The organism is Enterobacter cloacae complex sp. 342H5 (genome assembly GCF_050030905.1).
Lineage (GTDB): Bacteria > Pseudomonadota > Gammaproteobacteria > Enterobacterales > Enterobacteriaceae > Enterobacter > Enterobacter intestinihominis.
Genome location: NZ_JBLGVB010000001.1, coordinates 1,889,395 through 2,345,409, shown reverse-complemented (window position 1 = coordinate 2,345,409; position 456,015 = coordinate 1,889,395). Strand labels below are relative to the sequence as shown.

Here is a 456,015-nt window from a genome sequence, read left to right as displayed (position 1 = left end):
CGGTGACGCCGCTGTCGGTCTCGTATCCGCAGGAGGTTTATTCCCTGTCGCATATTGCCATTCCGTTCCCGCCTGAAGACGATCTGTATGGCCGCCATCCTGAGGTGAAAAACCGCTATGGAATCAGTCTCGGGACGATAGCCCTGTGGGGAGAAACCTCAGTTCTGAGCGTCGGTAAAGATGCGTTAATGCGCGTAACGTCGAATCCGTTCTACGACTATATGCAGACGCGGATCGACAGCCGTCTCGGGGAGAATCAACCCCGAAGTGGAATAGACTAGGCCACCCCAGGGAACTATGTTAAACAGTACCGTTCAGGCATATACCACATACCGGACCCCGTTTCTGTGCTGACAACTCTCATTTATCGAAGCCAGCTGAGCTTAACCTGCACCTCCGCAGCGTTAAGCGCGCTGGTTGAAAAGGCCAGGATCCGTAATACGGAGCAGGGCATCTCAGGCATTCTTCTCTCCAGTGGACGTGACGTTCTGCAAATTCTCGAAGGCACGGAACAGAACGTCGTCGCGCTTTTTAACACCATCCGTGCGGACAACCGGCATACCGGCGTGGTGGAGCTGATGCGCGATTACGGTCCGCGCCGACGTTTCGAAGACGTGGGAATGCTGCTGTTTAACCTGGACATTCAGACCCCGAAAGCGGTTCTGGCATCGGTTCTGCATTACAGCAAGCTGGAAAGCTACCTGACTTCTGAGGATCGGGTCTTCAAATTTATTCAGACCTTTATCGCCGGCAAAACCGCTATCCCACCCGCTTCGGACTATGAGCCTGATAAATGGACGCTTTCGCGAGAGCGCGCGCCGTTTGGTAAAGGGTTAGGTCTGCTGGCGGGACAGCCCTGCCAGTTTGCACTGCAACCCATTGTCGAGCCGTCCGAAGGCAAAATCAGTTCTCTCGAAGCGCTTATACGCGGAAACGACGGCGGCAGCCCGGAGCATTTTTTCCGTAGTCTCGATCGTGAAAAGATATACGAAGTCGATCTGCATACCAAAGCCTGGACCTTTGCGCTGGCGCAAAAGCTGGGCATCGGCAGCCACAAACTGGCGGTGAACCTGCTGCCAATGTCGCTGGTTAACGTGCCGGGTGCGGTAGAGTTCCTGGTAACGCAGATCAAAAAGCACGGTCTACATCCAGAGCAGGTGGTCATTGAAGTCACTGAGAACGAGATGATATCCGGCTTTAACCAGTTTAATAGCGCCATTAAACAGCTGCGGGCGGAAGGGGTTGGGCTGGCAATAGATGATTTTGGTTCCGGCTATGCCGGTCTGTCGCTGCTCACCCGGTTCCAGCCGGATAAGCTCAAAATCGACAGGGAGATCGTCAGCGATATTCACCAGAGCGGACCCAAGCAGGCGATTGTGAAGTCGATAATCAGCTGCTGCACCGATCTGGAGATTACGCTGGTCGCAGAAGGTATTGAGAAGGTAGAAGAGTGGTGCTGGCTTGAATCCGCCGGTATTCGCCGCTTCCAGGGCTTTTTGTTCGCCCGCCCGCAGCTCAATGGCGTGGGTGATATCCACTGGCCCCAACGGGTAGGTTAAGCAAATTTTCCCTCGCCATATTTCCCCGACACCCTGCCTGTGCTTAAATAGCTAAACCGGTTTAACATTATTTAGCTAAGAAGGTGATATGGAGACGATCTGGGTACTTGGCGATGCAGTGGTGGATCTGTTGCCCGACGGAGAGGGCAAACTGCTGCAATGTCCTGGCGGCGCACCGGCCAACGTTGCGGTAGGGGTAGCGCGTCTGGGAGGCAGAAGCGCCTTTATAGGCCGGGTGGGCGACGACCCCTTCGGGCGTTTTATGCAAAAAACGCTTGCGGATGAGCAGGTTAATACAGAATGGCTGCGCCTGGACCCGCAGCATCGCACCTCCACGGTGGTGGTGGATCTCGATGACGACGGGGAACGTTCCTTTACCTTTATGGTTCGCCCGAGTGCTGATCTGTTCCTCGACGCCGCCGATCTCCCGCCATTCCGCGCCGGGGAGTGGCTGCACGTCTGCTCTATCGCGCTTAGCGCCGAACCCAGCCGTTCCGCGACGTTTCAGGCGATGTCCGCTATAAGACTGGCGGGGGGATTCGTCAGCTTTGACCCCAATATCCGCGCCGATCTCTGGCACGATGAAGTCGAGCTGCGTCAGTGTCTTGAGCGGGCATTAGCCTGTGCAGATGTGGTGAAAATCTCGGTGGAAGAACTGGCGTTCTTAACCGGAAATGCGCAGGTCCATGAGGGGCTGGCGGCGCTGATGCGCACCTGTCCGGCCAGGCTGGTGCTGGTGACGCAGGGAAAAGAGGGCGTCACCGCCTGGCAAAAAGGTGCCTTGACGCACTATCCTGCATCACCCGTGGAATGCATTGATACCACCGGCGCGGGGGATGCTTTCGTCGCCGGGCTGCTGTTCGGTCTGGCTCGTGATGGCCAGGCCCGTCTCTCAGAGGTCATCACGCTGGCGCAGCGCTGTGGGGCGCTGGCGACAACCGCAAAAGGGGCAATGACCGCGCTGCCTTATCATCACGAACTGTAATTCACCTCTCCAGGCCTCCGGTCGGCGGCCTGAATTGTCGCCTCGATCACACTTACTAAAACGGTTTAGCAAAAAACGTTGCCGATTCAAAATTCAACGGTTTAGTATCATCAGCCTAAACCGGTTTAGCAATTTAGCACTTTTACCGATAGTTATTAGGGATGCGACAAAATGTATAAAAAACGCAGACTTGCCGTGATGATAGGCATGCTGGCCGGCAGTACCTCTGTTTTTGCCCAGACGGATATGACCCGTATCGAAGCGCGCCTGGCAGCGCTGGAGCAGCGTTTGCAGGAGGCGGAAACCCGTGCGCAGGTTGCTGAAAAACGCGCCACGGCAGCGGAACAGAAAATGCAGCAACTGGTGGCTGCGCAGCAGGAAGCGCAAACCTCCACACAGGCGGTGGCGCAACGTACCACTGCGCTGGAAGAGAAAGCCGATCGGACAGGCGGTTTTGAGTTTCACGGTTACGCCCGTTCCGGGCTGCTGATGAACGACGCGGCCTCCAGCAGCAAAAGCGGTCCTTATCTAACACCCGCCGGGGAAACGGGTGGGGCCATCGGGCGTCTGGGGAACGAAGCGGATACCTACGTTGAGCTGAATGTTGAGCACAAACAGATGCTGGAAAATGGCGCGACGACGCGCTTTAAGGCGATGCTGGCCGACGGTCAGAAAACCTATAACGACTGGTCGGCAGACAGCAGCGACCTGAACATTCGTCAGGCCTTTGCCGAGCTGGGCAATTTGCCGGACGTTACCGGCGCGCTGAAAGGCAGCACCTTCTGGGCGGGTAAGCGTTTTGACCGCGACAACTTCGACATTCACTGGCTGGATTCCGACGTGGTATTTCTCGCCGGGACCGGCGGCGGCGTCTACGACGTGAAGTGGAACGATACGCTGCGCAGTAACTTCTCCCTTTATGGCCGTAACTTCGGCAGCGAAGAGGAGATCGACAACAACGTTCAGAACTACATCTTAAGCATGAACCACTTTGCCGGGCCGGTGCAGTTGATGGTCAGCGGCTTACGGGCAAAAGATAATGACGACCGTAAGGACAGCAACGGCGATCCGATTAAAACCGACGCGGCGAATAACGGGGTGCATGCGTTGGTGGGTCTGCACAACGAGAGCTTCTACGGCTTGCGGGAAGGTTCCGCCAAAACGGCGCTGCTTTACGGCCACGGTCTGGGGGCCGAGGTGAAAAGCATTGGTGCAGACGGCGCATTGCTGTCAGAAGCCGATACCTGGCGTTTTGCAAGTTACGGTGTCACGCCGCTGGGCGGTGGCTGGCACATTGCGCCCGCCGTACTGGCGCAAAGCAGTAAGGACCGCTACGTGAAGGGCGACAGCTATGAGTGGGTCACGCTCAATACGCGTCTGATCAAAGAGGTGACCCAGAATTTCGCCCTCGCGTTCGAGGGCAGTTATCAATACATGGATTTAAACCCGGAAGGCTACAAGGATCGCAATGCGGTTAACGGTAGCTTCTACAAGCTGACCTTTGCCCCGACGTTAAAGGCGGGCAAGATTGGCGATTTCTTCAGCCGTCCGGAGCTGCGCCTGTTCGCCACCTGGATGGACTGGAGCAGCAAGCTGGATAACTACGCCAGCGATGACGCCTTTGGCAGTAGCGGCTTCAACGCGGGCGGGGAATGGAACTTTGGGGTGCAGATGGAAACCTGGTTTTAACCCTTCACGCTCCCGCATCGCGGGGGCGTTTCGAACATCATAAAAAGAGGTCAGGAAGAGGTATCTATGGATTTTAATCATATTGCGCGCGAGCTGATTCCGCTGCTCGGTGGCAAAGAGAACATTGCCAGCGCGGCACATTGCGCCACGCGCCTTCGTCTGGTGCTGGTCGATGATGCGCTTGCCGACCAGCAGGCTATCGGCAAGGTTGAAGGCGTGAAAGGCTGTTTTCGAAATGCCGGGCAGATGCAGGTGATCTTCGGCACAGGGGTGGTGAATAAGGTTTACACCGCGTTTATTCAGGCGGCAGGGATTAGCGAGTCCAGTAAATCGGAAGCGGCGGATATTGCAGCCCGCAAGCTGAACCCGTTCCAGCGCATCGCGCGTCTGCTCTCCAACATCTTCGTGCCGATTATTCCGGCGATCGTGGCCTCGGGTCTGCTGATGGGCCTGCTCGGGATGGTTAAAACCTACGGCTGGGTTAATCCGGATAACGCGCTCTATATCATGCTGGATATGTGCAGCTCGGCGGCATTTATTATTCTGCCGATCCTGATTGGCTTCACCGCCGCGCGGGAGTTTGGCGGCAACCCGTATCTGGGCGCAACGCTCGGCGGCATCCTGACTCATCCGGCGCTGACCAACGCCTGGGGCGTAGCGTCCGGCTTCCACACCATGAACTTCTTCGGTCTTGAAATCGCCATGATTGGCTATCAGGGAACCGTCTTCCCGGTACTGCTGGCGGTGTGGTTTATGAGCATTGTGGAAAAACAGCTTCGCCGGGCGATCCCGGATGCGTTAGATCTGATCCTGACGCCGTTCCTGACCGTCATTATCTCCGGCTTTATCGCGCTGTTGATTATTGGCCCGGCGGGACGCGCGCTGGGCGACGGGATCTCCTTTATTCTTAGCACCCTGATTGCCCACGCGGGCTGGCTGGCCGGGCTGTTGTTTGGTGGGCTCTATTCGGTGATTGTCATTACCGGCATTCACCACAGCTTCCACGCTATTGAGGCCGGACTGCTGGGTAACCCGTCGATTGGCGTGAACTTCCTGCTGCCGATCTGGGCGATGGCGAACGTGGCGCAGGGCGGGGCATGTCTGGCGGTGTGGTTCAAAACCCGTGATGCCAAAATCAAAGCCATTACCTTACCGTCGGCGTTTTCCGCGATGCTGGGCATCACCGAAGCGGCAATTTTTGGCATCAACCTTCGTTTCGTGAAGCCGTTTATCGCGGCCCTGATCGGTGGCGCAGCGGGCGGGGCCTGGGTAGTGTCGGTACATGTCTACATGACCGCCGTTGGGCTGACGGCGCTTCCCGGTATGGCGATCGTTCAGGCCAGCTCGCTGCTCAACTATATTATCGGCATGGTGATTGCCTTTGGCGTGGCGTTCACCGTCTCTCTGCTGCTGAAATATAAGACGGACTCTGAATAATGACCTTACCTTCCCGCTGGCCTGCCGTGTTGCAGGCCGTTATGCAAGGCCAGCCGCGTGCGCTGGCGGACAGCCACTATCCGCAGTGGCATCCCGCACCGGTGACAGGGCTGATGAACGATCCGAACGGCTTTATCTGGTTTGCCGGACGTTACCATCTGTTTTATCAGTGGAACCCGCTGGGCTGCGATCATCGCTACAAGTGCTGGGGACACTGGAGCTCAGCAGATCTGGTGCACTGGCAGCACGAGCCAATGGCGCTGATGCCTGACGAAGAGTATGACCGCAATGGCTGTTACTCCGGCAGCGCCGTGGATAACTACGGCGTGCTGACCCTGTGCTATACCGGCAACGTTAAGTTTGACGATGGCGGCCGCACCGCCTGGCAGTGTCTGGCGGTGCAAAATGACGACGGCACGTTTGCCAAACTGGGACCGGTGTTGCCCCTGCCGGACGGGTATACCGGGCACGTCCGCGACCCGAAAGTGTGGCGCCATGACGGGCAGTGGTACATGGTGCTCGGGGCGCAGGATCAGCATAAGCGCGGCAAGGTGCTGCTGTTTACGTCAGCCGATTTGCACACCTGGGCGTCCTGCGGCGAAATCGCCGGTCACGGCGTCAACGGACTCACGGATGCGGGCTATATGTGGGAGTGCCCGGATCTGTTTGCGCTTGATGGCACACACGTCTTGATCTGCTGCCCACAGGGGCTGGCGCGCGAACCGCATCGCTATCTCAACACCTATCCGGCCGTCTGGATGAGTGGGGCATTTGATTATCAAACGCCTGCATTTGCGCACCGCGAATTGCATGAGCTTGATGCCGGTTTCGAATTTTACGCGCCGCAAACCACGGTGGCAGAAGACGGCCGCCGCATCCTCATCGGCTGGATGGGCGTGCCGGACGGCGAAGAGATGCTCCAGCCTACACGGGTCCACGGCTGGATCCACCAGATGACCTGTCCGCGCGAGCTGCGCTACCGCGACGGCAAGCTCTGGCAAACGCCGGTCCGTGAGCTGGAAACGCTGCGCGAGGATGAACATCACTGGCAGGGACGCGCCAGCGATGCCCCGGTGCTGGAGGGAACGCGTCTTGAGTTCGAACTGAGCGCCTCGCGCGTCAATGTGGATTTTGCCGGCGCGTTGCGGCTGATTATGGATGATGCGGGGATCCATCTGGAACGCGCCAGCCTGGAAACCGGAGAGATGTTGACCCGCTACTGGCAGGGCTCTGTTCATCATTTACGCGTGCTGTGTGACCGTTCCAGCGTCGAAATTTTCATCAATCACGGTGAAGGCGTCATGAGCAGCCGCTATTTTCCTGACCATCCGGCCCGGGTTCGCTTCGAAGGTGCGTCCGACATCACATTACGCTACTGGTCGCTGCGCAGCTGCATGATAGAATAGGGGTTTTGGCAGCCGGATCTAAGTCGTTGTGAGAAAAACAAAACGCGTCACCATTAAAGATATCGCGGAGCTGGCGGGGGTATCAAAAGCCACCGCCAGTCTGGTTCTGAACGGCCGCAGCAAAGAGCTTCGGGTGGCGGAGGAGACACGCGAGCGTGTGCTGGCGATTGCCAAAGAACATCATTATCAGCCCAGTATTCACGCCCGTTCGCTGCGGGACAACCGCAGCCACACCATTGGTCTGGTGGTGCCGGAAATCACCAACTACGGGTTTGCCGTTTTTTCTCATGAGCTGGAGACCCTCTGCCGCGAGGCGGGTGTTCAGCTGCTGATCTCCTGTAGCGATGAAAATCCGGGCCAGGAGACGGTGGTGGTCAATAACATGGTGGCCCGCCAGGTGGACGGGCTGATTGTCGCCTCCAGCATGCTCAACGACGCGGATTATCAAAAGCTGAGCGAGCAGTTGCCCGTTGTGCTCTTTGACCGTCATATGAACGACAGTTCTCTGCCGCTGGTCCTCACCGATTCAATTACCCCGACCGCCACGCTGGTGGCCGACATTGCGCGCCAGCATCCGGATGAGTTCTACTTCCTCGGCGGCCAGCCGCGGCTTTCCCCGACGCGTGACCGGCTGGAAGGGTTTAAGCAGGGGCTGCGTGACGCTGGCGTCGAGCTACGTCCGGAGTGGATTATTCATGGTAATTACCATCCGAGCTCCGGCTACGAAATGTTTGCCGAACTTTGCGCGCGCCTGGGCCGCCCGCCAAAAGCCCTTTTTACCGCCGCCTGCGGTCTGCTGGAAGGGGTGTTGCGCTATATGGGGCAACATAATCTGCTGCAAAGCGATATGCGTCTGGCCAGCTTTGACGATCACTATCTCTATGATTCTCTGACCATTCCTGTCGATACCGTTCGTCAGGATAACCGTCAGCTCGCCTGGCACTGCTTTGATCTGATTGGCAAACTGATTGAAGGGGAAACGCCGGAGCCGATCCAGCGTAAACTGGATGCCACACTGCAACGGCGGTACAAGGCCGTGGAGTGACAGGGTAACGTCTGACGGATATATCAATAACTTTAATTAATTAAAGATCGGATTCAGCCGATAACCAAAGGGAAATTAAATCCCTGAGGTGTGTTATGTCGTTGAAAAAATCATCCCTGATTATCCTGTTTTCCCTGCTTTTCTTCTTTGTGGCCAGCACTATCACCAGCGTTGGGCTCATCATTAAAAGTAATACTTCGCTGGATAATGTGAACAAAGAAATTCAGGTGGTCCTGTCCATTATTGATCCCATTAACCATAGCCGAACCCTGCGCGTCAGGGTTATGGAGTATGTAAAAATGGCGGAAGCGGGGGACGCCACCGACTCGTCTGCGAAACTGGCCTCGGTTAAAGAGGCGCTGACCAAAGCCGATAGTGCATTTTCGGCGTTTATGGCCTCGCCGCGTTTGCAGGACGAAGCCCCGCTGGTCACTGCCTACCAGCAGGCGTGGCAAAACTACCGTAACCAGGGACTGGCACCACTGATTGCCGCTGCCGCCGCTCACGATGTGTCGCGGTTCAACGCTCTTATTCCCGTGGTGTCTCAACTCGATCGCCAATATGAAATTGTGCTCGATCAGGTTCTCTCCGTTCACCAGAAGTACGCCAAAACGCTGAACGAGGATGCGAGCCATAATTTTGTGTCGGGTCTGGTTATTATCGCCTGCATTGCGGTGCTGTTCGTGGTGGTGATCCTCGTCGTCAGCCTGCTGATGAAACGCGTGGTCTTTGCGCCAGTGAACCTGGCGCGCGAGCACTGTCGACAGATTGCGGCCGGGAAGCTGGACGTACCGGTACCGATCAAGCGTGATTCCGGGAATGAAATCGATCACCTGATGTCCTCGATGGAGCAGATGCGCCAGGCGCTGCTCTCCACCATTTCTCAGGTGCGCGATGCCAGCCACACCGTAACGCATGCGGCGCAGGAAATTGCCTCCGGCAATATCGACCTGGCCTCCCGTACCGAGCAACAGGCTTCTGCCCTGACCCAGACGGCCGCCAGCATGGAAGAGCTGAGCGCGACGGTGGCGAATAATACCGATAACGTGTTCCAGGCCGGTAAGCTGGTGCAGGATGCCGTGATAAATGCCCATACCGGTGAAGCGGTAACCCGTGAAGTCATCGAAACGATGAATACTATCGCGTCCAACTCGAAGCGTATTGAGGACATCACCAGTGTCATCAACAGTATTGCTTTCCAGACTAATATTCTGGCGCTGAACGCGGCCGTTGAAGCGGCGCGTGCCGGTACGCAGGGGCGAGGATTTGCCGTGGTGGCAAGTGAAGTGCGCACCCTGGCCCAGAAAAGCGCGGTGGCGGCGAAGGATATCGAAAGCCTTATCGCCCAGTCTGTTTCCAGCGTGAAAAACGGTGCGGAACTGGTGAATCGTTCGGGAGAGGTGATTGATTCTATTATAAGCTCTGTGAATAAAGTGCATACGCTGATGGAACAGATTTCGGTTGCCTCAGAAGAGCAGAGCCGTGGAATTGGTCAGGTTGGGCAGGCCGTAACGGAGATGGACGGTGTGACCCAGCAGAACGCGGCGCTGGTGCAGCAATCCGCCGCAGCCGCGGCCTCGCTGGAGGAGCAGGCGCAGCAGCTGTCGCAGAGTATTTCGAGTTTTCGTCTGCCGGCAATTGCGTGATTAAATGAGGAAGGCTCCTGTTGGAGCCTTTTTTTAATGTCTGCATGCAGCCGCTGCACAATCTCCTTCAGCCATTACTGTTATCCGTACAAAGCCGCTATCACATAAATTTTATCTTTCCCCGGCAATATTTCTGTTCCTCATCCGTCTACCTCATCAGAGACCATAATCATTCAACATAAACGAGGTACACATGAGAAATTTTGATATGCACGGAAAAGGTCACGGACGTGGTTTGGGCCGCCATCGTATGTACAAGGGCATCGTGATAGGCGCAGTCCTGTTCGTGGTGCTTGGCCTGCTGGTCATGTCCCTGTGGAACGCGTTGCTCCCGGCCATCCTGGGGGTTAAAGCCATTGGCTTCTGGCAGGCGCTGGGGATCCTGCTGCTGAGCCGCATTCTTTTTGGTGGGCTGGGTTTTCGTCCAGGCATGTTCGGTGCACACCGCCGTATGCACGCACAATGGATGAATATGACCCCCGAACAACGGGAGGCCTTCATTCAGCAGCGTCGGGCAGGATTTGGTCGTCACGGTCATTGCCGGTGGCACGATGACCGGGATGAGAAGCGAGATGATAACGCTGCGAAAGCGCCGGAAGCCGAGTGAGCGATATGAAAGCCGGTGACGCGGGGGAATCATTACTGATCTCGGCACTCAATGCCTGCCGCGCACGGCTAAAAGCCTTCATTCGCGGACGGACTGCGGTTCGTGATGATGTCGATGATATTCTTCAGGAAGTGACCTGGCAGTTGATGAAAGTGGAACAACCGGTGGAGAACGTCGCCGCCTGGCTGTTTCGCGCGGCGCGGAATGAGATGATCGACCGGGCGCGAAAAAAGCATGAGGTTTCACTGCCGGGGTACCTGACGGCAGATGATGAGGACTTTCCGGAGCAGGAGATTGCAGAAACGTTATTCGGCGTACCGCAAACGCCGGAGGAGGAGTATCTCAACATGCTGCTGTGGGAAGAGTTGGGGCAAGCCCTGTCGGAACTGCCGCCACCACAGCGCGAGGTGTTTGAAAAAACGGAATTTGAGGGATACACCATGAAGGTGCTGGCGGAGGAAACGGGCGACAGCGTGCAGGCGTTATTATCCCGCAAACACAAAGCTGTGCGATTTTTGCGTAGTCGCCTCAAGGATATTTATGAAGCGTTGACAGGGCAATAAAGTTCGACCACTCTGAAAAACAATATCTTAGAGGGGTCGTTATGCTTCAACTGTTAGCAAAGAAAAAGATGCTGTTACTCTCTGCTCTGCTGTTTTCAGGGCTGGTCAGGGCAGAGGAGTCGCTTCCGGATGTGGTAAAGCACTTCAGTGAGCAGCAGGATATCAAAATCATTAAGAAAATTGATGCCCCCGGCGGCGCGCCAGCGTGGCTGGGGCAGTATCAGGACATGGGCGTGACGCTCTTTCTGACCCCTGACGGAAAGCACGTGGTGTCTGGCTATCTGTATGATGAGAAGGGAACCAACCTCAGCGAGGCCTTTTTCCAGAAAGAGATCTACGCCCCGATGGGCCGCGAGATGTGGAAAAAGCTCAATGCGGCGCATCCGCTGAAAGAGGGCGCGGAGAGCGCCCCGCGCAAAGTCTTTGTTTTTGCCGACCCGTTCTGCCCGTACTGCAAGCAGTTCTGGGCTGAAGCGCAGCCGTGGGTGAAGGCCGGCAAGGTCCAGCTCAACACGCTGCTGGTTGCGTTTCTTAACCCGAACAGCGGGCGTAACGCCTCCGCGATCCTGAATGCCAAAGATCCGGTGTCGGCCTGGAAAGAGTACGAGCTGTCCGGCGGTAAAAAGCTGCCTAAACCTGAAGGGGCGGCTTCACGGGAAACCGTTGAGATCCTGCAAAATCACCAGACGCTTATGGACAGTCTCGGCGCGAATGCCACACCGGCTATTTATTACCTGAATGAGCAAAACGAACTGCAGCAGGTCGTGGGCATGCCAGACGCAAAACAGCTTGAGGCGATGTTCGGGCCGAAGCCGTAAAAAAAAGGCAGAAACAGGACGTTTCTGCCTTTTGTCAGTCAACTACCCCAGCGCCCCCGGAGGTAATTTACGGCTTCCTGCGTCTGCGGCTGGTTAAGATAGTCTTCACGGAACAGGATGGTGCCTTTTACGTCTGGCAGTGAATCGTTGAGGTCGAGCTGTTTTTTCAGCTCCGGTACGCCGCCGTTCACCGTCCAGTCCGGTTCGTTTCTGGAAGGCGCGCCCACTTTGTAGAACGCGATCCCGATATACAGGCGGGTATGGGTCGGTTTCACCACGTCAGCCCACCATTTTGTCAGCACATCGTATCGTGCCGCGTCGCGGGCGAAGGGCCAGTAGATCTGCGGCGCAATATAATCCAGTAAACCCTGCTGTACCCATTTTCGCGTATCGGCGTAGGATTCATCGTAGGCTGCGGCACCGCGCGTGTCCGATCCTGCCGGGTCGAATGAGCGGTTGCGCCAGACTCCCGCCGGGCTGACGCCAAATTCAACCTCAGGCTTTGCCTGCTTGATCGCCCTTGATACCTGCACAATCAGCTGCTGCGTATTGTGCCGACGCCAGTCAGCTTTCGACGCAAATCCCTCGCCGTAGCGCCTGAAGGTCCAGGCATCGTTCAGGGTTGAGCCCGGCGTCTCGGTGTAAAAATAGTCATCGAACTGAACGCCGTCGACAGGGTAGCGATTCACCACTTCCATCACCACCTGGGTTATCCAGTCCCGAACCTCGGGAATGCCCGGGTCGAGAACAAAACGATCCCCCGAGGTGCGGATCCACTCCGGATGCTGGACATAGACGCTGGAGGGATGAAGCGACGAGGTACGGTTAAGCGCGGCGATGGTCGACGGCTTCGTGTTGGTGGAGACGCGGTAAGGGTTGAACCAGGCGTGAACCTTCATCCCGCGCTTGTGCGCTTCATCCAGCATAAACTGGAGCGGATCGTAACCGGGGTCTTCCCCGATACTCCCCGTCAGGGTATCTGACCACGGCAGTATTTCAGAGGCCCACAGCGCCGTACTGTCCGGTTTTACCTGAAAGAAGACGGTGTTGATCCCAAGCTTTTTCAGCTTATCGAGCTTGTCCGTCAGCGCCTTCTGTTGCTGGGCGATACGCTGGTCCGCGCTGCGGCCATTCACTGATGACACGGGGGGCCAGTCGAGACGGGAGACGGTCGCCAGCCAGATCCCGCGCATGGGTTCGTTAGTCTGCTGTACAGGTTTCGCCTGCGGCAGCGGGGTAACGAGTGATTTGGGTGGTTTGGAAGTGCAACTTACCAGTAAAAGCGCGCAGCCAAGCAGCGCGCCAGTCCGTTTTACGTGTCGCATCATTTGCGTGTTAGCTCCTGGGTGTCCGGCCATCCGTCCAGGGATTAAACGCCGGTTCGTCCTGTTCCTCGTTACCGTCATCGTGAAGGGAGTCGAGGTAGAGGGCTTCAACTTCCGCCCGCGCCCATGGGGTCCGGCGCAGGAACTTCAGACTCGATTTAACACTCGGGTCCTTGCGAAAACAGTTGATTTTGATTCGGTTGCCCAGTTCATTCCAGCCATATCGCGCAACCAGCGCGTTAACCTGCATTTCAAGCGTTACGCCATGCAAAGGATCGTTGGAAATATGTGCTGTCATAGGCGTCCGGTAGTCTCATTTTTTATGGGGATGTGATAAACGCTCAAAGGTTACAAGAAAGCAGGGGACGCGGCAATTTCAGCGTGAGGTTCTTCACCCGTAAAGGGTGAAGAGGATTTCCGGTTAATACTATTTTTTAAACAGTTCAGGTGCCCACGGCGTCGGGTCTACCTCCATAAAGGGTGCACGCTCAAAGCGGGACTTCAGCGCCCAGGGCACCGTACAGTCGAAAATCGTTTTGCAGGTAATCCCGTTGCCACGAATGGAGGGACTGTAATCCGGTGCCTGAGACGGATCGAGCTGGTGACCGCGGATCCCCGGCAGATGGGTGATGCTGACATCGCCCTGCATACGGGTCGTCATCGCCCACAAAATGTCGTCGCTGTCGAAAATATCCACGTCTTCGTCGACGAGAATAATATTTTTAAGCTCGGAATAGGTGGCTAACGCGATGAGGGCCGCCTGACCCTGACGCCCTTCGTCAGAAGGCTGGCGTTTTTTAACCTGCAATACCCCAAGGAATTTGCCCCCGCCAGCGGTATGCGCATAGACGTTTTGCAGGAAACCGGGGATGGCTTCTTCCACCGCATTCCGGATGCTGGCCTCCGTTGGCAAACCGGCCAGCGTGGTGTGCTCTTCGCCCGGTCCTACCAGGGTTTGCAGGATCGCCTGATGACGCATCGTGACGGCCTTCACTTTAATTACCGGCAAGGAGGGGTTAGCCTCCCCGCAGTAGCCGGGAAATTCCGGCATCGCGTGCCCGGTGTGGGTATGCTGATCTTCTTCTACGCGCACGCCCGGCAGCAGTTCGCCTTCGATGATGATTTCCGCACGCGCAATCGCTTTTTCATTTACGGCCACACCCTGCACCAGCTCGACGGGAGCCTGACGTAACGCACCGGCGACACCCAGCTCGTTGTAGCCGAAGGGCGTGGTAGGGGCTTCGAAACAGGCGCCAATATAGATAGCGGGATCGAGACCCATATTGATCGTGACCGGCAAGGGTTTGCCCGCCTCTTCGGCTTTCTTACGGAACACTTCAATATGGCGGCCCGCGGCAAGGAACATGGAGAGCTCATCGCGCTCCTGAACGCAAAGACGGTGAATAGTGACATCGGTCAGCGAGGCGTCTTCCGGATCGCTTGCCAGCACCAGCCCCAGACAGAAGAACGGACCGGCATCTATCGGCGTGTTGGTCGGTGCCGGAAGCAATTTACGCAGATCGAAGTCCGGATCGTCGGCATAAAACACCTGCTCCTGACACTGGGCCTGGGCCGCCGGGACCACAACGGGAGCAATCGGGTTTTTCACCGCCTGGCCGACATGTTTTGCCAGTTCAGAGGGCTCGCAGCCCAACAGGAGCGCCGCCCGCTCGCGGCTGGCGTGCATACCGACCAGAATACGGGAGTCGGGATACCCCTTAATAGCGTTAAACATCATGGCCGGGCCGATGCGCGTCGGACGTTTTACCGTGCCGCCAGCACCAATGTGCCGGTACACACCCGCCAGCTCCGCGTCAGGATCGACCGGATGGTTGGTTTCAAGGTATTGACCTTCATGGCGTTTAAGCAGTTCGATAGCACTTCTGAGATCGTTGATGTGGTTTTCCATATTTTCCCCCTCGGATGATTGCATCCATTCTTAACCGGACGAAGAAGGCTATCAATTGCATCATTCATGCTATTTTAATATGAATTTTATTATCAATAATGAAGGCACAGTATGCAGTTTCGACTGATGCGCAATTTTATCGTGGTGGCGGAAGAGCTTCACATGCATCGTGCGGCGGAGCGCCTTAACATGGCGCAACCGGCACTAAGCCAGCAAATCAAAACGCTTGAAGATCGTCTGGGGGTAGTGCTCTTTAGCCGGGCGAATCGTCGCCTGACGCTGACGCCAGCCGGTGAGGCGTTTCTCAGTAAAGCCAGAGTGGCGATTTTTATGACCGATCAGGCCATTCTGGATGCCAGACAGACGGCCAGAGGGGAACAGGGCGTGCTGAATCTCGGATGCGTTTCAAGTGCGATATTCGACAGTAAGCTGCCCGACGCGCTGCGGCTTTTACATGAGAAATGGCCAGCCATCAGCCTTTCCATGATGACGGGAAACGTGCAAACCCTTTATACCGGCGTGCAAAGCAACCAGCTGGATGTGGCCATTATTCGTGCCCCGTTACCGCTGCTGCCTGACGATCTGCAAAGCCGTCCTTTCACAACGGAAAAAGCCGTGCTGGCCTTACCTCGTCAACACAGTCTGGCGGGCTCCGCCGCGCTGACGCTTGCGTCGGTGAAAGAGGAGAAGTGGATCGCCCTGCGCGACCCGGAGGGGATGGGGCTGGAGCAATATTTCTATGATGCCTGCCACAGCGCGGGCGTACAGCCTGACGTTGTGCAAAATGCCACCGATGTCCCCACGGTGATAAGCCTTGTCTCGGCAGGGTTTGGCATCGCCATGCTACCCGCCTCAGCGAAGGCGATATGCGTACAAAACGTCGTCTTTGTGGATATTCTTGACCGACTCCGGGAGAGCGAGCTGACGCTGGTTTGCCACCGGATTATTCGCTCTGAGGTGCTGAAAAAATTGCTGAGTATCCTCGATCATACCTGACGTCCGGCGGCCTGAAGAAGCTGTTCACGTAGCCAGCGATTAGCCGGATCCTGACTGTTTTTCGGGTGCCAGTACATACCGATGACGATCGGCGGAAGATCCAGCGGCGGCGGAAAAATATCAAGCGTTTGCGTAAAGCGTAGCAACATGCGTCTGGGTAGGGTGCAGAGTAAATCGGTACCGGCAACAATCGCAGGCGCCATCGCATAGCTTTGCGTCGACATCACCACGTTACGCTGGTGGCCAAGCCCCGCCAGATGCTGATCGACAAAGCCCGCGAACGGGTCGCCCTCGGATGAAACCACCAGGTGTGAAAGACTACAATAGCTTTCCAGATCCACCGGCCCCGTACCGCGCGGATGGCCTTTCCGCTGGGCTGTGGCATATTCATCGTCAAACAGTTTGCGTCTGACCCATGCATCGTGCGCCCCCGCGTTAACGCCGATATAAATATCCACATCGCCATTTTCCATCTGCGCTGACAGCAGCTGGGTTTCCGGGAGCGCAAAACGCAGGCGGATACCTGGTGCCGCACTGCTAATCTGATTTTGCAACTCAGCCCCCAGCATTAGCGCCGGGTTTTCGTGCAGGGCAATAACAAAGGTGCGGTTGCTGTTCTGCGCGTTGAACGTGGTGGGTTCAAGCATCGCCGCTATGCCCTGCAAAACCGTCGCGACCTGCGGCCTTAACGCTTCGGCGCGCGGCGTCGGTAACACCCCACGTCCGTGTGGGGAAGGGACAAACAGCGGCTCACCAAACAACACGCGCAGGCGTGCCAGGCGGGCAGACATTGCTGGCTGGCTGATGCCCAGCCGCGCGGCCGCATGGGTGATATTCTGGTCCCTGAGTAACGCATCCAGCGTCAGGATCAGGTCCATATCCATATCGGAGGGGGACATCTTATTTTGCGTCACGGTTGGTATAGGTCACCGGGACCCACGCGTAGCCTTCCCGCTCACCTTTCGTCACATAACCGATCCCGGGGAAAGGCAGATGTGGCGCCGCAATCAGATCTTTGTTTTTCACAAACTCAGCGAAAGCTGCGTTGCGCACCCGGGCGGCGCCGTCCTGATCCTCATCGTAAGCAATCGTCACGTTGGGCTGCGGGAACTGAACTGCGGCGACGTGGATGATGTCGCCGACAAAGGTAATTTTTTCACCTTTGCTCTCCAGCGTGTAAAACGCGGAACCTGGGGTGTGGCCCGGGTGAACCGTACCGCTGATGCCCGGCAGAAGCTGTTCGGTGCCTGAGAAAGTCTTCACTTTTCCGGCATCCAGATAAGGCTTTAAAGTCTTGTGCGCGACATCGAAGTAGTTCTGGTCATAGCCCGATTTTTTCTGGTTCTCGACGTTAAAGAAGAAATCGATATCCGGTTTGCCGACATAGACCTGCGCGTGGGTAAACACGCGCTGACCGTCTTTGACCAGACCACCGGCGTGATCGGAGTGCGCATGGGTGATTAGAACATCGGTAATATCTTCGGGTTTGATGCCCTGGGTCGCCAGGCTTTCAATCAGCCGCCCGCCTTTGCCGGGGCCAAAGAGCTGACCGGAACCGGTATCCACCAGGATTTTGTGACCGGGCAAAGCGATATAAAACGCGTTAATCGATGCTTCCACCGGATTGGCCTGGAAGTTTTTGGCCAGTAACGCATCGGTATTTTCCGCCGTCGTCCGGCGCAGTAAGGCGTGCAGATCCTGCGGCACGCTGCCGTCCGTAAAGGCGGTGATAATCCTGTCGCCAACCTGAACGCTGTAGCCGCCAGCCTGCTGTTTCACCACATGTTGCGGAACGCTGGCCACCGCGTGGATCGCTGGAAAGAATAAAACTGAACCGGTCAACAGGGTTGATATCGCAAGTTTTTTCACAGTAAACATGATGGGCTCCTTAATAGTAAGTTCATCATAGTTCAACTGCGATTTTTGAGAACAGCAGGGGAGTGAATGTGACCTATCCATGAAATGGATAGGTCTGAGAGGATGCTTTACAGCACGCCGGTACCGCCATCAGAGCACCACACTTGCCCGGAAGCGTATGAGCAGGAATCGGAGGCAAACAGCACATACAGCGGTGCGATTTCAACCGGCTGGCCCGGTCGGCCCAGGGGCGTATCTTCCCCGAACTTCTGAACTTTGGACTGCGGCTGACCGCCGCTGGACTGAAGAGGCGTCCAGTATGGACCTGGCGCGACGGCATTTACCCGAATACCACGCGGTCCCAGCTGCTGGGCCAGAGACTTGGTAAAGGCCACGTTACAGGCTTTGGTCTGCGCATAGTCCACCAGGATCGCGCTCGGTTTAAACGCCTGAACGGAAGTGGTGTTGATGATCACGGCACCTTCCTGCAAATGGCGCAGCGCAGCTTTGGTGATCCAGAAGGGGGCATAGACGTTGGTCTTAAACGTCGCGTCAAAATCTGCCGAGGTGAGATCGTCGATAGATTCACAGTACTGCTGGCGTCCGGCGTTATTCACCAGGATATCCAGGCCGCCCAGTTCGGCAACGGCTTTTTCCACCAGCGTGTCGCAGAAGGACTCCACGCGAATGTCGCCGGGAATGGCGACCGCTTTACGGCCTTCGGCCTGAATCAGCGCAATGACCGATGCCGCATCGGACTCCTCTTCCGGCAGATAGCCAATAGCGACATCTGCACCTTCACGGGCATAGGCGATGGCTACCGCGCGACCTATGCCGGAATCACCGCCGGTAATCAGCGCTTTTTTTCCTGCCAATTTTCCTGACCCGATATAACTTGTTTCACCATGATCCGGTATTGGCTTCATTTCCGATGCCAGCCCGGGAGCCCTTTGCGGTTGTTCTGCAAACGGTGGACGAGGGTAATGCAGCGTGTGATTATTTCCTGTAGACATACCGGCCTCCTTAATAGTGAATTCCAAGATTAGTCGTTAATTAAACGTAAGCGGGCAAAATTGACAAATTCAGACAAATCTATATTCCAGTGGCGGATATAAAATATTTTCTCAAGCCAGCATGTAATACCAGAAAAGGGCGACCTCATCTTTTTCCGGCAGGGCGTTGTAAAGGTAACGATCGTAACCGCCCAGAATAAACCCATAGTGACGATAGAAAAGGCAGGCAGAAACATTAACGTTCTGCGTCTCCAGCCGTAAGCCGGGCGCATTGAGGCTTCGCGCCCAGACGTGGGTGGCAGACATCAGCTTGTGCGCCGCGCCCGTTCGGCGTTTTGAACGCTCCACGGCAATGTAATCCACCGAAATAAATTTATTCCAGTTGCAGGACGCGGTAATAAAACCGGCGATTTCACCGTCATCCGTTTCGGCGATAAGAAATATTGAATCGGGATTAACGCAATGATTTTCCAGCGTCTGGAGATCCAGTTCATAGGTTTTATGATAAGGATCGGTTAGCGCCTCGATATGCAAATCACCATTGAGAAAAGGTTCTCTGGCAATCTCATCGACCGTAAAAGAAAAATCACAACATTCAAGACGGGCGAGGTCGGTGCTTAATCCTTTTCGAATATGCATAGTATTCCTTAAGTGGGAGTTATAAATAGATAATAGACGAAGCGGCATACCCTGCTGGCATAACACTCTGTTCATCCTGGTCTAAGCTTGTATTTCGTTCCGCGTAAAATGTGGTCATTCGAGGACAATGAATGGAGTTCAGAACATGTCGCAGGCACTGGGGTGCTGAGTTTATTTCCGATGACGTTGTACGTTTTCGCGTCTGGGCAGAAGGGCAGAAAGATCTCACGTTGCGTTTAACCGACACCGACATTCCGATGGCGGCGGTGGGCGACGGCTGGTTTCAGGTTGACGTGCCCGGCGTCAGACACGGTACGCCGTATCAGTTTGTTTTACAGGATGGAATGGCGGTGCCGGATCCGGCCTCCCGCGCGCAACAGGCTGACGTCAACGGCCCGTCGGTGGTGATCGACCCGCGTCGCAGCCTGCCCACTCAGCGGGAATGGCAAGGACGACCGTGGGAAGAGACGGTGATCTACGAGATGCATATCGGCACCTTCACCGGGGAAGGAACCTTCAGGGCGGCCATCGATAAATTGCCTTATCTGGCCGAACTGGGTATTACGCAACTGGAAGTGATGCCCGTGTCCCAGTTCGGGGGCGCGCGCGGATGGGGGTATGATGGCGTACTGCTGTATGCCCCGCACTCAGCTTATGGCACACCGGATGATTTTCATGCCTTCATCGATGCCGCCCACGCGCTCGGGCTTTCCGTGGTGCTGGATATTGTACTCAACCACTTTGGCCCGGAAGGGAACTACCTGCCGTTGCTCTCGCCGGCGTTTTTCCATCAGGATCGTATGACCCCGTGGGGCAACGGTATAGCCTATGAGGTTGAAGCCGTCCGGCAATACATCGCTGAGGCGCCGTTATTCTGGCTCTCGGAGTATCATCTTGACGGTCTGCGCTTCGACGCCATCGACCAGATCCATGACAACGCTGAGACCCATATTCTTCCCGAGATAGCGCAACGGATCCGCGACGCCTTTCCGGATCGGCATATCCATCTGACCACCGAAGACAGTCGCAACGTGATTTTCCTGCATCCGCGCGATGAGCATGGTCAGACGCCGCTTTTCACCGCCGAATGGAATGATGATTTTCACAACGCCGCACATGTCTTCGCGACCGGGGAATCACACGCCTATTATCAGGATTTTGCCTTTGAGCCGGAGAAAAAGCTGGCGCGGGCGCTGGCAGAGGGCTTTGTCTACCAGGGGGAAATCTCGCTTCAGACCGGGAAATCGCGCGGGGTAGAGTGTCGCGAGCAACCACCGCAGTTTTTTGTCGATTTTATTCAGAATCACGACCAGGTCGGCAACCGTGCCCAGGGGGAGAGGCTTATCTCTCTGGCTGGGGCGGAGAAAACGCGCGTGCTGTTCGCGGCGCTGCTCCTGTCGCCACATATCCCGCTGCTGTTTATGGGTGAGGAGTATGGCGAAACGCATCCGTTCCTCTTTTTCACCGACTTCCACGGCGACCTGGCGAAAGCCGTGCGGGAGGGGCGCGCGAAAGAGTTTACCGGCCATGCCGGGCACGATGAAACCGTACCGGATCCCAATGACGTAAATACCTTTATGCGGTCGAAGCTTGACTGGAACAAGGCAGACACAGAGGAAGGCAGGGCGTGGCTGCACGTTACGCGCGAACTGATTGCGCTGCGTCAACGCTTTATCGTCCCGTTACTGAAACAGCGAGGCGCCGTGGAGGGTAACGTCCTGCAAACGGCGCTCGGCATGGTTACCGTGAGCTGGCGTTTTCCGTCCGGTACGCTGTCGCTGGCGCTGAATATCGGCAAAAAGCCCCTCGCCTTAGCGGACCTGCCCGGAAAAACGATCTTTAGCTGGCCGGAGGCAGTCGAAAACCTGCCGCCGCACAGCATTGTTGTTCGCTTTGCTGATGGAGAAGCAGCGCTATGATCCCTTCCTCTACTTACCGAATTCAGTTTCGCAACGGCATGACCTTCGATCGCGTGGTAGACCTGATTCCGTATATGAAAGACCTCGGAATTAGCCATCTTTACGCGTCACCTGTTTTCACCGCAACCACGGATTCCACCCACGGCTATGACGTGACCGACCCCAACGAAATCGACCCGGCGATTGGCGGGCGGGAAGGGTTTGACCGCATGGCGGCAGCGCTGAAACAGGCGGGGATGGGGCTGATTCTGGATATCGTTCCTAACCATATGTCGACCTCGCTGGAAAACCGCTGGTGGCGCGATGTTATCGAGCATGGTCGGCAGAGCCGCTATGCGGCATATTTTGATATCGACTGGTCCCGACCGCTGACGTTGCCGTTTCTTGGCGACACCTTTGAAGCCGAGCTGGAGCGGGGGGCTATCACCCTGAAACGTGACGGTGTCACCGACAGCGCGGCGTTGGTTTACTATGATACCGCCTATCCGCTTAATCCCGGCACGTATGCCGAAGGCAAGAGCATCGCTGAGATCCACGAGGCGCAAAGCTGGCGGCTGATGTCCTGGCGGGAAGCGCCGAAACAGCTTTCATGGCGGCGCTTTTTTGAAATCACCGGGCTGGTCGGCGTGCGGGTAGAGGATGAGGCGGTATTCGCAGACACGCACCGCCTGATCCTTGAGCTTGTCCACGCCGGGGTTGTCGACGGCCTGCGCATTGACCATGTGGACGGGCTTGCCGATCCGCTGGGCTATTTGCAGCGACTGCGTGCGGCGACCGGACCGGATTGCTACATCACGGTAGAGAAGATCCTCGCCAAAGGGGAACAGCTTCCTCCGGAGTGGCCCATCTCAGGTACTACGGGCTATGAGTTTATCGCCTCCCTGGCGGAAGTGCTGGTGGATGATACCAACCTCTCGCGGCTGGAGACGCTCTACGACGAGACGCTGGGTACGACCGTGGACAGGCAGGCGGAACTTCGCAACGCCAAAGGACTGATGACCGATCGTAATTTTGAAGGTGAATTTACCACGCTGCTCAAAATAGCCAGCGAGCTGGCCGGGCATAACGGTGCCGAAGTGGAGTATGAGGATATCCGCCATGCCCTGCGTGAGCTGCTTATCGCGTTTCCGGTGTATCGCACCTACGGCACCGCACAGGGGCTGACGCCACCGGATGTGGCGCTGCTCAGCCGCGTGGTCGCCAGCGTCAACACCTCTGAACCCGCTCTGAGCCTTATCGTGCGTATTCTTACCGGCGATCTGCCGGCGCATGACCACGCACTGGCCTCGCTTTTCCGCACCCGTTTTCAGCAGCTGACCGGGCCGCTGATGGCGAAATCGGTAGAGGATACGCTGTTCTTCCGCCATAACCTGGAGCTGGCCCTGAACGAAGTCGGCGCCGACCCGACGCCGCGCGCGTTTTCACTTTCCCGTTTTCATCAGGAGATGCGCATTCGACTTGCCCGCCAGCCCGATGCGCTGCTGGGAACTTCCACCCACGACACCAAACGCGGCGAGGATGCACGAGCTCGTCTGTATACGCTGACGGAAGCGCCAGATCTGTGGGGAGAAAATCTGGCGCGCTGGCGGCAAATGAACCAGACGCAGGTCCGATTCCTCAACGATGGCACCGCGCCGAACGCCGCCGACACCTGGATGATCTTCCAGGCGCTGGCGGGCGTCTGGCCAGCAACCCTGTCGCCTGAGGATCGTGATGGCCTTAAGTCACTGGAAGAGCGTTTCCTCGGCTTTATCGAGAAAGCCCTGCGCGAGGCCAAGCAGCGTACCGACTGGATCGACAGCAACGAAGATTACGAGAGCGTGGTCCTGGACTACGTGCGCCATCTGCTTTCCCCGGATAACACCCTGTTCCTGCGTGATTTCAGTGCCGCACTCCAGCCGTTTATTCGGGCTGGGTTAATGAACAGCCTGAGCCAGACGGTGATCAAACTGACTGCACCTGGCGTACCGGACATCTACCAGGGCAGCGAGGGGCTTAACTTCAGCCTCGTCGACCCGGATAACCGCCGCGAACCGGATTTCGCCGCACTGGCGGAAAACCTCAGCGTAGCGGATGGCACCGTTTTTAACGATGCGCAACGCTGGCGAGACGGCAGCGTGAAGCAGTACGTCACCGCCACGCTGTTACGGCTTCGGCCACATTACCCCGCGCTTTTCCGCTACGGCGACTGGCTGCCGCTGAAGGTAACCGGCGAGCGGGAGGAGAATCTGATCGTTTATGCCCGCATCAAAGATGACGAGGCGCTGATCGTCGCCGTGCCGCGCCTGGTGTTTGACGTCACCGATAATGCGATGCTGTGGGCCAATACTACCGTGGCCATACCCCAGGCGCTGGCCGGGAAGCACTACCGGGATCTGTTTACCGGTGAGCGTCGCCTTCTGCCAGAGACGCTGGATTTAACGTCTGAAAAGGGATGTTTGTTGGTTCTGCTTACCTGCGAATAATTGAGGAGAACAAAAATGCCAAAGGATACAACGTTTGAAATTCGGGCCGGTCATGGCCAGCAGTTGGGCGCAAATTATGACGGGAAAGGGGTGAACTTCGCCCTGTTTTCCGCCCACGCTGAGCGGGTGGAGCTGTGTCTGTTTGATCCTTCGGGAAAAACAGAAATCGCCCGTCTGGAACTGCCGGAATATACCCATGAGGTCTGGCACGGCTATGTGCCGGACCTGAAACCGGGGGCGCTGTATGGCTACCGCGTTTACGGCCCCTACGATCCGGAGAACGGTCACCGCTTCAACCCCAATAAGCTGCTTATTGACCCCTATGCCCGTGAACTGGTAGGTGAAATTGAGTGGAACGATGCCCACTTCGGCTATGAGCTGGGACACGACGAGCTGGATCTCAGTTTTGACACGCGAGACAGCGCGCCGTTTACGCCCAAATGTAAGGTCATCGACCCCAATGCCGTTGACTGGCAGGACTCACGCCGGCCCGATATCCCGTGGCCGCATACCGTGGTCTATGAAAGCCACGTTAAAGGCTTTACCCAGCTTAACCCGGCTATTCCGCCTGAACTGCGCGGTACGTTTGAGGGGATGGGGCATAAAGCCTCGGTGGAGTACATCAAAAGCCTCGGCATTACCTCGGTCGAGCTGCTACCGGTTCACTGGTTCCCGGACGATCAGCACCTGCTCGATCGCGGCCTGAAAAACTTCTGGGGCTATAACTCGCTCGGTTTCTTTGCGCCAGCGTCCCGCTATTACGGCCCGGCGGGGATCCAGGGTTTCCGCGACATGGTGCGTGCTTATCATGACGCGGGCATCGAGGTGATCCTCGACGTGGTCTATAACCACACGGCGGAGGGCAACGAGCTGGGGCCAACCCTGTCGTTTAAGGGGATTGATAACTTCTGCTATTACCGCACCATGCCGGATCAGCATCGGTATTACATCAACGACACCGGCACCGGAAACACCGTAAACACCTCGCACCCGCGCGTGTTGCAGATGGTCATGGACTCCCTGCGTTACTGGGCGGAATCGATGCAGATTGACGGTTTCCGCTTTGACCTCGGAACCATTCTCGGACGCGAGCCGGAGGGATTCGACCCGCGCGGCGGCTTCTTTGATGCCGTGACCCAGGATCCGGTGCTGTCGAAGCTGAAGCTTATCGGTGAACCGTGGGATATCGGCCCAGGGGGGTATCAGGTGGGGGGCTTCCCGCCAGGCTGGGGCGAGTGGAACGACAAATACCGCGACACGGTACGTGAATACTGGAAGGGAGATAACGTTTCTAACGATTTTGCCGCCCGTCTGTTAGGGTCCGGTGATTTGTACGATCTGCGCGGACGTCGTCCGTGGGCCAGCGTCAATTTTATCACCGCGCATGACGGCTTTACGCTGAACGACCTGGTATCCTACAACGAGAAGCATAACGCCGATAACGGGGAAGATAATAACGACGGACATAACGATAACCGGTCGTATAACTACGGTGAAGAAGGGCCGACGGAGAACCCCGATATCATCGCCACCCGCGAGCGGCAAAAGCGCAACTTCCTCACCACGCTCTTCTTCTCCCACGGCACGCCGATGCTGCTGGCAGGTGATGAGTTCGGCCGGACGCAAAAGGGCAATAATAACGGCTATTGCCAGGACAGCGAGATCTCCTGGATAAACTGGGAAGGACTCTCTGAAAACGACGAGAAGCTGCGCGACTTTACCCGTCGGTTGATTGCTCTGCGCGCTGAGCAGCCGCTGCTGCGCCGTGAAAACTGGCGCGACGGGCTTGAGATCCGCTGGTTTAACGCCGGTGGCGGACCGCAGCAGTCTGAGCAGTGGGATGAGGGTTCCACCCTTGGTCTTGCCATCAGCCGTCCTGATCTTGAGCAGGAAGAGGGCATCTGGCACGACGTGCTGATGCTGTTTAACCCGTTTGAAGGCACGGTGCCATTCCAGATCCCGCAGTTTGGCGAAGGGGGCTGGGTGCTGGAGCTTTCGACGGCGGATGATGCCCCCACAGGGGAAATCATCACGGAATCCGTCGATTATGAACTGGCCGGGCGGAGCATAACGCTTTTCCGCCGTCCTTAAAGCGAGGCCGCCGCGCGTGCGGCGGTATCATACAGGGAGGAGATCGCGCGGAGTAACTGCGCGGTCTCACCAATCGACGCGCCTGGAATGCCGCTTTCCGCATGAATGTTGATCAGGCAGGCTTCCCGTACCTCCCGGTACTTCATGCACAGCGCTTTGCCTTCCTCCGTCGTCGAGAAAAAGAGCTCTTTCCCCGCTTTTTCACTGGTGACGTAACCCGCCTTTACCAGCTTTTTCAGCGCATACGTCACCACGTGGGTATCTTCCACGTTCAGCACAAAGCAGATGTCGGCCAGCTTCTTCTTGCGGTTGCGGTGGTTTACGTGGTGCAGAAGCGAGACGTCGAAAGCGCCCATATCCGGTTCCCCTGCTGCGGTCATGCAGCGTACCATCCATTTGTTAAACGCATTGCTGGTCATGATCAGCGCATATTCCAGCTCTGATAATTCAGCACACCGCTCTGAGACGAGATGGCGGGAGGAGACGATACGCCCGTCCGCAATATCGTCGTGGTTTAACGCTGTTTTCGTTTTCTTTGTCGTCATACCGATCCTTTCTCCAGAATGTAAACCCGTCGATAAAATAAGAACATTTTATTGATAAATTGTTTACATGTTTTTGACGTTCAGATATAGCTTTTTAGTGCAGGTTCTGTGGAGCCTCACGCAACACACAACATCGCGCGCCGTAATGCACCGGCTTCGCTCTGCTGCGAAGTATAAAAAATAGCCGTCGGCGCGCAACGCTCACTTTGGATAGGGTAACGTTTATGGACAGTTCTACACTGTTGCCACTTATCGGGATTCCGGTGGTGGTTATTGGTTTTGCACTGCGTTTCAACCCGCTGCTGGTTGTCGTGGTGGCGGGGCTGGCAACGGGCCTGCTGGTTGGCATGGATTTCGGTATGCTGCTGGAAACCTTTGGCGAAAAGTTCGTGAATAGCCGATCGCTCGCCACTTTCATTCTGATCCTGCCGGTGATTGGCCTGCTGGAGTATTACGGGCTGAAAGAGCGCGCCCAGGCCTGGGTCGCGAAGATCGCCAGCGCCACCTCGGCGCGTATCCTGATGCTCTACTTTGTTGCCCGCGAAGGGACGGCTGCGCTGGGCCTGATGTCGCTTGGCGGCCACGCACAAACGGTGCGTCCTCTGCTGGCGCCGATGGCCGAAGGGGCGGCCCTGAATGAATACGGCGAACTGCCGCAGACTATCCGCGACAAAATCAAAGCCCATGCCGCCGCCTGTGACAATATCGCGGTTTTCTTTGGGGAAGATATCTTTATCGCCTTTGGCGCGGTACTGCTGATTGATGCGTTCCTGAAAGAGAACGGGATCGAGGGGATCGAACCGCTGCATATCGGCCTGTGGGCCATTCCGACCGCTATTGCGGCACTGGTCATCCATATGACGCGTCTGCTGCGCCTCGACGCCAGCATTCGTCGCGACGTGATGGCCTGGAGAGCAGAGCAGGGTTCGCAGGAGATCGCACCATGATGACCTTTATCACCATTAACCGCGTGTACTACCTGATCGGCTTTGTCGTGATGCTGCTGGTTGTGATGACCCTTCGCGATCGCGCTAACCCGAAACGCTATACCACCGCGCTGTTCTGGTTTATGTTTGGCGGGATCTTCCTGTTTGGCGATCTGATGGTGCAGGAGCTGGGTAAGTCGCTGGCGTATCGCATTATTGGCGGCGCCGTTATCGTGATTGCGCTACTGGCCGGTTTCGGGCTGGTCGGGAAGGGGCATTATAAAATGTCCACCGAGGAGGAGCGGGTTGCCTCATCACACCGGCTGAAAAACTGGCTATTCTTGCCCGCGCTGATGATCCCGGTGGTGACGGTCATCGGGACGCTGTTTCTGAAAGGCGTGTCGATTGGCGGTGTCTATCTGCTCGACCAGAAGCAGCTTACGCTGGCGGCGCTGTGCGTGGCCTGTGTGGCGGCTATCCTCACCGGCTGGTGGCTGACAAAAGGTACGCCGCTGCATGCGGTTCGTCAGTCGCGTCGGCTGGTCGATACCATTGGTTGGGCGGTGATCCTGCCGCAGATGCTCGCGATGCTCGGCGGGGTGTTTGTGGTGGCGAATACCGGCGAATCGGTACAAAAGGTGGTCAGCCTGTTTGTGAACCCGGACAGCCGCTTCATGCTGGTGGTCATTTATTGCGTGGGGATGGCGCTGTTTACCATGATTATGGGCAACGCCTTCGCTGCCTTCCCGGTGTTAAGCGCCGGTATCGCTCTGCCATTCCTGATTAACGTCCATCACGGTAACCCGGCACCATTGCTGGCTATCGGCATGTACGCAGGCTATTGCGGCACGCTGATGACCCCGATGGCCGCCAACTTCAACATCGTGCCCGCCGCGCTGCTGGAGCTAAAAGACAAATATCAGGTTATCAAGATCCAGATCCCGACCGCGTTAACCTTGCTGGTGGTGAACGTGTTCTTAATGTATTTCCTCGTGTTTCGCTAAGGAGCTGCAATGGAATTAACGCAACATCAGGCTGACGCCTTCGCCAGAATGCCGTTGACCTATTTACGTCAGGAATATCCGAACCACATTATGCATCTGCTCAACGATGACGGCGACGTTCTGCCGCCTCGCGAGCTGCACCCGATCTTTTACGGCTGTTTTGACTGGCACTCTGCGGTGCACGGCTACTGGCTGCTGCTGCGCTGCCTGCGTCTCTGGCCCGAACTGCCGTGTCGGGAAGAGATCATCACTCTCTTCGAAGAACACCTGACCGACGAGAAGGTGGCGAAGGAGCTGGCCTATTTTACCGCGCCGTTCCGCGCGTCGTTTGAGCGACCTTATGGCTACGGCTGGCTGCTGGCGCTGGCCCAGGAGCTGAAACAATCGTCACTGCCGCAGGCGGAGCGCTGGTACCAGACGCTGCAACCGTTAACGCGGGATATTCGCCAGCGGCTGGTGGATTACCTCAGCAAGCTTACCTATCCGATCCGCGTCGGGACGCACTACAACACGGCGTTTGCGCTCGCGCTGGGGCTGGATTATGCCCGGGCGGTGAACGATGACACGCTTGAGCGCGCCATCCTGGACGCGGCAACGCGGTTTTACCTCGCGGACACGCTTTATCCTGCGCATTATGAGCCGGGTGGCGACGAGTATATCTCCGGAGCGCTGACCGAGGCCCTGCTGATGAGTAAGGTGGTGGAGGATTTCCCGGCCTGGTTCGATGCGTTTCTGCCTGAAGTGGGCGCCATTTCTGCGCTCATGAACCCGGCTGAGGTGAGTGATCGCACCGACCCGAAAATCGCGCATCTGGACGGTCTCAACCTCAGCCGTGCCTGGTGTATGAAGCACATTGCCCGCGCCCTGCCGGAAAATCATCATGCTCGGAAGCCATTACGCGATGCCGTTGCGCGCCATCTCTCGGCAAGCGTGGAGCATGTTGTCGGCAGTCACTACAGCGGCGGGCACTGGCTGGCGAGTTTTGCGCTGCTGGCACTGGAGTAGCGCTTAGTTGTATATCAGACTAAATGTTGCCAGGCTGTCTGCCAGCCCCGCGGTGGCCTGGGTTTCGGTGCGCACATATTGTGCGTCGTAATCCAGGGAAAACGCGGTCTGCCGGGCAACGTTGGCAAAAGGTTCGACACCGGTGCTGTTGAGAGGAACGGTTGTGCCTCTGGCGGCACCGTAGTTATCGCCATACAGAATGCGGATCCCCACGCCGGTAGCGGCGCTCTCCTGTTGACTTAGCGCCAGCACATCGTGATTCTGCGCGTCTTTTTCAGTCGGACCAAAGAACCCGATCTTCACCGCTGCCGTTTGGGATGCGTCACAGACCAGAGGGATGATGAAGCGGTGTTTATCCCCATCCATTCCTTTGTTGAGATCGCTTACGCTACTTTGTCCCATATTGACGGTGATGTTGTTATCCGAGATATAACAGCTCGATTTATGCACTTTCAGGTCGGCGGCAGCGACTTCCACCGTCACGCCAGCTTCAGATATCACCGCGCCGTTAGCATCCTCCAGAATCAGCGTTCCTGCGCGAATTTGCCCGCTGTTCGGCTGTTCATAGACAATCTCCTGCGCGGTTTTATAAAACACGACGAAGAACTGGGTCGCCATTTGCGAGGGATCGTTTGTGCTGCAAATCGCAACGCTGTCATCCCCCGAGGCGATGTAATGCACGGGTTCAGCTGCACAGTGCGTGGTTTCGCGAACGCCCACCGCAAACCCGACGCCGGGAATATCTGGCACGTCATAAACGGAGGCCGGGGCGCCCGTACCGTTCGGCGCCACGCCGCTGACGGGCGCTACGGTTAAGGCATTATTGGCCACAAAGCGCATCGTTACCGGGCCGGTTCCCTCAGGACAGTTATAAAACGAGCGGTTTTCCTGGCCCAGGATAGCGCCTGAAAGCATCGACCCCGGAGGGATCGAGGGGTTATCAGTGATCGAGTAGTTTTGAAAGTTAATGACCGCATCGCCCATGGTCGGCGGGCAGGTCTGAGACGCCCTTGCCGTAGCGTGAATCAGCAAAAAAGCGAGCATCAGGAGATTGATTAAACGGTTGATATTGTTCACAGATATCTCAGTAAGTTATTGGCACTGAAGCTTCAGAAGCGTGACCGGAGTGCGGCCAGCGGTATCCGGAAGGCGTAATGGGGCGCTACAGCGCATATCCTGGCCTTTCTGCCGCCAGCTGGCATGCAAGGTCCCGCGTAGCGGCACGCCGCTGAGATAGACCTGTCCTGCTTCGCCAACGATGCCGACGCTTGATTTCGCAGACGTCCCGTTCGAGACATACGCGCTGGCGCCAAATGGAAGCGGGCGCCCGTGTGCCGTAAGGGTGATGAGCGTTCTGATGCCCACGTGGGTATGGTAATTCGCCAGGACGACCGCGCCGCTGGTCGGCACAATCGTTCTGCTGTTCTGGTCCAGATCGACATTTTCTGCCAGCGTTTCGGTATCCAGCGAAATGGTGTTTTTGTGATACGCCGATAAGGTTGGCATCACGGCATAACCTCGGGAGTCGGTGTGAACATTGGTCGCTCCTTCAACCTGAACGTCCGACGCCTCGTCAGCGCGGATCAGCGCCAGGGTATCCCCAAGGCTTTGGCTCAACGTCACCCCATACTGTGTTGCCACAATGCCGCCTGCCGCGCCGTAGTTCACGCGGTTGCTATAGCGATCGTGGCTGTACCCGAGACTGGCGCTGCCATAACCGCCGTGATAAGCCAGCGCAAGGTTGCTGTTCGCGGTATTGGCCTGGTTGTCGAAGCCCTGCTGGAGGTTATAGTTCAGGCGATCGTGGGCCAGGGCCGTACCATACAGCGAAACCTGCCGGGTAGTATGGCCATCAAGGTTATTGTTGAGGCTGTAGCTGGTTGTTGCGCCGGGTAACCAGCGGCTGAGTGGGACGCTGATGCTAAGGTTTATCGCCCGTTCGTTGTCGCTATCATCAGCGCTTGAGCGGGTGAGATAATACCCAACACTCAACGACACCCCTTTGTAGTTTGCGTAATAGCCAAGATGGACGGTTTGATCGACCGCCGAGGCGTTCCAGTAATCCTGACGGTAAAAGGATGCGCTGATATTGCCCAGCGCACCGAGATCCTGCGTCAAACTGAACTGTGTGCGGTTACGCCGGTTATGCACGTGCTGGTCTGGGTCGCTGTCATCATTTGCTTCACTGAAACTGTAAAAGTCATGCGTCGTGTAATGGCTGGTCGAAAGGGTGAGCGACGTGTTCGTCTCAGCGAGATTTTTTTGGTACTGAGCGCGTATTTGCTGCCCAAGGGCAAGCCTGTCATCACTGAGGTGTGCTTTCGCCGCAACGGTGTCCACACCCAGTGCCCCAAACCGGCCAAAATCTTTACCTAATCCCAGCGCGAGAGCCTGATAGTGGCCGGAAAGCTCCGCTCCGCCGTACAGCGTCAGGCTTGAAGACAATCCGTAAAAGGCGGAGGCCTGAACAAACGGCGGGGTGTCGCCCTCGGCGTCAGGGCTGTTATACCGTCCGGTGCTGGCGCTGAATTTCAGTCGTTTCTCCCGTAGCATAAAGGCCACCGAGGAGTAGGGTTGGGTGAACGTGCGTTCGCTGCCATCACTTTCATGGACCGTGATCTCAAGATCGCCGCTTTGCGAAGTGGGGAAGAGATCGCTAATGACAAATGCGCCAGGCGCAACATAGGTTTCATAGATGGTGTAACCGTGCTGGCGAACGCTGACGCGGGCATTGCTGTGAGCGACCCCGCGGATCGTGGGCGCGAAACCGCGCTGGCTGTCCGGCAGCATATTCTCATCCGAGGCAAGCTGAAGCCCCGTAAACTGAAAACTGTCAAAAACCTCGCCAGACGTGTAGGCATTCCCTATTGTTAACGCGCTCTTCAGCGGCGTAATGGCCCGCTGGAGGGATGTTCCCTGAGACTGCCAGTGATGGGTATTACCATATTCAAACGTGGCGTAATTGCGTAAACGCCACGCCCCCAGGTTGATACCGGATCGCAGGCTCAGATAGCTGCTGTTGTCATGAATATTGTCGATGTTGGTTGTCGAGCCCGTAAGATTGTAATCGACAAAAGCAGCGGGGATGCCGTCGTCCCACTGTTCGGGAGGAATATAATCGGCACTTTTTTGCAACATGGCTGCCTGAGGAATGCTGAAAACCAGCCGATGATGGGTGAAGTCAAAATGCGTCGACGCATCGGGAATATATTTGCCGATGTCCGTAAATGTCTCCTCGTCATGCAGCGCATCGAACGAAGAGAAGGCCGCGATGTTTACCCCAAGTCTCTTGAGGTACGCCAGGTTGAGGACCGGTGAGAGCGTTCCCCCGGTATCGACAAATGCAATTTCGCGCTCATCCCGCTGCGTCTGGTTAACAACAACCGCGACACGATAATGTCCCGGCTGCTGACCGCCTTGTCGGGAAAAATAGCTTAAGTCGCTAGCCTGCTGCTGATCTGCGATGATCTCCAGCGCCTGAGGATCGAAGTACTCATCGGCCTGTGCCCGGCGCACATGAATGCCAGACGTGACCGCACCCGCAAGCATCGCGAGCGTATAAATGCGGGGTAAATTGCGTGGGCCGAGAGAATGCATGTGCGGTCGTTGGCTACATTCGCCAAAGGCGTGTTGTCACAGCGTCAGGATTGCGTGGCGACTCTCGTCAGCCCGCCGTAATCGTTGATCGCCTGCCAGCGAATGGTCCCCGAGCAGGGAATGTGCCATTGACGATCGGAGAAGGGGTCAATCATTCCCGGCATTTCAACGTCGGTGTTCCCAACGCTGACCTTGTAAAACGATACAAACCAGGGCGAGGGGTTGTGTGCGCTAAGCGTATTATTACGACAGGTAAATTTTAATTTTTTGTAGGCAAGTTCGGCATTGCCTTTCAACCCTGCGGGACGGAAAAATAACTTGAATTTTGACTTCACGTTAATCTGCAATTTGTTGCTGTTTGCTTTTTTGCTCGGGGCAATATTTTTGATGTTAAGCCAAAAAACAGATTCCCGGTCAGTGGGTAATGGCGTTCCAAGATAATTGATGCGCAGCGAGTTTTTCTGTTCCGCATCTAAACGAAATAACGTAGGCGTCACGATAAAGGGCGGAGCGGTTTTATTCTTACTGTCAATATTTTCAATCCACGACTGAATAAGATAAGGGGTTTCTTTTTCCATATTGGTAATGGAAAATGCCACTTCTCTTTGCCCCTCAAGGTAAACAACACGCGTACCGCCCATCACAACCCCCGCGTGTGCTGACAGACTCATGCCGAGCGAATAAAAGAACAGGGCCGCGGTGAGTTTCTTCATTTTCAGATCCCCGTAGAGGAAAAAGATAAGCAGAGAAAGCTCTGCTTATCATCAGTCGATCAGTTATAAACCATCAGGAAATTGGCATCTGCGTCGGCTTCTCCGGTGCTGACGACATCGGTGGTGGCATTATAATTGGCGTAGAAATTGAGTGTTTTTGAATCTTCCCCTTCGGCAAGGTCGATACTCTGAGAAATATCACCAATTTTAATCTGCGTGTTACGGTCGCTTTCATAGAGTTTAACGGCAACGCCAGTCGCCGTATTGCCATCGCTGTCCACGGAGGAATTTAAACCCAGCAGGGTATTATCATTCGCATCTTTGTTACCATCAAACAACACGGCAACGGTTTTAACGGAATCCGGGCAACCTTCAACTGAGATCTGGAAAGGCGTGCGCGTAGTCTCTTTTTGGGTGGCAAAGTAGCTTGCAGCCCAGGTGCCTAATTCAACGGTTTGCCCTGCTGAGTCGGTGGTGATATTACAGGATGCATCGGTAATCTTACCGGTAAAATGGACTACGCCGCCCGTGCCCTGAGTCCCCGCATCGTTCTCTGGGTTGGTATTAATATTATTGTCGCTGTCACCAGAAGGAAGGCCCGCCAGCGCACTGCCACTTGCCATCATCAGGCCACAAAGGGTTAATGCGATCATGTTTTTTTTGTTGATCATGCCTATTGTTCTCATTCGCTCAAATATGTCAGTCTGGATATGCTGCTAGCAACACTGCCGGTGGCGTTATTGCTCAGAAAAAACAGCGCGAATGCTAACAAAATGCCAATTCAGGCCATAACAAAAGGTTGTCTAAAATTAAATTACTTTATTTTACGAAACTCCGTAACTTTCTTGTAACCTTACTTCAGGTTTGCTGATGTCGTTTATTGATGTTGCGAATCTAATTCCTGCCTGAGGGTTTATATTTGCCTTGTCACAAACGGTGCATTATTCATTGTGAGCTCAGTGGAGCTACTTTGTTATTGTCTCGTCCTGGCAGGAATAAAAATGAAGATATTTATTATTTCTATTGGGATATCAACGAATGAAACTGACTAAAATTGGTGCGACGCTTATTCTGACTTTCTGTGGCGCGAGCGCGGCGACGGCTTCTAACACTATCACATTTAATGGAACGGTGCTCGATCAGGGTTGTGATATTGCCGTTGATGGCGGCACGGCAAATGCGACCGTTGATCTGGGCTCAACGGCGGCAACCGACCTCGCTACAAAAGGCGACCTTGGCGCGCCAAAACAGTTTGTGTTCGACCTGAATAACTGCCCAACCAGCACGACTGCAAATATTGTCTTCTCAGGCCCTGTTGATGCTGTTGCAGCCGATCCATCCTATTTTGCAAACACTGCTACGCTGGGTGCGGCAACCAACGTGGCCGTTCAGCTCAAGCAGGGCGGCTCAAATGGTACCATCGTCAAAAATAATGCAGATAACGATCCTATTACTTTCACCGATGGCACAGCGAGTCAAACCTATACCGCGCAGATGATTGCCACCGGGCAGGCCGTTGCCGGCGATGTTAACGCTGTTATTACCTACAACGTCCGTTATAACTGATTCCGCAGGAGGGGAAACCCTCCTTTTTAGTTTGTGAGTGCATTATGAAACCCATCGCCGCTGTTATTTTTTGCGTGGCCAGCGCCGCCAGCCTGAACGCGTCCGCCAGTATTGTTACCGGGAGTACGCGGGTTATTTTTGACGGCTCCCGCCAGGCCGCCTCTTTGTCCGTTGAAAACTCTGACAAGGTTACTAACCTGGTACAGTCGTGGATTAGCCCGGCTAAAGGCAGCCCGTTAAAAAAAGAAAATATGATTATTACGCCACCGCTATTCCGTCTGGAAGCAGGGAAAAAAGCGTCAATTCGTATTGTGCGTTCAGGTTTACCTGTTCCGGAAGATCGTGAATCGCTGTTATGGCTGAACGTGAAAGGGATCCCCGCTACCGACGGTAGTGAAGGTAAAAATACGATGCAAATTGCCATCAACTCAAAGATTAAGCTGATCTACCGTCCGGCAGCATTTCAGGGGCAGACGCCAGAATCCAGTGCGGAAAAGCTTAAGTGGAACCTGACCGCGAAGGGTTTACAGGTCAATAACCCGACACCTTTTTATATGAACTTCTCACGAATTGAAATTAATCACCAGGCGTTAAGCGGGCAGTATTTTGTCGCGCCATTCTCCACGTTGAGTATTTCTGAAGGTGTTATGTCACCTCACGGCAAAGTAACCTGGTCGCTTATTAATGATTATGGCGTGAAAGGCCCGGACAAAGTCACCTCATATTAATCGACACCGTAAGTCTCCCGCACGGATACAGGGTTACAATGGAAAAAGTGAAACAAACCTACGTCCTTTCTTTAGGGCTCGGGCTCAGTGTTGTCTTTAGTTCTTTCAGCGCACGTGCGCAGGAACATTTCAACCCTCATCTTTTGGAAACAGACAGCGCAGAAGTGCCAGCAATGGATCTCAGTCTGTTTGCCAAAGATGAGGTGCCGCCCGGGGACTATAACGTCGACATTTTTATCAACGGCAATCTGGTAGACAGTAAAACCCTCTCTTTTCGACGGTTGAAAAGTGCCCCTACGTCAGACCGCACAGGGGCATGCTTAAACGTCACTCAGCTGAAAGCCTGGAACGTTCGTGTCGATAACTATTTTGGCGAACAGGAAAAAGCCAGCGAATGTGTGGATCTGTATGCCATCCCCGGCGCGGACGAAAAAATCGATCTGGCGCAGCAGCGTTTCGACCTGATCCTGCCGCAGGTTGCTTTATTTAACACCGCAAGGGGTTATGTTTCACCGGAGCGCTGGGATGAAGGGATCACGGCGGGTTTACTTAATTACAGCGTCTCGGGTCAACAGGATCTGCATCAGCGCAACGGCTCCGACAGCAGTAATCAGTTTCTTAGCCTGCAACCGGGGCTGAACGTAGGCGCCTGGCGCTTTCGCAACTATTCCACCTATACCCATTCCGAATCCGAAAATGACTGGGATTCCGTGTATACCTACGCCTCACGGGATATTAAATCTCTTAAAAGCCAGCTGGTGCTGGGACAAGGAACCACGCGCGGCGGCATTTTTGATAGCGTCGGTTTCACCGGGGTGCAGATGTACTCGGATAACGATATGAAGCCGGACAGCATGCAAGGCTTCGCCCCGGTAATACGCGGTATAGCCCGCAGCAATGCCGAAGTGACGGTATACCAGAACGGTCACAGCATTTATAAGGCTACCGTGCCGCCGGGACCGTTTGAATTCAGCGATATGTATCCGACCGGCAGCTCCGGCGATCTGCAGGTGGTGATCAAAGAGTCCGACGGTACGCAAAGTAGCTTTATTGTGCCTTACGCCACGCTGCCGGTATTGCAACGTGAAGGTCAGGTGCAGTATGGCCTGGTGGCGGGCAAAACCCGTCAGGACGGGTCGGGTTCACGTGCAGAGGATTTTAACTTTATTCAGGGATCAGCGGCCTGGGGCGTCGGAAAAGGGATCACGCTTTACGGCGGCTATATTCAGGCGGAAGACAATTATTCCAACCTGATTGCCGGAACCGGTTTTAATATGGGCAGCGCCGGAGCGCTCTCATTTGATATTTCCCAGTCGTGGGCGGATATCCCGCAGCCGGACAACATGCGACAACAGGAACACCATAGCGGCCAGTCGTATCGCGTGCGCTACAGTAAGACGCTTCAGCAGACCAACACCGATATTGCCGTCGCCGGTTATAAATTTTCAACCCGGGGTTATCTTTCGTTTCAGGACTTCCTCAATGACTGGGATCCGGGCAATAGCACTATTGATAATGGCCGGGAGCGAAACCGTTTTGATGTGACAATCTCACAGACGTTGCCTTTCGGCACCCTGTCACTGAGCATGTACGACGCCTCTTACTGGAACAGTGAACATGCGGACTCCATGAACCTGGGCTTCAGCAGCACGCTTGGACCGGTGTCGTACTCGCTGAACTATGCCCACTCTAAAAACGTCAATGGCGGTCACAATAACGATTCCGATAACTACGACGACGATAACGTCTTCTCGCTTAACCTGAGCGTACCGTTCAGCGCCTTCAGCCACAGTGAAGCGGCCCGGTCTGTTTCGGCTAACTATTCGATGAACAGTAGTAAAAACGGCGATACCACGCACAACATCGGAATTTCCGGTACCGCGATGCAGGAAAACCAGCTGAACTGGCAGGTTTCAGAAGGCTATAACGCCGATTCTGAAGCTACTAACGGCAATGTCACTGTGGGTTATCAAAGTACTTATGCCGATATGTCCGCAGGCTATAGCTACGACGATTACAGCCGACGAGTGAATTACAGCCTGCGCGGGGGCATGGTGCTGCATCGCGACGGTATCACCCTGGCGCGTCAGCTGAACGATAGCGTAGCGCTGGTTGAAACACCGGGTGTTTCCGGTATGCCGATCAACGGGCAGACGAACGTTCATACCGATTATTTCGGTAACGCCATTGTGCCGTACGTTCGTCCGTATCACAGCAACTCGATCTCACTCAACACAGTGGATGCCAGCGATACTTCTGCGGCCATTGATAACATCGCCAAAACCGTGGTGCCGACCAAAGGGGCGGTAGTACGCGTGAAGTACAACACCTGGATTGGACAAAAGGCGATGATGACGCTGACCTACAACGGTAAACCGGTGCCGTTTGGCGCAGTAGTAACACAAACCAGCGGCGAGTCGGATGACACGCGCAGCAGTATTGTTGGCGACGGCGGGGAAGTGTATCTCGTCGGGCTCGCCGGGAAAGGGCGGTTAATTGTTAAGTGGGGGGAGGCGGCGAACAAGCAGTGCGCCGTTGATTACACACTTGCCGGCGCAAAAACAGAGGCCGATATTTTATTCATCAACGGGGTTTGCCATCCCGTATCGGGAGCAAATTAATGTCACGCTTCATTATTCTCCGTTCCGGTCTTAAATCGCTCATCGGCCCGGGAATGGTATTCATGCTGAGCGTGTCGCCGGCAATGGCGTACACCGATCGCAATGATATTGAGTTCCATGTCACCGGAAACATTATTGATGGCTCATGTAACGTCACCAAACCGGAGGCAGTCGACCTCGGGAAATATTACTGGAAAGACTTTGCCGTAGCGGGGGGGAACACAGGAAATGTGCCAGTGACCATCGCGTTTGACAGCTGCACCGCAGGGTTAAGCCAGGCAACGGTTACCTTTACAGGCGCACCTTACGCTGAAGATCCGGCTTATGCTTCTGTCATTTACGCCAATCAGGTGGCGGCAGATGCAGGCGGCGCGACCGATGTCGGCCTTCAGTTGTTTATCCGTGACCACGAACATCCCATCAGCGGTGTCGCGCTGGCCAACGGCGTGAGCTACCCGGTTGCGCTCGAAAACCAAACCGGCGCGATGACTTTTACTGCCCGAATGTATACCCCACATGGGACCCCAACACCGGGTGCATTCAGCAGTGCGATTACATTGAATGTTGTTTATAACTGAGCTTAAGTGAGCAGACTAATTTCATGTCAAAATATTTATATTATCTGGTGTTATTGCTGGGGACAGTCCCACTATTAAGTCATGCAGCCTGTAACCGGGATAACGGCGATGATGTTACCGTTACGACGATCCCATTACCCTCGAAACTGTTGGTCAGTGCGAAAAATTATACCTTTGGCGAAGTGTTATACGATTCTGGATATATCAGCGGGACGGATGGGGATGTCACGATTAAAAACTGTAGCAGGGATTATTACGTAGGATTTCATTATAACCCGACTCATTTAGCGTCGGCGTCGCCGGTGGGAGATAATATCTACCCGACCACGATACCGGGTATCGGCATTAAGACCTACACGCTTAACCAGGCCGGTCCGTATGATTATGAACGTGCGGTTGATAACTCATGGCAGTCCGGCGATGGCGAGAGCAGCCATACGCTGGCGGGCTCGGCCTATCGTGTGCAGTTGATTGCGACGGGGGGTACAATCCCGGGCGGTAATCTGGCCCTTGAGAGCGGCAAACTGGCGACGGTGGAATTTCGTGAAGGGCAAAGCAGTTCGGATAACGGTGATAATGCGTCAGAAGTCTATTTATCAAATACGCAGATAGAAGTCTATGCGATGGGATGCTCAGCATCCGTTTCTTCCCTGCTGTTTAATATGGGCGATGTGGATACCTCTGCGTTTGATAATCTTAAGATGGTGGAAGGACCCGAACAGGATGTTGGTCTGAGCTGTCAGCCAGGCACCAACGTGACCATGACCATCAACGGGCCGCTTGCCGAGGGCGACAATGATAATGGCTCAGTGATTGCCTTAGACCAGTCTGAATCGGGTACAACGGCGACCGGTGTGGGGGTCGTGATATCAGCCTATCAACCGGCGCTACGCAGTTTTACCTACTGGGCCATTGGTCAGGAGGTGCAAGCTTTTAATTCCAGTCGTGTAAAAGCCGCATCACAAGGCAGTGGGCTGGCTGCCGATGGTACCGCGATTTCTGATATCGGCTCCGCAACAACCTATAGCGATCCGGCAAATGCAGGCGGGGCCGGAGAGTCTGAAACCTTACGTTTCAAAGCGTGGTATTACAAAACCAGTGACGTTGTCACGCCAGGGCAAGCAAATGCCACCGGGACAATCACCCTTAAATATAATTGATACCTTTGATCATGACAGGGGGTAGCGCTGCGGTTTATTTTTGTACACCTCTGCGCTACCGTTATGTGTTTTTGTCGTGTACATTTCCTCTGCGACCCTATTTATTCGGTGGAACTGACAATGATTACTAAACGGTCTGAGCCACGCTTTTCAGTCATTCTGTTAATTTTTGTGTGCCTTGTAGGATTATATTCTTTTAACGGTCACCTTAAGCCTCACGCCGGACAAAAAGGGGTTGCATGTATTTCTTACAAGCGGATCCTGCGTGAATCACCGTTACTGGCACAGGAAAAAAAGCAGAACGAAATACTTCTCGCATTAGCTAAAAAATCCGCGCTTGAAGTTGAGAAAAAATATTACGCTCTGCCAGAACCCTTGCGCCGTGAAATGAAAGCGATCGATGATATGAGTAAAAACACGCAACTGCGGGCAGAGCAGGGTCGCCTGCGGCATATAAGCCAGCGAGTCATTTCTGATACCGTTGAAAAATACAGAATAGATCATCACTATTCGGTCGTTTTCAATAAAGATAGCGCCTCTACAGTGGATTATGGTCACGACATCAGTAATGAAATCATTAATGAATTACAGCATGTAAAAGTGGTGTACGGGCCGCGCCCTAATTTTGAAGATGCGACCCGGGAGCTTTTGCTCGCTCAACCTGTTTCCGCAGGATGAGTGATTTTACGCAGCCGGCTCGCGCTGACGATGACCGCTACCGCAGAAGCCGCCGCAGCGATCCACAGTGCAGCATGAATAGCTCTCTCATTTGTCGCCAGCAGTACGCCCACAGCGGCGGCCCCCAGACACTGCCCGAACGTGCGCATAATGGATAACACACCGGATGCATAGCTCGCATAGTCACGACTAACGTTTGAAAGCATTTCCCGGTTATTGGGACTCTGAAAGCAGCCAAATCCCATCCCGCAAACCAGGCTTCGCAGGCAGATATCCCACATCGAAGGGCTGGCGGGTAATGTTGCCAGCAGAATCAAACCGACGACAAAAATCATCAGCCCCAGGGTTGAAATCACCGGGGCTGAAATCGTGTCCGCCCACCGGCCTGCATGCGGCGCAATCAGCACGATCCCTAACGGCCACGGCGTAAATAGCAGGGCAGAAATCACCGGACTGTAGCCGTATTCGCTCTGAAACAGGAAGGGCAGCGCAATAAAGGTGATACCCTGGCTGACAAAAGCAATCATCGACGTTAAGGCCGCAAGGGTAAAACGTTCATTTTTGAATATGGCTGGCGGCAGTAAGGGGTTATCCGTGCGGCGGATCTGCCAGATAAAAGCCATGCCGCTCAGCGCAGCGAGAACCGTCCAGCAAAGACTACCTGTGTGATAAGTAGCATCATGGAGGCTGTTCGCCGCCACGATCGTCGAACCCAACAGCAGCGCCGACAATATGGCGCCCAGGGTGTCAAAGGGCGCTTGCTTTCGAACCGCATCCCGCGGCAGCGCTTTGACCGCCAGCAGCAAGGCGAGGGTGCCGGGAAGAACGTTTATCGCAAAAAGCCATTGCCAGCTCAGGGTGTGAAGGATCGTACCGCCCAATACCGGGCCGATAGCGGAGCTGGAGGCGATGAGCAGGGCGTGCAAACCCAGAATGCGGCCAAGCAATCGTCCGGGAAATACGGACCGCAGTATCGCGGGAGCAATACTCAGCGTCGCTGCGCCGCCGATCCCCTGAAGCACGCGCATACCGATAAGCACTTCGGGCGTTTTCGCCAGCGCGCAACCCAGCGATGTCAGGGTAAAGGTCGTCAGGCCTGCCAGAAATACGGGGCGATAACCCAGGCGGGCCGCAAGCGCCGCGAATATCGCCAGCGTCATTGCAGCCGCCAGCAGATACCCGTTGGCGAACCAGACGGCATAACTGGCTGGCACCTGCATCTCCTGAGCCATGGAGGGCAGGGCAATGTTGATCATGGTGCCATCAAACACGCCCATTAACGTGGTGGTCATTATCGCGGCCATCACCCGTGCGCGCGTCGGGCCAGGCAGTCCATCGTCCCCGGGTTGGCTGGAAAAAAGCATCATCTTGTTGTCCTTAGAGAAGAGTGTGTGGATGACAAAACTATAAAGATGGCTTTTGCAGGGCGGAAGGCGCACCATTTACACTTTATCGTTGCATGAAACGCCTTATCTGAATATGCAGGGAGGAAGGAGATGTCAGAACCCGATTTTAATTTACTGATAGCACTCGACATATTGCTGAGCGAAGCGAGCGTGGCAGGCGCGGCACGTCGTCTGAACCTCAGCACCTCGGCAATGAGCCGGACATTAAGCAGGTTACGCGACGTCACTGGCGATCCGATTCTGGTGCGCGCCGGACGTAACATGGTACTGACCCCGTGGGCCGAAGCGACCCGGGACCGTGCCAGGCGTGCAGTGCACGAGGCCAGGGCGGTATTACAGCCCTCAACTGAAACGTTCAGCGCGCGAAGTCTGGCGCGACTTTTTACCATCAGGGCAAACGATGGTTTTGTGGTGGCGTTTGGGCCTGCGCTTATAGCGGCTGTGGCCGTCGCCGCGCCGGACGTCTGTATACGCTTTGCGCCTAAGCCGGAAAAAACGTCGCGCTATCTTCGGGAAGGGCTGGTTGATCTGGAGATTGGCGTCCAGAGTAATATGGGGCCTGAAATACGGCTGCAACGACTGTTTGAGGATCGGTTTGTGGGCGTCGTGCGTAAGGGGCATCCGCTGGCTAAGCAGGCAGAAATAGGGGTGAAGGATTATGTCGCCTGGGGCCATGTGGTAGCGTCACCCGAGGGTGCACTGCACGGATCCGTTGACGATGCGCTGGTCGAACTCGGAACAAAACGTAAAATCGCGAGCGTCGTACCGGGATTTCCGACGGCGCTGTCCGTGGCGGTGGCATCGGATCTTATCGCCATGATACCCGCGCTTTATTTACTCAATCAGCAGGTAACGGACCAGGTACAGGTTTTCGAGCTACCGTTCAAAAGCCGTCAAATTACGGTATCACAGATGTGGCACCCAAGAATGGAACGCGATCCCGCGCACCGCTGGCTGAGAGAGCAAATTCTTGCGATATGCAGAGTGAAGAGGTCAGACATGATTAAGGGACCTGTATAGCGATTGCTATACGCGCCGCTTATGCTATGCTTGTAAAGCAATTGCTATACAAGAGGTATACCCATGAAATCAGATGTTCAACTCAATCTTAGAGCCAAAGAATCCCAGCGGGCGCTTATCGATGCCGCCGCAGAGATCCTCCATAAATCACGTACTGACTTCATTCTGGAGATGGCCTGTCAGGCAGCCGAAAATGTGATCCTCGATCGACGTGTATTCAATTTTAACGATGAACAGTATGCAGAGTTCATTGATATGCTCGATGCCCCGGTCGCCGACGATCCTGCCATAGAAAAACTGCTGGCAAGGAAACCTCAGTGGGACGTGTAACCGCCCCAGAGCCCTTATCCAGCGTCCATCAACTGGCGGAGTTCGTCAGTGGAGAGGCCGTGCTTGACGAATGGTTAAAACAAAGAGGTCTGAAAAACCAGGCGCTTGGCGCAGCCCGAACGTTTGTCGTTTGTAAAACGGGCACAAAGCAGGTCGCGGGATTTTACTCTCTGGCTACCGGCAGCGTTAACCATACGGAAGCGACAGGTAATTTGCGGCGTAACATGCCGGATCCCATTCCCGTGATTATTCTTGCCCGTCTGGCTGTCGATGTCTCAATACGCGGAAATGGGTTGGGAGCCGATTTACTCCAGGATGCGGTTTTACGCTGTTATCGGGTAGCAGAGAATATTGGGGTGCGGGCGATCATGGTTCATGCACTCACTGAGGACGCCAAAGCGTTTTATGTCCACCATGGTTTTAAAGCATCGCAGACTCAGGAACGGACACTGTTTCTCAGGCTTCCTCAGTAGCGGCGGGATTTTATGGAATGAATGTTCAGCCCGTCTGGCTGATAAAGCAGCAAGGAACCGATCTTTTAAATAGTGTATTCTTTTTATCAGGTTAAAGGAGACGTGAATGACAGTGAAAAACCAGGAACTTATAGCGGCAGGATTCACCAGTAAGGATATCGAGCGAATCAAACGTCACCAGGCGACGGGGGAATCGCAGGAAAAGGTTCTGTAGGATCTGGCCGGTTATTTTCTGTCGGTAGCCTGGATCACCGGCGGGATGGCCATCATCACCTTGGTTACCGCGATCTTTGGCAGCGCAAGCCATGTTATCTCCTGTATGATTGCCGTCGTCTTTTTGCTAATTGTTCTGCTTCTGGTGATGCCGGTCAGACTTGGCTATAAATCATGGAAGCTGATGAGAACACAGTTCAGCGACTCCGGTCATCACGGGTAAGGAGTTCCAGTACCACCTTCGCGCTGACCCCCCATCCCATAACCTTCATCGTCAGTTTGCCCGGAGACATGGTTTCCACCTTGCGGTAATAGTCTCCGGGAAGATAACGGAAAAGACGCCAGGCATCAGCTTTACCAGTCATACCAAACACCCCATAAACGCTGGCTGCAAGCGTGGTTACATTAAAGATCCCCAGGCCAACATTTAGGCAACCGACTGATTCATCGGTAAGTTCCTGAAAGAGAGGAACTCATGAACTAAAGAATAAACCCACCGTATTTAACTTATGTTTTACGAAAGCTTAGTTCATAATGCATCTAGCGTATATCTCATTGTTTTAGAATATCTTTTTATGAATAGGATGAGTTCATATCAAAAGGACTTCATGAACTAAGAAGAAATGCGCCTTCTATGTATGTTATCTGAGAGCTTACTCTTCGTCAGTTCAGGAATGTCTTCCCAACGCTCGTGTAGAAATAACACTCGGTATGAGAAAAGTGGGCAAGGATTCGGGTTAGGATCTGTAGAGAAGACCGATTATTGCAGGAGGGTTATGAAAGCGAAGGTTTGTTGCGTCTGGTAGCATGGCTACATCAGTCATCCCGTTGAAGATAAGGGCTTGAAAGGTGATAGATGACCGTACAGGCGGTTTAACAGAAAAGTTAAAAAAGCCCTGTTAAACAGGGCAGTGTTTCAATGAGGGAAAACAAACAGGGGGTAATAATTAGGGCAACTATGCTTAGCGCATGGTCAGGCCGCCATCAACCGAAATTGACTGGCCTGTAACGTAGGACGATGCATCACTGGATAACCAGAGCACGGCATCGGCAATTTCTTCCGGATTACCATGGCGCTGCAACGGAACGGCTTTCACCATGCCTTCCAGGGCTTCTTTCTGGCCTGATGCGACCATAGCATCGACCATTGGCGTCCAGATAAGTCCCGGACAAACTGCATTCACCCGGATGTTCCGGCCTGCATATTCAAGAGCTGCACTCTTGGTCAGGCCCAGCACACCGTGCTTCGCGGCGTGGTAGTTCGCACGTTCTGCACCGCCCACAATTCCGCCAATAGAAGAACAGTTTACGATGACACCACTTTCCTGCTTGCGCATCTGCTGAAGTTCATACTTCATACATCCCCAGACGCCCCGGAGGTTCACGGCATTAACGCGGTCGAAGTCCTCCACGGTAGCGTCCGCGATTTCGACAAGTTTATTCTGTACACCGGCATTATTAAATGCGATATCCAGACGACCGTAAGTAGAAACAGTGAATTGAACCATCGCTTCAACTTCATCAAGATTTGCCGCATTACAGGTAAATGATTTAGCTTCGAAGCCACGGGAAATCAGATCGTTTGCGGCCTTATCTACCAGTTCAGAATTAATATCCGCTAACACGACGGCTGCCCCCGCTTCTGCATAAGCACGAGCAGTTGCAAATCCAATACCGGACGCGGCACCGGTGACCAGCGCGACTTTATTTTTCAGTGAAATATTCATAATTTTCTCCTCTTAATATTTTGCCCGCAGAAGGTCCCTTAGCGTAATTTCGGACTTTCTGCTGCTTATTCACATACACCTACGTGAGGATATGATTAAAGGTTTTTGCTAAAGAACTCTGCCAGCTTATTCAGGGCAGGGTTAACAAACTGCGGCTTGTCATATAAATCAAAATGTGATGCACCAGGAATAATAACCAGCTCCTTCGGTTCTTTCGCATTGTCATAAGCCTGCTGGCTGAATTTTCGTGTTTCAGCTTTTTCACCGGCAATTAGCAGCACGGGACGAGGGGAAATCGAATCCATATGCTCCAGTGGATAGTAGGCCATATGGAGTCCTGGACTGGTGACGACATAACGGTTACGGGCATTGGGATGCGCTCCTCTCGGAGTCAGGTAATAATCAGTCGCCTCCTGAACAAAATTAGGCGTACTGGTATTTACCGTATCCCGTGAAGGCAGCAACTGCTGAACCAGTACTGGAGCCCCGCTTGCCTCTTTATTCAGTTGTTCATCCACACTTTGCATTAACTTCATTCGAGCGCTTGCCGTAACCGGCAGGCCGTCAATACCGTTGCGGGTTGCATCGCCAATGTCGTAGGTGACGACACCGGCAACAGCCTTGACGCGTAAATCGTTTTGCGCTTCGTGCAGCGTATAGCCTCCGCCAGCACAAACGCCGAGAGTACCAATGCGGCTGGCATCAACCTGTGGCAGGCTGGCAAGATAGCCTATAGCGCTGCGGATATCCTGTACCCGATCTGACGGATTTTCCAGGTCACGCGGCAACCCACCGCTTTCACCATAGTGCGACGCATCATAAGCCAGAGTAATAAATCCACGCTTTGCCAGCTGCTGTGCGTAAAGCCCGGACGTTTGTTCTTTTACGCCGCCCCAGGGATGCGAGACTACAATAGCCGGATATTTCCTGGCACTGTCATAATCAGGCGGAAGATATAAATTTCCCGCCATGGTGATGTCTCCATTTTTAAACGTTACTTTTTGCGAGCCTGAAACATTGATGCCCTCCGCAACAGTAGAAGGAATTTTTTGGGCAGCCATAACAGAGCCTGCCGCCAGCATTGAAGCACACAAAAGAGAAACCTTAATTAAGGACATGGTTTTACCTCATTGATGAGATTGACAGGAGTCATCGAATAAGCCAAAAGCACAGGTTGAACTGTGAGAAATATATCCGCATACTGTCAGCTTTATTGTTTCAGGCACCCATAGCCAGCCGGAAACTATCAATTCTGATATAATACCGGGACAGGCAAATTCAATTGTTATTGAAGAGCAGCCAGTGCTTATGAATGTACATGAGGCGGACTCGGTTAACCACCCGGCCGTATTTCTTACATTCATAAATTAAATTCATTAATGCCCGTGTTATCTTATCCATAGTATCTGTAGACACCGAGTTGTCCGGAAGGCAACATAGCCGGTGAGGGAGAAAGATGGCACGAGAAGGGTTTAGTGAATTAATCGCACTCATTGCAGTTGCCCAGACGGGAAGTTTTACCCGTGCAGCGGCTCAGCTGGGCATCACGCAACCCGCACTCAGCGTGAGCATACGCGGACTTGAGGAACGGCTGGGAGTGCGTCTTGTCCAACGCAGCACACGAAGCGTTGCGATGACAATGGCGGGCCAGCATCTTGTCGAGCGCCTGTTACCGGAGTTTGAGCAGATCACGTATGAACTGGAATCCCTCAATGACTTACGCGATAAACCTACCGGAACGCTGCGCATTACCGCCATTGACTACGTCATACGCTCGGTTCTGTGGCCCCGATTAACCCCTTTTCTGAGACAGTATCCGGACATTACCGTTGAGCTTATCAGCGAGTATGAAAGCGTAGATATTGCTGCCCGGGGGTATGATGCTGGCGTCCGGTTTGGGGCCGACCTGGCCCAGGACATGATTTCCGTTCGCATCAGTGCAGACGTGAAAAATGCGGTTGTCGCTTCAGCAGAGTATTTTACGCGCTACCCGATCCCGCAACATCCGGACGAACTGAGCCAGCACAGCGGGGTTCGTTTACGCATGTCCACCTACGGTGGGTTGTATGACTGGGAATTTGTTGAGGATAACCGCGAGTTCAGCGTCAAAATCAACGGGTCGGTAATATGTAATAACGTTTACGACATACTGGAAGCAGTGAGGCGAGGCTTCGGTCTGGCTTACCTTCCACTGGATATGGTACAGCCCTTGATTGATAGCGGAGAGCTGATTTCTGTACTCCATGACTGGTGCCCTCTCTGGCCAGGGCTACACCTTTATTATCCAAACCGGCGACAGCATTCCAGAGCCATGAGTCTGATGGTGGAGGCACTACGCTTTCATGTGAATGACTGAACCGGATATCGCTGCCAGTCACTTAAACCAGAGCAGCGAATAATCAGTACATGTTGTTAAACAGATTTTTTCCAGAGAACAGGTGACGAAGCATGTCAGGCGAAATATTCCGGGATCTAACTGCATTTATTACCATTGCCCGGCACAGAAGCTTTACCAGAGCGGCCGCAGAGCTCGGCGTTTCGCAATCAGCATTAAGCCATGCCATCCGCAATCTGGAAGAGCGGATCGGGCTGCGTCTTTTGATTCGTACCACACGCAGCGTTTCCCCGACCGAGGCGGGTAAAAGATTGCTGGAACGCGTTTCCCCCAGGCTGGATACGATTGCCCGTGAGCTGACCTCCGTCAGGGATTTGAGCAGTACTATTGCGGGTACGGTAAGAATGACGGTCTCTGATTTTGCCTATAAGACTTTTGTATGGCCACGCCTCAGCGAAACGCTACGCCATTATCCGGACGTCAGGCTTGAGCTCTCTCTGGATGCAGCACTGACCGATATAATTACGGAGAGATTTGATGCCGGTATCAGGGACGGTGATTCGCTTGGCAAAAATATGGCCTCTGTGCGCATCAGCCCGGACTTACGTTATTCAGCAGTTGCCTCTCCCGGTTATGTTCAGGAGAAAGGGCTACCGCTTATACCCGGTGATTTAGGCCAGTATTCCTGTATTAGTACCCGCTTTACGCCAGGGGGAAGCACAACGCCATGGATAGTGAAGGAAAATGAAACGGGGCAGATTTTACGGCCTGCGGGCCATCTGATCTTTAATTCATATTATGCTGCGATGGATGCAGCGCTGGCGGGTTACGGCATTGCCTTTTTACCGGAGATACTCAGCCAGCCATGGCTGGATTCAGGAAAACTTGTGCCGATCCTGCCTGGATGGTGGGCAGAACGACCGGGTTTTTATATTTACTATCCGGGAGAACGTCAGATGCTGCCTGCGCTCTCCATGATTGTTGAAACGCTGCGATATGAGCCGCCAGTATAATGCCATTTCTGCTCAGAACCGCTTGACCCGGGAAGCAGTGAAAGGCCAGGCTTATCCACCTGGCCGTTACAAAGATCCTTCGTCCCCGGAGCGCATGCCCGAAATACGCCTGATAGCCGGATGTGCAGGTGTGCGGCAGGCAGTTCCGATCAAGTCTTTTCCGACGCTACAGACACGCTGAAGAATTATTCTGCACTTAACGTAGCCATATCAATGACAAAGCGATGAGCCATGTCCCCTTTTTCAAGACGGGAGAAAGCATCATTGATGTGCTCTATGTTGATCATTTCACAATCCGGATAGACATCATGTGCCGCGCAGAAATTAAGAAGCTCCTGCGTTTCGGCAATGCCACCAATTAACGATCCTGCAATGCGACGTCGTCCCATAATCAGCGGGACCGTTACGGGTTCTTCCAGCGGACCAACCTGTCCGACAATGATTAACGTACCGTCGACATCCAGCAGAGGAGTGAAGGTATTTACGTCATGTTTGACAGGAGCAGTATCGATAATCACATCAAAAGAACTGGCTGCTTTTTCAAGTTCAGCCTGATCGGTGGAGGCAAGAATGCCTTTAGCACCCAGAGTAATCGCCTCTTTTTCTTTATTACGGCTCCGGCTGATGACCGTAACTTCAGCCCCCATGGCGACAGCGATTTTTACAGCCATATGACCTAGCCCCCCGAGACCAATCACCCCGACACGGCTTCCTGACTTCACATTCCATGTTTTTAAAGGGGAGTAGGTAGTGATACCAGCGCAAAGGATAGGCGCAGTGCGGGACAGATCCATGCCGTCCGGAATTTTGAGCACAAATTCTTCACGGACAACAATATGCTTTGAATAACCGCCTTGCGTGATTTCGCCGGTTACTCGATCAGGAACCCCGTAAGTGGGTGTCATGCCCTGGCGGCAGAACTGCTCCTCACCGTGGGTACACTGGTCGCACTGCATGCAACTGTCGACCATACAACCGACCGCGACATTATCGCCAATCTGATATTTAGTGACACCGCTACCCGTCGCTTTCACCACGCCAACAATTTCATGTCCGGGTACCAGCGGATACGACTGCGGGCCCCAGTCGCCGTTCACCGTATGCAGGTCAGAATGACACACACCACAATAAAGGATTTCGATGGCGATATCATTTTCCTTCAGCTCACGTCGGGTAAATTGATAAGGCGCTAATGTCGCACTGGAAGAGAATGCAGCATATCCGACTGTTTTCATAAAACCTCAAATCTGATAATTAATTGATACGTCAAATAAAACGGAAAGCGATAAACAATTTATGGTGTACAAATAAAGCACGAACTAATGATATTTATTTTCCCACCCGTCATGTGATATTGATTATTTACTAGTGTATGGTGCTGCTATCAGATTGCAACATCATAAAACTGATAACACTTATAACTGAAATTAATAAATTACGCGCAGCCTCAGATATTCAATTGAGTTTCAGCCGCGATGCTAATCGCGACGGGTCAGATTTTTATCTTCATCCATTTCTACACTCCCGTTAATATTTCTAATCGGATCAGGCTTCCGCTTCAGAATGAAAACTGAATGTACTTTGGTTGTGGCCAACCTGGATAGTTGAGCTTTCCTTGATGCCTCATATTAACACCCTGGCACCATTATAAAATTAAGCCTTTAAGGGTGAACAGAGAATAATTTACCTGTCAGGGATGACATAAAAATACACAATTACAACAAATAATTTGCCTGATCCTCTGAGGGTTGAACATCCACATCAATTTACAGGGGTGAAATGTCAATGAATGTTCAGTTCCGAAACACTACTGGAATTTGCCTTCGCAAGCTCATTAATAAGCTAATGATACATATAATGCTTTCCCGGGGCGGGGTAGTGCACGAAAAAAACCAGCTCGTTAAATATCATATTTTCCCGGCAGCTTTTCTCAGAACAGTTATATCTCTTTTAGGTGATTCCCCGAACATTCTCGTATATTCCCGGCTGAAATGGGACAGGCTTTCGTAACCGACAGCATAGGCTGCTGTGGTGACATCGTAATGATCGGTCAGCATCAGTCGCCTGGCTTCATTGAGGCGCAGCCATTTCTGATACCGGAGCGGACTCATTCCCGCGAGCTGCCTGAAGTGTTGGTGGAAAGAGGGCGTACTCATTTGCACGCGAGCTGCCAGCTCCTCGACACGCAAAGATGATGCTATATTGGTTTTTAACCAGTCGATAGCTTTCCCGATACGGTAGCCATGGCCGTCTACTGCTGCAATCTGTCTGAGATTGATCGCTCATCAAAAGCCGGTAATGTATCTCCCTTTGAATCAGCGGTCCCAGAACAGGTATGGCTTCAGGCTCGTCAAGCAAGGAAAGCAGGCGGCAGAAAGGCTCCAGCAGAACATCAGTCATGGTACCTATACCTACACCTGTACCCGCGTCACGTTTTTTGACAGGCGGCAGGCATCCCTGTGCAATTAATTCCATCAAAACACGCTGGTCAAGTTTATAGGATACTCCAACACAGGGCCGTGAAGCTGTTGCCTGTAACACTTCCGAACTGGCCGGTAAATCGAGTGAGGTTATAAGGAATTTTTCAGCATTATATTCATAGGGTTCACCGCCAACCCACATGATCTTTGCCCCTTCTGCCACCAGTACGATACTCGGCGGTACCAGGCAGCTCACAGGAGGTGCAGGTTCGTTACGCCGGAAGAGTTCCAGCCCGTCGACAGCTGTAGGTAAATCGCCGGTACCGGGTATGCGCCGGGTAATATCCCTGGAAAGCAAGCCGATTAGTTTCTCAACTGACTTGTCTGAAATCATTCTGTATGTCTCACATTGGTCATGTTTTTGGGACGTCGTCAACTTACCAGTTACGTATACAGAATCATACGCTTTGGTATCAGGTTAAGAGGATCGGGCAAATAATGCAGAGTATTTTAATAACGCATTTCAGGAAATAGCCCCAGAATATTTTTTACATAACTCACCACATCGCCCTGTGTTTACAGAACAGTGTCTTTCCCCTGTCAGATACTGCTCCCCTAGCATAAGGTGTTCAGAGGATGAGATTTGAAATACGTATGATCTCTAAGAGTGTGCAGAATGGATAGTAAACGAACGTTTTCACTCAGCTATGAAGACCTGACCAGTGAGTGTGTGAAGATGATAAAAGAACTTCAGACCAGCGCGGCCAGTCTCAATGGTATTGGTTATGCGCTCGTACAGACAAAAATACAGGCTGTACTGGTTCTCTGGAGCAGACTGGCAACGGCTGGTAACGCATGCCAGCTCAATTTTGTTATGGACCGACAATACCTTATACAAATGATTGCCGGTAATTCCGTCATCGAAATGCACTGATCGGCAGTCAAATGCTACGCCGACAGTCAGTTGCAGATAACACAGATTGCAACTTGTGAAGCAGAGGAAATATGTCTTAAGTTTTCTGCTTTACTCCGCAAAAGCCGAAATATCCGCATGGAAAAAGAGGAAACATTATGTCCTGGAATCCCGAACTTTTAACACAAATTGATGCGGCGGACGACCTGAAAATTGCTCCGTATCACCCCGACATGATAACGACCGGGACGCCAACATGGATTTGGGAGGTGACGGTGGATAACCGCCTTTTCGTCCGTGCATTTAGTGGTACCAGTTCAAAATGGTATCAGGCGGCATTGTCTCAACAAGCAGGTAGGATTCTGGCTATCGGACAGAAATTCGAAGTGCTGTTCGCAAAACCATCAGACCCTGAGCTTGAAAGAAAAATCGATCAGGCTTATCAGAAAAAATACTCCGGCAGCAGCTATGTTTCCGCAATGACAGGTACACGTGCAAGAGCGGCCACGGTTGAAATATTACCTTCCTGATTTTTTATTTCAGTAATTCCACGTTTTCTTTAAGGCGAGAACGTGTCCGGAAAACTTTGATTTCAGCTAAACTGGAGACAAGCATGAAACCACTCATTATGAGTACCCCGGTTAAAATGCTGGCAATTTTCCTGCTGGCCATACTGATGCCACTAAAAGGTGCCATCAGTAAAGAGAAGAGCGCCATAAGGACGCTTGTAATCGTGTCTCATCCGTATCCGGAACGGTCTGTGATGATAAAGGGGCTTCAGCAGGCGGCTGAGAGCGTACAGGGAGTGACTGTTCGTAACCTTGAAACGCTCTATGGTTTCAATACACGCAAGATAAACGGTGATGAGGAGAGGCGTATCACGCGCCAGAACGACCGGATAGTATTTATCTTTCCAACTCACTGGTTCAACATCACACCCATGATGAAAGCGTATATGAATGATACCTGGGGTAGCGTTGGTCCTGATTTATGGAAGGGTAAAGAAATGCTTATCGTTACTACTGCTGCCGGTGACGAATCAACATACGGAAAAAATGGCAGAACAGGTATCGAGCTTGCCGATGTATTCACACCAATGAAAGCCAGTGCATTACATGCAGGCATAACATGGCTACCACCTCTGGTTTTCCAGGGCGTAAGTGCCAGCCATTTGCCTGAATACCAGCGCCAGCTCATTGAGCGCCTGACTAAATAAATCTCATACACTATGATTAAACGCTTCTTAATCGGAAGCGTTTTCCTGCCATGTGGTATCTACTGATCAAGTACATACATCTGGCACATTTCGTATATTTGAAGAAAATAGCTCCTAAACATAACGTCTCTTCAAGAAGAAGATAGAGGGATAGGTAAGTGTATGATTAATCGTATCCTGTGGCCGGTTATGAACTAAATGACCGACGGACTGAATTTAACATAATATACATTATGCGCACTTAGATTGAATAGGAGTAAATCCAGCCAGTTCAGACCCATCCTTGTTCTGCTCATTCCGCGCATCATGTCCCTCTGTTCTGTGCCATCAACGTTCATAACTGTCGTTACGGTCTTGCGTGATCTCCACGGCAGTCACCTGTACATCCTTAAAGCGCAGCCCATCCACACCAGAAATTTTCCCGAACTCTGACGCGTCAATCAAAATCCCCTCCAGCGTTAACCCAACCACAGGACGCTCCGGATATCCCTCGATGAAAAATGCCCGCGAAAAGCATTTGCTGTCTGATCGACGCGCCGTCATATTTTTAATCGTCAGTCCGCTGACCGCAGTAAGACCGGCTTCGCCCTCAACACCTTCAGCCAGTTTGCGCCAGTGTTCTGGTTTATCAGATAAATTGCTCTGGTCGCCATAGCTATACTGCGGAAACCAGTTCAGTTGGATCAGCACCGGAAAACGCACGTCCGTAAGCCGTAGATTTTGTACGGTGATATCACGGATAAATCCACCCCGGTTGCGAGCAGATTTAATGCGAAACCCGACGCCCGTTCCGTTAAACGCGTTATCTTCTATCAGGACGCGTTCAATGCCACCTGAAGTTTCACTCCCCAGTGTGATCCCGGATCCCTTATTCAGCGTACATCCTCGAATCACTATATCCCGCGCGGCACGAGCTTTTTGCGCCGCTTCGCGTCCTCGTCCTGATTTGATGCAGATATTGTCGTCATTGCAGGACACAATGCAGCGTTCAATCCGCACCTGTTCGCAGGAGTCGACGTCAATCCCGTCGGTGCTCGGCCCCGCAGAATTGCTGATTTGCACGCCCTCAACCGCGATATGGCGCGAATAACAGAGGTGCATGTTCCAGAATCCGGACTCCCGACTGGTAAAATCACGCAGCAGAATACTCTGGCTTTCAAAGACCAGAATATTGCGCGGGCGCTGACAGTCATAATCAACAACCCAGCGCAATCCTCTTGCGCTGTAATCGCCGACCATGCCGCTGCGCTCGTCATCGCCCCAGTAGCGTTGCCACCAAATTGCACCCTGCCCGTCTATCGTGCCTGTACCGGTAATGCTGACGTTTTCACAATCGATGATATTAATAATGCCTGCCGGCCAGCGCATATCAATGCCCGCCACCCGGGTGTTTATCAACGGATAATCAGCCAGATCCTGGCTTCCAACGAGCTGTGCGCCAGCGTCCAGGCGAAGCGAAACACCGCTTTTCAGGAACAGTGCTCCGGTCAGAAAACGGCCTTGCGGAATAACAATGACATCGTTCTGTTGAGCGCTATTTATGGCCTGCTGAATGGCAGACGTTGACAGGCGTTGCGCGGTTGGGTCCGCGCCGCACGTCAGAATGGAGACCGCTTTCATGGCTTGTCCTTAAACAGATGAAAGCCTTAGTCTAGAAATCCGCGTGAAGGATAACCTTTGTCTGTTTGACAGCCACGCGGTCAGGCTGGCAAAAAAGCAGATATTTACTGGCTTGCGATCACCGCAACGCCCTTTTCTTTCATAGCGTTGACCCAGCGTTCATCCGTCGTGTTTTCAACAACCAGCGTATTCACCAGCGACACGTCGCCAATCACAAACGCCGAGGCTGTGTTGATCTTTTCCGGTGAGGCCAATACCACCGTTTCCGCCGCTCTGCCGGAAAATGCACGTTTGATGCATGCTTCTTCATAATCTCCGGTGGTCAGCCCGGCCTCAGGATGGACGCCGGTGACCCCCATGAAGAACAGATCCGCATGAATATTATTGATGCCTTCAATAGCGGCCGCGCCGACCGTGACGATGGAGTGTTTATACAAACGACCACCAATCAGGATCACCTCTATGCATGGATGGTCGACCAGCCCCAAAGCGATACCCGGGCTGTGCGTCACCACGGTTATCCGTAAATCGGGTGGTAAGAACGTAATAAGTTCGGAGGTGGTCGTCCCGCCATCAATGATCACCACCTGCCCCGGTGAAATGAGCTGCGCGCCTCGCCGTGCCACGCGTTTTTTTGCATCCATTTTAACGGACTGACGCTCGGCAAAAGGCGCAATCGCTGACGATGCTGGCAGTGCGCCGCCGTGAACACGCTGCAAACGCCCTTCTGCCGCCAGTTCACGTAAATCCCGGCGGATAGTGTCCTCAGACACCGAGAAAAAGAGGCTGAGCGCAGTAGACTGGACCTGACCTTCCGCCTCCAGTTTTTCCAGAATCAACTGTTTACGCTGACTTGTGAGCATAAATTATTCCTGTTGTTGCACGATATACCTTGTATTTGCACGATATTGCTGTTTATGATGCTTACTCTACGAGAGGAGAGCCAAACATGCAATCAAAACGTGCAGATATACGCATTATCAACAGCGAAACGTTGTCCGACAACTGGTATAACCTGAAAAAATACACTTTTGACCTCCAGCGCAGCGATGGCGACTGGCAGCGACAAGAGCGTGAAGTGTATGACCGGGGGAATGGCGCGACGATCCTGCTCTATAATCGCGACAGCAAAACCGTCATTCTAACGCGTCAGTTCCGTTTCCCGGTGTTTATAAATGGTCACGAAAAGGATCTCATTGAGGCGGCCGCCGGGTTGCTCGATAACCTTGACCCGGAAAGCCGGATTAAGGCCGAAGCGGAAGAAGAAACCGGGTATAAGGTGACGCGCGTAGAGAAAATTTTTGAGGCCTATATGAGCCCGGGCTCGGTTACCGAGAAACTCTACTTCTATCTGGCGGAATATCATCCGCAGGATCGGACCAGCGCGGGCGGCGGCGTTAAAGCAGAGGGAGAAGATATCGACGTACTGGAAATGACGCTGGACGACGCGCTTCGGGGCATTGAAAATGGGCAGATTGTCGACGGAAAAACCATCATGCTGCTCTATCACCTGGCCCTCAAAGGCATTTTATAATCTCACCATTAGCCAGATACCTGCCCCGGCGCAGGTATTTGCCTGTGCTATTCTTGCTGAACACCTCAACATGGAGATGCGAAAATGGCCGACTGGGATCCCTCTCTTTATCTACAGTACAGCGCAGAACGAACACGTCCCGCCGCTGAGTTACTCGCCCGGGTGCCGCTTGCTGACATAACCTCTGGCGTGGATTTGGGCTGCGGGCCAGGCAACAGCACCGCGCTGCTGAAACAGCGCTGGCCTTCTGCGCAGATCGCCGGCGTGGATAACTCCCCGGCCATGCTGGAGGAAGCCCGACAGGTCCTGCCAGACTGCCACTTTGTTGAGGCGGATATCCGGCACTACAAACCTGACCAGCCGCTCAGCCTGATCTTCGCCAACGCCTCACTGCAATGGATCCCGGACCATTACCACCTTCTGCCACACCTGGTTTCACTGCTCCAGTTAAACGGCGTGCTGGCGGTGCAAATGCCTGACAACTGGCTTGAGCCGACGCACGCCCTGATGCGTGAAGTTGCCTGGGAACAGGGCTACCCCGATCGTGGCCGCGAGCCATTGCCGGGTATCCATGCCTACTACGATATTCTGACGGAAGCGGGATGTGACGTTGATATCTGGCGCACCATCTACTTCCATCAGATGAGCTCTCATCAGGCGATTATTGACTGGGTCAGCGCGACGGGGTTACGGCCGTGGTTACAGGAACTCAACGAAAGCGAGCAGAAAAACTATCTGAAACGCTACCTTGAGCTGCTGGAAGAGCAGTATCCGCTCCAGGAGAACGGGCAGATACTGCTGGCTTTTCCGCGCCTGTTTATGGTGGCTCAGCGGGTTCCGTAAGCCGGATCAGGAACGCGCTTCCTTGAGCAACTGCTGAATCACGGCCTCCTGCTTGTCGTAGTTACCTTCGCCAAACGCGCTGTAACGCAGTTGCCCTTTCGCATCGAAATAGTAATGCGCTGGCCAGTACTGATTTCCGAACGCGCTCCAGATTTTGTAGTTATTATCCGTCACTACGCGGTACGGCAGCTGCCATTTATTGACCGCGTTTTTCACCGATGATAACGGCTTTTCCCAGGGGTATTCCGGGGTGTGGACGCCAATCACCACCAGACCTTGTGACTCATATTCCTTCGCCCAGTCACGCACGTGCGGAAGGGTATGCTGGCAGTTGATACAGTCCCAGGTCCAGAAATCGATAAGCACAACTCTCCCCCGCAAGGCCTCAGACGTGACAGGGTCACCGTTTACCCAACCCGTACCGCCGCTCAATGACGGTAGCTGGCTGCTCGGCATCGCGTCAGCGACCGGTTGCAGTTTCACCTGCGTGGAGGATGGTTGCGCAAAGCTCAACAGAGCGTTTTCCAGCTGGTCGGCAATACCGCTGGCGCCTTTCAGGACCGACGTCATTCCTGAGGCGTTGAAAGCCACGGCGGCTAACATCATCACCCCTGCGCCCTGACGCAGACGCTCCATCAATGCGGATTTGGCTCTCAGAGGGGTTATCAGCTTACGGCCCCCCGCGACAAGCAGCCCCAGCATCAACGCGCACCCACTGCCGTAAGCGGCTAACAGCGCTCCGGTTGCGATGGCCGAGTGGCCAGTAATGTTAATGCCGAAGATCGCCCCGAGAATCGGTCCTGCACAGGGGGACCACAGAAGTCCAACGGCCAGCCCTGCCAGAAAAGCCGAAAACATGCCGTGTCGCTGAACGCTGTGGGTGTTAAGAACGTTCCCCGCGCTGACCGCCGGGCTGGCAATGCGCTGAGCGAACTGCGGGAAGATCAGGGCCAGGGCGGCAATGCTCAGTACCAGCAGCGCAATCCAGCGACCGATAACGGTGGCGTCAGCGATCCAGTCACTGGCAACCGTTACTACCATCGCCACAAACGTGAACATCACTATCATTCCCGCCAGAAGCGCCAGAATATGTTTGCGCTGCCCCTGAAAGCCGGCGAACAGCAGAGGAATAACGGGAAGCGTGCACGGACTGAGCAGGCTAATCATGCCGCCTAAAAAAGCGATTATCAGAAACATAACGACCTCACGATACAGTTGCTGCGAAGGTGCAGTGAGGTCATTTCACCCTGCGAATGTGTTCAGGCCGTGTGCAAAAAACTGAATTTTGTCTGCCTTCGTATCCGCACGGCGCGCAGATACACAGGCGTACAATTAAACGCGCGGAAGAGTCACGCTTACGGCCAGCCCGCCCTCTGCCCGGTTTGCAAGATGCAATTTCCCGTCAAGCTGGGCGGTGAGCTGCGCGGCAATGGCGAGGCCTAACCCGGTGCCGCCCGTTTCGCGGTTGCGCGACGTTTCAACCCGGTAGAACGGCTGTAACACCGCCCCCAGTTCTGCCTCCGGGATGCCGGGGCCGTTATCCATAATGCGGATCGCTACCTGCCTTTCATCTTCATCAATCTCTATTACCGCGCTATGGCCAAACTTGAGCGCATTATCCAGCAGATTGGTCATTACCCGGCGCAATGCCTGGGGGCGGGTGACGATCGGCAGACGTGTACTGCGAGCATGAAACTGCACGTTTTTACCAATGTCCTGATAATCACTGGCGATGCTGTTAACCCACGCGTTCAGCTCCAGCTTAAGCGTGGTCTCTTTCAGTGATTCTGATGACCGGGCATAGGCAATACCTTCTCGTACCAGGCGCGACATATTATCCAGGTCGCTCAACAACTTATCGTGGAGTTCGGGCTGATCCGCCATTTCGACCCGTAGCTTCATACGCGTGATGGGCGTCTGAAGATCGTGAGAAATGGACGCCAGAATCTGCGCGCGTTCACGCAGATAAGTTTGTATCCGCGACTGCATCTCATTAAAAGCCTGCGCCGCCTGTCGCACCTCAACCGGACCTTTTTCAGTCATAGGAGAATGGGCCGCAGGATCGAGGGAATCAACCGCGCGCGTGAATTGCAGGAAAGGCCGGACAACCTGGCGCACGGCAATCCAGGAGCAGAGCGCGACAAGTAACAACTGAAGAACCAGCACCACGGGTAACCAGCTGGCGACTGGCGGCATGCGCGGGATCAGATCGATAGTGAGCGGTGCGCCGTCGCGGAGCGTCAGATGGGCCTGAATGTGGGAAACACGCCCCGGCACTGCCGTAAACTGGAGCGGATATTGAACTGAAAGCGTCTCTTTCAGGGTGCGAATCGCATCCTGCGAGCGCTTGTCCGTTGGCGCAGCGCCTGCCTCGCCGGGACCAAGGATATAACGATAATTACCGCGACCGAGCCGTTCCAGCCACTCTGGCCGCTCTTTGGCCGGAAGCCGGTCGAGAATGGCCACGCTGGTCGCCACGTCATTCTCAAGATTGCCCAGCATAACCGTGCGCGCGCTGTGCATTCGCTCAACCATGACCAGCGTCAGGCTGAGCGCGTTAGCCAGCAAGAGTCCAAGCAGCACAATGATCAGCAGCCGGGCCAGTAAGGTGCGGGGCCACAGCGTCATTCATTGGCCTCGACGATGGTCACCGGCATAGTAAAAACGTAGCCTTCGCTGCGAACGGTTTTAATGTAGGCTGGCGAGCGGGCATCTTCATTCAGGCGCTGTCGCACGCGGCTCACCAGGAGATCAATCGAACGCTCAAACAGCTCGGCATCACGTCCCTGCGTCAGGTTCAGCAGTTGATCGCGGGTCAGCACCCGTTGAGGATGATCGAGAAATACACGCAGAAGGCGATATTCCGCCCCGCTGAGCGCCACAACCATCCCCTCGTTATCAATCAGATGACGCGCCACGGTATCCAGCTGCCATTCACCGAACACCACCAGGCGCCCTGCCTCGGTCACCTGAAGATTAGGCGGCATAGTACGAAAACGGCGCAGGATAGTTTTGATACGCGCCAGCAGTTCGCGGGCCACAAACGGTTTTACCACATAATCGTCGGCGCCCATCTCCAGCCCCAGGATCCGGTCCATGTCCTCGTTGCGCGCGGTGAGCATCAGGATCGGCAGATCCTTATGCCTGCTGCTGCGCAGCTGTCGACACACCGTCAGGCCATCATCACCGGGCATCATCACGTCCAGCACCACCAGGTCGATATGCTGTTTGTCGAGCACCATGCGCATCTCTTTTCCGTTCGCCGCACCAGAGGCGTGATAGCCGGATTTCACGAGGTAATCGACAATCAGTTCACGAATATCCCTGTCGTCATCGACGACAAGGATGTGATCAATATGCTCCACCGCAGGCTCCTGATTAAGAGGTAACGGATTGAAAATAGCACATATCAGAGCTTATCCGCGTCGACAACGGCTTTAACAAAGTCCTGCGGATCTTCTTGCGGCGGGTTGTGGCCCACCGTTGCGCCGAAAGTACGGTGCTCATATTTTCCGGTAAATTTCCCGGCATAGGCCGCAGGTGCAGGGTGTGGCGCCCCGTTATTGCCGCCTTCAATGGTGATGGTCGGCACCGTAATGTTCGGCAGCGTCGCCAGTTTTTGTTCATAGGCGTCATATTTAGGCTCCCCTTTTTCCAGACCCAGACGCCAGCGGTAATTACTGAGCGTGACGGCAACGTGGTCCGGGTTATCGAGGGATTTGGCGCTGGCATTGAAGGTGGCATCGCTGAATTTCCAGTCCGGCGAAGCCTGGGACCAGATCAGCCGGGCAAAATCGTGCGTATTTTTAGCATAGCCTTCCGCCCCGCGCGGCGTGGCGAAATAGAACTGATACCACCACTGAACTTCTGCCTTCGGCGGTAAAGGCTGTTTGCCAATCGCCTGGCTGCTGATCAGGTAGCCACTTACCGAGACCAGCGATTTCACCCGTTCCGGCCAGAGCGCCGCAACGATATCCGCCGTACGTGCACCCCAGTCATAACCGGCAAACACCGCCTGTTTGATATCCAGGGCGTCCATCAGGTTGACGATGTCTTTCGCCATTGCCGAAGGCTGGCCGTTTCGCGGCGTTTTATCAGAAATAAAGCGCGTGGTGCCGTACCCGCGCAGGGACGGCACAATGACACGATACCCTTTCGCGGCCAGCGCGGGGGCCACTTCAGCGTAGCTGTGAATGTCGTACGGCCAGCCATGCAGCAGGATCACCGGTTGCCCCTCTTTCGGCCCGATATCGACATAACCGACGTTAAGATCGCCAGCGTTAATCTGTTTTACCTGGTTGAAGGCCGACGCGTAATCCTTGCCCATCGCTTCCGCCTGACAGGACATCACGGTGCCAAGCGAAACGGTCAGGGCGACTGCTGAGTATGCGAGTTTGTTAAACATGATGTTATCTCCGGGTGAGTTCAGTTGACGGAGATATAACACCATGCGTTTGTATAAAGGATGTGTGCGGATGCGGTTTTATTGCATACCTGTGTATGTATCACAGACGCAGATACAGTGTGATACAAACCCGGTTAAGGGGTGATTCGGTACCGGACGTAATCGTCGGCTTCACCATAGTGGTCATACAGCTTACGCGCCGGATTGTGCATGCGGGTTACCCAGTAGAGTTTTGACCACCCTTCCCGCTTACCCTCATCGATCAGGGCGTCGATAAGCGCTTTACCCGCCCCTGCGCCACGTTCGGCAGCGTCAACAAATAGATCTTCCAGATAGGGGTAAGTTTGGATATCGAAAATTATGTACGTTAAGGTTAATTTTTTGCCATCACGTCATTAGTATATTCACAAACAGACTCGCCATTATTGACTGTATGCTGGAGATTCAGCTCCGTTAAGTAGCCGTCTGCCAGATACAAAACCCGGTCTGCAGAGGCTATGGTTTCCGGGCGATGGGCTATCAGCAGAACAGGAAGCCCCAGTTGACGTAAGGTCTGGCTTATCCGGATTTCACTCTCAACATCAAGGTGGCTGGTCGCTTCATCCAGTAACAGGAATCCCGGTTTCTTGTACAACGCCCTTGCCAGCAGAATGCGTTGTTTTTGTCCTCCGGAAAGCCCTCCGCCGGTTTCACCAATCAGCGTCTGATACCCCATCGGCATTGCCATAACATCGCTGTCGATAAGTGCCAGTCTTGCGCACTGGATCATTCGTTCATAATTTCGGTCATCACTGAAAAAAATAATGTTATCTGCTACAGAACCTTTGAAAAGATGGTCATCCTGCAGTACGGTACCGATACGCTGACGAACCTGAAAATAATCCGGATGCGTATGCAATATGCCAAATGCCCTGATCCTGCCCTCATCAGGGATGTGGATCCCAAGGATAAGCTTCACCAGTGTCGTTTTCCCGCATCCGGATTTACCTGTAATGGCAACGACTTCTCCGGGATTGAGTGTCAGCGACACCCCGCCGATTATCGGATTTTCCCCTCCCTTGTGGCTGAAGATGATGTGCTCAAGTACTAGAGGAGCATGAGCATATTCATCCATCTCCCTGCGGGATACAGAAGGAATGTGCGAAGCGTTGTTATGCTCACGAAAAGGCTGTTGCTGAAGGCCTTCTGTCGGGGTCAGTACAATATCAGCCAGTCGTTCGTTGTAAACATCGAGCATACGCCAGGAAAAAAACTTATCAGTCAGGCTACTGATACTGGAAGAAAAACGCGTCTGATAGGATAAATAAGCAACCAGCATGCCGACGGTGAAGGTACCATTCAATACCTCCCCGGCGCCTTTCCACAAAATGATTGCTGATACCACGCTGCCGGTAAGAGTGTGAGCAATGTCATAGCACATCAGCAGACGGCTCTTACGCAACTGCGTATTTCTGCGGGCAACGTTGAGATTCAGCCAGGCGGCCTCACGATGTGCCGTCACACCGTTAATTCTCAGGCTGAGGATCCCGTTGAGTGTTTCAAGAAAATGCCCGGACTCCTTGGCACCTGCATCCCAGGCATCTTCTGCCGACTGTCGAAGGGACGGATACCACAGTGCCCTCAACACACCATAGAAAATGGCTGCAAGTACGGCGATCAATGTCATTTCAGGACTGTACAGCAGCATCATGCAAAGCGCAGTCACCACGAGCAACACATCCAGAATACCTTCCAGCACTTGCGTAGTCAGCGCCTGCTGGATGGTATCTACCGCCTCAAAACGAGCATTAATACTCCCCTTACTGCGTGCATCAAACCAGGCCAGAGGAAGATGGACCAGATGATGGAAAACCCGTGCTGTCCACTGCATGTTAAAATTGACGGACAGTGTAATACTCGCCCACTGGCGGGCCAGTGACAGCAGCATCTGGGTCAGTGACATCAGCATCTGGGTCAGTGACATCAGCAGAAGCGCAATAATAATGACGGTCAACAAACTCTGGTCGGCAGCCACCAGGACTTCATCAATCACCAGCTGGTTGAGAAGCGGGCTTCCCAGTGTCAGGATTTCGAGTGCCACGGCAAAAACGATAATTCGCGACATTGCCGACAACAGACCCGGTGTTTTACCTGTCAGTTGGCGCAGATGGATTTTTTTCCTTTCATCCCGAGCGGTAAAATCACTGGCTGGCATCAGCTCCAGCGCGACGCCGGTGAAATGTTTTCCAGCATCCTGTAGGGAGAGCGTTACTTTTCCCTTTTCCGGATCATGAATAACCAGCCTGCTTCCGCGAACTTTATGTAGCACAACAAAATGATTCATGTTCCAGTGGAGAATACACGGGAGAGAAAGGGATCTTAGGTCCTCAAGCTCCAGCCGAACTGCCCGGCTGGATAATCCGATACCGGCCGCACATTCAGTCAGTCTCTGCAGGGTCATCCCTTGTGAGCTGATACTGAAACGTTCGCGCAGTGTGGGTAAGTCTGTTTGCAGACCATGCCAGCAGGCCATCATGACCAGGCATGCCAGACCACATTCCGCTGACTCTGTCTGTCGGGTGAGAGGAAGCTGTTTTCTCCCGGTCCATTTGAGTGTATCCATCACAGCTTTCCTTTCAGGCTCCAGAGCGGCTCAGTCAGCCACTCCCACAAATTGCGGGTATCCAGGCTGACATCCCCCTCAAGAACCATGCCGGGGCGCAGGGCTTCCTGTTTCCCATAAGCCAGAATAAAAGTATTTTCAGGTTCAACGATGACGCGGTAATGACCTTCATTCTCCTTCCAGGTCACAGGAGATACGGAGAGTAAATCAGAAGATGTCAGCGTTGTATGGCTTATTTCACGGATAGTCCCGTACTGCACACCAAACTTCTGATAGGGGAAGGCAGAGAACCGCAGGGCAACACGCTGCCCCGCCTGAATAAAGCCAGCATTCTGACTGGTAGCATAGAGTTCTATCTGCAAACGGGCATTGTCGGGAATGAGGGTCATGACAGGTTCAGATGCCCTGACAGACTGTCCCTGTCTGACCAGCACGGCAGCAACGGTTCCGGATACCGGTGAAGTCAGCGTGAAATTTTCCTTACCTGCCAGTTCGTCCTGCTGTTGCCTGATAACCTGCAACTGCCTGTCCATTTCAGCCTTCCGGCTTTCACCCTGAACGATGAGATGGTCAAGGTCGTCTTTAGCAGCCTCCATCGCGGTGTGCAGTTGCAGAAGCCCCTGACGCTGATCCTCAACGTTTTGCTGTGACGTTGAAACGTCAATCTGCTTCTGCTGGTATTCGATATCTGATACGTAATGCGTATCAGCAAGTTTCTTATAGCGCTCCATAACAGACACGGCCAGCGCAGCCTGATGCACGGCAAGTGACAGACGCTTTTCTGCACTTTTAACCTGAGGTTTCAGGGAAACTATTCGCTGTTGTATGGCATGCTGCTGCTGACTGTTGTCACGCAATTCCAGGGTCTGTTGAGAAGTCAGCATTGTAAACTGAGTTTGTAGGGAAAGTCTTATAGCAGCGAGTGTACCTGCCCCCTGTTCGTTGAAATGTTCACCGCTGATATGATAAAGAGTCTCACCGGCAATAATGTGTTGACCTTCTGAGGCGGTCAATTTGGTTACGTAGCCAGCATATTGAGGAGTGATTTTTACCAGCCCGGATGAGGGCATAACGATTCCGGAAAGGTGAGCCTTACGTGTATAGCTACCATAAAGAATAAAGAGTATCAGGCACAGAAATATGAATAACGTTGTGAGTGCGCTTACTGATAAACCGAATGACGCAGGTAAGACAATCTCACCATAATCAGAATCTGTTTGATGATTTAAAGCCTCTTCCCTGAAGATATTCATATCCCAAACACCCTTCAAAAATTTAACGACAAAACAAAAGCATTCATGCACGAATGAATTATAATAGGATAAAAAAGCCCTCTGCTTCTTATTCTAACTATTAATAGCAATATTGACACCAAAAAAAGAATGGATTGATCTAAAATGTTATAATACTGTCCATGCATCAGACAAAAAGACAATGAAGTCAATATACATGGGATAATATACTTTTTATTAAAAATTGAGTGGAAAACACCGAAGATACAGCCCCTGTATATAATCTCCTCATAATATGGGACTACGAAGGTGGCTATTATAAATGCTATAAAACTAATATGGAAGGTCCATAATGATATAAATTATCCCTGTAAAGATAAACATTATACTGAACCAGCAAAATGACAAACAACACAACAATAGAAAATTTTATTGAAGTTAAATCTCTACTTGGGCGTAATTTAAAACCATCCAACTTCCTTAAGTAAAAAATATACAAGAAAAATGCAATTGAAAATTCCGCAATAAACAATAAGAAAAATGACACATCGAGAGTAAGATAGCGGAGGGTTATGGATGGCGATAACGTAATTATTATTGAGATAACAGACGCAATAAAAAGAACAATTACGTTTTTCTTACTATAAATGAATGGATAGACATGCCTAAAGATTATCATGTTCAACCTATTATTAATTCATATTTTTTATAAGAATCAACAAATATGGTTATGATATCGTAATCATTTTTTGATATCATGCACTTTAAATTCAGTGAACATTTGTAATGATTCCATTCTGCAACACAACAATTTTTATCGGAGTGTACTTTATTTACTTTTAAACCTATTCATCAAGTTAACGCCCCATCGAGTTACTGCTATTAATACAATCAACGCAATAAGAAACCTTGATATAATCCCTGGCCGTGATACTTCGTCAAACTCAAGAACTTCAGCGTATTTCAAAAGGGTAAATGCGATAATGAAAAAAAATAAGTAAATTAGGAAATTTAAAAATTGTTTCATGCTTAACCCGATACTTGTGATTACATTAACTTTATCAAAAATAATAGCTCAACATGACTACTTCGAATAATCATTAAATATCGAAACACCTAGAATAACATTCAGTTATAATGAGCTTTTAAATTATTATCACACACAACTCAAATTACTTACCAACGGCATTGTCCGTCCGGGGCCGTTGTAATTATTACTTTTATCTTTACTACCACGATCTGAAAAACTATCTTTTGTGCACTGGCCAGCTATAGCTCCACCAATTACCCCAGCGGTCATACCCACTGGCCCCCCAGGAGAGCCGGCGATTAGACCACCGATGATTCCTGCGCCGCATGAGTCAACGCCCTTGTAAATAGAGCCATTGTTTCCTTTTGAATTACCAGATTTAGAGCTGGTGTTACGACTACCGGCACCTTCATAATTACCGCTTCCATTGCCGCCACTTACTAATGCTATCTCATTAAGGCTTAATGCTCTTATATTCGACATAAATCATCTCCATTTAATTTAGTTTTGCATTTTGTGCTAAAAAAATATCTTACATTACTTAATGTAAAGAAAGTGTATTTATGTAAGCAATTGTAAATAAGCTATTGAATTTCGTAAACCGTAGCTCCATTTGGGAGCAGTTCAGCTCCTGCATGGGCAGGCCTATAACACGAAATCGACCTGGAGGTACGGTAATGTTCAGGCATCTTTTCTGACGTCCAGCGCGCAATCACTTCTGCGTCGTAACAGATTTTACAGCCATGGCGCATCGCTTCGTTACGGACGTGCCAGAGTGTTTCGGCTTCTTCGGGCCTGGCTTTTCTTGGCATTACATACTCCTTTATGGATAAATCTGAATAACAAAAGCACGACCAACTGGAATGTGATATTGATGAAATATCAGAACCCAAACAAATGATAACGCTCAAATATGGAGATCACCGGATGACGATACCCACGCTTACGACAGAACGCTTATTACTTAAACCCCTTGTTGCCGCCGATGCCGTCCAGATCCAGCAACGCTATCCGCGCTGGGAAATTGTCCGCTATATGGTGGCTTCAGTCCCCTGGCCCTACCCGGAAAACGGTGCAGAAAATTATGTCAACAACGTTGCACTGCCCGACATGGCCAAAGGGATTGCGTGGTTCTGGACGATTCGCCGTCGCGAAGCGCCTGATGAACTGATGGGGTTAATTTGCCTGTACGACGTCGAAGACAACAACCGGGGCTTCTGGCTCGCGCCGGAATTTCAGGGACAGGGATATATGCGTGAGGCGAGTATCGCGGCAACGGATTACTGGTTCAATACGCTTAACAAAGCGGTGTTACGCGCGCCGAAAGCGGCGGCCAACAGCCGCTCCCGACGTATTTCAGACAGCAGCGGCATGCGACTCATCAGGACAGAGAAGAAAGCCTATGTCAGCGGCCTGCTGGATTCGGAGCTGTGGGAAATCACCCGCGACGAGTGGAATGCCCGTCAGGTCAGCTGATAATGCTTATCCGGCATTAGCCTTTCAGGGATGTTCTCTTCATCGTTCATCTGCAACAGATCGCGCTCCATCATGTTGCAGATGGCGTCCAGCGGCAGATCGTTATCTTCCGTCCCAAACGGATCTTCCAGCTCTTCCGCCAGCGTATCAAGTGAGATAAAAGTGTAGGAAATCAGCGCAGAGACAAAGGGCGTCATGTAATGCAGATCAACAACCAGCGCAAACGGCAGCATGATGCAGAACAAATACACCGTCCGGTGCAGGATCAGCGTATAGGCAAACGGGACTGGCGTATTAGCGATACGCTCACAGCCTGCCAGCACGATGGACATATCGTTCAGGCGGTTGTTGAGGCTGTGAAACAGGATGTCTGAAAGGTGCCCGCTGCGCCGCCGCACGGCCAGCCACTCCCCCATGATCAGCAGGATACGGTTCGCCGGCGAGTTGGCATCCATCACTTTGCGTAAATCGTCTGGAGCCAGATAGCGGGACAGCTGATCGGCATTGGTTTCTCTGCGCAGTGTCATACGCAGACAGTTAGCAAACGCGATTTGCAGGCGGACAAACTCTCCAAGATGTTTATCATCCGGCAAGGTGTTTTTTACCTCGCGAAACAGCGAGCGCGCCGCTATCATCAACTGCCCCCAAAGCAGACGCGCCTCAACGTAGCGCGAATAACAGGCGTTATTGCGAAATCCCAGGAAGATGGCGATAGCCACGCCCAGAATGCTGAACGGCGCGACGGTAAAGCGGATACCCAGCGAGGTGTACCACGGCAGCATGACAATCACGGCGATGGAAAGCAGGAAGTTAAGCAGCAGTCGGGTATAAATTTTGGGAAGTACCGAACCATGCCAGACAAAAATCAGTTGCAGCCAGTGCTGTTGAGGACGAACAATCATAATCAGCTTCAGAAAAGTAAAGAGCGCGGCTATTAAACGTGATCCTCATCACGGTTGCAAGCATGTTAATAGTTCATTGCATTTTCTGACCTGTTAAGCCCTGACCGCACGGTGCTGCCTGTGCTTTTTAAAAAAAGGATGTATAGTATGTTGTAACTAATACTGTTCTGTAAAAAACCCGGCAAACGCCGGGCATTATGATTAGCAGAGCGGTTTCACCGCCTCGCGCATGCCTTTGCTTAAAATTGCATCCAGATCCTGCGCAACCTGGTCTACCAGTCCGTTCACCAGAGTGAGATCCTGTTCCCAGTGCTCGCTCACGCTTAACACCGACGATACCAGTTCACGGGTAGTGACTTGTTTGTCGTGATGTTGCGTCCACAGCTGCTGGTAACGTTCAAGCCAGTGCGCATCGTCCTGCACCGGATAGCGCTCACCGTTGCGCTCGGCACGGTAAAATGCAATCAGCGCCGCCAGGGCAAAGGTCAGACGTGCTGGCAGTTCACCGGTCGCCTTCTGCCCTGCCAGCAGTTGCGGCAGAATGCGGGTGCGGTACTTGGTCATCCCGTTCAGTGCAATCGACAGCAGCTGATGCTTAATATACGGATTACGGAAACGCCCCGTTACGGCACTGGCGAAGGAGTGCAGCTCATCGCGCGGCAGATCCAGGACCGGAATAATCTCCTCATAAATAGCCTTCTCTACGAACGCGCAAATCTCCCCGTCGTTCATGGCTTCCCCTACCGTATCCAGCCCGGCCTGAAAAGCGACCGGAACCAGCGCCGTGTGTGCGCCGTTGAGGATCGCCACCTTACGCTCTTTATAAGGCTTGATATCGTCAACAATCAGGACGTTGAGCGGGTATTTATCCAGGCGCAATTCAGCTGAAAGTGATTTTGGCCCCTGAATAACAAACAGGTAGAAATGTTCTGCCGTGTCGAGGAAGCTGTCGTGATAGCCCAGCCCGGCTTCCAGCTCTGCCACCTCATCACGCGGATAGCCGGTAACAATGCGGTCAACCAGCGTCGAGCAGAAGGTGTTAGCGTTATTCAGCCACGCAATGAATGCCGCTGGCAGCGCCCACTCCTGTGCATAGCGCAGCACCAGTTCACGCAGGGCATCGCCGTTATAGTCGATAAGCTCACAAGGAATGATGATCCAGCCTTTATCCGCAGCCCCGTTAAAGTGGGTAAAGCGTTCGAACAGCAGACGCGTCAGTTTGGCCGGATAGCTGACAGCTGGCGCATCGTCAAACTTATCGCCCGCGTGATAGCCGATCCCCGCCTCCGTGGTATTGGAGAAGACAAACCGCATCTCCGGGTTATGGGCGAGTTTCAGGAATTCATCGTACTGGCTATAGACGCTGATTTCACGATTCACGGAACGAATAAGACGCGCATCGCTTACCGCTTCCCCCTCCTCATTCAGACCACGAATAATCGTGGTATACAGACCATCCTGGGTGCTCAGCGACGGCGGAAAATCACTCTGGATCGGCCGTACAATCACCACACCTGCATTGAGATCGGTATGCTCGTTTAAGAGGTCGATTTGCCAGTCAACGAACGCGCGGAGGAAGTTACCTTCGCCAAACTGGATGATACGTTCAGGGTAGCGCGCACCGGGGAAATCACGACGGTTGAGTGTGTTCACAATGGAGGTCCTTTATGATTAGTCATACAGCCTGATAAGATTGGTGTGATAACTTATCAAAACTTCAGGACCAGAACCCCTGTCTGGATCAACTCAGGACGCGATGGTGAAAAATATCAAAGAAATTTATAGAACACCGAGGTCGCCGTCATGTCCCCGTTCGGCATCAGGGCGTAGCGTGGGATCTCCCCCGCCTTTTGCCAGCCCGCTCTCTGATAAAATGTCTCCGCGCCGCTGCCGGTCGAGGTATCAAGCACCAGCACCGTAAGCGCTTTTTCACGCGCAACCGCCTCCAGGGCTTCCATCAGCGCCATTGCCGCACCTTTACGGCGCGCCTTCTCATGTACCAGAAGTTTCGCGACATCTGCGCGGTGCGGCTGGTTTTCCGGCTGGTCGGTGATCAGCTGGACCGTGCCAACCAGCCCCTGCTCCGCGTCAAAACAGCCCAGGACGGTACGCTCGTCGCGCCCGACGCTGTCTGCGACGCCGAGCCAGAAGGTTTGGGCTTTCTCGGGAGAAAAAGGCAGCATAAAGCTGACGGAGGCGCCGCCGTTGACACAGTTGACGAGGATATCGCTCAGGGCATCAATGTGGGTGAGGATGTCCTGTCGGGAGAGAGGTTTAATCAGCATGGGAGAGTTCATTGCGCGTCCTTAGGTTGAATCTCTCCACTTTGCTATTAACATTTTTGTTACGCAATAAGCGATGACATAGGATTTCGTTATGTCATTTTTCGCCGTGATGTTGCCGCTTCATGGCGTACATTTGCGCATCCGCGTGTTTTAACCATGCCTGCATATCGTTGCGGTGATGATCGAACTCGCTCAGCCCCCAGGAGAACTGTAACGACCAGGGATGCAGCTGACGCGCGTTATACTTCTCCGTTTGTTCGACAAGATACTGCATGGCGATCCAGGCGCCAGGCTCATCGGTATCCGCAAACAGCACCGCGAACTCATCTCCCCCGAAACGCACCAGCATGTCGGCCTCGCGGAATGAGGAGCGCATCAGGGCGGCCATCGCTTTCAGGGCCTTGTCGCCCTCCTGATGCCCGAAGCGATCGTTAATGGTTTTGAAATGGTCCAGATCCAGCCAGCCAAGCGTTAACGGTTCTGCCCTACGCTGCGAAACCGACAGTGCAAACTGCGCAAACTGGTTAAACCCGCGTCGGTTAAACAGGCCCGTGAGTTCATCGGTCGTGGCGGCGCTAACGGCTGCAAATTCATCTTCTGCCAGCGCGCTGAGATCGGCCAGTACGGCGGAATCCGCCGCGGTAAACTCACGCGGTGCGTAATCAATGAGACACAACGATCCTACGCACGCCCCGTCACGTAAACGCAGCGGGAAACCGGCATAAAAGCGCACGCCCGGATCTCCCGCCACCTGCGGATTATCCGCAAAGCGTTCGTCCAGCAGCGTGTCAGCCACCACCAGCGGCGCGTCACCCAGGATCGTATGACCACAAAACGAGAGATCGCGAGGCTGGCTGGCGAGTGCCCGGCCGTCGGCAGATTTCACGATCGCAGCGTGGTCATCCACCAGCGTAATCATCGCCAGCGGCACCCTGAAAAAGCGTGTTGCCAGCCGCGTGAGACGATCAAACGCGGGATAATTGTCGATCTCAAGCAGACCGGACTCGCGCAGCGCATTCATGCGCTCCGTTTCATTCACGGGAATTAGAGGTGCTTTCATGACGTCTCCTGACGCTGAGCATTAGTAAAAGCGTAGCTTAAACAGAGACATTGTCAGTTCAGGAGGCACGATTTACCTCAATGACCAGCCAATGATGGATCACGTTGACGATATACTGTTGCTGCTGCGCACTCAGCGGCACGCCCTGCGGGATAGCATGCCACTTAGCCAGACAGCCCCGGCAGCAGGTTGCCGTGGCATGCTGGGCGATAAAAACCGGATGGCCGCGCATCGGCGTCTGCTTACCGTCATTCACCGGGTGTGCAGGCGCCAGCCGCGCGGCGATAAAATCAGCGGCATGCTTATCGATAGTGTCCGCGCCCTTATCCCAGCAGTATTGCCGCTCTTTCATCCCTAAATGAAATCGTGAACGAAACGTGGAGCGAGCCAGGCGCGTGAACAGAGGATCTAACGTGGACATCAGTATACGGACCGTCCAAGGCGTTTGGTCAACTGTTCCAGCGCCGCGACGCCCGCCAGTGAGTTGCCGGTCTCGTCCAGTTCCGGGCTCCAGACGGCAATCGCCATCTCGTGCGGAACAATGGCCACAACGCCGCCGCCAACGCCGGATTTAGCCGGCAGCCCCACGCGCCAGGCAAACTCCCCGGCGTTCTGATACATTCCGCTGGTTGCCATTAAGGCGTTGATCTGCCGGGCCTGCATCGGGGAGACAACGTCCTCGCCCAGATGCGGGGCATGGCCCTGATGCGCCAGAAACAGAAAAGTCTGCGCCAGTTCAACGCAGTTCATCTTCAGGGCGCAGTAATGAAAATAGTTTTGCAGAACCGTGGCGACATCATTATGAAAGTTGCCGAAGGACTTCATCAGCCAGGCGATGGCGGCGTTACGTGCAGAGTGTTCAAACTCAGAGCGCGCTACCACCGGATCGTAGGCGATGTCCTGCACGCCGGAAAGCTGCCGCACAATCTGGAGCATACGCTGGCGCGGCGCGCTCAGACGGCTTTGCAGCATATCGCACACCACCAGCGCCCCGGCGTTGATAAACGGGTTGCGCGGCTTACCCTGTTCGATTTCAAGCTGGAGAAGGGAGTTGAAGGGCTGACCGGAGGGATCTTTGCCCACCCGCTGCCAGATCTCCTGCTCGTCATACTGGCGCATGGCGGCAACGAGGCTAAGCACTTTTGAGATCGACTGAATTGAAAAGCGCTCCAGTGCATCTCCCGCCTGAAAACGCTGCCCGTCGACAGTACAAATGGCGATGCCGAGCTTATTACCGCTGATCGAGGCCAGCGCGGGAATGTAATCGGCAACCTTACCCTGCCCCAGTAACGGACGAACCTGCGCCAGAATCTCGTCCAGCATCTCATTATGGATGACCGCAGCCACACTTTGCTCCTTGCCCTCAGGCTAAAACGGGCTGCGAGTATAACAGAGGCTTATACGTCACGTCAGGCAGGGAGACGAAAACGCGAGACGGCCTGCAACAAAAGATCTGACTCCCGATGCAGGCGCTCAGAGGCATTCGACGCTTCGCTAACCAGCACATCTGTCTGACGCGATACCTGATTCAGCGCCTGAAGTTGGCGCGTCATCTGATGAATGCTTTCCCCCTGATTTAGAGTGGCCAGCGAAATATCATTCAGCAGGCTACTCAGATTGGCCACCAACCCGGTGACCTGCTGGAGATTTTCTTCCAGACGGTTTACCACCTGAGAACCTTCTTCAATGCCCTGTAGCGAGTGGTTAATTAGCGACTGGATGGTTTGCGTAGAGTGACTGCTTTTTCTGGCCAGCAGCCCCACTTCACGTGCGACCACCGCGAACCCGCGCCCCTGTTCTCCCGCATGGGCGGCTTCAATGGCAGCGTTGAGGGCCAGAATATTGGTCTGAAACGCCACGCTGTCGATCATGGCGACGATCCCACGCATCTCTGAGGATCGGTCGACGATCGTCTGCATTGAGCCATTTACCGCTGTCATCATTTGCTCCCCGCCGACGGCAGCCTGTCGGGCTTCATCCGCGCGCGAGCGGGCGAGTTTTGCATAACCCGTGTTCCCCTCAACGTGGGTTTCGAGATCGGCGATATGCGCGGTAACTTCCTCCAGCTCTTTGGCCTGTCGCGTGGACTGCTGATAAAGCTTCTGGTTCCCCTGCGCAAGTGACCCGATATTTTCGACCATAGAGGTCGTGGCCTCGCTGACCTGAGTCACCAGCTGCTGGAGCCCGCGCTGCATGGCGGTAATACTGCCGCTGAGCTGGCTGATTTCACGGTTAAAACGCACAACGTCAGGGGGTATTCCCGACAAATTCCCTGCCGCAAGCTGGTTAATATGGACAATCAGACGGCGTAGCGGGGATATCACCCATTTCGCCATTGCAAACCAGACGGCAATGGCAATAGCCAGCAGCACCAGCGGCGCAAACAGGAACAGCCGTTGCAGGCCTGAGAGTTGTTCCATGAGCGACTGACGCCCCTGTATCGCCTGCTTCTCACTCCGTTGCTGATAACGTGCAAAGTTGTCATTAAAATCGGTCTGAAACGCCTGGGCGGGTACGGCGAAAAAGAGGTCGATGCTGTTGGTTTTCACCAGCCCTTCCGCCTGCTCGCTAATGGCACCGAAGAACAGCTGATAGCTATTAACAAGCCCCTCGTCCTGCGGAGGATTAAGCGCGAGCCAGGCTTGCCATGCCTGCTGAGACGCCGCCAGGGATTTTTGCGCCTCGTCCATCAGGCTATGCCAGCTCCCTTCCGAACCGGTCTCTTTATCCTGCATAAAGTACACCCCGGAGCGGTTGAGCAGATCGCTCGCCGCAAGCAGCGAAATACGCGCCTGATCCAGTCTGCTCTGTTGCTGCCAGGCCAGCTGATTGCGCTGTTCGTTACGCTGGGCTTGATTCAGGGAGGCGGTAAGCAGGAAGGAGGATGAAAGTTGCAGGGCGGAGAAAAGGCCGATAATACAAAAGATGCCGGTCAGCAGGCCAAACTGACGAGGAAAAAAGCGCTGCGCAAGACGACGAAAAATTTGCGTTAGGTTCATAATTTTCTTCTGTAACAATACGTTAGACGCGAGCGAGTCTACGAAACGAAAATGACAGAACCATTGCAGAATAATGACAGGAAACGTGAATTGCCGGGTAGCGGCCTTGCCCTACCCGGCATCAACATTACACGCGATCCTTCCAGACCGTCTGAACGTTACAGAACTCATGCAGACCGAAATGTGAAAGCTCTCGCCCGAAGCCGCTCTTCTTCACTCCGCCAAACGCAACGCGCGCATCGCTTGCGCTGTAGCCATTGATAAAGACTCCGCCGCACTCCAGCTCGCGAGAGAAGGTTTCAGCCAGCGCATCGTTCGCGGTAAAGACCGTCGCTGATAAGCCAAAGTCGCTGTCGTTAGCCAGCTGCAACGCGTGCGACGCATCATTGGCGACGGTAATCGCAGCCACCGGGCCAAACAGCTCCTGACGGAAGGCCGTCATCTGTGGGGTGACGTCGCCGAGTACGGTTGGCGCATAAAAGTTACCGGTCCCGGCAAGCTTCTCGCCGCCGAGCAGCAGGGTCGCCCCTTCAGCCAGCGTAGCCTGTACCTGCTGATGCAGTTCATCGCGAAGGTCAAATCGCGCCATCGGGCCAATAGAGTTATCTTCCTCATCCGGTGCGCCCATCTTCAGCGCCTTGACCGCGTCAACAAAGCGTTGGGTAAAGGTGTCCGCCACGCCCGCTTCCACAATAAAGCGTTTCGCCGCCGCGCAAACTTGTCCGGTATTCTGATAACGTCCGGCCACGGCCGCGTTGACAGCCAGATCCAGATCGGCATCATTCAGAACGATAAACGGATCGGAGCCGCCCAGCTCCAGCACGCATTTCTTCAGCGCCGCGCCCGCCTGCGCGCCAATTGCCGCACCAGCCCGAACGCTGCCGGTTACAGTCACCGCCGCGATACGCCGATCGTTAATCGCCTGGCTGACGCCGTCATTTGTCGCGTTCACCCAGCCAAAGATCCCCTCCGGGAAACCGGCATCCGCGAACACCTTCCCGATAAGCTCCGCCGAGCCGAGCACATTTGGCGCATGTTTAAGCAGATAGCTGTTCCCTGCCAGCAGGATCGGCACCGCACCGCGCAGCACCTGCCAGAGCGGGAAGTTCCACGGCATCACCGCCAGAATAGGCCCCAGCGGACGGTACTCAATCACCGCATTGTCGACCAGGGTAGATTCCGGGCGCAGCATTGCCGGGCCGTATTCAGCGTACCAGTCGCAAAGGCTGGCGGACTTAGCCACCTCCGCACGCGCCTGCACAATGGGCTTGCCCATCTCCCGGGAGATAGTCTGCGCCATCTCTTCCGCACGGCTACGCAGCGCCGCACCCAGATCGCGAAGTTTTTGCGCCCGGTGCGCCACGCTTTCGCGTCGCCACTGACGAAAACCGGTATCCGCCTGCGCAATGGCACGCTCAACGTCACCAGACGTTGCCCACGGGTAAGCAGCCAGCGTTTCGCCGGTAGCCGGGTTGACAGAGTGGGCATGGGTAGCAGATGAATACGTCATGAAGTTCTCCATGTAATAACAGTTGATTGATTGTGGCCCACTCTGCTATTTCTTAAAAATGAATAATACTCACCACCTTGTTCACGAATCGAGAACGGTATGGACTTAACACAGCTTGAGATGTTTAACGCCGTCGCACTGACCGGCAGCATTACCCAGGCGGCGCAGAAGGTACACCGGGTGCCGTCAAACCTCACCACCCGCATCCGACAGCTTGAAGCGGATCTCGGTGTGGAGCTGTTTATTCGCGAGAATCAGCGCCTGCGGCTTTCCCCCGCCGGGCACAATTTTTTGCGCTACAGCAAGCAGATCCTGGCGCTGGTCGACGAAGCGCGAATGGTCGTCGCCGGGGATGAACCGCAGGGATTATTCTCGCTCGGCGCGCTGGAAAGTACCGCCGCCGTACGCATTCCGGAAAGTCTGGCGCGGTTTAATCAGCGCTATCCGCGCATTCAGTTTGCGTTGTCCACCGGGCCTTCCGGTACGATGATTGACGGTGTGCTTGAGGGGACGCTCAGCGCCGCCTTTGTCGACGGGCCGCTCTCACACCCCGAACTGGAAGGAATGCCGGTTTACCGGGAAGAGATGATGCTGGTCACCCCTGCGGGTCACGCGGAAGTGTCAAAAGCCACGCAGGTGAGCGGTAGCGAGGTTTATGCCTTTCGCGCCAACTGTTCCTACCGGCGTCATCTGGAGAGCTGGTTTCATGCTGACCGCGTAACGCCGGGAAGGATCCACGAGATGGAGTCCTACCACGGGATGCTCGCCTGCGTGATTGCCGGGGCAGGCATTGCGCTGATGCCCCGCTCCATGCTGGAGAGTATGCCGGGGCATCATCAGGTGGCGGCGTGGCCGCTGGCGGAAAACTGGCGCTGGCTCACCACCTGGCTGGTGTGGCGACGCGGGGCGATGACCCGCCAGCTTGAGGCGTTTATAGGGCTGCTAAACGAACGTCAGCCACCAGTGTCTTCTCCATAAACAGGCTCAGCGGATCCTCGTTGTAGGGGGCAAACGCGGGGCGCCGTTCGTATCCACACTGTTGATACAGACGAATGGCGGCATGTTGTTTGATCCCCGTCTCCAGCCGGACGGTGTGGCAGCAGCGGCTGAGGGCTTCATCTTCCAGCGCCGCCAGTAATTTATCACCCAGCCGTTGCCCGCGATGGGTTGGATCAATATAGACCCGTTTCATTTCCCCGGTCCCGTCCCCGTTCAAAACAACAGCGCCACACCCGACAGCGTTAAGCTGAGTGTCACGAATAATCATCAGGATCAGCGAGTCGTCCGGCAGTTCGGTTAAATCCAGCAGATGATTACTTTCCGCGGGATAGAGAACGCTTTGATAACGGTCCAGCGCCGTAATCAGGGCGAGAATATCTGGATGATGGGCGGATTCAGCGGTAATAGAATACATGGCAGGCTCCTTGTCGTTTTCGTTCAACATACCGCCCGCCCTGTATACCGGCGTCATAGTTTTTAATGATGACCGTAATCCTGGAGACGAAGGAAAATTTTCCCCTTCATATACAGCGTGGCCTGCCCGCCAATCAGCACGCGGTCGCCTTTCAGCTCGCAGCGCAGATCCCCGCCGCGCAAGGAGACCTGGCGGGCCGACATCTGCGTTTTTCCAAGCTTTTCGCTCCAGTACGGGATCAGCATGCTGTGCGCTGATCCCGTCACCGGATCCTCCGGTACCCCTTCCCCCGGGCAGAAGAAGCGGCTGACGAAATCATACTCATCCCCCGGCGCCGTAACGCAGACCATTTTCCCCAGCGGGAGCATGGCTGTGATATCCGGCGTCAGCGCCTCCACCTGCCGCTGGCTGTCGAGCACCACCATGTAATCGCGCCCTGCACGCACCTCTTTTGCCGCGTTAATGCCCAGCGAGCTGAACAGCACTGGCGGTGGAGTATCGACAACCTCGGTTGACCACGCCGGGAAATTCAGCGTCAGCCAGTCGCCGCTGCGTTGTACCGTCAGTTCGCCGACAAAGCGCGTGGTGAAGGTGATTTCCGTATGCGGATAATCCAGGTATTCGAAAATAACGTGAGAAGCCGCGAGGGTTGCGTGGCCGCAGAGGTTAATTTCATCCTGCGTGGTAAACCAGCGCAGTTCAAACCCGTTATCCGTTCGGACAAAGAACGCCGTCTCTGACTGATTATGCTGCTTCGCCATCTTCAGCAACGTCTCATCCGGCAGCCACGCTTCCAGCGGACACACCGCCGCCGCATTGCCGCCGAACGCCCTGTCGCTGAAGGCATCCACCAGATAAAAATCAATTTCCTGCATCGTTGGTTCCTCTTAGATTTATACAGCGCAGAAATACTGTGCCCTTCAGATACAGCGCCGCCTGCCCGCCCATCCGCACGCGGTCGCCTTTCAGTTCGCAGCGTACGTCGCCACCACGGGCAGAAACCTGACGGGCAAACATCTGTGTTTTGCCAAGCTGTTCACTCCAGTAAGGGATCAGCATGGTGTGCGCGGAGCCGGTGACAGGATCTTCCGGCACGGCCACGCCCGGCGAGAAGAAACGACTGACAAAGTCGTATTCCCCATCGTCCCGGGCGGTGACGGCCACTTTATGTTCCCCCGGCGTCATGGCGGAGAAATCCGGATTAATGGCTTCCACCTGCTCGCGGCTCTCCAGTACCAGCAGCCAGGCGCGGCCTTTTCGCGCCTCGACGTAGTGGCTGATACCGAGTGCGGTGAGCATCTCCGGTGGCGGCGTCTGTGCCTGCGTCGGGCAGGCCGGGAAGTCCAGCGTCATCCAGTCACCTTCACGGCTGACGGTCAGGCGGCCAGAAGCGGTGTCAAAATGAAGGCGTGAGTCCGGATAATCCAGTTCGTTAAACAGAACATACGCCGCGGCAAGCGTCGCGTGACCACACAGATTAACCTCGGTGAGCGTGGTGAACCAGCGCAGCTCAATCCCCCCTTTGGTGCACACAAAAAACGCGGTTTCCGACTGGTTATGCTGTTGTGCCATCCGCAGTAACGTCTCATCCGGCAGCCACGCGTCGAGCGGGCACACCGCCGCCGGGTTGCCGCCAAAGGAGGACTCGCTGAACGCATCTACCAGATAAAAATCAATCTCCTGCATCGTGTTACCGCCTGTTTTTGTTGTGTTGTTCTTTATCTTCAATGAAAACAACCGCGTTCGCTACCGCTGCATGAAGGTAAATTTTGTGATTCACATCACATAACGGTTGAGTTTTCGCCGTTTAAGGCTTTAAGATCGTCTCCTCATCTTTCAGGCAACGAATCCCAGATATCCCTATGACAACACACACGGTTTCCCGCAGGGTCGCGTGGCTACGCGTGGTCACGCTCGCCATCGCAGCGTTTATTTTCAACACCACGGAATTTGTTCCGGTTGGGCTGCTGTCCGACATTGCAGCCAGCTTCCATATGGAAACGGCACAGGTTGGCATTATGCTGACCATCTATGCATGGGTGGTAGCGCTGATGTCGCTGCCGTTTATGCTGCTGACCAGCCAGATGGAACGTCGTAAGCTGCTGATTGGGCTGTTTGTGGTGTTCATAGCCAGCCATGTGCTGTCATTTATGGCATGGAACTTTACGGTGCTGGTGATCAGCCGCGTCGGCATCGCGTTTGCCCATGCCGTTTTCTGGTCGATCACCGCATCGCTCGCCATTCGTCTCGCCCCGGCGGGGAAACGCGCCCAGGCGTTGAGCCTGATTGCCACCGGAACGGCGCTGGCGATGGTGTTAGGCCTGCCGATCGGGCGCATTGTGGGTCAATACTTCGGCTGGCGCACCACCTTCTTTGCCATCGGCATGGGGGCGCTGATCACCCTGGTGTGTCTGATCAAACTGCTGCCAAAACTGCCCAGCGAACACTCCGGCTCGCTGAAAAGTCTGCCGCTGCTGATGCGTCGACCGGCGCTGATGAGCATCTATCTGCTGACCGTGATTGTGGTGACCGCCCATTACACGGCCTACAGCTATATTGAGCCGTTTGTTCAGGTTGTGGCGGGCTTTAGCGCTAACTTCGCCACCGTTCTGCTGCTGATCCTGGGCGGCGCGGGGATTATCGGCAGCATCCTGTTCGGGAAGCTGGGCAATAAGCACGCGTCTGCGCTTGTAAGCAGTGCGATTGGCCTGCTGCTGGCGTGCCTGCTGTTATTGATGCCTGCGGCAGGCAGCGAGAGTCATCTGGCGATCCTCAGTCTGTTCTGGGGCGTGGCGATCATGATTATTGGTCTGGGAATGCAGGTCAAAGTGCTGGCCCTGGCCCCGGACGCCACGGACGTGGCAATGTCGCTGTTCTCGGGAATTTTTAATCTGGGAATTGGGGCCGGTGCGCTGGTGGGAAATCTGATCAGCCTGCATGTATCGATGTCGGCCATTGGCTATCTCGGGGCGATTCCCGCGCTGATTGCGCTGATCTGGTCGGTGCTTATCTTCCGTAAATGGCCGGTCGCGATGGAAGAACAGACCAGCCACGGTTGACGTTAGTTGTGCCGGGTGGCGGCTTCGGCCTACCCGGCCTAGGTTATTACGGACTTGTAGGCCGGGTAAGCGCAGCGCCACCCGGCGATGTCCTCAGTGATACGTCTTAATGATCTCCAGCACGCCGTTAATAATAAACTGCACGCCCATACAGACCAGCAGGAAGCCCATCAGACGGGAGATAGCTTCAATCCCCCCCTTGCCCACCCAACGCATAATCGCCCCGGAGCTGCGCAATGACCCCCAGACGATAATGGCGATAAGCGCAAAAATGATCGGCGGCGCAACGGTAATAACCCAGTGCGGAAAAGTAACACCATCACGCACCGTTGAGGCGGAACTGATGATCATCGCAATCGTTCCCGGCCCCGCCGTGCTCGGCATGGCTAACGGCACAAACGCGATATTGGCGCTCGGTTCGCTTTCAAGCTCCTCCGATTTGCTTTTGGCTTCCGGCGATTCATGCGCTTTATGCGCCGGGAACAGCATCCGGAAACCAATAAACGCCACAATCAGCCCACCGGCGATACGCAGACCGGGAATCGAAATACCAAAAGTATTCATCACCAGTTGTCCGGCGTAATAAGCCACCATCATAATCGCGAAGACGTAGACGGAGGCCATCCTCGACTGCTGGTTGCGCTCCGCGCTGTTCATGTTACCCGCCAGCCCCAGAAAGAGCGCCACGGTCGTTAACGGGTTCGCCAGCGGAAGCAACACCACCAGCCCAAGCCCCACTGCTTTAATCAAATCCAACATAATGCACCGCAGTCCTTATCCTTATTCATTACCGCAATTATAGGGGGAAAGTCTCGTCCTGAGCTATCCGCGCAACGTAACCATAATTGTCCGGCGTAACTAATAACCCCAGATTATCTATATGATTTAAAAGCGTACAGAAAAAGTTCCTGAAGCGTTTTAGCAATTCGTGGCATCAGCTGATCCATTCAGTTGACTTATACTTGCCTGAGCAATAATATCTGCCGTGACTAAACTACTTGCCAGGGCAACCATTGTGAAAAGCACCAGTGATCTCTTTAACGACATAATCCCACTGGGTCGTCTTATTCATATGGTTAACCAGAAAAAAGATCGCCTGCTCAATGACTACCTGTCACCGCTGGATATCACCGCAACACAGTTCAAAGTGCTGTGTTCCATTCGCTGCGAAGTGTGTATCACGCCGGTTGAGCTGAAAAAGGTGCTCTCTGTCGATCTGGGTGCGTTAACCCGCATGCTGGATCGTCTCGTCTGCAAAGGATGGATAGAACGAAGCCCTAACCCGAATGACAAACGTGGCGTACTGGTGAAACTGACCAGCGATGGCGCGGCCATGTGTGAGCAATGTCATCAATTAGTAGGACAAACACTGCACCAGGAACTGACAAAAAACTTAACGGCAGATGAAGTGGCAACGCTTGAGCTTTTACTCAAGAAAATCCTGCCGTAAACAGAAAAAGAGGTATGACGATGTCCAGACGCAATACTGACGCTATCACCATTCATAGCATTTTGGACTGGATCGAAGATAACCTGGAATCTCCACTTTCCCTTGAGAAAGTGTCTGAGCGTTCAGGTTACTCAAAATGGCACCTGCAACGGATGTTTAAAAAAGAGACCGGCCATTCATTAGGACAATATATTCGCAGCCGCAAGCTGACGGAGATTGCCCAAAAACTGAAAGAAAGCAATGAGCCGATCCTCTATCTGGCGGAACGCTACGGATTTGAATCGCAACAAACCCTGACGCGTACGTTCAAGAACTACTTTGACGTGCCGCCTCATAAGTACCGTATTACCAGTATGCCGGGTGAATCCCGTTATCTGTATCCGCTAAAACATTGCAGTTAATCATCGCCTGTTAAGACGTAACCGAGGAAATCATGAAATTTATCGCCTCCGCCGCCCTCACCTTGCTGGTGCTGGTTTCCGGCCAGAGCTTCGCGGAGCAAACCCCCAGTGCGGGGCAGCAAAATAATCGTGACACCATGATTATGCCGTCCACGCAAAACCAGTCGCCCTGGGACTTCAATCACATGGGCGCTGGCAGCGACAAATCCGACGAATTAGGCGTGCCGTATTATAATCACGACCTGTAATTCGTTTTTGCCCCGCTAATGCGGGGCTTTTTTCTGCCACAACTCCGCACCCGCGTCGCCCGACGCACCCGCAAACCAAAGACGTTGATATACAGCCCGGCCATAATCAGCCCTGCGCCACACAGTTGCAGCGCGCTGAGCGTTTCATCCAGCAACAGGGCGGCGCTGGCAAGCCCGACCACCGGAACCAGCAGCGATAACGGCGCCACGCGCCAGGTTTCATAGCGCCCGAGCAGCGATCCCCAGATGCCGTAGCCAATGATTGAGGCGACTAATGCCAGGTAGATCAACGACAAAATGGTCGTCAGGTCGATCTCCACCAGGCTTTTCAGCATCACCTGCGGTCCATCCAGAATAAACGACGCGGCCATAAACGGCACAATGGGGATCAACGCGCTCCAGACCACCAGCGACATGATCCCAGGACGCGACTCATGCTGCATTATCAGCTTGTTAAAGATGTTGCCGCACGCCCAGCTCAGCCCCGCCGCCAGGGTGAGCATAAAGCCCAGCAGCGCGACATGCTGACCGTTGAGGCTGCCTTCTATCAGCACCAGCACGCCAAAGACCGCAAGGCTAATACCCGCCAGCTGTTTGCCCTGCAAACGTTCGCCAAAGACAAACGCGCCGAGAATAATGGTAAAGAAAGCCTGCACCTGAAGCACCAGCGAAGCCAGGCCCGCAGGCATACCGAATTTAATAGCGCAAAAAAGAAACGCAAACTGACCAAAGCTGATGGTAAGGCCGTAGCCCAGCAGCAGCTTGAGGGGAATCTTTGGGCGGGCAACGAACAGCAGCGCCGGGAAGGCCACCAGCAGGAAGCGCAGACCCGCCAGCATCAGTGGAGGCATGTTGTGCAACCCCATTTTGATGACCACAAAATTGAGTCCCCACACCACGACAACCAGCAACGCTAACAGCCCGTCTTTCCGCGTCATTTTCCGCCCCTGAATTATTAAAATTTTGTAAACACTTCAAGGTAACAGAAAAAATAGCCCCGCGAGAAGATCATTAATTTTGGTACTGAAGAGAAGCACCTGCGGATAAATTGGGTGCTATACAAGCTGCCGATCCCATGATAATCCTGTAATAACACAACAAAAAAAGCATAAGCATTTGTCGGGCAGGAAAATGAAACCATCAATCAGGCGCTCAACCGCAGCGCTGCTGGCATCGTCATTGTTATTAACAATTGGCCGCGGGGCAACGCTGCCCTTTATGACCATATATCTCACACGCGTGTACGATATGAGCGTGGAGAATATTGGCTATGCCCTTACCGTGGCGTTGACCATTGGCGTGGTGTTTAGCCTGGGGTTTGGCATCCTGGCGGACAAGTTCGACAAAAAACGCTATATGCTGGTCGCCATCGTGGCCTTTATCGCCGGGTTTGTGGCCATTCCGCTGGTGAATAACGTGACGCTGGTGGTGTTGTTCTTTGCCCTGATTAACTGCGCCTATTCCGTCTTCTCAACGGTGATGAAAGCGTGGTTTGCCGACGTGCTGACCTCCAGCGAAAAGGCGCGCGTTTTCTCACTCAACTACAGTTTCCTGAACATCGGCTGGACGATTGGGCCGCCGGTTGGCACTCTACTGGTGATGTACAGCCTGCAACTGCCGTTCTGGCTGGCGGCCTTCTGCGCCGCACTGCCGCTCGGGTTTATCCATTTCTTTGTGCAGAAAAGCGTAGCGTCTGACAGCGTGGAGGAAAAAGCGCCGTGGCAGCCCTCGGTGCTGCTGAAGGACCGGGCGCTGTTCTGGTACACGCTCTCCGGCCTGCTGGCGTCCTACGTGGGCGGATCGTTCGCCAGCTGCATTTCCCAGTACGTCCTCGCCGCGTATGCGGACAGCGATTTCGCAGAAAAGGTGGTGGCCGTTGTGTTGCCCGTCAACGCGGTGGTGGTGGTCTCCCTGCAATACGCGCTTGGCCGCAAGATCTCCGCCAGCAACATCCGCCCGCTAATGACTGCCGCGACGCTCTTTTTCATCCTCGGGCTGGGCGGGTTTATGCTTTCCGGCGAGAACCTGCTTTACTGGGGGATTGCGGCGGCGATTTTCACCTTGGGTGAAATTATTTATGCTCCGGGTGAATACATGCTGATCGACAATATCGCCCCGCCGGGCATGAAGGCGAGCTACTTCTCCGCCCAGGCGCTGGGCTGGCTGGGCGCGGCGGCGAACCCGATGATCACCGGGCTCATCCTGACCCATCTGCCGCACTGGTCGTTATTTATTATTATGATGGCCGCCATTATTGCGGCATGGCTGATGGTTTTGCGCGGGATGCGCGTGAAAAGTGAAGATAGCGTGTCGGGTGGCGCTGCGCTTACCCGACCTGGAAAACCCTAATCCCACGCCGGGTAAGGCTAAGCCCCAACCCGGCAAATCCGACAGCCTAGTGGTGCAACATCTCCTCCACCACCTGCTCTTTGTACATCTCGTTCGGGTAGTAGGTCGGCCAGTTATCCATCTCTTTCAGCAGCGCCTCGTGGGAGGTGTTGCCCATAAAGATATGGAAGTGTGAAGAGGCTTTCGGCCCGATGGTATGATCGCTGAACTGCACAAACTTAGGCGCCTGGCTTGCCTTATCCTTACATTCAAACAGGTAGCGCACGCCTTTTTTCCCCGACGCATAGGTCAGAATTTTATAGCCGCTGTAGTCGTAGCGGCAGCTGCTCATCGTTTTGCCTCTGTGGAATTCCATCACGTTGTTTTCAATGCCGATGGCGTCCACGTCCGTCGCGTAGCCCTTACGGTAGTAGGCTTTCACCTCGGCAGCGGATTTTTCCCCCTTCTGCGCTTTCTTTTCGAAAACCGGATCCAGCGAACCATCAAGCAGGAACGGGTAAACAGACTGCCAGGTCCCGTCCCAGTCAGACAGCGTCCTGTCCCTGACGTCTTTATCCTCAAAGACGCCGTTTGCCGCCTTCTGTTCCGCCTCCGTCATCTGATGACCGTGCGAATGGGCAAAAAGCGAGCCGCTTACCAGCAGCGTTCCCAGAGTCAGCGCAATTTTTCCAAGTTGTGCAGCCACAGCAAAACCCTCATTCCGTGTTATAAGAATGAGGATGTTATAGTATAACATTTCAGATCGCAACCAGTCCGCGAACCCCCTCCTGCTCCATGTTCTCACCGCGCCCCTGCTGGACGATGCTGCCGCGCGACATCACCAGATAGCTGTCGGCCAGCTCCGCCGCAAAATCATAAAACTGCTCCACCAGCAGGATCGCCATATCCCCCCGGTTCGCCAGGCTGCGGATCACCTGCCCAATCTCTTTAATCACCGACGGCTGTATACCTTCCGTGGGTTCATCCAGGATCAGTAACCGTGGACGGCTCGCCAGCGCGCGACCAATCGCCAGCTGCTGCTGCTGACCACCGGAAAGATCGCCTCCGCGACGGTGTTTCATCTCCTTCAGCACCGGGAAAAGCTGCCAAATCTCCTCCGGCACGCTCCTTGCGTTTCCCGCGGAGAAGCGCGACAGTCCCATCAGCAGGTTTTCTTCTACGGTCAGACGCGGAAAAATCTCCCGCCCCTGCGGAACATACGCCACGCCGGACTGCACCCGCTGGTGCGGTTTACTGTGAGTGATGGTCTTTCCCTGCCAGACCACCTCCCCGGCTTTCACCGGGATCAGCCCCATCAGGCACCTCAGCAGTGTGGTTTTCCCCACCCCGTTGCGCCCCAGCAGGCAGGTCACTTCCCCGACGACCGCCTCAAAGCTCACCCCGCGCAGAATATGACTTCCGCCGTAGTACTGATTCAGCTCGTTAACCTGTAACATCCCCTCTCCTTAGCGTCCCAGATAGACGTCAATCACCTGCTCATTGGCCTGTACCTCGCGAAGCGAGCCTTCTGCCAGTACGCGCCCCTGATGCAGCACCGTGACGTGGTCGGCGATGGTCTCGACGAAGCCCATATCGTGCTCAACCACCATCAGCGAATGCTTGCCTGCCAGAGTTCGGAACAGCTCGGCTGTGTATTCCGTCTCTGCGTCGGTCATACCGGCGGCGGGTTCGTCCAGCAGCAACAGATGCGGATCCTGCACCAGCAGCATGCCGATCTCCAGAAACTGCTTCTGACCGTGGGAAAGCAGCCCGGCGCGGCGATCGCGCTCGCTGCCAAGCCGCAGCAAAACCAACATCTCGTCAATGCGGTCGCGCTGCTCGCCGCTGAGTGTTGCCCGCAGGCTCGCCCAGACGGACCTGTCGGCTTTCATGGCGATTTCGAGGTTTTCCCCTACGGTCAGCGCTTCAAACACGGTCGGTTTCTGGAACTTACGGCCAATGCCCTGACGGGCAATGGCCGCCGGTTCAAGGGCTGTCAGATCGATGGATTGATCGTAAATAGCCTTCCCGCTTTTTGGCCGGGTTTTGCCGGTGATCACGTCCATCAGCGTAGTTTTACCGGCGCCGTTAGGGCCAATGATGCAGCGCAATTCACCGACGCCGATATTAAGTGAGAGATCGGTCAACGCCTGAAAACCATCGAAACTGACGTTAATGGCCTCAAGCTGCAACACAGGATCGGTCTGCTCACGGTAACGATCGCCCGGTAGCTGGCGGGTAAAGAGTCCTTCAGAGGGCTGCATTAATTCTCTCCCTTACGAAACAGACCGAACACGCCGCGCGGTAAAAAGAGCGTCACGGCGATGAAAATCAGCCCAAGAAACAGTTGCCAGTACTCCGGCATCGCCACGGTGAAAAAGCTCTTCGCACCATTGACCAGCGCCGCACCAATCACCGGGCCTACCAGGGTGCCGCGCCCGCCCAGCGCCACCCAGATGGCCGCTTCAATCGAGTTGGTCGGCGACATTTCACCCGGGTTGATAATACCCACCTGCGGAACGTACAGCGCCCCCGCCAGACCACACAGTACGGCGGAAAGCGTCCAGACCAGCAGCTTGAAGCCGCGCGGATCGTAGCCGCAGAACGTCAGACGGTTTTCCGCATCGCGCACCGCCGTTAAAATGCGGCCAAACTTACTCTTCGCCAGCGCGTAGCCTGTGCCCAGGGCCAGAAGCAGCAGCATGACCGTTGCGAGAAACAGCGCGATCCGCGTGGTAGTCGCCGTAACGGAAAACCCGAGCAGCGTGGTAAAGCCGGTAAAGCCGTTATTGCCGCCAAAACCGGTTTCGTTGCGAAAGAACAGCAGCATGCCCGCATAGGTCAGCGCCTGGGTCATGATGGAAAAATAGACCCCTTTTATCTTCGAGCGGAAAGCAAACCAGCCGAAGACCAGCGCCAGCAGGCCGGGGATCGTCACGATTAACACCAGCGCCCAGGCAAAATGCTGCGTTCCCCACCAGAACCAGGGCAGTTCGCTCCACGAGAGAAACGACATAAACGCGGGCAGCCCGTCCCCGGCCGCCTGGCGCATCAGGTACATGCCCATCGCATAGCCGCCCAGGGCGAAGAATATGCCGTGCCCCAGCGAGAGCATACCGGCATAGCCCCAGACCAGATCGAGTGCCACGGCGACAACCGCGTAGCAGAGGATCTTGCCGATGAGCGTCAACATCCACGTCGAAACGGCCAGCGGATGCGTTGCGGGTAACAGCGCGAGAAAAGGCAGCACCAGCAGCGCCGCAACCAGCAGACTGCCAAAGATTTGCGCGGTGCGCGGTGCCCTGCGCGCCAGTGTTAAGGTCAATGGCTGGCTCATCAGTCTGTCACCCTCCCTTTAAGTGCGAATAACCCCTGCGGACGTTTCTGGATAAACAGAATGATCGCCACCAGAATCAGGATCTTGCCCAGCACGGCGCCCATCTGCGGTTCAAGAATTTTATTGAAGATCCCCAGACCAAAGGCCGCCGCGACGCTACCGGCCAGCTGGCCGACGCCGCCGAGCACCACCACCAGGAACGAATCGATGATGTATCCCTGGCCCAGCTCCGGCCCCACGTTCCCCAGCTGGGACAACGCCACGCCGCCCAACCCGGCAATGCCGGACCCGAGGCCAAATGCCAGCATATCTACCCGTCCGGTGGGAACGCCGCAGCAGGCCGCCATGCTGCGGTTTTGCGTCACCGCCCGCACGTTGAGACCCAGACGCGTTTTGTTCAGAATGAGCCAGGTGAAGAACAGCACCAGCAGTACAAAGCCGAGCACCACAATACGGTTCCAGGGCAGCGTCAGGTTGGCGAAAACCTGCACCCCGCCGGACAGCCATGCCGGGTTAGCGACCTCAAGGTTCTGAGCGCCAAAGGTCATGCGGACCAGCTGGATAAGCATCAGGCTGATCCCCCAGGTGGCGAGCAGGGTTTCCAGCGGGCGGCCATACAGATGGCGGATCACCGTGCGCTCCAGCACCATCCCGATACCTGCCGTCAGGCAAAACGCCACCGGCAGCGCCATCACCGGATAAAGCGCCAGCCACTGAGGCATCCACTGCGCCATAACCTGCTGCACCATCCAGGTGGCATACGCCCCGAGCATCAGCATTTCGCCGTGGGCCATGTTAATCACCCCCAGCAGACCATAGGTGATAGCCAGCCCGAGCGCGGCCAGCAAGAGTACCGACCCCAACGACAGGCCCATGAAGGCCTGCCCCAGCAGTTCGCCCCACATCAGCCGGTGCTGAATACGCTCCAGGCTCTCAGCGGCGGCGGCACGTACCCGTGCGTCCGGCTCGGTTTGCGTCCGGGTTAACGGCGTCAGCGTGGCCTGCACGTCCGGATCGTCAGACTGTCCCAACAGCTCAACAGCCTTGAGCCGTACTTCAGCCTGTGGGCTCGTCAGCTGGAGGTTTGCCAGCGCCAGCATCAGCGACTGTCGGGCGACGTCGTCCGTTTCGCTACTGGCCCGCTGTTGCAGAAAGCCGAGCATATCCGGCTGGGCGTCACGCTGAAGTTGCCGCGCGGCATGACGCCTTTCGGTGACACTGTCACTGACAAGCTGATGCGTCGCCAGCGCCGTGACGGTTAACACGCGCAGTCGGTTGGTCAGCCGCACGGCTTTGGTCGTGCCTTCAGCGCTTTTTGCCGCGCCCAGGGCAACCATTTCGCCGTCGATGCGGGTAAATGCCTTCTTCTGGCTGTCGGTATAAAGGTTCTCCTGTTGCAGCGCCTTAAGCAGCGGCAAACGTGCAGGTTCCGGCGTGGCTGCCCAGCGGGTCAGCATGGCGGTTTGCTGGCTGCGGCTAGCGGCAACGAAATCATCGGCATCCGATGCCTGCGCCATCCCTGGCAGCAGTCCGGTAAGCCACACAATCGCAATCATCATGCGTATGGCGTTCATGACGTCTCTCCCTGGTGGTGGCTTAGTTGCTGGCGGTTTTCATCGGCTGGTCAGGCTTTTTGTCATTCCCGGCGATAAACGGGCTCCACGGCTGAGCGCGTACCGGCTGTTCGGTTTGCCAAACGACGTTGAACTGGCCGTTGCCTTCAATTTCACCAATCATGACGGGCTTATGCAGGTGGTGGTTGGTGGCGTCCATGGTCAGCGTAAAGCCGGACGGCGCGTTGAACGACTGGCCCGCCATTGCCGCGCGCACTTTGTCCACGTCGGTTGTCCCCGCTTTTTCAACCGCCTGCGCCCACATATGCAGGCCAACGTAAGTCGCTTCCATCGGATCGTTGGTGACCACGGTATCGGCATTCGGCAGCTTATGGGCTTTCGCGTAGGCTTTGTAAGCCGCGACAAAGGTCTGGTTGGTCGGGTTGTCGACGGATTCAAAGTAATTCCACGCCGCCAGGTTACCCACCAGCGGTTTGGTATCAATGCCGCGCAGTTCTTCCTCGCCCACCGAGAACGCCACCACCGGCACGTCCGTGGCTTTCAGCCCCTGGTTCGCCAGTTCTTTATAGAAAGGCACGTTGGAATCACCGTTGATAGTGGAGACCACCGCCGCTTTGCCGCCCGTGGAGAACTTTTTGATACTGGCGACAATGGTCTGGTAATCGCTATGACCAAATGGGGTGTAGACCTCTTCAATATCTTTATCTTCAACGCCTTTCGAGTGCAGGAAGGCGCGCAGGATCTTGTTAGTAGTGCGCGGGTAAACGTAGTCCGTACCCAGCAGGAAGAATCGCTTCGCGCTGCCGCCGTCCTCGCTCATCAGGTACTCCACCGCCGGGATCGCCTGCTGGTTAGGCGCCGCGCCGGTATAGAAGACGTTAGGTGACATCTCTTCACCTTCATACTGCACCGGATAGAACAGCAAACCGTTCAGCTCCTCAAAAACCGGCAGAACCGATTTACGCGATACGGAGGTCCAGCAGCCAAACACCACGGCGACCTTATCCTGGCTCAGAAGCTGGCGGGCCTTTTCGGCAAACAGCGGCCAGTTGGATGCCGGGTCAACCACCACCGGCTCCAGCTTTTTCCCGAGCACGCCGCCTTTAGCGTTGATTTCATCGATGGTCATCAGGGCGACATCTTTCAGGGGCGTTTCTGAAATGGCCATCGTGCCGGAGAGAGAGTGCATAATCCCGACTTTAATGGTCTCTGCGGCCTGGACGCCAAAGCTCATTCCCATGGCGATGACGGAGGCGGACAAGGTGAACGCTTTAATAAAGGTACGACGGTGCATATTTTCACTCCTGAAAAGAAAGCTGTGCGAAGACGTCCGTTACCGCCGGACGCAGAAAAAAGTAACGCCAGTTTCAGGAGAGCAAAAACAGTGCCAGGTTGCAGAGACAGGATTTTAAAGGGATCGTAGAGAGGAGTGACGGGAAACGACTCAGAATGGTACAGCGCTGCACTGTAATAATGCAGCGCTGTAAACGGCGTTACCAGACGTCGCTGGCGATTTGCGTCACCAGGCGAACTTTATCCCACTGCTGGGCTTCGCTCAGGCTGTTACCCTCTTCCGTAGAAGCAAATCCGCACTGCGGGCTGAGGCAAATCTGCTCTTTCGCCACGTAGCGCGCAGCCTCTTCCAGACGCGCTTTCACCCCTTCCGGGTTCTCCAGTTCACCGTGTTTGGTGGTGATCAGCCCCAGAACCACCTGCTGTTTACCCGGGCGCACAAAACGCAGTGGCGCGAAGTCCCCGCTACGGTCGTTGTCGTACTCCAGGAAGAACGCGTCGACGTTCACCGTGCCGAACAGCACCTCCGCCACCGGCTCATAGCCGCCCTCGGAAATCCAGGTTGAGCGGAAGTTGCCGCGGCAGACGTGCAGCCCGACGGTCAGATCGTCCGGTTTGCCCTCCAGCGCCTTATTCAGCACCCGGGCATAGGTCCGGGCAAGTTCGTCTGCATCGTCACCGCGCTCGCGGATCTGGCGGCGCTGGTCCTCCGAACAAAGATAGGCCCAGACGGTGTCATCCAGCTGCAGATAGCGGCAGCCTGCATCGTAAAAGGCCCGAATGGCATCGCGCCAGGTGGTCGCCAGATCGTCAAAGTAATCCTTCAGATCCGGGTAGACCGTAGCATCAATATCCTTGCGGCCACCGCGGAAGTGCAGCACGCTCGGGCTCGGAATGGTCATCTTCGGCTGTGCATTACCGCTAATGCTTTTGAGGTAGCGGAAATCTTCCAGCATAGGATGATCGCCGAAGCCCAGTTTGCCCGTTACGCGCACGCCATGGGCTTTAGTCTGCACCCCGTTGAACTGAATGCCCTGCTGGGAATCATAACGCTCCACGCCCTGTAGCCCGTCAAAGAAGTCAAAGTGCCACCAGGCGCGGCGGAATTCACCGTCCGTTACCACATGCAGACCGCAGGCGCACTGCTGCTCGACAACATGACGAATGGCCTCGTCCTCAACCGCGCGAAGCTGCCCGGCATCGATTTCACCGCTGGCAAATTGCAGACGGGCCTGTTTAATAGCATCCGGGCGTAAAAAACTGCCGACTACATCGGCGCGGTACGGGGCATGGTGTCGCTGCATGGAAATCTCCTCTGTCTGTCGGCGTTAATTGCCCACAGTGATAATTCATCTCTTGAATCTTTAGACTTCTGGATGTCTAAACGTCCTGAAAAGATGTCATACCGGCTCGCCGCCGACAAACGAGAAAATTTCATCTGTGTTGAAATAAATTCATGTTCACAGAGCGGGTGATGAAGATCCTGCAAACGCGAACCGCTCATCTTCCCAGCCGGTCATGCCCCCGAGCATAATCTTAACCGGCAGACCCAGACGCGCCAGCTTTAGGGCCGCCCTGTCCGCCCCGTTGCAGTGCGGGCCTGCACAATAGACGACAAACAGCGTGCCCTCCGGCCACGCTTTCATCCGCTCTGCGGTGATCTGGCTCCAGGGTAAATGCAGCGCGCCGGGCAGATGCCGCCGGGCAAAATGTTCAGGCTTTCCGACAACGTGCAGCAGAACAAAGTCCTGCTCACCGCTGGATACCGCGTGATGGACATCGGCGCAGTCCGTCTCGACACTCAGACGACGCAGAAAATGTCCCACAGCTTCCTGCGGCTCAGCAGCCGGAAATTCAGTAACATAGCTCATGAATCTTCCTCATTTGTGGTGTTTGTGTTAACACTACTCTATTCCTTAATTCAGCGCATGAATGCGTCCGCCTATGCCAGAAAACAGCAAAAAGATGACAAACTTAAGACATCCCTCGCCGCGCGCGATCGTGCTGGCATATGACGGTTTATGTACCTTTGAGTTTGGCGTGGCGGTAGAAATCTTTGGCTTGCCGCGCCCGGAGATGGGCGATGACTGGTATCAGTTTGCCGTGGCGAGCGTGGATGATGGCGAACTCCGGGCAACGGGCGGGATCCGTATTCTGGCCGATGGCGATCTGGGTCTGCTGGAGACGGCGGATCTGGTTGTCGTTCCCGGCTGGCGAGGGCTGGACGAACCCGTACCCGAAGCGCTCTGCCAGGCGCTCCGCGCGGCGCATGCCCGCGGCTGCCAGCTACTCTCGATCTGTTCTGGCGTTTTCGTTCTGGCAGCCTCAGGCCTGCTTGACGGGCGGAAGGCGACCACCCACTGGCGCTATACGCAAGCGCTGAAAACACGCTATCCCGCCATTACCGTGGTCGAAGATGTGCTCTACCAGGACGAAGGCGATATTCTCACTTCCGCCGGAAGCGCCGCGGGGATTGATCTGTGCCTGCACGTGGTGCGCCGAAATTACGGTATGGAAGTGGCAAACCGCGTGGCGCGTCGGCTGGTGATCCCGCCCCATCGGGACGGCTCGCAAACCCAGCAGCTTAGCCGACCGGTGGCTCAGTTGCGGGAGAGCCAGCGCCTCGGCCAGTTGTTTGATTATCTTCACCAGCATCTGGCTGTTTCCCATACCGTCGAATCGCTGGCTCTGCGGGTGGGTATGAGTCAGCGCACCTTTCTGCGCCGTTTCCAGGATGCGACCGGAACAACACCCGCGCGCTGGTTATTGACTGCGCGATTGCAGCGGGCAAAAGATTATCTCGAAAACAGTCGGCTCAGCATCGACAATATTGCGGAACAAACCGGATTTGGACAAAGCGCCACGCTGCGCCACCATTTCCGGCAGCAATTTGCGCTTTCACCCGCGCAATATCGCAAACAATTTTTACCGGTACGATAAACGGGCAAAAAAAAACCGCCATAATCTGGCGGTAAATGCTTGCATGGATAGATTTGTATTTTGGTATCTACGCTCCGGTATTCCATACCGGGATGTGGATCACCTGCAATCTACCACTGTGAGCCTCAACGAAGCATAAACGAATCGATTAACCCGCTTTGGTATTAATTTGCAGATAACGCATCAGTCCCTGCTCTGCACTCTGGCGGGCATCATCATTAATCGCTTCGAGATAAAACGCACGAGAGACCCCATACGGCGCCTGCTCGGATGGGTAAACAGCGAACTGGAAGGTTTTGCCCCTCGCCTTATTGGTACAGCCCAGCTCCCAGCGATCTTCACTTACCTGGGTGCTATTACATTCGACACGTCCGTAATCGCTGGTTAAATACGATCCGACACGGCTTTTTGCTGACTGAATATATTCTGGTTCTTCATTTGAATAGATGCTGGCCGCAGCACCCACCGCAACCACTACGCCCAGAAGTGATAGCACGATTATTTTTTTCATTTATTCGATCCAATCCTTAGCCAGAAAAATCTTATTGTAAATGATTTCCCAATAAATCTAGCTTCTCTTTGCATACCAGAAATGGGAGTTTACAACGGCGATATTGCTTTTAAGAATAGTCTTAAGTGAGTTTTATGGCGACCACAATTTTTGACAGTCTATTTTCTCAAATTTAAAGAGTCGAATAATTACTCTATGAAATTATCCCTACGATGACCGTAGCGTATTTTCGGGGGTAAAAGATGTTCAGAAAAGGCTTTTCGCTACTGCTGCTGATTAGTGCACTGTTCTCGGGGCAGATTATGGCGGAGCACAAAGGGCATGAATTTGTGTATGTGAAAAACGCCGACCATCAGCTTCGTCATGAAGCTGACAGCGACGAGTTTCGCAGCGCAGCAGAGGAGTCTGCGGAGGGGTTGCGCGAACACCATGCCTGGCAGAAATCGCGCAAACCGGATACCCACTCTGCGGGTTAGCTGCCTTTACGCTTCGGCAGGGTTTTCATCAAATCGTCAGGGCTGACGGAGGCCACAATGCTGCCCGGAGACGGCATTTTGAAGATGTGATTCTTCATCTTGCCGATAACGTGCATTTCACACGGACGGCAGTCAAACTTCAGCGTCAGTACTTCATCGCCATTCACCAGCTGCATCGGCGTCGCTTTCCAGCTTTTAATATTGCCTTTCGCCTGTTTCGGACAAAGGTTAAAGGCAAACCGCAGGCAGTGTTTGGTGATCATCACCGGCACATCGCCCTTCTCTTCATGCGCTTCATACGCGGCGTCAATCAGCTGCACGCCGTGACGATGGTAAAACGCACGCGCTTTGTGGTTGTAAACGTTCGCAAGGAAAGAGAGATGCGTGTCCGGGTAGACCGGCGCAGGCACCGCTTCGGCCTTACGACTGCCGCGCGGATAGTTTGCCAGGCGTGCTTCATCCAGCATCTCAGCCGTTTCACGGCGGAACTGGTTCAGCAGGCTGTTCGGCACGAACAGCGCATCCGGCAGATTCACCTCAATATTGCGCGCATAATAAATGGTCTGCCCGAGCTTCGCTACGCCATCCTTGAGGTTGCTAAGCGCTTTCTCCGCATTGTTCGCCACCTCGAACAGGCCGTCGAGCGTATGCGTCACGCTGATGCCGTCTTCGCAGGTCATGGTCAGGATCAGCTGCTCTTCCCAGCCACCCAGCGCGATATCCACCGCAATGCGACGCTCGCTGGAGGTCTTGAGCAAGGCCTGCTGCCAGTTGTGATCCAGGTTACGGTTCAGCGCCGCATTCGGGCGGGCTTTGTAAAGGTCGGCAGGCATTTCGTTCGGCCAGACGCGATAACGATTTTCGCCGGTTTTCTCCACCGTATTGGCGCGAAAACCAACCACTTCACGTTTGATCATCACGTTGAGGCCATCGCCGTTCGCCAGCGGCTCTGTAACCTGAACGTCAAGATGATCCTTCGCCACTTTCAGCACTTCACCCACCGGCAGACCGATAAACTTCGGTGAATCGAACGCGCCAATATCCCCTTTGCGCGCATTAACGAAATAATCCGTACTGCCGCGGTGGAACGTTTTGTCCGTCGATGGAATAAAGAAATGCTCTGTACGACCGGCGGACGCGCGCGCCAGGTCACCGCGATCCTCGATGATGGCATCCAGCATCTGACGATAATGGGCGGTGATATTTTTCACGTAGCTCATGTCCTTGTAGCGGCCTTCAATTTTGAAGGAGCGTACGCCGGCATCGATCAGCGCGCCGAGGTTTGCCGTCTGATCGTTATCTTTCATCGACAGCAGGTGTTTTTCGAATGCCACCACGCGGCCCTGATCGTCTTTCAGGGTATACGGCAGACGGCAGGCCTGAGAGCAGTCGCCGCGGTTAGCGCTGCGCCCCGTCTGGGCGTGAGAGATATTACACTGCCCGGAATAGGCCACGCAAAGCGCACCGTGGATAAAGAATTCAATGGTCGCGTCAGTGGCCTGGTGGATATCGCGGATCTGGTTCAGGTTCAGCTCACGCGCCAGAACAATCTGCGTAAACCCGACGTCTGAAAGAAACTTCGCCTTCTCAACGGTGCGGATATCGCACTGGGTGCTGGCGTGCAGCTCAATTGGCGGGATATCCAGTTCCAGAACACCCATATCCTGAACGATCAGAGCGTCAACGCCGGTCTGGTAGAGATCGGTAATAAGACGCTGCGCGGGCTCCAGCTCATCATCATGAAGAATGGTGTTCAGGGTCACGAACACCTTCGCCCCGAAACGGTGGGCGAACGGTACCAGTTCGGCAATGTCGCGCAGGCTATTGCTGGCGTTATGACGGGCACCAAAGCCTGGGCCGCCAATGTAGACGGCATCCGCACCGTGAAGAATGGCTTCACGGGCAATGGCGGCGTCGCGGGCCGGGCTTAGCAGTTCAAGATGATGGGGGTGCAGGCGCATACTTCGTCGTTATCCGTTATGGTCAAAATGGCGGCTATTGTAGTCAGAAGTCTGTGCCAGTGAAACCGTTTTGCGACGCTTTAGCGGGGATAATGGATCAGAGAGTGAAAATGCACCGTCCGGGTGCTGCTGTTGCGGTACGCGTGCGGTTTATCGCCGGCAAAACGCACGCCTGAATCAGCGTATAGAGTGCGCCAGACACCGTCGATATGCATATCCAGCTCACCGCTTATCACCACCACGTGTTCAATCACCCCGGCTTCGTGCGGCGTGGACTCACTCAGCGCGCCGGGCGACAGGGTGATGGAGAAATGGTCGAACTTAAGCTGTTCATCCCAGGGGAAAAGCGGTTTCACCACCATCGCCTGCTGCTGCGGATCGAACACCGCCTTCGGTTCGCTCTCTGGAGTGATAAACGCCGAAAAAGGTACGTTCAGCCCGGTGGCAATTTTCCACAAGGTTGAGACCGTCGGGCTGGACTCATTGCGTTCGATTTGCCCAAGCATCGCTTTCGACACGCCCGTCTCTTCCGCCAGTTTCGACAGGCTCCAGCCCCGCGCCTGACGCAGCGCTTTCAGTGTGGTTGCCAGATGTTGAGTGATATCCATAGTTCCTCCTGTTGGGGCAAAGCATACCACTTGTACGCTATAGCGCACAGTGATACCTTATCCCGGACGTTATAACGCACAAAGGAGTTCACATGCGATCGACTGCCTCTCTCTTTCCTGCCGTGCTGGCCGGTTTTGTTGCCGTTCTGGTGGGCTACGCCAGCTCTGCCGCCATTATCTGGCAGGCGGCTGCGGCGGCGGGCGCCAGTACACAGCAAATCGCCGGATGGATGACCGCGCTGGGGCTCGGGATGGGGATCAGCACGCTTGCATTGTCGTGGTGGTATAAAGCCCCGGTGCTGACCGCCTGGTCGACTCCTGGCGCGGCGCTGCTCGCCACCAGCCTGCAAGGCGTGACGCTGGCGGAAACCATAGGGGTATTTATATTTGCGAATGCGCTGATTCTGCTGTGCGGCGTCACTGGCCTGTTTGCCCGGTTGATGAAACTGATCCCGCACTCGCTTGCCGCCGCTATGCTGGCAGGCGTGCTGTTACAGTTTGGCCTGAAGGCATTCAGCAATCTTGAGGGACACGTGCTTCTTTGCGGCAGTATGCTGGCCGCCTGGCTGGTGGCTAAAGCCGTAGCGCCCCGGTACGCCATTGTCGCCACGCTGCTGGTGGGGGTGTTCGTGGCCTGGGCTGGAGGTGACGTTGTCACGAATAAAATGACGTTATCGGTGATCATGCCGGAATTCATTGCCCCTGCGTTCACCTTCACCAGCCTGATCAGCATCGGCTTACCCTTCTTCCTGGTGACCATGGCGTCGCAGAATGCGCCCGGCTTCGCCACCATGCAGGCATCGGGCTATCCGCTGGCGGTCTCACCGCTGATCGTTGCCACCGGCGGGCTGGCGCTTCTGTTGTCCCCCTTCGGCGTCTATTCCATCTGTATCGCCGCCATCACCGCCGCCATCTGCCAGAGTCCGGACGCCCACCCGGATGCCAGTAAACGCTGGCTGGCTGCGGCGGCCGCAGGTGGGTTTTATCTGCTGGCGGGGGTGTTCGGCGGGTCGATTTCGGGGCTGATGGCCGCCCTGCCGCTGAGCGGCATCCAGACGCTGGCCGGGCTGGCCCTGCTCGGCACTATCAGCGGGAGTTTGTATCAGGCACTGAATCATGAAGCAGAGCGCGATGCGGCGATCGTCACTTTCCTGATGACCGCCAGCGGCGTCACGCTCCTGGGAATTGGCTCCGCTTTCTGGGGGCTGGTGCTGGGTGGGATCTGTTACGCTGTCTTCTCACGCCTTCGCCCCGCGTAGCTGTGACGGCGTGATGCCGGTCATGCTGCGAAAACGGTTACTGAAATGGCTGGCGGAGTTAAATCCGCAGGCCAGCGCGATGTCGGTGAGCGGCGTGGTCGTGTGCTGAATCAGCGCTTTGGCCTTCTCCATGCGGCGCTGCATGACGTACTGATGCGGCGCCAGCCCCATCGACTGGCGGAACATCCGCGCAAAGTGATACTCACTGAGTGCGGCCTGGCCCGCCAGTTCCGCCAGCGTTAAGGGTTGCGCCAGATTTTCCTCGATAAAGGCCAGCACGTTGCGCAGCACAAACGGCGATAGCCCGCCGGTGACCACCGGTAACTTCCACTGGACGCTGGAATAGTGCTGGACCAAATGCGTCAGTAATAAGGTCGACGCAGTGCTCAGGGTGAGCTGATTGGCGTTTTGCTGCCAGTCGCAGCCGAGCAAAAACTGGCGATAAAGGGCGGTGATTTTCGGATCGCTGCCGAAGATTTTTTCCTCCAGCGTCAGCGATAGCGGTCGTTTATCCCAGATTTTCTCCCCCACGTCCCGCAGGTGTTCATCGGTGCAGTAGAGGTGCACGAACGACAGGTCATCACGAATATCCCATGTGGATTCGCTCTCTTCCGGCATCAGACAAAAACGGTCCGGCCCACCGCCATTTTTCCAGCCACCCGGCGTTTTTTGATAGCTTTCATAGCCATCCGCCACGTACAGGCTAAGGGTGTGATGGTTGCTTTTCACGGTGATCGTGTCGTGCTTGTTGTACCACGCCGCCAGTTGAATGCCAGTATTGAGCGCGACGGTTTCCCGCAGCACTGCATTTTTTTGGCGTAACGTTTCAAAGGTGTCGTAAACGAGAGACATGGCCGTAAACAGGTGATTAATCAGACTGTCAGTCTAAGAAGTGTTGCAGCCTGTTACCAGCCATTGTGCGAGAAAAAAGCGCAAGAATTTGCAAGTCCGGCGCAAGGCGATGAAAGCCGGGGCCCCCTTCTTTCGCCACACTGTTGTTTTTCGCGGTATGAGAAGAGAGACACCATGAACGCATTACTCTATGGGCTGGTTGTTGTTATCTGGGGCACGACCTGGATCGCCATTTTTTTACAACAGGGGCCGGTTGCAGCGCCGGTCTCCATTTTCTGGCGCTTCGCCGTGGCCAGCGCCACGATGATGATCGTCCTGGTCGCCCTTCGTCGCCTGCGCAGGCTGGCGCTGCGGGATCATCTCTATTGCATGCTTCAAGGTTGCTGCGTTTTCTGTTTCAACTTCTGGTGCTTTTATACCGCCGCCGCCCATATCAATACCGGCCTTGAGTCGGTGATTTTCTCGATGGCCGTGCTGTATAACGCCATCAACAGCTTTATCTTCTTCGGCCAGCGTCCCCCCGCACGCTTCTGGACGGCGGCAGCGCTGGGGCTTATCGGGATCATTACCCTGTTCTGGAACGATCTGCTCGCCAGCGGCTGGAGCGCGTCATTGCTTACGGGCATCGGGCTTTCCGCCCTCGGCACCTACGGCTTCTCGCTGGGGAATATGATCAGCATGCGTCATCAGCGAAACGGGCTGGAAACCATGACCACCAACGCCTGGGCGATGCTGTATGGCACCGTCGTGATGGGCCTTATCGCTCTTTTCAGGGGCGATAGCTTTATGCCGGAATTGACGGTGAGCTATATAGGGGCGCTGCTCTACCTTGCGCTGTTTGGCTCGGTGATTGCCTTCGGCGCCTACTTTACGCTGGTAGGCCGTATTGGTCCCGGTAAAGCCGCGTACAGCACCCTGCTGTTCCCGCTGGTGGCGCTGTCGATTTCAACGGTGTACGAGGGTTACGTGTGGCATATCAACGGGATCGTCGGCCTGCTGTTGATATTGGGGGGAAATATGGTGATGTTTACGAAACCGGAAACCTGGTTCCGCCGCCTGCTGACGGCATAAAATAACGGCCTGCGTAAATGCAGGCCGTTTTTTATTATTTTGCTGTCTGATGGACATCAAACATGGTGGCATCGGTCGCCATATCATCCACAACCTGTTTCAGTGTGGCGAATCCCAACGGCGTGTTCTCGTTGGCAAGCTCTTTACCTTCACCTTTACGAACAACTTTAACTACCGGTTTGTTCGTGGCGGCATCAATCAGCTCACCTTCAAAGAAAAGATGCGTATCCATGGTGCGATGGCCAGTTGCCATCTGCGTACCCGCAACCAGCAGCGCGACGGGCACCACTTCATAGAACTGCAAACCTTCTTTCTCTGAGCTCACACCCGTGATGGCGCCGCGGAAGATCAGGCTGTGTTTGCCCGGCGTCGTCACAATTGGCTTACGCTGGCCAATCGCGTTTTTTAATGTGTTATTGGTGTAACTCAACAATTCATCAAGCGTTTTTTGCCCAAGCTGTGTGGTTGGCTTTGGTGTCGGATAATAGGTTATCGGGGTCCAGATAATACTGTCGTAGTTCGCCGGATCATAGGAAGGATCGACCCAACGCAAGGTTGGTTTCCCGGTTGCTGATGTCATCTCCTGCAAGTCAGAGTAATCTTTTAAAAAGCCTGAATATTGATCGGGGGCTGCGACTTTTGACGCACAGCCAGAAAGGGCCAACAGGCCAGAAAGCACTGCAACTTTAAAAAAAGTGGAAGTACGCATGATGGAGTTCCGAGTTATCTGCAAGTATGCACTTGAAGTTATAACAAAAAACAGAGGGAAATGTTGTGGCAAAAAATGACGGGGAAGGCACAAATTGTAAAAATAGTGCCCGGACGGGATCCGGGCAGAAAAATATTACTGTTTTATATCTACCTGCCAGAACAGATGTTTGCCGAAGGGATCGATTTCATAGCCCGTGACCTCTTTTCTGACTGGCTCAAAAATGGTCGAGTGGGCAATCATAACCGCCGGCATTTGATCGTGCATCATCTGCTGCGCCTGCTTGTACAGCGCCACGCGTTTTTCGCGATCGGTTATCGATTTTGCTTCGGCAATCAGGTTATCAAACGGCTTATAGCACCATTTGGCCGAGTTCGACCCGCCGTTGGCGGACGTACAGGTAAACAGTGGTCCGAAGAAGTTATCCGGATCGCCCGTCGCCGTTGTCCAGCCCATCAGCGCAGCCTGATGCTCCCCGCCCTTCACGCGCTTCAGATATTCGCCCCATTCGTAGGTCACGATTTTGGTCTGCACGCCTACTTTCGCCCAGTCCGCCTGGATCATTTCAGCCATACGCTTCGCGTTCGGGTTATACGGCCGCTGCACGGGCATAGCCCACAGATCGATGCTTACGCCGTTGGCAAATCCCGCCTCCTTTAACAGCGTTTTCGCTTTTTCTGGATCGTAATCGTAGTCTTTCAGCTCGCTGTCGGCACTCCAGACGCCAGGCGGCAGCAGGTTTTTCGCCGCCGTGCCGGTGCCGTGGAAGACCGCCTCAATGATGGCCGGTTTGTTAATCGCCATCGCCAGCGCCTGGCGCACTTTTACGTTATCCAGCGGCGGCTTTTGCGTGTTAAATGCCAGGAAACCGGTATTCAGACCGGCCTTGCTCATCAGGTTGATGTCTTTGTTAGCCTTCATACGCGGCAGATCCGCCGGGTTTGGGAACGGCATCACCTGGCACTCATTCTTCTCGACTTTGGCAAAACGCACCGAGGCGTCGGGCGTGATGGTGAACACCAGTCGATCCAGCTTCGATTTTCCCTGCCAGTAGTCCGGGAAGGCGGTAAAGAGGATGCGGGAATCCTTCTGATATTGCGCCAGTTTAAACGGCCCGGTGCCAATCGGCTGCATATCAACCTTTTCAGGCGTGCCCGCTTTCAGCATGGCATCGGCATACTCCGCCGACAGGATGGAGGCAAAATACCACGCCAGATCGGCAACAAACGGCGCTTCCGGGTGCGCCAGGGTGAAGCGTACGGTGCGATCGTCAACCTTATCAATGGCGGTAATCAGGCTGCCGAACTCCAGACTTTCGAAGTTGGAATAACTGCCGTTGGAGACGTTATGGTAGGGATGATTCACATCCTTCTGGCGCATAAACGAGAAAATCACGTCATCCGCGTTGAAGTCGCGCGTCGGCGTGAACTGTTTATTACTGTGGAATTTCACCCCTTTGCGCAGGTGGAAGGTGTAGACCTTACCATCCTCGCTCACCTCCCAGCTTTCCGCCAGGCTCGGCACCAGTTCGGTAGTGCCCGGTTTGAAATCGACCAGACGGTTATAAACCGGTACGGCGCTGGCGTCCACGCTGGTCCCCGACGTATAGAGCTGAGGATTGAAATTTTCCGGCGATCCTTCGGAGCAATACACCAGCGTTTTTGCCGCGACGGTGGAACTGACCGTCAGCGCAGCAAGCGCCAGCGTTATCATTGTGAATGTGCTTTTCATCATTTATTCCTGTCTTTTTAATTCGACGGCTAATTACTTCTTTTGCCATTTCATAAATAACATTAAAGTGATGACGCAAACACATGAAAAATAAATACAGAAGGAAACACTATGGGCTCAGAACTCTCCAGACAATTAACCCAACGCTTTTTCCGCTATCTCGCCATCACCAGCCAGAGCGACCCGAAAGTCAAAACCCTGCCCTCCACCCCGGGCCAGCACGACATGGCGCGGGAGCTGGCGAAGGAGCTGGAAACGCTGGGGTTAGACGATATTGTGATTGATGAGTTCGCCACCGTTACCGCCGTGAAAAAAGGCAATATTCCCGGCGCGCCGCGGATTGGTTTTATTACCCATATCGATACCGTTGACGTCGGTTTATCCCCGGATATTCATCCACAAATATTAACCTTTACGGGAGATGATCTCTGCCTGAATAAAGAAAAAGATATTTGGTTGCGCGTAAATGAGCACCCGGAAATTCTGGCTTATCCTGATGAGGAGATTATTTTCAGCGACGGAACCAGCGTATTAGGCGCAGATAATAAAGCGGCCGTCACCGTGGTCATGACGGTGCTGGAAAACCTCACCGCTGAACATAAGCATGGCGATATTGTGGTGGCGTTTGTGCCCGATGAAGAGATTGGTCTCTGTGGCGCGAAAGCGCTGGATTTGAAGCGCTTCGACGTCGATTTTGCCTGGACCATCGACTGCTGCGAGCTGGGGGAAATTGTTTACGAGAACTTTAACGCGGCGGCGGCTGAAATTCGCTTTACCGGCGTCACGGCGCACCCGATGTCCGCCAAAGGGGTGCTGGTCAACCCGCTGCTGATGGCAACGGATTTCATCAGCCATTTCGATCGCCAGCAAACCCCGGAATGCACCGAGGGGCGCGAAGGTTATATCTGGTTTAACGGCATCCAGGCCGGGCAAAACGAAGCGGTGCTGAAAGCCAACATTCGTGATTTTGACAAAGAGGGTTTTGCCGCCCGCAAGCAGCAAATTGCCGATGTGGCAGCGCGGATTGCTACGCAGCATCCCACGGCAAACGTGGAGTATCGCATTGAAGATACCTACAGCAATATCAGCAATGCGATTGGCGAAGACCGCCGCGCGATCGACCTGATGTTCGAGGCGATGGAATCGCTCGGTATCACCCCAAAACCGATCCCCATGCGCGGTGGCACGGACGGGGCGGCCCTGTCAGCCAAAGGCTTGCTCACCCCGAACTTCTTCACCGGCGCCCATAACTTCCACTCGAAGTTTGAGTTTTTACCGCTGTCGTCGTTCGAGGCCTCCTGTCGCACGGCCCTGCAACTCTGTCTGCTGGCCGCGCGTTAAGCGGGCTTGCGTGCGATCATGGTGGCGAAGCGCAGCTTGATACGGTTGCCGTTGGCATCGGTACGGTGGAGTTCCCCCACCTCTTCGTTGTACTTGATCAGCTCCCAGCCTTCGTAGTAGTGGCTCAGTTCACCGGTCTTGAAGGCAAACGGGAAACCGACGGTACACGGATAGTCCTCCGTATCCATGGCGGCAACGATCAGGTTATAGCCGCCTGGTTTAGTGCAACGCTGCATATTGGCGATAAGACCAGGGATGGTTTTCGCTTCGAGAAACATCAACACGACGGTGGAAAGAATAAAGTCGTATTCGCCGTCAAAGGTCAGGTTGTTCAGGTCCTTTATCGCCGTTTGCAGATTCGCGATCCCTTCCGCCGCCTTAATGCGCTCGATGTTATCGATGCTCATCGGGTTTTTATCCCACGCCGTCACGTCATAGCCGTTTGCAGCGAGGTAGAGGCTGTTACGGCCATTTCCGCAACCGAGATCGAGCGTTTTTCCCGGCTTAACAATGTCCGCGCTGAGCAGGACCTCTGAGTGCGTGCGGGTCAGCCCATATTTCTCAGTAAAGTAGTTTTCATCGACAGTCATTATTTTTCCTCAGATTGCATTAGCAGTGCCTTATCAGCGCGCACCAGAAGTTTGCCCTGCATCAGCAAGATAAAAGTACGGACCAGCAGCATCGCGATGATGATGTTGGTGAAAATAAACAGGGGAACCGCGAGGGCATGAAAGAACCCTGACGGACTGCTCTGCCCCAGATGTAAACCGGTGGTCGCCAGCGCCGACACCCCGAACGAGAAGCTCCAGAACGACACGTTGAACGGCTGCGACAGATACCACGGCATCAGACGCAGCATAAACAGGAGTTGCAACAGACCATAGCCGAAAAGCATTTTGGCGAAGGTGTCCGCTTCGCCGCCGTTGACGCTAAACCAGGCGCTACAAGCCACCAGGGCAGGCGCAAGCTGGATCCCGAGCGAAGTACGAAGCGCCGCGGGCAGTTCGCCCGCGCTGCGCAGGCGTTGCAGAATGACCGGCTCGAGGCTCAGCCAGGAAAAGACCCCGGCACCAAGGAACACCAGCCCCGCATCGTGGAAACCCAGCGCACCGCAGGCCATGGCGCTGATAAAATTGTTCGCTACCGTCGGCAGATACAGTCCCGGCGTCGTGGCCTCTTCCGGATGCTTACCGCGCCACAGCCCGGCGCTTTGCCAGGCGGCATACGCAAGCTGGATCACCACGCCTACGCTAAACAGCACCAGCGACACTGGTCGGCACCACGGCACAAAGCCAATGGCCACCAGTATCGTTGTGGCTGGAAACAGGCTGACAAAACTGCTCATTACCGGATGCCGCATCTCGGCCAGCACGCTATGTGGAAACCGTACCGCACGGGTAAGAAACGCCACGCTCAGCAGGAACCAGATCGCCACCGCCAGCGCCACCAGGATCTCGCCCGGCCAGCGCGTCACCGGCCAGATAGTACCGGCATAACGCCAGGCGAACCCCATACCTATGGTACCCAGAACCATACCGAAATAACCGGCGGGCAAGTTAAGAACGCGTTGGTCTTGGTTATGCATTTTTTTTAAACTTTAAAATGTATTTTAAATGCCATTTTAAGGGGTTTACCGTGCAGACGCCAGCACTTCGAAACGCCAAAAGTTTGCTACGTTTAGTGAATGGCTTTTCAGGGAAAACACGATGACAAAATACAGGCTTAGCAATGAAACCCGTCTCTGGCGCTGGCAGGACGGATCAACGCCGTGCACAACCCTACTCAGACAGATTATTGCCGCAAAGGATTTTAACGATGTGACCAGCGGGACAAAAGGTGGTTGGGTTGAGGATGAACACGCGCTCGCCCAGGACGGGGATTGCTGGGTTTATGATGAAAACAGCGTGGTGTTTGCCGGGGCCAGGATATCCGGCAACGCCCGCCTCACCCAACCCTGCATCGTAAGCCACCGCGCACTCGTAGGCGGCAATAGCTGGCTTGACGCGGCAGAGGTGAGTCATGGCGCGGCAATAAGTGACAACGTCACTATCCAGCACTCCACCGTACGCGGGGAATGCCGTATCGCGGGTGACGCGCGGGTGCTGCATAACAGCATGGTGATTGCAGCCAAAGGGCTGACACCCGACCGTGAGCAGATCCTGCAGATTTACGACAGAGCCATGGTCAGCCAGTCGCGTATTGTGCATCAGGCGCAAATCTACGGCGATGCCATGGTGACCTGGGCCTTTGTTGAGCACCGCGCGGAGGTGTTTGACCGCGCCATTCTTGAGGGCAACGCGCTTAATAACGTCTGGGTGTGCGACTGCGCCAAGGTGTACGGAAACGCCCGCCTGCTGGCCGGTTTAGAGGATGATGCCATCCCGACCGTGCGGTACAGTTCACAGGTCGCGGAAAACGCCCTCGTCGAAGGTAACTGCGTGATTAAACACCACGTATTGATTGGTGGCGAGGCGTGGTTACGCGGCGGGCCGATCCTGATTGATGACAAGGTCGTTATTCAGGGGCGCGCGCGTATCAGCGGTGATGTCCTGATTGAGCATCAGGTGGAGATGACAGACGATGCGGCGATCGAGGCGCTGGAGGGTGAAAGCATTCACGTCCGGGGAGCCAAAGTGATCAACGGTGACACGCGGATCACCCGGACGCCGCTGCTGGGGGCGCTATAGCGGGAATAACCTGGCGTACAGGTTTACGTCATCGAAGCGGCCGTTGAGCATTTCCGCTTCCCGCAAACAACCTTCCAGCGCAAAACCGTTGCGCTGCGCCACGCGGTTACTGTTATGGTTAGCCACGCGACATTTGATCACAAAGCGGCGGATCTCGCCGCGCTCAACGTAATAGCGCATAAACGCCTGTAGCGCCTGAGAGAGAATGCCCTGTCCCTGATGCGCTTTGTCAAGCCAGTAGCCGATGTACCCGGCCTTATTCGCAGGCTCTATCGCGTTAAAAGAAAGCACGCCCACCAGCTCGTCCTTCATGAAAATCAGGAACATTTTGGCGTAGCCGCGCTGGTGCAGCATCTGGTTGCTCTGCACGTTACGGCGCGTGTCCTCTTCAGTGCCGACATGCTGCGCCCAGTCGAAGGCGGTTTGCAGCCAGGTTTTGTTTTTAATAACGAGGTTATGCAGATCGGTGGTATAGCGCTCTTCGACGGCGCGAAGCTCGATTTCCTGGGTTACGGGGATAATTTCTGAAGACATAGTGCCTCTTAATTGCCGGGTGGCGCTAACGCTTACCCGGCCTACAAATGCGTCCGGATCAGGCCGGGTAAGGCGAAGCCGCCACCCGGCACAAACCCATAAGGACTAACGCATGATCCGATCGTCAACGTAGTTACGTTTGTCCGGCGCGGGCGGGAAATACTGGTACAGCCAGGTCTCGCTGATGGCGTCGCCCTGACAGCGCAGGAACAGACGCATATCGACCGGCTCGGTGGAGTCAGAGGTTGGATACCAGTCAAACAGAATGCGATACCCGTCGAACGGCTCGACGTAGAGGATCTCCACCTGCTTCGCTTCACCGCTGGACAGGGTGATCACCGGCTCAATGCCCTTCGGTGCGGCGGCCTTCAAATCGCCCCCGACGAAGTCGATGGCAAAGCGACGGGCCCACACTTTCGGGTAATTTTCACCCGGCGCCCAGCCCTCCGGGAAGCCGCCCATACCGGTACGGGTAGCGTAGACGTTTGCCAGCGGTGAACGCACCGGCGGCTGCGCGCTCCAGTAGAGACGGTATTTGAAGTCCAGTTCATCACCCGCCTGCACCGGTTTCTCCGGCTGCCAGAAGCAGACCACGTTATCGAGCGTCTCGCCGGTTGTCGGGATCTCCATCAGGGCGATGGATCCTTTACCCCAGTTGTTGCGCGGCTCGACCCACAGGCTTGGTCGCTTGTTATACCAGCCCATGACGTCCTGGTAATGGGAGAAGTCACGGTCAAGCTGCAACAAACCAAAGCCTTTCGGGTTTTTATCCAGATAAGCGTTAAATTGCAGCTTTTGCGGGTTGTTCAGCGGTCGGCAGATCCACTCTCCGTTACCGCGCCACATTGCCAGGCGGTCTGAATCGTGGATCTGCGGATGAATGGTGTCGCACATGCGGCGTTCGTTGTTGCCGCAGCTGAACATGCTGGTCATCGGCGCGATGCCGAGCTGCTTGATGTCTTTGCGCGCATAGAGATGGTTTTCGACGTCCATGATCACCTGGCTCTTCTCACAGTGGATCACAAACTTATAGGCACCGGTAATGCTCGGGCTGTCCAGCAGCGCATAGACGGTAAAGGTGGTATCGCCCGGCTTAACGGTTTCAAACCAGAAGGAGGTGAAATCCGGGAACTCTTCCGGGGTGTCAGTAAAGGTATCCACCGCCAGCCCGCGTGCGGAAAGGCCGTACTGGTAGGTATCATCCACTGCGCGGAAGTAACTCGCGCCCAGGAACGAAACGATATCGCGTCGCGCCAGTTCCGGCGCTTTAAAGACGCGGAATCCGGCGAAGCCGAGGTCACTCTGACCTTCAAGCTGTTTGGTATCCACGCCCGTATCGCCGTAGCTGAACAGCTCTGGACGGAAGTGGATCTCACGCGCCTGAGAGGTGCTTTGATCCAGCGAGAACATGCGCACGCGGCGGCGGAATCCCATCCCCATATGGAAGAACTGGGCGTCCAGCTGGCGACCTTCAATGTTATTCCACAGCGACTGTTTCTCATCGTAACGGATGGCGTTGTACGCCTGCGGCGTCATGGTGGCCAGCGTTTCCGGCAGCGGACGCGGCGCACCGCCCCACGGGGTTTTCGCCAGATCGTGCGCCATGGATTGCAGAACAGAGAAGTCAAAGCGACGGCTCTGACCGTCGGCAATGTCGGAGTCAGCAGCATACGCCGCCTGGGAAAACAGAGAAGCAAGGCCAGAAGTGCCGCTCAGGGCAGCCATTGCCAGGGAACCTTTGAGAAAACGTCTGCGATTCATGCCTGAGAAAACGTCCTTATGGTCGTGTGAATGAGTTTCGCGCGCAGCGAAATGACGGCAAGAAAGAACGCACAGCCTAAACAAAAACGGTTAAGAATCCAATTGTTGGCGGGTGATTATCTGAACAAACCGAGAAATATTTTCTGTCGACCAGAACGGCCTGAAAAAGGGGTAAAGTTATGTATAAAAATGTCCCGGCTGGACATCGACAGCCGGGACCAACGAGGCGGTTATTTTACGCTGACATCGATACCCGGGAAGTACTTATCAGCCAGTTTAGCGATCGTGCCGTCGGCACGTACTTTATCAATTGCGGCATCAAGCTGCTTTTTGGTGGCCTCATCCCCCTTACGCAGCCCAAAGCCGATCCCACTGCCGAGGATGGTGTCGTCCGACACCGGTTTGCCGATAAAGCCAAACCCTTTACCCTGCGGCTTGCTGAGGAAACCTGCCTGCCCGGCCGCTGACATGACCAGCGAGGCATCGATGCGGCCATTCAGCAGATCTCCCCAGGCCATATTCTGATCTTTATAAGACACCACGGTGACACCGTGCTTTTCCCAGTGCTCTTTGGCGTAGGTTTCCTGAATTGAACCCTGGAGAACGCCGATGGTTTTGCCCTTCAGCCCTTCCGGCGTGGCCTCTACCGCAGAACCGGCTTTGCCCACCAGCTGGGAGGGAATACGGTAGATGGGCTGGGTAAAATCAATGCTCTTACGACGCTGTTCGGTGATGTTCATCGCCGAGTTTATGGCGTCGAACTTTTTCGCCACCAGACCGGGAATCAACGCATCAAACGAGGTTTCTACCCAGCTGCACTTCAGCGCGGCGGCTTTACAGATGGCATTTCCCAATTCTACGTCAAATCCTTCCAGCTCCCCTGAGGCATTGCGGCTTTCAAACGGCGGATATTCCGCTTCCAGCCCGTATCGCAACTCGGTAGCAGCAAACGACGAGAATGAACACAGCAGTCCTATGCCGACAACTAACGCGCGTAATTTCATCTCAAATTCCTTAACGTGGTGTAACCCGACAAAGGGCCTGGGCACCTGCCCGTAACGTCGCCTCATCTTTCGCAAAAGAGAGACGGATCAGTTTATTGTCCGTGCCATCGGCATAAAACGCTGACAGCGGAATGGTGGCAACCCCGTACTCAACAATCAGCCTTTTCACCATCTCGCTGTCGCGCTCGTCGCTAAAGCCGCTGTAATCCGCAAGCAGGAAGAACGAACCGGCACTCGGAAGCAGCCTGAACGGTGAGTCGGCGAGCAAACTTTGCAGCAGATCGCGCTTGCGCTGATAAAACGCCGCCAGCGACAGCCAGGTTTGCGGATCGGTCATGTGTTCGGCAAACGCGTACTGCATCGGCGTATCGGCCGAGAACATTAAAAATTGATGGACCTTACATATCTCATCCATCAGCTCCGCGGGCGCCACACAATAACCCACTCGCCAGCCGGTGACGTGATAGGTTTTTCCGAAAGAAGAAATAATCACGCTGCGCTCCGCCAGTTGCGGGTGCGTTGCCATCCCGTGATGCGGTTCGCCATCAAAAACGACGTGCTCGTACACTTCGTCAGACAAAATGATGATGTCGGTGTGGCGCGTCAGCGCTGCCAGCTGGTGCAGATCGGCGGCTGAAAACACCTGTCCGCTCGGGTTGTGCGGCGTATTGACGATGATCATCCGCGTGCGTGGGGTAATAGCCGCGCGTACTTCATCCCAGTTCACGGCAAAATCCGGTACCGTCAGCTTAATAGCGATCGGCGTCGCCCCCTGCAGACGGACAATCGGCGCATAGCTGTCAAAGGAGGGCTCGAAATAGATCACCTCATCGCCAGGATGAACCAGCCCGCTGATGGCTGAGTAAAGCCCTTCGCTGGCGCTGGCGGTCACCAGTACCTCACTCGCCGGGTCATAGCGGGTGCCATAGAGCGTGGCAATTTTGTCCGCGATGCGCTCTCTGAGCGGTTGCAGCCCGGTCATGGAGGCATACTGGTTATGCCCTGACTCCATGGCGCGAGTGACGCCGGAGATAAGTTTTGGGTCGCAGGAAAAATTCGGCGCACCCTGAGAAAGGTTGATGGCGTTATGCCGGGCTGAAAGCTGGCCGATAACGGTAAAAATGGTGGTTCCTACATCGGGCAATTTGGAGCGGGTCTGCACCGGCGTTTTCAAAGTCATCCTCTGTCCCTTCTCGTGGTGAATGCATAACTATTCAAACAATAACTTGATTGCCGGGACAATCGAATTGTTGTCATAATAGCCATGACAAAAACGCATAGCTAAGGTGAGATATGTCGCGTCGTTCATTTCCGCTTAATGCCGTAGAGACGTTTATCGTGACCGCGCGTCACCTGAATCTTACCCATGCCGCGAAGGAGCTTTGTCTGACGCAGGGGGCGGTAAGCCGCAAAATTGCCTCGCTGGAAATCTGGTTCGGCTTCCCGCTGTTCGAACGCCATGCTCGCGGCCTGCGTCTTTCTTCACAGGGAAGCGCCCTGCTGCCGGAACTGCAATCTGCGTTTGAGCACCTGCTTAACGTTGCTGAACAGGCGCGGACGCACCAGACCGTAATTCGTCTGAAAGCGCCTACCTGCGCGATGCGCTGGCTGGTACCGCGTCTGTTACAGGTCGAGCGCGAACAGCCGGAACTCCAGATTGCGCTGACCACTACCACCGATCATAACGTCAATTTCAAAACCGAATCCTATGACGCGGCGATTGTGTTTGGAACGCACATGAGCGCCGGCGATCTGCTGTTCGAAGAGGCCTTAACCCCGGTGATGAGCCCGCTGCGGGCCGGTTCTGCGCTGGAAACACTCACCTTCCTTCACCCCACGCGGGACAAAACGGACTGGACGCTGTGGCTGGCGAAACAGCCGCGTCCGGCGCCAGCTATGCTCAAAAATCAACACTTTGAAACCATGGATCTGGCCATTACCGCCGCCATTCAGGGGCTGGGCATCGCCATTGCGGATGAAACGCTGGTGGAGGAGGACGTGCGCGCCGGACGGCTGATGCGGCCTTATGATACGAGCATAAAGACGGGGGCGAGCTACCGGCTGGTGTTACGCGACGCACCCGACCCGGAGAACGGGCTGGATGCGTTTCGTGCCTGTCTGCTCAGTCGAGGCTGACGTGGTGTTTCATTACCCGTTTGAAGAGGCTCATACGGGCACGCATAAAACGGTTTTCAAGCCGAAAACCTGCATGTTTATTCACACCGATGCGCAACAACACGTCCCGCCCTTTCCGGCAGGCGGGCCAGCGCGTGGGCCCCACCAGGCTATCGCGTGCTCCCGCATCCCGGGCGAAGCTCACCCAGTAGTCCGCCACCTGAGCGGCGAAGGCCAGATCGCGTTCGTTTACATACTTCCGCGAGGGTTCCACCTGCCCAAGGGTATCGAACACGTAGGGCACTTCGTTACCGTGCCAGGCGCCGTTGGTATACGTCGCGTGCTCCGCTTCGGCCACATAATCAAACCAGTATCGCCAGCACAGGCCGCCTGCCCGCTGCTGCGCCTGCATCACCACGTATCCCATGGTGGTAAAGGCCATGTCGCGGCAAACCTGCCTGCCGAGTTCCTCATCGCCCTTCACGCCAGGATAAAGCAGCTTGATCAGCCCCAGGCCAAAGCGCCGCTCGCGACGGAGCTTCTGGATCTGCCCGGCAAGATCGACCCCGAACACCGACATCACGCTGGCTTCGTCGCTGTTTGACCCAATCATCACCGGTACTGAATGCTGACGGGCAGCGAAAAAGACATCGAGCATGGCCTCAGGCAAAACGCAGTCACCCACGATGGGCGCAGGGGCGATATTCAGTGGCGAGGTCAGCGGCCAGAACGCCTCAGGCGGGATCGCGCGAAGCTGTTCCGCGGTGGCATTTTGCAGGCCAAAATGGGCAGCAATCGCTTCGCCTTTATGCATGGCCTGCTCGCGCGGGGTGTCGGGCAGCGTGTACCCGCTTTGCACAATGGCTTTATGGAACAGTCCTCCCGCAAGCGGAGAAGCCATCAGCGACAGCACGCTGCGCGCACCGGCCGACTCGCCAAATACGGTGATGTTCTCAGGATCGCCGCCGAACGCGGCAATGTTATCGCGCACCCATTCCAGGGCCTGGATCTGATCGAGCAGCGCAAAGTTATGCACCACGCGTTCTTCTTCCCCTTCCAGCGCCGGATGGGCAAAAAAGCCGAGGTGGCCGAGACGGTAATTAATTGTCACCACCACCGTGCCGCGCTTCGCCAGCGCCCTGCCGTTATACGGAGGCAGACCGCCAGCGCCGAGGGTAAATCCTCCGCCGTGCAGCCAGACCATCACCGGAAGCGGATCGGCGCGTGCGACTGGCGACCAGACGTTAAGGTACAGGCAGTCTTCAGAGAACTGGCCGGGATCGCCGCCGCCCAGCTCCTGACAGCTTTCGCTGCTCTGCCAGCTGGAGGCGGAGAACGCCGTCGCCGGACGCACGCCATCCCATCGTGCAGGGGGGCGTGGGGAGCGCCAGCGCCACGGGCCAACCGGCGGTGCCGCATAAGGAATGCCACACCACACATGGGTATCGCCTTCAGTAGAACCAATTAGTGCGCCCTGGCGCGTTTCAACTACAGGGGCGGAGGGATTTTCCATACCAACCTTCTTTTTCCATCACACCCCTGCAGAGTAACGGTTTCAGAGCAAACCGCAACGCTGTTTGCTGCGCGCTTCCGCCTCCTCGTAAAGCGTAAACTCGTCGTACACCGCACAGCCGAGCGCGGCTTCGAAGGCATTGCGGCTGGCATTGCCGTGGCTGCGCGCCTGCGTTTCATTGCCAAGATTCGACTGGAAAATCCCCGCCGCGCTGACGGGCAGAAAATCCTCATAGGTGATCGGCTGCGCCACAACCCAGCCGCGTTCGATCAGCGGCTGCGGATCGTCGCCGGGACGAAACGCGTGGCGATGCGCCTCACCTGTCGGAGTCAGACGGTAGCGGAAATAAGCCAGCCCCTGACGGCGCAGGAACATTTCGCTGTCCGGGAAGGTGCTGAAGATCTCGCGCAGGTGAAGCTGATGGGTCAGGTTGTCTTTGCCGGTCCCGGCCTGATTTAACAGACGGTCGTACAGCTCGCGCCCTTTCGGCGTAAGGGCCACGCCCCGCTGCTCAATCTCACCGAAACGCGCGGTATGCGTACCCTTGTGTTCTCCCGCGAAAAGCACCGGCTCTTCCAGCGCCTTAAAGCTGGTCTGGCGCAGGAGGATCGGCACCTCGCGGCGCGGCGGGCCTTCAATCAGGATTTTCGGCTCAATGCCGTACTTCGGCATCAGCTCCTGTACCCGGTCGATATCCAGCGTGCGCGGCGTGAGATGGTTGATATGGCACCCCGGGAAACAGACCACGTCGGCTATCAGGCGATGTTCGTTGCTAAGCGCCAGATAGGTTTCCTGATCGACCGTCGCATGGCGATGCCAGCGGAAGGTTTCTAAGGCTTCCTGCACAAATTCGCGCGCCTGTGCCTCGGTAAAGTGTCCCTGTACATCATGCAGGTCGATCAGGTCCAGGCAGCGCGGCGTAAAGATGTTGCGCCGGGAGAGGATCTCTGCCGCCCTTTCGCGCAGCGCAACGTTTTCAATCAGCTCCAGGCGCAGCAGCGAGGTAAAAATGCGAAACGGATTACGGCAGAGCGCCGCATCGTCAGTCGGACGAAACGCCGTCGAGTGGACGGGCACGCCCGCCTGGGAGAGATCGTAGTAGCTGACCGGGTACATGCCCATAATGGCGAAGATCCGGCGCAGGGTGGAAAGCTCCTGCGCGGTGCCAACGCGGATCGCACCGTGACGTTCAACATTCAGGCGCGCCAGTTCGTCTGCATTTGCCAGTTGTTCATGTAAAAGTGGGTTATTTTCCAGAACCGCCAGGTTAACGTCCGCCACCAGTTCCAGCAAGGTGCCGTACTGCGGAACTTCCTGCTGGTACATCGCCGACATAGCCTGCGAAAAGTGTTCCCGAATATCATCAGCCGTGATGGTGTTCGCCATGATGTCATGCCTCCAGTGAATACTACCTGGAGTGTAGAGAAGCCCGTTCTTTTCGTTGGGAAGAATTTACAAATTGTGATCCAGGCAGACGAGTGGTCAAAGCATGGGCGTTTTCGAAAAACAGTTGTAACTCAAACAGATCAAATGTTAAAAATATTTTGCTATCAGGTTATCAAATTCAAACAACTTAACTTGTCACCCGCGTCGCTCTGTTTTTAACATCGCCTATGGAAAAAAATGGTCTGTTCAGTCAGCGCATACGCTTGCGCCATTTGCATACATTTGTGGCCGTCGCTCAACAGGGAACGCTGGGGCGAGCGGCTGAAACCCTTAACCTTAGTCAGCCTGCACTATCCAAAACGCTGAACGAACTGGAACAGCTTACCGGAACCCGTCTGTTCGACCGCGGCCGTCTGGGCGCTCAGCTTACGCTCGTAGGCGAACAGTTCCTGACGCATGCCGTTAAAGTTCTTGATGCCCTCAATACCGCCGGTCAGGCCTTAAACCGTAAAGAAGAGCAGGCCAGCGACATCGTGCGCGTGGGGGCACTGCCAACGGCGGCGCTGGGCATATTGCCTGCGGCGATCGGCCAGTTCCACCGCCAGCAAAAGCACGCCACGCTTCAGGTCGCGACCATGAATAACACCATGCTGCTGGCGGGCCTGAAGTCAGGGGAGCTCGATCTGGGCATTGGCCGGATGTCCGATCCGGAACTGATGAGCGGCCTGAATTACGAACTGCTGTTCCTGGAATCACTGAAGCTGGTCGTGCGTCCGAATCACCCCCTGCTGCAGGATACCGTCACGTTAAGCCGCGTAATGGAGTGGCCGGTGGTAGTCTCCCCGAAAGGAACGGTTCCGCGTCAGAATGCGGAAGCGTTGCTGCAAATGCAGGGCTGCACGCTGCCTTCAGGGTGTATTGAAACGCTCTCGGCGTCTCTTTCACGCCAGCTGACGGTGGATTATGACTACGTGTGGTTTGTGCCGTCCGGCGCGGTGAAGGACGATCTGCGACGCGGCGTGCTCACCGCGCTGCCGGTAACCTCACCCGGCGCAGGAGAACCCATTGGGATCCTGACGCGGGTAGATGCCCCGCTCTCTGAAGGCGCCCAAACGCTGTTAAGCGCCATTCGTAAGTCAATGCCTCTCTGACCCTAAACGCAGAACCCGCCGCGAGGGCGGGTCTGTCTTACTCAGAACGTTTCCCAGTTATCACCTGAGACAGTCGCCGCCGGGGTTAAAGGCGCGGGTTTTGCTGCGGTTGCGGCAGCAGTCCTTCCTGCTCGTGCCCCATTGAGACGAAACGCGCCAACGGCTTCCGTCAGACGCGCGCCCTGCTCTTCCAGCGAGGCCGCCGCCGCAGAGGCTTCTTCCACCAGCGAGGCATTCTGCTGCGTCACCTTATCCATCTCGGAAATCGCCTGGCTCACCTGAACGATGCCGCGGCTCTGCTCATCGGACGCGGCCGCAATCTCCAGCATAATATCGGTGACGCGTTTAACCGCCTCGACGATCTCATTCATGGTATTGCCCGCCGCAACCACCTCCCCGGAACCCTGATCGATAAGCGACACCGATTCATTAATCAGGCTTTCAATCTCTTTCGCCGCGTTCGCGCTGCGGCTTGCCAGGGTGCGGACTTCACTCGCCACGACCGCAAAGCCGCGTCCTTGTTCACCCGCACGCGCCGCCTCGACCGCCGCATTGAGCGCGAGAATATTGGTCTGGAACGCGATGCTGTTAATCACGGCGGTAATTTCAGAGATCTTCTTCGAGCTGGTGGAAATATTACCCATGGTTTTCACCACGCCGGAGACCATCTGCCCCCCGCGGCTGGCCTTACCGGAGGCATCTTCTGCAAGTTTACTCGCATGATGCGCGTTATCGGCGTTTTGCTTCACCGTCGCGGTGAGCTGCTCCATGCTGGCCGCCGTCTGTTCGATGGCCGCCGCCTGCTGTTCGGTTCGGGATGAGAGATCGGTATTACCCGCGGAGATCTCACTGGTTCCCCGGTAGATCTCCTCCGCCCCCTGCCGCACTGTGCCCACGGTTGTCACCAGCGCGTGCTGCATTGTTTGCAGATCGCGCGTCAGGCGGCCAATTTCGCTGCGCCCGGTCGGTTCGTCCGGCATGGTCAAATCGCCTTTTGCGATATTTTCGATACGCGTAGCGGCTCGCTGAAGCGGGTTTATCACCGTACGGCGCAGCACCACAAAGGTGATCACCGCCAGCGCCAGCGCCAGGCCAAACGCGCCGAACATAAACATCAGCCCCAGCCGGGTGCGGGTGTGAGCCTGCGCCGTCAGTGCGTTCGCGCGTTCGGTGCGGATTTTTATCGCCTTCAGCAACACCGCGTTATAGGCATCGTCCAGCGGACGCGCGGTCTCATTTTCATGGTTGATAATGGCTTCAAACATGCCGTTTTTGGCATATTTCAGCATCGGCTGCATACCGGCGATGTAGGCGTCATAGCGGGCTTTCAGATCGCCATCCAGCGCTTCATCAGCCTGAGTGCGAACGGTGCGCTTCATATAGGCGGCAAATCCATCCTGCGACTGCCTGATGCGGGTCTCAGCCTCAGCGATGTTTTGCTTCATCGCCTCCATCTCCGCGATGCGGCTCGCCGCCCCCGCGTGGATCATGTTGATACGGGCGGTGCGTAAATGGTTGGAACTGTTTGACAGACCGGTGCGCACCTGGATTTCTGCTGTGACATCCTGCTGATCGTTATCGGCCTGGAGCAGGAAATAGCCTGCCAGACCCGAGCTCAAGGCAAACAGGAGAATAATGCCACCGAGAATGGAGGAAAACAGCGGAACCAGCCGGATGTGATGCAAGAAACTCAGCTTGTGCTGCGCCTGCATCGATGTTGTGTTGTCCATGACCGTCGACTCTCTTATAGGTAAGATGCGTAAAAACACGCCTGTAAAAGAGTCATCGGCACAGCGGGGAATTAGATTACGCCTAAAAGCGCCAGACAGGTCACACTTTAGAGAAGATCAGGGAAGAAATGCCAGCGGGAAAAACCGCTGGCAGAATAATCAGTTGTCGCCGAAATGGATGACGGTACGAATGGATTTTCCTTCGTGCATCAGATCGAAAGCTTCGTTGATCTGCTCCAGCGGCAGGCGGTGCGTAATGAACGGGTCGAGCTGAATTTTGCCGACCATCGCATCTTCAACCATGCCCGGCAGCTGTGTACGGCCTTTCACGCCGCCAAATGCCGACCCGCGCCATACGCGCCCTGTCACCAGCTGGAAGGGACGGGTTTTAATCTCCTGACCCGCGCCGGCCACACCGATAATGATGCTCTCACCCCAGCCTTTGTGGCAGCACTCCAGCGCTGAGCGCATCACGTTGACGTTGCCGATACATTCGAAGCTGAAATCCACGCCGCCGTCGGTCAGCTCAACGATCACGTCCTGAACCGGTTTGTCGTAGTCTTTCGGGTTGATGAAGTCGGTCGCCCCCATCTCACCTGCGAGCTTAAATTTCTCCGGGTTGGTATCCACAGCAATGATACGCCCAGCTTTCGCCTGTACCGCGCCCTGGATGACCGCCAGACCGATCCCGCCCAGGCCGAACACCGCCACGGTGTCACCCTCTTTCACTTTCGCCGTGTTATGCACCGCGCCGATACCGGTGGTGACACCGCAGCCGAGCAGACAGACTTTATCCAGCGGGGCCTGCGGGTTAACTTTCGCCAGTGAGATCTCGGCGCACACCGTGTATTCGCTGAAGGTGCTGGTCCCCATGTAGTGATAGATTGGCTCGCCGTTATAGGAGAAACGGGTGGTACCGTCCGGCATAAGACCTTTGCCCTGCGTGGCGCGCACTGCCTGACAGAGGTTAGTTTTGCCGGATTTGCAGAACTTACACTCGCCGCACTCTGCGGTGTAGAGCGGGATCACATGGTCGCCGGGCTTCAGGCTGGTAACGCCTTCACCCACTTCCACCACCACACCGCCCCCTTCGTGGCCGAGCACCGCCGGGAATACGCCTTCCGGATCGTCACCGGAGAGGGTAAACGCATCGGTATGGCAGACGCCGGTGTGAGTAATTTTGATCAGCACTTCGCCTTTCTTCGGCGGAGCAACATCAATTTCAACGATTTTCAGCGGCTGGCCTGGGCCGAACGCGACAGCTGCGCGAGATTTCATGATGTCTTTCCCTTGTTGTGAGGTGTGTGGGTTTATTTTAGATAAGAGCGCAGCAAATGGCCGACTTCCGCCATCCGCACTGCCCGCTGATCCGGGGTGGTCTCCCCCGTCACCAGCTCATCTTTGAGGTGAATTTCAACCATTTCACCCATCAGGCCATTGGCAGCACCGCGCACGGCGGCTATTTGCTGCAGAATGGCGAGACAGGGATCGCCCGACTCCAGGGCGCGTTCAAGGGCATCAACCTGGCCTCGAATGCGGCGGACGCGGGTCAGAATACGTTTTTTATCTTCGGGTGAATGCGGCATACGCCCTCCTGATACTATAGGGGGGTATGGTACCTCGTATGTTATTGCCCTGTAAACCACAAGATAGAGACGCTGCAATGAGCACATCGCCGGCAAGGAACAAAAGATATTTAGGGTTTATTCTGGCCGCTACGAATCCTATTTAGCTCGTAATGTTAAAATTCCGCACTTATATGGCACGATGTGAACAGAAATAACATTCTCGTCACCTAACATACTGCTACAAACAAAATGGTGGTGTTAATGATTGTACTAAAGAGCTTTTTATTCTTTGTTGGCGCGGCGGTCGCATGCGCGCTTATTATACTTTGTCTTTGGGTCGATATGCGGTTTGTCGGCCATGATATTCCGGAATTATCACTGACCGAAATTATGCAGGAAACGGTATTAGCGACTATCGTTTTTCTCCATTTTCGTCTGGCGAAAATGGATGAATCCATGCGTTACTGTAATATTCTGATTGGCGGTTTTTTCCTGACGATGTTAATTCGTGAACTGGACGCGCTTTTTGACCTCATTTCTCATGGGAGTTGGGTGTGGTTCGCGCTGATTACCGCTCTGCTGGCTTTAATTCGCCCCGTTATGCATTTTCGCGCTACCCTGGAACAGCTGGCAAAATACACGCAGTCCCCCTGGTACGGTATTCTGTTGAGCGGCCTGCTGGCTGTACTGGTCTTCTCCCGTCTCTTTGGAATGCAGGTGCTGTGGCACGCCATTCTGGAGCATGGCTATATGCGTGTCGTGAAAAACGCCGTGGAGGAAGGTTCGGAATCGTTCGGCTATATGCTGTGCCTGGCCGCATCCCTTGGCTATTACATTACCTTTCGCGCTAACGCACGAGAGAAATAGTCTCTTCCCGCTACGTAGACAGAGACGGCGAGGGAAATATTTATCCACTCCATCCTTAGGGCGTTATGGTGGACATGTAAGAAAGACATATCCTAAAAAGAGGTAATCAGGCGTCGATTTTAGCGAATTCTCTCTCACTCTTGCCATCAGCGTCTATCCTTAGACTATCAACAAAAGGAGGCTGGAATGTCTGATTTCGACACTGATAAAAATGCACAATACGCTGGCGATAAAGCCAAAAACAAACTTGATGAATTATCCGGCTCTGCGCAGCAGCAGTTTGGTGAATTCGTTGATTCCCCTAAACATCAGGTGAAAGGTGCAGCGAAAAAATATGCTGCTCAGGCCAGTGATGCCGTCTCGGATGTTACTGAAGCCGTCAGAAATAACCCGTTAACGGGCTTAATCGCTGCGGGTGCGGTAGGCATCGTTCTGGGACTTCTGCTGGGACGGAAATAATTTCAGGCCCTCCGGGGCCTTTTCTATGCCCCACGTTTTTCTCCCTCTCTTCCCCCCTAATTTTGATAGTTCTTATGACAAATCTCCGAACCGCACGAAAAACTTGTACAATTTAGATGTACAGATTTGACCGGATAGTATAAATTCGATGCCAGTGATGTTACAAAATTGTTTGTCAACGGTGGAAAATTATGCGTCGCAACCATGCTCCCTCTACAGCAGAAAGCGCTATAACCTTGTATTTTAACAAGGATAACGTCCCAACACAGCAGGAAACCCTTGGTGCCATCGTCAGTGAGATCATCAAAGAAAATGTACAACTGAGCAGAATGACAATTTGTACAAAGCTGTTGCGCAGAATTGAAGAATCAACGTCTGACGTAGAGAAAGCGCACTATAACGGTTTGATAGCCCTCTTCTTCGAGCGTTAACCTGAACACTGTTTTTAACTTACTAAGTTAGTCATGCTGAGTGAGAATAGAGCATCTGGATGCGATGACTAACCCCATGCTACAGCCGCGTGTAGCAGAGTGAGATTAAGCTATGCATAGAACTAAATTTGAACGACTTAAGGATGACCTTATCGGTGAGGCCGTATTATCCATACTGAAAGAGAACGGACCTATTACCTTTGCGTCTCTTGCTAATCGCCTGCAGGCGATGGCTAACGTTGAATCAAATGATGAGCGTAAAAATGCATTGATTGCCGCTGAAGATGAAGTGCGCCAGCGTGTAACCGGCGTATCGCACGACCGGGGAAGAGTGATGGGCGATTATGATATTGGCCGCATGCGCTCTCTCTTTACTCACAACACGCTTCTGAGCCCAAATAAGAAACACTAATTTTAACCGAGACGGTGACCACCATGAGTAAAGCGACTATGCACCAGACGTATAATTTTGAAGCCCTGCACGATAAAGGACTGGCGGAACACTTTCTTAATGCTGGAAAGCATCTCAGTGGTGAAGTTGAAGTGTTAGGCTCGGCAATACGCTGTATTATGCTGACCGGTGACAACCTTTCGAATAAAGAGATCATCCTGCAACTGATTCACGCCCTTGAAATTACCGAGGAGCCTGAAGCCTGCGATGTCATTCGCAACACACTTGAAATTGTTGTCGGCTTTACGCGTGATGATATCTGAGAATACACTATTGCGACGGTGAGTGAGTGTTTTTTACTGGTGGTCGAATACTGTAGTCTGTCGTACCACCAGCATAGTGAAGCCGTTAACTAAATAGCCGTACCATTCGATCCAACTCTTCTTCTTTAACCGCGCGGGAAAGATAATAACCCTGGAATCGCTTAACCCCTAACGCGACAAGTTTTTCAAATTTTTCTTCGCTATCGACGCCTTCCGCAACGCATTCGGTCCCCGTCATGTCGCTGTAAACCTGTATCGCTTTAATAATGCTATAGTCTTTGTCGTTAGCTACAAAGTGCTCAACAATATCGCGATCAAGCTTTAGTCCATCAACATTAATCAGTCTGATGGGCAGCATAGCATGATATTTTGAAAAACAGTCATCCAGAAAAAGCCGACATCCCTCGGCGCGTAAACGCTGGAGTGTTTCGGGAATATTTTTATCCTTTGTTACGTCAATCGTTTCAGCTACTTCAAAGACCAGTTTCCCGGCCCACTGCGGTTTGAATAACATTTCGACGGCCTTTTTGGCCATCCCCGGCAGCGCGTTTCCCGAAGCAAGTTGAGGAGGAATGTTAACTGAAAAATAATATTTTCCATTGTATTTATTGATACCTGATACGGCCGCATGGATGACTAACGCCGTTAGCTTGAGCCATATTTCACTATTTTTTATCCCTCCCAGAAAATAGGCTGGCTTCAGGATCTCACCTTTTTTATGCCAGCGCAGCAGGATTTCAAATCCAACTCCTTTTTTATCACTATCAGTGATAATTTGATAAGCCGCAAAGATTTCCCGTTTATGTAACGCTTGTAATATATCTATTTCCGTTTCCGAAAACACTTTTGTTTTATTTTTTCCTGCACAAACCTCATCTCTGAAAACGCGAGAGTCGCTAAACCATACTCTGATAATATATAATTTACCCAAACCCACCTTGCGATGGGTATAAATAGTTTTATCTGACAGCCCTAACCTCTTACTCTGCTCTTTTATGGAAATACCCCGATAGAAATTCAGTAGCACGGTTAACTCGCGATGTGTTAACCCATGCAAATTTTCTTTACCCTCCTTGTCCGGTACGTTACGCAACAAGCGTGAAGGGCCAGCACGCTCATCTGTCTCATTTTTTACAAAGCCCATTATTTCTGTAATATTCTCTACCCTGATCGTGGAAAGCTTTTTTGTATTATTAACGAGACTTCTCAACGTTGCATTAAGCCATCGCTCAGGTAGTGCACCATACAGGGTGACCCTGCAAATCACCGGCAGTGCATTCAGAACGGATACCAAGCGCTTCAGGCTTTCAAGAAAAGTAGCAACGTCACGACCAAGGAAAACCGAAACCTCGGGCGATTGATTTTCCATCATTTTTTCAACGTCAACGGAACATATTTCATCCTCTTCAAAATGGAGTCGCGTGGCGTGTACGCCTCGAGATTTCAGAAGCAGACTATACCCTTCAAAGGTGAAACCGCAGGCTGAAATAACAAACCGTTGCTTGTAGCAAGTACCTTGCACAGAAGGTGAATTTTGAGACATAACCTGCTCCTGAGAATACAAACATCATTCCCATATGTAATTAAAGCCAATACTCCTTGTCGCGTTGAATAATTTTACCGCACCCCATTTGGTTAATAAACCGTTATCAATGTTATGCACATGAACATCTTTGCGTTAATCAACCGACTCATCCATATGCAGCATAAATATCATTTTCTTTTCATATAACAACAGTAACCAGGACTTTCTCAAGGTATAATGAAAATTCCGAAAAAGAAGTCCGGACACTTCTTCTCATCGGCTCAGACAAAAAAGAGAAAATGCTATGGATAATCACATCTCATCCAGAGCTTTGCTACATCGACGGGATGTCATTAAAAACAACCCGCGATTTAGTGAAGCTATAATAGAACATTACAGAATCAATGACGCCATTTATAAAAAACAGCCCCTGTTCTACAAAACGATGCTTCAGGAATCACGGTTCAATATTATACTCTCAATATGTTGTTTTGTTTTTGGCAATCAGGCTGAGTCGGTCTCGGAGATTAAGGCACTGTGCTCACGCTATAATATCGCCAGCCCTAACAGCGTTATTGCGATCATCACCATACTTAAAACCACCGGGCGAATTAAGACCTGGCGCTGTACCGAAGATCGGAGAAAAACAAAAATCGCGCCTACGGAAAAAGGACTGGATGAGCTTAAACGCTATATGTCCGGGGCGTTCACGCCTGTTAGCATTCTTTATCCGACATTCAACATTAATGTTAATCTTCTGGACAATGACACACTCAGGCACAACTTTTTCCGGCGCGCCGCAGAATACCTTTTCCGCGGATTAACATTCAGTAAAGTACTTCCGGAGGTGGGTTTATTTATTGATAAGGATGGTGGCCGAATGATTATGCTCTATCTCTATTTGCAGGCCATTAAAAACAAAACAGCATACGGTGCCATAATAGCGTATTCAGCCAGTACACTTGCAAAAGAATTTTTCGTCTCGCGTATTCACGTCAACCGCATTATCAAATCGGCACAGGAGGCAGGTTATCTTAAAGATCGCGGCGATGGCCGGATGTCCATTTATCCGGCATTTATCGAACTTGTCGAAAATTATGCCGGTTTATATTTTGCCTATGTCACACATTACATCAATGTGGTACCAAAAGAACGACGCCATGCTGTCAACATGACGTCTACACTCTGATCTGACGGGCGTTCGGCTTGCTGAACGCCTTTTTTATCGCTCGCGCAGCGCCTCTTTTGCCTTATTTAACGGTTTCAGCAGATAATCAATGACGGATTTACTGCCGGTTTTGATATCAACCGTAGCTATCATGCCCGGAAACACCGGGAATTCCTTGCCCTGCCGGTTAGTCAGATGGTTACTGTCTGTACGGATATAAACGCGATAATAATAAACATCCCGTTTCACCTCGTCCTGAAGGGTATCCGGTGAAATCATCGTCACCTCCCCCTCCAGCCCGCCGTAAATGGAATAGTCATAAGCGGTGATTTTCACCAGCGCTTTTTGCCCGGGATGGATAAACGCGACATCGCGCGGCGAGATTTTCGCTTCTATCACCATCTGGTCATCAAGCGGTACCAGGCTCATCAGTTTGCCGTTCGGCGGGATCACCCCGCCAACCGTCGTCACGTCAATGTCTTTCACGATGCCACGCACCGGCGCATTAAACGTTAAGCGGGTGAGTGAGTCTTCGCGCCCTTTCATCACCGAACGCTGCGCTTCGATTTCCGCGTTCGCTTTCGCCAGTTCTTCGCGGGCGCGAACGTAGTACTGGTTTTTCATCTCGGTGATTTTGCTCTCTAGCTCATTTTTTTGGCGTTCAAGGCGTAAGACTTCGACCTTACTGGCTGCCCCCTGCGTCACCAGCGGGCGCGTTAATGCCAGTTCACGCTGCACGAGATCCGCTCCCTGGCGTAAACCCGCCAGCCCTTTTTCAAGGCTTTCGCGACGAGACTGGTAAAGCGCCGTTTCCTGTTTAACCAGCTCAACGTCGTCATCCAGCTCTGCCGGGAATGTCAGCCCGGTGTCGTTCACTTCAGCATTCAGACGCGCGGCTGTCGCCATCGCAGCATTTAATCGAGACTCGCTCTCAAGCACGCTGGACTCGGTTTTCGTCCGGTCCAGTTGGGCAAGCTGTTGACCACGCTCGACGATATCGCCTTCGCGCACCATCAGACTGTGGATAATCCCCCCTTCCAGGGACTGGATCACCTGCTCGTGGGAGGACGGGATCACCTTGCCACTGCCCGTAGTGACCTCATCCAGCTGGAACAGGCTGGCCCAGGTAATAAACACCACCAGCAGGGCAAACAGCGACCATGCCACCAGCGACGATCGCGGCAGGCGGGGCTCCTTCAGTCGGCTATTAAAGCGGGAGAAATCATTCATGCCACGCCCTCCGTTTTCAGTCTAACCGTGCGCTGCGGCGCCTGCTGCGGGGCCATTCCGTGCTGGCGTAAAATGGCATCACGAGGGCCATCCATCACCACTTTGCCGTTTTCCAGCACGATGATGCGGTCAACCAGGTCCAGAATCGGCAGACGATGCGTCGCCACCACCAGCGTCCGGCGCTTACCGAGCCACTGGTGCAGATGCTGGATAAACTGCTTCTCGCTGACCTCATCCAGCCAGGCGGTGGGTTCATCCAGCAGCAGAATATTCGGCGAGGTGATCAGCGCGCGGGCCAGCAGCAGCGCCTGACGTTGCCCGCCGGAAAGCCCCATTCCGCCCTCGTTGATGATGGTGTTCAGCCCCATTTTCTGCTTGCGCACAAACTCCAGCGCGCCGCTATTGACCAGCGCCTGATGAATTTCCTCGTCTGTCGCTAGCGGATTACCCATCAGGATGTTGTCGCGTACGGAGCCGAAGAACAGCCTCGCCTGCTGACTGAGCAGCTGCATATCGCGGCGTACGTCAGCCGGGTCAAGATGATTGAGAGCAATATCGTCCAGCAAAATGCTGCCCTGCTGTGGCTCCTGCATTCCCGCCAGCAGGTGCAGCAAAGTGCTTTTCCCCGAACCATTCCGCCCGAGCACCGCCACGCGCTCCCCGGCGCGAATGCGCAGTTTGCTGACGTTCAGCACGGTGAGCTTCTCTTCTTCGTCGTAATAAAACCCGACGTCGTCCAGCTGATAATCACCGCGCAGGTGGGCTTTATGCACTTTTTTGCCGTGCTGGGGATCGTCAATCGGACGCTGCATCAGGTCATCCAGTCCCTTGCGGGCCACCTTTGCTGACTGCCAGCGGGAGAGCACGCCGGAAATCTGCGACAGGGGCGCGATGGTGCGGGACGCCAGAATCGAGGTGCCCACCAGCGCACCGGTGGTCATGTCGCCGCTGATGACCAGGTAACAGCCCACCAGCAGCACCACGGCGTAGACGATAGATTGCACCTCCTGGGTCCAGGTCAGCAGCAGCCCCGTCAGCCAGCGCTGTTTCATGCCGACGCTGGCGGCAACGTCATTGGTGTTATTCCACTGGTTCTGGAACCGCTGCTCGGCGCGCATCAGCTTGATGTCCTCAAGCCCCTGCACCGCTTCCACCAGCGTGGCGTTACGAATCGCCGATTCACGCATCCCTTCGCTGGAGAGTTTTCCCAGCGGGCGCTGCACCAGCAGGCCGGGAATGAGCAGCAGCGGCACGGCCAGCAGCACCACCAGCACCAGCGGGCCGCCAATCATCCACAGAATGAAGACGAACAGCAGGAAGAACGGCAGATCGGAGATGGCTGCAATGGTGGTGGAGGTGATCAGCTCCCGCACCGACTCCAGCTCGCGGATCTGGGCGATAAACGACCCGGTCGATTTCGACCGTGCGCCGTTTTTAATCCGCAGGGCGTGGGCAAACACGCGCTCGGAAATACGCAGGTCGGCGCGTTTCCCTACCACATCCGAAATATGCACCCGCAGCATGCGCATGATGAATTCAAACACGATAGCGATCATCACGCCGCCAAACAGCACCCACAGCGTGGCCTCCGACTGGGACGGCACCACCCTGTCATACACCTGCATGGAAAAGACCATGCCGGAGAGCGCCAGCACGTTGGCGACCAGCGCCACCAGCATAATATCGCTGTAACGACGCCAGTCTTTCAGCGCCAGCTGCCAGAACCAGTTTTTCTCATAGGGTTTGATGTAATCATCCACGCGCGCATCCGGCGTGGACTCCAGGGGACGCAGTACCATCAGCCCTTTTAACCGCGAACCGAGTTCGTCACGCGTCAGCGTCGTCTCCAGGCCGCCGTCGCCGCTGAACTGCACGCTGATGTTCCCTTCGTTGTCCATACGGTTGATGACCGCGATTTGCCCGCCGGTGAACTCCGCCAGCAGCGGTAAGCGCCACGGGTCGAGCGATACGGCTTCCGCCGCTACCCAACGCATCCCCAGCCCAAGCTGGCGCGCCATCTCCTCCAGCACCAGCTGGCGCGAAGACTGGCTTTCATGGTTAATCGTGACCCGAACATGCTCCGCCGAAAAATCCAGCCGATAGTGCTTAGCGATGATGAGCATGCCCTGCAACCAGGGTTCGTACTGTGGATGTGTCTTCATAATGCTACGTCCTGTTCAGGGCGATGATTTCGCACTGAAATGATACCTTTGCGAGATGATTAGAAATCGAACGTTGCCTAAACGAGCCCGCAAAATAATCTTGTGAAATAGAGGGTTATGGCTATTAATGTAAAGAAACGCAAAAAGCCGCGAGGATCGCTCCCCGCGGCGTTGTTTTACGCAATTAACAGTTGATGATTTGCCAGCAGCGTCGCCAGATCCGTCTGCACGCCGTTCAGCGTCACCAGGGTGGTTGGCGAGAACTGGCCGCCCGTCCCGTCGAGGTCAACCTGGATCTCGGTGTTGCTGCCGTTCTGCACCACGCGGATGTAGTCAGCAATGTTGCCCGCGCTACTGTCCAGCGTCGCCACGCCATTCACGTAGCTCGCCGAGCCGGTGCCGGTATAGCCGCTGTCGGAAAGCAGGTCGCGCAGATCGATGCGGTCCGTGTCTGCCGTCCCTTCCCAGGTACCGACGGTAAAGCCGTTCACCACATCGCTACCGTTGCCGCCCGTCGCGTCAGACGCGTTGATCAGCTTATAGAGCAGCGTGTCCTGACCGCCGCTGCCGATGTTGAAGGTGTCGTTACCGCCGCGGCCTTCGAACTGGTTATCACCGCTGTTGCCGGTGATCACGTCGTCATGGTCGGAGCCGTTAATCCCTTCAATATTCAACAACCGTGTAGTACCGAACCCGGTGTCCTGCGCCGTTGAGAGGCGCAAATCAACAGTTATCCCAGAGGTGGCATTGCGGTAATCCACCACGTCCATGCCGCCGGTATTGCTCCAGGTGTCGTAGTCGGAATGGGTATTCCAGCCGCCGGAGCCGTTATAGGTATAGGTCCCATCCTCTGCGATAAAGGTGTCGTTATACCCGGTTCCGGTAATGGTTCCGCTGTGGCCGCCGGTGGCCGCTTCGGCGGTGAGAACATAACCCTCTTTGCCGTTGCTCGCGTCCAGGCCGGTCCAGGTGACGTTATCCGACACGCCGTTGGTGATCTTCACGATCTCCGCCGAGTAGGTTTCGTTCGGATCCAGCCCGTAGAAACTTACCAGCGCAGAGGTATCATTCGAGCCAATGCCGGACTGGGCGTTGATGATCTGCGAGGCCACCAGTACGCCCGCGGCGTTGTACAGATTGACCGTGTTGCCGTAGTAGGCGTTGATGCCCTCGCTATCGACAATGTGCAGATGCATCGCGGTACCGTCAGCAATGGTTTTGCTGTTTTGCACCAGCACCACCTTGCCATTCTGCTGAGACACCAGCAGATCCTGCGCACCATCCCAGTTGTAGTCCACCGCGGCGACGCCGGTGACGTTAGCAAGCCCTGACGCCAGCTGGCTTGAAGTCCAGGTTGAGCCGTAGCCGTTGTTGGTGAACAAGGTTGCCGTCTGCGAGCCGCCGTAGGTGCTGAGCTTGATGATGTCCATCTGCCCATCGCCGTTCCAGTCCACCGCCACCGACAAATAGCCCGCCGTGGCGTTAGAGGCTTCCACCGCGCTCCTGGTGGTGGATAGCTGCCCGGTACCGTCGTTGTAGTAAATCACCCCGCCGTTGTTGTTGTAGCTGCTGCCCAGGTACAGGTCCATGTAGCCATCGCCGTTAAAGTCCGCCCACGTCATGGACGCCGCCGTGGTGGTATTCGAGGCGTTGGCCACAAACACGTTGGTCAGGTTCTGGCCAATGGAGAGCGTACCGTTCCCGTTGTTGTTTATCACGGTGAGCGAGTACGCCCCGCTGCGGTTGGTGTGCTGCACGATGTCCACGGTGCCGTCGTTGTTCAGGTCGACGCCGGAGATTTCACGTCCGGAATCGAACTGGCCGTAAAATCCACCTTCCCCGCCGGTGCCGTCCGGCGACAGAACGCCGTTGGTATTAACCAAGTAGGTCAGGGAGTCCATACCGGCATCTCCGTAGGCCAGATCCAGATAGCCATCCCCGGTTTTATCGTAGGCAATTACGCCGCCGTACCAGATGGTGGTCCCCATTGCCAGCTGGCTGGCGGTGTAACTGCTGCCATCGTAGGTCCACATCACCTGCGTAGAACCCGCGTAGGTGTTCTCAGTTGCGAAAATATCCTGGGTGCCGTTACGGTCAAAGTCGGCGGCGGTTTGACTCACCACGTAATAGCCACGGGTGTTGCTCAGCGTATTGCCGGCATAGGTCGAGCTATCGCTGCTGGAGTAAGACTGGCCGTTAGCAATGATATTCCACAGGCCGCTGCTGTTCGTGCCGACGGTCATGGTCGAGTTATTCAGGTTACCCGCAGTGGTCGCCCAGTCGGTATTCACCGAGGTGGTATCGATCACCAGGCTGCCGGTTGCCGTACCAGTGGTGTTACCGTTGCCCGCGCTACTCTTCACCTGCGCGGTTACGTCGTAGTTCGCCACGCTCAGGGCATCGCTGTCCGGGATCTGCAGATACCAGGTATTGTGATCCGGGTCGACTACCACCGCGCCGCCGGTCTGGGAGGTGTAGGTTTTCCCGTTCACCGTCACCACCAGATATTCACCGTTTACCAGGTCTGCGGAGACCGTACCGCTGACAATCGGCGTGGTATCCGAGGTGGTCTGGGCAGTAATCGCCGCCGTGGTGGTCGGGATGCTGGTATCGACGTTCAGCACAAAGCCATCCGATTCCGTGTAGTTACCGGCTTTGTCGGTGACGCGCAGAATGTAAGTGTGATTCCCGTCGAGCAGGCCGTTGTCCTGATAGGACCAGCTTGCGCTGCCGTTCATTGTGACCTGACCCAACAAGATCCCATCCCGGTAAAGCTGCACGATTTCGCCGTCTTCCGGAGCACGGTTAAGCGTACCGTTGATCAGCGGTGAGGTATCGTCCGTCGCGACTGATGCGCCGTACGTGCCCGTACGTTCACCTTCCCCGTCGGTATAGCTGACCACCGTTCCCACCGTTTCAGGCGGCGTGGTATCAACCGTTACCACCTGCGACGAGGTTGAGCCGACGTTGCCCGCCTGGTCGATGATCCGCACCTGCCAGGTGTAATCCCCGTCCGCCAGATCGCGGGTATCCGTATAGCTCCAGCGCTGGTTAGTGACGGCAGTGTCAATCCAGGTATTGCCGCCGTCGAGGCTGATCTGTACGCGCTCGTCGCTGGCCAGCGCGCTGCCCAACGAGCCGTTGATCGTCAGCGAGGTGTCCATGGTGATGAAATCACTCCCGGACTGCCCGGTATCTTCGCTGATGCTGTCAATGGTGATGCCGTACTGCGGCGCCTGGGTATCCACCGTCACGTCCTGCGAGGTGGTGGCCCCGACGTTGCCCGCCTGATCGACAACCCGCACCTGATAGCGGTAGTCGCCGTCGGCCAGGGTGCGCGCGTCGTTATAACTCCACCGGGTGCCGCTTACCGTGGCGTAAACCCAGGTAGTGCCGCCATCCATGCTCACCTGCACATACTCACCCGCCCCGAGTTCGGCCCCGAGCGTCCCGTTGAGCGTGTACGAGGTCGAACTGGTCAGGAAGTCGTTATTGTCGAAGCCTGTATCGACGGTGATGTTATCCACGGTCACCGTAATCGCCGCATCCGGCGCGACCGTATCGACCGTCACCTGCTGATGAGCGCTGGCACCCACGTTGCCCGCCGCATCCACTACGCGAACGTAGTAGTCATAGGTCTGGTTACCCAGCGTGCGGCCGTCCACGTAGTACCAACTGTTGCCGGTGACGATCACGTTCTGCCAGCTGACTCCGCCGTCGATGCTAATCTGGGCATATTCGCCGTCGGCCAGCGTTGCGCCGAGCGAGCCGTGCAGCGTCAGGGAGGTATCATTGGTGATAAAGTCGCTGCTGCTCAGGCCGGTATCGTCGCTGATGCTGTCGATAGCGATCGTTTTGCTGGCGTCCGGCGCGACGGTATCAATGGTCACCACCTGGCTGGTGGTGGCGCTGATATTCCCCGCGTCGTCAATCACCCGCAGCTGGTAGTTGTAGTCTCCGTCGGCCAGCGTGCGGCCATCAACGTAGGTCCAGCTCAGACCGCTGACGCTCACGTCAGTCCAGGTCGCGCCACCGTCCAGGCTGATCTGCGCGTGGTCGCCGCTGCCCAGGGCCGCGCCGAGCGTCCCTTTCAGGCTAATCTGGTTGTCGCTGGTAATGAAGTCGCTGTCGGACAGGCCGGTATCCTGCGAGACGGAATCCACGGTAATGCTCGTCGCCGCAGGCTTCGTCAGATCGATTACCACGTCCTGGCTGTCCGTTGCCCCGACGTTGCCCGCGTTATCAATGACGCGCACCTGGTACGGGTACGTCCCGTCCGTCAGGGTACGCCCATCGGTGTAGCGCCAGGTGGTGCCGGTCACGGTCAGGTCAATCCAGGTTGAACCACCGTCGAGGCTGATCTGCGCCTTCTCGTTATTACCGAGCTGCGCGGTCAGGGAACCGTTCACCACCACCTGCTTATCGTTGGTGATGAAGTCACTCGCGCTCAGGCCGGTATCGTTTTGCAGGGAATCAATGCTGATCCCCATTGACGGTGCGGTGAGATCCACGGTGACGCTGTGGTTGTCGCTGGCGCTGTTGCCGATGGCGTTGCTCACCTGCGCATTGATCACGTACGAACCGCCGTCCGCCAGCGCGGTCACGTCTGCGCTGCCGACCGTATAGCTCCAGGTGCCGTCATTTTGAACGGTAGCCGTGTAGGTTTTACCGTTAAGCGTAATGGTCACCGTCTGGCCCGCAGGCGCGTCGGTGGTGCCGCTGACAATTAGCGGCGTGCCGTGCTCGGCGGCGTTGACGATATCGTCCTGGGCAAAGGTGTTAATGACGATGGTCGGCACGTCGCCGTTCAGCGTCACGTCGTGTGTTGCGCTGCCCGGGTTACCCGCCTTATCGCTCACCGTAGCCGTAATGGTGTAATCCCCATCGCTCAGGCCGAGGAAGTCGCGGCCCGGCACGAAGACCGACCACGAACCGTCTGCTCCAACGGTCGCCTGATAGCTGTGCCCGTTGAAGGAGACGGTCACCGTCTGGCCCTGCTCCGCGGTGGTGGTCCCACTGATGGTCTGTCCCGCCAGCTGCTCGGCGTTGTTGACGATATCGTCATCGGCCACGGTGCTGATGGTGACGGCTGGTGCGACGGTATCGACCGTTAAGGTATGCGTCGTCTGGCCGTTATTACCCGCCTTGTCGTTCACCGACGCGGTGACCGTCAGCGCGCCTTCGCTCAGGTTGGCAAGATCGGCGGTCGGGACGTCGAGCGTCCAGGTGCCGTCGTTTGCCACAAGCGCAGTGTAGGTTTTTCCGCCCAGCGTGACGGTCACCGTCTGGCCTGCTTCCGCGCTGGAAGAGCCGTGTACGGTGAGCGGCTGCTGGGCTTCCGCCGCATTCAGCACGTCGTCGCCCGACAACGTGTTCACGCTAATAACCGGCGCGGTGGTGTCCACGCTGATGGTATGCGTCGCCGAGGCGCTGTTCCCGGCGCTGTCCTGCGCCGAAGCAGAAACCTGGTAGCTCGCGCCGTCGGCCAGAGCGCCCACGTCGGCGGCCGGAACGGTGGTCTGCCAGGCGCCGTCGCTCTGAATGGTGGCCGTATAGCTCTTACCATTCAGGGTGATAGTGACCTGCGTACCGCTGGCGAACTGCGCACTGGAACCGTTGATAACCAGCGACGCGCCCGCTTCTGCCGCATTGATCACGTCATCACCACTGAGGGTGTTGACGGTCAGCGCGACCGATGCGGTATTTACCACCACGTCATGGGTCTGAGTGCTGCTGTTGCCTGCGCTGTCGGTGATAGTCGCGCTGAGGGTTACGGTGCCGTCGGCCAGTGCGGAAATCACGCTGGCCGGAACGCCCACGCTCCAGTAACCGCTGGCGTCAACGGTGGTGGTGTACTGATTCGAACCGATGGTGATAATCAGCTTATCGCCGACGCTGGCGCCGGTTGCGGTGCCGCTGACGATCTGCGCCTGCCCGTGCTCCACGCTGTTGATGACGTCATCACCCGCCACGACGTTAAAGCTGACGGTCGGCGGCGTGGTATCAAGCGTAATCGCTTTACCCGCGCTGCCCGGGTTACCCGCGGCGTCACTCACGCTCACCTGCACGGTGTAGCCGTTATCCGCCAGGGCGGACAGGTCTGTGCCTGGCACGTTAACGCTCCAGACGCCGCCCTGCTGAACCTGCGCGGTGTAGCTGTTCCCGCCGAAGGTTACGGTTACCGTCTGACCAACTTCCGCCGTGGTGGTGCCGGAAATGGCCACGCCCGCAGCCGCTTCGCTGCCGTTGATCACGTTGTCGCCTGCGACCGTGTCAATCGTCACGGTTGGCGCGGTGGCATCTACACTGTATTCGCGGCCCGCCGAAGCGCTGTTGCCGTGCGCGTTGGTGATGCTCACCTGCACGCTGGCGTCGCCGTCTTTCAGACCCGCAAGATCCGAGGAAGGCACGTTCGCCGTCCAGTTGCCGTCGGCATCGACTTTGGCGGTGTAAGACTTGCCGCCAAAGGTGATGGTCACGGTCTGGTTCTCTTCCACATTGGATGTGCTGCCGGAAAGCACCAGATCCGCGCCTTTCTCCGCCGCATTAATCACGTCGTCGGTGGCGATGGCATCGATGCTGATCGCCACGGCTGCCAGATCGATGGTGACGTCGTGGCTGATGGAGACCGGATTGCCCGTCGCGCTCTGGCCCGCTACGGTGACGGCCATCGTGCCTGCGGCCAGAGCGCCCACGTCTGCCGCCGGGATCGCCGCGGTCCAGGAGCCGTCTGCCAGTACCGACGCGGCATAGGTCTTGCCATTCAGGGTCACGGTGAGCGTAGTGCCCGCCGCCAGCCCATCGCTTGAGCCAGTGACGATAAGATTCTGACCATGCTCAATGCTGTTGATCACGTCATCGCCCGCCACGGTATCCACGCGCAGCCCCGGCAGGCTGGCGTCGATAGTGATATCGCGCTCGCCCGTTCCCGAATTGCCATGGTCATTAGTGACGGTCGCTGACACCGTTAAATCGCCGTTGCCCAGCGCCGTCAGAACCGACTCAGGCACGTTCACGGACCAGGTCAGATCGCTCTGCACCGTCGCGGTGTAGCTGTTGCCGCCGATGGTCACCGTCACGGTGTTGCCCGCCTCAGCGTTCGTTACCTTGCCGCTGAGGGTCTGCCCCGCAGCCACTTCCGCCGCGTTAATCACGTTGTCGCCCGCCACTGTGTTGATGGTGACGGTTGGCAGCGCGGTGTCGACAAGCAGGTTCGCGGTATTGCTCACGCTGTTGCCCACGCCGTTGGTGGCGGTCGCGCTCAGGGTGTAGTTGGCTTCGCCCAGGCTCGCCAGATCCGCCGCCGGAACGGTCAGGCTCCAGGTGCCGTCTGCCGCAGTTGTCGCCGTGTAGTTTTTACCGTTCAGAATTACGGTCACCACGGTGCCTTCCGCCAGGTTGGCGCTGGTGCCGCTGACGCTCAGGTCCTGCCCTTTTTCTACCGCGTTCAGTACGTTGTCATCGCTGATGGCGTTAAAGCTGACCGACGGCAGACCGGTATCGACGGTCACATTATGCGTGCCGCTGCCGGTGTTGCCCGCCGCGTCGGTGACAGACGCAGTGACGTTCACGGTGCCGTCGCTGAGGCCTGAAATCACATTCGCCGGAACGCCCACGCTCCAGTTACCCGCCGCATCCAGCACGGTGGTGTACGACTGGCCGCCGATGGTGACGGTGACGGTGTCGCCCGCCGCCGCGCCGGTCGCGGAGCCGCTGACGATCTGCGCCTGATTGTGCTCAGCCACGTTAATCACATCGTCACCTGCAACGGTGTGGATGGTCACCGCAGGTACGGTGACGTCCACCGTCAGGGTGTGGTCAACCGACGCCGGGTTACCCGCCTTGTCGCTGACTGAGGCGGTGACCGTCACGCTGCCGTCGGTTAATCCTGCCAGATCCGCCGCCGGAACGTTCAGCGTCCAGCTGCCGTTCGCGCTGACGGTTGTGGTGTAATCTTTGCCGTTCAGCGATACGGTCAGCGTCTGGCCTGCTTCGGCGGTACTGGTGCCGGAGATTGCCAGGTTTGACTGAGCTTCCGTGGCGTTCAGTATATCGTCGGTGGCAATCGTGTTGATGGTCACGGACGGCGCGGTAGCATCCACGCTGTACTCACGGCCCGCCGAGGCGCTGTTGCCGTTCACGTTGGTGACGCTCACCTGCACGCTGGCGTCGCCATCCTTCAGGCCAGCCAGATCCGCTGACGGCACGGTGTAAGTCCAGTTGCCGCTGTCGTCCACGGTGGTGGTGTAGATCCTGCCGTTCAGACTGATGGTCACGGTCTGCCCGGCTTCCACGTTGGTGGTCACACCGGACAGCACCAGATCCGCGCCCTTCTCCGCCGCGTTAATCACGTCGTCGGTGGCAAGCGCATTGATGCTGATGGCAACGGTAGCCAGATCCACGGTCACGTCGTGGCTGATGGTGATCGGATTACCCGCCGCGCTGTCACCGGTAACGCTGATTTTCACGGTGCCTTCCGGCCACGCGCTCACGTCGGTGGAGGGGATCGCCGCGCGCCAGGTGCCGTCTGCCAGCACCGTTGCCGCGTAATCTTTACCGTTGACGGTAACCGTCAGCGCCGTGCCCGGCGCCAGCCCGTCGCTGGAGCCTGAAACAATCAGGTTCTGCGCGTGCTCGATGGTGTTGAGCACGTCGTCACCCGCCACGGTATTCACGCGCAGGCCCGGCAGGTTAGCGTCGATAGCGATCTCGCGTTCGCCGGTGCCGGTGTTGCCGTGGCCGTTGGTGACGGTCGCCGTCACGCTCAGGCTGCCGTTGCCGAGTGCGGTCAGCACGTCAGACGGCACGTTGACGGACCAGGACAGATTATTCTGCACCGTTGCGGTGTAGCTGTGGCCGCCGATAGTCACGGTCACGGTGTTGCCCGCTTCGGCATTCGCCACGGTGCCGCTCAGTGTCTGGCCTGCCGCCACTTCCGCCGCGTTGATGACGTTGTCGCCCGCCACGGTATTGATGGTGACGGTTGGCAGCGCGGTGTCCACCAGCAGGTTCGCGGTGTTGCTCACGCTGTTGCCCACGCCATTGGTGGCGGTCGCGTTCAGGGTGTAACTGGCCTGACCGAGACCGGCCAGATCCGCCGCCGGAACCGTCAGGCTCCAGGTGCCGTCTGCCGCAGTTGTCGCCGTGTAGTTTTTGCCGTTCAGAATTACGGTCACCACGGTGCCTTCCGTCAGGTTGGCGCTGGTGCCGCTGACGCTCAGGTCCTGCCCTTTTTCAACGGCGTTCAGGACGTTGTCATCGCTGATGGCGTTGAAGCTGACCGACGGCAGACCGGTATCGACGGTCACATTATGCGTGCCGCTGCCGGTGTTGCCCGCCGCGTCGGTGACAGACGCAGTGACGGTCACCGTACCGTCGCTGAGGCCTGAAATCACATTTGCCGGAACGCCCACGCTCCAGTTACCCGCCGCGTCCAGCACGGTGGTGTAAGTCTGGCCGCCGATCGTGACGGTGACCTTATCGCCCGCCGCCGCGCCGGTGGCGGAGCCGCTGATAATCTGTGCCTGCTTGTGTTCAGCCACGTTAATCACGTCGTCGCCTGCCACGGTGTGGATGGTCACCGCAGGAACGGTCACATCCACCATCAGAGTGTGATCAACCGATGCCGGGTTACCCGCCTTGTCGCTGACTGAGGCAGTTACCGTCACGCTGCCGTCGGTTAATCCTGCCAGCTCCGCCGCCGGAACGTTCAGCGTCCAGCTGCCGTTCGCGCTGACGGTTGTGGTGTAATCTTTGCCGTTCAGCGACACGGTCAGCGTCTGGCCTGCTTCGGCGGTGCTGGTGCCGGAGATTGCCAGGTCAGACTGCGCTTCTGAGGCGTTGAGGATATCATCTGTGGCAATCATGTTGATGGTCACGGACGGCGCGGTAGTATCCACGCTGTACTCGCGCCCCGCCGAGGCGCTGTTGCCGTTCACGTTGGTGACGCTTACCTGCACGCTGGCATCACCCTCTTTCAGACCGGTCAGATCCGCAGATGGCACCGTGGCGGTCCATTTACCCTCAGCGTCCACCGTGGCGGTGTAGTTCTTGCCGCCGAAGGCGATGGTGACGGTTTGATTTTCCTCCACGTTCGCAGTGGTGCCGGAGAGCACCAGATCCGCGCCCTTCTCGGCGGCGTTGATCACCTCATCGGAAGCGATGGCGTCAATGCTGACGGCGACGTTTGCCAGATCCACCGTCACATCATGGTTGATAGTCACCGGATTGCCCGCGCTGCTCTGCCCTTCAACGTTCACGGTGACCGTGCCTGCGGCAAGGGCACTCACGTCCGCAGAAGGGATCGCCGCGCTCCAGGTGCCGTCTGCCAGCACGGTAGCCGCATAGGTTTTACCGTTTACGGTGACGGTCAGCGCCGTACCCGCCGTCAGGCCATCGCTTGAACCCGTGATAATCAGATTCTGCCCGTGTTCGATGCTGTTAATCACGTCATCGCCCGCCACGGTGTCCACGCGCAGGCCCGGCAGATTCGCGTCTATCACGATTTCGCGCTCGCCCGTTCCGCTATTGCCCACGCCGTTGGTGACACTGGCTGACACGGTTAAATCGCCGTTGCCCAGCGCGGTCAGCACCGACTCCGGCACGCTCACGGACCAGGTGAGATCGCTCTGCACCGTTGCGGTGTAGCTGTTGCCGCCAATGGTCACGGTCACGGTGTTGCCTGCTTCGGCATTCACCACCTTACCGCTGATGGTCTGGCCGGTTGCCAGCTCCGCCGCGTTAATGACGTCGTCACCTGCCACGGTGTTGATAATCACGCCCGGCAGAACGGATTCCACGTTCACGGTGTGCGAGGTGCTGGTGCTGTTGCCGACGCTATCCGTTGCGGAGGCCGACACGGTGTAAAGCGCTTCACCCAGTTGCCCTACCTCGCTCGCCGGAACGGTTGTAGTCCATTGGCCATTGGTAGCTACCGTGGCGCTGTACGCTTTGCCGTTCAGTATCACGGTCACCACCGCGCCTGTCGCCAGGCCGGAAGCCGTACCGGAGATCGTCAGATCCTGGGTTTTCTCGGTGTTGTTGATCACATCGTCACCGGACACGGTGTCAATGGTCAGCACCGGCGCGGTGAGGTTGACTTCAACCTCGTGCGTTGTGCTGTTGCTGTTTCCGGCTTTATCGGTCAGCGCCGCGGTGATGGTGTGATCCCCTGCGGTCAGAGCACTCACGTCCGCCGCAGGCACGCCCACGTTCCACTTGCCGGAAGCGTCCAGGGTCGCCGTGTAATCTTTGTTATTGATGGTGACGGTCACCACGTCACCCGCCGCCGCACCGGTCACGGAACCGGTGACAATCAGCGCCTGCGCATGCTCGGCGCTGTTGATCACGTCGTCGTCGGAAACGGTGTTAATGGTCAGCTGTGGCACCGTGGTATCCACCAGCACATCGCGGTCCGCCAAGGCCGGGTTACCCGCTTTATCCAGGACGGCTGCCGTGATGGTGTAATTGCCGTCGGCAATCGCGCCGACATCCGCAGACGGTACGGTGACGCTCCAGCTGCCGTTTGCCTGCACGGTGGTGATGTAATTCTCGCCGTTCAGGGTCACGGTCACGGTCTGGCCCGCTTCCGCGTCAGAGACGCCGTTGATGACCAGATCCTGCTGCGCTTCGGCAGCATTGATGATGTTGTTGTCGCTGACGATTTCAATCGACACCGTCGGCGCGGTGGCATCCACGCTGTACTCGCGGCCCGCAGAGGCGCTGTTGCCGTTTACGTTGGTGACGCTGACCTGCACGCTGGTGTCGCCGTCTTTCAGTCCGCCCAAATCGGCAGACGGTACGGTCGCCGTCCAGTGGCCGCTGGCATCCACCGTCGCGCTATAGGTCTTACCGCCGAAAATGATAGTAACGGTCTGGTTTTCTTCCACGTTGGTGGTCGAGCCGGACAGCACCAGATCCGCACCCTTCTCGGCTGCGTTAATCACGTCGTCGGTAGCTACGGCGTCGATGCTGATGGCGACCGGCGCCAGATCCACCTTCACGTCATGGCTGATGGAAACCGGGTTGCCCGCTGCGCTCTGGCCTTTAACGGTCACGGTGACGGTGCCTGCGCTCAGCGCGCCGACGTCTGCTGCCGGAACGGCGGCCGTCCAGGTACCGTCTGCCAGTACGGTTGCCGCGTAGGTTTTACCGTTAACGGTCACCGTCAATGCCGAACCCGCTGCCAGACCGTCGCTGGAGCCGGTGATAATCAGGTTTTGAGTATGCTCGATGCTGTTGATCACATCGTCGCCTGCCACGGTATCCACGCGCAGGCCCGGCAGGCTGGCATCAATCGTAATGTCGCGCTCGCCGGTGCCGGTGTTGCCGTGGCCGTTGGTCACGCTCGCTGTTAGGGTGAGATCGCCGTTACCGATAGCGGTTAAGACGTCAGACGCCACGTTAACCGACCAGCTCAGATCGTCCTGAACCGTCGCGGTATAGGTGTTGCCCCCGATACCGATCGTGACAGTGTCACCGCTCGCCGCGCCGCTCACTTTCCCGCTCAGGGTTTGTCCGGAAGCCACTTCCGCCGCGTTAATCACGTCGTCGGTGGCAACTGCATTAATGGTGACCTGCGGCAGCGCGCTGTCGACCAGCACGCTATGGCTGGTGTTCGCGCTATTACCCGCGGTATCGGTCACGCTGGCCGTCAAGCTGTAGCTCGCTTCGCCCAGTGCCGAGACGTTTGCCGCCGGAACGGTGACGCTCCAGTTACCGCTGGCATCGGTGGTGGCGGCGTAACTGATACCGTTCAGGGTTACGGTGACGCGGGTCCCGTCCGGCTGGTTGCTGGTGCCGGAGACCAGCAGATCCTGACCTTTCTCGGTCGCGTTGATCACGTCGTCAACCGCCAGGGTAGTGATGGTAATCACCGGCGCGGTCAGGGAGACGTCAAACGCGTGCGTCGCGCTGGTGCTGTTGCCCGCTTTATCGGTGAGCGTGGCGGAGATCGTTTGATCGCCGTTAGCCAGCGCGCCCACGTCCGCCGCCGGAACGCCCACGCTCCAGTTACCGGCACCGTCCAGCATGGCGGTGTAGTCTTTGCCGTTCAGGGTCAGGGTAATCACATCGCCCGCCTGCGCGCCCGTCACCTTGCCGGTGACAATCAGCGCCTGGCCGTGCTCGGCAATATTAACAATGTCGTCGCCCGCCACAATGTTGAAGGTAATCTGCGGCACGGTAGTGTCGACCAGCACGGACGCCCCCGCGCTGGCCGGGTTGCCCGCTTTATCGGACACGGTCGCCGTGACCGCCGCGCTACCGTCTGCGATCCCCGCCAGATCCGCCGCCGGTACATCCAGCGTCCAGCTGCCGTTTGCCTGCACCTGGGCGGTGTACTGATTGCCGTTGAAGGTCACGGTGACCGTCTGGCCTGCTTCGGCAGTAGACGTCCCGCTCAGGGTCAGGTCCTGCGCCGCCTCTGCCGCATTTAGCATGTTGTCGCCGCTGATGGTGTTGATGCTGACCGCTGGCGCGGCGGTATCGACGCTGAATGCCTGCGAGGAAGAGGCCGCGTTGCCGTTCACGTTGGTTACGCTGACCTGTAAGCTGGCGTCGCCGTCCTTCAGGCCGCTCAGATCGGCAGCCGGTACGGTGCAGGTCCAGTCGCCGTTGGCATCGACCATCGTGGTCCAGGTTTTACCCGCAAAGATAATGGTAACGGTCTGGCCCGCTTCAACGTTCGAGGAGGAGCCGGACAGCACCAGATCCTGGCCTTTTTCTGCCGCGTTCAGCACGTTGTCGTCCGTCACGCTGTTGATGCTTATCGCCACCGGGGCAAGATCGACATCCACCACGGTACCGATGTTCACCGGGTTGCCGGAGGTATCCTGCGCGCTGGCGCTGATGGTGAGCGACCCGTCCTCCCACCGGGAGACGTCCGCGGCCGGAACCGCAGCCTGCCAGGTGCCGTCCGCCAGTACCGAGGCGGAATAACTCTTGCCGTTGATGCTCACGGTGACGGTGCTACCCGCCGCCAGGTCGGTGCTGGTGCCGGAGATAACCAGGTTCTGCGCGTGTTCAATAACGTTAATGACGTCGTCACCGGCGACGGTATCAATGCGCAGGCCGGGCAACTGGGCGTCAATGGTGACATCCAGGGAAGACGATCCGGCATTACCGTGCGCGTTCGTCACGCTGGCCGAGACGGTCAGGTCGCCGTTGCCGAGCGCGGTTAACTGACTCTGGGTTAACGGCAGGCTCCAGGTGAGATCGTCCTGTACGGTAGCCGTGTATGTCTGCCCGCCGATGATAATGGTGACGGTATCGCCCGATGCCGCGTTCGATACTTTCCCGGTCAGGGTTTGCCCTGCGGCCACTTCCGCCGCGTTAACGATATTGTCGCCCGCGACGTTGTTGAGGGTAACAACCGGCAGCGAGCTGTCCACCAGCACATCGTGCGTGGCAGAGGCGCTGTTGCCCACATTATCGGTGACGCTCGCCGTCACGGTGTAATTGGCTTCACCCAGCGCGCTCACCGCAGAGGCGGGTACGGTAACGCTCCAGTTGCCACTGGCGTCGGTGGTGGCTGCATAGTTGATACCGTTCAGATTAACGGTGATGGTGGTTCCTTCCGGCTGGTTGCTGGTACCGGAAAGCAGCAGATCTTCGCCCTTCTCTGCCGCATTGATCACGTCATCCGCCGCCAGCGTACTAATACCGATTACAGGCGTGACTGTATTGACCACCACATCCACAGAACTGCTGCCGGTGTTGCCGGACCGATCGGTCACGGAGACGTTAATGGTCCAGGTGCCGTCCGTCAGCCCCTGAACGACGGACGCAGGCAGGCCGAGGCTCCAGTTGCCCGCCGCATCCACCACGGTGGTGTAGTCCACGTTATTGATGGTGATGATGACCAAATCACCCGCCGCCGCGCCGGTGACGGAGCCGCTCAGGATCTGCGCCTGTGAATGGGCCAGCTGGTTAACGGTGTTGGTGTCGGTGACGAAATCGTTGATGGTCACCTGCGGCACGGTGGCATCCACCAGCCCAACGCGGTCCGCGCTGCTGCTGTTGCCCGCCACGTCACTGACGGTGGCCGTGACGGTGACATTGCCATCGGTCAGCGCGCCAACGTCGGCGGCAGGCACGTTCAACTGCCAGCGACCGTCCGCCTGGACCGTGGTCTGGTAAGATTTACCGTTCAGCGTCACGGTGACCGTCTGGCCCGCTTCAGCGGTTGTGCTGCCGCTGAGCACCAGATCCTGCTGCGCTTCTGCCGCATTAATGATGTTGTCGTCGGTCAGGTTATCAAGCGTAATGGCTGGCGGCTGTGTATCGACAATCACCACGCGTGAGGCGTCCGCGCTGTTGCCGTTGACGTTAGTCACGCTGACGCTCACCTGCGCCCGCCCGTCGATCAGCGTTTCCATCGCGCTCGCCGGAACGGTCAGGCGCCAGGAGCCGTCCTGCTGCACCTGTGCGGTAAAGGTTTGATCCGCGAATTTCACCACCACGGTTTGCCCGGCCTCTACGCCCTGCGTCTGACCGGAAAGCGTGACATCCGCGCCTTTTTCCGCCGCGTTGAGCATATCGTCAGTGGTTACGGTATCGATGGTGACGGCCACCGCGTTCAGGTCAAGCTCGATCGGGTGTTCAGCCGCCACGGTGTTGCCCCAGGCATCTTCCGCACTGACGCTGACGGTCATGCCTCCCGCCGTCCATGCCTGCAGGTCCGCTGACGGCACGCCAATCTGCCAGCTGCCGCTGGCGTTAACCGTGGTGACGTATTCAACATTATTGATGGTGACGGTGATCTGTGTGGCTTCGGCCAGATGAGTGCTGGAGCCGGTCACGGCCAGATCCTGCTGCTGTTCAATGGCGTTAATCACGTCATCGCCAGAGATCGTGTTCACGCGCAGGCCCGGCAGTTCGGCGTTGATGTTGATATCACGCTCGCCGGTGCCGGTGTTGCCGTGCGCATTGGTGACAGAGGCGCTGAAGGTTAAACCGCCGTCGCCAAACGCCTGAAGGTCGGCCGATGGGATGGTCACGCTCCATTTCAGGTCGCTGCCAACCGTCGCGGTGTAGCTCTTGCCGCCCACGGTGACAGAGACGGTATCGCCCGCCGCCGCGCCGGTGACGCGTCCGCTGAGGGTTTGGTCAACCGCCGCTTCGGCGTTATTGACCAGGTTATCCACGGCAAAGGAGTTGAGGATCACCTGCGGCAACGCGGTATCGACCAGCAGATTCGCCTCGGCGGAGCCGCTGTTACCCACGCTGTCGGTGCCGCTGACACTCACGGTGTAAAGGGTATTCGCCAGATCCAGCACGTCGGAAACCGGCACCTGAACGGACCAGCTACCGTTCTCAACGGTGGCCTGATAGTTAACGTTGTTCAGCGTCACGGTGACAGCGCTGCCGTTCGGCAGATTACTGGTCCCGCTCAGGCTCAGGGGCTGCATGGCCTCCTGCGCATTCAGGACGTTATCCTGGCTGATGGGGTCAAGGATAAATTCCGGCGGGTTGCCGCTGAGCGTAATGCCGTGCGTCGCGCTGCCGGTGTTGCCCGCCGCATCGGTCACGGAGACCGAAATGCTGTGGCTACCTTCACCCAGCGCGCCAATGACAGAGGCAGGCACGCCGACGCTCCAGCTGCCGTCCGCCTGGACGACACCAGTAAAGGTCTTGCCGCCAACGGTCACGGTGACAACGTCGCCCGCCGCCGCGCCGTTCGCCTGGCCGGAAATAATCTGAGCCTGCCCCTGCTCGCTGGTGTTCAGAATGTCGTCGCCCGCGACAGTGTTGATAGTGACCACTGGCGCTACGGTATCGACCGTGAAATCGGCGGTGGTGGAGGCCCCGTTACCCGCTTTGTCGCTGACGTTTGCCGTCAGGGTGTGCTCGCCGTTAGCCATCGCCTGTACTTCACTGGCCGAAAGCGTAACGGACCAGGTGCCGTCGCTGCCCACGGTCGCCGTGTGATTTTTGCCGTTCAGCGTGACCGTCACAATCTGGCCCGCTTCCGCATCGGTTTTTCCGGTCAGCGTCAGCGGCTGATTATGTTCAGCCGCGTTGATGATGTTGTCCTGGGCGATCGTGTCGACAGAAATCGCTGGCGCAGCGGTATCGACGCCAATCGTCTGGCTGCCGGTCACGGTGTTGCCCGCCGCGTCTTTGCCGCTGACGTTGACCGTCCAGGTACCATCGCCCAGCGCCTGCGCGTCAGCAGCAGGCACCTTCACGCTCCATGCGCCGTTTGCCCCCACTTCTGCGGAATAGGTTTTACCGTTCAGCGTGACGGTAAGCGCCGTTCCCTGCGCCAGGTTTTTGCTGGTGCCGGACAGCGTAAAGCCAGCGGCCTGCTCGCTGGCGTTGATCACGTTATCGCCCGCCGTGGTGGCGAGCGTCACGCTGGTATCCGCTGTAGAAACGGTTACGGTAATACTGCCCGCAGAGGTCGTTTTACTGCCGTCGATCTGGACGACGGACCAGGTATGTTCCCCGTCCGCCTGGGTCGGAAGTGTTACCGTCCAGGTGCCGTCCTTTGCGACCATGGTGCTGGCGATGGTGCTGCCGCTGCTGTCTTTAACCTGAATGGTCGCGCCCGGCTGCCCGGTACCGCTGAAGGTTGGGGTGTTATCATCCGTGACCTCTTTTGCACTCAGCACCCCCTGCTTGTCACCCGCGTTATCCGTCAGCAAAAATGTTGGCGTGGCGCTTTCGACTTCTTTCGTATTATCAATAACTTTTGTTTTGGTTTCGCCGTCACCGCCGTGAGCCAGCAGTGCGCCAATCGCACCGCCTCCCAACGCCGCTCCGGCAATCCAGCCCCACGGCGCATCGCTTAAGACGCTTCCCTGCTCCAGAAAAGGTTCAATGCTGCTAATGGGTGCAGCCTGGGCGGTTAATTCGGTGGCGGCAACGCCTGATGCTTCCCCGGCATCGGCAAATGAAATATGCGTCAACTCCTGGTTATCGTTAAATACCAGTTCGGAATGATTATGGGTTTCCGTGTCTTCGACAAAATAATTATTGCAGCGGATCACGCTGCCATCTTTCATATAAATGAGGAGGTCATTCCCCTGGCGGACATAACGCACCACGTCCTGAGCAGAACCCTGAATTTCAATCACGCTCGGCGATGAAATAGAGACCGAGAGATTCCCTTCACCGGTTAATTTCGTTTTTTCTGCCGTTTTTCGAATGATAACATCAACAACTTTTGCGTTACTCATATTCTTCTCCTTGCAGGTGCGCGTATTCCTGTGGTTATGTCCACCAGAGGGATGTAACTATCCCTGGGAAAAACCACCCATTATTGTCTGACTTATTTCGCGCAGAAAGGCGCGCCTTTTTTAACTCAAATCAGGTAATTTCGCGGCAGCGTTTTTCTCTATTCCGATAAGCGGCATGAGATTATCCACCGCGGAGGCGTAATTAATCGCCGCGCTCCAGCCATCGTATTCAGCCATTATTTTCGCTGAGGTGGCAGACCAGACATCCTGCTCCACGCTGAGCAGATCGTTAATGCTGCGCTTGCTCAGGGTATATTCATTTTTGTAGACGTCGCGGGCGCGCAACGCATTTTCCAGCTGACGTTTTCCGGCCTCCATTCGTCCTCGCGCCCCGGTCCAGTCGGCCTGTGCGACGGAGGCTTTTTGCAGGACATCAAAACGGGCCTGATCGACCTGAGACGATGCCATTGCCCTTGCGCCCTCGGCCTGACGGACGCGCGCCGAGACCGCGCCGCCCTGATAAAGCGGTGCATCAATATTGAGCTGGATCTGATCATCCCAGTACGCGCGATTATCAGACTCGTACCGGGTGCGGCCCCCTTTCAGGCTTAAGGTTGGCCAGTGCTGTGACTTCGCGGTTTCTACGCCGTACTGGGCTGAACGCTCCATGTTCTGCGCGGCCATCACCGTTGGGATCAGTGAATAATCAATTCGATTGAGAGAATCCGACTCCACGGCCAGACCTCCCGGAACCGGTGAATAGCGTTCAGCCTGTATGCCAGTTAATACCGCCAGCCGCGCGCGGGCGCTGTTCAGGGACGCATTGTACTGCTCTACCGTCGCCTGCATTCCGGCAATACGGGTGCGGGTCTGAAGCTCATCAGAGGTGGAGCTTACGCCTGCATCGGCGCGGAGTTTTGCCAGCTGCTCAACGTTTTTAAGCGCCTGCACGTTCTCTGTTGCCGCCTGTAGCAGATCGCTGTAGCGTTTCACTTCCACATAGCTGAGGGCCGTTTTTTCCGCGACGGCAGACATCGTGCTCATCAGCTGGTAGCGATAGCTGTCACGCTGAGCTGAAGACTGGCTGATGCTGTTATTGGTCTTGCCAAAATCGTACACAAGCTGCGTCAGGCTCAGCCCCCAGGCTGCGGAATTTCGCAACGAGCCGCTCGAATCGGTGGTCTGGCTGTGACCCGTACTCCCGTTCAGGGCTATTTGTGGCATCCAGCCACTACGCGCTTCGTCTATTTGTGCCTGGCCAATCCCCAGCTGTGCAGCCTGCTGACTCACCGACGGGTCGCGGTCAAGAGCGAAAAGAATACTTTCTTTCATCGTCATTGCCGCAACGGGAGATATCCCTACCAGACCGTTAGTTGCATGAGCCGCAGTCACCACCAGTGAAATTAAGGTCAGGGAAGCAGATAATCTGAGCATCCTGTTATTGCATTTCATCTTTATAATACCCCCGGACTTCAGGTGATGGCTAAATAATTACCAGGAAGAGGTACAAATAATTCACCCTATTTGCCCCACTCCTGTTTGATAAATTCCGCCAATAGTCGCCCACACCCATTTCAATTGAGATGAGAGCCGTACAATCTCTTTTTTTCTTTTAAGAATTTACTTAAATATTTATTGATTCGCAGCATAACAAAATGTGATATGAGCGACCACATCCGTAATGTTAATGTGGTGTTACAAATAAGAAAAAAGATGGGGTTTCTGGACAAATGGCTATTAGATGCGTTTACGCTGAAACATATAAACCCTCTGTAATTTAAGGAAAATTCTGAAAGACCTTGATGTACATTTTTGCGTTTATTTCATCTCGAATCAGACACAAAGATTTTCAAAGAACTGTCAATTTAAGTCATTCGCTGATTAATATTAAATTATTTTACTTTAAAAAGAATATCTAATAGATATAAGCACCAATTTATATTTATAATCTGGTTTTATATTCTTATTCGAACTCCTTATTCGGCAGCTTTAACCAAATTTCTATGTAAAACATAGCGTTAACATCAGGTATAAACGATACATACATGTTTTTGATGACTGATTAATGCTAATTCAATATTCACCTTATCAAACTGTTTTTGGACAACATCCCCCTCCTGTTACGATTCCCTTTCCTGTAAAATGCTGTAAACTGCATAGTATTGCGACATTTTGCAGGATACTGCACCCATGCATAAAACCGCCAGACAGAAATATGTACTTGAAATTGTTACTGAACAAGGCCAGGCCAGCATCACTGAGCTGGCAGAAAAGTTGCAGGTTTCGGCGGATACCATCCGTCGCGATCTGACCGATCTGGAAAAACAGGGACTGGCGCAAAAAAACCATGGCGGCGCCATCGCGCTGAATCTCTCGACGATGAACCGAGTTAGCAGGAATACCTTACTGCCTGAAATCAAGCAGCGGCTGGGTAAACAGGTTGCGCAGTGCGTACCTGCGGGCTCGACGCTTTTTCTGGACGCCGGAAGCACACTTCTGGCCGTTGCCTCTTTCCTGCAGGGACCGCTGACCATCATCACCCCTTCTCTTGATATCGCCCAGCAGGTTAGCGATCGGGAAGATATCGATCTGATCCTGCTTGGTGGAAAGTGGGATCAGAAACAGCGCCTGTTTGCCGGAAGCGCCACCCTTTCGCTGCTCTCTCGCTACCGGGCGGATATCGCCATCCTTGGCGCATGCGCCATTCATGCCGAGCTCGGATTGAGCGCCAGTCAGGAGGCGGATGCCGAGGTGAAGCGTGCCATGCTGGCCGCAAGCCAGGCGCACTGGGTAGTCGCCGATCATCTGAAACTCAACCAGTGCGAACCTTATCTGGTTTCAGGGTTATCCCAGATTCATCAACTGTTTTTAGATCGTCCCTGGGCAGAGCTCGGGGACCATAGCGCCGTGCAGGTTACCGTTTGCGCGCATTAACGTGGAGAAGGTCATGAATAAAGTGAAGACAATGAATATTGCGCTGATCGGGTATGGTTTTGTGGGTAAGACGTTTCATGCCCCGCTGATCCAGTCCGTCGACGGCCTGAAGCTGGCGGTGGTCTCATCCAGGGATGAAGAAAAGGTCAAACGCGATCTGCCGGACGTCCTCGTTGTTGCCACCCCTGAAGAGGCTATTCAGCACCCGGATATCGACCTGGTGGTTATCGCCTCCCCTAACGCGACCCATGCGCCGCTGGCCACCCTGGCGCTCAGCGCCGGCAAGCACGTAGTGGTGGATAAGCCATTTACGCTGGATATGCAGGAAGCGCGAGATCTGATTGCGCTTGCGCAAGAAAAACAGCGCCTGCTCTCTGTCTTCCATAACCGCCGCTGGGACAGCGATTTTCTCGGCATTAAGCAGGTGATTGAGCAAGGCAGTATCGGCAAGGTAAAACACTTTGAATCGCATATCGATCGTTTCCGCCCGGAGGTTCGCGTGCGCTGGAGAGAGCAAAATGTTCCCGGCAGTGGCCTGTGGTTCGACTTAGGCCCGCACATGATTGACCAGACGCTACAGCTTTTTGGTCTGCCGCTGTCGGTACAGGGCAACATCGCCACCCTGCGTGACGGTGCGGAAATTAACGACTGGGCGCACGTGGTGCTGAACTATCCTGAACACAAAGTGGTCCTCCATTGCAGCATGCTGGTGGCAGGCGGCGTTGCCCGCTTTACCGTCCACGGCGATAAGGCCAGCGTGGTGAAAGCGCGCATCGATCAGCAGGAAGCCCAGCTTCTGGCAGGCGTCATTCCGGGTAGCGAAAGCTGGGGGGAGGACAGCGACGCTATGGTGCTGTTTAATGCCCAGGGTGAAGCCAGCGCTATCCCTGCGCCAAAAGGCGACCAGCGGCAGTACTATATAAACGTGCGCGATGCCCTGAACGGCAAGATTGACAATCCGGTCCATCCGGTGGAAGCCCTGGCGGTGATGGCGGTGCTGGAAGCGGCGGTAAAATCTTCAGAAACGGGTACAACTCAGGAACTGGATTTAACGGCGCAGGAGCGCGCGCAACTGCAATAAGCCGCAAAAAAAATGCCCTGCGGGTTGGCAGGGCATTATCGGTCACTGACGCTTTTTCGGCATCATGCGCAGCAGCGTATTGTCTTTCCAGAAATAGTGATGCATCAGCGCGGCAAAGGCGTGCAAACCAATCACAAAATACCCCAGATTCGCCAGCGTTACGTGCCACGCTTTTAGCGTATCCACCAGGTCAAAATTCCCCTCCGCCGCATGCGGCATCGTCAGGCCAAACGCAAACCAGTCATTTCCCCGGTTATACATCATCACCATGCCGATCAGCGGCAGCGCAATAAACAGCAGGTAGATAACCAGATGCCCCAGATGGGACAGCCCGGTGATCATCGCTTTTGGTTTCGGTTGAATGGGCGGAGCCGGGAACTTCAGGCGGATAAGCAGGCGCGCCACCATCAGCACCAGGATGCTAATCCCGCAGGAAACGTGGATCATATTAATAAGCGGACGATCGGTTCGCGGGAACCAACCTCTGAACTCCATGGCGCAATAGGCCATAATAACTAACAGAAAAACCAGCCAGTGAATGCTGATTTGCAGACCCGTATATTTTGTGCGCATGTAGTTTCCCGATAAATAACAGTTATCGCGCCAACATAACCACCTTTCCTGAAAATGTGAACCCCCTTTTACGGAGGGCCGAGTATTCCCAGTTATTTGAAATCAGAAGCATTAACGTGCCTTCAGAATAACGGAGGGATTACAGCGATGCCCAGGTCCGGCTGTAAATCGCTGAGGCGTTTGCCTTCCGGCCAGGGCGAGGCGCAGGGATGCGCCGAGAGGGCGGGCTTTACAGGGATGTTACCTCCGCCCGACCCCGATAAGCCGGAAGGAATAAGCCGAAGGGACCGCGAAGCGGCGATTTACCGCCGGGAGCCCGGGTCGCCAGGGTGGTGGCGACTGAGCCACCCTGGCACGTTCACCGGTCATTTTGTTACAGAGTAGCAAGGAACCTAAAGTGAACGGAATGACCACCAGAGCCGTATGTTCCCCTCACCCTAACCCTCTCCCCAAAGGGGCGAGGGAACTGCTCCGTGCACACATTATCTCGCATGGAGGGGGCTCCTGATTACGACTGTAAATAGACTACCTGCGTCTGCAAATACTCATTCAGACCGTGTTTGCCATCCGCCCCGCCGATCCCGGATTTCCGCCAGCCCGCATGGAAGCCCTGCATCGCTTCAAAGTTTTCACGGTTAATGTAGGTCTCGCCGAACTTAAGCCCTTTAATGGCTTTCATGGCGACATTCAGATCCTGCGTATATACAGACGAGGTTAAACCGTAGTCGCTGTCGTTGGCCATTTTCAGGGCCTCTTCCAGGGTGTCAAAAGCCACCACCGGCAGCACCGGGCCAAAGGTCTCTTCGTGCATGATGGCCATGTCCTGACGTACGTCCAGCAGCAGCGTTGGGGGATAAAAATACCCTTTACCCTCTGCCGCTTTACCGCCAAGGACCACTTTAGCCCCTTCCTGCACCGCGCGCGCCACCTTCTGCTCCACACGCTCCAGCGCGGCGGCGTTGATCAGCGGCCCCATGGCAATATCCGTTCGCTCAGCCGGATTGCCAAACTGGACGGCTTTCATTGCCTCGCCCAGACGATTCACAAAGCGGTCATAGATCCCCTTCTGAACATAGACACGTTCCGCGCAGTTACACACCTGTCCGGTATTGATGACGCGTGAATCCACAATGGCCTTCACGGCCAGCTCGAGGTCGGCATCGTCCATCACGATGGCCGGGGCTTTACCACCCAGCTCCAGCCCCACTTTGGTGATGTTTTTCGCAGCCGCAGCCATGATCTTTTCACCGGCCCCGACGCTGCCGGTCATGCTGACCATCGCCACTTTCGGGTTCCCGGCCAGCTCCTGTCCGACGGTTTCACCGCGGCCCAGCACCAGGTTGAAGACGCCTTTCGGCAGGCCAATCTCGTCGACGATTTTGGCAAACGCAATGGCGTTGTTTGGGGTAAATTCGCTCGGTTTGATAACGATGGTGTTGCCGGTGATTAGCGCAGGAGCGAGCTTACGGGCAATCAGGAAGAAGGGAAAGTTCCACGGCAGAATGCCGGTGGTGACGCCAAGGGCGCGCTTAAACACCAGAATATTCTCGCCCGGACGGTCGCTCTGAATGATTTCCCCTTCATAACGGCGCGCCCACTCGGCCATATAGTCGATATAGTCAGCTGTAAAGTTAACTTCCACTTCCGCCAGCTGCTGGATCTTGCCCCCTTCGGCCACAATCAGCGCGCTGATTTCGCTGACGCGCTCGCGGATCCCGGCGGAAATTTTGCGTAGCCAGCTGGCGCGTTCAATGGCAGGCAGCGCCTCCCAGCCAGCCTGCGCGCGCTCTGCCGCGTCAATGGCCTTGCGGGCGTCCTCGGCGGTGCCGTCGGGAATACGGGAAATGACCTCTTCCGTGGCCGGATTGATCACGTCAATCCAGGCATCACCCTGCCAGGCAACAAACTGTCCATCAATATACATAGGATGTTGTACGGGTACTGTCATAACCTGCTCCTGTAATCACACTGTTTTTAACAAGTAAACTTAATGTTAAAAACTATAATTACCGGGGCAATTGCCTACTCTATGAGTCTGTTTTTGTGAGTTATCTCATAAAAGAAACGGGTCAGCCCGTTTCAAAAATCACAAATCGGCAACAAAGGCTGCCCGTTTGCGTAAAAGATGGCGCAAACGGGCAAGAGCATTACAGCAGAGAACGGCTCACCAGCGCGTCGGTGAGAATGACGTCGTTTCGCAGGATCTGCCACGCGGCGTCCACTTCGGCAGGGATATCGACATGGGCAATGAAATCACGTCCCGCCGGACCGTAGCCGTTGATGTCGTCCCTGAGTCGCGGAAATTCACCCAGCACCAGCGACAGGTAACGTTCTACCGGCCATAACCCCTCGACCGGGCCGCTGAACGCCAGACCGTCGTCACTGTTTTGCAGCACGGGCGTCAGGCCGGGATGACTCATCCATGCGGGCGATGCAGCCTCGTCGCGGCAAACGCGGGCAAACGTAGCCATTGTGCGACGCTGCATCGTCGGGTCCTGCACTACCAGCACCCGGGCGGCATTCAGTCCGGACTGTTTCATCAACGCCCGGCTGAAGCGGGCGTTTTCGCCACAGTTGGTCGACTGATCCTCAACGTGAAGATGCTCAGCCGGAATGTTCCAGAATTCACGGGCGATGTCGGCCAGAATAGCCGCCTCAGCCCGCCCGGTGGTGGGTATCCTGTTATAGCGGGGGTGCTTAGCAATCGCGGCGTAGAGGAAGGTCGTCGAGTGACCGATCCCGCCGCTGATGATCAGAGGAACCCCCTGTTCAGCCGCGATTTTACAGGCAGCATCAATCGCGGGGATCACCGCGTTACCCGCCAGAATCACCAGATCAACGGGCTGGTTGTCCTGATAGTCGTCCTGAGCAAGCCACGCCCCAACGGTATTCACGGCGTCGAGTGTGGTGCCAGGCAGACAGGGGAAAAGTGCCATTGTCATCGTTACCTCCTTACAGCATTAATCTTTAGAGTACTTCACACAACGGGGGTGAAAAGGAGATCACTCTGAAAGCCGAGGTGCTCATTACGCTGCATATTTGTTATTTTGATGAAATAACCAGAAACATCCAAAAACAATTGGGTTGCACCCTGAGTTTGTGCTTTTGATTATCTGCCCTTCAACACATCCTGCCACAACAGCGTGCTGAAAAAGCACCAGTTGCTGCTTAATCCATCGTGATCTGACCCGTTTTAGTTCTGGCTGACTTGCCAAACGTAACATCCAACCCTAAGTTGCTTAACAATTTCACAACCATTACACACCGACAGGTTGCACCTGAAGCGCGCCAGGTAACACCTCTATTATCATCCACGTGGCGGAGTTTTGAGTCATGACACAACATGAGAGCACGGCAACGGTATTGCGGAAAAACAAAAAGGTATTAATTGCCAGTCTTACGGGAAGTTCTATTGAATGGTTTGATTATTTTCTCTATGGCACCGCTGCCGCGCTGGTGTTTAACAAGATTTTCTTTCCGATGGTCGACCCGGTAATCGGGCTGATCCTCTCCTATCTCTCCTTCTCGTTGACCTTCTTTATTCGCCCCATTGGCGGCGTTCTCTTTGCACATATCGGGGATCGTATCGGTCGCAAAAAAACGCTTGTCCTCACCCTTTCATTGATGGGAGGTGCAACCGTGATGATTGGCCTGCTGCCCACCTACGACATGATCGGGATGTGGGCGCCCGCGTTGCTGATCCTGATGCGTATTATTCAGGGGATGGGTATCGGCGGTGAATGGGGTGGCGCGCTGCTGCTGGCTTACGAGTATGCTCCAGAAAAACGCAAAGGCTTCTTCGGCAGTATTCCGCAGGCGGGCGTTACCATCGGCATGTTGATGGCGACATTTATCGTCTCGCTAATGACGCTGTTCAGCGAAGAGGATTTTCTCTCCTGGGGCTGGCGCATTCCGTTCCTGCTCAGTTCCGTGCTGGTAATATTGGGGCTTTGGATCCGGAAAGATATTGACGAAACGCCTGATTTCCAGAAAGTGAAAAAATCCGGTCAGGTTGCGAAAGCTCCGCTGCGCGACACCATAAAACACCACTGGCGTGAAGTGCTAATTGCCGCCGGGCTTAAGGTTGTTGAGACAGCACCGTTCTATATTTTCTCCACGTTTGTGGTGAGCTACGCCACCACCACCCTGACCTATCAGAAATCCCAGGCGCTGGAGGCAGTAACTCTTGGCGCACTGGTCGCCACTATCATGATCCCGCTGATGGGGCTGCTCTCCGACAGGGTTGGCCGCCAGCGTATGTACGCCGTCAGTGTCTTCGTGCTCGGCCTGTTTATCGTGCCCTGGTTTATGCTGCTGAATACCGGTACCACCTGGGGAATTGTGCTCGCGACCGTTATCGCTTTTGGCGTACTGTGGGCACCGGTGACGGCGGTTCTCGGCACGCTCTGCTCTGAAATTTTCAGTGCCAACGTTCGCTACACCGGTATCACGCTGGGTTATCAACTTGGGGCCGCGCTGGCGGGCGGAACGGCACCGCTAATAGCTACCGGACTGCTGGCGAAATACGACGGCGACTGGGTACCCGTGGCCTGGTATCTGGGCGTGACGGTCGCTATCTCCCTCATTGCAATTTTTTGTGCCAGCCGCATCAACCGTGAACGCCACCTTCAGGCGCAGCCGGAACAGCGATAATATTATTGCGGCTCCGTTCGCGAGCCGCACTTTTTCTTCATCATTCCCTCTACATTTGATTAACATACAATATTCGTATTCACTTGAATTATGATTTGCGTCAGCCGTAGAATCATTAGCCCGCTCACAATTCAACATTTTGAAAGGTAACCCCGTTATGCGCCTGCCCCAACGCGATCCTTATGCTCCTCGCGAGTGGCAGCCACACGAGAAACCCGCTCTGCTGGGTTCCCCTTCCACCCCGGAACATCCAACGTCGAAACGGATCGCCTATGGCGTGGTCGGCCTGCTGGTGTGCCTTACCGGGGCGCTGGGTAACGCGGTCGTCACCGCCAATCTGCAAAATCTGCAAGGCACCTTCGGCGCCTGGTCGACTGAAATCGCCTGGCTGCCTGCCGTCTATGTCATGACCAACGTCTCCATCAACCTGCTGCTGGTAAAATTTCGCCAGCAGTACGGTTTGCGCGCGTTTACGGAAGGCTTCCTGGTGCTGTATGTGCTGGTCACCTTTTTCCACCTGTTTGTGAACGATCTCAGCTCGGCGCTGATGGTACGGGCGGCACACGGGATGGTCGCCGCCGCGCTCAGCTCGCTCGGCATTTATTACCAGATACAGGCCTGGCCCGCGAAGCACCGACTGAAGGCGCTGACCATCGGCATTACCGGTTCGTCGCTGGCGATACCGCTGGCGCGGCTGTTCTCCACCGAGCTGTTGCAGCTTGATGAGTGGCGTGGGCTGTACTTCTTCGAGCTGGGTTTGGCCCTGATCTCACTGGCCTGCGTGATGGTGCTGAAACTGCCCCCGGGCGATCGACGCAAAGTTTTCGAGAAGAAAGATTTCATCACCTTCTTTTTGCTTGCGCCCGGTATGGCGCTGTTGTGCGCGGTTCTGTCGCTAGGGCGTCTGGAATGGTGGTTTGAAACACCGTGGATCGGCTGGGCGTTGGCTCTCTCGCTGGTGCTAATTGTCTGTGCAATCGTCTTTGAACATAACCGCAGCAACCCGCTGCTCAATACCCGCTGGCTGTCCAGCGGCAGCATCGTACGCCTGGGGTTGATTATGCTGCTGATCCGCATCGTACTGGCGGAACAGAACACCGGCGTCATCGGCTGGCTGCAATATGCGGGCCTACAGAATGAACAGATGACCCATCTGGCGTGGTCTATTTTCGCCGGAATCGTCTGCGGTATCGTCACCAGCTGTCTGACGATCAAACCCACTAAGCTGGCCTGGCCGATTATCACCTCGCTGGCGCTGATGATTGTTGCTTCGCTGCTGGACAGCCAGTCCAACAACCTGACCCGGCCGGATCAGCTGATGTTCAGCCAGTTCCTGCTTGGTTTCGGCAGCGCTTTCTTCCTCGCCCCTGCGATGCTGGCCGCCATTGGCGGGGTGATCGCCGAACCACGCAATCTGGTCAGCTTTTCCGTAATGTTTGGCATGAGTCAGAACCTTGGTGGCCTGCTGGGTTCTGCAATCCTTGGTACCTTCCAGACCTGGCGCGAGAAGTACCATTCCAGCCTGCTGGCTGACCAGCTCACCACCCTCAACCCGCTGGTGAACGAACGCATTCAGCTTTACACCCAGATGTATAAAAGCCTGGTTGGCGACAGTTCCCTGTTGGGAACCCAGGCCATTATTCAGCTTCAGACGGTGACGACGCTTGAGGCAAACATTCTGGCTTACAACGATACTTATCTCCTGACGGCGAGCATTGCCACAGCCACGCTGGTCTGGATTTTATGGCGCTTGCTGCGCCTGCGCATCACCGCCCGTATGGCCCTTAAGAACGCCACTGGCAATAAGTAATGACTATTTTTCAGGAGAAGTTATGAGTCAGCAGGATGCCGCCAAAGAGCAGGCCAACACCCGCAAAAATGTACGCGTCGTTTCCATTTTCACCGCCGCGGCTATCGGCATTGTCGGGGTGCTGGTGATCCTTTATGCCTGGCAGTTGCCCCCGTTCACGCGTCATACCCAGTTTACTGATAACGCCTACGTGCGCGGCCAGACCACGTTCATCAGTCCGCAAGTCAACGGCTACATTACTGAGGTCCATGTTCAGGATTTTGTGCAGGTTAAAAAAGGCGACCTGCTGTTGCAGATTGATGACCGGATCTATCGCCAGCGCGTCCATCAGGCCGAGGCGCAGCTGGCAATGAAAATTGCTGCGCTGAACAACAACCTGCAACAGCGTAAAAGCGCGGAAGCGGTGATTGCCAAAAACGAAGCGGCACTGAAAAACGCCCGTGCCCAAAGTCTGAAAACCCAGGCGGATCTGAAACGCGTGAAGGATCTGACCGCAGACGGCTCCCTGTCCATTCGCGAGCGCGATGCGGCGCTGGCCAGTGCCGCCCAGGGGAGCGCCGATATCGACCAGGCGAAAGCAACGCTTGAGATGTCGCGCCAGGATCTACAAACGGTTATCGTCAATCGCGCTTCGCTGGAAGCGGACGTTGAAAATGCGAAAGCCGCGCTGGAGCTTGCGCAGATCGATCTGCAAAACACCCGCATTGTCGCGCCGCGTGACGGTCAGCTCGGGCAGATTGCGGTGCGTCTGGGAGCGTACGTCACCGCCGGGACGCACCTTACCACGCTGGTCCCGCCGCAGCACTGGGTGATCGCCAATATCAAAGAGACGCAGCTGGCGAATTTACGCGTCGGACAGCCGGTGAAATTCACCGTCGATGCGTTAAACGATAAAGCCTATCAGGGCCGCGTGGAGAGCATATCCCCGGCCACAGGCGTCGAGTTCAGCGCTATCACCCCGGATAACGCCACGGGCAACTTTGTTAAAATCGCCCAGCGCATCCCGGTACGCATTGAGGTACTCGGTGAGCCGGAGGCGAACCGGCTGCTGCGCCCTGGCATGTCGGTGCAGGTCACCATCGACACGCGGGAGGCGAAACAATGACGCTTCGCCCGATAGCCGGCCTGCTGATGATGGCTATCCTTGCGGGTTGCCAGTCGGTTGACGTTGAGCCCGCCACATCGTCCCTGCATATCCCGGCCCAGTGGCGCGCGACGTCGGGGCCAACCAGCCCGACAGAGCAGCTCTGGTGGCGTAATTTCCACGACAGCAATCTGAATCACTATGTGGATCAGGCGCTGAAGAACAACAGCGACGTGCTGATTGCCCGCGAGCGGATTAATGAGTATCAGGCCCGGGTATACGCCGCCGACGGCAGCCTGTTCCCGTCGCTTGACGCGGGCGTGACCGGGACGCGCGCGCGCTCGCAGTCCGCCGCCACAGGCCTTCCGGTATACGGTACGTTGTACAAAGGCAGCCTGACCGCCAGCTACGACGTGGATATCTGGGGGGTAAACCGCAGCACCTCCCGTGCCGCCGAAGCGTCGCTGGAGGCACAAAAGGCGGCGGCCGCGGCGGCAGATCTCACGGTCGCATCGTCGGTGGCCTCCGGGTACGTCACTCTCCTGTCGCTGGATGAACAGCTTCGCGTTACCCAGTCCACGCTGAAATCGCGTGAAGAGGCGTTCAACCTTGCTAAACGACAGTTTGAGACGGGATACAGCTCTCGCCTTGAGCTGATGCAATCGGATTCTGAGCTGCGCGCCACCCGCGCTCAGGTTCCACTGCTTCAGCACCAGATTGCGCAGCAGGAGAATGCGCTTAGCCTGCTGCTGGGCAGCAACCCGGGTAACGTTGCGCGCGGTGAAAGCTTTGATGCCCTGACGCCGCTGAAACTGCCCTCCCAACTGCCGTCGACGTTACTGAACCGGCGTCCGGATATCGTCCAGGCTGAACGTCAGCTGATTGCGGCGGACGCGACGCTGGCGGCATCGCGTGCCAGCCTGCTGCCGTCGATCAACCTCACGGCCACAGGATCGGTGCAGGATCGCACGCTGTCGGGATTGCTGGATAACCCCCTCCAGCTCTGGAGCGTGGGCGGCAGTATTCTTGCGCCGCTGCTGAACCGACAGGCGCTGAATGCACAGGTGGATATCTCTCAGTCTCAGCGTAATCAGGCGTTGTACAGCTACGAAAAAACCGTACGTAATGCGTTTGCCGAGGTGAATGACAGCCTTGATGCCATCACCCGTTATCAGGAACAGCTTAACGAGCTGCTGGCTCAGCAGGCGGTCGCGCAGGAGACGCTGCGGATAGCGCAAAACCGCTACCGCAACGGGTACTCTTCTTATCTGGATGTGCTCGATGCACAGCGCACGCTGTTCTCGGTGCAGACCAGCGTGGTACAGGTGAAAAACAACCTGCTGCTGGCGCAAATTGATTTGTATAAAGCGCTGGGCGGCGGTTGGGTCAGTGCGTGAAAACATGCCGGGTGGCGGCTACGCCTTACCCGGCCTACATTTCGCCTCTGGCGATACCCCCAAGGAGTCAATCTATGCAACAGCAGTGGTGTTCAGTAGATAATTACATGATTTCGTCGCTTATTCCTGAAGATGAAGTTCTCCAGAACGTCCTTGAAAACAACAAACGCGCCGGTTTACCCGAGCACGACGTTGCCGCAAATCAGGGGCAACTGCTGGCGCTGTTTGTCCGCATGACGCAGGCGCGTCGAATACTGGAAATCGGTACGCTGGGCGCGTATAGCTCAATCTGGATGGCGCGCGCCCTGCCGCCGGATGGAAAGCTGATTACGCTTGAAGCGGACCCGAAACATGCCGCTGTTGCACGCCAGAATATTCATCTTGCGGGACTCGGCGATCGTATCGAACTGATTACAGGCCCGGCGCTAAAGTCGCTCGAGAATTTCGGTGACGTCCCGCCCTTTGACCTGATCTTTATTGATGCCGATAAGCCAAACAATCCCGGCTACCTGGAGTGGGCGCTGCACTACTCCCGTCCCGGCACGGTCATAATCGGCGATAACGTGGTGCGCGACGGCGAGGTGGTTAACGGGCAAAGCGACGATGCACGCGTGCAGGGGGTACGGAAGTTTATCGAGATGACTGGAGATAACCCACGCTTAACCGCCACCGCGCTGCAAACGGTGGGCGTTAAGGGGTGGGATGGGTTTACGCTAGCGATGGTGGAACGATAAAAAAGCCGGGTGGCGGCTACGCCTTACCCGGCCTGCATGTTCTCCCGTAGGCCCGGTAAGCGCAGCGCCACCGGGCAATGGTTTTAGCCGGAGATCTGCTCCATCGCCTGCAAGATACGCTTATCCGAAATGGGATACGGCGTACCGAGCTGCTGGGCGAAGAAGCTGACGCGCAGCTCCTCGATCATCCAGCGGATCTCCCGCACATCGTCATCATCGCGACGCGCTGGCGGCAGTTTGTTGAGCCACTGCTGCCACGCCTGCTGCACGTTTTCGACTTTCAGCATCTGCGCTCGATCGCGATGCGGATCGACCGCCATTTTCTCCAGACGCTTCTCAATCGCCTGCAAATAACGCAGCGTATCACCCAGACGCTTAAAGCCGTTGCCGGTGACAAAGCCGCGATACACCAGCCCCGCCATCTGCGCCTTCACGTCCGACAGACCCAGGGCCATGGTCATATCCACCCGCCCCTTCAGCCGCTTGTTGATATTGAACACGGCGGTGAGGATCTGCTCGACCTGTTTGGCAATCTCCACCACGGTGTCGTTCAGCTCCGCGCGCACCTTTTCATGAAGCTGAGCAAAGCCCTCTTCCGTCCAGACCGGACCGCCCGCCTCGTGGATCAGTTTGTCCACACCGCAGGAGATGCAGTCGTCGATCAGATCCAGCACCTTACCGTACGGGTTAAAGTAGAGCCCCAGCTTGGCTTTGTTCGGCAGCTTCTCGTGCAGATACTTAATCGGCGACGGGATGTTAAGCAGCAGCAGGCGACGCAGCCCGCGCCACATCATCTGCTGTTGCTCCTGCGGATTGTCAAAGAGCTTAATCGCCACGCTGTCGCGCTCATCCACCAGCGCGGGCCAGGCTTTCACCTTGTAGTTCCCGCGCTTCTGCTCGTAGCTTTCCGGAAGCTGACCAAAGCTCCAGATGTGCAGCCCGCTCTGCTCAATACCGTCATCGGCCACCGCAGAGAGCGTCTCCTGGACTTTACCTTTCAGCGCTTCTTTCAGCTCCGTCAGAGAACGGCCTTCGAGCAGCTTTTTGTTTTTATCGTCCACTACGCGGAATGTGATTTTCAGGTGATCGGGCACCTGATCCCAGTTCCAGTCGTCGCGGTCAATGGTGGTCCCGGTCATGCGTCGGAACTCACGCTCCAGTGCGTCCAGCAGCGGCAGTTCCAGCGGCGTGACGCGGCCTAAAAACGCTTCGGCGTAGTTCGGCGCCGGTACAAAGTTGCGCCGCACTGGTTTAGGCAGGGATTTGATTAATGCAATGACCAGTTCGCGGCGCAGGCCGGGAATTTGCCACTCAAACCCGCTCTCATCCACCTGGTTTAACAGCGGCAGCGGAATGTGCACCGTCACGCCATCGGCATCCGCGCCCGGCTCAAACTGATAGGTCAGACGCAGCTTGAGGTTGCCCTGATGCCAGAAGTTCGGGTAGTCGAGCTTGCTGACCGACTCCGCGCCCTCTTTGATCAGCATGCTCTTTTCAAAGTTGAGCAGGTCCGGGGTCTCTTTGCTGGCTTTCTTCCACCAGCTGTCGAAATGGCGCGCCGAGATCACATCGTGGCTGATGCGCTGGTCGTAAAACTCAAACAGCGTCTCGTCGTCCACCAGAATGTCGCGGCGGCGGGACTTGTGCTCAAGCTCTTCCACCTCGGCGCGCAGCTTGAGGTTTTCGCGGAAGAACGCATGGCGCGTCTGCCAGTCGCCTTCCACCAGCGCATGGCGGATAAACAGCTCGCGACTCAGCGCCGGGTCAATCTGGCTGTAGTTAACCTTACGCGCTGCAACCACCGGCAGGCCGTAAACGGTGACTTTTTCCGTCGCCATCACCGCGCCCTGCCCGCGCTCCCAGTGCGGCTCACTGTACGAGCGTTTCAGCAGGTGCTGCGCCACCGGCTCAACCCACTCTGGATCGATACGCGCGGCGATACGCCCCCACAGACGGCTGGTTTCCACCAGCTCGGCGACCATGGTCCACTTCGGCGGCTTCTTGAACAAACCGGAGCCCGGGAAGATGGAGAAACGCGCGTTGCGTGCGCCGGTAAATTCCTGTTTATCCGCATCCTTCATCCCGATATGAGACAGCAGGCCGGTCAGCAGGGCGATATGAATTTCGCGGTACTCCGCCGGTTCACTGTTCACCGGGATGCCCAGCTCTTTCACCACCTGGCGCAGTTGGGTGTAGATATCCTGCCACTCGCGCACGCGCAGGTAGTTGAGGAAATCCACCCGGCACTGACGGCGGAACTGATTCGAAGAGAGCGCTTTTTGCTGCTCGCCGAGGTAGTTCCACAGGTTGACGAATGCGAGGAAATCGGACTCTTTATCGTGGAAGCGACGGTGTTTTTCATCCGACGCCTGCTGTTTGTCCATCGGACGCTCGCGCGGATCCTGAATTGAGAGCGCCGAGGTGATGATCATCGCCTCGCGCACGCAGCCGTGTTTTTGCGCCTCCAGCACCATGCGCGCCAGCCGCGGGTCGACCGGCAGCTGGCTAAGCTGGCGGCCCAACGGCGTTAGCTTGTAGGCCGTCGCCTGCTCGTCGGTAGTAATGGCCCCCAGCTCTTCCAGCAGCCGCACCCCGTCCTGAATATTGCGCTTATCCGGCGCTTCCACAAACGGGAAGGCGGCGATATCGCCCAGCCCCAGCGCGGTCATTTGCAGGATAACGGATGCCAGGTTGGTTCGCAGGATCTCCGGATCGGTAAACTCCGGGCGCGACAGGAAATCGTCTTCCGAATAGAGACGAATACAGATCCCTTCCGACACGCGGCCGCAGCGGCCCTTACGCTGATTAGCTGACGCCTGCGAAACCGGCTCGATCGGCAGACGCTGAACTTTGGTTCTGTAGCTGTAGCGGCTGATGCGCGCCGTACCCGGGTCGATCACGTATTTAATGCCCGGTACGGTCAGCGAGGTTTCGGCCACGTTGGTCGCCAGCACGATGCGGCGCCCGCTGTGCGGCTGGAACACGCGGTTCTGCTCGCTGTTGGACAGGCGCGCGTACAGCAGCAGGATCTCGGTATGGCGCAGATCGCGCTTGCTGAGCGCATCTGCGGTATCGCGGATCTCACGCTCGCCGCTCATGAAGATCAGAATGTCGCCAGAACTCTCGGTGCCCAGCTCGTCGACGGCATCGAAGATGGCCTGAAGCTGGTCGCGTTCGGTATCGTCCGCCTCTTCTACAATCGGGCGATAGCGCACTTCAACCGGGTAGGTTCGGCCTGAGACTTCAATGATCGGCGCATTATTGAAATGTTTTGAGAAGCGCTCCGGGTCGATGGTCGCGGAGGTGATGATGATTTTCAGATCCGGACGCCGGGGCAGCAGCTCTTTCAGGTAGCCGAGCAGGAAGTCGATGTTCAGGCTGCGCTCGTGCGCTTCATCGATGATGATAGTGTCGTACTGCATCAGCAGACGATCCTGCTGGATTTCCGCCAGCAGGATACCGTCAGTCATCAGCTTAACCATGGTGTTATCGCTGACGTGGTCGCTGAATCGCACCTTGTAGCCGATGCAGCCGCCCGGCTCCGTTTGCAGCTCGTCGGCAATACGGTTCGCCACGGTGCGCGCCGCCAGACGACGCGGCTGGGTGTGACCGATCAACCCTTTCACCCCGCGGCCTAATTCCATGCAGATCTTCGGCAGCTGAGTGGTTTTACCTGAACCGGTTTCCCCCGCGACGATCACCACCTGGTGGTCGCGCACGGCCTCAAGAATGTCCTGTTTTTTCTGGCGGACGGGCAGGTTTTCCGGATAGGTAATCTCCGGGCGTGCGGCTTCACGCAGCACAACTTTCCCTGCCGCCTGTTCAATCTCTTTGGCCATCTCCTGGTAGATGGCCTGTTGTGCATCAGGATTTTTAACCTTCTTAACGCCGTGCAGACGGCGCGCAAACCGCTGTTTATCGCGCAGCATCAGCGAATCAAGCTGTTGCATCAGCATCGGGAAGGATAATTTCTGTTGTTCTGTCATAGCGTTAACGGGCAGTGCACTGCCGGATAAAATCTCTTTTTAATGATTGCTATAGAGTACCACATCAGCGCTTTTCGCGCCTTATTCAAAAAATTCGAACATAGGCTTCGATATATTGCGCTATCCCTGTGGCAGGATTGTGAATAAAGTGTCAACAAGCAACGGGGCACCCCCCTCAATCAAATACAAAACAGGAAATTCCCATGAGCAAAGTATTAGTGTTGAAATCCAGTATTCTGGCAGGGTATTCACAGTCTGGTCAGCTTGCTGACTATTTCGTTGAACAGTGGCGTGAACAGCACAGCGCGGATGAAATCACCGTGCGTGACCTGGCGGCAAACCCGATTCCTGTGCTGGACGGCGAGCTGGTTGGCGCGCTGCGTCCGAGCGATGCGCCTCTCACCCCACGTCAGCAGGAAGCCCTGGCGCTCTCCGACGAGCTGATTGCTGAGTTGCAGGCCCACGACGTTATCGTGATCAACGCCCCAATGTATAACTTCAACATTCCTACGCAGCTGAAGAACTACTTCGACCTGGTGGCGCGCGCTGGCGTAACCTTCCGTTACACCGAGAACGGCCCGGAAGGTCTGGTGAAAGGTAAACGCGCTATCGTCCTGACCAGCCGCGGCGGTATTCACAAAGATACCCCTACCGATCTGGTCGCACCGTACATGACGTTGTTCCTGGGCTTCATCGGCATTACCGACGTGAACTTCGTGTTCGCTGAAGGTATCGCTTACGGCCCGGAAGTGGCCACCAAAGCGCAGACCGACGCGAAAGCCGCTATCGACAGCCTGGTCGCAGCCTAAATTTTCCCCCTCTCACCGCCCGGTGGGAGGGTTTTTCTTTCCCCCGTATTTCGTTATCATCCGCACCCACTCTCCAGCCCGGCGGCCTGATGTCTGTCATTATCGATACGTTTATTGCACCACCCTGTCACGACGACATTGAGATCCTCTGGCAGGACGAGCATCTGCTGCTGATCAACAAACCCTCAGGTCTGCTCAGCCTGTCCGGGAAAAATCCGCAAAACCGCGATTCCGTCCACCACCGTCTGGTGCAAACCTTTCCCGGCTGCACGCTGGTGCATCGTCTTGATTTTGGCACTTCGGGTCTGATGGTCATTGCACGTAACAAAGCGATTAACGCCGCGCTTTGCCACCAGTTCAGCCAGCGCGCCGTGACCAAGGTTTACACCGCCCTGTTGTGCGGACATGTAGAACAGGACGAAGGGACCGTGGATGCCCCGATTGCCAAAGATCCGGCTCTGTTTCCGCTGATGACGATCTGTGCCCGCACAGGTAAGCCCGCTCGCTCCCGCTATCGGGTGATGGAACGTATTTACCAGGATACGACAATGCCGTTGACGCGGGTTGAGCTTACCCCGGAGACCGGGCGCACCCACCAGCTGCGCATTCACTGCCAGCAGTTAGGCCATCCTATTCTGGGGTGCGATCTGTATGGGGGTCTGGAATGGCCGGGGGCGGAAGAAACGCCCCGGCTGATGCTGCATGCAAGCGTTCTGAGTTTTATTCATCCGCTGAGCGGCGAGACCATGAATGCCCGTCACGCCGCGCCATTCTGAACGAGGTTTACCACATTAAATCGTCAGGGATTTTGAAGTCTGCGTACGGATCGTCTTCGTCCTGCTCTTCCTGACTCAGCGCGCTGTTTAGCACAATGCTGTCCGCATCGCGCTGGGCAATTTTATCCGCCACCACCGCCGGGATAATCGCGTAATCACAGTCGCCATTCGCGTTAATCACCAGTCGGGCAATCGCCAGGCGACCGTTGATCAGCTGGGTTTGCGTCTGCTTATCGACGTCGATTTTTTTGATCAGGCTGCCATCGGTAAAGTTAAAGGTAATGTTGCCCTTCGCCACGGTGATGCGGTTCATCTCAATCAGCTGCTTCACCTGCGCCCTGAACTCTTTTGCCAGCACCGCCTGTTTTTGCTGTTCGCTCAGCTGCTTATCACGCTCCAGCTGGGCTTTCTTGTTCTCTTCAACAGCCTCTCTCGCCTCGCGAGCCTGGACGCGGGATTTTTTCGCCGTGCGCTGAACCTTCGCCATCTTTTTACTGCTGACTAAGCCCGCTTTCAGCATCTGCTCTTGTAGGGTGAGTTTTGTCATGATCGTTTAAACCGGTTGGAAATGTCGGGGGATTATACCTGAATCGCGCAGTTCATGAAGAACCCTCATGACGCAGTGAAATTAAGTCACTTCCCCTGCGCCAGTGGCTCAGGCATAAATTATGCATTGATAACGTTTAGGCAACATGAACTTAGGATGCATAACCAAATGAGTCAGGCTTTCACATTTACCCTTAAGCGCAGTTGCTTTGATGAAAATTATAACCCGTCAGAAAACACGCGCACCACCACCAACTTCGCCAACCTGGCGCGTGGCGAGAAGCGTCAGGAGAACCTGCGCAATACGCTGGTGATGATCAACAACCGCTTTAACGCGCTGGCGAGCTGGGATAACCCGAAAGCCGACCGCTATGCCGTCGAGCTGGAGATTATTTCAGTCGATATGAATATCGGCGGCGATTTTACTTTCCCGGCCATCGAAATTCTGCAAACGACGATTGTGGATAAAAAGACCCACGAGCGCATCGAAGGCATCGTCGGGAATAACTTCTCATCCTATGTTCGTGACTATGATTTCAGCGTCCTGCTGCTGGAGCATAATAAAGATCAGCCCCGTTTTACCCTCCCCGAGAATTTTGGCGAGCTGCACGGCAATATCTTTAAAAGCTTCATTCATTCTGCGGAATATCAGGCGAACTTTAAAAAAGCGCCGGTGATCTGCCTGAGCGTCTCCAGCAAAGACACCTATCGTCGTACCTGTAACCACCACCCGGTGCTGGGGTATGAGTACCAGCCGGACGGCGAGTCGCTAACGGAACAGTACTTCGCGAAGATGGGCCTCAAGGTTCGCTATTTCATGCCGGAAAACAGCGTCGCGCCATTTGCCTTCTTCTTCACCGGCGATTTACTGCGTGATTACACCAATCTGGAACTGATCGGCACCATCAGCACCATGGAGACGTTCCAGAAGATCTATCGACCAGAAATTTACAATGCCAATTCCGCTGCGGGACAGTGCTATCAGCCCGACCTGAATCAGCAGGATCACTCATTAACAAAAATCGTCTATGACCGTGAAGAGCGCAGCCGGCTGGCCATTGAACAGGGTAAATATACCGAAGAGCGGTTCATCAAACCCTATAAAACCCTTCTTGAGCAGTGGTCTCATCACTTCACGCTTTAATTTAATACGAATAAAAGGTTCTTCTTATGAAAACATTGCTCCCGACATCGACGGCTGGCAGCCTGCCGAAACCCACCTGGCTTGCGCAGCCGGAAACGCTCTGGTCGCCGTGGAAACTCCAGGACGAGGAATTACTGGCAGGAAAACAGGATGCGCTGCGTTTGTCTCTGGATGAACAGATTCGCGCCGGGATTGATATCGTCAGCGACGGGGAACAAACCCGCCAGCATTTCGTCACCACCTTTATTGAACATCTCAGCGGCGTGGATTTTGAAAATCGTCAGACGGTGCGCATCCGTAACCGTTACGATGCGAGCGTGCCGACCGTGGTAGACGCGGTGGCGCGCCAGAAACCGGTGTTTGTAGACGACGCGAAATACCTGCGCCAGCTGACGGACAAGCCGATCAAGTGGGCGCTGCCTGGCCCGATGACCATGATCGACACGCTATACGATGCTCACTATAAAAGCCGCGAAAAGCTGGCCTGGGAGTTCGCAAAAATTCTTAATCAGGAAGCCCGCGAGCTGGAGGCGGCCGGCGTTGACATTATTCAGTTCGACGAACCTGCTTTTAACGTCTTTTTCGACGAAGTGAATGACTGGGGCATCGCCGCGCTGGAGCGCGCCATTGAAGGGCTGAAATGCGAAACCGCAGTACATATCTGCTACGGGTACGGCATCAAAGCCAATACGGACTGGAAAAAAACGCTCGGCTCCGAGTGGCGCCAGTATGAAGAGGCGTTTCCAAAGTTGCAGACCTCAAAGATCGATATCATCTCGCTGGAGTGCCACAACTCGCGCGTGCCGATGGATCTGCTGGAGCTGATCCGCGGTAAAAAAGTGATGGTCGGGGCAATTGATGTTGCCACCCAGACCATCGAAACGCCGGAAGAGGTTGCCGATACGCTACGCAAGGCGTTGCAGTTTGTTGATGAAGACAAGCTTTATCCGTCCACCAACTGCGGCATGGCTCCCCTTTCCCGCCAGGTCGCCAACGGTAAGCTGAAGGCATTAAGCGCCGGGGCTGACATTATCCGTCGCGAGCTTGCCCGCTAAACTTCAGGTTTGCCAGTACAGCGGCGTACCGAACCGCTCAATATAGTAGTCAATCACCGCCCTGACGTTCAGGGGCGGATGACGCGCGTTCGGGTAAATCGCCGCAATCGTCAGTGGCTCCGTATTAATAGAACACTCCATTTCCGGCAGCAGTGCCACCAGCTCACCGCTTTTGAGCCGTTCGCTCACCATCCAGTCCGGGAATAGCACAACGCCCATGCCGCCCAGCGCCGCAATCAGGAGCGTTTCCGCGTTATTGGAAGTCATCAGCGGTACGATGGGATAGTGAACCCACGCCTCGCCCGACTGCCGGATCAGCCAGCGGTTAGGCCCGGACGAGCCGCGGTAAACCAGACAGTGGTGACGGCTGAGATCGTCCGGCCCCTCGGGTGCGCCATGTTTTTGCAGATAGTCCGGCGAGGCCGCCAGATGGTAGAACTGCTGACCGAACACCCGGGCGTGAAACGAGGAGTCCGTCAGCACGCCGATGCGGAAGATAACGTCCGCGGCGTCGCGGTGCGGATCGATAAAATCGTCGGTGAGGGTCAGTTCAATGGAGAGACGAGGATAACGCGCCAGAAGCCCCGGCAGGCCCGGCGCGATGTGCCGTTGTCCGAAAAAGACCGGGCCATTGATACGCAGCGTGCCCGACGGCTCGCGGGCGCGTTCATCCAGCTCGCGTCGCGCATCCTCCAGATTTCCGGCCATCGTCCGGGCATAGCGCACAAAAAGATGCCCGCTCTCTGTGGGCATAATCGCCCGCGTGTTGCGGTAGAAAAGCTGTTGCCCGAGGGCGTCCTCAAGCTGGTGGATCATGCGGGAAACCTGCGACGCAGAAATCCCTTCCCGCCTCGCCACCACGGAAAAATTCTGCGTTTCATAAACGTCGATGAAGATCAGCAGCGCGCGAACGCTGATATGTCCGGCATCCATCATTAATGCATTTCCTGCACAGGTGTTTCCTGCATTATGGCATTTTTCTCAATGATGTTCAGACGTAATCTTCTCCGCCTGGAAAAAGGAGAAAAAGCGTTATGCACATTATTTTAATTTTACTGGTGATTGCCGGCGGCATGGGGCTGTCCGTGGAAGCCGGGCTGCTGGGGCCGCTGGGCGCGGAGGTGGGCGACCTGTGGGCGGCGTTCAGCATATTTAGCGTGGGAACCGGGCTGACGTTTCTACTAATGCTGTTTTTCAGCCCCCGCAACAGCCCCTCATTTTTTGCGCAGCCGTCATGGCACCTGCTGGGCGGCGTGCTCGGCCCGGTCTACGTCATCATTCTCACCATTGCCACGCCAGCGATCGGTATTGCCATGACGATGATCGGCATTCTGGCAGGCCAGGTCTTTAAAAGCCTGATTATTGACCACTATGGCCTGCTGGGTACGCCGCACCGCAGGATCGATACAAAACGCATTATTGCGTTGGGATTTATCATCGCCGCGCTCATTCTCGTGGCGCAGGGGTAACGTTATGACAGTGATTATGATTATTCTGGCGGTGATTGGCGGCGCGACACTGAGCATTCAGGCTGCCATTAACGGGCAATTAGGCAGCAGCGTGGGGGTATTCAAAAGCGCGTTTCTGACCTTTTCCGTCGGCGCGCTGGTAACCGCCCTGCTCATTTTCTTTTTTGAGCCGAAACAGGCGGTCAGCCTGATGGATGTGCCCAAGTGGCAGCTTCTGGGCGCCCTGTGCGGCGTGCCCTATATAGTGATTATGGTGCTCGCGGTGCAGCGTATCGGCACCGCCGTTGCCACGGTAGCGGTGATCCTGGGTCAGCTGGCCATGAGCATGCTGATTGATAACTTTGGCTGGCTGAACAATGAAGCCATTCCGTTTTCAGCGAGCCGTTTCGGGGCCGTGGTTTGCCTGAGTATCGCGCTCTTCTTCATCTACTCAAGCAGTAAACCTCAGCCCGAAGAGGATTAACCGCCCTCTTTGCGGGTAAAGAACAGCGTCACCGTGGCGACGGTGACGCCAAATTTCTTCATTTCGGTTTTATTGAATAGGCGGGTGCTGTCCTGCAAATACATCCAGTCATCAAAGTGCAGCAGCCAGGTTTTACCGTCCGCCTTCACGTTCATGCTGTAGCGCCAGTTAAGGGCGTTGCCCGAAACCTGACCTGTCGCGACACCTTCTATGTCACCCGCCGTGCCTTCGTAACGATCGTGGCCAATGCGGCGGATATGCCAGACGCGCTTTTGCTTCTCGCCGTCGTCATAGACAAAATGCTCGTTCAGCGTCAGCGTATCGCCGATAACATCTCCGGCGATCTCGACGTGAAAACGGCGGATCTGCTTACCGCTGCGGTCCTGCACCATCCCCCACGCCTCGGTTTTGCCCTGGAAGTAGTGGAAAATATCAAGCCTTGGCTGCTGCTGACGATACTCGGTCACTTCTGTGCTGCACCCGGCCACCAGCATTGTCAGTGTAAGCGCCATTAACAGGAATCGTTTCATTGTGGTCCTCCGATTAACTGCTGACGCAGTTCAGGATACTCGGTGCGGGGATCGAGCCAGATCGCCAGAAAGCGCGAGCTAAACGCTGCCGACTGGCGCGGCCCGAGGGGCGTAAATTTTTTCTGCAAAGCCGTGGGGCGATACCAGAATTGCCCCTGACCGTTATTAACCACAAACGCGAGCTGCGTGCCGGGCGTGACGTCGGGCCAGAGCGCTTTTAGCATCCGCAGCCAGGCTTCACTCTGCGGCTCCTGCTGCAAAATGCCCTGCGCCTGCCACTGGTCACGGGTCGCCTCGACCAGGTCGTCGCCACCGATATCCCGGGCATAGGTGATAATCAGCGCGTTATCGCTGTCTGTTCCTGTATAGCTGCCGTCGGGCGTCAGCAGTTGAGAGGTATAAACGGTAAACGGCCCCCAGGTGAGGGTGGCATCGCCTACCTTGCGCCAGCTCAGCCAGTCAGTCGCCTGCGCGTTATAGGCCATAACGGTTAGCGCGAGCGCGAGTAACAGATGTCTCATTGTTGTCTCCCCATCAGCAGGTGGAAAAACAGCATCAGCACCAGCCAGCCCGGGATCATCCAGCTGACGACGATAAAAGTCGGCTCCAGGAACGTGATGGCCCCCAGACGCTCGCCAAACAGGTAGGCCAGCGGCCCCCCCAGGGTCGCCAGCGCCGTCAGCAGCCAGCCCGGCAAGGTGGTCGTGCGGGTCAGTTGCGTCCAGACGGTGGCAAACATCAGCCACAGCGCCACCATCCATAGCGGCATCAGAGACGTGCCAGTGAATGAAATCAGCCCCGTCAGCGCCCAGAGGGCGTCCAGCATCGCGCCCGACGCCGCCAGCACAAGGGCGTATACCCGGTGTGATGGCGGTAACAACAGCCAGGCAATCAGCGCCAGCGCGATCCAGATGACCAGCCCCTGCTCGCGAAACAGCACCACCAGCGTCCAGTAGAGATCAAACCCGATGGCCAGCAGAAAGACCTGCCCGTAGCGCTTCATACGCGTTCCGCAGTCAGCTGCACCACGCTGATGGTGCGGGCGTTAAACCCGGCTTCACAGTAGCCGAGGTAGTACAGCCACATCCTACGGAAACGGTCATCAAATCCGAGCTTTTCAATCTCCTGCCAGGCGTGAACGAAGCGCTGACGCCAGTGCGCCAGCGTGCGGGCGTAGTCCGGCCCCATATCGAAGAGGTTACGCACGACAAAATCGGTATGGCGGGTCATCAGTTCATTCATGGCGGTGAGGCTGGGCAAAAAGCCGCCGGGGAAGATGTAGCGCTGAATAAAATCGACGCTTTTGCTGTAGTCGCGATAGCGCTGATCCTGAATGGTGATGGCCTGAATCGCCATCCGCCCGCCCGGACGCAGACGCGCCTGGCAGGTGCGGAAAAACGTTGGCAGGTAGCGTTGGCCGACGGCTTCAATCATCTCAACCGACACCAGCTTATCGTACACTCCGGTCAGATCGCGGTAGTCGCAGAGCAGCACCTCAACGCGATCCTGTAAACCTGCCCGCGCGATCCGCGCGGTGGCCCAGTGGTACTGCTCCTGCGATAGCGTGGTAGTTGTTACCCGGCAGCCATAATGACGGGCGGCATATTCCGCCATCGCCCCCCAGCCGGTACCAATCTCCAGCAGATGATCGTTTGCGGTGAGCGCCAGTTGGTCGCACAGCCTGGCCATTTTTGCCTGCTGAGCCGCCGCCAGATCCTGCTCTTCCCCGGTAAACAGCGCGCTGGAGTAAAGGAGTTGTTCATCAAGGAAATGGGCGTAAAAGGCGTTGCCCAAATCGTAGTGGGCGGCAATATTTTCCCGTGCCTGCGCGCGGGAGTTGCGCCGCATCCAGTGCCGTAGCCGCTCTACCGGTTTCCCGAGCAGGCGAAACCCTTTTTCCAGTTGCCCGAGGATCTGGCTATTGCGCGCTATCAGCTCCAGCAGCGGCGTCAGGTGGGCCGTCTCCCAGTCGCCATCTATCCACGCTTGTGCCGCGGCGAGGCTGCCCCCGGTTAGAATGCGCCAGTAGACGCCCGGCGCGAGTACCTGCACCTCAGCGTGAAGCGCGGTGGAGGCGTCGCCGAACTGGAATGTCTGCGCGCCTTCACGCAGCGTCAGCGAGCCGCCGCGCAGCCCGTTCAGCAGGCGAAAAAGCAGCCATCGCGCGACGCGGACGTTGCGCGGGATATCGGGTTCAAGCGCAAAGACGGGATCGGTCATGAGCGTTCACTCCTGCTTAGGGGATGGTTATGCAGCGGCACGCGCTTCAGCCACAGCCTGAGCGCCTGCCAGTAAATAGCGAGAACGGTTTTGAGGGTCATCAACGGGATCCGCGCCAGCAGCGACCGCAGCGCTGCGCGCGTCAGCGGCTCACGGCGCAGCGTCAGAGTGGCATCAAACACCTTCGTCTCCTGATGGTTTTCGATATGCATGCGCAGCGTGCTGGCCGGACTGTTGAAGCGCCAGTGGTAGACCATGTCCATCGGATTAAAGGGCGAGACGTGAAACGCTTTTTCCGTCGGCGGGGCGTCCCGCCCCGCTACCGCGTAGTAGTGTCGTTCATTCCACGGCGTGTTGCGGACTTCGGCGAGAACCCAGCGCAGGGTGTCTTCCCCGTCATAGCAGTAGTAAAAATTGACTGGGTTAAAATGAAAGCCGAAATAACGCAGTTGGGTTAGAAGCATGACCCGCCCCGCCGGGCGTTCGCCGGTCAGATTTTCCAGACGCTCAAGGACGCACTCTTTGAGCGGCGTGCCCAGCGGGTAGTCCGCATCATAAAATGCCGCGGGCGCAACGCGGTTACGGCGCACGCCGACGGAGGGCAGCGCGTCCAGCTCATCGAGATCGAGCCAGGCCATAAAGACGCTGTAGGTAAAGTGGTGCGCTTTTGGCGAAAGACGGCGATGGCGCAATGTGCCGTGGTAAAGGCAGCTGTTCATCTCAGTTGCCCTCCCCGGCCGCGATAGCGTTTACCACATCCAGCGCACTGCGTACCCCATCTTCGTGGAAGCCGTTGTACCAGTACGCGCCGCAGAACCAGCTCCGCTGGCGACCGTTTATTTCGCCACGCCGGGCCTGGGCTTGCCAGCTTTGCGGGTTAAAAAGCGGATGCTCATAGACAAAGCGGCGCAGCACATAGCGTTCTTCCACCGGCGTTTCCGGGTTGAGGGTGACGCAAAACAGCGGGCTACCCGGCGGCAGTCCCTGCAAGATATTCATGTTGTAGGTGACGCAGGCGCTGGCCCGATCCTGCTCGCTGAGGCGGTAGTTCCAGCTCGCCCACGCGCGCTTGCGCACCGGCAGCCAGCGCGGATCGCTGTGAAGCACCACCTCGTTACGCTGCCAGCCGATATCACCCAGCACCTCACGTTCAGCCTGCGTTGGGCTGGCGAGCATCGCCAGCGCCTGAGCGGAGTGGCAGGCGAAGATCACCTGATCAAAGTTATCTGTTACGCCCTCACGCGTTATATCAACCCCGCGATCGTGGCGAATAACCTGCTGCACCGGCGCATTGAGGTGCAGCGTCAGGCGATTGCCAAGCTTGTCCATCATCGCGCGGATGTACTCCCGGGAGCCGCCCGGCACCACGTACCACTGCGGACGATGGGTAATGTCCAGCAGACCGTGGTTTTCAAAAAAGCGTAAAAAGAGCGGCAGCGGAAAGCGTTTCATCTCCTGTAGCGAGGATGACCAGATAGCCGCCCCCATTGGCAGAATGTAGTGACGCGCAAAAAAAGACGTGAAGCGGTGCTGGTGCAGGAACGTCTCCAGCGTGGCGGACTCGCTGACGTCACCCCGGAGCGTCTGTCTCGCCAGCCGATTAAAGCGCACGATATCCTTCAGCAGCGTCCAGAAGGCAGGGTTTAACAGATTACGACGCTGGGCGAACAGCGACGTCAGCGTGTGGCCGTTGTACTCCAGCCCGCTCTGCGGGTTATGCACCGAAAAACTCATCTGCGTTTTTTGCCCGCTGATGCCCAGTTCGCTCAGCAGCCCCATGAAGCGCGGATAGGTGCGGTCGTTGTAGACAATAAAACCGGTGTCGATGGCAAAGTTGCCCTGCGGCGTGTCGACATCCACCGTTGCGGTATGACCGCCCGGCGTGCCCTGCGCTTCAAACAGCGTGACCTGATGATGTCCGGCGAGCCGCCAGGCACAGGTTAACCCGGCGATACCGCTGCCGATAATCGCGATCTTCATGGTCGCACCATCCTGCGCAGCAGTGCGCGCTGAAGTATATCGGGCAGACCGGAGAGCAGGCGCAGCGCCAGGCTAAACCCGGCGGGAAACGCGATATGATCCTTCCCTTTTGCCAGACCGCGACGAATGGCATGGACGGCGTCCTCCACGCTGACCCGGCCCGGCATCGGGAAATCATTTTTTCGGGTCAGCGGCGTGTCGACAAAACCAGGTGAAACGACCGTGACGGCGATCCCTTTCGGCTCCCAGTCGAGGCGCAGCGTCTCAGCAAACCAGGTTAACGCCGCTTTAGAGGCGCCATAGGCTTCGGCTCGCGGGAAGTGAAGCCAGTGCGCCACTGAACTGACCAGCACCACGCGGTTGCCGGATATCAGATGCGGCTGCAACGCCGCAAGGCAGTTTACCGGCCCCATGAAATTGGTGGTCATGACGCGCGCCACCAACGCGGCATCCACCTCGCCACGGTCGAGATACTCGCAGGTTCCGGCGCAAAGAATCACCGTGTCGGCAGCACAGTCCGCCAGCGCCTGGCGACAGGCGTCCCTGTCTGTCATATCGAACAGGCGCACCGTAATGTTGGGGCTGTGCTGATGCACGGCTGCCAGACGTTGCGCATCGCGCCCGCAGGCAATCACCCGGTAGCCATCGTCGGCAAAAGATTTCGCCAGCCCGGCCCCTATGCCCGAGCTTGCCCCGGTGATCAGAACCGTTTTCATGATTTCACTCTCCGCTTCACGCCGCGTACGGCCCAGCCGAGCACCGGAAGATGTTCGTAAATCATCTCTCCGGCATCGTAGTAATCCCGCTGGCGAACTATGCGATCGTCGCGCATGTCTACCACAGAGCAGCCCGGCAGCTGGCGCATTGCCCCCCGGGCAATACGCGGGTGCGACCAGTGCATCATCCAGGTAACAACAAAGCGATCGCCCTGCTGCAACGGTGCATCGACGGTAAAGCGGCACCGCTGGACGTTAGCCAGCAGGTGAGTGAAATAGCGCTGAATCGCGAACAACCCGCTGTGTTCGCCAAAGGGATCGATAAGCGTGGCATCGGCGCGATAAATCTTTGCCAGCGCCGAAGGTGGCTGGGTATCCAGCGTGGCGTAATAATCAACGAATCGACTGATGACGGACGGCAACGTGCTCATGGGTCACATCCTGGCTGTAAACAACGTAGCGAAATCGCATAATTAAAACTTACACAATTAGCGTTATTTGTCCAAGTTTGTGCAGATATATTTTTTATATCTCTTTTAATTCAGTACTTTAAAAACTTTCCCTGAGGTGCCAATTTGAGTCAAAAGCAGATTCTCACCGCCGTGCCGTTATTTTTTAGGGATAACCTTAAGGCAAAGGTGCCATTTATCTTCCAGACTTATCCTTTTAATTCATAAGGATGTCACGCGATGAAAAATTTACTGATGGCGCTCTTTTCCAGCCCGGAATCCTTGTTGCAGGTTATGAGTCACCAGGAAATTATCGAAGCCGTAGAGGATGGCGACCGCATCATCATCGATCAGGATGGAAACGCCTCGGTTAACTACAAAAGTAACGAGGTTCGGCAGGACTTTCTGCGCCATGTCAACGCGCTGAAGAGGGCCTGAAATGGGAACGGCAATATTCATGGTATTGATGGTATGCGGCTACTGGTACACCAGCCGCGATCTCTCAACCCGGTTCAAAATTAAGCGTTCATTCGGCTGGGATGTCTATTTCCTTGTGGCGCTGTATGGCTGCATTTTCGTTTTACAGGGCGTGATCGCCACCGGCCTGCTCTGGCTGCTGTTGTTCGCCCTCTCCGCCGCCGACAACACGTTCCATTTCACGTCCGCAAAATACGCCGACTGGCAAATTGATTTTATGAACTGGAGCTTTTTAGGGATTCAGGCTCCGGTCGTGGTGATGCTGGCCTTTGCGATCCTGTTTTGTCTCTATCGTTCTAACTGGGCCGGCAGCGCGCGGCTGGACGGCGAAGGCCGGAAAAAGCTCTACAAGCGGCTGGCACAATCGAGCGGGATTGAACAACTGCTCTATCAGTGCATGGAGGAAGGTGAACTTGCGCACGTCACGCTGAAGTCGCGGCGGATTTATATTGGCATGATCCATACCGCCACGCTGGAGTATGAAAAAACCGCCAATATCGTGCTTATCCCGATGCTGAGCGGCTACCGCGACGGGGAGAACATGCAGCTGTGTATTGAGCACAACTACAGCAAATGGTACGCCGAGCATGAGGTTACGCTCGACTCAGAGCCAAAAAGCGCTATGGATTTCCGTAAGGTGATCATGCTTGATCAGATCGAGAGTATTTCGCTGTTCGATCCGGCAAGTGCCAGCGCGCTGGCGATGCGTGAATAAAAAAATGGCGCCTTATTTCTAAGGCGCCAGGATTATGTGGATGAAACCTGAACTTATGGCGTTACTATATTGAACCAGAAGTCAAATTTGTCCATGTAGCTCAGCATCTCTTCCAGCTTCGCCCCGTTTCCGCTCACCTTCACGTCACCTTTATCCATCGCCTGCTTCAGCGTCTCTTTCTTAAGGATGATGTTGTTCAGCGTGGTGCGGTCAAGCGCGATAGTTGCGTCGGCATCCTTCGCCTGCGCGTTGGCGGTATGGTTCAGCACGCCGTTTTCCAGCTCCAGCTTGTATTTGCCGCCATCCTTACCGAGATCGACATTGAAGACCGCCTTCGCGTTACCGGCCCGCACCCCGTTGATGTGCACACCCAGGTAGTCGAAGAACATTTCCGGGGTCATCGCTCGCACGGTATCCGGGCTGGCGGTGTTCGGCGTCGGCAGCTTCTTCACGCCATTACGCAGTTCTTGCGCGCCGGTCAGGTAGAAGTTACGCCAGGTGCCCGCTTCCGCCTGGTAACCTAACTGCTCAAGCGCGTCGGCTTCCAGATTACGGGCAGCCTGGTTGTTAGGATCGGCAAAGACCACTTTGCTGACCACCTGAGCAACCCAACGGTAATTACCCTGCTGATAATCCGCTTTGGCTTTCTGCATGATGGCATCAGCGCCGCCCATGTACTGCACGAACTTCTTCGCAGCCTGTTCAGGCGGCAGCTCGTCGAGGGTTGCCGGGTTGCCGTCGAACCAGCCGAGATAAAACACGTAAGTGGCTTTGACGTCGTGGCTAACGGAGCCGTAGTAACCGCGGCTTGCCCACTGTTTCTCGAGCGATTCCGGCAGCTTAAATTCTGCGGCGATCTCATCGCGAGTCAGGCCTTTGTTGGCCATACGCAGGGTCTGGTCGTTGATGTAGCGGTACATATCGCGCTGGCCTTTCATCAGCTTGACGATATTCTCGTTACCCCAGGTCGGCCAGTGGTGCTGCGCAATAATCACTTCCGCGTCCGCGCCCCAGCGCTCAATGGCGGCGTTAATGTACTTAGACCAGGCCAGCGGGTCGCGGATTTTCGCGCCGCGCAAGGAGTAGGTGTTGTGCAGAGTATGCGTCACGTCCTCTGCGGCCTCGATCATTTTCTTCTCTTTGACGTACCACAGCATCTCCGACGGAGCTTCTGAACCCGGCGCCATCATAAAGTCGTAGGTCAAACCGTCGATCACTTCTTCCTGACCGGTATGGGTAATGTAGTCGGTCGGCGGGATGAGGGTGACAGTACCCGCAGAGGTGGTGGTGCCAAGGCCTGCACCCACCTGGCCTTTTGCATCCGGCTTCAGCAGGTTGCCGTACATATAGCTCGCACGGCGGCTCATCGCGTTTCCGGCCATAATGTTTTCGGAAACCGCCTCTTTCATAAAGCCATCCGGCGCGTAGATTTTCACTTTGCCAGACTTGACGTCAGCTTCGTCAACCACGCCGCGCAGGCCGCCATAGTGGTCAACGTGGCTGTGGGTGATCACCACAGCGACGACCGGTTTCTTGCCGCGGTTTGCATAGTAGAGATCCAGCGCTTCTTTCGCCGGTTCAGCGCTTAACAGCGGGTCGATAACGGTAATGCCCTTCTCGCCCTCAATGATGGTCATGTTGGAGAGATCGAGATTACGGATCTGATACACGCCGTCGGTGACCTTAAACAGCCCGCCAATGTTGATCAACTGTGACTGACGCCACAGGCTCGGGTTTACCGTATCCGGGGCTTTTTCACCCTCTTTGACGAAATCATATTTCGCCGGGTTCCAGATAACGTTCCCCTGCTCGCCTTTGATCATGTTTTGCGGCAGCGGGGCGATAAAGCCTTTATGGGCATTTTCAAAGTCGGTTTTATCGGCAAACGGTAATTTGTTATACAGGGCGTTATTAGCCTGCTGGGTTGTAGGAGTGGCATCCTGCGGCTGTACTTCCGCAAACGCGGAAAGCGACAGCGACGTCAACACACCGGCCAGCGCCAGATGTTTAGCGATTATCGTTAATTTCATTAAATGGCCTCATAGATTAATTGCGCCGCCAGCGATATTTAATTGTGGCGGATAATTTTAATGCGAACTCATTGAGGACCATTCTAACCAGAATACCTTCCCTTCATAGTCCCATATGGGACTGGTTATTTATCGATTCGTAATCCGTGGGCTATTGCTGCTATACTCGCTACCATAGCAGACGTTGCGGGGAGAGGCTTAGCGTGAATTTTCAGGATATCCATACCTATTATCAGCAACTCAATATTGGGCAATTTTTTCCGCAAATGCTTTGTGAAGGCGAGGTCTTAACCGTTGCCGCAAATAAAAAACTCACCGTTGAACCTGGCTATATTTATTTCTGTACTGAAGGGTCGCTGACGATATTAATGCCTGATGATGGGCTGAATATTGGCAATACTATTGAGTATATGCCGATCGGGTTAATGGAAAGGTATTGTCCACTGGCGAAGTATGAATATCGCAGCAGTGCCAAGGTGAAACTGGTGAGAATATCCTGGGCCGACTTCGACCAGATATTTTTCCAGGGTGGGCCTGAGCGCATGCAGGCGCTGGCCACCATACTGACCTATATGTCGATATTCACCATCGACCTGCACAACGAACGCAGGCAGGTCACCAGCTACCAGACCATTAAACCTATGCTCTATCGCTATCTTTATCGGCAGGAAACCCACACGGGAGAGAATGAGGGTCTGGCGCTGTTTATCATCAAGCGCACTAACCTGTCGCGAACGCATGTCTTTCGCGTGCTGGCGGATCTTAAAGCCGGGGGCTATATCACCATGAAGCGCGGAAAGCTGGTGTCGATAGACCGTCCGCTGCCGGAGGCGTATTAAATTACGCCCCTGAAGCGAATGCTTCAGGGGCTGGCTGATTAACGCACCAGGTGCAGGAAGTGCAGATGTTTTTCATACTGGTCTAGGATATCGTTAATTAACTGCTCCTGGTTCCAGCCCATCACATCGTAATTTTGCCCACCTTCCTTGAGGTAGATTTCTGCCCGATAGTACCGGTGCTGTTCTGCCTGATTCTCATCATTCTCCATGGCCGCTAGCGCGAAGGTCGGCGAGTTATAGCCACGCAGCCTGACTTCATAAATGAAATTCAGCTCATTGCCTAAATCCACCTCAAGGCGAATACGATCTTCCGACGCGTCGCTGATATGGCTCTGCGTTCCCTGCTTATTCAGTTCATCCTGCACCAGCACCATGGCCGGTTTGATCACCTCTTCCATAAAGCGTTTCACCAGGGAGCGTTTAGGTAAGTATGCGATGTTACGCAGTCTGCGCTGCCACGGAATGGGGTTACGGGCCGCTGTCGGCGCGATCGTGGCCATACTCAGGCTCTCGCGTTTGGTCAAATCGCGTCGGAGCGCCTTCAGCAGGCCATAGATTGAGACCAGCAGGATCATCGAGAACGGTAGCGCGCTGGCGATGGTCACGGTTTGCAGCGCACTCAGTCCGCCCGCGAGCAGCAGCGCGATAGCGACTACGCCCATCAGCGCGGCCCAGAAGATGCGCTGCCAGACGGGGGTATTGGCCTCGCCGCCGGACGCGAGGGTATCCACCACCATCGCCCCGGAGTCGGCTGAGGTCACAAAGAAGACGATGACCATCGCCATGGCAATAAATGACAGCACGGAAGAGAACGGGAAATGCTCAAGGAAATTAAACAGCGCCAGCGCCACGTCCTGCTGGACGGTATTCGCCAGATCGGACGCTCCCTTGTTCATGATGAGGTAAATGGCGCTATTGCCGAACACCGTCATCCACATCAGGGTAAAGCCCGCCGGGACAAACAGCACGCCGGTCACGAACTCGCGGATGGTTCTGCCGCGGGACACACGGGCAATGAACATCCCGACAAACGGCGACCAGGACAGCCACCAGCCCCAGTACAGCAGCGTCCAGCCTCCCAGCCAGTTGCTGGATTTCGGTTCATAAGCGTACAGGTTAAACGTCTTGCTCACCAGCTCGGACAGGTATCCGCCGGTATTTTCCACAAAGGATTTCAGCAGGAGTACGGTTGGCCCCAGGCACAACACCAGCACCAGCAGCAGTACCGCCAGCCCCAGATTGAGCTCTGATAAAATGCGAATGCCTTTGTCCAGACCGGACACCACGGAAATGGTCGCCAGCCCGGTAATCAGGACGATCAGGATCACCTGCACGGTATCGTTGATGGGTACGTCAAAAAGGTGGTTCAGCCCGGCATTGACCTGTAAAACGCCGTAGCCTAACGAGGTCGCCACGCCAAATACGGTGCCGATTACCGCGAAGATATCCACCGCATGACCTATCGGGCCGTAAATACGGTCGCCGATAATAGGATAAAGCGCCGAACGAAGCGTCAAAGGCAGGCCGTGGCGGTAGCTGAAGAACGCCAGAATCAACGCAACGATGGCGTAGATAGCCCAGGCGTGCAGCCCCCAGTGGAAGAATGTCAGCCGCATGGCCTCTTTGGCTGCAGCGACCGTTTCAGGTGTCCCCACCGGCGGGGAAAGGTAGTGCATGACCGGCTCCGCCACGCCGAAGAACATCAGGCCGATCCCCATCCCCGCCGAGAACAGCATCGCGAACCACGAGTGATAGCTGAAGTCAGGCTGGGAGTGGTCGGGCCCGAGTTTAATATCGCCGTAGCGGGACAAGCCGAGGAACGTCACGCTCATTAAAATCAGCGCGACGGCAAGAATGTAAAACCAGCTGGCGTTGGTGAATATTTGCTGTTGCAGTAGCTTAAAGTTTTTATCGGCAACGTCAGGGAAAATCGCGGCAAAGGCGACAAGAAGGAAAATTAACAAAGCAGATGTGTAAAATACCGCTTTGTTAATCTGGCTTTTGGACTGCTTTGGGATAGTGTCGTTTTCACTCATATAGTGTCTTCCATAAACGCATTGACCGCTCTGAATGAGAGGCGTGATCTGCGTCAGGGTAACAAAATCCCTTTATGAATGCAGGTCTGAAACGTTCAATTATACACTATCCCCAAAGGGTATTTGTTGCGCGTTAACGCATCCCTATGCCATTGCATTATTTCGCAGGCAAGAAATGGTTAATTATCCCGGCCAGCCGACTTGGGCCGTAAGTTCTCATCGAATACCAGCCGTTTGCGGCCGGGCTCTTCTTCCCGCAGCGGCTCTACCTGATGCAGCGTCTGCTTACAGCGATCCACCAGCACCTGGTACTCCCGCGTGCCCTGCTTTTTCCACTCTATTTCCTGCGCGCTTAGCTCACGAATCGCTTTCGCCGGACTGCCAAGAATTAAGTGATTCGCAGGCATTTCCGCTTTGGCCTTCACAAACGCCGCCGCCCCGACGATGCTGTTTTCGCCGATCGTCGCCCCGTCCATCACCACCGCATTCATCCCCACCAGCGCATTACGGCGGATAATGCAGCCGTGCAGGATCGCGCTGTGGCCGATATGCCCGTCCTCTTCCACCACCGTGTCCTGCTCCGGAAAACCGTGCATCACGCAGTTATCCTGAATGTTCGCGCCGTCTTTCACCACGATCCGGCCAAAATCACCGCGCAGGCTGGCGTTGGGACCTACGTAAACACCTTTGCCGAGGATCACGTCGCCAATCAGCACCGCGGTCGGGTGAACATAGCTCTCTTCAGGCACGACCGGCGTCAGACCATCAATTTGATAAACAGGCATACCCTCTCCTTATGTGATATTCAGACCACCAAAACGCTGGTGATAAAGCGTGCCGGGCGCGGGCAGCTCGCCGACGGAGGTTTCCCCCTTCTCACTGACAAACGCCAGGGCTCCCGCTGCCACGCGCTGGTAGATGTTAATGCACAGCTGTCGCGCGCTCTGTCCCGCCCAGTGCGCCGGGAGTAACTCCTCCGGCAACAGCGGATCTTTCAGCACCACGCGACGATAAAAATGAATGAGTAACAGCTGGATCTGGAAGCAGCGTTCCGGGGTTAAATCCTCGGGCGACGCCTCTTTCAGTAGCGGCAGCAGCGGACGGAACGAGTTGATAAACGTTTCGTACATCGCGTTTTGTTCGGTCAGCTGCCAGCACTCTTCCACGCGGGATCGTAACGCCGCGCGTGACAAAGCCAGCGGCGAATGAGCTTCAAAGAAAATGACGTTTTCCGCCACGCCCGCGTCATGCAACAGCGACTGCACGTCCGCGAGGTTCTGCGACGGCGAGGCCATCAGGCTCGGCGCCAGCGTGCCGAACCCTTGCCAGATGAGCTGTTTTTTCACGTCCGCGAGCGTGGTTTTATCCAGCCCCTCGGAAAGCAGCAGCAGCCATTTACCATCCCATGCCGGCAGTTCTGCACGGTAGATTTTATTTTCCGCGCGTCGGGTCAAACGCAGCCCCTTGTCGCTGAGACGGTAAAAGCTGCGGCGGCCAATGCGGGACACGTCCAGCCAGCCCTCTTTGTTGAGGCGAAACAGCGCGGTGCGCACAAAGCGCTCCCCGAATCCCATCCCTTCCAGCAGGGCCGCCAGGCTGCCGAGCCAGATCTCTCCGCCGCGATGGGAAAGCGCGTCGCCATACAGCGAGGAGATAAGCGACGTTCCGCTGACGGGAACAGAGCTGACTGCGTGCTGGATAAAGGCATCAAGTTTATTCATGTGATTCATTCTGTTGTTATTTTTTTCCTGGATGAATCATAGCATACGAATCTGGGGTTTCCCCCTCACCCCAGCCCTCTCCCTCAAGGGAGAGGGGGCCGTCGATGCAGACATTATTTTGTGTAGATCCCTCATCCGTTAGCCGCAACCTTACGCAAATCAAACACCCGGCAGGCTTTACCCTCGGATCGCGGTATGCTGCCGCAGTTAACGATCATCACATCGGTTGAAATCCCCACCATCGATTTAATCCGATGACGCAGCTGATGGCAGACCTGACAACGCTGTTCATGCGTCAGCGTTAAGCTACTCTGTTTCAGCTCGACCTTCACCGAAAGTGAATCAAGATGCCCGCGGCGGTTCACCTCCAGCTGATAGTGCGGCGAAAGATGTTCGAACTTGACGATCTCCTCTTCCAGCTGTGACGGGAAGACGTTAACGCCGCGAATGATGAGCATGTCGTCGCTGCGCCCGCTGATGCGATCCATCCGGCGCATGGTGCGTGCGGTACCCGGCAGCAGGCGCGTCAGGTCGCGGGTGCGGTAGCGGATCACCGGCAGCGCCTCTTTGGTCAGCGTGGAGAACAGCAGTTCGCCCTGCTCGCCGTCGGCCAGCGGCGTGCCGTCATTCGGGTTGACGATCTCCGGGTAGAAGTGATCTTCCCAGATGGTCGGGCCGTCAGCGGTTTCAAGACACTCCATCGCCACGCCCGGCCCCATCACCTCGGAGAGACCATAGATATCCAGCGCGGTAATGCCCAGCCGTTTCTCGATCTCGCGGCGCATCGCCTGCGTCCACGGCTCGGCGCCAAACACGCCGACGCGCAGGGAACAGGCGCTGGCATCACCGCCCATCTGACGCTCCAGCTCTTCGATCAGGTTCAGGCAGTAAGAGGGCGTCACCATGATCATATCCGGCTGGAAATCGCGGATCAGCTGCGCCTGCTTCTCCGTCTGGCCGCCGGACATCGGGATCACCGTCGCCCCCAGACGCTCTGCACCGTAGTGCGCCCCCAGCCCGCCGGTGAAGAGCCCGTAACCGTAGGCGACGTGAATTTTATCCTTCGCGCTGCCCCCGGCGGCGCGCAGGGAACGGGCGACGATATTGGCCCAGTTGTCGATATCATTCTGGGTATACCCCACCACGGTCGGCTTTCCGGTGGTGCCCGACGAGGCGTGAATACGCACCACCTGCTCCATCGGCACCGCAAAGGTATCGAACGGGTAGTTGTCGCGCAGATCCTGCTTGGTGGTGCACGGGAATTTTTGCAGGTCCGCCAGCTCGTTGAAATCGTCAGGGTGAACGCCCGCGGCATCAAACTTGCGTTTGTACATCGGAACGTTGTTGTAGGCGTGGTTCAGCGTCCACTTCAGGCGCGCGGTCTGCAACGCCTGCAATTCATCAATGGACGCGGTTTCGATCGGATCAAGCTTTGTTGTATTTATCATCGCAGGGTACTCACATTATTGTTCGCTCAAACACGCTCAAGGATCATGGCAATGCCCTGACCCACACCGATGCACATCGTACACAGCGCGTAGCGCCCGCCGCGTCGGTGCAATTCATTGCTCGCGGCCAGCGCCAGTCTGGCACCGCTCATTCCCAGCGGATGACCTAGCGCGATCGCTCCGCCGTTCGGGTTGACATGCTCCGCGTCATCCGGCAAGCCCAGCTGACGCAGCACCCCCAGCGCCTGTGCGGCGAAGGCTTCGTTAAGCTCAATGACGTCCATATCGGTGATACTGAGTCCGGCACGTTCCAGCACCTTACGGGTGGCGGGAACCGGGCCTAATCCCATCAGACGCGGCTCGACGCCCGCGGTCGACATGGCCACAATGCGGGTGCGCGGGGTTAACCCCTGGGCAAGCGCCATCGGCTCGCTGGCGATAATCAGCGCCGCCGCCCCGTCGTTGACGCCAGAGGCGTTCCCCGCCGTCACCACACCGTTCTTGCGAAACGGGGCTTTCAGCGCGGCAAGCTGTTCAAGGGTGGTTTCGGCGCGCGGATGCTCGTCTACGCTCACTTCCGTTACCGCGCCTTTTTTCCCCGTTACCTGTACCGGGATTATCTCCTGCGCCAGAACGCCATTCTGCTGCGCCAGCGCGGTGCGCTGCTGGCTGCGCAAGGCAAATGCGTCCTGATCGGCACGGCTTACATTTAACAATTCCGCTACATTCTCTGCCGTTTCCGGCATGCTGTCAGTTCCGTATTGCTGATGCATGAGCGGATTCACAAATCGCCAGCCGATGGTGGTATCGAAGATCTCCGCCTGACGCTGAAACGCCGCGGTGGCTTTACCCATCACGAAGGGCGCACGGGACATGGATTCGACGCCACCGGCGATCAGCAGATCGCCATCCCCGGCCTTAATGGCGCGCGCCGCAAAGCCAAGGGCATCCAGACCGGAGCCGCACAGGCGGTTAATGGTGGTACCGGAAAGGGTCTGCGGCAGCCCGGCCAGCAGCGACGACATGCGCGCCACGTTGCGGTTATCCTCTCCGGCCTGATTTGCGCAGCCGAAGATCACGTCATCTATGCGCTCCAGATCGAGCTGCGGGTAACGCGCCAGCAGCGCACGCAGCGGAACGGCCCCTAAGTCATCGGCACGCAGGCTGGATAATCCTCCACCGTAGCGACCGACCGGGGTACGCACACCCTCACAAATAAATGCGTCACGCATCAGGCTTCTCCTGTCACACTGCCGCCGGTGCGGTGGGATTTCCCGCGAAAAAGAGCGACGGTTTTCTGTTGTTGATTCTGAATTTCGATGTCGTAGACGCCGGTCAGTTTGCCCTGATGCTTCACCCGCGCGGTAGCGGTCAGCTTATCGCCAGCAAAGCCCGGACGCAGAAAATCGATGGCGCAGCCTGAGGCCACCGCCGCCAGCCCCTGACTGTTGCAGGCGTAGGCAAAGGCGGTATCGGCCAGCGAGAATAGCTGTCCGCCGTGGCAGGTTTTATGCCCGTTAAGCATCTGCGGGGTGATGGTCATGGTCACCACCGCGTAGCCCTCGCCCATCTCGATAATGTCCATCCCCATCGCCTGCGCGCAGGCGTCCCGTTCGTACATCGCGCGGGCGTTATGCCAGGCGTTATGACTCATAACTACTCTCCAGAAGCGCACGCTGGCGCAGCAGTGAACAGGGGCGATAACGTTCCTCGCCGTAGTAACGTTGCAGGTTCTCCAGCAGCGTTAACAGACGCTGCCAGCCAAGGCGCTCGCCCCAGGCGATGGGGCCGCAGGGATAGTTGACCCCTAAGCGCATGGCGGTATCGATGTCTTGCTCACTGGCGACCCCTTTTTGCAGGGCATCCAGCGCTTCGTTGGCAATCATCGCCACCGTGCGCCAGATCAGCAGGCCGGGGTAATCCGCAATCTGGACCACCCGTTTCTCCTGGTGCTGCAACCAGTAAATGGCTTTCTGCGTGGCGGCGTGCGGGTTGCCGGGCGCGGCGGCTATAACGGCCACATCCCGCTCGATGCGGTCGACCACCACCACCGGACAGCCGTGGCGCAGCGCCAGCGACTGCGCGGTTTCACCCTGCGTTTCGATCAGCAACAGATCGTCAATTTCCGTGACACCGTCACTTCTTCGCTGTGCGCGCATCGGGCTGAAGCTGTGGCTGACCGGGGCGAGCCAGCTGACGGCGGGTTTGTCCCCCTGCCAGCGGTAAACGCCCTGCCCGCTTTTCTTACCCAGACGCCCCGCCAGCACCAGCTCCTGCTGCACCAGCGACGGCAAAAAACGACTCTCCTGCCAGAAGGCGTTAAATACGGAGCAGGTCACGGCAAAGTTGACGTCCTGACCAATCATGTCCGTCAGCTCAAGCGGCCCCATCGGGAAACCCCCACCGTCTCGCAGGGCGGCGTCGATCACCTCGGGCGCTGCCACCTGCTCTTCCAGCGCGCGCCAGGCTTCCGAGTAGAAAGGACGCGCTACGCGGTTGACGATAAACCCCGGTGTGGACTGGCAGCGTACCGGCTGCTTTCCCCAGCTCAGCGCCAGCTCGCACAGCGCATCGGCCACTTCGGGTGAGGTCGCCAGCCCGCTGACCACCTCCACCAGCTTCATCACCGGGGCAGGATTGAAGAAGTGCAGCCCGGCGACGCGTTCAGGGTGGTTTATCTCCGCCGCAATCGCGGTAACGGAAATAGACGAGGTATTGCTGGCGAGTAGCGTCTGCGGCGGGCAAACCTCTGCCAGCTGGGTAAACAGCGCCTTTTTCACTTCAAGCCGCTCGGAGGCCGCCTCGATCACCAGATCGGCTTTCGCCAGAGCACTGATATTCGTCACCGGCGTCAGGCGGGCGAGGATCTGTTCCCCGGCGTCGGCAGAGAGTTTTCCGCGCGCAACGCGAGAGGACAGCCGCTGGCGAATGCCGTCGACGGCGCGGGAAATCGCCGCAGCGTCAATGTCGTACACCAGAACCGGATGACCGTGGCTGGCTGCCACTTCAGCAATCCCGGCGCCCATGGTGCCGCTGCCAATGACGGCGACCGTATGGATATTCACCATCTTATTTCCCCGTAAAGTTCGGCGCGCGTTTTGCCAGGAACGCGCTGACGCCTTCCCGGTAGTCGTCGCTGCGTCCGGCCAGACGTTGATAGTCGCGCTCCAGATCAAGCTGGGCGTCGAGGGTGTTGGTTTCGGCGGCGTTGATCGCCTGCTTGATCAAGCCCAGGCCATAGGTCGGCTGCGAGGCAAAATGCAGCGCCATCTGCTGTGCGGTGGCGGAGAGCTGCTCGTCGTCCACCACCTGCCAGATCATTCCCCAGGCCTGTGCCTGCTCGGCGCTGAGCTTGTCGCCCAGCAATGCCAGCCCCATGGCGCGGGCGCGTCCGGTCACGCGCGGCAGCAGCCAGGTTCCGCCGCAGTCCGGTACCAGCCCGAGCTTGCTGAAGGCCATCACAAAGCTGGCTGAACGGGCCGCAATCACCATGTCACAGCCGAGGGCCAGCGTGGCACCTGCCCCCGCCGCCACGCCGTTAACCGCGCAAATCACCGGCTTCGGCAGTTTTGCCAGGCGGCGCACCAGCGGGTTGTAAAAAGTCTCAACGGACATGCCCAGATCCGGCGCGGGGCCGGTCGGGTCCACGTTACGGTCGTTGAGATCCTGCCCGGCGCAGAAACCGCGTCCTGCCCCGGTGATCAGCAGGCAGCGGATAGCGTCATCGCGCTCGGCCTGCTTCAGGCATTCGGAAAGCTGCTGGTGCATGACATCGTTAAAGCTGTTCAGGCGCTCCGGGCGGTTCAGCGTAATGGTCATTACGCCCTGCTCAACATGGCTCAGAATAAATTCCACAATTAGCGTCCTTTAAAGTCTGGGGTGCGTTTTTGTAAAAAGGCGTTGATACCTTCCCGGCGATCGTCTGTGGCCGCGAGCAGCGCAAACAGCTGACGCTCCTGCGCCAGCCCGGCCTGAAGCGGCACTTCCTGCGACTGGCGAAGCGCCTGCTTCGCCGCCTGTAACGCCAGCGGCGAGTGGCGCGCCATCAGCCCCGCCTGCTTCAGGGCGTACTCCAGCGTCAGCGAGGCCGGGTAGACGTCGCTGACCAGCCCGGCGCTGTGCGCCTGAACCGCCGTGATGCTTTCGCCCGTCAGCACCATTTTGCTGGCCAGCGATTTGCCCACGCTACGGATTAGCCGCTGTGTGCCGCCTGCGCCCGGCATGATCCCGAGGGTGATTTCCGGCAGGCCAAAGCGGGCGTTATCACCGGCAATCACCACGTCGCAGAGCAGCGCCAGCTCACAGCCTGCCCCCAGCGCGTAGCCGTTCACGGCGGCAATCAGCGGTTTGGTGAAGGCGTTTATTCGCGCCCACAGCTGCGGGCGGATATCGTTCAGGGTTGCGGGCAGGTCTTTCTCCGCCATTTCGTTGAGATCGGCCCCGGCGGCAAAGCAGCGTTCGTTGCCGTAAATCACACAGACGGCGATCTCCGCATCCGCGGCGGCGGCTTCAAGCTGCTCCGCAATTTGCGTGAGCAGGGCATTGTTGAGCGCGTTGCGCGCCGCCGGACGGTTAAGCGTCAGCTGCAACACGCGGCCATGACGGGTGACAATCAGTTCGCTCATGCCATCCCCTTCGCATCAAAATCGACGATAACGTCAGCGGTTAACGGCAGCGCCTGACAGCTCAGCACATAGCCTGCGGCCAGCTCGTCCGGCTCCAGGCTGTAGTTGGTCGCCATGTCCACCTCCCCGCGAAGCACTTTGCATTTGCAGGTGGCGCACACGCCGCCCTTGCAGGCGTAAGGCAGATCTGCCCCCTGACGCAGGGCCGCGTCAAGAATGCTCTCGTCGTCCGCCGTCAGGGTGATCTCCCTGTCGCGCCCGTCCTGACGGACGGTGACCTTCTGCCCGTCGGCCTGCACGCTGACTGTCCGCTTAACGGGGGTTCCCGGCGTGTTAAAGCGTTCAAGATGGATCGCTTTTTCCGGCATACCCAGCGCTTTCAGCGCCGCCTCAGCCTCGTCCATCATCGCCGACGGGCCGCAGATGAAGGCTTCATCGTACTGGCGGAAATTCACCAGCGTTTTTGCCAGCGCATGGAGCTTTTCCCCGTCAATACGGCCATGGAGCAGATCGCTGTCGAGCGTCTCCTGGCTGAAGATAGAGATCAGCTGTAAACGCTGCGGGTATTTATCTTTCAGGTCCGCCAGCGCCCGGCGGAACATCATGCTCTGGCTGCTGCGGTTACCGTAAATCAGGGTGAAGTGGCTGTGGGCTTCAGTGGCCAGCGTAGCGGACATAATCGCCAGCATCGGGGTGATCCCGGACCCGGCGGCAATCGCCAGATAGTGGCCTTCGCGTTCGGCCTGCGGCTGGTAGCCAAAATGCCCCTGGGGAACCATCACCTCCAGCGCCATGCCCGGTTTGATCTCGTCCCGGGCATAGCGGGAAAATCGTCCGCCCTCGATGGCTTTGACCGCCACGCTGATCTCACCGCACGCGGTGCTCCGGCAGATGGAGTAACAGCGGCGCAGTTCATCCCCGCCAGGACTGGCTTTCAGGGTCAAATGCTGACCGGGACGGAAGCGGTACGCCTCCTGTAACGCCTGCGGCACCGCGAAGGTAATGGTCACCGCGTCGCGGGTTTCAGGTTCCACTTTTGCCACTGTTAATGAATGAAACGTTGTCATGGCAGCCTCAAATACATTTGAAATAGTCGAAGGGCTCACGGCAGGTATTGCAGCGGTAGAGCGCTTTGCAGGCCGTGGAACCAAATTCACTGATGAGCGAGGTATCGGTGCTTGCACAGCGCGGGCAGCTCACCTCCGCGGGAACGTGGGCATGGCAGCTATGGCCAACAGGCGGGCTGATACCATATTCCCGCAGGCGCCTGCGGGCATCGTCGGTCATCCAGTCGGTGGTCCAGGCGGGCTCCAGTTGCAGCAGAATATGTACCGGGGAAAAGCCGTTCCCGGTCAGAGTTTCGCGGATCGCACCCAGCAGATGCTCCGTTGCCGGACAGCCCGAATAGGTTGGCGTGAAGCCTATAACCCAGCCTTCCCCCTGCGCCTTCACGCTGCGCACCATGCCTAAGTCGGTGATGGTCAGCACCGGCACTTCCGGGTCGGGGATCTGGCTTAACAGCGCCCAAATCTGCGGGATTTGGGCAGGCGCAATGTCGACGAGGCGTTGCATAGCGTTCTCCTTTACCACTGCTGGCCGGGGTAAACGCGCTGAAGATACTGCATCTCAGCCAGCATCGGTCCGAGGTGTTCAGTATGTAGCCCCTTCTTGCCGCCCGTGCGATACGCCACTTCCTCGGGCACGCGGAGGGTAGCTTCCGCCAGCCCGGCAAACACTTCGCGCTCCCACGGTTCCCGCAGGGCGCGCGGATCAACCGCCACGTCGGTGTCAATCAGCCCCAGCTCGACGTCGTCGGCGTCGAACAATTCAGCCGTAAAGCGCCACAGGCTATCCACCGCCTGCTGCATTTTCTGTGAGGAGGTTTCTGTCCCGTCCCCCAGCCGCACCAGCCAGCCGCGGCTAAAGCGCAGGTGATAGCGCGCCTCTTTAATGGCTTTTGCCGCGATGGCGGCAAGCTGACTGTCGCTGCTGTGGATCAACCGTTCGTACAGCGCTACGTTCCACGCATCCATCAGATACTGACGGGCAATGGTGTCGGCGAAGCTGCCGTTTGGCTGTTCCACCAGCAGCAAATTGCGGAACTGACGCTCATCGCGGCCATAGGCCAGGGTATCTTCATCACCCTTACCTTCCCGTTCAGCGGCGTAGGTCAGGAAATTGCGCGCCTGCCCGAGCAGATCAAGGCCGATATTGGCGAGCGCCAGGTCAATTTCCAGCTCCGGCGCGTGGCCGCACCAGGCGCCCAGACGCTGTGAGAGCACCAGACCGTTGTCGCCCAGACGCAGGGCATAAGCAGATACGTTGTTCATCCCCAACCTCACATATGCTCGATACCATCAGGGATGGTGTAAAACGTCGGATGGCGGTAGACCTTGCTTTCCGCCGGATCGAAAAACTCCCCGCTCTCTTCCGGCTGGGAGGCGACGATTTCACTCGCCTTCACCACCCAGATGGAACAGCCTTCGCTGCGGCGGGTATAGGCATCGCGCGCGTTTTCCAGCGCCATGCGGTCGTCGGCAGCGTGAAGGCTGCCCACATGGCGGTGCGACAGCCCCTGCTTCGAACGGACAAAAACTTCGTATAACGGCCAGTAAACATTGCTCATGGTTGATTCCTCTTATGCGGCCTGGCGGGCGCGTTGTTTTTCCGCGTGGGCCAGAGCGGCTTCACGCACCCATGCGCCGTCGTCCCAGGCTTTACGTTTTGCGGCCAGACGTTCGTGGTTACAGATCCCGCGCCCGTTGATCACCTCGTCAAATTCCTGCCAGTCGATTTCGCCGAAGCGGTAGTGGCCGCTCTCTTCATCGAAACGCAGGTCGGGATCCGGCACGGTCATGCCGAGCATCTCCACCTGAGGCACCGTGTTGTCCACGAAGCGCTGGCGAAGCTCATCGTTGCCAAAGCGTTTGATCTTCCAGGCGAGACTGCGGGCGCTGTTTGGGGAGTTGTCGTCGTTGGGTCCGAACATCATCAGCGCGGGCCACCAGAAACGGTTGATGGCGTCCTGCAACATCTGCCGCTGTGCTTCGCTGCCCTGCGCCAGCGCCATGCAGGCCTCAAAACCCTGACGCTGGTGGAAGCTCTCTTCTTTACAGATTTTCACCATCGCCCGGGCGTACGGGCCGTAAGACGTACGGCACAGCGCCACCTGGTTCACAATGGCCGCCCCGTCCACCAGCCAGCCAATGACGCCGATATCGGCCCAGCTCAGGGTCGGATAGTTGAAGATGGAGGAGTATTTCATCTTGCCGTCGAGCATCTTTTGATAGATGTCCTCCCGGGCGCAGCCCAGCGTTTCCGCCGCGCTGTAGAGGTACAGGCCGTGTCCGGCTTCGTCCTGAACCTTCGCCAGCAGAATGGCTTTCCGGCGCAGCGTCGGCGCGCGGGTGATCCAGTTTCCTTCCGGCAGCATGCCGACAATCTCAGAGTGGGCGTGCTGTCCAATCTGGCGGATCAGCGTCTTGCGATAGGCATCCGGCATCCAGTCCTGCGGCTCGATGGCCGTCTCCTGTGCGATGCGTTGCTCAAAGCGTTGTTCTTGCGTCACATAACCACCTTTGTGATTCGTTAAATCACCAAAAACAGCATAATGGTGAATCATTTGGTTTCTTAAAAGTTACACAAAGGTTAAATATAACCCCAAGAAGCGTTTGTTTATTTTGTGACGACGCTCGCAAGCCTTTTCATGAAAGGCCGATTATACAAGGCTTTCGGGTGGTCAGGCTAAGCAATAGAGATCACAACGTTAACAATTCATTAAAACTCAGCTTGCTTTTTATGATTCGCGGTCAAACTATTTATAGTGAAATCACGAAACACCTGGAGAGAAGAAATGCAGCAGTTAGCCAGCTTCTTGTCCGGCACCTGGCAATCAGGCCGGGGCCGCGAGCGCACCATCACCCACGCCATCAGCGGGGAAACGCTATTTGAAGTCACCAGCGAAGGGCTGGATATGGCGGCCGCGCGCCGTTACGCCATTGAACACGGCGGAGAAGCGCTCCGCGCAATGAGCTTTATCGAGCGCGCCGCCATGCTGAAGGCGGTGGCCAAACATCTGCTGAGCCAGAAGGATCGGTTTTATGCCCTGTCAGCCCAGACCGGCGCGACGAAGGCCGACAGCTGGGTAGATATTGAAGGCGGTATCGGCACCCTCTTCACCTACGCAAGCCTCGGCAGCCGTGAGCTGCCGGACGATACCCTGTGGCCGGAGGATGAGCTGATCCCGCTGTCGAAGGAAGGCGGCTTTGCGGCACGTCACGTGTTAACGTCGAAATCCGGCGTGGCGGTGCATATCAACGCGTTCAACTTCCCGTGCTGGGGGATGCTGGAAAAGCTCGCGCCCACCTGGCTTGCCGGGATGCCCGCCATCATCAAGCCCGCCACCGCCACCGCGCAGGTGACTCAGGCGATGGTGAAAGCGATCGTCGAGAGCGGACTGGTGCCGGACGGCGCCATCAGCCTGATCTGTGGTGGCGCGGGCGATCTGCTGAACCAGCTCGACAGCCAGGACGTGGTGACGTTTACCGGGTCGGCCAGCACCGGGCAGAGCCTGCGCGTACATCCGAATATCGTCGCGCATTCCATTCCGTTTACCATGGAAGCAGATTCCCTTAACTGCTGCGTGCTGGGTGAGGACGTGACGCCGGACCAGCCGGAGTTTGCGCTGTTTATTCGCGAAGTGGTGCGCGAGATGACCGCCAAAGCCGGGCAAAAATGTACCGCCATCCGCCGCATCATCGTGCCGGAAGCGCAGGTTGAAGCCGTCAGCCAGGCGCTGATTGCGCGGCTGGAGAACGTGGTCGTCGGCGATCCGGCCCAGGAAGGGGTGAAGATGGGGGCTCTCGTCAACAGTGAGCAACGTGCTGACGTGCAGGAAAAAGTCGATCATCTGCTTGCCTCGGGCTGCCAGATCCGTCTGGGTGGTAAAGCCGATATGCAGGCGGCTGGCGCATTCTTCCCGCCCACCCTGCTGTTCTGCCCGCAGCCGGATGAAACTCCGGCCGTTCACGCCACCGAAGCCTTTGGCCCCGTCGCAACCCTGATGCCGTACCGTAACATCGAACACGCCATGCAGCTGGCGCGGGCGGGCGGCGGCAGCCTGGCGGGAACGCTGGTTACGGCAGATACCCGCGTGGCGCGGCAGTTTATTGCCGGTGCCGCGCGCGCCCACGGACGCATTCAGATCCTCAACCAGGAATCCTCGAAAGAATCTACCGGCCACGGTTCACCGCTGCCGCAGCTGGTGCACGGTGGTCCGGGACGTGCGGGCGGCGGGGAGGAGCTGGGCGGCCTGCGCGCGGTGAAGCACTACCTTCAGCGCACGGCCATTCAGGGCAGCCCGTCCATGCTCGCCGCGATCAGTAAACAGTGGGTCCGTGGCGCGGAGGTGCAGGAAGATCGCGTTCATCCGTTCCGTAAATACTTCGAGGAGTTACAGCCGGGCGACAGCCTGCTGACCCCGCGTCGTACCATGACGGAAGCGGATATCGTGAATTTTGCCTGCCTGAGCGGGGATCATTTCTACGCTCATATGGACAAAATTGGCGCGGCGGAGTCGATTTTTGGCGAGCGCGTGGTACACGGTTATTTCCTGATTTCCGCTGCGGCGGGGCTGTTTGTCGATGCCGGGGTTGGGCCGGTTATTGCCAACTACGGCATGGAAAACCTGCGCTTTATCGAGCCGGTTAAGCCGGGTGATACCATTCAGGTGCGCCTGACCTGTAAACGTAAAACGCTGAAGAAACAGCGCACTGCCGAGGAAAAACCCACCGGCGTGGTGGAATGGGCGGTGGAGATCTTCAACCAGCACCAGCAGGCCGTGGCGCTCTACTCCATCCTGACGCTGGTGGCGCGCCAGCAGGGTGACTTTTAATCAAAGCAATGGCATTAACCTTGCTGCCTGGAGTGTTTGAGCGCATCAAAATAAACGGAAGGTAATACAGGGACTGGTTGGCTTTGATTAATCGAACCATCCAGTCTGCCTGGTTTGGATAAGTTACAACCGGAAACACTAAGCAAATTGACCGTATAGTTAGCATGGTTATTATTTATCGCCGGGAATATTCCCGCGTTAAATTACATGGATGATTAACAGACTATGGCAATTCCTGTTTACCTTTTCTTGACTGACGATGGTGGTACAAAAATTACAGGCTCGGTGGATGTTTGTTACCGTGAGGGAAGCATTGAAGTCACTGGCTTTACACACAATCTTCGCCTCCCAACCGATCCATTGACCGGGAAAATTACCAGTAAACGTAACCATGCCCCAGTCGTATTTCAAAAAGAAATCGATTCCTCCTCCCCTTACCTGACGAAAGCGGTTGCGACTGGCCAAACCCTTAAAACGGCCGAGTTCAGGTGGTATCGCATTAATGACGCCGGACAGGAAGTAGAATATTACAATATGCGTCTCGATAATATTCGCGTCGTTTCCGTTACGCCATTGATGCATGACATTAAAGACCCGACGAAAGAAAAACATAATCATCTTGAAGTCGTGGAACTACGCTATGATAAAATAACATGGACATATTGCGATGGTAATATACAGTTTGCAGACTGTTGGGCTGAGCGTTAAATATGCGAAATCCTTCCTATTCAACACCCTATAATATTGCATCCTTTGCACCACCTGGCGTGGACGTCGTTAGCCACATGATAATAGCGCGATTTCATGGTGGCCCCTCATTAATGACCTACATATGGTTTTATCAAATGGTCAGAAACCATGGTCCCTGGGATTATAAACAAGGCCGTGCAGAGTATGCCAATTTTGGCAATTTTCATTACGGTGCCGTTGGTGCGGCAGCAGGCATTCCTGAGGGAATTCTGCTCCGGGGGGCAGGCACTGCACAGATTCTTGCCGGGACAAGCGATCCTGCCGAATTTGCAAAATTCCAGAACAATAATAATTACGGTGATGATCCAGTCGATCAGTTATGGATAAGGGCAGGAATAGATTATGCGCGACGTTCGGGTTTTTAACTGGCGAGCTGGAATTATTATCTTTAGTTTTCTCATATTCATTGCATACCCTTTCCGCGATCTTTTTACCGTGTATGAAAATTTGCAGGAAAAAATCAAGGTTAACGATCGTTTAACTCTTTACATCACCCAGGTTGAGACGGGCTCACTGTCTAAAAACAGGTCTCATATTTATCTCTTTGATGCGAAAAAAAGTCCGGAAGAATTCATGTCTAACATTAAGAATATCAATCCCGTCATGATCACCGATGATGATAAAGCTTCAGTGGCAATTAAAAATGGAGACATTTATCTTCGCGTTCGCGGTACGGTTTATTCGTTCACGACGGTAGGTTTCGATGTCTGCATTCATCTCGACAGTTCACCTTACTGAAGCACACTTTCACTTTCACGGGGTGTGATGCACCCCCGGTCTTTTTTTAACCTGGCAAGACTGACAAACAACCTGGCAGATGCAGGCAAACGCTTTTCGTGCGCGCCTGTCAGGATAAGGCTGACACAACACAATAAACACAACAAGATGAGGTCTGCGATGGGAAGCAATTCTTCTTTTTTTGCCCGTAGAACGGCACTGGCCATGGCCGTTGCGCTCTGTTGCGCCTGGCAATCCCCTGTTTACGCTCACGGCAGCGAGGCGCATATGGTCCCGATGGACAAAACGCTTCAGGCGTTTGGCGCGGACGTGCAGTGGGATGATTACGCCCAGATGTTCACCATCGCTAAAGACGGTGCCTTTGTGAAGGTCAAACCCGGCGCCAACACCGCCATCGTTAACGGCAAACCGCTGACGCTCCAGGTGCCCGTGGTGATGAAGAACAATAAGGCCTATATCCCGGAGACTTTTATCAACGATGTCTTTCAGTCCGGTCTTGATCAGACATTCCAGGTTGAAAAAAGCCCCCACCCGTTAAACGCGCTGACGGCTGATGAAATCAACCAGGCCGTAGCAATCGTGAAAGCCTCTGCGGATTTTAAACCCAATACCCGCTTTACCCAGATTGCGCTGGCGGAGCCAGAAAAAGCCAAAGTCTGGGACTTCGTGCTTAACGGCACGGCGGTGGATGCGCCCCGCCAGGCCAATATCATTATGCTTGACGGCAAACGCATCATCGAAAGCCGGGTGGATCTGAAGGACAAAAAGATCCTCCGCTGGGAGCCGATCAAAGACGCGCACGGCATGGTGCTGCTGGATGACTTCAATACCGTGCAGCAGATCATCAATGAAAGCCCGGAGTTTGCCGCCGTGCTGAAAAAGCGCGGCATTACCGATCCGAAGAAAGTGATCACCACCCCGCTTACCGTCGGCTTTTTTGACGGCAAGGATGGGCTGAAACAGGAAGACCGCCTGCTGAAAGTGATCAGCTATCTCGACGTGGGCGACGGTAACTACTGGGCGCACCCGATCGAAAACCTGGTTGCGGTGGTGGATCTTGAGCAGAAGAAAATCCAGAATATTGAGGAAGGCCCGGTCGTGCCGGTGCCGCTCACCCCGCGTCCTTATGATGGCCGTGACCGCGTTGAAACGGTGAAAAAAGCGCTGGAGATTATCGAGCCGGAAGGCAAGAACTACACCATCACCGGGGATAGGGTGCACTGGCAGAACTGGGATTTTCATCTGAGCCTGGACTCACGCGTCGGCCCGATAATCTCCACCGTGACCTATAACGACAACGGCAAAAAGCGACAGGTGATGTATCAGGGATCGCTCGGGGGCATGATTGTGCCGTACGGCGACCCGGATATCGGCTGGTACTTTAAGGCCTACCTGGACTCCGGTGATTACGGCATGGGTACCCTGACCTCCCCGCTGGTGCGCGGCAAGGATGTTCCGTCTAACGCCGTGATGCTCAACGAAACCATCCCGGACTATACCGGTGCGCCAATGGAGATCCCCCGGGCGATCGCCATTTTCGAGCGTTACGCCGGGCCGGAGTATAAGCATCAGGAGTTAGGTAAACCCAACGTCAGCACCGAGCGCCGCGAGCTGGTGGTGCGCTGGGTCAGCACCGTGGGTAACTACGATTATATCTTCGACTGGGTATTCCACGAAAACGGCACCATCGGCATTGATGCAGGGGCCACGGGCATTGAAGCGGTGAAAGGCGTGCAGACGAAAACCATGCATGATGCCACCGCGAAGGATGACACCCGATACGGTACGCTGATCGACCATAATATTGTCGGCACCACCCACCAGCACATCTACAACTTCCGTCTGGATATGGACGTGGACGGCATCAACAACAAGCTGGTGGCCATGGATCCGGACGTCAAACCGAACACCGCTGGCGGACCGCGCACCAGCACCATGCAGGTGAATCAGTATGATATTGATACTGAACAGCAGGCGGCGCAAAAGTTTGATCCGGGCACCATCCGCCTGCTGAGCAACACCAGCAAAGAGAACCGCATGGGCAACCCGGTCTCGTATCAGATCATCCCTTACGCGGGGGGCACACACCCGGTGGCGACGGGCGCGAAGTTTGCCCCGGACGAGTGGATTTATCACCGCCTGAGCTTTATGGATAAACAGCTGTGGGTGACGCGTTACCATCCCGACGAGATGTACCCGGAGGGAAAATACCCGAACCGTTCCACGCACGATACGGGCCTAGGCCAGTACAGCAAAGATAACGAGTCGCTGAACGACCAGGATAACGTCATCTGGATGACCACCGGCACCACCCATGTCGCCCGCGCCGAGGAGTGGCCGATAATGCCGACGGAATGGGTGCACACGTTACTCAAGCCGTGGAACTTCTTTGACGAGACGCCAACGCTCGGCAAGAAAAAAGAGCAGAAATAACACGTTGACCGGGCACGATGCCCGGTTTTTCATTCGCTTTCTTGCTGAATACCACTCCCCGATTATAGTTAATGTTACTTCGCTTAATGCTTTTGCAACATCTGAAACATTTTGTAGATATCGAAGTATCCATGAACAACGCTATACATAACCGAGAGGTTTTAGGATGAAAGTCAATGAGATAGTAAGAAGCCTTGCGCTGGCCGGTTTTTTCATTTCCGCCAGTTCAGCCTGGGCCGCAGAAGCCCCTAAGGATGCAACCGCAGCAACTCAGCAGGCCAACAACGCACTCTTCAACCAGCTTCCTTTCTCTGATAACACCGATTTTACCAATGCCCACAAAGGGTTTATCGCCCCGCTACCTCAGGAAATTATCAAAGGGGAGCAAGGCAACACCGTCTGGGATCCACAGCAGTACGCCTTTATCAAGGAAGGCGATAAAGCGCCCGATTCGGTTAACCCGAGCTTATGGCGTCAGTCCCAGCTGATTAACATCAGCGGCCTGTTTGAAGTCACCGAGGGCGTGTACCAGATCCGTAACCTCGACCTGTCAAACATGACCATTATTGAAGGTAAAGAAGGCATTACCGTGGTCGACCCGCTGGTGTCGGCGGAGACGGCCAAAGTCGGGATGGATCTTTACTATAAAAATCGCGGCAAGAAACCTGTCGTCGCTGTTATTTACACCCACAGCCACGTTGACCACTATGGCGGCGTGCGCGGCGTGGTGGACGAAGCCGACGTGAAGTCCGGCAAGGTTAAAGTCTACGCGCCAGCCGGATTTATGGAGGCCGCCGTCGCGGAAAATATCATGGCGGGTAACGTCATGAGCCGCCGCGCCAGCTATATGTACGGCAACCTGCTGAAGCCGGATGCGAAAGGCCAGGTGGGTGCGGGTCTCGGCACCACCACCTCCGCCGGGACGGTGACCCTGATCGCCCCGACCAATATTATCGAGAAAGATGGTCAGAAAGAGGTGATCGACGGCCTGACCTATGATTTTATGCTCGCGCCGGGATCGGAAGCGCCTTCCGAGATGCTCTGGTATATCGAAGAGAAAAAGCTGATCGAGTCTGCGGAAGATGTCACCCATACCCTTCACAACACCTACTCCCTGCGCGGTGCGAAAATTCGTGAACCGCTGCCATGGTCGAAATACATCAACCAGGCAATTGTACGCTGGGGTGATAAGGCCGAAGTTATCATGGCGCAGCACCACTGGCCGACCTGGGGCAACGAGAATGTGGTTAACCTGCTGAAAAGCCAGCGCGACCTCTACCGCTACATCAACGACCAGACCCTGCGCATGGCGAATGAAGGGCTGACGCGTGACGAGATCGCCGCCAACTTCAAGCTGCCGAACTCCCTGGCCAATACCTGGGCCAACCGAGGCTATTACGGTTCAGTCAGTCATGACGTCAAAGCCACCTACGTGCTCTATTTAGGCTGGTTTGACGGCAACCCCGCGACCCTGGATGAACTGCCGCCTGAAGAAGCCGCGAAGAAATTTGTGGAGTATATGGGAGGCGCGGATGCCATCCTGAGTAAAGCTAAAACCGATTTTGACCAGGGCAACTATCGCTGGGTGGCTCAGGTGGTCAGCAAAGTGGTGTTCGCCGATCCAAACAACCAGGCCGCACGTAACCTTGAAGCGGATGCGCTGGAGCAGTTGGGTTATCAGGCTGAATCCGGCCCATGGCGTAACTTCTACCTGACCGGCGCACAGGAGTTGCGTAACGGCGTGGTGAAAGGTCCAACCCCGAATACCGCCAGCCCGGATACCGTGCGCGCAATGACGCCAGAAATGTTCTTTGACTATCTGGCGGTGCATATCAACGGTGAAAAAGCAGCGGATGCAAAATCGGTGTTTAACATCGACCTCGGCAGCGACGGCGGCAAATACAAGCTGGAGCTGGAAAATGGCGTGCTGAACCACACGGCGAACGCCGAAGCGAAGGATGCTGACGCGACCGTGACCCTCAACCGCGATACGCTGAATAAAATCATCCTGAAAGAAGTGACGCTTAAACAGGCTCAGGATAATGGCGATATCAAAGTGACGGGCGATGCCGCAAAACTCGATGCCATGCTCGGTTACATGGATAAATTTGAATTCTGGTTTAACATCGTGACCCCGTAAAGGCATGCACTCGCGGGCGGTCTTTCCGCCCGCCACAGGGACATTCTCTCTCATGGAAAAAAGACACAACGCCACTCCGGAGCCCGCGACCTGGCCGACCCGTAACGCCATGGTTGTCCACGGGCTGGCCATGAACCTGCCGTGGCTCGCCTTCGTCAACGCGAGCTTTGCGCTAATGATCCTGCTGCGCAATTCCCTGTTCGGCCAAATTGATACCCTCTTACACGTCAGCCCACCTCTCACACAGATGATTGACGCTTCCATGCTGGGGGTAGTCATCCTTTCCGTGGCGCTGGTAATAATGGCCTGGCGCCACATCCGCGGCGTCAGCGCCGTGCTGTTAATGTGTAGCCTGCTATGGTCGATAAGTTGTTACTGGTTTATCAACGTGATACAGCTTCCTCATCCCTGGCCGATATTTGTTACCCTGCTGATGGCCGGTATGACCGCGCTCTATTTTCATCCGGTGGGACTGGTGTGCTTTATCGCGCCGCTGTGGATCACCATGCCCGTTGCCAGCATGCTGCTGAATCAGGAGATGAACCTTCGCTTTGCCGGGCTGTGGGTGGTGTTCACGTTCATTCTCGTTTGCGGACGCTACATCCTCTTAAGCTGGTTTGAAGAGGCCTGGCGTCGCAACCAGCAGAATCAGCGTTTAATTTCGCGGCTGGATGCGCTGGCCCATCAGGATCCGCTGACGAAAACGGCCAACCGCAGGGCGATGGAGCTGGTGCTGGAAAACGCGGTGGAGCAAGGCAAACGCTTCACGGTCCTGATGCTGGATGTGGACTACTTCAAACTGTATAACGACACCTATGGTCACCAGGCGGGAGACGCGTGTCTCGCGCGGGTCGCGGAGGTGCTGAACACCTCGGTGCGCACGCCAGAGGATGTGGTTTCGCGCTACGGTGGTGAGGAGTTCGTCGTGATCCTCTTTGACTGTGAAGAAAGCGTTGCTGAGAAAGTCGCCGCGCGGATCCAGGCTGGCCTGCGCACCGCAGCCATTGCGCACAGCGCGTCGAAGGTGAGTGAATGTGTGACGGTGAGTATGGGCATTGCAGGCTATACCCCAGGACTGGCCGGCCCGGAAATCATCGCCCGCGCCGATGCGGCGTTGTATCGGGCGAAGGAGTCCGGGCGGGATAGGTGGTCGCTGTAAGTTACGCCGGGTGGCGCTGCGCTTACCCGGCCTACAAAACCAACCTTTTCCTTGCTCCCGTAGGCCGGGTAAGGCGTAGCCGCCACCCGGCGTTTTTTTAATACCGCACACACACCGACTTAGTTTCGCACCAGCCGTCCAGCCAGTCGGGGCGGAAATCATTGCCCGCGCCGATGCGGCGCTGTACAGGGCGAAGGAGGCCGGGCGGAATCGGTGGTCGCTGTAAGTTACGCCGGGTGGCGCTGCGCTTACCCTGCCTACAAAACCAACCTTTTTCCTCGATCCCGTAGGCCGGGTAAGGCGTAGCCGCCACCCGGCGTTTTTTTAATACCGCACACACACCGACTTGGTTTCACACCAGCCATCCAGCCAGTCGGGGCCGAAATCGCGCCCGGTGCCAGACTGCTTCATGCCGCCGAACGGCAGGTTGGCGTCTATCAGCGTGTGGCTGTTCACCCACACGGTTCCGGCCTGTAGTCTGTCGGTGTACTCCAGCGCTTTACTGATGTTCTGCGTCCAGACGCTGGCCGTTAAGCCGTATTCAGTGTCGTTCGCCAGCTGAAGCGCCTCTTCCCCGTCAGCTACACGGACCAGATTCACCACCGGCCCGAAGACCTCTTCACGCGTCAGTCGCAGATGATTATCCGGGTTGACCACCAGCGTTGGCGAAACGTAATAGCCTTTGCCGTCTGGCCCCCGGTTCCCGGCGATCAGCTCCGCATTGTGCGCCTTCGCCTCATCCAGAAACGCCTGGACCTTATCGCAGTGGGCGCGCGACACCAGCGGGTTGATAAACGCATCCGGCGACATGCCCGGCCCGACGCTCAGGGATTTCACGGCCTGTTCAAAGCCGCTGACCAGCGTGTCGAACAGCGGAGCTTCAATATATATACGTGAACTGGCCGCGCAGACCTGCCCCTGATTCAGGAAGCTGCCGGTCATCAGCCCTTCAATCACCCACGCCGGATCGGCATCTTTCAGCACGATGGCCGGGTTTTTGCCGCCCAGTTCCAGCGTCACGCCCGTTAGCGTATCCGCCGCCGCGCGGGCAATCTGCTTGCCCGTCGCCGTCGATCCGGTAAAGCTCACTTTGGCAATGCGCGGGTGCGAGGTCAGTGCCGCGCCACAGACGGCGCCACTGCCGGTCACCACGTTGAAAACGCCATCCGGGATCCCCGCCTCGCTCGCCAGTTCCGCCACCCGTAACAGGGTGAGCGGCGTGGTTTCCGAGGGTTTGATCACGATGGAGCAACCTGCCGCCAGCGCGGGCATCACTTTCCACATGCCAATCATCAGCGGGAAGTTCCATGGCACAATCCCCGCCACGACCCCAACCGGCTCTTTACGCGTCCACGCCTGATAACGCGCGCCCTGCGGCAGTGGAATCGAGAGATCGAGGGTTTTACCGGCAATTTTGGTGGTCAGCCCTGCCGTGTAGCGCATCCAGTTCAGGGTGCAGCCCACCTCGAAGGCGCGGGAAATGTTAATCGATTTCCCCTGCTCCAGGGTTTCGAGCTGTGCCAGTTCTTCGCCATGCTGTTCCACCAGATCCGCAAACCGCAGCAGGATGCGTTCCCGCTCTGCCGGAAGCCGCCCGGCCCAGCTTCGGGCGACAAAGGCGCGCCAGCCAGACATCACCGCACGATCGACATCATCAACGCTGGCATCGGCGGTGGAGGCAATGACCTCTCCGGTCGCCGGGTTGTAGACGTTCAGACGCTTTTCGCTATCGGATGCCGCCTGACGCCCTTCGATCCACAGGCCGTGCTGGCGATCTAAAAACTGCTGCACGCCAGGCAGGACGGCGACGTGTGATTCGGACATAGGATACTCCTTCGTTATGCTTCGCAGGGTGTGTATGCAGTCTAAGAGGGGATTCGCATTCCTGCTTTTGTCTGTGTGACATTCGCTTTGCCAGCTGTGACAGGCTCCGCAAATCGTGATAATTCCCGCTTATATCGCTGTAACCGTTGAGTGTTCTTTCCTATAGTCAGCCTCGTAGCCCTGACAATATGCAACATAAATGCAACAATGCGAAAACAGTGACGGTGCAGCGAGAAAATCAATGGCATGTGCAAGCGAACAGGACAATTTTCAGCAGTGGCTGGCGCAAATTAACCAGGTTTGTGGGCGCTTTGCGGCACGTCCGTTAGAGGGGGCGTTTCTCGGCGAACTGGAAACCAGCTATACCCAAAGTCTGAAGCTGAGCACGGTGACCGCCGCAGGCGTTAACCTGTTTCGCACCCGTCAGGAGATCAAAAACGGCAACGACGCCTGGTTCTACACCGTGTTTCAGCTGGAAGGCTGCGCCGGAATCGAACAGGACGACCAGCGCGCGCTGCTGAAAGCCGGGGATATCACGCTGATTGACGCCTCCCGCCCGTGCTCCATTTACTGGCAGGAGCGTTCCCGCCAGATTTCGCTGCTGCTCCCGCGACAAATCATTGAGCAACACGCGCGTTTTCAGGAAGTGAGGTGCGCGTTGCCCCTCTCCCGCAGTTTGCCTACCGTACAGCTGAGCTACCGACTGTTACAGGAGAGCATGGGCAATGCCGATCTCAGCGCCAGTGAAAGCGAAGCGGCGCTGGAGGCGATGGTGTGTCTGCTGCGTCCGGCCTTCCAGCAGCATGACGAGGTGCTGCCGCGCAAGGAGCGTCAGTTCCGCCACGTTCTGTCCCTGATTGACGATCATATTCAGTCGGAGGCGTTAAGACCGGAGTGGATAGCCTCAGAGAGCGGCATGTCCGTGCGTAGCTTGTACCGCATGTTTGCCGGGAAAGGGCTGGTGGTGGCGCAGTATATTAAGAACCGTCGCCTCGATTTATGCGCTCAGGCGCTGCGTTCCATCGGCGATGACGAAAAGCTGGCGGGCATTGGCTACAGCTGGGGCTTTACCGACCATAGCCATTTTTCCACCGCCTTTAAGCAGCGTTTCGGGGTTTCGCCGGGCGAATACCGTAAGCGTTACCGCTAGTTACTTTTTCAGCCATTTGCCGTTAATCCCCTTCACGTACTCACCCGGCTGCGCGCGGGCCACCAGCTTTTGCCCCGCCATTTTCGCCACCTCGTCGACGGGCAAATTATTGCTGTCAGCAAGCTGCTGGTAACTTTCCGTGCGTGCGGCGTTGATACGGTTCACCAGCGCCAGGGTTTCAGCGTCGTGCTGAACGGGCGCAAGATAGCCGCTCAGGGTTTCCCCTACGCGCCCCTGGGTGCGCGCATCGTTGAGCGTAAGCGTGGCGGCGTGAACGTTCATCCCCAGCGCCAGTAACATCAGAGCTAATCGTTTCATGGCATCCTCAGAACAGATCGCTGCGGGATTTCAGCAGGGCTTCGACGTCTTTATCCACCTTGATATGGATTTCATGCTCGATTTTCACGTTCATGTTGATGGTGATCGGCTCTTTGGGCGCCGCCACTTCAATGCGCGGCGTGCAGCCTGACAGCAGCGCGACGACGGCCACGGTGAGTACACCAGCCCTCTTTTTCATTGTTGTTCCTCACTTTCCTTGCCTGTCGAACCGCGGAGAAGGGGTATCGCCGCATGTTGCTCAAACCATGTTTGCAGATTGTCCCCAAAGCGCAGGCTGCGCCAGAGGGTAAAAATGTTCTCTTCATGGGTGTAATTCAGGTTAACGAAACTGCTTTTGCCCTCGACGCGGCTGGTGCCTTTAATGGCCGCCTGCATGGTTAACACACCCAGATTATCCACATTGAGTTTTGTCCACGACTGCGAAATTTCCATATAGCGGAGCCAGTTGATCGCCGCCCCGGCAACCACGTTGTCTTTCACAATGGCATCCGCCGTGTCCTGGTCGATGCGCAGCGTCATCGGCCCCGGGTTGGTCAGCCAGCCATCTTTAATGATCCATTTCTCATTGTCCAGCCAGAACGGCAGCGCGCCGCTCACCGGGCCGGACATGGCAAACTGCTTCGGATTTACCGCGCTTATCAGTTCGCTGGAGGAAATATTATCCACGCGCAGTAAAGCCGGATCGTGCTGCGGCATTCTCAACTGCTGCATGGTGATTTTCCCGCCGAGCGCTTCCACCTTCACGTTGGTGAGCAGGAGCGGGTTCGCTTCGGTCCAGGGATAATCGCCCTGGAGATCCGCGGTGATATTTCGGGCTGTGACCAGGTTTTTCACCTCGTCGATTCGTAACGATACCGGTCCGCGCGTGCCCAGTGACCAGGTGCCCTGGCTTAAGCGGAACGGCAGAACAAAATCAACGCCGTTGATTTCGTTATCCGGCATCCACGCGCTGCCCGCTTTCAGCACGCCGTGCCCCCCGGCCTCAAACCCCTGGTCGGGGGCCGCCGAGAAAGCCACCTGCGCGTACATTTCGCCGCCGCGCAGGGTCATTTTCCAGTCTGGCGGGATCAGCGGCTGGAACACTGTAAGAGACTGTTTTGGCCACCAGGCCTGACCGCGGAGGCGTTCGCCGTCCCAGCGTCCATTCACCTGGACCGGGCCGATGTCGTCCGCATGAAGGTTCCCTTTAAACTGGAACACCGTCGGATCTGTCCCGTCAACGCTGAAGGTCAAAACGGACGGCGGCAGCACGCTTCCGCCTGAAAAGCTTGTTTGCCCGGCATTGAGCGCGAGCGCGCCGCTAAAGGTGGGGTTATCCGGGTCCCGCGACCAGCGCACCGGGTGATCCAGCACCAGGCGCGGTTTGCTGACCAGCATCGTGCCGTACTGCAATTTGTCGAACCCCGTGGAAAGATCGGTCAGTTCGATAACGTTGTCGCGCCACTCCCCGGTTCCCCGGACATCCCAGCGCGCGTTCATCGGCGTGAAGTTCCCTTTACCCCAGTAGCGCCACTGCCACAAACCGTTGTCCGGTAAAAAGTCGTTAGCCTGGCCGTCCAGATGCAGCTCAAAATTGCCCATCTCGTTTTCATGCGCCCGCAGAATGGCTTGCAGGCGGCCGTCCACGCCCTTTTGCGTGAGCTTCACGCCCGCCAGCGGCCAGCGGATCTCATCGATATCCAGCGAGTCAATGATGCGTCCGCGCGAGCGCAATAGTGCGCCGGGTTCAAACGTAAGCTGCGGATCGTAAAGGCTGCCGGTCAGCTTCGCCGGGAGTCTGGCATACAGGATCAGATCGTTTTGCTTGGCTTCCCCGCTCAGGTGCAGCGGCATAGCGCTGTTTTCCATACTGAGCGAGCCGGGACCGATATTCAGCACCGCGTTGCCCTTACCCGCATCTCCCTGGGTCAGCACGTTGAGCCGCCCCGTGAAGGTGGCTTTCTCCAGCCCCTGCTGCCAGTTATCCACCTTCAGGCCGATGCGACCGCTCATCGGCATACCGGAGGCTGACCAGTTCCAGCGCCCGTCGCTGATGGTCAACTGCTGAGCGGTGATCTGCCACGGTAAATCGAGCAGCGGATCGGGGTTGTCCCGCGCCATAACCACCAGCTGGCCCTGATTATCCTCCCAGTCCAGATCGGCATCGACCAGCGAGGATAACTGTGGCACGTTAAAGGTCGCGACCGTATGCCCTTTCACCGGTACGCCGTCCGGCACCAGCGGCAGGGTAAATTCACCGACCAGCTTCACGGGCTGCGACTGGTCCGGCAGCTGCACATCGAACTGGCTGATGGAGAGCGTCTGGCCGCGCAACTGCCCCTTAATGCTCACCTGCTCGCCTTTATAGGTGATGTCCTGGCGGGCTGGCGTCAGTGAGGCATGCAGCTCACCCTCCCACTGCTGCCAGGGAGAAAGGGTAAAACGGTGGATGGTCAGCCAGGTGTTGGGCAGGATGGCCTGCCACTGCGCCAGCGTTTTCGGCGCCACCGTAGACGGCGCCGATTGCGGTAATTTGCTCAGGCAGACAGAGTTAAGTTCAAGTGCGCCAATATCCAGATCCCAGCGGCTGGGGTGTGACAGGGTCACGTTTTCCATGCGGGCAATTTCGCACTCTTCTACCAGATAACGGAGATCGGGGATGATCAGGGCGTGGCGCGTGAGCCGTGGGCTTTTTTCAAACGCGATGCGTGTTCCAACGGGAAGCCAGATCCCGGCGAGCGTGGGCACCCACTGGGCGAGCGTCATCAGCAGCGTCAGCGGCACAAGAAATAGCAGCAGTAATAGCGCGATTGCGGCTTTGTATTTACCCTTCATGGGCAGTTAATATCCTGATTTTGCGAAATAAATAAGCCGTTCTTGCCGCTCATTGTCGCATGTTTAGCCAGTCGGTTGAAGGTAATGCCATTTTTAAGAGTAGATGCTCTACAATAATTCATAGAACTTATTGATTTCAATGAATTTTGAAAAATTGTAAGATAATTTTAAACATGCTAACGTGGTTCCAAAATCACTGGAGAAAGTCTTATGAAACTCGCGGTATATAGCACAAAGCAGTACGACAAAAAGTATCTGCAACATGTTAACGAGACGTACGGTTTCGATCTTGAATTTTTCGACTTTCTGCTGACTGAAAAGACGGCTAAAACCGCCCACGGCTGCGAAGGCGTGTGTATCTTCGTTAACGATGACGGTAGCCGACCGGTACTGGAAGAGTTGAAAAAACAGGGCGTGAAATACATTGCCCTGCGCTGCGCGGGCTTTAACAACGTCGATCTCGATGCCGCCAAAGAGCTGGGTCTGAAGGTTGTTCGCGTTCCGGCCTATTCTCCGGAAGCCGTGGCAGAACATGCGGTCGGGATGATGATGTCGCTCAACCGTCGTATTCACCGTGCCTATCAGCGTACCCGTGATGCCAACTTCTCTCTGGAAGGGCTGACCGGCTTTACTATGTACGGTAAAACCGCAGGCGTGATCGGTACCGGCAAAATTGGTGTGGCCGCCCTACGCATCCTGAAAGGATTTGGCATGCGCCTGCTGGCGTTTGATCCGTACCCAAGCGCCGCTGCGCTGGAGCTAGGCGTGGAGTATGTCGATCTGAAAACGCTCTTCTCGCAGTCTGATGTTATCTCCCTGCACTGCCCGCTGACTCCTGAAAACTATCACCTGCTTAACCAGTCGGCGTTCGACCAGATGAAAGACGGCGTGATGATCATCAATACCAGCCGCGGCGGACTGATCGACTCTCAGGCCGCTATCGAAGCGTTGAAAACGCAAAAAATCGGCGCGTTGGGTATGGACGTGTATGAGAACGAACGCGATCTGTTCTTTGAAGATAAATCTAACGACGTGATTCAGGACGACGTGTTCCGTCGCCTGTCGGCCTGCCACAACGTGTTGTTCACCGGCCACCAGGCGTTTCTGACCGCCGAAGCGCTGATCAGTATTTCGGAAACCACGCTGGGGAATTTACAGCAGCTTGATAAGGGCGAAGCGTGCCCTAACGCGATCGTTTAAGACCGTCAGGCCGGGTGGCGGTAACCTCTGCCCGGCCAATAATAAGCCCATCAGAAAAATAAGCACAGGTTAACTATTAAGATGGCTAACGCTCATCGTAAATATAACAATCAAGGATATGACTGTTCCGGTGTGACTATATCAGAATGAGGCTCTGCTGAAGGCTGCGTGATTTGCTGCACTATCGTAACCAGTTGTTCAAAAACAGCTCTCATTTGCGTCGGGTAGGTTAAAGACAACCAGGTTGCCAGCACTGCTCCAGCCAAAAAGCCCAACTTCATACACCATCCCTAATAAATTTAGCGAGATACAAGCTTTAACGTATGTGTGGTGCCGGGTGCCTCCCGGTGAGTCGTTGGTCAGCCACCTTGACCCGCTACTGATTGCCTAAGCTACACGTGCTGTTTAGCCCCTCCGCACAGGGGGATTCACCACGCGAGAAAAATAACACAGTGCCCCGGCTGGTTTAGGGGATATTTCGTTTAAAAATAAATAATGACCATACAAAATTAATCTATAACTGTTTTCAGGAACCCTTCTACACTTTAAGCGGATATATCAGTAATAAGATTAATATAAGTCAGTTTTATTACGTCCCTAAATGCTGGGCTATTTACTTAGCCTTCACACATGTTGCCATTAGCAGAGGAGTCTGAAATATGGCATTCGTAACAACGAAAGATGGTGTCAGTATTTATTACAAAGACTGGGGTCCGAAGGATGCGCAGCCGATCGTTTTCCATCACGGCTGGCCGCTGAGCGCCGATGACTGGGATAACCAGATGCTCTTTTTCCTTGCAGAAGGTTTCCGCGTCATCGCCCTCGACCGTCGTGGTCATGGTCGTTCCGATCAGGTAAGTGAAGGTCATGATATGGATCATTATGCCTCCGACGCATCAGCCGTGGTCGAAAGCCTTGATTTGCGTAATGCCGTGCACGTCGGCCACTCCACCGGCGGAGGCCAGGTCGCCAGATACGTTGCGAAGTACGGCCAGCCTCAGGGGCGGGTGGCCAAAGCGGTACTGGTCAGCGCCGTTCCTCCGCTGATGGTAAAATCAGACACGAACCCCGGCGGTACGCCCATTGAAGTGTTCGACGGCTTCCGCCAGGCGCTGGCCGCTAACCGCGCCCAGTTTTACCTCGACGTCGCCAGCGGTCCTTTCTATGGATTTAACCGAGACGGAGCAGAGGTTTCGCAGGGAACAATCCAGAACTGGTGGCGTCAGGGTATGATCGGTAGCGCCAAAGCCCACTATGATGGCATTAAGGCATTTTCAGAAACCGACCAGACGGACGATCTCAAAGCTATCACCGTTCCCGTGCTTGTGTTGCAGGGTGATGACGATCAGGTCGTCCCGTATAAAAATGCCTCCCTTCTTCAGGATAAGCTGCTCGCAAACAGCGAGCTTAAAATCTATCCAGGCTTCCCGCATGGGATGCATACCACGCATGCAGATACCATAAATGCCGATATCCTGACGTTTATTCGCTCATAAAGACGTTGATTATCCATAAAACAACCGGGCACCACGCCCGGTTCTCTTTTGCGGCAAGAATTGAGCGACCATTTCAGGAAGAAACGCTTACAGGAGTTTGATTTTTACTTCATACCCCTCCAGGCCTGTCATGGCCTCACGAGCGATAAACTCAATTTCAGATACTTCCTGCCCTGTTTTTTTTCGTAATTCTGCAATTTTTTTGGCTATAAGCGCTGAAATTTCTTCCTCTGCCTTTTGCGTCATTGCGTCAACTTTCATATTTACCTCTTGCGGCCGTTTACTGTTTCCAGTATCTAACTGGTTTTAACCATAACCCTATGTAAAGCGTAGACTATCTGCGTTACGTATGCTGCCTTCACCTTGAGATGAGGGGCAGATGGGGCCATTGCATTTAAATATGCATTTTGATTGCATTATTTGAATAAGCTGTTATTGTGCCAACGCCTTAGAGCACATAAACATAAGAAAAGATTTGACTCAAACTCGCCCCGCACCAGGGGCATTTTTTTTGCTCCCTATAAGCAAAAAACCCGCCATGAGCGGGTTTCTGCGTTATTCGGAAAGATTATTTGAAGACTTCTGCTACGGCTTGGAAGTTAGGGCCATGCTCTCGAGCGGCGATGATGACATAGTATTTCCCGCCCTTCTCATCTGCCAGTTTCGAGAGTTTTTGATGAAGATCTGAAGGTGAAGAAATTTGTCCACCTGAAGCCCCTACAGATACATTGCCCAGGTATTCAAGTTTGAAGTGGTGCGCTTCATCTTTGGAAATCATATCTGCCGCAGATGCGCCAAAGCTTGCAACTGTTAAAGCCAATACACTCCCTAATAGTGCTTTTTTCATATCATTCCTCCTGTTAATAAATCTATCTATTTAACATTAGCATCAAATATGGGAATGATCCGTGCCAATGCCGTAGAGAGACTGAGCGATAAGCGTCGCCTTATTGAGCATTATTACCTGCCCTCTCTGACGCAACCTGCGATTACAGCAGGTTCATCTACTATACTGACCTGTGCAGTTAGCATTTATCTGCCCGGTTGCGCGTTAGGTAACCGAAACTTACCTGTACCATGACCATCAGGAGAACAATATGCACACGAGTAAAACCCTGAAAAGGCTGCTAGCCGTATCAGCAGTTGCAGCAATGTTCAGCACCGTTGGCGTACAAGCCCAGACGACAAGCGCCGCGCAAACTAACGCTGCGGGCCAGGCTCAACCGGACGCCAGACTCAGCTCCGGCGACGAGAAAGCGTTGAAGGACATGGCGCAGGCCAATATCAACGAAGTCGCCGCCGCCAGGCTCGCCCTGGACAAGGCCCAGACCAGTGAAGTGAAAACATTCGCCCAGAAAATGGTCGACGACCACGGCGCCGCCCTGACCAAAGTGCAGGCCGTTGCCCAGAAAAAGGGCGTAGAGCTGCCGACCGAGCCAGACGCCGCCCATAAAGCCCTGAACTCAAGGCTTGAAAACCAGCGCGGTGACGCTTTTGACAAAATGTATATGGAATATGCTGGCGTGAAGGACCACGAGAAGGTGCTGTCGAAGCTTAAGAGCGACGCCAGTAAAATCGACGATTCGGATGTGAAGGCTTTGGCCAACGAGCACACGCCGGTCGTTGAGCAGCATCTGAAGTCCGCCGAGCAGATGTCAACGCGAGCTGGCACATCAGCCGATAAATAACGCGTCGGTGAAACGACTACTGCAAAATAAAGTGGGGCTCGCAGGCCCCACGCTTATTTCACCTTCCTGATGAATTATTCCGGCAACGCGTAGACAACCACCTGATCGCCTACCTGATCCTTCAGGATCGTGTTCCCGCCAGCCACGAAGGCCACATACTGCCGACCCTTATATTCATACACGGACGGGTTCGCTACCGCTGGAGCTTCTGCCTGATCGGACCACAGCTCTTCACCGCTCTCTACCGAGTAGGCACGCACTTTGGCATCCATTGAAGCACCGATGAAGATCACGCCACCCGCCGTCACTGCCGGGCCGCCAATGGTAGGCGAACCCCAGCTTTCCGGCATGAAGAAGCCATACTGCTGTGAGGCGCCAACCGGACGACGCCATTTCACATCGCCCGTGTGCATGTCTATCGCCACGATTTCGCCAAATGGCGGCTGCCAGCACGGCATGCCCAGCCAGTTGCTCGCCACCAGCAGACGCATACCGTACGGGGCGCCTTCCTGTGGGGCAAAGCCGCTTTCGTTGCCGGAGTCTTTGTCCGCGTTATCGTAATCCTCACGGCTGTAGAGCTTCACGTACTGAACGATATGCGAGGTGTTGACGATGGCGATCTGTTTTTGCGGATCGAACGCCACCCCGCCCCACTGCACGCCGCCGGCGCTATCGGGATAGGTGAGCGTGCCTTCGCCTTTGGTGGTAGGCGGAGTATACATTCCCTCATAGGTCAGGTTATCCCACAGGCGAGAGCACTGGCCGCCACCGACGATATCCGCCAGCTTCCAGATTTCCGGCTTTTTCGACTGGTCGAGCAGCGGCGCAGGTTTGGTCGGGAACGGCTGTGTAGGCGAGAGAACTTCGCCCTGGACCGAACCATCACCCTGCGGAACCGGACGCTCTTCGATTGGCCATACGTCCTCCCCGGTCAGGCGGTTAACCACAAACAGGAAGCCCTGCTTTGTGGCCTGAACCAGCGCCGGGATCTGCTTGCCGTCTACGGTGATATCCATCAGCGTCGGGGCAGAGTTGATGTCGTAATCCCAGACGTCGTGGTGTACCCACTGACGGGACCAGACCACTTTACCGGTGTTGATGTCCAGCGCGGTGGTGGAGGTGCCAAGCGGAATTGCGTCGACGCGGTTGCCGCCCCAATAGTTGGGAGACGGCGATGAGACCGGGAGATAGACCAGCCCATTGGCCTCATCGGCGGACATGTGCGTCCAGACGTTGGCGGTACCGGTACGCTTGCGGATCTCTGCCGGTATCGCCTCAAAGGTCCATTCAAGCTTGCCGGTCTGGGCGTTGACAGAAAATACGGTACCCGGAGGCGCTTCGGCATAGGCCCAGTCTTTCCCGGCCCAACCCACCAGCAGATGGTTGCCGACGACGGTTGGCGGTTGCAGGACAGAGAGCGGATACTTGGCGTTAACGGTGTTCCACTGATTCAGATCCAGCACCCCGTTGTCCGCAAAGCCGCTGCACGGTTTGCCTGAATCGGCGTCCAGCGCAAAGAGCTTGCCGTCAACGGTGCCCATATAGACCATCTTCTGGCACGCCTCTCCCTTCACCGGATTTTTGGCCTGCCAGTAGGAAACGCCGCGGTTTTTCAGCACCGGCTGGGTCAGTGCCTTGCGCGACGATTTGGTGTCATAGTGCCACTTCTCTTTACCCGTGCCCGGATCCAGCGCAATCAGGCGATCGAAAGGGGTACCGATGTAGAGCGTGTCGTTAGCGAAAATGGGCGTTGCGGACCACACGGTCGCTGGCGTATCACCTTTACCATCCGAGACGTCGCCGGTATGGAACTCCCAGACTTTCGTTAATTTACTGACGTTATCCGCCGTGATCTGGGTAAGCGGGCTGTATTTCTGCGCGTTAAGCTGGCCGTGGAAGCTGTCCCAGGTTGGCGTGCCGGGCACCAGCGGCGTCGCTGGCTGGCTGGCCGAGGCGACTTTCTTTCCGTCACCGCTACCGGTTGAGGCATCGTCTGTGGTTTTTGTGGTTCCAGGCGCCTGCTGATCGGCCGCATCAATATTCAGTGATTCCTGGGTCCCCTGAGAGGCCTCAGCGGCTTTATCCTGCGCCTGCAGCGCGAACGGGGTGACCAGCAGCGCCAGCGCCGTCATGCTGACTTTTATGAAGGGATAATGCTTATCGTTATGCACGGGCGGCTCCTCAGGTTCTGACGGAATGGTTGTAACGGGCGGAATGGCTGCTCAGCATAATCAGACCAATCAGGCCGACCACCATGGCTGCCGTTATGATGTACTGGTGCAGCAGCGCGGCGGCAAAACCAATACCCGCCAACACCACCAGGGTGACAATAATCAGGAAAACACGCGCCCCGCGCCCCGATGCCGCACGTAACACAAAGATCAGTATCGCCAGCACCGCGCTGGCAATGGCCACGCCCAGTGCGCCAATGGTGTCTGTGACGCCGGTAAGCGGCGTCCACCAGGCGTATAGCGCCACCGCGAAGCCTATAACCGCGGCCAACAGCAGCAAAATAGTGCCGACGCGCGAAGATTGAGAATGCAACATACCAGGAATCCCCCTCTAAAAAATGCAAAATGGACCAACATTAAGGCGTTTTCGTGGATATATGTCCCTGCTGTTCGCGCGTGCAATGGCTATTAAAACAACGCGACGTGAAAAACGGCGGCATATTTCCCTAAACGTAACTGAGTATAGAAGAGGATTTTTTAAAGGGGCGTTTATCCGGCGAGTACCCTTCCTCACGTTGAGCCCATAAGGCAGTGTGTTTCGCTAAAAACGCACGGGCGAGGTTTATTGTCTGCTTTGAGCGAGGGACAAACGCTGGGGTGTAAAAAAAATCGCCAGATGGGGTAGTAAAGGCTAGATTTAATTCAGGCATAACTGGTATGACCACATAAATAAGGCTCTATGAATGCGTTCAGTCATAATACCCGTCAATGAAGGTGGATTTCTGGCAGCCACAATTTGGGAAAGAAGCGATGCCAAAGCGATAGTGCTCCTTCATCCGGCAACGGCGGTTGTACAGGGGTTTTATAAGGGATTCGCAGAATATCTTTTTAACAGAGGATTCAACGTCCTCACATACGATTATCGCGGCATCGGCCTCTCTAAATCCGGGCTGGTCCGTACTTACCGCGTTTCGATGTCTGACTGGATCGACCAGGACGTCGGATGTATAACCGCCTGGGCTAAAGCACATTTTCCAGGGCTTAGCCTGTTGGCGGTAGGACACAGTGTGGGCGGGCATGCCGTTCTGCTTTCAACAGCCACCCACGCCCTGAAAGCTGCGGTCATTGTAGCCTCACATGCCGGGGTGACGAGCACCATCAAACGCACCACTGAAAAGGTGCGTGTCTGGTGCGTATTACGTGTTCTGGCTCCGATTCTGTGCCGTATCTTCGGTTACATGCCTGCCAGGCGCCTGGGGCTGGGTGAAGATTTACCGGCACCAGTCATGCTTCAATGGGGGCGCTGGAGCGCAATGCCTGGATATTTTTACGATGATCCACACTGGAATGCACGCCAACGGGCAAGTGAGATCACCCTACCCGTGCTGGTAATGGGATTTGATGACGATCCCTGGGCTAACCGTGAAGCTATTGCGCGGCTGATGGAGCCGGTGCAACAAGCAAAAATAGAACGCTGCGAGATACGGCACGCAGAGTTTGGTCTTTCGTCCATTGGGCATATGGGATTTTTTCGTACGCGATGTGCGGAGAAATTATGGCCCGTCGTCGGTCAATGGCTGGAGAGTCAGTGCCCGGATTGAACGACGCGTGAACATGACCTTTCTGAGTATTCAACATGTTAAAACCTGCCGGCATAAAAATTTGGAAATTTAACGGAAATGGTTAAGCTTCTTAGACACATGCTTAAGGGATAGTCAGGAAATGATTGTTAACTGTATGGTCTACCGTTCAGGCCACCCCGCCGAAACCGTAGATATTGAGGATATCAGTGAAGTCATCCAGGATACCGATGCGTTTATCTGGCTGGGGCTTTGGCAGCCTGAACCTGCGTTTATGTACAAAGTCCAGGAGGAGTTCGGTCTGCACGATCTGGCCGTTGAGGATGCGCTTAATGCACATCAGCGGCCTAAAATAGAGCGTTATGGCAGCTCGGCATTTATCGTTGTAAAAACCGTCAGTGGACAGGACGACAATATTGAGTTTGGCGAAACGCATTTGTTTGTGGGCCGAAACTTCCTTATTACGGTGCGCCATGGTGCTTCAGTGAGCTATGTACCTATACGCGCCCGTGCTGCTGAGGCCCCGGACATGCTTTCGTACGGTCCGGCTTATCCTCTTTACTGTATTCTGGATTTTATTGTTGACAGTTATGCAGAGCTGACTGCGCGCCTCAACACCAAAATTGGTGATATAGAAGCGACACTTTTTCACAGTGAATTTGACCGTGAAGCTATTCAGGACGTGTATTCCCTCCGCCGTAATCTACTCGGGCTTCGCAACGCCGCTCAGCCAGTAGAAGAAATCTGTACAGAGCTTATCCGCATTCATGAAGAACTTATTCCAAAACCCCTCAGGGCGTATTTCAGAGATATTCAGGATCACGCAAGCCATGTAGTAACGGATGTAAATGACATGCGTGAGCTGCTAAGCAGCGCGATGCACGTTAACCTGGCACTGGTTTCAGTGCAGCAAAACGAAGTCGTGAAGAAACTGGCCGGTTGGGGGGCCATCCTCGTGATCCCGACGGTAGTCTTTAGCATGTATGGTATGAACTTCGAACATATGCCGGAACTGAAGACGCTCTTTGGCTATCCGGCTACGGTCGCTGTCACGCTGGGAGCCTGTGTATTACTGTGGCTTCGGCTCAAACGCTCTCGCTGGCTTTGATTGATAAGCGATCTGATAGTTTTTGGTGTCGTGAAGTACAGTAAAGCTTCACGCTTATGTCGATTATGCCACGACACCATACCCTATCCGTTATTTCCCCTGCATATGTCGGTACATTCCTGTTCACCGGGACCCGGTTGCTCAATCCGGGATCGCCCGCTCCACCGTTTATAAAATCCTGAAAAACGAGGCTATCACAGGGCAAGGTCTCTCGTTATTCTAAATTATCAAACCACATCGATAATTATTATATTTGTTTATGATTCATTGAGCTCAGATGTGAATTTATATTGACGGACGTAAACATTATTTTTTCACACAAGGATGTTTAATATGAAAAGGGTTTTTATGACGGCTGCATTAACGGGTTTATTTGTCAGTAATAATCCGTATGCAGGAGAAAGCTATCTGGTCTATAACCCACATAATATTGCGGTATTTGAAGTGCGTTTCTTTAATGTTGGCGACGGCCCCTTTATGCCGGACTGGCCGAATGCGTCTGAGTCAACCTGGGATCTTGGCCAGCAACAAAAAGAAAAAATACTCGATGCTATGCGTTACTGGGCTGAGGTTATTACCCCCAGCCCGGGGCAACTGCCTGCCATTATCAATGTGGGGACGTTTAACGACGAGAATGCCGCAGGTTCCAGCGATTCAGTTACCGACGGCATTATAAGTCTGACGCAGTTGCAAGGCGCATTGAACGGCATTGATACCGGAGAGCTGACCTTTGGTTCCCACGCCCAGTTCATCATGGGCAAACTGGATTTTGATAACGTTCCCTATGTGCCCGCGCAATTGCCGCGCACTGGAAAGGCCGATCTGGTCAGCGTCGCTGTTCATGAGCTGGCACATGGACTGGGAATATCCAATATGGTTACCGATCTGCAAGGAAGTGGCACATTCACGCCTGCTTTTGATACCGTGCCTTTTGGCTCCTGGACCAGCCATCTGCGCGATGACCGTGGCAATCCTGCCCGGCCAGGGCAAGTAATATTGTGTAATGGATGCAATAACAGATGGGATCCACAAGGCTTTGATGTACGGCTTGATAAAGGCTATTTCACCGGCAGGCATGTGGATGAAGTCCTTGCAGGCGCCATGCCTGGCGTGCCGGTGAAAATGTTAGCAGACGACGGCTCGGTCGATGATAACTACATGAGCCATATCGAGCTGAAAAACAGCATGATGAGCCATCAGAACTACCGCAATTACACCACGTTTATGGAAGCGGAACTGGCGTTGCTGCAGGATATGGGATATCAGATTGACCGGCGTAACTTTTTCGGTTTTTCGCTATATCGCAACGGGCAAACGCTCGTTAACCGCAATGGCTATTTTCAGCGTAATCAGCAGGCGGATGGCTATCTGGCTGGTCAATACAATACCGCTAATCTGGGAGTTGGCCTGCATGTGTATGGCAGTAATAACCATATCTTTCAACAAGCGGACCTGTTGACGTCAGGGGCTGGCGGCGCGGGCATCCGTATAGATGGGCAAAATAACACCCTGAGCATCGATCCCAGTGTACGGATATACGCCGATGGCGTTAATGGCCGTGGGGTGATGTTTGCCTACGGTAAACAGCACAGCCTTATTCAACGTGGCGACGTTCAGGCACTGGGAGCCAGTGGCGTCGGTATCAGTTTTGATTTTGGCAATAACCTCCTGGGTAACGAGGTGGACTATCGCGGATCCTGGCTTCATATCGTGGACGGCTATTACGATGCGTTATTACCCGAGTTGCAGGGAGCGCTGGTAGACAATGCCGACATCAGCGGACGGGTTGCCGGTAAAGGCGCGGCGATTTATATATCACCGAACGCGCTGGTCGGTAATATAAATATATTAACGGGTGCCCGGCTGGAGGGTGATATTTATTCGGACTACGCCCAGCGGGATGACTATGGCCAACAGCGGTTAACGCTGCTTACCTTCGGTCGGAAGGCCAATGCGTACGGGCAAGCGACGGAAGCTGCCGATGCTGATTTCAGCTTTACGTACCGCGGAAACATTGAAGGTATCAATAATCTGGCACTGGACGCGCACGGAGGGAAAACCTCGCTTAATGGCGATTTCCAGATTTACAGCATGACTATCGCGCCAGGTGCCAGCCTGTCCGGCAACGCCAGCTATACGCTTAATGAGGAAGGCCGCTTTGTAAATAACGGGATCCTTGCGCCGGGTAATTCACTTGGGCAAATCAATATATCCGGTGCTTATCAACAGGGGAATACCGGGCAGTTGTTGTTGGAAGTCGACGGGCGCGGCAGGCATGATACTCTGCGAGTGGACGGTCACGCACAATTTGACGGTCAACTGACGTTTGCGCCGCAGCCGGACTGGTACGCAACAAACTGGCGTCTGAATACGCAAGATTTGCTAAAAACGGACGCTTCCGACGGCAATTTCAGTGCGGTGAACAGCGTGCTCCGTTCACCCACGCTAACGCTGCAAACAACGCCACAGGGAAAGAATGGCTGGCAGCTCTCAATGCTGCGCGCTTCAAACGCATACAGCCGGTATGCGCAGGACGCTAATGCGCGTCAGGTAGGGCAAGCGCTGGATAAAATTGTGGCGGAAGCTAAGTCGGATATACAACCGCTGTACCGTACTCTGGATTTCTCAGCCACTGATGGCGGGAGTATCAGCAATGCCTTGCCGCAACTTTCTGCGGGCGCCTACAGCGCCATGTTCGCAAGTTCCCTGCAGCGTGAACAGCAGATAGCGCGGATCGTTGGCGGGCCAAATCCTGTGGTTATGCCGAAGCAACTGACGGAAGGCGAATGGCGCAGCTTTGCCATACCCTTTGGCGGCGGCTTCTGGCAACAGCGTCAGGGTGACAGTGTAGGGTACGACGCCAGCAGTTATGGCATTGTATTCGGTGCTGAAAAACAAAACGATGAGAATCACAACTGGATGTATGGCTTTCATGGTGCGGTCAGCGGTCAGTCGGTGACGGTGAAATCACCAGAAACCGCAACCGGGAAAACCACTGCTTTCGATCTGGGTATTCATGCTCGTTACGGCGCTGAAAGGTCCGAAGGAATGTATTTATTCGGCACTGGCCGATTGGGTATTGAAGACAGCTGGCTGGACAGAAACATTAATGTAGAAACTTACGGAGCAAGCCACCATGCCACCTGGACCGGATTGTCAGGTTCTGTTACGGCCGGCGGAGGCTATCGATGGGCGCTGAATAATAATGTGAACGCCGGACCGGTAACGTCATTGAATTACACCACATTACATCGTCCCGGCATGAAGGAAAGCGGCAATGACGGCAGCCGACTGATGCTGGGTTCGCAGACCTTCGATTCTCTGAGATCAAGTATCGGGGTGAATGGTAACTGGAATGTACCCCTCGCTTCAGGGGCATCGTTCGCAGCTGAGCTGCAGCTCACCTGGGATCATGAACTGCTTGATGGCAACGTAGTGCAACAAGCCTCTTTCGCCAACTATCGAAGCACAGGGTTTAGTTCCAGGAATCAGGTGACTGGTCGTGACACTCTGGGTGTTAAGGCAGGTATGAGCTATAAAATCAACGCTGATGTCGAATTGGGCATCGGGGTTGAAAGCGAAATGTTTCGTTCTGGCTATGACTCGATTGCAGGTAATCTTTCAGCCACCTGGCGTTTCTGATGTCTGAGGACGAGAAAATAATAGGACTGGCCCTGTCCCCGGCGTTGCCGGGGTATTCCTGAAGGCTTTTGATATCAAAAATGGCTTGTGTCGCCCTGGCCATGCTCACCTGAACCTTTAACCCGCTTAAGCTGGATCTCTTCACCACGTTGCCAGGCATCCGCTCCCTTAGCAACTGGGTGCGCCACAATATCCTTACGTTCTTCTTTGATGGCTTGCGTGCTCACGTCAAAGCGTCGATCTCTGTCCGCCAGAAGTTTAGGGTCTAACTGCCCTTCCCCGGTAAAGCCCATCATCAGTGCCGGAATGCCGAGCGGCAGCTTTTTATCGCGGTCGGTGTGCCAGGTATGCCAGGTCTTGCCGTAGGTATTCACAATTTTGCTCATCAATGCTTTGTCAGCCACTGCAGGTAAACCTGGAGCAATCAGGCTGCCGGATTTCACTTCATATTGATGGCTGTGCCACAATTTTTTTTCTTCCGGCGGCAGTGTGTTAAACAAACGCTCACTAATGATGTACTCAACGCCCATTAAACGGGCATCTTTGGTGTTACCGTCGTAGATCACCGCCTGCATCACGTCTTCATTCAACACGGTTACATAATGATGGGCTTCCATCTGGCCATTTTTATCCCCGCTATAAAAATGGAAACCGTCAAGGTAGGCACTCATTGCATCAATGGGCGGACGGGACTGGATAAGCTGAGCACCGGCTTCAAGCGTGCTCGTCCCGACGGAGGTTTTTACACCCGGAACAGGCGTATTTGAAGGGGTATTGTTCGCGCCACAACCCACTAACGTCAGGCTCGACAATAATAAAAGCGATAATGGTTTCATTGACCCTCCCTGTAAAAGTCACTTTACTGAAAGTAGTACATTCGCGCAGACACGCCAGGAGAGTTTTTATTAAACCATCCGGCAAACTGGCGTACGTTCCGTTTAAGAACACCATTTAAATACTGGCAGAAAGAGCATCAGAGATTTTTCAGCCGCGAAGGCCATTTTTCTGAAGATATGGAGTTGATCGCAGAAGAGTTTGAAGTGGTTGAGATCCTGTAGGACAAAGTAAAGGGGCTGGCGTTTGATCAATTGCCATTTATATCAGTGCCCGCTTCTGGCACAAAACAGCCATTAACATTCATCGAATTCTCAGTAAATCTGAATACCGGGTCGTATACCGCGGTGAAAGCATTTCACGCTTCATCTGCCATTGCTGCTGTATGCCCTGCCCGGCAAAATAAAGCGTACCCTTTCCATCTTTCGCGTTCAGACGATCCAGCACTTCCATCAGCTTTTCACTTCCGGCACGCGGCGCGCTGTTGTCAAACAAATTGAGCTGGGCAACGCCCTGGCTGAAGAAGTCCCCGAGCATAATGCCGGCTTTCTGGTAGCGGTGGCCCTCCTTCCAGATTTTGTCGAGGCACTTTACCGCGGCGTTGATAATGTCGCGGGAGTCCTGAGTGGGTGTGAGAAGCGTCATTGAGGCACTGTTGCCGTAATAGGGTTCGTTCAGAGCGAACGGAGAGGTCTTTACGAACGCCGAGATAAAGCGGCAATACTGGTGCTCGCCACGTAACTTCTCAGCGCCACGGGCCGCATAGCTGCATATAGCCTGGCGCACCTGCTCGTATTCTGTCACGCGCTCACCGAATGACCGACTACAGACGATCTCCTGCTTTGTCGGTGCAAACTCTTCCAGATCGAGGCACGGCTCGCCGCGCAGCTCCCGGACCGTTCGCTCCAGCACTACATTGAAGTGCTTGCGGATAATCCACGTGCTCTGCTCTGAGAGATCCAGCGCCGTTTTGATACCCATCGCATTGAGCTTCTTGCTGATGCGCCTGCCCACGCCCCATACGTCCTCTACAGGCACGATAGCCAACAACCGGCGCTGGCGGTCGATATTGGATAAATCAACCACCCCACCCGTCTGCTGCTGCCATTTCTTCGCCGCGTGATTTGCCAGCTTCGCCAGCGTCTTCGTCTGGGCTATGCCAACGCCGACCTTCAGGTGCGTACGCTTCAAAACCGTTTCGCGGATCTCCTTGCCAAAATCAGTCAGGTCCCGGCAATTACGAACCCCGGTGAGATCACAAAAGGCCTCATCAATGGAATATATTTCGACGCGAGGGCTTATTTCTTCCAGCGTGGTCATTACCCGGCTGGACATGTCAGCGTAAAGTTCGTAGTTACTGCTGAAGCAAACCACGCCGGCGCGCCGGAACAGGTCTTTCTGCTTAAAGTATGGCGCCCCCATGGTAACGCCAGCGGCTTTGGCCTCTGCGCTGCGCGCTATCACGCAACCGTCGTTATTTGAGAGGACAACCACCGGTCGGCCTCTCAAATCTGGCCTGAATACCGTCTCGCATGATGCATAGAATGAATTCACATCACAGAGCGCAAACATATCAGCTGGCCGATTTAACAATAAAAGTGACCACACCAAAAACGTCCAGCGTGTCTTCACTGCCAACGATAATCGGTGAATAAGCGCTGTTCATCGGATTGAGTTGAACATTAGGCCGCAGTTGCAGGCGCTTAACGGTGAATTCCCCTTCCACCGCGGCGATGACGATATCGCCGTGCTCAGCCGTTCGGGAACTATCGACCACCAGTAAATCGCCGTCGCTTATTCCCCCTTCAATCATTGAATCACCCGCGGCTTTAACGAAATACGTCGAGCTGGGGTGGGCAACCAGAAGTTCATTAAGATCAATGCGCTGCTCCACATAATCGGCAGCCGGGCTTGGGAATCCGCACTGAACTAAATCACTGAAAAGTGGAAGCGCGATAATCTCACGCAGTTCTGTAGGTCTGATAAATTCCATTACGCATACCTCTAATACTGTTTTTATATACAGTAGTTTTGTTTTGAAGCACGCGCAAGGCAGCTGAACCGTAGCGACTGTTTAAACCTTCACCGTTTCGTTTGTAAGTTTCTCTCTGGCTTCAAATTATGGTTTTTGTAAATTTTACGATTAAACGCTTCGACTGCTCGTTTTAAAGGCTAAATGAATAGATTGTCATCAACATAAACAAGGTGAAGGGCGGCATGGCATTTCTTTAGCCGGAATGCCGTTTGACTGTACCCATATACAGTAGTATTTTTACGTGCAGACAGAATCGCACAATTAATATTCATAGGGAAAAAATAATGTTTGTTGAACTGGTTTATGACAAGCGAAACGTACAGGGGCTGGAGGGAGCCAGGGAGATAATTCTGGCTGAACTGACAAAACGTGTGCACCGGATTTTTCCTGATGCCAGCGTGACGGTTAAGCCAATGCAGGCGAATGGCCTGAATAGCGATGCCAGCAAAAGCGACCGGGAAAAGCTGAACCGTATGCTTGAGGAAATGTTTGAAGAGTCGGACATGTGGCTGACGCAAGAGTAACAAGGTTAACAAATACCAGCCCACCGGGGAAAAACCGGGCGCAATGCCCGGTTCTGTTTTCAGCCAGTAATGCCTTTAATCACTCACCCGCGGTTCTCCAGCATCGGTTCATTTCTCGGATCGTGCCCGCAAGATAAAAACGCCTCCCGGAATTTCTGCCAATTTTCTCGCGTTATCTTGTACAAGATACAGCTTTTGCATGTCGATCAAGTCATCTTATCCCTGCCCTATACTTTGAGTATGACATCCGACTGGAGGTTTCTATGTGTGGACGCTTTGCACAAGCCCAAACCCGTGAAGAATACCTGGCCTACCTTGCCGACGAAGGCGATCGCGACATCGCGTATGACCCGGCCCCCATTGGCCGGTACAACGTTGCGCCCGGTACCAAAGTCCTGCTGCTGAGCGAACGCGACGAACTACTGCACCTCGATCCGGTGTTCTGGGGCTACGCACCTGGATGGTGGGACAAAGCACCACTGATTAACGCACGTGTAGAAACCGCGGCCACCAGCAGAATGTTTAAACCTCTGTGGCAACATGGCCGGGCGATCTGTTTTGCCGATGGATGGTTCGAATGGAAGAAGTCAGGTGACAAGAAACAACCCTACTTCATCCACCGGGCCGACGGTCAGCCAATCTTTATGGCGGCGATCGGAAGCACACCGTTTGAGCGCGGCGATGAAGCCGAGGGATTTCTGATTGTGACGTCTGCGGCTGATAAAGGCCTCGTCGACATTCATGACCGCAGGCCACTGGTTTTGTCACCAGAAGCGGCACGCGAGTGGATGCGACAGCATGTTGGCGGGAAAGAAGCTGAAGAGATAGCTTCAGATGGTGCAGTGCCCGCCGATAAGTTCGTCTGGCATGCGGTAACGCGTACAGTAGGAAATGTAAAAAACCAGGGAAGGAATTTGATAGAGCAAATAGAAATCAAATCTGATCTTAGTTAGACCTGCACTTTTTAGATGGGATAATAAAACCCTTCCCTCTATTGAAGTCAAAACCTTTGACAACTCCTGTCATTTTACGGGACAAATTATTTCCTTGCTGTAAATCAAATTTGACGACACAGGAAAAATTTGGATTGGCTAATCTAATCTGTATGGCCTCCCAGATGGCTAAAATAAGATTTGCTTAAAAGATCTACACGTGCCTTAATGATGCGGTTGGTTCGATGCAATGTGAATCTGACTTTTCCAAAGTAGTCCTCATAACCAGGTGCTATCTCTGATATCCCCTCCTCTTGAGTCCATACGTATGCCATCATGCGTTTCTTTTCATGAACTTGTAACTTTTAAGTGTTCAAGTGGAGTTTTTATGTCATCAAAAATGATAGGTCTTGTTAAGTGGTTTAACGATGATAAGGGCTTTGGCTTCATCTCCCCACTCGATGGAAGTAAAGATATCCTTGTTCACTCTTCTTCTCTACAGGGAGAGACATTCAAAACTCTTTTTGAAGGCCAAAAAGTTAAATTTGCTGTCATTGCCGGTACCAAAGGTCCGACAGCTGCAAATGTTACGCTTTGCGATAAATAACCCCCTCAATGACCGCTTAAGCTTCTGTGAATTAAATAATCAGAAGCGTCATTTATCGTTTGCGAATATCATTACAACAGGCCAGCATATTTACAGCACCGTCAAATTTGCTGACCGATGTGATGAAATGCAGGACTGCTGCATGAATAGTCTCAAAGCAGAAACTAACTGCTTATAAAATATTAAAGTGCGTAAGAGGTTAGGCAGCCTCCAAAAGCATCACTTCTTAGTTATTATATGAGATTTTTTAGTAATGTTGAGGGGATTTGAACAACGCGTTGCAGTAAGGGCAAACCAGTTGAGCTCCCTTTTGTACACGATTGTAACTATGCTCCGAGTCTCTTGTGCAGTTTGGACAAGGGCATTTGACTAAATAATTTCGGCGGAATTGCGTGTTTTTACGTGCAGACATAAGCTTCTCCAGTACAAATGGACTGCTACAGTACACGTTAAGGCAGAATATTGCTTGTTTTAATTTCGAAAGAGGTAACTAAACGTCAATAAATCAACCCCTTTCGAACAACCCCGGGCCATAAAACCCCCTGAAATACATGGTGATACATGAAAAAAGTAATTATTTTCTTTAATGGTAAACCAGGTAAAGTAATCACCGTACTTAAGGGCGTGACATCAATACGCGAACAATACCCTAATGGAGAAGGGATAAACCTTCCGATAATGTCAGCCGGTTTTCCCTCTTTAACAGGTGACCATGAAGTTATCTATGTTGCATCAGATCGAGAGCTTACATCTCAGGAAATATTAGATGCAGCCAGGAAGTATCTATAAGCTTCAATATCTTCTACCAACACTGCAGATAACCTTTAGTAACAAGCATTATTAAAACAATTAGGAATTATCAGTATTGCCTACCTGGCGTAGGCTTTTTTTTCATTTAGCAGACGATACATTCCTGTCTAATGTCATATATTTTTTAGGACTCGGAACATTTTTTGATTCAAACAGTCTAAAAGATATACTCACAAAGGGGGCCTTTATGACAACGCTTATCATCTCTACTATCGTGGCAATGGTACTGGCATTGATGATTTTAAGTCTGATCAAGATCGGGATCAGCGTATCGAACAATCCTGATGAACTGTAATGTATTCAAGTTTCCATAACCTCTTTATTTACTGGGCAGCCTATTCACCTTTCCTCGCAGGCAGCGCCACTCCAGCCCCGGGTACGTTCCACAATTAATTCCCTCTCCATTGGCGCAGCAGGAAGCTGCCCAGTCGTTCGCCCTGATATATAGGGTCAGCCATAAGAAAGTTATCCTGCAAATTTCGCAGAATTCAAGGATTCATTTTGGGGAGGAATTTGGAGGAGTTTCGGGGAAGAAAAAATCGAACAAAAAACCGGGCATCGCGCCCGGTTCTGTTTCCACACTAAAAAGCCCTTAAGCACTCAATCCACGATTCTCCAGCATCGGTTCGATCCTCGGATCGTGCCCGCGCCAGTTCCGGTAAAGTTCAGCTAAATCAGAGCTGTTCCCGCGGGACAAAATCGCCTCGCGGAATGTCTGTCCGTTTTCGCGCGTTAAACCACCCTGCTCGACAAACCACTGATAGCCATCGTCCGCCAGCATCTGCGTCCAGAGATAGGCGTAATAGCCCGCCGCGTAGCCGCCGCCGAAGATATGAGCAAAATAGCTGCTGCGATAGCGCGGCGGTACGGCTGGAAGATCCAGCCCTTCTTTTTTCAACGCGGCGGCTTCAAAGGCTTCCACGTCTTCAATGGGCTCATGAATGCCGTGCCAGTTCATATCCAGCAGCGCGGCGCTCAGCAGTTCCGTCATGTCATAACCCTTATTAAACTGGGTCGCATTGAGCATTTTTTCCCGCAGCGCATCCGGCATCGGCTCGCCGGTTTGATAATGGCGGGCAAAGTGCGCAAACACCTGCGGATGGCTGGCCCAGTGTTCATTGATCTGCGACGGGAATTCAACGAAATCACGTGGCGTGTTGGTGCCTGAAAGCGTGGCATAGCGCTGGCTGGCAAACAGGCCATGTAGCGTATGGCCAAACTCGTGGAACAGGGTAATCACATCATCCCAGGAGATCAGCGCGGTCTGCCCGTTCGCTGGTTTTTGATAGTTGCAGACGTTATAAATCACCGGACGCGCGGCAAACTCGTAAGACTGCTCAACAAAATTCCCCATCCACGCCCCGCCCGCTTTGGAATCACGCGCGAAAAAGTCGCCGTAGAACAACGCCATGCCTTCACCCGTGTGGTCGAAAATCTCCCACACGCGAACGTCCGGGTGATAAACCGGAATATCGAAACGCTCGACAAAACGGATACCGAACAGCTGCGTGGCGGTCCAGAATACGCCATCTTCCAGCACGGTATTGAGCGCGAAATAGGGTTTGATCTGCGACTCATCCAGCGCGTATTTCGCTGAACGCACGCGTTCGGCATAAAACGCCCAGTCCCAGGCCTGCACCGTAAAACCGCCCTGCTCGTCGTCAATGACCTTCTGAATATCCGCCTGCTCCAGCGCGGCTCTGCTGCGCGCCGCAGGAACTATCCCGCGCATGAATTCGAGCGCGGCATCCGGCGTTTTCGCCATCTGATCGGCAATGCTCCAGCTGGCATAGTTGTCAAAGCCGAGCAGCTGCGCCTGTCTTGCCCGCAACGCGGTAAGCCGACGGATCAGGTCGCGCGTATCGTTTTCGTCGCCTTTTTGAGTGCGTTCCCAGCCCGCGCTAAACAGCTTTTTACGGGTCTCGCGCAGAGACAGCGCCGCCAGCGCGGGCTGTTGCGTGGTATTCAGAAGCGGGATCAGCCAGCGATCCGTCAGCCCTTTTTCTGCGGCAGCATGAGCCGCGGCAGCCATCTCCTCCGCACTGAGTCCGTCAAGCTGGTGAACATCATCCACCACCAGCCCTCCCGCCTTATTCGCCGCCAGCAGGCGCTGGTTGAACTGGCTGGTCAGGGCGGCGGCTTCGGTATTCAGGGCTTTCAGCTCGGCTTTTTCATCGGCGTTCAGACGCGCGCCCGCAAGAACAAAGTGCTGATACGTCTCCTCCGTCAGTCGGCGGGATTCGGCATCCAGCGTGTCGCGATCCTGCCAGACGGCTTCCACGCGGGCGAAAAGCGTATCGTTTAGCCAGATATCGTTCGCCAGCCCGGCCAGTTCGGTGGAGAACTGCTCGTCCAGTGCCTGAAGATAATCGTTGGTGTGTGCGGACGTCATGGCGAAGAACACGCTGCTGACGCGCGACAGCATGGCCCCGCTCTTTTCCAGCGCCAGCACGGTGTTGGTGAAGTCCGGCGCGGCGCTCTGCGCGATAATCGCGTCAATGTCTGCACGCTTGAGGCGCATTGCTTCATCAAACGCCGGGCGATAGTGGCTGTCTTCTATCACATCAAAACGCGGAGCCTGATAAGGCAGCAGGCTAACGTCAAAGAAAGGGTTGTTGACCGACATCGTTTACTCCTGAGCACGGTATTTCTCACCAGAGTAGGCCAGCCTGCTCCGGCCTGCAATGGCGTCATACAAATGTTGCCTTAACGATGTGCCCGAGTGCGTGCTATGGTAGTACAACACAAAAAGCGTTGAGGAACAGTGAGATGATTATATTAGTTACCGGGGCGACAGCAGGTTTTGGTGAAAGCATCACGCGTCGCTTCGTCGCCAACGGACATAAGGTGATTGCAACGGGTCGTCGTCAGGAGCGTCTCCAGGAGTTGAAAGACGAGCTGGGCGACAGCATCCTGACCGCACAGCTGGACGTGCGCAACCGCGCCGCCATTGAAGAGATGATTGCCAACCTGCCTGCCGAATGGCGTGAAATCGACGTGCTGGTCAATAACGCTGGCCTGGCGCTGGGCATGGAGCCTGCCCACAAAGCCAGCGTGGAAGACTGGGAGAACATGATCGACACCAACAACAAAGGCCTGGTGTACATGACCCGCGCCGTGCTGCCGGGCATGGTTGAACGTAACCGTGGTCATATCATTAATATCGGTTCCACCGCAGGCAGCTGGCCTTACGCGGGCGGCAACGTCTATGGCGCAACCAAGGCCTTTGTACGCCAGTTCAGCCTGAACCTGCGCACCGACCTGCACGGTACCGCGATCCGCGTGACCGATGTTGAGCCGGGTCTGGTCGGTGGAACGGAATTCTCCAACGTGCGCTTCAAGGGTGACGACGCGAAAGCGGATAAAACCTATGAAAATGCGAATGCGCTGACGCCGGAAGATATCACCGAAACCGTCTGGTGGGTCGCGACGCTGCCGAAGCATGTCAACATCAACACGGTTGAGATGATGCCCGTCAGCCAGACCTATGCCGGACTCAGCGTGCATCGCGGGTAATTCACCCTTCCCGGCCTGCGGGCCGGGTATGTGATGACGGGTAAAAGAATGGTAGTATGTTCAGGTTAACTCTCTGAGAAATCACAACCCATGGCCGCTGAATCGCAACTTAATCCTACCCAGCCTGTAAATCAGCAAATTTATCGCATCTTACGCCGTGATATCGTTCGCTGCCTGATCCCACCGGGAACGCCACTCTCAGAAAAAGAGGTTTCGGTACGTTTTGACGTTTCCCGTCAGCCCGTGCGCGAGGCGTTTATTAAGCTCGCAGAAAACGGCCTTATCCAGATCCGCCCTCAGCGCGGCAGCTATGTAAATAAAATTTCGCTTTCGCAGGTACGGAATGGCTGTTTTGTTCGCCAGGCCATTGAGTGCGCCGTTGTGCGTCGCGCCGCGTCGCTCATCAACGATAACCAGTGCTACCTGCTGGAGCAAAACCTGCATCAGCAACGCGTTGCCATCGACCGCAAACAGCTGAACGACTTTTTCCAGCTGGACGACGAATTTCACCAGAAACTGGCGCAGATCGCCGAGTGCCAGCTCGCGTGGGATACCGTCGAAAACATCAAAGCTACCATCGACCGCGTGCGCTACATGAGCCTCGACCATGTTTCTCCGCCAGAGATGTTGCTGCGCCAGCATCACGATATTTTCAGCGCACTGGAAAAACGCGACGTGGAAGCCGTAGATAAAGCGATGACGCTTCACCTTCAGGAAATTAGCGAGTCAGTTCAGTTAATTCGTCAGGAAAACCGCGAGTGGTTCAGCGAAGAATAAAACCTCGCCGCCCCCTTTCGGTTGCGGCGAAGTGATTAGCGGACCACTAATACCGGAATAGTGGCGTAGCGCAGGATAGTTTCAGCATTCGAGCCCAGCAGATGTGTTGTCATGCTCGGGTTTCTTGACCCAATAACAATAACGTCATATTTCCCCTCTTTGCTGAGCTGGATGATTTCATCGCGTACGTTGCCGAAACGTACTTCACAATCAATATTTTCTGGGGACGTATCAAAGAGCCGTTTCAGTGCCTTCATCTTCTTATCCGACTCGGCGGTCATATACTCTTCGAACTTCTTAATATCGGCATTGAACCCCCGCAGTAACGAACGACTGCTGTTAGGGAGAATGTTGACCAGGGTGATCGTCGCGCCTTCCGATTTCGCGAGGTTGACCGCGTGGCGTACCGCTTTATCGCTTAGATCCATTTCAAACACGTCAACAGGCATCAAAATTTTCTTATACATAAGCCTGACTCCTTTTCCGATGAAGGGTTATTTTCTGCCTCCAGAATGGCATTGTGGATATAAACAAAGCCTAAACGCTTGCGTCTGGCAACTATCAATTAAGGAAAATAACTGTCCGCTTTGTAAAGCGGTGTACTGAACCGTCAACGCCATCTGGAAATAAGAAAAAAGTGTGAGCTTGATCAAAAGCAAATAATTTCGTTTAAGAGAGGCGTATTAATAGTGCCCCGTTAACGGCAGCCGTTGAATTAGCGCCGTAACGGATAAGTGCGAGAGGAGAAAATACCATGATGACATACGACCGTAACCGAAATGCAATCACCACTGGCAGCCGCGTCATGATTAGCGGCACAGGTCAGTTCGGCGTGATTAAAGCGATCCACAGCGACGGCCTTAATGCCGAGCAGGTGCGTCGTGGTAAAACGGTTGAAGTGGAAGGATGCGAAGGTAAGTTCGAACCGATTGAGCTGATTCGCCTGGGGATGCACTAAGCTGTGCCCCGACATGCCGCCGCGAACGGCGGCATGTCAAAGCGTTAAAGCCGGGCTGCGTACTCAGCAACCGTGGCCTTCGCGCCTTTTTGCAGCAACGTTTGATAGGCCTGCATGACGGCAGCCACGAATACCGTGTCCTTCGGCAGCTCGTTACCGAAAATAGCCTCAATGCCCAACAGCGCGCTAACGCGGCTTTCACCTTCAGCGCTACCGTTTACCGCCGCCTGAATCACCGCCAGCTGCGGATCGCTCACCTCAATCGCGTTACCCTGCTCATCCACACCGCCGACATAACGCATCCAGCCCGCCACGCCGAGGGCCAGCAGCGGGAAGGGTTTCTGGTGGACAAGGTGCCAGCGCACGGAATCGAGCATGCGCTGCGGCAATTTCTGGCTACCGTCCATGGCGATTTGCCAGGTGCGGTGACGCAGGGCCGGATTGCTGTAACGCGCAATCAACTGGTCGGCATAACGACCCAAATCCACGCCCCGCACTTTCAGCGTCGGCGCCTGCTCTATCAGCATCAGCGCATGCGCGGCTGCGCGATAATGTTCATCTTCCATGCAGTCGTTAATGTGCTGATAACCGGCAAGATAGCCGAGATAGGCCAGGAACGAGTGGCTGCCGTTAAGCATTCGCAGCTTCATCTCTTCAAACGGAATGACATCAGAAACCAGCTCCGCACCGGCCTTTTCCCACTGGGGACGTCCGGCAACAAAATTATCTTCCACCACCCACTGGCGGAACGGCTCGCAGGCGACACCTGCCGGATCGCGTACGCCAGTCAGCTGTTCGATTTTATCCAGCGTATCAGCCGTGACGGCGGGCACAATGCGGTCCACCATCGTTGACGGGAAGGTGACGTTCGCTTCGATCCAGTCCGCCAGTTCGCCGTCAACAGCGCGCGCGTAGGCACAGGTCACATTGCGCATCACGTGGCCGTTCTCCGGCATGTTATCGCATGACATCACGCTGAATGCTGGTAGCCCCGCCGCCTTGCGACGCGCCAGCGCCTCAACCACCACGCCCGGCGCAGATTTAGGCTGATGCGGGTTTTGCAGGTCTGCAACGATTAACGGATGATCGAACATCAGTTGTCCGGTTGCCGGGGAGTGGCAATATCCTTTCTCGGTGATGGTCAGGGAAACAATGGCGACCTGCGGCTCACACAGCGCCGCCAGCACGATTTCCAGCCCGTCGATCTGCGCATGCAGCGCGTTTTTGACGACGCCGACCACGCGCGCCGTCCACGCATCGGCAGACATCTCTGCCACGGTATAAAGGTTATCCTGTGCCTTCAGATCGGCGATCTGCTGTTCGCCGCCAATCAGGTTAACTTCGCAGTAACCCCAGTCGCTGCCCTGTTCTGCGGCGAGTATATCGGTGTACACCGCCTGGTGCGCACGGTGAAACGCGCCAAACCCTAAATGAACAATGCGTGCCTTGAGGCTGTCGCGATCGTATTGAGGATGCGTTGCCTTCGCCTGTAATAACCGGTTTTCCATGATTGAGACTCGTTAATTAATGAAAGCTGTGATCCACTGCCGCTTCCTTTTAAGAGCGGCAGCGCCTGCTGACTACACCAACTAGAATGGCAGTCGGAGTCAAAAAACGCTGCCATTAACCATACTGATACATCTTTTTCAGATCTTGATTTACATTAACTTTTCGCCATGTGGTGTGACATCGGTAAAAAGTTGTGTGACAGGTAGCGCAAGATGTAAACCACTAGCGGCGTGAAGAGAGCGCGCCGTAGGCTACCGATTCCTTATGAGGAGCCTCCGCAGCATCTTCGGCTTCACTCAAATCGCGGTCGCGCACTTCCGGCATCAGCAACGCGGAGACCAGCCCAATCAGCGAGTACGCTACCAGCATCGCCACAATCGGCCACCAGGACCCGGTCATGTTGCAGAAGATCCCCGCCAGCACCGGACCAAAGCCTACAGCTACCAGCCCGCCCGCCTCTTTCGAAATGGCCATGCGGGTAAAGCGGTTCCGCGAACCAAACATCTCTGCCATGGTGATATTTTCCAGCGCGAACAGCCCGAGCACCGCAAAGTTATGAATAACGATGATAGAGAGCATAATCACGCCCGGCGCGTAACTCTTATCGACGATAATCGACAGCATCGGGTAAGCCAGAATAATGGCTGAAATGTTAAGGAGGATATACGGCAGACGGCGCCCCACTTTATCGGACAGCCAGCCCAGCAGCGGGATGGAGAGGAAGCCGAGAATCGAACTGATCATCAGCGCATCGGTTGGGATCGCCTTATCAAACAACAGCGTCTGCACCAGATATCCGGCAAGGAAAGTCTGAATCAAACCTGAGTTGCCGGCCTGACCAAAGCGCAGCCCCGTCGCCAGCCAGAACGATTTGCTCTTAAACATCGCACCTAATGAGGTATCCTGCGCAGCAACCGGCGCAATGGTTTCAGCGTCGCTAACCTTCTCAAACACCGGGCTCTCTTTAAGGTTCATACGCAGCCAGATGGCGAAGATCATCACCACCACGCTGGCGAGGAACGGCACGCGCCAACCCCAGGCAATAAGTTCTTCACGATCGAGGGCAAAGAACATCACGGCCCAGATCGCCGTGGCGCTCAGCGTCCCGCAGTTGGTTCCCATGGCCACCAGCGAGGAGATGATGCCGCGTTTACCCTTCGGCGCGTACTCCGCCAGCATGGTACCTGCGCCGGAGATTTCTGCCCCCGCGCCCAGCCCCTGAATAATACGCAGCGTCACCAGCAGCACCGGTGCGAAAATCCCGATCTGCGCGTAGGTTGGCAGGACGCCGATTAAGGTGGTGCAGATCCCCATCATGGTGATGGTGATAAACAGCACCTTTTTGCGGCCAATTCTGTCGCCCATTCTGCCGAAGATAAATGCCCCGACGATACGCGCGATGTAGCCTGCCCCATAGGTCCCCATCGCCAGGATCAACGCCATGGCCGCGGACTGTTCAGGGAAGAAGATTTCATGGAATACCAGCGCGGCGCCAAGGGAGTAAAGCTGAAAATCCATAAACTCCAGGGCGGTGCCCAGCCAGCCGGATACGGCGGCTTTCACCAGGTCTGACGTACTTCTTTGAGGTTGTGCTTGAGTCATAATGGCTATCTCTGCAAGGTAAGATGCGTACCACTGAGAGCCTGTCTTCGCAGGCTCTTAACCGCGTGAATTATTATTGGTCGAACGTGAGCAAGACTTTGCAGCACTGCCGCTGGTCTTTTTCAAACAGTTCGATGGCGTCTGTAACGTGGTGATAGTCAAATGTATGGGTGACCAGTTTTTCAGGGTCGATCAGCCCTTTTTCCAGCCAGTCAATGACCACCGGGAATTTGTTGGCATTCAGGCGCGAAGAGAAGATCGACAGCTCTTTGCCGGTGATCCCCTGTTGCACGATCTGGCTCGGGTCGCTGGAGAAGCCCATCAGCACGATGCGCGCCGCCGGAGACGCCAGCGTAATCGCTTCCTGCAAAATGGACGGATGACAGACAGCATCGATGATTAACGTCGGCTTGATGCCTTTTTCATCCAGCGCGGCCTGTAATGAGTGCTCGCTGTTGTTGAAGACCCAGTCTGCGCCGCTGCGTTGCGCCATCCCCAGCCGCTCATCAATCCGATCCACCACGATGACCTGCTTCACCTTGTAAACGCCCTTTAGCGCCTGCACGGTGACCAGCCCCATCGGGCCTGCGCCGTAGATCAGCGCCACGTCCTGTTCGGTGGGTTTCGCCTGCCCCGTCACGTTGGCGGCAATGGTGAAAGGCTCAACCATCACCGCGTGTTTGTCAGGGATCGCATCCGGAATGTGCCAGGCATTTTTCGCCGGCACGACGGCGTATTCGCTGAAGCCGCCGTCACGGTGGACGCCCAGCACCACCAGCGAGGTACAAACGTTCGGTTTTCCGACGGAACACGGGTAGCAGTGCCCGCAGCTGATCACCGGATCCACAGACACGCGCTGGCCCAGTCGGGTACTCTCCACACCTTCGCCAACCGCGTCTATTTCGCCAAAGAACTCGTGACCGATTACCCGCGGGTATTTCGCAAACGGGTTATGCCCACGATAGATATGGCTGTCTGAACCGCAGATACCGGCGAGCTTAATTCTGACGCGGACGTCGCCTGCGCCCGGCAACGGGAGAGGACGGTCCTCAATCACCAGCGCATTCGGCTGTTGGATCACTACGCTTTTCATTATTCGCTCCTCGTTTACCAGTTCCAGAGGGTGCCGTCTTCCAGACGGGCCACCGGCAGACAGGCCGGTTCGTACGGGTATTTCGCTGCCAGCTTCTCATCAAACTCAATGCCCAGCCCTGGCTTATCGCCCGGGTGCATATAGCCGTTATCGAAGCGCCAGCTGTGCGGGAACACTTCCAGCATCTGCTCTGAATAACCCATATACTCCTGCACACCAAAGTTCGGTACCCACAGGTCAAAATGCAGCGCCGCTGCGTGGCAAATCGGCGACAGATCCGACGGGCCGTGTGAGCCGGTACGCACCTGGTAGAGTGAGGCAAAGTCCGCAATGCGACGCATCCCGGTGATGCCGCCCGCATGGGTTATGGTGGCGCGGATATAGTCAATGAGCTGCTCTTCAATCAGCTGCTTGCAGTCCCAGATGCTGTTGAACACTTCCCCCACCGCAATTGGCGTGACGGTGTGCTGGCGGATCAGGCGGAAACACTCCTGGTTTTCAGCGGGAGTCGGATCTTCCATCCAGAACAGGCGGTACTCTTCAATGCTTTTGCCGAATCGCGCCGCTTCGATGGGCGTCAGACGGTGGTGCATGTCGTGAAGGAGATGTTCGTTGAAGCCGAACTGACTGCGCACTGCGTCGAACAGTTTCGGCGTAAAGTCGAGGTATTTCTCGGTGGACCAAAGCTGCTCGTCCGGCCAGTCGCCCTTGGTTGCAGGCTCATACGCCAGCCCTTTTCCTTTAGACATACCATAGGTGGTTTTCATCCCCGGCACACCGCACTGCACGCGAATAGCCTTGAAGCCCATCTCTTTATGACGGGCATAATCTTCCAGTACGTCGTCAATGGTGTGCCCGGTGGTATGACAATAAACCATCACCCCTTCCCGGGAGGCTCCGCCCAGAAGTTGATAGAGCGGCATGTTCGCGGCTTTCGCTTTGATGTCCCACAGCGCCATATCCACGGCAGAAATCGCTGACATGGTGACCGGGCCACGACGCCAGTACGCGCCTTTATAGAAGAACTGCCAGATATCTTCGATGCGGTGCGCATCGCGGCCAATCAGCTGAGGGCACAGGTGATCTTTCAGGTAGGAGGCAACGGAAAGTTCACGTCCGTTAAGCGTGGCATCACCCAGACCGACAATGCCCTCATCGGTGGTGATTTTAAGGGTGACAAAGTTACGCCCCGGGCAGGTGACAAATACTTCAGCCCCGACAATCTTCATAATCCATTTCCTTACATCGCTCGTTGTGATGCAGGAAATTTACGCAACTACACTACTACCATACAAGTATAATGATCGAAAAATCAGCGGATGATCACACTATGAGGACGACTATGCGCGTCCCCAGCCAGCCACGATGATCAACATGCCGCACAGGGCAACCAGCGCGCCTGCCCAGTCATACAGGCTTAGCCTGATGCCATCGACAAAGCGCAGCCACAGCAGCGCAGTACAGACGTACACTCCGCCGTAGGCCGCATAAACCCGCCCGCTAGCGGCCGGATGCAGGGTGAGCAGCCAGACGAAAAGGACCAGGGACACACCCGCCGGGATCAGCAGCAGCGCGGAAGCGCCCCGCTTTAGCCAGAGCCACGGCAAAAAGCATCCGATGATTTCACACAGCGCGGTCGCGAAAAAAAGCAGCGTCGTTTTGAACATTTTTCTCGTTTCGTGAGGATTGATTTAGACATCATACGCGATAATGCTCTCATCGTTCCCATACCTGCCGCGCGGGTATGACACCCTTTCGGATTGGTGTAGAATCCAACGGGGTAATCCGATTGTCTGCACCCGTTTAAAGGAAACGCTATGACTACATTAAGCAAACGCCTTTGTCTGACAGCCGCACTGGCGCTGTCCTCGTTCGCCTTTGCCGCAACGGCATCAGCCGAAACCAGCAAACTCATCATTGAGTCTGGTGACAGCGCGCAAAGCCGTCAGAACGCCGCCATGGACAAAGAACAATGGAATGACACCCGCAGCCTGCGTCAGAAAGTGAATAAGCGCGTGGAAAAAGAGTGGGATAAAGAAGACGTCGCGTTTGATGCCCGCGACAAATGCCAGCAAAGTGCCAACGTCAACGCTTACTGGGAGCCTAACACCCTGCGCTGTCTGGATCGTCGCACTGGCCGCACGGTAGCACCGTAATGTCGACGCCGTGTGACGTTAAGCTCCGTCCGCTGGAGCGCGAAGATTTACGCTTTGTCCACCAGCTCGACAACAATGCCAGCGTAATGCGCTACTGGTTTGAAGAGCCTTACGAGGCCTTCGTCGAGCTGTCCGATCTCTACGATAAGCATATCCACGATCAGAGTGAACGCCGGTTTGTGGTGGAGTGCGAAGGTGAGAAAGCCGGGCTGGTTGAACTGGTTGAGATCAACCATGTTCACCGTCGGGCGGAATTTCAGATCATTATTTCACCGGAGCACCAGGGGAAAGGTCTTGCGTCGCGGGCGGCAAAGCTGGCGATGGATTATGGGTTTAACGTCCTGAATCTCTACAAGCTTTACCTCATCGTCGATAAAGAGAACGAAAAAGCGATTCATATCTACCGTAAGCTCGGCTTTATGGTGGAAGGTGAACTGATCCATGAGTTCTTTATTAATGGCGAATACCGTAACACCATCCGCATGTGCATTTTCCAGCATCAGCATCTGGCCGGGCATAAATCCTCCTCCGCCAACCTGCTTAAACCCACCGCGCAGTAACCTGCGCGGTTTTATTCTTAATAATATTCAATGCTGTTTTTGATGGTGTACTTGCGCTCAATGGCAGGTTTAACGCTGTCATCGACGATAACCAGCTCGCAGCTCACCGGGTTGTTGTGGCGATCGTAATCGCAACTCTGCTTTACATTGCCCATCGGTTTATCGTTCAACAGGCTTACCGCCGTATAATCCATGCGCTTACGCAGATCTTTCGACGGCATCGATTTGACCGATAATCGCTGGTCGCCGGAGACCGTGGTTTTACCCAGAGGGTAGCCGTCGGCGTCATACTGGTACTTCACTTCCATCTCTTTGCTGTGCGCGGCAACCACAAACCCGTTATCGTCGGTGTCCCACGTCAGGCCGGCAGACGGCAGTTCCGCCAGCTGACATTTTCCCTGCAACTTCACCTTCTGCTGCTGGGTTTCCGCATCGACGTAGTAGTTAGCATCCAGCACCAGTGCAACGCCCGTGTTAGCCTCCAGATCGTGCAGTTCAAGGGTATCGAAACACCCCTCCGACGACATCGTTCCAGTCACGCGTTTAGAGACTTCACCCTTATCGTTCAACAGCGTCTGGGTAAAATCTTTCACCGGCCCGCGCAGAGGGTCAAAGTCAAACTCGTTCGAAAAGCTCGCCATCTCCGGCGTAAATGACAGCGGCGCGGTGTTGTTGTCACATCCCACCAGTACCGTTGCCAGTAGCGTTATCGCTGCGTATTTATTCACATCATTTACCGTTCAGAGAGAGATACAATCATATTAGCAAATACAGCAACTTACATAACAGCTCTTCATTTGACTCTTTACGCTGTATAAATCCGTCATTTGCATTGACGAGACCTGCCAAAGTGGCTACTTTGGGCGCGGAAAATTCCACATTATTATAAAATTAGATTCTTAAATTTTCGGGTTAATATCATGATTTACGACTGTTTTTTGTACTATGACGAAGATATGTTGCTCGACATCAGATTACATACGCTCGCTGATGTCGTTGACCGTTTTGTCATTGTAGAAGCAACACACTCTTTTACGGGCATACCGCGAGAATTACATTTCGATATTACGAAGTTTGGCAAATTTAGAGACAAAATTATTTACGTGCCTTTTGACGCGCAGCCTATTTTAAACAGTGCTGACAATAACCAGGTTGATGCCTGGGCAAATGAAGCAGCGCTTCGCAACTCCATTATGAATGGGTTAAAAGACGCGGCAGACGACGATCTGATTCTGGTGTCAGACGTTGATGAAATTTTCTCTCCCGAGACGGTCAGGGCCATTAATCCACGCGCGCTCTGCACGACTATTCATCAAAACGTGTTCAACTATCAGTTTAATCTTCAGGTTCACAACATGGATGGTACGCCGAGAAAATGTACCTTGCCCCGCGCGACGTCCTATTACAACCTTAAGCATTTCTTCCACGGTGAGCCTGAATCTTTCAGAAACTGGAAGCGGGCACGCAAAGATAAAAACTGGTCATGGTTTAAATGGAACTGGCTAAAAATCAATAATAAGGTTGTGAAAGATGGCGGCTGGCATTTCTCCTGGGTAATGACCCCAGAAAGAATTTCCGAAAAAATGTCTACCATTTCTCATACCGAATACGATCTGCCGGAATTTAATAACCCGGAACATATTATGAAGGTTATCACCAACGCCGAAGATATCTGGGGACGAGACCGAAAACTGGTCAGGCAAGAGGTATCAAAACGCACCCTGCCTTCTTATCTGGTAGACAATCAGCACCATTATTCGCAATTTATTTTATGACGCAGGCGGGGCTCCAGGACAATTCAGAAAGAGAGACACAAAAACAAAAGCTTACCCTAACCCTGCTATGCTTACAGTCTACACAGTGAAAAGGAGCTACAGATGAAACGGTTACCCTGGATTACCGCCCTGCTGTTAATGAGTGCTTCACCTGCTATTCTTGCGGCCCCGGACTCCTGCGAGCGCGTGAAAAGCGACATTCAGCAGAAGATTATCAACAACGGCGTACCGGAGTCTGGCTTTACCCTGAACATCGTGCCGAACGATCAGGCCGACCAGCCGGATGCGCAGGTCGTTGGGCATTGCGCCAACGATACTTTCAAAATTTTGTACACTCGCACCAGTAGCGGCAACTACCCGGTAAGCGGTGCAGGTACGCAGGAGAATGCACCCGCTGAGCCGCAATGATTTTCCCACTCAATTCCCCTGAGTTGACGAGGATTAATATTTAATACCTCTAAATAAGTAACACCCCCCCCATCATTAGTCCGGTTGTAGTCACGGGTGAAAATAATTATTAACAATGATGGGGTGAGTTATGTCCGAAGTTGAACATCACGACGGGATAAGCCGTCGAACTCTGGTTAAATCTACTGCCATAGGATCTCTGGCGCTTGCCGCCGGTGGGATCGCATTGCCTTTTGGTCTGAAAAGCGCCGCCGCCGCAGTGCAGACCGCTATTCAGCCAGCGGAAGATAAAGTCGTCTGGGGCGCCTGCTCGGTAAACTGCGGTAGCCGCTGCGCGCTACGTCTGCACGTTCGCGATGACGAAGTCTATTGGGTTGAAACGGATAATACCGGCGAGGATGTTTACGGCAACCATCAGGTTCGCGCCTGCCTGCGAGGCCGTTCAATTCGCCGTCGCATTAATCATCCAGACCGTCTGAACTATCCGATGAAACGCGTGGGCAAACGCGGAGAAGGCAAGTTTGAACGTATCACCTGGGAAGAAGCGCTGGACACCATCGCCGCGAGCCTGAAAAGCGTGGTCGAAAAATACGGCAACGAAGCGGTCTACATTAACTACTCCTCCGGAATTGTCGGCGGCAATATCACCCGCTCCTCCCCTTACGCCTCGCTGGTGGCACGCCTGATGAACTGCTACGGCGGCTTCCTCAGCCACTACGGTACCTACAGCACCGCGCAGATCGCCTGCGCAATGCCCTACACCTACGGCAGCAACGACGGCAACAGTACATCGGATATCGAAAACACCAAACTGGTGGTGATGTTCGGCAATAATCCGGCAGAAACGCGCATGAGCGGCGGCGGGATCACTTACTACCTTGAACAGGCACGTGAACGGTCTAACGCACGGATGATCGTTATCGATCCGCGCTACACCGACACCGCCGCAGGCCGCGAAGACGAGTGGATCCCGATTCGTCCGGGCACCGATGCCGCACTGGTGGCAGGTATTGCGTGGGTGCTGATTAATGAAAACCTCGTCGATCAGCCCTTCCTCGATAAATACTGCGTAGGTTATGACGAAAAAACCCTGCCGGAAGGCGCACCTGCTAATGGTCATTACAAAGCCTATATTCTCGGCCAGGGTGATGACAAAACCGCGAAAACTCCGGAGTGGGCGTCGCGCATTACAGGCATTCCTGCCGATCGCATTATTAAGCTGGCCCGTGAAATCGGTTCGGCAAAACCGGCCTACATTTGCCAGGGTTGGGGCCCGCAGCGTCAGGCCAACGGCGAGCAGACATCCCGCGCCATCGCCATGCTGCCGATCCTGACCGGCAACGTCGGCATTAACGGCGGCAACAGCGGCGCGCGCGAATCGACCTACACCATCACCATCGAACGTATGCCGCTGCCGGAAAATCCTGTGAAAACGCAAATCTCCTGCTTCAGCTGGACGGATGCCATCGTGCGTGGACCGGAGATGACCGCCCTGCGCGACGGCGTACGCGGTAAGGATAAGCTGGATGTGCCGATCAAATTCATCTGGAACTATGCGGGTAATACCATCATCAACCAGCACTCTGATATCAACAAAACTCACGACATTTTGCAGGATGAGAGTAAGTGCGAAACGATCGTCGTTATCGACAACTTCATGACCTCGTCCGCGAAGTATGCCGATATTGTCCTGCCGGACCTGATGACCGTTGAGCAGGAAGATATCATCCCCAACGATTACGCCGGCAACATGGGATACCTGATTTTCCTCCAGCCGGTAACCGCCCCGAAGTTTGAGCGCAAACCCATCTACTGGATCATGAGCGAAGTAGCGAAACGTCTCGGACCGGATGTCTATCAGAAATTCACCGAAGGCCGTACGCAGGAGCAGTGGCTGCGCTACCTTTACGCCAAAATGGTTGCCAAAGATCCGCTGCTGCCGTCCTACGACGCGCTGAAAAAAATGGGTATTTATAAGCGCAAAGATCCAAATGGACATTTTGTGGCCTATAAAAAATTCCGTGACGATCCGGATGCCAATCCGCTGAAAACCCCGTCGGGGAAAATCGAGATCTACTCCAGCAAGCTGGCGGATATTGCGGCAACCTGGGAACTGCAAAAAGACGAAACCATCACCCCGCTGCCAGTCTATACCTCAACCTTTGAAGGCTGGGACGCGCCCGAGCGCAGCAAATTCCCGCTGCAACTGTTCGGTTTCCACTTTAAAGCCCGTACCCACTCCAGCTACGGCAACGTGGATGTGCTCCAGGCCGCCTGTCGCCAGGAGGTGTGGCTTAACCCTGTAGACGCCGAGAAGCGCGGCATTAAAAACGGTGACACGGTGCGCGTGTTTAACGATCGCGGCGAAGTGCGCATTGCCGCCAAAGTCACCCCGCGCATCATGCCTGGTGTGAGCGCGATGGGCCAGGGCGCCTGGCATGACGCCAACATGAACGGCGATCGTGTCGATCACGGCTCCTGCATCAATACCCTGACCACACACCGCCCGTCACCGCTGGCGAAAGGCAATCCGCAGCACACGAACCTGGTGCAGATCGAGAAGGCATAAGGATTAACCGATGACAACCCAGTATGGATTTTTTATTGATTCCAGCCGCTGCACCGGGTGTAAAACCTGCGAGCTGGCCTGCAAGGATTACAAAGACCTGACCCCAGACGTCAGCTTCCGTCGTATTTATGAATACGCGGGCGGCGACTGGCAGGAGGATAACGGCGTCTGGCATCAGAACGTCTTCGCCTATTACCTGTCGATTGCCTGCAACCACTGCGAAGATCCGGCCTGCACTAAGGTCTGCCCGAGCGGAGCAATGCACAAGCGCGACGACGGTTTTGTGGTGGTGGACGAGGATGTCTGCATCGGCTGTCGCTACTGCCACATGGCCTGCCCGTACGGCGCGCCGCAGTATAACGCGGCTAAAGGCCACATGACCAAGTGCGACGGCTGCCACAGCCGCGTGGCGGACGGCAAAAAGCCCATCTGCGTCGAGTCCTGCCCGCTGCGCGCGCTGGACTTTGGCCCGATTGAAGAGCTGCGCAAAAAACACGGCCAGCTTGCTGCGGTCGCGCCGCTGCCGTCTGCGCACTTCACGAAGCCGAGTATTGTGATTAAACCTAACGCCAACAGCCGTCCGACGGGTGACACCACCGGCTACCTGGCAAACCCGAAGGAGGTGTGAGATGGGAAGTGGATGGCATGAATGGCCGCTGGTGATCTTCACCGTTTTCGGGCAGTGCGTGGCTGGCGCATTAATCGTGATGGGCTTCGCCTGGCTGAATGAACGTGATGACAAGGCCAGAATACGCATCGTGCGCAGCCTGTTTTTTCTCTGGCTGGTAATGGGTATTGGGTTTATGGCCTCGGTACTGCATCTTGGCTCCCCGCTGCGCGCCTTCAACTCGCTTAACCGCGTGGGAGCGTCAGCGCTGAGTAATGAGATCGCGGCGGGTTCGATCTTCTTTGCCGTGGGCGGTTTCTGGTGGCTGGTGTCGGTTATCGGTAAAATGCCCCCAGCTTTAGGCAAAATCTGGATGGTTGTCAGCCAGCTCCTGGGTGTCGTTTTTGTCTGGGCGATGACCCGGGTCTATCAGATCGATACCGTTCCGACCTGGTATACGGGCTACACCACGTTGGCCTTCTTCCTGACGATGGCTCTTACTGGCCCGATGCTGGCCGCGCTGCTTCTGCGGGTCGCAAACGTGACATACAAAGGTACCCTTGCCGCGTCTGTCAGCGTACTGGCACTCATCGCATGCGTGGCGGTCGTCGTGTTGCAAAGCAATACGCTGGGGACGATCCAGAGTTCTATCCAGCAGGCTAACGCCCTGCTGCCGGATTATGGTTCGCTTCAGGTATGGCGCATCGCGCTGCTGGCGGCGGGTTTAGGCTGCTGGATCTGTCCACTTATTCGTCGTCAGGAACCGAAAACGCTCGGCCTGTTTGCAGGTTTCGTGCTGGTGGCGGTGGGTGAAATGATTGGCCGTGGGCTATTTTATGGTTTGCATATGACCGCAGGGTTAGCAATTGCAGGTTAACACAGGTGCGCGGCCTACCCCCGCGCACAAGTAAGGAAAGTTGTAATGAATGACGTCTCACACCGCGAATCGTTCGCGTTCAGCGCCCGGGTACTGGGCGCGCTGTTTTATTTTGCCCCTGACAGCGAGCAGACCGCACCGCTGGTGAGTGCCCTGACCGCAGGTGACTGGGTGCAGGACTGGCCGCTGGCGCAGGAAAGCCTGCAGCCCGTGGCCAGTATGTTTAAGAACCCGTCGGACGAAGCGTTGAAAGACGCCTGGCAGCGTCTGTTTATTGGCCCGTATGCTCTGCCCGCCCCCCCGTGGGGCTCCGTCTGGCTCGATCGCGAGTCCGTGCTGTTTGGCGATTCGACCCTTGCATTGCGCCAGTGGATGCGTGAAAACCATATCGCCTTTGAGATGCAGCAGAATGAGCCGGAAGATCACTTCGGAACGTTGCTGATGCTGGCGGCATGGCTTGCCGAGAACGGTCGCGACACAGAACGCGACCAGCTTATGGCCTGGCATCTGCTGCCGTGGAGCACGCGTTTCCTTAGCGTATTCGTTGAAAACGCGGCCCATCCGTTCTATACGGCGCTGGGTAAACTTGCCCAGCTGACGCTGGCAGAATGGCAGTCCACTTTGCTGATCCCGATTGCAGAAAAAACGCTGTACCGATAACAGCTCCTGGCTTGTACATCCGTTGTGTAAGCCAGGTTCGGACATTTTTGCTGCAACGCAGATCCGGAACTGCTATACTGTATATAATTACAGTGCTGGAGGTGCAAATGGCTGTTGAAACAAAATTCGTGGTCGTAAGAAAAGGTGAAGAGAAAATGACTTTTGCCAGTAAGAAAGAGGCTGACGCTCACGACAAACTGCTCGACATGGCAGAAGCGTTCACCGACTGGCTGCTGCAAAGCGGAATGCAGATGGATGAAACGCAGGCGGAAAACCTTGGTCTGTATCTTGCCGAGCAGAAAGAGTCCGTGCAGCATATCCTGCGTACCAGCAAGCTTCCCGAGCTCAATGCTGCAACGGATAAAACAGCGCCAGAGGAGGCGGATAGCAGCAAAAAAATCCGGGCCGTCAAAGCCGCCTGATCGTCAGAACGACTCATCACCTGTCCTGCTGCCGCGGGCCGGAAACGGCTCGCGGCTTAATAGTGCGGTAAATTATCACACAACTCTTGCAACTCGTTGATTAGTCTGGCCACATGGAAACCATCACAGACAGAATGATGAACCTGAACGGCGAAAGGCAACAAGACTTTTCCATCCTGGTTAAAGTATTTTCCAAACGTGAACATGGGCGCAAAAAAGTTCTGCATGTTAGCCACGTTGATATTAAAACTGGTAAAACTGACCCACGGAATATCCGATATGAAGAATATATTTTCCCGGTACTCTTCTTTGGGCCAGTAGGCAAGATTATCACCATAGCGAGAAACGTCTTCTGCATAAACGTTCTGAAAGTGATGAATATTCCCGTCGAAGTGACTCCATAATGATGAAAACGTCTCCGTCTCTTTATGGAAAAGGGTATAGCTGGGATGCACCTCATTCCATATTACAAGCTCATTATCCTTCATAGCCATACGGAACTCAGAATGGCGGTTAACGACTGTCGAAATAAGGGAAATAATCGAAGGATAAAATTTCCAGCCAACCTGTTTGATATGTTTCAGCAGCGCAGTGATATCCAGCTGAACCGTTTGGTTAATCGTGCATTGAGCAAAGCTCTGAAAGACTTCAAAATGTTCTTTCCTTGCCCAACTCGATAAGTCTACAGCCGTATATTCTGGCGTTATTTTTGTCATTTCTTTGCCTTAATTAAGCAGCGCTATATAAAATAGTAGCGTACCACAAACCCAGGAGCTGTATAGACCGTCGAGCAGAGGCTGCCTTAAATTTTCAACGTATCAATAACCGCTCTCAGCGCCGGGGACACGTTGCGGTGCGGATAATAGAGGTAAAGCCCTTCCATCCGCAGGCTGTAGCGCTGTAAGACGCGTATAAGCGTGCCACGCTCCAGATCGTCAGACACCAGCTCAACCGGGACATAGGCCAGCCCGAGTTCCAGCCGGGCCGCTTCGGCCTCCATGTAGCTGTCGGAAAAGGCCCATTGCCCCTCAGGCCGGTGCGTAACTCGTTTCCCGTCCTGAACAAGCTCCCATTGATAGTGGTTACCGTCTGCAAACTGGTAGGCAATGCAGGGATGAGCGTCCAGATCGGCGGGCGTCTGCGGGAAACCATAGCGCCGAAAATGCGCCGGGGCGGCAACCACAGCCATCTCCATATCGGACGTGATGCGCACCGCAATCATTCCTTGTCCCACCTCCGGCCCCAGCCGGACGCCCGCGTCGAATCGCTCGGCAATGATATCCACGAACCGGCTCTCATTCATCAATTCCAGACGGATATCCGGGTAACGCTGTTTGAAGATAGCGAGCTTTGGCAGCAGACATTTCTCGATGGCGTGCTGGCTGGCATTAATGCGCACCGTGCCGGACGGCGTCTGACGGTAATGCGCCAGTCTGGTCAACCCGGTATCAAGCGCATCAAAGGCGGAGCCGGCGGTCTGGTAAAGCTGTTCCCCGGCGTGTGTCAGCGACAGCTTGCGCGTAGTACGCACCAGAAGCTGAACGCCCAGCCGCTCTTCCAGCTCGCGAACCGATCGGCTGATCCCGGATTGCGCCAGCCCGAGCCGCTGTGCGGCTGCCGTGAAGCTTCCCTCCCGCACCACCTGGATAAAGAGATACAGCTCATTATAGTTTTCCCGCTTCGCCATCATGCCTCGTCAATTCATAACAAAATGATATTAATCCTAGCAGCTTTCGGCCTCTAATCAGCATTATTTCTGCTAACTATAATGGCCTCATTACAACAACACACGGTACCTCTTATGAAAACATTCACCCAAAAACTGTCCGTTGCGCTGCTGTTATGCGCATCATTAAGTGGAGTGACAACAATGAGTTATGCAGAAACGCTAAATCCCAACGCCCCCGTTTCGATGGTGACAACCTGGGATAAAACCTTCGCCGAGAGCAATAAAGTCAACCACCGCAAAGTGACGTTCCAGAACCGGTACGGGATCACTCTGGTGGGCGATCTGTACATTCCCAGGAACCACGGCGACCAGAAACTGGCGGCGATAGCCGTCAGTGGGCCGTTCGGTGCGGTTAAAGAACAATCCAGCGGTCTGTACGCCCAGACTCTGGCTGAGCAGGGGTTCGTGGCCCTGGCCTTCGACCCATCCTACACGGGGGAAAGTGGCGGCCAGCCGCGTAACGTTGCCTCCCCTGACATCAACACCGAAGACTTTAGCGCCGCTGTGGATTTCCTGGGGTTACAGAAAGAAGTCGACCGTAACCGTATCGGCATTCTTGGTATCTGCGGCTGGGGCGGTATGGCGCTGAACGCGGCATCCATGGATACCCGCGTGAAGGCGGTCGCCACCAGCGTAATGTACGATATGAGCCGCGCGATGGGTCACGGCGTGGGCAACGGGAAAGATCGCTATTCAGCGGCCGATCGTCGGGCCGTGTTGCAGTATCTGAACGCGCAGCGCTGGAAAGATGCTGAAAGCGGCACTTTCGCCCATGGCGGCCACGATATTAATGTCGATGAGAATGGCAAGGTGACGGCGGCCGAGCGCATTCTGCCGGAAGCACTGCCCACCGATCCGCATCCGGTACTGAAAGAGTTCTATGATTACTACCGTATGCCGCGCGGTTTCCATGCCCGTTCCGTAAACTCCACCGGCGCGTGGACTGCGACCATGCCGTTATCCTTTATGAATATGCCGCTGCTGAGCTATGCCGGGGAGATCACTATCCCAACGCTTATTGTGACCGGTGAAAACGCACACTCTCGTTATTTTGCGGAGGATGCGTTCAAAGCCGTCGGCAGCAAAGAGAAAGAGCTGGTGATTGTTCCCGGTGCAAACCATGTTGATCTCTACGATAACGTCGAAGGAAAAATCCCGTTCGCGCAGTTTGAGCAGTTCTTCAAAACCAGTCTGAAATAACACTCTAAGCCCCCGGAAATCACGGGGGCATCTCTTCTCATCGTCGTGAATGACACCTATGTCTACACTGATTCAAATCCCATCCCGCTACAGCGAGCTGTCACACTGGGACAGTATTTTTGCCCGTCAGTCTGCTCGTGGCATCTGCAATAAGGCATTATATTAACAGGGTTATTTTATTTAATTACAAAACCTCGCACTCCTCCCGTTGAAATAATAATTAAGCAATATCCTGGTCAGTCGGCGACATCGCTTTGTTAGCTTGAGAAGTCAGGCAAAGCTCAAACTGGAGGTATTCTTTGCTGATTAAATTAAAGAAAGAACGAACGCATCTGGAGGATCGTCGTCTTGCACTCTGGCTGGCGACCTCCGCGGGACTGCTGAATGCCATTGCGCTGGGCGCGTTCGGCTTTTTCCCCTCTCATATGACGGGTAATACATCGCAGTTATCCAGCGAAGTTTCCTCCACCGATCTCAGTGATATTCTTTTTTTTGGCGCCATTATTCTGTCGTTTGTCACTGGCGCCATTGTTGCGCGGATTATTGTTATCTGGGGAATTATCCATAACGTCAGGCTGATATTCAGCCAGGTTTTATTTGTTGAAGGGCTATTACTTGCCGGGGTATCCCTTTATGAAATGTATTTTCACTCCTTCGCCACGAATCAGGAGATTATTCTTTTCCTGTGTGGTTTGATGGGAATTCATAACTCCACCTCAACTCAGCTTTCCGGCGGTCGGGTGAGATCCACGCACATTACCGGCACGCTGACCGATGCCGGCATTTCGCTGGCCTCCGTTATGGTCGCCATGCTGCGCCGGGATTATTCCAAAGACACGGCCGCGCAAAAGAGCCAGCTCAAAACCCATTTAACCACCCTTTTCTCGTTTATTACCGGCGGGATTGCGGGGCTGATCCTCTTCAGAGAGTTTGGATTCCACGCGATGCTGGCACTGGGCCTGATGCTGGTGTTTATCGCCGCCTTTTCAATCGTTCGTATCTCGTGGCGCGTTCGAAAGGTACGCGCCGCGCTTAGTCGATAGGGTGATCAGCACGCCTCAAGTGACGTTGTCACTTGAGGCGTGCTTCTTTAAGACTATTCTGCCTTCCCACTGACAGCCCTTACGCCATAAGGCTTAACTCAGGTTGTCACTAATTTCATAGGGTTACTGTTTTACCCCCTTTGCTGGAACCCTTCCGTTTCGCTTGCTATAGGTGAAGTACCCCTGCCGAAACATGGCATAACAACAGGCAACCGCAACAGGTGGTTGCTATAACGCATGCGCACAGGGAGACACACCGCAATGCACCCATTACTTAAACGTTCGCTGCTTTTTGTCGGCGCGATTATCGTGGTCCTCGCTCTCCTCACCTGGGGAATTGGACTGGAGACGATTAAGGCGCGCCAGGTTGACCTGCTCTACCTCGGTCAACAGCACCTGATTCTGGTCTTTTCATCAATGTTCTTTGCCCTGCTGGTGGGCATTCCAAGCGGTATTCTGCTGAGCCGTCCGGCGGCACGGGGTATCGCCGAATACGTGATGCAAATCTTTAACGTGGGCAACACCCTGCCGCCGCTGGCCGTTCTGGCGCTGGCGATGGTGGTGATTGGCATCGGTGATAAACCGGCCATTATCGCCCTCTTTCTCGCTTCTTTGCTGCCAATTGTGCGTAACACCTATGCCGGGCTGTGCTCTGTTCCCGCGTCGTTGCTGGAAGCGGCAAACGGCATCGGCATGACCAAATGGCAGCGCCTGCATCAGGTCGAAATTCCTAACGCCTGGCCGGTGATGCTTTCCGGTATTCGCATTGCCACTGCGATTAACGTCGGTACCGCACCGCTGGCATTCCTGATTGGCGCCAGCAGCTACGGCGAGCTGATTTTCCCGGGGATCTATCTGAATGACTTCCCGACGCTGATCCTGGGCGCGGCGGCCACCGCCCTGTTCGCCCTGATTCTGGATACGCTGCTGGCGGCACTGGGTCGACTACTGAGCCCGCATCTCGCGCGATAATTATAACAAGGAGCTTCTATGAGACTGTTTTCCGGCCTGACGGCGCTGTGCGCCGCCGCGCTCTTCACCAGCCAGGCGCTCGCCGCGCCGCTGATCCTGGCAACAAAGAGCTTTACCGAGCAGCACATTCTCTCGGCCATGACCGTACAGTATCTGCAAAAGAAAGGATTTCAGGTGCAGCCGCAGACTAATATTGCGACGGTGATTTCCCGTAACGCGATGATTAACAAGCAGATTGATATGACCTGGGAGTACACCGGCACGTCGCTGATCATCTTCAACCATATCAACAAACGCATGTCGCCGCAGGAGTCATACGAGACGGTGAAACGCCTCGACGCAAAGCACGGTCTGGTGTGGCTTAAACCTGCCGATATGAACAATACCTATGCCTTTGCCATGCAGCGCAAGCGCGCCGAGGCTGAACATATCAATACCATGTCTGAGATGGTGGCAAAGATTGAGCAGATCCGTAAAACCGATCCAGATAACAACTGGCTGCTGGGCCTTGACCTGGAATTTGCCGGGCGTAGCGACGGGATGAAACCGTTGCAGGCGGCCTACAACATGGAGCTGGACCGCCCGCAGATCCGCCAGATGGATCCGGGGCTGGTCTATAACGCGGTGCGCGACGGGTTTGTCGATGCCGGGCTGATCTACACCACCGACGGGCGCGTGAAGGGCTTCGATCTTAAAGTGCTGGAAGACGATAAAGGCTTCTTCCCGAGTTACGCCGTGACGCCAGTTGTTCGAAAAGACACGCTGGAGGCTAACCCGGGGCTGGAGGAGGCGCTGAACACCCTCTCAGCCCAGCTCAACAACGACGTTATCACCGAACTGAATAAAAAGGTGGATATCGACCATCAGTCACCGCAGCAGGTCGCCCGTGATTTCCTGCGTAGCAAACAGTTGCTGTAGGAGGCGCTATGGAGACGATTCACTATATTCTCGACAACTGGGACTATCTCTTAACCCTGACGCTGCAACACCTCTGGCTGGTGGCACTCGCCGTGGGCCTGGCGATTGTTATTGGCGTGCCGCTGGGTATTTTAATTGTCCGCCATAAATGGCTGGCAACGCCGGTGCTGGGGATTGCCACCATTGTGCTCACCATCCCGTCAATTGCGCTTTTCGGCCTGATGATCCCGCTCTTTTCGCTGATCGGTCAGGGCATTGGCGCCCTGCCCGCGATTACGGCGGTGTTCCTCTATTCACTGCTGCCGATTGTGCGCAACACCCACACGGCGCTCGACAGCCTGCCACCCGGCCTGCGCGAAGCGGGACGCGGCATCGGCATGACCTTCTGGCAGCGTCTGCGCTGGGTGGAGATCCCGATGGCGCTGCCGGTCATTTTTGGCGGCATCCGCACCGCCGTGGTGATGAACATCGGCGTCATGGCGATTGCTGCCGTGATTGGCGCGGGCGGTCTGGGCCTGCTGCTGCTTAACGGTATTGGCGGGAGTGATATTCGTATGTTAATTGCGGGCGCGCTGATGATTTGTCTTTTAGCGATTGTGCTCGACTGGTTGCTGCACCGTTTGCAGGTGGTACTGACTCCGAAGGGGATTCGATAATGATAAAACTGGAAAACCTCACCAAACAATTTTCACAGAAGCACGGCCAGACGTTTAAGGCCGTCGACAACGTCAATCTGAACGTGCCTGAAGGGGAAATGTGCGTGCTGCTCGGCCCGTCCGGCTGCGGAAAAACCACTACCCTGAAGATGATTAACCGTCTCATTACGCCAAGCAGCGGGACGATCCTGATTAACGGCGAAGACACCAGCGGGATGGACACCGTGACCCTGCGCCGCAACATTGGCTACGTGATCCAACAGATTGGCCTGTTCCCGAACATGACTATCGAAGAGAACATTACCGTCGTGCCGCGCATGCTGGGCTGGGACAAAGCGCGCTGTAAATCCCGTGCCGAGGAGCTGATGGATATGGTGGCAATGGATCCACATAAATTCCTTCACCGCTATCCGCGCGAAATGTCCGGCGGTCAGCAGCAGCGTATCGGCGTCATCCGCGCGCTGGCAGCGGATCCTCCGGTCCTGCTGATGGATGAACCATTCGGCGCGGTTGACCCGATTAACCGTGAGGTGATCCAGAACCAGTTCCTGGAGATGCAGCGCAAGCTGAAAAAGACCGTGATGCTGGTGAGCCACGATATTGACGAAGCGCTGAAGCTGGGCGACCGTATTGCCGTCTTCCGTCAGGGGCGTATTGTTCAGTGCGCCAGCCCGGACGAGCTGCTGGCGAAACCCGCCAATGAGTTTGTCGGCTCGTTTGTTGGTCAGGACCGGACGTTGAAACGCCTGCTGCTGGTATCCGCGGGCGACGTCACCGACCAGCAGCCGACGATTACGGTACGAGAATCGACGCCGCTGCCAGAGGCCTTCGCCACCATGGATGACAACGATATTCGCGCCATTACCGTGGTTGATGATCTCGGCAAACCGCTGGGCTTTGTGAAGCGCCGCGAAGCGCGTAATGCCAGCGGCAGCTGCGGTGATATTCTGCATCCGTTCCGCATGACAGGTAAGGCCGAGGATAACCTGCGCGTGGTGCTTTCTCGCCTGTATGAGAGCAACACCAGCTGGATGCCGATTGTCGACGAGGACGGACGCTATAACGGCGAGATATCCCAGGATTATATTGCTGAGTATTTGAGTTCCGGGCGTACGCGCCGGGCATTGAATATTCATAGCGAGAGTTAAGCATTCAGGCCGGGTACTGCCCGGCCTTTTTCCGCACGCATACCTTTTGCTAACCTCACGTTTTCCCGCCACAATATCGTATCGTCCCCGTTAATCACGACTTCATGCAACGTCTTCACGCTTACCCCGACATCCGCGCGATGTTTCGCCGTCTCCTGATTGCTACTGTCACCGGCGTGCTGGCAGCGCTGGCCGTTGCGGTGTTCCGCCACAGCATGTATCTGCTGGAGTGGTTGTTTCTCAGCAACGAAAGCGGAAGCCTGGTGAACGCCGCTGCCGCGTTATCGCCCTGGCGGCGGGCGCTGACGCCTGCGCTGGGTGGTCTGGCCGCGGGAGTGCTGCTGTGGGGATGGCAACGCATGACGGCACAACGTCCCCACGCCCCGACCGATTATATGGAGGCGCTGGAGACGGGTGATGGCCAGTTTGATTACGGCGCCAGCCTGGTGAAATCCCTCGCCTCGTTGCTGGTGGTCGCCAGCGGCAGCGCCATCGGCCGGGAAGGCGCCATGATCCTGCTTGCCGCCCTCGCTGCCTCCTTTTTTGCACAACGTTGTACGCCGAAATCCGAATGGAAACTGTGGATCGCCTGCGGTGCCGCCGCCGGGATGGCCAGCGCCTATCATGCGCCGCTGGCGGGCAGCCTGTTTATCGCAGAGATCCTGTTTGGCACACTTATGCTGGCCTCCCTCGGCCCGGTGGTGATTGCCGCTGTGGTGGCTCTGCTGACCACGCGCCTGTTAAGTCCCGGCGCGAATACACTTTATGATGTCCATCTCAGCGAGATGCTTACGGCGGTGGATTATTTCCTGATCGTTGGCGTGGGTCTGCTGGCTGGCGTTTGCGGCCCGCTGCTGATGTGGCTGATGGCGGCCAGCCACAGGCTGTTTCTGCGTCTCAAACTTTCACCGCCGTGGCAGCTGGCGCTGGGGGGGCTGATCGTCGGGCTGCTGTCGCTGCTGACGCCGAAGGTATGGGGGAATGGCTACAGCGTGGTTCAGGCGTTTTTGCAGTCGCCGCCGCTGCTGTCGGTAATTGCCGGCGTCTTTATCTGCAAGCTCCTGGCGGTGCTGGCAAGCAGCGGGTCCGGCGCACCGGGAGGCGTGTTTACGCCAACCTTGTTCGTTGGTATGGCAACGGGAATGCTGTTTGCGCAGATCTTTGCGCTGTGGTTTCCTGGCTCTGAGACGGCGATCCTGCTTGGGCTGGCGGGTATGGCGACGCTGCTCGCCGCCACAACGCATGCGCCAATCATGTCGGCCTTGATGGTATGTGAGATGACCGGGCAGTATTTTTTACTTCCCGGTTTGCTGGTTGCCTGTGTTGTGGCGTCGGTATTGTCGAGAACGCTACGCCACGACTCGATCTACGGCCAGCATACCGCCGAAAGCCGAGAGATCGATATAGTGCGCTAATTCGCGCTGCTCGGCGCGGGGCAGATAAGGCAGTTCGCCTACCAACGGGCCAGGTAGCTTTTTGCTCAGCACGTCGATGATTTCTGCGTAGTGCGCAAGGCCCGGGTTAATACGGTTCGCCACCCAACCAATCAGTGGCAGGCCGTCATTAGCGATAGCCTGCGCCGTCAGCAAGGCATGGTTGATGCACCCTTCCTGAATGCCCACGACCATAATCACCGGCAGCTGCTCCTGAACCACCCACTCGGAAAGGGGACGTAAATCGTTCATCAGGCTGCGCCAGCCACCGGTCCCTTCAACGACAACGTGGTCAACCTTTTCACTCAGATTTGCCAGGCCATCAGAGAGCAGACTGTAGTTGATAAGCCCACTGTGAGCGACGCTGCTTTCCTCTTCGCTTAACGCGATGGGATTGACGGCATCATAAGGCAGTTCCAGAGACGAGACGCTTTGCAGAACCAGGGCGTCCTTATTGCGCAGCCCTTCTGGCGTCTCTTTACTGCCTTTTGCTACCGGCTTGTATCCTGCAACGCGTTTACCGCTTGCCGCCAGGGCCTGAAGTAACGCGCGGGATACGACGGTCTTCCCGACAGACGTATCCGTACCAGTAATAAAGAAACGCTTAAGCATGACTCATTCCACCTCTTGGGTATGCTTCAAAAAATATAAACCAGGTAAATAATTCAGTGGGGAAAGTCTACGGGAAGCGTGCGCTACCCGGCTTGAGATAGCGCAATTTTTCGTACATCTATGGAAAAGAGTTAGCCCTGAAGCAAACGAATCAGTAACGAGCCGTTGTACATCGCATCTTTTACCAGCGCGGCGCCAGCCATCGTACCCTGGTTGGAAAATTGCGTACTTTCGACCACGATGTTTTTACTGTACGCGGGAAGCGCCTGCTGGTTGATGCAGGCGGAAATTGCCGGAAAGAGGATATCCGCCGCCTGGCTGAGCGGGGAGCCAATCAGTATTTTTTGCGGGTTAAACAGGTTCACCATAATGGCCAGAATGCGCCCGACATTATTGCCCACGCCGGTAATGATGTCCTTCGCCAGCAGATCGCCCTGCCTTGCCGCAGTGCACAATGCCTCGACGCTCAACGGTTGACCGTGCAGCGTGGAGCTCATTGACTGGCTGAGCCGCACCTGCGCCAGCTCCAGCACGCTTTCGACGCTGGCAATCGTCTCCAGACAACCATGATTACCGCAGTAGCAGCGTTTTCCGTACGGATCGACCTGCGTATGGCCAATCTCCACCAGGCTACTGCTGCCAGCATGCAACAGACGCCCGTCGGTGATCACACCTGCGCCAACGTTGTGATCAATCACCACCTGAATCACGTCGCGCGCCCCCCGGGAAGCGCCAAATAACGCCTCCGCCATCGTCCAGGCGCTGATATCATGCTGAATGTAGACCGGCACACCGGTGTGGTTTTCCAGCACGTCGCCCAGCGGCATCTCTTTGACGTTTTCATAAAACGGCATGCGGTGCACAATGCCATTTTCGGTATCAATAATTCCCGGCAGGGTGATCGCAATCGCCGTTAAACGTTCAAGGCGCTGCTGGTGACGAATAAAGAACTGGTCGATATGGGTCAGAATGGCATCGAGGAGTGGTTGCTCTGCATCGAGCGGGAGTTCCAGCCGGTCTTCCACCACCAGCTTGCTGCTGAGGTCGCGCAGCGCGAGGAAGATTTCCCCGCGGCTAATTCGCAGCGACAGGTAGTGCCAGGCTTCCGTTTCCACCACCAGCCCTACCGCCGGACGGCCACGGCTGCCCGGCTCCTGAATTTCTGTCTCCTGAACCAGATGGGCTTCCAGCATTTCGCGGACAATCTTGGTAATACTGGCGGGTGCCAGTTGTGCCAGGCGCGAAAGATCGATACGCGAAACCGGACCCAGCTGATCAATCAGGCGATAAACGGCGCCCGCGTTGGTCTGCTTGATCTGATCGATATGCCCTGGCTGACTATCAGCAACCACCTCGTACTCCCTTATTTTCGAGCTTCGAAATAAACTGAGGGCTATGGTGAAGCACTTCAATGGCTGACGTCAAATTTTTACTTAGCCATGTGATTTACTGCACATTTTCGCCCGCTTTTCCCTATAAATAACGCCCGTGAGAAGCGGTAATTAATTGTTCTTTGAAACGCTGTGCCGCATGGCTCTGTTCATGATGTTTAGACCACACCAGCCACATCTCCGAGACCGCATCCTGCTCGGCAATATTCACCCAGCGCATTTCCGGCAGTTGTACCCGTTTAAACGAGGCCGGAAGAATCGACACGCCAAGTCCTGCGGCAACGAGACCAATGATCGTCATGGCTTCCCCCACTTCCTGCGCGATAGTCGGGACAAGGCCATATCGCCGCATCAGACCAAGAATATCGTCATACAATCCGGTACCCACCTGTGGGTCAAAAAAGACAAAGGGTTCTTTCGCCAGTTCAGCCAGCGTGACGCTATGCTGCGCGGCGAGCGGGTGATCCCGGGGGATCATCGCCATCAGCGGTTCGCGGAGGATCACCTGCCACGCCAGGGTATCAGGCAACTGCGTGTTACGCATTAGCCCCAGGTCGAGCGATCCTTCATTAAGCGGCGATATTTGCTCCCGGGTATTTATTTCGCGCGTCTGAATATGCACATCCGGAAAGTTACTGCGAAACGAGGATAGCGTTTGTGAAACAGCGCTGATGAATGGGGCCGACGAGGTAAACCCGATGCGTAGCTCCCCCGTCTCCCCGAGATGAAGCCGTTCAGCTCTGGCGGCGGCGTCCACCACCATACTCAGGATCTGTCGGCTATCGGCGAGAAACTGTTTTCCCGCCGCCGTCAGGCTCACGCTGCGGTTGGTTCGCGCCAGCAGACGCGCCCCAACCTGTTGCTCAAGGATCTGGATCTGTTGGCTCAGCGGTGGCTGGGAGATATTCAGCCTTGCCGCAGCACGACCAAAATGGAGCTCTTCAGCGACGGCGACAAAATAGCGCAGATGGCGCAGCTCGATATTCATATTTTTAAAGTATCATTTGAGATTATTAATATATTAGACAGAATATTTACATTTTCCTACCCTAATCTTGTGGTCATACCCGTCACCAGAAACCACGGGGAAGTTTAAGCAAGGATTATGTGTGAGCCGTACAACGACCGTTGATATCGCGCCGGCCAGCGACATTGATGATTTACCCGCAGTACCGCAGCCGGTTCAGTTTATAAAACGTGGTACCCCCCAGTTTATGCGCGTCACGCTGGCGCTCTTTTCAGCGGGTCTCGCCACTTTCGCCCTGCTCTACTGCGTTCAGCCGATCCTGCCGGTCCTGTCGCATGAATTTGGCGTGTCGCCAGCCAGCAGCAGTATTTCGCTCTCCATTTCAACCGGGATGCTGGCGATCGGTCTGCTGTTCACCGGGCCACTTTCAGATGCCATCGGGCGTAAGCAGGTCATGGTAACGGCGTTAATGCTGGCCTCCGTGTGTACCTTGCTGTCCACCATGATGACCAGCTGGCACGGCATTCTGATCATGCGCGCGCTGATTGGGTTATCCCTCAGCGGCGTGGCGGCGGTCGGGATGACCTATCTCAGCGAGGAGATCCACCCGAGTTTCGTGGCCTTCTCCATGGGGCTGTACATTAGCGGGAACTCTATCGGCGGGATGAGCGGACGCCTGCTCAGCGGTGTGTTTACCGATTTCTTTAACTGGCGCATTGCGCTGGCCGTAATCGGCTGCTTCGCCCTCGCTTCGGCGCTGATGTTCTGGAAAATCCTGCCGGAATCGCGCCATTTCCGCCCGACTTCCCTGCGTCCGAAAACACTGTTTATCAACTTCCGTCTGCACTGGCGCGACAAAGGTTTGCCGCGACTGTTTCTGATGGGATTCCTGCTGATGGGGTCATTTGTCACGCTGTTTAACTATATTGGCTACCGGCTGATGCTCTCGCCGTGGCATCTTAGCCAGGCATTGGTGGGTTTGCTCTCTGTGGCGTATCTCACCGGGACGTGGAGTTCACCAAAAGCGGGCGCCATGACCGCGCGCTTCGGCCGTGGTCCGGTGATGCTGGTGTCCACCGCCGTGATGCTGTTCGGACTGCTGATGACGCTTGTCTCTTCCCTGTGGCTGATTTTTGCCGGAATGCTGCTCTTCTCTGCGGGCTTCTTTGCCGCGCATTCTGTTGCCAGCAGCTGGATTGGCCCACGCGCGCGCCGCGCTAAAGGTCAGGCTTCGTCTCTGTATCTGTTCAGTTACTATCTCGGTTCCAGCATTGCCGGGACTCTCGGCGGGGTGTTCTGGCATAACTACGGCTGGAACGGCGTGGGCGGATTTATCGCGCTGATGCTGTGCGCGGCACTGCTGGTGGGCGCGAGACTGCATAAACGACTGCATTAACATTCAGCCCTCTTCGTGTTTAAATCGAGCCGATGCTAATTTTTGTCATCGGCTGATTCAGACACGAGGACTTCATGAAAAACAATAACTATCAACAACTCACCCGCACCTTCCAGCGTCTCTCCCGCTTCTCCCACCTATCCTCCATCGCCAGCTGGGACATGTTTACCATGATGCCGCCCGGCGGCAGCGCCGCGCGCGGTGAAGCGCTGGCGGAGATGAGCGTCCTGCAACATCAGATCCTGACCGATAAAAAAGTGGGTGAATGGCTGGCGGCGGCGGCAGAAGAAGATCTGAACGACGTTGAGCAGGCCAACCTGCGTGAAATGACGCGCCACTACCAGCAGGCCACTTTACTGCCGGAATCGCTGGTAGAGGCCAAATCGCTGGCGGGCAGCAGGTGTGAACACGCCTGGCGTACTCAGCGTCCGGCCAACGACTGGCAGGGCTTTTCAGCCAACCTGAAAGAGGTGGTGAAGCTCAGTCGTGAAGAGGCCCGCCTGCGCGCCGAGGCTAAAGGCTGCACGCCTTACGACGCGCTGCTGGATATCTTTGAACCCGACATGACAAGCGCTCGCCTGGATGTGCTGTTCGGCGATCTGAAGTCCTGGCTGCCGGAGCTGCTGGCAAAGGTTGTGGAAAAACAGGCTCAACGATCGTTCGTTCCGCCACAGGGTCCCTTCCCCACCGCCACCCAGCGCGAGCTGGGCCTGGAAGCGATGAAAATGCTTGGCTTCGATTTTAACGGCGGTCGTCTGGACGTTAGCGCCCACCCGTTCTGCGGCGGCGTTCCGGAAGATGTGCGTATCACCACGCGTTACGATGAAGATGAACTGCTCAGCGCGCTTTTCGGCGTGATCCACGAAACCGGTCATGCCCGCTACGAGCAAAACCTTCCGCGAGCGTGGGCCGGTCAGCCCGTTGCGCTGGCGCGCTCTACGGCGATCCATGAATCCCAGAGCTTGTTCTTTGAAATGCAGCTGGGCCGCAGTGAGGCTTTCCTGAAGCATTTGCTTCCGGCGGTCCATGCCCGTTTCGGCAGCCAGGCGGCATTCAGTGAAGAGAATTTTATTGCCTGGAATCAGCGCGTGAAACCGGGCTACATCCGCGTTGACGCAGATGAAGTGAGCTATCCGGCGCATGTGGTATTGCGCTATGAGATTGAGCGCGCGCTGATCAATGGCGAAATCGAAGTGGATGATATCCCCGCGTTATGGGATGAGAAAATGCAGGCCTGGCTTGGATTATCCACCAAAGATAACTACCGCAACGGCTGTATGCAGGACATCCACTGGACCGACGGCGGTTTTGGCTACTTCCCGTCTTACACGCTGGGGGCAATGTATGCGGCACAGCTGTTTCATGCCGCCAAAACTGCGCTGCCCGGGTTGCAGGCATCCATTGCCGGGGGCGATTTCTCGGCGCTATTTGACTGGCTGCGTCAGAATATCTGGCAGCACGGCAGCCGTTTCAGCACGTCGCAGCTCATCACCCAGGCCACAGGTGAAGATCTGAATATCCGCTACTTCCGCGAACACCTGACGTCCCGCTACCTGTAAACGAACGCGCCGGGGGTCTACCCCGGCGTTGTACATATGGTTACACGCCGATACCAATCACTCACGGAAACCCCGAATTTACAGGGATATAGTTATTTCAACGGCCCCGCAGTGGGGTTAAATGAAAAACCAAATTCGAGGGTATGAAAATGAAAAAAGTATTAGCTCTGGTTGTTGCCGCTGCTATGGGTCTTTCTTCCGCTGCATTCGCGGCTGAAACTACCGCCACCGCAGCGCCTGCGGCATCCACCGCTGCTCCGGCCAAAACGGTTCACCATAAAAAACATCACAAAGCGGCTAAACCAGCGGCAGCACAGAAAGCGCAGGCCGCGAAAAAGCACCACAAAAAAGCGGCAAAACCTGCGGTAGAGCAGAAAGCCCAGGCGGCTAAAAAGCATCACAAAAAAGCGGCAAAACACGAAGCGGCTAAACCTGCTGCACAGCCAGCAGCGTAAGAGTACAAGCTTAACCGTGCCCTTCGGGGCACGTTGGTAAACCGGCGCTGAACGGGATTGCGGTCAGCGCCGTTTTTTTATCCGGAGGGCGTATGCTGCGGCGCTATCGGTTTGAGTTCATTCTTATCCTGCTAATTTTATGCGCGCTCATCGCCAGCCACTTTTATCTTTCCTGAATGTAGCACGCTGATTTTACTCCCACTTTCTCGCCGTCGCGTCTATAGTATTTTCATAGGGTTCACTTTTAATAATCATAATTACCCCCACCAGAGTGTGATATGCGTAAATCTGTTGTGTTGTTACTGGGAACGTTTAGCCTTTTTGCAGGCTTTTCACATGCGGATGAGGGCGACGATGACGCCATCAGCGCCAAAGAGGTAAAGACGCTGTTTTTTGGTCATGACGATCGTACGCGTGTCACCGATCCTACCGAAGCGCCCTGGGATGCCATCGGGCAACTGGAAACCGCCAGCGGCAATCTATGTACCGCAACTCTCATAACGCCACGCCTTGCGCTGACGGCGGGTCATTGCCTGTTAATGCCGCCCGAAGGCAAACCGGATAAAGCGATCGCCCTGCGCTTTGTCTCGCAGAAAGGGATTTGGCGCTACGAAATTCACGGTATTGAGGGGCGGGTGGATCCGTCGCTCGGGAAACGCCTGAAACCGGATGGCGATGGCTGGATTGTGCCGCCCGGGGCGGCATCCTGGGATTTCGGTCTGATCGTTTTACGTTATCCGCCGTCCGGGATCGCTCCGCTACCGCTCTTTGATGGTGACAAAGACGCGCTCACCGCCGCCCTGAAAGCCGCCGATCGAAAAGTGACGCAGTCAGGCTACCCTGTTGATCACCTCGATTCGCTGTACACCCATACGGACTGCGTGGTGACGGGCTGGGCGCAAAACAGCGTGCTTTCGCATCAGTGCGATACGCTACCGGGTGATAGCGGATCGCCCCTGATGTTAAAAACCGTTAACGGCTGGCAACTGATTGGCGTTCAGAGTTCTGCTCCGGCAGCGAAAGACCGCTGGCGCGCCGATAACCGAGCGTTAGCGGTGACCGGTTTTCGCGACCGGCTGGAAGCCCTGGCGCAGCAGTAGGTCACTCAGGCCAGTTTAATCATGATCATGCCAGCGAGCAGTAATACCAGCCCTATCCAGCCTTTATGGTTTAAACGCTGCCCGAACATAATCCAGCCTGCCGCCAGGGTGGCGGCAATACCGAAGCCGCCCCACAGCGCGTAGGCCACGGAAAGATCGATGCCTTTCACTGCCTGTGACAGAGCGCTAAACGCCCCCAGAACCGCGGCAATCGATAACAGGCCGTAGGCTTTGCGACGAAAGCCGTCGGAGAACTTCAAAAAGACGTTCGCAATAATTTCCAGAACGATGGCGAAAGCCAGCCAGGCCGCGTGGATCCATTCAAACTGCTGCATGGGTCTGCTCCTTCTGCTGTTTGGCTGGTTTGCGCGTACCCGATTTAATCAGCACGATACCTGCGACCAGGGTCGTCAGCCCGGCAATTTTCATTGTCGTCAGGGTTTCATCAAATATCATGACGCTGAACAGCGTAATCAATAAAATACCAACACCTTCCCACAAAGCGTATGCCACGCCCAGCGCGATTTTTTTAACCGCGAAAGAGAGGAATATATAGGAAAGCGTAATCATGACCAGCATCAAAATAAATCCGGTGCTGCCGTCACTCACGCTCGCCCATTTCATCGACAAGGTGCCGGTAATTTCAGCAACGATAGCCAGAGCTAATAAAATCCAGTAAAACATGTTTTTCTCCTGCTTGAGAATATAATCCATCGAGGCTCGCTGCGAACAGCAAACCAAAAAAGTGGGAATTAAATCAGTTAGCTAAGCGCATAGCGCCAGCTCAGGCAGAAGACGTGACTATAGCGCGGAACGCCAGTGTTGTTCACCGGAAAGCGTGCAGAGGGAGGTAGAAAACAGAGCAGAGTTGTTTGAAAAATACGTCCTGAACAAATTGTCCATAAAATTACAATTATCCGCGGTGTTGCTTCTCGTCTTTGCGGATGAAAATTGTCCTCAGTAGTTGAACACGCCTGATTTGTATCATAAGCCAGGAATTTACTCAAAGCCTTTTCATTTCTTTACCCAGTCTGTTTGATTTTGGTTAGTTTTTTTAATCCGCTTTCCCCTCTATTATAAATAAAAAACTGTTCAGGAACGTCCATGGCCAAACCCATTATCACCCTCAACGGGCTTAAGATCGTCATCATGCTGGGCATGCTGGTGATCATTCTGACCGGCGTTCGTTTTGCGGCCGATATCATCGTGCCCTTTATCCTGGCGCTTTTTATCGCGGTGATCCTCAATCCACTGGTGCAGCGAATGGTGCGGCTACGCATCCCGCGTGTGCTGGCGATAAGCCTGCTTATCAGTATTATTATCGTTGCGATGGTGCTGTTAGTCGCCTATCTGGGAACCTCCCTGAACGAGCTGGCGCGGACGCTGCCGACATACCGCTCTTCCCTGGCGACCCCGCTGCTGCAAATTGAACCCTGGCTGCAACGCGCGGGTATCGAAGTCTCGGTTGAGGAACTGCTTAAATACATCGATCCGAATGCCGCCATGACGATTGTCACCAGCCTGCTGGCACAGCTCTCCAACGCCATGACCTCGATTTTCCTGCTGTTCCTGACGGTTGTGTTTATGCTGCTGGAAGTTCCACAGCTGCCTGCAAAACTCCAGCACATCATGGTGCGTCCGGTAGAGGGAATGGGTGCTATTCAGCGCGCGCTCGACAGCGTTTCACGCTATCTGGTGCTGAAAACGGCCATCAGCCTCGTGACGGGATTAGTGGTCTGGGGGATGCTCGCCGCGCTGGATGTGCGTTTTGCCTTCGTCTGGGGGCTGCTGGCCTTTGCGCTCAACTATATTCCTAACATTGGCTCCGTGCTGGCGGCGATCCCCCCTATCCTTCAGGTGCTGGTTTTCAGCGGTTTGTATGATGCCCTGATTCTGCTGGCAGGCTATCTGGTGATTAACCTTGTCTTCGGGAACATTCTCGAACCACGGATAATGGGACGCGGGCTGGGGCTTTCAACTCTTGTTGTGTTCCTGTCCCTGATTTTCTGGGGCTGGCTGCTCGGGCCTGTCGGCATGCTGCTCTCCGTTCCGCTGACAATTATTGTCAAAATTGGCCTGGAGCAGACCGCCGGTGGACAAAGTATCGCTGTACTGCTGAGCGACATGAGCCATAAGGCCGATTAATTGTCCATCGACAGCATAGGCTTGCCCGTTCTTCCCGCTTCGCGGTAGTTGCCCACTGCCCGCTGCCATTCCGACAGCGGGTAGAGGGTAACATCGCTGCACTGGCTGGCGCGCAGTTTAGGCCAGATGCGCCGAAACTCCGCCTGCCACGCCTCAGCGCTCAGCGCGTCCAGATAGTTACGAATGTGAAACCACGCCACGCGCGGCAACGGCCGCTGCTGCCGGAAGGTCTGCCCGGAGAGTAGCCCGTAGCAGACAAAGGTACCGGTTTCGGGCATCACGCTCAGGATCGCCTCCGCCAGGCTGCCGCCCGTGGCGTCGTACACCACCTCCGCTTGCGCGGCGGCAGCGTTGACGGCGGCCGTATCATCTTGCGCAATCGGGACGATCCCCATTTCAGCCAGACGTTGAGCGTGCACGGGCGAGCGATGGATCCCGTAAACCGCCTCTGCACCCGCCTGGCGTGCCCATTGCCCGAGCAGAACGGCGCAGTCAGAACCGGCAGCGGTGAGCAGCACCGTTTTCCCGGCCGGAGGATAACGGTCCAGCATCATCTGAGCGGCAAGCGGGTTGATATACGCCCGCGCGGCAAGAAGCGAGTCGACGTCGTCCGGGACGGGAACCGCATACGCCACCGGGCAGTCGACATAGCGCTGCCAGGTTCCCTGCCCCCGTAACGGCAGGACCCGCTTGCCCAGCAGCGCCGGGTAAGCGGCGGGCGTTTCGGTCACTATTCCGACCCCTTCATAACCGGCTATTGCGGGCAGCGGCGTGCGATGGCGATATGCCCCGGTGATGGGGATGAGATCGGAGGCGTTCACCGGAGAAAAAAGCATGCGCACACGTATCTCTCCCGGCTGTCGCGGTGACAATGGTGTGGTTTCCGCTTGCAGTACCGATTCAGGCTCACCAAACCGGCGATACCAGAGGGCCAGATTACGCATTGCGATCGCGCCATCCCATTTCCGGTGCGACATGTTTCAGGATGGACTCGATCACATGTGCGTTGTATTCCACGCCCAGCTGATTCGGCACGGTAAGCAACAGCGTATCCGCTTCCGCGATCGCTTCATCCTTTTTCAACTGTTCAATCAGCTTGTCTGGCTCTGCGGCATAGCTGCGTCCGAAAATGGCCCGCGTTTTCTCATCCAGATAGCCAACGCTGTCGCTCTCATTGCGGCTTGAACCGAAATACATCCGGTCGCGATCGTCCATCAGGGCAAAAATACTGCGGCTGACCGAAACGCGTGGCTGACGGGTATGCCCTGCCTCGGCCCAGGCCTGTCGGTAGGCACGGATCTGTTTTGCCTGCTGAATATGGAACGGCTCGCCGGTTTCATCATCTTTCAGCGTTGAGCTTTGCAGGTTCATCCCCAGTTTTGCCGCCCATACTGCCGTTGCATTGGAGCCAGCCCCCCACCAGATACGATCGCGTAAGCCCTCTGAATGCGGCTCCAGACGCAACAATCCCGGCGGGTTTGGGAACATCGGCTGTGGGTTAGGCTTCGCAAACCCTTCACCGCGTAATACATCAAGCAGTACCTCAGTGTGACGGCGCGCCATATCAGATTCGTTTTCCCCGTCCTGCGGCACGTAACCAACATAACGCCAACCATCAATCACCTGCTCCGGGGAGCCCCGGCTGATACCAAGCTGTAATCGCCCGCCGGAGATGAGATCTGCCGCGCCAGCATCTTCCGCCATATACAGCGGATTCTCGTACCGCATGTCGATCACGCCCGTACCGATTTCGATGCGTTTGGTTTTCGCGCCTATCGCAGCCAGCAAGGGGAATGGCGAACTGAGCTGGCGGGCAAAGTGGTGCACGCGGAAATAAGCCCCGTCCGCGCCCAGCTCTTCAGCGGCGACAGCCAGATCGATGGACTGTAGCAGCGTGTCAGCTGCGGTTTGCGTGCCGGACTGGGAAGACGGCGTCCAGTGACCAAACGACAAAAATCCGATCTTTTTCATAGTGGAGTATCCTGATAAAGCATTGCGTTATCCCTACTCTACGCATTAACCGATGAGAATAAATGGTGATTATTTAACGGAATGCTTCAAATAAACTGACAGAAATACGCAAATCACACGCTGCCTTCCCGCAGAGGAGGCATTCTCCTGGCATCTCAAAATGGGATATAGTGTGAACTGTTCTCTTTTTTAACAGGTAACATCAGCAATGGCTCTGATCCCCAAAAACTACGCACGGCTGGAAAGCGGCTACCGTGAAAAAGCGCTAAAAATTTACCCGTGGGTCTGTGGACGCTGCTCGCGGGAGTTTGTGTATTCGAATCTTCGTGAACTCACGGTCCACCATATCGACCACGATCACACCAATAATCCGGAAGATGGCAGTAACTGGGAGTTGTTGTGCCTGTTTTGCCATGACCACGAACACTCAAAGTACACCGAAGCGGATCAGTATGGCACCACCGTTGTCGCAGGTGAGGATGCGCAAAAAGACGTGGGTGTCGCCACGTTTAACCCCTTTGCCGATCTCAAGGCGATGATGAACAAGAAGAAGTAATATCGGCGGCTTTACTGCCCATACCTGCCGTATGGGCAGTCAGAAAGATAAAGGTAATGTATTCCAGTCACAGATTGAACAAGGAGACGGCCTTAATATCGGCTTCAGGATTCACGCGTTTTACAGCCTCTAAAAACGCAGCAAAGTTTTGATTAAACACCGTCAGATTATTATAAAATTGCACCTGTTTTTCACGGGTTCCCTCAAGATAGCTCACAGACCAGATCCGCCTGTTATTAACCACTGTCGAGCCCGGCTTAATTTTTACGATAGCGGCCAGCTCAATTTTACGGGTGACGCTATTTATGACCTCGTATAAATACTGCTCATCATAAAAGTAGGTTTTACCTGACGATCCGCCAAACCAGGAAGGATGGGTAGAGATTTTTTTCATTCCCCGGCTGTCGGCAACGATGCGCTTTGGATGCCGAATACGCCTGATGAAAAAGCGCATCAGCATAATCAGTGCCGTGAAAGACAGCACCACGAAAAGAAAATTAATGCTCTCCCGCATATTTCGTTACCTGCCACGCATAACTCAAAGTGGCGAAGTATAGCGTAGCCCGGTAGCTCAGGGAACGTACGCGATGCAATCGCAGATGGAACGGGAAATGCTCCTATCTCGCCACGCAATATGATGTGCGGATCTCCTCAGGGTTAAGCGTTATTAACAATTGCTGCTAAGTTGTAAGTTTCTCCTTGCCGGACAGGACAAATCAGTTATCGTGCCAGGCAACTTTTTCAGCAATAAAAAACAGTGGGATGCGCTATGGCGATTTTTGATGGTCACAATGACCTGTTGCTTAATTTATGGCTTCACCATCGCCAGGATCCGGTAACGGCCTTCTTCTCCGGCATTGAGAACGGACACCTCGATTATCCGCGCATGCAGCAAGGCGGATTTTCCGGCGGGCTGTTCGCGCTGTTCGTGCCGCCGCAGGAGTATATCGCCCGCATGGCGCCGCACTACGCCAGCGAGCCGTGGCAACCGATCGACATTCTCTGGCAGCAGCTGACGATCCTCAAGCAGCTTGTCGCACACTCCGATGGACGGGCGCGATTGTGCCTGAGCGCGGCAGATATCGAACGCTGCCGTCAGGATAAGGTGCTGGCGATGGTGGCGCATATTGAGGGTGCGGGCGGTTTTGACGGCGAGGGTGGCGATCTACAGGCTTTCTATGCCGCTGGCGTGCGCAGCATTGGGCTTTTCTGGAACATTGCTAACCGTTTTGGCACCGGCGTTAACGGGGCGTTTCCCGGCAGCCCGGACAGCGGCCCAGGGCTTACCGCAGAGGGTATCGCCCTCATCAAGCACGCTAACGCCCTGAACATGCTGATTGACGTTTCTCACATGAATGAAAAGGCGTTCTGGGATACTGCTCGTCATTCCTCTTCACCGCTGGTCGCCACCCATTCCAACGCCCATACGCTGTGCCCGCAACCGCGTAATCTGACCGATCGGCAACTGCTGGCTATCCGCGACAGCGGCGGCGTGGCAGGGGTCAATTTCGGCAACGCCTTTCTGCGCGCCGACGGTAAACGCGATAGCGATACCCCGCTGAGCACAATCGTTCGCCATATCGACTATCTTATTAACATCATGGGCGAAGATCATGTTGCGCTGGGCTCCGATTTTGACGGCATCACGTTACCTGATGATTTGCATGATGTGAGTGGTTTACCGCGGCTAATCAGCGCGTTGCGTCACAGCGGCTATGATCAATTTGTGCTGAATAAGCTGCTGTGGGGCAACTGGCAAAAGGTATTGCAAAATGTTTGGCAACAATAGGTTACGTTGTAAACATTACGTTAATTCCTTACATCTTTCGGGTTGAGCTTTGCCCCACTGTGACGCATTATTTGATGACCATCACAAAACTGGCACAAACAATGGTGTTGGTGCTGCATTTTTAAAGAGGAAAAAACGATGTGGAAGAAACCTGCCTTTATTGATTTACGTCTTGGCCTGGAAGTGACGCTGTACATTTCCAACCGCTAATCGCTCAGCCCGCCATCCGTGCGGGCATTTTTGTTTTACTACCTGGCCTATCTTCATGTTTATTAAAGTCCTCGGTTCCGCCGCCGGCGGCGGTTTCCCTCAGTGGAACTGTAATTGCGCCAACTGTCAGGGTTTGCGCAACGGTACCCTTCAGGCGACCCCCCGCACCCAGTCGTCGATCATCGTCAGCGATAACGGCGAAGAGTGGATACTGTGTAACGCCTCGCCCGATATCAGCCAGCAGATTGCCCATACGCCAGAATTGAATAAGAAAGAGGTTCTGCGCGGCACGCATATTGGCGGCATTATTCTCACCGACAGCCAGATTGACCACACCACCGGGCTGCTCAGCCTGCGCGAGGGGTGTCCGCATCAGGTATGGTGTACGCCGGAGGTGCATGAAGACCTTTCCAGCGGATTCCCGATTTTTACCATGCTCCGGCACTGGAACGGCGGCCTGATTCATCATCCGATCGCACCGCTCGCCGCCTTTAGCGTGGAAGCCTGCCCTGATTTGCAGTTTACCGCTGTCCCCATCGCCAGTAACGCACCGCCCTATTCGCCGTGGCGCGACCGCCCGCTGCCGGGGCATAACGTGGCGCTGTTTATCGAAAACCGCCGCAACGGTCAGACGCTGTTCTACGCGCCGGGTCTCGGTGAACCCGATGACGACATCCTGCCGTGGCTTAAAAAAGCGGACTGTCTGCTGATTGACGGCACCGTCTGGCAGGACGATGAACTGCAGGCCGCTGGCGTCGGGCGCAATACCGGCCGCGATATGGGCCATCTGGCGCTCGGCGATGAACACGGCATGATGGCGCTGCTGGCCTCACTGCCGGCAAAGCGCAAGATTCTGATTCACATTAATAACACTAACCCGATCCTTAACGAGCAGTCGCCGCAGCGTCACGCCCTCACGCAGCAGGGAATTGAAGTGAGCTGGGACGGGATGACCATCACGCTTCAGGACTAACTATGCACATTCGTGAAACGCTCTCGCCGCAAGAGTTTGAACACGCCCTCCGGGCGAAAGGCGCCTACTATCATATTCACCATCCGTACCATATCGCGATGCATAACGGCGAGGCCAGCCGCGAGCAGATCCAGGGCTGGGTGGCGAACCGGTTTTACTACCAGACGACGATCCCGCTGAAAGACGCGGCCATTATGGCGAACTGCCCGGATCCGCACACGCGTCGAAAATGGGTGCAGCGGATCCTCGATCACGACGGCAGCAACGGTCATGACGGCGGGATCGAAGCCTGGCTACAGCTGGGCGAAGCCGTAGGGCTTAGCCGCGACGACTTAATCAGCGAACGCCACGTGCTGCCCGGCGTCCGTTTCGCCGTGGACGCTTACGTTAACTTCGCCCGCCGCGCCAACTGGCAGGAGGCGGCATGCAGTTCGCTCACCGAACTGTTTGCCCCGCAAATTCATCAGTCGCGTCTCGACAGCTGGCCGCAGCACTATCCGTGGATCAAAGAGGAAGGCTATTTTTATTTCCGCAGCCGCCTCAGCCAGGCCAGCCGCGACGTTGAACACGGTCTGGAGCTGGCGAAGAGTTACTGCGATAGCGCAGAAAAGCAGAATCGGATGCTGGAGATCCTTCAGTTCAAACTCGATATCCTGTGGTCGATGCTCGACGCGATGACCATGGCCTACGCGCTACAGCGTCCGCCTTATCACACGGTCACCGACAAAGCGGCCTGGCACACAACCCGACTGGTATAAGCATGCAAAAAAACTCCATCGTCGCCTTTCGTCGCGGCTATCGCCTGCAATGGGAAGCCGCTCAGGACAGCCATGTCATCCTTTATCCGGAAGGCATGGCTAAACTCAATGAGACCGCGGCCGCAATCCTCGAACTGGTCGATGGCCAACGCGACGCGGCGGCCATCATTGCCATACTCAACGAACGGTTCCCGGAAGCCGGCGGCGTGGATGACGACGTCGTAGAATTCCTGCAAATCGCTTATCAACAGAAGTGGATTATTTTCCGTGAGCCAGAATAAACCCACCGTCAATCCACCGCTGTGGCTGCTGGCGGAGCTGACCTATCGCTGTCCGCTACAGTGTCCTTACTGCTCTAACCCGCTGGACTTTGCCCGGCAGGATCAGGAGCTGACCACTGAACAGTGGATTGAGGTTTTCCGCCAGGCGCGGGCGATGGGCAGCGTGCAGATAGGTTTTTCCGGCGGCGAACCGTTGACGCGTAAAGATCTGCCGGAGCTGATCCGCGCCGCCCGCGATCTCGGTTTTTATACCAACCTGATCACCTCGGGAATTGGCCTGACGGAAAGCAAGCTCGACGCGTTCAGCGAGGCCGGTCTGGACCATATCCAGATTAGCTTCCAGGCTAGCGATGAAGTGCTCAACGCCGCGCTGGCGGGGAATAAAAAAGCCTTCCAGCAGAAGCTGGCGATGGCCAAAGCGGTCAAAGCGCGCGATTACCCGATGGTGCTGAATTTCGTCCTGCACCGGCACAACATCGACCAGATCGATAAAATCATCGAGCTGTGCATCGAACTGGACGCCGACGACGTCGAACTTGCCACCTGCCAGTTCTACGGTTGGGCGTTCCTTAATCGTCAGGGCCTTTTGCCGACGCGAGAACAGATCGCCCGCGCGGAACGCGTGGTTGCCGACTATCGGCAAAAAATGGCCGCCAGCGGCAATCTGACCAACCTGCTGTTCGTCACCCCTGATTATTACGAAGAGCGACCAAAAGGCTGTATGGGCGGCTGGGGGTCGATTTTCCTCAGCGTGACCCCGGAAGGCACGGCGCTGCCCTGCCACAGCGCGCGCCAGCTACCGGTGGAGTTCCCCTCGGTGCTTGATCAGAGTCTGGAATCCATCTGGTATGACTCTTTCGGCTTCAACCGCTATCGCGGGTTTGACTGGATGCCGGAGCCGTGCCGCTCCTGCGATGAAAAGGAGAAGGACTTCGGCGGCTGCCGCTGCCAGGCCTTTATGCTCACCGGGAATGCTGATAACGCCGATCCGGTGTGCAGCAAATCGCCGCATCATCATAAAATTCTGGACGCGCGACGCGAAGCAGCCTGTAGCGACATGAAAATCGGCCAGCTTCAGTTCCGCAACCGTACCCGTTCGCAGCTTATCTATAAAACCCGGGAACTGTAGCGATAATGACCACCCGCATCGTGGAGCTGGCAGGCGGTTTACGCGCAACGCTGGTGCATCAGCCGCAGGCGACACGCGCGGCGGCGCTGGCGCGCGTGAGTACCGGAAGCCATCACGAGCCACCACGCTTCGCCGGTCTTGCGCATTTACTTGAGCACCTGCTGTTCCGCGGTAGCCAGCGCTATCAGGGCGACGATCGACTCATGGCCTGGGTCCAACGTCAGGGCGGTAGCGTCAATGCCACCACGCTGGCTCGCCACAGCGCATTTTTCTTCGATGTGGCCGCCGATAACCTGTCCGACGGCGTCGCGCGGCTGCGGGATATGTTGCAGGCGCCGCTGCTTTCATGCGATGACATACAGCGCGAAGTGGCGGTCATTGATGCGGAAAACCGGCTCATCCAGCAGCATGATTCCGCCAGGCGCGAAGCGGCGGCACGCCACGCGATGGAAGAACCCACAGTTTTTCGCCGTTTTCAGGTAGGTAGCCAGGATTCTCTGGGGCAGGACACGGGATCGCTGCAAACCGCGTTGCGCGACTTTCATCGGCGCTATTATGTGGCCGGACACCTGCAATTGTGGCTGCAAGGGCCGCAAACGCTGAATGCGCTGGCCGAGCTTGCCCATACGTTTGCGTCCGGTTTTGCTTCTGGTGGCATGCCTGAAACCGCTCCCCCGTTGCGTCTTAGCGCTGAAGCAGATTTTCAGCTGGCAGTGACGGAGCGACCCGCACTGTGGCGTTGTCCGTTAATTCGAAAAAGTGACAACGTCACCTTATTTCGGGAGTTTTTACTGGACGACGCCCCCGGAAGCCTGATTGCCGGGCTGCGGGCGCGCGGGCTGGCAGAAGATGTCGCCCTGAACTGGCTTTATCAGGATAACGATAACGGCTGGCTGGCGCTAACGGTTGATAGCGAACGACCCGAGGAGGTTGACCCGCATATTACCCACTGGCTACGGGCGCTACAGCAAACGACGGATGAGCAGCAGCGGCATTATTATCGGCTGGCACAGCAACGTTTCAGCGCCCTGCCGACGCTGGAGCAGCTGCGCCAGCGGGCGTTCGGTTTTGCGCCCGGTGCGGCGCCCGTAAGTTTTTCCGCCTTTTGTGCCGATTTACTGGCGGCGCCCACCTCGTATCTGGCCTGCAAAAAAATTGAAACCTCTGAAATTATCGCCAGCCAGGGGTTTGCTCTGCCGCTTAGCCATTGGCGTCGCCAGCCGGTTGCAGATGATAGCCCCATCGCGTTTTCCTTCTACCCGCAGACTGCCAGGTATGTTACGCCAGCCCCGACGTCAGAAGCCGCTCCGCTGCTGCATTTGTCGGCGCAGACACAACCGCCAACGCTGATCCTGCGCAGGCCTTTTTATTCGTGCATGGAACGGGCGCAGGGGGTGGCGATGGGCAAACAGTTACGCCCTCTCCTTGCTGAACTGCGCCATATTGACGGCAGCGGCGAGTGGCAAACGGTTGACGGTAGCTGGCAGCTCACCCTGCGGCTTCCTGACGCCGTGGTGACGGCGGAACACATCATCGGGGCGATAATCGATCGCCTCTCCCACCCCGCCCCGGCTCTTACGCCAGTGCCAGAAGGCATTGCCATCCGTGAGCTGCTTCAGCAATTGCCTGAACGTCTGGCATCGGATCCGCCACGGGACGGCTGGCTGGCGGCGCTAGTTGGCGGCAGCGTCGCGCACGCGCACGGGTTAGCCCGGCAGCTTGGCCTGCTCCGGGCGCCGGTTAACGCTAAGCCGACGCCATTAAGCGGTTGTCCCGGCGGGATCGAACACATTCCGCACGCCAGCGCGGATTCGGCGCTGCTGGTGTTTATTCCCCTGCCGCCGGGCGCGTCGCTCGCCGCGCTGCGGCTGCTGGCATTATGCTGCGAACCGCAATTTTTCCAGCGCCTGCGCGTGGAACAGCAGATTGGCTACGTGGTCAGCTGTCGTTATCAGCGTATTGCCGATCGCGATGGCCTGCTGCTGGCGTTACAGTCGCCTGACCGCTCTCCCGTGAACCTGTTGGGTTGCTGCAAACAATTTTTGCGTGAGCTGACGCTGTGCGATGAGACGGCGTTCAGCGTATTGCGACAGCAGCTGGCGACGCAAATCCGGTCACCGATGAATGCCAGCGCCACGGCAGTAGCCGCCCTGCGCCAGCGCTATGGTTTACCGGTGTTAACGCCGCAGGCTGTTGATGCCCTGCAACATGACGAGATAATCGCACTATGGCGCGAGATGACTCGCCATCGCCGTCGCTGGCGGGTGCTTTTCACGGGCTGACCGGACCCGCCGCTTTCTTCATATCCGTGGTTTTTAGTCAAAAAAAAGCCCCGTACTTCGACGGGGCCAGGTTGCTTATTTCGCTGTTATTTATCCAGCGCGTAGGCAATCACGTAGTCACCACGATCCGGCGACTGGCGTGCACCGCCAGCAGAGATCAGAATGTACTGTTTGCCGGTTTTCGGTGATACATAGCTGATAGGTCCGCCCTGGCTACCCACCGGAAGACGCGCTTTCCACACTTCTTCCCCCGTAGAGGAATCAAAGGCGCGCAGGTAGTAATCCTGGGTTCCCGCAATGAAGACCAGACCGCCCTGCGTGGCCAGCGTACCGCCCAGCGTCGGCATACCGACAGGCATTGGCATACGCATTTTTACCCCAAACGGACCGGTATCCTGTACGGTACCGACCGGCACCTGCCAGACGATTTTCTGCGTTTTCAGGTCAATGGCGGAGAGAGAGCCAAACGGTGGTTTCTGGCACGGAATGCCCAGCGGTGACATGAAACGGTTTTTGTTGACCGAATACGGCGTTCCTTTCATCGGAACGGCGCCCATCCCGGCGTTCACGGCTTCACCGCCCGTGTTTGCCACCGCGCTCTGCGGATCTTGCTTAATCAGCTGAACCCACAGGCCCAGACGCATGTCATTGACGAAGATATACTGGTTGTTCGGATCGGTGGACAAACTGCCCCAGTTCATTCCCCCCAGCGAGCCCGGGAAGCTCAGGGAAATATCGGTTCCCGGCATCGTGTACAGACCGTCATAACGCATTGATTTGAAGCTGATACGACAGGCCAGCTGGTCAAACGGCGTCGCCCCCCACATATCCGATTCTTTCAGGGTTTCTGCGCCAATCTGCGGCATCCCCACAGAGCGAGGCTGCGTTGCCGGGTACTGTTCACGTGGAATATCCGCTGGTTTTACCGGAACCTCTTTCACTTCAGTGAGCGGTTTACCCGTCAGGCGATCGAGAACGTAAATTTGCCCCGCTTTAGTGCCCACTACCACCGCGGGCTTGTTGCCCTCTTTCGTTGGGAAATCAACCAGGCTCGGCTGCATCGGGATATCGAAATCCCAGAGGTCGTTATGCACGGTCTGGTATACCCACTTCTCTTTCCCGGTAGTCGCATCCAGCGCGAGGATTGAGGTGGCGTATTTGTGATCTTCTGGAATACGGTCAGCGCCCCACAGGTCGACAGAGGAACTTCCCATCGGGATAAAAACGGTATTCATCGACGCATCCCAGGACATAGGGGCCCAGGAGTTTGCGGAGCTGCGTTTGTAGTGTTCGCCCGGCTTCAGAACGTAGTTCGGATCCGGATTACGCGGATCGAACGCCCAGCGCAGCTGGCCGGTGATCACGTCATAACCACGTATTACGCCGCCCGGCATATCGGTGCTGACATTATCCGCAACGCGGCCGCCAACCACGACCGTGGTACCCGCCAGCGTCGGGGCCGACGTCAACACATAGGTTGGATCTGACGCGTCGCCAATTCCTTCATGCAGGTTAACGCTGCCGTCAGTACCGAAGTCCGGGCAGAATTTGCCGTTATCGGCGTCTAACGCGATCAGCTTACCGTCAATGGTATTCATCAGGATACGGCGCTGGCATGCCGCGCCCGGTGCGACCGGCGCTGGCAGAACCGGTGTGGAGCCGGCTACCGTTGGCTGTGCCAGCGGTTTGGTGGCATCAAAGTACGCCAGGCCACGGCAGCGCATCCAGATGGCAGACTTAGCGTTGATTTCCGCTTTCCAGATCTCTTTCCCGCTATCGGCATCCACGGCGATCACGTTGTTATGCGGCGTACAGAGGAAGACACGATCGCCTACCTGTAGCGGCGTTTGCTGATCTTCTGCGCCATTGCCATCCGGACTTTGCGGAATATCACCGGTATGGTAGGTCCAGACCGGTTTCAGGTTTTTCACGTTGTCACGGGTTATCTGGTCCAGCGCCACAAAGCGACTACCGCCAGCCGTATTACCGTAGTGATCCCAGTTCTGCTGTTTCGCCTCTTCTTTTACCGGCACCAGCGGGCGCTTTTCGCCGCTAAACGGCACGGTCGGATGGGGTTGAAACATCTGAACAAAGGTAACGCCCATTCCGATAATAAGAACTGCGCAGACCGCCATCGCCCCTTTCGTGGAGGACGGTTTTCCTTCACGCTTACGCAATGCAGGCCAGGTGGCTGCTGCCAGCACCATCAGCCCGGCGGGTACCATTAATCGGGAAACCAGGGGCCAGAAGTCGAGTCCGGTATCGAAAAATGCCCAAATCAGGGTGCCAAGAAACACCAGAGCAAACAGCCCTACGGCAGAGGATTTGCGGCGGAAAAACTGAATTGCAGAGAGCAGCGTGAAAACCCCGGCAATGAGAAAGTACCAACTCCCCCCCAGGGAAACCAGTTTAAAACCGCCGATGGCAAAAAACAGCCCCGTCACAAGAAGTACCACACCCACCAGCAGGCACCACGGGCCTAACCAGCCCAATGGGCGGGGATTATTGTCTGACATAAAATGAATCTCCTGATTACTTTATATAAAGCAGGGTTTTATTAACTGCCACGATGTTAAAACCCTGCACAACGCTAATTGTTCGTATGCGAAGCATAAATTAAAAAGAGAACGTAGACAAAATCTATTATGTCGGAAGAAATGAAAACCAGCGCAATTGCATGGGTTTAACAGGGTTAAAATAGCGAATATCGCTATCTACGTCACCGATGCTGGAATATATGACCAGCCGGAAGTTGCTTAAAGGATTAATATCAGGATTCCCCCAAGGCCGGTCTTATAGCGTCAGATTTTTACAGCTGAGCCTTCAAACAGAAGATTTAATTAAGCAATAACCATGAATAAGCACAGGGATAAACCTGAGTTAAGTTTCAGGAAGAAATTATCAATAATTTTAGAGCGTCTGGTGCGTTGAACATTCCGTCATTATCAGCACTGAAAATGTGACTTTCCGCATCAAAGCGGACTCACAGAGTGACAATACAAACACTATTAAATCACTTAATGAAGTCTTGAATCACAGAAAACCCAAACAGTAATTCACTGCGCCTTCACTAGCCATTGACTTTACACCAAGACTAGCGCATATTTTACAGCACAAATTAACAAGACAATTTTTGGAGGACGTTTTCTATGCCAGCCCGTGATTATCCCGACAAGCGTGTTGCTCGCGGTGTAGCAAAGGAGGCCGATCTCAGGATGTTAAGTGCGCGCATCGATCCAGCGCTGATGGAGTACATCCGCATTACTGCGTATGAAACACGGAAAAGTAAGCAGGAAATCGTGGCGGAAGCGTTAGCACTTCACCGCCAAAGGAATCAGATTGTGTCATAAACACCAAAAGCCCGAAAAATCCCCCGGGCTTTTGCTGCTGTCTGGATTACTCCACCAGCGTATTTAACGTCTCCAGCGCCTCAGGCGGCAATACCAGATCGGCTGCCGCCAGGTTTTCACGCAGATGCGCCACCGAAGAAGTACCCGGGATCAAGAGGATATTTGGCGAGCGTTGCAGAAGCCATGCCAGCGCCACCTGCATAGGCGTCGCATCCAGTGAATCTGCCACCGCCTGTAGTCCGGAAGATTGCAGTGGCGTGAAACCACCCAGTGGGAAGAACGGCACCCAGGCAATCCCCTGCTGCGCCAGCGAATCTACCAGCGCATCGTCACCGCGATTCACCACGTTGTACATGTTCTGTACGCATACCACGGAAACCATCTTCTGCGCTTCAGCCACCTGCGAAGCGGTGACATTGCTCAGCCCAATATGGCGAACCAGCCCCTGTTGTTGCAGCTCCGCGAGGGTGCTTAGCGGCGCGGCAATCGAGCCTTCCGCTGGTCCGTGGGCGCTAAACATGATCCGCAGGTTAACCACGTCCAGCACATCTCGCTTCAGGTTGCGCAGGTTGTCATGCACCGCCTGCGTCAGCTCCTGGGCGGAAAACGCCGGCAGCCAGGAGGCGTCCTCGCCGCGTCGGGCTCCGATCTTGGTCACAATCGTAAGGTCATCCCGGTACGGATGAAGCGCCTCGCAGATAAGCTGGTTGGTCACATGGGGGCCGTAAAAATCGCTGGTATCAATGTGATTTACCCCCGACTCTACCGCTTCACGCAACACCGCCAGCGCCGCATTTTTGTCTTTTGGCGGACCAAAAACGCCAGGTCCGGCAAGCTGCATCGCGCCATAGCCAAACCGTTTAACCGTACGCGTTCCGAGCGTGAATGTTCCGCATTTATCTATGCTGCTCATGCTGACCTTCCTCATTAAAATGATCCGGGTTTACAACAGGTTCCGCAACGAAACCATTAGTTAAGCAATAGTAAAATTAAAGTTTAAATTCGCTACGACGATAGTATTGATGTAACCCTGCCTCTTCTATTACGGATGACCGCCATGCTGAAAAATCTGCACGTGATTACCGGTATTATCTTTGCCCTCACCATATTCTGTCTGCTGCAAGTTGTCACGGGAGGGTTGTTCTACTCTGCCGTTAACAACGATCGTCACAACTTTCAGAACTCCGGGTTGCTTAATGCCCAGCAGGAGAGCCTCAGCGACAGTGTGAACACCCTGGTGAAAACGCGCGTTACCGTCACTCGCGTGGCGATCCGCTACCTGAAAAACCAGCGCGACCCGGCCTCTCTCGCGGCAATCAATACGCTGCTGGGCACCGCCAATGGTTCGCTGGCCAAAGCCGAAGACTATTACAAAAACTGGCAGGCGATTCCGCAGGTGAAGGGGCAAAATGCCGCACTCACCGAAGAGATGCAGAAAGCCTGGAAGAACATGCACGAGGTAATGCGCTTGTCCATTGCGTACTTGCGCGCCGATAACTATCAGGCCTATGGCGACCTGGACGCCCAGCAGGCGCAGGATGAGATGGAGGCGGTCTATACCCGCTGGCGCGCGGAAAACAACGTGCTGCTGAAAGCCGCCGCCGAAGAGAACCAGAACAGCTTTACCCAGATGCAGTGGACGCTGGCGGCGATCTTCCTGACCGTTATCGCCGTGCTGGTGGTGATCTGGCAGGGTTTACAGCACCTGCTCCTGAGACCGCTCAACGCCATCATGAACCATATTCGCACCATCGCGAGCGGTGATCTGACGCAAAACGTCGCGATTACCGGGCGCAACGAAATGGGCCAGCTGGCCGCCGGTCTGCATGAGATGCAACAGTCGCTGGTCAGCACCGTCAGCGCCGTGCGCGGCAGCACAGATTCTATCTACACGGGCGCAGGAGAAATTGCCGCCGGGAGTAACGACCTTTCCGCCCGAACCGAGCAGCAGGCAGCCTCGCTGGAAGAGACCGCCGCCAGCATGGAAGAGCTGACGGCCACGGTGAAACAGAACTCGGATAACGCTCGTCAGGCGACGCTGCTGGCAAAGAATGCGTCTGAAACCGCCGCACGCGGCGGCCAGGTGGTGAATAATGTAGTGCGTACCATGAATGACATTGCCGACAGTTCTCAGCAAATTGCGCATATCACCGGCGTTATCGATAGCATTGCCTTCCAGACCAACATTCTGGCGCTCAACGCGGCGGTTGAAGCCGCCCGTGCCGGCGAACAAGGCCGCGGCTTTGCGGTGGTGGCAGGCGAAGTACGGACGCTGGCCAGCCGCAGCGCGCAGGCGGCAAAAGAGATCAAAGGGCTTATTGAAAACTCCGTCAGCCGGGTGAATACCGGCTCGGAACAGGTGAGCGAGGCGGGTGCGACCATGAAAGAGATCGTCGCGGCCGTGACACGCGTAACCGATATTATGGCTGAAATCTCGTCGGCGTCTGACGAGCAAAGCCGCGGTATTGAACAGGTCAGCCTGGCGGTCTCGCAGATGGACAGCGTAACGCAGCAAAACGCCGCGCTGGTACAGGAGTCGGCAACGGCGGCGGCGGCGCTGGAAGATCAGTCTGAACAGCTGCGCCAGGCCGTGGCGGCTTTCCGGCTGAACATGCAGGAAAACACCGCTCCGCGGTCAAAAAATACAAAAGCACCGCAACTGTTGCGTCCCGCCACGGTCAGTGCCTCAGGTGACACAAACTGGGAGACGTTCTAGGCCTTACTGTTAACGGCTGCGCTTGGCGTGACGTTCCCAGTTTTCCTGTTTCGCCTCATCGGATTTTCGGAGTGAAACATAACATGCCCCGCTGCCGCCGTGATGCGGCAGCGCCACGCAGAAAGCCTGCACGTCCTCGAACTCAGTTAACCAGCGGGCAAGATAACTGCGCACCACGTTCGGGTGCGAATTCTGCTCGCGGCCCTTTCCGTGAATGATAATCAGGTTACGTAAACCGTCGCGGCTGGCCTGGCGAATGAAGGCGTACAGCATCTGGCGGCAGCGTTCGGCGGGCTGACGCAACAGATTTAAGCTGGCCTGTCGGGCGTATTTACCCGAGCGCAGCTTGTCAATAACGCCCTGCTGAACGCCCTCGCGCTGGAACATCAGCGGCTCTTCAAGCGGCAAGAGTTCCAGGAAACCCAGTGTGAGAAAGTTGTCGAGCTGCTCGGTATCGATCTCCTGGCGAACCCGGGTATTACGGCTTTGCTGCCAGTGGATATCGGTGCAGCGTTTCAGGGGCTGGACATCCTCCATGGCGTCAAGAAAAAGTGATTTGTCGTCAGGGTTCATGGAAATCCTCCGGGCACATCGGGGCTTGTACTATACCTGCACCGGGCAGGGGCCTCAATAACCCTTACCGCAAGGGGCAAGATAAATATTAATCTGATGAATATATATAGCTACCATTAAAGTTATTTAAATATTACTTAACTAAAACTACAGCAGAGTTAAAATAAGTGATTTGCGTTGAAATTTTGTAAAACCAATGACGTGCCGCCTTTCTTTTTTCAGGAAAGATGTTATACCTAAATATACCTGCCTCATGGATATAATACCCAGGATTTGCGAAAGGACGCACTGCTGTGTGTACTGTAGGGTCTGTCTGATGTCGGACAGGCTCTATTTTTTCTTTGGCAATTTCACGATAAAACTATTTTTCTCGCTTCCCTTCTGAATTGTGTAATTAATGATTCAGCCAGGGGCGTCTGGCGTGCATCACGGCGCTGAATTAAATAATAGGCCGCTCTGGGAAGTGTTTCCACAACCGGCAGCATGACCAGCCGGTGCGCCAGCAGCGGGTCGCAGCCCAACTCCTGCGGCAGCACGCTCAGGAAGTCACTTTGTGCGACAAGGCTAATACAGGACGAAAAGGTTTCGCAAACGACGCCAATACGCGGTATCTGCGAGCGATGATGAAATATATCCTCAAGCTGCTTATAATAACTTCCCCGCGGCGTTGGCATTGTCCAGTTATAATGAAGAAGTTCATTAATAGAGGTAGCCCCCAACGCCGGATGTCCTTCCCGACAAAATACCGCAAAAGGTTTCTCAAAGAGTTTTTCAAACGTAAATTCGTGATCGTAAGGCCCCTGATAATAGGTATTGATGGTAAAGTCCAGCTCACCCTGGCGTAATTCATTGATCATTGATACCAGCTGACCTTCCATAATCCGCACCTTGATCTGAGGATGCTGCGCATGAAAACGGGAGATAACGGCGGGCATCAGGCTGCGCGCCACGCTGGCACCCATCCCAATATTGATCTGCCCGGTCAGCTCCCCCTGACGCTGACGGATATCATCCTGCGCTGCGCGAAGCTCTTCCAGAATCAAATTAGCGCGGTGATAAAACCCTTCCCCGCACTCGGTCAGGGCGACACCTTTACTCCGGCGCACAAACAGCTGTGCCGCCATGCCCTCTTCCAGCTCTTTAATGGATTTAGTCAGCGCGGGCTGCGAAAGATTCAGCACCCGGCTGGCTCCGCGAATACTGCCCTGACGCGCCACTTCAACAAAAGCCCGAATTTGATGAAATTTAATCTGAAATGACATAGCCCGACCGATAACCGTTGTTTATCAGAGTAAAGAAACTGTCATCTACTTTAATGGAATTGGATGTGCGAGGGTAATTCCTGAACGGTTAAAACTGTGAAAAATCGCTTAGTGATAAGTAAAAACTATCACAGCGTGAAGCAGTTCACATATTTTAATGATGACAGGAAAAGATATGAACGCACTGGCGCAGTACATCCATACATTAGCCCCCCAACTGAGCGCATGGCGTCGCGATTTTCACCATTTCGCGGAATCCGGCTGGGTGGAGTTTCGCACAGCCGCGAAAGTCTCGGAGATCCTGGACTCGCTGGGTTACGAGCTGGCGATGGGTCGCGATGTCGTGGATGCCGAAAGCCGGATGGGGTTGCCCGATGACGCAACCCTGGCGCGGGAATTTGCCCGCGCCCGCGCGCAAGGCGCACCGGAAAAATGGCTCGCGCCGTTCGAAGGCGGGTTCACCGGCATTGTCGCGACCCTGAATACTGGTCGCCCCGGCCCGACGCTGGCCTTTCGCGTGGACATGGATGCGCTTGATCTAAGCGAAGCGCATGACGACAGCCACCGGCCGTACCGCGACGGTTTTGCCTCCTGCAACCCGGGCATGATGCACGCCTGCGCGCACGACGGCCACACCACCATTGGTCTGGGGCTGGCGCAGGTGCTTAAGCAGCATGAAGCCCAGCTCAACGGCACCATCAAACTGATCTTCCAGCCTGCCGAAGAGGGTACGCGCGGCGCCCGCGCTATGGTCGCTGCAGGGGCGCTGGACGACGTGGACTACTTTACCGCCATTCATATTGGAACCGGCGTTCCGGAAGGGACTGTGATCTGCGGCAGCGATAACTTCATGGCGACCACCAAATTTGACGTGCGCTTTACCGGCGTTGCCGCACACGCTGGCGGTAAACCGGAAGAGGGCCGTAACGCCCTGCTCGCGGCGGCCCAGGCCGCTATCGCGCTGCATGGCATCGCGCCACACAGCGAAGGCGCGTCCCGGGTTAACGTCGGAGTCATGCAGGCGGGCAGCGGACGCAACGTGGTTCCGGCTGATGCGTTGCTTAAGGTTGAAACCCGCGGTGAAAGCGAGGCGATTAATCAGTATGTCTTTGAGCGCGCGCAGGCGGTGATTACCGGCGCGGCGGCGCTCTACGGCGTAACAGCCGGGATAAACCTGATGGGGGCGGCGACCTCCAGTGCCCCTACCCCGGCCTGGGTCGATTATCTGCGCGAACAGGCAAGCCAGGTGCCCGGCGTGACTCATGCCATTAATAAGGTCAAAGCGCCTGCGGGCTCCGAAGATGCCACGCTAATGATGGCCCGCGTGCAGCAGAACGGCGGCATGGCCTCGTATATGGTCTTCGGCACCGAACTGAGCGCCGGACATCACAACGAAAAATTCGATTTTGATGAGCAGGTGATGAACGTTGCCATCGAAACACTGGCGCGAACTGCGCTTAATTTCCCGTGGACGCGAGGTGTGTAATGCAGGAGAACTACGCTTTTATCGCTGATGCCATCGACACGCGATGTCAGACGTTTACCGATATTGCCGACGACATCTGGGATCATCCCGAAACGCGCTTTGAAGAGTTCTGGTCCGCCGAACGGCTTGCCAGCGCGCTGGAAGCCGAGGGCTTTACCCTGATGCGGGAAGCCGGAGGCATTCCCAACGCCTTTATTGCCAGCTACGGCAGCGGCAAGCCCGTTATCGCCCTTCTGGGCGAATACGACGCCCTGGCCGGGTTGAGCCAGCAGGCGCACTGCGCGACGGCGCAATCCGCCACCCCGGGGGCTAACGGCCATGGCTGCGGGCATAACCTGTTGGGTACTGCTGCCTTTGCCGGTGCGGTGGCGGTGAAAAGCTGGCTGGAACAGCACGGCGGCAGCGGAACGGTACGATTTTACGGCTGCCCCGGCGAGGAAGGCGGCTCTGGTAAAACCTTTATGGTGCGTGAAGGATTATTTGACGACGTGGACGCTGCCGTGACCTGGCATCCGGAAGCCTTTGCCGGGATGTTTAACGTCAGCACGCTGGCCAATATTCAGGCCGCCTGGCGGTTTAAGGGGATCGCCGCCCACGCCGCAAACTCCCCACATCTGGGACGTAGCGCGCTGGATGCCGTGACGTTGATGACCACCGGCACAAACTTCCTCAACGAACACATCATTGAAAAAGCGCGCGTTCATTACGCCATCACCGATACCGGCGGAATTTCGCCTAACGTGGTGCAGGCTCAGGCAGAAGTGCTGTACCTGATCCGCGCTCCGGAGATGGCCGATGCGCAGCAGATCTACGCGCGCATCGAGAAAATCGCCAAGGGCGCGGCGATGATGACCGAAACCACAGTCGAGTGTCGCTTTGATAAAGCCTGCTCCAGCTATCTGCCGAACCGTACGCTCGAAGCGGCCATGTACCGCGCATTGCAGCATTACGGCACGCCGGACTGGACGGAAGAAGAACGCGAATTTGCCCGTGAAATCCGCGCCACGCTCACGGCAAACGACCTGCAAAACAGCCTGAAAAACATTGCCGCAACGGGAGCCGAAGAGGGAAAAGCCTTTGCCCGACGCCATCACGAAACGCTACTGGTGGATGAAGTTGCCCCTTACGCCATCACCGATAACGTGCTGGCAGGCTCCACCGACGTGGGGGATGTCAGCTGGAAGATGCCTGTCGCACAGTGCTTTAGCCCCTGTTTTACCGTCGGCACCCCGCTACATACCTGGCAATTGGTGGCGCAGGGGCGTACCTCTATTGCCCATAAAGGCATGCTGCTGGCCGGAAAAGTGATGGGCGCGACCGCGCTGCATCTGCTTCAGGATGCCGACCTGCTGCGAAAATGTCGGGAAGAATTCGAACAACACATAACAGAAAAACCGTACGAGTGTCCGATCCCGCAGGACGTGACACCGTCACCTTTAAAATAAAAAAAACACAACACAACACAACAACAGTCCCGAGGAACGCCCATGAGTATGTCTTCCATACCTTCGCATTCCCCATCCGGTAAGCTCTATGGCTGGGTTGAAAGGATCGGCAATAAAGTGCCGCACCCTTTCCTGCTTTTTATCTATTTAATTGTCATCCTGATGGTCGCGACAGCCGTGCTGTCCGCCTTTGATGTGAGCGTGCGCAGCCCGGCCGACGGCAGCATGGTGGCCGTAAAAAATCTGCTCAGCGTGGAGGGGTTGCACTGGTTTTTGCCGAACGTGATTAAAAACTTCAGCGGTTTTGCGCCGCTGGGCGCCATCCTGGCGCTGGTGTTAGGCGCGGGTCTGGCCGAACGCGTGGGTCTGCTGCCCGCGCTGATGGTGAAAATGGCCTCGCACGTCAGCGCGCGTTATGCCAGCTATATGGTGCTGTTTATTGCCTTCTTCAGCCATATCTCGTCCGACGCGGCGCTGGTGATCATGCCGCCGATGGGGGCGCTGATTTTCCTCGCCGTTGGCCGTCATCCTGTTGCGGGCCTGCTGTCGGCGATCGCGGGCGTCGGCTGTGGGTTTACCGCTAACCTGCTTATCGTGACCACCGATGTGCTGCTCTCCGGCATCAGCACGGAGGCAGCAAGCACCATCGATGCGGCCATGCACGTCAGCGTGATCGACAACTGGTACTTTATGGCCAGTTCGGTGATTGTCCTGACGATTATCGGGGGGTTGATTACCGATAAGATCGTTGAGCCGCGCCTGGGTAAATGGGAAGGCCGGAGCGATGAAAAGCTGGAGACGCTGAGCAAAGAGCAGCAGTTCGGCCTGCGCGTCGCCGGGATCGTCTCGCTGGCGTTCATTGCGGCTGTGGCGCTGATGGTGGTGCCGGAGAATGGCGTGTTGCGCGATCCGATCAAACACACCGTACTTCCCTCGCCGTTTATTCAGGGTATTGTGCCGCTGATAATTCTCTTCTTCTTCGTCGTTTCGCTCGCCTACGGCATCGCTACCGGTAAAATCCGCCATCAGGGAGATCTGCCGCACCTGATGATCGAGCCGATGAAGGAGATGGCGGGTTTTATCGTGATGGTGTTCCCGCTGGCGCAGTTTGTGGCCATGTTTAACTGGAGCAACATGGGCAAGTTTATGGCCGTGAGCCTGACGGACGCGCTGGAGGCGGCGGGGTTGAGCGGGGTTCCGGCGTTTGTCGGCCTGGCGCTGCTGTCGTCCCTGCTGTGCATGTTTATTGCCAGCGGGTCGGCCATCTGGTCGATTCTGGCCCCCATTTTTGTCCCCATGTTTATGATGCTCGGCTTTCATCCGGCATTCGCCCAGATCCTGTTCCGTGTCGCCGATTCCTCAGTGATCCCGCTGGCGCCCGTGTCACCCTTCGTTCCGCTGTTTTTAGGCTTCCTGCAACGCTACAGACCGGAGGCTAAGCTGGGTACCTACTATTCGCTGGTCTTGCCCTATCCGCTTATCTTCTTAGGGGTATGGCTGGTGATGCTGGTGGCGTGGTATCTTGTCGGCCTGCCGATTGGACCGGGTATTTACCCGAGGCTGAACTAAGGAATACTGATGCTGAGATTACTCGAAGACAAGATTGCGACACCGCTGGGGCCGCTGTGGGTTATCGCAGATGAAGCGTTCAATCTTCGCGCTGTTGAGTGGGAAGAGCACAGCGACCGGATGGTTGAGCTGCTCAACATTCATTATCGCGCCGAGGGTTACGAGCGTATTACAGCCCGTAATCCTGGCGGGCTGAGCGATAAACTGACGGCCTACTTCGAGGGCGATCTCAGCATTATTAATACCCTGCCAACCGCCACGGCGGGTACCCCTTTCCAGCGCGAGGTGTGGCAGGCGCTGCGTAATATTCCCTGCGGACAGGTAATGCACTACGGTCAGCTGGCAGAACAGCTTGGCCGTGCCGGTGCGGCGCGCGCGGTCGGTGCGGCAAATGGCTCTAACCCCGTCAGCATTGTGGTGCCTTGCCATCGCGTGATTGGGCGCAACGGCACCCTCACCGGCTATGCCGGGGGCGTACAGCGCAAAGAGTGGCTGCTGCGTCACGAAGGGTATTTTCTGCTGTAATTCCCAGGCTTTTTGTGCTTAATTTTCTTCCTGTTAGGTTCATAATCCTTAATCATTCTGTGGAATTTCAAGGAGATGGCAACACGCTGCCGTCTCTTGTCTTTATTGGGGGTTTGCCAGACTTACGTCCTTACCAAAAAGATGTTAAAATTGACCAATATCAATTAAGGCTTGAGCAAACCTATGATCCCGGAAAAGCGAATTATACGACGCATTCAGTCTGGCGGTTGTGCTATCCATTGCCAGGATTGCAGCATCAGCCAGCTCTGTATCCCGTTTACTCTGAATGAGCACGAACTCGATCAGCTTGACAATATCATCGAGCGCAAAAAGCCTATTCAGAAAGGGCAGACGCTGTTTAAAGCGGGAGACGAACTGAAATCGCTCTATGCTATCCGTTCTGGCACCATCAAAAGCTACACCATTACCGAACAGGGTGACGAGCAGATCACTGGCTTCCATCTGGCGGGCGATTTAGTCGGCTTTGACGCCATCGGCAGTGGCCATCACCCGAGCTTTGCACAGGCGCTGGAAACCTCTATGGTTTGTGAAATCCCGTTTGAAACGCTGGACGATCTGTCCGGTAAGATGCCGAACCTGCGTCAGCAGATGATGCGTCTGATGAGCGGTGAGATCAAAGGCGATCAGGATATGATCCTGCTGCTTTCCAAAAAGAATGCCGAAGAGCGTCTGGCCGCCTTTATCTATAACCTCTCCCGCCGTTTCGCGGAACGTGGCTTCTCCCCACGCGAATTCCGTCTGACCATGACGCGTGGCGATATTGGTAACTATCTGGGCCTGACCGTGGAAACCATCAGCCGTCTGCTGGGTCGTTTCCAGAAGAGCGGAATGCTGGCGGTTAAAGGTAAGTACATCACCATTGAAAACGGTGAAGCACTGGCCATTCTGGCGGGTCACTCACGTAACGTGGCATAACTCTCCCGGATATCTTATGCCAGGTCGATAAATTTTCATAATTATTGATCTGGCAAAAACTTCCCCCCTGTTTCATTCAAGATATATAGGTTACTCTTTTACTTACAGACTGTGGTGACAGTAGTAAGGAGACCTGTATGGCAAAGTATCAAAATATGCTGGTGGCTATCGATCCGAATCAGGACGATCAGCCAGCATTACGACGTGCTGTGTATTTACATCAACGGATTGGTGGCAAAATTAAAGCCTTTTTGCCGATTTATGACTTCTCATACGAGATGACCACCCTTCTGTCGCCTGACGAGCGCACCGCTATGCGTCAGGGAGTGATCAGCCAGCGTACTGCGTGGATCCGCGAGCAGGCGAAGTATTATCTGGAAGCGGGCGTACCTATCGATATCAAGGTGGTCTGGCACAACCGCCCTTTCGAAGCCATTATTCAGGAAGTGGTGGCCGGTGGGCATGACCTGCTGCTGAAAATGGCGCACCAGCATGACAAACTGGAATCCGTGATTTTCACCCCGACCGACTGGCACCTGCTGCGCAAATGCCCTTGTCCGGTATGGATGGTGAAAGATCAGCCGTGGCCTGAGGGCGGGAAAGCCGTCGTGGCGGTCAATCTGGCCAGCGAAGAGGATTATCACAATTCGCTGAACGAGAAGCTGGTGAAGGAGACCCTTCAGCTTGCCGACCAGGTTAACCACACTGAAGTCCATCTGGTGGGGGCCTATCCGGTTACGCCAATCAATATCGCCATCGAGCTGCCTGAATTTGACCCGAGCGTGTATAACGACGCGATTCGCGGTCAGCATCTGCTGGCCATGAAAGCGCTGCGCCAGAAATTCAGTATCGATGAGAACATGACCCACGTAGAAAAAGGGTTACCGGAAGAGGTTATTCCGGATCTGGCGGAGCATTTGCAGGCCGGGATTGTGGTGCTGGGCACCATTGGCCGGACCGGTATTTCTGCCGCGTTCCTGGGTAATACCGCCGAGCAGGTGATCGACCATCTTCGCTGCGACCTTCTGGTTATCAAGCCGGATCAGTATCAGACGCCGGTTGAACTGGACGATGAGGAAGACGATTGACCCCAAAATGAAAGCCCGCCGGTAACGGCGGGCTTTTTTTATTGCGCTTCGCTCAACCGTTGCGCCGGTGCCTCGTCGCCAGCATTCATCCAGGGCGCGTGCAGAACCATGCTCGGCAGCGCCAGCTTGATCTCTTGCTGGTTCAGCCCCTCCAGAATACGAATATTGATCTCCTGCTGAATATCCATGTACTTGTTGTAATCAGCCGTATTAACAATATGGACCACCTCGAAGGTCAGGCGATCGCGATCGAAGCCCAGGAAATGGGCGCGGTCAAACTTCGTTTCCCCGACGTCGGTAATGATCTGTTTGACCATATCACCCACTGAACGCAGTTTTTCCGGCGCCGTGTCGCTGGCGACCCCGAAGGTAAAGACGATCCGGCGCGTTTGCATCCGCTTGTAGTTATGCAGCGTCTGTTGCAGCAGGATGGCGTTCCCGCAGACAATCTGCTCCCCGCTCAGGCTACGGATACGGGTGGTTTTCAGGCCGATGTGCTCTACCGTCCCGGCGACATCGTTAAACACCACAAAATCGCCGATTTCGAACGGCTTATCAAAACCGATGGAGAGCGATGCAAACACGTCGCTCAGGATCGTTTGCACCGCGAGGGCGATAGCAATACCCCCTACCCCAAGGCTGGCAACCAGAGCAGTGATGTTGACGCCCGCGTTAGCAAGGATAGACAGCAGCATCACTGACCAGACAATGGCACGGAGGATAAGCCCCGTGATCACCAGCGTCACCGGGTTTTTATGGCTTCCCGGCGCCAGCATGACGTGACGAAGCCACGACACCACCCCCTGATCCATCCACAGCGCCACCTGGATAGCGAAGACCAGGAACCAGGCGTGGCTCACGGTACCAAAGAGATGATCCGGTAAGTCGACGAAACGCAGGCTGAACAGCAGCGCTACGACAAAAAGCAGGAAGCGGCTGGTGCGGTTAAGCATATCCGTCAGGATAAAACGCATCCGGTTGGTGGTGGGATGCTTGTCGCCCCAGGTGGTGATCCCTTTCTTAACAAAGGCGATCAGGCGCGTCAGCAGCCAGTACACCAGCAGAGTTACAAAGACTACCGTGGCGACGCCAATCCAGAATGATGGCGTCATCATCAGCGCGATGATGTCAAAGCGGGACAGAAATTGCATTACACCTCCTCGTATTACACAAAGGGTAAAGTATAGACAGAGGAGAATGGCTGACCGCAGAAATAAGAAAACCGCCCCCAGGGGCGGTTTGACAGGATGAAGCGGAATTAAAGAGATTTCAGAATCGCATCCACGCTGGCCTTGGCGTCGCCAAACAGCATGTGGGTGTTATCTTTAAAGAACAGCGGGTTCTGCACGCCAGCATAGCCGGTGTTCATAGAGCGTTTGAAGACAATGACGTTCTGCGCCTTCCACACTTCGAGAACAGGCATACCCGCAATCGGGCTGCGCGGATCGTCCTGCGCCGCCGGGTTAACGGTGTCGTTGGCGCCAATCACCAGCACGGTGTCGGTGTCGGCGAAATCATCGTTGATCTCGTCCATTTCCAGCACGATGTCGTAAGGCACCTTCGCTTCCGCCAGCAGCACGTTCATGTGGCCTGGCAGACGCCCCGCCACCGGGTGAATACCAAAGCGAACCTTGATACCGCGCGCGCGCAGTTTCTCGGTGATTTCCGCCACCGGATACTGCGCCTGCGCCACCGCCATGCCATAGCCCGGGGTGATGATAACGGAATGCGAGTTTTTCAGCATCTCTGCGGTGTCTTCCGCACTGATTTCACGGTGTTCACCCACTTCCTCATCAGAACCGGTTGATGAACCGTCAGAACCGAAGCCACCCGCGATGACGCTGATAAACGAGCGGTTCATCGCCTTACACATGATGTAAGACAGGATCGCACCGGAAGAACCGACCAGCGCACCGGTGACAATCAGCAGGTCGTTGCTCAGCATGAAGCCTGCTGCTGCCGCTGCCCAACCGGAATAGGAGTTCAGCATGGAGACGACTACCGGCATATCTGCCCCGCCGATAGACGCCACCAGATGCCAGCCGAAGGCCAGCGCGATGATGGTCATCACCAGTAACGCCAGCACCTGCAAGCCTACGCTTTCGGTACGCACGAAGACCACCAGCAGCACAAAGGAAACGACCAGCGCCGCCAGATTCAGCTTATGGCGGTTAGGCAGCATCAGCGGTTTGGAAGAGATCTTCCCGCGCAGTTTGCCGAACGCCACGATTGAGCCGGTGAAGGTCACCGCACCAATGAAGATGCCGAGGAACACTTCGGTCAGGTGGATGTTCACCAGAATCGGTTCCAGACCCGGTTCGTGGTACAGATAGCTGTTGAAGCCCACCAGCACCGCGGCCAGACCCACGAAGCTGTGCAGAATAGCAACCAGCTCCGGCATCTCGGTCATTTCAACGCGTTTCGCCAGACGAATACCAATCGCACCACCGATGATCATCGCCACCAGGATCCACGCCACGTTGCCGGTGTCCGGCCCAAAGATGGTGGCAATCAGCGCAATCGCCATCCCGGCGATACCAAAGTTATTTCCCTGCTGAGACGTTTCGTGTTTGGAAAGCCCCGCCAGACTGAAAATAAACAGGATTGCAGCAACAATGTATGCGGCTGTAACTAATCCTCCAGACATATGCTACCCCTTAGCCTTTACGAAACATTTTCAGCATGCGCTGAGTCACGGTGAAACCACCGAAAATATTGATACTGGCGATCAGCACTGCAATGAAGCTCAGGAAGCTGATCCAGCCGCCATGACCAATTTGCAGCAATGCCCCAACCACGATAATCCCGGAGATGGCATTGGTAACCGACATCAGCGGGGTATGCAGCGCATGGGAAACGTTCCACACGACGTAGTAACCCACCACGCAGGAGAGCGCGAAGACGGTGAAGTGGCCAAGGAACTCTTTTGGCGCGACGTCCGCCAGCCAGCCAAACAGGATAATGACCAGCGCCATGATGGCGTATTTGCGCCACGGCGACGCAGGTTTCGCTGGTTCTGCAGGCTCAGGCGCCGCTTTCGGCGCAGCCTGAGGCTGAGCGGAAACCTGTATCGGCGGTGCAGGCCAGGTGATTTCCCCTTCACGCACCACGGTCACGCCGCGCACCACCACATCATCAAAATCAACGGTGATGTTGCCGTCTTTCTCTTTGCAGAGCAGCTTCAGCAGATTAACGAGGTTCGTGCCGTACAGCTGAGAGGACTGGGTTGGCAGACGTCCTGGCAGGTCGGTATAACCGATCACCTTCACGCCGTTCGCGGTCGTCGTGACCTGATTTGGCACGGTATACTCACAGTTACCGCCGTTTTGCGCCGCCAGATCGACAATCACGCTGCCCGGCTGCATGGAATCCACCATCTCACGGGTGATCAGCTTCGGCGCCGGTTTACCCGGAATAAGCGCGGTGGTGACAATGATGTCCACCTCTTTTGCCTGCGCCGCAAAGAGCGCCATTTCCGCCTTAATAAAGGCTTCAGACATGACCTTCGCGTAACCATCACCGCTGCCCGCTTCTTCCTTGAAGTCCAGCTCAAGGAATTCGGCGCCCATACTCTGCACCTGCTCCTTCACTTCCGGCCGGGTATCAAACGCACGAACAATAGCGCCCAGGCTGTTTGCGGCCCCAATAGCGGCAAGACCTGCCACACCGGCACCAATTACCATCACCTTCGCGGGTGGTACTTTGCCTGCGGCCGTAATTTGACCGGTAAAGAAGCGACCAAACTCATGAGCAGCTTCGACAATGGCGCGATAGCCGGCAATGTTTGCCATAGAACTCAGCGCATCCAGAGACTGCGCGCGCGAAATACGCGGCACGGAATCCATCGCCATCACGGTGACACCGCGTGCCGCCAGCTTCTCCATCAGCTCCGGGTTTTGGGCTGGCCAGACAAAGCTCACAAGCGTCGTGCCCGCGTTCAGCAGTTCAGTTTCACTCTCTTCCGGTGCGTTTACCTTCAGAATAATGGGTGATTGCCAGACCTCAGCACCGTCCACTACGTCCGCGCCAGCCTGAGTAAAGGCCTCGTCATCGAAACTCGCCAGTTTGCCCGCGCCGCTTTCAATCGCGACGGTAAAACCCATTTTAAGCAGTTGCTCCACCGTTTTTGGTGTTGCCGCTACGCGGGTTTCATTGGCTAACCGTTCTTTTGGTACCCCAATACGCATAGTTTTCCCTTCCATCGGTTTGTGATGATGGTTTGTCGATAATTGCCCGCGGTTCGTATCAATTTTCACCATCGCGATAACGACGGAGAATGATTAACCCCGGAAAATAAAACAGTAACAAACTTTCTATAACCTACTGAAAATAGCGCCCGTGATCTACCGCCAGAAAACACTATTTCTTATTTTATCTGTGAAAAATAAGCGATCGGGGTCACTGACAGAGATATTTACCTTAAATTCGCCTTCAGGACCGATAAATCGCGCAAGCGAAGCGGTAAAAACATGATATAGCGCCATAAAAGAACAACTCATTAACATTAAATTAACTTGTAAAAGTCATATGCTTAATCAGTTTTTCTTGTGAAACGCCTGTTTTTTCCACATATCACAAAATGTTATCGAATCAGGTCCTTTGCTGAGCACAGGCTGTGAAAAATGCCGCAGACAGCGACGGGTGTTAAATGCCATAATCGGGACCGTCTCAAATTAACAACAACACCAGTACATGGTTTGCGCAAGGCGAAGGATTATTTTTATGAAGCTTAAGAACACACTCCTGGCGTCCGCACTTCTTTCCGCGACCGCCCTGTCAGCGAATGCTGCGACAGAGTTGACGCCGGAGCAAGCGGCAGCGTTAAAACCTTTTGACCATACGGTCATTGTGGGTCGGTATAATTCCATTGGCGATGCCGTCACCGCCGCATCAAAAGCCGCCGATAAAAACGGCGCTGCCTCGTTTTACGTTGTTGACCAGTCCGATCAGGGCAACAGCGGTAACCAGCGCGTGACTGTTGCGCTGTACAAAGAGAATGCCCCAAAGGCAGATGAACAGAAAAACCGCGTGATTAACGGCATTGTTGAACTGCCGAAAGATCAGGCTGTTCAGCTGGAACCGTATGACACCGTGACCGTTCAGGGCTTCTACCGCAGCCAGCCTGAAGTTAACGATGCCATCACCAAAGCCGCGAGAGAAAAAGGCGCTTACGCGTTTTATATCGTGCGTCAGGTTGATGCCAACCAGGGCGGAAACCAGCGTATTACCGCCTTCATCTATAAGCAAGATGCGAAAAAACGCGTAGTGCAAAGCCCGGATGCGATTCCAGCGGATTCAGAAGCCGGTCGTGCTGCGTTAGCAAAAGGCGGTGAAGAAGCGAAGAAAGTTGAAATTCCGGGCGTAGCAACGTCTGCGGCACCAAGCGCTGAAGTGGGTCGTTTCTTTGAAACCCAATCCACCAAAGGCGGTCGTTATACCGTTACGTTACCAGACGGCACGAAAATTGAAGAGCTGAACAAAGCCACTGCCGCGCAGATGGTGCCGTTCGACAGCATCAAGTTTACGGGCAACTATGGCAACATGACAGAAATCTCCTATCAGGTGGCGAAGCGTGCTGCGAAGAAAGGCGCGAAGTATTACCACATCACCCGCCAGTGGCAGGAACGTGGCAACAACCTGACCATCAGTGCCGATCTGTACAAGTAACAAAACGGTTTCATAAAGGCGGCGCAGTGCCGCCTTTTTTGTTACTTTTTTTCTGATTTCTGCCCCATGTCATTGCATGCATCCGTCACACTCCGTAAAATCCCGCGCCTTAGCGTGATCCACCATTTTTATGCGCCTTAGCGAAATAATTATTCTGGATTTGGACTTTTCATAACAGGAAGCCAATGGAAAAGAAACTTGGCCTGAGTGCGTTAACTGCACTTGTATTGAGCTCAATGCTGGGCGCGGGCGTATTCAGTTTGCCGCAGAACATGGCGGCCGTCGCCAGTCCGGCCGCATTACTGATTGGCTGGGGCATCACCGGCGTCGGGATTTTGCTGCTGGCGTTCGCCATGCTGCTGCTGACGCGTATCCGACCGGATCTGGACGGCGGAATATTCACTTACGCCCGTGAAGGTTTTGGCGAGCTGATTGGCTTCTGCTCCGCCTGGGGCTACTGGCTGTGCGCGATGATCGCCAACGTCTCCTATCTGGTTATCGTCTTCTCGGCGCTCAGTTTCTTTACCGATACGCCCGAACTGCGCCTGTTTGGTGACGGCAATACCTGGCAGTCCATCGTCGGCGCCTCGGTGCTGCTGTGGATTGTTCACTGGTTGATTTTGCGCGGCGTTCAGACCGCGGCCAGCATTAACCTGGTGGCGACGCTGGCCAAGCTGGTGCCGCTTGGCCTGTTCGTCGTGCTGGCCTTCCTCGCCTTCCGTCTCGATGTCTTTACGCTCGATTTCAGCGGTATTGCGTTGGGCGTTCCCGTCTGGGAGCAGGTGAAAAATACCATGCTGATTACCCTGTGGGTGTTCATCGGTGTTGAAGGTGCCGTCGTGGTCTCTGCCCGCGCGCGTAACAAACGCGACGTGGGACGCGCCACGCTGCTTGCCGTCCTGGCGGCGCTGGGCGTTTATCTGCTGGTGACGCTGCTGTCGCTCGGTGTGGTGGCCCGCCCTGAACTGGCGGAGATGCGTAATCCGTCCATGGCCGGGCTGATGGTGAAAATGCTCGGTCCCTGGGGTGATGTGGTTATCGCGGCAGGTTTGATTGTCTCCGTCTGCGGCGCGTACCTGAGCTGGACCATTATGGCGGCGGAAGTTCCGTTCCTGGCCGCCACGCACAAAGCGTTCCCGCGCCTGTTTGCCCGTCAGAATAAAAACAGTGCGCCATCGGCCTCTCTGTGGCTCACCAACATCAGCGTGCAGGTCTGTCTGGTGCTGATCTGGCTCACAGGTTCGGACTATAACACGCTGCTGACCATCGCCTCCGAGATGATTCTGGTACCCTATTTCTTAGTGGGCGCATATCTGTTAAAAATTGCGACCCGCCCGGCACACTATGCGGTAGGCGTAGGTGCCTGTATTTACGGTCTATGGTTATTGTATGCTTCCGGCCCGATGCATCTGCTGCTGTCCGTGGTGCTCTACGCGCCAGGCCTGCTGGTGTTTATCTACGCTCGCCGTACGCATCAGCTTGATAATGCCCTTAAGCGCCGCGAAATGGCGTTGATAGGTTTGCTGTTAGTCGCTGCCGTACCGGCAACGTGGATGTTAATGGGATAGCGCCGCCTGTCCCATTGTTGAACTGAAAAGGAGATTACGATGGGACACACGCAGCAACGCCCAATATTGATCACTGGCGCAGGCCGTCGCATCGGCCTCGCCCTCGCCCATCACTTTCTCAATCTTCGCCATCCGGTTATCGTCAGTTACCGCACGGAATATCCCTCCATTGAAGGGCTACGACATGCCGGAGCCGTCTGCATTCAGGCGGATTTCTCCACGGATGAAGGTATTCTTGCTTTCGCGGAAAAAGTGAAATCGACCACCCCCGGGCTGCGGGCGGTTATTCACAACGCCAGTACCTGGCTTCCTGAAAAAGCAGGACATTCGCTCAGCGAAACGCTCGCCTGCATGATGCAGATCCACGTTAATGCGCCTTATCTGCTCAACCATGCCCTACAGGATCTGCTACGCGGACACGGCCATGCCGCAGGCGACATTATCCATTTCACCGATTACGTGGTGGAGCGAGGCAGCGATAAACACATCGCCTACGCGGCCAGCAAAGCCGCGCTGGATAATATGACTCGCTCGTTCGCGCGCAAGCTGGCCCCCGAGGTAAAAGTCAACGCGATTGCCCCGGCGATGATTTTATTTAACGAGGGCGATGATGCCGAGTATCGTCAGCAGGCGCTTAACAAGTCGTTGATGAAAATTGCGCCCGGCGAGAAAGAGGTGATCGACCTGATCGATTATCTGCTGACCAGCTGTTACGTCACGGGAAGGACGTTTGCCGTGGACGGTGGCCGCCCGCTGCGCTAGTGAAAGCGGCTCCAGAAGAAGATGAGCACCCAGGCGCTGAGGCTCCAGCAGACCACCGCCCCGCCCAGCGCCAGGGGCAGACGCAGAAAACCGGTGAAGTACCACAGCGACAGCAGATAGATGAAATACGGGATGATTGACCACATCCCGAATACAATGGTGGCACGCAGCGCCTCTATACCCCGCTCAGAGGCCACAATATAGTGCGCAATTAACGCAAAGGTGGGAAACAGCGGGATAAGCCCGGCAATGTAGTAGTTCTTCGTTTTAGCGAGCACCCCAATCAGCAGCACGACCAGCGCACCCAGCGCGGCTTTGATCAACAGCCCCATTCTTTTCCCTTAACAATCAAATAACATTCCCGTGCAGGATAACGGAACTCCGGCTAATTATGAAAGATTAATGGAAGGTTAAGGTTGTGCGGTGTATGTTGACGTTTTTCGCGATGACAGACGTAGTATGAATAAGATTGTTTATGTTGAAGATGAACCCGAAGTGGGACAATTGATCGCCGCTTATCTGGGTAAACATGATATTGAAGTGGTTGTCGAACCTCGTGGCGATCGCGCTGAAGACGTCGTCACCCGCGAAAATCCGGACCTGATGTTGCTGGACATTATGCTGCCCGGAAAAGATGGCATGACGCTTTGCCGGGATCTGCGCGCGAAGTGGGACGGCCCGATCGTGCTGCTGACCTCTCTCGACAGCGATATGAATCATATTCTGTCCCTTGAGATGGGCGCGAATGACTACATCCTGAAAACCACGCCGCCGGCGGTCCTGCTTGCCCGTTTGCGCCTTCATCTGCGTCAGCGTGCCAGCGCTGAGCGTGAAGCGCCTGCGCCCTCTTTAACGCCGCATAAGGCGATGCGGTTCGGCACGCTTTCTATCGACCCGGTCAACCGACAGGTTATGCTTTCCGGGGAGCTAATTGCGCTCTCAACCGCAGATTTTGACCTGCTGTGGGAGCTGGCAACTCATGCCGGGCAAATTATGGACCGGGATGCATTGCTGAAAAATCTGCGCGGCGTAAGTTACGACGGAATGGATCGTAGCGTTGATGTGGCGATTTCTCGCCTGCGAAAAAAACTGCAGGACAGCGCCACCGAGCCCTACCGCATTAAAACCGTACGTAATAAGGGCTACCTGTTTGCCCCGCACGCATGGGAAACCTGAAAAAAAACTACACAGTAAATTTCGAAAAATAACTTGCGATGCATCAGGAATGTTATCGGTATACGTCGTAAGTTTTCGATTATATGCATCGTTAGTCATGAAATATCCCTTGATCACATTCCTCTTACCTGTTCAATTTCGATGTGCATTTTTCGCGTAAACAAAAGTAGCTCTAATGTATTTCATCGCTATAGTACAATATATATTCAGCAGTTCAGGAACCATCATCGATCAAAAATCCGTCACTTAAATGCACATTGTGTTAAAAATGAACTTTACAATTGAATAAATTATTATCTTATCCTTATGAAAACAAAGGGGATATAGTTAGCATATAAATAATATCGATCTTTTTCAATAGCTTACGCGTTTGCAGAAATCTAATTCTCATGCTAAACCTTATACTCTCTCAATTATTTAATGAACGAGGTATAGCAATGTCATGGAGAGTCATTAGCTCGGTAATTTGTCCTAACACGGGAATCGTTTATTCAAGCATCTTGGGACTCAAGTTCTTGAAACTCATCATTTGGTATGAAAGCGATGTCTATTTGTACCCCGGCGATAGGATATATCCGACAAAGAATGGCGTCTTCATTAATGGCGTTTTCAAGCCAATATCGATATACAACATCTCCCCTTACAACGAGATGTTATGGAGTGAAATTAAAAACAAGATGGCCTGCCCATACAATCGAAACCAGGAAGAGGAGATATGTACCTACGCGGTGCATTGCAACGCGCGTAAGTGTCCGCATGGGTTTGCCACGAATCCACTTATTATCAGCACAGTCAAATCCAGACATTAACGAATGTTGGTAATGTTCAGGTTACAAAGATAAGTCTCTTTGTCGCACCGTTTGCGCCGGATACCTCTCACTGGTAAACGCCATAAATAAAGCCACCCGCAGGTGGCCTTTGTCATTGTTATTCTGTTCACAAATACTCTCAATCGCAAATAAACTCGTATAGCGAAGCGTAAACGGATTACCCGGGCATTGATGGAATAAAGCGATGCCGTGTTTTATTACCTTTCGACGATTACCCCTTTTCAACGCATCATGCCTGACTTGCGCCCATAGCGACCCTGCTGGTAAAAGACGTGTAGTGAAGCCCCTGTTTCGGTGAAATTAATGAAGAAGCTGTTTGTTCAGTTTTATTTACTGCTGTTTGTCTGCTTTCTGGTGATGACCATGCTGGTCGGGCTGGTCTATAAGTTCACCGCAGAGCGTGCGGGCAGACAATCCCTGGACGATCTGATGAAAAGCTCGCTCTACCTGATGCGTAGCGAGCTGCGCGAAATTCCTCCGCATGACTGGGTACGTACGTTAAAAGAGCTGGATCTGAATCTGTCGTTTGATCTGCGTATCGAACCCCTGAAGGATTTTGATTTAGCGCCGCCGGCGATGCAGCGTTTGCGCGATGGAGACATCGTCGCCCTGGACGAGAAATATACCTTCATTCAGCGTATTCCGCGCAGCCACTATGTCCTGGCCGTCGGGCCAGTGCCCTATCTCTATTACCTACACCAGATGCGCCTGCTGGATCTCGCCCTGCTGGGCTTTATTGCCATCTCGCTCGCTTTCCCTGTGTTCATCTGGATGCGACCGCACTGGCAGGACATGCTGAAACTGGAATCCGCCGCACAGCGTTTTGGGGAGGGTCATTTAACTGAACGCATACATTTCGATAGCGGTTCCAGTTTTGACCGTCTCGGTATTGCCTTTAACCAGATGGCCGATAACATCAACGCCCTGATTGCCAGCAAGAAGCAGCTTATCGACGGCATTGCGCATGAACTGCGCACTCCGCTGGTACGCCTGCGTTATCGCCTGGAGATGAGCGAGAACCTCACCGCCGCGGAATCGCAGGCCCTCAATCGGGATATTGGCCAGCTTGAAGCGCTGATTGAAGAGCTGCTGACCTATGCCCGCCTCGATCGGCCTCAGACGGAGTTGCACCTCAGTACGCCGGATCTTCCCGTCTGGCTACAGACGCATATTAACGATGTGCAGAGCGTTAACCCTCAGCGAAAACTGCTGACAGCCATTACCCCCGGCGCGTACGGCGCGCTGGACATGCGCCTGATGGAACGCGTGCTGGATAATCTGATGAACAACGCCATGCGCTACAGCGAAACCACGCTGCGCATAGGTTTAGATTTGCAGGGGAGCCAGGCAATTCTGTATGTGGAAGACGATGGCCCCGGTATTGAGCCAGCGGAGCGTGAAAAAGTTTTCGAGCCGTTTGTGCGCCTCGACCCCAGCCGCGACCGTGCTACCGGCGGCTGTGGTCTGGGGCTGGCTATTGTCCGTTCTATTGCCCAGGCGATGGGCGGTTCGGTTCGCTGCGAAGCGAGCGAGCTGGGCGGGGCCCGGTTCGTCTTTAGCTGGCCGATCTATCACAACATTCCTCTTCCCGTACCTGCCTGAACTAAACCGCACGCTGGCCTGACCCGGCGTGTTGTGCTATATCAGTAGTATGTTGTAACTAATTAAGGGCTATTATGGCGACTTATGATCTCATCGAAAGGCTTAACACCACATTTCGGGAAATAGAGCAGGCGTTACTGACCCTGACGGCGCAACTACAGGGCTGCCGCCTGCTGGCCGCCCGCGTCTTTTCCCTGCCCGAGGTGGCGAAAGGCGCGGAACACGACCCGCTGAACACCATTGAGGTAACGCAGCATATCGGTAAAGTGGCGCTGGAACTGACGTTGCAGCACTATCGCCGCCTTTTCATCCAGCAGCAGTCCGAAAATCGCAGCAGTAAGGCCGCCGTTCGCCTGCCCGGCGTCATCTGTCTGCAAACGGATACCGCAACGCGTGAAGCCATTGAGGCGCAAATTACGCATATTAATACGCTGAAAGCCGCCTTCGAGAAAATCGTGACCGTTGAGTCCGGGCTGGCACCGGCTGCCCGTTTTGAATGGGTGCATCGCCAGCTTCCGGGGCTGATCACCCTGAATGCTTACCGCACGCTGACGGTACTGCGCCACCCCGCCACGCTGCGCTTCGGCTGGGCCAACAAGCACATCATTAAAAACCTCACGCGCGACGAGATCCTGGCTCAGCTGGAGAAAAGCCTGAAGTCGCCGCGAACGGTCGCCCCGTGGTCGCGGGAACAGTGGATTGAACGGCTGGAGCAGGAGTACCACAGCATTGCCTCCCTGCCGGCTGATACCCGTCTTAAAATAAAGCGTCCGGTCAAGGTGCAGCCTATCGCTCGTGTCTGGTATGCGGGACAGCAAAAGCAGGTGCAATACGCCTGCCCGACACCGCTGATTGCGCTCTACGATGCCGATCAGGGTGCGGTGGTGCCGGATATCGGAGAACTGCTGAACTACGATGCTGAAAACGTTCAGCATCGCTATAAACCCCAGGCGCAGCCGCTACAGCTGATTATCCCGCGGCTGCACCTGTATGTGGCGCAGTAGATTACCTGATGCTGCCCACCATCGCTTCCGGGCGGACCCAGGCATCAAACTCGGCGTCCGTCAGGTAGCCCAGCGCCAGCGCAGAGGCTTTCAGGGTAAGCCCTTCTTTGTGCGCTTTTTTAGCGATTTCGGCCGCTTTGTCATAACCAATATGGGTGTTTAGCGCCGTGACCAGCATCAGGGACTCATTCAGCAGCTGGCTGATTCGCTCGCGATTAGGCTCAATGCCCACCGCGCAGTGCTCGTTAAAGCTCTCCATGCCATCGGCCAGCAGACGAATCGATTGCAGTACGTTGTGGATCACCATCGGGCGATAGACGTTAAGCTCGAAGTTACCCGACGCGCCGCCCATGTTGACCGCAACGTCATTACCCATCACCTGACAGCACAGCATGGTCATGGCTTCGCACTGCGTCGGGTTTACTTTACCCGGCATAATGGAGCTGCCCGGCTCGTTTTCCGGAATGCTGATTTCGCCGATGCCGCAGCGCGGGCCGGAGGCCAGCCAGCGCACGTCGTTGGCGATTTTCATCAGCGAGGCTGCCAGCCCTTTCAGCGCGCCATGGGTATGGACCAGCGCATCACAGGTCGCCAGCGCTTCGAATTTATTCGGGGCGGTAACAAACGGCTGCCCGGTGATCTTCGCCAGCTCTTCGGCCACGCGCACCGCGTACTCGGGATGGGTGTTTAACCCGGTGCCAACCGCCGTTCCGCCGAGCGCCAACTCCGCCAGATGCGGCAGGCTGTTGTCTATATGCTTAAGATTGTGCTCCAGCATCGCCACCCAGCCGGAGATCTCCTGGCCAAGCGTCAGCGGCGTGGCGTCCTGCAGGTGCGTACGACCAATTTTTACAATGTCGCCGAAAGCCTGCGCTTTCTCGTTAAGCGTAGATTTGAGCACGTTGAGTTGCGGGATAAGCTGCTCGCGGATAGCGATGACGGCCGCCACGTGCATGGCCGTCGGGAACACGTCGTTGGAACTCTGGCTTTTATTCACGTCATCGTTCGGGTGAACCTTCCGCTCCATGCCGCGTACGCCGCCAAGCAGCTCGCTTGCGCGGTTCGCCAGCACCTCGTTCATGTTCATGTTGCTCTGGGTGCCTGAGCCGGTCTGCCAGATGGCAAGGGGGAATTCGTCGGGATGTTTGCCCGCCAGCACTTCGTCGGCGGCATTGATGATGGCCGAGGCTTTATCGGCATCCAGCAGGCCCAGATCCTGATTGACTTTGGCGGCAGCACGTTTGGTCAACGCCAGCGCCTGGATTAGCGAGACGGGCATTTTCTCTGTCGAAATGCGGAAATGCTCCAGCGAACGCTGGGTTTGCGCGCCCCATAGCTTGTCGGCCGGGACGTCGATGGCGCCCATGGAGTCTTTCTCGCGGCGATGCATTGTCATTACTTACTCCTTGATAACAAAGATGGGATTGCTCACATGCTTAAGAGATAAGTATTGATGACTTCTGAGAAACGTTATGGCGCTTTGTGCGCTCTTTTTGATGTCGGGTGGCGGCTGCGCCTTACCCGACCTACGAGAATGTAGGCCGGGTAAGCGTCAGCGCCACCCGGCAATTTAAAGAATTACTTCACACACGCCGAACACTGGGAAGACTGGATCTGTTTGAAGAAGTCGTTACCTTTGTCATCCACAAGAATGAACGCCGGGAAGTCTTCCACTTCAATTTTCCAGATCGCTTCCATACCCAGTTCCGGGTACTCCACGCACTCCAGGCTCTTGATACTGCCCTGTGCCAGCACCGCTGCCGGGCCGCCGATGCTGCCGAGGTAGAAGCCGCCGTGCTTGTGGCACGCGTCCGTCACCTGCTGGCTGCGGTTGCCTTTCGCCAGCATGATCATGCTGCCACCGTTGGCCTGCAACTGGTCGACGTAGGAGTCCATACGGCCCGCCGTGGTTGGGCCTAAAGAGCCGGAAGCATACCCATCAGGCGTTTTTGCCGGGCCTGCGTAGTAGATCGGGTGATCTTTAATGTACTGCGGCAGCCCTTCACCGTTGTCCAGGCGCTCTTTCAGCTTCGCATGGGCGATGTCGCGGCCAACAATAATCGTCCCGTTCAGAGAAAGGCGCGTTGAAACCGGATACTGCGAAAGCTGCGCCAGGATCTCCTTCATTGGGCGATTCAGGTCAACGCGTACCGCTTCGCCCTCACCCGCTTTACGCAGTTCTTCAGGGATGTATTTGCCCGGGTTGTTCTCCAGCTTTTCGATCCAGATGCCGTCGCGGTTGATCTTCGCTTTGATGTTACGATCCGCAGAGCACGACACGCCCATCCCCACTGGACAGGATGCACCGTGGCGCGGGAGGCGGATCACGCGAATGTCATGCGCGAAGTATTTGCCGCCAAACTGCGCGCCCAGCCCCAGATTCTGCGCTTCGGCCAGCAGTTCCTGCTCAAGCTGCACGTCGCGGAACGCCTGACCATGTTCGTTACCTTCCGTTGGCAGGCCATCGTAGTATTTGGTTGAGGCCAGCTTAACGGTTTTCAGGGTGCTTTCAGCAGACGTACCGCCAATCACAAACGCGATATGGTACGGCGGGCAGGCCGCCGTGCCGAGGGTGCGCATCTTCTCAACCAGATAGTTCTTCAGCTTGCCCGGGGTAAGCAGCGCTTTGGTTTCCTGGTAAAGATAGGTTTTGTTGGCTGAACCGCCGCCTTTGGCAATGCAGAGGAATTTGTACTCGTCACCGTCGACGCTGTAGAGGTCAATCTGCGCAGGCAGGTTGGTGCCGGTGTTCACCTCTTTGTACATATCCAGCGCCGCGTTTTGCGAATAGCGCAGGTTGTCTTCGGTATAGGTGTTGTAGACGCCGCGCGCCAGCGCCGCTTCGTCACCGCCGCCGGTCCAGACGCGCTGGCCTTTTTTACCGGTGATAATCGCCGTGCCGGTGTCCTGGCAGGTTGGCAGAATGCCTTTCGCCGCGATATCAGAGTTACGCAGGAATTGCAGGGCAACGTACTTATCGTTCTCGCTGGCTTCCGGGTCGCTCAGAATATCGGCAACCTGCTGCTGATGCGCCGGACGGAGCATAAAGGAAGCATCGTGGAAGGCTTGCTGCGCCAGCAGCGTCAGCGCCTGCGGGTCAACTTTGAGGATCTCCTGCCCTTCAAACTCAGAGACAGAAACGTAATCGCGGGTTAACAGGTAATACTCGGTCCGATCCTGACTGAGGGGGAAAGGATCCTGATAATGGAAGGGTTTATTCGACATTGTTCTCTCACTTACTGCTTCGGTCTGTTTATTCAGGGCAGATGTTCCGCTGCCCGGCTTAAAAGCGAGTCAGCTTATCCTACACAATTTTTTAACAAAAACTGAGACTAGTACGACTTTTTACATCCGCAGGTTACTTCCATTCGGTTTATTGCTTTAATACGCGAAGTTAATTCCACATATGAATCAGGGCTTGATAATGCAAAAACTCATCAACTCAGTGCAAAACTACGCCTGGGGAAGTAAAACTGCGTTAACGGATCTCTACGGTATCGCCAACCCGGACAACCTGCCGATGGCAGAGCTGTGGATGGGCGCGCACCCGAAGAGCAGCTCAAAAATTGAAGATGCCAGCGGCCAGGTACGCAGCCTGCGTGATGTCATCGATGCCGACAAAACCGCGCTGCTCGGCGATAAAGTGGCGAATCGTTTTGGTGAGCTGCCTTTTCTGTTCAAGGTATTGTGCGCCGACCAGCCGCTCTCCATTCAGGTTCACCCGAACAAAAAAGCCTCTGAGCTGGGCTTTGCCAAAGAAAATGCCGCCGGTATTCCGTTAGACGCCGCAGAGCGTAACTACAAAGATCCTAACCACAAGCCGGAACTGGTTTTCGCCCTTACCCCTTTCCTGGCGATGAATGCCTTCCGCGAGTTTTCCGAGATCATCTCCCTGCTGCAACCGGTCGCTGGGGCTCACAACGCGATCGCCCACTTCCTGGAAAACCCGAACGCAGAAGCCCTGAGCGCGCTGTTTGCCAGCCTGTTGAATATGCAGGGCGAGGAAAAATCCCACGCGCTGGCGGTGCTGAAAGCCGCGCTGAACGGCCAGCAGGGTGAGCCATGGGACACCATTCGCATAATTTCCGCGTTTTATCCGGACGACAGCGGCCTCTTCTCTCCGCTGCTGCTGAACGTGGTGAAGCTCAACCCGGGCGAAGCAATGTTCCTGTTCGCTGAAACCCCGCACGCCTACCTGAACGGCGTGGCACTGGAGGTGATGGCTAATTCCGATAACGTACTGCGCGCGGGCCTGACGCCAAAATACATCGACATCCCTGAGCTGGTTGCCAACGTGAAGTTCGTGGCGAAACCTGCTGCGGAGCTGCTTACTCAGCCGGTGAAAAACGGCGCAGAGCTGGACTTCCCGATTCCGGTTGACGATTTTGCCTTCTCCCTGCATGACCTCAGCGCAGACGAAACCGCCATTGCACAGGAGAGCGCCGCGATCCTGTTCTGTGTGGAAGGCGAAGCGACGTTGCATAACGGTAGCGAGCGTCTGCTGCTTAAACCGGGGGAGTCCGCTTTTGTCCCGGCAAACGAGTCGCCTGTCTTCGTGAGCGGCACTGGTCGCCTGGCGCGCGTTTTTAATAAGCTTTAGGGACTTACTGAATTTTTTAACAACTCTTGCTAAGCTAGTAACAGGCGTTGTAACACCAGGCGGTTTTAACCGCCTGGTTTCATTTTAGGGATAATCGCAATGAAAAAATCGGTCGTAGCGGTAGGAGTGATTGTTGCTTTAGGCGTGATCTGGACGGGTGCTTCCTGGTATACCGGGAAACAGCTGGAAAGCCGTCTGGCAGAGATGATGGCGCAGGCAAACAGCGAGATTAAGCGCAGCGCGCCTGAAGCAGGCCTGGAGCTGAGCTACCAGAACTACCAGCGTGGTGTGTTTACCAGCCATATGCAGGTGGTGGTGAAGCCGGTAGCGGGCAATCAGAACGCCTGGCTGAAACCGGGCCAGAGCGTGGTACTGGATGAAGTGGTCAGCCACGGTCCGTTCCCGCTGGCACAGTTGAAAAAGTTTAACCTGATCCCCTCTATGGCATCCGCCAGAACCGTACTGGTAAATAACGAGGTGACGAAGCCAATTTTCGATATGGCGAAAAATGAGTCGCCGTTCGAGATCAATACCCGCATCAGCTATGCCGGTGATACGCGTTCCGACATCGACCTGAAAGCGCTGAATTACGAACAAGGCACCGATAAAGTCGCCTTCAGCGGCGGTAATTTCCAGCTTGATGCCGATCGCGACGGCAAGAATGTCTCTCTGACCGGCGATGCCGCCAGCGGCCTGGTGAATTCAGTCAATGAATATAACCAGAAGGTCCAGCTTACCTTCAACAACCTGAAAGCCAGCGGCAATAGCCGTATGACCGATTTTGACGAGCGTATTGGCGATCAGAAGCTGAGCCTCGATAAGATCGCCATTGCGATTGAAGGTAAAGAGATGGCAGTGCTGGAAGGCATGGATCTGGACGGCAAGTCTGACGTTTCCAAAGACGGTAAAAGCATCAACACCCAGCTGGATTACAGCCTGAAAAGCCTGAAAGTACAGAATCAGGACCTGGGTACCGGCAAGCTGTCACTGAAAATTGGCAACATTGACGGCCAGGCATGGCACGAATTTAGCCAGAAATACAGCAAAGAGAGTCAGGCTCTGCTGACCGATGCCGCCCTGCAACAGAACCCGCAGGCGTACCAGCAGCAGGCGATGGCCGTGCTGTTTAATAACCTGCCGATCCTGCTGAAAGGCGAGCCGGTAATTACCGTTGCGCCGCTGAGCTGGAAAAACGACAAAGGCGAAACCAACTTCAACCTGTCGCTGTTCCTGAAGGATCCGGCGGCCGCGACCGGCGAGCCGCAGACCCTGGCGCAGGAAGTTGACCGCAGCGTGAAATCGCTCGACAGCAAGCTGACCATCCCGATGGATATGGCAACCGAGTTCATGACGCAGATTGCGAAACTCGAAGGGTATGGTGAAGAAGATGCAGGTAAACTGGCAAACCAACAGGTGAAAGGCCTGGCGGCGATGGGCCAGATGTTCCGCATCACGAAGGTGGAAGACAACACCATTTCCACCAGCCTGCAATATGCTAATGGCCAGGTAACGCTCAACGGCGACAAAATGCCGCTGGAAGATTTTGTCGGCATGTTTGGTATGCCGACGCTGGGCATTCCGGCACCGGCTGAACCGGCAGCGCCGCCAGCAGTACCGCAGCAGTAAACGAAAACCCCCTCGCATGAGGGGTTTTTTATTGCCGGGCGATGTGCAGCCGAGATTACTTCACCGTCACTAACCGCGCCGCCACAATCTGATGCCCGGCCTGCACGTCCGTATTTTCAATACGCTGCATAATTCGGTCTGCCAGGGTGTATCCCATTTCACGAGCCGGCGTCGTCGCCCAGACGATGGGGAGATCGTCTAGCGCATTTTCACCGACATCCGCAAATGCCCCCAGCGCCACCTGATGGCCGAAGAACGTTTCTACCCCGCCCTCACCGCTCTGGCGTCCGGCGCGGATCAAGCCGAACCACGCCCCCATCGCAATCACATCGTTATAGCAAATCACCGCGCTGATTGTCGGGCTGTTGCGAAGCAACGTGCCGATGGCTTCGGCGGCTTTTTTCTGGCTGGATTCACACTCCACCACCCATTCGCTGTGAAACGGCAAGCCGTATTTGATGAGCGTGGAGCAGTAACCGCCCACCCGCTCGGCACGCGTCAGGGACGAGCTTTTACCGCCGAGCCAGGCGATGCGCTGATGGCCGCGATGAATAAGATGCTCGGTCAGCATTTGCGCGGCCTGCATGTTATCCGGCCGAAGGGTATCGGCTTCGTCGAGATAGCTGGCGCGCGACGCAAACACCAGCGGTACGCCTTTCTGCGCCGCGCGCTCACACAATTCACTGCCCAAACCAGACGCGCCGGCCACGATCACCCCATCCACCCCTTGCGTCAGCAGCATATCCAGCCTGGAGAGCAGCTGCTCCGGTTCGCGCCCACCGTGGAGCAGGAAAACCATTCGCCCCTGCGCTTCAAGCGCCTCGGTAAGCCCGGCGGTCAGTTCTGCATAAAACGGCGACGCGAGGTCGCGAACAATCAGCCCTATCACCCCGCTTTGCCCACCGCGCAGCGCCGACGCCTGGCGATTACGCACAAAGCCCAGTTGCTCAACGGCCTCGTTGACGCGCTGACCCGTAGCAGGAGAGATGCGCCCCTTCCCGCTCAATACCAGCGAAACGGTGCTAACGGAAACCCCCGCCGCCAGCGCGACATCGTTGATGGTGATCTTTTTCGCTACAGCCATGTGGTGGCGTGACTCCTTGATAATGAGATCGCTAAAACGTTTTATCAAAACGTTATCTTTATACTACCAGTAAAAGCCTGAGAATGTGATTTAGCGCGCACTAAAGTTTGATAAAACGTTTTATCTTTTCGCCCCATCGCGGTCGTTAAATCTCTTTCTACCATTTAAGGAGTCGTTTTATGACGACGAAAGCAGCACAAAAAATATCGCTGTGGGAGTTTTTCCAGCAACTGGGCAAAACCTTTATGCTGCCCGTGGCGCTTCTCTCTTTTTGCGGGATCATGCTGGGGATCGGCAGCTCGTTAAGCAGCCATGACGTCATTACCCTGATCCCTTTCCTCGGAAATCCGGTACTGCAGGCGATCTTTATCTGGATGAGCAAGGTCGGATCGTTTGCCTTTAGCTTCCTGCCGGTGATGTTCTGTATCGCCATTCCTCTGGGTCTGGCGCGCGAAAACAAAGGCGTGGCGGCGTTTGCGGGCTTCGTTGGCTATGCGGTCATGAACCTTGCGGTTAACTTCTGGCTGACCGCCAAAGGGATCCTGCCGACGACCGACGCGGCGGTACTGAAAGCCAATAACATTCAGAGCGTGATTGGTATTCAGTCCATCGATACCGGGATCCTTGGAGCCGTGATCGCGGGAGTGATCATCTGGATGCTGCACGAGCGCTTTCATAACATCCGCCTGCCCGATGCGCTGGCCTTCTTCGGCGGCACCCGCTTTGTGCCAATCATTACGCTGGTTGTGATGGGTCTGTTTGGTCTGATCATCCCTCTGATTTGGCCGGTTTTTGCCATGGGGATCACCGGTATTGGCCGCATTATCAACGGCGCGGGTGATTTCGGCCCGATGATTTTCGGTACGGGTGAACGTCTGCTGCTGCCATTTGGTTTACAGCACATCCTGGTTGCCCTGATCCGTTTTACTGAAGCAGGCGGCACTATGGACGTTTGCGGTCATTCCGTTAGCGGCGCGCTGACCATCTTCCAGGCCCAGCTGAGCTGCCCGACCACGCACGGCTTCTCTGAAAGTGCGACGCGTTTCCTCTCTCAGGGTAAAATGCCTGCCTTCCTCGGCGGCCTGCCGGGCGCTGCGCTGGCGATGTACCACTGCGCCCGTCCGGAAAATCGTCATAAAATTAAAGGCCTGCTGATCTCCGGCGTTATTGCCTGCGTGGTGGGCGGTACGACAGAACCTATCGAGTTCCTGTTCCTGTTCGTGGCACCGGTGTTATACCTCATCCACGCCGTACTGACAGGCCTGGGCTTCACCGTGATGGCTGTGCTCGGTGTAACCATCGGTAACACTGACGGTAACGTGATTGACTTCGTGGTATTCGGTATCCTGCATGGCCTGTCCACCAAGTGGTACCTGGTGCCGGTTGTGGCCGCCATCTGGTTCGCGGTTTACTACGGGATCTTCCGCTTCGCCATCACCCGATTTAACCTGAAAACGCCTGGCCGCGATACCGATACGGCCACCAGCGTTGAACAGGCAGTGGCCGGTACCGTTGGGAAATCCGGATATAACACGCCGGCTATTCTGGCGGCGCTGGGCGGTGCGGATAACATTACCTCTCTGGATAACTGCATCACCCGCCTGCGTTTGTCGGTGGCGGACATGTCCAAAGTGGATACCAACGCACTTAAAGCTAACCGGGCTATCGGCGTGGTACAGTTAAATCAACACAATTTGCAGGTCGTCATTGGCCCGCAGGTACAGTCAGTGAAGGATGAGCTGGCAACCCTGATGCGAACCGTCGAAGCCTGATGCCTCGCCCCCCTCGTCATGAGGGGGTTTTACTTTACGGAGCACCGTCATGTTTGATTTTTCTACCGTCGTGGATCGACACGGCACCTGGTGTACCCAGTGGGATTATGTCGCTGACCGTTTTGGGGCTGCCGACCTGCTGCCCTTCACCATCTCTGATATGGATTTCGCCACCGCTCCCTGTATTACCGATGCGCTGCACCAGCGCATCAACCACGGCGTGTTTGGCTACAGCCGCTGGAAAAATGACGAATTTCTGGCTGCCGTGGCGCACTGGTTCCGGCAACGCTTTAACAGTCAGATTGATACCGAAACCGTAGTGTATGGGCCGTCGGTCATTTATATGGTCTCGGAGCTGATCCGCATATGGTCCGCGCCTGGCGACGGCGTGGTGGTTCATACCCCGGCTTACGATGCCTTTTATAAAGCCATTGAAGGCAACCAGCGTACCGTTGTTTCCGTGCCGATGCAGAAAACGGCGCGTGGCTGGGACGGCAATATGGCCGCGCTGGAAGCGGCGCTGGCAAAACCGGAAAACACGGTTCTGCTGCTGTGTAGCCCGCAAAATCCGACCGGCAAAGTCTGGACGCGGGAAGAGCTGGCCACTATTGCAACGCTTTGCAGCCGTCATGATGTGGCGGTAATCAGCGACGAAATTCATATGGACATGGTATGGGGCACGCATCGCCATACCCCGTGGAATGAGGTTGCACGCGGTAAATGGGCGCTGCTGACCTCGGGTTCCAAAAGCTTCAATATTCCGGCACTGACGGGCGCCTGGGGGCTTATCGCCGATGACGACAGCCGTAACGCCTATCTGAATGCCTTAAAAGGGCGGGACGGACTCTCTTCCCCTTCCGTGCTGGCGCTGACCGCGCACATTGCTGCTTACCGGCAGGGCGAACCCTGGCTGGACGCGCTGCGGACCTATCTCGAAGAAAACCTGCGCTACATTGCTGACGAACTGAATGCTGCGTTTCCGACACTCAACTGGCAACCGCCAGAGGCCACCTATCTGGCCTGGATTGATCTCAGCCCACTCGGTATTGATGACAATACGCTGCAAAACGTGCTGATTGAACAGCAAAAAGTGGCCATCATGCCGGGATATACTTATGGGGATGAAGGTAAAGGCTATGTGCGACTGAACGCTGGCTGTCCGCGTAGTAAGCTTGAACAGGGCGTTCAACGCCTTATCGCTGGCATCAACACTCTGCTGTAAATAATTTGCGCAACGGAATATTCCCTTGCGCAAATAGCTTTTTCCCCCGTTTTGTTTTTATAATATGGCGCACTTTAACCAGCAAAGAGTGCGACCATGATTGATACACGCCTGCCTTTAACTGATATTCACCGCCACCTCGACGGGAACATTCGTGCCCAAACTATTCTCGATCTTGGTCGCCAGTTCAATTTAACGCTTCCTGCCGAAACGCTTGAAACCCTGATCCCCCATGTCCAGGTGACGTCGAACGAGCCGGATCTGGTAAGTTTTCTGAGCAAGCTTGACTGGGGCGTGAAGATGCTGGCCTCGCTCGATGCCTGTCGCCGTGTCGCCTTTGAAAACATCGAAGATGCCGCTCGCAACGGCCTGCACTATGTCGAACTGCGTTTCTCTCCGGGTTATATGGCGATGACCCACAGTCTCCCCGTAGCGGGCGTGGTTGAAGCGGTCATTGAGGGCGTGCGTGAAGGTTGCAAAACCTTTGACGTTCAGGCGCGTTTGATCGGCATTATGAGCCGTACCTTCGGTGAAGCGGCCTGTCTTCAGGAGCTGGAAGCGTTACTGGCGCATCGCGACCAGATCACCGCCATCGACCTGGCCGGTGATGAGTTGGGCTTCCCGGGCAGCCTGTTCCTGTCTCATTTCAACCGCGCACGTGATGTAGGATGGCATATTACCGTTCATGCTGGCGAAGCCGCGGGGCCGGAAAGCATCTGGCAGGCCATTCGTGAACTGGGTGCGGAACGTATTGGTCACGGTGTGAAAGCCATTGAAGATCGCGCGCTGATGGATTTCCTCGCCGAACAACGTATTGGAATCGAATCCTGCCTGACCTCAAATATTCAGACCAGTACAGTGGCGTCGCTGGCGCAACACCCGCTGAAAACCTTCCTTGAACACGGGGTGCTGGCTTCACTGAACACGGACGATCCGGCGGTTCAGGGCGTAGATATTATTCACGAATACAACATCGCCGCGCCGCAGGCCGGGCTGAGCCGCGAGCAGATCCGTCAGGCGCAAATCAACGGGCTGGAGATCGCCTTCCTGACGCCTGAAGAGAAACAGGCGCTGCGCGATAAAGTTGCTCAGTAGTCCTCTTTACTGCCGGGTGGCGCTGCGCTTACCCGGCCTACGAAAGCGTTTGGCACTTATGCCAGACAGAGCGTTGCGCGATGTTTGGCGGATTCGATCCCCAGCTCGATGAGCTCCATAATCTGGATTGCCTGGCTCGCCGGAACCGGATTTTCACCTGAACCGTTCAGCGCGTCACGAATTGCGGCGTAATACGCCGGATAGTTCCCAGGCTGGGTCAACACCGTCTCTTCAACCAGTACCTCACCCTCCGCACGCGTCACCACCCCGTCCCGCATGTCGTAGCCCCAGTCCTCCTGCGGTAAGCGTTCGCCATTTTTGAGACGCTCTTCCTGCGGATCCAGGCCGAACTTCACATAGCTGCCGCGCGCCCCGTGAAGGATATAGCGGGCCGATTCCGCCGCCGCAAGCATTGTCCCGTGCAGCACAATGCGCCGCTGCGGATAACTCAAAACGGCGTGGAAATAGTCGGTGGTCTGCGCCCCCGGCCTGAGCTGAGCTAAATCGACCGTCATGCTTACGGGCAGACCAAACAGATGAACGGCCTGATCGAGAAGATGCGGCGCTAAGTCATACCAGATGCCGCTGCCCGGTCCCGCCTGCTCGCGCCAGCGATCTCGCACCTGCGGACGATAACGATCGAAGTGAGACTCAAAAAAAGCAATTTCGCCGAGCGTGCCTTCGTTTATCAGCGCTTTGATCGTCAGGAAATCACTATCCCAGCGCCGGTTGTGAAAGACCGACAATAACCGACCCAGGCTTCGCGCCAGCGCATCCAGCTCGCGCGCCTGTGACAACGTCACGGTAAAAGGCTTATCGACAACGACATGTTTGCCAGCCTCCAGCGCCGCTTTCGCCAGGGGGAAATGGGTGTCGTTAGGGGTGGGAATGACAATAAGGTCAATATTAGGATCGTTAAACAGATGCTTTGGCTCCGTTACCACCGGCACGGCTGGCCAGTCGGCATGGACTTTGGTTTCATCGCTGCTTGTGATAGCCGCCAGTTCCATTCCCGGCGTGCCGGCAACCAGCGGCGCATGAAAGGTTTTGCTTGCGTACCCGTAGCCAATAAGACCGACGCGGATGTTTTCACTCATCGTATGCCCCCTCGCTGTGCGCTTATTTATCACTGGCCTTGTGCTTAACGCACAGATTAATAATGTGCCCTGTGAGTTAAAATAGCATCTCGCGACAGCTTTTTTTGTTACCTCGCATTAAAGTGTGTATATGGGGCCCGGGAATCGTTCCCAAAGCGCTTGCTCTGTCGAAAAGGCCGCTGTAACATTTGTAATCTGTATTTATGGATAAATTACAAACACAAAATATGTCATCAATAATTAATCGAATCATTGAATTAGCGGGATGGATTGTCCTTGGCGTTTCAATCGTGTTGCTCGGCATTGCCAGCCATATCGATAACTACCAGCCGCCGGAGCCTGTTACTGTTGCTCAACAAAAGTAAGCCGCATCGTCATAAAGCGTGACACATTACGTCATGGAACGTATTGCCAGCCGTAATGAACGGGGTTACCCTTCTCTTCCAGGCATCTGCTGATGCCTGAATCTTCGCAAAGAAAACTCCTAATTTCGTCGCGTTACCCGAGTGGACAGTTTACGTCTTTATTAATCCGTTTATTATTCGAACGCATTACCTTTATGGGTATTACCCTTTTATATGGAAACTTATTAATATGACAGTTCAGGACTATTTATTAAAATTTCGCAAGATCAATTCCCTCGAAAGCCTGGAAAAACTGTTTGACCATCTGAACTACACGCTGTCGGATAATCAGGACATCATCAATATGTACCGCGCGGCTGACCATCGTCGCGCCGAACTCGTCTCTGGCGGTCGTCTGTTCAACGTGGGGGAAGTACCTAAATCTGTCTGGCGTTACGTTGTATAAGAAAGTAGCCTTCGGCGTGAAATGTTATATACTCTCCGCCCTGCAAATTTCTGTATAACATTTCGCGCAGACTATGGGAGAGCGTATGACCGCATTGCCTGGAGAGAGAATTGGGGGCTGGTTAATCGCCCCGCTGGCATGGCTGCTGGTGGCTTTATTAAGCGCTTCGCTGGCGCTGTTGCTTTACACCACTGCACTGGTTACTCCTCATGCTATCCAGACACTGATGTCTCAGAGCGCGCTCAATATTGCGACGTGGTTTGTGTCGTTCGTTTTCGCAATCGCGATGTGGTACTACACGCTTTGGCTGACCATCGCCTTCTTCAAACGCCGCAAAAGCGTGCCGAAACATTACATTATCTGGCTGCTGGTCTCCGTGCTGCTTGCCGTCAAAGCGTTCGCTTTTTCGCCAGTTTCTGACGCACTGGCGGTTCGCCAGCTACTCTTTCCGTTGCTTGCAACGGCGCTTCTGGTGCCCTATTTCAAGCGGTCGACGCGCGTTAAGAAGACCTTCGTTAACCCGTAATAACCTTACAGTTAACCTGTTGTGGCCTGTTGTCGTTTATCCGATAATAGGCGGCTCTTTTATTTCAGGCTAAATAATGACCGATTACTTACTGCTCTTTGTCGGAACTGTGCTGGTTAATAACTTCGTACTGGTGAAGTTCCTTGGCCTGTGCCCGTTTATGGGGGTCTCCAAAAAGCTGGAGACGGCAATGGGCATGGGGCTGGCCACCACCTTCGTGATGACGATGGCCTCCATTTGCGCATGGCTGATTGATACCTGGATCCTGATCCCGCTGGACATGCTCTACCTGCGCACCTTGTCCTTTATTCTGGTCATTGCGGTGGTGGTGCAATTTACCGAAATGGTAGTGCGTAAAACCAGCCCTGCCCTGTATCGCCTGTTGGGTATTTTTCTGCCTCTCATCACCACCAACTGTGCTGTGCTGGGCGTGGCGCTGCTCAACATCAACCTTGGGCATAATTTCATGCAGTCGGCGCTGTACGGTTTTTCCGCGGCGGTCGGTTTCTCTTTTGTTATGGTCCTGTTCGCGTCGATTCGCGAGCGTCTGGCAGCGGCGGATATTCCCGCGCCGTTTCGCGGAAACGCCATCGCTCTGGTGACCGCAGGTTTAATGTCTCTGGCCTTTATGGGCTTTAGTGGTCTGGTGAAGTTGTAATGAGTGCTATCTGGATTGCCATCGCGTCCATCAGCGTACTGGGACTCGTCTTTGGCATCATTCTGGGTTATGCCTCCCGCCGGTTTGCGGTGGAGGACGATCCGGTGGTTGAAAAAATTGATGAGCTTTTGCCGCAGAGCCAGTGTGGGCAGTGCGGCTACCCTGGCTGCCGTCCTTACGCTGAGGCGGTGGGCGTGCAGGGAGAAAAGATCAACCGCTGCGCGCCGGGTGGCGAAGCGGTCATGCTTAAAATAGCTGCCCTGCTGAACGTCGATCCGCAGCCTGTCGACGGCGATGAACAGGCGCAGGAGCCCGTTCGTGCCCTTGCTGTTATCGACGAAGCCAACTGCATCGGCTGCACCAAATGTATTCAGGCGTGCCCTGTCGACGCCATTGTAGGCGCAACCCGCGCCATGCACACCGTTGTGGCGGACCTGTGCACCGGTTGTAACCTCTGCGTGGCCCCCTGCCCGACGCAGTGTATAGAACTCCGCCCGGTTGAAACGACGACCGAAAGCTGGAAATGGAATCTTCAGACCATTCCGGTTCGCAATATTCCTGTGGAACAACATGCTTAAGTTATTTTCTGCTTTCAGAAAAGAGAAGATCTGGGACTTCGACGGCGGTATCCATCCCCCGGAAATGAAAACCCAGTCAAACGGTACGCCGCTGCGTCAAATTCCGCTGGCGACCCGCTACGTGATGCCATTGAAACAGCACATCGGCGCGGAAGGCGAGCTGTGCGTGAAAGAAGGCGATACCGTCCTTCGCGGCCAGCCGCTGACCTTTGGTCGTGGACGTATGTTGCCGATACATGCCCCGACTTCGGGCAAGGTGGTGGCTGTTGCCCCCCATACCGTTGCCCATCCCTCGGCGTTGTCTGAGCTGAGCGTCATCATTGAAGCCGACGGGGAAGATCGCTGGATCGATCGTGACGGCTGGAGCGACTACCGTTCCCGCAGCCGTGAAGCGCTGATTGAACGCATTCATCAGTTTGGCGTAGCAGGTCTTGGAGGCGCTGGCTTCCCGACCGGCGCCAAGCTTCACGGCGGCGGCGATAAAATCGAAACGCTGATTATTAACGCCGCCGAGTGCGAACCGTACATCACCGCCGATGATCGTCTGATGCAGGACTGTGCCGCGCAGGTGGTGGAAGGTATTCGCATTCTTGCGCATATCCTGCAACCCCGCGAAGTGCTGATCGGTATTGAGGACAACAAACCGCAGGCCATTTCGATGCTGCGCGCGGTGCTGGCGGACAGCCATGATATCGCCCTGCGCGTGATCCCAACCAAATACCCGTCCGGCGGGGCGAAGCAGCTGACGCAGATCCTGACCGGAAAACAGGTCCCCCATGGGGGCCGTTCGTCCGATATCGGCGTGCTGATGCAAAACGTGGGTACTGCCTACGCGGTGAAACGTGCGGTGATTGACGGCGAGCCATTGACCGAACGCGTCGTCACGCTGACCGGCGAGTCCGTCTCCCGTCCCGGCAACGTCTGGGCGCGTCTGGGTACGCCGGTGCATCATCTGCTGGAACAGGCTGACTTCTGCCCGGGGAGCGAGCAGATGGTCATTATGGGCGGCCCGCTGATGGGCTTTACCCTGCCGTGGCTGGATGTGCCAGTGGTGAAGATTACCAACTGCCTGCTCGCCCCTTCCCCAACGGAGATGGGCGAAACGCAGGAAGAGAAAGGTTGTATACGCTGTAGCGCCTGCGCGGATGCGTGTCCGGCAGACTTGCTGCCGCAGCAGTTGTACTGGTACAGCAAAGGCCAGCTGCACGATAAAGCCCAGGCGCATAACCTGGCTGACTGTATTGAATGCGGTGCCTGTGCCTGGGTCTGCCCAAGCAATATTCCGCTGGTGCAGTACTTCCGTCAGGAGAAAGCCGAAATCTACGCTATCTCCATGGAAGAAAAACGTGCCGCTGAAGCGAAGGCCCGCTTTGAAGCGCGCCAGGCGCGACTGGAGCGCGAGAAACAAGCCCGTCAGGAACGCCATAAGCAGGCTGCCGTGCAGCCTGCGGCGAAAGATCAGGATGCGATTAACGCTGCCCTCGCCCGTGTGCGGGAGAAGAACGCGACTGCCGCTCAGCCGGTGGCGATCGTGTCTGGCCAAAAGCCGGACAATAGCGAAGCGATTGCCGCCCGCGAAGCGCGTAAAGCCGAAGCGCGCGCACGTCAGGCGGAGAAGGCGCAAAACGCCAAACCGGAAGCCGACACAGACCCGCGTAAAGCGGCGGTGGAAGCGGCTATCGCCAGGGCAAAAGCCCGTAAAGCCGGTCAGCAGACAGTGGTGGTTGAACAGGAAGCGACCGATCCGCGCAAGGCGGCCGTTGAAGCCGCTATCGCCCGCGCCAAAGCACGTAAAGCGGCACAGCTTCAGCCTGCCGAAGAGAGTGAAGCGCCTGTCGACCCACGTAAAGCCGCCGTTGAAGCGGCCATCGCCCGTGCCAAAGCACGAAAAGCGGCACAGCAGGACGAACGGCCTGCGGCCGCCAACGACGATCCACGCAAAGCCGCAGTCGCCGCCGCGATTGCGCGTGTTCAGGCAAAGAAAGCCGCGCAGCAAGCCGTTAACGAGGATTAAATGGTTTTCAGAATTGCAAGTTCCCCTTACACCCATAACCAGCGCCAGACATCGCGTATTATGATGCTGGTGTGCCTGGCCGCGTTGCCAGGTATTGCCGTACAGTGTTGGTTTTTCGGCTGGGGTACGCTTTTCCAGTTAGTTCTGGGTTGCGCCAGTGCCGTCGCAGCGGAAGCAGCGATCCTGAAGCTGCGCAAAATGGAGGTGACTCGCATCCTGAGCGATAACTCCGCCCTGTTGACCGGCCTGTTGCTTGCCATCAGCATTCCCCCGTTCGCCCCGTGGTGGATGGTAGTATTGGGAACGGTATTTGCGGTGATCATCGCCAAGCAGCTGTACGGTGGGCTGGGCCATAACCCGTTTAACCCGGCAATGATTGGTTACGTGGTGCTACTGATCTCCTTCCCGGTACAGATGACCAGCTGGCTGCCGCCGCATGAGATCGCCGCCACGGTGCCCGGCTTTATGGATGCCCTGAACGTTATCTTTACTGGCCACACCGCGATGGGCGCGGATATGAACGCGCTTCGCATGGGCGTGGATGGCATCAGCCAGGCCACCCCGCTCGATACCTTCAAAACCTCCCTGCGTGCCGGCCACAGCGTCGAGCAGGTGATGAAATCGTCTATTTACAGCGGCGTACTGGCGGGTGCGGGCTGGCAGTGGGTCAATCTGGCCTACCTGTTGGGCGGTGCCTTCCTGCTGCAACAAAAAGCGATCCGCTGGCATATTCCAGTGAGCTTCCTGGTGACGCTGGCCGTCTGTTCAACGCTCGGCTGGGTCATCTCACCTGAGTCACTGGCCAGCCCGCAGCTCCATCTGCTCTCCGGCGCGACCATGCTCGGGGCATTCTTTATTCTGACCGATCCGGTCACCGCCTCTACCACCAACCGAGGTCGTCTGATTTTCGGCGCGCTGGCGGGCTTGCTGGTCTGGCTTATTCGCAGCTTTGGTGGCTATCCGGACGGCGTGGCATTTGCCGTACTGCTGGCTAACATCACCGTTCCGCTCATCGACTACTACACGCGTCCACGCGTGTACGGTCATCGCTAAGGGTTACGCCATGCTAAAGACTATGCAAAAACACGGCGTCACGCTGGCGATCTTCGCCGCCGCCCTCACCGGGCTGACCGCGCTGGTAAATGAACTGACGAAAAGCACCATTGAAGAGCAGGCAATGAAGCAGCAAAAGGCGTTGTTCGATCAGGTGATCCCATCAGACTTCTATGATAATAACCTGCAAAAAAGCTGCTTTGTCGTGCAGGCCCCGCAGCTCGGTAAAGGAAGCCACCGCGTTTATATTGCCCGTAAGGGCGAGAACCCGGTGGGTGCCATCATGGAAGCCACCGCGCCGGACGGTTACTCTGGCGCAATTCAGCTGCTGGTAGGCAGCGATTTTTCCGGCACCGTGCTGGGTACGCGCGTGACGGAACATCACGAAACGCCGGGCCTTGGCGACAAAATTGAAACACGCCTGAGCGACTGGATTTTACACTTTGCCGGTAAGATGATTCATGGCGAGGACGATCCTGCTTTCGCGGTGAAAAAAGATGGCGGTGAGTTTGACCAGTTCACGGGCGCCACGATTACGCCCCGCGCGGTCGTCAACGCCGTCAAACGCGCCGGTCTGTATGCCGAAACGCTGCCCGCGCAGATCAATCATCTTTCCGCCTGTGAGGAGTGACCATGAGCCAGGTTAAAGAGGTTATCGTCCAGGGACTCTGGAAGAACAACTCGGCATTGGTACAGCTGTTGGGATTGTGCCCGCTGCTGGCGGTGACGTCTACCGCCACCAACGCGCTCGGGCTGGGGCTGGCGACCACGCTGGTGCTGACCCTGACCAACTTCTCCATTTCTGTTTTGCGCCGCTGGACGCCATCGGAAATCCGTATTCCGATTTATGTCATGATCATTGCATCGGTGGTCAGCGTCGTGCAAATGCTAATTAACGCCTACGCATTTGGCCTGTACCAGTCGCTCGGGATCTTCATTCCGCTTATCGTGACTAACTGTATTGTCGTGGGACGCGCTGAAGCCTTCGCGGTGAAAAACAACCCGGCAATTTCCGCGCTGGATGGGTTTTCCATCGGTATGGGCGCGACTGCCGCCATGTTCGTCCTCGGCTCTCTGCGTGAAATTCTGGGCAACGGTACGCTCTTCGACGGTGCGGACGCGCTGCTTGGCGGCTGGGCGAAATCGCTGCGTATCGAGGTGTTCCATACGGACACCCCGTTCCTGCTGGCCATGCTACCGCCAGGCGCATTCATTGGCCTTGGAATGATGCTGGCGTTAAAATACCTGATTGATGAAAAACGTAAACGCCGCGCCGCTGAACGCAGCGTACAGGAAGGGATCCCCGAGAAAGCAGTATGAATAAAGAGAAACGCATTGCGATCCTGACGCGCCTGCGCGATGAGAATCCTCATCCAACGACAGAGCTGAATTTTAACTCGCCGTTTGAACTGTTGATCGCGGTGCTGCTCTCTGCGCAGGCCACTGACGTGAGCGTCAACAAAGCCACGGCCCTGCTCTACCCTGTCGCCAATACGCCGCAGGCTATGCTGGAGCTGGGGGTTGAAGGGGTAAAATCCTATATCAAGACCATCGGCCTGTTTAACAGTAAGGCCGAAAACGTCATTAAGACCTGCCGGATCCTGCTTGAGCAGCACGGCGGTGAAGTCCCGGAAGATCGCGCAGCGCTGGAAGCGTTGCCAGGCGTCGGGCGTAAAACGGCAAATGTCGTGCTCAACACGGCGTTTGGCTGGCCGACGATCGCCGTGGACACTCACATCTTCCGCGTTTCTAATCGCACCCGGTTCGCGCCGGGTAAAAACGTGGAAGAGGTGGAAGAAAAGCTATTAAAAGTGGTCCCTGCGGAATTTAAGGTGGATTGCCATCACTGGCTAATCCTTCACGGGCGCTATACCTGTATTGCACGTAAGCCACGCTGCGGCTCCTGCATTATCGAAGATCTCTGTGAATACAAAGAAAAAGTCTATCCCTGAAGGTACATACACTTGTTACTGTTCAAGCCCTTAGATTAAATAAGGGCTCTGATATCTTCTCCCTTGGCCGTAATTTTCCCTCTCATTGTCCATAAAGTGTTGTCGATTCTGCGGATATTTAACACTCAAACAGGTTAATAGTTTTTTCATCACCAAAAATTTCTATACATCTGTGATCGCGATCACTCTGATAACTTGATGTTGGATTTTTGTTGTTAAAACCCTCTCCACGCCTTTGCCAGATAAGATCTCATCCTTTACTCACCGCATATAAGACCAGTCATTTTTCAGAATATGGGCTATATCACTGCCTTTCACCCAAAATAGCAGAACATATCGCCATACAGCCATTCATCAGGGTCATTTACAGTGAAAAAAAACCACCAATTCTCAACGGATGAAATTTAACGCTGCATAACATTTGCGTGAACCGATGATTATACCGCCACAGTTATATGTAACAGATTATTACAAACGTATTGCCAGATGGGGCTGGATAGTGAACATTACCCGCCGTTTCCCCTCCCAATATAACTATAAAGCGGATGGACTACGGTCATCACGCTATGAACACCCCCGTTAATATGGGATGTAAAAAAAGAGGTATATGTGTCTACTGCAAACAATAAACCAACAGATGAGAGCGTAAGTCTTAACGCTTTCAAACAGCCTAAAGCGTTCTATCTCATTTTCTCTATCGAATTGTGGGAGCGTTTTGGCTACTACGGCCTGCAAGGGATTATGGCCGTTTACCTGGTTAAGCAACTGGGTATGTCCGAAGCCGATTCCATCACGCTGTTCTCGTCCTTCAGCGCTCTGGTCTATGGCCTGGTCGCCATCGGCGGCTGGTTAGGCGATAAAGTTCTCGGTACGAAACGTGTCATTATGCTGGGCGCCGTGGTTCTGGCGATTGGCTATGGTCTGGTTGCATGGTCCGGGCACGATGCGGGCGTGGTATACATGGGCATGGCTACCATCGCGGTAGGTAACGGCCTCTTTAAGGCTAACCCTTCCTCCCTGCTTTCTACCTGCTACAACAAAGATGATCCGCGTCTGGACGGTGCATTTACCATGTACTACATGTCCATCAACATCGGTTCATTCTTCTCTATGCTGGCAACTCCATGGCTGGCCGCGAAATTCGGCTGGAGCGTAGCGTTTGCGCTGAGCTTCGTGGGTATGTTGATCACCGTTGTGAACTTCCTGTTCTGCCGCAGCTGGGTTAAAGATTATGGTTCTAAACCAGACTTCGAACCCGTGCATATGGGCAAACTGCTGGCAACCATCGTCGGCATTGTGATCCTGGCCGCTGTCGCTACCTGGCTGCTGCACAACCAGGGTATTGCTCGTGCCGTACTGGCCGTGGTTGCGCTGGGTATCGTGATTATCTTCGCTAAAGAAGCCTTCGCGATGCAGGGTGCCGCACGTCGTAAGATGATTGTGGCGTTCATCCTGATGCTGGAAGCGATTATCTTCTTCGTCCTGTACAGCCAGATGCCAACGTCCCTGAACTTCTTCGCAATCCGCAACGTTGAGCACTCCATCCTGGGTATCGCGTTCGAGCCGGAGCAGTACCAGGCACTGAACCCGTTCTGGATCATGATTGGTAGCCCGATTCTGGCCGCTATCTATAACAAGATGGGCGACCGTCTGCCGATGCCGCACAAGTTCGCTATCGGTATGGTGCTGTGCTCTGGCGCATTCCTGGTGCTGCCGCTGGGGACGAAATTCGCGACCGACGCGGGTATCGTGTCTGTTAACTGGCTGATCCTGAGCTATGCGCTGCAATCCATCGGTGAACTGATGATCTCCGGTCTGGGCCTGGCGATGGTTGCACAGCTGGTCCCTCAGCGTCTGATGGGCTTCATCATGGGTAGCTGGTTCCTGACGACCGCTGGCGCAGCCATCATTGCAGGTAAGATTGCGAACCTGATGGCGGTACCGGACAACGTTACCGACCCGCTGGTCTCCCTGAACGTCTACGGCACCGTGTTCATGCAAATTGGTATCGCGACAGCCGTAATTGCCGTGCTGATGCTGCTCACCGCACCAAAACTCAATCGTATGACGCAGGACGACGACAAATCCGCTAAAGCGACCAACACCGCGAACGCGTAATGTCATCGGGAAACGACTGAACAGAAGCCGCTAATTGATTAGCGGCTTTTTTTTTATCTGAACGCGCACTAACATAGCGGGAACCTCAGCAAAAAGGAGTTACCGATGAAACTGTTCTATAAACCGGGCGCCTGCTCTCTTGCTTCGCATATCACCCTTCGCGAGAGCGGTAAGGATTTCACGCTGGACGGCGTTGACCTGATGAAAAAGCGCCTGGAAAACGGGGATGACTTTTTTGCGATTAACCCAAAAGGGCAGGTTCCGGCCCTGCTGCTGGATGACGGTACGCTGCTGACCGAAGGCGTGGCGATTATGCAGTACCTGGCCGACAACGTGCCTGATCGTCAGCTGCTGGCACCAACAGGCAGTATCTCTCGCTATAAAACCCTTGAGTGGCTTAACTACATCGCGACCGAGCTGCACAAAGGCTTTACGCCGCTGTTCCGCCCGGATACTCCGGAAGAGTACAAACCGACCGTACGTGCGTTGCTTGAGAAAAAGATGCAGTACATTAATGAATCACTGAAAGACGATCAGTGGATCTGCGGTGCGCGTTTCACCATTGCTGATGCGTATCTGTTTACCGTTCTGCGCTGGGCGCGCGCGGTGAAGCTGAACCTGGAAGGATTAGATCATATTGCGTCGTATATGGAACGCGTAGCGGCACGCCCTGCGGTTGCAGCGGCGCTGAAGGCAGAAGGGTTGAATTAATCCGAGCGCGCTGTATTGCCGGGTGGCGCTGCGCTTACCCGGCCTACACTATCCCTGCTCTTACAATTGGGTTGCGCTGAAATAATGCTCGGGCTTCGCGATGCGATCCTGCGCCGCGACCACCTGGAGCTCATATTCCTGCATCGTCTTCGTCGCAATCATGATTTCATAAACGGCTGCGGTCACATGCTCAAGCGCATCCCGCAGAGCCGTCCCCTGGAGCAACTTCACCAGCAGCAGGCCGCTGGTCACATCGCCCACTCCTACCGGCTGACGAGTACCGAAATCCACCAGCGGTCGACTGATGTGCCAGGCTTCATCCTTCGTCACCAACAGCATTTCAAAACGGTCCTGGCTCAACCCTGCGCGTGCCAGGTGCTTAACCAGCACAATCTCTGGCCCCTGGGCGAGGAGCTCGCGAGAGGCGCGTACAGCCTCTTCTACACTGTTGACCGGATGCTCGCACAGGATCTCAAGTTCAATCAGATTTGGCGCAATAATATCGCTGGCGGGCAATGCATGACGGACATGAAACTCCGCAACGCCCGGCGCGACGATGCAGCCTTTTTCCGGATGCCCCATCACCGGATCGCAGAAATATTTCGCCGCGGGGTTTGCCGCTTTCACCTGGCGCACAATGCCGAGGATATGTTCCCCCTGCTCCGCCGAACCCAGATAACCGCTCAGTACGGCATCGCAGCGTTTAAGCTGGTCGATATCCGCAATCCCCTGAACGATCTCCGTCAGATGCGACGGCGGCATCACGCAGCCGGTCCATTTACCGTACTGGGTGTGATTCGAGAACTGAACGGTATTGAGGGGCCAGACGTTGGCCCCGAGGCGGCGCATCGGGAATTCCGCAGCGCTGTTGCCAGCATGTCCAAAAACAACGTGGGACTGAATGGCGAGGATGTTCTTCATGTTGTACTTACCAAACCCTGTCAAAACAAAAGGGGCGTGGTTTCCCACGCCCCTGCGTACTTTTAATTACTTCCAGCAGACCAGGCAGTAATTTTTCTTACCGCGACGCAGCAGCGTGTAGCGACCATAGAGACGGTCGTTCTCGGTAAAGGTGTATTCCGGATCGGCCTGTTTTTCGCCATTAATGGTGATCGCGTTAGAGGCGATGGTTTTACGCGCCTGACCGCGAGACGGCTGGAGCTCGGAGTCCACCAGCGCCTGCATCAGATCGGCGCCTTTTTCCATCTCCACCATCGGCACGCCATCCTGAGCAAGCTGTTCGAAATCCTCTTCGCTTAAATCGCTCAGGGTCCCGTTGAACAGGCTCGCCGTAATGCGTTTCGCCGCTGCCAGACCTTCTTCACCATGAACCAGTTTAGTCACTTCGTCGGCCAGCACATACTGGGCGCGCGGTGCTTTACCGCTGTTCTTGTCTTCTTCTTCCAGCGCATTGATTTCTTCGATATCCATAAAGGTGAAGAATTTCAGGAAGCGATAAACGTCGGCATCCGCCGTGTTGATCCAGAACTGGTAGAATTTGTACGGGCTGGTTTTCTTCGGATCAAGCCATACTGCGCCGCCTTCGGTTTTACCAAACTTGGTACCGTCTGCTTTGGTGATCAGCGGCACGGTCAGACCAAACACCTGATTCTGGTGAAGGCGACGGGTCAGATCGATACCGGAGGTGATGTTACCCCACTGATCAGAACCGCCAATTTGCAGCGACACGCCGTGCAGCTTGTTCAGGCAGGCGAAGTCATACCCCTGCAACAGGTTGTAGGAGAACTCGGTGAAAGAGATACCCTGATCGTCACGGTTAAGACGTTGCTTGACCGCTTCTTTGTTAATCATCTGGTTAACAGAGAAGTGTTTGCCGATGTCACGCAGGAACGTCAGCACGTTCATGCCACCAAACCAGTCGTAGTTGTTCGCCGCAATCGCAGCGTTGTCACCACAGTTGAAATCCAGGAACGGTGCAACCTGTTTACAGATCTTATCCACCCACTCCTGCACGGTGTCTTCGGTATTCAGCTTACGCTCAGCGGCTTTGAAACTTGGGTCGCCAATCAGACCAGTCGCACCGCCAACCAGGGCAACAGGCTTATGACCCGCCATCTGGAAGCGTTTCAGGCATAACAATGGAACAAGATGCCCCAAATGCAAGCTGTCAGCGGTGGGATCGAAGCCGCAATAGAGCGCGATCGGGCCTTGCGCCAGTCGCTCTGCTAACGCTTCCTCGTCCGTCACCTGGGCCACCAGGCCCCGCTCTTGCAATTGTTTAATCAAGTTACTGCTTGCCATCAAATTCTCCATGTATAAACGACTGCACCTTTGCCGGTACACGACTTTTCGCCTGATGCGAAAGGACCATAGAATAAAGCGCCAGCGCGGTGTGCGCTAGCGCTTAAATCAACAAATTTTGGGGATTACGGTGCCAGTCGGTCTATTTTCCAGCCACCGTTGTCGCGCTGGTATAAAAAGCGGTCGTGCAGGCGGTGCTCACCGCCCTGCCAGAATTCCATCTGCTCAATGGGGATGCGGAACCCGCCCCAGAAACTCGGCAGCGGCACTTCACCCTGCTGAAACTTCTGTTTGAGTTCGAGGAATTTACTTTCAAGTACGCCGCGGGCCGAGATTCGGCTGGACTGTTTAGAAACCCAGGCGCCAATCTGACTGTCGCGCGGTCGGCTGTGGAAATATTTCACCACTTCGAGCGTAGAGAGGCGCTCTGCCTTGCCGGTAACCATCACCTGGCGCTCAAGCATATGCCACGGGAAGAGCAGGCTAATACGCGGATTATTTTCCAGGTGATGCGCTTTACGACTACCAAGGTTGGTGTAGAACACCAGCCCTTTCTCGTCATAATGCTTAAGAAGAACGATGCGTTGATACGGCTGACCGTTTTCATCAACCGTGGCAACGACCATCGCCGTCGGGTCGGCCAGTTTCGCTTCGCAGGCCTGTTTCAGCCAGCGTTCAAAAAGCACCAGCGGTTCGGCGGGAAGATCCTGGCGGCGCAGACCGCCTTTGGTGTATTCACGGCGCAGATGCGCAATTTGCTGTAGTTCGTCGTTATCTGACATGGCGTTAGCTGAAAGTGAGGTTGGGTGGCGCTATTGTGCGCGCCCCCTTCAAAAATCTCAACGCTTCGGATTTTCCAGCTGACAATTGTTCAGCACAATGCGGTCTCGCTTATAGACGGTGGCGCTGTCACCTTTTGACCAGAAGACGTAGATCCCATCCGTGTAACGCGCCCCGGAGGCGGACATCCCCTGCTTCAGCGTCAACAACTTATTGTCATAAACAAAGCTGGCTTCCTGGCGAGTGTTGTTCAGCTTCACCGTCAGCGGTTTTTCATCACAACGATATTCCAGCGTATCGGTTTGCATACGCTCAACGAACTGGTTATAGACGCTGCATCCGGTCATAAGAAAAGGTACAGCAATGAGAAGAAGTTTTTTCATGGGCAGATTCCGAAGACTATCCTGGTCCTGGAGGGCCTAACCGCCCTCCTGTTTTTCCCTATTTTACGGGTTATGCCTCCCGCTGAATTTCAGTTAACTCTGATTATGGCGCGGATTTGCCGGGAAAATAGCACCGAGGACGCTCGCCTCCCGCGCTCCGGTTACGGAGGGTAAATTCCCGGGCAGACCGGCAACCGTACGCCAGGCAAGCCAGGCGAAGGCCAGCGCTTCCATGTCGTCTCCGCTGATCCCGGCTTCGTCAGTGGTCGTGACTTCAGTGCCCGGCAGCAGGGCGGCGAGGCGTGCCATCAGGAGGGGGTTGCGGCTTCCGCCTCCGCATACCAGCAGACGCTCGCACCCGCCGCTGAGCAACACCTGTTCAGAAATCGACACGGCGGTAAGCTCAGTCAGCGTAGCCTGCACATCCTGAGGCGCAAGGCCGGGGAAGCGTGCCAGATGACGTTCAAGCCAGCCGTAGTTGAAATACTCTCGCCCCGTGCTTTTCGGCGCGGGCAGGGCAAAGAATGGATCGCTTAACAGGGCTTGCAGCAAGGGAAGGATCACTTTCCCCTGGCTGGCCCACTGCGCGTCTTTGTCGTAGGGTTTACCGTTCTGACGCCAGATCCAGGCATCCATCAGCATATTACCGGGCCCGGTATCGTATCCACGCACGGGCTGCCCGGGAATGAGCATCGACAGGTTGGCAATCCCGCCAATGTTCAGAACCATTCTGCGCTCCACCGGGTGCGCCAGCAGCGCCTGATGAAATGCCGGAACCAGCGGCGCCCCCTGCCCGCCGAGGGCCATATCGCGACGACGGAAATCCCCCACCACCGTCACGCCGGTTTTTGCCACAATCTGGTTATTATCGCCAATTTGCATCGTGTGCGGCGCCTCGCCGACAGGTTCATGCCAGACGGTCTGGCCATGGCAACCTATTGCCACGACATCCTGCGGATGAAGTCTTTCTTGCTGCATCAGAGCCAGTACCGCATCAGCAAACAGCGCCCCCAGACGCACATCCAGTTGGCCCAATTGGGAAAGCGTCAGCTGTTGCCCCTGGCAGATGCTCAGGATCTCTTCTTTAAACGAGACCGGAATAGGCCAGGTCAGGCTTGCCTGCTGCGCCACCATGTTTTCATCAATGGCGGCCAGAACGACATCCACACCGTCAAGACTGGTACCAGACATCACACCGATATAGCGACCCGATTTCATGCGCTTTCCTTACGTTACATGGGCTAAGTGCAACCACTCCATCATAAATAACGCTGCTTTGCTATCCGGTGATAATATTTTTTAACAATCTCAGACCTGTAGCACAGACTGTTTTTGTTTATGTCCCGTTAAGCCCCGTTCAGGTAAAATTTATCTATTCGGCATGCAAAGATATGAACTGTGGTCAGGAATGCCATATAATTTAGCCATAACGGATGCCCCAACCGGGCGTTTTTTGGTGAACAGGAGAGTCAAATGATTTTACGTGTACTGGGCGTTTCGCTGATTGGTTTAACACTGGCGGGTTGTGTGAACGACAATTCACTCTCCGGCGACGTATATAGTGCTTCTGAAGCTAAACAGGTACAGAACGTGACCTACGGTACTATCGTTAATGCCCGTCCTGTTCAGATTCAGGGTGGTGATGACACGAACGTCGTGGGCGCAATCGGTGGTGCTGTGCTGGGTGGTTTCCTGGGTAACACCATTGGTGGCGGCACCGGTCGCTCTCTGGCTACCGCAGCAGGCGCAGTTGCAGGCGGCGTAGCGGGTCAGGGCGTTCAGGGTGCGATGAACAAAACTCAGGGCGTTGAGCTGGAAATCCGTAAAGACGATGGCAGCACCATTATGGTTGTGCAGAAACAGGGTAATACTCGCTTCTCTGCAGGCCAGCGTGTTGTACTGGCAAGCAACGGTAGCCAGGTCACCGTCTCCCCGCGTTAATATCCCGACGGATGCGGTCCTTTCGGGCCGCATCCATTTACAAAAACTATCATTTTAAAAAATGTATTTATAAAAATACATTCACACGGCGTATAATTAATTCCCTCTGATATTGTTCCTGCGCAAAGTATTTTTTATTTCCCTCCTTTAGACTCGTCTGATTCTCTTTTTCCTCTTTTTAATTTTTTAACATTCTATGCTTGCGAACTGTCGATTTGTAATGAACCGCTTTGTGGCCTTTGCACTTGGGTGCATTTTTATCATTGCCGTGTTACAAGGTTGTTTTATAAAACTTGTTGAATGGGTTCCTTCATTCTCTCCGCTATTTTTCCCTACGCTCACTATTTTTCTTCTGGTATTCCATCTGTTTATCGCCTGTTTTATGGCAATGAAATACTGGTGTGATAAAAAACGGCTATATCTCGTTCCGATTGCGTCAGCCTTTGCCGGTTCAGCACTGCTGATGGTGGGTACGCTATCCAGTTTTCCAGGTTGGCTGGATCTCTATCAGTTCAACGAGGCGAACTATAATGACGCGATGATCTTTTATATGTTCCGACACCTCTTAATGGCGGTGCTCATGATGGCCTCAGCCTTACTTTATACGCTTCGCGTTTCCCCCCTTTCACGAAGCACCCACATCGGTATTGTTGTCGGATCGGCTCTCTTTACGGGCTGCATGCTTTGGCTGGCGTGGTTCTATTCCAGCCATTCCACGACGTTAACCCTGGATCTTGTGGATAATGAAACCCGGCAGTTCATGATTCTCTGGAGCCAGACCATCAACATCATTTTGGTCATTCTTTGGGTTGTCACATTAATCACCCTGATGGTCGTGACCCGGATAAGAAATTTGTTCTGGGCGGGCGGCAATTTTTTATGCGTCTGTTATGTCGTCACGCTGTTAATGCTGTTGTTAGGTGGATACGTAGAAGATGTATCATGGTACCGCGCCCGGTTATTCGAAACTGTCGCGACATTAATGATTATTTTCATTTTGCTTTCCGACGTCTTTAATTTGTATCGTGACTCGCACGTCAAATACCAGCAGTCATATCAAAATTCAATCCGCGACCCGCTTACCCGTCTTTATAATCGCAGCTATTTTTATGATTCATTAAACTACGCCCTCAGCTCTGCAACGGAGGCACACCCGGTATCGGTGGTGGTAAGCGACCTTGACCGTTTCAAACGTATCAACGACTGTTACGGGCATTTGCAGGGCGATAAGGTATTACAGTTCGTCTCTAATCTGCTGACGGATTCCGTGCGCCCCCAGGATATCGCGGCCCGAATCGGTGGTGAAGAGTTTGTGTTGATGCTGACAAATACCCCTTCAGACGCCGCGCGGCAGGTGGCCGAGCGCATTCGCCTCAAGCTGAGCGGGTTTGATAAAGCCAGCAGCGGCGGTCATCTGCCGGAACCTATTACCATCAGCATGGGCGTATTCACCGCAACCTCGCCGGAAACCAGTGCGGAAACCTGCGTGGAGAGCGCGGATAAAGCCATGTATGAGGCAAAAGAGACAGGGCGCAACCGGGTGGTGGTGTTCAGATAATAAGAAAGGCCTTGATTTCGCAAGGCCTTTACGTTCGGTCAGTCGCGAGACTGCAGATCGTGGATGTTCTGCTCAAGACGGGCGATGAGTCCTATCAGCATCTCCAGCTCAGCGGGGGAAATACCTTCAAGGATCTCCCCACGCGTTTTACTGATGACAGCTTCCATCTCAGTAATAATCGGGGCCGCTTTTTCCGTCAATTTGATCCGCTTGGCGCGACGGTCGCTGGCGCAGGTTTGTCGGGAGATAAGTCCCTTCTCTTCCAGTTGGTCAAGAGTGCGCACCAGTGACGGCTGCTCAATGCCAATCGCTTTTGCCAGTTGGATCTGTGACTGGTCGGGCGGGAGCTGATGAATGTTATGCAGCGTAACCCAGTGCGTCTGCGTGAGTTCCAGAGGTTTCAGGCGATGGTCAATCAGAGCACGCCAGATGCGTACCAACCTTGCCAGATCAGAACCTAATGGCGATTCCAATTTCATCTCCTTATAATTAGCTTGCTAAGTGATTATAGTGATTTTAGAATAGTTTGCAGTATTTGTATTGCCAAAACAAATGCAATCACGGTATTCATCATTCCTGAAAGGATGATTTACACTGGACGGTAATGCGCCATCGCATTGAAATATGCCATTGTGGCCCTCACCCCACTGCAAAGGATCACTGCTTGTGACGTTCTTTTCCCTCTCCGCAGGGTTGCCCCTCCAGGATCTGATTGTCGGCGCATCGGTCTACTTTCCGCCACTGTTTAAAGCCGTGATGGTCGGTTTTGTGATCTGGCTCATTGCGCATCGTCTGCTGCGCGACTGGATGTATTCCGGTGAAATCTGGCACCCGATGTTAATGGATCTCTCCCTGTTTACCCTTTCCGTCTGTCTTGGCCTTGCCGTGTTAACCGTGTGGTGAGAATAGCATTGAAAACGTTAAAATATTTTTCCACTCTTTTCGTTTTAGCGCTGGCGCTTATGGCCGGCTGGTGGCTCTGGAATTATTACATGCAGTCGCCCTGGACGCGTGACGGCAAGATCCGCGCAGAACAGGTCAGCATCACGCCACAGGTGTCCGGCAGTATCAGCGCGCTGCTGGTGAAGGACAACGAGTTCGTTCATGCGGGCGATGTGTTATTCCGCATCGATGAGACCCCTTTCCACATTGCGGTGCTCAATGCCCAGGCGCAGCTCGCAAAAGCTCAATCAGATCTGGCAAAAGCCAATAACGAAGCCGAACGTCGCCGACATCTGTCGAGGAATTACATCTCTGCGGAAGATCTCGATACCGCCAATATCAATGTAAAAGCCATGCAGGCCAGCCTGAAGGTTGCAGAGGCAACGCTGAAACAGGCCGAGTGGCAACTGACCCAGACCGTGGTCAAAGCTCCGGTGGATGGATGGATCACGAGCCTGTCGACCCGTGTGGGGGATTACGCCATCACAGGCCAGCCGGTCTTTGCCCTGGTAGATAGCCACTCTTTCTATGTTGTAGGTTATTTTGAAGAGACCAAGCTGCGCCATATCCGCGAGGGTGCGCCTGCCCGGATCACGCTTTACAGCGGTGCAGAAAAGTTACAGGGTCACGTTAGTAGCATAGGTCGGGCAATTTACGATCAGAGCGTGGAAACCGATTCTGGTCTGGTGCCTGACATCAAACCCAACGTACCGTGGGTGCGTCTGGCTCAGCGGGTGCCTGTTCGCGTCGAGTTTGAGCAACTGCCGAAAGACATTACTCTGGTCTCTGGCACAACCTGCACCGTCGCCATCGGATCGCGATGATGAACCTGGGGGCTTTCTCCTGGCGCAATACGCCGTGGATAAAAGCGACACGGCCGCAGTGGCGTTACGCGCTGCGTAACGGCATCGCCATGTGCCTTGCGCTTACGGTAGCCTATTATCTGAATCTGGATGAGCCTTACTGGGCGATGACCTCTGCTGCGGTCGTCAGCTTCCCTACCGTCGGGGGCGTTATCAGTAAAAGCCTCGGGCGCGTGGCGGGTAGCCTGCTGGGTGCGACCGCTGCACTGCTTCTTGCCGGCCATACCCTGAACGATCCCTGGCTCTTTCTGTTAAGCATGTCGGCATGGCTGGGGCTGTGCACCTGGGCCTGCGCCCATTTTACCAACAACGTTGCGTACGCGTTTCAACTGGCAGGTTACACCGCAGCCATTATCGCCTTTCCGGTCGTCAACGTGCTGGATACCACCGAGCTATGGGACATCGCCCAGGCACGCGTATGTGAAGTGATGGTCGGCATTCTGTGCGGCGGCGTCATGATGATGATCCTGCCCAGCACCTCGGATGGCACTACGCTTATCACCGCCCTTAAAACGATGCACGCGCGTTTGCTGGAACATGCCAGCCTGCTCTGGCAGCCTGATAGCAGCGATAACATCCGTCTAGCACACGAAAAGGTCATCGGCCAGATCCTGACCATGAACCTGTTACGCATCCAGGCATTCTGGAGCCACTACCGTTTTCGTCGCCAGAACACGCTCCTGAACTATTTACTGCACCAGCAATTGCGGATGACGAGTGCGTTCTCGAGCCTTCGCCGGATGTTGCTGAACTGGCCTGCGCCGCCAGCCCATACCCGGGAAGTTATCGAGGCGCTGCTCGCCGCCCTTGCGCGTCCGGATGCCGATATCTATACCGTGGCCCGTATTATCGCGCCGCTCACCCCAACGGATGAATATGATTACCGGCACCGCGCCTTCTGGCAGCGTCTGAACTATTTCTGCCGCCTGTATCTGCGCAGCAGCCGCTGGTTAAAAGCCGTCGAAAATGCCACGCCCGTCACCGAATTTTCCGTTCCCGGTAGCCCAGCTCTGGCGCGCCATACCGACGCAATGGAGGCGCTGTGGAGCGGTTTTCGTACGTTTTGCGCGTTGACGGCCGTGGGCGCATGGGCCATCACCACGCAATGGGATGCGGGCAGTGCAGCCCTGACGCTTGCGGCAATCAGCTGCGTGCTCTATTCCGTCGCAGCTTCCCCATTTAATTCCCTGACGCTTCTGCTGCGTACGCTGGTACTGCTGTCGCTGTTCAGCTTCGTGGTGAAATTTGGTTTGATGGTGCAGATAACCGACCTCTGGCAATTTCTGCTGTTTCTCTTCCCGCTATTAACCACCATGCAGTTGCTCAAACTGCAAATGCCAAAACTGGCCGGTCTGTGGGGGCAGTTGATTGTTTTTATGGGCTCATTTATCTCTGTAACGAATCCTCCGGTTTACGATTACGCTGATTTTCTCAACGATAACCTGGCGAAGATCCTCGGCGTGGGGCTGGCGTGGCTGGCTTTCGCCGTGCTACGCCCGGGCTCGGATGCGCGTAAAAGCCGCAGACATATTCGTGAGCTGCGCAGGGGTTTTGTCGATCAACTGAGTCGCAGCCCGCATCTGCGTGAAAGCGAGTATGAATCGCTGGTCTACCATCATGTCAGCCAGCTGAACAACAGCCAGGATTCCCTCTCCCGTCGCTGGCTACTGCGCTGGGGCGTGGTGCTGCTGAACTGTTCGCACGTGGTGTGGCAGCTGCGTGCCTGGGAGACGCGTTCCGACCCGCTTTCGCAGGTCCGCGATAATTGTATTTCCATGCTCCGCGATGTCATGAGCGAGCGCGGAGTTCAGCAACGCCCCCTGAGCGTCACGCTCGCCGAGCTTCAGCGTATTTGCGACGCTCTGGCGCACCACCATCAGCCTGCGGCCCGCGATCTGGCGTCCATTATCTGGCGGCTGCACTGCTCCCTGTCACAGCTTGAACAGGCGCCGCCACCCGGAACAATTGGCGATCAGATCACCCCGCAGGCATAGCGCGCCCCGCCGCCGCCAAGCGGTTTAGGTTGATCGGACATGTTATCGCCGCCCACATGGACCATCAGCGCCTTGCCTTTGACCTCGTCAATCTTTTTCAGCCGGGGCGCAACAACCGGATCGGTGGCTTTACCGTCGTTATTCACCACCAGCACCGGCAGATCGCCGAGGTGCCCCATACCTTCCGGGCCTTCATGCTTACCAGAGTTGTGCGGATCCAGATGCCCCCCAGCGGCCTCAGCGGCTGAAGGTTTCCCCTCTTTCATTGCAGGTTGACAGCTGCCTTTGGCATGAACGTGAAAACCATGTTCACCGGGTGGAAGGGCCTTGAGATCGGGAGCAAATTCCAGCCCTTTATCGGTTTCGGTGATTTTCACCGTCCCGATGGACTGGCCTACTCCCTGAGAAGTGACGAGATTCATTTCAACTTCTTCGCTGGCTGCCTGCGCTCCTGCGCAAACAACCAGCGTGACCACTGCCAGAGCAAAACGCTTCATATGACCTCCACGGGTTATTTTTTGCACCTTAAGTTTATACCAGCGGCGCAGATTTCACCGGAAAGTCAGGTTCAGGCGTGCTCAGGGTACGTCGTAGCCCAGCGCCGCCTTGCGGATGCGGAACCACTGCTGACGCGTCATATCCAGCTCTTCAGCAACAAGCGCAGCGCGGACACGCTCAATTTTGCCGGAGCCGATAATCGGCAGCGGTTTAGACGGCAGGCGCAGGATCCAGGCGTAAACCACCTGCTCAATACTCTCCGCATTCAGTTCGCGGGCCACCGTTTCAAGCTCGTTACGCAGCGGCTGGAATGCTTCATCGTTAAACAGGCGGCCGCCGCCCAGGCAAGACCATGCCATTGGACGGATGCGCAGCTGTTGCAATTGGTCGAGCGTGCCATCCAGCAGCAGCGGCTGATGAACAGGCGAAATCTCCACCTGATTCGTCGCCAGCGTAAACGGCAGGCGAGACTGCAATAGCGCAAACTGTGCCGGGGTGAAGTTAGACACGCCAAAATGACGTACTTTGCCGCTCTGGTGTAGCGTCAGGAACGCTTCCGCAACCTCATCCGCATCCATCAATGGATCGGGACGGTGGATCAGCAGCAGGTCGATACGATCGGTGGCCAGGTTGACCAGTGACTGCTCGGCGCTTTTAACGATATGCGCGCTGTCAGTGATGTAATGCCCAAGTGCATGCTCCGGTTTTGCTGTGGTGGCAATACCGCATTTGGTCACAATCTCCATACGTTCACGCAGCGCTGGCGCACGCTTCAGCGCTTCGCCAAAAGCGGCCTCGCACTGATAGCCGCCATAAATATCAGCGTGATCGACGGTGGTGATCCCGAGATCGAGATGCTCTTCTATAAAGTCCGCCAGCTGGACCGGAGACATATTCCAGTCCATAAGGCGCCAGTAGCCCATAACGAATCGGGAGAATTCCGGGCCCTGCGGGGCAAGGGTAATACGCTGAACCATAACATTTTCCTCAAGGAAGTCATGTCACCAGTATACGCAATTACCCTGCTAAAACAGTGAAGGTTGCTGAGGTTCTTCGGTTTCAACCGCTTTGTTTGCACGAATTTTGCGCAGCAGACGTTGTCGGCAGAGCCGTAAGACCTCCTGCTTTTGCGCGTCGCTGAAATTTTGCCAGTTAAAACGTTCATCGCGTGTGCGCATGCAGCCACGGCAGTATCCTCGTTCATCAACCTGGCAAATACCCCGGCACGGGCTCTGGACAGGGAAAAATTCCAGTTGCTCTGCCACACCTACCTCCAGAACGTCATTATTCCCTACAGTGAAGACCCTAAATGGCCTGCATGCAAGGAGTGTCCGTCACAAACAGGGCATTAAGGTTTCGCTAATCTTCCCTTCTTATACTCGCCGCATTGATATAACGAATGGTCTGGTCATCATGTGGCTCACTAAAAAGTTACACTGTAACGATACGAAATTTACCCTCGCCTGTGCGCTTTTCTTCACCGTGTTCAATGCGCTGTTTATCCAGCGCAGCTGGTCAATTATCGCACCTGCCCGTCTGCACGACGTGCTTTTTGCCGCCAGTGTGCCGCTGGTTCTGTTCTGCGGCTGGGTCATTGTTTTTAGCCTGCTGAATATTCCCTTTATTCGCAAGCCGCTCATGATTGCCCTGACCATAGGATGCGCCGCCGCGACCTGGTTTATGTACACCTATGGCGCGGTTATCGATCAGAACATGATTGTGAACGTGTTTGAGACTAACTCCCAGGAAGCGACAGCCCTGGTAACGCCGCAGCTGATCCTGTGGCTGGCCGTCGCGGGTCTGGTCCCTTCCGTCATCTTAGCCCTGACGCGCATTCGAACCGGAAAATGGTGGTATGCCCTGCTAACACGTTTCGCCGCTATACTGGGTGCGCTGCTGGTGATCATTCTCGTCGCGGCAGTGTTCTATAAAGACTATGCTTCGCTGTTCCGCAATAACAAAAGCATCGTCAAAATGGTCACTCCGGCGAACTACGTGAGCGCCGTTGTGAAGTACAGTAAAATGCGCTGGTTTGCCGGCGACCAGACGCTGGTCCGCATTGGCGAGGATGCCCATAAAGGCGCGCTGATTTCCGGCCAGCACAAGAAAACCGTGCTGGTTCTGGTGGTGGGCGAAGCCTCCCGCGCCGCAAATTACTCGTTAAATGGTTACCCGCGTGAAACCAACCCCGAGCTGAAAAAGCGGGATGTCATCAACTTCCCACAGGCCTCTTCCTGTGGCACGGAAACCGCCGTTTCCGTCCCCTGCATGTTCTCCGGCATGACGCGAAAAAAATATGACGCGGACCTCGCCCATCATCAGGAAGGACTGCTCGATGTGCTTAACCACGCCGGGTTCAACCTGCTGTGGCGTGACAATGACGGCGGGTGTAAAGGTGCCTGTGACCGCGTGCCGCACACGGATATGACCCAGTGGAAACTGGATCAGTTCTGTAAGGACAAATCCTGTATCGACGACGTCAACCTGTACCGCCTGGACAACGTGCTGGACGGAATAAAGCAGGATACCGTACTGGTGATACACCTGATGGGCAGCCACGGTCCGGCTTATTACAACCGTTACCCGGACCGCTTCCGGAAATTCACCCCAACCTGCGATACCAATGAAATTCAGGATTGCGATCATCAGTCGCTGATCAATACCTATGACAACTCGATTCTGTATACCGATAGCGTGCTCAGCCGAACCATCGACGCGCTAAAAGCCCGGCAGGCCAGTATGAACACAGCGCTCATTTACCTCTCCGATCACGGCGAATCGCTGGGCGAAAGCGGAATTTACCTGCACGGTACGCCGTATATGCTGGCCCCGGAGCAGCAAACGCATATTCCGTTTATGTTCTGGCTCTCCCCGGACTATGCGAAAAACTTCGGCGTAAACACGGATTGCCTGCGTAACCATGCTGCAAAAGAGGCAGTTTCACAGGACAATTTGTTTGCCACGGTTCTGGGCATGATGGACGTGAAATCAGTGGTTTATCAGCCGCAGCTGGATATTTTGTCGCAATGTCGTCGCTAAGCGGGCTTGCATTAGACCGAACGGTCTATTAGAGTAAGAGCATGAGCAGACATACAGAACACGATACACGAGAACATTTGCTGGCTACCGGCGAGCGCCTTTGCATGCATCGCGGGTTTACCGGTATGGGGCTGAGTGAGTTATTAAAAACCGCTGAAGTGCCTAAGGGATCGTTTTATCACTATTTTCGATCCAAAGAGGCGTTTGGCGTAGCCATGCTGGAGCGGCACTACGCCAGCTACCATCAGCGCCTGGCAGCCCACTTCGCCAGCGGCGAAGGTGACTACCGGGATCGTGTTCTGAACTACTATCAGGAAACGCTGACGCAGTTCTGTCAGCAGGGCATCATCAGCGGTTGCCTGACGGTAAAACTGTCTGCCGAAGTGTGCGATCTCTCCGAAGATATGCGCACCGCCATGGATAAAGGGGCCAGCGGCGTAATCGCTCTGCTGGCTCAGGCGCTGGAAAAAGGCCGCGATGAAACAACGCTCTCCTTCTCCGGCGATCCGCTCACGCAGGCACAGGTGCTCTATTCCCTCTGGTTAGGCGCCAACCTGCAGGCAAAAATGTCTCGCAGCGCCGTGCCGCTCGAAAGCGCGCTGGCGCATGTGAAAAACTGTATTACTGCGCCTGGCGTCTAACCGGCGTTTTTATTTACCCTTTTACTAGTCGACTGGTCTACTCAGGAGCCATTATGTCCGCTGAAAAGCTATTTACCCCACTGAAAGTGGGTGCCGTTACTGCCCCAAACCGCGTGTTTATGGCCCCACTTACCCGTCTGCGCAGCATCGAGCCGGGAGATATCCCAACGCCATTGATGGGTGAGTATTACCGTCAGCGCGCCAGCTCGGGCCTGATTATTTCCGAAGCCACGCAGATTTCTGCCCAGGCCAAAGGCTACGCCGGTGCGCCGGGTCTGCACAGCCCGGAACAGATCGCCGCGTGGAAAAAAATCACCGCAGGCGTTCATGCTGAAGATGGCCGTATTGCGGTTCAGCTGTGGCACACCGGTCGTATCTCGCACAGCAGCATCCAGCCTGGCGGTCAGGCGCCCGTTTCTGCCTCTGCCCTGAATGCGAATACCCGCACTTCCCTGCGTGATGAAAACGGTAATGCTATTCGCGTCGACACCACCACGCCACGCGCGCTTGAGCTGGACGAGATCCCGGGTATCGTGAATGATTTCCGTCAGGCCGTCGCCAACGCCCGTGAAGCGGGCTTCGACCTGGTTGAGCTGCACTCTGCGCACGGCTACCTGCTGCACCAGTTCCTGTCACCGTCTTCCAATCAGCGTACCGACCAGTACGGCGGCAGCGTTGAAAACCGCGCGCGTCTGGTGCTTGAAGTGGTAGATGCCGTGTGTAATGAGTGGAGCGCAGATCGCATTGGTATTCGAGTTTCCCCAATTGGTACCTTCCAGAACGTCGACAACGGTCCGAACGAAGAAGCGGATGCGCTGTATCTGATTGAAGAGCTGGCTAAACGCGGTATCGCGTATCTGCACATGTCCGAGCCGGACTGGGCAGGCGGCAAGCCCTACAGCGAAGCCTTCCGCCAGAAAGTTCGCGAGCGCTTCCACGGCGTGATTATCGGGGCGGGCGCTTATACGGCAGAGAAAGCCGAGGATCTGATCGGTAAAGGTCTGATCGACGCCGTGGCCTTTGGCCGTGATTACATTGCTAACCCGGATCTGGTTGCCCGTTTGCAGAAGAAAGCCGAACTGAACCCGCAGCGCCCTGAAAGCTTCTATGGCGGCGGCGCGGAAGGTTATACCGACTACCCTTCACTGTAATCCCGCTTTGTACATTGATAGCGGCGACCTTTCGCCGCTATACTAAAACATCGTTTCTGTTCAAAAGATAATCCATTCCACTGGTTAATGAGGAAATTATGCGCCTACTTCACACCATGCTGCGCGTTGGCGACCTGCAACGTTCCATCGATTTCTACACTAACGTTCTGGGCATGAGGCTGCTGCGCACCAGCGAAAATCCGGAATATAAATACTCTCTGGCGTTTGTCGGTTACGGCCCGGAATCTGAAGAAGCGGTCATCGAGCTGACCTACAACTGGGGCGTGGACAGCTACGAGCTGGGTACGGCTTACGGCCACATCGCGCTGGAAGTGGATAACGCGGCTGAAGCCTGCGAACGTATCCGCAGCAATGGCGGTAACGTCACCCGTGAAGCCGGTCCGGTTAAAGGCGGCACCACCGTGATTGCGTTTGTTGAAGATCCGGACGGGTATAAAATCGAACTGATCGAAGCTAAAGACGCTGGTCGCGGTCTGGGCAATTGATCCCGCAGGGCGCACTATGCGCCCGTTGTTTTGCTGCATCCCCTCTCAAAATTTGCCATAATGCGCACTGCTTTTTCCCCCTTGTAAGAGACCCTGATGTCCGATAACGCTCAATTTACCGGTCTGTGCGACCGTTTTCGTGGTTTTTATCCCGTTGTCATTGATGTAGAAACAGCCGGATTTAACGCTAAAACCGATGCGCTGCTTGAAATTGCCGCCATCACGCTGAAGATGGATGAACAGGGCTGGCTTGTACCGGACACCACGCTGCATTTCCACGTTGAACCCTTTGAAGGCGCAAACTTACAGCCAGAGGCGCTGGCCTTTAACGGTATCGATCCGACAAACCCGCTGCGCGGGGCGGTAAGCGAATACGAGGCGCTGCACGCCATTTTCAAAATGGTGCGCAAAGGCATGAAAGAGAATGACTGTAGCCGCGCCATCATGGTGGCTCACAATGCCACCTTTGATCACAGCTTCACTATGGCTGCCGCCGAGCGTGCCTCGCTCAAGCGTAATCCATTCCATCCGTTTGTGACCTTCGACACCGCCGCGCTGAGCGGCCTGGCGCTGGGGCAAACCGTGCTCTCTAAAGCCTGCATCACGGCGGGTATTGCGTTTGACGGCACCCAGGCGCATTCCGCGTTATACGACACCGAGCGTACGGCGGAGCTGTTCTGTGAGATCGTCAACCGCTGGAAACGTCTCGGCGGCTGGCCGCTGCCGATGGGCGACGAGGCCGATCTTCAATCGTAGGTTGGGTAATCAATAGCCCCACAGGACAAAAAAAAGCGACCAACATAATGTGGTCGCTTTTTTATATCCGCAGAAAACTTATTCTGCGTCCGGCTCTTCGGTTTTATACTTCGCCGCAGTCTCTTTGATCAGCTGTTGCAGTTCGCCGCGCTGATACATTTCAATCAGAATATCACAGCCGCCAACCAGTTCACCGTCAACCCACAGCTGTGGGAAGGTCGGCCAGTTTGCGTATTTTGGCAGCTCAGCGCGGATGTCCGGGTTTTGCAGGATATCAACGTAAGCAAAACGCTCACCACAGGCGGACAGCGCCTGAACCGCTTGCGCGGAGAAGCCGCAGCTTGGCAGCTTCGGAGAACCTTTCATGTACAGGAGAATCGGGTTTTCAGCGATCTGGCGCTGAATTTTTTCAATAGTGGTGCTCATGTCTTGCTTCCTTTAACTTCTGTTACGGCATCAGTCTGACATTGTAGCGGGTCAGGCCGACATCGGAAAATAACATTTTTGTCACGTCTCATTATTTTATCCGCTATCGCGTAAAGTTGCATTGATAATGACGTTTAAGGCTACGCGCCGTGCGGTTTTGCTTAAGGAGCGAACAAGAGTGCGACAGAATGGTGAATTTTTTTGCACTTGCTAACGAAACACAATTTTTGAATGAAAAATGCTATTAACTTATTCCGATTTTATGGATTAGAATCGACTGGTTTTGTAAATCTCATGCGGGTATGTATTTTGGCTCGCACTTATCAGGGGACTGCCCAGTGGCGCGGATAACTAAAATCTCGATGACGCTCTGTGCTTTACTGTTTACCACACTCTCATTTACGCCAGCGGCGAACGCCTCCGAACAGGCGCGGCATTCTGCTGTACAAAAAACGCATCTGGCAAAAACCACAGAACGTAAGAAAAAAACCACCAGCAAAACAGTAAAGAAGAAAACCACCGCTCACACCAAAAAGACCGCCTCCAGTAAAACCAAAACTCTCCGTTCCGCCACGCACAAAACCACTCGCACGACCGCCAGCCTGGTGAATGATAAATGCACCATGCGCAAAGGCCATAAAACGAAATGCGCAAAAGTGACGAAGCTGGCTGACGTGCATAAAGCGCGTATGCAGAAAGCGCAAAAAACGGCGATGAATAAACTGATGGGGCAAATAGGTAAACCATATCGCTGGGGTGGCACCTCTCCGCGCACCGGTTTTGACTGTAGTGGGCTGGTTTATTATGCCTATAAAGATCTGGTGAAGTTTCGCATTCCACGCACCGCCAATGAGATGTACCATCTGCGCGACGCCGCGCCTGTAAACCGTGGCGAACTGCAAAATGGCGACCTGGTGTTCTTCCGCACCCAGGGACGTGGCACGGCCGATCACGTTGGGGTGTATGTGGGTAATGGTAAATTTATCCAGTCACCGCGCAGCGGTCAGGACATTCAGATCACCTCCCTCAGTGAAGATTACTGGGTGCGCCACTATGTGGGAGCGCGCCGAGTGATGACGCCAAAAACCATTCGCTAGACCCTGCCCTGCCGCCTCCGTGGCGGGGTAAGTTCCTCTTTTGCATACCCTTTCAATTTGCTATTCTGTCCTTGTTGTCTGTAGGGTTATTGGCAACATATAAAACTATAAGGAGAGTAGCAATGTCGTTCGAATTACCTGCACTACCGTATGCAAAAGACGCCCTGGCTCCGCACATTTCTGCGGAAACCCTGGAGTACCATTACGGCAAGCATCACCAGACCTATGTCACCAACCTGAATAACCTGATCAAGGGCACCGATTTTGAAGGCAAAACGCTGGAAGAGATTGTGCGCAGTTCAGACGGTGGCGTATTCAACAACGCCGCTCAGGTGTGGAACCACACCTTCTACTGGCACTGCCTGGCTCCAAATGCAGGCGGAGAACCTACCGGTGAGCTGGCCGCAGCGATTAACGCCGCGTTCGGCAGTTTCGCGGATTTCAAAGCGAAATTTACTGACGCAGCCGTTAAAAACTTTGGCTCCGGCTGGACCTGGCTGGTAAAAGAGGCTGATGGCAAACTGGCTATCGTTTCCACTTCTAATGCGGGTACCCCTCTGACCACCAGCGCAACGCCGCTGATGACCGTGGACGTATGGGAACACGCCTATTACATTGATTACCGTAATGCGCGCCCGAACTACCTGGAACATTTCTGGGCACTGGTTAACTGGGAATTTGTTGCGAAGAACTTCGCCGCATAAGGGACACGCAGAAGGGGCAACCCTTCTGCGTTTTTATTTATTCCGCCGTACACACCGCTTCTGGCTGTTTACGCCCGGACATCAACACCAGCAGCAAGCCGAGTGCGGCAATGATCGCCCCCATCACCGGCACAAAGCTGTAACCCAAACCACCCGAAATCACCGCCCCACCCGCTGCGGCTCCCAGCGCATTTCCCAGGTTAAACGCACCGATATTCACGGATGATGAGAGCCCCGGCGCCTCATGCGCAACGCGCATCACGCGCATCTGCAACGGCGGCACCACGGCAAAGGTTGCGGCGCCCCACACCACCATGGCAATCGCGGCACCCACTTCGTTACGTGCCAGCCACGGGATCGCCACCATGATGACAATCAGCAGCGTTAAAAAACCTTTCAGCGTCCCGCTGACGGAGCGATCTGCAAATTTCCCGCCGAGATAGTTGCCAATCGAGAACCCGACACCAATCAGCACCAGCATCGCGGTAACAAAGAGTGGCGTTGCGTGGGTAATGTCGTGCAGCACCGGGGAGATATAGGTGTAGAGCGTAAACATCGCCCCTGCCCCCAGCACCGTGGTGAGCAGCGCGGACAACACCTGAGGACGCATCAGCACCGCCAGCTCTTTACGTACTTCCGGACGCTCACCGGCACTTCCTTTCGGCAGCGAGAAGAACAGCGCGACCATCGCGACCACGCCCAGTCCGGCGGTTGCGAGGAAAGACATACGCCAGCCGATGGCTTCTCCCAGCCAGGTGGCAGCGGGAACGCCGCCGATATTAGCGATGGTGAGGCCCATAAATATAGTGGCTACCGCGCTGGCCTGCTTATGTTTTGGCACTACGCTTGCGGCAACAACCGAGCCCAGCCCGAAGAAAGCGCCGTGGTTCAGGCTGGTCAGAATACGAGAAAGCATCAGCGTGGTGTAATCCGGCGAAATCGCGGAAAGCACATTTCCGAGAGTAAAAATTGCCATCAGGAAAATCAGCGCATTGCGTCGCGCGCGGTGCGAAAGCAGCAGCGTCATCAGCGGTGCGCCCACCATCACGCCGATCGCATAGGCGCTAATCAACATACCGGCCGCAGGGATAGAGACGTCCACACCCCGGGCGATAACAGGCAATAACCCCATCGGGGAGAATTCAGTGGTGCCAATCCCAAAAGCGCCAATCGCCAGGGCCAGCAGGGGAAAATTGATTTTCATGAAAAGACTCCGGATACCGTGCCGTTACCCGGCACAGACTAAGAAGGCAAAAGCATGACATCAATCACAAAAAATGAGAAGTTAACATTTTGGCAAAAGATTTTTGCCGGAGAGGTAACAATAGCGGCAAGGGAGGGAGAAGACTCTCCCTCCACCTAAATCAGTGCAGCGCAGCGGTTAAACCACCCGCAACAATCAGGGCAAGAACAACAATGGTGGTAAACAGCGAAAACTTCAGATCGGTACTCATCAATTTTTCTCCTTTTATTCACCCTACGAAAAGTGAGCTTGCTCATTTTTACACAGTTCAGGTCAAAAATCTTCCAGGATTTAAACGGATATCCACTTTACCTCTTCCCCTTTTCATCAAGATAGGACAAAATTCCACGCTAAATTTATTAGCGTACCGGCCACTGACCCCCTCCTGACGTCCTGTGTCGTTTTCCCGGCGTGTCGCAACTCATGTTTGCGTAATAAGGGTGAGAGAAGGCAAACGTTTACCTTCATTTTTTTCAGGAGCTTAGGATATGGTCTGGAGTGACATTTAATGGCAACAATTAAAGACGTAGCAAAACGCGCAAACGTTTCCACTACAACCGTATCACATGTTATTAACAAAACGCGTTTCGTCGCAGAAGAGACGCGTAATGCCGTTTGGGCAGCAATCAAAGAACTGCACTACTCGCCAAGTGCGGTCGCCCGTAGCCTGAAGGTTAATCACACCAAATCGATTGGCCTGCTGGCCACCAGCAGTGAAGCGGCTTACTTTGCTGAAATCATCGAAGCCGTTGAAAAAAACTGCTTTCAGAAAGGCTATACCCTGATTCTGGGCAACGCGTGGAACAACATTGAAAAACAGCGCGCTTACCTGTCGATGATGGCGCAAAAGCGCGTCGACGGCCTGCTGGTCATGTGTTCTGAATACCCTGAGTCGGTGCTTTCCATGCTGGAAGAGTATCGCCACATTCCGATGGTAGTGATGGACTGGGGCGAGGCGCGCGCAGACTTCACCGACTCTGTTATTGATAACGCCTTTGAAGGCGGCTACATGGCCGGGCGTTATCTGGTAGAACGCGGGCATCGTGAAATTGGCGTGATCCCGGGCCCGCTGGAGCGTAACACCGGTGCTGGCCGTCTGGCCGGTTTCATGAAAGCGATGGAAGAGGCGCTGATTACCGTGCCAGAAAACTGGATTGTCCAGGGCGATTTCGAGCCGGAGTCGGGCTATCGCGCCATGCAGCAGATCGTCTCCCAGCCGCATCGCCCTACCGCTGTGTTCTGCGGCGGCGATATCATGGCAATGGGCGCGCTCTGCGCGGCGGATGAACTCGGCCTGCGCGTTCCGCAGGACATCTCGGTGATCGGCTATGACAACGTGCGCAACGCCCGTTTCTTTACCCCGGCGCTGACCACCATTCACCAGCCGAAAGATTCGCTGGGTGAAACGGCCTTCAATATGCTGATGGACAGGATCGTCAACAAGCGAGAACAGTCCCAGTCCATTGAAGTCCACCCGCGCCTGATTGAACGCCGTTCCGTTGCCGACGGTCCGTTCCGCGACTACCGACGTTAATCTCTACGGGGCCAGCTACGCTGGTCCCCGCAACCACTCCCGGTTCAGCGTTTCGCTGTCTCCCAGATAATCCAGCAGCCAGGCCATGGCGGGCGAGACGTCGTTTTGCTGCCACGTCAGACAGCATGCAGCATCCGGGAAAGGGTTTTCCAGCGTCAGAGCCACCCACTCTCCCGCGTCGATGCGCGGGCGCGCAAAATGCACCGGCACCATGCCAACGCACAGCCCCGCGCTCAGACAGGTGGCTGACGACTCCCAGTCCGGCGCAACCACGCGGCGCTGATTATCCAGCAGCCAGGTAATGCGCTTGGGCAGCGAGCGGGAGGTATCTTCCAGCACCAGCGAGGGCCAGTTGCGTAAGGTGTCATCACTCAGCGGCCCGTCCAGCGCCGCCAGCGGGTGATCGCGCGCGACCACGCAGGTCCAGCTCAGCATGCCCATGTCGCGAAACGCGTAGCGCCCGCCAACCGGGATCGCCTGGGTTGCACCAATCGCCATCTCCGCCCTGCCGTCCGCCAGCGCATCCCATACGCCGTTGAACACTTCCTGCGACACACGCAGTTCGACGTCGGAAAAATGACGATAGAAATCGACGATCATCTGCCGGGTCCGTTCCGGCTTAACGATGTTATCCACCGCGATAGCGAGATGTCCGCGCCAGCCGTTGGCGATCTGCTGGCACTGCTCACGGGTGATCTGCATTTTTTTGATAACAGACCGGCCTTCCTTCAAAAACCACGCGCCGGCAGGCGTGAGCTCCACGTCGCGATGACGCCGCTCGAACAGCGGGACTGCCAGCCACGCTTCCAGCTGGCGCACCGTATAGCTGATAGCCGAGGGAACGCGGTGCAACTCCTGGGCGGCACCAGTAAAGCTGCCGTTACGCGCCACGGCATCAACCACTTCAAGGGAATAATCTGACCACATCTTTAGCCTGCAAATTTTTTGAATGCACCCACCAAATATTAGCGTTTCACAAGCCGCTTTGCACTCCCTACACTCTGCGCCAACGTACACCTGCCTCCTCAGGAGAAAAAACAGTGCAACCCAGGAAAGGATTTTTAGTCTGGCTCGGCGGCTTAAGCGTGCTGGGCTTTTTGGCGACCGACATGTATCTGCCCGCCTTCGCCGCGATGCAGGAAGATTTGCAAACCCCTGCCGCCGCCATCAGCGCCAGTTTGAGTTTGTTCCTCGCCGGCTTTGCTTTTGCGCAACTACTCTGGGGACCGCTCTCTGATCGTTTTGGCCGTAAGCCCGTCCTGTTGCTGGGACTGGCGATTTTTGCCGTAGGCTGTCTGGGCATGCTGTGGGTCCGCGATGCCGCCTGGTTATTGGTATTGCGCTTTATTCAGGCGGTCGGCGTCTGTGCCGCAGCGGTCACCTGGCAGGCGCTGGTGACCGATTACTACCCCGCCTCACGCACTAACCGCATTTTCGCCACCATCATGCCGCTGGTCGGCCTGTCTCCGGCGCTCGCTCCGCTGCTGGGCAGCTGGATCCTGGCGCATTTCGACTGGCAGGCCATTTTCGCCACGCTCTTTGCGATCACGCTGGTCCTGATGCTGCCCGCGTTCGGGCTTAAACCTGCGCATAAAAAAGAGACGCATCCGGACGCGAAGCCCATCACCTTTACCTCTTTACTGCGGTCGAAAGCCTATCGCGGTAACGTGCTGATTTATGCCGCCTGCTCTGCCAGCTTCTTTGCCTGGCTTACCGGTTCACCGTTCATTTTGCATGACATGGGCTACAGCCCGGCGGCTATCGGCCTGAGCTATGTACCACAGACCATCGCCTTCCTGGTGGGTGGCTATGGCTGTCGCGCCGCGCTGCAAAAATGGGAAGGCCAGCAGATGCTGCCCTGGCTGCTGGTGCTGTATGCGCTAAGCGTGATTGCGACCTGGGCTGTCGGCTTTATTCCCGGCGCCGGGCTTGCAGAAATTTTGATTCCGTTCTGCGTCATGGCGATCGCTAACGGGGCCATCTACCCTATCGTTGTAGCCCAGGCGCTGCGTCCATTCCCGCAGGCGACAGGCCGCGCTGCCGCGCTGCAAAATACCCTGCAACTTGGCCTGTGCTTCCTGGCAAGTCTCGTGGTCTCTGCGTTGATTGCAACCCCGCTGCTCACCACCACCAGCGTGATGCTGGTCACCGTTGTGCTGGCAGGATTGGGTTATCGCATGCAGTCCTCCGCCCATCGCGAGCAGAGTGAAAACGCGCAGACAGAAACGTCGCACGCCTGATTACGCGGGAAACTATGTTAAAAACCAGTGATTAGGTTGCTAACAATTTTCTGTTGAATCACCAAATTTTGCGGCCTATACTGAATTTGGTTCGATTAAATACGATAAATATTAAGTGTTAACGGGAGCCGGAGCGCTCCCGTTTTACCATGGAAGGCATTTCGGCAAGGGTTATCTCCCTTCCTCTGTTCTACGTCGGATATTAGCCTCGCGGGCATTTACCGTGAGATTTCTCACAAACCAAAAAAGCGTCTACGCTGTTTTAAGGTTCTGATCACAGCAAGGTGATGGAGAAGCTATGAGTTCATCGTGTATAGAAGAAGTCAGCGTTCCGGACGATAACTGGTCCCGGATCGTCAGTGAACTGTTGGGACGTGCGGGCATTACGATTAATGGCTCATCCCCCTCCGACCCCCAGATTAAACATCCCGATTTTTTCAAACGCGTGTTACAGGAGGGATCGTTAGGGCTGGGTGAAAGCTATATGGACGGCTGGTGGGAGTGTGAGCGGCTGGATATGTTCTTCTCCAGCGTTTTACGCGCCGGTCTTGAAAATCAGCTCCCTCGTCATTTCAAAGATACGTTACGTATCGCCTCCGCCCGCCTTTTCAATCTGCAAAGTAAAAAGCGCGCGTGGATCGTCGGTAAAGAGCATTATGACCTGGGCAACGATCTGTTTAGCCGTATGCTCGACCCGTTAATGCAGTACTCCTGCGGATACTGGAAAAAAGCGACAACCCTGGAAGAGGCGCAGCAGGATAAGCTACAGCTGATTTGCGATAAGTTGCAGTTGCAGCCCGGCATGCGCGTGCTGGACATCGGCTGTGGTTGGGGCGGCCTTGCCTGGTTTATGGCGAAACATTACGGTGTCAGCGTAGTCGGCGTCACGATTTCAGCTGAACAGCAGAAGATGGCACAGGAACGGTGTCTGGGTCTGGATGTCGATATTCGGCTTCAGGATTACCGCGACCTGAATGAGCAGTTCGATCGGATTGTTTCCGTGGGTATGTTCGAGCACGTGGGGCCAAAGAACTACAAGACTTATTTCGACGTCGCCGACCATAACCTGAAGCCTGACGGAATTTTCCTGCTACACACCATCGGCTCTAAACGCACCGATAACAATGTGGATCCCTGGATCAACAAATATATCTTCCCGAATGGTTGTTTACCCTCTGTTCGCCAGATTGCGAACGCCAGCGAACCGCATTTTATTGTGGAAGACTGGCATAACTTCGGCGCAGATTACGACACCACGCTGATGGCCTGGCATGAACGTTTCCAGGCTGCATGGCCTGAAATCGCCGACAACTATTCGGAACGATTCAAACGGATGTTCAGCTATTATCTTAATGCCTGCGCGGGTGCGTTCCGCGCGCGGGATATACAGCTGTGGCAGGTGGTGTTTAGTCGTGGGATTGAGCACGGCCTGCGCGTGGCCCGCTGAAAAATAACCCCGGTTACCCGGGGTTATTTTTTATTCTTCTTCCACGGCCTTTATTATCGCCGCCTCTTTCGCCGCCAGCACGCGCTCAACGGTATCCACGACCGCCTGGGTCTGCGGATCAATTTCGATATTTACGCGCTGCCCCAGTTTTTTTGCGCCAAGCGTAGTACGTTGCAGCGTTTCAGGAATTAAATGCACGCAAAAACGCGTTGGCGTCACTTCACCGACGGTCAGACTAATCCCATCGATGCCAATAAATCCTTTATAAAGGATGTATTTCATTAATGACGGATCCTGCACCTTAAACCAGATTTGACGGTTATTTTCCGAGGTCACGATTTTCGCCACTTCTGCGGTGGTCATAATATGGCCCGACATCAGATGCCCGCCAATCTCATCGCTGAATTTCGCCGCACGTTCAACGTTGACGGTATCCCCCACCACCAGCTCACCCAGGTTAGTGATGCGCAGCGTCTCTTTCATTAAATCAAAGCTTATCTGGTTACCGTTAATTTCGGTCACCGTCAGGCAGCAGCCGTTATGCGCTATCGACGCCCCGGTTTCAATGCCGTCGAGCATATATTCAGGCAGCTCAACTACGTGAGTGCGGAAATTCGGTTTTTCATCAATGGACACCACTTTGGCAGTGCCCTGCACAATACCAGTAAACATGCTTACAGCTCCTGTTCATTCCGAACGGCGATGACACCGTATAATCCCACCACAATAACAGTTGAAAAAACAGGTTGCCAGTGATGCGCAATTTCTGGCGATTTTTTCACTAGATAATTAGTTAAACCCCGCTACAATAGCTGGCATCCCTCTGTTTTTTCTTCTTGCTGCCAGTAACGGCGGCCTTTTTAGTCTCTCAAATAACTACAATACAAAGGTGTTCACGTGCAGAAGTATATGATCGAAGCGCGTCAGTTATTGGCACTGGCCATACCGGTGATCGTCGCGCAGGTAGCCCAAACCGCAATGGGATTTGTGGATACGGTAATGGCCGGTGGTTACAGCGCCACCGATATGGCCGCCGTGGCGATCGGAACCTCAATCTGGCTCCCGGCCATTCTGTTTGGTCACGGCCTGCTGCTGGCGCTGACGCCCGTTATCGCGCAGCTTAACGGCTCCGGTCGACGCGACCGCGTAGCCCATCAGGTGCGCCAGGGCTTCTGGCTGGCCGGGGGTGTCTCCGTCCTGATTATGATCGTCCTGTGGAACGCCGGGTATATTATTCGCGCCATGCATAATATCGACCCGGCGCTGGCAGATAAAGCAGTCGGTTATCTGCGCGCCTTGCTCTGGGGCGCGCCCGGTTATCTCTTCTTCCAGGTGGCTCGTAACCAGTGTGAAGGGCTGGCAAAAACCAAGCCGGGCATGGTGATGGGCTTTATCGGCTTGCTGGTGAACATTCCCGTGAACTACATCTTCATCTACGGTCATTTTGGCATGCCGGAACTCGGCGGCGTGGGCTGTGGCGTGGCGACGGCTGCGGTGTACTGGGTGATGTTCGGCTGTATGCTCACCTACGTTAAACATGCGCGATCCATGCGCGACATTCGTAACGACACCGCCTTTAGCACGCCTGACTGGTCGATGATGAGCCGCCTTACCCAACTGGGTCTGCCCATTGCGCTGGCGCTGTTCTTTGAAGTGACGCTGTTTGCCGTTGTCGCCCTGCTGGTCTCGCCGTTAGGGATTATTGACGTGGCAGGCCACCAGATCGCCCTGAACTTCAGCTCTTTGATGTTCGTCCTGCCGATGTCCCTGGCTGCTGCGGTGACGATTCGCGTGGGCTTCCGTCTGGGGCAAGGCTCGACGCTGGATGCGCAAACGGCAGCCCGCACCGGGCTGGGCGTCGGCGTCTGCATGGCAGTCTGTACCGCGCTCTTTACCGTGCTGTTGCGTGAGCAAATTGCCCTGCTCTATAACGACAACCCGGAAGTAGTGACCCTGGCCTCGCATTTGATGCTGCTTGCGGCCATTTACCAGATCTCTGACTCCATCCAGGTAATTGGCAGCGGCGTGCTGCGTGGGTATAAAGATACGCGTTCCATCTTCTTTATCACCTTTATCGCTTACTGGGTTCTGGGCCTGCCGAGTGGGTATATTCTGGCGCTCACGGATCTGGTGGTGGATCGCATGGGGCCAGCCGGATTCTGGATGGGCTTTATCATCGGCTTAACGTCTGCAGCCATTATGATGATGCTGCGCATGCGCTTCCTGCAACGTCAGTCGTCTGCGGTAATTTTGCAACGCGCTGCGCGTTAATGACCCTGTAGCCGCCGGCTGGCGGCTATTTTCTCTTCACTTTGCGCGGTAATGAAGCAATCGCGTGAAATCAGAGAGAAAAATGCATTTTCCCTCTTGCCACCTTGGGGCTGTGCCGCTAATATTCGTCCCCGTTGTCACCGACAACACAATGCGTTCATAGCTCAGTTGGTTAGAGCACCACCTTGACATGGTGGGGGTCGTTGGTTCGAGTCCAATTGAACGCACCATTCTGCGTCCGTAGCTCAGTTGGTTAGAGCACCACCTTGACATGGTGGGGGTCGGTGGTTCGAGTCCACTCGGACGCACCATTTCAGTCCTGAAATGGTGCAAAAATCCTCTTCTGAACGTCTTAATTTTTCCCTTCATTGAATGACTTAACCTTTCTCCTGCTACGCTTATTCTATGGTTCAGAAACGCAGGAACGCTTTCGATGAAAAAAATCGCCATTATCGGCTCAGGCCCAACAGGGATTTACACCTTTTACTCACTTCTTAACAACGCAGCACCGCTGTCGATCACCGTGTTCGAAAAAGCAGACCAACCCGGCGTAGGGATGCCCTACAGCGACGAGGATAACTCCCGGCTGATGCTGGCGAATATCGCCAGTATCGAAATCCCGCCCATTTTTATCAGCTACCTCGACTGGCTCAAACAGCAGAGTGAAGCCCATCTTGCCCGCTATAACGTCGACAAAGACAGACTGAATGACCGGCAGTTTCTGCCGCGTATTCTGCTGGGTGAATATTTTCACGACCGCTTTCTCGCCGTCGTTGCCGAGGCGAAAAAGGCTGGGTTTCATATCGAGGTTCACCCCAACGCAGAAGTCACTGATATTAAGGCTGATGCAGACGGCGTGGCCCTGTCAGTGAACGATGCCCCTTTCTCAAGGCGGTTTGATCTTGCAGTGGTCGCCACCGGTCACGTCTGGCCTGATGAAGATGAATCCACCCGCGACTATTTCCCAAGCCCATGGTCGGGGCTGATGGACGCGGATATCCGAGCCTGTGAGGTGGGGATTATGGGTACCTCCCTCAGCGGACTGGACGCTGCTATGGCGGTAGTAATGCAGCATGGTCGGTTTAGCGGGGAGCAGTTCGTTGTCAATAAAGGTAGTGAGGGGCTAAACATCACGCTGATGTCCCGCTCGGGCGTTCTCCCGGAGGCCGACTTTTACTGCCCTATCCCTTATGAACCGCTGTCGGTGTTAACGGAGTCTGTGGCAGAAAGCGAAATTGCCAAAGGCCCTGACGGGCTGCTTGACCGCATCTTTGCGCTGATGGTGAAAGAGCTTGAGCTGGCCGATCCGCGCTGGTGCCAGGCGATAACGATCGGCACGCTGAATGCTGACACGCTTCGTGATGTCTGGTTTGAGGATCGTAAAAAGCATGGTCCTTTCACCTGGGCCGAAGCGAATCTGAAAGAAGTGGAGCGCAATAAGTGCGAGAAACGCACCGTTGCCTGGCGCTATACCGTGCTTCGTCTGCATGAAGTAGTTCAGGCCATTGTCCCTTCACTCAATGAACGTGACAGAGAACGGTTTAAATCCGGGCTGGAGCGTGTGTTTATTGATAACTATGCCGCCATTCCACCGCAGTCTATCCGCCGGTTACTGGCACTGCGCGAGGCAGGGATCATTAGCGTAGTCGCACTCGGTGATGATTACGACCTGGATATCGGCAGCGATCAGACCGTCATCACCACGAAAGAAAAGCGTTATCGCTTCGACGTCTTTATCGATGCCCGCGGGCAGAAACCGCTCAGAAATAAGGATATTCCCTTCCCGACGCTGCGCAAACAGCTTGAGGAAACGGGGGATGAGATACCGGACGTGGGGGAAGACTACACGTTGCTGTCACCTGCGTCTCTGCGCGGACGTATCGCTTTTGGGGCGATCCCCTGGCTGATGCACGATCATCCGTTTGTTCAGGGTTTGTCTGAGTGCGCTGAAATTGGTAAAGCGATGGCGAAAGCGGCGGGGAATCCTGCGTCGGGCGTGCGACGAAAATTACCTTTCATGGAGTTTTAACAGGGCTTCCCTGCCCTGCGGTGTCGGATTACTCGAAGAAGACTTCCGGGTTTTCCGACAACGACGCGAAGGATTTAGTGTTCTTGTCCAGGGCAAGGATTTTGCCGCTTTCAATATCATACACCCAGCCGTGCAGGCGAATGGCGTTGTTGCGCAGGCCTACCGCCACCGACGGATGGGTCTTGATGTTGCTCAGCTGAGCAAAGACGTTCTCCTGCACCATCGCATTCACTTTATCGATTGGCTGATCCCAGGTTTTCTTCTCAACCACCGCTTTTGCCGCATCAGAATAGCGCAGCCAGTGGGAAACGGCTGGCATCGGCTCCAGATCGGCGTTGTCAGCAATCGCCTTCATCGCGCCGCAGTTGGAGTGGCCGCAAATAACAATATCGGTCACGCCAAGGGCCACTACCGCGTATTCGATGGTTGCAGAGACACCGCCAGGCTCCGGCCCGAACGGTGGCACAATGTTGCCCGCGTTTCGAATGACAAAGAGCTGTCCTGGCTCCTGCTGCGTGACCAGTTCCGGAACCAGACGGCTGTCGGAGCAGGAGATAAACAGCGCTTTGGGATTCTGACTGGACGCTAAACTACGAAAAAGCTCTTTACGTTGCGGGAAAATCTCTTTTTGAAAGCTGAGAAAACCTTCAATGATATGTTGCATAGCCATTTCTCTTTTATCTGTTTTAGTTTAGGTATGATCGTGATCACACTCGTAAAATTTAACCACCGTGCCTTAGCGGAGACAAGCAATATATTTCTGGCCCGACCGCTGCACAATCTCATCTGCGTTCGCCGGGATGTTTTGCCCTTCAAAGGCCCCGTACAGTCGCTGGTACGTTTTCCCGGTCAGTCGACCGATCACCGCCTCAACGGTGCGGGCAGGCAGCGGCAGCATATTCGGATAACTCCACATAAACGACACGGCGTCCTTACCAGGCGTAACCTGCATAATATCACCGGCCAGCAGCACGCCGTCGCCTGACTGCCAGTGCAGCACCGTGCCGCCTGCAAAATGCCCGCCCAGACGCAGCAGCGTCACCGACGGCAAAATCTCCAGGGCGTCATCCTCCCAGAAGCGTATCGCCGGACTGTCACGCATCACCCACTGCCGATCGCTGGCGTGCAGGTAGATCGGCGCGTTAAACGCGGCGGCCCACTCCTGCATGGTGGTGTAGTAATGCGGGTGCGAAATCGCGATCGCGCTGATGCCCCCGAGCGCGTCAATTAACGCTCTGGTCGCCGGATCGAGGTTAGCGATGCAGTCCCACAGAACATTGCCCTGCGGCGTACTCAGCAGAAGCGCCCGCTGGTTGATGGCAAAAGCGGGAACGGTTTTGATGCTGAACAGCTGTGGCTCCAGCTGTTGCCATTTGTTGGTGTGCGTGGTCGTAAGGCTGTCGAAGTCCGTCCATGCCTGGCCCGTCACCGGGACATACTGGCGCTCATCGTCGCAAATCGGGCAGTTTTTGGGCTGTTCATCGTAAGCGGTACCGCAGGTTTTACAGAGTGTAATCATCGGCTTTCCTCAGCAATAAAGGACTGAGTATGGCAGGGATTATCCATATGTGCTGAGGGGTGCCTGGCCCGCTTTTTTTGACTTATACTGTGCCAGTATCAAAAACTGAATAACGCAGGTGGCACATGGAAATTGATCTCGATAACTTAGTCTTTAACGGGCTGGATGAAGCAGAAGAGCGCAACGCGGAACGTCTCGACGATGCGGATAAAAAAGCCCAGGCGATTGTCGCCGATGACGACTGCGGCGATGCCTGCAAGATCTGAAGAAAAAGCACCGGGCTCCCCGGTGCTTTTTTTATGAATACATTTGCTACCCGCTATCAGATCTCCGGCGTTTTGCTAAACCCGGTCAGCATCAGGATCAGGCTTTGTTGAGATGACCCCGTCTCAAACTGATAGTGGTTTCCCTGACGATCGCCGCCGATATACCACGAAATTTCAGTTTTCCCTTCTGCCAGCGCCTTGCGTACCGCTTTATCGACATCCACCATCCGGTATTCGCGGGAGTGGTTCAGGTAAAGCACCGCATCCGAGCGATAGTTGCAGCGCGGCCGTGAATGCCAGCTCACGGTGGCCGGATCCCAGTCGTTGCTCGCCGGATAGAAGAAGATTTGATCCGCGCCGTTGGTTTCCACTTTCCCGCCATAAATTCTCACGCGGTATTTAAACTGGGCAGGATCCTGTCCGGCAGGCAGCGGAGGGATGTTGAACTTCACCAGCGACAATGTTTCGCTGTTTTTCGTCCTTCCGCCGTTCTTCCAGTTGTCCTGCACCAGTAAGACCTGGGGATCGGGCTGTGAAAGTGCGGGTTCCATGCTGCTGAGCCAGACGTTGGCCTTCGCTTTTGAATAACCATACGGCACGGTGGTGCCGCAATCCATTCCGCGGTTCATGCACAGGTCGGTCATAAAGCGCGCGGCATCTTCCGTCCAGCCGTTCATGAAGTCAGCATGCGCCGTATACAGGCTCCCCCATCGCTCTTCACGTTCACTGCCATGCATGGTGGGGTCGAGGGAAAGCTGGACTTTACTGGTATCCAGAGAGCTAATTGTCGGAAGCACGTACGCAATATTCATGTTCACCGTCGGGATCTTCACCGAGAAGGCGGACGGACACTGTCCTTTCGTATCGTAGGTGGCGTTAGCCAGGCCGTGGGCGGGCTTCAGGTTGACCCCGTCCCAGCAGTTCGGGAACTGAATGCCGATATTAAACTGCACGGCATCCTTCGCCTTGCGTAAACCGCAGACTTCACCCGTTCTGGTGGTGTAGCCCTTGCCGTTGGCGCATAAAAAGGTGATATGTGGATTTGGCGCGGTGCCGTGATGATCGCCCGCCAGCAGCGACAGCCCCGCCGGGAACGGGTGCAGTGGCCAGGCGTCAACGTTCGATGCCTGATAATAGGTTTTTTGATAGGCGGGTTTGACCACCGTTCCGTCCGGTAATTTTAGCGACGGAGCCCAGTAGGCCGAGCTGTCTGCTTTGTTATCGCAGGTGGTCTTTTCCTGGGTACGCAGCGATTCACGGCTGGAGTAAGCATCCGTTTGCACGTTACCAAAAAAATCGTGCAGCATGGCCTCGTTGGGCATGCCGTACATCATAATGGCATCATCGCCGAGGGTATGGGAATAACTGCATACAACATGCGCCTGTGGACCAGCGTGTGCCGCCTGCATGGCAAGCAATAGCACGGTGGCAGAAAGCGCGGGGGTTAATACTGTCCGTTTCATTATCATCTCCATCTGAGAAAGGAGATAGTGGTAACAAAACGGCTATCGTTTACCGAGGATTAGCCAGGGCATTTTTCTCTTCATTCTCACTTTACACGCATCACGCACAGCTCATTCCAGTACATTTCGCGCGTCCGGCGAAGTTCAGCGTGACGTTTTAACATAGAACCACTCCGGGTCGATGTTGGCTACGTCCACGCCATAGAGGCTGGCGACAGGCAGTATTGACTCAAGAACACGTTGCGCGCTGTTCTCCGCATTCTCTGGTCGGGGCGCAAAAAACCGCCGTAACGTGCTTATCCATTTTTTCATCGTCATTACCCTTCTCGCTTAACCTGGACTCAGTTAAACACGCCTTCATCATGAAGAGGAAATAACAATAATGACTGTTGATATGCGGGATCTGAAAAACTCGCGAGACGCTTCGTCCTAACCGGCCAGCGCTTTAACCACCGTTTCCATCGCTTTGGTGGTCAACTCACTGCGCTTAACGCGCTGGTTCGCCAGCGCGGTACGCAGTACCCCGGCAATCACGATATGCTTGGGCTCCTGCCCTAAGTCACGCATCTCCAGAACGACCTTGCCAACCACCCGACACATCTCCTGGTACAGCGCTTCGTCTTTGGTCACATTGCCCATTGCCATCACTCCGTTGCCCTAAACCGTCAGCTTAAATCATTCGTCGGCTGGATACAAAAAAGAAGCCCGGCGTGTTGTTCGCCGGGCTTCGTCTGGAAAATCAGGCGATTAGTTGTTTACCGGGATGACCGCGCCTTTGTATTTGGTGCGGATCCAGTCCTGAATCTCTTTGGAGTGCAGCACGTTCACCAGCGCGACGATATCCTTCTTCTTCTCATCACCGCGATGAACGGTAATGATGTTGGCGTACGGGTTATTCTCACCGCTTTCAACCGCAATTGGATCGTGGACCGGATCCAGACCGGCATCAATTGCGTAGTTGGCGTTGATCACCACCGCAGCACCTTCGTCGTTGTTGTACATCTGCGGCAGCAGAGATGCCTCGACGTTAGGGGTGAATTGCAGCTTTTTCGGGTTCTCCACAATATCGCTGATGCGCGCGGTCACTTTATCGATGCCTGGCTTCAGTTTGATCACGCCCTCTTTTTCGAAGATGGAGAGAATACGCCCTTCCTCGGAAACCGCATCACGCATGATGATTTTGCCGCCTTCCGGCAGATCCTTCAGCGATTTGTATTTTTTTGAATAGATACCGATCGGCTCAATGTGGATTGCGCCTGCACTGACAAAATCATAATCCTTATCGCCCGCATGGTCTTTAAGCACGCTGTTCAGGTAAGGGATGTGCTGGAAATAGTTGGCATCAATGTCATGCCCTGCCAGCGCCGTGTTTGGCAGAATGTAGTCCTGGAACGGTTTAATCTCCAGATCGATCCCCTGCTTTGCCAGAATCGGCTTAGCCTGCTCCAGAATTTCCGCGTGCGGGGTGTTGGACGCCCCCACGGTGAGCGTGTCCGCCCAGGAGGCAAAGCTCAGGGCGCTCAGGGTGGCTGCGGCGATCAGTGTCAGTGTCTTTTTCATGATGTGGTTCCTGTGTGTATTTATTAGCGTTTATCTAACAGTGAAGTAATGGCATCGCCGCAGAACTGGATAATGAACACGATGATCAGAATGGTCACCGTTGCCACCAGCGTGACGTCACCATGGTTGCGCTGGAAACCCTCCAGATAAGCCAGATTTCCCAAACCGCCGGCACCTATCACCCCCGCCATTGCGCTGTAGCTCACCAGCGCAATCAGCGTCACCGTCATACCTGAAACCAGTGCGGGTGAAGATTCCGGCAGTAAAACCCGAAACACTAACGTGCTCAGCCGCGCGCCCATCGAACGCGTGGCTTCAATTACCCCTTTATCCACTTCCCGCAGGGCAATCTCGACCAGACGGGCGTAGAACGGCGCGGCGCCCACAATCAGGGCGGGCAGCGCAGCGTTAGCGCCGAGAATGGTCCCCACAACGGTCTTGGTGAACGGGATCAGCAGAACAATGAGAATGATGAACGGAATCGAGCGGAACACGTTCACCACAATCGACATCACGCTGTAGACCGTGCGGTTGTGGAATAACCCGCCGCGGGCGGTTAAAAACAGCGCCAGACCGAGCGCGATCCCCAGAACAAACGTCGCCACGCCGGAAAGCGCGGTCATGTAGAGCGTCTCCTGGGTTGCAGCCCAAAGTTGATCCCACTTCAGGTGCGGAAAGAGTTCTTCAGCCATGCTTGATTACCTCGCCTTCAATATCGCTTTGCTTCAGGTCGGCGAGGATATTGTTCAGTTGTTCATCCGATGCCACCACGTGCACCCAGAGCTGCCCGAAAACACCGTGGGCGGTTTGCGTCATTTTGCCGTGCAGGATGTTAAACGGCAGGCCGTAGCGCAGGGTCAGTTCACCGACGATCGGCCTGTGCGTGCTGTGCCCGGTGAAGGTGAGCTTGATGACCGCGCCCTCCAGCTCATTTGCCAGTTCGGTATTGAAGGTCTCTTCCTCCGCGTACTGGCTCACCTGGCGGACAAACTGCCGGGTGATCGGCTGCTGAGGATGCGTAAACACGCTCAGCACCTCCCCCTCTTCCACCACCTTGCCGTTCTCCATTACCGCCACGCGGTCGCAGATTTTGCGCACCACATGCATCTCATGCGTAATGAGTACGATGGTCAGGTTAAAACGACGGTTAATGTCCAGGAGCAGATCGAGGATCTGATCGGTGGTTTGCGGATCCAGCGCCGAGGTGGCTTCGTCACACAGCAGTACGTCCGGATGATTGGCCAGCGCGCGGGCAATGCCCACACGCTGTTTTTGCCCGCCGCTCAGCTGGGACGGGTAGGCATTCTCGCGCCCCTTCAGGCCGACCAGCTCCACCAGCTCGGCAACGCGAGCCTGAATTTGCGCTTTTGGCACACCGGCAATTTGCATTGAAAAGGCGATGTTTTCCTTCACCGTGCGCGACCAGAGCAGATTAAAGTGCTGGAACACCATGCTGATTTTCAGGCGTGCCTGACGCAGCGCTTCTCCCTTCGCGGCGGATATATCCTGACCGTTAATGGTGACGCTGCCGGCGCTGGGCTTTTCCAGACCGTTCAGCAGACGGATAAGCGTACTTTTCCCGGCCCCGCTGTAACCAATGATCCCGTAAATCTGTCCCTGCTCTATCGTCAAATTGACGTTATCAACGGCTGTCAGCGCCAGCTTCCCGTTGTCAAAAACCTTCGAAATATTACTGAGTACGATCATTCTTATTCGTTATCCGTTACGCATATAGCGGTTTAGCAGTATGGATGTCCAAAAGATAGTAAACAGCCGTTATCAGCTTTTAAATGACCAAAAAAGAATTTCTTATAATGCGGAGGAATAAGCAGCGAACTGGCGGGTGAAAAGCATTTAGATGAATATCTGCAATAATTATCTGCCTTTTGCATATCAGGTCTCATTCATCCGACGAAATTGGTTAATTTTTCAGCACTATGTACTGATATAGCCATCCTCACATCCGGGCACCTTTACGTCTTGCTGTCTTTCAATCCAAAAACATAAGGATTATTCCTTTCTGTTCTAAAACCCAGTGAAACGTTCTTTAATGAGAAAATTTCATGGTCCTATCATCCGGTCATCACCTCTTCACAGGACATGACCATGACGCTTTACCACTCCGTCACCGAACTAATTGGCCATACGCCACTCATCCAGCTGCACAAGCTGGATACCGGCCCCTGCTCGCTGTTTCTGAAGCTGGAAAATCAGAATCCAGGCGGCTCGATTAAAGACCGCGTCGCGCTGTCGATGATTAACGAAGCCGAGCGTATGGGGCAGCTACGGCCCGGCGGCACCATTATTGAAGCCACGGCGGGGAACACCGGCCTGGGGCTGGCGTTGATTGCGGCGCAAAAGGGATACTCGCTGATCCTGGTGGTGCCGGACAAAATGAGCCGCGAGAAGATTTTCCACCTGCGCGCGTTAGGAGCGCAGGTCGTGCTGACCCGTTCAGATGTGAATAAAGGGCATCCGGCCTACTACCAGGATTATGCCCGGCGGCTGGCGAACGAACTGCCAGGCGCGTTTTATATCGACCAATTCAATAACGCGGCCAATCCGCTGGCGCACCGCACCACTACCGCACCGGAACTGTTTGAACAGCTTGACGGCCAGATCGATGCCATCGTCGTCGGCGTGGGGTCCGGCGGTACGCTGGGTGGCTTACAGGCGTGGTTTGAAGAACATTCGCCGCAGACGGAATTTGTGCTTGCCGATCCGGCCGGGTCGGTGCTGGCGGACCAGGTTGAGACCGGACGCCATCACGATGCCGGATCGTGGCTGGTTGAAGGGATTGGCGAAGACTTTATCCCTCCGCTGGCGCACATCGAAGGGGTTAACCGCGCCTGGCGCATTACCGATCGTGAGGCGTTCACCACCGCCCGCGATCTGCTAAAAACGGAAGGGATCCTGGCAGGCTCCTCCACCGGCACGCTGCTGGCGGCGGCGCTGAAATATTGCCAGGCGCAGACTACGCCAAAACGTGTGGTCACCTTCGCCTGCGACAGCGGAAATAAATACCTCTCGAAGATGTTCAACGACGACTGGATGCGCCAGCAGGGGTTGATTTCGCGTCCGCAGGCAGGCGATCTCTCGGACTATATTGCCCTGCGCCACGATGAAGGCGCGACGGTGACTGCCGCCCCGGACGACACGCTTTCCACCGTGCTGGCCCGCATGCGCCTGTACGACATCTCCCAGCTGCCGGTGCTCGATAACAACAAGGTCGTCGGCATCATCGACGAGTGGGACCTGCTGCGACACATTGAGGGAAATGCCGATCGCTTCTCTCTCCCCGTGACGGCGGCCATGACGCGTCAGGTCGAATATCTGGATAAGCTGGCCCCGGAGAGCGCCCTGTACACCATCTTTGACCGTGGCCTGGTGGCGATTATTTATGACGAAGACCGCTTTCTGGGTCTGATCACACGCAGTGACGTACTCACCACCTGGCGTAACCGCCTGACGAAATAAAAGGAGCAAAAGATGAAAAACCTGGCCACCCTCAGCGTTCACAGCGGTGAGTATCACGACACGCACGGCGCCGTGATGCCGCCAATTTACGCCACGTCGACGTTTGCGCAACCGGCACCGGGTGAACATACCGGCTACGAATACTCCCGGAGCGGCAACCCAACCCGCCATGCGCTGGAGACCGCCATCGCCGAACTGGAAGGCGGCACGCGCGGGTACGCCTTCGCGTCAGGGCTGGCGGCCATTTCCACCGTGCTCGAACTGCTGGATAAAGACAGCCATATCGTTGCCATTGACGACGTGTATGGCGGTACGTATCGCCTGATCGAAAACGTGCGCAAGCGCAGCACCGGGTTACAGGTGAGCTGGGTTAAGCCGGACGATATAGCCGGACTTGAGGCCGCCATTCGCCCGAACACCCGCATGATCTGGGTGGAAACGCCGACGAACCCGCTGCTGAAACTGGCCGACCTGGAGGCGATCGCAGACATTGCCCGGCGCCATAATGCGATCAGCGTGGCGGATAATACCTTCGCCTCCCCGGTCATTCACCGGCCGCTGGAGGCGGGGTTCGACATTGTGGTTCACTCCGCCACCAAATATCTCAACGGTCATTCAGACGTGGTTGCCGGGCTGGCTGTTGTCGGGGCAAATAAGGATCTCACGGAGCGTCTGGGCTATCTGCAAAACGCGGTTGGCGGCGTTCTGGATCCGTTCAGCAGCTTCCTGACGCTACGGGGGATTCGCACCCTCTCCCTGCGCGTTGAGAAGCACAGTGCCAACGCGCTGGCGATTGCGCAATGGCTGGAGCAGCATCCGCAGATAGAGAGCGTGCTCTATCCCGGGCTGGAGTCACACCCCCAGTATGCGCTTGCCCGCAGACAAATGGCGCTGCCGGGCGGCATGATCTCCGTTGTGATTAAAGGCGATGCGCAACGCGCGACAGAGGTGATTCGTCATCTTACGCTCTTTACCCTGGCGGAAAGCCTGGGCGGGGTGGAGAGTCTGGTGAGCCAGCCCTACAGCATGACCCACGCCTCCATTCCACTGGCGCAGCGTCTTGCAAACGGCATTGTGCCGCAGCTGATACGCCTGTCGGTGGGGATTGAGGATGCGGAGGATCTGATCGCCGACCTTCAGCAGGCGCTGGAAAAGTGAGCAAAAAACGGCGGGCGTTGCGCCTGCCGTCATAAGATGACATTAGGCCTTAACGCCTTGATAACAAACTTATGTGAATCTGCACAGATTGTTTTTGAAACGCTGTTTCCATTTTCCTTTTTACTGTGAATCAGCTTATAATGCGCGCCAAATCCCTGGTGAATGGTTTCAGCGCTTGGAATACAAAAAACAACGTACAACTTCTCCTCTCCTTCGTTGGGCTGGCACTCAGGCACACTTTCTTCTGCACGCTCATTTGATGTCACCTATTCTTAGTGCGTGTCATATACTCTTTCGCAACACAGGTTTGACTCCGCGGCGGTGCGCCCCCGGAGCGAGATTTCCATATCCTTCCCAACTTAAAGACTAAGACTGTCATGAAAAAGACGAAAATTGTTTGTACTATCGGCCCGAAAACCGAATCCGAAGAGATGCTGAGCAAAATGCTGGATGCCGGCATGAACGTGATGCGTCTGAACTTCTCCCACGGCGACTATGCTGAACACGGTCAGCGTATTCAGAACTTGCGCAACGTGATGAGCAAGACCGGGAAAAAAGCGGCAATCCTGCTCGACACCAAAGGTCCTGAAATCCGCACCATCAAACTGGAAGGCGGTAACGACGTTTCCCTGAAAGCGGGCCAGACCTTCACCTTCACCACCGACAAATCCGTTGTAGGTAATAACGAAATCGTTGCCGTGACCTACGAAGGCTTCACCAGCGATCTGTCCGTTGGCAACACAGTGCTGGTAGATGACGGCCTGATCGGCATGGAAGTGACCGCGATTGAAGGTAACAAGGTTATCTGTAAAGTGCTGAACAACGGCGATCTGGGCGAAAACAAAGGCGTTAACCTGCCGGGTGTGTCCATTGCTCTGCCAGCGCTGGCTGAAAAAGACAAACAAGACCTGATCTTCGGCTGCGAACAAGGTGTGGACTTCGTTGCGGCGTCCTTCATCCGTAAACGTTCTGACGTGGTTGAGATCCGCGAGCACCTGAAAGCGCACGGCGGTGAGAACATTCAGATCATCTCTAAGATCGAAAACCAGGAAGGCCTGAACAACTTCGACGAAATCCTTGAAGCGTCTGACGGTATCATGGTAGCGCGTGGCGACCTGGGCGTAGAAATCCCGGTTGAAGAAGTGATCTTCGCGCAGAAGATGATGATCGAGAAATGCGTTCGCGCGCGTAAAGTGGTTATCACCGCAACGCAGATGCTGGACTCCATGATCAAAAACCCACGCCCTACCCGCGCTGAAGCCGGCGACGTGGCGAACGCCATCCTCGACGGTACCGATGCCGTTATGCTGTCTGGCGAATCTGCAAAAGGGAAATACCCTCTGGAAGCGGTCGGCATCATGGCGACCATCTGTGAGCGTACCGACCGCGTGATGAAAAGCCGTCTGGATTATAACAACGACAGCCGTAAACTGCGCATCACCGAAGCCGTGTGCCGTGGTGCGGTAGAAACCGCCGAGAAACTGGAAGCCCCACTGATTGTCGTGGCGACCCAGGGCGGTAAATCTGCGCGTGCCGTGCGTAAATACTTCCCGGATGCGACCATTCTGGCGCTGACCACCAACGAAACCACCGCGCGTCAGCTGGTGCTGAGCAAAGGCGTGATCCCACACCTGGTGAAAGAGATTGCCTCTACCGATGATTTCTATCGTCTGGGTAAAGAAGTGGCTCTGGAACTGGTTGATTGTGGCCTGGCTCAGAAAGGCGACGTGGTGGTTATGGTTTCTGGTGCACTGGTACCAAGCGGTACAACCAACACTGCATCTGTCCACGTACTGTAATATTTCACGAACAAATTATTGTTTTGTTAAAAAGCGTCCTTCGGGGCGCTTTTTTTATTCCCGCCATTAACCAGAACTATTCAAAAAGCAAATCGGGTTTTTCTATTTAATCGCGATTTATCTAAGATGAATCCGATGAAAAATGCCTTTTTTAACATAGCTTTTTCGTCAAAATTGCCGATTTCGTTGCTTCTTTGAGCGAACGATCAAAAATAGGCGTAATCCCATCAAAAAAATATTCTCAACCCAAAAAACTTTGTGTAATACTTGTAACGCTACATGGAGATTAACTCAATCTAGAGGGTATTAATAATGAATCGTACTAAACTGGTACTGGGCGCGGTAATCCTGGGTTCTACTCTGCTGGCAGGTTGCTCCAGCAACGCTAAAATCGATCAGCTGTCTTCTGACGTTCAGACTCTGAACGCTAAAGTTGACCAGCTGAGCAACGACGTGAACGCAATGCGTTCCGACGTTCAGGCTGCTAAAGACGACGCAGCTCGCGCTAACCAGCGTCTGGACAACCAGGCTACTAAATACCGTAAGTAATAGTACCTGTTAATAAAATGGCGCACATTGTGCGCCATTTTTTTTGCCTTCGTCAAACCTCTACTGAAGCGCTTTCTCTACCTCGCCTTCCGTCACCGCCGCTGAGACACGACTGTTCTGAACCGAAAGGACAGAATTGCTGGCTGACGAACCATTGCCTGCTGAAACGGCAACCGGGATCCCGGCTCTGCGCGCCAGAGCTTTGTCGATTAGCGTTTTATCGCTACCTGATTCCGCTGCGAAGGCGGTAAACGCCGCTGAGTGCGTGAACGGCACCGTCTGTGGGTTTTCGCCCTCAGCCTGCGCCAGCGGCCTGTGCACCTCGATATAACGTTTGCCGTCCGGCTCGACGGAGAACTTAACCGGCTCATTGATAATCTGCACCCGCGTGCCGACGCGCACTTGTTCAAACAACGCTTTGATATCCGGCGCGTTCATTCGCATACAGCCCGAGCTGACCCGCAGCCCTACGCTGTCCGGCGCGCTGGTGCCATGAATAAGATACTCCCCATTCCCGATGCCCAGACGCAGCGCAAAGCGCCCCAGCGGGTTATTTGGCCCTGCGGGTACCACAGGCGGCAGTTTAATGCCCTGCGCCAGTGAGCGCGCTCTGATGCCCGCTGTGGGGGTCCAGGTAGGGTTAGGGATTTTCTGACTCACACGGGTGGTGCTGACCGGTGTTTCCAGCCCAAGCTGACCAATACCCAGCGGATAGACCTGCACGATATTTTCGCCAGGCGGATAGAAGTAAAGACGCAGCTCCGCCAGATTCACCACAATACCCTCACGCTCGGTGTCCGGGAGCAGCATCTGGGAAGGAATGGTAATGACCGTTCCTGGCGCAGGGTTTACCGGTGCAATGGTATTATTGGTTTCAAGGATAAGCTGTGCGGCGGTATTAAACCGACGAGCGATAGCCTGTAGCTTATTGTCGCCTTCCTGAATGGTGTATGTCTGATTTTGCCCAATCAGGCGGCTGCCTGCGGGCGGTAAAGGATAATCAACCGCCCTGGCTGAATTAACAGCACTGAGCGAACCAAGGAGTAATAGAGTTATTAGAGACGCGCGCTTCATGCTGAGATTCCTTATTCACTGACCAAACGTCAGAAAGCTGAAAAACTAGCGAGGTGGAAACCACCCCGCGAAACAGAATGAATGCTGTTCTGTCAGTTTAGCTAAGGATTGCGGCTTTGGCGCGTATGGCGCGGATCATCGCTTCCAGTCCCTGGGAGCGGGACGGGGTGAGGTGTTGGGTTAAGGCCATTTTTTCAAACCACGGGCGAACGTCAAAGGCGACAATATCCTGCGCCGACATCTGGTGATAAAGAATAAATACGACGGCAATAAGCCCCTTCACAATGGCGGCATCGCTGTCACCCTGTAAATCGATTACGCCATCATCCGTCTGCTGCATCTGGATCCAGACCTGGCTCTGGCAGCCCTGAATGATGTTGTCCCGGTTATGCGCCTCTTCGCTGAGCGGCGGCAGGCGCTGACCTAGCTCGATAATATAAAGGTATTTCTCTTCACAGTTTGCGCAACGCCCAAAGTTACGCAGCAATTTATCTCTGTCCGGCAAATCTGCCATCTCACGCCTCTCCGTTAGCCAAGCAGCTGGTGAATACGTTTCAGTCCCGCCACCAGTCTGTCGACCTCTTCCGTTGTGTTGTACATCACCAGCGATGCGCGGCACATGGCCGGTACCTGATAATACGCCATCAGTGGCATCGCGCAGTGATGCCCGGTACGTACGGCGACGCCGTAATTATCCAGGAAACTGCCCACATCATAAGCGTGATGCTTGCCGAGGTTGAAGGCTATCACACCCAGACGGTCAGCAGGGCCATATAAGGTCAGATCCGGGACGCCGGCAAGCTCCTGCAAGGCATATTGCATCAGCAGCTGTTCGTACTCCTGAATCGCCGCCAGCCCCGTTTCAGATACGTAGCTAATGGCCGCGCCCAGCCCGATGATCCCGCCTGTGTTTGGCGTGCCCGCCTCGAAGCGCCAGGGCGCCCGGGCGTAGGTTGTGCCTTCCGTCAGGCTGACGGTGGCAATCATTGACCCGCCCCCTTCCCACGGCGGCATGGCCTGGAGAATATCCTCCTTCACATACAGCACGCCGATGCCCGTCGGACCATACAGCTTGTGCCCGGAGAAGACGTAGAAATCGCAGTCCAGAGTCTGTACGTCAACCGCATGGTGCATCACCGCCTGGGCGCCATCAATCAACACTTTCGCACCGGCCTGATGGGCTTTGTCGACGATCAGCGCCACCGGATTTTCCGTCCCCAGCACGTTTGAAACGTGGGTCACCGCTACCAGCCGCGTTCTGTCGTCAAGCAGGGCGTCCAGCTGTTCAAGCTGAAGCGTACCGTCTTCGTTTAGCGGGATCACCCGCAGTTGCGCCCCCATACGCTCACAGAGCATCTGCCAGGGCACGATGTTAGCGTGGTGCTCCATCTGGGTGATGATGATGTTATCCCCCGCGTGCACCTGCGCATTGCCCCAGCTGTTAGCCACCAGGTTGATCCCTTCGGTGGTGCCACGCACGAACACCAGCTCTTCCGGCGAACGCGCGTTGAGAAACGCCGCAACCTGCGTGCGCACGTTTTCCATGCGCTGGGTCGCCTCGGCGCTCAGGGTGTGGATCCCGCGATGGACCGCCGCATAACCGTGGCGGTAAAACTCGGCTTCCGCATCCACCACTTGATTCGGTTTTTGCGCGCTGGCCGCACTGTCGAGATAGGCCAGCGGCAGACCATTCTCTTCACGGGTCAGTACCGGAAAATCTGCCCGGACTTTCTCTACGGGAAATATCATGCTTCGCCTCCAGGCAGCCGCTGACCGATACGGGCCAGCACCTGCTGTTTAAGTCCGCCATCGGGCAGCGCTTCCGTCAGCTCAGCCGCAAAGGCGTAAATAATCATCTTTTGCGCGGCCTGCTGGTCTATCCCGCGAGAGCGCAGGTAGAACATCTGCTCATCGTCAATACGCCCGACCGTTGCGCCGTGGCTGCATTTCACGTCGTCCGCATAAATTTCCAGCTGTGGTTTGGTGTCCACCTCTGCCAGACGTCCCAGCAAAAGGTTGTTGTTGGTCATCTGCCCGTCAGTTTTGATGGCGTGCTGCGCCACATTGATCAGGCCGTTAAACACCGCACGTCCTTTGTCGCTGACGATGGTTTTGTGCAGCTGACGGCTGTTGCAGTAGCCTTTGTTATGCTCAAGCCAGGTGCGCGTGTCGCACACTTCTGACTTCACCGGCATCGCCAGGCTGTTAATACGCAGCGTAGTGTTCTCACCGTTCAGCTGGGTGCTGGTATTGTGGCGCAGCACCGCGCCGCCAAGCAGGAAGCTGTGGCTGTAAGCCGCGGCATCCTGGCCCAGCAGAATATCGTTGTGGGCGAAGTGGTGACTGAGCGGATTCTCAAACGCCAGCTTGATATGGTGCAGCTGGGCGTTGGCCGCCACGTTCATCGTCAGACGCGAGCCGGTAAAATGGCGGGTGTCGTTCAGACTAACGTAATGTTCAATTACCGTCGCTTCTGCCCCTTCTGCCAGCTCGAGATGGTGGCGATAGTGGGCGGTGTTGATCTCGCCGCCCTCAACACCCTGGGTGATATGCATCAGCAGCAGCGGTTTCGCCGGGCGCTGGTTACGCTTAACGTGAATATGGGTGACAGACTTAGACAGGCTCTCTGTGAGGTGCAGAAAGACGTCAGGCTGGACCGGAGCACTCAACGACTGGCGCTCGTCGTTAATGGCGATATCGAACCCGCTCTCCTGTACGCTGTCGCTGAGTTCCTCACGAAACTGCCCGTCTACAAACACCAGACGCACGGCATCCACGCTCAGCGCCAGCACATCGCGCTGGCCGGGGCTAACCTGCGCCAGACGGGTGACAAACTCGCCGTTCAGCAGGCCGTCCAGCGGGGTATATTTCCAGTTCTCATGCTTACGCGTCGGTAAACCGAGACGCAGCATCTGCTGGAGATGGTGCTGAGCCTGTTCAGAGCGCGCTCCACCCTGGGCTTCAAACAGCCGGTGCCACTGCTGGAGTGCATTACTGCTGTTCGGTAAGCCAGCCATAACCCTGCTCCTCCAGTTGTTTAACCAGCGTAAAGTCACCGGATTTCACAATGCGCCCCTGATAAAGCACGTGGACATAGTCCGGTTTGATGTAGTCCAGAATACGCTGGTAGTGAGTCACGATAATAAATGAGCGGTTACCGTCACGCAGAGAGTTTACGCCGTCGGCAACGATCTTCAGGGCATCAATATCCAGCCCTGAATCGGTTTCATCGAGAATGCACAGCTCCGGCTCAAGAACCGCCATTTGCAGAATATCGTTACGTTTTTTCTCACCGCCAGAAAAACCCACGTTCACCGAGCGGGTGAGCAGATCTTCGGGCATTTTCAGCAGCTTGATTTTCTCTTCCATCAGATCCTGGAAGTCAAAGCGATCCAGCGCCTCAAGCCCGCGATACTTGCGCACCGCGTTCAGCGCGGTTTGCAGGAAGAACTGGTTGCTGACGCCCGGGATTTCCACCGGATACTGGAAGGCCATAAAGATGCCCTCACCGGCACGCTCTTCAGGCGACATCTCCAGCAGATCCTTGCCGTTAAACTCAACGGAGCCGCTGGTGACCTCATAATCTTCGCGTCCTGCCAGCGTCGCTGAAAGCGTACTTTTCCCGGAGCCGTTTGGCCCCATGATGGCGTGAACTTCACCCGGTTTGACGTCAAAATTGAGCCCACGCAGGATCTCTTTCTCTTCCACGCTAACCTGTAAATCTTTAATGCTTAACATGTGCTTTCCTTAACCGACGCTGTGTTCAAGACTAATGGCGAGGAGTTTCTGGGCTTCAACGGCAAATTCCAGCGGCAGTTCAGAGAACACGTCCTTACAGAAGCCGTTAACAATCATTGAAATCGCATCTTCTTCACTGATCCCGCGTTGCAGGCAGTAGAACAGCTGATCTTCACCGATACGTGACGTAGTCGCCTCATGCTCGAGCTGGGCGCTGTTATTGCGGCATTCGACATAGGGGAAGGTATGCGCCCCGCAGTCCGCACCAATCAGCATGGAGTCGCACTGGGTAAAGTTACGTGCGTTGGTGGCTGTCGGCATGATTTTCACCAGCCCGCGATAGCTGTTCTGGCTGTGACCGGCAGAGATCCCTTTGGAGATGATGGTCGATTTGGTGTTTTTACCGATGTGGATCATCTTGGTGCCGGTATCGGCCTGCTGATGACCGCTGGTCAGTGCCACGGAGTAAAACTCACCGATGGAGTTGTCGCCGCGCAGAATACAGCTCGGGTATTTCCAGGTAATGGCGGAGCCGGTTTCTGACTGCGTCCAGGACATCTTACTGTTTTCACCTTCGCACAGCGCACGCTTGGTGACGAAGTTCAGAATACCACCGGTGTTGCCATCGCCCGGGAACCAGTTCTGTACCGTAGAGTATTTCACTTCCGCGTCTTTATGGATGATCACCTCTACCACCGCCGCGTGCAGCTGGTAGCTGTCGCGCACCGGCGCCGAACAACCTTCGATATAGCTGACGTAGCTGCCTTCATCGGCCACCAGGATGGTGCGTTCAAACTGGCCGGTTTTTTCCGCGTTGATGCGGAAATAGGTTGAGAGCTCCATCGGGCAGCGCACACCTTTAGGCACGTAGATAAAGGTGCCGTCTGACGCCACCGCCGCATTCAGTGCCGCGAAGAAGTTATCGTTACTGGGTACCACGGTGCCAATGTACTTTTTCACCAGCTCCGGGTGATCGTGAATGGCTTCCCCAAAGGAGCAGAAAATTATCCCCTGCTCCGCCAGCTTTTCACGGTAGGTGGTTGCCACCGAGACGGAGTCAAAAATGGCGTCCACCGCCACCTCTTTACCTTCGCGCACGGGCACGCCGAGCTGATTGAAGGCCTCTTCCACCTCTTTACTCAGGAAGCTGTTCTCGGCACCGGTTTGCTGTACCGCGCCGGGCTGCGAGGCACAGGTATCATCGCAGCTGCCGCATGAGGGCGCGGAGTAGTAGCTGTAATCCTGATAGTTCAGCTTATCGTAATGCGCTTTCAGCCAGTGGGGTTCTTCCATCTCCAGCCACGCGCGGAATGCGCTCAGGCGAAAGTCCAGCATCCACTCCGGCTCGTTACGTTTCGCCGAAATGGCGCGCACGACCTCTTCGTTGATGCCTTTCGCCAGCTCATCGGTTTGCAGCTGCGTGAAGAAACCCTCTTTATAGTTGAGGTGTCCGCCGCTCCAGGTGTTTACATCACTCGTTGCTTCAGTATTACGAGACATAGTACCGCCTATACCCCAAAGCTTTCGCCGCAGCCGCATTCGTTCTGGGCTTTCGGGTTATGAAATTTGAATAACTGGTTTAAACCTTCCCGAACGTAGTCGACTTCGGTTCCATCAATAAACGGCATAGCCTGTAGCGCGACGTATAACTTTGCACCGTCGGTTTCAAAGACCAGATCGTCCTTTTTGGGTTCGGTTACGGTATCCAGCACGTAGCCAAATCCTGCGCAGCCCGTCTGCTTAACGCCTAAGCGTACGCCGAGGATGTCGGGATTTTTTGCCACCAGCTCATGAATATGCGCCGCCGCCGCGGGCGTCAGCGTTAAGCCACGCCAGGCAAAATCGGCCGGATTGAAGGTTTCTGAATGCAGTTCCATAGGTCCACCTCATCTGATAAGCCACCAGGGCATAACACCATGTTAGTGATAACGATTATCACTTCAACCCCCTGCGAGCAGGGGCTTTGGGCTAAACCGCCCTTTTTGGCTACTTTCATTAAGCATAGACCCTGTGACGGGATGCGGATGGGTGGGTTAGTTTTGTTCAATGCATTGATAAATAATGCATTTCATAAGAAAGGCGGTAAGGTGGCGGGCAATAATAAAAATTGTATTGAAAATACCTATTTTTGAGATAGCTAAAGTACGCCCAGGCATCATATACATTTTTTACGTATGCCTCCCCCTTAAGCCAGGTTCTTTTTAATTATTTTTTGCCTTACCTGGGCGCGCATAAAGACGTTTGATGGATAAGTTAACCATTATTTATCAGTCTGATAGTGGTTAAATTCCGATCATGATTAATTACATAAACTCGTCCCTTTTCGGCGTAATGTTTCCCTTGTTAACCATTTATTCAGTAAGGGATTAAATTATGTGGAGTGCCCATAAAGCCGCAGTTCATGCTCGCCAGCATGCAGGTCAGTATAGCCAGAAAAGATGTGCAGAATTTGTTTCAAAATCCATTCGCGCCGGCGGTGCTAATCTACAGAACACACATTATGCTAAGGATATGAAAAGCAATTTAATTCTGGCGATCCTGCTTCTGCCCACTCTCGCATCAGCTGCACAGAAGTTACCCCCTGAGGTATCCGCTGCCCTTCAGTTTAATAAGTGGTACATTTCGCAAATTATTATCGGGAAAGAGCCCCTGAAAAACTATGAAGCGCTGAGGCCATATGTGACCCGCGAAACCATCAGCAACTTAAAGCCATGGATAAGTTGAATCCAGATGAATATGACGTGCCTGACGTCGATTTGTTCATCAAGGCTCAGGGATATGAAGATGACTGGGACATCGTCAGTGCGCGGGCGCTGGATTACGATGCCGCCTGTATGCAGGTTTATATCTCATTCGGCAAAAAGCGGGATCACACCGTGATTGACTGCATGCTCAAGGAAGATGGCGTGTGGAAAGTTGAATCCGTGGCCAGTATGAATATTTCAGACAACCTGATGATGGAATAAACCGACGATATGACAGGGGTACTGATGCTATGCATCTTCGCGGATACCCCTGTCGTATCGCCAGAAAGCAAAAATCCCGCGCTGGCGGTTTACCGTTGGCCCCCTTAACATCAGTGATGGAACGAGACGGCGAAACCCTGTTCACGCCAGTGGTCGAGCTGCTCCTGTTGACGAGGCGTAGGTGCTTTACCGGTCCAGACGAAAATTTTTTGTCCAGGGAAAAGTTCCGGACGTGGAGAATCAATCGGTTCAGCCAGCACGTCGATATGCCAGCCCTTGTAGGCAAGACGGGCCGCTTCCAGCCACAAATGCGTACGGTCGTCGCACTCCCATCCAACCAGTAGCGCATCTTTACCTGCTTTTTTTCGTGATTCAACCAGGCTAGTAACGGCAAACTCAATCAGGACACCGTCGAGCAGGCTCGCCATATGACGCACCGTATTCTGATCCTGATTCATTCGCTGACGCACAGGGGTGATGATGTTATCTATCAGAACATCCATCGCATGGTCGCGGCGGAACTCACTGATTTTGGCGCGCAGTTTTGCCGGATTGGCATAGCGCAGAACGGTTAACATCTCTTCCTGAAACGATGCCCAGTTCCCATGCGTCATCACTTCTGTATTTTCAAGAAGCGCTTTTACTTTACCGACCGAAACACCCGTTTTCATCAGGCGTTTGATCTCTTCGATACGCAGGATATCTTCATCGTCAAACTGACGATGACCCCCTTCACTTCGCTGCGGCTTCAACAATCCATAACGGCGCTGCCAGGCACGCAGCGTAACGGGGTTGATACCGCATCGTTCGGCCACTTCGCCGATACTGTAATAGGCCATTAACTCCCTCACGCACAATACTTCCATACCTAACCAAACCAACCTTATCAGATTGTACAAATCATTTGTATAACTAACTCCTCGTTCTGAGACAAGTGAATGGCTCAACGAACCCCTCACTCGTTAATGTATTGTTGTATAAATTTAGCCGTACGTACAGGTCACTTTTAAGAGTTACGTACAGGTTTTTATAAATCGTACTTTTTCTCGGGCCAGGCAATCGCCGGAATGCCCCCCAGACGCGGGCTGGCGAAAAGGTGTCCCTGGAACTGAGAAATCCCGGCGGATTCCAGCCACATCCACTCTTCAGCCAGCTCTACACCTACCGCACAGAACAGGATTTCCAGGGACGCACAGCATTTAATGATCGACTGAATGATCGCCTGACGCGGGCCGCTCTTGTGCACGTTGGCAATCAAATCACGGTTGATCTTGATTCTGTCCGGCTGGAACTGGGCCAGCAGTTGCAGACCGGCGAATCCCGCGCCAAAGTGATCGATGGCCACGCTGATCCCGGCGCTTTTAAGCTGCCTGACCGCGCTGGTGAACTCTTCAAAGCGCGAGATGGCCTCGCTCTCGGTGAACTCGACTACAATTTGCTCCGGCACAAAACCGTTCGCCTCAATTGCCGTCAGTAAAAAATCGACGGCGCCAGGAACATTGACCAGCGTCATCGGCAGCAGATTAATGGACAACGTTTGAGTCTGTAGGCCCAGCGCGCTTGCCATCGACAAAGCCACCTGTTTACTCTTCAGATCCGATTCGTACAGCGCCTCACGCGACAGGTTGGCAAAATAGCTTTCCGGAGACTCACCGGACGGCGTGCGGATCAGGGCTTCCCAGGAAACAACCTGCTGCATAAACGGATCGACGATAGGTTGAAACGCGAAACTACAGTCCGCCCCCATTGCCACTACCGTCGGCTGGGAGGATAACGGCGTGTTTTCGATGACAAACTCCCAGGCGTCAGCCGGAGGCAGCTCAAAGTAGTTGGCTTTTTCAGTGGCCTCAACGAAGGTGCGGAAAAATTGCAGGGCGCGATCGTTATAGGTTAGCTGATAGCGGCTTGTGCCTTTATCAAGAACCTGTTGCAGCACTTCGTTGGTGTCGTACTGACGAAGGTCGAAGAGCTCCATACCCACATTGCCAAAACGTCTTGAAGGCCCGTGATCGCTCAACAATTCGACCACGTTGTGATGCCGTGGGTCACGGCAAATGAGCTCATAGATCTCCTTAACGTTATCAGCGGGCCCTTCAAGTAACTGAAAAAAGTGTGTGCCGTTAAACAGCAAAATCCCCGTCACATCGAACTGGCGATTTCTACAATTTGCAGCAGCGACCATGTCTTCCAGCGCTTTCACTGGAACGTCCTCGCAGATATGACTGCGGTAAATGATGGTTGTGAGCATGCTAATCCTGAAGATTGAGGGGGTGACCACGAAAACACGTGGGGAAAGCTCTGTTATAGCACATTAATTGCCCAACAAATAATTTACATCTCAACGATTTACACGGCTTTTTTGCGTCATTCACGGACTTGTACAACTCTGCGACGCCGCTTCGGATTGTACAATATATCTTGTGAATCACGCAGTAAAGTGCGTACGCATAACACCATGATAAATAAACACTTTATAAAATATATTATAAAATATTTAAAAAATTGTACATTTTAAATGTACAGATTTGAAAATTATGTATACCTTAAATGTAACGTTACTGATTACAGAATTTTACAGGAGCGAAACATGCAGCAGAACGGAAACGTCGCAGACTCAGCAACAGCGATTGCGCAGTACTTCGAAAAAGCCGCGCTTCCAACCCAACAGGAAACCCTGGGTCAGGTTGTTGTTGAAATCCTTAGCGATGGGCGGAATCTGAATCGCAAATCGCTCTGCACAAAACTGTTGAGTCGCCTTGAAAGGGCCAATGGTCCGGAAGAGGAACATCATTATCACCTGCTTCTTGGTCTGCTCTTCGAACGCTAATGTTATGAACAGCAGTGATGCGGACCGACTGATCGACCAGCTTATTGGAGAAGCCGCTCTTTCACTTTTGAAGGAGCGCGGTCCCGTGACGACCGAGGGATTGGTTCAGCGTCTGCGTAACATGCAAGCCTGTGAGACGGATCCCCAGCGGCGGGAGACATTAGCGAGGGTGATAGCTGAAATCAGCACAGGCACTGTCGCTTTTAAAGGTCGCAGAACCGCACAAGGACGAATACAGAGAGAGGGATCTCTCAAAAATAATCGAGACAATGTAGTGCCGTTATTTGGAAATGGAAAACCGTCCGATCCCAAAAAGATGCATTGACTACAACTTTACAGCAACGGTGAGAACAAATGAGACAAAATATTCAGCTTCAACCCGAATACCACTCCGCCTTTTTAGATAGCGCGTTGTCGGAGTATTTCCGTCACGCAGGCGATCGCTTTGCTGAAGAGTCTGCCATTTTTTCGACTGCGGTTCGTTGTGTTCTCGCTTCTGAAGGTCATCTGACCAACAAAGCGATCATTCTCTGGCTGATCCAGACGCTGGAAACCACCGACGATGTCGTTAAGGCGGATGTGATCCGCAAGACGCTGGAAATTGTTGTCGGTTATACCATGGACGATCTTTAACACCTCTCCCTTCCCATCCCTACGGATAGCGTGTCATCGTCAATTCTGACGAACAGACTGACGATGACACACCCTCTCTTCCCTGACGCCCTGTTAATCAAGCACGCTGAATGTGGCATGGATCCTGCTTAGTCCGCTAAGGGACTGGGCTTTCCAGTAAACATTGCTTCATTTCTTAACAGGTCTGTTATTGATGAAAAAAATCGCCAGCGTCTGCCCTTACTGCGGTGCAGGCTGCAAACTAAACCTCGTCGTGAAAAATAACCGGATTATCCGTGCCGAAGCCGCTGATGGCGTAACCAATCAGGGCACGCTTTGCCTGAAAGGATTCTACGGCTGGGACTTTCTTAACGACACACGGCTGCTTACCCCCCGTCTGACGCAGCCCATGATCCGCTACAGCAAAGGCGAGTCCTTTACCCCTGTTACCTGGGAAGAGGCCATTCGCTATACTGCTCACAGGCTTAAAAGCATCAAAGATCAGTACGGCCCTCGATCCATTATGACCACGGGGTCCTCGCGGGGAACGGGCAATGAGACCAACTATGTGATGCAAAAATTTGCCCGTGCGGTGCTGAACACTAACAACGTCGACTGCTGCGCCCGCGTCTGTCACGGTCCGTCCGTTGCCGGTTTACAGGAGACCCTCGGCAACGGTGCTATGAGCAATTCCATTAACGATATTGAAAACTCAAAATGCCTGCTGGTGTTCGGCTATAACTGCGCCGACTCTCACCCCATCGTCGCCCGACGCGTGCTTAAAGCACGTGAAAATGGCGCAAAAATCATCGTCTGCGATCCGCGTCATATTGAAACGGCACGCATTGCCGATCTTCATCTTCAGTTGAAAAACGGCAGTAACATGGCGCTGGTCAATGCCTTTGGCTATGTCCTGCTTGAAGAGGAACTGTACGACAAAAACTACGTTGCCCGCTTCACAGAAGGGCTTGAGGCTTACCGACTGACGGTAAAAGATTACGCACCCGAGCAGGTTGAACATCTGACGGGCATTCCCGCGCGGGATGTTCGTCAGGCAATGCGCATGTTCGCGGCGGCGCCTTCAGCAACGGTAATGTGGGGAATGGGCGTTACGCAGTTTGGTCAGGCGGTTGATGTGGTGAAAGGTCTCTCCAGCCTGGTGCTGCTCACCGGCAACCTGGGCCGCCCTGCAGTCGGCGTAGGTCCGGTTCGCGGGCAAAATAACGTTCAGGGTGCCTGCGATATGGGCGTTTTGCCCAATATGTTCCCCGGCTACCAGGATGTCACTGACCCGGCGGTCAGACTGAAATTTGCCGATGCGTGGAAAATCAATGTCAGCCGGATGGACGATCGCGTCGGGACGCGTATCACCGAAGTGCCGCATCTCGCGCTGGAAGGTAAGATCAAAGCCTATTACATCATGGGGGAAGATCCGCTTCAGACAGAAGCCGATCTGGGCCTGGTCCGCCGCGGCTTTGAGTCCCTCGATTTTGTGGTGGTTCAGGACATCTTTATGACCAAAACGGCAGAGGTGGCTGACGTACTGCTCCCTGCCACGTCATGGGGAGAACATGCTGGCGTGTTCACCTGTGCCGATCGCGGCTTCCAGCGTTTTGGCAAGGCCATTGAGGCCAGCGGCAACGTCAAGCGCGACTGGGAGATCATCAGCCTGCTGGCCACGGAGATGGGCTATCCCATGCATTACGAGAATAACCAGCAGATCTGGGACGAAATGCGCGAGCTGTGCCCCCTCTTCTACGGCGTGACCTACGAAAAAATGGGCGAGATGGGCCATGTCCAGTGGCCCTGCCCAACCCTTGATCATCCCGGCACACCCTATCTGTACAGGGATAATCAGTTCGACACCCCCACTGGCAAAGGCCAGCTGTTTGCTGCCCCCTGGCGCGCTCCGGCCGAGACACCGGATACGGATTACCCGCTGGTACTTTGCACGGTGCGCGAAGTCGGTCACTACTCCTGTCGCTCAATGACCGGGAACTGCGCGGCGCTGCAAAGCCTGGCCGACGAGCCGGGCCGGGTGCAAATGAACCCGGCCGACGCGGATGAGCGTGGGATCGCCGACGGCCAATTGGTCTGGGTACGTTCACGCCGGGGTAAAGTGATCACGCGCGCCAGCATCAGCGAGCGCATCAATGCGGGAGCAATCTATATGACCTACCAGTGGTGGATTGGCGCCTGTAATGAGCTGACGCAGGATAATCTAGACCCGATCTCCAGAACGCCTGAAACGAAATATTGCGCCGTGCAGATGGAGGCGATCGAGGACCAGCGCTGGGCGGAGGATTTTGCGGCTTCTGCGTACCAGACCATGAAGACGCGGTTGATCGCTGCGGTTAACGTTTAAATGCATTGCCGGGTGGTGGCTATCACTGCCCGGCCAGCTATCCGCTGGCGTTTTACGCTATCTGTTCTGCATAATTATTTTCAAGGTAATCGCGAAGCAGGTTCGGACGGCTCTTTTTCTCCATCAACCTTCTCAACAGTACGATCAGCTCGTAATCGCTACGCAGATTAAATTTTTGCATCAGCATATATTTATGGGTAAAGACCGTTTTCTGGCTCATCTCCAGCGCCTGAGCGGTCTGTACTACCGACAGCCCTCGGTAAAAATTGACCAGAATACGAATTTGTTGCCGGGATAACCCTTTATGCTGGCAGTCGAAGCAGTTATGTTTAGTCCATGTATAACCCGGTAATTGCGTCCTGAACCACGCGATAAACAGTACGCCACTGATACGATCAAGCGATGCACGGCGAGGGAGAAAAATAATGTCCTGAAAGCAGGAGGGCAACGCCGAAAAGCGCAGTTCATCGTCGACAAACCCTAGCACAATCCCTTTTTGCCGGGCGAGTAACTCGGGAAAACAGGTTAGTGTTTCACCCTGGCATAATGACAGGACAATAATATCGGCCTGACTGACGTTTTCATGGGTCAGCGCCAGGTTAAATGTGATGGCACGATGAAAGTTATGTTTAAAAAAATCCTCGAAAAATTCATGTAGCCCAGCCTGAAAAAATAGATCGGTTTCCTGAATCAGAATATTTAACATAGCTCATACCAACGTCTTTAAAAAAGGCATATCACCGGCGCTCAGTTGTACTGCATCGTCATCACCACAACTGCACTGATGCTTCCCGGCGTGACGCCACCCGTCACGGATTTAACCGAGGCCTGCATAGCCATTGTCGCGGTTCTGTCGGCACCAATAGTTTGAGTCATGCCAGAGCCTGTTCCTTTAAGCGTACCCGTTTGGGCATCGCGCATGGCTATCGCCACGTGCGTGGCCGAACCGCTGTTCATAAAATAGTCCGCGCCCGCCGCGGGATCGGGGCTGCCAGTAAAAGAGACGGTCACACTTTGCGTTCCCGTTGGGCACTGGGTGAACAGCAGACTAAATGGCACCGGATCCGATGTTGAGCCCGGCGTCGCCATATTGGTTGCCTGAATATTGCCCAGATTGACATCGAGGCTGTTACTCCCGCCATTAAATATGCACGGCGACGCAACGATATTTCCCGTCACACCGATGTTGACGCTATCAGCGGTGAAAGCCTTCCCGCTGAGTAAAGCCAGTAACAGCAGTGTCCCGTATATTATTTTCATCTTCGTACCTGCTACTGATAGGACAAATTAAGGGTGGCGGAGGCATTTGCTGAACCTGACTCCACGCGGTTCAACGTCTGGTAATATCGGGCCGTTAACGGCAATGTATCTTGCCCGCCGGCAGACTGCCGCAAGAATAGTCGGCTGTTCATCACCAGCGGCACACCGTTATAGATAAGCTGCACCCCAACCCCTTTTGCGGTGCCGGCATTTCCCTGCCCGGTTAAGGCCATCACGCTGGTATTGGCGCTGTCCGGATTCTGTATTCCACTGAGCGAGACCGTAATATTGGTTCCGGCGGCGCAGGTTAAGCCCAGGTTTTGCGTGTTCTGTGCTCCCGCTGGCGTGGTGCCCACCACGGTGCCGAACGCCGAGGCGGGGATATCCCCGATCGGAAACGTCAGCTGTGACGTATTCACCGTGCACGCCATGGCATTAATGGTTCCGGCGGTGAGCTGCGTGGTCAGGCCGTCACGATAGATGCCGTCGCTCCCCTGAAGCGTCACGACGCCGATCGCCCCCGGGGTTAACGCCCCCGATGAGACCGGGCCAGTCACCACCAGCTCAATCCTCCCGCCATACCAGTCGACATAGGAGGTCTGCGCATTGTACGAGAACGTATTGCTCGGGTTTTCAAAATAGGCGTTGGAGGAAAAGCGTATGCCTATCCCGCTGACGTTAGTGTTGTAAACATGATTGCCGTAGCTGCTCAACGTGGCGCTGTTGTAGCGCATGCTGAATCCCAGCATCAGCGGATTAGCACATCCAGTAAGATAGGAACCGGTGGCTGTCGCCGCGCCGGAAAAGACCACCGTGCCGACAGGCGCATCACGCTGCACGTTAATCGTCCCCACGGACAGGGTTGACAGCTGCGGCGTGATGGTGGTGCACGTACCGGCACGGGCGAGGTTTCCCGCCGCGAGCAAACAGAGAAGCAAAATCACGATAAGCCATTTCATGTTAACGTTCCTGACGGCAGGAGGCGCGCATGTCAGCGATCCCACCGAATGTTGAGTGTGTCGGCAGGCTGAAATCAGCGCGGCATTGCTGGCTGGGCTGACTCCCCCATGTCGCGACTAACGTCCCCTCCTCGCGCATACCGGTTAAATAAACCTGACCGCGATCGCCCACAATAAAACTGCTGCTCTCATCACCGACAAGGGTGACCACCGCCCCAAACGGCACGGCGCGTTCGTTGTCGGTCAAGGTCATCAGCACCCGGCGACCTGACTTCGGCAAATAATCGGCTCTCACCACCGCTCCCCGCGTCGGCGTCACCGTGCGGGTGTTGATCTCCAGTTCGACATCCTCCGGCATATTTTCCGGATCGAGAGTGAGATCGTTTTTTCGGTAGACCGAAAGGTTGCTCACGACCGTATAACCGCGAAAATCTGTCCGTACACCGGGCTGATTGCGGATATCCACGCCGTGGGCGCCAGGGGCTTTAATTAAGGCGTTGGTCTCCCCCAGCGGCTGAGAAAGCGTGATGCCATCAGCATGGGCGAGAATGCCGCCTTGTAGCCCGTAATTCAGGCGTTCACTGTTTTTGTCATAACCATACCCCGCCGTGGCTTCGCCATAGGTGCCTCTGTAGTCCGCGTTAACGCTGCCGGTATAGCCCACGCCCTCTGTGCCGTATCCCTGCTGCACGTTCCAGTTCAGGGCTCGGTTTTCGAGAGCCACCCCGTTCAGACCGATGCTGTGTGTCATCCCGTTATTCCTGCTGGCGTTCATGCCATAGTTCGCCCATGTCTGCGGCAAAAATTTATCCAGCGGAATGCTGATGTTGAACGCCAGAAGCTGGTCGTGATCAGCGTTTTTTTGGTTGTCGCGGGTTTCTGACGCTGAGCGGACATTTTTGCTGTAGGTCCATGTCAGGCCATAGCTGATGTTGTGCCAGTAGTTGCTATAGCCGACGCTCCACGAAGCCATCGACTTACCGTCATTCCAGTAATCTTCCTGCGCCGCACTGAGGGTAAGCGCGCCCAGGTTGTCCCCCAGCGTCTGGCTCATCGTCAGCTCGGCACGGTTACGTCGCCTGTCCTGAAGCGCGCTGCTGTCGCCGTACGAATCGAGTACCTCCTGCATCCCGTAATAGCCGCGGGTCGAGTAGCGATACCCGGCAATCGAAAAGTTCGTCCCGGTATTAATAAAATTCTTGCTGTATCGGGCCCGCCACGACTGACCGCTTGTTTTCGCGGCATGCTCCGGCGTTGACCAGCCCTGGGTGAGGTCTGCGGATATCGCCCCGAGAACGCCCATGTTCTTGCCCACCCCCAGAGCCGCCGACTGGTACTTATCTGCCCGCTGGACGCCGCCATAGAGCGTGAGGCCGTAAGGGAGGCCGTAGATTCCGGTCAGTTGCCCGAAGGGGGTTTTCTCCACGCTACGGTTATACGATCGATACTGCCCGGCAGTAAGGGCATATTTCAGGCGCCCCTCCCGTTGCAGGACCGGCAGCGAAGCGTACGGCAGGGTGAAATGTTGCTCACTGCCATCGGCTTCGACGATCGTGACTTCAAGATCGCCCGCGCCGCCGGTGGGATACATATCCGCGATCTCAAACGCGCCCGGCGCCACATAGCTTTGGTAGATTTGATAGCCATTCTGACGCACCACGACCTGCGCGTTAGTTCGCGCAATACCGCGCACCACCGGCGCATAGCCTTTCAGGGAATCCGGTAGCATGTCGTCGTCGGACGCCAGCTGGACGCCGCGAAAAGGCATGCTGTCAAAGACATCGGCAGGGGCGGAACTGTCTCCGAGCGTAAGCTGGGCTTGCAGGGGAATAATCGCGCGCTGCATCAAGGTATAGACATTGTCCCACTTATCCTGGCCGGACGCATCGCGGGACCAGGTGGTGTAGTTGCGTAACCGCCAGGGACCGACGTTGATCCCCGGTCGCAGGTTTGCATACTGACTGTCGCTGCGGGTGCCTGCCCCGCTTCTTGCCCGGCTGTTCGCGCCGCTCAGGCTGTAGTTGAGCATGGCCGCGGTAATGCCTTCATCCCACATCTCCGGCGGAACGTAACCTCTCGCTGGCAGATCTATGGCCGCCTGTGGGATGCTGATTGCCAGACGCTGGGCGCCAAACTGGAAGTCCGCGCTGGCCTGTGGAATCGCCTTGAGATCGGCGCATTCTCCTTGCCCGGCGTCGAGCTGCGGGAAAAGCGCCGTTTTCACGCCCCACGCTTTTAACTGCCTGATACTCAGGCACGGCTGCAACGTTTCACTGCCGTTAGCATCCTTCCCTGCCATGAAACGAATATCCCGCGTTTCCAGCAGCCGCTCGTCAAGAATAATATCCACGTGGTACGTCCCGGGTGCCTGCGAGCCGGATTCAAAGGCAGATAAATCCGCTTTTCCCATTCCGGGATTATCCAGTTCTACCAGTTCCGTATTAAACGTCTCACTGGCCCACAGTGTGGGAGAGAAACCCGCAAGCGCGAGGGCAATGAATATTGCCAGGCGCGCAGGCTGCACTGTATTAAATGCCGTTGTCATGACGAGCACCCGATTAATGCAAAGGGATCACAAACTGGCCCGGTGTAATTCGCCAGGATTGCCATAATCGTTAATGACTTTAAACGTCAGCGTATTGCCATTGGTCCCATTCGGTAACGGGAAACGAACTGAGCCTGAAGGCATTACGTACGTGACATCGTCAAGTTTTTTACCCCCGACCGTTATTTCATTGAAATTGATAACGTACGGCGTAGGGTTATTTACCTGCAGAGCATTTCCCGCACGATGCCAGGTTAATTTGTTGGTTTGTTCCTCAGGGGTAGACGCACGAAGGCTCTCTGGCCGATAAATAAGTTTAATCCGCGTTTTGACGGCAATTTGCAGCGAGTTCATCTGCTTTGAAGCTGATGGAATAGCTTTAATGTTCAGCCAGAATAAACTCTCCTGCCCCTGAGGCAGCGAGCCTGTCATGACAATACGCTCAAGGTTTTTTTGCCCGCCATCCAGCCGATACAGCGGAGGCGTAATAATAAAAGGCGCTTTACCGGATTGCCCATCCTGAACATCAATCCACGACTGGATTAAATAAGGAACGTCATCAGGATTGGTGATACTTATTGACGCTTCTTTTTTTGCCCCATCGAAAATAATGCGGGTGCCGCCAATAACTACTCCAGCACTGGCGGATGTTAACGTCAGCGATAACAGCGCCATCGCCAGGCCAGTTGTCGTTATAAAACGCATTTCAATACCTCATAAAACAAGGGGCCGGGAAGCCCCCTGCTAATTACTGCCAATGACTTAGTTGTAAACCACTGAGAAGTTCGCGACCGAGTTAGCCGGGCCCGCAGTCACGGACGCTGCGGTGGAGATATACTGCGCGTAGAAGTTCAGCGTATTATCAGCCGTACTGCTGAGCGCGTAGGTATAGCTGTTGCTGCCGTACAGCGGCAGATCGGCTTTATCTGCAGTCATCAGGTTAATCGCTACCCCTGTGGCCGCCCCCGCCACGGACGTATCAATCGCCAGCAGGCTGGCGTTGGTTAAATCCGGCGTACCGTCAAAACGGACTTTTGCATTGGTGACCGTCACAGGACAGTTTTTCAAAATAATATTAAACTGCGTCGCAGCCGTTCTGGCTCCCGCCGTCGGGAATTCCGTTTTATAATAATCGCCCAATACCACCACCTGGTTCTGAGATGCCACATCTACGTCGCAGGCAGAATCCAGAATATTTCCGTTAAAATTAACGGTACCTGCCGCTGCAAATGCATTGGTCATGGTGAGTACAGAACCTGCCGCTAACATTGCCATCATCATTTTTTTATTCATAATTCTCTTTCCTGTATTACTTTATTTATTACCGATATTCAGTTGCAGAAACAAAACCCCTTTCGACGAATCAAAATTTATACAACTCTTTTTCTACGCACAATCGATTTTAGGGTCTAGCTGTAGACTCTCTTTTAACAAAAACAAAACAAATTACTTTGGAAATATCTTAACAATAAAGTCCCCAGTCTACTTTTAGACCTAAGTCAAAAATGTATCAAATTCAACTAATTAACACTCATTAATAGGCAAGTCTATAATTAGACTCGACGAAAATATTCCCTGACTAACTGTTTTTTAAGATAATTCTTTATGTCGATCAAAAAATGATCGCATCAGTGTATGAGGCCTCTTATGAACACCCGTATTGCGCCCGTTTCAGGCAATGAAATAACAACAGTGCTTGGCGCTAAGCCTCTTAAGCACATTGAAAAAATAATTGATAATGTTTTGCCGCATACGGAAAGATGCATCATGGCTAAAGGTGAAGTCATCCATTATTATTCCGGTGATATCCGCCAGTGCTTTTTACTGTTACATGGCAGCGTGGCATTGCATCGTCGAGGTGACGGTATCGTCTTAAATTCCGAATCCGCACCTTTTATACTCGGCGTGAGCAGCCAGTTTTCTTCTGAGCACCTCTACGTAAGAGCGCTGGAAACTTCAGAGGTGGCTAGCGTTACGCTGGAGCGTTTTAATCACGTAGTCGCACAACAGAATTTATGGGAGTCCTTCTCGAACCTGCTGATCTATACCGCATCGCGCGTTTACGAACATTGTGCCCAGATATCGCAGATGTCGGCTTACGACATTATCCGCTTTCAGCTGGTAGAACTGATGCAGGAGCCGGAAGCCATAAGACAAAGCATTACCGCCGCAGCCTATATCAAAAGCCGCACCTATCTTTCACGCAGCGGCATTATGCGGATCCTGGCGGAGTTGCGGACGGGGAAATACATCACTATGGAGCGCGGCGTGCTAATCGAGATCCATCACTTACCCCGCAAGTACTGAGGCTGTTTTTATCTCTGGAGAAGGTGGAAAATAAGAGCGACACTATAGAAAGTACAGTCTCTTTCCAGGTTAACGCTATGTCTTCTGACAAACCATCGCATCGCGGCTCTCCCTATGCCCAGGAACTGATTTCCCACTTACAGCCGCACTGCGCCACGTATAAAACCGATCCCGGTGAGCAACTTGATCTCCAGGTTAACGGGCAGAGTATGTGTTATTTAATTCTCGAGGGCACAATCGCGATATACAGAAGAAGCGATGACATGATGCTTACCACCGCGCGCAGTCCCGCCCTGTTTGGCCTCGCTAACCTGACGGACATATATTTTAACGATTATCTCAAAACGGTGACGCCATGCCTGATCGGCGTGCTAGCAACCGATCGGGTGGCAGAAGTTATCAAAGAGAAGGCGTTATGGGGGCTGCTTTCTAATCATCTGATGTTTGTCTATAACCGCCTTTATCACAACGTCATGCCGAAAGGTGCGCCAACGGCTTACGAGATGATTCGTCAGCAGCTCATGATGCTGATGCAGGAAGATGACAACTACCGACGCAGCGTGACGGCGGAAAGGTACATCCGGGATAAAACCCGGCTTTCCCGCAGCGGCGTAATGCGGATACTGGCTGACCTGAAAACGGGCGGGTTCATCGAAATGGAAGAAGGCCGGCTCATTAAAATTAACAAACTGCCTGCCAAATACTGAGTTTCAGACACAAAAAAGGCCGCGCGGGCGGCCTTTTCTTCACTGCTCAATGGACGTGAACGCCCAACCGCCAGGCAAAGTAGATCTCTTCTTTCAGCTCGTTTGAAGAGAGCGCCAGCAAATCCGTAAATTCCAGCTCAAGTTGTTTCAGCTTTTTCAGGTACTGCGCCGGAGACAGATTGCTTTTATCGCGACGTAAATATTCAATTGCCAGCTGTGTTGGGGTTATTTCAGTATCCATGATGTCCTCGCTTATGTTCAAAACGTGACCAGTATATCACAATCAGGCGGCTAATTTTTGACCAAAAGCAAGACATTCGGAAACTTTACACAACGGCCGTCGTCAGTCTGGATGAACAACACAGGCGATCCTGCTCGTCCAGAATATCAATCTGCCATACCTGATGACGACTTCCGGCGTGCAGTGCGCGGCAAACACCGCGCACGCGCCCGCTGCGAACGGAGCGGATGTGGTTGGCATTGACCTCCAGCCCGACCACCTTCTGCTCCCCTTCCGTACACAGGTAACCCGCGACCGACCCCAGCGTTTCGGCCAGCACGACGGACGCACCGCCGTGCAGCAGGCCAAACGGTTGATGAGTACGGCTGTCTACTGGCATCGTCGCTTCAAGTTCGGTATCGCCAATGCGCGTAAACTGGATATCCAGCAAACCGACCATGTTTTCTGCACCCATAGCATTTAAGGCCTGCAGAGTGACCGCACGTTTCCAGATCATCCGATAATCTCCAGTAAAGCCTGCAAGGGATGGCGAACGCCGTTACCTTCCACCCGTTTCACCTGGCTGCGGCAGGAGTAGCCCGTCGCCAGACAGCGGTTACGCGGCAGGCGCTGCATTGCCTGGTGCCACGACAGCTCGTAAATGCCGAGCGAGTTAGCGTGGTTTTTGACTTCATGACCGTAGGTTCCGGCCATACCGCAGCAGCCCACGCTGACGCTTTCCAGCTTCGCGCCAAAGCGCGCGAAGATAGAAGCCCATTGGGCAGGCGCCGTCGGCAGCGCGGTCACTTCGGTACAGTGCCCAAACAGGTACCAGGATTCTCCGCTGACCTCCTGAGGGGCCGTTTGCTTCAGCACCGCAGGCAGCCACTCATGCACCAGTAAGACCTGAAAATCACCACGCTTATCGCCGAGCGTCTGCTTATATTCATCCCGGTAACAGAGCACCAGCGCCGGATCGACGCCCACCATTGGCATATCGAGCTGCGCCACGCGATTCAGGAAATCTGAAGTTTTCTGCGCGGTTTTCGCGAAGCGGGTCAGGAAACCTTTAATGTGCTGCGCCTTGCCGTTCGGCGAGAACGGCAGTACCACCGGCTGGTAGCCAATTTTCTCTGCCAGACGGACAAAATCAGCCACCACCTGCGCATCGTAATAGCTGGTAAACGGATCCTGCACCACCAGCACCACCTTCGCTTTCTGCTCAGGGCTTAATGCTTCCAGTTGTTCCAGGGTCATGTTCGCCGAGCGGTGCCCCACCAGCCGACGCTGGAGCGATGGCACCGACAGCAGCGGCAGATCCACCATGCCGATATGTTTTTCAGACAGTTTGCGCACCAGCGGCTGATTGATAAAGAAGTTAAAGGTTTTTGGCGCACGAGCCATTAGCGGCGCGTAACTCTCCACCGTTGCCACCAGATGATCGCGCATCGGGCGCAGATAACGCGTGTGGTACAGCTGGAGGAAGCGGGAACGGAATTCCGGCACGTCAATTTTAATCGGGCACTGGGTTGAACACGCCTTGCACGCCAGGCAGCCGGACATCGCCTCTTTCACCTCATGCGAGAAATCGTATTCGCCTTTATTCGCATGCCAGCTGTTGCGGGTCCGTTCGATGAGCCCGCGCAGGCTGGCGCGTTTTTCCGGCAGCTCCTGTTCCAGCTTGAGCGGGTCAATGCCGCGGTCGGCCAGCAGGCGCAGCCATTCGCGCACCAGCGTCGCACGTCCTTTTGGGGAGTGGATGCGGTTGCTGGTGATTTTCATCGACGGACACATCGGGCTTTTCACATCGAAGTTGAAGCACAGCCCGTTGCCGTTGCACTCCATCGCGCCGCGCCAGGAAGCGCGAACCGCAATCGGAATTTGTCGGTCATAGGTGCCGCGCTTGACGGCGTCTACCTGCAACATCGGCGCATCAACGCCCTCTGGCGGGCAGATTTTACCCGGGTTAAGACGGTTATCAGGATCAAAAGCGGCTTTCACCTTACGCAGCTCGGCGTAGAGTTGTTCACCAAAAAACGCCGGGCTGTACTCGGCGCGGAATCCTTTGCCATGCTCTCCCCATAACAAACCGCCATATTTGGCCGTAAGGGCCACGACCTCGTCGGAGATCTCCTTCATCAGGATCTCCTGCTGCGGATCGCACATGTCCAGCGCCGGGCGCACGTGTAGCACACCCGCGTCAACGTGCCCGAACATGCCATAGCTCAGACCATGGCTGTCGAGCAGCGCACGAAACTCCACAATATAATCCGCCAGATGCTCCGGCGGCACGCAGGTATCTTCCGCAAATGGAATCGGCTTCGCCGCCCCTTTCGCGTTACCGAGCAGCCCCACCGCCTTTTTACGCATCGCGTAGATTCGCTCGATGCCGGAGAGGTCGTTACACAGCTGCCAGCCAATAACGCCGCCCTCACCCTGTGCAATCAACTCGTCCAGACGCTGGCAGAGCGTGCTCACCTGGCTCTCAATCAGCTCTGCGTCATCCCCGGCGAACTCGACGATGTTCAGACCGAGCATCTCTTTATCCGGCACGTCGGTAATCAGTTCGCTCACCGAATGCCAGACAATATCTTCCCGGGCCAGGTTCAGTACTTTTGAATCAACGGTTTCCACCGACAGCGCCCGCGCCTCCACCATAAACGGGGCATTACGCAGCGCGGAGTCAAAGGAGTTGTATTTGACGTTCACCAGACGGCGCACCTTCGGCAGCGGGGTGATATCCAGACGCGCTTCGGTGATAAAGGCCAGCGTACCTTCTGACCCGGTCAGTACGCGGGTAAGATCGAACTGGCTCAGATCGTCATTAAAGACATGGCGCAGATCGTAGCCCGTCAGGAAGCGATTGAGCTTGGGGAATTTGTCGAGGATCAGTTCGCGATTTTCGCGGCAGCGCTCCAGCACGGTGCGATAAATCCGTCCGCTGGTGGTGCTCTCTTTTGCCAGCGTTTCAGCCAGTTCGACCGGCAACGGCTGGGTATCGAGAATATCGCCCCCCAGCAGCACCGCCCGCACACCCATGACGTGATCGGAGGTTTTGCCGTAGACCAGCGAGCCCTGCCCTGAGGCATCGGTGTTGATCATCCCGCCAAGGGTTGCGCGGTTACTGGTGGAAAGCTCGGGCGCAAAAAAATAGCCATACGGTTTTAAAAACTGATTCAGCTGATCTTTGATTACCCCCGCTTCCACACGCACCCACCCCTCTTCCGGGTTGATCTCAATGATGCGATTCATATAGCGGGACATATCAACGATGATGCCCTGGTTCAGCGCCTGCCCATTGGTGCCCGTCCCGCCGCCGCGCGGGGTAAAGACCAGGGAGCTGAAACGCTCCTGCGACGCCAGACGGGCGATGAGGGCCACATCGGCGGTAGAGCGCGGGAAAACGACGGCATCGGGAAGAAGCTGGTAAATACTGTTATCGGTTGCCATCGTCAGCCTGTCGGCATAATCGGTGGCGGTATCACCTGTAAAACCCTGTTGCTCCAGTGCCTGCAAAAAATTAAGCACCAGTTGAACGACGCCCGGTGCCTGAGAAATCTGTGGGATCATTGCTGTCGACCCTAATGAGAATAGTGTGAAATCGTTTGCGTTGTGTCTGGAAAGTTTTATCACATTTTTTTCTTATGTGCTTCGTAGAATTACGGGCAAAATCCGCCTGTCAAAAATTGCTGAAATCACTAATGATTAGAGAGATGCGGTTTATATTCCCATCAGCCTTGCTGGTGTTCATTTAAGGAAAGTTTCGTTTATGGTCAATCTTCGTCAGCCCAGGGATGTCGCACAGATACTGCTGTCGGTGCTGTTCTTAGCCATTATGATTATTGCGTGTCTGTGGATTGTTCGTCCTTTCGTGCTCGGATTTGCCTGGGCCGCGACCGTCGTGGTCGCAACCTGGCCTTTACTCTTACGTTTGCAGAAACTGCTGTTTGGTCGCCGCGGCCTTGCCGTGCTGGTGATGACGCTGCTGCTGTTCCTGCTGTTTATTATTCCCATTGCGCTGCTGGTTAACAGCCTGGTTGACAGCAGCGGCCCGGTTATTCGCGCGGTCACCAGCGGTGACATGACGCTGCCGGATCTCGCGTGGCTGAACAGCATTCCTGTTGTGGGCGCAAAACTATACAGCGGCTGGCACAGCCTGCTGGAGATGGGCGGTAGCGCCCTGATGGCCAAAGTGCGCCCGTACATCGGCACAACTACCACCTGGTTTGTCGGGCAGGCTGCGCATATTGGTCGCTTTATGATGCACTGTGCGTTGATGCTGGTCTTCAGCGCCCTGCTGTACTGGCGCGGCGAGCAGGTTGCGCTGGGGGTACGCCATTTCGCCACCCGGCTGGCAGGTAAACGCGGCGATGCGGCCGTGCTGCTGGCAGCCCAGGCCGTTCGCGCGGTGGCGCTCGGCGTGGTGGTCACAGCGCTGGTGCAGGCGGTGCTTGGCGGTATCGGGCTGGCGGTTTCCGGCGTACCTTATGCCACCATTTTCACCGTTGTCATGCTGATGACCTGTCTGGCACAGCTTGGTCCGCTGCTGGTGCTGGTTCCCTGCATTATCTGGCTTTACTGGACGGGGGACACGACCTGGGGCACGGTGCTGCTGGTCTGGAGTTGCGTGGTGGGCACCATGGATAACGTGATTCGTCCTCTCCTCATCCGCATGGGCGCTGATCTGCCGCTGATTCTGATCCTGTCCGGGGTGATCGGGGGGTTGATTGCCTTCGGCATGATTGGCCTGTTTATCGGTCCGGTGCTGCTTGCGGTAACCTGGCGTCTCTTCTCTGCCTGGGTGCATGAAGTGCCGCCACCCGGAACCGATCCGGACCTCATCTTAAGCGAACTTGAAGAGCTGGAAGATAAGAACGCGCAGTAAGAACCTTTGCCGGGTGGCGCTAACGCTTACCCGGCCTACACTCTTCGCAGAAATACTTAAACGTTGCTAAACTATTTATTCTCTGCGCACTGGTCAGACCCGCCTTTTCATGCCTAAAACCGTCATTCTCTTCAAGAAATCTTTACCTCCCTTTAACTATTGAGACGAATCCGATCGACTCATAAAGTTGGCATGCCTACTATTAAGACACGGTTATAAATCAACACCTTGATTTATAAGCATGGAAATCCCCTGAGTGAAACAACGAATTGCTGTGTGTAGTCTTTGCCCATCTCCCACGATGGGCTTTTTTTTTATTTACCTTATGCTGAGGGCATAGGATTTAGGCGTGTTTTAAACGAAAAAACCGTTCATTACAGACGGATGAATAGAGATGAAAGAGTTTTACTGTTTAGTTCCATTCGTCATAAGCATATGCCATTTCACTATCAACTGAATATCTTTCTCGTACCGCCAGGTGTCCCTTTTACTCTGAATTATTAGTCGCCTCTGCCCGTTCATCAGCGCGAGCACGTTCACGTTGTAATGAGCATCACCACGTTTAAGGCGGCTGACCACTCCAGGAGCAGCGCCTGCACCTTTTTCTTCTGTCAATAATAGTTATGTGGGTTATTTTCCCGCCATAAGAAAAAAGATAAACATCAAGGCAAGCACAGTAAATGATATAACAGCCAAACTGGCGTTCCTAAAAACGCCATCATTTAGCTTTATCTTTTATACTTTTTTCAACCTGAGCATGAAGATTCATGCAGTTTATATACCCTTCTCTACGCGCTGCGTTGACTTCCGTAGCGTGTCTTAACTCCATTGCTAACAACTTATCTTCCATGACAGAAAGGCGATAAATCAGGGCGCACACAATCATTAAAAGAATAATGAATAACACCGAAATATCTACAACCACTTAACCTCTCCAGTTACTTATTGAATCCTGAGTTCTGACGCTATGCACTGTAGGTCTTCGTTTTCCCTGCATTGCGTTGTCATGTAGCCGTTGCACAGGGAACTTAAATCAGACAGAGTCCGTATCTTCATTTAAATTTCATCTTTTATAGCTCATCAAACCTATCAGGCTATCTGGCGCAGTCCTGCAACCAGCAGACGGTGAGGAGTAGCTATATCAGTTCCAGGCTCAGAGCAAGGCGGCTAAGACTATTCTTATGCGAACTATTTTTTTAAGTTATTAGTGCTTTGTAAGTTCATTTTCTTCTTTTAATTGCTTGAAAGAGGACTCGCCTTTGTGGCCAGGCGAGTCCTGAATATTAATTTTTACAAATTTCACTCCTACTCAACATCTGCCATTCCCCCTCCAGCACCCGCGTCTCCCCGGTCACCTGCACGTTCACCACCTCGCGTATATCCGCCGAGGATGCGCCAACCTGTAGCTCAAATTCCCCTGGCTCGACAATCCGCTTCCCGTCCCGGCGGGTGAAATTAAACATCTCCACCGGCAGGGTAAAGGTCAGGGTGGCGTTTTCTCCCGGTGAAAGCGTAACGCGTTGAAACGCTTTCAGCTCCTGAAGCGGACGAACCTGCGTCGCGACTTTGTCACGCACGTACACCTGTATTACTTCGCTGCCGCTGCGCTCCCCGATGTTGCTGACATCGACGCTTAACACCACCTCTCCGTCGACCGGGACGTGGCTTTCAGCGAGACGCGCCGCACTCCAGCGAAACTGCGTCCAGCCCAGACCGTAACCGAACGGGTAAAGTGCGCCGAAATGGAACGCAAACGGCGTGCCGCCGCTTTTCAGCTTGTGGTTATAGTAGTACGGCATCGCCCCGGCGTTTTTCGGCACGCTGACTACCAGCCTGCCCTGCGGCTCCGCGCGGCCGGTTAAGATATCGGCAATCGCCCAGCCCCCTTCCTGCCCCGGCGCCCAGGCCATCATCAGCGCGGCCACCTTCTCTTCCAGCCCCTGAAGGTTATAAGGACGCCCGCCCGTCATGACGACAATTACCGGCTTGCCGGTTGCCACCAGCTCCTCAAGCAGCTGTTGCTGCACGCCCGGCAGATTCAGCGAATCGGTATCCGATCCTTCCCCCACGGTGCCGCTCTGGAATAGCCCAGCGAGGTCGCCCACGCAGGCCACCACCACGTCACTCTCTTTTGCCGCGCTCACGGCTTCGGGGATCAAATCCGTGCGTTGTGAAACCGGCGATTGCTGCATCGGTTTACCGCCGCTGTCGCCCGGGAACACCGGCGCACCCGCCATCCGTTTTTCGATAATGTGGCACCCTTTGGCGTAACGTATCTGCGATGCACCAAGGTACTGTTCCAGCGCCGCGCGCGGGGTTGTCACCTGCGAGGTCTCTTCAACCATATCGCTGATGATCAGGTGAACCGGGAAGCTGTAGCCGCTCAGCAACGCCAGCGGATCGTCCGCCGTCGGCCCCACTACCGCTACACGGGGTTTTCCGCCGAGGGGCAAAATGCCGTTATTTTCCAGCAGCGTGATCGATTTTGTTGCCACCTCGCGCGCTACCTGCCGGGTCGCCTCATTCTGCAAATCGATACCTTTTTCGTCGGCGTACGGTTTTTCAAACAGCCCGAGACGGAATTTTTCACTTAGCACGCGCGCCACAATCTCATCCACTTTCGCCATTGAGATAAGCCCACGCTCTACCGCTTCCGCCAGATGACGCGCGCAGTCATCCTTCGGCAATTCCACGTCCAGCCCGGCGTTAAACGCCAGCGCCGCCGATTCTGCTGGATCGTGAGAGATCCCATGGTGCTGGTGCAGCAGGCTGACGCCGCCGTAATCCGCGACAATAATGCCGTCGAAGCCCCACTGTTCACGCAGCACGGTGGTGAGCAGGAAATGGTCGCTGTGCCCTGGCTGATTATCGATGTCATGATAGGCCGGCATCACCGAACCGGCGTTGGCCAGCTTCACCGCCATCTCAAACGGTAGCAGGAAGGTATCGTTTAGCTCGCTGAAACCCAGATGGACCGGCGCATGGTTGCGCGCCCCTTCGCTGAAGGAGTGCCCCACGTAATGTTTCAGGGTCGCCAGCAGATCGCGCTTATCGCCCTGCAACCCCTTCACGTACGCCGTCGCCATCACCCCTACCAGCCACGGATCTTCCCCAAAGGTCTCTTCCGTCCGTCCCCAGCGCACATCGCGCGAGACATCCAGCACCGGGGCCAGCCCCTGCTGGCACCCGACAGACCGGGCCTCGTTGCCAATCTGCTCCGCCGCGCGCTGCACCAGCGCCGGGTCCCAGGTGGAACCGTAGTTCAGCGACGACGGGAACAGGGTTGCATCTTTGCACAGCAGCCCCACCAGACACTCCTCATGAAACAGCGCCGGAATGCCGAGCCGGGTCTCCTCCATCATCATACGTTGCAGGCGGTTAGCGGCACGCACGCCGGTTTTTGCATCAACAATGTGCGTGCCGAGCGGACGGGTGATCTGCCCGACGCCCAGCTTCAGCCTTTCGCTGAGGGACGCCTGTTCGCTCACGCCAGCGAACTCATCGCTCAAATCGCTGCGCTCGCGGTGGTTGCCGTGTTCATCGAGGATCAGCCAGTACGCGTGCATCTGGGCAAATTTCTCTTCCGGCGTCATACGCGCCAGTAAATCAGCGACACGCTCGTGTACGGGACGTCCCGCGTCCTTGTAGATCACAGTCATGGTTTACTCCTGTAGTGCGGATTGGGTTACCGGGCTGAGCTGCCCCGCATCGTTTCGAATGTCTCGCTTGCTGGCCAGCTCACGGGCAATGGAATCCACCAGTCGGCTGTTGAGTTTGTAGATAGCAAGGAGCGCCACCATGCAGAGGAACAGCGCGCAGGGGATGAGGGTGAACAGGGCATTGATGGTTGCGAGGACGTGAGGCGCCTGGTTTGCCTGTCCGGGCGCGTAATCCACCATGCCCAGCACCCAACCGACTACCGCCCCACCCAGCGCCAACCCAAACTTGATGGCAAACAGGGCGGTAGAAAAGACCAGCCCGTCCAGACGGCGGCCGCTGCGGTGTTCTTCGTAGTCCACCACATCGGAGAACATGGTCCATTGCAGCGGCGTGGTCAGGTTCTGAATAAAACTAAACACAATATTCAGACCGAATATCAGCCACACCTGCGAAGGAGGAATGAAGAAAATCAACGCGCCAAAAATAACGAAAGAAATAATGGTCCACTGATAGGCACGTACGCGATCAAATTTCCCCAGCAGGCGTTCAGATAATAATGCGCCGCTTAAGGATGCCACCATGCCGGAAACAATAAAGGCAAAGACCAGTTCAGGACGTAACAGAACATAGTTAACGTAATACATGGTCGCAGAGCCACGCGTCACGACGGCGGTTAACAGTAAAATATTAAACAGAAAAACAATTCGCCACTGGCTGTTGGCGGCCAGCAGTTTTAAATCCGTCAGCATCGAGCCGGAGGTGTCATTGCGCGGCGAGTAACGCTCCCGGGTCATAAAGAAGCAGCAGAAGAATAAAATAATACCCAGCAGCCCCATCAGGCTCATGGCATAGAAATAACCTTTTTGCACATTCCCCTGACCTAATAATGAGACCAGCGGCAGCGCGATGACCGTTACAATCAACCCGCCGATAAACGACAGGCCAAAGCGCCAGGATTGCAGCGAGTGGCGCTCGCGCGGGTCGAGCGTCAGCGCGCCGGGCATGGCGCAGTATGGAACGTTAATCGCGGAGTAGATCAGGCTCAGGATGGCATAGGTTACGCAGGCATAGACAATTTTCGCCGTCTGCCCGGCATCCGGTACGTAGAAGGTAATCAGGCAGCTCACGCCAAACGGAATGGCAAACCAGAGCAGCCAGGGACGAAAACGACCGTGGCGGGTCTGAGTGCGGTCCACCAGCGCGCCAATACACGGATCGACAAACGCATCGATCACGCGCACCACTAAAAACATGGTGCCCATAATGGCCGCCGGCAAACCGAATACGTCCGTATAGAAATAAGCGAGAAATAACGTTGCCGTTTGCCAGACCAGCGCGCTGGCCATATCACCGAGGCCATAACCTATTTTATCTTTGGTACGTAATACAGAGGAGATTGTCATTGTTATTTGCCTTTTTATCAGGTTAAAACGTATTTCAACCAGTCGCGCATCATCCCGACGGATGTACGCGGTAAGGCTCAAGTATTAGCAACGCCCTGCCCACTAACAATTGTCTAAATTAACAGATAAATTATGATATTTGGTTTTTTGCTTTATTTGTGATGGTGAGCATATTCGCAGGAAAATAAAAAAGGCGAGGACAGATATCCTCGCCTTTTTCAGGTTATGCAGGTTTTACTTGTTCAGCTCTGCCAGGCTCAGCCAGGTTTGCACCACGGTGTCCGGGTTCAGGGAGAGGCTATCAATCCCCTCATCCATCAGCCAGGCCGCAAAGTCTTCATGGTCAGAAGGACCCTGCCCGCAGATCCCGACATATTTACCCTGTTTCTTCGCCGCACGGATGGCCATGGAGAGCAGCGCTTTCACCGCCTCGTTACGCTCATCAAACAGCTCAGAGACGACGCCGGAGTCGCGGTCCAGGCCGAGCGCCAGCTGCGTCATATCATTCGAACCAATGGAGAAGCCGTCGAAGTGCTCCAGGAACTGCTCGGCCAGCAGGGCGTTGGACGGAATTTCACACATCATGATGATCTTCAGCCCGTTCTCGCCGCGCTTCAGCCCCTGACGCGCCAGCTCATCCACCACCGCTTTCGCCTGATCCACGGTACGGACGAACGGGATCATGATTTCCACGTTGGTCAGCCCCATGTCGTTGCGCACGCGTTTTACCGCCTCGCACTCCAGCGCGAAGCAGTCGCGGAAGCTTTCCGACACGTAGCGTCCGGCGCCGCGGAAGCCCAGCATCGGGTTCTCTTCTTCAGGCTCGTAGCGTTCGCCTCCCACCAGGTTGGCATATTCGTTGGACTTAAAGTCCGACAGACGCACGATCACGCGTTTCGGGTAGAAGGCCGCGCCGAGCGTGGCGATGCCTTCCGTCAGGCGGCCGACATAGAACTCTCTCGGCGAGTCGTAACCCTTCATCATCTCGCGGATTTCGTTTTGCAGCTTCGCGTCCTGGTCGTCAAACTCCAGCAGCGCGCGCGGGTGAACGCCGATCATGCGGTTGATGATGAATTCCAGACGCGCCAGGCCCACGCCTTCGTTCGGCAGGCAGGCGAAGTCAAACGCGCGATCCGGGTTACCGACGTTCATCATGATTTTCAGCGGCAGGTCCGGCATGGTATCCACGCTGGAGCTCTTCACGCTGAAGTCGAGGATATCGGCATACACGTAACCGGTATCGCCTTCGGCACAGGAGACCGTCACGTTCTGGTCGTCCTTCATGCGTTCGGTCGCGTCACCACAGCCGACTACCGCCGGGATCCCCAGCTCACGGGCAATGATAGCCGCGTGACAGGTACGGCCACCGCGGTTGGTGACGATAGCAGCCGCTTTCTTCATGATCGGCTCCCAGTCCGGGTCGGTCATGTCGGTCACCAGCACGTCGCCAGGCTGAATGCGATTCATCTCGCTGATGTCGTGGATCACTTTCACCGGACCGGCACCGATGCGGTGACCAATCGCACGACCTTCCGCGACAATTTTGCCCTGCGCGTGCAGGGTGTAGCGCTCCATGACCTGACCGCGCGAACGGACGGTTTCCGGACGCGCCTGCACGATAAACAGCTTGCCGGTGTGTCCGTCTTTGGCCCACTCGATGTCCATCGGACGGCCATAGTGTTTTTCAATCTGCACCGCCTGCTTCGCCAGCTCTTCCACTTCGGCGTCGGTGAGCGAGAAGCGATCCCGCTGCTCCTGCGGCACATCTTCAATGGTGACCTGCTTGCCATGCTCTTGCGTCGGGGCATAGATCATGCGGATTTTTTTCGAGCCCATGGTGCGGCGTACCACTGCCGGACGGTTAGCCGCCAGCGTAGGCTTGTGCACGTAGAATTCGTCAGGGTTCACCGCCCCCTGCACCACCATCTCGCCCAGACCCCACGCGGAGGTGATAAACACCACCTGGTCGAAGCCGGATTCCGTGTCGATAGAGAACATCACGCCGGAAGAGCCCACGTCGGAGCGCACCATGCGCTGTACGCCTGCGGAGAGCGCGACGCCGCGGTGGTCATAGCCCTGATGCACGCGATAGGAGATGGCGCGGTCGTTGAACAGGGAAGCAAACACATGCTTCACCGCCACCAGTACCGCCTCGTAACCCTGGACGTTGAGGAAGGTTTCCTGCTGTCCGGCGAAAGAGGCATCCGGCATATCTTCCGCGGTAGCGGAAGAGCGCACGGCAAAGGAGGCCTGCGCGTCGTCAGCGGAGAGCTGGTTGTAGGCGTCATGGATGGCTTTTTCCAGTTCCGGCTGGAAAGGTGTGTCGATGATCCACTGGCGGATTTGCGCGCCGGCTTTGGCAAGCTCGGTGACATCATCAATATCCGTTTTATCCAGCAGGTCGTAAATGCGCTGGTTTACACCGCTCTGGTCTAAAAACAGGTTAAACGCATCGGCGGTTGTGGCAAACCCGTTTGGTACGGAGACACCCATACCGGACAGATTTGTAATCATTTCACCCAGGGAGGCATTTTTGCCCCCAACTCTGTCTACATCATTCATGCCGAGTTGGTTATACCAAAGCACCAGCGGTGACGAGCCATTGTTGGACATCGAAACAATCCTTTTGTGATATTTGATCGGAGTAAGAAACACCTGACTACGTATTTATACTGGCATATTTATTTCCGCTAAAAAAACGGTGAATCGTGTAAGCAATTTAAATTTTCAACTTTTCGGACAGTTTCCCCGCACTCCCTAACCCGATGATTCCTATAGATTCCGGCAAAAACCATTGAAATAACGCCGCTAATCAGAAAATGAAATCCACTTTTCAGGAAAATCAAAAACACCATTTCATTTTAAATTCAGATAAGTTCTTTGCTGTGCAATTAACTTTTTTAATTTATGCTTTCAGGCAATTACGTACGCTATTCTGGGTGGATAAAATGGATAATGCTGTCGATCGTCACGTTTTTTATATTTCTGATGGGACGGCGATTACCGCCGAGGTGCTGGGACACGCGGTGATGTCGCAGTTTCCCGTGTCGATAAACAGCATCACGCTGCCGTTCGTGGAAAACGAGAGCCGGGCCAAAGCGGTCAAGGACCAGATCGACGCCATTTACCAGCAGACCGGTGTTCGTCCGCTGGTGTTCTATTCCATTGTGATCCCTGAGATCCGCAACATCATTCTGCAAAGCGAGGGCTTCTGTCAGGATATCGTGCAGGCGCTGGTTGCACCCTTGCAAAGCGAGCTGAAGCTCGACCCGACGCCGATCGCTCACCGTACCCACGGGCTGAACCCCGGCAACCTGACCAAATACGATGCGCGTATTGCCGCCATTGACTACACTCTGGCGCACGACGACGGGATCTCGCTGCGCAATCTGGACCAGGCGCAGGTCATTTTGCTAGGCGTGTCGCGCTGCGGTAAAACCCCCACCAGCCTTTACCTGGCAATGCAGTTTGGCATTCGCGCCGCTAACTACCCCTTTATTGCCGATGATATGGACAACCTGGTGCTGCCTGCCGCGCTCAAGCCGCTTCAGCATAAGCTATTTGGGCTGACCATCAACCCGGAACGACTGGCGGCGATCCGCGAAGAACGTCGCGAGAACAGCCGCTACGCCTCAATGCGCCAGTGCCGAATGGAAGTCTCCGAAGTCGAAGCGCTGTACCGGAAAAATCAAATCCCCTGGCTGAACAGTACCAACTATTCAGTAGAAGAAATTGCCACCAAGATCCTCGATATCATGGGACTGAATCGCCGCATGTACTAATATGCTAGTACATTAATCCAGTTTCAGTTATTATCATGCCATCCTCGGGGCGACGTGCCCCGAACTTGAAATCAGCAGGGATTGGTTTAAGGTGATGCCCATCACTTCCCGGTAGTCTGCCGATGAAGCAAAAAATTTCTGAGACATTCCATGAACAAAACCGACGAACTGCGCACCGCGCGCATTGATAGCCTGGTCACCCCGGCTGAACTGGCCCGGCTGCACCCCGTTTCCGCCGAGGTGGCGGACCATGTGACGGCCTCCCGTCGCCGCATCGAAAAAATTCTCAATGGTGAAGACAAACGTCTTCTGGTAGTAATTGGCCCCTGCTCCATCCACGACCTGGACGCGGCGATGGATTATGCACAACGCCTTCAGACGCTGCGCGGCACGTATCAGGATCGCCTGGAGATCGTGATGCGTACCTACTTTGAAAAACCGCGTACCGTCGTGGGCTGGAAAGGATTGATATCCGATCCCGATCTGAACGGTAGTTACCGGGTGAATCACGGCATTGCGCTGGCGCGCAAGCTGCTGTTACAGGTTAACGAGCTGGGCGTGCCGACCGCTACCGAATTTCTGGATATGGTGACCGGACAGTTTATTGCCGACCTCATTAGCTGGGGCGCGATTGGCGCGCGTACCACCGAAAGCCAGATCCACCGTGAAATGGCGTCGGCGCTCTCTTGCCCGGTGGGCTTCAAAAACGGAACGGACGGCAATACCCGCATCGCCGTTGATGCCATCCGCGCGTCACGCGCCAGCCATATGTTCCTCTCCCCGGATAAAAACGGCCAGATGACCATCTACCAGACCAGCGGCAACCCGTTCGGACATATCATTATGCGTGGAGGTAAAAAACCGAATTACCATGCAGAAGATATTGCCGCCGCCTGCGAAACGCTGGCGGAATTTGACCTGCCGGAGCATCTGGTGGTGGATTTCAGCCACGGCAACTGCCAGAAACAGCACCGCCGCCAGTTGGACGTCTGCGATGAAGTCTGCCAGCAGATCCGCAGCGGCTCGACCGCCATTGCAGGAATTATGGCGGAGAGCTTTATCAAAGAAGGCACGCAGAAGATCGTCGCCGGACAGCAAATGGTGTACGGCCAGTCGATTACCGACCCGTGCCTGAGCTGGGAAGACAGCGAACGGCTGCTGGAGAAGCTGGCTTCAGCCGTGGACACGCGCTTTTAAAATCCTGCCGGGTGACGCTGCGCTTACCCGGCCTACGGTACGTGCCCTTCTCCCTCTCCCCGTGGAGGGGTCGGGGTGAGGGCATCAGACCGCACCTTCCCCCAAATTTGATCCCGTCACACAATTTTCACAAAAACGCTTGCTGTGAAAATGCAGTTTATTGATAATGATTATCATTGTTACATTGATTGTTATTTATAAACATTATGTCACCGACCGATAACAGCGCGGCAACGCCAGTAAAAACACACACAGCGCCATCCCCTGCTTCCACCGATCGCCGCATCGACAGCAAAAGCCTGTTGGGTGAGGAAGGCCGGGTGATTATCGAGCATGACGGCCAGCACTACCTGCTGCGCCAGACCAATGCCGGAAAACTGATCCTGACTAAATAATCCAGACAACACATTCGCCAGCCACCCAGGTGATCCCCAGGCAGCCAGCGCTTTTCAATTCTTATGGAGAGTTGCTATGCCACACCTGCAATCCGCGTCTTTACGCCCGTCTCTTCTGGCGCTGGCAATTGTCAGCACCCTGCCGGGCGTTGCGTTTGCCGCCACAGACGATATCACCGTTACCGCCACCGGCAACGCCCGCAGCGCCTTCGAAGCCCCCATGATGGTAAGCGTGATTGACGCCACCGCGCCGGAAAACCAGACCGCCAGCTCCGCCGCCGACCTGCTGCGCATGGTGCCCGGCCTGACGCTGGACGGCACCGGGCGCACCAACGGTCAGGACGTTAACCTGCGCGGTTACGACCGACGTGGCGTGCTGGTGCTGGTGGATGGCGTACGTCAGGGCACCGATACCGGACACCTGAATAGCACGTTCCTCGATCCGGCGCTGATCAAACGTATCGAAGTGGTACGTGGCCCTTCCGCCTTGCTGTACGGCAGCGGCGCGCTGGGCGGCGTAATTTCATATGACACCGTCGACGCCAGCGATCTGCTGGACGCAGGTAAAAATAGCGGCTATCGCGTATTTGCTACCGGTGCAACGGGCGATCACAGCATCGGAATGGGCGCCAGCGCCTATGGCCGCACCGATACCCTGGACGGTGTGGTCTCCTGGTCCAGTCGCGATCGCGGCGACATTCGCCAGAGTGACGGCGCGAGGGCGCCAAACGACGAATCCATCAACAATATGCTGGCGAAAGGCAGCTGGAAAATTGATCCGGCTCAGACGCTGAGCGGTTCCCTGCGCTACTACAACAACGACGCGCAGGAGCCGAAAAATCCGCAGACCACGGATGCCAGCAGCAGTAACCCGATGACCGATCGTTCCACCATTCAGCGCGATGCCCAGCTTGGCTACCGCATTGCGCCAGCCGGAAACGACTGGCTGAACGCCGATGCGAAAATTTACTGGTCCGAAGCGCGGATCAACGCCCAGAACATCGACGCCAGCGGCGAGTTCCGTAAGCAGACCACCAAAGGCGGCAAAGTGGAAAACCGCACCCGCCTGTTCAGCGACTCCTTCGCCTCGCACCTGCTGACCTACGGCGGGGAATACTACCGTCAGGAGCAACACCCTGGCGGCGCGACCACCGGCTTCCCGGACGCTAAAATCGACTTCAGCTCCGGCTGGTTGCAGGATGAGATCACCCTGCGCGACCTGCCGGTAACGCTTCTCGGCGGGACGCGTTACGACAACTACCGCGGCAGCAGCGACGGTTACGACGACGTGGATGCGGATAAATGGTCATCACGCGCCGGGTTAACCGTGAGTCCAACCGACTGGCTGATGCTCTTCGGCTCTTACGCCCAGGCCTTCCGCGCGCCAACGATGGGCGAGATGTATAACGACTCAAAGCACTTCTCTATCGGCAGCTTCTACACTAACTACTGGGTGCCGAACCCGAACCTGCGTCCGGAGACCAACGAAACCCAGGAGTTCGGTTTTGGGCTGCGTTTTGACGATCTGCTACTCGCCAACGACGCGCTGGAGTTCAAAGCCAGCTACTTCGACACCAAAGCAAAAGATTACATCTCTACCACCGTCGATTTTGCGGCGGCCACCACCATGTCCTATAACGTACCAAATGCCAAAATCTGGGGCTGGGACATGATGGCGACCTACTCGACCAGCCTGTTCAACCTCGACGTGGCCTACAACCGCACGCGCGGGAAAGATACCGACACGGGTGAATATATCTCCAGCATCAACCCGGACACCGTCACCAGCAAGCTGGATATCCCGGTGGCGCAAAGCGGCTTCTCCGTGGGCTGGATCGGCACCTTCGTCGAACGTTCAACGCACATCAGCAGCAGCTACAGCGAGCAGCCTGGCTACGCAGTAAATGATTTCTACGTCAGCTATAAAGGCCAGCAGCAGTTCAAAGGCATCACCACCACCCTCGTGCTGGGGAACGCCTTCGACAAAGCCTACTGGTCACCGCAGGGCATCCCGCAGGATGGCCGCAACGGCAAGATCTTCGTCAGTTATCAATGGTAATTCCCTTCGGGGCAACGATTCAGAAGGATAAGATTATGGGTCACTACACACGCTGGCTTGAGCTTAAAGAAGAACATCCGGGTAAGTACGCCCGTGATATCGCCGGATTAATGCACATCAGCGAAGCAGAGCTGGCATTTGCGCGCGTTGGACACGACGCCTGGCGGCTGCGCGGTGAAATCCGCGAGATTCTGGCAGCGCTGGAGTCCGTGGGGGAAACCAAATGCATCTGCCGTAACGAATACGCCGTTCACGAACAGGTTGGAGCGTTTACTCACCAGCACCTCGGCGGTCATGCCGGGCTGGTGCTGAATCCGCGCGCGCTGGATCTGCGTTTGTTCCTCAACCAGTGGGCGAGCGCGTTTCACATTAGCGAAACGACCTCCCGCGGTGAACGTCAGAGCATTCAGTTCTTCGATCATCAGGGCGACGCTTTACTGAAGGTCTACACCACGGATCACACCGACGTTGCCGCCTGGGGCGACGTCCTGACCCGTTTTATCATTGCCGATAACCCCGCTCTGGCGCTGAAGGCTGTCGAAGCCCCCGCGCATTCCGACGGTGCAGATGCAGGCTCGGTAGAGAAAGAGTGGCGCGCCATGACCGACGTGCATCAATTCTTTAGCTTATTGAAGCGCCATAACCTGAGCCGCCAGCAGGCGTTTCGTCTGGTGAGTGACGATCTGGCCTGTAAGGTGGATAACAGCGCGCTGGCACAACTGCTGGAGACGGCGCAACAGGGCGGAAACGAAATCATGATCTTCGTCGGCAACCGAGGCTGCGTGCAGATCTTCACCGGTGTGGTGGAAAAACTGACGCCCATGAAGGGCTGGCTGAACATCTTTAACCCAACCTTTACCCTGCATCTGCTGGAGGAGACTATCGCGGAGACGTGGGTTACGCGTAAGCCCACGGCAGACGGACACGTTACCAGCCTGGAGCTGTTTGCTGCGGATGGAACTCAGATCGCCCAGCTCTACGGGCAGCGTACCGAAGGCGAGCCGGAGCAGAGCCAGTGGCGCCGCCAGATTGACGCTCTGACGCCAGAAGGGCTGGCCGCATGAAAAACTGGTTTGCCCTGCTCTGCGCCCTGCCGCTGGTCGCCGTCGCCGCGCCGGAGAGAATTGTCGCCCTCGGCGGCGACGTGACGGAGATCGTCTACGCTCTCGGCGCGGAGTCTTCTCTGGTTGCGCGCGACAGTACCAGCCAGTGGCCGCAGGTGACAAACGCGCTGCCTGACGTGGGGTATCTCCGCCAGCTGAATGCGGAGGGAATTCTGTCCGTACGCCCGACGCTGGTGCTGGCAAGCGACCAGGCGCAACCCTCTCTGGCGCTGAAACAGGTTGAACAGAGCCACGTCCGGGTGGTTACCGTTCCCGGCACGCCTGACCTGCGCACGATTGACGAAAAAGTGCGGGTGATAGCTCAGGCGACGCATCATGAGGTGCAAGGGGAAACCCTGCGCAACTCGCTGCGTCAGGCGCTGGCGGCTCTGCCCTCAACACCGCTCAACAAGCGGGTGCTGTTTATCCTCAGCCACGGCGGAATGACCGCAATGGCGGCCGGGCAACAGACCGGCGCGGATGCGGCAATACGCGCCGCCGGGTTGCAGAACGCCATGCAGGGCTTTACCCGCTATCAGCCGCTCTCCCAGGAGGGGGTAATGGCCAGCCAGCCGGATCTGGTGGTGATTTCGCAGGACGGCCTTAACGCGCTGGGCGGCGAACAAAATCTGTGGAAACTGCCCGGCCTGGCGCAAACGCCAGCGGGACGAAGCAAGCAGGTGCTGGCTATTGATGACATGGCCCTGCTGGGCTTCAGCGTCCGCACGCCGAAAGCCATACAACAGCTGCGTGCCAGAGCGGAGCAACTGCCCTGATGTCCCGGCGCATCACGTTATCGTTATGGCTTCTGGCGGGGTTGCTTACCGTCATGACGTTCATGGCTTCCGGTTTTGGGGCGTTACGCCTGCCGGTGAACGTGCTGTGGAGCGGCAGCGATGAGACGCTACGCCAGATCTGGCTCACCATCCGTCTGCCCCGCGTGCTGCTGGCGCTGGTGATTGGCGGGTCGCTGGCGCTCGCCGGCTGCGTCATGCAGGGGCTGTTCCGCAATCCGCTGGCCGACCCGGGCCTGCTCGGGATCAGCAGCGGTGCGGCGCTGGCCGTCGCCCTGTGGGTGGTGCTCCCGCTCTCGCTGCCCGCGCTGGTGATGCTTTATGCCCCGATGCTGGCGGCATTTTTTGGGGCGCTGGCAGCCACAGGCGTGATCTTCCTGCTCAGCAAGCAGCGTGACACCTCTCTGTCACGTCTGTTGCTGGTGGGTATCGCCATCAATGCCCTGTGCGGTGCGGCAGTGGGTGTGCTTTCGTGGGTCAGCAATGACGCCCAGTTGCGTCAGCTTTCACTCTGGGGAATGGGTAGTCTCGGTCAGGCGCAGTGGTCAACGCTGCTCGCCGTGATCTCGCTGATGGTGCCTGCCGCTCTGGCGATCTGGCGTTGTGCCAGCGCGTTAAATTTACTGCAACTGGGTGAAGAGGAAGCGCATTATCTCGGCGTGGACGTTGCCCTTGTACAGCGAATATTACTGTTATGCAGCGCTCTGCTGGTCGCTGCGGCTGTCGCCGTCAGCGGCGTGATTGGCTTTGTCGGACTCGTGGTGCCGCACCTGATGCGCATGTGGCTGGGCGCCGATCACCGGGCAACCCTCCCCGGCACGGTTCTCGCGGGCGCTTTTCTGCTGCTGGTGGCGGATACGGTAGCCCGCACTCTGGTCGCCCCGGCAGAAATGCCGGTCGGGTTGCTCACCAGCATCCTTGGCGCCCCCTGGTTCTTATGGCTCATTTTTCGTCGTGGAGAACAGCATGGCTGAACGTTATACGGCTGAAAATCTGACTTTTACCCGGTCTGGCCGCACGCTGACAGATAACGTTTCGCTGTCACTGTCGCAGGGAGAGCTGGTTACATTGATCGGTCCCAACGGCGCGGGGAAATCCACGCTGCTGCGGCTGCTGACCGGCTACCTGAAACCCGACAGCGGCGGCTGTTCGCTGGCGGGGAAAGCGCTGGATGAATGGCACCCGGAGACGCTGTCCCGCTATCGGGCAGTGATGCGTCAGCATACTCAGCCTGGATTTGACTGGCTGGTGGAGGAGATCGTTGGAATGGGGCGTGCGCCCTGGTCGCGTCAACCTGAACCGTCGATTGTGCGTGAGGTGATGCAGCTGACCGGTTGCCTGCCGCTGGCTGGCAGACGTTATCATTCCCTCTCGGGCGGCGAGCAGCAGCGCGTTCAGCTCGCCCGCGCGCTGGCGCAGCTGTGGCGTGAGGGAACGCCGCGCGGCTGGCTGTTTCTCGACGAACCCACTTCAGCGCTGGATCTCTACCACCAGCAGCATCTGCTGCGCCTGTTGAAATCGCTGACCCGTCTGGGTCATCTTCACGTCTGCGTGGTGCTGCACGATCTTAATCTCGCCGCGTTATGGTCGGACCGGATCCTGCTGTTACACAACGGCAGGATTGTTTCTCAGGGCATACCGGAGACGGTATTGCAGGCCGACGCTTTGGCGCGCTGGTACGGTGCGCAGGTGCACGTCGGCAGACATCCGGCGCACGCCGCACCGCAGGTTTTTCTCGCCCCTTAGCTTGAGCAGCTCACTTCCAGTCGCTTGCCCCAGTCCGGCGGGCGGCTGACATAGTCATCCTCCCGGTCGGCAAACGGCGTGCGCAGGGCGATATGCAGCCGATGCAGCTCGGCATAATCCCCCTGCTCTGCCTGCTCAATAGCCCGCTGCGCCAGCCAGTTGCGCAACACCATCGCCGGGTTAACCGCCTTCATCCGCGCCTGGCGGGTATCGTCATCAATCTGTTCCTGCTGTAAACGCGCCCGGTAAGCGGCAAACCAGTCATCAAACGCCTGTCGATCGATGAACTCGTCACGCAGCGGTGAAGCGGCGCTCTGCTGCGCAGTCTGGCTCAGCATACGGAAGGTTCGAGTATAGTCGCTGCCTTCACGCGCCATGATGGCAAACAGCCCATTCAGCAGCGCGTTATCGCCTGTTTCCTGCGTCATCAGCCCCAGCTTGTTGCGCATTAACACACCATATTCCCGCAGCAAGACCTCCTGATAGGTGTCGAGCGCATCGTTCAGGGCATCGACGTCGATAAACGGCGACAGGCTTTGCGCAAGCCGCTGAAGGTTCCACAGCCCCACCGCAGGCTGGTTGTCGAAACGGTAACGCCCCTGATAGTCCGAATGGTTACAGATGTAACCCGGTTGATAGTCATCAAGGAAGCCGTACGGACCGTAGTCAAACGTCAGCCCTAACAGGGACATGTTGTCGGTATTCATCACCCCGTGGGCAAAGCCGACGGCCTGCCAGCGGGCAATCATTGAGGCGGTGCGCGCGACAATATCACGGAACCAGAGAACATAGCGGTCCGGTTCGTTTTGCAGGTGCGGCCAGTGACGTCGAAGGGCGTAATCGGCAAGCTGGCGGACATTATCCGGCTCGCGGCGATAGTAGAAGTGTTCAAAATGACCGAAACGCAGATGGCTTTCCGCCACGCGGATAAGCATCGCCCCCTGCTCTATCGTCTCGCGGGCCACCGGCGTGTCGCTGGTGACAATGGACAGCGCGCGTGAGGTGGGGATCCCCAGGGCATGCATCGCCTCGGAAGCCAGACTCTCACGAATGGTTGAACGCAGCACCGCGCGGCCATCCCCCATGCGTGAGTACGGTGTTAACCCTGCCCCTTTCAGGTGCCAGTCGAGCGTTTCGCCATTCGGCAGAACCTGTTCACCCAGCAGGATGCCGCGACCATCGCCGAGCTGTCCCGCCCAGACGCCAAACTGATGTCCGCTGTAGACCTGAGCCAGAGGCTTCATGCCCGGAAGCAGCGTTTCGCCGCCCCAGACACCGGCGCCCTTTTCTGGCTGAAAAAGTGTCGAAGGGATGCCAAGCGAATCCGCTAATGCATCATTATGCCAGATAAGACGCGCGTTCTGTAAAGGCGTGGGCTTAAGCGCGGTGTAAAAGCCGGGTAATTCATCGTGCCAGTGAGCAGTAAAAGACAGGGTCATAAGTCCTCCTGCTTTAAGTGTAGAGGGTTTCCCTTGACGTAAACACGGGCGAAGAAAGGGGTTATTGCTGAACGAGGGTCGTTACGCGTTCTGCCGGGACGGCAGGCCACAGGGTTCCCTGCATTGCGCCAAAATTGAAGGGCAGCACGCGTTGTAAGATGCCGTGATCGTCAATTCCCGAGACCATGACCGACTGACAATGCGGCGCGATCTGCCAGAGAATGGCGCGCATAAAAGGCTCGAAAGAGAGCGCCGAGACGCGCTGATGGATAAAGTTTTTATCCAGAATCACCCGTTTGAACAGACCATCATAAACCGGTTTAAGGGATGCAGCCCCTGCACCAAAGTTAGCCAGCACTAAGGGGAAATGGATCGCCATTCTTGCAAGCGTAAGATCGTCTTTCCCGTTATTTAAACCTGGATAGTTCTCATTAACAGTAAACTCAAGAAACGGATAACGATCAAGGATTGAAACAGCGTTCTCATTAGTTAATAAAAACTCAACAATTGCAGGTGTAATATTGATCCATGCAATTAACTGATGCTGAATAAAAAATAGCTTACAGGTATCGAGTAATTGCAGTTTTTCCTGAAACAGCACTAATTCATCTTCCTGAGAAAGATGAGGGATAACCAGTTCAGTCGGGATTCGTACGTCCGTACCCACGCCAGTAAAGTTAACCAAAATCTCTAAACCTTTAAGCAAACCTGCACTATCACGCGCCGGAAGGAGTAAAAGTTCAGACTGGTAAGCATTATCTAGCGTAATAATCATCGCCCTTGTCCTGCATTAAAGATGAGAGAGAACATCCTGGAGCAATTGCAGGCACAATTCCACTGTCTTGATTTTAATAAGATTAATTTCATTCTTTCCGTATTAATTTTCAGATTTTTCCCTGAATCTAAAATAATCTTATCCTGGTTATTGAATAATAGCCAGTTTTAGATAAAACAGGCACATGCTGACAAAAATAAGTGGGCAAAAATTTTACTTTAATCCACCCGCAAGAAAAGCCTGGCGTCTATTTTCACCGCCAGGCCCTCCGCACTGCATCTTTATGCAGCGGTTAAATACGCCTGGCCTGCCAGAAATTTTTACGCCAGTAAACATTATCGAGAGAGGAGCGCATCACGCCGCGGCTGGTCGAGGCATGAATGAACTGATTATCGGTGTCATAAATGCCGACATGAAGGCCGCTTTCACCGGAACCTGTTTTAAAAAAGACCAGATCGCCGGGCAGGAGCTCGTCTTTATCAATTTCAGTGCCGAATTTCGCCTGCATACGCGTTTCACGCGGAAGCTGTAGGTCAAATTTATCGCGGAAAGTCATTAGCACAAATCCCGAGCAATCCACCCCGCCCCGGCTCATCCCGCCGTAGCGATAAGGGGTGCCGCGCCAGTTGCTGAGCTGATCGTTCAGGCTGGCAATGACCGTAATGGAGTCAGAAAGCCGTGGGTTAGGCGGAGGTGCATGATGGCTGCTGCATCCTGCAAGAAATAGCGCCGCAACAAGGAGAAACCAGAATCGCATTTCAGACGAATCCTCTGCTTTTTTTGTTCTTTCGGTAATTTAGCGTGCATCTATGCGGCTGTGCAAGAAAGGTTACTCCTGCGTCGTGGAAATGAGCATCTTGTGGCCTTCAATATCCAGCCTCCGGAACGACATGTGGTAAGCACTCGCAAGATTGGGGGCCGTCAGCACGCTGTCGCGCGTTCCGCTGGCAATCAGTTTGCCACGCGCCAGCAACCACACCCGATGCGCGTGGCGCAACGTATGGTTTAAATCATGGCTGCTCATCACAATGGCGATGCCCTTGCGACACAGCGCGCTGAGCAGAGTATCCAGCGCTGCCTGCTGGGCAACGTCCAGTCCGCTCATCGGCTCGTCCAGCAGCAGCAACCGCCCGTGAGGATTTCCCACCGGATGAACCTGAAGGATGACGGCGGCCAGACGCACGCGCTGCCATTCGCCACCGGAAAGCTGGCTGGCCTGTCGGGTGAGCTTATCGTCTAACCCGAGCGCCGCAGCAACGTCATGGAGCAATGCTACCTGATTTTTATCAGGCAGGTGCAGCGTCAGGTAGTGCCAGACGGGCATTGCAAAGGGCGGAACCTGCTGCTGAACCAGATAGCTTCGACGGGAGGCGAGTGTAGAGGGTAGCCAGTTGACGAGCGATTGCCCGAGAAAGGTAATCTCCCCTTCCCCGCGGGTCAGCCCCGCCATGCGCGCCAGCAGCGTGCTTTTTCCGGCGCCGTTAGGCCCAACCAGGTGAAGGATTTCACCTGCGTTGACTGCGGCGGTAACAGGCTCAAGACGTCCCTTCCCGGCAACGCCTGTGAGCTGCATCAGCAGCGTCATTATTTCGCCAGCGCCAGCTTGATTGATTCCATCACGATAGGATCTTCAGGCGTCATGTCAGGCGAGAAACGCTGCACGACCTGACCGTCACGGCCAATCAGGAATTTTTCGAAGTTCCACAGAATATCGTCCGGATAGAGCGGCGCGCGACCTTTGCTCGCCATACGCTCATAGAAACCACTCTCTTCAGGCGCAACGGCGGTCGGCGCCGCAGCCACCAGTTTGGCATACAGCGGATGACGATTTTCCCCGTTCACATCAATTTTGCTGAACATCGGGAACGTCACACCATAGGTTGTGCTGCAAAAGGTCTTAATCTCCTCTTCGCTGCCCGGCTCCTGGCCCAGGAACTGGTTGCACGGGAAGCCGAGTACGGTAAAGCCGTCTTTTTCCCAGGCTTTATGAATGTTTTCCAGCTGTTCATACTGCGGCGTAAGGCCACATTTCGATGCCACGTTCACGATGAGCAGTACCTTGCCCTTGTAGCCTTCCAGCGTGGTTTTCTCGCCGTCAATGGTAGTCACTTCGGTATTCAGAATATCAGACTGCATAGCATTCCCTCAGGTTGACTTACAGGTTGTGTTTTAACGTCCAGCTTTTAATAGTAGCCAGATAAAGACCGGTGCGCCCAGCGTTGCGGTCACCACGCCTATCGGCAACTCAGCGGCCGTCAGCGCAAGCCGGGCGATGATATCGGCAATCAGCAGCGTTGCCGCCCCGGCAACCGCCGAGGCAGGAAGCAGGGTTCGGTGGTCCGTAATACCGCACAGGCGCAGCATATGCGGGATCACCAGCCCAATAAAGCCAATCGCCCCCGCCAGCGCCACGCTTACGCCCACCATCCAGCCGATAGCGATAACCAGCACGTTGCGCCAGAAGCCAATCGGCATCCCAAGCTGGCGAGCAGACGTTTCGCCCAGCGCGAGAATATTAAGCGGCTGCGCCTGGAACGCCGTCCACAGGATGACCGGGATCAGAAGCACCATCAGCCACCCCTGACGCCAGTCAACGCCACCAAATCCCCCCATCATCCAGTACATTAACTGGCGCAGATCGAAAGAGGTGGAGAAGTAGACGGCCCATGTCATCAGCGCGCTACAGATGATCCCCAACGCTACCCCGGCAAGCAGCAGCCGGCTGGTGGATAAATGGCGACGAGCAAAGCGCAGAAGGATAAGGGTTATCAACAGCGCGCCAAGGATAGCGCTGAGGCTAATCCCCCAGGCGGAGAGCTCGCCTCCCCCCAGCATCACGGCGGCGATAAGCCCGACGCCTGCGCCATTCGACACCCCGAGAAGTCCGGGTTCCGCCAGAGGGTTTTCAAATAATGCCTGCATGATCGTGCCGCACAGCGCCAGCGCAGCGCCGACTAAAAGCACAGCCAGCGTCCGTGGCAGGCGGATCTGCCAGACAAAGAGCTGTCCCTCAGGCGTAAACCAGCTTTCCGGTCCCAGCCACCGGTCGCCCGCACACAGGCTGACGGTGGTGGCGACAATCATCAGCACCCCGAGCAGACACAGGCGGCGGAGATCGGAGCGGTGCTGAAGACGGGCAAGATCAAGCATAGACGATAGGTTATCCGGTTGAGATATCATTGATTTTACGGCGGGTTTAGCAATTAGCGCAAAGAAAAAAGGCCGCGTGAGCGGCCTTTTTAGTTAGTTCATATTACTCTGCTTTGGGCGTTGCGTTTTCGACACGGCTTTTTAACTTCTGTCCGGGTCTGAAGGTCACCACGCGGCGGGCTGTAATGGGAATATCTTCCCCCGTCTTCGGGTTACGGCCCGGACGTTGGTTTTTGTCTCGCAAATCAAAATTGCCAAAGCCGGAGAGTTTAACCTGCTCACCATTTTCCAGAGCACGACGGATCTCTTCGAAAAACAGCTCTACCAGCTCTTTGGCATCCCGTTTGCTAAGCCCAAGCTTATCAAACAGATATTCTGACATTTCAGCTTTTGTAAGCGCCATAGGTTCAATCCCTCAATGATGCCTGGAATCGCTCTTTTAATGCCTCTACACATTTGGCGACGGTAGCGGCAATCTCCTCTTCTTCGAGTGTACGGCTGGTATCCTGAAGGATAAGGCTAATAGCGAGGCTCTTGAAACCTTCTGCTACGCCCTTGCCGCGGTACACGTCAAATAAGTTTACGCCAACTACCTGATTTACGCCAACTTTCTTACATTCGGCCAAAATATCTGCTGCGGGCACATTTTCAGCGACCACAACCGCGATATCACGGCGGTTTGCCGGGAAGCGTGAGACGTCCTTTGCCTGAGGAATGACGCGGTCTGCAACCGGGTTCCACTCCAGCTCGAATACGATGGTACGACCATTCAGATCCAGCTTACGTTCCAGCTCCGGATGAACAACCCCAATAAAACCAACACGTTTGCCGTCTAAATAGATCGCCGCACTCTGGCCCGGATGCAGGGCTGGAATCGCTTCTGCGCGGAATTCAATTTCGGATAATTTACCGGTCAGATCGAGAATCGCTTCCAGATCGCCCTTCATATCGTAGAAATCAACCGTCCCTTTTGCCAGGTCCCAGTGCTCTTCATAGCGGTTACCGCTGATGGCGCCGGCCAGCATGAGATCCTGACGGATGCCTAAATTGGCCTGAGTATCCGGTACAAAGCGCAAACCGCTTTCGAAAATACGCACGCGGTTCTGCTGACGGTTCTGGTTATAAACGATAGTACCCAGCAGTCCCGTCCACAGGGACAGACGCATCGCTGACATCTCGCTGGAGATCGGGCTTGGCAGGATCAGCGCTTCCTGACCCGGGTGGATCAGCTGTTGCAGCTTAGGATCAACGAAGCTGTAGGTGATCACTTCCTGGTAGCCTTTGTCGTTCAGCATGGTTTTCACACGCTTCAGTGACAGATCGGCTTCGCGATGGCTGCCCATCACCAGACCCGCCTGCACCGGCTCGTCAGGGATATTGTTGTAGCCGTACACGCGGGCCACTTCTTCCACCAGATCTTCTTCGATCTCCATGTCGAAACGCCAGGATGGCGCAACGGCTTTCCACTCATCCTGACCTTCAGTCACTTCGCAGCCCAGACGCGTCAGAATGTCGGTCACCTGCGCATCGGCAACGTGGTGACCAATCAGACGATCCAGCTTGCTGCGGCGCAGAGTAATGGTCGCACGCTTCGGCAGCGCCGCTTGGTTGGTCACATCGATAACCGGACCTGCTTCGCCGCCGCAGATGTCGATCAGCAGGCGAGTCGCACGCTCCATCGCTTTGTATTGCAGCGCAGGATCCACGCCACGCTCATAGCGGTGAGAAGCGTCAGTGTGCAGACCGTGACGGCGTGCGCGGCCGGTGATGGAGAGCGGGCTGAAGAACGCGCATTCCAGCAGGACGTTTTGCGTCTCGTCGTTGACGCCAGAGTGCTCGCCGCCGAAGATCCCGCCCATCGCCAGCGCTTTGTTGTGATCGGCAATTACCAGGGTGTCGGCGTTCAGTTTCGCTTCGCTGCCGTCCAGCAGAACCAGGGTTTCGCCCTCTTTCGCCATGCGCACAATAATACCCCCTTCGATACGATCTTTATCGAAGGCGTGCATTGGCTGGCCCAGCTCCAGCAGAACATAGTTGGTCACGTCAACCACAGCGTCGATAGAACGGATACCACAGCGACGCAGTTTCTCTTTCATCCACAGCGGGGTTGGCGCTTTAACGTTGATGCCTTTCACCACGCGACCGAGGTAGCGCGGACATGCGTCAGGGGCGTCAACCTGAATCGGCAGCACATCACTGATGGTTGCCTCAACCGGAGCGATGTCCGGCTCGTTCAGTTCGGTCTGGTTCAGAACGGCCACGTCGCGGGCTACACCGATGATGCCTAAGCAGTCGGCACGGTTTGGCGTCACGCTGATTTCGATGGTGTTGTCATCAAGCTTCAGGTATTCGCGGATATCGGTACCCACTGGTGCATCCTGCGGCAGCTCGATAATCCCGGAGTGATCGTCGGAAATGCCCAGCTCGGAGAAGGAGCACAGCATGCCTTCAGACGGCTCACCGCGCAGCTTAGCCGCTTTGATTTTGAAATCGCCCGGCAGTACCGCGCCGACGGTCGCCACGGCTACCTTCAGGCCCTGTCGGCAGTTTGGCGCACCGCAGACGATATCCAGCAGACGGTCACCGCCCACATTGACTTTTGTTACGCGCAGTTTGTCGGCGTTAGGGTGCTGGCCACACTCAACCACTTCACCTACCACGACGCCGGTAAAGGCGCCAGAAACAGGATCCACGCCATCAACTTCCAGACCCGCCATGGTGATCTGGTTAGAAAGCGCGTCGCTGTCCAGCGTGGTGTTAACCCATTCGCGTAACCACAGTTCACTGAATTTCATTGTTCTTTCCTGCCCTTATTTAAACTGTTTGAGGAAACGCAGATCGTTTTCGAAGAACGCACGTAAGTCGGTTACGCCGTAGCGCAGCATGGTAAGACGCTCCATGCCCATACCGAACGCAAAGCCGGAGTATACTTCCGGATCGATACCTACGTTGCGCAGTACGTTTGGATGCACCATGCCGCAGCCCAGCACTTCCAGCCATTTACCGTTTTTACCCATCACGTCAACTTCCGCAGAAGGTTCAGTGAACGGGAAGTAGGACGGACGGAAACGAACCTGCAAATCTTCCTCAAAGAAGTTGTTCAGGAAATCGTGCAGCGTGCCTTTCAGGTTGGTGAAGCTGATGTTTTTATCAACAATCAGACCTTCCATCTGGTGGAACATTGGGGTGTGGGTCTGATCGTAGTCGTTACGGTATACGCGACCCGGCGCGATGATGCGGATCGGTGGAGCCTGCTCCTTCATGGTACGGATCTGAACGCCAGATGTCTGAGTACGCAGCAGACGGGTGGCGTCAAACCAGAAAGTGTCGTGGTCAGCGCGTGCCGGATGATGGCCAGGAATGTTAAGGGCATCGAAGTTGTGGTAGTCATCTTCAATTTCCGGGCCAGTCGCCACGGTAAAGCCGAGCTCACCGAAGAAACTTTCAATACGATCGATAGTACGGGTAACCGGATGCAGACCGCCGTTTTCGATACGGCGACCCGGCAGAGAAACGTCAATCGTTTCTGCCGCCAGACGCGCATTCAGTACTGCACTTTCCAGCTCGGCTTTACGTGCGTTCAGCGCCTGTTGTACCTGCTCTTTGGCTTCGTTAATCACTGCACCTGCTGCCGGGCGCTCCTCTGCTGGCAGTTCACGCAGGGTAGTCATCTGAAGGGTCAGATGCCCTTTCTTGCCCAGATATTCGACGCGGACATTGTCTAACGCGGCAACATCTGAGGCCTGGTTAATGGCGGCCGTTGCACTGGCAACCAGCTCTGCGAGATGTGACATGGTTTTCCTCATTATGTCGGTGCAGACACCGAATTGTTGGACGTAATCTCTCAAATTCAGGCACAAAAAAAGCCTCCATCGGGAGGCTTATCTGGCGCTGTTTTTCGTTTCATCTTTCACGCGCTAGCCTCCTGAAGTCAGGTGCTAAAGTAAAAGAAGAAGCGGAAAATAGCAGCATTCATGCTTGCGTTACCTTGTAGGGTAAAAACCGTTAAGACCTTATTGAAAAGCCTGGACGGGTAAATGTCAATCTTCTGATAAGGCGATATGAAAAGAGGGAGCAAAGCCCCCTCTTTCAACTGGCTTATGCCAGTGCTGCTTTCGCTTTTTCGACCAGAGCGGTGAACGCTACTTTGTCGAATACTGCGATGTCAGCCAGGATCTTACGGTCGATTTCAACAGAGGCTTTTTTCAGGCCGTTGATGAATTTGCTGTAAGAAATACCGTTCTGACGTGCTGCTGCGTTGATACGCGCAATCCACAGTTGACGGAACTGACGCTTACGCTGACGACGGTCACGGTAAGCGTACTGACCTGCTTTGATAACAGCCTGGAAGGCAACGCGGTATACGCGTGAACGCGCACCGTAGTAGCCTTTAGCTTGTTTCAAAATTTTCTTGTGACGTGCACGTGCAATTACACCACGTTTTACGCGAGCCATGTGTGCTCTCCTGTATCTATTCTAAGTTAAAAAAGTTAAACGTTAACGACTTATGCGTACGGCAGGCACGCGATGACCAGGCCCAGATCGCCTTTAGAAACCATGGCTTTTGGACGCAGGTGACGTTTACGCTTGGTAGCTTTCTTAGTCAGAATGTGACGCAGGTTAGCGTGCTTGTGCTTAAAACCACCTTTACCGGTTTTTTTGAAGCGCTTAGCAGCACCGCGTACGGTCTTAATTTTTGGCATTTTAATAACTTCCACTTCGCATTGTTAAATAAACGAAACATAGGCGAACAAAACCTATGGGGCCCGAAGGCTCCACAGATTTTGCTGCTTGAAGGCCTTACTGTTTCTTCTTAGGAGCGAGCACCATGATCATCTGGCGGCCTTCGATCTTCGTTGGGAAGGATTCGACTACTGCCAGTTCACTCAGATCTTCACGGACGCGGTTAAGCACTTCCATACCAATCTGTTGGTGGGCCATCTCACGACCGCGGAAACGCAGCGTGATCTTGGCCTTATCGCCATCTTCCAGAAAGCGAATCAGGCTGCGGAGTTTTACCTGATAATCGCCATCGTCGGTACCAGGACGGAATTTGATTTCCTTAACCTGGATAACTTTTTGCTTCTTCTTCTGTTCCTTAGAAGATTTACTCTTTTCATAAAGGAACTTGCCGTAGTCCATAATACGACAAACTGGCGGTTCGGCGTTAGGGCTGATTTCAACTAAATCTACTCCAGCTTCTTCAGCTTTTTCGATCGCTTCTCTCAGACTCACAATCCCCAGTGGTTCACCTTCAAGATCTGTTAAGCGAACTTCCTGGGCGCGAATCTCGCCATTGATACGATTCGGACGTGCCGTTTGAACTCGTTTTCCGCCTTTAATACCTTATTCCTCCAGTTGTTGAAGACTGCGGCTGCGAATCTCTTGTTGCAGCTTCTCAATCACTTCACTTACGTCCAGGCTCCCCAGGTCTTTACCACGGCGGGTGCGAACGGCAACTTTGCCTGCTTCCACCTCTTTATCACCACAGACCAACATATACGGGACACGACGTAAAGTGTGCTCGCGGATTTTAAAGCCAATCTTCTCATTTCTCAAGTCTGCTTTTACGCGAATGCCCGCATTTTGTAGTTTCTGCGTCAATTCTTTAACGTAATCCGCCTGAGAATCGGTAATGTTCATCACAACTACCTGCACTGGCGCAAGCCAGGTTGGGAAGAAGCCCGCGAACTCTTCAGTCAGGATGCCGATGAAGCGCTCCAGTGAACCGAGAATCGCACGGTGAATCATAACCGGCACCTGACGCTCGTTGTCTTCGCCAACATAAGAGGCGCTTAAACGCTGCGGCAGGGAGAAGTCCAGCTGTACCGTTCCGCACTGCCATGCGCGATCGAGGCAGTCATACAGGGTAAATTCAATTTTTGGACCGTAGAATGCGCCCTCGCCCAGCTGGTATTCGAACGGAATACCGTTCTCTTCCAGCGCCACGGCGAGATCCGCCTCTGCGCGATCCCATGTCTCATCGCTACCGATACGTTTTTCCGGACGCGTTGAGAGTTTGACCACGATCTTCTCGAAGCCAAAGGTGCTGTACATATCGTAGACCATACGAATACAGGCGTTAACTTCATCACGTACCTGATCTTCAGTACAGAAGATATGCGCATCATCCTGAGTAAAGCCACGAACACGCATCAGACCGTGCAGCGCACCTGATGGCTCGTTACGGTGGCAGCTACCGAACTCCGCCATACGCAGCGGCAGATCGCGGTAGGATTTCAGACCCTGGTTGAAGATCTGAACGTGGCCCGGACAGTTCATTGGCTTGATGCAGTATTCACGGTTCTCAGACGAAGTGGTGAACATCGCATCTTTGTAGTTGTCCCAGTGGCCGGTTTTTTCCCACAGCACACGGTCCATCATGAACGGGCCTTTCACTTCCTGATACTGGTACTCTTTCAGCTTGGAGCGCACGAACGTTTCCAGTTCACGGAAGATTGTCCAGCCGTCGTTATGCCAGAACACCATCCCCGGCGCTTCTTCCTGCATATGATACAGGTCAAGCTGCTTACCGATTTTACGGTGGTCACGCTTAGCCGCCTCTTCCAGGCGTTGCAGGTACGCGTTCAGGGCTTTCTTATCGGCCCACGCGGTACCATAGATACGCTGCAACATTTTATTGTTGCTGTCGCCACGCCAGTAGGCGCCTGCGATTTTCATCAGTTTGAAGTGATGACAGAAGCGCATATTCGGCACGTGCGGTCCACGGCACATGTCGACATATTCTTCGTGATGGTACAAGCCAGGCTTGTCATCATGAGCGATGTTTTCATCAAGAATCGAGACTTTATAGCTCTCGCCGCGCTTCACGAAGGTTTCACGCGCTTCATGCCAGCTGACTTTCTTCTTGATGACGTCATAGTTCGTTTCGGCGAGCTCATGCATACGTTTTTCGAGCGCGTCGATATCTTCCTGTGTCAGGGTGTGGTCAAGGTCAACGTCGTAGTAGAAGCCGTTGTCGATAACCGGGCCGATCGCCATTTTGGTGTTGGGCCACAGCTGCTTAATAGCATGACCTAACAGGTGCGCACAGGAGTGACGAATGATCTCCAGACCTTCTTCGTCTTTCGCGGTGATGATCGCAAGCGTTGCATCGCTTTCAATCAGATCGGACGCGTCTACCAGCTCACCGTTTACGCGGCCTGCAATGGTTGCTTTTGCGAGTCCAGGACCGATATCCAGTGCAACATCCATTGGGCTTACAGCGTGGTCGAAATGGCGTTGGCTGCCATCAGGAAGAGTAATTACAGGCATTTTATATCCTTATTTGCAGTGATGCCCCACACATAAGAGCATATACAAAGAAAATAATCGTGATTAAACAGTAGATTACGAAACCATCTGACCAACAATCGTCAAATTGGTTCGTCATCATGCACCTGCCGATTCAGATAAATGCGGATTTACGGCAAGCAGCGTAATGGTAACACTATTAACAGGGCGAATGCACCTTCCCGCGACCGATTTGAACCGCTCATCCTTATGTCTGCGTTCATGAACTTTTGTTGACGGGGGCTCGCAATCCGAAAGTGCTGAGCTATTCTTGATCTGGTCCTTAAACATCGAAGGGGTATCACATGAATGTATCGAGCAGAACCGTTGTGATATTGAATCTACTTTCCGCTGCTGGTCTGGTATTGATACTGGCCGACAGATTCCACTGGTTTTAAGCCGAACCGCTGTTCTGGCATAACCTGTTGTCCCAGGTAAAGCGCTTTCTGGCGCAGACTTTGGTAGACTAAGGGTATCAACTGACAAGGATTGGGTTATGCCAACAAAAAGATTTGCCGTTAAGCACTGGAAAATGGTCGTGGTGTTAATCGCTATTTGCGGCGCGATGTTGCTGCTGCGCTGGGCCGCGATGATCTGGGGCTAATATTATGTCAGCGAAAACGTGCCGTGAATTTACTGAATAAATCTTAACTATCTTTACGATAATTTATGGTCCAAAACCGGTACGTCATAATCCGGTTTTCGCCAGGCTGTAACAGCGTATATATTCCATCACATGTGGCAGTTGAAATATCAGGACCACTCACCCGCCACCAGCTTGTGTACATCAAATGCATCATTCATTGACTGGCCGGTAGACTGGGAGCCAGGGGCAATGTTGGAGCCTGCTTCAACATCAGAGGCTTTAGCGATCCCGACTGGGCTGTTAACGTCACTGGCAGGTTGCGTCATATTATCAGCAGCAAATACGCCAAATGAAAGTGCGGAAAGCACCATCGCTGCTGTAGCGGTTTTGATTTTTTTCATAATTCTGTTCTCATACTTAATTAATGCAGAAATGCCTGAGGCGAGTTTTTTGCCTGTGCCGTAAGTGTAGATCTGGATCACACTTTTGCCTAGTCAAATTATTTATCAAATCGTGTCAAATAAACTGAATAAGGCCTGGTCGCCTAATTATGGAGAAATTATGAAGACGAAACCATGCCTATTATTTCAAAACGCCGTTTAATATAAATAAGCACAGTTTCAAAAAATAAAAAACAGGCCGAGAATAGTCCCGGCCCGAAGAAATTACATTTTATAACCTAAAGAAATCGTGGTTCGGCGATCGGTATGTTCCGGCGCGGAATCAGGCGGTGAAGAGTTCCAGGTTACGTTGTACGCCACCTTGAGTCCAAAGTGTTCGTTGATAGCCACGTTCAACGCACTTTCAGAGTTCAGCGTTGTATCTTCAGCACCAAACACCGACACACCCTGGGTGAATTTAGCGTTGTCAGTCATTTGCCATGCGTAGGTGCCCGATGCATAACCCAGCGGCTGGGTTTCATCTTCGCCGTTGGTGTACTCGTCGTAACGGACACCCGGACCGAATTCAAAACGGAGGCTGTGCACCGGTCCATTCAGGAACTGACGACCATAACCCGCAGTCATGACATCGCGCTGGCGATAGCCGTTGTAGCGGTCAGTAAGCCAACTCGCCTGCCCGAACAGGTAGTCATAATCTGTCATGTTGTAACGGCTACGCCCACCTACCGCGTATTTCTCAGAGGAGCGTTCATCGTTAGCAGACGTGTTGCTGGCATTGCCCCACAGCGACCAGGCCGTGGTGTTGCCGTACCAGGTCAGGGTGCTGTCTGCGGTCATGGAGGAGCTTTTCGTGTTACCGGATTGCGCCAGATACCCGGCATTCACGTTACCTTCAAAGGGTTTTTTGGCAGTGGAGGGATCGTCCATGACAGTAAAAACGGTATCATCGGCGGTTGCATTCAGTGACGCAAATACGCCACCCGCCAGCATCAGTGCTGCGGGTACTGTCTTCAAAAGCTTCATTTATTTTAGGAGTCCGTACAACATAAAAAGAGACCGTCACGGTCTCGGAAACTTTCTTGCGGATCAATGACAAGGCGACCATAGAAAGGTAACAAATTATAAAAAGCCGCAAATAACATAGCAATAATTTCTTCTTTCATTTTTTGAATAAGAACGATCCCAAAACGCGATTTAATGTATATACCCGGCCAAGGTTTTTTGTCAGCATTCATTTTTAAAATCATACTGTTATTTACGTTGCCTTCCTGCCAAACGGTGCCAGGCTTAAAATAACCCATGATAAAAGGAGGTCATGATGGCTTCGATTTACACGCTGACGCTCTCCCCTTCCCTCGACTCTGCGACCATGACGCCGCAAATCTATCCGGAAGGTAAGCTGCGCTGTAGCGCGCCGGTGTTTGAGCCGGGCGGCGGCGGCATTAACGTGGCGCGCGCAATTACCCATCTCGGCGGAAAAGCAACCGCCATCTTCCCCGCTGGCGGCGCCACGGGTGAGCATCTGGTTGCGCTGCTGGCAGATGAACAGGTTGCCGTAGATACCGTTGACGCCAGAGACTGGACCCGGCAAAACCTGCATGTCCATGTTGAATCCAGCGGCGAGCAATATCGTTTTGTGATGCCAGGGGCGAAGTTGAGCGATGATGAGTTTCGTCAACTGGAAGAGAAAGTGCTGACCATTGAAAGCGGCTCATTGCTGGTGATCAGCGGTAGCCTGCCGCCGGGCGTCAAAACAGAAAAGCTGACGGCACTGGTTCAGGCGGTGCTCCAGCGCGGCATCCGCTGCATTGTCGATAGCTCAGGCGATGCCCTGAAGGCGGCGTTAGAGCCCGGACAACTTGAACTTGTCAAACCTAACCAGAAAGAGCTCAGTGCGCTTGTCAATCGCGAGCTCAACCAGCCTGATGACGTGCGTACTGCCGCAGAAGAGCTGGTACGCACGGGCAAAGCGCATCGCGTTGTAGTCTCTCTCGGTCCTCAGGGTGCGCTGGCCGTCGACAAGACGGGCTGCGTGCAGGTTGTTCCACCGCCGATGAAAAGTCAGAGTACCGTGGGTGCCGGTGACAGTATGGTTGGCGCGATGGTGCTGAAGCTGGCGCAGGGCGCTTCGCTTCTGGAGATGGCACGCTATGGCGTCGCGGCAGGGAGCGCTGCCACCATCAATCAGGGAACCCGTCTGTGTTCGCTTGCGGATACCCAGAAAATTGTCGATTACCTGGCGAGAAGCTGAACGTGCTTCCCCTTCCCGTGGAGGGGGAAGTCGCCAAATATGGCTTATCGACTATGCTAAGAAAACTTTCAGGATAACAACGAGGTGAATTATGAGCAGTGGTGATATCACCCGCTACGTCGTAACCGTCAATATTCATGAAGCATCGCTGACCGAACTGAATGAACTCAACAACGCTTTCACGCGGGCTAATTTTCTGCTCACGCTGACGGACGATGAGGGCAATATTCACGATCTCGGCTCGCTGGCCTTTGGCCTGATAAGCCCGCTGAGTCAGGAGGAGGTGAAGGCGCTGGCCAGTAGCCTGGTGGAAAGCGTGACTGACAAAGCCACGGAAATTGATGTGGATAGCTGGGAAAACTGGCATAAAAAAGAACAATAAGTGCCCTGTACAAAATTAAACCGCTCAGTTGTGCGTTAGTTCCTGTTTTTTTATAGCCGTTTTGCGCTAACTTTATGATCTGGCAGACAACATGGGAGAGACATCATGTGGCAGGCTATCAGTCATCTTTTAAGTGAGCAACTGGGTGAAGGTGAAATTGAACTGCGTAACGAACTGCCAGGCGGAGAGATCCATGCCGCATGGCATTTACGTTACGCCGGGCGCGATCTCTTCGTGAAATGTGATGAGCGCGAATTGCTCCCCATTTTTACGGCCGAAGCCGATCAGCTTGAGTTGTTATCGCGCAGTAAAACAGTCAACGTTCCACAGGTTTTAGCCGTTGGCAGCGATCGTGACTACAGCTTTCTGGTGATGAACTATCTTCCGGCGCGCCCTCTGGATGCGCACAACGCCTTTATTCTCGGCCAACAGATCGCCCGTTTGCACCAGTGGAGCGATCAACCTCAGTTTGGGCTCGATTTCGATAACGACCTCTCTACCACCCCACAGCCAAACGCGTGGCAACGCCGCTGGTCGACTTTTTTCGCCGAGCAGCGCATAGGCTGGCAGCTGGAGCTGGCCGCTGAAAAGGGACTAGCGTTCGGCAACATCGACGCGATTGTTGAACACATTCAGCAGCGTCTGGCTTCGCATCAGCCTCAGGCTTCCCTTCTGCACGGTGATTTATGGTCGAACAACTGCGCGCTTGGGCCTGATGGTCCCTATATATTTGACCCGGCCTGCTACTGGGGCGACAGAGAATGTGACCTCGCGATGCTGCCGTTGCACCCTGAACAGCCGCCGCAAATTTATGATGGCTATCAGTCTGTCTCGCCGTTACCTGCGGGTTTCCTTGAACGTCAGCCGGTTTATCAGCTGTACACCTTGCTAAACCGGGCGATTTTGTTTGGCGGGAGTCATCTGGTGAATGCCCAGCGGGCGCTGGACCGTATCCTGGCGGCATAGCGGGAGGGGGCGGCAATTCGCCCCCTTTGACATTACAGGAAGCCGAGCAGCGTAAAGAAGAAATACCCGGCCACAATGATAATAACCGGCAGGATGTAGAGCGGGAAAAACTGCACAAAAATGGTATGACGCGGAACGACAATGCGCGATTCGATCTGCTCGCGGCTCATCCCGTCAGGGCCTTTCGCCTTCTCAAGTATCAGCTGATCTTCCACCCCTTCGCGTAAAAAGCGGGTCTGGCGACTCATGCGCGCGCCGGAGGCTTGCAACGCCATCGCGATAAAGATCAACGCATAGATTATCCAGAACCCGACATTCAGCTGGTGGTGAAAATCCGGGGTGGGCGAGTTGAACCAGAAGACGTTCAGGAATGGGGTGTTAAACCGCATCATCTCAATCATGACGTGGGCAAAATCAAGCATGACGGCATTAATGCCCGGCTGTTTTTCGCTGTGATCGTACATAAATTTAAGTACGGAGATCAGCGTTGAAATCAGGGCGGGAATGAAAATAACCCAACCAGCAATACGTTTTAAGACTGCGATGCGTCCAGCTTGTTGATACGTCATTAGTTCCTCTTCATAAAGACGCGTTATTTGTGCCTAAGTCTACCTGCTGTCGGTCATTTTCGCCCGATCTTTGAATGCAATATGCTAAATTGCTTGTGCTTAGCACCGTTCGTCTTACCCCCAAGATAAGGAGATGTTGTAATGTCGACACCGCGCCAGATACTTGCCGCTATTTTTGACATGGATGGATTGTTGATTGATTCCGAACCCCTGTGGGATCGGGCTGAACTGGACGTGATGGCCAGCCTCGGCGTCGATATCAGTCGTCGTAATGAGCTTCCCGATACCCTGGGGCTGCGCATCGATATGGTGGTTGACCTTTGGTATGCCCACCAGCCATGGGTTGGCCCGGATCGCGACGAAGTTACGGCGCGCATTATCAACCGTGCTATCTCCCTTGTAGAAGAGAATAAGCCTCTGTTACCGGGCGTACGCGACGCTATCGCCCTGTGCAAGGCGCAAGGGCTGAAAGTGGGGCTTGCCTCTGCCTCACCTCTGCATATGCTGGAAAAAGTGCTGACGATGTTCGGGCTGCGCGACAGCTTCGACGCGCTGGCCTCGGCCGAAAAGCTTCCTTACAGCAAGCCACATCCGCAGGTGTATATGGACTGCGCCGCGAAACTGGGGCTGGATCCGCTTACCTGTGTGGCGCTGGAAGATTCCGTTAACGGCATGGTGGCGTCCAAAGCCGCACGTATGCGCTCCATCGTTGTGCCGGCTGAAGAAGGCCGACACGATCCCCGCTTTGCCCTCGCGGATGTCAGGCTGACGTCTCTTGAAGAATTGACTGCCCGCCATCTGCGCGGAGAGTAACGCTCTTTCAGGCAGCTTCGGCTGCCTGCATAACAAAATCAAAACAACGTTTTACTTTATTTGCTTTTCTCATTCCAGACTCCTATCCTTACGTGCAGAATGACAATAACCTGACTTCTGAGGCGCGTATGATACTGGATGCTTTTACTCTGGCAGGAAAAGTGGCGATGGTGACCGGGTGCGATACCGGTCTGGGGCAAGGCATGGCCATTGCCCTCGCCCAGGCAGGATGCGATATCGTGGGGGTAAACCGCAAGGTTCCTGACGAAACGGCTGCGCGCGTCACGGCGCTGGGACGGCGCTTTATCGCAATTCGCGCCGATCTCGGCAAGCATGAGAGTATTCAGAGCGTCGTGGATACCGCCGTCACAGAGATGGGCCGCATCGATATTCTGGTTAACAATGCCGGCACCATTCGTCGGTGCGATGCGCTGGAATTTAGCGAGAAGGACTGGGACGAGGTCATCGATCTCAATCTGAAATCGGTCTTTTTCCTCTCTCAGGCAGTAGCGAAACAGTTTATCGTGCAGGGTCAGGGCGGCAAGATCATTAACATTGCCTCCATGCTCTCCTTCCAGGGCGGCATTCGGGTGCCGTCCTATACGGCTTCGAAAAGCGGCGTCCTCGGGCTCACCCGCCTGCTGGCAAACGAATGGGCGCCGCTAGGTATTAACGTGAACGCTATCGCGCCGGGTTATATGGCGACAAATAACACCCAACAACTTCGCGATGATGAGCAGCGCAGCCAGGCGATCCTCGACCGTATTCCGGCGGGCCGCTGGGGACTTCCGGAGGATTTACAGGGTCCGGTGGTGTTTCTGGCCTCGGCGGCGTCGGATTACGTTAACGGCCATACCCTTGCCGTAGACGGTGGCTGGCTGGCGCGCTAACCGCCGGTTTGTGACAAAGAGTTACACCGTCACCTCTTTCACACACTGTATAAAAACCCTATACTGTATGGATTGACAGTTTACCGGGTTTTATCATGACGGCGGAAGGCCACCTGCTTTTTTCACTTGCCTGTGCAGTGTTTGCTAAAAACGCTGAACTGACCCCTGTGCTGGCCCAGGGGGACTGGTGGCATATTGTCCCTTCTGCCGTGCTGACCTGCCTGCTGCCGGACATCGACCATCCAAAATCATTCCTTGGTCAGCGGCTGAAGTGGATTTCAAAACCCATCGCCAGAGCCTTTGGTCATCGCGGGTTTACCCACAGCCTGCTGGCCGTATTTGGCCTGCTTACACTCTTCTATTTGAAGGTTCCCGAGAGTTGGATAGTCCCGGCGGATGCCATTCAGGGCATGGTGCTCGGCTACTTAAGCCATATCCTCGCCGATATGCTGACGCCAGCGGGCGTTCCGCTGCTCTGGCCCTGCCGCTGGCGTTTCCGCCTGCCAATCCTCGTGCCGCAAAAAGGCAACCAGCTGGAGCGCGTTCTGTGCATGGCGCTGTTTGCCTATGCCGTCTGGATGCCGCAGACATTGCCCGAAAATGGTGCAGTGCGCTGGTCATCGCAGATGATCAACTCGCTGCAATTTCAGTTCAATCGTTTTATTAATCACCAGATTGAGCATTAAACCGGCAATACAATCACTTTTGTCATAAACCATTCCATATGGATATAAGCGCCACATCACACTTCTGATAACCTTGCGCCAACAGGTTCGGTAAAAACCGACCGTATAATAAATCAGGAGAACGGGGATGAATTTTCAACTCATCGCGAACATTGTTGTGTTCGTCGTATTGCTATTGCTTCTCGCCCAGGCTCGCCACAAACAGTGGAGCCTGGCGAAAAAGGTACTGGTTGGTCTGGTCATGGGCGTGGTGTTTGGCCTGGCCTTACACGCTATTTACGGCTCCGACAGCCCGGTACTGAAAGATTCCATTCAGTGGTTCAACATTGTCGGTAACGGCTATGTACAGCTGCTGCAAATGATCGTTATGCCGCTGGTATTCGCCTCAATTCTGAGCGCCGTAGCCCGGCTGCATAATGCTTCTCAACTGGGTAAAATCAGTTTCCTGACCATTGGCACCCTGCTCTTCACCACGCTGATTGCGGCGCTGGTGGGTGTGCTGGTTACCAATCTGTTTGGCCTGACTGCTGAAGGTCTGGTGCAGGGTAGCGCTGAAACCGCGCGTCTGACGGCGATTGAGACCAACTACGTGGGTAAAGTGGCCGATCTGACCGTTCCGCAGATGGTGCTCTCCTTCATTCCGAAAAACCCGTTTGCTGACCTGACCGGTGCAAGCCCAACCTCCATTATCAGCGTAGTGATCTTCGCTGCGTTCCTGGGCGTGGCTGCGCTGAAGCTGCTGAAGGACGATGCGCCGAAAGGCGAGCGGGTTCTGACTGCCATCGATACCCTGCAAAGCTGGGTAATGAAGCTGGTGCGTCTGGTCATGCAGCTGACGCCATACGGTGTCCTGGCGCTGATGACCAAAGTCGTGGCAGGTTCTAACCTGCAAGACATCATCAAGCTTGGCAGCTTTGTGATTGCCTCGTACCTCGGTCTGGGCATCATGTTCGTTGTGCACGGCATCCTGCTGGCGGTGAACGGCGTTGGCCCGCTGAAATATTTCCGCAAAGTCTGGCCGGTGCTGACCTTCGCCTTCACCAGCCGTTCCAGCGCGGCATCGATTCCGCTAAACGTGGAAGCACAGACACGTCGTCTGGGCGTACCCGAGTCTATCGCCAGCTTCTCGGCCTCCTTTGGCGCCACCATCGGGCAGAACGGCTGTGCGGGTCTCTACCCGGCGATGCTGGCCGTGATGGTTGCCCCAACCGTGGGTATTAACCCGCTGGATCCGGTCTGGATTGCGACGCTGGTCGGTATCGTGACCATTAGCTCCGCCGGTGTTGCGGGCGTGGGCGGCGGCGCGACCTTCGCTGCGCTGATCGTTCTGCCTGCGCTGGGGCTGCCGGTAACGCTGGTTGCCCTGCTGATCTCTGTTGAACCACTGATCGATATGGGTCGTACCGCGTTGAACGTGAGTGGTTCAATGACCGCCGGTACCCTGACCAGCCAGTGGCTGAAGCAGACCGACAAAACGATTCTCGACAGTGAAGATGATGCCGAACTGGCACATCGTTAATCACTGCTGAAATAAAAAAACCGCCATCGGGCGGTTTTTTTATGGCTGTTATTCTTCAACCTCTTCATCCTGGCGGGTCTGCATTGCCCATCGCTGCGCCGATTCCGGCACCGTAAACGCAGGGGAGCGACGGAAGTGCTCGCCAATCAGCACGAAGGCAACGTATTTACCCCGCAGCATCCAGACATCGCGAAAACCATCCACCTTCAGGGCATGGTCTGGCGGCGCGGGCTCAACGCGGGGTACATAGCTAATAACCTGGCGGTTTTGTTGACGAAGAGGTTTCATAAGCGACGGGTTCACTAAAGCAAATTCTTAAAGCAGGAAATTTCTATCATAGCCGATTCTCCCCCCGCCCGTCGCGCCTGACGTATCGCAGATGGCTCCTTTCGCTAATCAATATCTGAAAACGCTTAGTTCGCCTGCTAATTCTTAACATTGTTCTATCCTTAATAGGGTTTTTAGGAATGAACAAAGGAGAAGCGTGCAATGTCGAACAATGATAAACCACATCAGTCACCCATTCATGGGACTGAAGAATCTCAACCGGGAATGGACTCACTTGCCCCAGCCGACGGCTCACACAAACCATCACCGGGTCCTTCCGCACCGGGTGAACAGCCTACCGCCCCGGGCAGCATGAAAGCCCCGGAAACGGAAAACGAAAAGCTGAAATCGCTCGATCCTCACCGCAAGGGCGGTGAAGGCCATGCGCTGACCACGAACCAGGGCGTTCGCATTGCCGATGATCAGAACTCCCTGCGCGCCGGAACGCGCGGCCCGACGCTGCTGGAAGATTTCATCCTGCGCGAAAAAATCACCCATTTCGACCATGAGCGTATCCCTGAGCGTATCGTCCACGCTCGCGGCTCCGCGGCGCACGGCTATTTCCAGCCGTACAAGAGCCTGAAGGAGATCACCAAAGCAGATTTCCTTTCCGATCCGAACAAAATCACACCGGTGTTTGTGCGTTTCTCTACCGTACAGGGCGGCGCGGGTTCGGCCGACACGGTGCGTGATATCCGCGGCTTCGCCACCAAATTCTATACCGAAGAGGGCATTTTCGACCTCGTCGGGAATAACACCCCGGTTTTCTTCATACAGGACGCGCATAAGTTCCCTGACTTTGTCCATGCGGTAAAACCAGAACCACACTGGGCCATACCGCAGGGACAAAGTGCGCATGACACATTCTGGGACTACGTCTCCCTGCAACCGGAAACCCTTCACAACGTGATGTGGGCGATGTCTGACCGGGGGATCCCGCGCAGCTATCGCACCATGGAAGGCTTTGGTATTCATACCTTCCGTCTGATTAACGCTGAAGGTAAAGCGACGTTTGTGCGTTTCCACTGGAAACCGGTCGCGGGGAAAGCGTCGCTGGTGTGGGATGAAGCGCAGAAGCTGACCGGACGCGATCCGGACTTCCACCGTCGCGAACTGTGGGAATCCATTGAAGCCGGTGATTTCCCGGAATACGAGCTGGGATTACAGCTGATCCCGGAAGAAGACGAGTTCAAATTCGACTTCGACCTGCTCGACCCGACCAAGCTTATTCCTGAAGAGTTGGTGCCGGTTCAGCTGGTGGGTAAAATGGTGCTTAACCGCAACCCGGACAACTTCTTCGCGGAAAATGAGCAGGCAGCGTTCCACCCGGGCCATATTGTGCCGGGGCTGGACTTCACCAACGATCCGCTGCTGCAGGGTCGTCTGTTCTCTTACACCGATACGCAGATCAGCCGTCTTGGTGGACCTAACTTCCATGAGCTCCCAATCAACCGTCCGACCTGTCCGTACCATAACTTCCAGCGTGACGGGATGCATCGCCAGGATATCGATACCAACCCGGCGAACTACGAGCCGAACTCCATTAACGATAACTGGCCGCGTGAAACCCCGCCGGGGCCAAAACGTGGCGGATTCGAGTCGTATCAGGAGCGCGTGGACGGAACAAAAATTCGCGAGCGCAGCCCGTCATTCGGCGAATATTACGCTCAGCCTCGCCTGTTCTGGAACAGCCAGACCCCGATCGAACAGCAGCACATTATCGGCGGCTTCAGCTTCGAGCTGAGCAAAGTGGTGCGTACCTACATTCGCGAGCGCGTGGTCGACCATCTGGCGCATATTGATATCCAGCTTGCTCAGGGCGTGGCGAATAATCTCGGCATTACGCTGACTGACGAGCAATGCCATGCTGCACCGCCTAAAGACGTGAACGGGCTGAAGAAGGATCCGTCCCTGAGCCTGTACGCGGTACCTGGCGGGTCGATCAAAGGCCGCGTAGTGGCTATCCTGCTGAACGATAAACCGCGCGCCAGCGACGTGCTGGGGATCATGAGGGCGCTCAAGACTCAGGGCGTCCATGCCAAACTGCTTTACTCACGCATGGGTGAAGTGACGGCCGATGATGGCTCCGTCCTGCCGATTGCCGCGACCTTTGCCGGGGCACCGTCCCTGACGGTTGATGCGGTGATTATGCCGTGCGGCGACGTTGAGAGTCTGCTCGGTAACGGTGATGCCGCCTATTATCTGCTGGAAGCCTATAAGCACCTGAAGCCAATCGCCCTCGCAGGCGATGCGCGGAAGTTTAAATCGCTGCTGAAGGTACCGGATCAAGGGGAAGAAGGCATTGTCGAAGGTGATAACATTGACGATGCGTTTATGACCCGGCTGTTTGACCTGCTCGCCGCGCACCGCGTGTGGTCGCGCAGCAGCAAGATTGACCAGATACCGGCGTAAAAAAAGCCGGGTGGCGATACGCTTACCCGGCCTATATTTCGACTGATGTTGTAGGCCCGGTAAGGCGAAGCCGTCCCCGGGCTTTATTTTGCTCACAAATCCCTGAACGTCCCCAGACGATACCCACGCTCGGCAATCGCATACTTCAACGACGCCGACGTTAGCACGTCCAGTTCCGCCAGACGCGGCCAGCAGTAGGCGCTCTTACGTACGATGTTATCGACAAACGCCGGATGCGCCATTACCTCAAGCGAGCGCTCCCCTTTTGCGGCGGAGGCATCCAGCACCTTCAGGAACAGCGCTTCGTCGATATCGTCGCCATAAAATGCGCTGCTGAACCCCTCCGTTGACGTCACCGCAACGTCCGGCAGTCCGCGCACCTCCCGATCCACGCGCATCGCCACGCCTTTACGTTTGGCAAATTCTGCCACAAGCGGGAAAATCGCCGGGATCATATGCACATGATGATGACTGTCGATATGGGTGGGCTCGCGGCCAAACACATCCACAAAGCGGTTAAACTGGCAGTCCAGCTCGCGGGCAATCTCATCAAGCGGCAAAGCGTCCTGCTCCGCCATTTCCCAAATCCATTTACCCAGTTGCCCGTCGCGCGTCAGCCCCGGCATCGGTGAAAGGGGCAACCCAAGCGTCAGCACAAAGTGCATGCCCACGCCCAGTTCGGGCAGCTCACGGCTTAACTGCGCCGCATGTTCCACCGCCTCACCGTTGATGAGCGCTGTTGTAGAGGTCACGACGCCCCGGCGACAGGCTTCGATAATGCCGTAGTTCTGCCCTTTTGACAGGCCGAAATCATCGGCATTGACGATCAGCAGGTTTTCCATCGCGCCTCCTCTTAACGGTGTGTGAGTTTCAGTTTCTCAACCGTTGCAGCAAAGTTTGGCAGCCATTTCTCATGCGCCAGGATCATCTCACTCGCGAGTTTTTCAGCGTCACGGTCAGAATGCACCAGCGGGCTCAGGTTCAGCGCCAGCAGCACGTCATTCAGCTCGCCGCTCAGGGCCGCATTGCTCGCCGCCACTTCAAAGCCTTTGATGGTATGAATCAGGCCCATCACCTTATCGTCGAAGTGGGTAATGCGGGGATGCGGTTTTGCACCCTCGCGCCCAAGGATGCAGGTCATCTCCACGGCCCAGTCTGCCGGGATATTGTCGATGTGCCCATGATGCGGAACGTTCACATAGTGCTCGGCCTGCTTGTCATTGTAAATGGCGTTGATCACTTCACACGCGGCATCTGAATAGTATGCCCCACCGCGCTGCTCAAGCTCTTTCGGTTTGACGTTCAGGTTCGGATCTTTATACAAATCAAAAAGCTGCTTCTCTACTTTCTGTACAACCTGAGCGCGTGCGCCACCTTTGTAGTATTCACCCATTTCAATCGCCAGCATCTCTTTCTGCTTGAAGTAGTAAAGCAGATACGAGCACGGCAGCAGATTCAGGGAGCGGATCAGCCCTTCGCTGAACGGCAGATCGAAGATGTTTTTCACCGAGGCCGCGGTCAGGCGACCAGAGGCAACGCCATCAAGCAGCTCCGCAAAGCGCGATTGCCCGTTCACAATCACATCTTTGATAAAGACCATGTGGTTCAGGCCGAACAGGTCAATGGACAATTCATCGTTATCGGTTAGCGCCAGCACATCGCGGATGAACATCTTCATGCCGATCGGAATATTGCAGACGCCGATAAAGCGTTTGAAACCGGTGTGACGATAGACTGCCTCGGTGACCATCCCGGCCGGGTTGGTAAAGTTAATCACCCACGCGTTCGGGCAGATCTCCTCCACGTCTTTAATGATGTCAAAAATGACCGGAATCGTACGCAGACCTTTAAACAGGCCACCTGCCCCGTTGGTTTCCTGGCCCAGATAACCGTGGCTCAGCGGAATACGCTCGTCCAGCTCACGCGCCTTCAGCTGGCCGACGCGCAGCTGGGTGGTCACGAAGTCAGCATCTTTCAGCGCCAGGCGGCGATCCAGCGTTTTATGCACGGTTAAAGGCACGCCTGCTTTTTCAACCATGCGTTTGCACAGTTCAAAAATAATATTTAGCTTCTCCTGACCTTCTTCAACATCCACCAGCCATAATTCGCTGACCGGTAATTCATGATAACGTTTCAGGAAACCTTCAAGTAATTCCGGGGTATAGCTGCTGCCGCCACCAATGGTTACGACTTTTAATTTCTTTTGCATAAACTCTCCCTTAGCTTATCAGGGTAATCGCCTGCAAGGTATAGCGTACTCTTCCCGCTATTTGGGCAAGCCATTACGTCAATATTCCTGGCGGATAACCGCCGAAAGTTAATTAATTACCGTTAAATTTTTGCGGTAACTGTTCGGTGTGAATGAAGTCATTTTCTTAAAGGTTTTAATAAACAGGCTGGGGCTGCTGTAACCCGATTCGTAAGCGATATCGGTGACAGAGTAGTTAGTAATTTCCAGCTGTTTTTTGGCAAAATTGATGCGGATTTCATTAATAATTTGAACAGGCGTTTTACGGTAATAGCGCTGCGTGGCGCGCGTTAAATATTCCTGCGATTTACCCGACAGCGCCACCATGTTTTCCAGGGCGTTATCGCTGAACTGTCCTTTATCGTGCATCAGCTCCACGGTACTGCGCAGCCACTGAGGAATATCATCCACCACCTGCTGTTCTTCACGGTGATGGCGAAGACGGTTCATGACGTAGAACGTCACGGTTTCAATAAATTCATCAAATTCATTGTCGCGGAAATTCAGCGAGGCGATAACCGTTTCAATCCAGGTCATAAACTCATTTTTAACGCGGTACACCTGTGACGCCACAAAGCAGAACGGAACCAGCGGCAGATAGTGCTTCTCGAAGAAACGCCTGCTCACCCCTACGTTAAGAATGCGGGTCGCACCAAACTCATAAAAGCTCTGGTGATAGGACCCCATCGGCAGGAAGACGAAATCGCCACGCTCAAGCAGGACGCGCTTACCGTTAATCTCCTGATAGTAGCGGCCGGTCAGAACAATCGTGAACTCGTAGTAGTCATGCTGGTGCAGACCGCTGGCGCTCTCCGTTTTGTTGTAAATCACCACGTGAAAATTCTTGCCATTAAACAGCTGCTGCTCATGTGCGGTTTTGATTTCCATCGTGCCGACCTCCTGGTGCCTGTTCAGACTTACTGCATCTTCTCGTGAAGCTCGATGAGCTCCGCTACCATCTCGCGCGCCAGCATGGAGGTCATCAGGTGATCCTGCGCATGTACCAGCACCAGACTCACTTTCATCTTCCCTTCGCCCTGGTCGCTTTCGATGAGTTTCGTCTGCACCAGATGCGCTTCGTTTAACGCCGTACGGGACTGCTCCATCATGGTTTTCGCGGCAACAAAATCGCCCTGCTTAGCCTGCTTAAGCGCCGCATACGCCAGGCTTCGCGCCTGCCCGGAATTGATGATGAGCCCCATCACCACCTCTTCCAGATCGTTCACTGCGGTTTCTTCGGCAACGATACTCTCTAAATCTAACATCTTTAAGCTCCTTTACGCTGGCGCGGGTTGCCCCGCGCCGTGCAATTTTAGAATTTCAGTGCGAGGGCGATATCCTCCTCGCTCTCTTCTTCATCGATAACCGTTGCAGCCTTGTTCGCAATCGCCACGAACGGCATGTAGAGCAGGGTTGCAATCCCGAGGTTGAATATCGCCAGCAGGAAGGCGGCCACGCTACCGTTGGTGTTGAAGAACGCGCCCAGACCAGCTGGCATCGTCCACGGCGCAATGTTGGTCACCGGCGGGATAATGCCCAGGTAATACGCCGTCAGCGTAATCGCGGCCAGCAGCGGCTGAACCAGGATGAATGGAATGAACATCACCGGGTTCATGATAATTGGCAGACCAAACAGGATCGGCTCGTTAATCTGGAAGATGCCTGACGGCAGGGCCAGCTTCGCAACCTGACGATGGTCGGCGCGGCGAGAGACAATAAAGACCGCGATGATCAGACCCAGCGTCGCCCCGGTACCGCCCAGGAAGATATAGGAGTCAAGCATCGGCTTCGCCCACACATGGAAGGTTTTACCGGCCGCCAGCGCCGCATCGACGGAGCCGTACTGCTGGTAAAGCGCGACGTTTTCCAGTGCCCACGGGGTCATAATACCGCTGTCCAGCGCCGCCAGTGCCAGTGAACCATGCACGCCGAAGAACCACAGCAGGGAGGTAAAGATGACATACGCCCAACCGACCACGCTACCCATCGACGCCAGCGGCGTTGAGATAGAGTCCATAATGATCTGGTGGAAGTTAGTCCCCCAGTGAGAGAGCGCCCAGGCAATAATCCCCATGATGGAGAGAATAATGAAGCCCGGTATCAACGCGGAAAATGAACGAGAAACGGAGGCCGGAACGCTATCCGGCAAGCGGATAACCCAGTTGCGGCGAATAATAAAGGTGAACATTTCGGCCACCACCAGTCCGATAATAATACCGGAAATGATGTTTGCCCCACCCAGCCAGTTGGCGCCCACGGCGTAAGCGTCGCCCACGCTGTACGGCGTGACGGTCATAAACGCGGCAATGGACAGTAAGCCCGCCGCCAGCGGATCCACCTTACGCTCTTCCGCCAGGGCCATTCCAATAAAGAAAGGCGCCATTAGCGACATAATACCCAACGTACCGTTGTATACGTTGCCGCCAATGGCTTTTAAACCATTAAGGGTTTCAATAGTGGAAGCATCTAACCTAATTCCTAATGAATAAAAAAAGGAACCTTCTCCAAAGCTGAGAAAAACGTTGTTAATTAAAACGAACATTGCCCCGGCTAATGTCAACGGCATTAATTTAATAAAGCCGTTCTTAATGGCATTAACGTGAGGCTGCTTTCCTATTTTAACAGCAAAAGGAAGGAGTACCTTTTCAAGTGAAGCGATGACTTTACTCATAGGAAAATACCCTTAAATGCCGCAACGACCGTTACGGCGTATTGTGTGTGAAATAACTCTTTGACGGGAAAAATAAAAAATTAATTAGCAGCTTTTTTAATCGCCGCAACAGCAGCTTTTAATACACCTAAACCATCAATCTTGCCGTATAAAACGGAATCGATCACTTCGACCGGCTTATTAGGGAGCAAACGTTGAATTTCTGGCAGCATATAAGCGATTTGCGGCCCGAGTAAAATTACATCTGCTGTCTGACCCTTTTCGCCCGCCAGCGTTTCCGGAAACGCCTCAATCACCACAGGGACTTCATATTTTTCGGCCTGCGCGCGCATTTTTGAAACCAGCAGCGAAGTGGACATGCCCGCAGAGCAGAACAAGTAGATATGTTTCTTTTCCATGATAATTTCCCTCGTATTGGTCTGACCGCCGTCGCGCTATCACTCGACTCGCTATCCTGGCTGACGGGCAGTGTGCTGAACATTGTTTGTCGTTGAAGTGAGTATACGCAATGGTACAGGGAGGGGATAATTCTGGATAGACTCAAATTGTCTCTCATTGACCTGGCTTGTTGACTACCTTCACATTTCAGGCAAATATTTCGCGCTAAGAAATAAGATTTACGTATGCATAAAAAAACCGGCCATCAGGCCGGTTTGTTAACACTTTCAGGCAAGCGCGGTTACTGCGCCTTAGGTGCCTGTGGATCGGTGTCGTATTCAGCGCAGGTCTGGTAACCAGAATTGATCACGTGACCGGTATCATCCAGGGCGACAAAGTAGGTTTCTGCCTTACCGTTACGTTGACCCAGAATATAGGTCTGGCAGGTGCCACGCGCGTGGATCATAGTGACTTCTGAAGAAGGTTTACCGGCAATGGCTGCAACCTGTGAACGCGTCATGCCTTTTTTGACGTCTTTTACCACTGGCTGTGTGAACTGATCTGTGGTGCGATCGTAAGCTGTACACCCAGCCAGCATAGTCAGTACCGCCGCTGCGCTTAAAATTCCTGCTACGTTCTTGTTCATATTCCGTCCTCTTGTTTATCAGCGTGTTAACTAAGCATGGGATAAAAATTACTATTGTTCAACTTTGCGAGTTACGCCAGACGAATTTCGGAAAATTCTAATAAAACAACGATAAGCTGCTAAATCGCTGTAAAACAGTACACTCAAAACTGTGATCCTTGTCGTTTCCCCGACAAAGGGTTAGTTTTAACAGATCACACTTTCTGTTTGGTTCTGCATAGGGAGGGCGTAATGGCTCTGCAACAAGAAATTATTCAGGCGCTGGGCGCGAAACCTGCGATTAATGCCAAAGAAGAGATCCGTCGTAGCGTTGATTTTTTGAAAGCTTACCTGTCCGCACACCCTTTCCTGAAGACGCTGGTACTGGGTATCAGCGGCGGTCAGGACTCCACTCTGGCCGGTAAACTAAGCCAGATGGCCATCACCGAGCTTCGTGACGAGACCGGTGACACCGCACTGCAATTTATTGCCGTACGTCTGCCGTATGGCGTGCAGGCCGACGAGCAGGACTGTCAGGATGCGATCGCCTTTATTCAGCCGGACCGTGTTCTTACCGTAAACATCAAAGGTTCGGTACTGGCAAGCGAGCAGGCCTTGCGTGAAGCCGGTATTGAACTGAGCGATTTTGTTCGTGGCAACGAGAAAGCCCGTGAGCGCATGAAAGCGCAGTACAGTATCGCAGGGATGACCAAAGGGGTCGTCGTCGGCACCGACCACGCCGCGGAAGCCATCACCGGTTTCTTCACCAAATACGGCGATGGCGGCACGGACATCAACCCCCTCTTCCGCCTGAACAAGCGTCAGGGTAAGCAACTGCTGGCGGCGTTGGGCTGCCCGGAGCACCTGTATAAGAAGGCGCCAACGGCAGACCTGGAAGACGATCGCCCTTCCCTGCCGGATGAAGCCGCGCTGGGTGTGACCTATGACAACATCGATGATTATCTGGAAGGCAAAACGCTCGACGGAGGTACCGCAAAAATTATTGAAGGCTGGTATCTGAAAACCGAGCACAAACGCCGTCCACCCATTACGGTGTTTGATGATTTCTGGAAAAAGTAAAAGCAAAACGGTAACTCAGTTTTGCAGGCCGGGTAAGGCGTAGCCGCCACCCGGCTCTTTTTTAACCACCAAACACCTGCTACACTGTATGCCTGAACAGTATATGGAGCAGTATGTGAGCAGGCGTCAATCCGCCCCGCGTCTTGAGTTTGAAGCGGCGGCTATCTACGAATATCCCGAGCATCTTCGCCCCTGGCTTGAGGCGCTGCCTAAACAGCCTGGCGTCTATTTCTTCCACGGCGACAGCGACACCATGCCGCTCTATATCGGCAAAAGCGTAAATATCCGCAGTCGGGTGATGTCGCACCTGCGTACGCCGGACGAAGCGTCGATGCTCAGACAGTCCCGGCGGATCACCTGGATCGAGACGGCAGGTGAACTGGGCGCGCTTCTGCTCGAAGCCCGGCTCATCAAGGAACAGCAGCCGCTGTTTAACAAACGCCTGCGCCGCAACCGCCAGCTGTGTTCCTTGCAGGTTAACGCGGGAAAACCGCAGGTCGTTTATGCCCGGGAAGTGGATTTTTCGCATGAACCGAATCTTTACGGTCTGTTTGCCAACAAACGTGCCGCACTGCAAACTCTGCAAACCCTTGCTGATGAATTACAGCTTTGTTACGGCCTGTTAGGACTGGAAGCGACTACCCGCGGTCGCGCCTGTTTCCGCTCCGCGTTGAAACGCTGCGCCGGGGCGTGCTGTGGAAAAGAGAGCGTTGAAGAACATCATGCCCGGTTTATGGCTGGCCTGGCCTCAATCAGCGTCAACTGCTGGCCGTGGGAAGGCGCGGTGGCGTTGAAAGAGACCCGCGATGCGATGACGCACTATCACGTCATCCGCAACTGGCTCTGGCTTGGCGCGGTTGAAAGTCTGGATGACGCTGCCGCCCTGCTGCGCACACCTGCCGGGTTCGATCAGGATGGCTACAAAATTCTCTGTAAGCCGCTGTTAACCGGTAAATATGAGATAGTCATGCTCAATGACCCGGCAGCCAGGTAATTTCACTGAACAGCAGCGACCCCTTCGTTTCCAGTAGACGGAGGGTATGGCTGCCCTCTTGCCAGCTGGCGCCCTGATCGGCGGTCAGTAATTTATCGCCTAGTTGCCAGGCGCCGCTTAATACGAACGCCACGCCACCGCGTGATGCGAAGGTAGTGAACGTTCGGGTAGCAACGCGCACCTTTGCCTGGCAGTGCTCCCGTCGGGTCATGACATTGAAATCCATCGACATCTGCCCCTCCGTGAGCACGGCTTTCACCGTCAAATCGCCCGCAAAGCCGTAAGGCTGATGGTGTTTCAGGGTATGGCAAAACGCCCTCCCCGCATCCAGCGTCACCTCGCCGCCTTCCAGCAGCGTAATCACCCGGTCAACGCCCGGAAACGCGGAGAATTCGCCGTTACTGGCGATGGAGGCGATGCTGGCCCGCCAGGAAAAATCCCGCGTCGCGGGAGGGAAACAGCAAATCTCACGCGTCTCGCCCGCGCCGTTACGCCAGAGACTGACGGGTATTTTACGGATATCAAAGAATTCCATGACCACTCCTGAAGGACGCACCGTGCGCCAGGGCATTTTCACAGACGTATTATCGGCAACGGTAAGGCCAGACCTTAGGCATGGGGCAAAAGAAAAACCGCCGGTCCTGTCCACAGCGTTTTCGCTTGTGTAGACAGGAGCCCGGCGGTCTTAAGAGAGTGAACCGATTATTCGGCTGGTGCAGGCATTTTACCTTCCGGCGCTGCACGTTCTGTCAGACGCTTCTCAAAATTGGCATTAAATTGCTTTTTCTGTTCCGGCGTCAGAATGTTGTAAATCTTGTTCTGGGTTTCCATGTGGGCCAGCATGCGCGCTTTATGCTGCTCGGCCATTTTGTCGATCTGCGCTTCTGCTTTTGCTTTGTCGAAGCTGTCGCTGGCAATGATGTCATGCATCGCGCGGCGCTCTTCCAGCGGAGGACGTTTCATCTGGTCACGCTGACTTTTCCTGATGTCGCGGATCTGCTGCTTCTGCGCATCGGTCAGGTTCAGATCTTTAAACATCATCATCTCATGATGCATACCCGGCTTGCCTTTATGATGCATCATCATTTTGCCTTCTGCCGGCGCGGCGGTAGTGGTCGCGGTATCGGCGGCGAACGCCATGCTGGTAGCGCCCAGAGCCAGGGTAGAGGCAACAAACAGTGCAGTTAATTTACGCATAATGTCTTTCCTTACTTTCAGTTATTCTTCGGCGCTATGCCGTGTTGACGAGATTAACTTTACGGGGTTTATCGTCAATTAGTCAGAGCAACGGTAAAACAATGAAAGTATAAAAAACACGTTTTCGCCAATTATGGAGAAATTAAGGAAAAAGCGTGGAGAGATGAAACAAAAATATTCAACAGCATGATTTTAAAGAGATTATGGAGGAGTATAGCGAAGTACCGTTTAATAATAAAGCAATTCTCCAGGAATATTCCGCAAACACTACCAGAGCGCTTTTAACGTTAAGAAATTAATTCTTCGTTTCCCCTCCGGTCTGCGCGAGGGGAGACGATCAGGGCATTTTTTCCAGCATCAACCCGGCTCGTAAACCAAACGCGACTGACGGGTTAGGAAATAAAACATATTCCGTGGGGTTCTGTACCGCATAGCGCGTCTCACCATCTTCCGCCAGCAGGACGCCCTGGCGAAACGGCGTGAAGTTCAGCGTATGGGGCGCCATATGAAGCTGGAAAGCTTCACTTTGACGCGTGATCTGCTGTACGACCCGATAGCGCACGACGGGTTCCCGGGTGGGTTCCGGTGCAACCCCTGCGAACAACGCCCGAAGCGCCTGATGCGTAGGGGCAAAACGCGTCAGGTCGTTTTGCCCGAACGGCAGCGCTTTTCCCAGCTCCAGCGTGCAGGACAGCGCGCCGAAATTCTCACAGGTGAAATGGGTAAACGTGCCGCCCGGCGTCTGGTGGAAAACCAGCGCTTCCAGTCCCGCGCCGCCAAGCCAGGTCAGAAACGCCTCATCCCACGGCTGATGGCGCTGCGGTAACACGCCAAAACGTACGTGGTACGAGGCGCGGATGGCGGTATGCAGATCGAGGTGCCAGCGCGTTTCCCCCGCCCCGGCAAAAAACGCCGTGACCACCTTCTCCAGCCATTGCGCACGTGTCGTTTCATCACTCTGTGGAAATTGCGCCCAGCGGCCACCAAACATTCGGTTGATGTCGCTCACGAGATACCGTTTGTTTTGCGCCAGCGCAGGCGGATTTCCCAGTGCCACCAGCAGACGGCAGTGCAGCGTGATCTCTGCGCGATAAAGCGCGCGCAGCAACAGATCGACAATCTCCACGGGCGCGGTTTCATTCCCGTGAATGCCGGTAGAAAGCAGCAGCGACAGGTTATATTGCCCCGTCGGCGTCAGTTCAAGCACGCCCGGCCCCAGCCATCGCCAGTGGAACGAGGGGCCTTCCCCCTCGTGCCGCTCCGGTGTCTCTTCAGCCAGCGTCAGCGCCAGAAAGTTTTCCATATCGTCTCCTTAGCGCTGGAACGGATAAACCGCTCCCAGTTGCAGGATGGTCGATAATGCATCCAGCGCCTCGCGGCCTTCGCGCAGCAGCTGCGGATCAACCAGATCGGCCTGAACCAGACGGTCACGATAGTAGCGGTCCACCCAGTCATTGAGGGTATTGAACAGCGTGTCGTTCATCATCACCGACGGATTCACGGCCTGCATTTCCTCCGGCGTTAACACCACGCGCAGTCGCAGGCACGCCGGTCCCCCGCCGTTAGCCATACTTTCCCGCAGATCAAACACGCGCAGTTCATCAATCGGGTTATCCGCCTGCACCAGTTCGCTGAGATAGCGCCAGACACCCTGATGGTTGCGGGACTCCTGCGGCAGCACCAGCATCATGCTGCCGTCATCCCGGCTCAGCAGCTGGCTGTTGAACAGATACGTTTCGACCGCATCCTGCACGCTTACCGCCTGCGTGGGCACCTGAATCGGCATAAATCCCGGCACGCGTTCGTGCAGCGTGGCCAGCAACTTTTCCTGATGGGCAAACGCCTGCTCGTGGCAGAACAGCACCTGACGGTTGGAAACGGCAATCACGTCGTTATGAAACACGCCCTGGTCGATCACCTGCGGATTTTGCTGGGCAAAAATCACCTGAGTAGGATTAACCTGGTTCAGCCGTGCAACCGCCTGGCTTGCGGCTAAGGTTTGTCTCGCTGGATAACGAACCGGCGCGGCGTGGCCGCCCTCTTCCCGTCCATAGATAAACAGCTGCAAACCCGGATCGCCGTAATCGCCACCCAGACGGTTGTGGTTTGCCGCCCCTTCGTCGCCAAACATCGCGACCTGCGGCAGCGCTGAATGCACCTCAAAATGCGCATCATGATTAAAAATGGCGCGCAGCACGCGCCCGGTGGTCTCCGCTTCGCTGGCGCGGTGGAATTTGTTGTTCAGGTTAGCGACGGTCAGATGCACTTTGCCGTCCAGCGTATCCGCCGACGGCGCGACGGTGGCGGCATTCGCTACCCACATTGAAGAGGCTGAACTGGCCGCGGAAAGCAGCTGTGGGGACTGCGTACCGGCTTTTTCAACCACCTGTTCATCCGTACCGCTGAAGCCCAGCTGGCGCAGCACGGCCACGTTCGGCCGCTCCTGCGGCGGGATCACCGCCTGCGGGAAACCGGCATCGGACAGCGCCTTCATTTTCAATAGCCCCTGCCTGGCCGCCAGCTTCGGGTTCGAGACCTGGAAACGGTGCTTCGTCGAGGCTTCATTGCCGAACGACAGCCCGGCATAGTGGTGCGTCAGCCCCACCAGCCCGTCAAAGTTAACCTCACGCGCTTTCATGGGCGTCACCCTCTGTAAAATCCAGCCCCGGATTCAGCGTCTCCGGCAGCGTCAGCGCCGGGGTTTCCAGGCTTGCCATTGGCCACGCGCAGTAATCGGCGGCATACCAGGCGCTGGCGCGATGGTTGCCCGATGCCCCTACGCCACCAAACGGCGCGGTGCTCGCCGCGCCGGTCAGCGGTTTGTTCCAGTTCACGATCCCGGCGCGCGCTTCCAGCAGTAGCTGGTCGAATTTCTCGCGATGCGGGGATATCAGGCCGCTCGACAGGCCGTAGCGGGTGTTGTTGGCCATCTCGATCGCCGATGCAAAATCGTCATAGCGCCAGACGCACAGCAGCGGGCCAAAGACCTCTTCATCCGGCACGTTGCTCGTCGCACTCATCTCAATAATCCCCGGCGTCAGCAGCGATGTGCCCGGCAGAACCAGCTTCGGCTCCAGCAGGGTTTTCGCCCCGCGCGCCACGTGCTCCTGCCACGCTTTCAGCACGTTCAGCGCCGCCTGCCCGGAGATCAGCCCGCCGATAAACGGCTGCGGCTCGGTATCCCATTTCGCGGGAACCAGACGCCCGCTCACCTCCACCAGACGCTTAAGAAAAGCATCCCCCTGCGCGCCGCGTTTAACCAGCAGGCGGCGGGCGCAGGTGCAGCGCTGTCCGGCGGTAATGAATGCCGACTGAATGGTCAGGTGGACCGCAGCATCGATATCATCCGGATCTTCCACAATCAGCGGGTTGTTGCCACCCATCTCCAGCGCCAGAATTTTTTCCGGCTGCCCCGCCAGCTGACGATGCAGCTGATAACCCGTTCCGGCACTGCCGGTAAACAGCAGACCGTCAATGTCGCTCAGCGCACTCAGCACCTGACCGGTTTCACGCCCGCCCTGCACCAGATTCAGCACGCCCGGCGGCAGCCCCGCCTGCTCCCAGAGTTTTACCACCGCTTCTCCGGTTAAGGGGGTTAACTCACTCGGCTTGAAGATGACGGTATTTCCCGCCAGCAGCGCAGGCACAATATGCCCGTTCGGCAGATGCCCGGGGAAGTTGTACGGGCCAAACACCGCCAACACCCCGTGCGGACGGTGGCGCAGCGTGGCGGCGCCGTCCGGCATCCCGGTATGCTGCTCACCGGTGCGGGCGTGGTACGCCTTCACCGATATACCGATTTTATTGATCATCGCCGTCACTTCGGTTGTTGCCTCCCAGCGCGGCTTGCTCGTTTCGCAGGCAATGATGCGAGTCAGCTCTGCTTTATTGGCCTCCAGCAGCGCAGCAAATTTCTCAACCAGCGCCTGGCGCTCGGAGAATGGCCGTTTCGCCCATGCCGGAAACGCGCGGCGTGCAGCCTGGCAGGCCTGCTCAACCTGCCCGGCGCTGGCGTCGCTCCCCGACCAGAGCACCTCCTGGCCGACCGGGTTAGTTTTTGACCGCGCATCACCTTCGCCCGTTACCCAGTCACCGTTAACCCATAGAGTCATGCTGTTTTCTCCTCAGGGCAGAGCCGCACCAGGCGAACCGTGTCGCCAGCGTTACATTTCAGGGCATCCAGTTGCGCAGCCGTCAGTACCAGACGCTCGCATGTTGGGTTGGTTCGCACCAGCATGGCGCGGAAGTTGGCGTAATTCTCGTTCGAGACCAGGCAGGCTGGCCACTCGCCCGGCGCGGGCTGGCCTTCTGAAACCTCAACCAGGCGGCTTTTTCGGATGGCGCGTACGCGGTCAATATCGCATTCCAGCGTCGGGCCGCCGTCAAAGATGTCGACGTAATTGCGGTAGCGAAAACCCTCTTTCTCCAGCACTGCACGGGCCGGAGCGGTTTGCGGGTGAACTTCGCCGATCACCGCCTGCGCTTCCGGCGTTAAGAAATGGGTATAAATAGGATGCTTCGGCATTAACTCGGCGATAAACGCCTTCTGACCGGTACCGCACAGGTAATCCGCCCGGCTGAATTCCATGGAGAAGAAGCGTTCGCCCAGGCTCTCCCAGAACGGCGAGTAGCCCGTCTCATCAATTACGCCGCGCATCTCCGCGACCACTTTTTCGTTGAAGCGGTCGCGAAAGGCGGCCATAAACATGAAGCGCGATTTGGAGAGCAGATAACCGTTACCCTCTTTGCGCCAGTCCGGATCGAGAAACAGGGTGCAGAGTTCGCTGGCGCCGGTATGGTCATTACAGAGAAAGAGCGTCGGCAGCGCGTTGTAGACGTTCAGCTCTTTCGAGGCGTGGACCATCGTGCCGACGCGGTAGTTGTACCACGGATCGTTGAGCCCGACGGCCACCTCGATGGCGCAAGTCCCCGCCACGGTTCCCGTGTCGGTCTCTTCCAGCACGAACACATAGCCCTGTTCGCTTTTTGGCAACGTCCCCTGCCAGGTTTGCAGGGCGCGCTCAATGCGCGCCGACAGCGTTTTTTCATCGGCAGGCAGCGAGGTCAGCCCGCCCCCTGTCTTACCGGCAAGCTGCATAAGCCCGGCGAGATCGCCGTGCGCAACGGGACGGATGACCATCATGATGACACCCCGGACTTCACCTGTTCGCAGGCCAGCGCAAAACGATCTAACCCGGTTCTGACCTCTTCCTCACTGACGATCAGCGCAGGGGCAAACCGCACCACGTTAGCACCGGCAATCAACACCATCACGCCCTGCTTTGCCGCTTCCTGTGAAATCAGCTTCGCTTTGCCAGCAAACTCAGGGGCAAGCTCACAACCTATCAACAGCCCCAGACCGCGGATCTCTTTGAACATGCCGGTCTGGTTATTGATGGCGGTAAGACGCTCAACAAACCACTGGTGACGCTGCTTCACGCCGCTAAGCACCTCAGGAGTATTGATGATATCCAGCACCTGTCCGGCGACAGCGGTTGCCAGCGGGTTACCGCCGTAAGTGGTGCCATGGGTGCCCACGGTCATCACGCTGGCGAATGTATCGGTGGTCAGCATCGCCCCCACCGGGAAGCCGCCGCCGAGCGCTTTGGCTGTTGAAAGCACATCCGGGGTCACGCCATAGTGCATGTAGGCGTACAGCTCACCCGTGCGGCCCACGCCGGTCTGGACTTCGTCAAAAATCAGGACCGCGTTATGCCGATCGCACAGCTCGCGCAGCCCTTGCAGGAACGCTTTCTGGGCGGGCATGACGCCGCCTTCCCCCTGCATGGGCTCGACAATCACCGCACAGGTGGTGTCGTCAATCAGCTCGCTGGCAGAGTGTAAATCGTTATACGCCGCATGACGGATATCCGGCGGCAGCGGCGCAAAATCCTGAGAATATGAGGGCTGACCACCCGCACTGACGGTAAACAGCGTGCGGCCATGGAAGGCATTTTTAAAGGCTACGATGCCGCTCTTGTGCGGGCCGAATTTATCGTGCGCATATTTGCGCGCCAGCTTCAGCGCCGCTTCGTTCGCTTCCGCGCCGGAGTTACAGAAAAAGACTTTTTCTGCGAAAGTGGCGTCGATCAGCTTCTTCGCCAGACGTAACGCCGGTTCGTTGGTATAACCGTTGCCGGTATGCCAGAATTTCGCCGCCTGATCATTCAGCGCCTGCCGCAGAGCCGGGTTTGCATGCCCCAGCGCATTCACCGCAATCCCACCCGCAAAGTCGATATACTCTTTGCCCTGCTGATCCCACAGGCGAGAGCCCTCCCCACGTACCGGAATAAAAGCCGCCGGAGCGTATACCGGCATCATCCATTCATCGAAATTTTCACGCGTAACTGACAGAGACATAGCGACCTCATCCGGTAAATAAAAGGTTGTTTAAATGTTAAATAATTGAGTGTTTGCACTGTGAATGTAGATTGCAGCGTTCGTGCCAGCCAGCGATAAAAATGCATAAACGGATTTGGGTAACAGAATATCAATGAGTTACAATATGGAGTTATTCACTATTAATGCATAAATAGTGAATATTTTTACAGCAAGCGGCGCTTTGCCGCACGAAAACAAGAAAGAGTATGCACATGCCAAATATAATTCTGGAATTGTGATCGCTCGCGAAATTTATCGGTCCTTTACGCCCTGTTCGAGGGCAAAACGCGTCGAAATGGTGCAAATATTGCACCGTCGGCATTATCTGTCGCAGTAATTGGGCGAAGCGGATAACAGAAGACGTAAATTCTGCTACCATCCTTGCACTATTCACCTTGCATTGGCAGCGACTATGAAATTTGTCTCTTTTAATATCAACGGCCTGCGTGCCCGCCCTCACCAGCTCGAAGCGATTGTTGAGCAACATCAGCCAGATGTGATCGGCTTGCAGGAGACAAAAGTTCACGACGATATGTTCCCGCTCGAAGAGGTAGCGAAGCTGGGCTATAACGTTTTTTACCACGGTCAGAAAGGCCACTACGGCGTTGCGCTGCTGACCAAAGATACGCCGGTGTCGGTGCGTCGTGGCTTTCCGGGTGACGGTGAAGAAGCACAGCGTCGTCTCATCATGGCTGAGCTGCCTTCCCCGCTGGGTAACATCACAGTGATTAATGGTTACTTCCCGCAGGGTGAAAGCCGCGACCACCCGACCAAATTCCCGGCCAAAGCCAAATTTTATCAGGATCTGCAAAACTACCTTACGACCGAACTCAACAAAGATAATCCGGTGCTGATCATGGGGGATGTGAATATCAGCCCGACTGATCTGGACATTGGCATTGGCGAAGACAGCCGCAAGCGCTGGCTGCGCACCGGGAAATGTTCCTTCCTGCCGGAAGAGCGCGAGTGGATGCAGCGCTTGCTTGACTGGGGGCTGGTGGATACCTTCCGCACCGCTAACCCGGAGACGCAGGATCGCTTCTCGTGGTTTGACTACCGCTCAAAAGGCTTCGATGACAACCGGGGCCTGCGTATTGATCTGCTGCTGGCGAGCGCCCCCCTGGCCGAACGCTGCATCGAAACCGGTATCGACTATGACATCCGCAGCATGGAAAAACCGTCCGACCATGCGCCGGTATGGGCAACGTTCAAGCTGTAATCCTCAGTGAATATAAAAAAAATCAGTCTCCTGTGCGCCCTTCTGGGCGCATTTGTTTTGATCGTTGTTTTGCTTCCTCCGGGCATGCTCTCCCTCGACACGTTAAAAATACACCAGCATACATTGCTCGATCGTGTGGAGCTGGCGCCCCTTCAGAGCGCGCTGATCTATTTTGCGGTTTACGTTCTGGTCTCTGCGCTGTCGATACCCGGGGCTGCGCTTCTGACGCTGCTCGGCGGGGCGATTTTCAGCCTGTGGGAGGCGACGCTGTTGGTGTCATTGGCCTCGACGCTCGGCGCCACGCTTGCCATGCTCGTCAGCCGTTATCTGCTGCGTGACTGGGTGCAACGGCGCTTTGCCGCACAGATGAACACGATCGATGCGGGGATGGTTCGCGATGGCGCGAGCTACCTTTTTGCCCTGCGCCTGATGCCGTTGTTTCCGTTCTTTCTGGTCAATTTGCTGATGGGGCTAACCCGTATCCAGGTGCGTCACTACTGGTGGGTCAGCCAGCTTGCGATGCTACCTGCCACCGTCATTTATCTGAACGCCGGACGCGAGCTGGGAAAACTCACCACGCTGCGCGATATTCTGTCGCCGGGACTGCTGTTCGCCTTTACACTATTAGGGTTATTACCGCTGGTCACTCGCTGGCTGTTTTCCCGTTACATCCCTTCGATTAAAAAGTGAGGCATTATGCGCCGGGTGCGTTTTTGCGCGTTTCTGACGAGTCTGCTGCTGGCAACCTCTGCCTTCGCCGCAGAAAGCTGGCAATCCATTCAGCAACAGGCCACCGGGCAGACCGTCTGGTTTAACGCCTGGGGCGGTGACGAGGCCGTTAACCGCTACCTCGAC

At 55.2% G+C, this 456,015-nt stretch carries 430 protein-coding genes, 2 tRNA genes, 1 other RNA gene, 4 pseudogenes and 1 other annotated feature (2 of these 438 cut by a window edge); of the genes and pseudogenes, 214 read left to right on the top strand and 223 right to left on the bottom strand.

Features of this window, described 5'->3' with window-relative positions; translation table 11 throughout:
- The 11 genes from ACQG03_RS11295 to dsbG form a co-directional block, all read left to right on the top strand.
- Positions 1-281 carry the 3' portion of an alpha/beta hydrolase gene (locus ACQG03_RS11295; RefSeq protein ID WP_063163028.1) on the top strand. The gene continues 1,216 nt to the left of window position 1, outside the view, so the window shows 281 of its 1,497 coding nt (coding positions 1,217-1,497); its start codon lies beyond the left edge, outside the window; its stop codon occupies positions 279-281.
- Between the two features lie 66 nt (positions 282-347).
- Positions 348-1,559: a diguanylate phosphodiesterase gene (locus ACQG03_RS11290; protein ID WP_063163029.1), complete on the top strand. Its 1,212-nt coding sequence runs from the start codon at positions 348-350 to the stop codon at positions 1,557-1,559.
- A gap of 88 nt (positions 1,560-1,647) precedes the next feature.
- Entirely contained in the window at positions 1,648-2,544 is an 897-nt protein-coding gene (locus ACQG03_RS11285) for an aminoimidazole riboside kinase (protein WP_063163030.1), read from the top strand.
- A gap of 171 nt (positions 2,545-2,715) precedes the next feature.
- The gene (locus tag ACQG03_RS11280; RefSeq protein ID WP_063163031.1) at positions 2,716-4,233 is read left to right on the top strand and encodes a carbohydrate porin; all 1,518 of its coding nucleotides are present in this window, start codon (positions 2,716-2,718) and stop codon (positions 4,231-4,233) included.
- 66 nt (positions 4,234-4,299) lie between these two features.
- Positions 4,300-5,670 (top strand): sucrose-specific PTS transporter subunit IIBC, encoded by a 1,371-nt coding sequence (locus ACQG03_RS11275; protein ID WP_038416083.1) that lies wholly within the window; start codon positions 4,300-4,302, stop codon positions 5,668-5,670.
- Complete coding sequence (locus ACQG03_RS11270; RefSeq protein ID WP_063163032.1) at positions 5,670-7,076, top strand: sucrose-6-phosphate hydrolase; 1,407 nt, start codon at positions 5,670-5,672, stop codon at positions 7,074-7,076. The genes ACQG03_RS11275 and ACQG03_RS11270 overlap by 1 nt, the downstream gene beginning before the upstream one ends.
- 28 nt (positions 7,077-7,104) lie before the next feature.
- On the top strand, positions 7,105-8,121 hold the full coding sequence (locus tag ACQG03_RS11265; protein WP_017693400.1) for a LacI family DNA-binding transcriptional regulator: 1,017 nt from the start codon (positions 7,105-7,107) through the stop codon (positions 8,119-8,121).
- A 95-nt stretch (positions 8,122-8,216) separates the two neighbouring features.
- On the top strand, positions 8,217-9,767 hold the full coding sequence (locus ACQG03_RS11260; RefSeq protein WP_063163033.1) for a methyl-accepting chemotaxis protein: 1,551 nt from the start codon (positions 8,217-8,219) through the stop codon (positions 9,765-9,767).
- A 193-nt stretch (positions 9,768-9,960) separates the two neighbouring features.
- Positions 9,961-10,374: a hypothetical protein gene (locus ACQG03_RS11255; protein ID WP_045622692.1), complete on the top strand. Its 414-nt coding sequence runs from the start codon at positions 9,961-9,963 to the stop codon at positions 10,372-10,374.
- Between the two features lie 5 nt (positions 10,375-10,379).
- The gene (locus tag ACQG03_RS11250; protein ID WP_179957408.1) at positions 10,380-10,937 is read left to right on the top strand and encodes an RNA polymerase sigma factor; all 558 of its coding nucleotides are present in this window, start codon (positions 10,380-10,382) and stop codon (positions 10,935-10,937) included.
- 41 nt (positions 10,938-10,978) lie between these two features.
- Complete coding sequence (gene dsbG, locus ACQG03_RS11245) at positions 10,979-11,755, top strand: thiol:disulfide interchange protein DsbG (RefSeq protein ID WP_022648169.1); 777 nt, start codon at positions 10,979-10,981, stop codon at positions 11,753-11,755.
- 38 nt (positions 11,756-11,793) lie between these two features.
- Here dsbG and ACQG03_RS11240 read toward each other — a convergent pair whose 3' ends face one another.
- The 3 genes from ACQG03_RS11240 to ACQG03_RS11230 all read right to left on the bottom strand — a co-directional run bounded on the left by ACQG03_RS11240 (position 11,794) and on the right by ACQG03_RS11230 (position 14,989).
- Entirely contained in the window at positions 11,794-13,083 is a 1,290-nt protein-coding gene (locus ACQG03_RS11240) for a glycoside hydrolase family 10 protein (RefSeq protein WP_063147306.1), read from the bottom strand.
- Between the two features lie 7 nt (positions 13,084-13,090).
- Positions 13,091-13,378, bottom strand: a complete 288-nt coding sequence (locus ACQG03_RS11235; protein WP_023300148.1) for a VF530 family DNA-binding protein — start codon at positions 13,376-13,378, stop codon at positions 13,091-13,093.
- A 129-nt stretch (positions 13,379-13,507) separates the two neighbouring features.
- Entirely contained in the window at positions 13,508-14,989 is a 1,482-nt protein-coding gene (locus tag ACQG03_RS11230) for a UbiD family decarboxylase (protein WP_063149934.1), read from the bottom strand.
- 111 nt (positions 14,990-15,100) lie between these two features.
- On the opposite strand from ACQG03_RS11230, the gene ACQG03_RS11225 reads away from it, so the two are divergent.
- Positions 15,101-15,985 (top strand): LysR substrate-binding domain-containing protein, encoded by an 885-nt coding sequence (locus ACQG03_RS11225; RefSeq protein WP_038416076.1) that lies wholly within the window; start codon positions 15,101-15,103, stop codon positions 15,983-15,985.
- On the opposite strand, the gene ACQG03_RS11220 is transcribed toward ACQG03_RS11225, so the two are convergent.
- The 4 genes from ACQG03_RS11220 to ACQG03_RS11205 all read right to left on the bottom strand — a co-directional run bounded on the left by ACQG03_RS11220 (position 15,976) and on the right by ACQG03_RS11205 (position 19,494).
- Positions 15,976-16,884 (bottom strand): LysR family transcriptional regulator, encoded by a 909-nt coding sequence (locus tag ACQG03_RS11220; RefSeq protein WP_045622684.1) that lies wholly within the window; start codon positions 16,882-16,884, stop codon positions 15,976-15,978. The two genes, ACQG03_RS11225 and ACQG03_RS11220, sit on opposite strands and share 10 nt — an antisense overlap.
- A 1-nt stretch (position 16,885) precedes the next feature.
- Positions 16,886-17,863, bottom strand: coding sequence for an MBL fold metallo-hydrolase (locus ACQG03_RS11215; protein WP_063163034.1), 978 nt, complete (start codon positions 17,861-17,863; stop codon positions 16,886-16,888).
- A 107-nt stretch (positions 17,864-17,970) separates the two neighbouring features.
- Positions 17,971-18,855: an SDR family oxidoreductase gene (locus tag ACQG03_RS11210; protein ID WP_063163035.1), complete on the bottom strand. Its 885-nt coding sequence runs from the start codon at positions 18,853-18,855 to the stop codon at positions 17,971-17,973.
- A 111-nt stretch (positions 18,856-18,966) separates the two neighbouring features.
- Positions 18,967-19,494: a GNAT family N-acetyltransferase gene (locus ACQG03_RS11205; protein WP_022648161.1), complete on the bottom strand. Its 528-nt coding sequence runs from the start codon at positions 19,492-19,494 to the stop codon at positions 18,967-18,969.
- A 131-nt stretch (positions 19,495-19,625) separates the two neighbouring features.
- Between ACQG03_RS11205 and treZ the strand changes: the two genes are divergently transcribed.
- Genes treZ through glgX form a run of 3 tightly spaced genes read left to right on the top strand, consistent with a single transcriptional unit; the run spans position 19,626 to position 25,969 of the window.
- Complete coding sequence (gene treZ, locus ACQG03_RS11200) at positions 19,626-21,413, top strand: malto-oligosyltrehalose trehalohydrolase (RefSeq protein WP_426726125.1); 1,788 nt, start codon at positions 19,626-19,628, stop codon at positions 21,411-21,413.
- Positions 21,410-23,878: a malto-oligosyltrehalose synthase gene (gene treY, locus ACQG03_RS11195; protein ID WP_063163037.1), complete on the top strand. Its 2,469-nt coding sequence runs from the start codon at positions 21,410-21,412 to the stop codon at positions 23,876-23,878. The genes treZ and treY overlap by 4 nt, the downstream gene beginning before the upstream one ends.
- A 15-nt stretch (positions 23,879-23,893) precedes the next feature.
- Complete coding sequence (gene glgX, locus ACQG03_RS11190) at positions 23,894-25,969, top strand: glycogen debranching protein GlgX (RefSeq protein WP_022648158.1); 2,076 nt, start codon at positions 23,894-23,896, stop codon at positions 25,967-25,969.
- Here glgX and ACQG03_RS11185 read toward each other — a convergent pair.
- Positions 25,966-26,514 (bottom strand): winged helix DNA-binding protein, encoded by a 549-nt coding sequence (locus ACQG03_RS11185; RefSeq protein WP_022648157.1) that lies wholly within the window; start codon positions 26,512-26,514, stop codon positions 25,966-25,968. The two genes, glgX and ACQG03_RS11185, sit on opposite strands and share 4 nt — an antisense overlap.
- A gap of 224 nt (positions 26,515-26,738) precedes the next feature.
- On the opposite strand from ACQG03_RS11185, the gene ACQG03_RS11180 reads away from it, so the two are divergent.
- From ACQG03_RS11180 to ACQG03_RS11170, 3 genes are read left to right on the top strand one after another with little or no spacing between them, the layout of a single operon-like run.
- The gene (locus ACQG03_RS11180) at positions 26,739-27,461 is read left to right on the top strand and encodes a DUF969 domain-containing protein (RefSeq protein WP_063163038.1); all 723 of its coding nucleotides are present in this window, start codon (positions 26,739-26,741) and stop codon (positions 27,459-27,461) included.
- A complete protein-coding gene (locus ACQG03_RS11175; RefSeq protein WP_063163039.1) occupies positions 27,458-28,444 on the top strand; it encodes a DUF979 domain-containing protein in 987 nt (328 codons plus the stop codon). Before ACQG03_RS11180 ends, ACQG03_RS11175 begins: the two co-directional genes overlap by 4 nt.
- 9 nt (positions 28,445-28,453) lie before the next feature.
- Complete coding sequence (locus ACQG03_RS11170) at positions 28,454-29,449, top strand: DUF2891 domain-containing protein (protein ID WP_063163040.1); 996 nt, start codon at positions 28,454-28,456, stop codon at positions 29,447-29,449.
- Positions 29,450-29,452: 3 nt separating this feature from the next.
- Here the strand turns inward: ACQG03_RS11170 and ACQG03_RS11165 are convergent, their stop codons facing one another.
- Genes ACQG03_RS11165 through ACQG03_RS11150 form a run of 4 tightly spaced genes read right to left on the bottom strand, consistent with a single transcriptional unit; the run spans position 29,453 to position 34,430 of the window.
- Positions 29,453-30,526 (bottom strand): fimbrial protein, encoded by a 1,074-nt coding sequence (locus ACQG03_RS11165; RefSeq protein WP_063163041.1) that lies wholly within the window; start codon positions 30,524-30,526, stop codon positions 29,453-29,455.
- A 15-nt stretch (positions 30,527-30,541) separates the two neighbouring features.
- Positions 30,542-33,046, bottom strand: coding sequence for a fimbria/pilus outer membrane usher protein (locus ACQG03_RS11160; RefSeq protein ID WP_237765588.1), 2,505 nt, complete (start codon positions 33,044-33,046; stop codon positions 30,542-30,544).
- Positions 33,047-33,090: 44 nt separating this feature from the next.
- Positions 33,091-33,759 carry a fimbrial biogenesis chaperone gene (locus tag ACQG03_RS11155; protein ID WP_023300135.1) on the bottom strand — a complete coding sequence of 223 codons (669 nt, stop codon included), beginning with the start codon at positions 33,757-33,759 and terminating at the stop codon, positions 33,091-33,093.
- Between the two features lie 59 nt (positions 33,760-33,818).
- A complete protein-coding gene (locus ACQG03_RS11150) occupies positions 33,819-34,430 on the bottom strand; it encodes a fimbrial protein (protein WP_022648150.1) in 612 nt (203 codons plus the stop codon).
- Between the two features lie 367 nt (positions 34,431-34,797).
- Here ACQG03_RS11150 and ACQG03_RS11145 point away from each other — a divergent pair, with 367 nt between their 5' ends.
- From ACQG03_RS11145 to ACQG03_RS11120, 6 genes are all read left to right on the top strand, one after another.
- Positions 34,798-35,325, top strand: coding sequence for a fimbrial protein (locus ACQG03_RS11145; RefSeq protein ID WP_022648149.1), 528 nt, complete (start codon positions 34,798-34,800; stop codon positions 35,323-35,325).
- 44 nt (positions 35,326-35,369) lie between these two features.
- Positions 35,370-36,053, top strand: a complete 684-nt coding sequence (locus ACQG03_RS11140; RefSeq protein WP_063163042.1) for a fimbria/pilus periplasmic chaperone — start codon at positions 35,370-35,372, stop codon at positions 36,051-36,053.
- Between the two features lie 38 nt (positions 36,054-36,091).
- Entirely contained in the window at positions 36,092-38,674 is a 2,583-nt protein-coding gene (locus tag ACQG03_RS11135; RefSeq protein ID WP_063163043.1) for a fimbria/pilus outer membrane usher protein, read from the top strand.
- Entirely contained in the window at positions 38,674-39,252 is a 579-nt protein-coding gene (locus ACQG03_RS11130; RefSeq protein WP_022648146.1) for a fimbrial protein, read from the top strand. The genes ACQG03_RS11135 and ACQG03_RS11130 overlap by 1 nt, the downstream gene beginning before the upstream one ends.
- Before the next feature lie 23 nt (positions 39,253-39,275).
- Positions 39,276-40,412, top strand: a complete 1,137-nt coding sequence (locus ACQG03_RS11125; protein WP_063163044.1) for a type 1 fimbrial protein — start codon at positions 39,276-39,278, stop codon at positions 40,410-40,412.
- Between the two features lie 120 nt (positions 40,413-40,532).
- Complete coding sequence (locus ACQG03_RS11120) at positions 40,533-41,090, top strand: OmpH family outer membrane protein (protein WP_045622668.1); 558 nt, start codon at positions 40,533-40,535, stop codon at positions 41,088-41,090.
- Here ACQG03_RS11120 and ACQG03_RS11115 read toward each other — a convergent pair.
- Positions 41,069-42,457, bottom strand: coding sequence for an MFS transporter (locus ACQG03_RS11115; RefSeq protein WP_063147318.1), 1,389 nt, complete (start codon positions 42,455-42,457; stop codon positions 41,069-41,071). The two genes, ACQG03_RS11120 and ACQG03_RS11115, sit on opposite strands and share 22 nt — an antisense overlap.
- 129 nt (positions 42,458-42,586) lie before the next feature.
- Between ACQG03_RS11115 and ACQG03_RS11110 the strand changes: the two genes are divergently transcribed.
- The 3 genes from ACQG03_RS11110 to ACQG03_RS11100 all read left to right on the top strand — a co-directional run bounded on the left by ACQG03_RS11110 (position 42,587) and on the right by ACQG03_RS11100 (position 44,319).
- On the top strand, positions 42,587-43,516 hold the full coding sequence (locus tag ACQG03_RS11110) for a LysR family transcriptional regulator (protein WP_063163045.1): 930 nt from the start codon (positions 42,587-42,589) through the stop codon (positions 43,514-43,516).
- Positions 43,517-43,579: 63 nt separating this feature from the next.
- The gene (locus ACQG03_RS11105) at positions 43,580-43,846 is read left to right on the top strand and encodes a DUF1778 domain-containing protein (protein ID WP_003857131.1); all 267 of its coding nucleotides are present in this window, start codon (positions 43,580-43,582) and stop codon (positions 43,844-43,846) included.
- A complete protein-coding gene (locus ACQG03_RS11100) occupies positions 43,834-44,319 on the top strand; it encodes a GNAT family N-acetyltransferase (protein ID WP_063163046.1) in 486 nt (161 codons plus the stop codon). Before ACQG03_RS11105 ends, ACQG03_RS11100 begins: the two co-directional genes overlap by 13 nt.
- Before the next feature lie 410 nt (positions 44,320-44,729).
- Here ACQG03_RS11100 and ACQG03_RS11095 read toward each other — a convergent pair whose 3' ends face one another.
- From ACQG03_RS11095 to ACQG03_RS11085, 3 genes are all read right to left on the bottom strand, one after another.
- Positions 44,730-44,945, bottom strand: a complete 216-nt coding sequence (locus tag ACQG03_RS11095) for a DUF4225 domain-containing protein (protein WP_257393874.1) — start codon at positions 44,943-44,945, stop codon at positions 44,730-44,732.
- Positions 44,946-45,494: 549 nt separating this feature from the next.
- Positions 45,495-46,259, bottom strand: a complete 765-nt coding sequence (locus ACQG03_RS11090; protein ID WP_023300126.1) for an SDR family NAD(P)-dependent oxidoreductase — start codon at positions 46,257-46,259, stop codon at positions 45,495-45,497.
- A gap of 95 nt (positions 46,260-46,354) precedes the next feature.
- Positions 46,355-47,377 (bottom strand): alpha/beta hydrolase, encoded by a 1,023-nt coding sequence (locus tag ACQG03_RS11085; RefSeq protein WP_426726124.1) that lies wholly within the window; start codon positions 47,375-47,377, stop codon positions 46,355-46,357.
- Positions 47,378-47,715: 338 nt separating this feature from the next.
- On the opposite strand from ACQG03_RS11085, the gene ACQG03_RS11080 reads away from it, so the two are divergent.
- Entirely contained in the window at positions 47,716-48,615 is a 900-nt protein-coding gene (locus ACQG03_RS11080) for a LysR family transcriptional regulator (RefSeq protein WP_063163048.1), read from the top strand.
- 92 nt (positions 48,616-48,707) lie between these two features.
- A complete protein-coding gene (locus ACQG03_RS11075) occupies positions 48,708-49,607 on the top strand; it encodes a LysR family transcriptional regulator (protein WP_063163049.1) in 900 nt (299 codons plus the stop codon).
- Between the two features lie 185 nt (positions 49,608-49,792).
- Here the strand turns inward: ACQG03_RS11075 and ACQG03_RS11070 are convergent, their stop codons facing one another.
- Both ACQG03_RS11070 and ACQG03_RS11065 read right to left on the bottom strand, forming a co-directional pair.
- Entirely contained in the window at positions 49,793-50,842 is a 1,050-nt protein-coding gene (locus tag ACQG03_RS11070; protein ID WP_022648132.1) for an NAD(P)-dependent alcohol dehydrogenase, read from the bottom strand.
- A 672-nt stretch (positions 50,843-51,514) separates the two neighbouring features.
- Positions 51,515-52,421 (bottom strand): annotated as a pseudogene (locus ACQG03_RS11065) (AraC family transcriptional regulator).
- A gap of 282 nt (positions 52,422-52,703) precedes the next feature.
- Between ACQG03_RS11065 and ACQG03_RS11060 the strand changes: the two are divergent.
- The 3 genes from ACQG03_RS11060 to ACQG03_RS11050 all read left to right on the top strand — a co-directional run bounded on the left by ACQG03_RS11060 (position 52,704) and on the right by ACQG03_RS11050 (position 54,156).
- A complete protein-coding gene (locus ACQG03_RS11060; RefSeq protein ID WP_063163050.1) occupies positions 52,704-52,961 on the top strand; it encodes a hypothetical protein in 258 nt (85 codons plus the stop codon).
- 137 nt (positions 52,962-53,098) lie between these two features.
- A complete protein-coding gene (locus tag ACQG03_RS11055) occupies positions 53,099-53,470 on the top strand; it encodes a DUF2255 family protein (protein WP_063163051.1) in 372 nt (123 codons plus the stop codon).
- Positions 53,471-53,616: 146 nt separating this feature from the next.
- Positions 53,617-54,156, top strand: a complete 540-nt coding sequence (locus ACQG03_RS11050; RefSeq protein WP_237765592.1) for an NAD(P)H-dependent oxidoreductase — start codon at positions 53,617-53,619, stop codon at positions 54,154-54,156.
- A 327-nt stretch (positions 54,157-54,483) separates the two neighbouring features.
- On the opposite strand, the gene ACQG03_RS11045 is transcribed toward ACQG03_RS11050, so the two are convergent.
- The gene (locus ACQG03_RS11045; protein WP_063163052.1) at positions 54,484-55,776 is read right to left on the bottom strand and encodes a glycoside hydrolase family 28 protein; all 1,293 of its coding nucleotides are present in this window, start codon (positions 55,774-55,776) and stop codon (positions 54,484-54,486) included.
- A 104-nt stretch (positions 55,777-55,880) separates the two neighbouring features.
- Complete coding sequence (locus tag ACQG03_RS11040) at positions 55,881-56,639, bottom strand: DeoR/GlpR family DNA-binding transcription regulator (protein WP_063163053.1); 759 nt, start codon at positions 56,637-56,639, stop codon at positions 55,881-55,883.
- 86 nt (positions 56,640-56,725) lie between these two features.
- On the opposite strand from ACQG03_RS11040, the gene ACQG03_RS11035 reads away from it, so the two are divergent.
- The gene (locus ACQG03_RS11035; RefSeq protein WP_045329825.1) at positions 56,726-57,310 is read left to right on the top strand and encodes an NUDIX domain-containing protein; all 585 of its coding nucleotides are present in this window, start codon (positions 56,726-56,728) and stop codon (positions 57,308-57,310) included.
- Positions 57,311-57,394: 84 nt separating this feature from the next.
- Positions 57,395-58,153, top strand: a complete 759-nt coding sequence (gene tam / locus ACQG03_RS11030; RefSeq protein ID WP_063163054.1) for a trans-aconitate 2-methyltransferase — start codon at positions 57,395-57,397, stop codon at positions 58,151-58,153.
- 6 nt (positions 58,154-58,159) lie between these two features.
- Here tam and ACQG03_RS11025 read toward each other — a convergent pair whose 3' ends face one another.
- The 9 genes from ACQG03_RS11025 to ACQG03_RS10985 all read right to left on the bottom strand — a co-directional run bounded on the left by ACQG03_RS11025 (position 58,160) and on the right by ACQG03_RS10985 (position 67,905).
- Positions 58,160-59,350 (bottom strand): cytochrome c biogenesis protein/redoxin, encoded by a 1,191-nt coding sequence (locus tag ACQG03_RS11025; protein WP_063163055.1) that lies wholly within the window; start codon positions 59,348-59,350, stop codon positions 58,160-58,162.
- 135 nt (positions 59,351-59,485) lie between these two features.
- Positions 59,486-60,781: an ATP-binding protein gene (locus ACQG03_RS11020; RefSeq protein WP_063163056.1), complete on the bottom strand. Its 1,296-nt coding sequence runs from the start codon at positions 60,779-60,781 to the stop codon at positions 59,486-59,488.
- Positions 60,778-61,518, bottom strand: coding sequence for a response regulator (locus tag ACQG03_RS11015; protein WP_022648124.1), 741 nt, complete (start codon positions 61,516-61,518; stop codon positions 60,778-60,780). Before ACQG03_RS11015 ends, ACQG03_RS11020 begins: the two co-directional genes overlap by 4 nt.
- Positions 61,519-61,562: 44 nt before the next feature.
- Positions 61,563-62,558, bottom strand: a complete 996-nt coding sequence (locus ACQG03_RS11010; RefSeq protein ID WP_038416060.1) for an alpha/beta fold hydrolase — start codon at positions 62,556-62,558, stop codon at positions 61,563-61,565.
- Between the two features lie 134 nt (positions 62,559-62,692).
- A complete protein-coding gene (locus ACQG03_RS11005) occupies positions 62,693-62,920 on the bottom strand; it encodes a GNAT family N-acetyltransferase (protein WP_254909581.1) in 228 nt (75 codons plus the stop codon).
- 11 nt (positions 62,921-62,931) lie between these two features.
- Positions 62,932-65,160: a peptidase domain-containing ABC transporter gene (locus tag ACQG03_RS11000; RefSeq protein ID WP_063163057.1), complete on the bottom strand. Its 2,229-nt coding sequence runs from the start codon at positions 65,158-65,160 to the stop codon at positions 62,932-62,934.
- Positions 65,160-66,413 carry an HlyD family secretion protein gene (locus ACQG03_RS10995; protein WP_032624257.1) on the bottom strand — a complete coding sequence of 418 codons (1,254 nt, stop codon included), beginning with the start codon at positions 66,411-66,413 and terminating at the stop codon, positions 65,160-65,162. The genes ACQG03_RS11000 and ACQG03_RS10995 overlap by 1 nt, the downstream gene beginning before the upstream one ends.
- A 14-nt stretch (positions 66,414-66,427) precedes the next feature.
- Positions 66,428-66,673, bottom strand: a complete 246-nt coding sequence (locus ACQG03_RS10990; RefSeq protein ID WP_071967683.1) for a CPBP family intramembrane glutamic endopeptidase — start codon at positions 66,671-66,673, stop codon at positions 66,428-66,430.
- A gap of 875 nt (positions 66,674-67,548) precedes the next feature.
- Complete coding sequence (locus tag ACQG03_RS10985) at positions 67,549-67,905, bottom strand: hypothetical protein (RefSeq protein WP_400168957.1); 357 nt, start codon at positions 67,903-67,905, stop codon at positions 67,549-67,551.
- Between the two features lie 444 nt (positions 67,906-68,349).
- On the opposite strand from ACQG03_RS10985, the gene ACQG03_RS10980 reads away from it, so the two are divergent.
- Positions 68,350-68,898 (top strand): GNAT family N-acetyltransferase, encoded by a 549-nt coding sequence (locus tag ACQG03_RS10980; protein ID WP_023300104.1) that lies wholly within the window; start codon positions 68,350-68,352, stop codon positions 68,896-68,898.
- Here ACQG03_RS10980 and ACQG03_RS10975 read toward each other — a convergent pair.
- The 8 genes from ACQG03_RS10975 to sad all read right to left on the bottom strand — a co-directional run bounded on the left by ACQG03_RS10975 (position 68,886) and on the right by sad (position 77,654).
- A complete protein-coding gene (locus ACQG03_RS10975) occupies positions 68,886-69,800 on the bottom strand; it encodes a bestrophin family protein (protein WP_003857155.1) in 915 nt (304 codons plus the stop codon). The two genes, ACQG03_RS10980 and ACQG03_RS10975, sit on opposite strands and share 13 nt — an antisense overlap.
- A gap of 201 nt (positions 69,801-70,001) precedes the next feature.
- Entirely contained in the window at positions 70,002-71,453 is a 1,452-nt protein-coding gene (locus ACQG03_RS10970) for a tagaturonate reductase (RefSeq protein WP_045308111.1), read from the bottom strand.
- 116 nt (positions 71,454-71,569) lie between these two features.
- The gene (locus ACQG03_RS10965) at positions 71,570-72,097 is read right to left on the bottom strand and encodes a GNAT family N-acetyltransferase (protein ID WP_023300102.1); all 528 of its coding nucleotides are present in this window, start codon (positions 72,095-72,097) and stop codon (positions 71,570-71,572) included.
- Positions 72,098-72,179: 82 nt separating this feature from the next.
- Positions 72,180-73,145, bottom strand: a complete 966-nt coding sequence (locus ACQG03_RS10960; RefSeq protein ID WP_022648115.1) for a sensor domain-containing diguanylate cyclase — start codon at positions 73,143-73,145, stop codon at positions 72,180-72,182.
- Between the two features lie 58 nt (positions 73,146-73,203).
- Positions 73,204-73,566 carry a DUF4186 domain-containing protein gene (locus tag ACQG03_RS10955; RefSeq protein WP_048965757.1) on the bottom strand — a complete coding sequence of 121 codons (363 nt, stop codon included), beginning with the start codon at positions 73,564-73,566 and terminating at the stop codon, positions 73,204-73,206.
- Positions 73,566-74,492 (bottom strand): glutaminase B, encoded by a 927-nt coding sequence (gene glsB / locus ACQG03_RS10950; protein WP_003857165.1) that lies wholly within the window; start codon positions 74,490-74,492, stop codon positions 73,566-73,568. Before glsB ends, ACQG03_RS10955 begins: the two co-directional genes overlap by 1 nt.
- Before the next feature lie 62 nt (positions 74,493-74,554).
- Positions 74,555-76,144, bottom strand: a complete 1,590-nt coding sequence (locus ACQG03_RS10945; RefSeq protein ID WP_063163058.1) for a methyl-accepting chemotaxis protein — start codon at positions 76,142-76,144, stop codon at positions 74,555-74,557.
- A 127-nt stretch (positions 76,145-76,271) separates the two neighbouring features.
- Complete coding sequence (gene sad / locus ACQG03_RS10940) at positions 76,272-77,654, bottom strand: succinate-semialdehyde dehydrogenase (protein WP_063163059.1); 1,383 nt, start codon at positions 77,652-77,654, stop codon at positions 76,272-76,274.
- A 99-nt stretch (positions 77,655-77,753) separates the two neighbouring features.
- On the opposite strand from sad, the gene ptrR reads away from it, so the two are divergent.
- Entirely contained in the window at positions 77,754-78,632 is an 879-nt protein-coding gene (ptrR, locus tag ACQG03_RS10935) for a putrescine utilization regulator PtrR (RefSeq protein ID WP_022648110.1), read from the top strand.
- Here ptrR and ACQG03_RS10930 read toward each other — a convergent pair.
- The 3 genes from ACQG03_RS10930 to ACQG03_RS10920 all read right to left on the bottom strand — a co-directional run bounded on the left by ACQG03_RS10930 (position 78,586) and on the right by ACQG03_RS10920 (position 80,754).
- Positions 78,586-79,068: a GNAT family N-acetyltransferase gene (locus ACQG03_RS10930; RefSeq protein WP_032622224.1), complete on the bottom strand. Its 483-nt coding sequence runs from the start codon at positions 79,066-79,068 to the stop codon at positions 78,586-78,588. The genes ptrR and ACQG03_RS10930 overlap by 47 nt on opposite strands.
- Before the next feature lie 62 nt (positions 79,069-79,130).
- Entirely contained in the window at positions 79,131-79,943 is an 813-nt protein-coding gene (locus ACQG03_RS10925) for a PhzF family phenazine biosynthesis protein (RefSeq protein WP_022648108.1), read from the bottom strand.
- Positions 79,930-80,754: a PhzF family phenazine biosynthesis protein gene (locus ACQG03_RS10920; protein WP_063163060.1), complete on the bottom strand. Its 825-nt coding sequence runs from the start codon at positions 80,752-80,754 to the stop codon at positions 79,930-79,932. Before ACQG03_RS10920 ends, ACQG03_RS10925 begins: the two co-directional genes overlap by 14 nt.
- A 176-nt stretch (positions 80,755-80,930) precedes the next feature.
- Between ACQG03_RS10920 and ACQG03_RS10915 the strand changes: the two genes are divergently transcribed.
- Complete coding sequence (locus ACQG03_RS10915; protein ID WP_063163061.1) at positions 80,931-82,127, top strand: sugar transporter; 1,197 nt, start codon at positions 80,931-80,933, stop codon at positions 82,125-82,127.
- Between the two features lie 93 nt (positions 82,128-82,220).
- Here the strand turns inward: ACQG03_RS10915 and ACQG03_RS10910 are convergent, their stop codons facing one another.
- Positions 82,221-82,886: a MarC family NAAT transporter gene (locus ACQG03_RS10910; protein ID WP_022648105.1), complete on the bottom strand. Its 666-nt coding sequence runs from the start codon at positions 82,884-82,886 to the stop codon at positions 82,221-82,223.
- A 256-nt stretch (positions 82,887-83,142) separates the two neighbouring features.
- Between ACQG03_RS10910 and marR the strand changes: the two genes are divergently transcribed.
- The 3 genes from marR to marB are packed head-to-tail and all read left to right on the top strand — an operon-like array spanning position 83,143 to position 84,226.
- Complete coding sequence (gene marR, locus ACQG03_RS10905; RefSeq protein WP_020884159.1) at positions 83,143-83,577, top strand: multiple antibiotic resistance transcriptional regulator MarR; 435 nt, start codon at positions 83,143-83,145, stop codon at positions 83,575-83,577.
- 20 nt (positions 83,578-83,597) lie between these two features.
- Positions 83,598-83,978, top strand: coding sequence for an MDR efflux pump AcrAB transcriptional activator MarA (marA, locus tag ACQG03_RS10900; protein WP_001303241.1), 381 nt, complete (start codon positions 83,598-83,600; stop codon positions 83,976-83,978).
- A 32-nt stretch (positions 83,979-84,010) separates the two neighbouring features.
- Positions 84,011-84,226, top strand: coding sequence for a multiple antibiotic resistance protein MarB (gene marB, locus ACQG03_RS10895; protein ID WP_003857184.1), 216 nt, complete (start codon positions 84,011-84,013; stop codon positions 84,224-84,226).
- On the opposite strand, the gene eamA is transcribed toward marB, so the two are convergent.
- Complete coding sequence (gene eamA / locus ACQG03_RS10890) at positions 84,214-85,164, bottom strand: O-acetylserine/cysteine exporter (RefSeq protein WP_063163062.1); 951 nt, start codon at positions 85,162-85,164, stop codon at positions 84,214-84,216. The genes marB and eamA overlap by 13 nt on opposite strands.
- A gap of 193 nt (positions 85,165-85,357) precedes the next feature.
- On the opposite strand from eamA, the gene ydeE reads away from it, so the two are divergent.
- Entirely contained in the window at positions 85,358-86,575 is a 1,218-nt protein-coding gene (gene ydeE, locus ACQG03_RS10885) for an efflux MFS transporter YdeE (RefSeq protein WP_063163063.1), read from the top strand.
- 46 nt (positions 86,576-86,621) lie between these two features.
- Here ydeE and zinT read toward each other — a convergent pair whose 3' ends face one another.
- From zinT to ACQG03_RS10845, 8 genes are all read right to left on the bottom strand, one after another.
- Positions 86,622-87,260, bottom strand: a complete 639-nt coding sequence (zinT, locus tag ACQG03_RS10880) for a metal-binding protein ZinT (RefSeq protein ID WP_045308192.1) — start codon at positions 87,258-87,260, stop codon at positions 86,622-86,624.
- A 52-nt stretch (positions 87,261-87,312) separates the two neighbouring features.
- A complete protein-coding gene (gene urtE, locus ACQG03_RS10875) occupies positions 87,313-88,011 on the bottom strand; it encodes an urea ABC transporter ATP-binding subunit UrtE (protein WP_023300094.1) in 699 nt (232 codons plus the stop codon).
- Positions 88,012-88,020: 9 nt separating this feature from the next.
- Positions 88,021-88,818, bottom strand: a complete 798-nt coding sequence (gene urtD, locus ACQG03_RS10870; protein ID WP_015570541.1) for an urea ABC transporter ATP-binding protein UrtD — start codon at positions 88,816-88,818, stop codon at positions 88,021-88,023.
- Positions 88,818-89,891: an urea ABC transporter permease subunit UrtC gene (urtC, locus tag ACQG03_RS10865; protein ID WP_023306186.1), complete on the bottom strand. Its 1,074-nt coding sequence runs from the start codon at positions 89,889-89,891 to the stop codon at positions 88,818-88,820. Before urtC ends, urtD begins: the two co-directional genes overlap by 1 nt.
- Positions 89,891-91,465, bottom strand: coding sequence for an urea ABC transporter permease subunit UrtB (urtB, locus tag ACQG03_RS10860; protein ID WP_063163064.1), 1,575 nt, complete (start codon positions 91,463-91,465; stop codon positions 89,891-89,893). Before urtB ends, urtC begins: the two co-directional genes overlap by 1 nt.
- 22 nt (positions 91,466-91,487) lie before the next feature.
- Positions 91,488-92,759, bottom strand: a complete 1,272-nt coding sequence (gene urtA / locus ACQG03_RS10855) for an urea ABC transporter substrate-binding protein (RefSeq protein ID WP_022648096.1) — start codon at positions 92,757-92,759, stop codon at positions 91,488-91,490.
- 199 nt (positions 92,760-92,958) lie between these two features.
- Positions 92,959-94,062, bottom strand: coding sequence for a cobalamin-independent methionine synthase II family protein (locus ACQG03_RS10850; RefSeq protein ID WP_023300089.1), 1,104 nt, complete (start codon positions 94,060-94,062; stop codon positions 92,959-92,961).
- A gap of 156 nt (positions 94,063-94,218) precedes the next feature.
- Positions 94,219-94,629, bottom strand: a complete 411-nt coding sequence (locus ACQG03_RS10845; RefSeq protein ID WP_023300088.1) for a rhodanese-like domain-containing protein — start codon at positions 94,627-94,629, stop codon at positions 94,219-94,221.
- 73 nt (positions 94,630-94,702) lie between these two features.
- Here ACQG03_RS10845 and ftrA point away from each other — a divergent pair, with 73 nt between their 5' ends.
- Positions 94,703-95,698 carry a transcriptional regulator FtrA gene (ftrA, locus tag ACQG03_RS10840; protein WP_023300087.1) on the top strand — a complete coding sequence of 332 codons (996 nt, stop codon included), beginning with the start codon at positions 94,703-94,705 and terminating at the stop codon, positions 95,696-95,698.
- Between the two features lie 148 nt (positions 95,699-95,846).
- Here the strand turns inward: ftrA and ACQG03_RS10835 are convergent, their stop codons facing one another.
- Positions 95,847-96,209 carry a hypothetical protein gene (locus ACQG03_RS10835; protein ID WP_015570547.1) on the bottom strand — a complete coding sequence of 121 codons (363 nt, stop codon included), beginning with the start codon at positions 96,207-96,209 and terminating at the stop codon, positions 95,847-95,849.
- 242 nt (positions 96,210-96,451) lie between these two features.
- On the opposite strand from ACQG03_RS10835, the gene ACQG03_RS10830 reads away from it, so the two are divergent.
- Positions 96,452-96,685 carry a DUF2554 family protein gene (locus ACQG03_RS10830; RefSeq protein WP_426726123.1) on the top strand — a complete coding sequence of 78 codons (234 nt, stop codon included), beginning with the start codon at positions 96,452-96,454 and terminating at the stop codon, positions 96,683-96,685.
- On the opposite strand, the gene ACQG03_RS10825 is transcribed toward ACQG03_RS10830, so the two are convergent.
- Both ACQG03_RS10825 and ACQG03_RS10820 read right to left on the bottom strand, forming a co-directional pair.
- The gene (locus ACQG03_RS10825; protein ID WP_045622761.1) at positions 96,682-98,646 is read right to left on the bottom strand and encodes a peptidase U32 family protein; all 1,965 of its coding nucleotides are present in this window, start codon (positions 98,644-98,646) and stop codon (positions 96,682-96,684) included. The genes ACQG03_RS10830 and ACQG03_RS10825 overlap by 4 nt on opposite strands.
- A gap of 80 nt (positions 98,647-98,726) precedes the next feature.
- Positions 98,727-99,254, bottom strand: coding sequence for a helix-turn-helix domain-containing protein (locus ACQG03_RS10820; RefSeq protein WP_063163065.1), 528 nt, complete (start codon positions 99,252-99,254; stop codon positions 98,727-98,729).
- 92 nt (positions 99,255-99,346) lie between these two features.
- Between ACQG03_RS10820 and ACQG03_RS10815 the strand changes: the two genes are divergently transcribed.
- Positions 99,347-100,513 (top strand): benzoate/H(+) symporter BenE family transporter, encoded by a 1,167-nt coding sequence (locus ACQG03_RS10815; protein WP_063163066.1) that lies wholly within the window; start codon positions 99,347-99,349, stop codon positions 100,511-100,513.
- Here the strand turns inward: ACQG03_RS10815 and ACQG03_RS10810 are convergent.
- Positions 100,493-101,365, bottom strand: a complete 873-nt coding sequence (locus ACQG03_RS10810; RefSeq protein WP_063163067.1) for a helix-turn-helix domain-containing protein — start codon at positions 101,363-101,365, stop codon at positions 100,493-100,495. The genes ACQG03_RS10815 and ACQG03_RS10810 overlap by 21 nt on opposite strands.
- 174 nt (positions 101,366-101,539) lie before the next feature.
- Here ACQG03_RS10810 and ACQG03_RS10805 point away from each other — a divergent pair, with 174 nt between their 5' ends.
- Positions 101,540-102,436, top strand: coding sequence for a DMT family transporter (locus ACQG03_RS10805; RefSeq protein WP_063163068.1), 897 nt, complete (start codon positions 101,540-101,542; stop codon positions 102,434-102,436).
- Positions 102,437-102,470: 34 nt separating this feature from the next.
- Here ACQG03_RS10805 and ACQG03_RS10800 read toward each other — a convergent pair whose 3' ends face one another.
- Together ACQG03_RS10800 and ACQG03_RS10795 are read right to left on the bottom strand one after the other, a co-directional pair.
- Positions 102,471-103,145 carry a DUF3313 domain-containing protein gene (locus ACQG03_RS10800; RefSeq protein WP_022648086.1) on the bottom strand — a complete coding sequence of 225 codons (675 nt, stop codon included), beginning with the start codon at positions 103,143-103,145 and terminating at the stop codon, positions 102,471-102,473.
- Between the two features lie 135 nt (positions 103,146-103,280).
- Positions 103,281-104,876, bottom strand: a complete 1,596-nt coding sequence (locus ACQG03_RS10795; protein WP_063163069.1) for an ABC transporter substrate-binding protein — start codon at positions 104,874-104,876, stop codon at positions 103,281-103,283.
- 111 nt (positions 104,877-104,987) lie between these two features.
- On the opposite strand from ACQG03_RS10795, the gene pepT reads away from it, so the two are divergent.
- Positions 104,988-106,217 carry a peptidase T gene (gene pepT / locus ACQG03_RS10790; RefSeq protein WP_063163070.1) on the top strand — a complete coding sequence of 410 codons (1,230 nt, stop codon included), beginning with the start codon at positions 104,988-104,990 and terminating at the stop codon, positions 106,215-106,217.
- Here pepT and tehB read toward each other — a convergent pair.
- Both tehB and tehA read right to left on the bottom strand, forming a co-directional pair.
- Positions 106,214-106,807 (bottom strand): tellurite resistance methyltransferase TehB, encoded by a 594-nt coding sequence (tehB, locus tag ACQG03_RS10785; protein WP_063163071.1) that lies wholly within the window; start codon positions 106,805-106,807, stop codon positions 106,214-106,216. The two genes, pepT and tehB, sit on opposite strands and share 4 nt — an antisense overlap.
- A complete protein-coding gene (tehA, locus tag ACQG03_RS10780; RefSeq protein WP_063163072.1) occupies positions 106,807-107,802 on the bottom strand; it encodes a dicarboxylate transporter/tellurite-resistance protein TehA in 996 nt (331 codons plus the stop codon). Before tehA ends, tehB begins: the two co-directional genes overlap by 1 nt.
- 121 nt (positions 107,803-107,923) lie before the next feature.
- On the opposite strand from tehA, the gene ydcK reads away from it, so the two are divergent.
- Positions 107,924-108,904 (top strand): YdcK family protein, encoded by a 981-nt coding sequence (gene ydcK / locus ACQG03_RS10775; protein ID WP_063163073.1) that lies wholly within the window; start codon positions 107,924-107,926, stop codon positions 108,902-108,904.
- On the opposite strand, the gene rimL is transcribed toward ydcK, so the two are convergent.
- The 4 genes from rimL to ACQG03_RS10755 form a co-directional block, all read right to left on the bottom strand.
- The gene (gene rimL, locus ACQG03_RS10770; protein ID WP_022648080.1) at positions 108,899-109,438 is read right to left on the bottom strand and encodes a 50S ribosomal protein L7/L12-serine acetyltransferase; all 540 of its coding nucleotides are present in this window, start codon (positions 109,436-109,438) and stop codon (positions 108,899-108,901) included. The genes ydcK and rimL overlap by 6 nt on opposite strands.
- Before the next feature lie 105 nt (positions 109,439-109,543).
- A complete protein-coding gene (locus ACQG03_RS10765; RefSeq protein WP_032622222.1) occupies positions 109,544-111,199 on the bottom strand; it encodes a glucan biosynthesis protein D in 1,656 nt (551 codons plus the stop codon).
- Between the two features lie 230 nt (positions 111,200-111,429).
- Positions 111,430-112,203 carry an ABC transporter substrate-binding protein gene (locus tag ACQG03_RS10760; protein ID WP_038416033.1) on the bottom strand — a complete coding sequence of 258 codons (774 nt, stop codon included), beginning with the start codon at positions 112,201-112,203 and terminating at the stop codon, positions 111,430-111,432.
- A 10-nt stretch (positions 112,204-112,213) separates the two neighbouring features.
- Complete coding sequence (locus ACQG03_RS10755; protein ID WP_023306171.1) at positions 112,214-113,383, bottom strand: pyridoxal phosphate-dependent aminotransferase; 1,170 nt, start codon at positions 113,381-113,383, stop codon at positions 112,214-112,216.
- A 113-nt stretch (positions 113,384-113,496) separates the two neighbouring features.
- Between ACQG03_RS10755 and ACQG03_RS10750 the strand changes: the two genes are divergently transcribed.
- Positions 113,497-114,339 carry a LysR family transcriptional regulator gene (locus tag ACQG03_RS10750; RefSeq protein WP_063163074.1) on the top strand — a complete coding sequence of 281 codons (843 nt, stop codon included), beginning with the start codon at positions 113,497-113,499 and terminating at the stop codon, positions 114,337-114,339.
- On the opposite strand, the gene ACQG03_RS10745 is transcribed toward ACQG03_RS10750, so the two are convergent.
- Positions 114,326-115,831: a carboxylesterase/lipase family protein gene (locus tag ACQG03_RS10745; protein ID WP_063163075.1), complete on the bottom strand. Its 1,506-nt coding sequence runs from the start codon at positions 115,829-115,831 to the stop codon at positions 114,326-114,328. The genes ACQG03_RS10750 and ACQG03_RS10745 overlap by 14 nt on opposite strands.
- Before the next feature lie 42 nt (positions 115,832-115,873).
- A complete protein-coding gene (hglS, locus tag ACQG03_RS10740; RefSeq protein ID WP_022648074.1) occupies positions 115,874-117,217 on the bottom strand; it encodes a 2-oxoadipate dioxygenase/decarboxylase HglS in 1,344 nt (447 codons plus the stop codon).
- 227 nt (positions 117,218-117,444) lie between these two features.
- Between hglS and ACQG03_RS10735 the strand changes: the two genes are divergently transcribed.
- Complete coding sequence (locus ACQG03_RS10735) at positions 117,445-118,368, top strand: LysR substrate-binding domain-containing protein (protein WP_022648073.1); 924 nt, start codon at positions 117,445-117,447, stop codon at positions 118,366-118,368.
- Positions 118,369-118,409: 41 nt separating this feature from the next.
- On the opposite strand, the gene ACQG03_RS10730 is transcribed toward ACQG03_RS10735, so the two are convergent.
- The 3 genes from ACQG03_RS10730 to ACQG03_RS10720 all read right to left on the bottom strand — a co-directional run bounded on the left by ACQG03_RS10730 (position 118,410) and on the right by ACQG03_RS10720 (position 121,684).
- Positions 118,410-120,098, bottom strand: a complete 1,689-nt coding sequence (locus ACQG03_RS10730) for a methyl-accepting chemotaxis protein (protein ID WP_063148861.1) — start codon at positions 120,096-120,098, stop codon at positions 118,410-118,412.
- A 159-nt stretch (positions 120,099-120,257) separates the two neighbouring features.
- A complete protein-coding gene (locus tag ACQG03_RS10725; RefSeq protein ID WP_017693450.1) occupies positions 120,258-121,376 on the bottom strand; it encodes an S-(hydroxymethyl)glutathione dehydrogenase/class III alcohol dehydrogenase in 1,119 nt (372 codons plus the stop codon).
- Positions 121,377-121,408: 32 nt separating this feature from the next.
- Complete coding sequence (locus ACQG03_RS10720; RefSeq protein ID WP_003857256.1) at positions 121,409-121,684, bottom strand: metal/formaldehyde-sensitive transcriptional repressor; 276 nt, start codon at positions 121,682-121,684, stop codon at positions 121,409-121,411.
- Positions 121,685-121,927: 243 nt separating this feature from the next.
- On the opposite strand from ACQG03_RS10720, the gene ACQG03_RS10715 reads away from it, so the two are divergent.
- From ACQG03_RS10715 to ACQG03_RS10695, 5 genes are all read left to right on the top strand, one after another.
- Positions 121,928-122,533 carry a hypothetical protein gene (locus ACQG03_RS10715; RefSeq protein ID WP_063163076.1) on the top strand — a complete coding sequence of 202 codons (606 nt, stop codon included), beginning with the start codon at positions 121,928-121,930 and terminating at the stop codon, positions 122,531-122,533.
- Positions 122,534-122,719: 186 nt separating this feature from the next.
- Positions 122,720-122,992, top strand: a complete 273-nt coding sequence (locus ACQG03_RS10710; protein WP_003857263.1) for a DUF883 family protein — start codon at positions 122,720-122,722, stop codon at positions 122,990-122,992.
- Between the two features lie 191 nt (positions 122,993-123,183).
- Positions 123,184-123,423: a regulatory protein YcgZ gene (ycgZ, locus tag ACQG03_RS10705; protein WP_003857265.1), complete on the top strand. Its 240-nt coding sequence runs from the start codon at positions 123,184-123,186 to the stop codon at positions 123,421-123,423.
- 112 nt (positions 123,424-123,535) lie between these two features.
- Positions 123,536-123,835 (top strand): hypothetical protein, encoded by a 300-nt coding sequence (locus ACQG03_RS10700; protein ID WP_045622789.1) that lies wholly within the window; start codon positions 123,536-123,538, stop codon positions 123,833-123,835.
- A 23-nt stretch (positions 123,836-123,858) separates the two neighbouring features.
- Positions 123,859-124,137 (top strand): biofilm development regulator YmgB/AriR family protein, encoded by a 279-nt coding sequence (locus ACQG03_RS10695; RefSeq protein WP_075208094.1) that lies wholly within the window; start codon positions 123,859-123,861, stop codon positions 124,135-124,137.
- An 85-nt stretch (positions 124,138-124,222) separates the two neighbouring features.
- Here ACQG03_RS10695 and ACQG03_RS10690 read toward each other — a convergent pair whose 3' ends face one another.
- Entirely contained in the window at positions 124,223-125,680 is a 1,458-nt protein-coding gene (locus tag ACQG03_RS10690; protein ID WP_063163077.1) for an EAL domain-containing protein, read from the bottom strand.
- Positions 125,681-125,966: 286 nt separating this feature from the next.
- Between ACQG03_RS10690 and ACQG03_RS10685 the strand changes: the two genes are divergently transcribed.
- The gene (locus ACQG03_RS10685) at positions 125,967-126,851 is read left to right on the top strand and encodes a hypothetical protein (RefSeq protein WP_023300064.1); all 885 of its coding nucleotides are present in this window, start codon (positions 125,967-125,969) and stop codon (positions 126,849-126,851) included.
- 33 nt (positions 126,852-126,884) lie between these two features.
- Here ACQG03_RS10685 and ACQG03_RS10680 read toward each other — a convergent pair whose 3' ends face one another.
- The 4 genes from ACQG03_RS10680 to ACQG03_RS10665 all read right to left on the bottom strand — a co-directional run bounded on the left by ACQG03_RS10680 (position 126,885) and on the right by ACQG03_RS10665 (position 149,838).
- Positions 126,885-128,060 (bottom strand): HlyD family type I secretion periplasmic adaptor subunit, encoded by a 1,176-nt coding sequence (locus ACQG03_RS10680; RefSeq protein WP_022648066.1) that lies wholly within the window; start codon positions 128,058-128,060, stop codon positions 126,885-126,887.
- On the bottom strand, positions 128,057-130,222 hold the full coding sequence (locus ACQG03_RS10675; protein WP_063163078.1) for a type I secretion system permease/ATPase: 2,166 nt from the start codon (positions 130,220-130,222) through the stop codon (positions 128,057-128,059). Before ACQG03_RS10675 ends, ACQG03_RS10680 begins: the two co-directional genes overlap by 4 nt.
- A gap of 176 nt (positions 130,223-130,398) precedes the next feature.
- Positions 130,399-148,404 carry an Ig-like domain-containing protein gene (locus tag ACQG03_RS10670; protein WP_426726122.1) on the bottom strand — a complete coding sequence of 6,002 codons (18,006 nt, stop codon included), beginning with the start codon at positions 148,402-148,404 and terminating at the stop codon, positions 130,399-130,401.
- A gap of 120 nt (positions 148,405-148,524) precedes the next feature.
- Positions 148,525-149,838 (bottom strand): TolC family outer membrane protein, encoded by a 1,314-nt coding sequence (locus ACQG03_RS10665; RefSeq protein WP_235428696.1) that lies wholly within the window; start codon positions 149,836-149,838, stop codon positions 148,525-148,527.
- A gap of 756 nt (positions 149,839-150,594) precedes the next feature.
- On the opposite strand from ACQG03_RS10665, the gene ACQG03_RS10660 reads away from it, so the two are divergent.
- A complete protein-coding gene (locus ACQG03_RS10660; protein ID WP_063163079.1) occupies positions 150,595-151,338 on the top strand; it encodes a DeoR/GlpR family DNA-binding transcription regulator in 744 nt (247 codons plus the stop codon).
- A gap of 13 nt (positions 151,339-151,351) precedes the next feature.
- Positions 151,352-152,419 carry an oxidoreductase gene (locus ACQG03_RS10655; protein WP_063163080.1) on the top strand — a complete coding sequence of 356 codons (1,068 nt, stop codon included), beginning with the start codon at positions 151,352-151,354 and terminating at the stop codon, positions 152,417-152,419.
- 42 nt (positions 152,420-152,461) lie between these two features.
- On the opposite strand, the gene cybB is transcribed toward ACQG03_RS10655, so the two are convergent.
- The 3 genes from cybB to ACQG03_RS10640 all read right to left on the bottom strand — a co-directional run bounded on the left by cybB (position 152,462) and on the right by ACQG03_RS10640 (position 155,934).
- On the bottom strand, positions 152,462-152,992 hold the full coding sequence (gene cybB, locus ACQG03_RS10650) for a cytochrome b561 (RefSeq protein ID WP_023300059.1): 531 nt from the start codon (positions 152,990-152,992) through the stop codon (positions 152,462-152,464).
- Positions 152,993-153,500: 508 nt separating this feature from the next.
- Positions 153,501-154,940, bottom strand: a complete 1,440-nt coding sequence (gene aldA / locus ACQG03_RS10645; RefSeq protein WP_023306155.1) for an aldehyde dehydrogenase — start codon at positions 154,938-154,940, stop codon at positions 153,501-153,503.
- 199 nt (positions 154,941-155,139) lie between these two features.
- Positions 155,140-155,934 (bottom strand): YdcF family protein, encoded by a 795-nt coding sequence (locus tag ACQG03_RS10640; RefSeq protein WP_074143083.1) that lies wholly within the window; start codon positions 155,932-155,934, stop codon positions 155,140-155,142.
- Positions 155,935-156,325: 391 nt separating this feature from the next.
- Between ACQG03_RS10640 and ACQG03_RS10635 the strand changes: the two genes are divergently transcribed.
- The 5 genes from ACQG03_RS10635 to ACQG03_RS10615 all read left to right on the top strand — a co-directional run bounded on the left by ACQG03_RS10635 (position 156,326) and on the right by ACQG03_RS10615 (position 162,670).
- Positions 156,326-157,645, top strand: coding sequence for an MFS transporter (locus ACQG03_RS10635; RefSeq protein ID WP_023300056.1), 1,320 nt, complete (start codon positions 156,326-156,328; stop codon positions 157,643-157,645).
- Between the two features lie 157 nt (positions 157,646-157,802).
- Positions 157,803-159,455 (top strand): MFS transporter, encoded by a 1,653-nt coding sequence (locus ACQG03_RS10630; protein WP_023300055.1) that lies wholly within the window; start codon positions 157,803-157,805, stop codon positions 159,453-159,455.
- A gap of 22 nt (positions 159,456-159,477) precedes the next feature.
- Positions 159,478-160,560 (top strand): HlyD family secretion protein, encoded by a 1,083-nt coding sequence (locus ACQG03_RS10625; protein ID WP_063163081.1) that lies wholly within the window; start codon positions 159,478-159,480, stop codon positions 160,558-160,560.
- A complete protein-coding gene (locus tag ACQG03_RS10620) occupies positions 160,557-161,936 on the top strand; it encodes an efflux transporter outer membrane subunit (protein ID WP_063163082.1) in 1,380 nt (459 codons plus the stop codon). The genes ACQG03_RS10625 and ACQG03_RS10620 overlap by 4 nt, the downstream gene beginning before the upstream one ends.
- Positions 161,937-162,010: 74 nt before the next feature.
- Entirely contained in the window at positions 162,011-162,670 is a 660-nt protein-coding gene (locus ACQG03_RS10615) for an O-methyltransferase (RefSeq protein ID WP_063148853.1), read from the top strand.
- Between the two features lie 83 nt (positions 162,671-162,753).
- Here the strand turns inward: ACQG03_RS10615 and hrpA are convergent, their stop codons facing one another.
- Entirely contained in the window at positions 162,754-166,656 is a 3,903-nt protein-coding gene (gene hrpA, locus ACQG03_RS10610; RefSeq protein ID WP_063163083.1) for an ATP-dependent RNA helicase HrpA, read from the bottom strand.
- 203 nt (positions 166,657-166,859) lie between these two features.
- Between hrpA and azoR the strand changes: the two genes are divergently transcribed.
- Both azoR and ACQG03_RS10600 read left to right on the top strand, forming a co-directional pair.
- Entirely contained in the window at positions 166,860-167,465 is a 606-nt protein-coding gene (gene azoR / locus ACQG03_RS10605) for an FMN-dependent NADH-azoreductase (RefSeq protein WP_022648050.1), read from the top strand.
- Positions 167,466-167,554: 89 nt separating this feature from the next.
- The gene (locus ACQG03_RS10600) at positions 167,555-168,241 is read left to right on the top strand and encodes an RluA family pseudouridine synthase (protein ID WP_023300051.1); all 687 of its coding nucleotides are present in this window, start codon (positions 167,555-167,557) and stop codon (positions 168,239-168,241) included.
- A 7-nt stretch (positions 168,242-168,248) separates the two neighbouring features.
- Here the strand turns inward: ACQG03_RS10600 and ACQG03_RS10595 are convergent, their stop codons facing one another.
- On the bottom strand, positions 168,249-168,788 hold the full coding sequence (locus ACQG03_RS10595; RefSeq protein ID WP_022648048.1) for a DUF2058 domain-containing protein: 540 nt from the start codon (positions 168,786-168,788) through the stop codon (positions 168,249-168,251).
- 168 nt (positions 168,789-168,956) lie between these two features.
- Between ACQG03_RS10595 and ACQG03_RS10590 the strand changes: the two genes are divergently transcribed.
- Complete coding sequence (locus ACQG03_RS10590; protein ID WP_063163116.1) at positions 168,957-169,931, top strand: DUF1852 domain-containing protein; 975 nt, start codon at positions 168,957-168,959, stop codon at positions 169,929-169,931.
- A 26-nt stretch (positions 169,932-169,957) separates the two neighbouring features.
- Positions 169,958-170,986, top strand: a complete 1,029-nt coding sequence (locus ACQG03_RS10585; protein WP_058646689.1) for a methionine synthase — start codon at positions 169,958-169,960, stop codon at positions 170,984-170,986.
- A 3-nt stretch (positions 170,987-170,989) separates the two neighbouring features.
- On the opposite strand, the gene ACQG03_RS10580 is transcribed toward ACQG03_RS10585, so the two are convergent.
- Positions 170,990-171,922 (bottom strand): LysR family transcriptional regulator, encoded by a 933-nt coding sequence (locus ACQG03_RS10580; RefSeq protein WP_063163084.1) that lies wholly within the window; start codon positions 171,920-171,922, stop codon positions 170,990-170,992.
- Positions 171,923-172,020: 98 nt separating this feature from the next.
- Here ACQG03_RS10580 and ACQG03_RS10575 point away from each other — a divergent pair, with 98 nt between their 5' ends.
- Complete coding sequence (locus ACQG03_RS10575) at positions 172,021-172,455, top strand: DMT family transporter (RefSeq protein WP_003857304.1); 435 nt, start codon at positions 172,021-172,023, stop codon at positions 172,453-172,455.
- Positions 172,456-172,459: 4 nt separating this feature from the next.
- The gene (locus ACQG03_RS10570; protein ID WP_022648044.1) at positions 172,460-172,918 is read left to right on the top strand and encodes a DMT family transporter; all 459 of its coding nucleotides are present in this window, start codon (positions 172,460-172,462) and stop codon (positions 172,916-172,918) included.
- Here ACQG03_RS10570 and ACQG03_RS10565 read toward each other — a convergent pair.
- The 8 genes from ACQG03_RS10565 to ACQG03_RS10530 are packed head-to-tail and all read right to left on the bottom strand — an operon-like array spanning position 172,915 to position 178,795.
- A complete protein-coding gene (locus tag ACQG03_RS10565) occupies positions 172,915-173,448 on the bottom strand; it encodes a DUF3833 domain-containing protein (protein WP_023300045.1) in 534 nt (177 codons plus the stop codon). The two genes, ACQG03_RS10570 and ACQG03_RS10565, sit on opposite strands and share 4 nt — an antisense overlap.
- Positions 173,445-173,969 (bottom strand): hypothetical protein, encoded by a 525-nt coding sequence (locus ACQG03_RS10560; protein ID WP_063163085.1) that lies wholly within the window; start codon positions 173,967-173,969, stop codon positions 173,445-173,447. Before ACQG03_RS10560 ends, ACQG03_RS10565 begins: the two co-directional genes overlap by 4 nt.
- Complete coding sequence (locus tag ACQG03_RS10555) at positions 173,966-174,451, bottom strand: DUF2878 domain-containing protein (RefSeq protein WP_023300043.1); 486 nt, start codon at positions 174,449-174,451, stop codon at positions 173,966-173,968. Before ACQG03_RS10555 ends, ACQG03_RS10560 begins: the two co-directional genes overlap by 4 nt.
- Complete coding sequence (locus ACQG03_RS10550) at positions 174,448-175,668, bottom strand: SAM-dependent methyltransferase (RefSeq protein ID WP_063163086.1); 1,221 nt, start codon at positions 175,666-175,668, stop codon at positions 174,448-174,450. Before ACQG03_RS10550 ends, ACQG03_RS10555 begins: the two co-directional genes overlap by 4 nt.
- The gene (locus ACQG03_RS10545) at positions 175,665-176,387 is read right to left on the bottom strand and encodes a DUF1365 domain-containing protein (protein WP_063163087.1); all 723 of its coding nucleotides are present in this window, start codon (positions 176,385-176,387) and stop codon (positions 175,665-175,667) included. Before ACQG03_RS10545 ends, ACQG03_RS10550 begins: the two co-directional genes overlap by 4 nt.
- A 1-nt stretch (position 176,388) precedes the next feature.
- A complete protein-coding gene (locus tag ACQG03_RS10540; RefSeq protein WP_063163088.1) occupies positions 176,389-177,648 on the bottom strand; it encodes an NAD(P)/FAD-dependent oxidoreductase in 1,260 nt (419 codons plus the stop codon).
- On the bottom strand, positions 177,645-178,364 hold the full coding sequence (locus ACQG03_RS10535; RefSeq protein WP_063163089.1) for an SDR family NAD(P)-dependent oxidoreductase: 720 nt from the start codon (positions 178,362-178,364) through the stop codon (positions 177,645-177,647). Before ACQG03_RS10535 ends, ACQG03_RS10540 begins: the two co-directional genes overlap by 4 nt.
- A complete protein-coding gene (locus ACQG03_RS10530) occupies positions 178,361-178,795 on the bottom strand; it encodes a nuclear transport factor 2 family protein (RefSeq protein ID WP_022648036.1) in 435 nt (144 codons plus the stop codon). The genes ACQG03_RS10535 and ACQG03_RS10530 overlap by 4 nt, the downstream gene beginning before the upstream one ends.
- Before the next feature lie 258 nt (positions 178,796-179,053).
- Here ACQG03_RS10530 and ACQG03_RS10525 point away from each other — a divergent pair, with 258 nt between their 5' ends.
- Both ACQG03_RS10525 and ACQG03_RS10520 read left to right on the top strand, forming a co-directional pair.
- Positions 179,054-179,251 carry a hypothetical protein gene (locus ACQG03_RS10525; RefSeq protein ID WP_022648035.1) on the top strand — a complete coding sequence of 66 codons (198 nt, stop codon included), beginning with the start codon at positions 179,054-179,056 and terminating at the stop codon, positions 179,249-179,251.
- A gap of 1 nt (position 179,252) precedes the next feature.
- Positions 179,253-180,005, top strand: coding sequence for a hypothetical protein (locus ACQG03_RS10520; protein WP_022648034.1), 753 nt, complete (start codon positions 179,253-179,255; stop codon positions 180,003-180,005).
- Positions 180,006-180,058: 53 nt separating this feature from the next.
- Here the strand turns inward: ACQG03_RS10520 and ACQG03_RS10515 are convergent, their stop codons facing one another.
- Positions 180,059-182,035, bottom strand: a complete 1,977-nt coding sequence (locus tag ACQG03_RS10515; RefSeq protein WP_022648033.1) for an alkyl/aryl-sulfatase — start codon at positions 182,033-182,035, stop codon at positions 180,059-180,061.
- A 203-nt stretch (positions 182,036-182,238) separates the two neighbouring features.
- Here ACQG03_RS10515 and ACQG03_RS10510 point away from each other — a divergent pair, with 203 nt between their 5' ends.
- Positions 182,239-182,874 (top strand): helix-turn-helix domain-containing protein, encoded by a 636-nt coding sequence (locus ACQG03_RS10510; RefSeq protein WP_063163090.1) that lies wholly within the window; start codon positions 182,239-182,241, stop codon positions 182,872-182,874.
- 38 nt (positions 182,875-182,912) lie between these two features.
- Here ACQG03_RS10510 and ACQG03_RS10505 read toward each other — a convergent pair whose 3' ends face one another.
- The 14 genes from ACQG03_RS10505 to paaA all read right to left on the bottom strand — a co-directional run bounded on the left by ACQG03_RS10505 (position 182,913) and on the right by paaA (position 196,272).
- Positions 182,913-184,910, bottom strand: a complete 1,998-nt coding sequence (locus ACQG03_RS10505; RefSeq protein ID WP_063163091.1) for a BCCT family transporter — start codon at positions 184,908-184,910, stop codon at positions 182,913-182,915.
- Between the two features lie 179 nt (positions 184,911-185,089).
- A complete protein-coding gene (gene paaY, locus ACQG03_RS10500) occupies positions 185,090-185,695 on the bottom strand; it encodes a phenylacetic acid degradation protein PaaY (RefSeq protein ID WP_023300036.1) in 606 nt (201 codons plus the stop codon).
- A 9-nt stretch (positions 185,696-185,704) separates the two neighbouring features.
- Positions 185,705-186,640 carry a phenylacetic acid degradation operon negative regulatory protein PaaX gene (gene paaX, locus ACQG03_RS10495; protein ID WP_032622213.1) on the bottom strand — a complete coding sequence of 312 codons (936 nt, stop codon included), beginning with the start codon at positions 186,638-186,640 and terminating at the stop codon, positions 185,705-185,707.
- 122 nt (positions 186,641-186,762) lie between these two features.
- Positions 186,763-188,079, bottom strand: coding sequence for a phenylacetate--CoA ligase PaaK (paaK, locus tag ACQG03_RS10490; RefSeq protein WP_063163092.1), 1,317 nt, complete (start codon positions 188,077-188,079; stop codon positions 186,763-186,765).
- A gap of 26 nt (positions 188,080-188,105) precedes the next feature.
- Positions 188,106-189,311 (bottom strand): 3-oxoadipyl-CoA thiolase, encoded by a 1,206-nt coding sequence (pcaF, locus tag ACQG03_RS10485; protein ID WP_063163093.1) that lies wholly within the window; start codon positions 189,309-189,311, stop codon positions 188,106-188,108.
- Positions 189,311-189,733 carry a hydroxyphenylacetyl-CoA thioesterase PaaI gene (paaI, locus tag ACQG03_RS10480; protein ID WP_023300032.1) on the bottom strand — a complete coding sequence of 141 codons (423 nt, stop codon included), beginning with the start codon at positions 189,731-189,733 and terminating at the stop codon, positions 189,311-189,313. The genes pcaF and paaI overlap by 1 nt, the downstream gene beginning before the upstream one ends.
- The gene (gene paaH / locus ACQG03_RS10475) at positions 189,723-191,147 is read right to left on the bottom strand and encodes a 3-hydroxyacyl-CoA dehydrogenase PaaH (RefSeq protein ID WP_063163094.1); all 1,425 of its coding nucleotides are present in this window, start codon (positions 191,145-191,147) and stop codon (positions 189,723-189,725) included. The genes paaI and paaH overlap by 11 nt, the downstream gene beginning before the upstream one ends.
- Position 191,148: 1 nt before the next feature.
- The gene (gene paaG / locus ACQG03_RS10470) at positions 191,149-191,937 is read right to left on the bottom strand and encodes a 2-(1,2-epoxy-1,2-dihydrophenyl)acetyl-CoA isomerase PaaG (RefSeq protein WP_108367520.1); all 789 of its coding nucleotides are present in this window, start codon (positions 191,935-191,937) and stop codon (positions 191,149-191,151) included.
- Positions 191,937-192,704, bottom strand: coding sequence for a 2,3-dehydroadipyl-CoA hydratase PaaF (gene paaF, locus ACQG03_RS10465; RefSeq protein ID WP_022648023.1), 768 nt, complete (start codon positions 192,702-192,704; stop codon positions 191,937-191,939). The genes paaG and paaF overlap by 1 nt, the downstream gene beginning before the upstream one ends.
- Complete coding sequence (paaE, locus tag ACQG03_RS10460) at positions 192,701-193,771, bottom strand: 1,2-phenylacetyl-CoA epoxidase subunit PaaE (protein WP_032676250.1); 1,071 nt, start codon at positions 193,769-193,771, stop codon at positions 192,701-192,703. Before paaE ends, paaF begins: the two co-directional genes overlap by 4 nt.
- A 7-nt stretch (positions 193,772-193,778) precedes the next feature.
- Positions 193,779-194,276, bottom strand: coding sequence for a 1,2-phenylacetyl-CoA epoxidase subunit PaaD (gene paaD / locus ACQG03_RS10455; RefSeq protein ID WP_032624316.1), 498 nt, complete (start codon positions 194,274-194,276; stop codon positions 193,779-193,781).
- Positions 194,277-194,287: 11 nt separating this feature from the next.
- Positions 194,288-195,034, bottom strand: a complete 747-nt coding sequence (gene paaC / locus ACQG03_RS10450; RefSeq protein ID WP_063163095.1) for a 1,2-phenylacetyl-CoA epoxidase subunit PaaC — start codon at positions 195,032-195,034, stop codon at positions 194,288-194,290.
- An 8-nt stretch (positions 195,035-195,042) separates the two neighbouring features.
- Positions 195,043-195,330, bottom strand: coding sequence for a 1,2-phenylacetyl-CoA epoxidase subunit PaaB (gene paaB, locus ACQG03_RS10445; RefSeq protein ID WP_003857353.1), 288 nt, complete (start codon positions 195,328-195,330; stop codon positions 195,043-195,045).
- Positions 195,331-195,342: 12 nt separating this feature from the next.
- Positions 195,343-196,272: a 1,2-phenylacetyl-CoA epoxidase subunit PaaA gene (gene paaA, locus ACQG03_RS10440; protein WP_003857355.1), complete on the bottom strand. Its 930-nt coding sequence runs from the start codon at positions 196,270-196,272 to the stop codon at positions 195,343-195,345.
- Positions 196,273-196,557: 285 nt separating this feature from the next.
- Here paaA and paaZ point away from each other — a divergent pair, with 285 nt between their 5' ends.
- From paaZ to ACQG03_RS10405, 7 genes are all read left to right on the top strand, one after another.
- Positions 196,558-198,597 (top strand): phenylacetic acid degradation bifunctional protein PaaZ, encoded by a 2,040-nt coding sequence (paaZ, locus tag ACQG03_RS10435; RefSeq protein WP_063163096.1) that lies wholly within the window; start codon positions 196,558-196,560, stop codon positions 198,595-198,597.
- Between the two features lie 225 nt (positions 198,598-198,822).
- Positions 198,823-199,305 carry an Hcp family type VI secretion system effector gene (locus ACQG03_RS10430; RefSeq protein WP_063163097.1) on the top strand — a complete coding sequence of 161 codons (483 nt, stop codon included), beginning with the start codon at positions 198,823-198,825 and terminating at the stop codon, positions 199,303-199,305.
- A gap of 113 nt (positions 199,306-199,418) precedes the next feature.
- Positions 199,419-199,712 carry a polymorphic toxin type 44 domain-containing protein gene (locus tag ACQG03_RS10425; RefSeq protein WP_223825170.1) on the top strand — a complete coding sequence of 98 codons (294 nt, stop codon included), beginning with the start codon at positions 199,419-199,421 and terminating at the stop codon, positions 199,710-199,712.
- On the top strand, positions 199,690-200,085 hold the full coding sequence (locus ACQG03_RS10420) for a hypothetical protein (protein ID WP_022648016.1): 396 nt from the start codon (positions 199,690-199,692) through the stop codon (positions 200,083-200,085). Before ACQG03_RS10425 ends, ACQG03_RS10420 begins: the two co-directional genes overlap by 23 nt.
- A 159-nt stretch (positions 200,086-200,244) precedes the next feature.
- Positions 200,245-202,518, top strand: a complete 2,274-nt coding sequence (gene tynA, locus ACQG03_RS10415) for a primary-amine oxidase (protein WP_063163098.1) — start codon at positions 200,245-200,247, stop codon at positions 202,516-202,518.
- A gap of 166 nt (positions 202,519-202,684) precedes the next feature.
- Positions 202,685-204,658, top strand: coding sequence for an alkyl/aryl-sulfatase (locus ACQG03_RS10410; RefSeq protein WP_022648014.1), 1,974 nt, complete (start codon positions 202,685-202,687; stop codon positions 204,656-204,658).
- 52 nt (positions 204,659-204,710) lie between these two features.
- On the top strand, positions 204,711-205,817 hold the full coding sequence (locus ACQG03_RS10405; RefSeq protein ID WP_045309013.1) for a GGDEF domain-containing protein: 1,107 nt from the start codon (positions 204,711-204,713) through the stop codon (positions 205,815-205,817).
- Positions 205,818-205,914: 97 nt separating this feature from the next.
- Here the strand turns inward: ACQG03_RS10405 and ACQG03_RS10400 are convergent.
- Positions 205,915-205,989, bottom strand: a pseudogene (locus ACQG03_RS10400) (hypothetical protein); the annotation flags it as partial.
- Positions 205,990-206,141: 152 nt separating this feature from the next.
- Positions 206,142-207,641, bottom strand: coding sequence for an aldehyde dehydrogenase family protein (locus tag ACQG03_RS10395; protein ID WP_022648012.1), 1,500 nt, complete (start codon positions 207,639-207,641; stop codon positions 206,142-206,144).
- Between the two features lie 241 nt (positions 207,642-207,882).
- On the opposite strand from ACQG03_RS10395, the gene feaR reads away from it, so the two are divergent.
- Positions 207,883-208,791 carry a transcriptional regulator FeaR gene (gene feaR, locus ACQG03_RS10390; protein WP_063163099.1) on the top strand — a complete coding sequence of 303 codons (909 nt, stop codon included), beginning with the start codon at positions 207,883-207,885 and terminating at the stop codon, positions 208,789-208,791.
- Here the strand turns inward: feaR and ACQG03_RS10385 are convergent, their stop codons facing one another.
- The 3 genes from ACQG03_RS10385 to ACQG03_RS10375 are packed head-to-tail and all read right to left on the bottom strand — an operon-like array spanning position 208,792 to position 211,944.
- The gene (locus ACQG03_RS10385) at positions 208,792-209,109 is read right to left on the bottom strand and encodes a YdbL family protein (RefSeq protein ID WP_022648010.1); all 318 of its coding nucleotides are present in this window, start codon (positions 209,107-209,109) and stop codon (positions 208,792-208,794) included.
- Positions 209,110-209,116: 7 nt separating this feature from the next.
- A complete protein-coding gene (locus ACQG03_RS10380) occupies positions 209,117-209,308 on the bottom strand; it encodes a YnbE family lipoprotein (protein ID WP_003857369.1) in 192 nt (63 codons plus the stop codon).
- Positions 209,305-211,944 carry a YdbH family protein gene (locus tag ACQG03_RS10375; RefSeq protein WP_063163100.1) on the bottom strand — a complete coding sequence of 880 codons (2,640 nt, stop codon included), beginning with the start codon at positions 211,942-211,944 and terminating at the stop codon, positions 209,305-209,307. Before ACQG03_RS10375 ends, ACQG03_RS10380 begins: the two co-directional genes overlap by 4 nt.
- A gap of 210 nt (positions 211,945-212,154) precedes the next feature.
- Between ACQG03_RS10375 and ACQG03_RS10370 the strand changes: the two genes are divergently transcribed.
- Together ACQG03_RS10370 and ACQG03_RS10365 are read left to right on the top strand one after the other, a co-directional pair.
- Positions 212,155-213,144, top strand: a complete 990-nt coding sequence (locus tag ACQG03_RS10370; RefSeq protein ID WP_003857375.1) for a 2-hydroxyacid dehydrogenase — start codon at positions 212,155-212,157, stop codon at positions 213,142-213,144.
- Positions 213,145-213,803: 659 nt separating this feature from the next.
- Positions 213,804-214,640, top strand: a complete 837-nt coding sequence (locus tag ACQG03_RS10365) for an alpha/beta fold hydrolase (protein WP_022648007.1) — start codon at positions 213,804-213,806, stop codon at positions 214,638-214,640.
- A gap of 87 nt (positions 214,641-214,727) precedes the next feature.
- Here the strand turns inward: ACQG03_RS10365 and ACQG03_RS10360 are convergent, their stop codons facing one another.
- On the bottom strand, positions 214,728-214,901 hold the full coding sequence (locus ACQG03_RS10360; RefSeq protein WP_022648006.1) for a GnsA/GnsB family addiction module toxin: 174 nt from the start codon (positions 214,899-214,901) through the stop codon (positions 214,728-214,730).
- 307 nt (positions 214,902-215,208) lie between these two features.
- The gene (locus tag ACQG03_RS10355; protein WP_003857380.1) at positions 215,209-215,487 is read right to left on the bottom strand and encodes a DUF1471 domain-containing protein; all 279 of its coding nucleotides are present in this window, start codon (positions 215,485-215,487) and stop codon (positions 215,209-215,211) included.
- Positions 215,488-215,737: 250 nt separating this feature from the next.
- Between ACQG03_RS10355 and ACQG03_RS10350 the strand changes: the two genes are divergently transcribed.
- On the top strand, positions 215,738-216,328 hold the full coding sequence (locus ACQG03_RS10350) for a DUF4142 domain-containing protein (protein ID WP_063163101.1): 591 nt from the start codon (positions 215,738-215,740) through the stop codon (positions 216,326-216,328).
- Positions 216,329-216,402: 74 nt separating this feature from the next.
- Here ACQG03_RS10350 and ACQG03_RS10345 read toward each other — a convergent pair whose 3' ends face one another.
- Together ACQG03_RS10345 and ACQG03_RS10340 are read right to left on the bottom strand one after the other, a co-directional pair.
- On the bottom strand, positions 216,403-218,499 hold the full coding sequence (locus ACQG03_RS10345) for a pyrroloquinoline quinone-dependent dehydrogenase (RefSeq protein ID WP_022648004.1): 2,097 nt from the start codon (positions 218,497-218,499) through the stop codon (positions 216,403-216,405).
- A gap of 10 nt (positions 218,500-218,509) precedes the next feature.
- On the bottom strand, positions 218,510-218,875 hold the full coding sequence (locus ACQG03_RS10340; protein WP_045621686.1) for a hypothetical protein: 366 nt from the start codon (positions 218,873-218,875) through the stop codon (positions 218,510-218,512).
- 367 nt (positions 218,876-219,242) lie between these two features.
- On the opposite strand from ACQG03_RS10340, the gene ACQG03_RS10335 reads away from it, so the two are divergent.
- From ACQG03_RS10335 to ACQG03_RS10325, 3 genes are all read left to right on the top strand, one after another.
- Positions 219,243-220,100 carry an alpha/beta hydrolase family protein gene (locus tag ACQG03_RS10335; protein WP_063163102.1) on the top strand — a complete coding sequence of 286 codons (858 nt, stop codon included), beginning with the start codon at positions 219,243-219,245 and terminating at the stop codon, positions 220,098-220,100.
- Between the two features lie 121 nt (positions 220,101-220,221).
- Positions 220,222-221,187, top strand: a complete 966-nt coding sequence (locus tag ACQG03_RS10330) for a magnesium and cobalt transport protein CorA (RefSeq protein ID WP_063163103.1) — start codon at positions 220,222-220,224, stop codon at positions 221,185-221,187.
- A gap of 333 nt (positions 221,188-221,520) precedes the next feature.
- Entirely contained in the window at positions 221,521-224,829 is a 3,309-nt protein-coding gene (locus ACQG03_RS10325) for an autotransporter outer membrane beta-barrel domain-containing protein (RefSeq protein WP_426726121.1), read from the top strand.
- A 74-nt stretch (positions 224,830-224,903) separates the two neighbouring features.
- Here ACQG03_RS10325 and ACQG03_RS10320 read toward each other — a convergent pair whose 3' ends face one another.
- Entirely contained in the window at positions 224,904-225,665 is a 762-nt protein-coding gene (locus ACQG03_RS10320; protein ID WP_023300017.1) for an OBAP family protein, read from the bottom strand.
- Between the two features lie 117 nt (positions 225,666-225,782).
- On the opposite strand from ACQG03_RS10320, the pseudogene ACQG03_RS10315 reads away from it, so the two are divergent.
- Positions 225,783-225,887, top strand: a pseudogene (locus ACQG03_RS10315) (ASCH domain-containing protein); the annotation flags it as partial.
- A gap of 79 nt (positions 225,888-225,966) precedes the next feature.
- Here the strand turns inward: ACQG03_RS10315 and ACQG03_RS10310 are convergent.
- Together ACQG03_RS10310 and ACQG03_RS10305 are read right to left on the bottom strand one after the other, a co-directional pair.
- Complete coding sequence (locus ACQG03_RS10310; protein WP_032622206.1) at positions 225,967-227,235, bottom strand: Y-family DNA polymerase; 1,269 nt, start codon at positions 227,233-227,235, stop codon at positions 225,967-225,969.
- A 1-nt stretch (position 227,236) separates the two neighbouring features.
- Positions 227,237-227,656: a translesion error-prone DNA polymerase V autoproteolytic subunit gene (locus ACQG03_RS10305; RefSeq protein ID WP_022647996.1), complete on the bottom strand. Its 420-nt coding sequence runs from the start codon at positions 227,654-227,656 to the stop codon at positions 227,237-227,239.
- Positions 227,657-227,982: 326 nt separating this feature from the next.
- Between ACQG03_RS10305 and ACQG03_RS10300 the strand changes: the two genes are divergently transcribed.
- From ACQG03_RS10300 to ACQG03_RS10290, 3 genes are all read left to right on the top strand, one after another.
- A complete protein-coding gene (locus tag ACQG03_RS10300; protein ID WP_006808847.1) occupies positions 227,983-228,222 on the top strand; it encodes a DinI family protein in 240 nt (79 codons plus the stop codon).
- A gap of 263 nt (positions 228,223-228,485) precedes the next feature.
- Positions 228,486-229,175 (top strand): SOS response-associated peptidase, encoded by a 690-nt coding sequence (locus tag ACQG03_RS10295; RefSeq protein ID WP_038415993.1) that lies wholly within the window; start codon positions 228,486-228,488, stop codon positions 229,173-229,175.
- Between the two features lie 367 nt (positions 229,176-229,542).
- A complete protein-coding gene (locus ACQG03_RS10290; RefSeq protein WP_022647994.1) occupies positions 229,543-229,761 on the top strand; it encodes a cold shock domain-containing protein in 219 nt (72 codons plus the stop codon).
- Between the two features lie 247 nt (positions 229,762-230,008).
- Here ACQG03_RS10290 and ACQG03_RS10285 read toward each other — a convergent pair whose 3' ends face one another.
- Complete coding sequence (locus ACQG03_RS10285; RefSeq protein ID WP_213083702.1) at positions 230,009-230,173, bottom strand: YnfU family zinc-binding protein; 165 nt, start codon at positions 230,171-230,173, stop codon at positions 230,009-230,011.
- Positions 230,174-230,322: 149 nt separating this feature from the next.
- Between ACQG03_RS10285 and ACQG03_RS10280 the strand changes: the two genes are divergently transcribed.
- Positions 230,323-230,550 (top strand): hypothetical protein, encoded by a 228-nt coding sequence (locus ACQG03_RS10280; protein ID WP_071881491.1) that lies wholly within the window; start codon positions 230,323-230,325, stop codon positions 230,548-230,550.
- Positions 230,551-230,758: 208 nt separating this feature from the next.
- Entirely contained in the window at positions 230,759-230,866 is a 108-nt protein-coding gene (locus ACQG03_RS10275) for a YnaM/YnfT family protein (RefSeq protein WP_022647993.1), read from the top strand.
- Positions 230,867-231,163: 297 nt separating this feature from the next.
- On the opposite strand, the gene dcp is transcribed toward ACQG03_RS10275, so the two are convergent.
- Positions 231,164-233,197 (bottom strand): peptidyl-dipeptidase Dcp, encoded by a 2,034-nt coding sequence (gene dcp, locus ACQG03_RS10270; protein WP_063163240.1) that lies wholly within the window; start codon positions 233,195-233,197, stop codon positions 231,164-231,166.
- 143 nt (positions 233,198-233,340) lie between these two features.
- On the opposite strand from dcp, the gene ydfG reads away from it, so the two are divergent.
- Both ydfG and ACQG03_RS10260 read left to right on the top strand, forming a co-directional pair.
- Entirely contained in the window at positions 233,341-234,087 is a 747-nt protein-coding gene (ydfG, locus tag ACQG03_RS10265) for a bifunctional NADP-dependent 3-hydroxy acid dehydrogenase/3-hydroxypropionate dehydrogenase YdfG (protein ID WP_022647991.1), read from the top strand.
- A 90-nt stretch (positions 234,088-234,177) separates the two neighbouring features.
- On the top strand, positions 234,178-234,864 hold the full coding sequence (locus ACQG03_RS10260; RefSeq protein ID WP_063163239.1) for a GntR family transcriptional regulator: 687 nt from the start codon (positions 234,178-234,180) through the stop codon (positions 234,862-234,864).
- 35 nt (positions 234,865-234,899) lie between these two features.
- Here the strand turns inward: ACQG03_RS10260 and ACQG03_RS10255 are convergent, their stop codons facing one another.
- Positions 234,900-235,331 (bottom strand): universal stress protein, encoded by a 432-nt coding sequence (locus tag ACQG03_RS10255; RefSeq protein ID WP_063163238.1) that lies wholly within the window; start codon positions 235,329-235,331, stop codon positions 234,900-234,902.
- A 287-nt stretch (positions 235,332-235,618) separates the two neighbouring features.
- Between ACQG03_RS10255 and ydfZ the strand changes: the two genes are divergently transcribed.
- Positions 235,619-235,822 carry a putative selenium delivery protein YdfZ gene (ydfZ, locus tag ACQG03_RS10250; RefSeq protein WP_003857405.1) on the top strand — a complete coding sequence of 68 codons (204 nt, stop codon included), beginning with the start codon at positions 235,619-235,621 and terminating at the stop codon, positions 235,820-235,822.
- Between the two features lie 44 nt (positions 235,823-235,866).
- Here the strand turns inward: ydfZ and ACQG03_RS10245 are convergent, their stop codons facing one another.
- From ACQG03_RS10245 to ACQG03_RS10225, 5 genes are all read right to left on the bottom strand, one after another.
- The gene (locus ACQG03_RS10245; protein WP_063163237.1) at positions 235,867-237,330 is read right to left on the bottom strand and encodes a mannitol dehydrogenase family protein; all 1,464 of its coding nucleotides are present in this window, start codon (positions 237,328-237,330) and stop codon (positions 235,867-235,869) included.
- A 223-nt stretch (positions 237,331-237,553) separates the two neighbouring features.
- The gene (locus tag ACQG03_RS10240) at positions 237,554-238,933 is read right to left on the bottom strand and encodes an MFS transporter (RefSeq protein WP_063163236.1); all 1,380 of its coding nucleotides are present in this window, start codon (positions 238,931-238,933) and stop codon (positions 237,554-237,556) included.
- Positions 238,934-239,006: 73 nt separating this feature from the next.
- Entirely contained in the window at positions 239,007-240,026 is a 1,020-nt protein-coding gene (locus tag ACQG03_RS10235; protein WP_063163235.1) for a Zn-dependent oxidoreductase, read from the bottom strand.
- A 14-nt stretch (positions 240,027-240,040) separates the two neighbouring features.
- A complete protein-coding gene (gene manD, locus ACQG03_RS10230) occupies positions 240,041-241,255 on the bottom strand; it encodes a D-mannonate dehydratase ManD (RefSeq protein ID WP_023300009.1) in 1,215 nt (404 codons plus the stop codon).
- A gap of 111 nt (positions 241,256-241,366) precedes the next feature.
- The gene (locus ACQG03_RS10225; protein ID WP_023300008.1) at positions 241,367-241,693 is read right to left on the bottom strand and encodes a YnfA family protein; all 327 of its coding nucleotides are present in this window, start codon (positions 241,691-241,693) and stop codon (positions 241,367-241,369) included.
- Between the two features lie 150 nt (positions 241,694-241,843).
- On the opposite strand from ACQG03_RS10225, the gene ACQG03_RS10220 reads away from it, so the two are divergent.
- A complete protein-coding gene (locus tag ACQG03_RS10220) occupies positions 241,844-242,182 on the top strand; it encodes a DUF1283 family protein (protein WP_023300007.1) in 339 nt (112 codons plus the stop codon).
- Positions 242,182-242,742: a spermidine N1-acetyltransferase gene (speG, locus tag ACQG03_RS10215; RefSeq protein ID WP_022647983.1), complete on the top strand. Its 561-nt coding sequence runs from the start codon at positions 242,182-242,184 to the stop codon at positions 242,740-242,742. Before ACQG03_RS10220 ends, speG begins: the two co-directional genes overlap by 1 nt.
- 17 nt (positions 242,743-242,759) lie before the next feature.
- Here the strand turns inward: speG and ACQG03_RS10210 are convergent, their stop codons facing one another.
- Positions 242,760-243,470, bottom strand: a complete 711-nt coding sequence (locus ACQG03_RS10210; protein WP_023300005.1) for a YnfC family lipoprotein — start codon at positions 243,468-243,470, stop codon at positions 242,760-242,762.
- Between the two features lie 192 nt (positions 243,471-243,662).
- Here ACQG03_RS10210 and ACQG03_RS10205 point away from each other — a divergent pair, with 192 nt between their 5' ends.
- From ACQG03_RS10205 to ACQG03_RS10175, 7 genes are all read left to right on the top strand, one after another.
- Positions 243,663-244,517: a benzoate transporter gene (locus tag ACQG03_RS10205; protein ID WP_045621664.1), complete on the top strand. Its 855-nt coding sequence runs from the start codon at positions 243,663-243,665 to the stop codon at positions 244,515-244,517.
- A 102-nt stretch (positions 244,518-244,619) separates the two neighbouring features.
- On the top strand, positions 244,620-244,925 hold the full coding sequence (locus ACQG03_RS10200) for a DUF1161 domain-containing protein (protein ID WP_006808860.1): 306 nt from the start codon (positions 244,620-244,622) through the stop codon (positions 244,923-244,925).
- A 130-nt stretch (positions 244,926-245,055) separates the two neighbouring features.
- Positions 245,056-247,494 carry a selenate/tellurate reductase subunit YnfE gene (ynfE, locus tag ACQG03_RS10195; RefSeq protein ID WP_045309026.1) on the top strand — a complete coding sequence of 813 codons (2,439 nt, stop codon included), beginning with the start codon at positions 245,056-245,058 and terminating at the stop codon, positions 247,492-247,494.
- Positions 247,495-247,504: 10 nt separating this feature from the next.
- Positions 247,505-248,122 carry a DMSO/selenate family reductase complex B subunit gene (locus ACQG03_RS10190; protein WP_017384545.1) on the top strand — a complete coding sequence of 206 codons (618 nt, stop codon included), beginning with the start codon at positions 247,505-247,507 and terminating at the stop codon, positions 248,120-248,122.
- A 1-nt stretch (position 248,123) separates the two neighbouring features.
- The gene (locus ACQG03_RS10185) at positions 248,124-248,978 is read left to right on the top strand and encodes a dimethyl sulfoxide reductase anchor subunit family protein (protein ID WP_038415986.1); all 855 of its coding nucleotides are present in this window, start codon (positions 248,124-248,126) and stop codon (positions 248,976-248,978) included.
- Positions 248,979-249,023: 45 nt separating this feature from the next.
- Positions 249,024-249,638 carry a Tat proofreading chaperone DmsD gene (gene dmsD / locus ACQG03_RS10180; protein ID WP_032624331.1) on the top strand — a complete coding sequence of 205 codons (615 nt, stop codon included), beginning with the start codon at positions 249,024-249,026 and terminating at the stop codon, positions 249,636-249,638.
- A gap of 107 nt (positions 249,639-249,745) precedes the next feature.
- Complete coding sequence (locus ACQG03_RS10175) at positions 249,746-250,060, top strand: YebG family protein (protein ID WP_058678032.1); 315 nt, start codon at positions 249,746-249,748, stop codon at positions 250,058-250,060.
- A 56-nt stretch (positions 250,061-250,116) separates the two neighbouring features.
- On the opposite strand, the gene catA is transcribed toward ACQG03_RS10175, so the two are convergent.
- Positions 250,117-250,776 (bottom strand): type A chloramphenicol O-acetyltransferase, encoded by a 660-nt coding sequence (gene catA / locus ACQG03_RS10170; RefSeq protein ID WP_023300000.1) that lies wholly within the window; start codon positions 250,774-250,776, stop codon positions 250,117-250,119.
- An 86-nt stretch (positions 250,777-250,862) separates the two neighbouring features.
- On the bottom strand, positions 250,863-251,747 hold the full coding sequence (locus tag ACQG03_RS10165) for a LysR family transcriptional regulator (RefSeq protein WP_063163306.1): 885 nt from the start codon (positions 251,745-251,747) through the stop codon (positions 250,863-250,865).
- A gap of 114 nt (positions 251,748-251,861) precedes the next feature.
- On the opposite strand from ACQG03_RS10165, the gene ACQG03_RS10160 reads away from it, so the two are divergent.
- From ACQG03_RS10160 to clcB, 7 genes are all read left to right on the top strand, one after another.
- The gene (locus tag ACQG03_RS10160) at positions 251,862-252,989 is read left to right on the top strand and encodes an alpha/beta hydrolase (protein WP_071788016.1); all 1,128 of its coding nucleotides are present in this window, start codon (positions 251,862-251,864) and stop codon (positions 252,987-252,989) included.
- A gap of 299 nt (positions 252,990-253,288) precedes the next feature.
- Entirely contained in the window at positions 253,289-254,032 is a 744-nt protein-coding gene (locus ACQG03_RS10155; RefSeq protein ID WP_023299997.1) for a YoaK family protein, read from the top strand.
- 261 nt (positions 254,033-254,293) lie between these two features.
- Positions 254,294-255,004, top strand: coding sequence for an osmoprotectant ABC transporter permease OsmY (gene osmY / locus ACQG03_RS10150; protein WP_022647971.1), 711 nt, complete (start codon positions 254,294-254,296; stop codon positions 255,002-255,004).
- Positions 255,005-255,022: 18 nt separating this feature from the next.
- Entirely contained in the window at positions 255,023-255,922 is a 900-nt protein-coding gene (osmX, locus tag ACQG03_RS10145) for an osmoprotectant ABC transporter substrate-binding protein OsmX (RefSeq protein WP_017694085.1), read from the top strand.
- Between the two features lie 8 nt (positions 255,923-255,930).
- Entirely contained in the window at positions 255,931-256,578 is a 648-nt protein-coding gene (osmW, locus tag ACQG03_RS10140) for an osmoprotectant ABC transporter permease OsmW (protein WP_022647970.1), read from the top strand.
- Positions 256,578-257,726 (top strand): osmoprotectant ABC transporter ATP-binding protein OsmV, encoded by a 1,149-nt coding sequence (osmV, locus tag ACQG03_RS10135; RefSeq protein WP_022647969.1) that lies wholly within the window; start codon positions 256,578-256,580, stop codon positions 257,724-257,726. Before osmW ends, osmV begins: the two co-directional genes overlap by 1 nt.
- A 104-nt stretch (positions 257,727-257,830) precedes the next feature.
- Positions 257,831-259,141, top strand: a complete 1,311-nt coding sequence (gene clcB / locus ACQG03_RS10130) for a voltage-gated ClC-type chloride channel ClcB (protein WP_003857448.1) — start codon at positions 257,831-257,833, stop codon at positions 259,139-259,141.
- On the opposite strand, the gene bioD is transcribed toward clcB, so the two are convergent.
- The 3 genes from bioD to ACQG03_RS10115 form a co-directional block, all read right to left on the bottom strand.
- A complete protein-coding gene (gene bioD, locus ACQG03_RS10125; protein ID WP_015570628.1) occupies positions 259,076-259,771 on the bottom strand; it encodes a dethiobiotin synthase in 696 nt (231 codons plus the stop codon). The genes clcB and bioD overlap by 66 nt on opposite strands.
- Before the next feature lie 131 nt (positions 259,772-259,902).
- Entirely contained in the window at positions 259,903-261,123 is a 1,221-nt protein-coding gene (gene mlc / locus ACQG03_RS10120; protein WP_022647966.1) for a sugar metabolism global transcriptional regulator Mlc, read from the bottom strand.
- A 121-nt stretch (positions 261,124-261,244) separates the two neighbouring features.
- Positions 261,245-262,150: a LysR family transcriptional regulator gene (locus ACQG03_RS10115; protein ID WP_022647965.1), complete on the bottom strand. Its 906-nt coding sequence runs from the start codon at positions 262,148-262,150 to the stop codon at positions 261,245-261,247.
- Positions 262,151-262,271: 121 nt separating this feature from the next.
- Here ACQG03_RS10115 and ACQG03_RS10110 point away from each other — a divergent pair, with 121 nt between their 5' ends.
- The 5 genes from ACQG03_RS10110 (at position 262,272) to ACQG03_RS10090 (ending at position 266,639) form a co-directional block, all read left to right on the top strand.
- Positions 262,272-263,525 carry an MFS transporter gene (locus ACQG03_RS10110; RefSeq protein ID WP_063163298.1) on the top strand — a complete coding sequence of 418 codons (1,254 nt, stop codon included), beginning with the start codon at positions 262,272-262,274 and terminating at the stop codon, positions 263,523-263,525.
- A 74-nt stretch (positions 263,526-263,599) separates the two neighbouring features.
- A complete protein-coding gene (locus ACQG03_RS10105) occupies positions 263,600-265,084 on the top strand; it encodes a carboxypeptidase M32 (protein WP_048966590.1) in 1,485 nt (494 codons plus the stop codon).
- A 149-nt stretch (positions 265,085-265,233) separates the two neighbouring features.
- Positions 265,234-265,539, top strand: a complete 306-nt coding sequence (gene asr, locus ACQG03_RS10100; protein ID WP_022647962.1) for an acid resistance repetitive basic protein Asr — start codon at positions 265,234-265,236, stop codon at positions 265,537-265,539.
- 92 nt (positions 265,540-265,631) lie between these two features.
- A complete protein-coding gene (locus tag ACQG03_RS10095) occupies positions 265,632-265,715 on the top strand; it encodes a hypothetical protein (RefSeq protein ID WP_057979992.1) in 84 nt (27 codons plus the stop codon).
- Between the two features lie 102 nt (positions 265,716-265,817).
- Positions 265,818-266,639, top strand: coding sequence for a trypsin-like serine peptidase (locus ACQG03_RS10090; protein ID WP_023299991.1), 822 nt, complete (start codon positions 265,818-265,820; stop codon positions 266,637-266,639).
- Between the two features lie 5 nt (positions 266,640-266,644).
- On the opposite strand, the gene mdtI is transcribed toward ACQG03_RS10090, so the two are convergent.
- From mdtI to ACQG03_RS10075, 3 genes and pseudogenes are all read right to left on the bottom strand, one after another.
- Positions 266,645-266,974: a multidrug/spermidine efflux SMR transporter subunit MdtI gene (gene mdtI / locus ACQG03_RS10085; protein WP_022647960.1), complete on the bottom strand. Its 330-nt coding sequence runs from the start codon at positions 266,972-266,974 to the stop codon at positions 266,645-266,647.
- Positions 266,961-267,323, bottom strand: a complete 363-nt coding sequence (gene mdtJ, locus ACQG03_RS10080) for a multidrug/spermidine efflux SMR transporter subunit MdtJ (protein ID WP_032624865.1) — start codon at positions 267,321-267,323, stop codon at positions 266,961-266,963. Before mdtJ ends, mdtI begins: the two co-directional genes overlap by 14 nt.
- A gap of 117 nt (positions 267,324-267,440) precedes the next feature.
- Positions 267,441-267,611: pseudogene (locus ACQG03_RS10075) on the bottom strand (hypothetical protein).
- 132 nt (positions 267,612-267,743) lie between these two features.
- Here ACQG03_RS10075 and ACQG03_RS10070 point away from each other — a divergent pair.
- Positions 267,744-268,784 carry an AI-2E family transporter gene (locus ACQG03_RS10070; RefSeq protein ID WP_003857467.1) on the top strand — a complete coding sequence of 347 codons (1,041 nt, stop codon included), beginning with the start codon at positions 267,744-267,746 and terminating at the stop codon, positions 268,782-268,784.
- Here the strand turns inward: ACQG03_RS10070 and ACQG03_RS10065 are convergent.
- Together ACQG03_RS10065 and ACQG03_RS10060 are read right to left on the bottom strand one after the other, a co-directional pair.
- Positions 268,781-269,728, bottom strand: a complete 948-nt coding sequence (locus tag ACQG03_RS10065; RefSeq protein ID WP_063163297.1) for a zinc-dependent alcohol dehydrogenase family protein — start codon at positions 269,726-269,728, stop codon at positions 268,781-268,783. The two genes, ACQG03_RS10070 and ACQG03_RS10065, sit on opposite strands and share 4 nt — an antisense overlap.
- Entirely contained in the window at positions 269,721-270,755 is a 1,035-nt protein-coding gene (locus tag ACQG03_RS10060) for an LLM class flavin-dependent oxidoreductase (protein WP_063163296.1), read from the bottom strand. Before ACQG03_RS10060 ends, ACQG03_RS10065 begins: the two co-directional genes overlap by 8 nt.
- A 208-nt stretch (positions 270,756-270,963) precedes the next feature.
- Here ACQG03_RS10060 and yajD point away from each other — a divergent pair, with 208 nt between their 5' ends.
- Positions 270,964-271,311 (top strand): HNH nuclease YajD, encoded by a 348-nt coding sequence (gene yajD / locus ACQG03_RS10055; RefSeq protein ID WP_006808895.1) that lies wholly within the window; start codon positions 270,964-270,966, stop codon positions 271,309-271,311.
- Between the two features lie 67 nt (positions 271,312-271,378).
- On the opposite strand, the gene ACQG03_RS10050 is transcribed toward yajD, so the two are convergent.
- Entirely contained in the window at positions 271,379-271,825 is a 447-nt protein-coding gene (locus ACQG03_RS10050) for a hypothetical protein (protein WP_022647956.1), read from the bottom strand.
- A 255-nt stretch (positions 271,826-272,080) separates the two neighbouring features.
- Here ACQG03_RS10050 and ACQG03_RS10045 point away from each other — a divergent pair, with 255 nt between their 5' ends.
- The 7 genes from ACQG03_RS10045 (at position 272,081) to pqqF (ending at position 278,733) form a co-directional block, all read left to right on the top strand.
- Positions 272,081-273,100: a dipeptidase gene (locus tag ACQG03_RS10045; RefSeq protein ID WP_063163295.1), complete on the top strand. Its 1,020-nt coding sequence runs from the start codon at positions 272,081-272,083 to the stop codon at positions 273,098-273,100.
- Positions 273,101-273,238: 138 nt separating this feature from the next.
- On the top strand, positions 273,239-273,310 hold the full coding sequence (pqqA, locus tag ACQG03_RS10040; protein WP_002905689.1) for a pyrroloquinoline quinone precursor peptide PqqA: 72 nt from the start codon (positions 273,239-273,241) through the stop codon (positions 273,308-273,310).
- A gap of 55 nt (positions 273,311-273,365) precedes the next feature.
- Complete coding sequence (gene pqqB, locus ACQG03_RS10035; RefSeq protein WP_038415973.1) at positions 273,366-274,283, top strand: pyrroloquinoline quinone biosynthesis protein PqqB; 918 nt, start codon at positions 273,366-273,368, stop codon at positions 274,281-274,283.
- Between the two features lie 2 nt (positions 274,284-274,285).
- Positions 274,286-275,041, top strand: a complete 756-nt coding sequence (gene pqqC / locus ACQG03_RS10030; RefSeq protein WP_023306095.1) for a pyrroloquinoline-quinone synthase PqqC — start codon at positions 274,286-274,288, stop codon at positions 275,039-275,041.
- Between the two features lie 2 nt (positions 275,042-275,043).
- Positions 275,044-275,322 (top strand): pyrroloquinoline quinone biosynthesis peptide chaperone PqqD, encoded by a 279-nt coding sequence (gene pqqD, locus ACQG03_RS10025; protein ID WP_003857508.1) that lies wholly within the window; start codon positions 275,044-275,046, stop codon positions 275,320-275,322.
- Entirely contained in the window at positions 275,309-276,451 is a 1,143-nt protein-coding gene (gene pqqE / locus ACQG03_RS10020; RefSeq protein WP_045308495.1) for a pyrroloquinoline quinone biosynthesis protein PqqE, read from the top strand. The genes pqqD and pqqE overlap by 14 nt, the downstream gene beginning before the upstream one ends.
- 5 nt (positions 276,452-276,456) lie before the next feature.
- Entirely contained in the window at positions 276,457-278,733 is a 2,277-nt protein-coding gene (pqqF, locus tag ACQG03_RS10015) for a pyrroloquinoline quinone biosynthesis protein PqqF (RefSeq protein WP_063163294.1), read from the top strand.
- 86 nt (positions 278,734-278,819) lie between these two features.
- On the opposite strand, the gene ACQG03_RS10010 is transcribed toward pqqF, so the two are convergent.
- Entirely contained in the window at positions 278,820-281,249 is a 2,430-nt protein-coding gene (locus ACQG03_RS10010) for a glucose/quinate/shikimate family membrane-bound PQQ-dependent dehydrogenase (RefSeq protein ID WP_063163293.1), read from the bottom strand.
- 633 nt (positions 281,250-281,882) lie between these two features.
- Here ACQG03_RS10010 and ACQG03_RS10005 point away from each other — a divergent pair.
- The gene (locus ACQG03_RS10005) at positions 281,883-282,083 is read left to right on the top strand and encodes a hypothetical protein (RefSeq protein WP_023299982.1); all 201 of its coding nucleotides are present in this window, start codon (positions 281,883-281,885) and stop codon (positions 282,081-282,083) included.
- Positions 282,084-282,129: 46 nt separating this feature from the next.
- Here ACQG03_RS10005 and ACQG03_RS10000 read toward each other — a convergent pair whose 3' ends face one another.
- Positions 282,130-282,996 carry an aldo/keto reductase family oxidoreductase gene (locus tag ACQG03_RS10000; protein ID WP_023299981.1) on the bottom strand — a complete coding sequence of 289 codons (867 nt, stop codon included), beginning with the start codon at positions 282,994-282,996 and terminating at the stop codon, positions 282,130-282,132.
- 144 nt (positions 282,997-283,140) lie between these two features.
- Here ACQG03_RS10000 and tcp point away from each other — a divergent pair, with 144 nt between their 5' ends.
- The gene (gene tcp, locus ACQG03_RS09995; RefSeq protein WP_046620070.1) at positions 283,141-284,799 is read left to right on the top strand and encodes a methyl-accepting chemotaxis citrate transducer; all 1,659 of its coding nucleotides are present in this window, start codon (positions 283,141-283,143) and stop codon (positions 284,797-284,799) included.
- A gap of 9 nt (positions 284,800-284,808) precedes the next feature.
- On the opposite strand, the gene smrA is transcribed toward tcp, so the two are convergent.
- Both smrA and ACQG03_RS09985 read right to left on the bottom strand, forming a co-directional pair.
- Positions 284,809-285,372: a DNA endonuclease SmrA gene (smrA, locus tag ACQG03_RS09990; protein ID WP_023299979.1), complete on the bottom strand. Its 564-nt coding sequence runs from the start codon at positions 285,370-285,372 to the stop codon at positions 284,809-284,811.
- A gap of 350 nt (positions 285,373-285,722) precedes the next feature.
- Positions 285,723-286,634 (bottom strand): LysR family transcriptional regulator, encoded by a 912-nt coding sequence (locus ACQG03_RS09985; protein ID WP_046620072.1) that lies wholly within the window; start codon positions 286,632-286,634, stop codon positions 285,723-285,725.
- A gap of 175 nt (positions 286,635-286,809) precedes the next feature.
- Here ACQG03_RS09985 and ACQG03_RS09980 point away from each other — a divergent pair, with 175 nt between their 5' ends.
- The 6 genes from ACQG03_RS09980 to uspE all read left to right on the top strand — a co-directional run bounded on the left by ACQG03_RS09980 (position 286,810) and on the right by uspE (position 293,683).
- A complete protein-coding gene (locus ACQG03_RS09980; RefSeq protein WP_063137513.1) occupies positions 286,810-288,120 on the top strand; it encodes a M20 family metallo-hydrolase in 1,311 nt (436 codons plus the stop codon).
- Positions 288,120-289,565 (top strand): M20 family metallopeptidase, encoded by a 1,446-nt coding sequence (locus tag ACQG03_RS09975; protein ID WP_063148148.1) that lies wholly within the window; start codon positions 288,120-288,122, stop codon positions 289,563-289,565. The genes ACQG03_RS09980 and ACQG03_RS09975 overlap by 1 nt, the downstream gene beginning before the upstream one ends.
- 42 nt (positions 289,566-289,607) lie before the next feature.
- Positions 289,608-291,134 (top strand): p-aminobenzoyl-glutamate transporter, encoded by a 1,527-nt coding sequence (gene abgT / locus ACQG03_RS09970; RefSeq protein WP_063163292.1) that lies wholly within the window; start codon positions 289,608-289,610, stop codon positions 291,132-291,134.
- Positions 291,135-291,143: 9 nt separating this feature from the next.
- Positions 291,144-291,659, top strand: a complete 516-nt coding sequence (gene ogt, locus ACQG03_RS09965) for a methylated-DNA--[protein]-cysteine S-methyltransferase (protein WP_015570643.1) — start codon at positions 291,144-291,146, stop codon at positions 291,657-291,659.
- A gap of 183 nt (positions 291,660-291,842) precedes the next feature.
- Complete coding sequence (gene fnr, locus ACQG03_RS09960) at positions 291,843-292,595, top strand: fumarate/nitrate reduction transcriptional regulator Fnr (RefSeq protein ID WP_000611906.1); 753 nt, start codon at positions 291,843-291,845, stop codon at positions 292,593-292,595.
- A 137-nt stretch (positions 292,596-292,732) separates the two neighbouring features.
- Positions 292,733-293,683 carry a universal stress protein UspE gene (uspE, locus tag ACQG03_RS09955; protein WP_003857535.1) on the top strand — a complete coding sequence of 317 codons (951 nt, stop codon included), beginning with the start codon at positions 292,733-292,735 and terminating at the stop codon, positions 293,681-293,683.
- A gap of 38 nt (positions 293,684-293,721) precedes the next feature.
- Here the strand turns inward: uspE and ACQG03_RS09950 are convergent, their stop codons facing one another.
- From ACQG03_RS09950 to pntA, 3 genes are all read right to left on the bottom strand, one after another.
- Positions 293,722-294,834, bottom strand: coding sequence for a mechanosensitive ion channel family protein (locus tag ACQG03_RS09950; RefSeq protein ID WP_022647940.1), 1,113 nt, complete (start codon positions 294,832-294,834; stop codon positions 293,722-293,724).
- A 107-nt stretch (positions 294,835-294,941) separates the two neighbouring features.
- Complete coding sequence (pntB, locus tag ACQG03_RS09945) at positions 294,942-296,330, bottom strand: Re/Si-specific NAD(P)(+) transhydrogenase subunit beta (protein ID WP_022647939.1); 1,389 nt, start codon at positions 296,328-296,330, stop codon at positions 294,942-294,944.
- Between the two features lie 10 nt (positions 296,331-296,340).
- Complete coding sequence (gene pntA / locus ACQG03_RS09940) at positions 296,341-297,870, bottom strand: Re/Si-specific NAD(P)(+) transhydrogenase subunit alpha (protein ID WP_063163305.1); 1,530 nt, start codon at positions 297,868-297,870, stop codon at positions 296,341-296,343.
- 535 nt (positions 297,871-298,405) lie between these two features.
- Here pntA and ydgH point away from each other — a divergent pair.
- The 3 genes from ydgH to folM all read left to right on the top strand — a co-directional run bounded on the left by ydgH (position 298,406) and on the right by folM (position 301,680).
- Positions 298,406-299,350, top strand: coding sequence for a DUF1471 family protein YdgH (gene ydgH / locus ACQG03_RS09935; RefSeq protein ID WP_063163291.1), 945 nt, complete (start codon positions 298,406-298,408; stop codon positions 299,348-299,350).
- A gap of 185 nt (positions 299,351-299,535) precedes the next feature.
- Positions 299,536-300,918, top strand: a complete 1,383-nt coding sequence (locus tag ACQG03_RS09930; protein WP_426726120.1) for an amino acid permease — start codon at positions 299,536-299,538, stop codon at positions 300,916-300,918.
- Between the two features lie 39 nt (positions 300,919-300,957).
- Entirely contained in the window at positions 300,958-301,680 is a 723-nt protein-coding gene (gene folM / locus ACQG03_RS09925) for a dihydromonapterin reductase (RefSeq protein ID WP_022647935.1), read from the top strand.
- On the opposite strand, the gene ACQG03_RS09920 is transcribed toward folM, so the two are convergent.
- Positions 301,677-302,012 (bottom strand): GlpM family protein, encoded by a 336-nt coding sequence (locus tag ACQG03_RS09920; protein ID WP_022647934.1) that lies wholly within the window; start codon positions 302,010-302,012, stop codon positions 301,677-301,679. The genes folM and ACQG03_RS09920 overlap by 4 nt on opposite strands.
- 127 nt (positions 302,013-302,139) lie before the next feature.
- Here ACQG03_RS09920 and rstA point away from each other — a divergent pair, with 127 nt between their 5' ends.
- The 4 genes from rstA (at position 302,140) to tus (ending at position 306,292) form a co-directional block, all read left to right on the top strand.
- Complete coding sequence (rstA, locus tag ACQG03_RS09915) at positions 302,140-302,856, top strand: two-component system response regulator RstA (protein ID WP_063163290.1); 717 nt, start codon at positions 302,140-302,142, stop codon at positions 302,854-302,856.
- Positions 302,857-303,245: 389 nt separating this feature from the next.
- Positions 303,246-303,665: an anti-adapter protein IraM gene (gene iraM / locus ACQG03_RS09910; protein ID WP_063163289.1), complete on the top strand. Its 420-nt coding sequence runs from the start codon at positions 303,246-303,248 to the stop codon at positions 303,663-303,665.
- Positions 303,666-303,989: 324 nt separating this feature from the next.
- Positions 303,990-305,288: a two-component system sensor histidine kinase RstB gene (rstB, locus tag ACQG03_RS09905; RefSeq protein ID WP_426726119.1), complete on the top strand. Its 1,299-nt coding sequence runs from the start codon at positions 303,990-303,992 to the stop codon at positions 305,286-305,288.
- A 74-nt stretch (positions 305,289-305,362) separates the two neighbouring features.
- On the top strand, positions 305,363-306,292 hold the full coding sequence (gene tus, locus ACQG03_RS09900) for a DNA replication terminus site-binding protein (RefSeq protein ID WP_063163287.1): 930 nt from the start codon (positions 305,363-305,365) through the stop codon (positions 306,290-306,292).
- A 1-nt stretch (position 306,293) separates the two neighbouring features.
- On the opposite strand, the gene fumC is transcribed toward tus, so the two are convergent.
- A complete protein-coding gene (fumC, locus tag ACQG03_RS09895) occupies positions 306,294-307,688 on the bottom strand; it encodes a class II fumarate hydratase (protein WP_022647929.1) in 1,395 nt (464 codons plus the stop codon).
- A 182-nt stretch (positions 307,689-307,870) separates the two neighbouring features.
- Entirely contained in the window at positions 307,871-309,517 is a 1,647-nt protein-coding gene (fumA, locus tag ACQG03_RS09890; RefSeq protein WP_022647928.1) for a class I fumarate hydratase FumA, read from the bottom strand.
- 199 nt (positions 309,518-309,716) lie between these two features.
- Here fumA and manA point away from each other — a divergent pair, with 199 nt between their 5' ends.
- Together manA and ACQG03_RS09880 are read left to right on the top strand one after the other, a co-directional pair.
- Positions 309,717-310,892, top strand: a complete 1,176-nt coding sequence (gene manA / locus ACQG03_RS09885) for a mannose-6-phosphate isomerase (RefSeq protein ID WP_063145996.1) — start codon at positions 309,717-309,719, stop codon at positions 310,890-310,892.
- 99 nt (positions 310,893-310,991) lie between these two features.
- A complete protein-coding gene (locus ACQG03_RS09880) occupies positions 310,992-312,518 on the top strand; it encodes a YdgA family protein (RefSeq protein WP_022647926.1) in 1,527 nt (508 codons plus the stop codon).
- Between the two features lie 55 nt (positions 312,519-312,573).
- Here the strand turns inward: ACQG03_RS09880 and ACQG03_RS09875 are convergent, their stop codons facing one another.
- On the bottom strand, positions 312,574-313,602 hold the full coding sequence (locus ACQG03_RS09875; RefSeq protein WP_063150612.1) for a Mal regulon transcriptional regulator MalI: 1,029 nt from the start codon (positions 313,600-313,602) through the stop codon (positions 312,574-312,576).
- Between the two features lie 179 nt (positions 313,603-313,781).
- Here ACQG03_RS09875 and malX point away from each other — a divergent pair, with 179 nt between their 5' ends.
- The 3 genes from malX to add all read left to right on the top strand — a co-directional run bounded on the left by malX (position 313,782) and on the right by add (position 317,691).
- Entirely contained in the window at positions 313,782-315,374 is a 1,593-nt protein-coding gene (gene malX / locus ACQG03_RS09870) for a maltose/glucose-specific PTS transporter subunit IIBC (RefSeq protein ID WP_023299967.1), read from the top strand.
- Positions 315,375-315,423: 49 nt separating this feature from the next.
- Positions 315,424-316,596 carry a MalY/PatB family protein gene (locus ACQG03_RS09865; RefSeq protein ID WP_032624356.1) on the top strand — a complete coding sequence of 391 codons (1,173 nt, stop codon included), beginning with the start codon at positions 315,424-315,426 and terminating at the stop codon, positions 316,594-316,596.
- Between the two features lie 96 nt (positions 316,597-316,692).
- Entirely contained in the window at positions 316,693-317,691 is a 999-nt protein-coding gene (gene add, locus ACQG03_RS09860; RefSeq protein WP_063163286.1) for an adenosine deaminase, read from the top strand.
- A gap of 56 nt (positions 317,692-317,747) precedes the next feature.
- On the opposite strand, the gene ACQG03_RS09855 is transcribed toward add, so the two are convergent.
- Complete coding sequence (locus tag ACQG03_RS09855) at positions 317,748-318,788, bottom strand: oxidoreductase (RefSeq protein ID WP_023306015.1); 1,041 nt, start codon at positions 318,786-318,788, stop codon at positions 317,748-317,750.
- Positions 318,789-319,015: 227 nt separating this feature from the next.
- Here ACQG03_RS09855 and blr point away from each other — a divergent pair, with 227 nt between their 5' ends.
- The 12 genes from blr (at position 319,016) to gstA (ending at position 329,208) form a co-directional block, all read left to right on the top strand.
- Positions 319,016-319,153: a division septum protein Blr gene (gene blr / locus ACQG03_RS09850; RefSeq protein ID WP_400168959.1), complete on the top strand. Its 138-nt coding sequence runs from the start codon at positions 319,016-319,018 to the stop codon at positions 319,151-319,153.
- A gap of 229 nt (positions 319,154-319,382) precedes the next feature.
- Positions 319,383-319,598 (top strand): transcription modulator YdgT, encoded by a 216-nt coding sequence (ydgT, locus tag ACQG03_RS09845; RefSeq protein ID WP_000217941.1) that lies wholly within the window; start codon positions 319,383-319,385, stop codon positions 319,596-319,598.
- An 85-nt stretch (positions 319,599-319,683) separates the two neighbouring features.
- Complete coding sequence (locus tag ACQG03_RS09840; RefSeq protein ID WP_015570663.1) at positions 319,684-320,124, top strand: DUF2569 domain-containing protein; 441 nt, start codon at positions 319,684-319,686, stop codon at positions 320,122-320,124.
- Between the two features lie 76 nt (positions 320,125-320,200).
- Complete coding sequence (gene rsxA, locus ACQG03_RS09835; RefSeq protein WP_022647920.1) at positions 320,201-320,782, top strand: electron transport complex subunit RsxA; 582 nt, start codon at positions 320,201-320,203, stop codon at positions 320,780-320,782.
- Positions 320,782-321,360, top strand: a complete 579-nt coding sequence (gene rsxB, locus ACQG03_RS09830; RefSeq protein ID WP_023306014.1) for an electron transport complex subunit RsxB — start codon at positions 320,782-320,784, stop codon at positions 321,358-321,360. The genes rsxA and rsxB overlap by 1 nt, the downstream gene beginning before the upstream one ends.
- Entirely contained in the window at positions 321,353-323,374 is a 2,022-nt protein-coding gene (gene rsxC, locus ACQG03_RS09825) for an electron transport complex subunit RsxC (RefSeq protein WP_063163284.1), read from the top strand. Before rsxB ends, rsxC begins: the two co-directional genes overlap by 8 nt.
- A complete protein-coding gene (rsxD, locus tag ACQG03_RS09820; RefSeq protein ID WP_022647918.1) occupies positions 323,375-324,427 on the top strand; it encodes an electron transport complex subunit RsxD in 1,053 nt (350 codons plus the stop codon).
- A gap of 10 nt (positions 324,428-324,437) precedes the next feature.
- The gene (rsxG, locus tag ACQG03_RS09815; RefSeq protein ID WP_022647917.1) at positions 324,438-325,058 is read left to right on the top strand and encodes an electron transport complex subunit RsxG; all 621 of its coding nucleotides are present in this window, start codon (positions 324,438-324,440) and stop codon (positions 325,056-325,058) included.
- 2 nt (positions 325,059-325,060) lie between these two features.
- A complete protein-coding gene (locus ACQG03_RS09810; RefSeq protein ID WP_003857592.1) occupies positions 325,061-325,747 on the top strand; it encodes an electron transport complex subunit E in 687 nt (228 codons plus the stop codon).
- Positions 325,744-326,379, top strand: coding sequence for an endonuclease III (nth, locus tag ACQG03_RS09805; protein ID WP_015570668.1), 636 nt, complete (start codon positions 325,744-325,746; stop codon positions 326,377-326,379). Before ACQG03_RS09810 ends, nth begins: the two co-directional genes overlap by 4 nt.
- 609 nt (positions 326,380-326,988) lie before the next feature.
- Positions 326,989-328,497 carry a dipeptide/tripeptide permease DtpA gene (gene dtpA, locus ACQG03_RS09800; protein WP_023299961.1) on the top strand — a complete coding sequence of 503 codons (1,509 nt, stop codon included), beginning with the start codon at positions 326,989-326,991 and terminating at the stop codon, positions 328,495-328,497.
- 105 nt (positions 328,498-328,602) lie between these two features.
- A complete protein-coding gene (gstA, locus tag ACQG03_RS09795) occupies positions 328,603-329,208 on the top strand; it encodes a glutathione transferase GstA (protein WP_023299960.1) in 606 nt (201 codons plus the stop codon).
- Positions 329,209-329,268: 60 nt separating this feature from the next.
- Here gstA and pdxY read toward each other — a convergent pair whose 3' ends face one another.
- The 5 genes from pdxY to anmK all read right to left on the bottom strand — a co-directional run bounded on the left by pdxY (position 329,269) and on the right by anmK (position 333,851).
- Complete coding sequence (gene pdxY, locus ACQG03_RS09790) at positions 329,269-330,129, bottom strand: pyridoxal kinase PdxY (protein WP_063163283.1); 861 nt, start codon at positions 330,127-330,129, stop codon at positions 329,269-329,271.
- Between the two features lie 66 nt (positions 330,130-330,195).
- Positions 330,196-331,470, bottom strand: coding sequence for a tyrosine--tRNA ligase (tyrS, locus tag ACQG03_RS09785; protein ID WP_063163282.1), 1,275 nt, complete (start codon positions 331,468-331,470; stop codon positions 330,196-330,198).
- Between the two features lie 125 nt (positions 331,471-331,595).
- Positions 331,596-332,252 (bottom strand): pyridoxamine 5'-phosphate oxidase, encoded by a 657-nt coding sequence (gene pdxH, locus ACQG03_RS09780; RefSeq protein ID WP_003857601.1) that lies wholly within the window; start codon positions 332,250-332,252, stop codon positions 331,596-331,598.
- Between the two features lie 57 nt (positions 332,253-332,309).
- Positions 332,310-332,633 carry a C-type lysozyme inhibitor gene (gene mliC / locus ACQG03_RS09775; protein WP_022647912.1) on the bottom strand — a complete coding sequence of 108 codons (324 nt, stop codon included), beginning with the start codon at positions 332,631-332,633 and terminating at the stop codon, positions 332,310-332,312.
- A gap of 93 nt (positions 332,634-332,726) precedes the next feature.
- Positions 332,727-333,851 carry an anhydro-N-acetylmuramic acid kinase gene (gene anmK / locus ACQG03_RS09770; protein WP_063163281.1) on the bottom strand — a complete coding sequence of 375 codons (1,125 nt, stop codon included), beginning with the start codon at positions 333,849-333,851 and terminating at the stop codon, positions 332,727-332,729.
- Between the two features lie 255 nt (positions 333,852-334,106).
- On the opposite strand from anmK, the gene slyB reads away from it, so the two are divergent.
- Together slyB and ACQG03_RS09760 are read left to right on the top strand one after the other, a co-directional pair.
- A complete protein-coding gene (gene slyB / locus ACQG03_RS09765; RefSeq protein ID WP_022647910.1) occupies positions 334,107-334,574 on the top strand; it encodes an outer membrane lipoprotein SlyB in 468 nt (155 codons plus the stop codon).
- A 196-nt stretch (positions 334,575-334,770) separates the two neighbouring features.
- Positions 334,771-336,132, top strand: coding sequence for a sensor domain-containing diguanylate cyclase (locus ACQG03_RS09760; RefSeq protein ID WP_045308479.1), 1,362 nt, complete (start codon positions 334,771-334,773; stop codon positions 336,130-336,132).
- Positions 336,133-336,170: 38 nt separating this feature from the next.
- Here the strand turns inward: ACQG03_RS09760 and slyA are convergent, their stop codons facing one another.
- Positions 336,171-336,611, bottom strand: coding sequence for a transcriptional regulator SlyA (slyA, locus tag ACQG03_RS09755; RefSeq protein ID WP_032623345.1), 441 nt, complete (start codon positions 336,609-336,611; stop codon positions 336,171-336,173).
- Between the two features lie 187 nt (positions 336,612-336,798).
- Between slyA and ACQG03_RS09750 the strand changes: the two genes are divergently transcribed.
- From ACQG03_RS09750 to ACQG03_RS09740, 3 genes are read left to right on the top strand one after another with little or no spacing between them, the layout of a single operon-like run.
- Entirely contained in the window at positions 336,799-337,035 is a 237-nt protein-coding gene (locus ACQG03_RS09750) for a DUF1656 domain-containing protein (RefSeq protein WP_022647907.1), read from the top strand.
- A 2-nt stretch (positions 337,036-337,037) separates the two neighbouring features.
- Positions 337,038-337,898: an efflux RND transporter periplasmic adaptor subunit gene (locus tag ACQG03_RS09745; protein WP_063163304.1), complete on the top strand. Its 861-nt coding sequence runs from the start codon at positions 337,038-337,040 to the stop codon at positions 337,896-337,898.
- Positions 337,898-339,931: an FUSC family protein gene (locus ACQG03_RS09740; RefSeq protein WP_426726152.1), complete on the top strand. Its 2,034-nt coding sequence runs from the start codon at positions 337,898-337,900 to the stop codon at positions 339,929-339,931. The genes ACQG03_RS09745 and ACQG03_RS09740 overlap by 1 nt, the downstream gene beginning before the upstream one ends.
- On the opposite strand, the gene sodC is transcribed toward ACQG03_RS09740, so the two are convergent.
- The 3 genes from sodC to ACQG03_RS09725 all read right to left on the bottom strand — a co-directional run bounded on the left by sodC (position 339,910) and on the right by ACQG03_RS09725 (position 341,694).
- Positions 339,910-340,428 carry a superoxide dismutase [Cu-Zn] SodC gene (gene sodC / locus ACQG03_RS09735; RefSeq protein WP_022647904.1) on the bottom strand — a complete coding sequence of 173 codons (519 nt, stop codon included), beginning with the start codon at positions 340,426-340,428 and terminating at the stop codon, positions 339,910-339,912. The two genes, ACQG03_RS09740 and sodC, sit on opposite strands and share 22 nt — an antisense overlap.
- A gap of 81 nt (positions 340,429-340,509) precedes the next feature.
- Complete coding sequence (locus tag ACQG03_RS09730; RefSeq protein ID WP_003857612.1) at positions 340,510-341,406, bottom strand: aldo/keto reductase; 897 nt, start codon at positions 341,404-341,406, stop codon at positions 340,510-340,512.
- Positions 341,407-341,454: 48 nt separating this feature from the next.
- On the bottom strand, positions 341,455-341,694 hold the full coding sequence (locus ACQG03_RS09725) for a DUF1289 domain-containing protein (RefSeq protein ID WP_023299951.1): 240 nt from the start codon (positions 341,692-341,694) through the stop codon (positions 341,455-341,457).
- 148 nt (positions 341,695-341,842) lie between these two features.
- Here ACQG03_RS09725 and eptA point away from each other — a divergent pair, with 148 nt between their 5' ends.
- From eptA to rnt, 5 genes are all read left to right on the top strand, one after another.
- Entirely contained in the window at positions 341,843-343,468 is a 1,626-nt protein-coding gene (eptA, locus tag ACQG03_RS09720; protein WP_063163280.1) for a phosphoethanolamine transferase EptA, read from the top strand.
- A gap of 41 nt (positions 343,469-343,509) precedes the next feature.
- Positions 343,510-344,109, top strand: coding sequence for a TetR/AcrR family transcriptional regulator (locus tag ACQG03_RS09715; RefSeq protein WP_022647900.1), 600 nt, complete (start codon positions 343,510-343,512; stop codon positions 344,107-344,109).
- 53 nt (positions 344,110-344,162) lie between these two features.
- The gene (locus ACQG03_RS09710) at positions 344,163-345,260 is read left to right on the top strand and encodes an alkene reductase (protein ID WP_023299948.1); all 1,098 of its coding nucleotides are present in this window, start codon (positions 344,163-344,165) and stop codon (positions 345,258-345,260) included.
- 98 nt (positions 345,261-345,358) lie between these two features.
- Positions 345,359-345,766: a lactoylglutathione lyase gene (gene gloA / locus ACQG03_RS09705; RefSeq protein WP_063163279.1), complete on the top strand. Its 408-nt coding sequence runs from the start codon at positions 345,359-345,361 to the stop codon at positions 345,764-345,766.
- A gap of 96 nt (positions 345,767-345,862) precedes the next feature.
- Positions 345,863-346,522 (top strand): ribonuclease T, encoded by a 660-nt coding sequence (rnt, locus tag ACQG03_RS09700; RefSeq protein ID WP_003857625.1) that lies wholly within the window; start codon positions 345,863-345,865, stop codon positions 346,520-346,522.
- Between the two features lie 78 nt (positions 346,523-346,600).
- Here the strand turns inward: rnt and grxD are convergent, their stop codons facing one another.
- Complete coding sequence (gene grxD, locus ACQG03_RS09695) at positions 346,601-346,948, bottom strand: monothiol glutaredoxin 4 (RefSeq protein ID WP_003832760.1); 348 nt, start codon at positions 346,946-346,948, stop codon at positions 346,601-346,603.
- 338 nt (positions 346,949-347,286) lie between these two features.
- Here grxD and ACQG03_RS09690 point away from each other — a divergent pair, with 338 nt between their 5' ends.
- Positions 347,287-348,045, top strand: a complete 759-nt coding sequence (locus ACQG03_RS09690) for a C40 family peptidase (RefSeq protein WP_058647179.1) — start codon at positions 347,287-347,289, stop codon at positions 348,043-348,045.
- Positions 348,046-348,167: 122 nt separating this feature from the next.
- Positions 348,168-348,749, top strand: a complete 582-nt coding sequence (gene sodB, locus ACQG03_RS09685; protein ID WP_017693553.1) for a superoxide dismutase [Fe] — start codon at positions 348,168-348,170, stop codon at positions 348,747-348,749.
- Between the two features lie 37 nt (positions 348,750-348,786).
- Here the strand turns inward: sodB and ACQG03_RS09680 are convergent, their stop codons facing one another.
- Together ACQG03_RS09680 and ACQG03_RS09675 are read right to left on the bottom strand one after the other, a co-directional pair.
- Positions 348,787-349,953, bottom strand: coding sequence for an MFS transporter (locus ACQG03_RS09680; RefSeq protein WP_063163278.1), 1,167 nt, complete (start codon positions 349,951-349,953; stop codon positions 348,787-348,789).
- 160 nt (positions 349,954-350,113) lie between these two features.
- Positions 350,114-350,203 (bottom strand): YnhF family membrane protein, encoded by a 90-nt coding sequence (locus tag ACQG03_RS09675; protein ID WP_003857632.1) that lies wholly within the window; start codon positions 350,201-350,203, stop codon positions 350,114-350,116.
- Positions 350,204-350,500: 297 nt separating this feature from the next.
- Between ACQG03_RS09675 and purR the strand changes: the two genes are divergently transcribed.
- Positions 350,501-351,526 carry an HTH-type transcriptional repressor PurR gene (gene purR, locus ACQG03_RS09670; protein ID WP_006809011.1) on the top strand — a complete coding sequence of 342 codons (1,026 nt, stop codon included), beginning with the start codon at positions 350,501-350,503 and terminating at the stop codon, positions 351,524-351,526.
- Between the two features lie 15 nt (positions 351,527-351,541).
- Here purR and punR read toward each other — a convergent pair whose 3' ends face one another.
- The gene (punR, locus tag ACQG03_RS09665) at positions 351,542-352,453 is read right to left on the bottom strand and encodes a DNA-binding transcriptional activator PunR (RefSeq protein WP_022647895.1); all 912 of its coding nucleotides are present in this window, start codon (positions 352,451-352,453) and stop codon (positions 351,542-351,544) included.
- A 113-nt stretch (positions 352,454-352,566) separates the two neighbouring features.
- On the opposite strand from punR, the gene punC reads away from it, so the two are divergent.
- A complete protein-coding gene (gene punC / locus ACQG03_RS09660; protein ID WP_023299943.1) occupies positions 352,567-353,766 on the top strand; it encodes a purine nucleoside transporter PunC in 1,200 nt (399 codons plus the stop codon).
- Between the two features lie 298 nt (positions 353,767-354,064).
- Entirely contained in the window at positions 354,065-355,213 is a 1,149-nt protein-coding gene (cfa, locus tag ACQG03_RS09655) for a cyclopropane fatty acyl phospholipid synthase (protein ID WP_022647893.1), read from the top strand.
- 30 nt (positions 355,214-355,243) lie between these two features.
- On the opposite strand, the gene ACQG03_RS09650 is transcribed toward cfa, so the two are convergent.
- A complete protein-coding gene (locus ACQG03_RS09650; RefSeq protein ID WP_022647892.1) occupies positions 355,244-355,885 on the bottom strand; it encodes a riboflavin synthase in 642 nt (213 codons plus the stop codon).
- Positions 355,886-356,110: 225 nt separating this feature from the next.
- On the opposite strand from ACQG03_RS09650, the gene mdtK reads away from it, so the two are divergent.
- From mdtK to ACQG03_RS09630, 4 genes are all read left to right on the top strand, one after another.
- A complete protein-coding gene (gene mdtK / locus ACQG03_RS09645; RefSeq protein WP_032622176.1) occupies positions 356,111-357,484 on the top strand; it encodes an MdtK family multidrug efflux MATE transporter in 1,374 nt (457 codons plus the stop codon).
- Between the two features lie 153 nt (positions 357,485-357,637).
- Positions 357,638-357,714, top strand: a tRNA-Val gene (locus ACQG03_RS09640).
- Between the two features lie 4 nt (positions 357,715-357,718).
- Positions 357,719-357,795, top strand: a tRNA-Val gene (locus ACQG03_RS09635).
- Positions 357,796-357,917: 122 nt separating this feature from the next.
- Positions 357,918-359,513 carry an FAD-NAD(P)-binding protein gene (locus ACQG03_RS09630; RefSeq protein ID WP_063163277.1) on the top strand — a complete coding sequence of 532 codons (1,596 nt, stop codon included), beginning with the start codon at positions 357,918-357,920 and terminating at the stop codon, positions 359,511-359,513.
- A 28-nt stretch (positions 359,514-359,541) separates the two neighbouring features.
- Here the strand turns inward: ACQG03_RS09630 and ACQG03_RS09625 are convergent, their stop codons facing one another.
- Together ACQG03_RS09625 and ACQG03_RS09620 are read right to left on the bottom strand one after the other, a co-directional pair.
- Complete coding sequence (locus ACQG03_RS09625) at positions 359,542-360,177, bottom strand: carbonic anhydrase (RefSeq protein WP_426726118.1); 636 nt, start codon at positions 360,175-360,177, stop codon at positions 359,542-359,544.
- Positions 360,178-360,249: 72 nt separating this feature from the next.
- Positions 360,250-361,032, bottom strand: coding sequence for a hypothetical protein (locus tag ACQG03_RS09620; RefSeq protein ID WP_063163276.1), 783 nt, complete (start codon positions 361,030-361,032; stop codon positions 360,250-360,252).
- Positions 361,033-361,157: 125 nt separating this feature from the next.
- On the opposite strand from ACQG03_RS09620, the gene ACQG03_RS09615 reads away from it, so the two are divergent.
- Positions 361,158-361,298, top strand: coding sequence for a hypothetical protein (locus ACQG03_RS09615; RefSeq protein WP_003857665.1), 141 nt, complete (start codon positions 361,158-361,160; stop codon positions 361,296-361,298).
- A gap of 56 nt (positions 361,299-361,354) precedes the next feature.
- On the opposite strand, the gene ACQG03_RS09610 is transcribed toward ACQG03_RS09615, so the two are convergent.
- The 6 genes from ACQG03_RS09610 to ACQG03_RS09585 all read right to left on the bottom strand — a co-directional run bounded on the left by ACQG03_RS09610 (position 361,355) and on the right by ACQG03_RS09585 (position 366,028).
- The gene (locus ACQG03_RS09610; RefSeq protein WP_063163275.1) at positions 361,355-362,761 is read right to left on the bottom strand and encodes a DUF1996 domain-containing protein; all 1,407 of its coding nucleotides are present in this window, start codon (positions 362,759-362,761) and stop codon (positions 361,355-361,357) included.
- Positions 362,762-362,905: 144 nt separating this feature from the next.
- Entirely contained in the window at positions 362,906-363,079 is a 174-nt protein-coding gene (locus tag ACQG03_RS09605) for a hypothetical protein (RefSeq protein ID WP_426726157.1), read from the bottom strand.
- Positions 363,080-363,190: 111 nt separating this feature from the next.
- Positions 363,191-363,400, bottom strand: a complete 210-nt coding sequence (gene fumD, locus ACQG03_RS09600; protein WP_003857676.1) for a fumarate hydratase FumD — start codon at positions 363,398-363,400, stop codon at positions 363,191-363,193.
- Positions 363,401-363,508: 108 nt separating this feature from the next.
- Positions 363,509-364,321, bottom strand: a complete 813-nt coding sequence (locus tag ACQG03_RS09595; protein ID WP_003857677.1) for a MetQ/NlpA family ABC transporter substrate-binding protein — start codon at positions 364,319-364,321, stop codon at positions 363,509-363,511.
- 23 nt (positions 364,322-364,344) lie between these two features.
- Positions 364,345-365,013 (bottom strand): methionine ABC transporter permease, encoded by a 669-nt coding sequence (locus ACQG03_RS09590; RefSeq protein WP_017384621.1) that lies wholly within the window; start codon positions 365,011-365,013, stop codon positions 364,345-364,347.
- The gene (locus tag ACQG03_RS09585) at positions 365,006-366,028 is read right to left on the bottom strand and encodes a methionine ABC transporter ATP-binding protein (RefSeq protein ID WP_023299939.1); all 1,023 of its coding nucleotides are present in this window, start codon (positions 366,026-366,028) and stop codon (positions 365,006-365,008) included. The genes ACQG03_RS09590 and ACQG03_RS09585 overlap by 8 nt, the downstream gene beginning before the upstream one ends.
- Before the next feature lie 399 nt (positions 366,029-366,427).
- Here ACQG03_RS09585 and ACQG03_RS09580 point away from each other — a divergent pair, with 399 nt between their 5' ends.
- Entirely contained in the window at positions 366,428-367,798 is a 1,371-nt protein-coding gene (locus ACQG03_RS09580; protein WP_063163273.1) for a pyridoxal-phosphate dependent enzyme, read from the top strand.
- A 12-nt stretch (positions 367,799-367,810) separates the two neighbouring features.
- Positions 367,811-368,956, top strand: coding sequence for a trans-sulfuration enzyme family protein (locus tag ACQG03_RS09575; protein WP_063163272.1), 1,146 nt, complete (start codon positions 367,811-367,813; stop codon positions 368,954-368,956).
- Positions 368,957-368,985: 29 nt separating this feature from the next.
- Here ACQG03_RS09575 and ACQG03_RS09570 read toward each other — a convergent pair whose 3' ends face one another.
- Positions 368,986-369,222: a hypothetical protein gene (locus ACQG03_RS09570; RefSeq protein ID WP_426726156.1), complete on the bottom strand. Its 237-nt coding sequence runs from the start codon at positions 369,220-369,222 to the stop codon at positions 368,986-368,988.
- Here ACQG03_RS09570 and ACQG03_RS09565 point away from each other — a divergent pair.
- The 3 genes from ACQG03_RS09565 to lpp all read left to right on the top strand — a co-directional run bounded on the left by ACQG03_RS09565 (position 369,132) and on the right by lpp (position 371,304).
- On the top strand, positions 369,132-369,326 hold the full coding sequence (locus ACQG03_RS09565) for a hypothetical protein (protein ID WP_420968275.1): 195 nt from the start codon (positions 369,132-369,134) through the stop codon (positions 369,324-369,326). The genes ACQG03_RS09570 and ACQG03_RS09565 overlap by 91 nt on opposite strands.
- A gap of 7 nt (positions 369,327-369,333) precedes the next feature.
- On the top strand, positions 369,334-370,755 hold the full coding sequence (gene pykF, locus ACQG03_RS09560) for a pyruvate kinase PykF (protein ID WP_015570703.1): 1,422 nt from the start codon (positions 369,334-369,336) through the stop codon (positions 370,753-370,755).
- 312 nt (positions 370,756-371,067) lie between these two features.
- Positions 371,068-371,304 (top strand): murein lipoprotein Lpp, encoded by a 237-nt coding sequence (gene lpp / locus ACQG03_RS09555; RefSeq protein WP_001082307.1) that lies wholly within the window; start codon positions 371,068-371,070, stop codon positions 371,302-371,304.
- A 60-nt stretch (positions 371,305-371,364) separates the two neighbouring features.
- Here the strand turns inward: lpp and ldtE are convergent, their stop codons facing one another.
- The 7 genes from ldtE to sufA form a co-directional block, all read right to left on the bottom strand.
- The gene (gene ldtE / locus ACQG03_RS09550) at positions 371,365-372,378 is read right to left on the bottom strand and encodes a L,D-transpeptidase LdtE (RefSeq protein WP_045309082.1); all 1,014 of its coding nucleotides are present in this window, start codon (positions 372,376-372,378) and stop codon (positions 371,365-371,367) included.
- 97 nt (positions 372,379-372,475) lie between these two features.
- Complete coding sequence (sufE, locus tag ACQG03_RS09545; RefSeq protein ID WP_063163271.1) at positions 372,476-372,892, bottom strand: cysteine desulfuration protein SufE; 417 nt, start codon at positions 372,890-372,892, stop codon at positions 372,476-372,478.
- Positions 372,893-372,906: 14 nt separating this feature from the next.
- On the bottom strand, positions 372,907-374,127 hold the full coding sequence (gene sufS, locus ACQG03_RS09540; RefSeq protein ID WP_063163270.1) for a cysteine desulfurase SufS: 1,221 nt from the start codon (positions 374,125-374,127) through the stop codon (positions 372,907-372,909).
- Positions 374,124-375,395: a Fe-S cluster assembly protein SufD gene (sufD, locus tag ACQG03_RS09535; protein ID WP_022647875.1), complete on the bottom strand. Its 1,272-nt coding sequence runs from the start codon at positions 375,393-375,395 to the stop codon at positions 374,124-374,126. Before sufD ends, sufS begins: the two co-directional genes overlap by 4 nt.
- On the bottom strand, positions 375,370-376,116 hold the full coding sequence (gene sufC / locus ACQG03_RS09530) for a Fe-S cluster assembly ATPase SufC (RefSeq protein WP_022647874.1): 747 nt from the start codon (positions 376,114-376,116) through the stop codon (positions 375,370-375,372). The genes sufD and sufC overlap by 26 nt, the downstream gene beginning before the upstream one ends.
- 9 nt (positions 376,117-376,125) lie before the next feature.
- Positions 376,126-377,616, bottom strand: a complete 1,491-nt coding sequence (sufB, locus tag ACQG03_RS09525; protein WP_063163269.1) for a Fe-S cluster assembly protein SufB — start codon at positions 377,614-377,616, stop codon at positions 376,126-376,128.
- 8 nt (positions 377,617-377,624) lie between these two features.
- A complete protein-coding gene (gene sufA, locus ACQG03_RS09520) occupies positions 377,625-377,993 on the bottom strand; it encodes a Fe-S cluster assembly scaffold SufA (RefSeq protein WP_022647873.1) in 369 nt (122 codons plus the stop codon).
- 496 nt (positions 377,994-378,489) lie between these two features.
- Between sufA and ACQG03_RS09515 the strand changes: the two genes are divergently transcribed.
- Both ACQG03_RS09515 and ACQG03_RS09510 read left to right on the top strand, forming a co-directional pair.
- On the top strand, positions 378,490-378,840 hold the full coding sequence (locus ACQG03_RS09515) for a hypothetical protein (RefSeq protein ID WP_237765594.1): 351 nt from the start codon (positions 378,490-378,492) through the stop codon (positions 378,838-378,840).
- Complete coding sequence (locus tag ACQG03_RS09510; protein WP_169806221.1) at positions 378,828-379,082, top strand: hypothetical protein; 255 nt, start codon at positions 378,828-378,830, stop codon at positions 379,080-379,082. Before ACQG03_RS09515 ends, ACQG03_RS09510 begins: the two co-directional genes overlap by 13 nt.
- Before the next feature lie 110 nt (positions 379,083-379,192).
- Here the strand turns inward: ACQG03_RS09510 and ACQG03_RS09505 are convergent, their stop codons facing one another.
- Both ACQG03_RS09505 and ACQG03_RS09500 read right to left on the bottom strand, forming a co-directional pair.
- Positions 379,193-379,921, bottom strand: a complete 729-nt coding sequence (locus tag ACQG03_RS09505; protein ID WP_023299929.1) for a MerR family transcriptional regulator — start codon at positions 379,919-379,921, stop codon at positions 379,193-379,195.
- Positions 379,922-380,109: 188 nt separating this feature from the next.
- Positions 380,110-381,330 carry a diguanylate phosphodiesterase gene (locus tag ACQG03_RS09500; protein WP_058677991.1) on the bottom strand — a complete coding sequence of 407 codons (1,221 nt, stop codon included), beginning with the start codon at positions 381,328-381,330 and terminating at the stop codon, positions 380,110-380,112.
- Positions 381,331-381,669: 339 nt separating this feature from the next.
- Between ACQG03_RS09500 and ycgZ (ACQG03_RS09495) the strand changes: the two genes are divergently transcribed.
- From ycgZ (ACQG03_RS09495) to fdhF, 4 genes are all read left to right on the top strand, one after another.
- Complete coding sequence (gene ycgZ / locus ACQG03_RS09495) at positions 381,670-381,909, top strand: regulatory protein YcgZ (RefSeq protein ID WP_058677990.1); 240 nt, start codon at positions 381,670-381,672, stop codon at positions 381,907-381,909.
- Positions 381,910-381,913: 4 nt separating this feature from the next.
- Positions 381,914-382,234: a hypothetical protein gene (locus ACQG03_RS09490; protein WP_032622175.1), complete on the top strand. Its 321-nt coding sequence runs from the start codon at positions 381,914-381,916 to the stop codon at positions 382,232-382,234.
- A gap of 29 nt (positions 382,235-382,263) precedes the next feature.
- Entirely contained in the window at positions 382,264-382,542 is a 279-nt protein-coding gene (locus ACQG03_RS09485) for a biofilm/acid-resistance regulator YmgB/AriR (RefSeq protein ID WP_022647868.1), read from the top strand.
- Between the two features lie 193 nt (positions 382,543-382,735).
- Positions 382,736-384,886, top strand: a complete 2,151-nt coding sequence (gene fdhF / locus ACQG03_RS09480) for a formate dehydrogenase subunit alpha (protein ID WP_063163268.1) — start codon at positions 382,736-382,738, stop codon at positions 384,884-384,886.
- Positions 384,887-384,938: 52 nt separating this feature from the next.
- On the opposite strand, the gene ACQG03_RS09475 is transcribed toward fdhF, so the two are convergent.
- The 6 genes from ACQG03_RS09475 to ACQG03_RS09450 are packed head-to-tail and all read right to left on the bottom strand — an operon-like array spanning position 384,939 to position 390,943.
- Complete coding sequence (locus ACQG03_RS09475; RefSeq protein ID WP_022647866.1) at positions 384,939-385,592, bottom strand: helix-turn-helix transcriptional regulator; 654 nt, start codon at positions 385,590-385,592, stop codon at positions 384,939-384,941.
- 41 nt (positions 385,593-385,633) lie between these two features.
- Complete coding sequence (locus ACQG03_RS09470; protein WP_022647865.1) at positions 385,634-386,146, bottom strand: fimbrial protein; 513 nt, start codon at positions 386,144-386,146, stop codon at positions 385,634-385,636.
- 11 nt (positions 386,147-386,157) lie between these two features.
- Positions 386,158-387,105 (bottom strand): fimbrial protein, encoded by a 948-nt coding sequence (locus ACQG03_RS09465; RefSeq protein ID WP_063163267.1) that lies wholly within the window; start codon positions 387,103-387,105, stop codon positions 386,158-386,160.
- A 1-nt stretch (position 387,106) separates the two neighbouring features.
- A complete protein-coding gene (locus ACQG03_RS09460; protein ID WP_063163266.1) occupies positions 387,107-389,650 on the bottom strand; it encodes a fimbria/pilus outer membrane usher protein in 2,544 nt (847 codons plus the stop codon).
- A 27-nt stretch (positions 389,651-389,677) separates the two neighbouring features.
- Positions 389,678-390,355 (bottom strand): fimbrial biogenesis chaperone, encoded by a 678-nt coding sequence (locus tag ACQG03_RS09455; RefSeq protein WP_022647862.1) that lies wholly within the window; start codon positions 390,353-390,355, stop codon positions 389,678-389,680.
- A gap of 57 nt (positions 390,356-390,412) precedes the next feature.
- Positions 390,413-390,943 carry a fimbrial protein gene (locus ACQG03_RS09450; RefSeq protein ID WP_063163265.1) on the bottom strand — a complete coding sequence of 177 codons (531 nt, stop codon included), beginning with the start codon at positions 390,941-390,943 and terminating at the stop codon, positions 390,413-390,415.
- A 354-nt stretch (positions 390,944-391,297) separates the two neighbouring features.
- Between ACQG03_RS09450 and ACQG03_RS09445 the strand changes: the two genes are divergently transcribed.
- Positions 391,298-391,957: a winged helix-turn-helix transcriptional regulator gene (locus ACQG03_RS09445; RefSeq protein WP_022647860.1), complete on the top strand. Its 660-nt coding sequence runs from the start codon at positions 391,298-391,300 to the stop codon at positions 391,955-391,957.
- 77 nt (positions 391,958-392,034) lie between these two features.
- On the top strand, positions 392,035-392,664 hold the full coding sequence (locus ACQG03_RS09440; RefSeq protein WP_023299922.1) for a helix-turn-helix domain-containing protein: 630 nt from the start codon (positions 392,035-392,037) through the stop codon (positions 392,662-392,664).
- A gap of 46 nt (positions 392,665-392,710) precedes the next feature.
- Here ACQG03_RS09440 and ACQG03_RS09435 read toward each other — a convergent pair whose 3' ends face one another.
- From ACQG03_RS09435 to ydiJ, 3 genes are all read right to left on the bottom strand, one after another.
- On the bottom strand, positions 392,711-392,905 hold the full coding sequence (locus ACQG03_RS09435) for a YdiH family protein (RefSeq protein WP_003857766.1): 195 nt from the start codon (positions 392,903-392,905) through the stop codon (positions 392,711-392,713).
- 85 nt (positions 392,906-392,990) lie between these two features.
- Entirely contained in the window at positions 392,991-393,401 is a 411-nt protein-coding gene (gene menI / locus ACQG03_RS09430; protein WP_022647858.1) for a 1,4-dihydroxy-2-naphthoyl-CoA hydrolase, read from the bottom strand.
- A complete protein-coding gene (gene ydiJ / locus ACQG03_RS09425; RefSeq protein WP_063146059.1) occupies positions 393,398-396,454 on the bottom strand; it encodes a D-2-hydroxyglutarate dehydrogenase YdiJ in 3,057 nt (1,018 codons plus the stop codon). The genes menI and ydiJ overlap by 4 nt, the downstream gene beginning before the upstream one ends.
- A 199-nt stretch (positions 396,455-396,653) precedes the next feature.
- Here ydiJ and ydiK point away from each other — a divergent pair, with 199 nt between their 5' ends.
- Together ydiK and rprA are read left to right on the top strand one after the other, a co-directional pair.
- Positions 396,654-397,769, top strand: a complete 1,116-nt coding sequence (ydiK, locus tag ACQG03_RS09420; protein WP_063163264.1) for an AI-2E family transporter YdiK — start codon at positions 396,654-396,656, stop codon at positions 397,767-397,769.
- A 209-nt stretch (positions 397,770-397,978) separates the two neighbouring features.
- An RNA gene (gene rprA / locus ACQG03_RS09415) (antisense sRNA RprA) lies at positions 397,979-398,086 on the top strand.
- A gap of 401 nt (positions 398,087-398,487) precedes the next feature.
- Here rprA and ACQG03_RS09410 read toward each other — a convergent pair.
- The 4 genes from ACQG03_RS09410 to ppsA all read right to left on the bottom strand — a co-directional run bounded on the left by ACQG03_RS09410 (position 398,488) and on the right by ppsA (position 405,445).
- Positions 398,488-398,694 (bottom strand): hypothetical protein, encoded by a 207-nt coding sequence (locus ACQG03_RS09410; RefSeq protein ID WP_022647855.1) that lies wholly within the window; start codon positions 398,692-398,694, stop codon positions 398,488-398,490.
- Between the two features lie 358 nt (positions 398,695-399,052).
- Positions 399,053-401,428 carry a glycoside hydrolase family 3 N-terminal domain-containing protein gene (locus tag ACQG03_RS09405; RefSeq protein ID WP_063163263.1) on the bottom strand — a complete coding sequence of 792 codons (2,376 nt, stop codon included), beginning with the start codon at positions 401,426-401,428 and terminating at the stop codon, positions 399,053-399,055.
- 3 nt (positions 401,429-401,431) lie between these two features.
- The gene (locus tag ACQG03_RS09400) at positions 401,432-402,832 is read right to left on the bottom strand and encodes an MFS transporter (protein ID WP_038415905.1); all 1,401 of its coding nucleotides are present in this window, start codon (positions 402,830-402,832) and stop codon (positions 401,432-401,434) included.
- Between the two features lie 234 nt (positions 402,833-403,066).
- Positions 403,067-405,445 carry a phosphoenolpyruvate synthase gene (gene ppsA, locus ACQG03_RS09395; RefSeq protein ID WP_023305974.1) on the bottom strand — a complete coding sequence of 793 codons (2,379 nt, stop codon included), beginning with the start codon at positions 405,443-405,445 and terminating at the stop codon, positions 403,067-403,069.
- A 335-nt stretch (positions 405,446-405,780) separates the two neighbouring features.
- Here ppsA and ppsR point away from each other — a divergent pair, with 335 nt between their 5' ends.
- From ppsR to ACQG03_RS09355, 8 genes are all read left to right on the top strand, one after another.
- Positions 405,781-406,614: a posphoenolpyruvate synthetase regulatory kinase/phosphorylase PpsR gene (gene ppsR / locus ACQG03_RS09390; protein WP_017384644.1), complete on the top strand. Its 834-nt coding sequence runs from the start codon at positions 405,781-405,783 to the stop codon at positions 406,612-406,614.
- Between the two features lie 150 nt (positions 406,615-406,764).
- Entirely contained in the window at positions 406,765-407,811 is a 1,047-nt protein-coding gene (gene aroH / locus ACQG03_RS09385; protein ID WP_023299917.1) for a 3-deoxy-7-phosphoheptulonate synthase AroH, read from the top strand.
- A gap of 206 nt (positions 407,812-408,017) precedes the next feature.
- The gene (gene hemP / locus ACQG03_RS09380) at positions 408,018-408,206 is read left to right on the top strand and encodes a hemin uptake protein HemP (RefSeq protein WP_063163262.1); all 189 of its coding nucleotides are present in this window, start codon (positions 408,018-408,020) and stop codon (positions 408,204-408,206) included.
- 76 nt (positions 408,207-408,282) lie between these two features.
- The gene (locus tag ACQG03_RS09375; protein WP_063137540.1) at positions 408,283-410,265 is read left to right on the top strand and encodes a TonB-dependent hemoglobin/transferrin/lactoferrin family receptor; all 1,983 of its coding nucleotides are present in this window, start codon (positions 408,283-408,285) and stop codon (positions 410,263-410,265) included.
- Positions 410,266-410,300: 35 nt separating this feature from the next.
- On the top strand, positions 410,301-411,329 hold the full coding sequence (gene chuS / locus ACQG03_RS09370) for a hematinate-forming heme oxygenase ChuS (RefSeq protein ID WP_063163303.1): 1,029 nt from the start codon (positions 410,301-410,303) through the stop codon (positions 411,327-411,329).
- Entirely contained in the window at positions 411,326-412,144 is an 819-nt protein-coding gene (locus tag ACQG03_RS09365) for a heme/hemin ABC transporter substrate-binding protein (RefSeq protein WP_023299914.1), read from the top strand. Before chuS ends, ACQG03_RS09365 begins: the two co-directional genes overlap by 4 nt.
- Complete coding sequence (locus tag ACQG03_RS09360) at positions 412,144-413,136, top strand: FecCD family ABC transporter permease (RefSeq protein ID WP_022647846.1); 993 nt, start codon at positions 412,144-412,146, stop codon at positions 413,134-413,136. The genes ACQG03_RS09365 and ACQG03_RS09360 overlap by 1 nt, the downstream gene beginning before the upstream one ends.
- A complete protein-coding gene (locus ACQG03_RS09355) occupies positions 413,129-413,908 on the top strand; it encodes a heme ABC transporter ATP-binding protein (RefSeq protein ID WP_022647845.1) in 780 nt (259 codons plus the stop codon). Before ACQG03_RS09360 ends, ACQG03_RS09355 begins: the two co-directional genes overlap by 8 nt.
- On the opposite strand, the gene selO is transcribed toward ACQG03_RS09355, so the two are convergent.
- The 14 genes from selO to thrS form a co-directional block, all read right to left on the bottom strand.
- On the bottom strand, positions 413,905-415,347 hold the full coding sequence (gene selO / locus ACQG03_RS09350) for a protein adenylyltransferase SelO (RefSeq protein ID WP_063163261.1): 1,443 nt from the start codon (positions 415,345-415,347) through the stop codon (positions 413,905-413,907). The two genes, ACQG03_RS09355 and selO, sit on opposite strands and share 4 nt — an antisense overlap.
- A gap of 61 nt (positions 415,348-415,408) precedes the next feature.
- Positions 415,409-416,122, bottom strand: a complete 714-nt coding sequence (locus tag ACQG03_RS09345; RefSeq protein WP_022647843.1) for an EAL domain-containing protein — start codon at positions 416,120-416,122, stop codon at positions 415,409-415,411.
- Between the two features lie 292 nt (positions 416,123-416,414).
- A complete protein-coding gene (locus tag ACQG03_RS09340) occupies positions 416,415-416,879 on the bottom strand; it encodes an NlpC/P60 family protein (RefSeq protein ID WP_063163260.1) in 465 nt (154 codons plus the stop codon).
- Between the two features lie 72 nt (positions 416,880-416,951).
- Positions 416,952-417,707 (bottom strand): vitamin B12 ABC transporter ATP-binding protein BtuD, encoded by a 756-nt coding sequence (gene btuD / locus ACQG03_RS09335; protein ID WP_046618262.1) that lies wholly within the window; start codon positions 417,705-417,707, stop codon positions 416,952-416,954.
- Complete coding sequence (locus ACQG03_RS09330) at positions 417,707-418,258, bottom strand: glutathione peroxidase (protein WP_022650905.1); 552 nt, start codon at positions 418,256-418,258, stop codon at positions 417,707-417,709. Before ACQG03_RS09330 ends, btuD begins: the two co-directional genes overlap by 1 nt.
- Before the next feature lie 33 nt (positions 418,259-418,291).
- Positions 418,292-419,272 (bottom strand): vitamin B12 ABC transporter permease BtuC, encoded by a 981-nt coding sequence (gene btuC, locus ACQG03_RS09325; RefSeq protein ID WP_023305965.1) that lies wholly within the window; start codon positions 419,270-419,272, stop codon positions 418,292-418,294.
- Positions 419,273-419,375: 103 nt separating this feature from the next.
- A complete protein-coding gene (ihfA, locus tag ACQG03_RS09320) occupies positions 419,376-419,675 on the bottom strand; it encodes an integration host factor subunit alpha (RefSeq protein WP_003857805.1) in 300 nt (99 codons plus the stop codon).
- A gap of 4 nt (positions 419,676-419,679) precedes the next feature.
- On the bottom strand, positions 419,680-422,067 hold the full coding sequence (gene pheT / locus ACQG03_RS09315; RefSeq protein WP_063163259.1) for a phenylalanine--tRNA ligase subunit beta: 2,388 nt from the start codon (positions 422,065-422,067) through the stop codon (positions 419,680-419,682).
- A gap of 15 nt (positions 422,068-422,082) precedes the next feature.
- The gene (gene pheS / locus ACQG03_RS09310) at positions 422,083-423,066 is read right to left on the bottom strand and encodes a phenylalanine--tRNA ligase subunit alpha (protein WP_022647837.1); all 984 of its coding nucleotides are present in this window, start codon (positions 423,064-423,066) and stop codon (positions 422,083-422,085) included.
- 62 nt (positions 423,067-423,128) lie between these two features.
- Positions 423,129-423,253 (bottom strand) — a sequence feature (Phe leader region).
- Complete coding sequence (pheM, locus tag ACQG03_RS09305; RefSeq protein ID WP_001386830.1) at positions 423,204-423,248, bottom strand: pheST operon leader peptide PheM; 45 nt, start codon at positions 423,246-423,248, stop codon at positions 423,204-423,206. It overlaps the preceding feature by 45 nt.
- 117 nt (positions 423,254-423,370) lie before the next feature.
- Positions 423,371-423,727 carry a 50S ribosomal protein L20 gene (gene rplT, locus ACQG03_RS09300; RefSeq protein WP_000124850.1) on the bottom strand — a complete coding sequence of 119 codons (357 nt, stop codon included), beginning with the start codon at positions 423,725-423,727 and terminating at the stop codon, positions 423,371-423,373.
- A gap of 50 nt (positions 423,728-423,777) precedes the next feature.
- A complete protein-coding gene (rpmI, locus tag ACQG03_RS09295) occupies positions 423,778-423,975 on the bottom strand; it encodes a 50S ribosomal protein L35 (protein WP_001124225.1) in 198 nt (65 codons plus the stop codon).
- A 97-nt stretch (positions 423,976-424,072) separates the two neighbouring features.
- Complete coding sequence (infC, locus tag ACQG03_RS09290; protein WP_059443439.1) at positions 424,073-424,615, bottom strand: translation initiation factor IF-3; 543 nt, start codon at positions 424,613-424,615, stop codon at positions 424,073-424,075.
- Positions 424,616-424,618: 3 nt separating this feature from the next.
- Positions 424,619-426,547: a threonine--tRNA ligase gene (gene thrS / locus ACQG03_RS09285; RefSeq protein ID WP_006809077.1), complete on the bottom strand. Its 1,929-nt coding sequence runs from the start codon at positions 426,545-426,547 to the stop codon at positions 424,619-424,621.
- A 323-nt stretch (positions 426,548-426,870) separates the two neighbouring features.
- Here thrS and yncL point away from each other — a divergent pair, with 323 nt between their 5' ends.
- Together yncL and yniD are read left to right on the top strand one after the other, a co-directional pair.
- Complete coding sequence (gene yncL / locus ACQG03_RS09280) at positions 426,871-426,963, top strand: stress response membrane protein YncL (protein ID WP_071785204.1); 93 nt, start codon at positions 426,871-426,873, stop codon at positions 426,961-426,963.
- A gap of 98 nt (positions 426,964-427,061) precedes the next feature.
- Positions 427,062-427,169, top strand: coding sequence for a small membrane protein YniD (yniD, locus tag ACQG03_RS09275; RefSeq protein WP_003857815.1), 108 nt, complete (start codon positions 427,062-427,064; stop codon positions 427,167-427,169).
- 149 nt (positions 427,170-427,318) lie between these two features.
- Here yniD and ACQG03_RS09270 read toward each other — a convergent pair whose 3' ends face one another.
- The 3 genes from ACQG03_RS09270 to ACQG03_RS09260 all read right to left on the bottom strand — a co-directional run bounded on the left by ACQG03_RS09270 (position 427,319) and on the right by ACQG03_RS09260 (position 428,853).
- Complete coding sequence (locus ACQG03_RS09270; RefSeq protein WP_032622263.1) at positions 427,319-427,552, bottom strand: hypothetical protein; 234 nt, start codon at positions 427,550-427,552, stop codon at positions 427,319-427,321.
- Positions 427,553-427,816: 264 nt separating this feature from the next.
- Positions 427,817-428,575 carry a DUF481 domain-containing protein gene (locus ACQG03_RS09265; RefSeq protein WP_022647833.1) on the bottom strand — a complete coding sequence of 253 codons (759 nt, stop codon included), beginning with the start codon at positions 428,573-428,575 and terminating at the stop codon, positions 427,817-427,819.
- A 5-nt stretch (positions 428,576-428,580) separates the two neighbouring features.
- Complete coding sequence (locus tag ACQG03_RS09260; protein WP_022647832.1) at positions 428,581-428,853, bottom strand: hypothetical protein; 273 nt, start codon at positions 428,851-428,853, stop codon at positions 428,581-428,583.
- Positions 428,854-428,870: 17 nt separating this feature from the next.
- On the opposite strand from ACQG03_RS09260, the gene pfkB reads away from it, so the two are divergent.
- The 3 genes from pfkB to ACQG03_RS09245 all read left to right on the top strand — a co-directional run bounded on the left by pfkB (position 428,871) and on the right by ACQG03_RS09245 (position 431,151).
- Positions 428,871-429,803: a 6-phosphofructokinase II gene (gene pfkB / locus ACQG03_RS09255; protein WP_022647831.1), complete on the top strand. Its 933-nt coding sequence runs from the start codon at positions 428,871-428,873 to the stop codon at positions 429,801-429,803.
- A gap of 91 nt (positions 429,804-429,894) precedes the next feature.
- The gene (gene ghoS, locus ACQG03_RS09250; protein ID WP_003857822.1) at positions 429,895-430,185 is read left to right on the top strand and encodes a type V toxin-antitoxin system endoribonuclease antitoxin GhoS; all 291 of its coding nucleotides are present in this window, start codon (positions 429,895-429,897) and stop codon (positions 430,183-430,185) included.
- Positions 430,186-430,290: 105 nt separating this feature from the next.
- The gene (locus tag ACQG03_RS09245) at positions 430,291-431,151 is read left to right on the top strand and encodes a fructosamine kinase family protein (protein WP_022647830.1); all 861 of its coding nucleotides are present in this window, start codon (positions 430,291-430,293) and stop codon (positions 431,149-431,151) included.
- 32 nt (positions 431,152-431,183) lie between these two features.
- On the opposite strand, the gene ACQG03_RS09240 is transcribed toward ACQG03_RS09245, so the two are convergent.
- A complete protein-coding gene (locus ACQG03_RS09240) occupies positions 431,184-431,720 on the bottom strand; it encodes a YniB family protein (protein WP_015570741.1) in 537 nt (178 codons plus the stop codon).
- A 141-nt stretch (positions 431,721-431,861) separates the two neighbouring features.
- Here ACQG03_RS09240 and hxpB point away from each other — a divergent pair, with 141 nt between their 5' ends.
- From hxpB to tcyP, 4 genes are all read left to right on the top strand, one after another.
- Positions 431,862-432,533, top strand: coding sequence for a hexitol phosphatase HxpB (hxpB, locus tag ACQG03_RS09235; protein ID WP_022647828.1), 672 nt, complete (start codon positions 431,862-431,864; stop codon positions 432,531-432,533).
- A 128-nt stretch (positions 432,534-432,661) separates the two neighbouring features.
- Positions 432,662-433,423: a 2-dehydro-3-deoxy-D-gluconate 5-dehydrogenase KduD gene (gene kduD, locus ACQG03_RS09230; RefSeq protein WP_023299906.1), complete on the top strand. Its 762-nt coding sequence runs from the start codon at positions 432,662-432,664 to the stop codon at positions 433,421-433,423.
- Between the two features lie 95 nt (positions 433,424-433,518).
- On the top strand, positions 433,519-434,109 hold the full coding sequence (locus tag ACQG03_RS09225; RefSeq protein ID WP_015570742.1) for a metal-dependent hydrolase: 591 nt from the start codon (positions 433,519-433,521) through the stop codon (positions 434,107-434,109).
- Between the two features lie 127 nt (positions 434,110-434,236).
- Positions 434,237-435,628 (top strand): cystine/sulfocysteine:cation symporter, encoded by a 1,392-nt coding sequence (gene tcyP / locus ACQG03_RS09220; RefSeq protein WP_063163258.1) that lies wholly within the window; start codon positions 434,237-434,239, stop codon positions 435,626-435,628.
- 48 nt (positions 435,629-435,676) lie between these two features.
- Here tcyP and cedA read toward each other — a convergent pair whose 3' ends face one another.
- Complete coding sequence (cedA, locus tag ACQG03_RS09215) at positions 435,677-435,916, bottom strand: cell division activator CedA (RefSeq protein ID WP_022647825.1); 240 nt, start codon at positions 435,914-435,916, stop codon at positions 435,677-435,679.
- A gap of 201 nt (positions 435,917-436,117) precedes the next feature.
- Between cedA and katE the strand changes: the two genes are divergently transcribed.
- Positions 436,118-438,367, top strand: coding sequence for a catalase HPII (katE, locus tag ACQG03_RS09210; protein WP_022647824.1), 2,250 nt, complete (start codon positions 436,118-436,120; stop codon positions 438,365-438,367).
- A 92-nt stretch (positions 438,368-438,459) separates the two neighbouring features.
- On the opposite strand, the gene chbG is transcribed toward katE, so the two are convergent.
- From chbG to osmE, 7 genes are all read right to left on the bottom strand, one after another.
- On the bottom strand, positions 438,460-439,209 hold the full coding sequence (gene chbG, locus ACQG03_RS09205; protein ID WP_038415892.1) for a chitin disaccharide deacetylase: 750 nt from the start codon (positions 439,207-439,209) through the stop codon (positions 438,460-438,462).
- An 11-nt stretch (positions 439,210-439,220) separates the two neighbouring features.
- Positions 439,221-440,576 carry a 6-phospho-beta-glucosidase gene (locus ACQG03_RS09200; protein WP_022647822.1) on the bottom strand — a complete coding sequence of 452 codons (1,356 nt, stop codon included), beginning with the start codon at positions 440,574-440,576 and terminating at the stop codon, positions 439,221-439,223.
- Positions 440,577-440,684: 108 nt separating this feature from the next.
- Positions 440,685-441,530 (bottom strand): transcriptional regulator ChbR, encoded by an 846-nt coding sequence (chbR, locus tag ACQG03_RS09195; RefSeq protein ID WP_263053871.1) that lies wholly within the window; start codon positions 441,528-441,530, stop codon positions 440,685-440,687.
- 2 nt (positions 441,531-441,532) lie between these two features.
- Positions 441,533-441,880 (bottom strand): PTS N,N'-diacetylchitobiose transporter subunit IIA, encoded by a 348-nt coding sequence (gene chbA / locus ACQG03_RS09190; RefSeq protein WP_022647820.1) that lies wholly within the window; start codon positions 441,878-441,880, stop codon positions 441,533-441,535.
- 47 nt (positions 441,881-441,927) lie between these two features.
- Positions 441,928-443,286, bottom strand: coding sequence for a PTS N,N'-diacetylchitobiose transporter subunit IIC (chbC, locus tag ACQG03_RS09185; RefSeq protein WP_017384664.1), 1,359 nt, complete (start codon positions 443,284-443,286; stop codon positions 441,928-441,930).
- Positions 443,287-443,366: 80 nt separating this feature from the next.
- A complete protein-coding gene (gene chbB / locus ACQG03_RS09180) occupies positions 443,367-443,684 on the bottom strand; it encodes a PTS N,N'-diacetylchitobiose transporter subunit IIB (protein WP_015570750.1) in 318 nt (105 codons plus the stop codon).
- 281 nt (positions 443,685-443,965) lie between these two features.
- Positions 443,966-444,310, bottom strand: coding sequence for an osmotically-inducible lipoprotein OsmE (gene osmE, locus ACQG03_RS09175; protein WP_022647818.1), 345 nt, complete (start codon positions 444,308-444,310; stop codon positions 443,966-443,968).
- A 231-nt stretch (positions 444,311-444,541) separates the two neighbouring features.
- On the opposite strand from osmE, the gene nadE reads away from it, so the two are divergent.
- Together nadE and cho are read left to right on the top strand one after the other, a co-directional pair.
- Entirely contained in the window at positions 444,542-445,369 is an 828-nt protein-coding gene (gene nadE, locus ACQG03_RS09170) for an ammonia-dependent NAD(+) synthetase (protein WP_063163256.1), read from the top strand.
- A gap of 115 nt (positions 445,370-445,484) precedes the next feature.
- Positions 445,485-446,363 carry an excinuclease Cho gene (gene cho, locus ACQG03_RS09165; RefSeq protein WP_074129358.1) on the top strand — a complete coding sequence of 293 codons (879 nt, stop codon included), beginning with the start codon at positions 445,485-445,487 and terminating at the stop codon, positions 446,361-446,363.
- Here the strand turns inward: cho and ves are convergent.
- The 7 genes from ves to astC all read right to left on the bottom strand — a co-directional run bounded on the left by ves (position 446,341) and on the right by astC (position 453,920).
- On the bottom strand, positions 446,341-446,898 hold the full coding sequence (ves, locus tag ACQG03_RS09160) for an environmental stress-induced protein Ves (protein WP_022647815.1): 558 nt from the start codon (positions 446,896-446,898) through the stop codon (positions 446,341-446,343). The genes cho and ves overlap by 23 nt on opposite strands.
- Positions 446,899-447,065: 167 nt before the next feature.
- The gene (gene spy / locus ACQG03_RS09155) at positions 447,066-447,560 is read right to left on the bottom strand and encodes an ATP-independent periplasmic protein-refolding chaperone Spy (RefSeq protein WP_022647814.1); all 495 of its coding nucleotides are present in this window, start codon (positions 447,558-447,560) and stop codon (positions 447,066-447,068) included.
- A gap of 337 nt (positions 447,561-447,897) precedes the next feature.
- Positions 447,898-448,863, bottom strand: a complete 966-nt coding sequence (gene astE / locus ACQG03_RS09150; RefSeq protein WP_046618291.1) for a succinylglutamate desuccinylase — start codon at positions 448,861-448,863, stop codon at positions 447,898-447,900.
- A 9-nt stretch (positions 448,864-448,872) separates the two neighbouring features.
- On the bottom strand, positions 448,873-450,198 hold the full coding sequence (gene astB, locus ACQG03_RS09145; RefSeq protein WP_063163255.1) for an N-succinylarginine dihydrolase: 1,326 nt from the start codon (positions 450,196-450,198) through the stop codon (positions 448,873-448,875).
- The gene (gene astD, locus ACQG03_RS09140; protein WP_063163254.1) at positions 450,185-451,672 is read right to left on the bottom strand and encodes a succinylglutamate-semialdehyde dehydrogenase; all 1,488 of its coding nucleotides are present in this window, start codon (positions 451,670-451,672) and stop codon (positions 450,185-450,187) included. The genes astB and astD overlap by 14 nt, the downstream gene beginning before the upstream one ends.
- Positions 451,669-452,703, bottom strand: a complete 1,035-nt coding sequence (gene astA / locus ACQG03_RS09135) for an arginine N-succinyltransferase (RefSeq protein WP_063163253.1) — start codon at positions 452,701-452,703, stop codon at positions 451,669-451,671. The genes astD and astA overlap by 4 nt, the downstream gene beginning before the upstream one ends.
- Entirely contained in the window at positions 452,700-453,920 is a 1,221-nt protein-coding gene (gene astC, locus ACQG03_RS09130; RefSeq protein WP_022647809.1) for a succinylornithine/acetylornithine transaminase, read from the bottom strand. Before astC ends, astA begins: the two co-directional genes overlap by 4 nt.
- A gap of 433 nt (positions 453,921-454,353) precedes the next feature.
- Here astC and xthA point away from each other — a divergent pair, with 433 nt between their 5' ends.
- The 3 genes in view from xthA to ACQG03_RS09115 are tightly spaced (at most 6 nt apart) and all read left to right on the top strand, a layout consistent with a single transcriptional unit that may run on beyond the window.
- Positions 454,354-455,160 carry an exodeoxyribonuclease III gene (xthA, locus tag ACQG03_RS09125; RefSeq protein WP_023299900.1) on the top strand — a complete coding sequence of 269 codons (807 nt, stop codon included), beginning with the start codon at positions 454,354-454,356 and terminating at the stop codon, positions 455,158-455,160.
- 6 nt (positions 455,161-455,166) lie between these two features.
- The gene (locus ACQG03_RS09120) at positions 455,167-455,850 is read left to right on the top strand and encodes a TVP38/TMEM64 family protein (protein WP_063163252.1); all 684 of its coding nucleotides are present in this window, start codon (positions 455,167-455,169) and stop codon (positions 455,848-455,850) included.
- A 6-nt stretch (positions 455,851-455,856) separates the two neighbouring features.
- Positions 455,857-456,015 carry the 5' end (the start) of an ABC transporter substrate-binding protein gene (locus ACQG03_RS09115; RefSeq protein ID WP_074133725.1) on the top strand. 1,011 nt of this gene lie beyond the right edge of the window, so 159 of the gene's 1,170 nt are visible here — the first part of the coding sequence; its start codon is at positions 455,857-455,859; its stop codon lies off the right edge, out of view.

What these genes read in the sequence shown, in the direction of transcription:
- ACQG03_RS11285 (WP_063163030.1), top strand. Translation starts at nt 1,648, where the DNA reads ATGGAGACGATCTGGGTACTTGGCGATGCAGTGGTGGATCTGTTGCCC.
- ACQG03_RS11280 (WP_063163031.1), top strand. Translation starts at nt 2,716, where the DNA reads ATGTATAAAAAACGCAGACTTGCCGTGATGATAGGCATGCTGGCCGGC.
- ACQG03_RS11275 (WP_038416083.1), top strand. Translation starts at nt 4,300, where the DNA reads ATGGATTTTAATCATATTGCGCGCGAGCTGATTCCGCTGCTCGGTGGC.
- ACQG03_RS11270 (WP_063163032.1), top strand. Translation starts at nt 5,670, where the DNA reads ATGACCTTACCTTCCCGCTGGCCTGCCGTGTTGCAGGCCGTTATGCAA.
- ACQG03_RS11260 (WP_063163033.1), top strand. Translation starts at nt 8,217, where the DNA reads ATGTCGTTGAAAAAATCATCCCTGATTATCCTGTTTTCCCTGCTTTTC.
- ACQG03_RS11255 (WP_045622692.1), top strand. Translation starts at nt 9,961, where the DNA reads ATGAGAAATTTTGATATGCACGGAAAAGGTCACGGACGTGGTTTGGGC.
- ACQG03_RS11250 (WP_179957408.1), top strand. Translation starts at nt 10,380, where the DNA reads ATGAAAGCCGGTGACGCGGGGGAATCATTACTGATCTCGGCACTCAAT.
- dsbG (WP_022648169.1), top strand. Translation starts at nt 10,979, where the DNA reads ATGCTTCAACTGTTAGCAAAGAAAAAGATGCTGTTACTCTCTGCTCTG.
- ACQG03_RS11240 (WP_063147306.1), bottom strand. Translation starts at nt 13,083, where the DNA reads ATGATGCGACACGTAAAACGGACTGGCGCGCTGCTTGGCTGCGCGCTT.
- ACQG03_RS11235 (WP_023300148.1), bottom strand. Translation starts at nt 13,378, where the DNA reads ATGACAGCACATATTTCCAACGATCCTTTGCATGGCGTAACGCTTGAA.
- ACQG03_RS11230 (WP_063149934.1), bottom strand. Translation starts at nt 14,989, where the DNA reads ATGGAAAACCACATCAACGATCTCAGAAGTGCTATCGAACTGCTTAAA.
- ACQG03_RS11225 (WP_038416076.1), top strand. Translation starts at nt 15,101, where the DNA reads ATGCAGTTTCGACTGATGCGCAATTTTATCGTGGTGGCGGAAGAGCTT.
- ACQG03_RS11220 (WP_045622684.1), bottom strand. Translation starts at nt 16,884, where the DNA reads ATGTCCCCCTCCGATATGGATATGGACCTGATCCTGACGCTGGATGCG.
- ACQG03_RS11215 (WP_063163034.1), bottom strand. Translation starts at nt 17,863, where the DNA reads ATGTTTACTGTGAAAAAACTTGCGATATCAACCCTGTTGACCGGTTCA.
- ACQG03_RS11210 (WP_063163035.1), bottom strand. Translation starts at nt 18,855, where the DNA reads ATGTCTACAGGAAATAATCACACGCTGCATTACCCTCGTCCACCGTTT.
- ACQG03_RS11205 (WP_022648161.1), bottom strand. Translation starts at nt 19,494, where the DNA reads ATGCATATTCGAAAAGGATTAAGCACCGACCTCGCCCGTCTTGAATGT.
- treZ (WP_426726125.1), top strand. Translation starts at nt 19,626, where the DNA reads ATGGAGTTCAGAACATGTCGCAGGCACTGGGGTGCTGAGTTTATTTCC.
- treY (WP_063163037.1), top strand. Translation starts at nt 21,410, where the DNA reads ATGATCCCTTCCTCTACTTACCGAATTCAGTTTCGCAACGGCATGACC.
- glgX (WP_022648158.1), top strand. Translation starts at nt 23,894, where the DNA reads ATGCCAAAGGATACAACGTTTGAAATTCGGGCCGGTCATGGCCAGCAG.
- ACQG03_RS11185 (WP_022648157.1), bottom strand. Translation starts at nt 26,514, where the DNA reads ATGACGACAAAGAAAACGAAAACAGCGTTAAACCACGACGATATTGCG.
- ACQG03_RS11180 (WP_063163038.1), top strand. Translation starts at nt 26,739, where the DNA reads ATGGACAGTTCTACACTGTTGCCACTTATCGGGATTCCGGTGGTGGTT.
- ACQG03_RS11175 (WP_063163039.1), top strand. Translation starts at nt 27,458, where the DNA reads ATGATGACCTTTATCACCATTAACCGCGTGTACTACCTGATCGGCTTT.
- ACQG03_RS11170 (WP_063163040.1), top strand. Translation starts at nt 28,454, where the DNA reads ATGGAATTAACGCAACATCAGGCTGACGCCTTCGCCAGAATGCCGTTG.
- ACQG03_RS11160 (WP_237765588.1), bottom strand. Translation starts at nt 33,046, where the DNA reads ATGCATTCTCTCGGCCCACGCAATTTACCCCGCATTTATACGCTCGCG.
- ACQG03_RS11155 (WP_023300135.1), bottom strand. Translation starts at nt 33,759, where the DNA reads ATGAAGAAACTCACCGCGGCCCTGTTCTTTTATTCGCTCGGCATGAGT.
- ACQG03_RS11150 (WP_022648150.1), bottom strand. Translation starts at nt 34,430, where the DNA reads ATGATCAACAAAAAAAACATGATCGCATTAACCCTTTGTGGCCTGATG.
- ACQG03_RS11145 (WP_022648149.1), top strand. Translation starts at nt 34,798, where the DNA reads ATGAAACTGACTAAAATTGGTGCGACGCTTATTCTGACTTTCTGTGGC.
- ACQG03_RS11140 (WP_063163042.1), top strand. Translation starts at nt 35,370, where the DNA reads ATGAAACCCATCGCCGCTGTTATTTTTTGCGTGGCCAGCGCCGCCAGC.
- ACQG03_RS11135 (WP_063163043.1), top strand. Translation starts at nt 36,092, where the DNA reads ATGGAAAAAGTGAAACAAACCTACGTCCTTTCTTTAGGGCTCGGGCTC.
- ACQG03_RS11130 (WP_022648146.1), top strand. Translation starts at nt 38,674, where the DNA reads ATGTCACGCTTCATTATTCTCCGTTCCGGTCTTAAATCGCTCATCGGC.
- ACQG03_RS11125 (WP_063163044.1), top strand. Translation starts at nt 39,276, where the DNA reads ATGTCAAAATATTTATATTATCTGGTGTTATTGCTGGGGACAGTCCCA.
- ACQG03_RS11120 (WP_045622668.1), top strand. Translation starts at nt 40,533, where the DNA reads ATGATTACTAAACGGTCTGAGCCACGCTTTTCAGTCATTCTGTTAATT.
- ACQG03_RS11115 (WP_063147318.1), bottom strand. Translation starts at nt 42,457, where the DNA reads ATGATGCTTTTTTCCAGCCAACCCGGGGACGATGGACTGCCTGGCCCG.
- ACQG03_RS11110 (WP_063163045.1), top strand. Translation starts at nt 42,587, where the DNA reads ATGTCAGAACCCGATTTTAATTTACTGATAGCACTCGACATATTGCTG.
- ACQG03_RS11105 (WP_003857131.1), top strand. Translation starts at nt 43,580, where the DNA reads ATGAAATCAGATGTTCAACTCAATCTTAGAGCCAAAGAATCCCAGCGG.
- ACQG03_RS11090 (WP_023300126.1), bottom strand. Translation starts at nt 46,259, where the DNA reads ATGAATATTTCACTGAAAAATAAAGTCGCGCTGGTCACCGGTGCCGCG.
- ACQG03_RS11085 (WP_426726124.1), bottom strand. Translation starts at nt 47,377, where the DNA reads ATGTCCTTAATTAAGGTTTCTCTTTTGTGTGCTTCAATGCTGGCGGCA.
- ACQG03_RS11080 (WP_063163048.1), top strand. Translation starts at nt 47,716, where the DNA reads ATGGCACGAGAAGGGTTTAGTGAATTAATCGCACTCATTGCAGTTGCC.
- ACQG03_RS11075 (WP_063163049.1), top strand. Translation starts at nt 48,708, where the DNA reads ATGTCAGGCGAAATATTCCGGGATCTAACTGCATTTATTACCATTGCC.
- ACQG03_RS11070 (WP_022648132.1), bottom strand. Translation starts at nt 50,842, where the DNA reads ATGAAAACAGTCGGATATGCTGCATTCTCTTCCAGTGCGACATTAGCG.
- ACQG03_RS11060 (WP_063163050.1), top strand. Translation starts at nt 52,704, where the DNA reads ATGGATAGTAAACGAACGTTTTCACTCAGCTATGAAGACCTGACCAGT.
- ACQG03_RS11055 (WP_063163051.1), top strand. Translation starts at nt 53,099, where the DNA reads ATGTCCTGGAATCCCGAACTTTTAACACAAATTGATGCGGCGGACGAC.
- ACQG03_RS11050 (WP_237765592.1), top strand. Translation starts at nt 53,617, where the DNA reads ATGCCACTAAAAGGTGCCATCAGTAAAGAGAAGAGCGCCATAAGGACG.
- ACQG03_RS11045 (WP_063163052.1), bottom strand. Translation starts at nt 55,776, where the DNA reads ATGAAAGCGGTCTCCATTCTGACGTGCGGCGCGGACCCAACCGCGCAA.
- ACQG03_RS11040 (WP_063163053.1), bottom strand. Translation starts at nt 56,639, where the DNA reads ATGCTCACAAGTCAGCGTAAACAGTTGATTCTGGAAAAACTGGAGGCG.
- ACQG03_RS11035 (WP_045329825.1), top strand. Translation starts at nt 56,726, where the DNA reads ATGCAATCAAAACGTGCAGATATACGCATTATCAACAGCGAAACGTTG.
- tam (WP_063163054.1), top strand. Translation starts at nt 57,395, where the DNA reads ATGGCCGACTGGGATCCCTCTCTTTATCTACAGTACAGCGCAGAACGA.
- ACQG03_RS11025 (WP_063163055.1), bottom strand. Translation starts at nt 59,350, where the DNA reads ATGTTTCTGATAATCGCTTTTTTAGGCGGCATGATTAGCCTGCTCAGT.
- ACQG03_RS11020 (WP_063163056.1), bottom strand. Translation starts at nt 60,781, where the DNA reads ATGACGCTGTGGCCCCGCACCTTACTGGCCCGGCTGCTGATCATTGTG.
- ACQG03_RS11010 (WP_038416060.1), bottom strand. Translation starts at nt 62,558, where the DNA reads ATGTTTAACAAACTCGCATACTCAGCAGTCGCCCTGACCGTTTCGCTT.
- ACQG03_RS11000 (WP_063163057.1), bottom strand. Translation starts at nt 65,160, where the DNA reads ATGGATACACTCAAATGGACCGGGAGAAAACAGCTTCCTCTCACCCGA.
- ACQG03_RS10995 (WP_032624257.1), bottom strand. Translation starts at nt 66,413, where the DNA reads ATGAATATCTTCAGGGAAGAGGCTTTAAATCATCAAACAGATTCTGAT.
- ACQG03_RS10985 (WP_400168957.1), bottom strand. Translation starts at nt 67,905, where the DNA reads ATGTCGAATATAAGAGCATTAAGCCTTAATGAGATAGCATTAGTAAGT.
- ACQG03_RS10980 (WP_023300104.1), top strand. Translation starts at nt 68,350, where the DNA reads ATGACGATACCCACGCTTACGACAGAACGCTTATTACTTAAACCCCTT.
- ACQG03_RS10975 (WP_003857155.1), bottom strand. Translation starts at nt 69,800, where the DNA reads ATGATTGTTCGTCCTCAACAGCACTGGCTGCAACTGATTTTTGTCTGG.
- ACQG03_RS10965 (WP_023300102.1), bottom strand. Translation starts at nt 72,097, where the DNA reads ATGAACTCTCCCATGCTGATTAAACCTCTCTCCCGACAGGACATCCTC.
- ACQG03_RS10960 (WP_022648115.1), bottom strand. Translation starts at nt 73,145, where the DNA reads ATGAAAGCACCTCTAATTCCCGTGAATGAAACGGAGCGCATGAATGCG.
- ACQG03_RS10955 (WP_048965757.1), bottom strand. Translation starts at nt 73,566, where the DNA reads ATGTCCACGTTAGATCCTCTGTTCACGCGCCTGGCTCGCTCCACGTTT.
- ACQG03_RS10945 (WP_063163058.1), bottom strand. Translation starts at nt 76,144, where the DNA reads ATGAACCTAACGCAAATTTTTCGTCGTCTTGCGCAGCGCTTTTTTCCT.
- sad (WP_063163059.1), bottom strand. Translation starts at nt 77,654, where the DNA reads ATGACGTATTCATCTGCTACCCATGCCCACTCTGTCAACCCGGCTACC.
- ptrR (WP_022648110.1), top strand. Translation starts at nt 77,754, where the DNA reads ATGGACTTAACACAGCTTGAGATGTTTAACGCCGTCGCACTGACCGGC.
- ACQG03_RS10930 (WP_032622224.1), bottom strand. Translation starts at nt 79,068, where the DNA reads ATGTATTCTATTACCGCTGAATCCGCCCATCATCCAGATATTCTCGCC.
- ACQG03_RS10925 (WP_022648108.1), bottom strand. Translation starts at nt 79,943, where the DNA reads ATGCAGGAAATTGATTTTTATCTGGTGGATGCCTTCAGCGACAGGGCG.
- ACQG03_RS10920 (WP_063163060.1), bottom strand. Translation starts at nt 80,754, where the DNA reads ATGCAGGAGATTGATTTTTATCTGGTAGATGCGTTCAGCGAGTCCTCC.
- ACQG03_RS10915 (WP_063163061.1), top strand. Translation starts at nt 80,931, where the DNA reads ATGACAACACACACGGTTTCCCGCAGGGTCGCGTGGCTACGCGTGGTC.
- ACQG03_RS10910 (WP_022648105.1), bottom strand. Translation starts at nt 82,886, where the DNA reads ATGTTGGATTTGATTAAAGCAGTGGGGCTTGGGCTGGTGGTGTTGCTT.
- marA (WP_001303241.1), top strand. Translation starts at nt 83,598, where the DNA reads ATGTCCAGACGCAATACTGACGCTATCACCATTCATAGCATTTTGGAC.
- marB (WP_003857184.1), top strand. Translation starts at nt 84,011, where the DNA reads ATGAAATTTATCGCCTCCGCCGCCCTCACCTTGCTGGTGCTGGTTTCC.
- eamA (WP_063163062.1), bottom strand. Translation starts at nt 85,164, where the DNA reads ATGACGCGGAAAGACGGGCTGTTAGCGTTGCTGGTTGTCGTGGTGTGG.
- ydeE (WP_063163063.1), top strand. Translation starts at nt 85,358, where the DNA reads ATGAAACCATCAATCAGGCGCTCAACCGCAGCGCTGCTGGCATCGTCA.
- urtE (WP_023300094.1), bottom strand. Translation starts at nt 88,011, where the DNA reads ATGTTACAGGTTAACGAGCTGAATCAGTACTACGGCGGAAGTCATATT.
- urtD (WP_015570541.1), bottom strand. Translation starts at nt 88,818, where the DNA reads ATGCAGCCCTCTGAAGGACTCTTTACCCGCCAGCTACCGGGCGATCGT.
- urtC (WP_023306186.1), bottom strand. Translation starts at nt 89,891, where the DNA reads ATGAGCCAGCCATTGACCTTAACACTGGCGCGCAGGGCACCGCGCACC.
- urtB (WP_063163064.1), bottom strand. Translation starts at nt 91,465, where the DNA reads ATGAACGCCATACGCATGATGATTGCGATTGTGTGGCTTACCGGACTG.
- urtA (WP_022648096.1), bottom strand. Translation starts at nt 92,759, where the DNA reads ATGCACCGTCGTACCTTTATTAAAGCGTTCACCTTGTCCGCCTCCGTC.
- ACQG03_RS10850 (WP_023300089.1), bottom strand. Translation starts at nt 94,062, where the DNA reads ATGCAGCGACACCATGCCCCGTACCGCGCCGATGTAGTCGGCAGTTTT.
- ACQG03_RS10845 (WP_023300088.1), bottom strand. Translation starts at nt 94,629, where the DNA reads ATGAGCTATGTTACTGAATTTCCGGCTGCTGAGCCGCAGGAAGCTGTG.
- ftrA (WP_023300087.1), top strand. Translation starts at nt 94,703, where the DNA reads ATGCCAGAAAACAGCAAAAAGATGACAAACTTAAGACATCCCTCGCCG.
- ACQG03_RS10835 (WP_015570547.1), bottom strand. Translation starts at nt 96,209, where the DNA reads ATGAAAAAAATAATCGTGCTATCACTTCTGGGCGTAGTGGTTGCGGTG.
- ACQG03_RS10830 (WP_426726123.1), top strand. Translation starts at nt 96,452, where the DNA reads ATGTTCAGAAAAGGCTTTTCGCTACTGCTGCTGATTAGTGCACTGTTC.
- ACQG03_RS10825 (WP_045622761.1), bottom strand. Translation starts at nt 98,646, where the DNA reads ATGCGCCTGCACCCCCATCATCTTGAACTGCTAAGCCCGGCCCGCGAC.
- ACQG03_RS10820 (WP_063163065.1), bottom strand. Translation starts at nt 99,254, where the DNA reads ATGGATATCACTCAACATCTGGCAACCACACTGAAAGCGCTGCGTCAG.
- ACQG03_RS10815 (WP_063163066.1), top strand. Translation starts at nt 99,347, where the DNA reads ATGCGATCGACTGCCTCTCTCTTTCCTGCCGTGCTGGCCGGTTTTGTT.
- ACQG03_RS10810 (WP_063163067.1), bottom strand. Translation starts at nt 101,365, where the DNA reads ATGTCTCTCGTTTACGACACCTTTGAAACGTTACGCCAAAAAAATGCA.
- ACQG03_RS10805 (WP_063163068.1), top strand. Translation starts at nt 101,540, where the DNA reads ATGAACGCATTACTCTATGGGCTGGTTGTTGTTATCTGGGGCACGACC.
- ACQG03_RS10800 (WP_022648086.1), bottom strand. Translation starts at nt 103,145, where the DNA reads ATGCGTACTTCCACTTTTTTTAAAGTTGCAGTGCTTTCTGGCCTGTTG.
- ACQG03_RS10795 (WP_063163069.1), bottom strand. Translation starts at nt 104,876, where the DNA reads ATGAAAAGCACATTCACAATGATAACGCTGGCGCTTGCTGCGCTGACG.
- pepT (WP_063163070.1), top strand. Translation starts at nt 104,988, where the DNA reads ATGGGCTCAGAACTCTCCAGACAATTAACCCAACGCTTTTTCCGCTAT.
- tehB (WP_063163071.1), bottom strand. Translation starts at nt 106,807, where the DNA reads ATGACTGTCGATGAAAACTACTTTACTGAGAAATATGGGCTGACCCGC.
- tehA (WP_063163072.1), bottom strand. Translation starts at nt 107,802, where the DNA reads ATGCATAACCAAGACCAACGCGTTCTTAACTTGCCCGCCGGTTATTTC.
- ydcK (WP_063163073.1), top strand. Translation starts at nt 107,924, where the DNA reads ATGACAAAATACAGGCTTAGCAATGAAACCCGTCTCTGGCGCTGGCAG.
- rimL (WP_022648080.1), bottom strand. Translation starts at nt 109,438, where the DNA reads ATGTCTTCAGAAATTATCCCCGTAACCCAGGAAATCGAGCTTCGCGCC.
- ACQG03_RS10765 (WP_032622222.1), bottom strand. Translation starts at nt 111,199, where the DNA reads ATGAATCGCAGACGTTTTCTCAAAGGTTCCCTGGCAATGGCTGCCCTG.
- ACQG03_RS10760 (WP_038416033.1), bottom strand. Translation starts at nt 112,203, where the DNA reads ATGAAATTACGCGCGTTAGTTGTCGGCATAGGACTGCTGTGTTCATTC.
- ACQG03_RS10755 (WP_023306171.1), bottom strand. Translation starts at nt 113,383, where the DNA reads ATGACTTTGAAAACGCCGGTGCAGACCCGCTCCAAATTGCCCGATGTA.
- ACQG03_RS10750 (WP_063163074.1), top strand. Translation starts at nt 113,497, where the DNA reads ATGTCGCGTCGTTCATTTCCGCTTAATGCCGTAGAGACGTTTATCGTG.
- ACQG03_RS10745 (WP_063163075.1), bottom strand. Translation starts at nt 115,831, where the DNA reads ATGGAAAATCCCTCCGCCCCTGTAGTTGAAACGCGCCAGGGCGCACTA.
- hglS (WP_022648074.1), bottom strand. Translation starts at nt 117,217, where the DNA reads ATGGCGAACACCATCACGGCTGATGATATTCGGGAACACTTTTCGCAG.
- ACQG03_RS10735 (WP_022648073.1), top strand. Translation starts at nt 117,445, where the DNA reads ATGGAAAAAAATGGTCTGTTCAGTCAGCGCATACGCTTGCGCCATTTG.
- ACQG03_RS10730 (WP_063148861.1), bottom strand. Translation starts at nt 120,098, where the DNA reads ATGGACAACACAACATCGATGCAGGCGCAGCACAAGCTGAGTTTCTTG.
- ACQG03_RS10725 (WP_017693450.1), bottom strand. Translation starts at nt 121,376, where the DNA reads ATGAAATCTCGCGCAGCTGTCGCGTTCGGCCCAGGCCAGCCGCTGAAA.
- ACQG03_RS10720 (WP_003857256.1), bottom strand. Translation starts at nt 121,684, where the DNA reads ATGCCGCATTCACCCGAAGATAAAAAACGTATTCTGACCCGCGTCCGC.
- ACQG03_RS10715 (WP_063163076.1), top strand. Translation starts at nt 121,928, where the DNA reads ATGATTGTACTAAAGAGCTTTTTATTCTTTGTTGGCGCGGCGGTCGCA.
- ACQG03_RS10710 (WP_003857263.1), top strand. Translation starts at nt 122,720, where the DNA reads ATGTCTGATTTCGACACTGATAAAAATGCACAATACGCTGGCGATAAA.
- ycgZ (WP_003857265.1), top strand. Translation starts at nt 123,184, where the DNA reads ATGCGTCGCAACCATGCTCCCTCTACAGCAGAAAGCGCTATAACCTTG.
- ACQG03_RS10700 (WP_045622789.1), top strand. Translation starts at nt 123,536, where the DNA reads ATGCATAGAACTAAATTTGAACGACTTAAGGATGACCTTATCGGTGAG.
- ACQG03_RS10695 (WP_075208094.1), top strand. Translation starts at nt 123,859, where the DNA reads ATGAGTAAAGCGACTATGCACCAGACGTATAATTTTGAAGCCCTGCAC.
- ACQG03_RS10690 (WP_063163077.1), bottom strand. Translation starts at nt 125,680, where the DNA reads ATGTCTCAAAATTCACCTTCTGTGCAAGGTACTTGCTACAAGCAACGG.
- ACQG03_RS10685 (WP_023300064.1), top strand. Translation starts at nt 125,967, where the DNA reads ATGGATAATCACATCTCATCCAGAGCTTTGCTACATCGACGGGATGTC.
- ACQG03_RS10680 (WP_022648066.1), bottom strand. Translation starts at nt 128,060, where the DNA reads ATGAATGATTTCTCCCGCTTTAATAGCCGACTGAAGGAGCCCCGCCTG.
- ACQG03_RS10675 (WP_063163078.1), bottom strand. Translation starts at nt 130,222, where the DNA reads ATGAAGACACATCCACAGTACGAACCCTGGTTGCAGGGCATGCTCATC.
- ACQG03_RS10670 (WP_426726122.1), bottom strand. Translation starts at nt 148,404, where the DNA reads ATGAGTAACGCAAAAGTTGTTGATGTTATCATTCGAAAAACGGCAGAA.
- ACQG03_RS10665 (WP_235428696.1), bottom strand. Translation starts at nt 149,838, where the DNA reads ATGCTCAGATTATCTGCTTCCCTGACCTTAATTTCACTGGTGGTGACT.
- ACQG03_RS10660 (WP_063163079.1), top strand. Translation starts at nt 150,595, where the DNA reads ATGCATAAAACCGCCAGACAGAAATATGTACTTGAAATTGTTACTGAA.
- ACQG03_RS10655 (WP_063163080.1), top strand. Translation starts at nt 151,352, where the DNA reads ATGAATAAAGTGAAGACAATGAATATTGCGCTGATCGGGTATGGTTTT.
- cybB (WP_023300059.1), bottom strand. Translation starts at nt 152,992, where the DNA reads ATGCGCACAAAATATACGGGTCTGCAAATCAGCATTCACTGGCTGGTT.
- aldA (WP_023306155.1), bottom strand. Translation starts at nt 154,940, where the DNA reads ATGACAGTACCCGTACAACATCCTATGTATATTGATGGACAGTTTGTT.
- ACQG03_RS10640 (WP_074143083.1), bottom strand. Translation starts at nt 155,934, where the DNA reads ATGACAATGGCACTTTTCCCCTGTCTGCCTGGCACCACACTCGACGCC.
- ACQG03_RS10635 (WP_023300056.1), top strand. Translation starts at nt 156,326, where the DNA reads ATGACACAACATGAGAGCACGGCAACGGTATTGCGGAAAAACAAAAAG.
- ACQG03_RS10630 (WP_023300055.1), top strand. Translation starts at nt 157,803, where the DNA reads ATGCGCCTGCCCCAACGCGATCCTTATGCTCCTCGCGAGTGGCAGCCA.
- ACQG03_RS10625 (WP_063163081.1), top strand. Translation starts at nt 159,478, where the DNA reads ATGAGTCAGCAGGATGCCGCCAAAGAGCAGGCCAACACCCGCAAAAAT.
- ACQG03_RS10620 (WP_063163082.1), top strand. Translation starts at nt 160,557, where the DNA reads ATGACGCTTCGCCCGATAGCCGGCCTGCTGATGATGGCTATCCTTGCG.
- ACQG03_RS10615 (WP_063148853.1), top strand. Translation starts at nt 162,011, where the DNA reads ATGCAACAGCAGTGGTGTTCAGTAGATAATTACATGATTTCGTCGCTT.
- hrpA (WP_063163083.1), bottom strand. Translation starts at nt 166,656, where the DNA reads ATGACAGAACAACAGAAATTATCCTTCCCGATGCTGATGCAACAGCTT.
- azoR (WP_022648050.1), top strand. Translation starts at nt 166,860, where the DNA reads ATGAGCAAAGTATTAGTGTTGAAATCCAGTATTCTGGCAGGGTATTCA.
- ACQG03_RS10600 (WP_023300051.1), top strand. Translation starts at nt 167,555, where the DNA reads ATGTCTGTCATTATCGATACGTTTATTGCACCACCCTGTCACGACGAC.
- ACQG03_RS10595 (WP_022648048.1), bottom strand. Translation starts at nt 168,788, where the DNA reads ATGACAAAACTCACCCTACAAGAGCAGATGCTGAAAGCGGGCTTAGTC.
- ACQG03_RS10590 (WP_063163116.1), top strand. Translation starts at nt 168,957, where the DNA reads ATGAGTCAGGCTTTCACATTTACCCTTAAGCGCAGTTGCTTTGATGAA.
- ACQG03_RS10585 (WP_058646689.1), top strand. Translation starts at nt 169,958, where the DNA reads ATGAAAACATTGCTCCCGACATCGACGGCTGGCAGCCTGCCGAAACCC.
- ACQG03_RS10580 (WP_063163084.1), bottom strand. Translation starts at nt 171,922, where the DNA reads ATGATGGATGCCGGACATATCAGCGTTCGCGCGCTGCTGATCTTCATC.
- ACQG03_RS10575 (WP_003857304.1), top strand. Translation starts at nt 172,021, where the DNA reads ATGCACATTATTTTAATTTTACTGGTGATTGCCGGCGGCATGGGGCTG.
- ACQG03_RS10570 (WP_022648044.1), top strand. Translation starts at nt 172,460, where the DNA reads ATGACAGTGATTATGATTATTCTGGCGGTGATTGGCGGCGCGACACTG.
- ACQG03_RS10565 (WP_023300045.1), bottom strand. Translation starts at nt 173,448, where the DNA reads ATGAAACGATTCCTGTTAATGGCGCTTACACTGACAATGCTGGTGGCC.
- ACQG03_RS10560 (WP_063163085.1), bottom strand. Translation starts at nt 173,969, where the DNA reads ATGAGACATCTGTTACTCGCGCTCGCGCTAACCGTTATGGCCTATAAC.
- ACQG03_RS10555 (WP_023300043.1), bottom strand. Translation starts at nt 174,451, where the DNA reads ATGAAGCGCTACGGGCAGGTCTTTCTGCTGGCCATCGGGTTTGATCTC.
- ACQG03_RS10550 (WP_063163086.1), bottom strand. Translation starts at nt 175,668, where the DNA reads ATGACCGATCCCGTCTTTGCGCTTGAACCCGATATCCCGCGCAACGTC.
- ACQG03_RS10545 (WP_063163087.1), bottom strand. Translation starts at nt 176,387, where the DNA reads ATGAACAGCTGCCTTTACCACGGCACATTGCGCCATCGCCGTCTTTCG.
- ACQG03_RS10540 (WP_063163088.1), bottom strand. Translation starts at nt 177,648, where the DNA reads ATGAAGATCGCGATTATCGGCAGCGGTATCGCCGGGTTAACCTGTGCC.
- ACQG03_RS10535 (WP_063163089.1), bottom strand. Translation starts at nt 178,364, where the DNA reads ATGAAAACGGTTCTGATCACCGGGGCAAGCTCGGGCATAGGGGCCGGG.
- ACQG03_RS10530 (WP_022648036.1), bottom strand. Translation starts at nt 178,795, where the DNA reads ATGAGCACGTTGCCGTCCGTCATCAGTCGATTCGTTGATTATTACGCC.
- ACQG03_RS10525 (WP_022648035.1), top strand. Translation starts at nt 179,054, where the DNA reads ATGAAAAATTTACTGATGGCGCTCTTTTCCAGCCCGGAATCCTTGTTG.
- ACQG03_RS10520 (WP_022648034.1), top strand. Translation starts at nt 179,253, where the DNA reads ATGGGAACGGCAATATTCATGGTATTGATGGTATGCGGCTACTGGTAC.
- ACQG03_RS10515 (WP_022648033.1), bottom strand. Translation starts at nt 182,035, where the DNA reads ATGAAATTAACGATAATCGCTAAACATCTGGCGCTGGCCGGTGTGTTG.
- ACQG03_RS10505 (WP_063163091.1), bottom strand. Translation starts at nt 184,910, where the DNA reads ATGAGTGAAAACGACACTATCCCAAAGCAGTCCAAAAGCCAGATTAAC.
- paaY (WP_023300036.1), bottom strand. Translation starts at nt 185,695, where the DNA reads ATGCCTGTTTATCAAATTGATGGTCTGACGCCGGTCGTGCCTGAAGAG.
- paaX (WP_032622213.1), bottom strand. Translation starts at nt 186,640, where the DNA reads ATGAATCACATGAATAAACTTGATGCCTTTATCCAGCACGCAGTCAGC.
- paaK (WP_063163092.1), bottom strand. Translation starts at nt 188,079, where the DNA reads ATGATAAATACAACAAAGCTTGATCCGATCGAAACCGCGTCCATTGAT.
- pcaF (WP_063163093.1), bottom strand. Translation starts at nt 189,311, where the DNA reads ATGCGTGACGCATTTATTTGTGAGGGTGTGCGTACCCCGGTCGGTCGC.
- paaI (WP_023300032.1), bottom strand. Translation starts at nt 189,733, where the DNA reads ATGAGTCATAACGCCTGGCATAACGCCCGCGCGATGTACGAACGGGAC.
- paaH (WP_063163094.1), bottom strand. Translation starts at nt 191,147, where the DNA reads ATGGTGAATATCCATACGGTCGCCGTCATTGGCAGCGGCACCATGGGC.
- paaF (WP_022648023.1), bottom strand. Translation starts at nt 192,704, where the DNA reads ATGAGCGAACTGATTGTCACCCGTCATGGCCGCGTGTTGCAGCTGACG.
- paaE (WP_032676250.1), bottom strand. Translation starts at nt 193,771, where the DNA reads ATGACAACGTTTCATTCATTAACAGTGGCAAAAGTGGAACCTGAAACC.
- paaD (WP_032624316.1), bottom strand. Translation starts at nt 194,276, where the DNA reads ATGCAACGCCTCGTCGACATTGCGCCTGCCCAAATCCCGCAGATTTGG.
- paaC (WP_063163095.1), bottom strand. Translation starts at nt 195,034, where the DNA reads ATGAACAACGTATCTGCTTATGCCCTGCGTCTGGGCGACAACGGTCTG.
- paaB (WP_003857353.1), bottom strand. Translation starts at nt 195,330, where the DNA reads ATGAGCAATGTTTACTGGCCGTTATACGAAGTTTTTGTCCGTTCGAAG.
- paaZ (WP_063163096.1), top strand. Translation starts at nt 196,558, where the DNA reads ATGCAGCAGTTAGCCAGCTTCTTGTCCGGCACCTGGCAATCAGGCCGG.
- ACQG03_RS10430 (WP_063163097.1), top strand. Translation starts at nt 198,823, where the DNA reads ATGGCAATTCCTGTTTACCTTTTCTTGACTGACGATGGTGGTACAAAA.
- ACQG03_RS10425 (WP_223825170.1), top strand. Translation starts at nt 199,419, where the DNA reads ATGACCTACATATGGTTTTATCAAATGGTCAGAAACCATGGTCCCTGG.
- ACQG03_RS10420 (WP_022648016.1), top strand. Translation starts at nt 199,690, where the DNA reads ATGCGCGACGTTCGGGTTTTTAACTGGCGAGCTGGAATTATTATCTTT.
- tynA (WP_063163098.1), top strand. Translation starts at nt 200,245, where the DNA reads ATGGGAAGCAATTCTTCTTTTTTTGCCCGTAGAACGGCACTGGCCATG.
- ACQG03_RS10410 (WP_022648014.1), top strand. Translation starts at nt 202,685, where the DNA reads ATGAAAGTCAATGAGATAGTAAGAAGCCTTGCGCTGGCCGGTTTTTTC.
- ACQG03_RS10405 (WP_045309013.1), top strand. Translation starts at nt 204,711, where the DNA reads ATGGAAAAAAGACACAACGCCACTCCGGAGCCCGCGACCTGGCCGACC.
- ACQG03_RS10395 (WP_022648012.1), bottom strand. Translation starts at nt 207,641, where the DNA reads ATGTCCGAATCACACGTCGCCGTCCTGCCTGGCGTGCAGCAGTTTTTA.
- feaR (WP_063163099.1), top strand. Translation starts at nt 207,883, where the DNA reads ATGGCATGTGCAAGCGAACAGGACAATTTTCAGCAGTGGCTGGCGCAA.
- ACQG03_RS10385 (WP_022648010.1), bottom strand. Translation starts at nt 209,109, where the DNA reads ATGAAACGATTAGCTCTGATGTTACTGGCGCTGGGGATGAACGTTCAC.
- ACQG03_RS10380 (WP_003857369.1), bottom strand. Translation starts at nt 209,308, where the DNA reads ATGAAAAAGAGGGCTGGTGTACTCACCGTGGCCGTCGTCGCGCTGCTG.
- ACQG03_RS10375 (WP_063163100.1), bottom strand. Translation starts at nt 211,944, where the DNA reads ATGAAGGGTAAATACAAAGCCGCAATCGCGCTATTACTGCTGCTATTT.
- ACQG03_RS10370 (WP_003857375.1), top strand. Translation starts at nt 212,155, where the DNA reads ATGAAACTCGCGGTATATAGCACAAAGCAGTACGACAAAAAGTATCTG.
- ACQG03_RS10365 (WP_022648007.1), top strand. Translation starts at nt 213,804, where the DNA reads ATGGCATTCGTAACAACGAAAGATGGTGTCAGTATTTATTACAAAGAC.
- ACQG03_RS10360 (WP_022648006.1), bottom strand. Translation starts at nt 214,901, where the DNA reads ATGAAAGTTGACGCAATGACGCAAAAGGCAGAGGAAGAAATTTCAGCG.
- ACQG03_RS10355 (WP_003857380.1), bottom strand. Translation starts at nt 215,487, where the DNA reads ATGAAAAAAGCACTATTAGGGAGTGTATTGGCTTTAACAGTTGCAAGC.
- ACQG03_RS10350 (WP_063163101.1), top strand. Translation starts at nt 215,738, where the DNA reads ATGCACACGAGTAAAACCCTGAAAAGGCTGCTAGCCGTATCAGCAGTT.
- ACQG03_RS10340 (WP_045621686.1), bottom strand. Translation starts at nt 218,875, where the DNA reads ATGTTGCATTCTCAATCTTCGCGCGTCGGCACTATTTTGCTGCTGTTG.
- ACQG03_RS10335 (WP_063163102.1), top strand. Translation starts at nt 219,243, where the DNA reads ATGCGTTCAGTCATAATACCCGTCAATGAAGGTGGATTTCTGGCAGCC.
- ACQG03_RS10330 (WP_063163103.1), top strand. Translation starts at nt 220,222, where the DNA reads ATGATTGTTAACTGTATGGTCTACCGTTCAGGCCACCCCGCCGAAACC.
- ACQG03_RS10325 (WP_426726121.1), top strand. Translation starts at nt 221,521, where the DNA reads ATGAAAAGGGTTTTTATGACGGCTGCATTAACGGGTTTATTTGTCAGT.
- ACQG03_RS10320 (WP_023300017.1), bottom strand. Translation starts at nt 225,665, where the DNA reads ATGAAACCATTATCGCTTTTATTATTGTCGAGCCTGACGTTAGTGGGT.
- ACQG03_RS10310 (WP_032622206.1), bottom strand. Translation starts at nt 227,235, where the DNA reads ATGTTTGCGCTCTGTGATGTGAATTCATTCTATGCATCATGCGAGACG.
- ACQG03_RS10305 (WP_022647996.1), bottom strand. Translation starts at nt 227,656, where the DNA reads ATGGAATTTATCAGACCTACAGAACTGCGTGAGATTATCGCGCTTCCA.
- ACQG03_RS10300 (WP_006808847.1), top strand. Translation starts at nt 227,983, where the DNA reads ATGTTTGTTGAACTGGTTTATGACAAGCGAAACGTACAGGGGCTGGAG.
- ACQG03_RS10295 (WP_038415993.1), top strand. Translation starts at nt 228,486, where the DNA reads ATGTGTGGACGCTTTGCACAAGCCCAAACCCGTGAAGAATACCTGGCC.
- ACQG03_RS10290 (WP_022647994.1), top strand. Translation starts at nt 229,543, where the DNA reads ATGTCATCAAAAATGATAGGTCTTGTTAAGTGGTTTAACGATGATAAG.
- ACQG03_RS10285 (WP_213083702.1), bottom strand. Translation starts at nt 230,173, where the DNA reads ATGTCTGCACGTAAAAACACGCAATTCCGCCGAAATTATTTAGTCAAA.
- ACQG03_RS10280 (WP_071881491.1), top strand. Translation starts at nt 230,323, where the DNA reads ATGAAAAAAGTAATTATTTTCTTTAATGGTAAACCAGGTAAAGTAATC.
- ACQG03_RS10275 (WP_022647993.1), top strand. Translation starts at nt 230,759, where the DNA reads ATGACAACGCTTATCATCTCTACTATCGTGGCAATGGTACTGGCATTG.
- dcp (WP_063163240.1), bottom strand. Translation starts at nt 233,197, where the DNA reads ATGTCGGTCAACAACCCTTTCTTTGACGTTAGCCTGCTGCCTTATCAG.
- ydfG (WP_022647991.1), top strand. Translation starts at nt 233,341, where the DNA reads ATGATTATATTAGTTACCGGGGCGACAGCAGGTTTTGGTGAAAGCATC.
- ACQG03_RS10260 (WP_063163239.1), top strand. Translation starts at nt 234,178, where the DNA reads ATGGCCGCTGAATCGCAACTTAATCCTACCCAGCCTGTAAATCAGCAA.
- ACQG03_RS10255 (WP_063163238.1), bottom strand. Translation starts at nt 235,331, where the DNA reads ATGTATAAGAAAATTTTGATGCCTGTTGACGTGTTTGAAATGGATCTA.
- ydfZ (WP_003857405.1), top strand. Translation starts at nt 235,619, where the DNA reads ATGATGACATACGACCGTAACCGAAATGCAATCACCACTGGCAGCCGC.
- ACQG03_RS10245 (WP_063163237.1), bottom strand. Translation starts at nt 237,330, where the DNA reads ATGGAAAACCGGTTATTACAGGCGAAGGCAACGCATCCTCAATACGAT.
- ACQG03_RS10240 (WP_063163236.1), bottom strand. Translation starts at nt 238,933, where the DNA reads ATGACTCAAGCACAACCTCAAAGAAGTACGTCAGACCTGGTGAAAGCC.
- ACQG03_RS10235 (WP_063163235.1), bottom strand. Translation starts at nt 240,026, where the DNA reads ATGAAAAGCGTAGTGATCCAACAGCCGAATGCGCTGGTGATTGAGGAC.
- manD (WP_023300009.1), bottom strand. Translation starts at nt 241,255, where the DNA reads ATGAAGATTGTCGGGGCTGAAGTATTTGTCACCTGCCCGGGGCGTAAC.
- ACQG03_RS10225 (WP_023300008.1), bottom strand. Translation starts at nt 241,693, where the DNA reads ATGTTCAAAACGACGCTGCTTTTTTTCGCGACCGCGCTGTGTGAAATC.
- ACQG03_RS10220 (WP_023300007.1), top strand. Translation starts at nt 241,844, where the DNA reads ATGACTACATTAAGCAAACGCCTTTGTCTGACAGCCGCACTGGCGCTG.
- speG (WP_022647983.1), top strand. Translation starts at nt 242,182, where the DNA reads ATGTCGACGCCGTGTGACGTTAAGCTCCGTCCGCTGGAGCGCGAAGAT.
- ACQG03_RS10205 (WP_045621664.1), top strand. Translation starts at nt 243,663, where the DNA reads ATGATTTACGACTGTTTTTTGTACTATGACGAAGATATGTTGCTCGAC.
- ACQG03_RS10200 (WP_006808860.1), top strand. Translation starts at nt 244,620, where the DNA reads ATGAAACGGTTACCCTGGATTACCGCCCTGCTGTTAATGAGTGCTTCA.
- ynfE (WP_045309026.1), top strand. Translation starts at nt 245,056, where the DNA reads ATGTCCGAAGTTGAACATCACGACGGGATAAGCCGTCGAACTCTGGTT.
- ACQG03_RS10190 (WP_017384545.1), top strand. Translation starts at nt 247,505, where the DNA reads ATGACAACCCAGTATGGATTTTTTATTGATTCCAGCCGCTGCACCGGG.
- ACQG03_RS10185 (WP_038415986.1), top strand. Translation starts at nt 248,124, where the DNA reads ATGGGAAGTGGATGGCATGAATGGCCGCTGGTGATCTTCACCGTTTTC.
- dmsD (WP_032624331.1), top strand. Translation starts at nt 249,024, where the DNA reads ATGAATGACGTCTCACACCGCGAATCGTTCGCGTTCAGCGCCCGGGTA.
- ACQG03_RS10175 (WP_058678032.1), top strand. Translation starts at nt 249,746, where the DNA reads ATGGCTGTTGAAACAAAATTCGTGGTCGTAAGAAAAGGTGAAGAGAAA.
- catA (WP_023300000.1), bottom strand. Translation starts at nt 250,776, where the DNA reads ATGACAAAAATAACGCCAGAATATACGGCTGTAGACTTATCGAGTTGG.
- ACQG03_RS10165 (WP_063163306.1), bottom strand. Translation starts at nt 251,747, where the DNA reads ATGGCGAAGCGGGAAAACTATAATGAGCTGTATCTCTTTATCCAGGTG.
- ACQG03_RS10160 (WP_071788016.1), top strand. Translation starts at nt 251,862, where the DNA reads ATGAAAACATTCACCCAAAAACTGTCCGTTGCGCTGCTGTTATGCGCA.
- osmY (WP_022647971.1), top strand. Translation starts at nt 254,294, where the DNA reads ATGCACCCATTACTTAAACGTTCGCTGCTTTTTGTCGGCGCGATTATC.
- osmX (WP_017694085.1), top strand. Translation starts at nt 255,023, where the DNA reads ATGAGACTGTTTTCCGGCCTGACGGCGCTGTGCGCCGCCGCGCTCTTC.
- osmW (WP_022647970.1), top strand. Translation starts at nt 255,931, where the DNA reads ATGGAGACGATTCACTATATTCTCGACAACTGGGACTATCTCTTAACC.
- osmV (WP_022647969.1), top strand. Translation starts at nt 256,578, where the DNA reads ATGATAAAACTGGAAAACCTCACCAAACAATTTTCACAGAAGCACGGC.
- clcB (WP_003857448.1), top strand. Translation starts at nt 257,831, where the DNA reads ATGCAACGTCTTCACGCTTACCCCGACATCCGCGCGATGTTTCGCCGT.
- bioD (WP_015570628.1), bottom strand. Translation starts at nt 259,771, where the DNA reads ATGCTTAAGCGTTTCTTTATTACTGGTACGGATACGTCTGTCGGGAAG.
- ACQG03_RS10115 (WP_022647965.1), bottom strand. Translation starts at nt 262,150, where the DNA reads ATGAATATCGAGCTGCGCCATCTGCGCTATTTTGTCGCCGTCGCTGAA.
- ACQG03_RS10105 (WP_048966590.1), top strand. Translation starts at nt 263,600, where the DNA reads ATGAAAAACAATAACTATCAACAACTCACCCGCACCTTCCAGCGTCTC.
- asr (WP_022647962.1), top strand. Translation starts at nt 265,234, where the DNA reads ATGAAAAAAGTATTAGCTCTGGTTGTTGCCGCTGCTATGGGTCTTTCT.
- ACQG03_RS10095 (WP_057979992.1), top strand. Translation starts at nt 265,632, where the DNA reads ATGCTGCGGCGCTATCGGTTTGAGTTCATTCTTATCCTGCTAATTTTA.
- ACQG03_RS10090 (WP_023299991.1), top strand. Translation starts at nt 265,818, where the DNA reads ATGCGTAAATCTGTTGTGTTGTTACTGGGAACGTTTAGCCTTTTTGCA.
- mdtI (WP_022647960.1), bottom strand. Translation starts at nt 266,974, where the DNA reads ATGCAGCAGTTTGAATGGATCCACGCGGCCTGGCTGGCTTTCGCCATC.
- mdtJ (WP_032624865.1), bottom strand. Translation starts at nt 267,323, where the DNA reads ATGTTTTACTGGATTTTATTAGCTCTGGCTATCGTTGCTGAAATTACC.
- ACQG03_RS10070 (WP_003857467.1), top strand. Translation starts at nt 267,744, where the DNA reads ATGGCCAAACCCATTATCACCCTCAACGGGCTTAAGATCGTCATCATG.
- ACQG03_RS10065 (WP_063163297.1), bottom strand. Translation starts at nt 269,728, where the DNA reads ATGCGTAATCTGGCCCTCTGGTATCGCCGGTTTGGTGAGCCTGAATCG.
- ACQG03_RS10060 (WP_063163296.1), bottom strand. Translation starts at nt 270,755, where the DNA reads ATGAAAAAGATCGGATTTTTGTCGTTTGGTCACTGGACGCCGTCTTCC.
- yajD (WP_006808895.1), top strand. Translation starts at nt 270,964, where the DNA reads ATGGCTCTGATCCCCAAAAACTACGCACGGCTGGAAAGCGGCTACCGT.
- ACQG03_RS10050 (WP_022647956.1), bottom strand. Translation starts at nt 271,825, where the DNA reads ATGCGGGAGAGCATTAATTTTCTTTTCGTGGTGCTGTCTTTCACGGCA.
- ACQG03_RS10045 (WP_063163295.1), top strand. Translation starts at nt 272,081, where the DNA reads ATGGCGATTTTTGATGGTCACAATGACCTGTTGCTTAATTTATGGCTT.
- pqqB (WP_038415973.1), top strand. Translation starts at nt 273,366, where the DNA reads ATGTTTATTAAAGTCCTCGGTTCCGCCGCCGGCGGCGGTTTCCCTCAG.
- pqqC (WP_023306095.1), top strand. Translation starts at nt 274,286, where the DNA reads ATGCACATTCGTGAAACGCTCTCGCCGCAAGAGTTTGAACACGCCCTC.
- pqqD (WP_003857508.1), top strand. Translation starts at nt 275,044, where the DNA reads ATGCAAAAAAACTCCATCGTCGCCTTTCGTCGCGGCTATCGCCTGCAA.
- pqqF (WP_063163294.1), top strand. Translation starts at nt 276,457, where the DNA reads ATGACCACCCGCATCGTGGAGCTGGCAGGCGGTTTACGCGCAACGCTG.
- ACQG03_RS10010 (WP_063163293.1), bottom strand. Translation starts at nt 281,249, where the DNA reads ATGTCAGACAATAATCCCCGCCCATTGGGCTGGTTAGGCCCGTGGTGC.
- ACQG03_RS10005 (WP_023299982.1), top strand. Translation starts at nt 281,883, where the DNA reads ATGCCAGCCCGTGATTATCCCGACAAGCGTGTTGCTCGCGGTGTAGCA.
- ACQG03_RS10000 (WP_023299981.1), bottom strand. Translation starts at nt 282,996, where the DNA reads ATGAGCAGCATAGATAAATGCGGAACATTCACGCTCGGAACGCGTACG.
- tcp (WP_046620070.1), top strand. Translation starts at nt 283,141, where the DNA reads ATGCTGAAAAATCTGCACGTGATTACCGGTATTATCTTTGCCCTCACC.
- smrA (WP_023299979.1), bottom strand. Translation starts at nt 285,372, where the DNA reads ATGAACCCTGACGACAAATCACTTTTTCTTGACGCCATGGAGGATGTC.
- ACQG03_RS09985 (WP_046620072.1), bottom strand. Translation starts at nt 286,634, where the DNA reads ATGTCATTTCAGATTAAATTTCATCAAATTCGGGCTTTTGTTGAAGTG.
- ACQG03_RS09980 (WP_063137513.1), top strand. Translation starts at nt 286,810, where the DNA reads ATGAACGCACTGGCGCAGTACATCCATACATTAGCCCCCCAACTGAGC.
- ACQG03_RS09975 (WP_063148148.1), top strand. Translation starts at nt 288,120, where the DNA reads ATGCAGGAGAACTACGCTTTTATCGCTGATGCCATCGACACGCGATGT.
- abgT (WP_063163292.1), top strand. Translation starts at nt 289,608, where the DNA reads ATGAGTATGTCTTCCATACCTTCGCATTCCCCATCCGGTAAGCTCTAT.
- ogt (WP_015570643.1), top strand. Translation starts at nt 291,144, where the DNA reads ATGCTGAGATTACTCGAAGACAAGATTGCGACACCGCTGGGGCCGCTG.
- fnr (WP_000611906.1), top strand. Translation starts at nt 291,843, where the DNA reads ATGATCCCGGAAAAGCGAATTATACGACGCATTCAGTCTGGCGGTTGT.
- uspE (WP_003857535.1), top strand. Translation starts at nt 292,733, where the DNA reads ATGGCAAAGTATCAAAATATGCTGGTGGCTATCGATCCGAATCAGGAC.
- ACQG03_RS09950 (WP_022647940.1), bottom strand. Translation starts at nt 294,834, where the DNA reads ATGCAATTTCTGTCCCGCTTTGACATCATCGCGCTGATGATGACGCCA.
- pntB (WP_022647939.1), bottom strand. Translation starts at nt 296,330, where the DNA reads ATGTCTGGAGGATTAGTTACAGCCGCATACATTGTTGCTGCAATCCTG.
- pntA (WP_063163305.1), bottom strand. Translation starts at nt 297,870, where the DNA reads ATGCGTATTGGGGTACCAAAAGAACGGTTAGCCAATGAAACCCGCGTA.
- ydgH (WP_063163291.1), top strand. Translation starts at nt 298,406, where the DNA reads ATGAAGCTTAAGAACACACTCCTGGCGTCCGCACTTCTTTCCGCGACC.
- ACQG03_RS09930 (WP_426726120.1), top strand. Translation starts at nt 299,536, where the DNA reads ATGGAAAAGAAACTTGGCCTGAGTGCGTTAACTGCACTTGTATTGAGC.
- folM (WP_022647935.1), top strand. Translation starts at nt 300,958, where the DNA reads ATGGGACACACGCAGCAACGCCCAATATTGATCACTGGCGCAGGCCGT.
- ACQG03_RS09920 (WP_022647934.1), bottom strand. Translation starts at nt 302,012, where the DNA reads ATGGGGCTGTTGATCAAAGCCGCGCTGGGTGCGCTGGTCGTGCTGCTG.
- rstA (WP_063163290.1), top strand. Translation starts at nt 302,140, where the DNA reads ATGAATAAGATTGTTTATGTTGAAGATGAACCCGAAGTGGGACAATTG.
- iraM (WP_063163289.1), top strand. Translation starts at nt 303,246, where the DNA reads ATGCTAAACCTTATACTCTCTCAATTATTTAATGAACGAGGTATAGCA.
- rstB (WP_426726119.1), top strand. Translation starts at nt 303,990, where the DNA reads ATGAAGAAGCTGTTTGTTCAGTTTTATTTACTGCTGTTTGTCTGCTTT.
- tus (WP_063163287.1), top strand. Translation starts at nt 305,363, where the DNA reads ATGGCGACTTATGATCTCATCGAAAGGCTTAACACCACATTTCGGGAA.
- fumC (WP_022647929.1), bottom strand. Translation starts at nt 307,688, where the DNA reads ATGACAATGCATCGCCGCGAGAAAGACTCCATGGGCGCCATCGACGTC.
- fumA (WP_022647928.1), bottom strand. Translation starts at nt 309,517, where the DNA reads ATGTCGAATAAACCCTTCCATTATCAGGATCCTTTCCCCCTCAGTCAG.
- manA (WP_063145996.1), top strand. Translation starts at nt 309,717, where the DNA reads ATGCAAAAACTCATCAACTCAGTGCAAAACTACGCCTGGGGAAGTAAA.
- ACQG03_RS09880 (WP_022647926.1), top strand. Translation starts at nt 310,992, where the DNA reads ATGAAAAAATCGGTCGTAGCGGTAGGAGTGATTGTTGCTTTAGGCGTG.
- ACQG03_RS09875 (WP_063150612.1), bottom strand. Translation starts at nt 313,602, where the DNA reads ATGGCTGTAGCGAAAAAGATCACCATCAACGATGTCGCGCTGGCGGCG.
- malX (WP_023299967.1), top strand. Translation starts at nt 313,782, where the DNA reads ATGACGACGAAAGCAGCACAAAAAATATCGCTGTGGGAGTTTTTCCAG.
- ACQG03_RS09865 (WP_032624356.1), top strand. Translation starts at nt 315,424, where the DNA reads ATGTTTGATTTTTCTACCGTCGTGGATCGACACGGCACCTGGTGTACC.
- add (WP_063163286.1), top strand. Translation starts at nt 316,693, where the DNA reads ATGATTGATACACGCCTGCCTTTAACTGATATTCACCGCCACCTCGAC.
- ACQG03_RS09855 (WP_023306015.1), bottom strand. Translation starts at nt 318,788, where the DNA reads ATGAGTGAAAACATCCGCGTCGGTCTTATTGGCTACGGGTACGCAAGC.
- blr (WP_400168959.1), top strand. Translation starts at nt 319,016, where the DNA reads ATGTCATCAATAATTAATCGAATCATTGAATTAGCGGGATGGATTGTC.
- ydgT (WP_000217941.1), top strand. Translation starts at nt 319,383, where the DNA reads ATGACAGTTCAGGACTATTTATTAAAATTTCGCAAGATCAATTCCCTC.
- ACQG03_RS09840 (WP_015570663.1), top strand. Translation starts at nt 319,684, where the DNA reads ATGACCGCATTGCCTGGAGAGAGAATTGGGGGCTGGTTAATCGCCCCG.
- rsxA (WP_022647920.1), top strand. Translation starts at nt 320,201, where the DNA reads ATGACCGATTACTTACTGCTCTTTGTCGGAACTGTGCTGGTTAATAAC.
- rsxB (WP_023306014.1), top strand. Translation starts at nt 320,782, where the DNA reads ATGAGTGCTATCTGGATTGCCATCGCGTCCATCAGCGTACTGGGACTC.
- rsxC (WP_063163284.1), top strand. Translation starts at nt 321,353, where the DNA reads ATGCTTAAGTTATTTTCTGCTTTCAGAAAAGAGAAGATCTGGGACTTC.
- rsxD (WP_022647918.1), top strand. Translation starts at nt 323,375, where the DNA reads ATGGTTTTCAGAATTGCAAGTTCCCCTTACACCCATAACCAGCGCCAG.
- rsxG (WP_022647917.1), top strand. Translation starts at nt 324,438, where the DNA reads ATGCTAAAGACTATGCAAAAACACGGCGTCACGCTGGCGATCTTCGCC.
- ACQG03_RS09810 (WP_003857592.1), top strand. Translation starts at nt 325,061, where the DNA reads ATGAGCCAGGTTAAAGAGGTTATCGTCCAGGGACTCTGGAAGAACAAC.
- nth (WP_015570668.1), top strand. Translation starts at nt 325,744, where the DNA reads ATGAATAAAGAGAAACGCATTGCGATCCTGACGCGCCTGCGCGATGAG.
- gstA (WP_023299960.1), top strand. Translation starts at nt 328,603, where the DNA reads ATGAAACTGTTCTATAAACCGGGCGCCTGCTCTCTTGCTTCGCATATC.
- pdxY (WP_063163283.1), bottom strand. Translation starts at nt 330,129, where the DNA reads ATGAAGAACATCCTCGCCATTCAGTCCCACGTTGTTTTTGGACATGCT.
- tyrS (WP_063163282.1), bottom strand. Translation starts at nt 331,470, where the DNA reads ATGGCAAGCAGTAACTTGATTAAACAATTGCAAGAGCGGGGCCTGGTG.
- pdxH (WP_003857601.1), bottom strand. Translation starts at nt 332,252, where the DNA reads ATGTCAGATAACGACGAACTACAGCAAATTGCGCATCTGCGCCGTGAA.
- mliC (WP_022647912.1), bottom strand. Translation starts at nt 332,633, where the DNA reads ATGAAAAAACTTCTTCTCATTGCTGTACCTTTTCTTATGACCGGATGC.
- anmK (WP_063163281.1), bottom strand. Translation starts at nt 333,851, where the DNA reads ATGAAATCGGGTCGCTATATCGGTGTGATGTCTGGTACCAGTCTTGAC.
- slyB (WP_022647910.1), top strand. Translation starts at nt 334,107, where the DNA reads ATGATTTTACGTGTACTGGGCGTTTCGCTGATTGGTTTAACACTGGCG.
- ACQG03_RS09760 (WP_045308479.1), top strand. Translation starts at nt 334,771, where the DNA reads ATGCTTGCGAACTGTCGATTTGTAATGAACCGCTTTGTGGCCTTTGCA.
- slyA (WP_032623345.1), bottom strand. Translation starts at nt 336,611, where the DNA reads ATGAAATTGGAATCGCCATTAGGTTCTGATCTGGCAAGGTTGGTACGC.
- ACQG03_RS09740 (WP_426726152.1), top strand. Translation starts at nt 337,898, where the DNA reads ATGAACCTGGGGGCTTTCTCCTGGCGCAATACGCCGTGGATAAAAGCG.
- sodC (WP_022647904.1), bottom strand. Translation starts at nt 340,428, where the DNA reads ATGAAGCGTTTTGCTCTGGCAGTGGTCACGCTGGTTGTTTGCGCAGGA.
- ACQG03_RS09730 (WP_003857612.1), bottom strand. Translation starts at nt 341,406, where the DNA reads ATGGTTCAGCGTATTACCCTTGCCCCGCAGGGCCCGGAATTCTCCCGA.
- eptA (WP_063163280.1), top strand. Translation starts at nt 341,843, where the DNA reads ATGTGGCTCACTAAAAAGTTACACTGTAACGATACGAAATTTACCCTC.
- ACQG03_RS09715 (WP_022647900.1), top strand. Translation starts at nt 343,510, where the DNA reads ATGAGCAGACATACAGAACACGATACACGAGAACATTTGCTGGCTACC.
- ACQG03_RS09710 (WP_023299948.1), top strand. Translation starts at nt 344,163, where the DNA reads ATGTCCGCTGAAAAGCTATTTACCCCACTGAAAGTGGGTGCCGTTACT.
- gloA (WP_063163279.1), top strand. Translation starts at nt 345,359, where the DNA reads ATGCGCCTACTTCACACCATGCTGCGCGTTGGCGACCTGCAACGTTCC.
- rnt (WP_003857625.1), top strand. Translation starts at nt 345,863, where the DNA reads ATGTCCGATAACGCTCAATTTACCGGTCTGTGCGACCGTTTTCGTGGT.
- grxD (WP_003832760.1), bottom strand. Translation starts at nt 346,948, where the DNA reads ATGAGCACCACTATTGAAAAAATTCAGCGCCAGATCGCTGAAAACCCG.
- sodB (WP_017693553.1), top strand. Translation starts at nt 348,168, where the DNA reads ATGTCGTTCGAATTACCTGCACTACCGTATGCAAAAGACGCCCTGGCT.
- ACQG03_RS09680 (WP_063163278.1), bottom strand. Translation starts at nt 349,953, where the DNA reads ATGAAAATCAATTTTCCCCTGCTGGCCCTGGCGATTGGCGCTTTTGGG.
- ACQG03_RS09675 (WP_003857632.1), bottom strand. Translation starts at nt 350,203, where the DNA reads ATGAGTACCGATCTGAAGTTTTCGCTGTTTACCACCATTGTTGTTCTT.
- purR (WP_006809011.1), top strand. Translation starts at nt 350,501, where the DNA reads ATGGCAACAATTAAAGACGTAGCAAAACGCGCAAACGTTTCCACTACA.
- punR (WP_022647895.1), bottom strand. Translation starts at nt 352,453, where the DNA reads ATGTGGTCAGATTATTCCCTTGAAGTGGTTGATGCCGTGGCGCGTAAC.
- cfa (WP_022647893.1), top strand. Translation starts at nt 354,065, where the DNA reads ATGAGTTCATCGTGTATAGAAGAAGTCAGCGTTCCGGACGATAACTGG.
- ACQG03_RS09650 (WP_022647892.1), bottom strand. Translation starts at nt 355,885, where the DNA reads ATGTTTACTGGTATTGTGCAGGGCACTGCCAAAGTGGTGTCCATTGAT.
- ACQG03_RS09630 (WP_063163277.1), top strand. Translation starts at nt 357,918, where the DNA reads ATGAAAAAAATCGCCATTATCGGCTCAGGCCCAACAGGGATTTACACC.
- ACQG03_RS09625 (WP_426726118.1), bottom strand. Translation starts at nt 360,177, where the DNA reads ATGCAACATATCATTGAAGGTTTTCTCAGCTTTCAAAAAGAGATTTTC.
- ACQG03_RS09620 (WP_063163276.1), bottom strand. Translation starts at nt 361,032, where the DNA reads ATGATTACACTCTGTAAAACCTGCGGTACCGCTTACGATGAACAGCCC.
- ACQG03_RS09615 (WP_003857665.1), top strand. Translation starts at nt 361,158, where the DNA reads ATGGAAATTGATCTCGATAACTTAGTCTTTAACGGGCTGGATGAAGCA.
- ACQG03_RS09610 (WP_063163275.1), bottom strand. Translation starts at nt 362,761, where the DNA reads ATGAAACGGACAGTATTAACCCCCGCGCTTTCTGCCACCGTGCTATTG.
- ACQG03_RS09605 (WP_426726157.1), bottom strand. Translation starts at nt 363,079, where the DNA reads ATGACGATGAAAAAATGGATAAGCACGTTACGGCGGTTTTTTGCGCCC.
- fumD (WP_003857676.1), bottom strand. Translation starts at nt 363,400, where the DNA reads ATGGGCAATGTGACCAAAGACGAAGCGCTGTACCAGGAGATGTGTCGG.
- ACQG03_RS09595 (WP_003857677.1), bottom strand. Translation starts at nt 364,321, where the DNA reads ATGAAAAAGACACTGACACTGATCGCCGCAGCCACCCTGAGCGCCCTG.
- ACQG03_RS09590 (WP_017384621.1), bottom strand. Translation starts at nt 365,013, where the DNA reads ATGGCTGAAGAACTCTTTCCGCACCTGAAGTGGGATCAACTTTGGGCT.
- ACQG03_RS09585 (WP_023299939.1), bottom strand. Translation starts at nt 366,028, where the DNA reads ATGATCGTACTCAGTAATATTTCGAAGGTTTTTGACAACGGGAAGCTG.
- ACQG03_RS09580 (WP_063163273.1), top strand. Translation starts at nt 366,428, where the DNA reads ATGACGCTTTACCACTCCGTCACCGAACTAATTGGCCATACGCCACTC.
- ACQG03_RS09575 (WP_063163272.1), top strand. Translation starts at nt 367,811, where the DNA reads ATGAAAAACCTGGCCACCCTCAGCGTTCACAGCGGTGAGTATCACGAC.
- pykF (WP_015570703.1), top strand. Translation starts at nt 369,334, where the DNA reads ATGAAAAAGACGAAAATTGTTTGTACTATCGGCCCGAAAACCGAATCC.
- lpp (WP_001082307.1), top strand. Translation starts at nt 371,068, where the DNA reads ATGAATCGTACTAAACTGGTACTGGGCGCGGTAATCCTGGGTTCTACT.
- ldtE (WP_045309082.1), bottom strand. Translation starts at nt 372,378, where the DNA reads ATGAAGCGCGCGTCTCTAATAACTCTATTACTCCTTGGTTCGCTCAGT.
- sufE (WP_063163271.1), bottom strand. Translation starts at nt 372,892, where the DNA reads ATGGCAGATTTGCCGGACAGAGATAAATTGCTGCGTAACTTTGGGCGT.
- sufS (WP_063163270.1), bottom strand. Translation starts at nt 374,127, where the DNA reads ATGATATTTCCCGTAGAGAAAGTCCGGGCAGATTTTCCGGTACTGACC.
- sufD (WP_022647875.1), bottom strand. Translation starts at nt 375,395, where the DNA reads ATGGCTGGCTTACCGAACAGCAGTAATGCACTCCAGCAGTGGCACCGG.
- sufC (WP_022647874.1), bottom strand. Translation starts at nt 376,116, where the DNA reads ATGTTAAGCATTAAAGATTTACAGGTTAGCGTGGAAGAGAAAGAGATC.
- sufB (WP_063163269.1), bottom strand. Translation starts at nt 377,616, where the DNA reads ATGTCTCGTAATACTGAAGCAACGAGTGATGTAAACACCTGGAGCGGC.
- sufA (WP_022647873.1), bottom strand. Translation starts at nt 377,993, where the DNA reads ATGGAACTGCATTCAGAAACCTTCAATCCGGCCGATTTTGCCTGGCGT.
- ACQG03_RS09515 (WP_237765594.1), top strand. Translation starts at nt 378,490, where the DNA reads ATGTGGAGTGCCCATAAAGCCGCAGTTCATGCTCGCCAGCATGCAGGT.
- ACQG03_RS09510 (WP_169806221.1), top strand. Translation starts at nt 378,828, where the DNA reads ATGGATAAGTTGAATCCAGATGAATATGACGTGCCTGACGTCGATTTG.
- ACQG03_RS09505 (WP_023299929.1), bottom strand. Translation starts at nt 379,921, where the DNA reads ATGGCCTATTACAGTATCGGCGAAGTGGCCGAACGATGCGGTATCAAC.
- ACQG03_RS09500 (WP_058677991.1), bottom strand. Translation starts at nt 381,330, where the DNA reads ATGCTCACAACCATCATTTACCGCAGTCATATCTGCGAGGACGTTCCA.
- ycgZ (WP_058677990.1), top strand. Translation starts at nt 381,670, where the DNA reads ATGCAGCAGAACGGAAACGTCGCAGACTCAGCAACAGCGATTGCGCAG.
- ACQG03_RS09490 (WP_032622175.1), top strand. Translation starts at nt 381,914, where the DNA reads ATGAACAGCAGTGATGCGGACCGACTGATCGACCAGCTTATTGGAGAA.
- ACQG03_RS09485 (WP_022647868.1), top strand. Translation starts at nt 382,264, where the DNA reads ATGAGACAAAATATTCAGCTTCAACCCGAATACCACTCCGCCTTTTTA.
- fdhF (WP_063163268.1), top strand. Translation starts at nt 382,736, where the DNA reads ATGAAAAAAATCGCCAGCGTCTGCCCTTACTGCGGTGCAGGCTGCAAA.
- ACQG03_RS09475 (WP_022647866.1), bottom strand. Translation starts at nt 385,592, where the DNA reads ATGTTAAATATTCTGATTCAGGAAACCGATCTATTTTTTCAGGCTGGG.
- ACQG03_RS09470 (WP_022647865.1), bottom strand. Translation starts at nt 386,146, where the DNA reads ATGAAAATAATATACGGGACACTGCTGTTACTGGCTTTACTCAGCGGG.
- ACQG03_RS09465 (WP_063163267.1), bottom strand. Translation starts at nt 387,105, where the DNA reads ATGAAATGGCTTATCGTGATTTTGCTTCTCTGTTTGCTCGCGGCGGGA.
- ACQG03_RS09460 (WP_063163266.1), bottom strand. Translation starts at nt 389,650, where the DNA reads ATGACAACGGCATTTAATACAGTGCAGCCTGCGCGCCTGGCAATATTC.
- ACQG03_RS09455 (WP_022647862.1), bottom strand. Translation starts at nt 390,355, where the DNA reads ATGCGTTTTATAACGACAACTGGCCTGGCGATGGCGCTGTTATCGCTG.
- ACQG03_RS09450 (WP_063163265.1), bottom strand. Translation starts at nt 390,943, where the DNA reads ATGAATAAAAAAATGATGATGGCAATGTTAGCGGCAGGTTCTGTACTC.
- ACQG03_RS09445 (WP_022647860.1), top strand. Translation starts at nt 391,298, where the DNA reads ATGAACACCCGTATTGCGCCCGTTTCAGGCAATGAAATAACAACAGTG.
- ACQG03_RS09440 (WP_023299922.1), top strand. Translation starts at nt 392,035, where the DNA reads ATGTCTTCTGACAAACCATCGCATCGCGGCTCTCCCTATGCCCAGGAA.
- ACQG03_RS09435 (WP_003857766.1), bottom strand. Translation starts at nt 392,905, where the DNA reads ATGGATACTGAAATAACCCCAACACAGCTGGCAATTGAATATTTACGT.
- menI (WP_022647858.1), bottom strand. Translation starts at nt 393,401, where the DNA reads ATGATCTGGAAACGTGCGGTCACTCTGCAGGCCTTAAATGCTATGGGT.
- ydiJ (WP_063146059.1), bottom strand. Translation starts at nt 396,454, where the DNA reads ATGATCCCACAGATTTCTCAGGCACCGGGCGTCGTTCAACTGGTGCTT.
- ydiK (WP_063163264.1), top strand. Translation starts at nt 396,654, where the DNA reads ATGGTCAATCTTCGTCAGCCCAGGGATGTCGCACAGATACTGCTGTCG.
- ACQG03_RS09405 (WP_063163263.1), bottom strand. Translation starts at nt 401,428, where the DNA reads ATGACTGTGATCTACAAGGACGCGGGACGTCCCGTACACGAGCGTGTC.
- ACQG03_RS09400 (WP_038415905.1), bottom strand. Translation starts at nt 402,832, where the DNA reads ATGACAATCTCCTCTGTATTACGTACCAAAGATAAAATAGGTTATGGC.
- ppsA (WP_023305974.1), bottom strand. Translation starts at nt 405,445, where the DNA reads ATGTCCAACAATGGCTCGTCACCGCTGGTGCTTTGGTATAACCAACTC.
- ppsR (WP_017384644.1), top strand. Translation starts at nt 405,781, where the DNA reads ATGGATAATGCTGTCGATCGTCACGTTTTTTATATTTCTGATGGGACG.
- aroH (WP_023299917.1), top strand. Translation starts at nt 406,765, where the DNA reads ATGAACAAAACCGACGAACTGCGCACCGCGCGCATTGATAGCCTGGTC.
- hemP (WP_063163262.1), top strand. Translation starts at nt 408,018, where the DNA reads ATGTCACCGACCGATAACAGCGCGGCAACGCCAGTAAAAACACACACA.
- ACQG03_RS09375 (WP_063137540.1), top strand. Translation starts at nt 408,283, where the DNA reads ATGCCACACCTGCAATCCGCGTCTTTACGCCCGTCTCTTCTGGCGCTG.
- chuS (WP_063163303.1), top strand. Translation starts at nt 410,301, where the DNA reads ATGGGTCACTACACACGCTGGCTTGAGCTTAAAGAAGAACATCCGGGT.
- ACQG03_RS09365 (WP_023299914.1), top strand. Translation starts at nt 411,326, where the DNA reads ATGAAAAACTGGTTTGCCCTGCTCTGCGCCCTGCCGCTGGTCGCCGTC.
- ACQG03_RS09360 (WP_022647846.1), top strand. Translation starts at nt 412,144, where the DNA reads ATGTCCCGGCGCATCACGTTATCGTTATGGCTTCTGGCGGGGTTGCTT.
- ACQG03_RS09355 (WP_022647845.1), top strand. Translation starts at nt 413,129, where the DNA reads ATGGCTGAACGTTATACGGCTGAAAATCTGACTTTTACCCGGTCTGGC.
- selO (WP_063163261.1), bottom strand. Translation starts at nt 415,347, where the DNA reads ATGACCCTGTCTTTTACTGCTCACTGGCACGATGAATTACCCGGCTTT.
- ACQG03_RS09345 (WP_022647843.1), bottom strand. Translation starts at nt 416,122, where the DNA reads ATGATTATTACGCTAGATAATGCTTACCAGTCTGAACTTTTACTCCTT.
- ACQG03_RS09340 (WP_063163260.1), bottom strand. Translation starts at nt 416,879, where the DNA reads ATGCGATTCTGGTTTCTCCTTGTTGCGGCGCTATTTCTTGCAGGATGC.
- btuD (WP_046618262.1), bottom strand. Translation starts at nt 417,707, where the DNA reads ATGACGCTGCTGATGCAGCTCACAGGCGTTGCCGGGAAGGGACGTCTT.
- ACQG03_RS09330 (WP_022650905.1), bottom strand. Translation starts at nt 418,258, where the DNA reads ATGCAGTCTGATATTCTGAATACCGAAGTGACTACCATTGACGGCGAG.
- btuC (WP_023305965.1), bottom strand. Translation starts at nt 419,272, where the DNA reads ATGCTTGATCTTGCCCGTCTTCAGCACCGCTCCGATCTCCGCCGCCTG.
- ihfA (WP_003857805.1), bottom strand. Translation starts at nt 419,675, where the DNA reads ATGGCGCTTACAAAAGCTGAAATGTCAGAATATCTGTTTGATAAGCTT.
- pheT (WP_063163259.1), bottom strand. Translation starts at nt 422,067, where the DNA reads ATGAAATTCAGTGAACTGTGGTTACGCGAATGGGTTAACACCACGCTG.
- pheS (WP_022647837.1), bottom strand. Translation starts at nt 423,066, where the DNA reads ATGTCACATCTCGCAGAGCTGGTTGCCAGTGCAACGGCCGCCATTAAC.
- rplT (WP_000124850.1), bottom strand. Translation starts at nt 423,727, where the DNA reads ATGGCTCGCGTAAAACGTGGTGTAATTGCACGTGCACGTCACAAGAAA.
- rpmI (WP_001124225.1), bottom strand. Translation starts at nt 423,975, where the DNA reads ATGCCAAAAATTAAGACCGTACGCGGTGCTGCTAAGCGCTTCAAAAAA.
- thrS (WP_006809077.1), bottom strand. Translation starts at nt 426,547, where the DNA reads ATGCCTGTAATTACTCTTCCTGATGGCAGCCAACGCCATTTCGACCAC.
- yncL (WP_071785204.1), top strand. Translation starts at nt 426,871, where the DNA reads ATGAATGTATCGAGCAGAACCGTTGTGATATTGAATCTACTTTCCGCT.
- yniD (WP_003857815.1), top strand. Translation starts at nt 427,062, where the DNA reads ATGCCAACAAAAAGATTTGCCGTTAAGCACTGGAAAATGGTCGTGGTG.
- ACQG03_RS09270 (WP_032622263.1), bottom strand. Translation starts at nt 427,552, where the DNA reads ATGAAAAAAATCAAAACCGCTACAGCAGCGATGGTGCTTTCCGCACTT.
- ACQG03_RS09265 (WP_022647833.1), bottom strand. Translation starts at nt 428,575, where the DNA reads ATGAAGCTTTTGAAGACAGTACCCGCAGCACTGATGCTGGCGGGTGGC.
- ACQG03_RS09260 (WP_022647832.1), bottom strand. Translation starts at nt 428,853, where the DNA reads ATGGGTTATTTTAAGCCTGGCACCGTTTGGCAGGAAGGCAACGTAAAT.
- pfkB (WP_022647831.1), top strand. Translation starts at nt 428,871, where the DNA reads ATGGCTTCGATTTACACGCTGACGCTCTCCCCTTCCCTCGACTCTGCG.
- ghoS (WP_003857822.1), top strand. Translation starts at nt 429,895, where the DNA reads ATGAGCAGTGGTGATATCACCCGCTACGTCGTAACCGTCAATATTCAT.
- ACQG03_RS09245 (WP_022647830.1), top strand. Translation starts at nt 430,291, where the DNA reads ATGTGGCAGGCTATCAGTCATCTTTTAAGTGAGCAACTGGGTGAAGGT.
- ACQG03_RS09240 (WP_015570741.1), bottom strand. Translation starts at nt 431,720, where the DNA reads ATGACGTATCAACAAGCTGGACGCATCGCAGTCTTAAAACGTATTGCT.
- hxpB (WP_022647828.1), top strand. Translation starts at nt 431,862, where the DNA reads ATGTCGACACCGCGCCAGATACTTGCCGCTATTTTTGACATGGATGGA.
- kduD (WP_023299906.1), top strand. Translation starts at nt 432,662, where the DNA reads ATGATACTGGATGCTTTTACTCTGGCAGGAAAAGTGGCGATGGTGACC.
- ACQG03_RS09225 (WP_015570742.1), top strand. Translation starts at nt 433,519, where the DNA reads ATGACGGCGGAAGGCCACCTGCTTTTTTCACTTGCCTGTGCAGTGTTT.
- tcyP (WP_063163258.1), top strand. Translation starts at nt 434,237, where the DNA reads ATGAATTTTCAACTCATCGCGAACATTGTTGTGTTCGTCGTATTGCTA.
- cedA (WP_022647825.1), bottom strand. Translation starts at nt 435,916, where the DNA reads ATGAAACCTCTTCGTCAACAAAACCGCCAGGTTATTAGCTATGTACCC.
- katE (WP_022647824.1), top strand. Translation starts at nt 436,118, where the DNA reads ATGTCGAACAATGATAAACCACATCAGTCACCCATTCATGGGACTGAA.
- chbG (WP_038415892.1), bottom strand. Translation starts at nt 439,209, where the DNA reads ATGGAAAACCTGCTGATCGTCAATGCCGATGATTTCGGCCTGTCAAAA.
- ACQG03_RS09200 (WP_022647822.1), bottom strand. Translation starts at nt 440,576, where the DNA reads ATGCAAAAGAAATTAAAAGTCGTAACCATTGGTGGCGGCAGCAGCTAT.
- chbA (WP_022647820.1), bottom strand. Translation starts at nt 441,880, where the DNA reads ATGTTAGATTTAGAGAGTATCGTTGCCGAAGAAACCGCAGTGAACGAT.
- chbC (WP_017384664.1), bottom strand. Translation starts at nt 443,286, where the DNA reads ATGAGTAAAGTCATCGCTTCACTTGAAAAGGTACTCCTTCCTTTTGCT.
- chbB (WP_015570750.1), bottom strand. Translation starts at nt 443,684, where the DNA reads ATGGAAAAGAAACATATCTACTTGTTCTGCTCTGCGGGCATGTCCACT.
- osmE (WP_022647818.1), bottom strand. Translation starts at nt 444,310, where the DNA reads ATGAACAAGAACGTAGCAGGAATTTTAAGCGCAGCGGCGGTACTGACT.
- nadE (WP_063163256.1), top strand. Translation starts at nt 444,542, where the DNA reads ATGGCTCTGCAACAAGAAATTATTCAGGCGCTGGGCGCGAAACCTGCG.
- ves (WP_022647815.1), bottom strand. Translation starts at nt 446,898, where the DNA reads ATGGAATTCTTTGATATCCGTAAAATACCCGTCAGTCTCTGGCGTAAC.
- spy (WP_022647814.1), bottom strand. Translation starts at nt 447,560, where the DNA reads ATGCGTAAATTAACTGCACTGTTTGTTGCCTCTACCCTGGCTCTGGGC.
- astE (WP_046618291.1), bottom strand. Translation starts at nt 448,863, where the DNA reads ATGGAAAACTTTCTGGCGCTGACGCTGGCTGAAGAGACACCGGAGCGG.
- astB (WP_063163255.1), bottom strand. Translation starts at nt 450,198, where the DNA reads ATGAAAGCGCGTGAGGTTAACTTTGACGGGCTGGTGGGGCTGACGCAC.
- astD (WP_063163254.1), bottom strand. Translation starts at nt 451,672, where the DNA reads ATGACTCTATGGGTTAACGGTGACTGGGTAACGGGCGAAGGTGATGCG.
- astA (WP_063163253.1), bottom strand. Translation starts at nt 452,703, where the DNA reads ATGATGGTCATCCGTCCCGTTGCGCACGGCGATCTCGCCGGGCTTATG.
- astC (WP_022647809.1), bottom strand. Translation starts at nt 453,920, where the DNA reads ATGTCTCTGTCAGTTACGCGTGAAAATTTCGATGAATGGATGATGCCG.
- xthA (WP_023299900.1), top strand. Translation starts at nt 454,354, where the DNA reads ATGAAATTTGTCTCTTTTAATATCAACGGCCTGCGTGCCCGCCCTCAC.